Here is a 452,609-nt window from a genome sequence, read left to right on the forward strand (position 1 = left end):
ATCGCTGCGCCGCCGGGCCGTTTTCATCGGCGTGGAACAGTGAGGTCGGACCGACGATGGTCATCACTGCGGTCACCTGGCCAACGGCATTGAAGACCGGGGCGGACAAGGCATCCACACCGGGCATCAGCAAGCCGTGTACGTGATGCAGACCGCGATGGCGGATCTGTTCGCACAGGGCGGCATAAATCTTGTCGTCGGCCAGGGCATGGCTGCTGGTGCCGCTCACTTCCTGCTCACGCAATCCGACGGTCTCGCGCTCCGGCAGATAGGCGCTGAAGACCAACCCTGTGGACGAGCTGAGCAGTGGTAATACCGAGCCCAGTTGGGTGACCACGGTTACAGCCCGCACGGCGGGCTCGATCCGCACCACGGTCGCGCCGTGGTTGCCCCACACCGCCAAAAAGCAGGTTTCGTTCAAGTCGTCGCGCAGCTCGGCCAAGGGCAGGGCGGCCACTTGCAGCACGTCCATGCCGTTCAACGCGGCCAGGCCCACGCGCAAGGCCTCACGGCCCAGGCCGTAGTGGTTGGTGGCGGTGTTCTGCTCGGCAAACCCGCTGGCGATCAAGGCCTGTAGGTACCGATGGACCTTGCTCGCCGGCATCTGCACGTGTTCGGCCAGGCGCGACAGTGACGTGGAAGGGGAGAGTTCGGCCAGGGCCTTGAGAATGTCGGTGCCGACTTCGGCCGAGCGAACTTTCTGTTTACCGTTGTTGGGCGGGTTTTCCATGGAAGCGCTGGGTCCAGAGGCGAGTGGGCGTCTTTATAGCTTGACGGTCGCTGCCTAGCAAATTACGTTATGCGTAATTGAATTACGATAAAAATAACCCGGTGCGCCTCAAGCTTCTTCATGGAGCTACGGGCCGCACTCAGTCCTGTATTCAGGAGGCCCCATGCACCTCGATTCCCCAGCGTCGGACCTGGCTTACCAATCAGGCTTCGGCAACGAATTTGCCAGCGAAGCGCTACCCGGCGCACTGCCTGTCGGCCAGAACTCCCCGCAAAAAGCCCCATACGGTCTCTACGCCGAATTGTTCTCCGGCACCGCGTTCACCATGACCCGCAGCGAAGCGCGGCGTACCTGGATGTATCGTATTCGGCCTTCGGCCAATCACCCGGCCTTCGTCAAGCTTGACCAACAGATAGCGGGCGGCCCGTTGGGTGAGGTCACGCCCAATCGCCTGCGCTGGAACCCTCTGGAACTTCCCGCCGAACCCACTGATTTCGTCGATGGGTTGGTACGTATGGCAGCCAATGCTGGCGCCGACAAACCGGCTGGCATCAGCCTTTATCACTACTGTGCCAACCGTTCCATGAAGCGGGTGTTCTTCAACGCTGACGGAGAATGGCTGATCGTGCCGCAGCTGGGCCGGCTGCGGATCGCCACCGAACTGGGCGTGCTGGAACTGGCGCCGCTGGAAATTGCAGTGCTGCCCCGGGGCCTGAAGTTTCGCGTCGAACTGCTCGATGCGCAGGCCCGTGGTTACCTGGCCGAGAACCATGGCGCACCGCTGCGCCTGCCGGACCTGGGGCCAATCGGCAGCAATGGCCTGGCCAACCCGCGGGATTTTCTGAGCCCGGTCGCTCACTACGAAAACCTCGCCCAGCCGACCACGCTGGTGCAGAAGTTCCTCGGTGAGTTGTGGGCCTGTGAACTGGATCATTCACCCCTCGATGTGGTGGCCTGGCACGGCACCAACGTACCGTACAAATACGACCTGCGCCGCTTCAACACCATCGGTACGGTCAGCTTCGACCACCCGGACCCGTCGATTTTCACCGTATTGACCTCGCCCACCAGCGTCCCCGGCCTGGCCAACCTCGATTTCGTGATCTTCCCGCCACGCTGGATGGTGGCGGAAAACACCTTTCGTCCGCCGTGGTTCCATCGCAACCTGATGAATGAATTCATGGGCCTGATCCAGGGCGCCTACGATGCCAAGGCCGAAGGTTTCTTGCCGGGCGGCGCTTCCTTGCACAGTTGCATGAGTGCTCATGGCCCGGACGGTGAGACCTGCACCAAGGCGATCAATGCCGAATTGGCACCTGCGAAAATCGACAACACCATGGCCTTCATGTTCGAAACCAGCCAGGTCCTGCGCCCGAGCCGTTTCGCCCTGGACTGCCCGCAACTGCAAACCGACTACGATGCTTGTTGGGCGTCGCTGCCTGTCACGTTCGACCCGACCCGGAGATAACCCATGACTCAACGTTCCCCTGCCCGTAGCTGGGTCGCCTCCGCCAACGGCCATGCCGACTTCCCCCTGCAGAACCTGCCGCTGGGCATCTTCAGCACCGACGGCGGCGCGCCCCGTAGCGGCGTGGCCATTGGCGAGCAGATTTTCGATTTGCAGGCCGCTTTGCAGGCGGGCCTGTTTGACGGCGCGGCGCGCGAAGCCGTCGAGGCGATGAAGGACGGCCAGTTGAATGCGTTCTTCGACCTGGGCCGCAGCGCCCGGGTGGCCTTGCGTGAACGCTTGCTGGAACTGCTGCGCGAAGACAGCTCGCTGCGGGGCAAGGTCGAAGCCCAGGGCGCGAAGCTGCTGGTCCGCGCAGCCGACTGCCAGATGCACTTGCCGGCCAAGATCAATGATTACACCGACTTCTACGTCGGTATCGAGCACGCGCAAAATGTCGGCAAACTGTTCCGTCCCGACAACCCGCTGCTGCCCAATTACAAATACGTCCCCATCGGTTACCACGGTCGCGCCTCGACCATTCGCCCGTCCGGCACCGATGTGCGCCGCCCCAAGGGCCAGACCCTGCCGGCCGGCCAGACCGAGCCGACCTTCGGCCCGTGTGCGCGACTGGACTATGAGCTGGAGCTGGGCATCTGGATCGGCAAGGGCAACGCCTTGGGCGAACCCATCGCTATCGGCGATGCCGCCGAGCACATTGGTGGTTTCTGTCTGCTCAACGACTGGTCGGCCCGGGACATCCAGGCCTGGGAATACCAGCCGCTGGGGCCGTTTCTGTCGAAGAGTTTCCTGACCAGTATTTCGCCATGGGTCGTGACGGCCGAAGCCCTTGAGCCGTTCCGTCGCCCGCAACCGGCGCGTCCGGAGGGCGATCCGCAGCCACTGCCGTATCTGCTGGACAAGCGTGACCAGGCTACTGGGGCATTCGATATCGAGTTGGAGGTTTTGCTGCTGACCGAAACCATGCGCGAGCAGAACCTGCCGGCCCATCGCCTGACCCTGAGCAATACCCGCTACATGTACTGGACCGTGGCCCAGATGGTCGCTCACCACAGCGTCAACGGCTGCCAGTTGCAGGCCGGTGATCTGTTTGGTTCGGGCACCTTGTCGGGACCTGAAAGCGGTCAGTTCGGCAGCCTGCTGGAAATCACCGAGGGGGGTAAAAAACCGATCGAGCTGGCTTCTGGCGAAGTGCGTAAATTCCTCGAGGACGGTGACGAAGTCATCCTGCGAGCCCGTTGCCGGGGTGACGGAGCGGCCTCCATCGGCTTTGGCGAATGCCGCGGCAAGATCCTGCCGGCGCGTTGAGGGGCAGGGCATGGAACTCTATACCTACTACCGTTCCACCTCGTCCTATCGGGTGCGCATCGCCCTGGCGCTCAAGGGCCTGGATTACCAGGCCCTGCCGGTCAACCTGATCGCTGTGCCTGGGGGCGAGCATCGCCAGCCGGCCTACCTGGCGATCAATCCTCAGGGACGGGTACCGGCGCTGCGTACTGACGAAGGGGCGTTGCTGGTGCAGTCGCCCGCCATCATCGAATACTTGGAAGAGCGTTATCCCCAAGTGCCGCTGCTCAGCACAGACCTGGCTGTTCGGGCTCATGAGCGAGGCGTCGCGGCGTTGATCGGTTGCGATATTCATCCGCTGCACAACGTCAGTGTGCTCAACAAGCTACGGCAGTGGGGGCACGATGAAACCCAGGTGACGGAGTGGATCGGGCAGTGGATCAGCCAGGGGTTGGCGGCGGTAGAGCAGTTGATTGGCGACCAAGGTTATTGCTTCGGCGCCGCGCCAGGGGTGGCGGATGTTTACCTGATTCCACAGTTGTACGCCGCCGAGCGGTTCAATGTGTCTTTGCAGGCGTATCCGCGGATCCGTCGCGTTGCGGCGTTGGCGGCTGCGCATCCGGCGTTCCAGCAGGCGCATCCGGCCAATCAGCCGGATACTCCTGCTTGATATCGAGGTTGGCCGATCCACTGCTATCGCGAGCAAGCTCGCTCCCACATTGATCCAGGTGTACGCAGATCAAATGTGGGGCGAGCTTGCTCGCGATAGCGATTCTACAGCCGACAAAAATGTGGGCCCCTTACAACAGGTCAATGCACAATCGAATTCGGCGGCAGATGCCCCAGCCGCTCCGTCAGCCGGATCCGCTGGATCGGGTCGTCGCTGAGCATCAGGGCGTGTTCAAGATCAAAGCGTTCGGCATTCGGGCAATCGAGCCGCTGGTACAGGCTGGCGCGGGCCAGGTAATCGGCGGCGCTGGCGTTGCCCAGTTCCAGCACCCGCTCGGCGTCGATCAGCGCCGCGATGTAATCATCGTTCGCCAGATGCAGTTGCCGAAGGTTGCGCGACAGGCGCTGGAGCATCTGCATCGGTTCGGCGGTGACCAGGTGCTCGGCCTTGAGCGGCATGTTCGCGCCATATTGGCGTTGCAGCAATTCCCGACAGTCATTGGGGTACAGCCGCCGGCCACCGCACGGGTCGAGTAGATGGTCGGCCCCGGGTACTTTCAGCAGGAAGTGGCCGGGGAAATTGACACCGACCATCGGAATTTCCAGGCCTCGGGCCAACTCCAGGGCTATCAGGCCCAGCGCCAGGGGCTGTCCGCGCTTGCGGGTGAGCACTTGGTTCAGCAACGCCGCACGAGGGCGCAGTGGCGTGAAATCGTCCTGGGCGAACCCCAGGTCATTGAGCCGTCGTAACAAGGGCTGGCCCAGCTCGCTGACCGGCAGCATCGGCAGGTCATGGCTGACCCGCTGCTGCAGCTCCTTGAAATCCTTCAGCAAGGCCGGTACGTCCACGTCGCGATCATGTTCGGCAGCGATCCACAACGCCGCTTCGAACAGCGCCGGTGGCGAACGGTGTAAACAGTCAAAAAAGGCTTGGCGCGGTTTCATCAAACTCTCCGGGCTATGCCTCGTTTTAGCTCTGCCTTGGATTTTCGTCCAGTCTCGGACAGACGCTGTTACAGGTTATGCCGAAATAGACTGACAGCCCCGGCGACTTATTCCGGCGTGCTCCAGCAAATTTCGACTGCACGCCTATACTGGCGAAACAAACAAAAGTGATTCGGGAGCCTTACGATGTTTGCTCTCATGCAAAGCTCCCGCCTTGAATCGCTGCACCTAAGCGTAGACCCGGCGACCGGGTTGAAGGCGGTGATTGCCATTCATTGCAGCCGTCCGGGGCCCGCCCTGGGAGGTTGTCGTTACCTTGCCTACCCCGACGACGAAAGTGCCGTGGTCGACGCCGTGCGCCTGGCCCAGGGCATGAGCTACAAGGCCGCCCTGGCTGGCCTGCCGGTGGGTGGCGGGGTGGCGGTGATCATGCGTCCGGCCCATGTCGAAAGCCGGGCCGCGCTGTTCGAAGCCTTTGGGCGCTGCATCGAGCAATTGGATGGTCGCTACATCACCGCCATCGACAGCGGCACTTCGGTGGCCGACATGGATTGCATCGCCCAGCAAACCCGTCATGTCACCAGCACCACGGCCTCGGGGGACCCGGCGCCCCACGCGGCGATGGGCGTATTTGCCGGCATTCGAGCCACGGCCATGGCCCGTTTGGGCAGCGATAACCTGGAAAGCCTGCGGGTGGCGATCCAGGGCTTGGGCAATGTCGGGTATGCCCTGGCCGAACAGTTGCACGCGGCGGGCGCCGAACTGCTGGTCAGCGACATTGACCCTGGCAAGGTGCAACTGGCGATGGAGCAACTGGGCGCGCACCCAATCGCCAACGATGCCTTGCTCAGCACTCCGTGCGACATCCTGGCCCCCTGCGGCCTGGGCGGTGTGCTCAATAGTCAAAGCGTGGCGCAACTGCGCTGCTCGGCCGTTGCCGGCTCGGCCCATAACCAGTTGAGCAACCTGCAAGTGGCTGATCAACTGGAGCGGCGCGGGATACTGTATGCACCGGACTATGTGATCAACTCCGGCGGCCTGATCTACGTGGCCCTCAAGCATCGCGGCGAAGAGCTGCCGACCATCACGGCGCACCTGTCCAAGATCGGTGCTCGACTCACCGAAGTCTTCGCCCATGCCCAGGCGGAGAAGCGCTCACCGGCCCGAGTGGCCGATGAGTTGGCGGAGCGTTTGTTGTATCGATAAGACATGTCGCCGCCTTCGCCAGTCGCTACAGGTTAATTGCATACGGCTGTAGGCGCGGGCAAAGGCGAGCGGTCATGGTCGGCTACCCTCAGCGATGGCGGCTTTGCCTTCCCGGGTGTAGGTCAGCACGAAATGCGCCGCGAGGCCGAAGATCAGCCCCCAGAACGCGGCAGCCAGGCCGAGGAAACTCATGCCCGACGCGGTTACCAGGAATGTGAACAGCGCAGCTTCCCGTTGTTTCTCATCGGCCATGGCGCCGGTCAGGCCGGCACTGATCGCGCCGACCAAGGCCAGGCCGGCGAGGGATGCGATCAGCTCCTTCGGCAGTGCGGAAAACACCGAGGCCAGGGTCGCACCAAAGATGCCCAGCAGAATGTAGAACACCCCGCAGGCAATCCCGGCGATGTAGCGTTTGTCGCGGTTTTCGTGGGCTTCGCGACCGGTGCAGATCGCTGCGGTAATAGCTGCCAGGTTCAAGCCATGGGAGCCGAAGGGTGCCATCAAGACGGAGCCAATTGCAGTAACCGAAATGATTGAGCGCGCCGGCGTGGTATAGCCCGCGGTGCGCAATACCGCCATCCCCGGTACGTACTGGCCGGTCAGGGTCACCAGTGCCAACGGCAGGCCAATGTTGATGATCGCGTGCCAGCTCCATTGAGGGGCGATGAAAACCGGGTGGGCTACAGCGATGGTGATCGAATTGCTGTTGAGCTCACCGAGCGCGGCGGCCACCGCGCAGCCGACAATCAGTACCGACAGAATCGCGTAGCGTGGCGAAAAGCGTTTGAAGATCAGGTACGCCGCGATCATCGCCAACACCAACGCCGGTTGCAGCTTGATCGAAGTGAACAGCTCGGCGCCAAAGCGAAACAGAATGCCGGCGAGCATGGCGGCGGCGATGCCTTTGGGCAGGCGATTCATTAGCTTGTCGAATGCTCCGGACAAACCGACCACGGCAATGATCACCGACGCCACCACATAGGCGCCGATGGCCTGGGGCAAGGTGACGCTGGGCAGCATCGACACCAGCAACGCCGCGCCAGGTGTCGACCATGCGGTGATCACCGGAACCCGCAGGCGCCAGCTCAAGAGCAGGCCGGTGACCCCGCTGCCGATGGAAATGGCCCAGATCCACGAAGACACCACGTCGTTGGGCAGTTGCGCTTGCTTGGCCGCCTGAAACACGATGATCAGCGGGCCGGCATAGGAAATGATCACGGCGATAAGGCCCGCAATCACGGCTGACAGGGATAGATCCTTTCTGAGTGTGTCCATGATGTCTCGACTTGGCGCGGCAGGTCGCGCGGTGATCAGGGATGAGTTGAGTCGATTGATTCGATTCTATATCAGTGTATTTGAAAGGATTGAGTTGATTCAATCTGAGAAAGGGTTGTTTTGTCTGGGTGGCCGTTTATTTTTTATTAACTATATGATTTATATAAATATTATTTTTTAGTTGTTTTTATTGTGCCCGATGCATGTGATTGCAGATCGACTCAATCGATTCAATTTTTAAGCCTGATCGATTTATTTAGCGTCTTGCCCCCTGTGATATGCTGCGGATATTCATCATTTCTACGATGGCAGCGAGCATTCATGTGGGTTCCCCAGCTAAGCGAGTTCAACCAGCCGATGTATTTGTCGATTGCCGATGCGTTGGCGCGCGATATCAGCGACGGTGTGTTGAACGAAGGTGATCGCCTGCCCACTCTGCGGGAGCTGGCCACCACTCTGAATGTCACCCCAGGCACCATCAGCCGGGCCTATAGCGAGGCCCATCGGCGTCGGCTGGTGCAAGGGGAGGTGGGGCGCGGCACTTATGTCCTCGGCCAGAAGCTGCGGGAACAACCGGCAAGCGCCAGCGTCGTGCCGCTGAATCTGGGGCAGGCCGAATTGCTCGACCTTTCCATCATCAAGCCGTCCAGCGAAACCTTGGAGCACTGGTTGCGCGACGCGCTGGTGGGCATGGCCAAGAGCACTGATTTCGCTCGGGCCCTGGATTACGCGCCGGACGGCGGTCATCCGGCGCATCGCGAAGCGGGCGCGCAGTGGTTGCGTCATTGGTTGCCAGATGCGCAATGGCAGCAAGTGGTGATCACTGCCGGGGCCCAGCATGGTTTGATGGTCGCAATGAGCGCCTTGACCAGCGCCGGTGACTTGGTGCTTTGCGAGGAGCTTTGCTACCCCGGCATCATTTCCCTGGCCCATGGTCTTGAGCGGCGCTTGCGTGGCGTGCCAATGGATGATGAAGGCATCATTCCCGAAGCTCTGCGTGAGCTGTGCCTGCGAGAGAAGCCGGCGATGCTGGTCTGTGTAGCGACCTGCCAGAACCCGACGGCGGCGATCATGTCGCAAAAGCGTCGGGCCCAAATAGCGGCACTGGCCGAAGAGTTCGATTTCATCATCCTGGACGATGACATTTACGGCTTCCTTGCCACCGATCCTTCGATCAAGCCGCTCGCGGCATTTGCGCCGGAGCGTTCGGTGTACCTGACCAGCTTGTCGAAGTCGATCATGCCGGCGCTTCGCATCGGCTATCTCTATAGTCCGCCGAAATTGCTGTCACGCTTGACCTCGATGGTGCGTAGTAGCGTCTGGATGCCGTCGCCATTGACCGCGCAACTGGCCAGCAATGTGATCACCGAAGGCCTGGACAAGAAACTGGTCCGTATCCAGCGCAACGAGGCCGCTGGGCGACAAGCGATTGCTCGGGAAATCTTTGCCAATGTCGAGCTCAAGGCCCAGCCCTATTCGTATCACCTCTGGTTGACGCTGCCCGAGCCCTGGACCAGCGATGAGTTCGCCATGCTCGCCCGGGCCAACGGTGTGTTGGTGCTCAGCGGCACTCAGTTCCAGGCTGAACGCTCCGGCAGCACCCGTTGTGTGCGGTTGGTATTGATGTCGCCCACCAGCCAGGACGAACTGCGTTTTGCCCTGACCAAACTGGCCAGCCTGATCGATTCCGACCCGCGCCGATATTACTAAAAAAGATCGCAGCCTCCGGCAGCTCCCACAGGGAATTACACCGTGTGGGAGCTGCCGGAGGCTGCGATCTTTTGGTTATTCGTCCGACGGATTGAGCAATTCGGACAAGGCGTCCGGCTGGCTCTTGAATGCCTTGGCAAACACATCGCGATTCTTCGCCATGTAGATCCCGGCTTCCTCCACCTGTTGCTCACTCAGCGATGGAACGGCTTTTTGCAACACCTCGGCCAGTAATTCGGCGAGTTCCAGCATTTTGTCATGACGGTCAGCTTCGGCTTTATCCATGAACAAGCGCTCCAGATCTCGGCTGCTGCGGTATACCACTTCGACGGCCATTCACCACCTCACATGCCTTCACGTTGGTTGTCTTTGCGACTACTGTATTTATATACAGGCAAAAGAATAAGCGAATCCTCTGCCTTTGGATAGTGGCTTTTTAATGTAGACCGGTTTTGAGGTTTGTCGCAGGAGCAAAGTGTCGGATGCCAGCTCATTGCCATCTCACTTTAGCCGCTGGCCTTTTTTCTGCATGCAGAACAACCGTCACGTCCAACCCGCATCATTTGGTCAAGTCGACCTAAGGAAACTACATCGTGAAAATCAACTGGGCCGAGACCCTGCGTCAGAACGTGCATCAGCTTGCCGAATCCCTGGGCAACCTGTTCGTCGAGACGTTCCACTACCTGGCGTTGTTCGCCATTGGCGCGGTGACCGCGTGGGCGGCGGTGATGGAATTCCTGCAGATGATCGAGGCGGGGCACATCAAGATCGATGACATCCTCTTGCTGTTCATCTACCTGGAATTAGGGGCTATGGTCGGGATCTACTTCAAGACCAACCATATGCCGGTGCGGTTTCTGATCTACGTGGCGATCACGGCGCTGACGCGCCTGCTGATTTCCAACGTCTCGCACCACAGCCCGCCGGACCTGGGGATCATCTACCTGTGCGGTGGCATCTTGCTGCTGGCGTTTTCGATCCTGGTGGTGCGCTACGCCTCGTCGCAATTCCCCTCGGTCAAGATCGAGCACCCGCACCGTAAGGTTGGCGCGGGCTCCAGTGAGCATGCCGAGGTGGAGAAGGGCGAAATCTAGAGGCCGGCAGCGGAGGACGCCGAGCCCTGTAAGTGCGGTGGTGGTAGCTTGATGTTGTCACCGCCGGTCATGGCTTCGAGGATTGCCACGGCGCTGTGACCCTGTTCGATGGCGATGCCGAACTGAATGCTCTGCACCAGGCGTTTGAGCCGTTCCGGATCGTTGCGCTGCTGGGCACTGATCATGCGCTTGGCGACGACGCGTCCGGTCTTGGACAGGGTCAGCATAATGCTGCCATCCAGGCCCTGGATGCTCAGGTTGATTTGATAGTGCGGCGCGAAAGCGTCGGTAATGATCTGAAAAGGGTTGTCCATGATGCGTCACCGCTTGATTGAACGTGCAGTTGTTGACCGGCCATGATCGGGATTAGTTCGCAACACCGGACCATCGGCCATTCCATGATCGTGTCCATCTCAAGGTTGCAGGGCCGGGCAGGCAGACAGATCAAGGACCGCTGCCTGCGCGAGCACCTACAGAGTGTTAGCAAGGGGCATGCCGGAAAAACTGTCGGACAATGATCGCGGCGTTTGAGCGGCGCACGCTCTGGAATGCGCTTGTCGCGGCTGCCCGTTTCGGGGCAAGAACGCACAGATGTTCGTAGACGGTGCAGGGCGAGAAGGGGATTTGCGGGGATAAGCAAGGCGAGGCAACTCCCGACCTTAACAGCGCTTTTGCTCGTTGTCCGGCTTTATTTGCAAATCAATATTTATCTTTTTGCAGGGGTTGAATTGTTCTTCCGCCAGCCCGACTCTGTACTCAAGGGGCCGTTGCATCAACGTCGATGGCCCCCGGCGAGCTAGCTGAAATAAGGGATGAACTATGCAAATCCAAGTCAACAGCGATAACCATATTCAAAGCAGCATCCGACTGGAGGAGTGGGTACGTACTACCATCGAAAGCACGCTCGAACGTTATGAAGAGGACCTGACACGGGTCGAGGTTCATTTACGCGATGAGAACGGCGACAAGCCTGGTCCCCATGACCTGCGTTGCCAGCTCGAGGCTCGGCCAAAGGGCCATCAGCCGATTTCCGTGACGCACAAGGCCGATACGCTGGAACTGGCGATCGAAGGGGCGGCCACCAAACTTGAAAACGCCCTGGAGCACTTGTTCGGCAAGTTGCGTGGCAAACGTGCTGTCGTTGCGGCACCGAGCGATTCTGTAGCCTTGGCCGATGCGATGCTGGAAGAAGAATTCCTGGAGAACGAACGGGCTTCGCTTCACGGCTGAAACCTCATTCATTAATAAATTCCTGACTGAAAACGGGCCTGCAACTGCAGGCCCGTTTTGTTTTTGTCGATCCGGTGTGGTGAGCAAGTGAGCGGTGCCTGGAAGCAGGCGATCAATGTGGGGGCCAGCCTGCTCGCGATGGCGATCGCCGGGGCAGTACCGTCCTAGCGCAAAAACGCCTGCCGATACTCCCCGGGCGTCGCGCCCAGGGCTTGGCGGAAACGATTGGTAAAATGACTGGCGCTGGCAAATCCACACGCCAACGCCACATTGCCCAGCGGTTGTGACGTGCTGCGCAACAAGTGCCGCGCGTAGACCAGGCGCCTTGCCAATACATACTGGTGGGGCGGAAGTCCGAAGCTTTCGCGGAACATCCGTGCGAAGTGATATTCGGACAGCGCGCACAACGCCGCCAATTGCCCGAGGCTGATGGCGTCGGCCAGGTGGCTGTCGATGTAGTCCACCAGCAGCCGTCGCTGGTGAGCGGCCAGGCCGCCCTTGAGGCGCAGACCTTGGCGTAGGCCAACCTGGCTGAGCAGCAGATGGTTGAGCAGCTCATGGGCCAGGTTGGTGGTCAGCAGGCGTTCGCCGGGTTCGTCCCAGTTCAGCGCGATCAACTGGCGAAAGCGCTGCGCCTGTTGCGGGTCGTCGAGGAACGTCGCCTCGCGCAGTTGTGCCTGCCGTGGTTCGCGGTCCAGCAACGTGACGCAGCCGAGGGCGAATCGTTCGGGGCTGAAGTACAGGTGAGCGAGGCGAATGTCGCCGTTGATGACCCAGGCCGATTCATGCCCGGCGGGCAGGACGCAGAGTTTGTCCGGAGCCCCGGTGGTGTCCGGCCGTTCGCGGCGAAACGTGCCGGTGCCGCCGGCGATGTAGCACGACAGCGTATGGTGGGTCGGCGCCTCGTAGTCCTGGGCATCGTGATGATTGCTCCACAAAGCGGCCGCCATGCCGTCCCCGAGCTCGGCGCTGTGCTCCAGACGAGCATTGGGCGAGCTGTTGAGGGCTTGGAAGACTTGCAGGGTCTGCAGTGTGGACATGATCGGTTCTCTCCAACGCTTCGCATCCTACTCCGTCGATCAGCCTATGCCAGCCTGCAAGCCGACAAAACCGCAAGTTTACGCAAGCGCCGGTGGGGCGGCGGCGTGACACTGGACGCCATTGTCAGGAGTCATCGCCATGAACCTCTCGTTGTACCTGCTTACCGTACTCATCTGGGGCACGACCTGGATCGCGCTGAAACTGCAATTGGGCGTCGTTGCCATCCCCGTATCGATTGTCTATCGCTTCGGCCTCGCGGCCCTGATTCTGTTTGCGATGCTCTTGCTCAGCCGCCGCCTGCAGGTGATGAACCGGCGCGGCCATTTGATTTGTGTGGCCCAGGGCCTGTGCCTGTTTTGCATCAACTTCATGTGTTTCCTCACCGCCAGCCAATGGATTCCCAGCGGGTTGGTCGCTGTGGTGTTTTCCACCGCCACGCTTTGGAACGCCTTCAATGCCCGGGTATTTTTTGGCCAGCGCATTGCGCGTAACGTGCTGCTGGGCGGTGCCCTGGGGCTGCTCGGGCTGGGGCTGCTGTTCTGGCCGGAGCTGGCCGGCCATAGCGCGAGTCCGCAGACACTGCTCGGGTTGGCCTTGGCGCTGCTGGGTACCTTGTGTTTCTCGGCGGGCAACATGCTCTCGAGCCTGCAACAGAAGGCCGGCCTCAAGCCGTTGACCACCAATGCCTGGGGCATGGCTTATGGCGCGACGATGTTGGCGGTGTGGTGCGCGTTCAAAGGCATCCCGTTCGACATGGAGTGGAACGCACGTTACCTCGGCTCGTTGTTGTACCTGGTGATTCCGGGTTCGGTGATCGGCTTTACCGCTTACCTGACGCTGGTGGGGCGCATGGGCCCGGAGCGGGCGGCGTATTGCACGGTACTGTTTCCGGTGGTGGCGCTGAACGTCTCGGCATTTGTCGAAGGCTATCAGTGGACCGCGCCGGCGTTGGTGGGATTGGTCCTGGTCATGCTGGGTAACGTGCTGGTGTTTCGCAAGCCGCGACCAGCGACAGCCAATGTGGTCTTGGGCGCTCGCTGACTCGAAAGCAATGGCAGGCCCGCCCGACAGGGCCTGCCAGGTGGGTTATTTCCAGACCTGCGGGTTGACCAGGTTCTGCGGTCGCTCGCCCAGCAAAGCGCTGCGTAAGTTATCCACAGCAAGGTTGGCCATGGCTTCGCGGGTTTCGTGGGTCGCCGAGCCGATGTGGGGCAGGGTCACGGCGTTTTTCAGCTGGAACAGCGGTGATTCGGCCAACGGCTCTTTCTCGTAGACATCCAGCCCGGCGCCGCGGATACGGTTGTTCTGCAAGGCATCGATCAGCGCCGGTTCATCCACCACCGGGCCCCGGGAAATGTTGACCAAAATAGCGCTGGGTTTCATCAAGGCCAGTTCTCGCTGGCTGATCAGGTGACGGGTCTTCTCACTCAATGGCACCACAAGGCAGACAAAGTCCGCTTCAGCCAGCAACTGATCCAGCTCGCGAAATTGGGCGCCCAACTGGTTTTCCAATTCGGTCTTGCGGCTGTTACCGCTGTAGATAATCGGCATGTTGAACCCTAGCCGACCACGCCGGGCAATGGCCGCGCCGATATTGCCCATGCCAACGATGCCCAGGGTCTTGCCGTGTACATCGCTGCCAAACAGTTGCGGGCCCACCGTCGCCTGCCATTGCCCGGCCTTGGTCCAGGCGTCCAGTTCAGCAACGCGCCGGGCGCTGCTCATCAGCAAGGCGAAGGCCAGGTCGGCGGTGCTTTCGGTGAGCACGTCGGGGGTATTGGTGAGCATGATCCCGCGCTCATTGAAGTAAGCCAGGTCGTAGTTGTCGTAGCCCACCGACACGCTGGACACCACCTGCAGGTTCACGGCGCTTTGTAGTTGCTCACGGCCAAGCTTGCGGCCGACCCCGATCAGCCCGTGGACGTGGGGCAAGGCTTCGTTGAATTGCGCGTTGATGTCGCCGTTCGACGGGTTCGGCACGATCACGTCGAAATCCTGTTGCAGGCGCTCGACCATCTTGGGCGTGATACGGCTAAAGGCAAGTACGGTTTTTTTCATCGCGGAAGGCTCATCGGGCAAGGAATACCAAGCACGCTAACATTCCTGGCGAGGGTTAGGCGAGAGGGGGCGTGATCTGTGATGGTTTTCGATTTTGTGGCTACAGCAATTCCTCTGTGGGAGCGAGCTTGCTCGCGATGGCGTTGCATGGGTCACATAGCGGCAGCTGACAGACCGCTATCGCGAGCAAGCTCGCTCCCACAGGGGCTCTACTTCAACCTTTGGATGTCTACGCCGCCCGCAGTGAAATAAAGGCGTAGTTGACCGGTACTTCAGTGACCACGCGCGCGCCGCTGGCCAATACCTGGCTGGCGATGTCATCGCCGGACAGATGGAACTGCCATTCACTGGTTTGTTGCGCCAACGGCTGCGAACGGAGCTGGTCGAGGGCCGCGGTGAAGGCACTCATGTCTGGCAGATAGGCGGTAAACCCGTCGCCCTTCAGCGCAGTGGTGTGAATACCCAGCGCTGCGCAGACGCGCTCCTTGACCTGGATGTCTTCACGATCAGCCTGGCGCGAGCGCTCGATCAGCCGTGCCAGCTCCTGATCGACCAGCTCACCGCCAAGGATCAGTTGCGGCCCAGTCTCCCAGGATTCTGGCGGGCATTCTTTCACGGCGATATTGAGCGGGATGTGGGGGTTGATTTCCATCGGATAAATGCGGCACACCAATGGCCGGCGCTCGTAGATGCGGCACAGGTTTTCATCGTCAAGATTCCGGCAACGACCGGTGTTATAGGCGGCGAAAGTGATCGCCACGCGGGCGTCAGTGCTGCCGCTGTGGACCACCGCCGAACGGCGCTCGGCGTGTTCGCGTTGCGCCGCTGGCAGGCCGAGGCCGTTAGGCAGGAAGGCTTCCACCAAGACAATTACCTGGCCGCCATCGTCCGCCCACATGCGGGCCTCGTCGAGGGTCAGGGGAACGTGGTGATCGGTGCAGCACTTGCCGCACCCTACGCAGGAAAACGTTGTGTTCATTGAGCGACCGATGGGAAGGCTGAAAGACGGCGACGGAAACACGCCGATCAGCTGTTGCAAAGCAAGTTATGCGCCATTCACCGGGCACTATCGGTCGGGCGGATCGAGTCCCACTCGGTGACATAAGCGGTCTTGGTTTTCTTGCGATAGAGGCACAGCTCGGTGCCACTTGCGCCTTTCATGTGTTTTTGCGGGTACCGGCCTTGCAGCAGCAACGCGGTGTAACCGACACGGTCGTCGAATTGCGCGGCAGTGCCTACCGGCTCGGCGTCTTTCAAACTGCTGGCCTTGAGGCAACTGGCGAGTACGGCTCTATCGTGGGCTGCCCAGGCGTCGGGGCTGGAAGCGTAGGCCTGGGAGGCCAGGGCAGTGAGGCCAAGGAGGATCAGGATTTGGGGTTTCATCAGCCATGTCCTTATTCTGGGAAGCCAGGGCAGGAGTATGCCTGAATTGTGCCGGGCGACGATCGATCCCAGGTCGCCCGGGATCGATCGGGTGCGCCTTAGTGGCCTTGCTCGGCGACGGCTTTGGCTGCCGTGATCAGGCACTTGGTCAGTTCCGGCGAGGAGAACTTGGTCAGCACCCCGTTGGCACCGGCCAAGCGGGCCTTTTCGCTGTTCATCGCGCTGTCCAGCGAGGTGTGCAGCAATACGTAGAGGTGAGCGAAGTCCGGGGTCTCGCGCAGGGTCCGGGTGAGGGCGTAGCCGTCCATTTCCGACATTTCGATGTCTGAGACGATCAGGTTGATCTGTTGGTCGGTGCCTTGCAGGTCGAGCAGGCACTCGATGGCTTCCTTGGCGCTGCGGGCCGTGTGGCATTGCAGGCCCAGGTTGCGCAGGGTGTACACCGATTGTTGCAGCGCCACCTGGCTATCATCGACCACCAGGATCCGGGCATTACCCAGCACCTCGGCGTCTTCCATGCTCAACTCGGTGGGCGCGGTTTCGATCTGTGCCGGGGCGATACCATGGATGACTTTCTCGATGTCCAGCACCTGCACCAGCGTGCCATCCACCGAGGTCACACCCGTGATGAACGAGCGCACACCGCCGGAACCATAAGGTGGAGGTTTGATGTCGGTGGTCAGGCAATGCACGATCTTGCTCACTGCCTGCACGTGCAAACCCTGCTTGGAGCGGCTGACATCAGTGACAATCAGGCAACCGCCGTCCGGATCTTCCAGTGGTCGCTCGCCAATGGCGCGGCTCAGGTCAATCACCGACAGCGAAGTGCCGCGCAGGGTCGCGATACCTTTGACGTGCGGATGCGACTCCGGCAGCTTGGTCAGTGGCGGACAGGGGATGATTTCGCTGACCTTGAGCAGGTTGATCGCCATCAGCTTGCCGCTGCGCAAGGTAAATAGCAGAAGCGAAAGTGAATCTGCGCGGGCTTTGTTGGAGGACATAAAAACCTTCTGTGGAAAAAGGTGGGGCGAGCGCTGGGATCGCCAAAACAGCTTGTGATATTGGGTTATCGACTTGTCGGGGGCAGGCTTTAGGACGAAAACTGTCGACGGCCGGGATCGTTGTAACAAGGTCCTCATGAAGAGGTGGCTTTTGTGGCGAGGGAGCTTGCTCCCGCAGGAGTGCGAAGCACTTCTCTTGATTTGCGGCGGGGCATCGAATTTTACGACCGCTGTGCGGCCGAGCGGGAGCAAGCTCCCTCGCCACAGGAGAGCGCTGCGCTGTTACTTGAGCCCCAACCGCCGGGCCATTCGCCCCAGATTCGCCCGATCCAGCCCCAATTCTCGGGCGGCGCTGGCCCAGTTGTGCTGGTGACGCTCCAGGCTGGCGCCGATCAGCCTGCGCTGGAAGTCGTCCACCGCGTCGCGCAAGTCTCCCGTGAGCCCTTGCGTGACAGGCGCAGGGCCGGTGGGCGAAGACGCTGGGTTTTCCTGCGCGGCTTGAGGCAAGTCCAGATCCTGGGCGCTGAGGCTGAGGATCTTCGGGCGCACCGCGCACCTGCCCAAGGCTTTCAAGGCGCTGCGGCCAATCAAGTGCTCCAGTTCGCGCACGTTGCCCGGCCAGTCGTAGGCCAGCAGCGCGGCCTGGGCGTCGCTGCTCAGGCGCAGGCTGCCCAGGCCCATGCGCGAACGGTTCTGTTCCAGGAAGAAGCCGCTGAGCAGCAGCACGTCCCGCCCGCGCTCACGCAGCGCTGGCACTTGCAACGGGTACACGCTTAAACGATGGTAGAAGTCGGCCCGATAACGTCCGTTGCGCACTTCCTCGGCGAGGTCGCGGTTGGTGGCCGCGATCAGCCGTACATCGACCCGGTGTTCCCTGTCCGAGCCCAGGCGTTGCAACTGTCCGCTTTGCAATACGCGCAACAGCTTGGCCTGGACGGTCAGCGACAGTTCGCCCACTTCATCGAGGAACAACGTGCCGCCATCGGCCAGTTCGAACTTGCCGCGTCGGTCGCTCGTGGCTCCAGTGAACGCGCCGCGTACGTGGCCGAAGAGTTCGCTTTCCACCAGGGTATCGGGCAGTGCGGCGCAGTTGAGGCTGATCAGTGGCTGTTCGGCGCGCAGGGAGGCCGCATGGATGGCTTGGGCGACCAGCTCCTTGCCAACGCCGGTTTCGCCGGTGATCAACACCGTCAAGTCACTGCCACCCACGAGTTTGATTTCTTCCACCAGGCGCTTGTGGGGCTTGCTCTGGCCGACCATGTCGCGCTGTTGCTGGCCGCTGGCCTGGCGATAGATCTCGGCTCGTTGGTGTTCGTCCTCGGCTTTCAAGGCCAGGCGTTCGATGCGTTCGGCGGCGCTGACGGTCGCGGCGGCGAGGCTGGCGAAGGCTTGCAGGGCGCTCAGGTCGATGGGTTCGAAGCGTCCCGGATCCAGCGAGTCGAGCGTGAGCAGGCCCCAAGGGCGTTCATCGACGAACAAGGGGCAGCCCATGCAGTCGTGAACCTCCAGATGCTCATCGAGACCTTCAACCAGCCCGTCGTAGGGATCGGGCAAGTGGCTGTCGGCCGCGAATCGGGTGGGGTGCGGGGTGGCCAGCAGGGCTTCGAAGCGCGGGTGTTCGCTCACCCGGAATCGTCGCCCAAGGGTATCGGTGCTCAGGCCGTCCACTGCCAGCGGCACCAGGCAATCGCCGTCCAGGCGCAACAACGCCGCCGCGTCACAGGGCAGCAGGGCGCGCAAGGCACCGAGCAGGCGCCGATAACGCTCGCCTTCAGGCAGTTCTCGGGAGAGATCGGCCACCAGCGGCAGCAGCGAGGTCAGCAGGGAAGTTGCAGTCATAATGACTCCATGTAGTCGTAAAGACTATAAGCCCCGTCGTGTCCTTATGACTACGATGTTTTTAACTTATTGATATTAAACATGAAAATTTATGGCATGGAATCTGATAAGAGCTACGTACTGTTAGCTGTAATACGTCAGGAGTCACTCTATGCTCAGTCGAGAAGAACGCGCCATCATTCGCTCCACCGTTCCATTGCTGGAAAGCGGTGGTGAAGCGCTGATTACTCACTTCTATCGCATGATGCTGTCCGAATACCCGCAGGTGCGCCCGCTGTTCAACCAGGCTCACCAGGCCAGTGGCGACCAGCCCCGTGCGCTGGCCAACGGTGTGTTGATGTATGCCCGGCACATTGACCAGCTCGACCAACTGGGCGACCTGGTGGCGAAAATCGTCAACAAGCACGTTGCCTTGCAGATCCTGCCAGAACATTACCCGATTGTCGGCTCGTGCCTGTTGCGGGCGATTGCCGAAGTGCTGGGCGAAGAAATCGCCACGCCTGAAGTGATTGCAGCCTGGGGCGCTGCCTACAATCAGTTGGCCGATATTCTGATCGGTGCCGAAACCGGCATGTACGACAAGAAGGCTCAGGCGCCGGGTGGCTGGCGGGGCGAGCGCGAGTTCATCCTGGTGGATAAGGTGCAGGAAAGCTCGGAGATCACCTCGTTCTACTTCGAACCAGCGGACAAAGGGCCGATTCTGGTGGCCGAACCGGGCCAATACATTGGCATGAAGTTGATGCTCGATGGCGAGGAAGTGCGGCGCAACTATTCGCTGTCGGCCCTGGCGGACAACGGTCAATACCGTATCAGCGTCAAGCGTGAGGCCGGTGGACGGGTGTCCAACCACCTGCATCATCACTTCCAGGTTGGCAGCAGCATCCAGCTGTTCCCGCCGTCCGGGGATTTCTACCTGACGGACAGCGACAAGCCGCTGGTGTTGATCAGTGGCGGTGTCGGCATCACTCCGACCCTGGCCATGTTGCAGGCGGCGCTACAAACCGAGCGGCCGGTGCATTTCATACACTGCGCGCGCAACGGCCGTGTCCATGCTTTCCGCGACTGGATCGATCAGCTGGCCGAGCGGCACCCGCAGCTCAAGCGTTTCTACTGCTACGACGAAGACGACGGCTTGAGTCCGGCGGCCGACAAGGTGGGACTGCTGAGCCAAGAGCAACTGGCACAATGGCTGCCGGAACAGCGTGACCTGGATGCCTACTTCCTTGGGCCAAAGGGTTTCATGGGCGCCGTCAAACGTCACCTCAAGGCCTTGGGCGTGCCGGACCAGCAGAGTCGCTACGAGTTCTTCGGCCCGGCGGCGGCGCTGGAATAAAAGCAGCGACGCGCCCGGAAGCCGGGCCGCCTTCATCGCGAGCAAGCTCGCTCCCACATTAGCTCCGGGGCGCTTGGAAGATTGGCGTTCAGCACAAAGCCCCTGTGGGAGCGAGCTTGCTCGCGATGACGCCGGCAGGCTCGATACCTCTCTAACCGACTCCCCTTGGCGCGCAAATTAATCCGCACTTAACCCTCTTGCTGTTTATTCCCAGCCAATGTTGCCGACAGTGGCTCGTTCACTGTCATGGTCAGCGTGTAGACTTCGGCCATCCGATAGCGCGCCGAGTATCGCAAGGCTGCGCGTCAATCCATGCCTACAAAGGGAAACGCAATGAGTGAGGAAATGCTGCGCTTGGGCCGTGAGCGGCGCTATCTGGTGTTGCTGGGGCTGATCTGCCTGGCGCTGATCGGCGGTGCGTTGTACATGCAGGTCGCCCTCGGCGAGGCGCCTTGCCCGCTGTGCATCTTGCAGCGCTATGCGCTGTTGCTGATCGCGATTTTCGCCTTCATCGGCGCAGCCATGCGCACCCGTCGCAGCCTGACGATTTTCGAAGGCCTCGTGGTGCTTTGCGCCTTGGCTGGCGTCGCTGTGGCAGGGCATCACGTGTACACCCAGTTCTTCCCGGCGGTCAGTTGCGGCATCGATGTGTTGCAACCGATTGTCGATGACCTGCCTCTGGCGAAGATCTTCCCGCTGGGCTTCCAGGTCGATGGCTTTTGCTCCACCCCATACCCGCCAATCCTCGGGCTGTCCCTGGCGCAATGGGCGCTGGTAGCCTTCGTGCTGATCGTGGTGCTGGTGCCGTTGCTGGTGTCTCGTAACCGCAAACACCTTCGCTGAAACACGCAAGCAAGCGCCCCGGTTTCTCTTCTTGAGCGCCGGGGCGTTTTGCGTTTCAGCGTTGGGTGGGATCGGCCTTGATCCGGGGCAAGAATAGCCTGCGACAATGTGCGACATGTTGTCACACATTTTGCCTCTCAACTGCCGGCCAAGCGTTGATAGGCGCCTCATCCTGTAACAAAAAAACCGCCCGAACTGCTCCGATTGTTCAAACTTGCCCTGCGCGAAGCAGGCATTTTTAACAGCGCAGCGTCAGGCGGCCCAACCCCCGAAAAATGGGCCCTTTCCAGGAAAATAACCTCAGGGTACCCCCTTCGAGCTGTCTAAATCGGGCGTAGTAGGCCTATGTTTTTTGGGGTTCTTGTTGAGAATGAATTTCGATAAGATGCCGTCCTGTTGCGAGAACGGCCTGAGATTGTTGCCGGATCGGATAAAAATTATTTCGGGATGAGACATGGTCTACAGCGCCTCAGCTCACTACAATCGCCCGCACCGATTTTCCGACCCGGCTCAGGCTTGAGCACGAGGTGGTCGAAGGGCGCCAGCGCCCCATGCGACCCCAGGTGTCGGTGCCTCCAACTACCCGCACCAAATGGAATTGGGCTTGAACTAGGCCTTTGACCAACGAATAAGAACTCACTGCTGGCCCAGGATGTGTCGAACGGTGTCTGACTGACGTTCGATGGGCAGCCCTTATTCAATCCAAGAAAATGCCAACCCTTGGCAGGGTGAAGTGTTGGCGATCAAAACCCAACTGCATTGCGCAAGCTGCTTTAGAGGTCGTGAGATGAGTAAAAACAGGTACCCCCGATTACTAGGCTTGTTGCCGCTGCTCGGCACGTTGCTGCTGGGAGGCTGCAACATGACCTTGCTCGATCCCAAGGGCCAGGTCGGCCTGGATGAACGAAACCTGATCATCACCGCCACACTGCTGATGTTGCTGGTCGTTGTGCCGGTTATCGTCATGACCTTCCTGTTTGCCTGGAAATACCGCGCATCCAACACCAATGCCACGTACACGCCGAAGTGGTCGCATTCGACCAAGATCGAAGTGGCGGTGTGGACGATTCCGGTGCTGATCATCATTGCCCTGGGTTACGTCACCTACAAGTCGACCCACGCCCTGGACCCGTATCGTCCGCTGGAGTCCGACGTCAAGCCGATCACCATCGAAGTGGTCTCCATGGACTGGAAGTGGCTGTTCATCTATCCGGAACAAGGCATCGCCACCGTTAACAAAATCGTGTTCCCGGCCCACACGCCGATCAACTTCAAGGTCACCTCCGACACCGTGATGAACTCGTTCTTCATCCCGGGCCTGGGCGGCCAGATCTACGCGATGGCGGGCATGCAGACCAAGCTGCACCTGATCGCCAACCAGAACGCCGAACTCGACGGTATCTCCGCCAACTACAGCGGCGCGGGTTTCACCGGCATGAAGTTCAAAGCAATCGCCACGACCCAGGAAGATTTCGACGCCTGGGTCAACGATGTGAAGAAGGCACCTAAACAGCTTGAAAAAGCTGAATACGAAGCCCTTTCCAAACCGAGCCAGAACAACCCAGTCGAACTCTACTCGTCGGTTACGCCGAACCTGTTCCAGACCATCATCGACAAATATGAAGGGATGAATCCGGGCAAGCCGATGCACCACGAGAAGAACGAAAAGGAAGTGGCTCACAACATGGAAGGGATGGACATGAGCTCGCATTCAGCTGCCGGGGCAGAGGAGTAAACGATGTTTGGTAAATTAAGTTGGGAAGCGATCCCGTTCCACGAGCCGATTGTCATGGTGACCCTCGCCATCATCGCGCTCGGTGGCCTGGCGTTGTTCGCGGGGATCACCTACTTCAAGAAGTGGACCTACCTGTGGACCGAGTGGCTGACTTCGGTCGACCACAAGAAAATCGGCGTGATGTACATCATCGTCGCCATGGTCATGCTGCTGCGCGGTTTTGCCGACGCCATCATGATGCGTACCCAGCTGGCCATGGCCACCGAGGGTTCGCCTGGCTACCTGCCGCCTGAACACTATGACCAGATCTTCACCGCTCACGGTGTGATCATGATCATCTTCATGGCGATGCCATTCTTCACCGGCCTGATGAACCTTGCAGTGCCGCTGCAGATCGGCGCGCGTGACGTGGCCTTCCCGTTCCTGAACTCCCTGAGCTTCTGGCTGCTGGTATCGGGCGTGGTACTGATCAACCTGTCCCTGGGCGTTGGCGAATTCGCCAAGACCGGTTGGGTTGCCTATCCGCCGCTGTCGGGCCTGCAATACAGTCCGGGCGTGGGGATGGATTACTACATCTGGGCGCTACAGCTTTCCGGGTTGGGTACGACGCTGACGGGGGTCAACTTCCTGGCCACCGTGGTGAAAATGCGTACCCCGGGCATGAAGCTGATGGACATGCCGATCTTCACCTGGACCTGCACCTGGGCCAACGTACTGATCGTCGCTTCCTTCCCGATCCTGACCGCTACCCTGGCACTGCTGACGCTTGACCGTTACATGGATTTCCACATTTTCACCAATGAACTGGGTGGAAATCCGATGATGTACGTCAACCTGTTCTGGGCCTGGGGTCACCCCGAGGTGTACATCCTGATCCTGCCGGCGTTCGGGATTTTCTCCGAAGTCATCTCGACCTTCTCCGGCAAGAAACTGTTCGGCCACCACTCGATGATCTACGCCAGCGGCGCGATCTCGGTGCTGGGCTTCATGGTCTGGCTGCACCACTTCTTCACCATGGGTTCGGGGGCCAGCGTCAACGCCTTCTTCGGCCTGGCGACGATGCTGATTTCGATCCCGACGGGGGTGAAGCTGTTCAACTGGCTGTTCACCATCTATCAGGGCCGCCTGCGTTTCACCAGCCACGTGATGTGGACCCTGGGCTTCATGGTGACCTTCGCCATCGGCGGCATGACCGGCGTACTGCTGGCCATCCCGGGTGCTGACTTCGTGCTGCACAACAGCCTGTTCGTGATCGCGCACTTCCACAACGTGATCATCGGTGGCGCCGTGTTTGGCTACATCGCTGGTTTCGCCTTCTACTTCCCGAAAGCGTTCGGCTTCAAGCTGCACGAAGGCTGGGGCAAGGCAGCGTTCTGGTTCTGGATCACCGGCTTCTTCGTCGCGTTCATGCCGCTGTATGTACTGGGCTTCATGGGCATGACCCGTCGCCTGAACACCACCACCAACCCTGAGTGGGTGCCGTACCTGTACGTCGCCATGTTCGGTGCGGTGATGATTGCCGTCGGTATCGCCTGCCAGCTGATCCAGTTGTATGTCAGCGTGCGCGATCGCAACAAGCCAGAGAACATGTGCGAACACGGTGACCCGTGGAATGCCCATACCCTGGAATGGTCGACCTCTTCGCCACCGCCGTTCTACAACTTTGCCGTGCTGCCAAAAGCGGACGTCATCGACCCGTTCACCGAAGCCAAGGAAAACGGGACCGCGTACCCGGTCCCGGCCAAGTACGAGCCGATCCACATGCCCAACAACACTGCCACCGGTGTGGTCATGGGCGCGCTGCTGACCGTGTTCGGTTTCGCGATGATCTGGCACATCTGGTGGCTGGCCATCGCCAGCCTGGTCGGCACCGTGGTGTATTTCGCGATCCATGCCGCCCGTGACGATCAGGGCTACATGGTGCCGGTGGATGTCATCGAGCGCATCGAAGCCGAGCAGCACAAACGTCTGGTAGCGGCCGGGAAAGTCCCAGCCACCGCCACCCGTGTTGAAACCTCGTTGGAACAGGCTTAAACCATGTCGAACTTAGTGACCACTGTTGGACACGCCCATGGTCATGACCATGGGCACGATGACCATCACCACGACTCGGGCGAGATGACCGTATTCGGTTTCTGGCTCTACCTGATGACCGACTGCATTCTGTTTGCGTCGATCTTCGCAGCGTACGCGGTGCTGGTTAACAACGTCGCCGGTGGCCCATCGGGCCACGACATCTTCGAGTTGCCGTACGTACTGGGTGAAACCGCGCTGCTGCTGTTCAGCTCGATCACCTACGGCTTCGCCATGCTGGCGTTGTTCAAAGGCAAGAAAACCCAGGTACTGGGCTGGCTGGCCATGACCTTCCTGTTCGGTGCCGGCTTCATCGGCATGGAGATCAACGAGTTCCACATGTTGATCTCCGAGGGCTACGGCCCTAACCGCAGCGGCTTCCTGTCCGGGTTCTTCACCCTGGTCGGCACCCACGGTCTGCACGTGACCAGCGGCCTGATCTGGATGGCGATCATGATGTACCAGGTCCAGAAAAACGGCCTGACCGCCACCAACAAGACGCGCCTGAGCTGCCTGAGCCTGTTCTGGCACTTCCTGGACGTGGTGTGGATCTGCGTATTCACCGTTGTTTATCTGATGGGGACCCTGTAAATGGCTAACGCACATTCCCATGATGGCCACGACGCCGGCCACGGCAGCGTCAAGTCCTACGCCATCGGTTTCATCCTGTCGGTGATCCTGACCGTCATTCCGTTCGGCCTGGTGATGTACCCATCGCTGCCCAAAAGCCTGACCCTGTGGATCGTACTGATCTTCGCCGTGGTCCAGGTACTGGTGCACCTGGTGTACTTCCTGCACCTGGACCGCTCCGCCGCCCAGCGTAACAACGTGGTCGCGTTTGTCTTTGCCGCGATCGTGATCGTCCTGCTGGTAGGCCTGTCGTTGTGGATCATGTTCAGCATCCACACCAACATGATGGCGCACTGAGGAAAATCCGGATGTCCCTGAAGCACTTTATCCAAATCACCAAGCCGGGGATCATTTTCGGTAACGTGCTTTCTGTGGCAGGCGGTTTTTTCCTGGCCTCCAAGGGGCATGTCGATCTGGCCATCTTCCTGGCGGCGATGATCGGCACGTCCCTGGTGGTGGCGTCCGGTTGCGTGTTCAACAACTGCATCGACCGCGACATCGACATCAAGATGGAGCGCACCAAGAACCGCGCGTTGGTCCAGGGCCTGATCCCGGTGCAACTGGCCCTGGCGTTCGCCACGGTGCTGGGCGTGGCCGGCGTGGCGCTGTTGTACTGGGTGGCCAACCCGTTGGCGGCGCTGTTCGCTGTCATCGGCTTTGTCATCTATGTCGGCTTCTACAGCCTGTACCTCAAGCGCAAGTCGGTTCACGGCACGCTGGTGGGCAGCCTGTCGGGGGCGATGCCGCCGGTGATCGGCTACGTCGCCGTGAGCAATAGCTTCGACATGGCGGCGCTGACGCTGCTGGTGATGTTCAGCCTGTGGCAGATGCCGCATTCTTACGCCATCGCGATCTTCCGTTTCAACGACTACCTGGCGGCCTCGATTCCGGTGTTGCCGGTCAAGCGTGGTATCCGGGTGGCCAAGAAGCACATCCTGCTCTACATCCTGGCCTTCCTCGTGGCGACCTTGATGCTGACCTTCAGCGGCTACGCCGGCATGAGCTACCTCGCCGTCGCCGCCGCCATGGGCATGTACTGGTTGTACATGGCCTGGACCGGCTACAAGGCTGTGGATGACACGGTCTGGGCGCGCAAGCTGTTCGTGTTCTCGATCTTCACCATCACCGCCCTGAGCGTCATGATGTCCCTGGACTTCAAGGTGCCAAGTGAGCTGCTGCTGACTTACGCGCCCTAAGCTTCAGACGTTGCACAAAAAAGCCCCGCCTTCGAGAGAAGCGCGGGGCTTTTTCATGGGTATTACTTCGGACGTCTGTGGGAGCGAGCAAGCTCGCTCCCACAGGGGCTCGATTTGGGCTTATTGCTGGGCGATGCTGTAGCCGTCGAAGGCCTTCTGCTGTTGCAGGGCGGTGACGATGCTTTTGCGGGTCACCGGTTGTTCGGTGCCGTCGTTGTCCAGGAAGGTTTCGTTTTCCAGCTCGGCTTCGTCGCCTTCGCCTACGAAGTTGAAGCCCAGGAATTCGAAGGCTTCACGGTCGACGTTCAGCTTGGAGCGTGGTGTGCGCAAGGGCAGGGTGACGCTGATGCCATCCTTGCTGATGACAAACACTTCGGCTTCCTTCTTGGCCCGCGAGGCTTTGCCCTTGCTGCCGCTCGGGTTGCTGATGGCCTGGTGGGTCTGGTTCAGCACTTTCAAGGCCAGGCCATACACCAGTTCCTGGAAGGCCGGGTCGTCTTTGTAGCTGGAGAGGATACGGCTGATGGAGAAGCGGCTGCTCAGGTCTTCCAGTGCGGCGAAATCGGCGGCTTCGGCGTCCTTGAGCTGTTTGAGTTGGCCCATCAGTTCGTAAGCCTTGTCGTCGTCGAAGGCGTCATGAGCTTGGCGGATGGCGTTGCGCAGTTCGCGGATCTGGTCGCTTTCGCGGTTCGACTGGAACGCATCGAGGACCATCTCACTGATGGTTTTGGCCTGAGGCAGATGCTGTGAAAGATTGATGGAGTTTTCGTATTCCGCTTTGGACGACAGGGTGGTTACGGATTCAGCGGTGTTGGAATCGGACATTGAAATTTCACTACTTCTGTTAGCGGGATGAGGCGAGAAAGGCACTGAGCTTTTTTCCGGTCGCCTAATCTATTGGACGCGGGCGGTGTTGTCACGGTCGGACCGGCGACAGGTTGGCATTTGTTGCCGAGGGTGGGTTTCAATCGCCCATCAGCGCCATCAAGCGCAATGCATTGGGTGTCGCCGCACCACTTGCGGTGTTGTCGAAGATGCACCAGGTTGCAGTGTCGGACTCGCTCTTCAATTGCCCGGCCAGCCGTTCCAGCCAGGTGTCGTCGTAGGGGGAATAGTAAATTCGCGGTGAGCCGTGCAACCGGTAGTAACGAACGCCAGGCCAGCCCGCTGGTCGATCGCAACCGGGTAATGGCGAGGGATCGGCGGCGACGCGACCGATGTGCTGGGCTTGCAGCAGTGCCTCCACCGTGGGCGCGAGCCAGCTCGGGTGTCGGGGTTCAAGCACGGCATGCCCCTGATAATGGTCGCGCAATGCTGTGAAGAATGCTTCGGCCACTGCGGCATCGAAGGCCAGTGACGGGGGCAATTGGATCAGCAGGCAGCCCAGTTTCTCTCCCAACTGCGAGCATTGCCCCAGAAACTCATCCATCAGCCCTTCGCAATCGAGCAGCCGCCGTTCATGGGTGATCTGCTTCGGCACTTTGACCGAGAACCGAAAGCCCGGGGTGACGCTGTCGGCCCACTTTGCGTAGGTGGCGGGGCGGTGTGGGCGGTAGAACGAACTGTTGATCTCCACCGCCGGGAACCGTGCGCTATAGCGCTGCAAATGGGTGCCCTCGACGGGAAAGGCCGGCCATTGCTCCCGGGGCAACGACCAACCGGCGCAGCCCAGGTAAAGGCGTGAAGGGGAGAGGGATCGAGTCGACAAGTGCCTGGACCTGATTGCAAGCGTTACAACCTATGACCGCTGCAAACGCCGCAAAGATGCATTCATTTTTGCCGGTGGTCCTGTGCCGGCCTTCAGTTGCAGATCACATTCTTGCCGGCCATCTTGGAGCGATACAGCGCCTGGTCCGCCCGGTCCAGCAGCGCCGCTTGCTGTTCATCGTCCAAGCGCTGCACTACGCCAAAACTCATGGTGATCTGAAAATCGCCCACGGGCAGCAGGTCGGACAATCCACGGCGAATGGTTTCGGCCATCAGGCAGGCATCGGCCAGGGAGGTGTTGGGCAGAATCATGATGAATTCGTCGCCGCCCCAGCGAACCAGCAAATCACCGTCACGCTCGCAGCGTTTGACCGCCTGCACCACTTGCACCAATGCCGCGTCGCCGAAAGCATGGCCGTAACAATCGTTGATGTCTTTGAAATCATCGACGTCCATGGCGATCAGCGACAAAGGTTCGCGAAAGCGCTGGGCACGCTCGCAGGCCAGTGGCAGCGCTTGCTCCAGGCGATAGCGGTTGGCGACCAGCGTCAGCGCGTCGGTTTCGGCGAGCCGGCGGTTTTCGTCGAGTTGGATCTGGAGCTGCTGGTTGACCCGGGACAGTTCGCGGGTGCGTTCTTCGATGACGGCTTCCAGGGACTTGTTGCGCCGCTCCAGTTGTTCGAACAAGCGCTTCTTGTCGTCGATGCTGCGATGGGCACCGATCATGCGGGCTACCGTGCCGTCAGGATTGCGTGCGATCACGTAGCCGCGATCCTCGATCCAGATGTAGGAGCCGTCGCGCGTGCGGCAGCGGTATTCGGCCAGGTAGCTGGGGGATCGGTGCTCCAGATAGTCATCGAACAAGGTCATGACCCGTGGGTAGTCTTCGGGGTGGATCACGCTCTCCCAGGTCAGCACGGTGTTATTCAATGAATGGGGCGCGTAGCCAAGCATCGTGTACCAGCCGGGGTTGCGGTAGACGAACCCGGTGTTGGCGTTCCAGTCCCAGATGCCGTCGCTGACCAGTTCCAGAATGGTGTGCAGTACGTCTTCATCCAGATCGGACAGATCGAACCGCAGCATATCGATGTCCGAGGCATCTCCCATCGTCGTTTCCCCAATCAACCTTGATATCAAAATGCTCGTCCAAGGCTCAAGAGTAGCCGATGGCGCGCGGGGTCACTAGCGTCGGCAGCGCCCCCCAAGCGAAGGCGCCGTTGTGGCGAGGGGATTTATTCCTCGCCACAACATCATTCGGCTACGGATTGAGCTTTGCCCCATTTCCCCAGTGCAAACTCGACAAAGCTGCGCAACTTTGGCAAACGGTAACGATCCTGGGCGTACATCAGGCTCATCGGGCGATGGGGCAGTTGATAGTCCTGCAGCAACGCTACCAGTTGGCCGTCCTTCAGGTCCTGTTCCACCAGCGCATCGGGCAGCATCACCACGCCCATGCCGGCCAGGGCGGCGCGGTGCAGGCCCGAGGAACTGTTGATCAGCATCGGTCCATTCACCGGGACCTTGATTTCGCCGTCCGGGCCCTTGATCGGCCAATGGTCCTGGGCGAAGCGCCATTCGTCGCCTGCGGAATAGGCGAACGACAGGCAGTCGTGTTGTTGCAGGTCGGCGGGTTTTTCCGGTGTGCCGCGCCGCGCCAGGTAAGCAGGGGAGGCGCAAATGGTCAGGGTGTAGTTCATCAAGGGGCGGGCGATCATTTTCGGGTCGGGATGACCAAGGCGGATAGCAACGTCGAAGCCGTGATCGAGCAGGTCCAGGCGCTGGTTGGTCAGCACCACGTCGAGCTTGACCTGCGGGTAACGTTGGCTGAATTCGGCCAGGGCCGGCGCCAGGCGTTCGGTGCCGAAGGTCAGCGGCGCAGTGATGCGCAAGGTGCCAGTGGGCTCGCCCTGGGTCTGTTCGGCCAAGCGTTCGGAATCGGCCACCAGCCCCAGGACTTCCAGGCAGCGCTGGTAGTAGGCCGAGCCGAACTCGGTCAAGCGCTGGCGCCGGGTCGTACGGTTGATCAGGCGCACGCCGAGGCGTTGCTCCAGGGCGCGAAGATGATTACCCACCATGGTCGTGGACATTTCGCAGGCCTGGGCCGCCGCCGTCAGGCTGCCGGTTTCAACCACCTTCACATAAACGGTCATTGCCTGGAACAGGTCCATTATCAAGCTCGGCTTTTAAATGATTGAAGTAAAGCAGCGTTTATCCAGCAAGGGTGGCCAACCATACTGGAAAAAACCACCCGATGGAGCTTGATGCCATGACCGCTGCCTGCCTGATGTCCACTTACCAACCCCTGGCGCTGAATTTCACTCATGGCCTGGGGACGCGCCTGTGGGACCAGGACGGCCGCGAATACCTCGATGCGGTGGCGGGCGTGGCGGTGACCAATGTCGGCCATTCCCACCCCCGGTTGGTGGCCGCCATCAGCGAACAGGCCGGCCTGTTGTTGCACACCTCCAACCTGTACAGCATCGACTGGCAACAACGGCTGGCGCAGAAACTCACGCAGCTCTCGGGGCTGGAGCGGGTGTTCTTCAATAACTCCGGCGCCGAAGCCAACGAAACCGCGCTGAAACTGGCGCGTCTTTACGGCTGGCACAAGGGGATCGAACAGCCTTTGGTGGTGGTCATGGAGAATGCATTTCACGGGCGCACCTTGGGCACGTTGTCTGCCAGTGACGGCCCGGCGGTACGGTTGGGGTTCAATCGGTTGCCGGGGGATTTCGTCAAGGTGCCGTTCGGTGATCTCGCGGCATTGGAAAAGATCCAGCAAGCTCACGGCGAACGCATCGTTGCGGTACTGATGGAACCGATCCAGGGCGAAAGCGGTGTGCAACTTGCACCGCCGGGCTATCTCAAGGCTTTGCGTGAACTGTGCACCCGGCGCGCCTGGCTGCTGATGCTCGACGAGATCCAGACCGGTATCGGCCGCACCGGCCAATGGTTCGCGTTCCAGCACGAAGGCATCGTGCCGGACGTCATGACCCTCGCCAAAGGCCTGGGCAATGGCGTGCCCATCGGTGCCTGCCTGGCCCGGGGCAAGGCTGCCGAGCTATTCACGCCCGGCAGCCATGGCAGCACGTTTGGTGGTAATCCGCTGGCCTGTCGGGTCGGTTGCACAGTGTTGCAGATCATCGAGGCACAAGGCTTGCTGGACAACGCTAGGCAGCAGGGTGAACAGTTGCTCAAGCGGTTGCGGGCCGAGCTGGCGGACAACCCGAACGTGCTGGCGATTCGCGGCCTCGGGTTGATGATCGGCGTTGAACTCAAGCAGCCGGTCCGCGACCTGACCCTCTGCGCCGCCCGGGATCATGGCTTGCTGATCAATGTCACCCGGGGCAAGACCATTCGTTTGCTACCACCGCTGACGATTGATGGGCGGGAGGTGGAGATGATTGTCAGGGGCGTGAGCCGCTGCCTGGCGCAGGCCTGAAATCGGTCCAGACCCAATACGCCAAGGCGCTTGCACTGATCGACGCACCCAACAGGCATACCGCGACCCAGCCCCATTGCGCATAAACCTGGGTCGCGGCGGCGGCCCCCAAGGCGCTGCCGATGGAATAAAAACACATATAGGCACCCACCAGACGGCTCTGGGTATCGGGGCGGGCGGCGAAAATCAGGCTCTGGCTGGTGACATGGACCGCCTGTACCGCGAAGTCCAGAGCGATGACGCCGACTGCCAGGGCCACCAACGAGGTTTGGGTAAACGCCGTGGGCAGCCATGACAATGTCAATAACGTCAGGGCCATGCCGGTGGTGCGCCGGCCCAGACCCCGGTCGGCCCAGCGCCCGGCTTTCGACGCGGCCAGGGCACCGGCTAGGCCCGCCAGGCCAAACAGGCCGATCTGGGTATGGGACAGTGACAGGGGTGGTGCGCTGAGGGGCAGCACCATGGCGGTCCATAACACGCTGAACGCGGCGAAGATCAGCGAGGCCAGGACACCTCTGACCCTCAAGGTGCGCTCCGTGGCGAACAATGTGAGCGTCGACCACAGCAGCGCAGGGTATGAATGGTCGAGCCGGGGTTGGCGGGTCGAAGGGACTGTTCGTGCCAGCACCATCGCCAACGCCAGCATCAGCCCGGCCGATACAAAGTACACCGCCCTCCACCCGGCCAGGTCTGCAATGAGCCCCGATGTGAACCGGGCCAGCAGGATCCCCAGCACCACGCCGCTGGTCACCGTGCCGACCGTTTGCCCGCGCTGCTGCGGCGAGGCGAGGGCCGCGGCGTAGGCCACGATGACCTGGACCAACACAGCCATCAAACCCACCATGACCATTGCGCCGAGCAGCATCGACCAGTGCGTGGCAAACCCTACGGCGGTGAGCGCCAAGGCCGACAGCAGCGTCTGGGTGATCATCAGGCCCTTGCGATTGATCAAGTCGCCCAGAGGAACGATGAACACCAGGCCCAGGGCATAACCGATCTGGGTCGCGGTCACAACGATGCCGATGAGCCGCGGCGCAACGTGCAGGCTGTGGGCAATCGAATCGAGCAGTGGCTGGACGAAGTAGACATTTGCCACCGCCAGCGCGCAGGTCAGGGAAAACAACAACGTCAGCGACCGAGACAGCCTGGCTGGGTGGGCGGCAGACGCTTGCCGGACAGCTTCATCGGATTGCGCCGCAATCGCTTGCGCTTCACAGGGCATAGGGTGCTTCCTTTGTTAAATCAGGTTTTGATTTGAAACCACAAAGTTGTTTTTTAGCTATTCTGGTTTTAATATGCAACCTGTTTTTTCATCGCAAAGAGGCCAGCACATGACTGAAAAAACATCCCCGGCCAGCCATGAGTGCCCCGTGGCCCGGGCCGTCGAGGTGATCGGCGACCGTTGGTCGCTGTTGATCATTCGGGACGCGTTCGATGAGGTGCGGCGGTTCAGCGAATTCCAGAAGAACCTGGGGCTGGCGAAGAACATCCTGGCTTCGCGTCTCAAGTCGCTGGTGGAGGTCGGTGTGCTCGAGACGAGACCCGCTTCCGATGGCAGCGCCTACAAGGAGTACGCCTTGACGCAGAAGGGGCGCGAGGTGTTTCCGATCGTGGTTTCGCTGCGCCAGTGGGGCGAGCGGCATTTGTTCAGCGCGGGAGAAACTCACTCGGTACTGCTGGACAATGAGCGTGATGAACCGGTGGCGATGCTTGAGGTTCGTTCGGCGACGGGGAAAAAACTGGAGCCGGGGGACTGTCATCGTCGTACAGTGCTCAAACCCTGAACGGTGCGGTTTTTTGCTTTGTAAAGGTTGAGTAAACGCAGCGCAGCGGCACGGAATTTTTGCCGCTGGTCGCGTTCCAACGCCAGCCAGGGTCCATTGTCAGAAGGCCTTGCACCCAGAATTGAAAAACCAGGAGCATTCCATGTTCACCTCGCGTCGCTTGATCGTTGTCGCTACTGCTGTGGCCCTGTTGTCCGGCTGTGCGTCGCCTAACCCCTACGACAACCAGGGACAGGCCTCTACCGAGTCTTCGGGCATGAGCAAAACCGCCAAGTACGGCGGCCTCGGCGCCCTGGCCGGTGCATTGGCCGGTGCGGCCATCGGTCACGATAACCGTGGCAAAGGGGCATTGATCGGTGCTGCGGTGGTGGGGGCTTCCGCAGCCGGTTACGGCTACTACGCCGATCAGCAGGAAAAGAAACTGCGCGCAAGCATGGCCAATACCGGCGTTGAAGTGCAGCGCCAGGGCGACCAGATCAAACTGATCATGCCGGGCAACATCACCTTCGCCACTGATTCGGCGAACATCGCCTCCAGCTTCTACCAACCGCTGAATAACCTGGCCAACTCCCTCAAGGAGTTCAACCAGAACCAGATCGAAATCGTCGGTTACACCGACAGCACCGGTAGCCGTCAGCACAACATGGACCTGTCCCAGCGTCGTGCCCAGAGCGTGGCGACCTACCTGACGTCCCAAGGCGTGAGCGGCGCCAACCTGTCGGCCCGTGGCGCCGGTCCGGACAATCCGGTGGCCAGCAACGCCGACGTCAATGGTCGTGCGCAAAACCGTCGCGTCGAGGTCAACCTCAAGGCCATTCCCGGCCAGCAATACCAGGCGCCGCAGCAGCAGGGCCAGACTTACCAGCAATACCCATAACCGCTGGGCGGCAAATGAAGCGGGGGGCCTCGAAACAGGGCCCCCGCTTTTTTTTGGCTGTTAGTTCCAGTCGCAATCAACCGTGTGGGCTTGCTGGCGATAGTGACTGCCTGGGGCGGTGATGTTGAATGGGCCGGCGTCATCGCGAGCAAGCTCGCTCCCACCCTGGCTCTCCAGTGAGCAGGAAATTTGTGGTCGACCCAAATCCCCTGTGGGAGCGAGCTTGCTCGCGATAGCGGTCTGTCTGAGGCGGTGATTCTGGATCAGGTTGGGGGCGATTTGGCTGGCAGCATGCGGGTCGGTGGTTTGCCGTCGGCGTTGTGCTGATAAATCTGCGTAGGCTGCCCCTGTTCATTGAAGAACACCTGGCCGATCCCCGCTGAGTTCCACAAGCGTTCCCCAGCCTCGGCGTGTTCCGGGATGTGCGGGACGATGCGCATGCTCCGGCGCTTGGTGAACCAGTTCAGGGGCGAGCGCGGCGAATAGAGCCAGCGGTTCAGGCGGTCGAACCATTCCAGCAGCGCCGCAGGGAATTCATTTTTGATGCCGCTGCTAGTGATCTGCCAGATGCGCGGGCCGCCCTTGCGGTGTGGGATCAATACCTCGTAGACGAAGGAATAATGCACATCGCCCGACAGCACCACGTAATTACCCGGTGTACGCGAGTGTCGGAAAATGTTCAGGATCACCTGGCCCGCGCCACGATGGGCCATCCAGTTTTCCGCATCCACCAGCAACGGATAACCGCACCAACTGAACACGCGCTGCACGGTCTCGATCAGCTTCACACCGAAAATCGGTGCCGGTGAAACGATGATCGCCGAAGGGTGATCCAGCAGCTCCTGTTGCAGCTCGCTCAGGGCTTCCCAGTCCAACAGGCCGGAAGGTTGCTTGAGGTTGTTCTCACTGCGCCAGCGGCGGGTGCGGGTGTCGAGCACCACCAGGGCCGGGGTGCTCGGTAACACGTAATGCCATTGCTGGAAACCCAGCAGCGTGTCGATCAATTGGTCCTGGGGGCCGCTGTCGAGGTAGCGGTCCCGGGCGGTGTCGCTCAGGGCCACGGTTTGCTCGATCACGTCGGCAAAGACATCCGGGTTGTTACCCCAACCCTGGCAGAGCATGTAGGCAATCAATGCATTGCCGATGATGCGCTTGGAGAACGGATGGCCGTAGGCCGTTTCCTCCCACTGCGCGGAAAGATTCCAGTCATCGGTAATATCGTGATCGTCGAAAATCATCAGGCACGACAGGTGCGCAAACACCCGCGCCACGCCGTCCAGCCCAGCCTTGAAGCCCTCGATGCGTTGCTGTTCCAGGTCGTAGCGCTGGCGTCGCTCAGCGGTCAGTTCCGGCGGTTGCGGGGCGATCAATGTCCACGGCACCGGCGACCACACCAGCAGGTACATCGCCATGACTTCAGCGAAGGTCACCAGGTGATTGTCGGCGCTGCTGCTGGTGAAAATCGGCTTACGCGCGCCGCCGAAAAATCGCTCGCGCAGGGTTTCGTTGCTCTCAAGCGCGGGTAACAAATCGGCTCGGTGATAATAACTGGCGGGGTGCCGATACAGCTTGGCGCTGTCCTCCACCACCGCGCCATCCAGGCATTCCTCGAACAACCCCAGGTGCTCGATCAATGCGTGAATGGCTCGCAACATCGGCCCGGCAACATCGTCGGCATAGACCTGGTCGCCGCTCATCATCAACAGCGCCGGCCGCTGTGTCGGCTCCTGGGCCAACAGCCGATCGATGCAGAGCAAACCGTCGTTGGCCGGGTAATGAGGTTTGCGGCAGGAACCGTGGACTAACTGATCGATGCGCGCATGCAGCACGAAGTTCGGACACCGCGCCTCGCCATACAACAGATGTGGTGCCCATTCAGCGATGGGGACGCCGTCCACCAGCAAGTCGTAGTCAATCGAGACATCTTGGGGCAGGGGGCTGTCGAGCCGCACATCGATCAGATGCACAAACGCCTGTTGCCCCACCGGCACTACCGTGCAGCGCTGTGCATTGAGCTCAAGATCGCCCACGCCGTCCAGGCGCAACGTCAACGCCAATGCTCGCGTGCCCACCAGCCACATCACCAGCCGGGTGGGCTCCAGCCGCCGCAATATCGGGCCGACCAGGACAGAGGGGAGGGTGGTGGTGTCGGGAGTGGACGGCAGCATTCGCAGGGAAAAGCTCGGTTCAGGGAGAGGCGGGGATCATAACGCAATGTGCTTTGTCGCAGGGGAGGGTGGAATAAGGGGCGTTGATCCCCCCCTGTCACATCACTGGGTTTTGTTGGAAGCCTCAGCCGCCTTGATCAAATCCGGGCCAATCTCCTTTTCAAACTTCGCCCACACTGGCTTCATTTTGTCGCGCCATGCAGCACGTTCCTGCGGTGTGAGGGCGATGATCTCGGTGGTCTTGGCGTCGAGCACATGCTGCCTGTCTTCCTGGTTCAACTGCTCGGCTTGCTGATTTGCATAGATAGTCGATTCGGCGACGATCTTGTCCAGCTCCGTGCGGATATCCGGCGGCAGGCCGTTCCAGAAATCGGAGGTGGTGATCAGCATGTAGTCGAGGATGCCGTGGTTGGATTCAGTGACGTACTTCTGCACCTCGTGCAACTTCTGGTTGTAGAAGTTCGAGTAAGTGTTTTCCGTACCGTCGACCAGACCGGTGCGCAACCCCTGATACACCACCGAAAAAATCATCTTCTGCCCTTTGGCGTCCACTGCCTTGAACTGCTCCTCCAATACGGCGGAGGTTTGCACCCGGAACGTCAGGCCTTGAGCATCCTCGGGCATCCGCAGTGGCTTGTTGGCCGACAATTGCTTCATGCCGTTATGCCAATAAGCCAGGCCGGTGACGTTCTTGCTTTCCATGGACTTGAGCAGCTTCTGGCCCGCGGGGCTTTGCTGGAAACGGTCCACGGCGGCGATGTCGTCAAACAAGAAAGGCAAGTCGAATAACTGCACCGACTTGGTGTACTGGTCGAACTTGGCCAGTGACCGCGCAATGATCTGCACGTCACCCAACAGCAGCGCTTCCATCTCCTTATCGTCGCCATACAACGTGGAATTGGGATACACCTCGACGCGGACCTTGCCCGGTAGCCGTTCGTCCACCAACTTCTTGAACATCACCGCACCCTGGCCTTTGGGTGTTTGCTCGCCCACCACATGGGAAAACTTGATCACGATCGGCTCAGCCGCCATGGCTGTGGCGAACAGGCTGAGGCTCAGGGTACAAGCGAGCGCTTTCCATAGAGGTTTTAGCATTGCAGAACTTCCCTTTAGTATTCGAAGACGCCAAGCCAGTGCCTGGCCAAACACTTCCGTGGCCAGGCAAATGGGGCCTGCACCACGGAGCATGCGTTTGTCGGGTTTAACTCATCCCCAGCCAGTTCGGTAGCACCAGCGAGATCCACGGTACATAGGTAATCAGCACCAGGAACGCCAGCAGAATCATCAACCACGGCATGGCTGCGCGGATGGTGGCGGTGAGGGACATACCGGTTACCGCCGAGGTGACGAACAGGTTCAGCCCCACCGGTGGTGTGATCAGGCCAATCTCCAGGTTCACCACCATGATGATGCCCAGGTGGATCGGGTCGATACCCAGCTTCATGGCGATGGGGAACAGGATTGGCGCCAGGATCAGGATGATCGCCGAAGGCTCCATGAACGCGCCGGCGATCAGCAGCACGATGTTTACCACCAGCAGGAAGGTCACCGGCGTCAACCCGGCGTCGATCACCCATGCGGTGATTTGCTGCGGCAATTGCTCGGTGGTCAATACATGGGCAAAGAGCATGGCGTTGGCGATGATGAACATCAGCATGATGCTCAGCTTGGCCGACTCCAGCAGCACCTTCGGTGTCTCCCGGAAAGTGAGGTCCTTGTAGACGAACAACGCAATGAAGGCCGAATACACCGCTGCCACCGCCGCCGCTTCGGTGGGGGTGAACATTCCGGAGTAGATCCCGCCAAGGATGATGAACATCAGCAGCAGGCCCCAGATCGCCTTGCGCGCGGTGGTCAACCATTCACGGAATGTCGCCCGGGGCAGCGCCGGCAGGTTCTTCTTCACGGCCACGATGTAAATCGCCACCATCAGTGAGCACCCCAGCAGCAGGCCCGGCACTACGCCGGCCATGAACAACTTGCCCACTGACGTTTCGGTCGCTGCGGCGTAGACCACCATCACGATCGACGGCGGGATCAGAATGCCCAGGGTGCCGGCATTACATACGATGCCCGCGCCAAATGCCTGTGGATAACCCGAACGCACCATCCCGGCAATGGCGATGGAGCCAACTGCCGCCACCGTCGCCGGACTCGAGCCGGACAGCGCGGCAAACAGCATGCACGCCAGTACTGCCGCAATCGCCAGGCCGCCACGAATATGCCCGACGCAAGCATTGGCGAAGTCGATCAGCCGTCGCGCCACGCCGCCAGTGGTCATGAACGCACCGGCCAGCAGGAAGAACGGAATCGCCAGCAACGTGTAATGCTCGGAGGTCTCGAACAGCTTGATCGCCAGGGAACGTACCGAGTCGGGGCTGAAGAAAATGATGGTCAGCGAACCGGCCAACCCCAGCGATATGGCGATGGGCACGCCGATGAACATCAGCACGAACAGTGCGATGAACAGGAAGGCAATGGTCATGGCTTGTCTTCCTCGTGTTCGGTCAATTTGATGGCTTCGGCGGCTTCATCGGCCAGGCCCAGGCCTGTCTGGCGATTGCGCAGGATTCGCACGAGAATTTCCGCGAAGCGGATAAACACCAGGGCAAAACCGACCGGTACGATCAAGCCGATGTGCCATTGCATGATGCCGAAATGGCCGAGATCCTCGGCACCGATCTGGGCGATCATCAGGGTGTTGATCCATTCGAAACTCGCCACTGCCAACAGCCCGGCGTAGGCAAGGCAACACAGGCAAGCGATGACGCCAATGAGGCGCTGCACCGGTTTGCTCGCCAGTTTCACCAGCGCATCGACGCCGATATGCCCGGCTGTGCGCACCCCGTACGACAGGCCGAAGAAAATCAGCCAGCCAAACAGCGCCTTGGTCAGCGAATTGCTCCAGGTCATGGCTTGGGCCATGGCCATGATGTTGTCGCCCGCGGCGAACAGCGTCTCGCTGGCGGCGGACCAATGGTCGCCAAGGCTATAGAACACGCTGTAGAGGTTGTTGAGCACCACGTAGACGAAGGTGACCAGCGTCATGGCGGCCAGAAGGAAGGCAATGAAACCTTCCTCGAAGTGTTCCCAAATGCGCCGAAAGGCGTTCATGGACGACATCTCCTGTAGGGGGACGACTGGCCGGCGCTACCAGGAGGTCGCGCCGGCCAACCCATCACTGGGCCTTGTTGGAGGCTTCGGCGGCTTTGATCAGGTCTGCGCCGATATCACCTTCGAACTTACTCCATACGGGTTTCATCTTGTCGCGCCAGGCGTTGCGCTCTTCAGGCGTGAGGGTAATGATCTCGGTGGTCTTGGCATCGAGGATGCGTTGCTTGTCGTGCTGGTTCAGTTGGGCCGCTTCCTGGTTTACGTGGGTGGTGACTTCCACGACGATCTTTTCCAGTTCGCTGCGGATATCCGGCGGCAGACCGTTCCAGAAGGTGGTGTTGGTGATCAGCATGTAGTCCAGTACACCGTGGTTGGATTCGGTGATGTACTTCTGCACTTCATGCAGTTTCTGGCTGTAGATGTTCGAGTAGGGGTTTTCCGCACCATTGACCACGCCGGTCTGCAAACCCTGATACACCTCGGCAAAACTCATCTTGCGCGGGTTGGCATTCACCGCCTTGAATTGTTCTTCCAGTACTGCCGAGGCCTGCACCCGGAACTTCAAGCCACGGGCGTCCTTGGGTTCGCGCAGTGGTTTGTTGGCCGACAACTGTTTCATCCCGTTGTGCCAATAAGCCAGGCCAGTGATGTTCTTGCTTTCCATGGACTTGAGCAGTTTCTGGCCTTCGGGGCTCAGCTGGAAACGGTCCACCGCGGAAATGTCATCGAACAGGAACGGCAAGTCGAACAGCTGTACGGTCTTGGTGTATTGCTCGAACTTGGCCAACGACGGCGCGATGATCTGCACATCCCCCAGCAACAGGGCTTCCATCTCCTTGCCATCGCCAAACAGCGAAGAGTTGGGGTACACCTCCACCTTCACTTTGTCTTTCAGCCGTTCTTCCACCAGCTTCTTGAACAGCAGCGCGCCTTGGCCTTTTGGTGTTTGTTCGGCGACCACATGGGAGAACTTGATCACCACCGGATCTGCCGCCATGGCCGTGCTCATCGCACTAAGGGCCAATGTGCAAGCGAGCGCTTTCCAGATAGGTTTGAACATTACGGGTTTTCCTCTTGTTTTTAGTATTTTCGTGCGGGCTCATTCAAAACACAGCGCACGGCGGAACAATGATGAGTCTAGGCAGAAAAACAACTTGTCGAGTGCGGTTAACAGGAAAACTGTCCTTTGGCTGTACATCCCGACTGGTTGCGCTAGAGCCCTCCTTGCGTCGGGCTGAAACATCCAGAACGGGGCATTTCGAAAGGTTTCCGTCAATAACCGTGCCTGGGGCAGGAAACCGTAAAGGGGCGATGATGGCTACTGGCTCTCAATCTCACGCCAGCGCTTATCGAATCCATGGGGCGAGGGAGGTCTGCTAGGCTATGCGTCCAGGATAAAAACCTCATGGAGAGGGCAGATGTTTACATTCGACACGTTGTGGAAAAGCCATCCGCAGATATTTGGTGATGCTGCGCCCTGCAGAACCAATGGCGCCAAGAACTTCAGTGACCAATGCGCGATCAACCTCGGCGTGGCCCTGCGTCGCGCGGGTGCAGACATGAGCCAGCTCAAAAGCGTGCGACATTGCTGGCAGCACCCCAAGAGTGACGGGCATATATTGGCCGCCGAAGAACTCGCCAAGGCCTTGAGTCGCGCCAAGATCCCTGGCTTGCAGGCCATGAAGACCATTAAAAGCGAAGAATTCGAAGAGACGCTGAGCGGGCAGCAGGGCGTTATTTTCTTCAAGGACTTCTGGCGTCGGGCAAACGAAACCACAGCCAACCGCAGCGGCGATCACATCGATCTGTGGAATGGCCGTCGCCTGACGGATTGGCTGAGCTACCCACGTATACAAATGGGTTTTTCGATCGAAGGCACGTTCTCGGACTTTCACGATTCCAAGGACATCTGGTTCTGGAAAGTCATATGAACGTCATCAAGGAAACTTTGTTCGTTCTCCTGATCATCGTGTTGGCGGTTGGCGCATTCAATTTGGCGTTCATGGCCGTTGGTAGTTATTTCGGGCCGTTCTACGAGAGCGAAGCAGACCAGAGCCGCAACTTTGCGATCTGGTTGTTTGGCAATGTCGGGGTGGCGGTCGTGGCTGCGGCGGTGGGCATTGTCTGGAGACGACGGCGCAAACCTCGGATCTAGCCAGGCAGCCAAAGTCTGCACACAACCTTTGACAGGGCGTTCACCTTCCGCAGCCACCGCCTTCCTGTGGGAGCGAGCCTGCTCGCGATGACGGTGGCCCATCCTCTTGCTAGTTGCGCTTCCAGCACTCGGCAAACCGCGCACATACCCCGTAGCGCTCATCCATCTGCGCCATCCTCTCCAGGTGATGACCTACTGCTTCGACCGTCACCCCATTCCCGATCCGGAAGTACTCCACCATCATCGCGACGTCCAGATCAATCTCGGCTTTCTCTGGCTTGGCATTGGCGGTCTTGGGCAGTGCCCACAGTTCCAACTGCTCGTCCTTCAACTGGCGCAGGCGGGTCTGGTATTCGTCCTTGAAGCGTTCCATCGAGCGCGCTTTGTTCTGCGCCATGTCATCGCCAAACGTCTTCAGGTTTTCCCGGTACAGCGTCCAGTAGTCCGCCGGCAGCTCGAAGCCGAGCTTGGCCTTGCGTTCGCTGATCAACGTGTCCAGTTTCTCTGGCGAATAACTCTCGACTTTTTCCTTGGCCGGATCAGTCTTCACGGTGACGACCAGGCTTTTATCGATGACCCGGTTCATCAGTTCCAGGCGATGGGGGGTGTCCGGGTAGGTCTTGGGAAACAGCGGACTGCGACCGGCGCAGGCGGGGAAGTCTTTTTTCAAGACCGGAATCGGCGTGCGCACATCCTTGCCGTCGATCCGTTGCAAGCGTTGCAACTGAGTCAGGCAAAAGTTCTTCTCGGACTTGAAGGTCACCTCGTACTCCGCATTGGCCTCGGGCGTAAAGTTGAAGCCCTTGCCGCACACGGCATAACCGGTGTTCATGTTGGTGCGCAGGTAAATCTGCTCGCCGGGCTTGAGCTTTACCTCCAGATAGCCCTTGGCGTCCGTGGGCGCGGGAACACTCATTCCCACCCGCCGCGCGGTATCACTCAACAGCAGGTTATTGAGAATGCCCGTGGTCTGCCCGTCGCAATGGGCTGCATCGAAATAATCCAGCGTGGCGTTGCTGGTATTGGCGACGAACCGCAACTTGGCGGCGTCCGGTTCGATAGCGTCGGGATAACTGCCGTTGACGCTGCAACCGCCGAGCAATACAAACAACGCGGACAATGCTAACAACGGGGTAGGGCGGCTGGGCAGGGTGAGCATGGGTCATCCTTGAAGGATCGATAAAGTTGGCGAATGCTACTGAAGTGCCACTACTGCGTCCATCTCCTCCCGCTGAGCTGCAGGCAACCCCATCATCTTCTCTACAAGGACTTACCGATGATCGATTTCAACAACAAAGGCTTCTTCAAACTCAAGCAAAACGACGAATACGCCGAACGCGTCACGGCCCTCCTGCTGGACGGCGAGCAGGTCATCGACGCCTACAAATCCATGCGCGACGGCGTGGTCTTTACCAACAAGCGCATCATCGCGGTGAACGTGCAAGGCATCACCGGCAGTAAAAAAGACTTCACCTCCCTGCCTTACAAAAACATCGTCGCCTACTCGGTCGAAACCTCCGGCACCTTCGACCTGGACTCCGAACTGGAGATTTACTTCTCATCCCTGGGCAAGGTGAAATTCGAATTCACCGGCAAGACGGGCATTGTTGAAATCTCCAAGGTGATCTCCAGACATCTCCTGACCTGACCCGCTTCCTGGCGGTATTCAAAAAGTCCAAGTCCACCGCCAATCCCCTGCGGGAGCGAGCAGGCTCGCGATGGCGGTGGCACATCCAGCATCACCGTCCCCAGACAGACCGCTATCGCGAGCAAGCTCGCTCCCACCGTTTTGATCGCAGTTGTTCACAAGTTCGCATCTGCCACAGCCCCCTGCGGGAGCGAGCCTGCTCGCGATGGCGGTGGCACAGCCGGCATCACCGTCCCAGACAGACCGCTATCGCGAGCAAGCTCGCTCCCACAGTTTTTGATCGCAGGGTTTACAGGTTTTGTGCCCTGCAGTTCCCGCCAGGTTAAAGCTCAGGGCTCCAGCGCGGGTCCCTTCAGCTCGATCTGATTACCATCCGGGTCGAAGCAGTAGATCGACCAACCTTTACCCTCCGCGCCATAGCGCATCTGCGCTTTCTCAACACTCAGGCCGGCGGAGGCCAGATGAGCGAGGAGGGCTTGTTCGTCAAACGGCTCGATACGCAGGCAGAGGTGGTCGACGTTGTGCCCTTGCTTGCCAGCCGCCGGCCCACCCTCGCGACCCAGCGGCCCGTCGACAGCCACCAGATCGATCATCGAAACACCGGTGCTGAGGTGGATCATTCCCAGATCGTCCCGGCGCTTCTTGAGCTCGCAACCGAGCACGGACGTATAGAAAGCGAGGCTGCGCTCGATGTCTTTTACGCGCAGGACGATGTGGTCAATACGTTGGATCGTGAAGTTCTGCATGCAGGCCTCCTGTGTTCACTAGTGGCCGGGCCAAGGGGGTACTTCACCATAGTGGACAACGCTGATTGACGGTGGGTCCGGACGGCTGCGCTACATTTCTAGGCTAAAGGTGCGACAGTCACGTCCGCCTGGCCGCTGTCGATCAAAGCCGCACGCACGAAACCGTCCGCTTTCTTTCGCTCGATGAAATCCCTGACGTAGGCCGCGCCGGCTTCATGGGCCCTTGGAACCGCCATGGCTTGCCTGATGGAAGTGAAAGCACCGGCGAGCACCCGGTATGCCGGGTTGTTGGCCGCCACTTTCTCCAGTGGCTGCCTCACGCCGGCTGCCGCATCCAGGAATTTTTCGATGTACAGGTCTACCGCAGCCGCAGAGGTCGCAGCCCGTTCGAGTTGCGCATGTTCCAATGTGCGAGAAAGAAAAAGGTCATACGCGGCGCCTTTGCCAACGGCGAGTCTTAGTCCTGGCTGGTCAAGATCCTGGACGTTCTGATAGCGCGAATCAGCTGCCACCAAATAAGTCCCTTCGATAAGGACGTAAGGTTCGCTGAACGCAATCTGCTCTTCGCGCACGGGCTCAATGGCCAGGAACGCGACGTCCCACACGTCCTCCTCCAGCGCCGCAAACACTTTGCCGGCGGCATCAAAAGTGACCATCTCCAGCTGTGCACCCAGCTCCTGGGCCAATGCCTTGGCCAACGCTACCGACACCCCTTGGGCAGAGCCGTCCAGACCCTGTTGAGCCAACACGGGATTGCCGAGATTGATCGCGGCACGCAGCACGCCTTTTGGGGCCAAATCTTCAAGCACTGCACGGTCGAGAGACGTCATCCTTTTTGCTCCGGGTAGGGGGTTATTGGTTTTTATCAACAGGGCAAGGTTTGGAAACGACCCGCCGATTTTTTCATCCAGCTGCGACTAGCCTTCATCATGTTTTTCCCACGCTATCACCGTACCTGATAGCGTGGGAAAAACATGATGCAAGCGAAACCGAAAGCCTCATGAACAGTCTTGATCATACCCGCATGAGGCCAATTGCTTTTTCCATCAACCGCAAGCGCAGCTCCGGCTTATCTTGCCTGGCCCCGATATCGATCCAACCATGGTGCCTATAAAATTGCGCCGCCCTCTGGTTCGTTTCACTCACCGACAACCTCATCCGTTCGCACCCCAGCCCTGCAAAAAAGTCGGTGGCGTAGGCCAGCAGCAACTTCCCGGCACCGCGTGATCGCCACTCAGGGGTGAGGTAGAAAAAGTGGATGTAACCCACTGCAGGTTCTGCCTTCAGCAGTGACATTTCTATCTGGCCCACGATCTGTGTTTCATCCCAGGCATGGACAATGCTGCCGGGAATCTCGGTCGCTTTTTCTTGGAGGGATTGAAGGTAACGCTGTGTGCCATCCGGGTCGTGCAGTTTTTGTGCGGAACCAAACGCGCAGAGCAGCATGTCTTCAAAGAAACGTACGCAAACGTCGCTGTTCTGGTCGAGGTTAACCGGACGCAAGTGCAGGAGAAAAACGGGTTGAGCGTCGCCGCGCATCATGGTTCGTGACCTCATGCTTCAATGGGTTGCTACGCTGGTACTGCCAGAATTTGGAACCGACCAGCAACGGACCCAAAACCATGAAAAGACAAGACCTTCTCCAAACCCTGGAAGCCCGCTTCGACCAGAACCCACATCGCCACCCGGACATCCTCTGGGCCGACGTCCAGGCCAAGTTGGAAAGCAGCCCTAACGCCCTGAAGTCGCTCCAGGCAATGGAAGCCACCGGAGGCGAGCCAGACGTGATTGGCCACGACGAAAGAACCGGCCTTATCACCTTCTGCGATTGCGCCAAAGAAAGCCCGACCGGTCGCCGAAGCCTCTGCTACGACCGCGCCGCCCTGGACGCGCGCAAGGAGAACAAGCCCAAAGGCAGTGCCATCGAAATGGCCGAAGAAATGGGCATTGCCCTGCTGACGGAAGACCAGTATCGAGCCCTGCAGCAGCTCGGTGAGTTTGATGTGAAGACCTCCAGTTGGCTGGCCACACCCGCTGAACTTCGTGCTCTGGGCGGTGCGCTGTTCGGTGACTATCGTTATGAGCGGGTGTTTGTTTACCACAATGGTGTGCAGTCGTATTACGCGGCGCGAGGGTTTCGCGGCGTGCTATGCATTTAAGCAAACCTGTGGCGATGGTTACGCGTTGTCGGATGGTTCACCAGGTGGTTTACGCCGAAGGTGGCCCTGTGTTTTTATACGCACAGGCACAAGTAGCCTCCCTGCTGCGATGGGAAATACGAAAAATCTAAGTGAACTTACCCACTTATTTAGCCACTGCAAGCAGCATGCTAGTCGAAGCACGTCTTCGATTTGGCTAAAGGAGTGAGCTATGTCCCGTTCAAGTGCTGCTGAGTGTATCGACGACCTCAAAGGGTTGGCCCGCGTGTCTGTCATTGGTGAATACACGTATTGCCAGCGATTGACCCATCTCTGCAAAGAGTTCGGTTTCAATAATTTCCATCACTTCCGTAAGGTCGTTGAGCGCCTCCCTGAAGACCTGATCGGCAATATTTCCACGACGCTGATGCGCCGGTATTGCGAGGTGGCTCAACCCAAGCCAAACGTCGCTTACTATGAATTTCTCTCGGTCAACAACGACACCCGGATAAGGTTTTATAGCCAATGGGCGGGCTGGGACAAATTTGGGCAGGAAGTCAGGGTTCCCAGGTCGTTGCATGGCGAGTCGGCTCCCCGTCTGCGCAAGTCGCTTGATAAAACCGTCTTTATCGTAGAAACGGATCGCCAGTTAATCGCTTGGCGCCATCGCTGGCACGGGCTGTGTTACATCTCCGCTGAGCTCTGCAAAGAGCACATGAAAGAAGCCTTTGAACGGAAAAAGGCTGTCGTGAAAGGTCCCCGCAATGAGGAGTTTCCTCTGCTGGACGACTTTAGCGATAACTATGCAACGTGGTATCCGGTTATAGAGTAACTTCAGCTGGGAAGGGCTCTCAGGAGCCCTTTCTTGTTCCCGAATGCAGCAAAGCCGCCTCACTCAAAGACCAAAACCTCACATCCCTTAGCCTCAACCATCTGCGCAAACCCCGGCAACCGCGCCACAAACTCTGTCTCAAACGCCAGATACCGATCCTGCGCCGCCAGGTAACGAATCTCTGGCTTGACCCGCGCAATATCCTTGGAAGACAGCTTCATCACCTCATCACTGCGCTGATTCCAAAACCAGGCCAAGGTCTGCGTGCCGAACGTATTCGTCCGGTAATTCCACACCCACCAATCCCCATGTCCCCGGGCAACATGCAACTGCCCATGAAACGTGCGCAACGTGATGACTTGCTTGGGCTGCGTGACCAGCAGACGCGTGTCCTGGCGCAGCTCACTGCCAAAGCCGTCCAACAACGCCTTCGTCGTAGCGCCGGTCACGAAGTTGAAGCGCCACGCCAGCAGCACCGTCTCCTGATAACCCGAGTGCTCCAGGTTCTGCCGCGCGCCTTCGCTGAACAGCAGGATCTCGTCACCGCCCAGGTAAGCGGTCGCCGCTCGTAGTTTATAGGCGTCAGCCGGCATCGGCTTGGCGGCAGTGGCCGGGTGCGGCGAGTCTTGGTTCCAGACCCAGCAGCGCGGGCCGTTATGTTGCATGAACAGCAAGCGGCGCGGGCCGATGGGCAGGATTGTCAGTTCATCCGAGTGCTCGAAAATGACCTCGCTGGAGTCCGCGGTGATCCGCCAGATCCGGGTCAGATGCTCGGGTTCGTAAATACGCTGACGTTCGAATATCTCCGAGTCGACCACTACACAGGGATCTTCAAACTCCGACCACTCCATCCCGGCAGGTCCGAAAGCCCGAATGTCATCGCCTTGGCGAATCTCGTATTGGTAGCGGTCATCCGAACTGTAAGCGCCGCTTTTCACCCGACGTTTCCACAGGCTGCGTTGGGCATTGGCGTCGATAAGCTGCAAGTCCGCGCCGTCCACACCATCGGTGCGGTGTTCGAGCATGTCCTGTTCCGCGGGCGGCCATGGGTTGTAGTCAATCAGAAAGCACAGCCACTGGTCCTCGTCCTGCTCGGTAACAGCGGCCCAACCATTGCGGTAGTTGTAGTCATGCACATAAGTAGGGCCGGGATAGTCGTGGACTTCCTGTAGCCAGTTCAACTTGCTGCGTTTGGCTTTGGCTTTGGCTTTTTTGCGCTCGACGGCGACAGGCTTCGGCGGCTCGATCAACGTCGGTGTGTAGCCTGGCTCTGGGTTTTGCTCTCGCCAGTGTTGTGCAAACGCCTCGCGCTGATCGGTCGGGAAAATCACCGGTCGGTAATCATCGCCACCAGCGTCCAGATTCCACAGGTCGAAGCCGTGACGCGCCAACACAGTCGCCAACGCCTCGAAACAGACCTCGGGCATTTCGTTGGAGAGCTCATCCAACAGCGCCTCGAATTCCGGCCCGGAAAACACACCGATATTGGGATAGTAATGCTGCAGCAGCCCAAGCAGCTCGCCGCCGGGTGTTTTCCAATCGATATGAACCAACGGATCAAAACGGGATTGCATCACGCCAGCCTTCCTTGTGAACTCGCCTGCGCGCCATCTTAGCCGCACCCCACAAAAAAATACGCCACCCACGTCACAAGCCACCCACCTCAGGCAACCCCAAAAACACCCCGACACAACACCTCAGGAAAATGGCGCCCAGGTGACCCCTCGTCTACCGTTGACAGAAACCATCACCCCCCCAGGAGAAAGCCCCCATGTTCACCTTCCCCCGAGCACACCAGAGCAGAAGATGGGAAGGGCAAGGCACTCTATTCGGCGGGGCGATTCCCTGGTTTGGCGGGGATGGCCTGGGCGTGTGCTTCGGCTTCAGTACGCTCTGGGTCGAGATCGGTGCGCCCTATGACTGTTTCGACGCGTTGCAGGCCAGAAAGGAGGAGATCGCCGACGCTCAGCAGGGGCTGACTGCCAATATGATGCTCGGCGTGAGCATGGCACTGGAGGCCACTGCCGAAGCGATCATCGGGCGTGATTCGGCCGGAGTCACGAGCTATATCGATGGGGTCGCCAGCCACATCATTCTCGACATCCTCCAGCGGCCCGGCGCCCGCCACTTCATTATTTCCTTCTACTACGTCGATGGGCCGCAGGGTGGCGGCGGCCATGCCATCGCCGCGTCTTTTGACGACGGCCAGACGGGCAGGCTCTTCGATCCCAACTACGGTGTCGGCGCCTATCAATCGCGGACCGACCTATGCAACGACCTGCACGCGCTGCTGGCGAGCTACGTCGCTCCCGGCGGGCATGTGACCGAGAGCTATTTGTTGGAGTTTGATTCCGAGGATGCATTCGGTGAGTTCCAAGGAGCCGCTCCCCTCTGATTAGCGTTGAATTCAGCCCACATCAGTGGTCGGGGAATTCAGATCGATAGCAAACCGGCGAACTCCCCTCCGCCCGCTTCTCCACCTCATCCTCCAGCCATTCGGCCAACACCACGGCATTGTTTTCCAGCGTGGATTTGGCCGCATACACCAAGGTGAGATTGCCACCCTGGGCAATGTCCACCAACGGCCACCAATACTGCGGCCGCGCAGCCAACTCCTTGCGATAGGCCACTTTGAACTGCTCGAACGAAACCGCCCCGGCCTTGAACGCCTTGCGCAGCTCATGGGACGGCGCCACCTCCGGCAGCCACTGCGCAATGGGGAGTTCGTCCTTGCGACAATTACGCGGCCATAGACGGTCCACCAAAACCCGCGTGCCATCCTCAGCGTTGGCTGCTTCATAGGCTCGTTTGCATTGGATCATGGGGGCATGCCTGCGGAAGAGGGGGCAGCGTCAGAATAGGCCGACGTCCACGGCGCGGCCAGGTCCCACATGGCAATTGCGACCGAACAGGTTGAGGTCCAGGTCCGGTCGCAAGGGGCGCCGTGGGCGGATCAGCGCAGTTGCTTCAACATCGTCTGCAGTTGGCTATTGCGCGCCTCGTCGAGTGGGAAAACCGGCAGGCGCGGGTCGCCGACCTCCAGGCCGAGGGTGCGCAAACCGGCCTTGATGGTGGCGGGCAAGCCTCCCTTGAGGATGAAATCCAACAGCGGCAATTGACGATAGAACAACGCCCGGGCCTGGCTCAGGTCATTGGCCAATACGGCTGCGTACAGGTCGAGGTTGAGCTGCGGGATAAGGTTCGGTGCGGCGGTGCACCAGCCCTTGGCTCCAGCCGCGAAGGCTTCCAGCGCCAGTGGGTTGCAGCCGTTATAGAACGGCACCCGGCCTTCGCCGAGCAGTTGCAGCTTGTGCATGCGCTGAATGTCGCCAGTGCTTTCCTTGACCATGGTGACGTTATCCACGGCGTTGAAAATCCGCAGGATCAGCTCCACCGACATGTCGATGCCGCTAGTGGCAGGGTTGTTGTAAAGCATGATGGGCAGGTCGATGCTGGCGCCGATGGTCTGGTAGTGCGCAAGGATTTCCGCCTCGCTCAGCTTCCAGTAAGAGGCCGGCAGCACCATCACCACATCGGCGCCATGGGTCTGGGCAAAACGCGCGCGGCGTACCGCCTTGGCGGTGGTCAGGTCAGACACGCTGACCACCGTCGGCACGCGGCCGGCGACGCGGGCAATGCTGAACGCGCTGACCTGGTCCCACTCCGCATCGCTCAAGTAGGCGCCTTCGCCGGTGCTGCCCAAGGGCGCGATGGCATGCACGCCGCTGTCGATCAGGCGGTCGATGGATTGGCCCAGTGCGTCCAGGTCCAAGCTTTGGCCGTCGGCGGAAAAGGGCGTGATGGTGTAACCGATGATGCCGTGGATGTTGGGGGTAGACATGGCTTCGCTCCTAATGGGTTCAGTTCAGGCAATCGGCGTGTTGGCGCAGGTTCTGCCGGGCGTAGTAGTTGAAGGCGGCGGCGTGACGCTTGGGGCGGGCGATCCAGTCGTGGGCTTCGCGGCCCAGGTGCGGCAGGATCGGTTTCACCTCGCCGGCGGCCATGGCCAGCAATTGCAGCTTGGCGGCGCGTTCGATCAGTTGGGCGATGTTGCAGGCTTCTTCCACGGTGGCGCCGGTCGACAACTGGCCGTGGTGGGAAAGCAGGATGGCGCGCTTGTCACCCAGGGCGCCGGCGATCAATTCGCCTTCCTCGTTGCCCACCGGCACGCCCGGCCAGCCCTCCAGGAACGCGCAGTCCTCGTAGAGCGGGCAGAGGTCCATGTGGGAAATCTGCAACGGCACCTCCAGCATTGACAGCGCGGCGATATGGGTGGGGTGGGTGTGGATGATGCAATTCACATCCGGCCGCGCGCGGTAGACCCAGGTGTGAAAGCGGTTGGCCGGGTTGGGGATGCCGTGGCCCTCCAGCACCTCCAGGTCCTCGTTGATCAACAACAGATTGCCGGCGGTGATCTCGTCGAAGCCCAAGCCCAATTGCTGGGTGTAGTAAGTGCCGGGCTGCGGTCCGCGCGCGGTAATCTGCCCGGCCAGGCCGGAGTCGTGGCCGTTTTCGAACAGGATGCGGCAGGTCAGGGCCAGCTTTTGTCGTACAGTCCACGTATTATCCGGCAGGGTTTTCTGCATCTGGTTAACGGCATGCTGGACCAACTGGTCCTTGGGTGTCGCCAGGGTCTTGCTCATATCAGCTCTCCCGATTCGTTCTTTGGTTGATCTTGATCCGCGTCATGGAAGCTCGAGAAAAGGTGTGCTCGTGACACAAAAAATACTATATGACACAAAGTGTCATTTGCAATCGAAGATTGTCCGTTTCTTTGGAAATGATGGTTCCCTATGTCCATTCGTTTGAAATTGCTCAGGAAAAAACTCGGGGTGACACTGGACGTCCTGGCCGAGAAAACCGGGATGACCAAGAGCTACCTGTCCAAGGTGGAGCGGGGCTTGAGCACGCCCTCCATCGCCACGGCGCTCAAGCTCGCCAAGGCGTTGCACGTGAAAGTCGAGGAATTGTTTTCCGAAGAAAACGTCGCCCTCGACAGCTACAGCCTGGTGCGCAGCGAAGACCGTCAATCGCTGGCGGCGAGCAGCGGCAGCTCCGAATACGCGGTCCTGGCCCACCAGGTGTCCGAGCGCAGCCTGCTGCCCTTCATCCTCTATCCGGCGAGCGAATTCACCGCCCACCACGCGTTCAAGGAACACACCGGGGAGGAATTCCTGTTCGTGCACGAGGGCCAGGTGGAAGTGGACTTCATGAACGAGCGGGTGCTGCTGAACCGTGGCGATGCCTTGCACTTCAATGCGCAGAAGCCCCATCGCTTGCGGTCGGTGGGCGAGGTTCAGGCGCAGTTGTTGGTGGTGGTGCACAGTGATGACGCGTCGGAGAAGGGCGGGAGTGCTTAGCGGCATCTGAGCACGATGCATTCGCGTAAAAACGACGAACCCGTGGCGAGGGAGCTTGCTCCCGCAGGGCTGTGCAGCAGTCCTTTCTGTGGGCGCCTCGCACTGGAGCGCCAGCCCGGTCAGCGGGATGCCTTCTCCGTGGACCTTCCGGTGGCTTCAAGTGAACACCATTGAGCATCTGCTTGGGCCAGTCGAATTGGCGACCTGTCAGTAACGACCGACAGACGCTGGCAACGAAGGCTCGCCCGCCCACAGCGCCTTGCGCCGTTGCCTACAACTACGCCAGAATCCGCCGGCTTGTTCGCCCGGGGTTGCGTCGGTAGTTTGGGGCCTGTCACTGCTCATCAGTGATCGGGTTTAGCAGCTCGCGGTGAAACAGGTTGTGCAAGGTGTCATCCAGTCAGGATTCCCATCCTGTACTTGATGGTGGCTGTGCGCAGGGCATCCTCCGACGTTCTGTGGTTACCAACTGTCTCGATAGTCGAAGGCAATCTGATAGTCGTAGCTGGTCCAATCAATTGAATGCTGAAAATGAGGTTGGAGGATTTTTACCCAATCTTGCGGGACATCAAACCCACCGTTATTCACATTGTTTTCGAATGGAATCCCAAGGGCTTCAATAACTGAGCCGTCGTCATCCAAGTCTTCTGAATACTCTTCCCCCTCGTAGGCTTCGGTTTGCTTGCTATACCATTCAAGTCTTAGTTTGAGTCCCATGTGATCCTCACAAATATTTTTTGATATTACGGTTTTTCTTGGGGCCGTCTGTCTGCTCGCCAGTAAGATGATCAAATGCCCCTAGATGGCTTCCATCGCTCGAACGATAGGCTTCCAATTCACCATGTGAAGAATCCCATTCGTAAATTGTTCTGCCCTTTGCATCAAGCCAGCGGTCCCGCAGGCCTCCACCTCCCTGTACAGGTGTTTTTTTCTTGCCTCTTTTCAAACCAGGGAAGCCAATAATTTCATGGGTTTTCGGAGCAGGATGATAGTCGTGGCCGGTTTCGGCCAAGCCTTTCCGAGGAACACTTAAAACCACATAAACCGGCCGAACCCCCGATTCCGCCGGAAACACCAGAATGAAATCCCTGTACTCCGGCGGATAGATCGGGTCGACGATGATGCTGTCGGCCATCGGTGTCGGGGGGTAGATCCAGATGTGCGGGGCCTGTGGCGCGGCTTCCAGGGCGGGGATGCCGAAGGTGTCAGACGGATTGGTAGCCGGCGTCCAGATCAGTTCGATGCCATCCCCCAGGTCGGCGATGAACTGGTCGGCTCGGGGGGTGAACTGGACAACGTCGACCATTTCCCAATCACGATTCTGGCCGGTGTAGAAGCCGTAGCCCTTGAGGCTGCCGTCGGCCTGTTGCTCGATGCTCAGGCGCATGCGGCTGCGGGCCTGTTTGAGTTTGCGTAACTGGTCTTCGCTATAGAGCGCGCTGTCACCCAGGCTGCTGGGCCAGAGCAAGGCGACGACGCCTGTCAGCAGGGCTGCGCCGACGGTGCCGCCGGCAACTGCAGCCGTGGAAGTTGCCGAACCGCCCAGCGCGAGCCTGCCCAAGGTAGCGGGAACCGTACCAGCGCCGATCCGCTTGAGGGGGATGGTGCCGGATGAGTCGACGCTCCTGCCGCCGAGCCACATGAGATCGCCGTACTGCTTGACCAGATCTGCCGGGACGTAGCCGTTGGGGTTGCTGTAATTGATGATGCCGTTGGGCAGCTTGCAGCTTTTGGCAAACACACTTCCGGTCACGATGGGTAAAGGCTTTTTATCCACTTTGGCCCAGCGTTCTTGCTCATAGGCCGCCTGCCGGGCAAGCATGGCTTCATAAGCCTGCTGTCGGGCTTCGCGCTCGGCCAGTTCGGCGGCTGTCATGTCCCGATAGGTGACGTAATGCCCGTCGCCGCCGGGCGGGTTTCGAACCTGGGGGATGTCCTTTTTGCGTGTCGCCACGTAGTGAGTCTCGTCCGGTAAAGGCAGGACAGACGCTAACGCGGGAAGAGAGGCGCGCGATGTAGGAGGTTTCTTGAAGTAGGTGCTCCGGTTTCCTCAATACAGGTAGGGCTGGCTATTGAGGGCTGGAATATCTGAAGCGCCAGCCGGGGCTGTCAGCCATTGGGCAACCGCAACTCGCCAGCCGACGTCGCCTTGCGCCTTTGCCTACAACTACGCCAGAATCCGCCGGCTTGTTCGCCTTGGGTTGCGTCGGTAGTTTGGGACCTGTCACTGCTCATCAGTGATCGGGTTTAGTCGCCCAGGGTGAAACAGGTTGTGCAAGGCGTCATCCAGTCAGGATTCCATCCTGCACTCGATGGTGGCTGTGCGCAGGGCGTCCTCGGACGCGCCGGTTTCTTGTTTCCCCGGTCGACTAACCTGCGTACAGCTGCCTCCCATCGTTTAGTCGCGAGCGGGTGATGGCTCCAACTACAGGAAACAAGGTAATGGCAAAAGTTACTCCAAATCCTCCTGCGGCAGACGACCCCGTATCCCGCGCCCAATCCGCCCGCAACAAGAAAATCGACGACGCTGCCACTCGAGCGTTGGATTTTTATCTGAAGCCCAAGCCTGAGAAAGAAACGACTGACAAGTCCGACTCCATTTTACGGATTGATCCGGGGGTGGATTCTGAGTGTTTGCTGGCGAATCTGAGTGAGAATTTGGCTTCGGCGAATGCGATGATCAGTGATTTGGCGTTTGATCTGGATGGCTCGCGGCGGCGTGTTGCATTGGGGATTTTGCAGGTGATTGAGGTGAGTGAGCTGTTGGCGAATCGGGCGTTGGATATTGTTGAGGTGAGGTAGAGTAGGGAGGCAGAATAAAATCTGCCGCTCTAGATATATAAAGGGTTCTGCTTGGGCAGGCCCTTTATGCTCCTATACAAATAATCGTTCCCTTTTTAGCTTTCACTGAAACTCAGCGAGGACGTCACTCTAGAAACTAGACCATTAAATATTTTCATCTAGCCCGATCTCATCCGTCTCAAAAATTATGGATGGGTAATAACGTCTATAGCGTATGCCAGACATATGAGCGCCTGGCAGATTTTTAATAAGCTCATACCGCGCGATATAGTCGCTCTTTTTTTTGTTCTCATTCCCACTTGGGCGAATGATCTCTGCCCGTATTCCCCATCTCATTCCTTGCCATGAGAGGCTATTAATGAATAGGAGCGCTTGTTCGTATGTCGAAAGCTGAGCACGGAGCATCTTTCCATAATGTCGTTTTTGCGCGTCGTTAAGAAAGTCACTTGAGTCCAAGAATTTATATGATTGATAAAGGTGTCTGAAATAATGACCAAGACGGAGCTGATGGCCGCCATAGTATTTTTCGTACTTCCCTGCCCCCAAGAATAGCTTTGCCGTGGCATTCTCAGTGCTGAGTTTGGTCAGGTCTTTTCGGCTTGAATACAAGATATCGAGAGTTTCATGAAGGTCTTTCTCCTGAAGATTTTTGAGGGACTCCCATTTACTCCAGTTTGGGTGACTCCCTTTAGGTTTTAGTTTGATGTAGTGAAGCAGTCTGAAATAATATTTTGGATTGTATTTTGCTCTGGCTGCTTGCTTGATGAGCTGTTCGCCTTCCTCCCCAAGGCCAAAGAATACCACCATGTAGGCGAGGTCAATAATGGCTAGCTCTATAGCATCGATTTTAATTCCGGCCTTGTTGGCAATGGAGTTAAATTTCACCTGGTGGGCTGGTAAAACGTAATCTTCGACTTTCTTGGAGTTCGAAAATTTTTTTACTTCTCGGTAGCATTGGATGAATTCTTTAGATATTTCTCGAAAAACTTGCCTGTTTTCATAAGTGTAGTCTTTCTGATGTTTGTGTTTGGTGTATTTTAGTTCGCTTATATTGTCGCGATGGAGTCGGAGCATTTCAAAAAAAGATGATTCGAAACTTGTCAATTCGTTTTGTTTTCGTTGAGCATTGAAATTTAGATAGATAAGTAGTGTTCCTGATAACGCAAAAAAAGTTCCCGCTACGCCACCAAAGAAGTCTCCAAATTGACCACTGACAGTATAGTTTGTAGGGCTGTCGAAGGATATGCTAAACCCGTCGGTATGAGACTTTGCCAAGAATACTAATAAAATAACGCAACCTAACGCTATAAGAAATAATGCCGCCCAGTGCGTAATCTTCATGTCTATTTTCATTTCTGATTCGTCCTTTTGAATGGTTCCAAAAGAAGGGGGTGTTTTTTGCAAGGAATAATTCCTCCCCTTTTAGCTACCCATCTTGGCTCTAGTATTAGTTTAACTAGGCTTTAATCCTAAGATATCTTCGATCTCGTATTGGCACATCTTTGGAAGCCCCAATTTTGAGACGTCATGCCTCATCAAAACTTCAAGATAGTCCTCGGGCTCGGAAGAGTCAGCCCAGTTGAGCCTCTCTTTTAGCCGCAGTGCGGTAAATCTAGAGAATCCTAAAGCCATTAGACTCAGATTCACTTTATCACAGGAGCCGAACTCTAAAAATGTGTGGTACGGAGCAATTTTTATTGTCTTTTTCATGTGGTTTCTGTCGATCATTGCTTGACGTAGTAAGTCCTCGTAGGCGCTAAAGTATTTGACAAAGCTAAATCGAATCTTCTTTTCAATAACAGACAAAATAGATCTAATTATTGGAGGGGCTTTCGCCATAGGGTCGTCTTTGCGCAACCTAACAATCCGTTCGCGAATGAGTTTGCTGATCGGGACGCCTGTAATCCACTTGTGAGCTAATCCTCCATACCAGAGGCGTTGCAGTTCAGTTAGTTTCCAGTCGAATGCTTCGCAAATAAGCTCAATAGCTTTTTCCATACGTGATTTCCCACCAGTTTCATAAGGTGAGATTAGGGTGAGTTGATTTATATCGATCTCTTCCATGAAACGGTTGTATAAGTTTTGAAGATGGTCTGGTCTCAACACCCTGTGGGTGTCCAAGATGTGCGTCGGAAGACTAACGTCAAGAGAATCAATTATTTCTAGTGTTCGCGCTAAATCGTCGGAATTTAAATTGGACTCGTATTTTTTTGTAATATCTTCAATGGTACTTTGTTGGCTTTCATGGAAAAGCCGTCCAAGACCGGCTTCGGCAAGCTCTTTTTGATTTTCGCCTTCAACTTTACCATTTATCAAGCTTTGGATTAAGGTTCCTCCGTCCTCCATAATTTTTGACATTGACGATTGGATTTCCTGCAGCCCGTCACCTGTATAAGACGGCTCTTCCCATGACTCAGGCGTCAGACACCATACATTCCCATGAAACTCTTTAAGCAGGCGTCCTGCTCGTCCTGCTAGGTTTAAGAAGTCTGGGCGATGCATCGGTGACGCCCCGCTTTTAGGGTTCTCAATGACGATGTGCTTTGCTGGAAGGTTCACTCCTTGTAATAGAGTACTAGTGCTACATATATATTTTATTTCCCCGGATTTAAATAATGATTCTACACCTGACCTGACAATTGAAGGTAAATCTCCATAGTGAAAAGCGACTCCCTTGGGAAGAGTCACTACTAGCGGATGTTCCTCATGAATTTCATTTTTTATGAACGTAATAAAGTCTTTGACATCCTGACAGATGTCTTGTGGTTCGAGAGTTTTAGCTAGGAATCTAGCTAGGTCTTCGGCTTCAGCGGGTCCATTCGAAAATATAATGGTGGACTCGTTTTGTTTTGTGATGAGTTTGGCGAACGCAGCTCTTCGTTGGAAAATTGGAGGCCTAAACGAAATGCCAAGATCATAGTTTCCAACGTCAATAACGCCAAACCGAGTATGCAATTTGAAATTGGCAAATTTAGTTTGTCTCGCTATCTGAGAGACTAGAATTATGTTTTGAGATACAGGGGAGATTTGCTCTGTAAAAAAATATCCATTATCTAGTCTGTTAAATAAATGCAAAAAATACCCGGGATTCTTAATTAATGGGCTTGCAAAAAAGACTGAGGCGGATGGGTGTTTTTTTAGCGTTAAGTCTACAGCGTTTTGTAGTACTATTCCTCTTTTACCTTTGTGGATCTCGTGAGCCTCATCCACGAATATTGAATCTATCCTAGTTACTTCATTCTCAGGCTTCAATAAACTCAGTAATCTCTCTTGCGTTAACACATAAACCACGCTCTTGGACTTGAGGTGGCTTTCAAGCGGAAATGGTGCTGATCTAATGATTACGTCATTCAAACCTTGATGGCGGACCGTAGCGCGAACTCTGGACGTGACTTCGGATATTAAGGCTCGAGTGGGAACTATATAAATTATGCATTTATCTGTTTGAGATGTAAGTCTTCTCATTAAGTCCATGTTTAAAACGAAGGATTTTCCTGCCGAGGTCGGCGCAGAGACACTTAAAGAGCGTTCCCCAGACAAAGATGTGAAAAGTTTATATTGAAAGTTTGTTAGTAGGGTGTCATTGCTTACGGAGTTCTCGGCTTCTCTAGCAAGTCGCTCCAAGGAGAGGGTAAAAGGAATGTCGGGACTATCTCCGCCTGTATAACGTGATCTTAAAAGTGTTCTGCCTGGAAAGTTGCCTATTCGAGAAAAAATTAGATCGGCGGCTCCATTAATGTTCGGTAAGTCCTCAGAGTGGTTCTCTAAAAGTCTTGTTATAATCTCATATGAAATATTTATTTCATCGCTACTTTCAGAAATGGATAATGCCGAGGCTAATCCGATTAAGCGATTGCACTCAGCGTCGGAAAGTATGTCGTTATGTTCTTTTTTGGAAAAGAAAAGTTTTAAAATGCTTTCGCGGTAAAGTTTTGTTAAAGGTATAGAAAACTCCTTATCAAGAAGGTCCATTAATTGAGTGCCTCATTAAAAGCGTCGCGAAACTCTTGGACTGATGGGAAGGGTATAAAAAACACTTCGAATCTCAGGTGTTTTTTTTCAAACTTGGAAAATTTGTTGTTAAGTATTTGTGAGAGTCGATTGCTGTCCTGTAGGAGTCGTGAGCGAAAATCTTGTACGTTCTTCTTCAAACTTGCAGTGGGATCAATGTTATATTCAGCCCAGTCATATCCTATCAAGCACGCATGATTTATTCTCACGCCAGGACCAGGTTCGCCAAATTTAATTAAGTCCATTACAGCGTTGCGAATATTTTCGTCCGCATATTTGAAATGTTTGGTGACCATGTTGAATTCGTGTTTATACATTTTTCCATCGTGGAAACCGTCTACGCTATCAAGTGCTGCACTTACTGCACGGTTAACGTCCTGATACATCTTCGATTCGCCAAAGTAAAAATCGATCATGGCGTCTTCTGTGCACCATTTAATATGAATGCCATCGGAGCCTTTGACCTCATCTTTACGGTTTGTCTTAAGTTCCATTTTTGCAACAACTTGGGGGGCTTCGAGAATGGCCTCACTCAAGAAGAAGAGCAGGGCTTCACCCGCTTCGCCGCTTATGTCAGGATTTTTTGGAGAGTTTGGCGGATGCCTGAAAAGCTCTCTAGCCTCTTTAGTCAGCTTAGCTGCCTGTCTGGTATTTAACTGTTCTGGTCTATTTTTACAAGAAATACAATACTCAATAATGTATTGATAGAGTGCTTCAGCTAAAGGCTTAATCGCCGGTCTACCATTCCCATCAAAGCGCATATGATGCACGCGCATGTTTGCGGCAATACCGCCTATCTTTTCGCTATGCTCTATGACATCCAAGCATGATTCAAGATCAGACTTGGCAACAGAAAGGAAACGACTAAAATCAAGTTTTTCCATAAACTTTTCGATTGCCTCTAGTTACTAAGTTTTTGATTTTTAAGAGAGCGCCTTAATTTGCGAATGCTCGACTTCCTATAGGGATAGCAGAAATATGGCGTTTTGCTATGCCTCGACAATAACCTGATGGCCTTCTGCCGTAAAGGGATAGCAGCTGCGAGCATCGGGGCCTGAAGGCGGATGAGGTCACTACGGAAAAAAACGTGTTTCGAAATGTGGTCTGCGGGTGTTTGTATGTATACCGATTTATGAGAATTACTCTCATTTTTAGAGTGTTTTGAATCGAGCGAGGGAGCGAGGGCAGTCTATTTATGTGTGTCGTTTGCTGTTTACTACAACGTGCTTTTCACTGAATATCTCTCAGGTAACCTTTAAGTGCTATGAGTGGAGCATCAAACTGCTCAACCGTCCATGCAGCGGTGAAATCTGCCGCCAAACGCTGCAATTCGCGGCCTAAAACTGTATTGATACCGCCAACCGCCAACCGCCAACCGCAAAAGGAAAAGGGGACAGATTTATTTATGAGCCTTGGCCGGAAATAAATCCGTCCCTTCATTTACGCCTGCATCCCGAATCGATAGCCCATAGGGCTCCTCGTCGCAGCTATCCAACACCGCCCACACTAGCCACAACCCCAATTCACGCTTACCATCTCTCCAACTCGTATTACCGCGGCTGCTGAACCCGGTACTCACGAGGAAATGACCATGGAAAGAACCCGTAACTGGAGACGTGCGCAGTCCCGCAAGCACAAAGGGCATGAAGCGAGTGGCCCACAGGACTTCAAACCAGAAAAGAACTGGAAGCTGATGTACACCCGTGCCGACAAGCTGCACCGGGCGCGTCAGCTCGGTATGAGTTATCCCATCCGCACCACCCGTCAACTGTTGGATCACGAGTGACCAATCTCCTGTTCGTTTGCAGTCGTAACCAATGGCGTAGTCCAACCGGAGAGGCGATCTGGCGTCGGCGTCCCGGTTTCGACGCTCGTTCAGCGGGTACCAGCCCCAATGCGCGCAAGACTATCGGCCCGGCGGATATCCGTTGGGCCGATGTCATTTTTGTAATGGAGCACAAGCACGAGCATCGGTTACGGGCAGAGTACGCTCGGCTGCTTGAGCACAAGCAGCTGCATGTTCTGGATATTCCCGATGACTATCGCTTCATGGATCCCGAGCTAGTGGACATGCTTGAGCTGGCGGTGACGCCGTACCTGTGTATTTGAGCATTTAGGGCAATCTTCACGAGCCGCCCTTTCCTCAATGGCTAGGCGAAACGATCAGGCTCACAGGGAGCTCACCCGCAATCTCCGATAACTCCGTTCGCAATGCCATGGTGTTCTTAACAAGGCCGCGAGGGTCGTAAACGAAGAAAATGATTGCATGGCATTCGGGATGGGCACGATAGCGTGCGATATCCAGGATCAGCTCGTCGGCTAGCGATCTTGCGGTCATACCGTCGCGCGTCATCTTGAGTTCAATAAAGAGCCCATGTTCAGGCAGGAGGAAGTCTGCGCGGGTGGCGCCTGCTGCCATGCTTGGGGACGGCTCTTCAGGTTTTACATTGTCGAACTGCAATCTTAGCAACGCATTGACCAGGAACTGGACGTCGTATTCATCGTCGAGCTGAACTCCCTTTCGGCCGCGCGGGCGGTGTTCCAGGTCTTTCGCAAAACGGTGAAAACGCAGCAGCATGCGCTCGATGATCTGGTCGGCTCGCTCTTGGGGGGCGGGGAGCTCGGGCATATCAAAGGAGAAATGCTCTTGTAGTATCTGTTCCTCAAACCTGCGCTGCGCTTTTGGTGGTCTTTGGAAAATGACGCAGGTTGCTATCCCAACCAGAAACAATTCGATGGTCAGAAACATAACCAGATAGCCTATGACGACTGTCACTTTGTACTGGCCGTCAAGCTTGTATTTGTTGCCTCCTCCTTGCCTGGGCTCGTCTCGTGGAACCAGTTGCAGGTTGAAAGTGACCGTCACCCCGCCAATTCGGTGAACCCCCTGTATACCATGCAGCGAATCCAGGCCAATCTCCCCTCGGTTATAGAGGTCGAGCAGAGCAACGGCCTCCCGGGTTGCCTGTCGATACTCTTCGCTATTGATTACCTCAAGCACTGCGGGATTGGTAAGTCCCGGGTCCTCAAACCTTGGGGCTATCCATGAGCAGTAGGTGAGGATGGGCATGAAGATCAGTACCGTGAAGCCGACCTTGGCGAACATGCGCCAGCGCCGGTTCTCCATCACTAACTCGCCCAGCGTGTCGTTTTCGCGACTTCTAAGAAAAAATGCAGAGATCCATTTCAGCAAAACGTATTTCTCCAAGATGTTCGGTTGCGCCAGGTCCCGCAGGTTTACTGGATATCTTTCAGGTAATCCCTAAGAATTAGAAGCGGATCCTGAAGCTCCTCTACCGTTCGGGATGCGCCGAAGTTAGTCGCTAACCGTCCGAGTTCCCGTCCCAAAGCTGTGTTACTTCCCCCAATTGCCTCCAGTGCCAAGTCCAGGCAGTGCTGTACTTTCGCCTGGATAGCTTGGATGTCTTCTCTGCGCACCAACAACCCAAAAACCTCCCGATCACACCCGCCCATCAACGGATCATCCCGCAAAATCGGACTATGCCCCTCTGTCTCATAAGCCAGCTTCAGCGAGTAAAGAGCGACCGTTTCCAGCAGCAATTCCATGAGGTGAATCCTTTGTCAGCGGGTGAGGAGGGGCGGTGGATCAACAGGGCGTCGCAAGGCGGAGCATCGGTGGGGCCTGTGACGTTTTTATGAGCGCTTTGCGCTCAAGCGGGAGCAAGCTCCCTCGCTACAAAGGAGTAATTAGCCATGACCAATCACTTTCCTACAGACGAAAAAAAAGACCTTGAATTTCAAGGTCTTTTTTTAAGATGGTGCCCCGAGGGAGACTCGAACTCCCACTCCTTTCGAAAACGGATTTTGAATCCGCCGCGTCTACCAATTCCGCCATCAGGGCTCAATGGCGGCGAAGTATAGAGAGGTGACTACCGTTGGTCAATCACGTTTCATGGTGAATTTTTCATATTTCCGCTAGACTTTCCGGCCCTGCTAGACGAACCCCATCATGCGTGTTGCTGACTTTACCTTCGAACTCCCTGATTCGCTGATCGCTCGCCACCCTCTGGCGGAGCGTCGCGCCAGTCGACTGTTGACCCTGGATGGGGTCAGCGGTGCCATGGCTCACCGTCAATTCACTGATTTGCTTGAGCATTTGCGCCCGGGCGATTTGATGGTGTTCAACAATACCCGGGTGATTCCGGCGCGGTTGTTTGGCCAGAAAGCCTCCGGCGGCAAGCTGGAGATTCTGGTGGAGCGGGTGCTGGACAGTCATCGCGTGCTGGCCCATGTGCGGTCGAGCAAGTCGCCCAAGCCCGGTTCGTCGATTTTGATCGACGGCGGCGGTGAGGCGGTGATGGTGGCGCGGCATGACGCGTTGTTCGAGCTGGCATTTGCCGAAGAGGTGTTGCCGCTGCTCGACCGCGTGGGACACATGCCGTTGCCTCCTTATATAGACCGCCCGGACGAAGGTTCGGACCGCGAGCGTTATCAGACCGTGTACGCCGAGCGCTTGGGGGCGGTGGCGGCGCCGACGGCGGGGCTGCATTTTGATCAGCCGTTGCTGGAGGCGATTGCCGCCAAGGGCGTGGAGACGGCGTTCGTGACGCTGCACGTTGGCGCCGGTACGTTCCAGCCGGTGCGTGTGGAGCGTATCGAAGACCACCACATGCACAACGAATGGCTGGAAGTGAGCCAGGAAGTGGTCGATGCCGTGGCGGCCTGTCGCGCCCGCGGTGGTCGGGTGGTGGCGGTGGGGACCACCAGCGTGCGGTCCCTGGAAAGCGCTGCGCGCGATGGCGTGCTCAAGCCGTTCAGTGGCGACACCGATATCTTTATCTACCCGGGGCGGCCGTTTCATGTGGTCGATGCCCTGGTCACCAATTTTCATTTGCCCGAATCCACGCTGTTGATGCTGGTTTCGGCGTTCGCCGGTTATCCCGAAGCCATGGCCGCCTACAAGGCCGCCGTCGAGCATGGATACCGCTTTTTCAGCTACGGTGATGCGATGTTCATCACCCGTAACCCCGCGCCACGCGGACCCGAGGAAACAGTATGAGTCGCACCTGTCGCATGTCCTTCGAGTTGCTCGCCACCGATGGCAAGGCTCGTCGCGGTCGTCTGACCTTCCCCCGCGGTACCGTGGAAACCCCAGCGTTCATGCCGGTGGGCACCTACGGCACGGTCAAGGGCATGCTGCCACGGGACATCGTTGCCACGGGCGCGGAGATCATCCTCGGCAACACGTTCCACCTGTGGCTGCGCCCGGGCATGGAAGTGATCAAGGCCCACGGTGACTTGCACGATTTCATGCAGTGGAAAGGGCCGATTCTGACCGACTCCGGCGGCTTCCAGGTGTTCAGCCTCGGTGCCATGCGCAAGATCAAGGAGGAGGGCGTGACCTTCGCCTCGCCGGTGGACGGAGCCAAGGTGTTCATGGGGCCGGAGGAGTCGATGCAGGTCCAGCGTGACCTGGGCTCGGACATCGTGATGATCTTCGACGAATGCACGCCGTACCCGGCCGATGAAGACGTGGCGCGGGTGTCCATGGAGCTGTCGTTGCGCTGGGCCCAGCGCTCGAAGAATGCCCATGCCGATAACACGGCGGCGCTGTTCGGCATCGTGCAGGGTGGCATGCACCAGGATCTGCGCATGCGTTCGCTGGAAGGTCTCGACAAGATCGGCTTCGATGGCCTGGCCATTGGCGGTCTGTCGGTGGGCGAGCCCAAGCACGAAATGATCAAGGTGCTCGATTACCTGCCGGGCCAGATGCCCGCTGACAAACCTCGTTACCTTATGGGCGTTGGCAAACCGGAAGATCTGGTTGAGGGTGTGCGCCGCGGGGTGGACATGTTCGATTGCGTGATGCCAACCCGTAATGCCCGCAATGGGCATCTGTTCATCGACACGGGTGTGCTGAAGATCCGCAACGCGTTCCATCGCCATGATGATTCGCCGCTGGATCCGACCTGCGACTGCTACACGTGCCAGAACTTCTCCCGCGCTTATCTGCATCATTTGGACAAGTGCGGCGAAATGCTGGGTAGCATGTTGAATACCATCCACAATTTGCGCCATTACCAGGTGCTTATGGCTGGTTTGCGCGAGGCTATTCAACAGGGTACATTGGCCGCCTTTGTCGAGGCCTTCTATGCCAAGCGCGGGTTGCCTGTACCGCCCTTGGACTGAGTTTTCCGATCCTAAGATTCAATACTTGCAACTGGAGTGCTAAATGAGCTTTTTTATCTCTAATGCCATGGCTGACGCGGCTGCACCTGCTGCTGCCGGCCCTATGGGCGGCGGTTTCGAGTGGATTTTCCTGGTCGGCTTCCTGGTGATTTTCTACCTGATGATCTGGCGTCCACAGGCCAAGCGCGCCAAAGAGCAGAAAAACCTGCTCAGCAACCTGCAAAAGGGCGATGAAGTGGTCACCACCGGCGGCATCGCTGGCAAGATCACCAAAGTGGCCGATGACTTCGTGGTTCTGGAAGTGTCCGACACTGTTGAAATGAAGTTCCAGAAGGGCGCTATCGCGGCCACGCTGCCAAAAGGCACGCTGAAAGCGATCTAAAAGTTTCAACTTCTATTCAATCGACGGGGCGCGCAAGGCGCCCCGCGTCATAAGCGGGCGGCGTGATGCTGAACAAATACCCTCTGTGGAAATATGTACTGATCCTGGCGGTGCTGGCGGTCGGTCTGATTTATTCCGCTCCCAATCTTTATCCGGATGACCCGGCCATTCAGGTCAGTGGCGCAAGCACTGCGCTGCAGGTCACCCAGGCGGATCTGGACCGCGCGAGCGCAGCGCTCAAGACTTCCGGGATCGACGTCAAGGCGTCCTCCATTGCCGAAAACGGCCGTGGCGGCCTGTTGCGTCTGACCAAGGCTGAAGACCAGCTGCCGGCCAAGGACGTGGTGCGCAAAGCGTTGGGCGACGATTACGTTGTGGCCCTGAACCTGGCCCAGACCACCCCGCAATGGCTGCGCAAGCTCGGCGCGCACCCGATGAAGCTGGGTCTGGACTTGTCCGGTGGTGTGCACTTCCTGCTGGAAGTGGACATGGAAAAAGCCCTCGACGCGCGGATGAAAGTCTACGAAGGCGACGTCAAGAGCCTGCTGCGCAAAGAGCGCGTGCGTTATCGCAGCCTGCCGCAGCTCGACGGTGCCATTCAGCTGGGCTTCAGTGATACCGATACCCGCGAGCAGGCCCGTAGCCTGATTCGCAAGAACTTCAACGATTTCGATGTTGTGCCGGCCGACCTCAATGGTCAGGCGGTGCTGCGTCTGGCGATGACCCCGGCCAAGCTGGCGGAAATCCGCGAATACTCCATCAAGCAGAACTTGACCACGGTGCGTAACCGCGTCAACGAGCTGGGTGTGGCCGAGCCGATCGTGCAGCGCCAGGGCGCCAACCGCATCGTGGTTGAGCTGCCAGGCGTGCAGGACACCGCCGAAGCCAAGCGTATCCTCGGCAAGACCGCCAACCTGGAGTTCCGCCTCGGTGCTGAACCGGGCGCGTCCAAGGCCTCGACCGAGAGCTTCGAGTTCCGCGAGGGCGGTCGTCCGGCGGCGCAGATCGAGCGTGGCCTGATCATCACCGGTGACCAGGTGACCGACGCCAAGGCTGGCTTCGACGAGCAGGGTCGCCCACAGGTGAACATCCACCTCGACGGCCATGGCGGCGAACTGATGAGCCGCGCCACGCGCAGCAACGTCGGGCGCAGCATGGCGGTGATCTTCATCGAGCAGAAGCCGATCACCACCTACACCAAGCAAGTGGTCGACGGCGTCGAGAAAGACGTCGCCGTGCAGGCCTTCAAGGAAGAGAAGAAGATCATCAGCCTGGCGACCATCCAGTCGCCACTGGGCAGCCAGTTCCGCATCACCGGCCTGAACGGTCAGGGCGAAGCTTCGGAATTGGCCCTGCTGCTGCGTGCCGGTGGTCTGGCTGCGCCGATGTACTTCGCCGAAGAGCGCACCATTGGCCCGAGCCTGGGTGCCGACAACATCACCAAGGGTATCGATGCATCGCTGTGGGGCATGCTGTTTGTCTCGCTGTTCATCATCGCCATCTACCGCTTCTTCGGCATCATCGCCACCGTCGCACTGGCGGTGAACATGGTGATGCTGCTGGCCTTGATGTCGCTGCTGGGGGCTACGCTGACCCTGCCGGGTATCGCCGGTATCGTGTTGACCATGGGTATGGCGGTGGACGCCAACGTGCTGATCTTCTCGCGGATACGTGAAGAGATCGCCGCCGGCATGACGATTCAACGTGCAATCAACGAAGGCTTCGGCCGGGCATTCACCGCGATTCTCGACGCCAACCTGACCACGTTGCTGGTGGGCGGGATTCTCTTCGCCATGGGCACCGGCCCGGTCAAGGGCTTCGCAGTGACCATGTCCCTCGGGATCTTTACCTCGATGTTCACAGCCATCATGGTGACCCGCGCAATGGTCAACCTGATCTTTGGTGGTCGTGACTTCAAGAAGTTGTGGATTTAAGGGGCTGCCATGTTACGTACTATCAACTTCATGGGCGTTCGCAACATTGCGTTCGGCGTCACATTGTTCCTTACCGTGCTGGCGTTGTTCAGCTGGTTCCACAAGGGTCTGAACTACGGCCTGGACTTCACCGGCGGTACGCTCATCGAGCTGACCTACGAGCGTCCGGCCGATGTCACCAAGGTGCGTGAGCAACTGGCGACCTCGGGCTACGGCGATGCCATCGTGCAGAGCTTTGGTGCTACCACCGACCTGCTGGTGCGCATGCCGGGTGAAGACCCGCAGCTGGGTCATCAGGTCGCCGAAGCCTTGCAGAAGGCCGGCGGTGACAACCCGGCGAAGGTCAAGCGCGTCGAGTTCGTCGGCCCGCAGGTGGGTGAAGAGCTGCGCGACCAGGGCGGCCTCGGCATGCTGATGGCGCTGGGCGGCATCCTGATCTACCTGGCCTTCCGCTTTCAGTGGAAGTTCGCGGTAGGCGCCATTGTGTCGCTGATCCACGACGTGATCGTGACCGTGGGCATCCTGTCGTTCTTCCAGATCACCTTCGACCTGACGGTGCTGGCGGCGGTGTTGGCGATCATCGGTTACTCGCTCAACGACACCATCGTGGTGTTCGACCGGGTACGTGAGAACTTCCGTGTGCTGCGCAAGGCCTCGCTGATCGAGAACATCAACATCTCGACCACTCAGACCCTGCTGCGGACCATGGCGACGTCGATCTCCACCTTGCTGGCGATTGCCGCGCTGCTGTTCTTTGGTGGCGACAACCTGTTCGGTTTCTCCATCGCACTGTTCATCGGCGTACTGGCGGGTACTTACTCGTCGATCTACATCGCCAACGTGGTGCTGATCTGGTTGAACCTGAGTACCGAGGATCTGATTCCTCCGGCCGCTGCCGAAACGGAAGTGGACGACCGCCCGTAAGGCTCGGCGCTCCATCCGTCACAGCTGAAAAGGCGCGAGTTGAACTCGCGCCTTTTTTTATGCTCCAAGGCTGGGAGAAGCGCGGATTAATCCGCTTGTGATGGTCAGGAGGTTCAAGTGAACAAATCGATGCTGGTTGGTGCGGTATTGGGTGCTGTCGGTGTAACTGCCGGTGGTGCGGTCGCGACCTACAGCTTGGTAAAAAGTGGCCCTGAGTATGCGCAAGTATTGGCCGTGGAGCCGGTCAAGACCCAGATCAAAACCCCGCGTGAAGTGTGCAAGGACGTCACCGTGACTCGGCAGAAGCCAGTCCAGGACCAGCACCAGATCGCTGGCACCGTGATCGGCGCCCTGGCCGGTGGCCTGTTGGGTAACCAGGTCGGCGGCGGCACCGGTAAAAAAATCGCCACCGTGGCAGGTGCAGCCGGCGGCGGTTATGCCGGTAACAAGATTCAGGAAGGCATGCAGGAGCGCGACACCTACACCACCACCCAGACTCGCTGCAACACGGTCAATGACATCAGCGACAAGGTTGTGGGCTACGACGTTCGCTACATGCTCGACGGTAAAGAAGGCAAAGTCCGCATGGATCGCGACCCGGGCAACCAGATCCCGGTGAACAAGGAAGGTCAACTGATCCTGGGGCAGAACGAACCGGCTCAGTGATCCAGCCGCTATGAAAAAAGCACCCTTCGGGGTGCTTTTTTATGCCCGCATTTTATGCCCCACCACCCATCCCCTGTGGGAGCGAGCTTGCTCGCGATAGCGCCAGGTCAGCTGGATAACTGATCGTTCCCACGCTCTGCGTGGGAATGCATCCCGTGACGCTCTGCGTCACCTCCAGAAGCGGAACGCGGAGCGTCCCTGGCGGCGTTCCCACGCAGAGCGTGGGAACGATCAGCGACGACGTGTTCGCATCTAGCAGGCATAAAAAAAGCACCCCGAAGGGTGCTTTTTCTGTAGCCGGTTGCTTAGCGCTTCAGCGAAGCCGGCAGGTGTGGCTGGATGGCGGTGAGCACAGCCTTGAAGCATTTGGTGTTGCCGGCAACGATGTGGCCTTTTTCAAGGAAGTCGTGGCCGCCAGTGAAGTCGCTCACCAAACCGCCGGCTTCCTGGATCAACAGGGCGCCTGCGGCCATGTCCCATTCGGACAAGCCCGATTCCCAGAATGCATCGAAACGGCCAGCAGCGACATAGGCCAGGTCCAGGCTCGCAGCGCCGGCGCGGCGGATGCCGGCGGTCTGGCCGACCAGGGCGCGGAACATGCCCAGGTAGTTGTCCAGGTTGTCCATCTGGTCGTCACGGAACGGGAAGCCGGTGCCCAGCAGGGCGCCGTCCAGGCTGGTGCGGCCGCTGACGCGCAGGCGACGACCGTTCAGTTGGGCGCCACGGCCACGGCTGGCGGTGAATTCTTCCTGGCGAACCGGGTCCAGCACAACGGCGTGTTCCAGACGGCCACGGTATTTGCAGGCGATGCTGACAGCGAAATGAGGAATGCCGCGCAGGAAGTTGGTGGTGCCGTCCAGCGGATCGATGATCCACAGGTACTCTTCGCCTTCGATGCCGGTGCCGGCGTGCATGCCGGTCTCTTCACCCAGGATCGAGTGGTTCGGGTAAGCCTTGCGCAGGGCGTCGACGATTTTTTGCTCGGCGGCGCGATCAACCTCGGACACGTAGTCCTTGGCGTCTTTTTCATCGACCTTGATGGTATCCAGGCGCTCGATGGAGCGGAAGATCAGTTCACTGGCGCTGCGGGCGGCGCGCAGCGCGATATTCAGCATGGGCTGCATGGATGTGTCACCTAAGGTTGTTAAAGAAAGCCGCGCATTCTATCAGAAAGTTTTCTCAGGAGAAGGTTGGTGTTCGCTTTCATAGCTTAACGGTAGGTGCTTATGTAAGATTTGCTCCCTTTATCGTGTTCGAGAGCGCCTCCCTTGTTGCAGAACATTCGTGTCGTCCTGGTCAATGCCAGCCATCCGGGTAACATCGGCGGAGCTGCGCGGGCCATGAAGAACATGGGCCTGTCGCGGCTGGTGCTGGTCGAACCGCGCTTGTTTCCCCACCACGAAGCCGATGCGCGGGCCTCCGGTGCCGGCGACATTCTCGCCAATGCCCAGGTCGTCGCCACCCTGGAAGACGCCCTGGTGGGGTGCAACCTGGTGCTCGGCACCAGCGCCCGCGACCGCCGTATTCCCTGGCCGCTGCTCGATCCCCGCGAATGCGGCACCAAAGTGGTCGAGGAGGTCGCGCAAGGCTTTGAAATCGCCCTGGTGTTCGGCCGTGAAGACTCCGGCCTGACCAATGACGAACTGCAGCGATGTCACTTTCACGTGCATATCCCTTCCGACCCCGAGTTCAGTTCCTTGAACCTGGGGGCGGCGGTGCAGGTGTTGAGTTATGAAGTGCGCATGGCCTGGCTCGCCGCTGAAGGCAAACCAAGCAAAGTGGAAAAAACCGAGGTCACGTCGCCACGCAGTGAGACACTGGCGACCATGGACGAGTTGGAACGATTCTATGAGCACCTGGAGCAGACCCTGGTGGACATCGAGTTCCTCGACCCGGAGAAGCCGCGGCACTTGATGGCGCGCCTGCGTCGGTTGTACGGACGAAGCTCGGTCAGCCGGGCGGAGATGAATATATTGCGCGGCATCCTCACGGAAACCCAGAAGGCGGCCCGTGGCGAGCTGATTAAGCGGAAGAAATAAAATGTTCGAACGTTTGCGTGAAGATATCCAAAGTGTTTTCCATCGTGACCCGGCGGCGCGCAATGCCTTTGAAGTGCTGACCTGCTACCCGGGGATGCACGCGATCTGGATCCATCGCCTGTCCGGCGCCTTGTGGAACATGGGCTGGAAATGGCTGGCGCGCCTGGTCTCGAACTTCGGCCGCTGGTTGACCGGAATCGAGATCCATCCGGGGGCCAAGGTCGGTCGCCGTTTCTTCATCGACCACGGCATGGGCATCGTCATTGGCGAAACTGCCGAGATTGGCGACGACGTGACCCTGTACCAGGGCGTGACCCTCGGCGGCACCAGTTGGAACAAAGGCAAGCGCCACCCAACGCTGGAAGACGGCGTGGTGGTGGGTGCGGGCGCCAAGGTGCTTGGGCCGTTCACGGTGGGGGCGGGGGCGAAAGTCGGCTCCAACGCCGTGGTCACCAAGGCCGTGCCGCCCGGTGCGACCGTGGTCGGTATTCCGGGGCGAGTCATCGTCAAGTCCGATGACGAACAGGACGCCCGGCGCAAGGCCATGGCCGAGAAGATTGGCTTCGACGCCTACGGTGTCGGCGAAGACATGCCCGACCCGGTCGCCCGCGCCATCAACCAGTTGCTCGATCACCTGCAGGCCGTCGATGGACGCCTGGAGGGGATGTGCGGGGCTCTGAAGGAGCTGGGCAGTAATTACTGTGCCAAGGACCTGCCTGAACTGCGCGAGGAAGATTTTGCGTGTGTGAAGGATAAGGATGAGACCCAGGCCAGCTGAAACCCTGCTGGCCTCATCGCGAGCAAGCTCGCTCCCACAATTGGGTTTGTGGTGTACACAAATTGTGCAGCCACCCAAGCCCCCTGTGGGAGCGAGCTTGCTCGCGATGAACGATAACGCGGTATAGCTGGTCGCCACTGGCCAGCCTTTGCTATCATGCGCGCGCTCTTTCGCGGGTAAACCCGAGTAACCCACTAGGTCTTATACTTGACTTAAATACTCGGGAATTGCATACTCGCCCCCATTCCGAACTCCGTGGTAATTGTCCATGCGACTGACTACAAAAGGCCGATACGCCGTGACCGCGATGCTGGATCTGGCATTGCACGCGCAGCACGGGCCGGTGTCCCTGGCCGATATCTCCGAGCGCCAGGGCATTTCCCTGTCTTACCTTGAGCAGCTGTTCGCCAAGCTGCGCCGTAGCAACCTGGTTTCCAGTGTTCGCGGCCCGGGCGGTGGCTACCAGCTGTCGCGCGACATGCAGGGCATCCAGGTCGCCCAGGTGATCGATGCGGTGAACGAATCGGTCGATGCGACCAAATGCCAGGGCCTTGGCGACTGCCATGGCGGCGATACTTGCCTGACCCACCACTTGTGGTGCGACCTCAGCCTGCAGATCCACGAATTTCTGAGCGGTATCAGCTTGGCTGACCTTGTAACTCGCCGTGAGGTGCAAGAAGTAGCCCAGCGTCAGGACCAGCGCCGTTGCAATAGCAAGGCGCCGCACCTGGACAAGATTGAAGCGTCCGCCGTCGAATGACCGCCGCAGAGCAAGCGGAACGCCAGCCAGCCTGATTTAGGAGAGAGTCCATGAAATTGCCGATTTACCTTGATTACTCTGCGACCACCCCGGTTGATCCGCGTGTCGCGCAAAAAATGAGTGAATGCCTGCTGGTCGACGGAAACTTCGGTAACCCGGCGTCCCGCTCCCACGTGTTTGGCTGGAAAGCCGAAGAGTCGGTCGAAAACGCCCGTCGCCAGGTCGCTGACCTGGTCAATGCCGACCCGCGTGAAATCGTCTGGACCTCCGGTGCCACCGAGTCCGACAACCTGGCAATCAAGGGTGTCGCGCACTTCTATCACACCAAGGGCAAGCACCTGATCACCTCCAAGATCGAGCACAAGGCTGTCCTGGACACCATGCGCCAACTGGAGCGTGAAGGTTTCGAAGTCACCTACATCGAACCGGGTGAAGACGGCATCATCACCCCGGCCATGGTGGAAGCCGCGCTGCGCGACGACACCATCCTGGTTTCGATCATGCACGTGAACAACGAAATCGGCACCATCAACGACATCGCGGCCATCGGCGAACTGACGCGCTCCAAGGGCGTTCTGTTCCATGTCGACGCGGCGCAGTCCACCGGCAAGGTCGCGATAGACCTGTCGCAGTTGAAAGTCGACCTGATGTCGTTCTCTGCCCACAAGACCTACGGCCCTAAAGGCATCGGCGCGCTGTACGTGAGCCGCAAGCCGCGCGTTCGCCTCGAAGCGACCATGCACGGTGGCGGTCACGAGCGTGGCATGCGTTCCGGCACCCTGGCGACCCACCAGATCGTCGGCATGGGTGAAGCATTCCGCGTGGCCAAGGAAGACATGGCTGCCGAGAACGTGCGCATCAAGGCCCTGAGCGACCGCTTCTTCAAGCAGGTCGAGCACCTGGAAGAGCTTTACGTCAACGGCAGCATGATCGCCCGCGTACCGCACAACCTGAACCTGAGCTTCAACTATGTTGAAGGTGAGTCGCTGATCATGGCGCTCAAGGATCTGGCCGTGTCGTCCGGTTCGGCGTGCACCTCGGCATCGCTGGAGCCTTCGTACGTGCTGCGCGCCCTGGGCCGCAACGACGAACTGGCTCACAGCTCGATCCGCTTCACCTTCGGGCGCTTCACCACCGAAGAAGAAATCGATTACGCCGCGCAGAAAGTCTGCGAGGCCGTTACCAAGCTGCGCGCTCTGTCGCCGCTGTGGGACATGTACAAAGACGGCGTCGACATTTCGAAAATCGAGTGGGCGGCGCACTGAGAAGTCGCCACCAGAGCGACTCACTGATGAGGATTGAAGCAAATGGCATATAGCGAAAAGGTCATCGACCACTACGAGAACCCGCGCAACGTCGGCAAGATGGACGCGCAGGATCCTGATGTCGGCACCGGCATGGTCGGCGCCCCGGCGTGCGGCGACGTAATGCGCCTGCAGATCAAGGTCAACGAGCAAGGCATCATCGAAGATGCCAAGTTCAAGACCTACGGCTGCGGTTCCGCCATCGCGTCCAGCTCCCTGGCCACCGAGTGGATGAAGGGCAAGACCCTTGATGAAGCCGAAACCATCAAGAACACCCAGCTGGCTGAAGAGCTGGCCTTGCCGCCCGTGAAGATCCACTGCTCGGTACTCGCCGAAGACGCCATCAAGGCCGCTGTTCGCGATTACAAGCAGAAAAAAGGCTTGATCTGATCTGTGCACAGGTAAGGAGTTTCCATGGCTATCCAGATGACAGAAGCGGCAGCTAAGCATGTCCAGCGCTCCCTCGCGGGGCGCGGCAAGGGCGAGGGTATCCGCCTGGGTGTTCGCACCACGGGCTGCTCTGGCCTTGCCTACGTGCTGGAATTCGTCGACGAAGTGGGCGAAGACGATCAGGTGTTCGAAAGTCATGGTCAGAAAGTGATCATCGACCCGAAAAGCCTGACGTACCTGGACGGCACTGAACTGGATTTCGTCAAGGAAGGGTTGAACGAAGGCTTCAAGTTCAACAATCCCAACGTGCGCGGTGAATGTGGCTGCGGCGAAAGCTTCAACATCTGAGGCGGCTTGTGGGTACTCCTTGTCATTTTGCGTTGTTCCAGATGCAGCCTGCGTTCCAGCTGGATCTTGACCAGTTGTCCGCGCGTTATCTGGAATTGGCCCGTGGTGTCCACCCGGACCGTTTTGCTGACGCCTCCGAAGCCGAGCAGCGGCGGGCGCTCGAGCAGTCTGCGAACCTCAACGAGGCGTACCAGACGCTCAAGAGCCCTGCCAAGCGCGCGCGTTACCTGCTCGCTATCAGCGGTCATGAGCTGCCCCTGGAAGTCACCGTCCACGATCCCGAGTTTCTTTTGCAGCAGATGCAATGGCGCGAAGAACTCGAAGACCTGCAGGACAGCGCCGACCTGGCCGGTGTCGCGGTATTCAAGCGCCGCTTGAAAGATGCCCAGCACACATTGAACGAAAGCTTCGCAGCCTGCTGGAACGATGCCGCGCAACGTGAGCAGGCCGAACGCCTGATGCGGCGCATGCAGTTCCTCGACAAGCTCACCTACGAAGTGCGCCAGCTCGAAGAGCGCCTCGACGATTAACCCAGTGCCGCTCCGGTCGCACGCCTGATTACAGATAAGTCCTGATTACGATGGCCCTACTGCAGATCGCCGAACCCGGCCAAAGTCCACAACCGCACCAGCGTCGCCTGGCTGTGGGAATCGACTTGGGTACTACCAATTCCCTGGTCGCTGCCTTGCGCAGCGGTCTTTCCGAACCGCTGGCCGACGAGCAGGGGCAGGTGATCCTGCCGTCCGCCGTGCGCTATCACGCCGATCGCGTTGAAGTGGGCGAGTCAGCCAAGCTGGCCGCCGCGACCGATCCGCTGAACACCGTTGTCTCGGTCAAGCGCTTGATGGGTCGTGGTCTGTCCGACGTCAAGCAATTGGGCGATCAACTGCCGTACCGCTTTGTTGGCGGCGAATCGCACATGCCGTTCATCGAAACCGTGCAGGGCCCGAAAAGCCCGGTGGAAGTCTCGGCCGATATCCTCAAGGTGCTGCGCCAGCGCGCTGAAGCGGCACTGGGTGGGGAATTGGTTGGTGCGGTCATCACCGTCCCGGCCTATTTCGACGACGCCCAGCGCCAAGCCACCAAGGACGCGGCCAAGCTGGCCGGCCTGAACGTGTTGCGCCTGCTCAACGAGCCGACCGCCGCTGCCGTGGCGTACGGCCTGGACCAGCACGCCGAAGGCCTGGTAGCGATCTACGACCTGGGCGGCGGCACCTTCGATATTTCGATCCTGCGCCTGACCGGCGGCGTCTTTGAAGTCCTGGCCACCGGTGGCGACAGCGCTCTGGGCGGCGATGACTTCGACCACGCCATTGCCGGCTGGATCATCGAGCAAGCGGGCCTGTCCGCTGATCTCGATCCGGGTGCCCAGCGCCATCTGCTGCAAACCGCCTGCGCCGCCAAGGAAGCCTTGACCGACGCTGTCACCGTTGAAGTCGCTTATGGTGACTGGAAAGCTTCCCTGAGCCGCGAAGCGTTCGATGCGTTGATCGAACCCATGGTCGCCCGCAGCCTCAAGGCCTGCCGCCGTGCCGTGCGTGATTCCGGCGTGGAGTTCGAAGACGTCAAGGCCGTGGTCATGGTCGGTGGTTCGACCCGCGTGCCTCGGGTTCGCGAAGCCGTTGCCGAGGCCTTTGGCCGCCAGCCGCTGACCGAAATCGACCCGGACCAGGTGGTCGCCATCGGCGCCGCGATCCAGGCCGATACCCTGGCCGGCAACAAGCGAGACGGTGGCGAGCTGCTGTTGCTCGACGTGATTCCGCTGTCTCTGGGCCTGGAAACCATGGGCGGTCTGATGGAGAAGGTGATTCCGCGCAACACCACCATTCCCGTTGCCCGCGCTCAAGACTTCACCACCTATAAAGACGGCCAGTCGGCGATGATGGTCCACGTGCTGCAAGGCGAGCGTGAACTGATCAGCGACTGCCGCTCCCTGGCTCGTTTCGAATTGCGCGGCATCCCGCCGATGGTGGCCGGTGCGGCGAAGATTCGCGTGACCTTCCAGGTCGATGCCGATGGCTTGCTCAATGTCTCCGCTCGCGAACTGGGTTCGGGCGTCGAGGCGAGCATCCAGGTCAAGCCGTCCTACGGCCTGACCGACGGCGAAATCGCCAAGATGCTCAAGGATTCGTTCCAGCATGCCAGCGACGACAAGGTGGCTCGCGTGCTGCGCGAGCAGCAGGTCGACGCCCAACGCCTGATCGAAGCCGTGCAAGGTGCCCTTGAAGCCGACGGCGAGCGCTTGCTCGACGCCGAAGAGCGCATGGTCATCGAGCTGCAAATGCAGGAACTGTCCGAATTGATCAAAGGTACCGATGGTTATGCCATCGAGTTGCAGACCAAGCGTCTGTCGCAAGTCACCGATGCCTTTGCTGCCCGCCGCCTGGACTCGACGGTCAAAGCCGCCCTGGCGGGGCGCAACCTGAATGAAATCGAGGAATAACTGATGCCGCAGATCATTTTTCTGCCACACGCCGAGCATTGCCCGGACGGTATGGTGGTAGAGGCCGAAACCGGCAAATCCATTCTTGAAGTGGCCCACGATAACCACATCGAGATCGAGAGCGCCTGCGGCGGCGTCTGTGCCTGTACCACGTGCCATTGCATCATTCGCGAAGGTTTCGACTCGCTGAATGAGGCCGATGAGCTGGAAGAGGACTATCTTGATCGGGCCTGGGGTCTGGAACCGACGTCGCGCCTGACGTGCCAGGCCAAGGTCGGCACCGAGGACCTGGTGGTCGAAATTCCGAAATATTCGCTTAACCATGCGGCCGAAGCGCCGCACTGATGGTGACACTGTCATGAGCTATGGTTGGAATGATGTACAACGCATCGCAGAAGAATTGGCCGAAGCCAAGCCGGACGTGAACCCGATGGCTGTCAATTTCGTCGAGTTGCAGCACTGGATCATGGAGCTTCCCGATTTCGACAACACCTCTGGCCGTTGTGGCGAGAAGGTCTTGGAGGCCGTCCAACAGCTCTGGATCGAAGAAATCGACTGATCCACCTGGCAGGTTAGGCAATACCCCTGAACCCGCGTATAATTCGCGGGTTTAATTTTTCGCAAATTACCGTTTCTGGAGTTACACCATGGCTGTTCAACGTACTTTCTCCATCATCAAGCCTGACGCCGTTGCTAAAAACGTGATCGGCAAGATCGTTACCCGTTTCGAAGACGCTGGCCTGCGCGTTGTAGCTTCGAAAATGAAGCAACTGTCCAAAGCCGAAGCCGAAGGCTTCTACGCTGAGCACAGCGAGCGCGGTTTCTTCGGTGAGCTGGTTGCCTTCATGACTTCCGGTCCGGTTGTCGTTCAGGTGCTGGAAGGCGAAAACGCCATCGCTCGCAACCGTGAGCTGATGGGCGCTACCAACCCTAAAGAAGCTGCTGCCGGTACCATCCGCGCTGACTTCGCCGAGTCGATCGACGCCAACGCCGTTCACGGTTCGGACTCCGAAGCCGCTGCTGCTCGCGAAATCGCTTACTTTTTCTCCGCTACTGAAGTAACCACTCGCTAAGCCCAGGCTTTTGAGTGAAGGTGAATCCATGACTACATCGAACGGCAAAACCAACCTGTTGGGCCTGACCCAGCCGGAAATGGAGAAATTCTTCGACTCGATCGGGGAGAAGCGTTTCCGTGCCGGCCAAGTGATGAAGTGGATTCACCACTTTGGCGTCGACGATTTCGACGCCATGACGAATGTCAGCAAGGCCTTGCGCGAAAAGCTCAAGGCAGTTGCTGAGATTCGCGGTCCGGAAGTGGTCAGCGAGGACATCTCCAGCGACGGCACCCGTAAGTGGGTGGTGCGCGTGGCGTCCGGCAGCTGCGTCGAGACCGTCTACATTCCCCAGGGCAAGCGCGGCACCTTGTGCGTTTCGTCCCAGGCAGGCTGTGCCCTGGATTGCAGTTTCTGCTCCACCGGCAAGCAAGGCTTCAACAGCAACCTCACCGCCGCCGAAGTGATCGGCCAGGTGTGGATTGCCAACAAATCCTTTGGCAGCGTCCCGGCGACCGTCGACCGTGCCATCACCAACGTGGTGATGATGGGCATGGGTGAGCCGCTGCTGAACTTCGACAACGTCATCGCCGCCATGCACCTGATGATGGATGACCTGGGCTATGGCATCTCCAAGCGCCGGGTGACCTTGTCCACCTCGGGCGTGGTGCCGATGATCGATGAGCTGGCCAAGCACATCGACGTCTCCCTGGCGTTGTCGCTGCACGCACCCAATGACGCATTGCGTAACCAATTGGTGCCGATCAACAAGAAGTATCCGCTTAAGATGCTGCTGGAGTCGTGCCAGCGCTACATGTCGTCCCTGGGCGAAAAGCGCGTACTGACCATCGAATACACCTTGCTCAAGGACGTGAACGACAAGGTCGAGCATGCGGTCGAGATGATCGAGTTGCTCAAGAACATCCCGTGCAAGATCAACCTGATCCCGTTCAACCCGTTCCCGCACTCCGGTTACGAGCGTCCGAGCAACAATGCGATTCGTCGCTTCCAGGATCAGCTTCATCATGCCGGCTTCAACGTCACTGTGCGCACCACCCGCGGCGAAGACATCGATGCCGCGTGTGGCCAATTGGTAGGACAGGTGCTGGATCGCACCCGTCGCAGCGAGCGCTACATTGCCGTGCGTGAATTGAACGCCAGCGACGATGTGGCGCAAAACGCTGCGAACAGTCACTAAGAGAGGAACTCTATGTCCCTGCGCTTCGCGCTCATCTTGCTGTTGGCCGGGCTGTGCACCGGTTGTGTTCTGTCGGGTGACTACAACCCGATGAAAACCAGCAAGGGACGCGACGAGGCACGTGTGGCCTATGTGCAACTGGGCATCGGCTATTTGCAGCAGGGCATGACCGAACGGGCCAAGGTCCCGCTCAAGAAAGCCCTGGAGCTGGACAGTTCAGACCCTGACGCCAACGCGGCCCTGGCCCTGGTATTCCAGGCCGAGATGGAACCGGAACTGGCCGACGAGCATTTTCGCAAGGCGCTGTCCGGCCGCCCGCAGGATGCCCGGATCCTGAACAACTACGGCAGCTTCCTGTTCGAACAGAAGCGTTACAAGGACGCCTACGAGCGGTTTGAGCAGGCCGCCGCCGACACCCTTTATCCCGAGCGTTCGCGAGTTTTCGAGAACCTCGGCATGACGGCATCGAAACTCGGCCAGCGTGACCTGGCCCGCCAGCAGCTCGAAAAGGCGCTGCGGCTCAACCATCAGCAACCGCGCGCATTGCTGGAAATGGCTGAGTTGTCCTACGAAGACAGGCAATATGTGCCCGCCCGCGACTATTACGAACGTTTTAGCCTGCTGAGCGAGCAAAATGCACGTAGTCTATTGCTCGGCGTTCGGCTGGCACATGTGTTTGAAGATCGCGACAAGGCTGCCAGTTATGGCCTGCAACTAAAAAGACTCTATCCCGGTACGCCGGAATATCAGCAATACCTGTCGGAGCAATGATGAAAGCGGCGCATCCTGAAGTTGTAGCAGCGACTCGCGTAAATCCCGGTGAGACCCTGCGTCAAGCCCGCGAAAGCAATGGTTGGTCGCTGGCCGAAGTGGCCCTCAAGCTCAATCTCACCGTGGCTTCCCTGGGCAATCTGGAAAGCGGCGCGTTCGACAAGCTGCCAGGGCATACCTTCGCCCGCGGGTACATCCGCGCCTATGCCAAATTGCTCGGCATGGACCAGACCGTGCTGGTCCAGCAATTCGATCAGTACACCGGTTCCGATGCCCAAGGCAGCAACGTGCACAGCCTGGGTCGCATCGAAGAGCCGGTGCGCGTTTCCCACACCATCTTGCGCATCGTCAGCCTGTTGTTGCTGATCGCGGTGATTGGTGGCGGTTTTGTCTGGTGGCAGGATCAGGCTTCCTTGCGCAACAAGGAACCGGTAGCCATGAACCCTGAGCACGTCGAAGTCGAAGGTGCCGACGGCACCACCCAGATCCATCCGTTGGACGAGCCGGAAGACCAGGCCGTCATGGAAGGCCAGGCCGAAGGCGAAACCGCTCTGGCGCTGCCTCAAGGCCAAGATGGCGCGGATGCCGAAGCTGGCGCCGAGCCGGTTGCTCCTGCACCTGCTCCGGCTGCCCCGATCATCGGCAGCGCGCCGATTGCCACGGCACCTGCCGCGCCGACCGCGCCAGCGCCGAGCGTGGCTGCGCCTGCGACCCACGCCGCTCCAGTCGTTCCGGCAGCGCCAGTGGCTCCGGTGGCGCCTGCCGCTGGTGAAGGCCAGGTACAGATTCAATTTATCGCCGATTGCTGGACGCAAGTCACCGACGGCAACGGCAAGGTGCTGTTCAGTGGCCTCAAGCGCAAGGGCGATAGCACCTCCATCAACGGCAAGCCGCCCTTTGCCGTGCGCCTGGGTTATGCCCGTGGCGCGCAGGTCAGCTACAACGGCCAGCCGGTCGACATCGCTCCGTTCACCAGTGGCGAGACCGCTCGCCTGAAGTTGGGTCAATAAGTCATGCACGGCGAATCTCCAATCAAACGTCGCGAATCCCGCAAGATCTGGGTGGGTAACGTGCCTGTCGGCGGCGATGCGCCTATCGCTGTGCAGAGCATGACCAACAGCGACACCAACGACGTGGCCGCCACGGTCGCGCAGATCAATCGCCTGGAAGCCGCCGGTGTCGACATCGTGCGGGTTTCGGTGCCGGACATGGACGCCGCCGAGGCGTTCGGCAAGATCAAACAGTTGGTCAAGGTGCCGCTGGTGGCCGACATCCATTTCGACTACCGCATTGCCCTGCGCGTGGCCGAGCTGGGTGTGGACTGCCTGCGCATCAACCCGGGCAACATCGGTCGCGAAGACCGCGTACGCGCCGTGGTGGATGCTGCCCGCGACCGTGGCATTCCGATCCGTATCGGTGTGAACGCCGGTTCCCTGGAAAAAGACCTGCAAAAGAAATACGGCGAACCGACCCCGGCTGCGCTGGTGGAGTCGGCCCTGCGCCATGTCGAGCACCTCGAACGCCTGAATTTCCAGGACTTCAAGGTCAGCGTGAAGGCTTCCGACGTGTTCATGGCCGTTGAAGCCTACCGCTTGCTGGCCAAGGAAATCGTCCAGCCACTGCACCTGGGCATCACTGAAGCCGGTGGGTTGCGTTCGGGCACGGTGAAATCCGCCGTCGGCCTCGGTATGCTGCTCGCCGAAGGGATTGGCGATACCATCCGCATCTCGTTGGCGGCTGATCCGGTCGAGGAAGTGAAAGTCGGCTACGACATTCTCAAGTCTCTGCACCTGCGTTCCCGTGGGATCAACTTCATCGCCTGCCCGAGCTGCTCGCGGCAGAACTTCGATGTGGTCAAGACCATGAACGAGCTGGAAGGGCGCCTCGAAGACCTGCTGGTGCCGCTGGATGTCGCGGTGATCGGTTGCGTGGTCAACGGGCCGGGCGAAGCCAAGGAGGCCCATATCGGCCTGACTGGCGGTACGCCGAACCTGATTTACATCGACGGCAAGCCGTCGCAGAAACTGACGAATGACAATCTGGTGGATGAGCTGGAAAGGCTGATCCGCCAGAAAGCGGCCGAAAAGGTCGAAGCCGACGCGGCGGTCATTGCACGCGGCTGAGCAAACGAATTTTTAAGGATTACCTGTGAGCAAGTCTCTGCAAGCCATTCGTGGCATGAACGACATCCTGCCCGAGCAGACGCCCCTGTGGCGCTATTTCGAGGGCACCGTGGCGCGTTTGCTGGATAACTACGGTTACCGGCAGATCCGCATGCCGATCGTCGAGTTCACCGAGCTGTTCAAGCGCTCCATCGGTGAAGTGACCGACATCGTCGAAAAAGAGATGTACACCTTCGACGACCGCAACGGCGATTCCCTGACCCTGCGCCCGGAAGGCACGGCGGCCTGCGTGCGTGCGGTGCTCGAGCACGGCATCACCGGCGGCGGCCAGGTGCAGAAGCTCTGGTATATCGGCCCGATGTTCCGTCACGAGCGTCCGCAGAAAGGCCGCTATCGCCAGTTTCATCAGATCGGTTGCGAGGTGTTCAACCTCGACGGCCCGGACATCGACGCCGAACTGATCGTGCTGACCTGGCGCCTGTGGGGCGAGTTGGGCATTCGTGATGCCGTCAAGCTTGAGCTCAACAGCCTCGGCACCGCCCAAGCCCGCGCTCGCTACCGTGACGCACTGGTGGAGTTTCTCTCGGCCCGCCTCGAGCACCTGGACGAAGACAACCAGCGCCGGTTGAAGACCAACCCGCTGCGGGTGCTGGACACCAAGAACCCGGACACGCAGGCCGTACTGGTGGATGCGCCAAAAATGGCCGACTACCTCGACGAAGAGTCCCGCGTGCACTTCGAGGGGCTCAAGGCCCGCCTGGACGCCGCCGGTATTCCTTACGTGATCAACCCGAAACTGGTTCGTGGTCTGGATTACTACAGCAAGACCGTTTTCGAATGGGTCACTGACAAGCTCGGCGCCCAGGGCACTGTGTGTGCCGGCGGCCGTTACGATGGCCTGGTGGAACAGATGGGCGGCAAGCCGACGTCGGGCGTGGGTTTTGCCATGGGCATCGAGCGCCTGGTGCTGATGCTTGAGGCCCTGGACAAGGTGCCGGAGGAACTGGCCCGTCAGGTCGACGTTTACCTGTGCGCCTTCGGCGAGGCAGCCGAACTGGCGGCCCTGACGTTGAGCGAACGGGTCCGCGACCAGTTGCCCAACCTGCGCCTGCAGATCAACGCCGGCGCCGGCAGTTTCAAGAGCCAATTCAAGAAGGCCGACAAGAGCGGTGCGCTGTATGCACTGATCCTCGGTGACGACGAACTGGCCCAACAAGTGGTAGGTTTCAAACCCCTGCGTGGCCAGGGCGAACAACAAAGTATTGCCTGGGATGCGCTTGCTGCACACCTGGCCACCTGCGTCGTGCAGGGTTGAAGCTGTCAAACAGCCGATTTAGCGATTAAGGAGTATTGGGGTGTCGAGTACCGAAGATGAACAGCTGGCGGATTTGAAGGACTGGTGGACGCGCAACGGCAAGCCGCTGGTCACTGGCGGCCTGTTGGCGCTGGTCATCGTGTTCGGCTGGCAGGCCTACCAGAAATACCAGAGCAACCAGTCGCAAGGCGCCTCGGTGCTCTACCAGCAATTGCTGGAAACCACCCTGACCCCGGACGGCAAGCCTGACCCTGCCCGTGTGGCGGACCTGTCCGGCAAGCTCAACAGCGAATTCGGCGGCACTGCCTACGCGCAATACGGTCGCCTGTTCGTGGCCAAGGTTGCCGTGGACAGCGGCAAGCTGGACGACGCTGCCACCGAACTCAAAGCTATCGTCGACAAGCCGGCCAACCCGACCCTGGGCGAAGTGGCCCGTCAGCGCCTGGCGCAGGTGCTGGCGGCACAGAACAAGGCCGAAGACGCGTTGAAGCTGCTCGACGGCGATGCCGACAAGGCCTTCCTGGCGACCCGCGAAGAACTCAAGGGCGACCTGCTGGTACAGCTGGGTCGTGCTGATGAGGCCCATGCGGCCTACCAAAAAGCCAAGGCTGCGCTGTCGGATGAAGCCGCAGTCGGTGGCCTGCAAATCAAGCTGGACGACCTGGCCAAAGGGGATGCGTGACGTGATCCGTTGGAAACATGCAGCATTGCTGGCTCTGGCCATTCTGGCCGCGGGTTGCAGCAGCAACAGCAAGAAAGAACTGCCTCCGGCCGAGTTGACCGACTTCAAAGAAGAAGTCGTGTTGCAGAAGCAGTGGAGCCGCTCCATCGGTGACGGCCAGGGTGAAACCTACAACATGCTGGTGCCAGCCATCGACGGCGACACCATCTATGCCGGTGATGTCACTGGCGTGGTCATGGCGATGGATCGCAGCAACGGCGACGTCAAGTGGAAGAAAGATCTCGAACTGCCCGTTTCCGGCGCCGTTGGCGTGGGTTACGGGCTGGTCATGATCGGCACGCTCAAGGGTGAGATCGTTGCCTTGGACGCGAGCAGCGGTGAAGAAAAATGGCGCGCCCGCGTGACCAGTGAAGTGCTCGCACCGCCTGCAACCAACGGTGACGTGGTCGTGGTCCAGACCCAGGATGACCGTCTGATCGGCCTGGATGCCGCTACCGGTAACCAGCGCTGGTTGTATGACAGCACCCCGGCAGTACTGACCTTGCGTGGCACCAGTGCGCCAGTCGTCACCAACCGCCTCGCGGTGGCTGGGTTGTCGACCGGTAAAGTGGTCGCCCTGGATATTTCCAACGGCGTGCCGGTCTGGGAACAGCGCGTAGCCATCCCGCAAGGCCGTTCGGAACTGGAGCGCGTGGTCGACATCGACGGCGGCCTGCTGCTGTCCGGCGGTACGCTGTATGTCGCCAGCTACCAGGGTCGCGTGGCGGCGCTGGACCTGGAAAGCGGTCGTCCGTTGTGGCAGCGCGATGCGTCCAGCTACGCCGGTGTCGCCCAGGGCTTTGGCAGCGTCTACGTAAGCCTGTCCTCGGGCACGGTTGAAGGCGTCGACGAGCGTTCCACCACTGCGTTGTGGAGCAACGACTCCCTGGCCCGTCGTCAACTGTCGGCTCCGGAAGTGTTCTCCAGCTACGTTGCAGTGGGTGACCTGGAAGGTTACCTGCACCTGCTCAGCCAGGTGGACGGCCGTTTCGTCGGCCGTGAGCGTATCGACAGCGACGGCCTGCGTGCCCGTCCGCTGGTGGCGGGCAACATGATTTATGTGTATGGCAACAGCGGCAAACTGGAAGCCCTGACCATCAAGTAAGACTATGCTTGGGCTAATCCCCCAAGCGGCTTCACCTGTGGGAGCAAGCAAGCCTGTTCCCACAGTGCTGCCCCGAGCACCAGCCGCTGCCTAGCAGCGGCTTTTGTATTTTCTGAAATAACGAAGTGGAGAGCCGCATGGTTCCCGTAATCGCCCTGGTGGGCCGACCGAACGTCGGCAAGTCCACCTTGTTCAACCGCCTGACCAGGACTCGCGACGCCATTGTCGGCGACTTGTCCGGTCTGACCCGTGATCGCCAATACGGTGAGGCCAAGTGGCAAGGGCGTACCTATATTCTGGTCGACACCGGCGGCATCTCCGGTGATGAACACGGCATGGACGAAAAAATGGCCGAGCAATCGCTGCTCGCCATCGAAGAAGCCGATGTGGTGCTGTTCCTGGTAGACGCCAAGGCCGGTTTTACCGCCGCCGACCAGATGATCGCCGAGCATTTGCGCAAACGTAACAAGCGTTCCTACGTGGTCGCCAACAAGGTCGACAACATCGACCCGGACATGGCCCGCGCCGAGTTCGCCCCGCTGGGCATGGGCCAGGCGATCCCGATCGCCGGTGCCCACGGTCGTGGCATCACCCAGATGCTGGAAATCGCCCTGGCTGATTTCCCGAAAGACGACGAAGACGAGCCGGAAGACGGCGAGGAAGAAGTCGTTGCCGAAGGCGAGGAAGCCAAGCGCATTCCCGGCCCGAGCGAAAAAGACGGGATCAAGATCGCCATCATCGGTCGCCCGAACGTCGGCAAGTCGACGTTGGTCAACCGCATGCTCGGCGAAGACCGGGTGATCGTGTACGACCAACCCGGCACCACCCGCGACAGCATCTACATCCCCTTCGAGCGTAACGAAGAGAAGTACACGCTGATCGACACCGCCGGTGTGCGCAAGCGCGGCAAGATCCACGAAGAAGTCGAAAAATTCTCCGTGGTCAAAACCTTGCAGGCGATCAAGGACGCCAACGTGGTGATCTTCGTGATGGATGCCCGCGAGGGTGTGGTCGATCACGACCTCAACCTGCTGGGCTTTGCCCTGGAAGCTGGTCGTGCTTTGGTTATCGCGATCAACAAGTGGGACGGCATGACGCCGAGCGAGCGGGATTTCGTCAAGGTCGAATTGCAGCGTCGGCTGTTCTTCGTCGACTTCGCCGATATCCACTTCATCTCGGCCCTGCACGGTACCGGCGTGGGCAACCTCTACGCCTCTGTGCAGAACTCGTTCAAGTCGGCGGTCACCCGCTGGCCGACCAACCGCCTGACCCAGATTCTCGAAGACGCCGTTGGCGAGCACGCGCCACCGATGGTCAACAACCGCCGGATCAAGCTGCGTTACGCCCACTTGGGCGGTGCCAACCCGCCGATCATCGTGATTCACGGTAACCAGATCGAGAAGGTGCCCAAGTCGTACGTTCGTTACCTGGAAAACACCTATCGTCGCGTCCTGAAGCTGGTCGGCACGCCGATCCGTATCGAGTTCAAGGGCGGCGAAAACCCGTACGAAGGCAACAAGAATACGCTCACCGACCGCCAGGTCAACAAGAAGCGCCGCTTGATGTCGCACCACAAGAAGGCTGACAAGAAGCGTCGTGACAAGCGCTGATCGATAGTCACCGCAGTTCCACTGTGGGAGCGAGCTTGCTCGCGATAGCGGCAGTACATCAACAGGGATGCACGCTGATTCACCGCCATCGCGAGCAAGCTCGCTCTCACAGGGTATGAGTTGTGTCAGCGTAAGAAGGGTGTCCTTGGTGGCACCCTTTTTCATGCCCGGCGATTGGGCTATCCTCGACTTCTCCCGTGCCGCACCTGAGCCGGGTGCAGACCCAGGGAACCCTCGATGATCACCAGCAAGTTGCCGAATGTCGGCATCACTATTTTCACCCAGATGTCCCAGCTCGCCGCGCAGACCGGCGCGCTCAATCTGTCCCAGGGGTTTCCCGATTTCGATGGTCCGCAGGCCCTGCGCGATGCAGTCGGCCGGCATATCGCCCAAGGCCATAACCAATACTCGCCCATGACCGGTTTGCCGGCGCTGCGCCAGCAGATCGCGGCGAAGATCGCCCGCAGTTACGGCGCCAGCGTCGATGCCGATCAAGAAGTGACCGTGACTCCCGGCGCGACCCAGGCGATTTTCTGTGCCATTGCGGCGGTGGTTCACAGCGGCGACGAAGTGATCGTGTTCGACCCTTGCTATGACAGTTACGAGCCGGCGGTGCAGTTGGCCGGCGGGCGTTGCGTGCATGTGCAGTTGGGCCTGGATGACTTCGCCATCGATTTCCAGAGGCTCAGCGAAGCGTTGAGCCCGCGTACGCGGATGATCATCCTCAATAGCCCCCACAACCCCAGTGGCGCCCTGATCAGTCGCGCCGAACTGGATCAACTGGCGGCACTGATTCGCGACCGCGACATTTACCTGATCAGCGACGAGGTCTACGAACACCTGGTGTTCGACGGCGTCGCCCACGCCAGCGTCCTGGCCCATGAAGAGCTGTATCGGCGGGCCTTCGTGGTCAGCTCGTTCGGCAAGACCTACCACGTCACCGGCTGGAAAACCGGCTACGTGGTGGCGCCAGCGGCCCTGACGGCGGAGCTGCGCAAGGTGCATCAATACGTCAGCTTCTGCGGCGTGACGCCGTTGCAATACGCCCTGGCCGACTACATGGCCGAGCATCCGGAGCATGTCGAAGAATTGCCGGATTTCTACCAGGCCAAGCGCGACCTGTTCTGCGATCTACTGGCGCCGTCGCGGTTCAGCTTCAAGCGAGTGACCGGTACTTATTTCCAGTTGGTGGATTATTCGCAAATCCGTCCGGACCTGAATGACGTCGACATGGCGGTATGGATGACCCGTGAGCACGGCGTGGCGACGATCCCAGTCTCGGTGTTCTACCAGAACCCACCCGAAGGCCAGCGCCTGGTGCGCCTGTGCTTTGCCAAGCGCGAGGAGACGCTGCGTGAAGCGGCGGAAAAACTATGCGTGATCTGACTGCGTTGCCCAACCTGAATGTGGCGCTGGTCCAGACCACCCTGGCCTGGCACGACCGCCAGGCCAACCTGGAGCATTTCGAAGGTCTGCTGGAGCAGGCGCGTGGCGCGGACCTGATCATCCTGCCGGAAATGTTCACCACGGGCTTTTCCATGGAGTCCGAGCGCCTGGCGGAGCCGGAGCACGGCCCTGCGCACAAGTGGCTCAAGGCCCAGGCGGCGAAGCTGGACGCGGTCATCACCGGTAGTGTGATCATTCAGGCGGCGGACGGCAGCCACCGCAATCGTCTGCTCTGGGCGCGCCCGGACGGCGAGGTATTGCATTACGACAAGCGCCATCTGTTTCGCATGGCCGGGGAGCACAACCATTACACGCCGGGCGAGCGCCAGGTGCTGTTCGAACTCAAGGGCTGGCGCATTCGCCCGCTGATTTGCTACGACCTGCGCTTCCCGGTCTGGAGCCGTGACGCCGAGGACACCGACCTGTTGCTGTACACCGCCAACTGGCCAGGCGCCCGGCGCCAGCATTGGAATCGGCTGCTGCCGGCCCGGGCAATCGAGAACCTGTGCTATGTGGCGGCAGTGAACCGCATCGGCACCGACGGCAAGGGTTTCGCCTACACCGGTGATAGTCAGGTGCTGGATTTCCAGGGCGAGACTCTGCTCAGTGCCGGCGAGGCAGACGGGGTGTTCACGGTGTGCTTGAACGCGGTGGACCTGGCAGCGTATCGGGCGCGGTTTCCGGCAAACCTGGATGCCGACCGCTTCGAATTCATCTGATTGAAACGATTCAGCCCTTCAGGAACGGGATTGGATGCCGATAAACGGTCAGCCAAGGAGAATGCTCATGACCAGTATCAGCGCAACCACCGTCAACCCGTACCCGATGTCAGCCTCTAAAGTTTCTATCAAGGGGGCGGAAGAAGAGAAAACGGTCAGTCCTGTCGCCGCGACTGAAACTGATGATGACAAAGACAAGACACTACAGGTCGACACTCGTGGCGCAAACGTCGCCGGCGCGGGTGCCGAGGCGGGTGACAGCACCATCGAGCAGTTGAAGAAGCAGATCGAGCAGGCCGAAAAACTACTGGCCCAGCAGCAAGCCCAACTGGCCCGCGTGCAGAAGAGCCAAGCCAGCGAAGAGCAGAAAGCCCAGCAGGCGATGGCTCTCCAGACCCAGATCATGGGCACCCAGGCGACGCTGCAAACCCTGCGGGCGTCGCTGTTGCAAGCGATGACAGTCTCGATTGATACCCATGCCTGATATCTCGGTTGCCTGACAGGCCGCCATCGCGAGCAAGCTCGCTCCCACATTTGATCTGTGTTCACCGCAGATCCAGTGTGGGAGCGAGCTTGCTCGCGATGAGGCCAGAATTGACAACATAAAACACCAGCCAAACAAAAAGGCCCCAGGGTTCACACCCCGGGGCCTTTTGCATTTCATCAGAGGATCAGGCCGCCTTGGCTTCCGGCTGGCTCAGCGAGCGGTTCAGCGCGCTGAACAGGGCCTTGAAGCTGGCGGTGGTGATGTTTTCGTCAATGCCTACGCCGTGCACCGCACGCTCACCGTTGACCCGCAGTTCGATATACGCCGCAGCCTTGGCATTGGTGCCGGCGCCGATGGCGTGTTCGTTGTAGTCCATGATCTCCACTGGAATCGGCAACCCGGCCACCAGCGCCTCCAGTGCGCCGTTGCCCTTGCCGCGCCAGTGCAGGTTGGTTTCGCCCTGGCCCTTGCTGGCCACTTCCACTTCCACGGCGCTGTTGCCGTTTTCTTCCTGCAGGCGATGGCTGACCAGCGCGTACGGAGTGTTGGCTTGCAGGTATTCGCGTTGCAGCAGGCTGTGGATCTGCTGGGCGGTCATTTCCAGGCCCAGGCGATCGGTCTCGCGCTGTACCACCTGGCTGAATTCGATCTGCATGCGGCGCGGCAGGCTGATGCCGTACTCCTGCTCCAGCAGGTAGGCGATGCCGCCCTTGCCGGACTGGCTGTTGACCCGAATCACTGCCTCGTAGCTGCGGCCAATGTCGGCCGGGTCGATCGGCAGGTACGGCACTTCCCACAGCCCATCGGATTTCTGCTGCGCGAAACCTTTGCGGATGGCGTCCTGGTGCGAGCCGGAGAACGCGGTGTGAACCAGGTCGCCCACGTACGGATGACGCGGGTGCACCGGGATCTGGTTGCACTCTTCGACCACTTTGCGCACGCCGTCGATGTCGGAGAAATCCAGCTCAGGGTCGATGCCCTGGGTGTAGAGGTTCAGTGCTACGGTCACCAGGTCGACGTTGCCGGTGCGCTCGCCGTTGCCGAACAGGCAGCCTTCGACACGGTCGGCGCCAGCCATCAGGCCCAGCTCGGTGGCCGCGACGCCAGTGCCACGGTCGTTGTGGGTGTGCAGGCTGATGATCACGCTGTCACGACGGGTGATGTTGCGACCGAACCATTCAATCTGGTCGGCGTAGATGTTCGGGGTGGCGACTTCCACGGTGGCCGGCAGGTTGAGGATCACCTTGCGCTCAGGCGTCGGGTTCCACACTTCGATCACCGCGTCGCAGACTTCCTTGGCGAACTCCAGCTCGGTGGCGCTGAAGGTTTCTGGCGAGTACTCGAACTGCCACTGGGTTTCTGGCTGCTGCGCGGCGTATTTGACGAACAGCTTGGCCGCGTTCACCGCGATTTCCTTCACGCCTTCCTTGTCCTGGTTGAACACGATGCGGCGGAACGACGGGCTGGTGGCGTTGTACAGGTGGACGATGGCTTTTTTCGCCCCGCGCAGGGATTCGAAGGTACGGGCGATCAGGTCTTCACGAGCCTGGGTCAACACCTGGATGGTGGTGTCGTCCGGGATGTGGCCTTCTTCGATGAGGGTGCGCACGAAGTCGAAATCGGTCTGCGAAGCCGCCGGGAACGATGCTTCGATTTCCTTGACGCCCACGGCCACCAGGGTTTTCCAGAAACGCAGTTTTTTCACCGCGTCCATTGGCTCGATCAGCGACTGGTTGCCGTCGCGCAGGTCGGAACTGCACCAGATCGGCGCGGCGGTGATGGTCTTCGACGGCCAGGTGCGATCCGGCAGGTTGATGGTCGGGAAGGCGCGGTATTTGGAAGACGGGTCTTTGAGCATGCTCATCGGAGGAATCCTTATTGTCGTGGCCGGAAAGAGGCGGCCTGCCGGTGGTTCGAATGGGGTTGGCTTCAGAGCCGGAGCGAGGTGCCGCGATTCAGCCCGGCAGTCGTGCGCTGACGAGGCACAGGCTGCGATGCTGGCGAAGCTGGATGAGGGTGTGAGAGGTTTTCATGCCCTCAACCCTAACCGCGTGAGGGGCGGATCGCAAGCAGTCGGGAAAAATTGAGAGAAGTTCTGTTTTTGGAAGGGTTTGCGAGATTTAATCGCGTGTTATTGGGGGATTTGTAGTTTTATTGCGTCGATGTTTGTAGCTCGGCAATCCATGGGGAGGTGGTGATGCTACTCCCGTCATCGCGAGCAAGCTCGCTCCCACAGGTACAGCGGCGTTTTTCAGAACGCCGAATTACCCATGGGGGAGCGAGCCTGTTCGCGAAGAGGCCAGTAGCCTTGCGCAAGGCTCAGGGCTGAAACGCCCCAATAAAAATCGCCGGATCCACCCGCGCATCGTTCAGACTGATGTTCCAGTGCATGTGCGGCCCGGTCGCCCGGCCGGTGGCGCCGACCTTGCCCACCACCGTGCCGCGGGCCAGCTGCTGGCCGACCTTCACGTCGATCTTCGACATGTGGCAGAACATGCTGATGAAGCCTTGGCCGTGATCGACGAATACCGTGTTGCCATTGAAGAAGTAATTGCCGGTGAGGATCACTTTGCCGGCGGCCGGGGTCTTGATCGGCGTGCCGGCGGGCACGGCGAAGTCCAGGCCGGCGTGGGGGTTGCGTTCTTCGCCGTTGAAGAACCGACGCACGCCGAACTTGCTCGACAGCGGGCCGTTGACCGGTTTGTCCAGCAGCAGGTTGCTGGGGATGTTCGGGCTGAAGCTGCGGTAGGCCTTCAGTTGCACGGCCAGTTCGGCGTCGATGCGCTTGAGGTCTGCCGGGTTTGGGTTGACCTGGCGTTTATTCTTCAGGGTGATGTGTTGTTCCGGGTACTTTTTATAGCCGACCACGAACGGCTGGGTGCTGCCGCCACTGCTGATCTGCTGGGTGCCGGGTTGAACTGTCAGCGGGATGCCGACAATCGCCAGCCAGTTGTCCTGCTCCTTGACCACCAGCACCGGTTTGCCCTGATAACTGGCTTTCGGCGCCTTGGCCGCGCTGCCCAGGTCCACCACGGCCACGCCGCCGGGCACCGGTTTGTTCAACAGGCGGCTGATGTAGCTGTCGGCGTGGGCGTTGAAGGTCAGGCACAGCAGGAGCAATGGGGCGAGATATCGCGGCATGAATCAATCCAGTAAAGAAAGGGTGACCGGCGTCAGGTGATTGTCTTCGACCCGCACCAGCAGTTCGCCTTCGCCAAGCTTGGCGGTCAGGCGTTGGCCGGTCTGGGTTTGCCCGGCGCTGCGGATCGCCTGGCCGCGTTCGTCGAGCAAAATGCTGTAGCCCCGGCCAAGGGTCGCCAGGGGGCTGACGATGTGCAACGTCTGCATTTGGTTGTGCAATTGTACCCGGCGCGTCTTCAGGCCTTCGCGCATGGCCCGGGGCAGGCGTTCAGCGAGGCTGTCCAGGCGCTGGCGCAGCAATGCCAGTTGCCGGCCCGGGTGTTGCCCGGCCAGGCGGGTTTCCAGGCGGATCAGCCGTTCGCGGCGGGTATTGAGGCTGCGCTCGAAGGCCCGGCGCATGCGCATGTCCAGGTCGTCGAGGCGTTGGGCTTGCTGGCGCAGGCGTTCACCGGGATGACGCAGGCGGCGGGTGAGGCCTTCGAGGCGTAGTTGATCGCGCATCAGACGGTCGCGCATGCGCATCACTAGCCGGCGATGCAGGCTTTCGACCCGACGTACCAGATCGCCCGCATCCGGGGCCAGTAGCTCGGCGGCGGCGGACGGGGTAGGGGCGCGCACGTCGGCGACGAAATCGCTGATGGACACGTCGGTCTCATGGCCGACGGCGCTGACGATCGGCGTGACGCAGGCATCCACCGCGCGGGCCACGGCCTCTTCGTTGAAGCACCACAAGTCCTCCAGCGAACCGCCGCCGCGGGCCAGGATGAGCGCATCGAAACCCCGGGCATCGGCCAGTTTCAGGGCACGGACGATTTGCGCGGTGGCTTCGCGGCCCTGCACGGCAGTAGGAATCAGGGTCAGGGCGATCTGCGGCGCCCGGCGGCGGAAGACGCTGATGATGTCGCGGATCACTGCGCCGGTGGGCGAGCTGATGATGCCGATGCGTTGCGGATGGGCCGGTAGCGGCACCTTGCGCTCGGCGCTGAACAGGCCTTCGGCGCTGAGCTTTTCCTTCAGGGCATCGAAGGCCAGGCGCAGGGCGCCATCGCCGGCCGGCTCCACGGTGTCGAGGATCAGTTGGTAGTCGCCACGGCCCTCGAACAGCGAGACCTTGCCGCGCACCTTCACCGCCAGCCCGTCTTTCAAGGCCTGGCGTACCCGTGCGGCGTTCTGCCGGAACAGCGCGCAACGCACCTGGGCGCCGCTGTCCTTGAGGGTGAAATACACGTGGCCGGAAGCCGGACGGGCGAGGTTGGAGATCTCGCCTTCGACCCAGATGTTGCTGAATACGTCTTCGAGCAACACCCGAGCACGGCCGTTGAGCTGGCTGACAGTCAGGACCTCGCGGTCCAGGCCCAGTCGGGCAAAGGGATCTTTAATCATGGGCGGCATGATAAGGGCATTCGCCGGTGAATCTCCATGTGTGCAGACAATTAGACCGAGTCGTCTGCATCGCGAGCAGGCTCGCTCCCACACTGGATCTTCGCTGCGACACAGATCCCCTGTGGGAGCGAGCCTGCTCGCGATTGCAATGGGTCAGTCACCACAAATGCTGGATGTGTCGCCCTGGATCTGGCTAAAGTCGCCCGCTTTGTCACCAAGGAAGTCGGCAATGGATCTTCTGTCATGGTTAGGCCAATGGGCATTCGCGCCAACGCAATGGCTGGTGATCGGCCTGGCCATCGCTCTGGCCTACATCGTGTTCGGCATCGCCGGGTTTGGCACGGCGCTGGTGGCCGGGCCGATTCTGCTGCTGTTCATGCCGTTGTCGAAAATCGTGCCGCTTTTAGTGCTGCTGGATTTTGTCGCCGCCTTTGGCAATCTGCTGCCGTCGCGTCGGGACGTCTCCCGGCCGGAGTTGCTGCGGTTGCTGCCTTGCATGGCAGTAGGCTGCACCCTGGGGGTGATTTTCCTGCTCAGCCTCAAGTCCGACCTGTTGCTGTTGTTGATGGGGCTATTCATCAGCGCCTATGCGCTCTACAGCCTGTTGATAAAAAGGCGGCCGGCGCAGTTGTCGGCGCTATGGGCGTTCCCGATGGGCACGGTGGGCGGGATGTTCGGCGCATTGTTCGGCAGCGGCGGCTTTTTATATGCCATCTACCTGAACAGCCGCTTGCCCAAGGAACCGGCCCGTGCCACCCAAAGTGCGCTGATCAGTTGCAGTACCGTGGTGCGTCTGAGTCTGTTCGCCGTCGCGGGTGTGTATGCCGAGCTACCCTTGCTGGTACTGGCGCTGTGTTTGTTGCCGGCCATGGCGCTGGGGCTGTGGGTAGGGCGTCGCTTGACCATGAAGATGTCGCGAGAGGCGTTCGTGCGGTTGGTCACCTGGCTGGTGCTTGCCAGCGGCCTCGCATTGATCGGGCGCTACCTGAGTGCTTGACCTGGCCCCACCAGGGATTAAGCTGCCGGCCTTTGATCAGACCCTGCCAGGGGAATAGCCAGGCCTCGCCATGAACTCGCAAAGCATCATCGTCCCGAAAATTTCCACCTTGCCAGTCCACGAGCCTCGGGCCCGGGCGATTGTGCGCTGGCTGGTGCGCAAGAATATCGTCGAAGAACAACTGACCACCTGCGGGCGCACCGGCAATCGCATGGCCCACGCCATCGCCCCTGGTGCCCGCGACGTGGTCATGCACCCCGAAGCCTTGCCGTTTGGCGAAGCGATCAATGGCCTGGAAATCATCACCAAGCGCTGCATCTACACCCCGGCCAAAGGCTTTCTGGAGGAAGCGGGTTGCGCCGAGTGCCGCAAGGAAATCGGCGAGGCGTTGTTCGAAAGCCTGGAAGACTGGATGCCGGCCCGCACCGACAACTTCACCTGCCCCGAATGTGGCCACGAAGACGACATCAATGGCTTTCTGTTCCTGCAGCCCTGCGGCTTCTCGAATTTGGGTTTCATTTTCAATAATTGGCTGGAAGCGGGTTTCAAGCAGGCATTTCTGGATGAGTTCGCCGATTGGCTGGATCAGCCGGTGAGTTGGGTGAAGGTGGAGCTATAGAGGCGACGCGGTAACCGGTGTGGGAGCGAGCTTGCTCGCGATGGCGGGGTGTCATTCACCTATCTGTAGCTGATCCATCGCTTTCGCGAGCAAGCTCGCTCCCACAGGGAAATGTGTTGGCAGTCAGGCATTGATTTAGCCCATCGATCACCCCGGCAATAATAGACAGAGTTTTACATTGAGCCAGACAGGGTCCATGAGTATAATGGCGCGCTTCCATTTTCCCGCTCGGGAGCCCCCGCGATGCTGCGTATCAGCCAAGAAGCTCTGACCTTCGACGACATTCTCCTAGTGCCCGGTTATTCCGAAGTACTGCCTAACGAAGTCAGTCTCAAAACCCGTCTCACCCGTGGCATCGAACTGAATATACCGTTGGTTTCCGCCGCCATGGACACCGTGACTGAAGCCCGTCTGGCCATTGCCATGGCCCAGGAAGGCGGTATCGGTATCATCCACAAGAACATGACCATCGAACAGCAGGCCGCCGAAGTGCGCAAGGTCAAGCGGTTCGAGGCTGGCGTGGTCAAGGACCCGATCACCATCGAGGCTGACGCCACGGTTCGCGATCTGTTCGAACTGACCCGCATGCACAACATCTCCGGCGTTCCGGTGCTGCACGATGGCGACCTGGTCGGCATCGTCACCTCCCGCGACGTGCGCTTCGAGAACCGCCTGGATGCCACCGTCCGTCAAGTGATGACGCCTAAAGAGCGCCTGGTCACGGTCAAGGAAGGCACCAGCAAGGACGAAGTCCGCGAATTGCTGCACAAGCACCGCATCGAGCGCGTGCTGATCGTCGACGACAAATTCGCCCTCAAGGGCATGATGACCGTCAACGACATCGAAAAAGCCAAGGCTTACCCGCTGGCCAGCAAGGACGACCAGGGGCGTCTGCGTGTAGGCGCTGCGGTCGGCACCGGCAAGGACACCGGTGATCGTGTCGCGGCCCTGGTGACGGCTGGTGTCGATGTGGTGGTGGTCGACACCGCTCACGGCCATTCCAAAGGCGTGATCGACCGCGTTCGTTGGGTCAAGCAGAACTTCCCGGAAGTGCAGGTGATCGGCGGCAACATCGCCACCGGCGCTGCCGCCAAGGCCCTGGCCGAAGCTGGCGCCGACGCAGTCAAGGTCGGTATCGGCCCTGGCTCGATCTGCACCACCCGTATCGTTGCCGGTGTCGGCGTGCCGCAGATCAGCGCCATCGCCAACGTCGCCGCGGCCCTTGAAGGCACTGGCGTGCCGTTGATCGCCGACGGCGGCATCCGGTTCTCCGGTGACCTGTCCAAGGCCATCGTCGCCGGTGCTTCCTGCGTGATGATGGGGTCGATGTTCGCCGGTACTGAAGAGGCGCCGGGCGAGATCGAACTGTTCCAGGGCCGTAGCTACAAGGCCTACCGCGGCATGGGTTCGCTGGGCGCCATGTCCCAGGCCCAGGGCTCTTCCGACCGTTACTTCCAGGACTCCTCCGCGGGTGCCGAGAAGCTGGTGCCGGAAGGTATCGAAGGTCGCGTGCCGTACAAAGGCACCCTGAGCGCCATCATCCATCAACTGATGGGTGGCCTGCGTTCTTCCATGGGCTACACCGGCAGCGCCAACATCGAAGAGATGCGCACCAAGCCGGAATTCGTGCGTATCACCGGTGCCGGCATGGCCGAGTCCCATGTCCACGACGTACAGATCACCAAGGAAGCGCCGAACTACCGAGTAGGTTAAGGCCTCCAGTAAAACGTTAATCACCGGGGCTGTTCATTCAGCCCCGAGTTGTTTCTGATTCACTACATGAGAATGAGTCATGGCCCTCGACATTCACGCTCACCGCATCCTGATCCTCGACTTCGGTTCCCAGTACACCCAACTGATCGCCCGCCGCGTGCGTGAAATCGGCGTGTACTGCGAATTGCATCCGTTCGACATGGATGACGAAGCGATTCGCGAATTCGCGCCTAAAGGCGTCATCCTCGCCGGCGGCCCCGAGTCCGTGCACGAAGCCAACAGCCCGCGCTGCCCGCAAGCGGTGTTCGACCTGGGCGTGCCGGTCTTCGGTATCTGCTACGGCATGCAGACCATGGCTGAACAACTGGGCGGCAAGGTAGAAGGCTCCGACCTGCGTGAGTTCGGTTACGCCCGCGTTGACGTGGTCGGCAAGAGCCGCCTGCTGGACGGCATCGAGGACCATATCGACGCCGACGGCCTGTTCGGCCTCGATGTGTGGATGAGCCACGGTGACAAGGTCACCAAGATGCCGGAAGACTTCCACATCCTGGCCAGCACCCCGAGCTGCCCGATTGCCGGCATGTTCAACGATGACCGCCGTTACTACGGTGTGCAGTTCCACCCGGAAGTGACCCACACCAAGCAAGGTGGCCGGATCCTGTCGCGCTTCATCCTCGACATCTGCGAGTGCGAAGCCCTGTGGACCCCGTCGAAGATCGCTGAAGACGCCATCGCCCAAGTGCGCGCCCAGGTCGGTACCGACAACGTGCTGCTCGGCCTGTCGGGCGGCGTGGACTCCTCGGTGGTCGCCGCGTTGCTGCACAAGGCCATCGGCGACCAGTTGACCTGCGTCTTCGTCGACAACGGCCTGCTGCGTCTGCACGAAGGTGAGCAAGTGATGGCCATGTTCGCCGAGAACATGGGCGTCAAGGTGATCCGCGCCAACGCCGAAGAACAGTTCCTGAACAACCTGGCCGGCGAGTCCGACCCGGAGAAGAAGCGCAAGATCATCGGCCGCACCTTCATCGACGTGTTCGATGCCGAATCCTGCAAGCTGGACAACATCAAGTACCTGGCCCAGGGCACCATCTACCCCGACGTGATCGAGTCCGCCGGCGCCAAGAGCGGCAAGGCCCACGTGATCAAGTCCCACCACAACGTTGGTGGCCTGCCGGAAGAGATGAACCTCAAGCTGGTCGAACCGCTGCGCGAACTGTTCAAGGACGAGGTGCGTCGCCTCGGCCTGGAGCTGGGCCTGCCTTACGACATGGTCTACCGCCACCCATTCCCAGGCCCAGGCCTGGGTGTGCGGATCCTCGGTGAAGTGAAGAAGGAATACGCCGACCTGCTGCGTCGTGCCGACCACATCTTCATCGAAGAACTGCGCAAGGCCGACTGGTACCACAAGGTCAGCCAGGCCTTCGTGGTGTTCCAACCAGTGAAATCCGTTGGTGTGGTTGGCGATGGCCGTCGTTACGCCTGGGTCGTGGCCCTGCGTGCCGTGGAAACCATCGACTTCATGACTGCGCGCTGGGCGCACCTGCCGTACGAGCTGCTGGAGACCGTTTCCGGGCGGATCATCAATGAGATTGAAGGCATCTCTCGCGTGACGTATGACGTGTCGAGCAAGCCGCCGGCGACGATTGAGTGGGAATGAGTCAGGCGTAAATACCGGTACCGCTGAAGGTACCTGTATTGGTTTCGGCACCTGCCTTGATCAAAAGCCCTGTGGATAACTTCCACAGGGCTTTTTTCATTTCTGCAGGCCCATTCCAAGTTTCATCAAGCCTCCAACTGCAATGACATGCCGTGACAGCGTTGGAGGGCTGATGGCGATGCTGGGGAATAGAACAATGGAATTTACCTTTACCTTGAAATATCAGCTTGCTGACGATGGCTGGGCCATGGATGCAGGTCAACGTTGCGAAAGAAGGCCGACGTTTACCTGGAGTGGCTTTCAAAGAGTTGGAAGCTTTAGTTGGGTGAGCGTCTTGGGGCCTGATCGCCCGTACGGTCGAGGCCGCCCGCGCCCATGGCTAATGGGCCGGGCAAGCGCGTGACATCCTGCGTATTCACTCATTCCGGCCGCTCTGGCCAAGGTGTCTGTGCTCAGCAGCTGCGTAAAGTCGTGTTTGAAATTGTGCTTAAATGCCGGCTTCCCCATCGTTGCTCTTGGCTTGTCCACGTTTGTCCGTCGCTCTCTGCAAGTGAATGCGCAATGCTGTCGGCCGCTCGCTAGAAGACTGCAAACTCCCATTCCAAGAACACCGTGCCGACATACTCAGAAACGGTGTCACTGCCATTATGTTCAAACGCATCCTGTCCGCGCTGAGCGGCAAGAAATCCCGTACGTCGACACCTGTTTCTTCTGTGCACGCTGACGCGTCGCCCCCGTCGGACGAGAGTGAGCTGATCACGGTCTACGACAGCTACGGTCGTGAGATGAAGATTACCCGCAACGAGTGGCGCGACAGCGTCTTGCTGCCCAATCTGCAACAGAAGTGGAGCGATGCCGATGAGCTCTACAGCCTGATTATCTCGGGATTGAACGACGGTTTCGTGGCCGATTTGATTCCGGCCGCTGCGCAACTTGTCGCAATCGACAGCAATCCCGAGCGCAGCCACGTGATCCAGGGCATCGTGCTGCTGGAGAACGGCCAGCTCGATGCCGCCGAAACCACGCTGCGTGCGGGGATGGCGAAAGTCGGGGCAACGGGCACCCTGCTGACCAACCTGGCCAAGGTATTCACTGAACGAGGTGAGCAGGCGCTTGCCGATGAGACGCTTTGGCGCGCGGTACAAACCGAACCGAATCTAGAGAATGGCATGCTCTGGTGGGCGGCCATTCAGCGGGAGCGAGCAGGTGAGGAGGGCTATCTGCAAGCACTGCGTACTGTGGCTGCGTTACCGGGCAGCTGGCGGGCGCAGTTGTGGCGGGCGCGGCATTATCTGGAGCACAACGACGTCGAACCGGCGCGAGCCCTCTATGCCGAGGTTCTGGCCGGGGGGCGGTTCGACGGCGGCGCGCTGATGATGATATCGGGCGACTTGGGCAATAACGGCCAGATTCCACTGATCATTGAACTGATCGGGCCTGTCTACGACGAGCACAAGCACGACGCGATGGCGGGTATCAACCTGTTGCGCGCCTATCAGGAACTCGGCAACGCGGATGAAGGCCAGGCGCTGCTCGCCCGCTTGTATGCGCTCGGCTTCATGCCGATCAAAAGCCAGCTCGATCAGTTTGCGCAAGTCTTCGAGCAAATGCGCAAGCAAGATGTACAGGGCGTACCGATCGATCCAGAAAGCCTGAAGTTCACGACGTTAGCGTTAAACCAGCCGATCTGGCACTACGGTCTGCGCAACGCCGATTGGTTCTTCGCGCAGAAACCGGAAGGCGCATCGCAGGTCGGTTTCTTCGCGTTTTCCAAAAGCACAGACGGGGCAGAACGCGCCGAATCGCAACGCGAGGATGAACTGGGGCGCCTCTCGCGCGCCATTCCTCTTTACCTGGCCGAAGCCGTGCACTACTGGAGCGACCATGTAGGCACTTGCTATATCCAAATCGTGGAAGGTGGCGGACCAGTGTTGTCTGGGGCCGAAGCCGACGGCCAGGCGCTCTTCGATATCGTGCCGCCGATGATGAAGTACTTCGTCACCGGCGAAATCGGCTGTTCGGGGGAGGATGACCAAGTCCAGTGGCAGATTGCCCTGAGTCTCTGGGACTGCGCGACCCGCACGAAATCGGCCACCGAAAGCGGCAGCGCGGTGAAGGCAGACCTCGGCGCGCTGGTACTCGATCTTGAGACGCGCTTGCTGGCCGGCGTTGGACTGGGGCGCGAGGCGCCGCTGGATTCGTTCTACCTGCGTCCTACGGCCGAAGTCCTGCCGGTGTACCTGACTGAGCTGGGTCAATCCTTCATGTTGACGCTGCTGGCGAACGGGCATGTGCCCAAATCCTCGATGTGGGGGGAGCGTGCCATGCTCGACTGGCCGCTTAACATGGCCCTCCATTGGCCCACGCTCGAAGTGGCAAAGTTGATGTACATCTGCGGATTGGGCAAAGCCCTCGACTACCAATCGGACGTACTCGCCGAATACAAAGAGCGCAGCCTGCAAATGCTGCGCGAGTTGGAGCAGGCGCGCAGCCCGGCATTGCGCTTGGCGCCGCTGGTATGGAAGGTGTTCGGTATGCAAGCAGAGTTACACGCCTATATTCGGGAATTACCCGCTGATACAAGTCCCGAGCATAAGGCCTGGCTGGATCGAGTCAGCGAGTCATAGAACGCTCTGCACTGGGTGGATTTCACGGTCACCGTCAAGGCGACTGGCGGTACCGGTTGACGGGGGGCATGCCCGAGGGGCGTCCTATACTCACGGGCATCCAGTTACGGCAACAGACCCGCCGCAATAAGGAGCCTGCCATGAATGACATCCAACGACTCGCCGCCTTGCGCATGGTTTTGATCGTTGTCGGCCTGATCGCCGTATTCGCGATCTGGCCGCTGATGAACCTGTGGCCGTCTGGCTGGGCGTGGCACAGCGGCCATTCCCACTATCCGCTGATGATTGTCGGAATCTACGCGACCCTCGGCGTGTTCCTGCTGATGGCGTCGCGCGATCCGATGAAACACCTGAGCCTGATCTGGTTCACGGTATGGTCGAGTATCGTGCATGGCGCGATCATGGCCGTGCAGTCCTTCGACGTCGAGATGGATGGGACCCGCCATATGGGGCACTTACTCGGCGACGTGCCGGCGCTGTTCATCGTCGCGGCGGTGCTGGCGTTTTTTACGCCACGCGCTGACAAGGCACGCTAGCCGCATCGAGCGGGGTGATGGTGTTCCATTCCGGATCCGACCCGCCTAGTGCAAGGTGGCGACGGATCGACGGAACAGCATCAGGCTCATCGTGAGAAAGGTCACCCCCATCACCATGACCGTCAGGAACTCTTTCCAGACGATATCCAGATTCGCCCCTCGAAAAACGATCGCCTGGGTGAAACCTACATAGTGCCGCGAAGGGAAAAACCACGTCACGTACTGGACCCACTGCGGCTGGCTCTCGATCGGCGACATCCCCCCCGACAGCATCATCATCGGCATCACCGTCATGATCATCAAAAGGGCGAACTGCGCCATGGTGCGGGCCAGCGTGCCCAGGAAGATGCCGATCGCCGCCGTGGCGAAGACGTAGATGACCGTTCCAAGCACCAGCAGGCTGCGTGAGCCAGCTATCGGCACATCGAGCAGATCCTCGATCACGAATAAAAGCGAGCAAATGAAGGCGATGACGATCACCAATCCGTTCGCCCAGACCTTGGCGAGCGCAATTTCGAAGGCCGTGAGCGGCATCACCAGCAAGTGCTCGATCGTGCCGTGCTCGCGCTCGCGCAAGAGTGCAGCGCCGGTCAGGATAATGATCAGCATCGACAGTTGGTCGGCAAGGCTGACGACCGCACGGAACCAGGATTGCGTGCCGTTTGGATTGAAGGCGCGGCGGATGACCAGATCGGAGGAGAGCCCCCCGGTATGTTTTATTTCCTGCCGATAGCGGTTGACCTCGTTGGTCACCATGCTCTGAATGTAGCCGGCACCCAGGGATGCCTGCTGGACCGCGGTGGCGTCCACGTTAACTTGAACTTCGACATCGCGTCCCTTGCGTACGTCCGCTTCAAAACGTGGAGCAATGACCACGACAAAAGTGTAGAGACCTTTGTCCATTGCGCGGTCGATATCGGCGGTGCCTATCGTCTTGGGCGCCTGGAAATAAGGCGGATAGAACAGCCCGGCGATCGATCGCGAGAGGCTGGAATGGTCTTCGTCAACGACCGCGACGGCGGCGTTGTTGACGGTCTCGCCGCCACCGGTCGACTGCATATAGATGCTGAAGCCGAAGGACCAGATGATGAACAGGATCATCATCATGTCCTTCGAGAGAATGCGCAGCTCCTTGGTGCCGAGCCAGAATAGGTTGGAGAGGCTACGCACGTTAGTTCTCCTGTTTGCGCAAGAACAGCGCGGATAGCAACAGGAAGACCGGACAAAACAGGGTCAGTGTCAGCAGGTCGGTTGTCATGTCGCTGAAACCAAGCCCCTTGGTGAATGCGCCGACGCTCATATGCATGTAGTAGCTGGTGGGCCACAGCGACCCCATCAGGCGTGCACCGCCTTCCAGCGTCGAGACAGGCTGCATCATCCCGGAGAACTGCATGGTCGGCAGCAACGACAGTATTGCGCCGGCGAATACTGCGGCGACCTGGCTCGAGGTGAAGGTCGAGATGAACAGCCCGTAGCCGGTGGCCGCCGCTACATAGAGAAACGCGCCCAGGGCCAGGGTGAGCGCGTCACCCTTGATCGGAACCTTGAAGAGCAATAACACGGTCGCCGTCATGATGAAAAAGTTGATCATGCCGACGCCGATGTAGGGCAACTGCTTGCCGATGAGAAATTCCAGTCGCGTCGTAGGCGTGGCGTAAAAGTTCGTAATCGTGCCGATCTCCTTTTCGCGAGCGACGCTGACAGCCATCAGGATGGCGAGAAACATCATAAGCAGCATTGCCGGCACTGCCGGCCCGATTGAATAGATGCTCTCGGCGGTCGGGTTGTAACGGTAGCGGACCTCGATGCTGGTGGTCGGGCTTGCGCTCTGTGGGGCGTTGGACTCTCGGTCTCGCTGTTGGGTGAACAGGTTGTGTGCCTGCTCGACATAACCCTCGATGGTGCCGGCGCGGGAGGTGTTGGCGCCATCGATCCAGGCTGCGACCTGCCAGTCCGAGCCGCGTTTTACCAGGCGCCCGAAGTCCGGTGCGATCTCGATGGCCAGGGTAATGTCGTTTGATTTCAGGCGCTGTTGCATCTCATCGGCGCTGTGGATGGGCGTCTTTTCGGTGAAGTACGGCGAGCTTGAGAAGTTCGCCAGATAGGCCCGGCTTTGCGGCGTGTTGTCGTGGTCAAACGCCGCGTAGGTGAGGTTGGTCACGTCGCTGGAGACGCCGAAGCCGAAGATCAACAGCATGATGAAGGAGCCCAGGAACGCGAAGACGAGCCGCACCGGGTCGCGCATCAGCGACAGTGTCTCGCATTTGGCATAGGCGAGGAGGCGTCGCAGCGGCATGAAGTTCGAGCGTCTGGGGGACGAAGTCGCGACGGTCTTGAGGATCTGCCCTTGGGCCGGCGCTGTTTCGGGCGCGTGGGAGGCGCTCTCGGCGTCCTCGATATAGGCGATGAACGCCTCCTCCAGATCGGCGCCGCCTTTTTGGGCGATGACGTTCTGCGGCGTGTCGCAGACCAGGACCCGCCCCGCATGCATCAATGAGATGCGGTCGCAACGCGTCGCCTCGCTCATGAAATGCGTGGAGACGAAGATGGTGACATTGCGGTTTCGCGACAGATCGCCCAGCAGCCTCCAGAACTCGTCACGTGCCTGCGGGTCGACACCCGAAGTGGGTTCATCGAGGATCAGCAACTCGGGATCGTGCACGATCGCCACGGCCAGGGAAAGACGTTGCCGCATCCCCAGCGGCAGCGAATGGGCTCCAGCGTCGGCATAGTCGACAAGACCGACGTCGATCAGGAGTTTGGCGATACGCTCCTTGGCGCGCTCGGCCGGCAGATGAAAAAGGCGGGCATGAAGAAGGAGGTTCTGCTGTACGGTGAGTTCGCCATAGAGTGAGAACGCTTGCGACATGAAGCCGACGCGCTGGCGGATCGACAGGTCGTTGGCGTCGACCGGCTTTCCACAGACCTGGGCCTGCCCTTCGCTCGGCGCCAGCAATCCGGTCAGCATTTTCATGGTCGTGGTCTTGCCGCAGCCGTTCGAACCGAGGAACCCGAAGATTTCTCCGCGCTCGATGGAGAAGCTGACGTGATCGACAGCCGTGAAACTGCCAAAACGGCAAGTCAGGTTGGTCGCGACAATGACCGGGGGCTCGGTGCTCGGTTTGCGCGGCGAAATGACGAGGCGCCCAGAGGTGGACTTTCGTCCCGGTTGCAGGGCGATAAAGACGGATTCGAGGTCTTGTTCACCGGTCTTCTCACGCAACTCATCGGCCGTGCCGCAGGCGAGCACTTTTGCGTGGTCCATCGCGATGAGCCAATCGCAGTAGCTCGCTTCATCCATATAGGCGGTGGAGACGATGACACTCATTGTCGGCCGCTCGCGCCGCAGGTCTGCGATGAGATTCCAGAACTGCCGGCGCGACAGCGGGTCGACCCCGGTCGTCGGCTCGTCGAGAATAAGAAGATCGGGATCGTGAATAAGCGCACAGCACAGGCCGAGCTTCTGCTTCATGCCGCCCGACAGTTTTGCCGCCGGTCGATCAAGAAAGGGCAGCAGGCCGGTCGCGGTCGCCAAGCGCCGAGTACGCGCCTCACATTCCGCCGCGCCCAGACCGAAAAGCGCACCAAAGAAGGCCAGGTTCTCGCGGACGCTGATTTCCTGATAGAGATTCCTGCCCAGCCCTTGCGGCATATAGGCAATACGCGTGCAGACGGAACGCCGATGTCGTGCATTTCCCATGCTGCCGTCGAGCACGGTGACCGTTCCGGCCTGCAGCTTTCGCGCCCCGGCGATCAGCCCCAGAAGTGTGGATTTACCGGCGCCATCAGGGCCGATGACCCCCGCCATCCGACCGCCTGGCACTTGGAGCGACACATCATCGAGCGCGCGAACCTTGCCGTAGCTATGGGTTACGTCGCGGATATCGGCGATCAAGGGTATGCGGGCTGGCATCGTCAAGGCCCCGCATCGACCGGATCATCCTGAATGCGCTTTTGCAGGTAGGCCGGCCAATCGGGTGGGTTCGGATCGAGGCGTACATAGCCGACGCCACGAGCCCCCGTTTTCACCTGTTCGATGTGACGCTCGATGAGGCTTGTCGGTATGCGCAATTTGACCCGGAACATCAGCTTGTCGCGTTCACTGCGGGTTTCGACTTGTTTGGGCGTGAACTGAGCCTCTGGCGATACGAAGCTCACTTTGGCCGGGACGGCGAAATCGGCACCGTCGAACTGAATTCGCCCTTGCGACCCGATTGGCACGCGCATGGCCTGCTCGGAGGGAAGATAGATTTCCATGTAGATCTGCGACAGATCGATCAGCGTCAGGACCTTGCCTCCCGCTGAAAGGACTTCTCCGGGGTTGGCCAGGCGATAAAGAACGCGGCCCCGCACCGGTGCGCGCAGGAGGGTATCGGCGATCTGGGCGTCGACCTGATCGACCAGCGCTTGCGCGGCAGCGACCGACCGTTCGCGGGCTGTCACGGCCCTCTGCGCGGCATCAAGGACTGCGCGCGCGGAGTCGTTTTCACTTTGTGCCTGATCGCGGTCGTCCTGACTGATCGCGCCGGTCTCGACGAGCTTGAGCGCCCGGCCAAGCTTGGCTTTCTTGAGCGCCAGTTCTGCCTGCCGTTGAGTGACAGTCGCCTTCGCCTCGAGCATCGAGGCCTGCTCTGATGCCACATCGGCAGCGTATTTGGCGCGTTGGGCCTGCAGTTCCGTGGTATCGATGCGCGCCAGCACTTGTCCCGCCATGACCAGGTCACCTTCCCGGACGAGCACCTCCTGAATGCGCCCGACCGACTTCGCGGCAATGTCGACTTGGTCGGATTCGATGCGCCCATTCCCTGATACCAGCCCCTCTGGCAGTTTGCCCTGCTGGCCCTTCCACCAGTACCAAGCGCCGCCAGCACCGCCTGCCAGGACTATGACAAGAACGAGAAGGACCTTTGCGGCAACACGCCGCCAAGAAGGTTTTGCATCGTTACTCGGGGTGGTCGTCACGATCAGATCCTTGGGCGCGGAGTGAGCACGTCAAGCGTTTATTGGGCTGTGAGCATGTACCTGTCGAACGGCGAGAAGGAAATCGGACCGCGCGCTTCCATCAAAGGCGTCCTGTGAATAACCAAGTCAGCCTGTTCCTTTGGATGTTGCCCATTAACTGAGGGGCATGGCGTTGATCTTTATCAATCAATTGAGCGCCTACTTGTCGTTGCCGATGGATGCGGAGGGAGATAGTCCTGTGGATATGTTCCCTAAGGTTTTTTTCATTTTTGCAGCCCTTACTGTTTCTCATCTGCGGGTGTATCGTATTCGCCTTTTGCGGGCCCACCGGTCCGTCGCGGATTCAAGAGGTGCTTGCGTTCATGTCCTTTACCCGTCGCCAAATACTCGGTGGCCTGACCGGTCTTGTTGTCGTTGGCGTGGGTGCGGGAGGCGCGTCGCGCTACTGGTTGGGCAAGCGTGCCGATGCCGAGGCCGGTCACGACTATGAATTGATCGCGGCACCCCTGGACGTCGAACTGGTGGCCGGGCACAAGACCCAGGCCTGGGCCTTCGGTCCGTCGGCACCGGGTACCGAATTGCGGGTGCGCCAGGGCGAATGGTTGCGGGTGCGCTTCATCAATCACCTGCCGGTCGCCACCACCATTCACTGGCACGGGATCCGTTTGCCGCTGGAGATGGACGGCGTGCCGTATGTCTCGCAACTGCCGGTGCTGCCGGGTGAGTACTTCGATTACAAATTCCGTGTGCCGGACGCCGGCAGCTATTGGTATCACCCCCACGTCAACAGCAGCGAAGAGCTCGGGCGTGGGTTGGTGGGGCCGCTGATCATCGAGGAGCGCGAGCCCACCGGCTTCAAATACGAGCAGACTCTGAGCCTCAAGAGCTGGCACGTGGATGAGCAGGGCCAGTTCGTGGCCTTCAGCATTCCCCGTGAAGCGGCCCGTGGCGGGACGGCCGGGCGCTTGGCGACCATCAACGGCGTACCAGAAGCGGTGATTGACCTGCCGGCCGGGCAAATCACCCGGGTGCGTTTGCTCAATCTGGACAACACCCTGACCTACCGGATCAATATTCCGGGCGTCGAAGCGCATATCTATGCGCTGGACGGCAACCCCATCGAACCGCGCCCGTTGGGCAAGGAATACTGGCTTGGCCCGGGCATGCGCATTTGCCTGGCGATCAAGGCGCCGCCGGCCGGGGAAGAGCTGTCGTTGCGCAATGGCCCGGTGCGCCTGGGAACGCTGCGTTCGGTGGCCAACACGGATGCGCCGGGCCAATGGCCGCCGGCGCTGCCCGCCAACCCGGTGTCCGAGCCGGACCTGGCCAATGCCGAGAAACTCAACTTCAATTTCGAATGGGTCGGTTCAGTATCGGTCAATGTCGACAACGGCAAGCCGCCGAGCCTGTGGCAGATCAACGGCAAGGCCTGGGACATTACCGACAAGACCTGCGCCGACCGGCCAATCGCTACGCTGAAAAAAGGCCAGAGCTACATTTTCGAATTGAAGAACATGACTCAGTACCAGCATCCGATCCACCTGCATGGCATGAGCTTCAAGGTGATTGCGTCCAACCGGCACAAGGTCATCCCGTATTTCACCGACACCTACCTGCTGGGCAAGAACGAGCGGGCGCAGGTGGCGCTGGTAGCGGATAACCCAGGGGTGTGGATGTTCCATTGCCATGTGATCGACCACATGGAAACCGGCCTGATGGCCGCCATCGAGGTGGCGTGATGCGCCAGATTCGTCCCGCCAGAATCATCGACCGCAGCCGTGACCAGGACTTCATGCGCGAAGCCCTGGCCCTCGCCGCCCAAGGTGCGGCCCTGGGCGAAGTACCGGTGGGCGCGGTGCTGGTGCAGGACGGCGAGATCATTGGGCGCGGCTTCAACTGCCCGATCAGCGGCCACGACCCCAGCGCCCATGCGGAAATGGTCGCCATTCGCGCCGCTGCCCAGGCCGTGAGCAACTATCGCCTGCCCGGCAGTACCCTCTACGTGACGCTGGAGCCGTGCAGCATGTGCGCCGGCCTCATCGTCCACTCGCGCATCGCCCGGGTCGTCTACGGCGCCCTGGAGCCCAAGGCCGGTATCGTCCAGAGCCAGGGGCAGTTTTTCAGTCAGGGATTCCTGAATCACCGGGTGATGTTCGAGGGCGGGGTGTTGGCTGACGAGTGCAGTGCGGTGTTGAGTGAGTTCTTCAAGGCCCGCAGAGCCAAGCCTACAGACTGAACCTGTTGTGGGAGCGAGCTTGCTCGCGATGACGGCCTGACATCCAAGAAAGATGTTGCCTGACAGACCGCTATCGCGAGCAAGCTCGCCCCCACAATGATTTTCAGTGCCTGGAAGGCTTGGGGCTATTTCCGCGCCACTATCACCGCCCGCATCGGCGCCGGCAGCCCTTCGATGGTTTTGCTATGGTCGGCGGGGTCGAGGAAGTCACTCAGCGACTGATACTTCATCCACTCGGTGCTGCGCTGCTCCTGCACGGTGGTCAGGCTTACGTCCACACAACGCACGTCGCTGAACCCGGCGCGGCGCAGCCAGCGTTCCAGGGCCGGTACCGAGGGCAGGAACCACACGTTGCGCATCTGCGCGTAGCGGTCCTCGGGGACCAGCACCTGATGTTCATCGCCCTCGATCACCAGGGTTTCCAACACCAGTTCGCCACCCTTGACCAGGCAGTCCTTGAGGGCCAGCAGATGCTCGATCGGCGAGCGGCGATGGTAGAACACGCCCATGGAAAACACCGTGTCGAAGCCTTCCAGCTCCGGCGGCAAGGCCTCGAACGGAAACGGCAGGTGCCAGGCGTTGGGCTGCGCGAGGTAACGCTGCACGGCCTGGAACTGGCAGAAGAACAGCCAGTTGGGGTCGACGCCGATCACCGTGTCGGCCCCGGCACCCAGCATGCGCCACATGTAGTAACCATTGCCGCAGCCCACGTCGAGGATGCGCTTGCCCTTGAGATCCAGGTGCGGCGCCACCCGCGACCACTTCCAGTCCGAGCGCCATTCGGTGTCCACGTGCACGCCAAACAGGTCGAACGGCCCTTTGCGCCATGGCGACAGGCCCATCAGTGCGGTACGCATCTGGGCACGGGTTTCGTCTGAGCAATCGGTGTCGAGGGTCAGGCCGTTCAGCAGGTCGATTTCGCTGGGTTGCAGCACCGGCAAGGCATCGAGGGCGCTCTGCCAGCGCTCCAGGTCGCCGTGGCCCTTTTCCATTTTGCTGTCGAGTTGCGTCTGCAGCGTCGTGGCCCAATCGGCCAGGGGCGTGCCGGCCAGATGGCGGGCGAGGGGGGATAGATCAATCATGGCAGGGCAATCAACGAGGCGAAGTTAAGACACTGGAACCACGGCACGACTTTCGAGAACCCGGCCGCCAATAGGCGTTCGCGGTGTTCCTCAAGGCTGTCGGGCTTCATGACGTTTTCGATGGCGCTGCGTTTCTGGGCAATTTCCAGCTCGCTGTAGCCGTTGGCGCGTTTGAACGCCACATGCAGGTCGGTGAGCAGCGCATGCTCCTGGGCATCGTTGAAGCGCAGTTTTTCCGACAGGATCAGGGCGCCGCCGGGCAGCAGCGACTGGCGAATGCGGCTCAACAATGCGGTGCGCTGGTCCGGCGCGATGAATTGCAGGGTGAAATTCAGTGCCACCACCGAGGCCGGCTGGAACGTCAGGGCGAGGATGTCGCCTTCGATCACTTCAACGGGCAGCAGCTCCTGGAACATCGAGTCCTGGCCGTTGAGGTATTCGCGGCAGCGCTCGACCATGGCCGCCGAGTTATCCACAGCGATGACACGGCAACCGTCGGTGCGCACATGGCGGCGTAGTGCCTGGGTCACCGCACCCAGGGACGAACCCAGGTCGTAGAGCACGCTGCCCGGCTGGGCGAATTGGGCGGCGAGCACACCGAGGTTTTCGACAATGGTCGGGTAACCCGGCACCGAGCGCTTGATCATGTCCGGAAACACCCGCACCACGTCCTCGTTGAAGGCGAAGTCCGGCACTTGGGCCAGGGGGTGGGCGAATAGGCGATCGGGTTCTTTGCTCACGGCGGTTCCAGCGGCATGGGTGGTGAAAAGGCCGGCATTTTAACCAAAAAACCGGTGGGAGCGAGCTTGCTCGCGATAGCGATGGTTCAGCCAGCCATAATGTTGACTGACAGACCATTATCGCGAGCAAGCTCGCTCCCACATTATTTGGCTCAGTGCGGCTTTCGGGTGAACGCCGACGCCGTAATCCCCCATTGCCCCAGCCAATAGCTGACGATGATCAGGTAAGGCGCGGCGTGGAAGGGCGCCACGAAGCGGTTGATGCCGATCAGACTGTCGGAGAAAACGAACGCCAGCGCCCCGATGGCGGCCAGCCAGGCCGAACGCTTGGGCACATCGGTGCCCAGCCGCGCCAACGCTCGCCAGAGCATGGCGCTGATGGCCAGGCCGTAGACAATCACCGGCACCAGCAACGGCCCAAGACCGTTCGAGGCCAGGATCCCCAGCAGCACCGCGCCGATGCCCAACGCCAGGGCCAATGGCAACAGCGCCGGGCGGTGACAGTCGCTCAGGTAAGCTTTCAGGTAAGCCAGGTGCGCCAGCAGAAACGCGCCAAGGCCGAACACGAACAGATCCCCCGGCCAGGCCAGCAGCACATCGCCCACCAGCGAAAAAATCAGCCCGAGGCTGATCCAGCGCCGATACTCGCCTGGCGGCGCATCGTGCAGCCAACCGAGCAGGGCCAGCACCGGCATAGGCTTGACCAGCAGACACAGCAGCGTGGCGTGCATGGCCAGGCCGTACAGGTAAGTGGCTGCGCCCATCAGTGCAAGGATCAGCCAACCCACGGTCAATTCACCGCAATGGCGCAGTCGAAGGTTTCCACGGGTGGTACTTCCGGAGCCCAGGGCTGTTGATAAGTCAGGCGCAGACGCCCAGTGCCGGCGTTGAACGCCTGGAAGCGCCAGGTCGAGACCCCGGCGGCGCCGACGATGCCGGCGTCTTCCGGGTTGCGATAAACCTCGGGGCCCAGGCCTTTGAGCACGCCGCCGGCCGAATCCTGGATCGCCCAGCGATAACCGGTGGTGGGGTTGCTCGGCAAGCTCAAAATCAGGTTCTGCCCGTTATTGAGCCGCACCGGGCACTGGCTCAGTTTTTCCACGGTCACGTTGCGTCCGCTTTGCGTGGCGCAGGCGCTCAGCAGGGCGAGGCTCAAGGGGATGAGCAGGCGGGTGATGGACATAAGGGTGATGGCTCCGGCATTCACGACGAACGGCGAGCATAACCGAAGATGCTACTGGGTGTGTCAGGTGGAGTATGTGTTGTCTGTCAGGGCCCCATCGCGAGCAAGCTCGCTCCCACAGGGACTTGTGGTGTTCACAAGAGTCCTTTGTGGGAGCGAGCTTGCTCGCGATGAGGCCGGTACAGCCGCTATATAACTATCAGAACAGCACCTTGGCCACATCCGCAAACCGCTTGGCAAAGTGCACCGTGACGCCTTCCTTGAGGTAGTCCGGCAGCTCTTCGAAGTTGCCCCGGTTGGCTTCCGGCAGGATCAGCTCGTTGATTTTCTGCCGCCGCGCCGCAATCACTTTCTCGCGCACACCGCCGATGGGCAGTACATGTCCGGTAAGGGTCAGTTCACCGGTCATGGCCACGCCTTTTTTCGGTGGCTGGTTACGGGCCAGGGACAGCAGGGCGCTGGCGATGGTGACCCCGGCACTTGGGCCATCCTTGGGTGTGGCGCCTTCCGGTACGTGCAGGTGAACGAAGGCCTCGTCGAAGAATTTCGGATCGCCGCCGAATTGCTTCAGGTGCGAACTGACGTAGCTATGGGCGATTTCCGCCGACTCTTTCATCACGTCCCCCAATTGCCCGGTCAGTTTGAAGCCGCGATTGAGGGTGTGGATGCGCGTGGCTTCGATGGGTAAGGTCGCGCCGCCCATGCTGGTCCAGGCCAGGCCGGTAATCACCCCGACGCCGGACAGCACCTGCTCGTTACGGAACACCGGTTTGCCCAGGGAGGCCTCCAGGTCTTTCGGCCCGAGCTTGATCACCGCTTGCGGGTCGTCGATCAGCTTCATCACGGCTTTGCGTACCAGTTTGCCCAGTTGTTTCTCCAACTGCCGCACCCCGGCTTCACGGGCGTAGCCGTCGATCAGGGCCTTGAGGGCGCTGTCGTTGATGCTCAGGCTGGCCTTGGACACGCCAGCCTTGGCCAGTTGCTTGGGCCACAGGTGGCGCTTGGCGATGGCGACTTTTTCTTCGGTGATATAGCCCGACAGGCGGATCACTTCCATCCGGTCCAGCAATGGGCCGGGGATCGAGTCCAGGGTGTTGGCGGTGCAGATGAAGAGCACTTTCGACAGATCCAGGCGCAGGTCCAGGTAGTGATCGAGAAACTCGACGTTCTGTTCCGGGTCGAGTGTCTCCAGCAAGGCCGACGCCGGGTCGCCCTGGTAGCTCTGGCCCATCTTGTCGATCTCATCGAGCATGATCACCGGGTTCATCACTTCGACATCTTTTAGCGCCTGCACCAGCTTGCCCGGCTGGGCACCGATGTAGGTACGCCGATGGCCCTTGATTTCGGCTTCGTCGCGCATCCCGCCAACGCTGAAACGGTAGAACGGCCGTCCCAGGGATTCGGCGATGGACTTGCCGACGCTGGTCTTGCCCACACCCGGCGGGCCCACCAGCAGCACGATGGAGCCGCTGATCTCGCCTTTATAGGCGCCGACGGCGAGGAATTCCAGGATACGGTCCTTGATGTCGTCCAGGCCGGCGTGGTGCTGGTCGAGCACCTTGCGCGCATGCTTGAGATCAAGTTTGTCCTGGCCGTACACGCCCCACGGCAGCGAGGTCGCCCAATCCAGGTAATTGCGGGTAACGGCGTATTCCGGAGAGCCGGTTTCCAGGATGGAGAGTTTGTTCATCTCCTCTTCGATACGCTTCTGCGCCTGGGCCGACAGCACCTTGCCTTCCAGCCGTTGCTCGAACTGTTCGATATCGGCGCTGCGGTCGTCCTTGGTCAGCCCCAGCTCCTGCTGGATGACCTTGAGCTGCTCCTTGAGGAAGAACTCGCGCTGATGTTCGCCGATCTTGTTGTTGACCTCGGCGGAAATCTCTTTCTGCAGCCGCGCCACCTCGACTTCCTTGCGCAGCATCGGCAGCACTTTTTCCATGCGCTTGAGCATGGGCACGCAGTCGAGTACTTCCTGCAATTCACTGCCGGTAGCGGAGGTGAGTGCCGCGGCGAAGTCGGTCAGCGGTGAAGGGTCGTTGGGGCTGAAGCGGTTGAGGTAGTTCTTCAGCTCTTCGCTGTACAGCGGATTGAGCGGCAGCAGTTCCTTGATCGCATTGATCAGCGCCATGCCGTAGGCCTTGACCTCGTCGGTCGGTTCGCTCGGCTGGTGCGGGTATTCGACTTCCACCAGGTAGGGGGGCCGATGGTGCTTGAGCCAGGTACGGATGCGCACGCGGGTCAGGCCCTGGGCAACGAACTGCAGCTTGCCCGCCTCGCGACTGGCGTGATGCACCTTGACCAGCGTGCCATACAGCGGCAACGCCGAGGTGTCGAAATGGCGTGGGTCTTCCTGGGGCGAATCCATGAAAAACAGCGCCAGGGAGTGATGGTCGGACTTGGCCACCAGTTCCAGGGTTTCGGCCCACGGTTCTTCATTGACGATGACCGGCAACACTTGGGCCGGGAAGAACGGACGATTGTGGATCGGAATGATGTAGACCTTGTCCGGCAGGTTCTGGCCGGGCAGCGCCAGGCCGGTGCCGGAAGCGGTGTGTTCGATGTGTTCGGAGTCAGCGTATTCGTTCGCGGCTTCAGTAGAGTGCTGGTCGCTCATGGGGCACCTGCGCAATGGAGTATGGGTCTTAGATGGGGCAGGTGGGGGGTGGTTTCAATGGTGGGCGTTTGTTAGCTGTTATTTCATTGGCCGATTCTGCCCAGCAGGAGCTGCCGAGCGAAGCGAGGCTGCGATCTTTCCCCTGACGCTTGAGTCTCAGCGAAGGGTCAAAAGATCGCAGCCAGCGGTAACTCCTGCGGGTTCGCGTCAGTCTTTCGTTCAGGCGACCCTGTTCAAATCGTTATGGCGTGTTTCTTTCAGGCACAGCACCGCGATCACGCTGAGCACCGCAGCCCCCGACACATAGCCACCCACATAGCTCAAGCCGCCCATCGCCACTAGTTTCTGGGCGAAGAATGGCGCCGCCGAGGCGCCGACGATGCCGCCCAGGTTGTAGGCCGCCGACGCGCCGGTATAGCGCACGTGGGTCGGAAACAACTCCGGCAACAAGGCGCCCATGGGGGCGAAGGTCACGCCCATCAGAAACAGCTCGATGCACAGGAACAGTGCGACGCCGCCGGTCGAGCCGTGGGTCAGCAAGGGTTCCATGAGGAAACCCGAGGCAATCGCCAGCACGCCACCGATGATCAATATCGGTTTGCGGCCGTAGCGGTCGCTGGCCCAGGCGGACAACGGTGTAGCGGCGGCCATGAACAGCACGGCAAAACATAGCAGGCCCAGGAAGGTTTCGCGGCTGTAGCCGAGGGTCGACACACCGTAGCTCAGGGAAAACACCGTCGAGATGTAGAACAGTGCGTAGCACACCACCATTGCCGCCGCGCCCAGCAATGTCGGCGCCCAGTACTGGCTGAACAGCTCGAGCAACGGGATCTTCACTCGCTCCTGGCGGGCCATGGCGTTGGCAAATACCGGGGTTTCATGGAGCTTGAGCCGTACATAGAGGCCAACCATCACCAGCACGGCACTGAGCAGGAACGGAATCCGCCAGCCCCAGGAGCGGAACTGCTCGTCGTCCAGGGTCATGGCCAGGGTCAGGAACAACCCGTTGGCTGCCAGGAAGCCAATGGATGGCCCCAGTTGGGGAAACATGCCGAACCAGGCGCGTTTGCCTTTGGGCGCGTTCTCGGTGGCGAGCAGTGCCGCGCCGCCCCATTCACCGCCTAGCCCCAGGCCCTGGCCGAAACGCAGCAGGCACAGCAGGATCGGTGCCCAGGCGCCAATGCTGGCGTAACCGGGCAGCACGCCGATGAGGGTGGTGCACACGCCCATCAGCAACAGGGACGCCACCAGCGTGGACTTGCGCCCGATTCGGTCGCCGAAGTGGCCGAACAGCGCCGAGCCCAGTGGGCGGGCGAGGAAGGCGATGCCAAAGGTCAGGAAGGACGACAGCATTTGTGCCGTACCTGAGGTTTGTGGGAAGAACACCGGTCCGATCACCAGGGCGGCGGCGGTGGCGTAGACATAGAAATCGTAGAACTCGATGGCGGTGCCGATAAAACTCGCGGTCGCCACGCGGGTGGCAGAGTTCGTCGGCTGGGCCGACACAGCCTCGTTGCAGGTGGTGGTCGTCATGCAGTTATCCCTGACAGTCATGTGCTCCGTTGGAGCGAATTATTATGGTCGAACACCCAAGGATGTGGGCGGGTGTCCTGTCGCTGTTTCAGGTAGGAACAGTCGCAAGGCTGACGCGGATTTTGCCGATGCGTTGGCCGGAACCGGCTGAGTGCTGGGTAAGCACAGGGTTCGGACGGGGCTGGGTAAGCGGCTTGAGTATAGGAAGGGGGCTAACGAATCGACAATATGTATTGACGCCGGAACGAGCTTTTATGGCGAGGGGATTTATTCCCGTTGGGGCGCGCAGCGGGCCCCAACCTGCTAGCCCAGCTGCATCAGGCTCAGCGCATTGTCTTTGTGGGACTGTTTCGCAGCCCTGCGGGGATAAATCCGCTCGCCACAACGGTGTTTCACCTTGAGCCTGTTGGGAATCAGGAAGCGGCAGGCACCGAACTGTTATGCCACACCAGCACCTGGCTGACGCGGTTGTCTACAGTTTCGATGATTTCCAGTCGATAACGACCGATCTTCAGGCATACCGGGCTTTCCGGGATGGTTTCCAGGGCTTCGGTCACCAGCCCGTTGAGGGTCTTGGGGCCGTCGCAAGGCAGATGCCAGCCCAGCGTTCTGTTCAGTTCGCGGATCGATGCGGCGCCATCGATGATCAAGCGCCCATCGGGCTGGGGATGGACGTGGGGGTTGGCGAGGCTGTGCTCGCTTTCGAATTCGCCGACGATTTCTTCGAGGATGTCTTCCAGGGTAACGATACCCAGTACTTCGCCATATTCGTCCACCACCATGCCCAGGCGCCGTTGCTGCTTGTGGAAATTCAACAATTGCAGCTGCAATGGCGTGCTTTCGGGCACGAAGTAAGGCTCGTGGCAGGCAGCGAGCAGCGCTTCCTTGGTCAGGCTCGCGTCCGCCAGCAGATGGCGGATCTGGCGGGTGTTGAGCACCGCTTCGACCTGGTTGATGTCGCTGTGGAACACCGGCAGGCGCGTGCGACGGTTCAGGCGCAACTGTTCAATGATGTCGCCAATGGGGTCGTCGAGGTTGATGCCATCGACCTCGCTGCGGGGCAGGAGGATGTCGTTGACGGTAATGTTGTCCAGGGCATGGATGCCGGACATCGTGTGCAACCGGCTGCCGTGGTGCTCCGGTTCATGCTCGTTGCGCGGTGGCGCGGGCATTTCGTCGTCGCTTTGCTGTACTTCGCTGCGCCTGCGGGCAAATGGGCGCAGCAGCAACTGACTGATGCCGTTCAATAGCCAGGCAAACGGATAAAGAATCTTCAAGGGGACGCCGAGCAGGGCATTGCCCAGTGCCAGCACCGCATCGGGTTGGCGGATGGCCAGGGTCCGTGGCAAATAATCGGCGAAGATCAGCAGGGCCGCGCTGGTGCCGAGCCAAGCCGCCCAGGGGCCGTTTTCCAGCCAGGTAAAAATCCCCAGCAATGTGCCGATCACCACGGCCAGGGTGCGGCAGAGGGTATTGCACAGAATCAGGCTGTCCCGGGGGAAACTCAACGTCACCAGCGGTTTGTCGCTGGCGCGCGAGGCCTTTCGTTGGGCCAGCAGGTGCAGTTGGGCGGTTTCGATTGCGGTGAACAGGGCCGACCAGAGGATCAGCACGACCAACACAGCAAGCAGCGGCCCCGCGGGTAACGTTTCCATCAGGGCCGTCCGTCAGATATGCAGGATATATTCACGGACCAGCTTGCTGCCGAAGTAAGCCAGCATCAGCAGGCAGAAACCGGCCAGGGTCCAGCGAATCGCTTTATGGCCACGCCAGCCGAGCCGGTTGCGGCCCCATAGCAACACGCTGAACACCACCCACGCCAGGCAGGCCAACAGGGTCTTGTGCACCAGGTGTTGGGCGAACAGGTTCTCGACGAACAGCCAGCCGGAGATCAGCGACAGCGACAGCAGGGTCCAGCCAGCCCAGAGGAAGCCGAACAGCAGGCTTTCCATGGTTTGCAGCGGCGGGAAATTGCGGATCAGCCCGGACGGGTGCTTGTGCTTGAGCTGGTGGTCCTGCACCAGCAGCAGCAAGGCCTGGAATACCGCGATGGTGAACAGGCCGTAGGCAAGGATCGACAGCAGGATGTGGGCCAGGATGCCGGGCTCTTCGTCGATGATCTGCACCGTGCCCGAAGGCGCGAACTGCGCCAACAGCACCGTGGTCAGCCCCAGCGGGAAAAGCAGCACCAGCAGGTTTTCCACCGGGATGCGCGAGCAGGCCACCAGCGTCAGGGCGATCACGGCCACGGCGATCAGGCTGGCGGCGTTGAAAAAATCCAGGCCCAGGCCGATTGGCGTCATCAAATGGGTATAAAGGCTGGCCGCGTGGCCGAGCACCGCCAGCACGCCAAGCGTGACCAGCAGGCGTTTGTTCGCCTTGGCTCCAGTGGCCAGGCGGGTGCCTTGATAGAAAGTCGCAGCGGCATAAAGGCAAGCGGCGGCGAGAGTGGCAAGCAAGCTGGGTGACAAGGGGAGCATAAATCCTGTTAGGCAGGCCCGAAAGGCGCTGAGTTTGGCATAAACCCCCACCGCACGAAAGACCACCACAACCGACAGCGAGGTGTACGTCGCACGCTTCTTCGCTATAATCCGCGACCTGCCCACGCCGCAGGCTCGCCGAGCACATTTTTCACGGTCTGGGCCGCCATTATCCCGGTCTTATCTGGGCCTGAAAGGATCGCGCATGTTTGAAAACCTAACCGACCGTCTCTCGCAGACGCTGCGCCATGTCACCGGCAAGGCGAAACTGACCGAGGACAACATCAAAGACACCCTGCGCGAAGTGCGCATGGCGTTGCTCGAAGCCGACGTCGCCCTGCCGGTGGTCAAGGACTTCGTCAATTCGGTCAAGGAACGTGCCGTCGGCACCGAGGTGTCGCGCAGCCTGACGCCGGGCCAGGCGTTCGTGAAGATCGTCCAGGCCGAACTCGAAAGCCTGATGGGTGCGGCCAACGAAGACCTCAACCTGAGCGCTGTGCCGCCTGCCGTGGTGCTGATGGCCGGCCTGCAAGGCGCGGGCAAGACCACGACGGCCGGCAAGCTGGCGCGCTTCCTTAAAGAACGCAAGAAAAAGTCGGTGATGGTGGTGTCCGCGGACATCTATCGTCCGGCAGCCATCAAGCAGCTGGAAACCCTGGCCAACGACATTGGCGTGACGTTCTTCCCGTCCGACCTTAGCCAGAAGCCGGTGGACATCGCCCAGGCGGCTATTAAAGAAGCAAAACTGAAATTCATCGACGTGGTCATCGTCGATACCGCCGGTCGCCTGCACATCGACGAAGAGATGATGGGCGAGATCAAGGCGCTGCATGCCGCGATCAACCCGGTGGAAACCCTGTTCGTGGTCGACGCCATGACCGGCCAGGATGCGGCCAACACCGCCAAGGCATTCGGTGATGCCCTGCCGCTGACTGGTGTGATCCTGACCAAGGTCGACGGTGATGCCCGTGGCGGTGCCGCGCTGTCGGTGCGTGCCATCACCGGCAAGCCGATCAAGTTCATCGGTATGGGCGAGAAGAGCGAAGCGCTCGAGCCGTTCCACCCCGAGCGTATCGCTTCGCGCATCCTCGGCATGGGCGACGTGCTCAGCCTGATCGAGCAGGCCGAACAGACCCTCGACAAGGACAAGGCCGACAAACTGGCCAAGAAGCTGAAGAAGGGCAAGGGCTTCGACCTCGAAGACTTCCGCGACCAGCTGCAACAAATGAAGAACATGGGCGGCCTCGGCGGGCTCATGGACAAACTGCCGAACATCGGTGGCGTGAACCTGGCGCAGATGGGCAACGCCCAGGGCGCGGCTGAAAAGCAGTTCAAGCAGATGGAAGCCATCATCAACTCCATGACCCCGGCCGAGCGCCGCGACCCTGAGCTGATCAGCGGCTCGCGCAAGCGCCGTATCGCCATGGGTTCCGGCACCCAGGTGCAGGACATCGGTCGCTTGATCAAGCAACACAAGCAGATGCAGAAGATGATGAAGAAATTCTCCGCCAAAGGCGGGATGGCCAAGATGATGCGCGGCATGGGCGGTATGTTGCCCGGCGGCGGCATGCCCAAGATGTAAAGAATCCAGGCGCCGGCAGTCATGCCGGTGCTGCCCACGGGGACGTGGGATCTCCAGCCAACCCGCCATCGGCGGGCGCTGACCGGCCGTTTTCAACGACGGCTTCATGGCAGATCTGAAAGGCATGCCGATAGGCGCCGGAAAAAGACATTTGCAAAAGTCCGGATATTCCTTAGAATATGCGGCCTTTCGGGCACCTATGCCCGCTGTGCATTTAGATTTGCAGCACCGACTACAGGAACGATGTTCACATGCTAACAATCCGTCTTGCCCTTGGCGGCTCCAAAAAGCGCCCGTTTTACCACCTGACCGTAACCGACAGCCGCAACCCGCGTGACGGTTCCCACAAGGAACAGGTTGGTTTCTTCAACCCTGTTGCCCGTGGTCAGGAAGTTCGTCTGTCCGTGAACCAAGAGCGCGTAGCCTACTGGCTGAGCGTTGGTGCACAACCTTCTGAGCGCGTTGCTCAGTTGTTGAAGGAATCGGCTAAGGCTGCGGCCTGAGCAATATGAACGCGACGCCAAAAGATGCTGATGATTTGATCGTTGTCGGCAAGATCTATTCTGTTCATGGCGTTCGCGGCGAAGTGAAGGTGTATTCCTTTACTGATCCGATCAAAAACCTGTTGGACTACAAAACCTGGACGCTCAAGCGCGAAGGTAGCGTGAAACAGGTTGAGCTGGTCAGCGGACGCGGGAACGACAAGTTCCTGGTCGCGAAGCTCAAGGGTCTCGATGATCGTGAAGAAGCGCGTCTTCTGGCCGGTTACGAGATCTGCGTGCCACGCAACCTGTTCCCTGAACTGACCGACGGCGAGTACTACTGGTACCAGCTGGTGGGTCTGAAGGTCATCGACCACCTTGGGCAATTGCTCGGGAAAATCGATCACCTGCTCGAGACCGGTTCGAACGATGTCATGGTGGTCAAGCCTTGCGTCGGCAGCCTGGATGATCGCGAACGCCTGTTGCCCTATACCGAGCAATGCGTGTTGGCCGTCGACCTTGCGGCAGGCGAGATGAAGGTGGAATGGGATGCGGATTTCTAAACGTGGCTAATTTGCGCGTTGAAGTCATCACATTGTTTCCCGAGATGTTTTCCGCCATCAGCGAGTACGGCATAACCAGCCGCGCGGTGAAACAGGAGCTGTTGCAGCTCACCTGTTGGAATCCGCGGGACTACACCACGGATCGACATCACACTGTGGACGATCGCCCGTTTGGCGGTGGTCCGGGCATGGTGATGAAGATCAAGCCCCTGGAAGACGCTCTGGTTCAGGCCAGAACCGCAGCCGGGGAGGGTGCGAAGGTGATTTACCTGTCGCCCCAAGGCCGCCAGCTGACTCAGTCGGCGGTACGCGAGCTGGCGAATTCGGATGCATTGATCCTGATTGCCGGCCGTTATGAAGGCATTGACGAGCGTTTCATTGAAGCTCATGTCGATGAAGAGTGGTCGATTGGCGACTATGTACTGTCTGGCGGCGAGCTGCCGGCGATGGTCCTGATCGATGCGGTTACACGACTGCTGCCTGGAGCTTTAGGGCATGCAGATTCCGCTGAGGAAGATTCCTTTACGGATGGTCTGCTGGATTGCCCGCACTACACCCGACCGGAGGTGTATGCGGATCAGCGTGTTCCCGACGTGTTGCTAAGTGGCAATCACGCGCACATCCGGCGTTGGCGTTTACAGCAGTCCCTTGGTCGGACCTATGAACGACGCGCCGATCTTCTGGAAAGCCGCTCGCTTTCTGGAGAAGAGAAGAAGCTGCTCGAGGAATACATCCGCGAGCGGGACGATAGTTAACAACGTATCGATGGTAAGTCCGATGACTTGCCTTAGGAGCACAGCATGACTAACAAAATCATCCTTGCACTCGAAGCAGAGCAGATGACCAAAGAAATCCCTACCTTTGCCCCGGGCGACACCATTGTCGTTCAGGTGAAAGTGAAGGAAGGCGACCGTTCGCGTCTGCAAGCGTTCGAAGGTGTCGTTATCGCCAAGCGTAACCGTGGTGTGAACAGTGCTTTCACTGTTCGTAAAATCTCCAACGGTGTTGGCGTAGAGCGTACTTTCCAGACCTACAGCCCGCAAATCGACAGCATGGCTGTGAAACGTCGCGGTGACGTGCGTAAAGCCAAGCTGTACTACCTGCGTGACCTGTCCGGTAAAGCAGCTCGCATCAAGGAAAAACTGGCTTAAGTCCAGCTTCCGATGCAAAAAAAGCAGCCTGCGGGCTGCTTTTTTGTTGCCTGCGATTTGCTCTTTGCGCACTCTGCCTGTCTTCATTTTCCATTTCGATGCAGCCTGTGCTCGCATCCTTCATGAGTTTTTATGCCAGCCATCGATCACCCGCTGATAGATCAGTTTCTCGACACCCTGTGGTTGGAGAAGGGCCTGTCGGATAACACCCGTGATGCCTATCGCAGCGATCTGGCACTGTTCAATGGTTGGTTGCAGGAAAAAGGCCTGGAACTGGCCAATGCCGGGCGGGAGTTGATCCTCGATCACCTGGCCTGGCGTCTTGAGCAGAACTACAAACCGCGCTCAACGGCACGGTTTCTCTCTGGTCTGCGTGGGTTTTATCGCTATTTGCTGCGAGAAAAACTGATCTCGGTAGATCCGACCCTGCGAGTGGAAATGCCGCAGTTGGGGCGGCCCCTGCCCAAGTCCTTGTCGGAAGCCGATGTCGAGGCATTGCTGGCGGCGCCGGACCTCAGCGAGGCCATCGGTCAGCGCGACCGGGCGATGCTGGAGGTCTTGTACGCCTGTGGCCTGCGGGTCACCGAGTTGATCAGCCTGACGCTGGAGCAGGTCAACTTGCGTCAGGGCGTGCTGCGGGTGATGGGCAAGGGCAGCAAGGAGCGCCTGGTACCGATGGGTGAAGAGGCCATCGTCTGGGTCGAGCGCTACATGCGCGATGCGCGCCATGAGCTGCTGGGTGGGCGCCCCAGTGACGTATTGTTCCCAAGCCAGCGCGGCGAGCAGATGACCCGCCAGACCTTCTGGCACCGCATCAAGCACCAGGCCAAGGTGGCCGGGATCAGCAAATCCCTCTCGCCCCACACCTTGCGCCATGCCTTCGCCACGCACCTGCTCAATCATGGTGCCGACTTGCGCGTGGTGCAGATGCTGCTGGGGCACAGCGACCTGTCCACTACCCAGATCTATACGCACGTGGCCCGGGCGCGGTTGCAGGACCTGCACGCCAAGCATCACCCGCGCGGGTAAACCCCAGGGCGACTTATTATGAGCGCGAGCTTGTTGTCGGGGCCGCCGCCATCGCGGGCAAGCTCGCTCCCACGGGGTTGAGCAATGTTCGCCGATCCAGTATTCACCACAGATCCCTTGTGGGAGCGAGCTTGCTCGCGATAGCGGTGGGTCAGCCGACATTGATGCGGCAGGTACTGGTCTTTTCGCGAGCAAGCCGCTCCCCATAGAAAAAGCATCTACCTATGCCTTGTATCACCGGCATTCGGCCATGCGGGCCTTATGTGGTAGGCTTTGCCGGTTTGCACAGTGGGCGGCTGGAACCCGAATCTGCGGGTCGGCGTTTCCCCGTCCCATTTGTTCGCCTCAGGAGTTCCCATGCGTTTGATCCAGCTATTCACCGCCGCCGCCATTGCGTTGGCCAGTACCTTTGCCATTGCCGACGACGCGGCCGACAAGGCTATCCGCAAGAGCCTGGAAAACCTTCAGCTCGAAGTGCCGATCGAAGCCATCTCTGCCAGCCCCATGGCCGGCCTGTATGAAGTCAAGCTCAAGGGCAGCCGCGTGTTGTATGCCAGCGCCGACGGGCAGTACATCGTCCAGGGCAACCTGTTCGAGCTCAAGGACGGCAAGCCGGTCAATCTCACCGAGATCACCGAGCGCCAGGGCATTTCCAAACTGATCAACGGCATTCCGGTTGCCGAAACCGTGGTTTACCCTGCGGTCGGTGAAACCAAGTCCCACATCACGGTGTTCACTGATACCACCTGCCCGTATTGCCACAAGCTTCACGCCGAAGTGCCGGAGCTGAACAAGCGCGGCATCGAAGTGCGCTACGTTGCGTTCCCGCGCCAGGGCCTGGGCTCGCCGGGTGACGAACAGCTGCAGGCGGTCTGGTGTTCCAAGGACAAGAAAGCGGCGATGGACAAGATGGTCGACGGCAAGGAAATCAAGGCCGCCAAGTGCGAGAACCCGGTTTCCAAGCAGTTTGCCCTTGGCCAGTCAATAGGTGTGAACGGTACGCCAGCGATTGTTTTGGCCGATGGTCAGGTAATTCCGGGCTACCAGCCGGCGCCACAAGTCGCCAAACTGGCCCTTGGCGCGAAATGATCATGAGTGGTCCGTTTCTGAAGATATCGGCTCGGCGAAACCTTCGTCGGGCCGTTAAACACTGAGTCGCGTTACTGCGCGGCTGTATTTCACGGCCGACCTTGCGTCGGCCGTTTCATGGGGAGTCAAGAGTGAATCCGGTCAAAGTAGGCATCTGTGGGTTAGGTACCGTCGGTGGCGGCACCTTCAACGTACTTCAGCGTAACGCCGAGGAAATTTCTCGGCGTGCCGGGCGTGGAATCGAAGTGGCACAAATTGCCATGCGCACGCCAAAGCCTCAGTTCCAAACGACCGGTATTGCGATTACCAACGATGTTTTCGAAGTGGCCACGAACCCTGAGATCGACATCGTCATAGAGCTGATGGGCGGCTATACCGTTGCCCGCGAGCTGGTACTCAAGGCCATCGAGAATGGCAAGCATGTGGTCACCGCGAACAAGGCGCTTATCGCCGTTCACGGTAATGAGATTTTCGCCAAGGCTCGCGAGAAGGGCGTGATCGTTGCGTTCGAAGCCGCCGTGGCCGGTGGTATTCCAGTGATCAAGGCGATCCGCGAGGGCCTGTCGGCCAACCGCATCAACTGGGTGGCCGGGATCATCAACGGTACTGGCAACTTCATCCTCACCGAGATGCGCGAGAAAGGTCGCACCTTCGAGGACGTGCTCGCCGAAGCTCAGGCCCTGGGTTATGCCGAGGCCGATCCGACCTTCGACGTGGAAGGTATCGACGCAGCGCACAAGCTGACGATCCTGGCGTCCATCGCCTTCGGTATCCCATTGCAGTTCGACAAGGCCTACACCGAAGGCATCACCCAGCTGACCACCGCTGACGTGAACTACGCCGAAGCCTTGGGCTACCGCATCAAGCACCTGGGCGTGGCCCGCAGCACCGCCAGTGGCATCGAGCTGCGCGTGCATCCGACGCTGATCCCGGCTGACCGCCTGATCGCCAACGTCAATGGCGTGATGAACGCGGTGATGGTCAATGGTGATGCCGCCGGCTCGACCCTGTTCTACGGTGCCGGTGCCGGTATGGAACCGACGGCGTCCTCGGTGGTGGCCGACTTGGTGGATGTGGTTCGCGCAATGACCTCCGATCCGGAGAACCGGGTGCCGCACCTGGCGTTCCAGCCGGATTCGTTGTCGGATCATCCGATTCTTCCGATCGAAGCATGCGAAAGTGCCTACTACCTGCGTATCCAGGCCAAGGACCATCCGGGTGTCCTGGCCCAAGTGGCGAGTATCCTTTCGGAGCGCGGCATCAACATCGAGTCGATCATGCAGAAGGAAGTCGAGGAGCACGACGGCCTGGTGCCGATGATCCTGCTGACCCACCGTGTGGTCGAGCAGCGCATCAACGATGCGATCAAGGCGCTGGAGGCGCTCCAGGGCGTCGATGGCCCGGTGGTCCGTATCCGCGTTGAACATTTGAATTAATTTAGCGGCAAGCGCCAAGCCGCAAGCTGCAAGTAGAAGCCGAGCCGCTTCTCACTTGCCGCTTGTCGCCTGAAGCTTGAAGCCCAAACCGAAGGTTTGCCCCATGCGCTATATCAGCACCCGCGGCCAGGCACCGGCCCTGAATTTCGAAGATGTCCTGTTGGCTGGCCTGGCTACCGACGGCGGCCTCTATGTGCCGGAAAACCTGCCGCGTTTCACCCAGGAAGAAATTGCCTCCTGGGCTGGCCTGCCGTATCACGAGCTGGCCTTCCGGGTGATGCGTCCGTTCGTCGCCGGCAGCATTCCGGACTCCGATTTCAAGAAGATTCTGGAAGAGACCTATGGTGTCTTTTCCCACAACGCCATCGCACCGTTGCGTCAGCTCAATGGTAACGAATGGGTGCTGGAGCTGTTCCACGGCCCGACCCTGGCCTTCAAGGACTTCGCCCTGCAACTGCTCGGTCGCTTGCTTGACTACGTGCTGCAAAAGCGTGGCGAGCGGGTAGTCATTGTCGGTGCAACCTCCGGCGACACCGGTTCGGCGGCCATCGAAGGTTGCAAGCATTGCGAAAACGTCGATATTTTCATCCTGCATCCGCACAACCGCGTCTCGGAAGTGCAGCGTCGGCAGATGACGACGATTTTCGGCGATAACATCCACAACATCGCCATCGAGGGTAACTTCGATGACTGCCAGGAAATGGTCAAGGCCAGTTTCGCCGACCAGAGCTTCCTCAAGGGTACGCGGCTGGTGGCAGTGAACTCGATCAACTGGGCGCGGATCATGGCCCAGATCGTTTATTACTTCCATGCGGCCCTGCAACTGGGTGGCCCGGCCCGTTCGGTGTCGTTCTCGGTGCCTACCGGCAACTTCGGCGATATCTTCGCCGGTTACCTGGCGCGCAACATGGGGCTGCCGATCAATCAATTGATCGTCGCCACCAATCGCAACGACATCCTGCATCGCTTCATGAGCGGTAACCAGTACGTCAAGGAAACCCTGCACGCTACGTTGTCGCCTTCGATGGACATCATGGTCTCGTCGAACTTCGAGCGCTTGCTGTTCGACCTGCACGGGCGCAATGGCGCGGCCATTGCCGGCCTGATGGACAGTTTCCGCCAGGGCGGTGGTTTCAGTGTCGAGCCTGAACGCTGGACCGAAGCGCGCAAGCTGTTCGATTCCCTGGCGGTGGACGATGCGCAAACTTGCGAAACCATTGCCGAGGTGTTCGAGCAGAGCGGTGAATTGCTCGATCCGCACACTGCTATCGGCGTGAGAGCCGCCCGTGAGTGCCGTCGTAGCCTGGATATCCCGATGGTGATCCTGGGTACTGCGCACCCGGTCAAGTTTCCAGAAGCTGTGGAGAAAGCAGGCGTAGGAAAAGCACTTGAGCTACCTGCTCATCTTTCTGATTTGTTTGAGCGAGATGAGCGTTGCACCGTGTTGCCTAACGATCTGAAAGCCGTGCAGGCCTTTGTCAGTCAGCATGGCAACCGCGGCAAGCCGCTCTGACCGCTGAAACCTGTCACATTTTGAAGCCCGTCTCCTGACGGGCTTTCTTGTTTCTGCATGCCAAACTGGCCGGGTTTTCGCCCTTGGAGGGATGGGCGGGTAATCTCGAAGGAAATGCAGATGTTGTTTTTTATCAAAGGCAAACCAGCACTGGGCTGGGTGATGGGCCTGGCCTTGATGTGCTGGGGGGCGAAGGGTGGTGCGGCACAGCTGGCGGCCTTCGAAACGCCACCGTTCGAGCCCGGCGAGCGGGTGGTTCTGGACGTGCAGGAGTTGAAGTGGATCAAGGAGAACCCCCGCGTCATCGTGGCCTCGATGCAGTTTCCGCTGTACCTGTTCAAGAATGAACTGGGGCAGTGGGACGGGCTGAACCATGAAATTCTCCAGCGTATTGCACAAATGACAGGGCTGGAGTTCGTACATCGGGAATCGTTTTCCCCCGGTCAGTTGCTGACGATGCTGGAGAATGGCGAGGCTGACATGACGACTCTCCTGGCAATGAACGATGAGCGTCGGGATTTCCTCAGTTTCAGCCATGCATTTGGCGGTTCCGGCTGGGTGTTCGTCGGCCGCGACGGGGAGTCGGTACTCCATTCGCTGAAGCAGCTTGAGGGCAAGGTCCTGGCGTTGCCGGCACGGCATGCCTTGGAGGCGGAAATCAGGCGCGACTACCCGGCCATCGAATTGCGCACGACCAAGACGTATGGGGAGGCACGGGCGCTGGTGGAGAGCCGGGAGGCCTATGCCACCATCGAAAATGAAACCGGGGTGCATTTGTATCCGGCCGGACAGCTGCAGGTAGGAAGTGGCCTTGAGGGCAAGTGGGAACCGGACTATCTGGCGGTGCGCCAAGACCTGGCTCCGTTACTGAGTATCTTGAATAAAGCGCTGGAAATCTTCCCGGCCGAGGACATGCGCGCCCTGCGCGCAAAGTGGATGGCGGGCATTACCCCAGCCCAGGCACCATCGATCTGGTTGCGTATGTCTCGTTGGGGCTACTGGTGCGTGATCGTGGTCGTCTTGTTCGGCTTCCTGTCCCTGTTGTGGAACCGTCGCCTGCAGACACAGATCGATCAACGCCTCAAGGCCGAGGCCGTCCTCAAGGACCAGTTGATGCTCCAGAGAGCCTTGATGGATGCCATTCCCGATCCGATATTCATTCGTGATCTGGAAGGGCGCCTGGTCATGTGCAACAAAAGCTACGAAGAGCAGTTTGCGACTCGCTTCGAAAAACTGCGGGGTACGCGCTGGACCGACTCTGCAGCGTTTCCCCCGGCCACGGCGCAGTTGCTGCATGGGGAAGTGATGGAGCAACTGCGCACCGGCCAGTCTCGATTTGTCGACCGGCAGTTGCTGTTCAACAGCGGGCTGCGGGAGATTTACCATTGGTCGGTGCCCTTCTACGGGGCCGATGGGCAGCTGCGCGGCATTTTAGGCGGCTGGGTGGATGTCGGGCGGCGGTGGAGCCGCTCCGACAAATTCCTCGCTTGAGCGAGGCCGGTCGCCACATAAATGGCTTACCAAGAAGGTTGTTGTTTGCCTGTCATATTGGACGCGCATGCTCGATTGAACAGGTTTGGGGTGCCGGCTCGGTACGCTGACGAACTTTCTGCTGCAGCCCACGGTCACTTACTGGGTACATGCAGTTGTTTTCGGACTATTGAAGGGTGAGCGAATGGAAAGTATCAACCTATTGCTAGGTGAGGCTTTAAGCCCGTATCAGGTTACGCTGACTCCCTCCGGCGCCAAGGGCGAATGCCGGGTGACGCTGACGAATACCGCTGGGAGCATCATGGTTGAGCGGGTGTTCAACCAGGCTCAATTGACCGACAAGCGCCAACTGACGGACGTGGTCGATGGTCTGCACCGCGATGTACTGATTGCCGAGGGTCGCCTGGAGCCCTGCGTGATCGCGGCGCTGCGCAATCTGGCGCGCGACAAGGTCATGACTGTCCCGAATTGACCGAGATTTTGTGGGAACCTTCTTACGTTCTGGAGAGTCAGATCTTTTACCAACAAGAGCGAGCATTGTGCTCCGGTGCTTGTCGCTTGTTGTACTGACCTCGAATGGTCACGTTTAACCCCGAGTCGTCTCCCCACTTCTCGGGGTTTCTTTTTGTCCGGCATTTAAGATTACAGCTCGCTCAGCCAACTGAGCAGCGCTGAACCCGTGTGGGAGCGAGCTTGCTCGCGATAGCGGTGTGCCAGTCAACATCAAGTCGACTGAACCGATGCTATCGCGAGCAAGCTCGCTCTCACAGTCGATCCTCAGTGAACAGATTTTCGTTCACGGCAGATCCCATATGGTGCGTTAAATGGCTCCGTCGGCGCGCAATTTGGCGATCTGCTGTGCATCATAGCCAAGCTCCCCGAGTACCTGCGCATTGTGCTCCCCCAACGCCGGCCCGACCCATTCGCAGGTGCCCGGTGTGTCAGAGAGTTTCGGTACGATGCCCGGCATCTTGAACGCCTTGCCGTCTGGCAGCTTGGCCTGTAGGAACATTTCCCGGGCAAGGAACTGCGGGTCGCTGAACATATCCTCGGCGCTGAAGATCCGGCTGGCCGGGACCCCGGCCTGGTTCAGTTGCTCGATAACGGCATCGAGCGGCAGTGAGTTGACCCAACGATCGATGACCCCATACAACTCGTCGCGGCGGCTGTCACGGCCATCATTGCTGGCCAGTTGCGGGTCATTGGCCAGGTCGTCACGGCCGATGATCTGCATGAAGCGCTTGAAGATCGCGTCGCCATTGGCGCCAATCTGCACATGCTTGCCGTCGGCGCTGGTGTGGATGGATGAGGGGGTGATGCCGGGCATGATATTGCCGGTGCGCTCGCGGATGAAACCGAACACGTCGAATTCCGGCACCATGCTTTCCATCATGGCGAAGATCGCTTCATACAACGCCACATCGACCACTTGTCCGGCCCCGCCATTGATCTCGCGGTGACGCAGGGCCATCAGTGCGCCAATCACGCCCCAGAGCGCCGCGATCGAGTCGCCAATGGATATTCCGGTGCGCACCGGCGGGCGGTCCTCGAACCCAGTGATGTAGCGCAGTCCACCCATGGACTCACCCACCGCGCCGAACCCGGGCTGGTCTTTCATCGGTCCGGTCTGGCCGAAGCCTGAAAGCCGGACCATTACCAGTTTCGGATTCAGTGCGTGCAACACATCCCAGCCCAGTCCGAGCTTTTCCAGCACGCCGGGGCGAAAATTCTCGATCAGGATGTCGGCTTCGCCGATCAACTTTTTCAGAATCGTCAGGCCTTCAGGGTGCTTGAGGTTCAGGGTCAGGGATTTTTTGTTGCGTGCCTGGACGAACCACCACAACGATGTCCCTTCATACAGCTTGCGCCACTTGCGCAGCGGGTCGCCGCCGTCAGGCGATTCGACCTTGATCACCTCGGCACCGAACTCACCGCAGATGCGCGAGGCAAAAGGCCCGGCGATCAAGGTACCCAGTTCGATGACTTTGACGCCGGCAAGGGGTTTGGCAGTTAGCGACATGAGAAATCCTGTAGGACAAAAGCAGAACGAATAGAGCGTTTTATCATAGGCCAGTGTCAGTTGCCGCAGGTTGATGGTCGGCAATTCGTGGATTGCCCGTGTCATCGGTTAGACTTGCCGCCTTTCCTCGTATCAAGAAGCCCGTTCATGGCCCAGCCGTCCACGACCTATAAGTTTGAACTGAACCTCACTGACCTCGACCGCAATGTGTACGAGAACGTGAAGCAGACCATTGCCCGCCATCCCTCGGAAACCGAGGAGCGCATGACCGTGCGTCTGCTGGCTTACGCTTTCTGGTACAACGAATTGCTGGCATTCGGACGTGGTCTGTCAGACGTCGATGAACCCGCCTTGTGGGAAAAAAGCCTGGATGACCGTGTGTTGCACTGGATCGAAGTCGGCCAGCCCGACGCCGACCGCCTGACCTGGTGCTCGCGTCGCACCGAGCGCACCAGCCTGCTGGCCTACGGCAGCCTACGGGTCTGGGAGGGCAAGGTGATCCCGGCCGTCAAGAATCTGAAGAACGTCAACATCGCCGCTGTGCCTCAAGAAGTGCTCGAAACCCTGGCCCAGGACATGCCTCGCGTAATCAAGTGGGATGTAATGATCAGCGAAGGAACGATTTTCGTGACCGACGACCGTGGCCAGCATGAAGTGCAGTTGCAATGGTTGCTGGGTGAGCGCGGCTGATCCCGCAATGCTGGACAGTGCAATAGACACAATCCCTACGATCCATAGAGAAATATCCGTCACCCCATGCGCATAGAACCCCGCCAGCTACCCGACACCCTGCCATTTCTCGGTGACCTGCCGCCGCTGTTGACCCGCCTGTATGCGGCCCGTGGCGTGCAGTCCGAGGCTGAACTGGACAAGAGCCTGGCGCGTTTGATTCCTTATCAGCAACTCAAGGGCATCGACGCGGCGGTGGATCTGTTGGTGGTGGCGCTGGAGCAACGCCAGCGGATCCTGATCGTCGGCGATTTCGATGCCGACGGTGCGACCGCCAGCACCGTGGGCATGCTCGGGCTACGCTTGCTCGGCGCGGCCCATGTCGACTATCTGGTGCCCAATCGCTTCGAGTATGGCTATGGGCTGACTCCGGAAATCGTCGAAGTCGCCCTGGCTCGTGAGCCGCAGTTGCTGATCACCGTGGACAATGGCATTTCCAGTGTGGAAGGCGTGGCGGCGGCGAAAGCGGCGGGGCTCAATGTGCTGGTCACCGACCACCACTTGCCGGGCCTCGAACTGCCGATGGCCGATGCTATCGTCAACCCGAACCAGCCGGGCTGTGAGTTCCCGAGCAAGGCGCTGGCGGGTGTCGGGGTAATCTTTTATGTGCTGATGGCGCTGCGGGCTCGTCTGCGCGGCCTGGGTTGGTATGCCAGCAAACCCCAGCCGAACATTGGCGAACTGTTGGACCTGGTGGCCTTGGGCAGCGTGGCCGACGTGGTGCCCCTGGACGCCAATAATCGCATTCTGGTGCACCAGGGGCTGGAGCGGATTCGCGCTGGGCGTGCTCGTCCCGGTATCAAGGCCCTCCTCGAAGTGGCCAAGCGTGATCATTCGCGCATCACCTCCACGGACCTCGGGTTTATCCTCGGTCCGCGTCTGAATGCGGCGGGGCGCCTGGACGACATGAGCCTGGGTATCGAGTGCCTGCTCACCGACGATGCTGCCTTGGCGCGCGAGATGGCGGCGCAGCTGGACGGCATGAACCAGGATCGCAAATCCATCGAGCAAGGCATGCAGCGCGAAGCCCTGGCCCAGCTCAAGGACCTGCCGGTGGAGTCGATGCCGTTTGGTTTGTGCCTGTTCGATCCGCAGTGGCACCAAGGGGTTATCGGCATCCTCGCCTCGCGTATGAAAGAGCGCTATTTCCGTCCGACCATCGCCTTTGCCGATGCCGGCGACGGTTTGCTCAAGGGCTCGGGTCGCTCAGTGCCAGGGTTTCATATTCGCGATGCGCTGAGTGTCGTGGCGGCGCAGCATCCGACCCTGATCAGCAAGTACGGCGGTCACGCGATGGCGGCGGGCCTGACCTTGCCGGAAGCGAATTTCCCTTTGTTCGCCGAGGCATTCGACGCTGAAGTGCGTCGGCAATTGCGCGAAGAAGACCTGACCGGACGCCTGCTGTCGGATGGCACCCTGGCGGTGGAGGAATTCCACTTGGAACTGGCCCGGGCGCTGCGTCACGCCGGCCCCTGGGGCCAGCATTTCCCGGAGCCGATGTTCCACGGCCTGTTTCAATTGGTGGAGCAGCGGGTGGTGGGTGAACGGCACCTGAAGGTGGTGCTCAAGAGCGAGTGCGGTTCGGTGAAACTCGATGGCATCGCCTTTGGTATCGACCGTGAGGTTTGGCCAAACCCCACCGTGCGCTGGGTCGAACTGGCCTACAAACTCGACCTCAACGAGTTCCGCGGCCAGGAAACGGTGCAGTTGATGATTGCCCACATCGAGCCGCGGTAGGCATACCCCCGTCTATCGTCACCGGGCCCTGTAGCGAGGGAGCTTGCTCCCTTGCCACAGGAACTCAGGCAAGCCTTGCGTGAACAGCATTGCGCCACACTGTCGGTTTTTAATTCTGAACCCACCCTGATCCCGGGTTGTCGACTAGGCTCTAAGCACTGCTTGATAGCCGTTGTGACGTCTTGTCGATTTTTCGTTGCCCGCGGGGGCGGGTGTTGCACCTTTTGTCACTCGTCGACTTTTCAAACAGAACCCTGGAGCCTGCCCACTGATTCGAGAGGTGCCCCATGAGTCTGCTGCTGGAACCCTATACCGTTCGCCAATTGACCCTGCCCAATCGCATCGCGGTGTCGCCGATGTGCCAGTATTCAAGCGCCGATGGCTTGGCCAACGACTGGCACCTGGTGCACCTCGGCAGCCGTGCTGTGGGCGGTGCTGGCCTGGTGTTCACCGAGGCCACCGCGGTCACCGCAGATGGCCGCATCACTGCCCAGGACCTGGGGCTGTGGAACGACGAACAGATCGAGCCTCTGCAACGCATCACCCGTTTCATCACCGCTCAGGGCGCCGTGCCGGGTATTCAGCTGGCCCACGCCGGGCGCAAGGCCAGCACCTGGCGCCCGTGGCTGGGCAAGCACGGCAGTGTAAAACCGGAAGACGGCGGCTGGGTGCCGGTGGGTCCGTCCCCGATTGCCTTCGACCCGCAACACACTCCGCCGGCCCAACTGGACGAAGGGCAGATCGCCGGTGTTGTCCAGGCATTCGTCGATTCGGCCAGACGTGCCCTCACGGCGGGCTTCAAAGTGGTCGAGGTCCACGCGGCCCATGGCTATCTGTTGCACCAATTCCTGTCGCCCTTGAGCAATCAGCGGCGTGATCAATATGGCGGCTCGTTCGAGAACCGTATCCGCCTGGTGTTGCAAGTGACCGAAGCGGTGCGGGCCGTCTGGCCTGAAGAGTTGCCAGTGTTCGTGCGCGTCTCTGCCACCGACTGGGTCGAGGACGGTTGGAACCCGGATGAAACCGTGGAGCTGGCACGACGACTCAGGGCCGTGGGAGTGGACTTGATCGATGTGTCATCGGGCGGCACTGCCGCGAATGCGGAGATCCCCACCGGCCCGGGTTACCAGACGCGGTTCGCTGAGCGGGTGCGCAAGGAGTCGGAAATTGCCACCGGCACCGTCGGCATGATTACCGAACCGGCTCAGGCCGAGCACATCCTGCGTACCTGCCAGGCCGACATCATTTTCCTCGCCCGGGAATTGTTGCGTGATCCGTACTGGGCCCTGCACGCCGATGATGACCTGGGCGGACGCAAGGCCACGTGGCCGGCGCAGTACCAGCGGGCCACGCATCGGGACCAGCCGATTCATGAGTCGGATTTGCGCGATTGAGTGTTTGGTAACGCAAAAAGCCCCGGTCGATTTGGCCGGGGCTTTTGTTTATCGGACAGGAGTATTCGGTGGCTGTACCGGCCTCATCGCGAGCCAGTCCAGACGCCGAATCAATATCAGGGATACTTGCGCTTATCCGGCGCCGGTGGGAAGTACTGGTACAGCCAGGTCTCACTCAAGGTCCGGTCTTTGGTGCGAATGAACAGGCGCATCTGCACCGGGTCCACGCGATCGTCGGTCGGGTACCAGTCGAAGGTGATCCGGTAGCCCTTGACCGAATCCAGCAGCAGTACGTTGAAGTCCTTCACCTCGCCATGGGAGCAGGTCACCACCGGTTCGATGCCAGTGCCCGGGGGCAATTGGTCGAGGCCGCCACCGCTGAAGTCCACGGCAAAGCGCCGTGCCCAGACGGTCGGGTAATGCTCGCCCGGTGCCCAGCCTTCGATGAAGCCGCCCATGCCTGAGCGAGTCGCGTCGACATGCGCCAGGTCCGTGCTCACCGGTGGCAAGGCGCTCCAGTAGAGCTTGTAGCCATAATTCAGTGAATCACCGGCAGCCACCGGTTTTTTCGGTGTCCAGAACGCAACGATGTTATCCAGGGTTTCGCCGGTGGTAGGGATTTCCAGCAGATCGACAGAGCCTTCGCCCCAGGCTGTCGTAGGCTCGACCCACAGGCTCGGGCGCTTGCTGTACCAGTCCACGGTGTCCTGGTAGCTGGCAAAGTCGTGGTCGGTCTGCACCAGGCCGAAGCCTTTCGGGTCCTTGTCGGCATAGGCATTGAATTGCAGGTTGGCGGGGTTGTTCAACGGGCGGCACACCCATTCGCCGTTGCCGCGCCACATGGCCAGGCGGTCGGAGTCGTGGATTTGCGGGTGAATGGTGTCGCACATGCGCCGCTCGACGGTGCCGCAACTGAACATGCTGGTCATGGGGGCGATACCCAGTTGTTCGATGGCGGTACGGGCATTGATGTGCGCATCGACCTCCATCACCACGCGGGTCGGCTGGCAATCGATGTCAAACCGATAGGCCCCGGTGGCGCTGGGGGAATCGAGCAGGGCGTAGACCACGAAACGGGTGCTGTTCTTGTCCGGGGTTTCGAACCAGAACTTGGTGAAGTCCGGGAACTCCTCACGTTTCTTGGCGTAGGTGTCGATGGCCAATCCGCGCGCGGACAGCCCGTATTGGCCACTGGCGTCCACGGCGCGGAAATAACTGGCCCCCAGAAACGAAAGGATGTCGTGACGATCCAGCTCCGGTGCCTTGAACACCCGAAACCCGGAGAAGCCCAGGTCACCGGTCAGCTGCGAGGTGTTGACCGTGGTCTTCTCATAGTTGAACAGCTCCGGGCGGAAGTGCACTTCACGGGCCTGGCGGGTCTTGGGATCGACGCTGTACATGCGCACTGGCTGCTTGAAGCCCATGCCGACATGGAAAAATTGCACGTCCAACTGACCGTCCAGTTGGTTCCACAAGGAGTGGTTGGCGTCGTACTGGATCGCGTTGAACTGCAGGGGCGACATCAGGGCCAGGGTTTGCGGCAGGACTTGCTTAGTGTCGACGTAGCGGCTCGCGGCCAGTTTCCGGGCCTGGTCTTTCAGGGCATTGAAATCGAAAGGACGGGCTTCGCCATCGGCGGTCTGATCGGCAGCCCAGGCGCGTGCGGCCATGAGGCCGGAGGCCGAAAGTCCGGTGTAGGCGGCGAAGGCCATGGAGGCCTTGAGCAGGTTCCTGCGGTGCATAAATACAACCTTTCTCGAAAAAATCCCGAGCCGTTCCTGGCCGCGAAGATTGATGAAGGAGTTCGGACATGCCTTTGGCCAAACGCAACAGACGTTAGAACAGATACCTGAGAGCTGGATCGGTTCACCAAAGGGCAAAATCATAGGGGATATGCGGGCATATAGAGAAAGGAAAGCGCGGCTTAGTTAAATTTTCTTACAGATATTTCTTTTTTTATCAGGATTTCGGCTTTTTTTGACTAATTACTCTAAAACTCCCTTTTCACGCTATGAATCCTCCCTATTCTTTAGCTTGATAGACGGTTCGATCCGCGATGCAGACGGCGCTATCAGGCCATTCGACGTACAGAAGGACAACGTTCATGACAAAAATACAGGGCATTACCGAAATGCTGGGGATCTTTCCAGGCCTGATCAACCCGCGCAGGACGCGCCGGCTCAGCCTGGAAGAGTTAAGGCTGGTGGAGCGCTATCGGGAACTGTCGGAAAACGACCGGATCGCTATGCGCTACCTGGTGGATGCGATGCGCAGTGTTTCCAGATTCTGATCAAGCACGGTGATGATGGCCAGGCCTTCTTCCACACGAAAGGACAAAACGGGCGAGGCCATGGCTAATCTCCAAGGTGTATACGTTGTCGACGCGCTAGGTCCTGCCAGGATTTCCGTCAACCGGCGAGCGTGCACCAGTCGACGAAAACCTTGGCAGCGCGCAGGCAGGGCGAGCGCGAGCGTGTGTTGCTAACGTTGTCTTGGCTTCAATGCTTGAACATCACATGCCGCACCACCGTGTAGTCCTCCAGCCCATACATGGACATGTCCTTGCCATAGCCGGAACGTTTCTGACCGCCATGGGGCATTTCGCTGACGAGCATGAAGTGGGTGTTGACCCAGGTGCAGCCGTATTGCAGGCGTGCCGACAGGCGATGGGCGCGGCCGATGTCGGCAGTCCACACCGATGAGGCCAGGCCATAGTCCGAATCGTTGGCCCAGGCCAGTACCTGCGCTTCGTCGACGAAGGGGGTGACGGATACCACCGGGCCGAAAACTTCCCGACGGACGATTTCGTCGTCCTGCTGGGCGTCGGCCAATACCGTTGGTTCGAAGAAGAACCCGTTGCCCTCCACCGCTTTGCCACCGGCGATCAGGCGGATATGCGGCTGGGCGATGGCCCGTTCGACGAACCCTGCCACGCGGTCACGGTGCTGGGCGGTGATCAGCGGCCCCATCTCGGTGTCTGGCGCCGTTTGCAGGCCATACATGATGCTGCTCACTGCGGCGCCGAGCTTTTCGACAAACTGCTCGTAGATGCCTTGCTGGGCATAGATGCGGCACGCGGCGGTGCAGTCCTGGCCAGCATTGTAGAAACCGAAGGTGCGGATGCCTTCCACCGCCGCGTCGATGTCGGCGTCGTCGAAAATGATTACCGGGGCCTTGCCGCCCAGCTCCATGTGCGTGCGCTTGACGCTGTCGGCAGTGCTGGAAATGATGTTTGCGCCGGTGGCGATGGAGCCGGTCAGTGACACCATGCGCACTTTTGGATGGGTCACCAGCGGCTGGCCGACGGTCTGCCCACGACCGAACACCACGTTGAGCACACCTGCTGGAAAAATTTCCGATGCCAGTTCCGCCAGGCGTAACGCGGTCAGCGGGGTCTGTTCCGACGGCTTGAGCACCACGGTATTACCGGCGGCCAGGGCCGGGGCGATTTTCCAGGCGACCATCATCAGCGGGTAGTTCCACGGTGCGATGGAGGCGACCACGCCCACCGGGTCGCGGCGGATCATCGAGGTGTGCCCCGGCAGGTATTCGCCGCCCGCCGAGCCGCTCATGCAGCGGCTGGCGCCGGCAAAGAAGCGGAACACATCGGCGATCGCCGGGATCTCGTCGTTCAGCGCGGCGCTCAGGGGTTTGCCGCAATTGTCCGATTCCAGTTTTGCCAGTTCTTCGCCGTGGGCTTCGATGGCATCGGCCAGTTTGAGTAACAGCAGGGAACGGTCCTTGGGCGGGACCTGGGACCAGTTTTCAAAGGCACTGTCGGCCGCACGCACAGCGGCATCGACCTGGGCTTCGCTGGCCTCATTGATTTCCACCAGCACCCGACCCAGCGCGGGGTTGAACACCGCCTGGCCGGGGCCTTCGCCGTTTACCAGGTGACCGTTGATCAGCAGTTTGGTTTGCATGTTCATGTCCTCTTGAAGGTTTCCAAGTCCCCTGTGGGGAGCGAGCTTGCTCGCGATAGCGGTGGATCATTCACCCTTTACAGCGATTGACACGACGCCTTCGCGAGCAAGCTCGCTCCCACAGGATTGCGGTCCCACAGTGAGCGATCACCGTTGATCATTTCCCGCCACTCCCCGCCACGCTCTCACCGCCCCGGGTCAGGTAATAAGCGCCCAGTATCGGCAGCATCGTCACGATCATCACCAGCATCGCCACCACATTGGTCACCGGCACGTCGCGGGGGCGGCTGAGCTGGTTGAGCAACCACAGCGGCAGGGTGCGTTCGTGGCCGGCGGTGAAGGTGGTGACGATGATTTCGTCGAACGACAGCGCAAACGCCAGCATCCCGCCAGCCAGTAGCGCCGAGCCGAGATTGGGCAGGATGATGTAGCGAAAGGTCTGCCAGCCGTCGGCACCCAGGTCCATCGAGGCCTCGATCAGGCTGTGGGACGTGCGGCGCAGGCGGGCGATGACGTTGTTGTAGACGATCACCACACAGAAGGTCGCGTGACCGACGATGATGGTGAACATGCCAGGCTCGATCCCTAGGGTCTTGAAGGTCGCCAGCAGGGCAATGCCGGTGATGATGCCTGGCAGGGCTATTGGCAGGATCAGCATCAGCGAAATGCCCTGCTTGCCGAAGAAGTCGCGACGGTACAGTGCGGCCGAGGCCAGCGTACCGAGCACCATGGCGATCAGCGTGGCGATGGCCGCGATCTGTAGCGACAGCTTGATCGCCTCCAGTACATCCGGGCGCGCGAAGGCGACGCTGAACCACTTCAGGGTCAGGCCCTTGGGCGGAAAGCTGAACGCGGCGTCTTCGGTGTTGAAGGCGTAGAGGAAGATGATCAGGATCGGGAAATGCAGGAACACCAGCCCGCCCCACGCAGCGATCTTCAGCCCCCAGGAAGATTTTTCAGAGTGCATCGAAAGCCCCCAGGCGCTTGACGATAGACAGGTAGATGGCAATCAGCACGATAGGCACCAGCGTGAACGCCGCGGCCATGGGCATGTTGCCGATGGCGCCTTGCTGGGCGTAGACCATGCTGCCGACGAAGTAACCCGGCGGGCCCACCAGTTGCGGCACGATGAAGTCCCCCAACGTCAGCGAGAAGGTGAAGATCGAGCCGGCGGCAATGCCCGGGATCGACAGCGGCAAGATCACCTGCATGAACGTCTGGCGCGGTCTGGCGCCCAAGTCTGCCGAGGCTTGCAGCAGCGACGGTGGCAAGCGTTCCAGGGACGCCTGGATCGGCAGGATCATGAACGGCAGCCAGATGTAGACGAACACCAGGAAGCGTCCCAGGTGTGAGGTGGACAAGGTGCTGCCGCCCACGCTGGGAATCCCCAGAACGAACTGCAACAGCGGTTCCAGCCCCAGGTGCTGGACGAACCATTGCGCCACGCCGCCCTTGGCCAGCAGCAGCGTCCAGGCATAGGCCTTGACGATGTAGCTGGCCCACATCGGCAGCATCACCGCGATGTAGAAAAACGCCTTGGTCTTGCCGCTGGTGTAGCGCGCCATGTAATAGGCAATCGGGAACGCGACGATGGCGCTGGCGATGGACACGACGATGGCCATGCTCAAGGTGCGCAGGATGATGTCGAAGTTCGACGGTTGGAACAGTGCCGTGAAGTTCGCCAGGGTCAGGTCGGGGGTGACCGCCATGGTGAAGTCATCGAAAGTGTAGAAGCCCTGCCAGAGCAAGGTCAGCAGCGAGCCCAGGTAGATCGCGCCGAACCAGATCAGCGGCGGCACCAGCAACATCGACAGGTAGAGGTTGGGGCGGCGGTACAGCAGGTTGGAAAAACGTCGCAACGGCGAACCGAGCGCAGGCGTTTGGTTGATGGCCAGGGCGCTCATCTCACACCTCACCGCTGACGGTGTCATGCAACGCGATCATCGCTTCACGGGCCCAGCGCACGCTAAGGCGTTGGCCGGTCTGATACTGGGCACCGTTATCGAACCATTGGGTATTGGCCTGGCTGAGGTTCAGGGTCTGGCCGTTCGCAAGCGTCAATTCATAACGCGTAGCGCTGCCCTGGTACTGGATATCGTGAAGCAGACCGTGGACTTCTATTTCATGAGCGGCCAATGGGCCCTCGGCGAAGCGCACGTGTTCCGGACGGATCGAGAACGGCTGTGGGGAACCGCTCAGTTCTCGGGCCAGTTCACCGCGAATCACATTGGAAGTACCGACGAATTCAGCGACGAAAGTGGTTGCCGGTTTCATGTACAGGTTGCGCGGTGTATCGACCTGTTCGATGCGGCCCTTGTTGAACACCGCCACGCGGTCGGACATCGACAAGGCTTCGGTCTGGTCGTGGGTGACGAAAATGAAGGTGATGCCCAACTGGCGCTGCAGTTTCTTCAACTCGCCCTGCATCTGTTCGCGCAGCTTCAGGTCGAGGGCGCCCAGCGGTTCGTCCAGCAGCAACACCCGCGGGCGGTTGACCAGGGCACGGGCCAGGGCCACGCGTTGACGCTGGCCGCCTGAGAGTTGCACCGGCTTGCGCTCGCCATAGCCACCCAGGGCCACCATCTCCAGTGCTTCGTCGGCGCGCTTGATGCGCTCGGCATTGGCGACGCCTTTGACTTTCAAACCGTAGGCCACGTTGTCGCGCACATTCATATGCGGGAAGAGCGCGTAATCCTGGAACACCGTGTTGACGTCCCGCTGATAGGGCGGCAGCCCGGCGGCTTCTTCGCCATGGATGCGGATCGAGCCGGCACTGGGTTGTTCGAACCCGGCGATCAAGCGCAGGCAGGTGGTCTTGCCTGAGCCGGAAGGGCCCAGCATGGAAAAGAACTCGCCGTCCTGAATGTCGATGGAAACCCGGTCAACGGCCTTCACTTCGCCAAACTGACGGGATACCTGGGTGAATTGGACTGCAAGCGTCATGGTGCGGGGCTCCAGAAAGCGCGACTTCTATTGGATTGTTGGTGGGGGCCGGACATCGGATCTGTGGGAGCAATGCTTGCTCGCGATACAGGCGCCTCGGTTCCCCGAGAGACCGCGTCATCTTCATCGCGGGCAAGCCTTGTTCCCACACAAGAGCGGTGTTCAGCTGGGTTTCCTAAGCCGACAGAGGCTTACCGCCCACCCATGATCGCAATGTAGTCCTGGGTCCAGCGGCTGTACGGCACGAACTTGCCGCCCTCGGCCTGCGGGGTTTTCCAGAAGGCGATCTTGTCGAACTGGTCGAAGCCGTTGGTCTTGCAGCCTTCGGCACCGAGCAGCTCGCTGCCCTTGCACGCCGCCGGCACCGCTGGCAACGAGCCAAACCAGGCGGCCACGTCACCCTGGACTTTGGGTTGCAGCGACCAGTCCATCCACTTGTAGGCGCAATTAGGGTGCTTGGCCTCGGCGTGCAGCATCGTGGTGTCGGCCCAACCGGTGGCGCCTTCTTTCGGAATGGTCGAGGCGATCGGTTGTTTTTCGTTCATCAGGCCGTTGACCTGATACGGCCAGGCACCGGACGCCACCACACCTTCGTTCTTGAAGTCGCTCATCTGCACGGTGGTGTCGTGCCAGTAGCGGTGGATCAACGGTTGCTGGGCCCGCAGTAATTCCAGCACGGCCTTGTACTGCGCTTCGTCGAGTTGGTACGGGTCCTTGATCCCCAGTTCTGGCTTGGCGGTCTTGAGGTACAGCGCCGCGTCGGCGATGTAGATCGGGCCATCGTAGGCTTGCACACGACCTTTGTTCGGCTTGCCGTCGGGCAGGTTCTGGGCGTTGAACAGCACGCCCCAACTGGTCGGTGCCTGCTTGAATACCTCGGTGTTGTACATCAGTACGTTCGGGCCCCACTGATACGGGGTGCCGTAGGTCTGCTGGTTGACCACATACCACGGTGCATCCTTGAGGCGTGGGTCGAGGTTCTTCCAGTTGGCGATCAATGCCGTGTTGATCGGCTGCACCCGCTTGCCGGCAATCAGCCGCAGCGAGGCGTCACCCGAGGCAGTGACCAGGTCGTAGCCGCCCTTGGACATCAGGCTGACCATTTCGTCGGACGTCGCGGCGGTTTTCACATTGACCTTGCAGCCGGTTTCCTTCTCGAAACCGGTCACCCAGTCGTAGGCTTTGTCGCTTTCACCGCGTTCGATGTAACCCGGCCAGGCGACGATATCCAGTTGGCCTTCGCCGGCGCCAACGGCCTTGAGCGGTTCGGCGGCCTGGAGGCTGACACTGGTCAACAGCGCGGTGGTAATTGCGCTGAGCAATACGGTCTTGTGCGCGTACATGGAAATCCCTCTTGCTTTAATTATGGTCGGGGCAGTGTTTCAACGGGGTGAAGCGCCATTGAAGGCCTGTTATTAGAGTAGTGCTGTTATCTACAGATGCTGGCCGTGGCGGGCCATGATGTGGCGCACCACGCTGTAGTCCTGGAGCGAATCGCTGGACAGATCTTTCCCATAACCCGAACGTTTCAGGCCGCCGTGGGGCATTTCGCTGACCAGCATGAAGTGGCTGTTGATCCAAGTGCAGCCGTATTGCAGTCGCGCCGCCACCTGCATCGCCTTGTCCAGGTTCTGGGTCCACACCGAGGACGCCAGGCCGTACTCGGAGTCGTTGGCCCAGTCCACTGCCTGGCTGAGTTCGTCGAAGCGGGTCACGGTGACCACTGGGCCGAACACTTCGCGCTGGACGATTTCATCGTTTTGCTTGCAGCCGGCCAGCAGCGTGGGTTGGTAATAGAAACCGGCGCCAGAATGCACGGCCGCCCCAGTGATTCGCTCGATGTGCGGTTGGCCGAGGGCGCGCTCAACGAAACTGGCGACCCGGTCGCGCTGGCGGGTGCTGATGAGCGGGCCGATTTCATTGTCGGCATCGCGCTTGCCGGCAAAGCGCAGGCTGCTGACCGCCGCGCCGAGCTCGGCCACCAGGCGGTCATGAATCGCGCCTTGGGCGTAGATCCGGCACGCTGCGGTGCAATCCTGCCCGGCGTTGTAATAACCGTAGGTGCGCACGCCTTCGACCACCGCCTGGAGGTCGGCGTCGTTGCACACGATCACCGGCGCCTTGCCGCCCAGCTCCAGGTGCGTGCGCTTGAGGGTTTTCGCCGCCGCCTGGAGGATCTTCTGCCCGGTGACGATATCGCCGGTCAGCGAAACCATGCGCACTTTGGGATGGCTGACCAGATGGCTGCCGACCCCTTCGCCACCCCCGCAGATGATGTTGATCACACCTCGTGGCAGGATCTCGGCCAGTGTTGGCGCCAAGGCCAGGACTGACAGCGGCGTGTGTTCCGACGGTTTGAACACCAGCGTATTGCCGGCGGCCAGGGCCGGGGCGATCTTCCACGCGGCCATCATGATCGGGTAATTCCACGGCGCGATGGACGCCACCACGCCAATCGGGTCGCGGCGCACCATGCTGGTGTAGCCGGGCAGGTATTCGCCACTGAGCTGGCCGGTCTGGCAGCGTACGGCGCCAGCAAAGAAACGGAACACGTCCACTGTGGCGTTCAGGTCATCCTGGCGTGCCAGGTGCAGCGGCTTGCCACAGTTCAGGGATTCGAGGCGGGCCAGGTAGTCGGCGTTTTTCTCGATGGCACTGGCAATCTCCAGCAGCAGGTTCGAGCGCTGTTGCGGCGTGGTACGCGACCATCCGGCGAAGGCACGGTGGGCGGCCAGGATGGCGGCCTCAACCTGCTCGGTGCCGGCCTCGGCGATGTGTGTCAGGACTTCGCCTGTGGCCGGGTTGAGGATCGGCTCGACAAACCCGTCACCGGGGACCAATTCCCCGTCGATCAGCAACGCGGTACACAACGGAGTTTGCGTGCCAGCCATGTTCGCGTTCTCTATAAAAGGGGTGGCTACTGCTGTCAGTGATGCAGCAAGACTAGTGCTCAGCCTTAAACCCGACAAATTCTAAATACTCAAGGCTGCATTCGATTAAATAGATGGCTTGCGTCCACCATGGGGTTGTTCCCGGGCGACAGTCAAAAACGGATCGACCAACGCCGGTCGCGCGGTGCCCCGGCGCCAGGCCAGGCCCACATCGAGGGTCTGGCTGAGGTCGGCAATCGGGCGCGCCTCGATGATGTCGCCCTCCAGCGACCACGGGCGGTAGGTCATGTCTGGCTGTATCGACACCCCCAATCCGGCCGCCACCAGGCTGCGCACCGCTTCGGTCGAGGCGGTGCGCAGGGTGATCTTCGGTTGCAGGCCGGCACCGCGCCACAGGCGCTGGGCGTTGCGGTCCATCTCATCGACATTGAGTTGGATCAGCGGCTCGCGGGCGACATCGGCCAGGTTGATGCTGTCATGTTCCAGCAGCGGATGCTGGGCCGGCAGCCACAAGCGGTGGGGCGAATGGGTCAATACTTCGGTTTGCAAGGCGTGACGGTCTTCGAGGTTGGAGAGGATCAGTACCCCGACGTCAATTTCGCCACTGACCAGCAGATGCTCGATGTACGGCCGTTCGTCTTCCATCACGCGGATCGCCACATTGGGGTAGGCGCGCTGGAAGCGGGTCAGCAGATCCGCCAGGTAATAACCGGCCACCAGGCTGGTGACGCCGATGGTGACTTGGCCGGCCACCTGGTCGGTGCTTTGTTGCAGGCTGCGTTTGGCGTTGTCGACGGTGGCCAGGATCAAGTGGGCCTGGCGCAGGAATTGATGCCCCTGGTGAGTCAGAGTCATGCCCTTGGCGTGGCGATTGAACAGGCTGACACCGATTTCCTGTTCCAGTTGCTGGATGGCCAGGGTCAAGGTGGACTGGGAAATGAATGCGGTTTGCGCGGCGGCGGAGATCGAACCGGTTTCGGCTACGGCGATGAAATGACGGATCTGGCGCAGGGTCATCATGGACGAATATCCGGTAGGCGGTTTTTATCGAATGATCTGAGTGTATATCGTTTTTTTTGAGGCTCAGTGAGCGCTTCAGGCAACATTTCGAAGCAATCTCGCTGAGGAGACCGGGCACTTTCGTTCTAGGCTGGGGGCCTTAATGATCCGGTTAACCCGAATGTGTGGAGGTCTTAAATGAACACCCGTGGATTGCTCGATCAGCTACTCAAGTCCGGTCAGGAAATGTTGCAGAACAAGGCTGGCGGCGCCCAGGGCAAGTCGTCAGGCGGTTTGGGCGGCTTGCTCGGCGGCTCCGGAGGGCTGGGCGGGATGCTTTCCGGCGCGGGTGGCGGGGCGTTGGCCGCCGGGGCCATGGGCCTGCTACTGGGCAACAAGAAAGCCCGCAACTTCGGCGGCAAGGCCCTGGCCTATGGTGGCCTGGCCGCCTTGGGCGTGATCGCCTACAAAGCCTATGGCAACTGGCAGGCCCAGCAGGGCAACGCACCGAAAACCGAACCGCAGACCCTGGATCGCGTTCCCCCGGCACAGGTCGAGCAGCACAGCCAGGCGATCCTCAAGGCGCTGGTGGCAGCGGCCAAGGCCGATGGCCACGTGGACGAGCGTGAGCGCCAGTTGATCGAAGGCGAATTCACCAAGCTCGATAATGACCAGGAACTGCAACACTGGCTGCACGCTGAACTCAACAAACCCTTGGACCCCACCGACGTCGCCCGCGCTGCCAGCACCCCGGAAATGGCCGCGGAGATGTACATCGCCAGCGTCATGTTGGTGGACGAGGAAAACTTCATGGAGAAATCCTACCTCGATGAACTGGCACGCCAACTCAAGCTGGAACCGGGGTTGAAGGTGGAGCTGGAGAAGCAGGTTCGGCAGGCAGCTCTATAAAACAATCCCAACATCAGTCCTTGTGGGAGCGAGCCTGCTCGCGATGGCGCCCGGTCAGTCACAGCATCGTTGGCTGATACACCGCTATCGCGAGCAGGCTCGCTCCCACAATGGTTTTGTGTCGTTTGACAGTCCTGTATCCAACGCATTTTCCTGTGGGAGCGAGCCTGCTCGCGATGGCGCCCGGTCAGTCACAGCATCGTTGGCTGATACACCGCTATCGCGAGCAAGCTCGCTCCCACAATGGTTTTGTGTCGTTTGACAGTCCTGTATCCAACGCACTTTCCCGTGGGAGCGAGCCTGCTCGCGATGGCGTCCGGTCAGTCACAGCATCGTTGGCTGATGCACCGCTATCGCGAGCAAGCTCGCTCCCGCAATGGTTTTGTGTCGTTTGACAGTCCTGTATCCAACGCATTTTCCCGTGGGAGCGAGCTTGCTCGCGATGGCGCCCGGTCAGTCACAGCATCGTTGGCTGATGCACCGCTATCGCGAGCAGGCTCGCTCCCACAAGGGGGCATTGCTCATTTTGAGAAAACGGTGAACTTCGGCCTCGCCAAAATCACCCCACAGCGCCATACAGACGCAACGCTGCCCTCGGCTATACTCCCCAGCATTTTCAAGTGCCCGAGGTTTTACTGTGAAGAACTGGACGTTGCGCCAACGTATCCTGGCGAGTTTTGCGGTGATCATCGCCATCATGCTGCTGATGGTGATCGTCTCGTATTCACGGTTGTTGAAAATCCAGGACAGTGAAGAGCGGGTGCGTGCCGATGCGGTGCCGGGGGTGTATTACAGCTCCATGATTCGCGGCGGCTGGGTCGACAGCTACGTCCTGACCCAGCAGATCGTCGGCCTTTCGGGGCATCGAGAAGTCACGGCCGAGGACAAGGCCCGCTACCAGGGCTTCGAGCAACATCTGCGCGAGGAAATCCAGAACTATCAAAAGCTGATCCAGAATCCTGCCGACCAAGCCTCTTTCGACGAGTTCGAAGCCAATCACCAGGCGTTCAACCAGGCATTGGCAAAGGTCCTGGACCTGTATCAGCGCAAGGATTACGAAGGCGCACGGCTGGCCCTGGAGAAAGAGCTGACGCCGGCATGGCTCGACGGTCGGGGGCACTTGAATCACATCATCGAGCGCAATCGCGAGCTGGCGGAACAAGCCACTGGGACCATTGGCGATGCTGTGACGGCGGCCAAAGTAGCCATGGGGCTGTCGTTTCTCGTCGCATTGATTGTCGCCTTACTCTGTGGACTGTTGCTGATGCGCGCGATCATGGCGCCGATGAACCGCATCGTGGAAATCCTCGAGATCATGCGCAGCGGCGACCTGAGTGGACGCTTGAACCTGGCGCGCAAGGATGAGTTCGGCGCGGTGGAAACCGGTTTCAACGACATGATGGCCGAGCTGACATCGTTGGTCGCCCAGGCCCAGCGCTCTTCGGTGCAGGTCACCACCTCGGTGACCGAGATCGCTGCGACTTCCCGCCAGCAGCAGGCCACGGCCACCGAAACCGCCGCCACCACCACCGAAATCGGTGCGACGTCGCGAGAGATTGCCGCCACGTCCCGTGACCTGGTGCGCACCATGACTGAAGTCTCTACTGCTGCCGACCAGGCTTCGGTGGCCGCCGGATCTGGGCAGCAAGGCCTGGCGCGCATGGAAGAAACCATGCATTCGGTGATGGGCGCTGCTGACCTTGTGAACGCCAAGTTGGCGATCCTCAACGAGAAGGCCGGCAACATCAACCAAGTGGTGGTCACCATCGTCAAAGTGGCCGACCAGACCAACCTGCTGTCCCTCAACGCCGCCATCGAGGCCGAGAAAGCCGGCGAGTACGGTCGTGGTTTCGCCGTGGTCGCCACCGAAGTGCGGCGCCTGGCCGACCAGACGGCCGTGGCCACGTATGACATCGAACAGATGGTGCGTGAGATCCAGTCTGCGGTGTCGGCAGGGGTGATGGGCATGGACAAGTTCTCCGAAGAAGTGCGCCGTGGCATGGCCGAGGTGCAACAGATCGGCGAGCAGCTGTCGCAGATCATTCATCAGGTCCAGGCGCTGGCACCGCGGGTATTGATGGTCAACGAGGGTATGCAGGCCCAGGCCACCGGTGCCGAGCAGATCAACCACGCCCTGGTGCAACTGGGCGATGCCAGCAGCCAGACCGTGGAGTCCCTGCGCCAGGCCAGTTCCGCCATCGACGAACTGAGCCAGGTGGCCGTCGGGCTGCGCAGTGGCGTCTCGCGTTTCAAAGTCTGATGAGCGAATTCGAGGCCAGACATGGCGCCGCGTCGGCGGCCCGGAAAATGCTGTTCCTGGTGTTTCGCATCGGTGACGAGCGCTACGCCCTGCAGGCCATCGATGTGGTGGAAGTGCTGCCGCGCCTGCCGCTCAAGCCGATTGCCCGGGCGCCGGCCTGGGTGGCGGGGGTGTTTGCCTGGCGCGGCGCGGTGGTGCCGGTGATCGACCTATGCAGCCTGACCTTCGGCCACAGCGCCGAGGCCCGTACCAGCACACGACTGGTACTGGTGCACTACCGGCACGAAATATCGTCGTCGATGCAGGTACTGGGATTGATCCTGGAGCAGGCTACGGACACCTTGCGCTGCGATCCGGCGGATTTTCGACCCTATGGCTTGGATAATCGACAGGCGCCGTACCTCGGCCCGGTGCGCGAAGATGCCCAGGGGCTGCTGCAATGGGTACGCGTCAATGACCTGCTTGATGAGTCGGTCCGCGGCGTTTTGTTCCCGACGCCGCCGCTGAACCTCGATGATCTCGAGGCCCTGTCATGAACAACGACCAGCGCTTTTTCGATTTCCTCAAGGAACGCATCGGCCTGGATGTCACCTCCGTCGGCACCGCCATCATCGAGCGCGCCCTGCGCCAGCGTACCAGCGCCCAACCGGGGCGAACCGCCGATGAGTATTGGCAATGCCTGCAGCAATCGGCCCAGGAGCAACAAGCGCTGATCGAGGCGGTGATCGTCCCCGAGACGTGGTTCTTTCGCTATCCCGAATCCTTTGCGACCCTGGCCAAGCTGGCCGTCAAGCGTCTGGCCGAGATCCGCCACCTGCGGGCGCTGCGTATCCTCAGCTTGCCGTGTTCCACCGGCGAAGAGCCCTATTCCATTGCCATGGCCCTGCTGGACGCCGGGCTTGGTCCGCATCAATTCAAGGTCGATGGGCTGGACGTCAGCCCGCTGTCGGTCGAGCGGGCCAGGGCCGCTTGCTACGGCAAAAACTCCTTTCGTGGCGCCGACCTGGCTTTTCGCGAGCGGCATTTTATCGCCGACAGTGAAGGCTATCGCCTCACTGAACGGGTGCGCGAACAGGTGCGCTTGCAAGTGGGCAACCTGCTGGATCCGGCCTTGCTGGTGAACGAAGCACCTTATGATTTTGTGTTCTGCCGCAACTTGCTGATCTATTTCGACCAACCGACCCAGCAGCAGGTATTCGAGGTGCTCAAGCGCCTGACCCATCAGGACGGCGTGCTGTTTATCGGCCCCGCCGAGGGCAGTTTGCTCGGGCGCCTGGGCATGCGCTCGATCGGTATTGCCCAGTCGTTCGCTTTCAGCCGCCAAGGCGCGCCCGAGCCACAACCGTTGCCGGTCTTGCTGCCGACCCCATTGCCGGTGCGTCAGCCGCATCGGGTTGTCCCTCCGGCCCCCCGACCTCGGCCGTTTGCCACCAGCGTGACGCCGATTGCCGAACCGAAGAGCAGCGACGCCGCGACATTGCTGGCCCATATTGCTGCCCTGGCCAACAGCGGCAAAAGCGCCGAAGCCCGCGTAGCCTGTGAGCAGTACCTGCGCAGCCACGCACCTGCGGCCCAGGTGTTCTATTGGCTGGGCTTGCTCAGCGACATGGCTGGCAGCGCCCTTGAGGCCCTGGGTTATTATCGCAAGGCGCTTTATCTTGAACCGCAACACGCCGAGGCCCTGGTGCATCTGGCGGCGCTGCTGGCTTCCCAGGGAGACGAGGCCGGAGCCCGTCGATTGCAGGAACGCGCCGCCCGCAGCGGGCGCGCGGCGGACAGTGAGCGTAAACAATGAGCGGTTCGGCTTTCTACAGCGTCACCCATGACGATGCCCAGGCCATCGACGACTGCTGGAATCGCATCGGGGTGCATGGCGACAAATCCTGTGCACTGTTGCCCGAGCATATTCACTGCCGCAATTGCCCGGTGTATTCGGCGGCCGCCACCCGCTTGCTCGACCGCTATGCCTTGCCCCGCGACGACCGGGACCTGGTCCTTGCGCCGGTAGACAGCGATGTCGTCACGCGCTCGCTGTTGCTGTTCCGCCTGGGCGAAGAATGGCTGGCCCTGACCACTCGCAGCCTGGTGGAAGTGGCGCCGTTGCAAGCGATCCACTCGTTGCCGCACCAGCGTTCGCGGGCCTTGTTGGGCGTGGCGAACGTGCGCGGCGCGCTGGTGGCGTGTCTGTCGCTGGTGGAACTGTTGGACCTGGAGCCCGGCGGGACAGCGGTTGCCGGCGGACGAATCATGCCGCGCATGTTGATAGTCGCGGCCCCAGGCGGGCCAGTGGTGGTGCCGGTGGATGAGGTGGACGGCATTCATGCCATTGACGAACGCATTCTGGCGAGTGCGTCGCAATCGGCCGGCAAGTTCACCCGTGGCGTATTGCAGTACAAGGGCCGCAGCCTGCGCTGGCTGGACGAAGAACAGCTACTGTCCGCCGTGACCCGGAGCCTGTCATGACCCCCGATCAGATGCGCGACGCCTCGTTGCTGGAGCTGTTCAGCCTGGAAGCCGAAGCCCAGACCCAAGTACTGAGCGCCGGCCTGCTGGCCCTGGAGCGCGATCCGACCCAGGCCGATCATCTGGAATCGTGCATGCGTGCGGCCCATTCCCTCAAGGGCGCGGCGCGGATTGTCGGGGTCGACGCTGGGGTCAGCGTGGCCCATGTGATGGAAGATTGCCTGGTCAGCGCCCAGGAGCGCCGCTTGGTTCTGAGCGCCGAACACATCGACGCCTTGCTGCAAGGCACTGACCTGCTGACGCGTATCGCTACGCCAGGCAACGACGTCGGCGCCTCGGACGTTGACGTCTACGTGGCGCTGATGGGACGTTTACTCGACCCCAATGCCGCGCAGGCCCCGGCGGCAGTGGCGCCAGCAATCGAACGAGCTGTCGAGCCCGCCCGCGTCGAGTTGCCCGAACCCGAACCGGCCGCAGCAACGGAGCCGGCCCCGAAAACCAAGCGGGTCACCGAAGGCGGCGAGCGGGTCCTGCGGGTCACGGCCGAACGCCTCAACAGCCTGTTGGACCTGTCGAGCAAATCCCTGGTGGAAACCCAGCGCCTCAAGCCCTGGCTGGCGACAATGCAGCGGCTCAAGCGCCAGCAGAGCAACGGCCTGCGCGCCCTGGAAGCGTTAAATCTGCACCTCAAGGACCACGCCCTGAGCTTGCAGGCCCAGGAGGCCTTGGGCGATGCCCGGCGCCTGCTGGCTGAAACCCAGCAATTGCTGGCGCAAAAGCACGCCGAACTGGACGAGTTCGCCTGGCAGGCCAGCCAACGGGCGCAGGTGTTGTACGACACGGCGCTGGCCTGTCGTATGCGCCCGTTTGCCGATGTGCTCTCGGGCCAGGCGCGGATGGTGCGGGACTTGGGCCGCAGCCTGGGCAAACAGGTGCGCCTGGAGATTGAAGGCGAGAAAACCCAGGTCGACCGCGACGTACTGGAAAAGCTCGAAGCGCCGCTGACCCATCTGCTGCGTAACGCCGTGGACCATGGTATCGAAACCCCGGAGCAACGGGTGCTGGCCGGTAAGCCCGCCGAAGGCCTGATCCGCTTGCGGGCGTCCCATCAGGCTGGCCTGCTGGTGCTGGAGCTGGCGGACGACGGCGCCGGCGTGGACCTGGAGCGGGTGCGCCGCAGCATCGTCGCGCGCGGGCTTTCCCTGGAGCAGACCGCCGCCAGTTTGAGCGAAGAAGAGTTGCTGACGTTCCTGTTCCTGCCCGGTTTCAGCCTGCGCGACACAGTCACTGAAGTGTCCGGGCGCGGGGTTGGCCTGGACGCCGTCCAGCACATGGTCCGGCAGTTGCGTGGCGCGGTGGTGCTGGAGCAGACGGCGGGCGAGGGCAGTCGTTTTCACCTCGAGGTGCCGTTGACGCTCTCGGTGGTGCGCAGCCTGGTGGTGGAAGTTGGCGATGAAGCCTATGCCTTTCCCCTGGCCCACATTGAACGCATGTGCGACCTGGCGCCGGAGGACATCGTACAGGTCGAAGGCCGTCAGCATTTCTGGCATGAAGGCCGGCATGTGGGGCTGGTTGCCGCCAGCCAGTTGCTCAATCGCCCGGCCGCGCAGAACAGCGGCCAGACCCTCAAGGTGGTGGTGATTCGCGAGCGCGAGGCGGTCTACGGCGTGGCGGTGGAGCGCTTCATTGGCGAGCGGACCCTGGTAGTGCTGCCCCTGGACGAACGCCTGGGCAAGGTCCAGGACATTTCCGCCGGGGCTTTGCTGGACGACGGCTCGGTGGTGTTGATCGTCGATGTCGAAGACTTGCTGCGCTCGGTGGACAAGCTGCTCGACACCGGACGCCTGGAGCGCATTGCCCGGCAGAACCAGGCCCAGGTCGCGCGCAAGCGGGTCCTGGTGGTGGACGATTCCCTGACCGTGCGCGAGTTGCAACGCAAGCTGTTGCTCAATCGCGGCTACGATGTGGCGGTAGCGGTGGACGGGATGGACGGCTGGAACGCCTTGCGTTCGGAAGACTTCGACCTGCTGATTACTGACATCGACATGCCGCGCATGGACGGCATCGAACTGGTGTCGCTGTTGCGGCGGGACAATCGGTTGCAATCGCTGCCGGTGATGGTGGTGTCCTACAAGGACCGCGAAGAAGACCGCCGCCGTGGTTTGGACGCAGGAGCCGACTATTATTTGGCCAAGGCGAGTTTCCACGATGACGCCTTGCTCGATGCCGTGGTCGAATTGATCGGAGGAGCCCGCGCTTGAAGATCGCCATCGTCAATGACATGCCCCTGGCGGTCGAAGCCTTGCGCCGCGCACTGGCGTTCGAGCCGGCGCATCAACTGGTCTGGGTGGCCGCCAACGGGGCCGAGGCGGTGCAGCGCTGCGCCGAATACACCCCGGACCTGATCCTGATGGACTTGTTCATGCCGATCATGGATGGCGTGGAGGCCACCCGGCGCATCATGGCCCAAACCCCATGCGCCATTGTGATCGTCACCGGTGACAGCCAGCAGAACGTCCACCGGGTGTTCGAAGCGATGGGGCATGGTGCGCTGGATGTGGTCGATACGCCGGCCCTGGGCGTGGGTAATCCCGCGGACGCGGCGGCGCCGTTGTTGCGCAAGATCACCAATATCGGTTGGCTGATCGGCGAACGCGGCAATCGTGAGCACTCCGCCCCGGCGGCCCAGCGTTCCTCCGTATCGCGCAAAAGCCTGGTGGCCATCGGCTCGTCGGCTGGCGGGCCAGCGGCGCTGGAGTTGTTGCTCAAGGCGCTGCCCCGGGACTTTGCCCCGGCCATCGTGCTGGTCCAGCATGTAGACGAAGTCTTTGCCGCCGGCATGGCCGAGTGGCTGAGCAGTGCATCGGGGCACAAGGTCCGCCTGGCGCTGCACGGCGAGACGCCGCAAAGCGGCACGGTGTTGTTGGCCGGGACCAACCACCATCTACGTTTATTGAAGGACGGCACCCTGGCCTACACCGCGGAGCCGGTCAACGAGATATATCGACCCTCCATCGATGTGTTTTTCGAGAGTGTCGCCCAGTTCTGGAGCGGTGATGCGGTGGGCGTTTTGCTCACCGGAATGGGCCGCGACGGTGCACAAGGGCTTAAACTCATGCGTCAGCAGGGCTATGTGACGATCGCCCAGGACCAGCGCAGTAGCGCCGTGTATGGCATGCCCAAAGCGGCGGCGGCCATCGATGCGGCCGCGCAGATTCTTGCGCTGGACAAAATTGCACCACGGCTGGTGGAGATTTTTAGCCAATGATGAACCCTCGTGCTTTTGCCCCAAGCCTTACTCAGGTAAGCCGTCATGAATGATTTACAGCTCGACGATTTCAAGAGTGATGAGAATGCCGCCATGGTCCTGCTCGTCGACGACCAGGCGATGATTGGCGAGGCGGTGCGGCGCGGGCTGTCGAATGAAGACAACATCGACTTCCACTTCTGCTCCGATCCTCACCAGGCCATCGCTCACGCCGTTCGCATCAAGCCAACGGTGATTCTCCAGGATCTGGTGATGCCCGGCCTCGACGGCCTGAACCTGGTGCGCGAATATCGCAACAATCCGGCCACCCGCGACATTCCGATCATTGTCCTGTCCACCAAGGAAGACCCGCTGATCAAGAGCGCCGCGTTTGCCGCTGGCGCCAATGACTACCTGGTCAAATTGCCGGACAACATCGAATTGGTGGCGCGCATCCGTTATCACTCGCGCTCCTACATGATGCTGTTGCAGCGCGACGCGGCCTACCGCGCGCTGCGAGTCAGCCAGCAGCAGTTGCTCGATACCAACCTGGTGCTGCAACGGCTGATGAATTCCGACGGGCTGACCGGGCTGTCGAATCGCCGGCATTTCGATGAGTACCTGGAGCTGGAGTGGCGCAGGGCGATGCGCGACCAGACCCAACTGTCGCTGTTGATGATCGACGTGGATTACTTCAAGGCCTACAACGACAATTTCGGTCACCTGGAGGGCGACGAGGCCCTGCGCAAGGTTGCCACCGCGATTCGTGATGCCTGCAGTCGTCCGTCCGACCTGCCGGCCCGCTACGGTGGTGAGGAGTTCGCTCTGGTCTTGCCCAGCACCTCGCCTGGCGGCGCCCGGCTGATGGCCGAAAAGCTGCGCCAGAGCGTCGTCGCCCTGAAAATCCCGCATACCACTCCCGATGACGATGCAAACCTGACCGTCAGCGTCGGCGTCTCGACCCTCACCCCCCAGCAGGGTAGCGATTGCCGGCAGCTGATTTCGGCGGCGGACAAGGGGTTGTACATGGCCAAGCACAATGGGCGTAATCGGGTGGGCTTCGAATAAACCTCCTGCCGGGCGAAGAGCTATTTGTGGCAAAGGAATGTATCTGTGGCGAGGGGATTTATCCCGCGGGGCTGTGCAGCAGCCCCAATGCAGTCAACTCAATTGGCCTGATACACCGGGTTGTCGGGTTTGAGGGCTGCTTCGCAGCCCCGCGGGGATAAATCCCCTCGCCACAGGGTTGTGTATTTGGCTCGGTCTTGAACCTCATTGCCCCTAAAGCCGCCAGGCGGGCTGCCGCTGGCGTTTGATTACGTTATACTCGCCGGCTTTCAAAAGTTCGCCAACGAGTGCTGCCCGCCATGGAAATCAACCCGATCCTTAACACCATCAAGGACCTGTCCGAGCGCTCCGAAACTATTCGGGGGTATCTTTGACTACGATCAAAAGCATGAGCGTCTGACCGAAGTCAATCGCGAGCTTGAAGATCCGAATGTCTGGAACAACCCGTCCTATGCCCAGGAACTGGGCCGCGAGCGCGCTGCGCTGGCGCAGATCGTCGAGACCCTGGACGAAATGTCCAGCGGTCTGGCCGACTGCCGCGACCTGTTGGACATGGCCGTCGAAGAAAACGATGAAGGCGCGGTCGGCGATGTGGTCGCCGAGCTGACACGTCTCGAGGAGGCTTTGGCCAAACTCGAATTCCGTCGCATGTTCAGCGGCGAGATGGACATGAACAACGCCTACCTGGACATCCAGGCCGGTTCCGGTGGCACCGAGGCCCAGGACTGGGCCAACATCCTGCTGCGCATGTACCTGCGCTGGGCCGACAAACGCGGTTTCGACGCGACCATCATGGAACTGTCGGCCGGTGAAGTCGCCGGGATCAAGGGCGCCACCGTGCACATCAAGGGCGAATACGCCTTTGGCTGGCTGCGTACCGAGATTGGCGTGCACCGCCTGGTGCGCAAGAGCCCGTTCGATTCCGGCAACCGTCGCCACACGTCGTTCTCGGCGGTGTTCGTTTCGCCGGAAATCGATGACAACATCGAAATCGACATCAATCCGGCGGACTTGCGCATCGACACCTACCGTTCCTCCGGGGCCGGTGGTCAGCACGTTAACACCACCGACTCGGCCGTACGGATTACCCACGTACCGACCAACACCGTGGTCAGCTGCCAGAACGAGCGCTCCCAGCACGCCAACAAAGACACCGCGATGAAAATGTTGCGGGCCCGCTTGTATGAGCAGGAAGTGCAGAAGCGCAACGCAGCGTCCCAGGCGTTGGAAGACACCAAATCCGATATCGGTTGGGGTCACCAGATTCGTTCGTACGTACTCGACGCCTCGCGGATCAAAGACCTGCGCACCAGCATCGAACGCAGCGACTGCGACAAGGTGCTCGACGGTGACATCGACGAATACCTGGTGGCGAGCCTCAAACAAGGGCTGTAACGCGACACCCATGCGGCGCACAAGCACGCTTGCTCTAAGGCGCGCGGTTTGTGCGCAAACTCCGGCCCCGGGGCCGGGGGCAACGAACCTGTGATGGAATCATTAAAGACATGAGCGACCTAGAACTCGACCCGCAAGCCCTGCAACAGGAAGAAAACTCCCTGATCGCCCTGCGCAAGGAAAAGCTTGCTGCCGAGCGCGCCAAGGGCCAGGCCTTCCCCAACGACTTCCGCCGCGACGCGTACTGCGACGTCTTGCAGAAGAAGTACGCGGACAAGACCAAGGAAGAGCTGGCCGAGGCGGCGATTCCCGTCAAGGTGGCTGGTCGCATCATGCTCGACCGTGGTTCGTTCATGGTGATCCAGGACATGACCGGGCGCATCCAGGTCTACGTCAACCGCAAGACCCTGCCGGAAGAAACCCTGGCCGCCGTCAAGACCTGGGACCTGGGTGACATCATCGCCGCCGAAGGCACCCTGGCCCGTTCCGGCAAGGGCGACCTGTACGTCGAAATGACCAGCGTGCGCCTGCTGACCAAGTCTCTGCGCCCGCTGCCGGACAAGCACCACGGCCTGACCGACACCGAGCAGCGCTATCGCCAGCGCTACGTCGACCTGATCGTCAACGAAGACGTGCGCCAGACGTTCCGCGTGCGCTCGCAAGTCATCGCCCACATCCGCAGCTTCCTGATGAAGCGTGACTTCCTGGAAGTCGAGACGCCGATGCTGCAGACCATTCCCGGTGGTGCGGCGGCCAAGCCGTTCGAAACCCACCACAACGCCCTGGACATGGAAATGTTCCTGCGCATTGCGCCGGAGCTGTACCTCAAGCGGCTTGTCGTCGGTGGGTTCGAGAAGGTCTTCGAGATCAACCGCAACTTCCGTAACGAAGGTGTTTCGACCCGGCACAACCCCGAGTTCACCATGCTCGAGTTCTACCAGGCCTACGCCGACTACGAAGACAACATGGACCTGACCGAGGAACTGTTCCGCGAGCTGGCGCAGTTGATCCTGGGCAGCACCGACGTGCCGTACGGCGACAAGGTGTTCCACTTTGGCGAGCCGTTCGTGCGCCTGTCGGTGTTCGATTCGATCCTCAAGTACAACCCTGAACTGACCGCCGATGATCTGAACGACATCGACAAGGCCCGTGCCATCGCCAAGAAAGCCGGTGCCAAGGTGCTCGGCTTCGAAGGCCTGGGCAAGCTGCAAGTGATGATTTTCGAAGAGCTGGTGGAGCACAAGCTGGAACAACCGCACTTCATCACCCAGTACCCGTTCGAAGTCTCGCCGCTGGCCCGTCGTAATGACGAGAACCCAAGCGTTACCGACCGTTTTGAGCTGTTCATCGGTGGCCGCGAGATCGCCAACGCCTACTCCGAGCTCAATGATGCCGAAGATCAGGCCGAGCGTTTCATGGCCCAGGTAGCCGACAAGGACGCTGGTGATGATGAAGCCATGCACTACGATGCCGACTTCGTGCGTGCCCTTGAATACGGCATGCCGCCGACCGCTGGCGAAGGTATCGGCATCGATCGCCTGGTGATGTTGCTGACCAACTCACCGTCGATCCGAGATGTGATCCTCTTCCCGCACATGCGGCCTCAAGCGTAAGTGTTTCAAATAAAAAGCCGCCTGGAAGGGCGGCTTTTTATTGCCTGTCTGGTACAAACGTATCAATTGGTTACTTTCGAAATAGCGAGGAAAGACCTGTCGTGAATCGTGCAATGGCTCCAGAAGGTGCAGCGGGCGTCGCCACTGCTGTCGCTGAAAGTGTTCAGTACCAGGGTCGCAAGGCCAGCCGACAGGGCAGTGAACAGCGCCGCCAGGAGATTCTCGATGCGGCCATGCGCATTGTCGTGCGCGATGGCGTGCGGGCAGTGCGCCACCGCGCCGTGGCCGCCGAGGCGGGTGTGCCGCTGTCGGCTACCACCTACTACTTCAAGGACATCGATGACCTGCTCACCGATACCTTCGCTCAGTACGTGGAACGCAGCGCGGCGTTCATGGCCAAACTGTGGACCAACAATGAAGGCCTGCTGCGGGAAATGGTTGCCTACGGGGACGGCAGCGCCGAATCCCGTTCGCAACTGGCCGACGACATTGCCCGGCTGACCGCCGATTACGTGCAGCATCAACTGGACAGTCGTCGCGAGTACCTGATGGCCGAACAGGCGTTCCGCCAAGAGGCGCTGCTCAACCCGCGCCTGGCGGAGTTGGTGCGTTCCCACCAGCAGATCCTGTTGCACGGTACCTGTCAGTTTTTCCAGGTATTGGGCTCGCGCGAACCGCAACAGGATGCCAAAGTGTTGACGGCGATTATCGGACGGATGGAATATCAGGGCTTGCTCAATGGCGCCGAGCCGGTAGCGGCAGAAGAAATGCTCGGCATCCTGACCCGCTACATGCACCTGGTACTGGCGTCGGTGTAACCCCGAACTGATCGTTCCCACGCTCTGCGCGGGAATGAATCCCGTGACGCTCTGCGTCACAGTGGACGCGGAGCGTCCATGGCTGCGTTCCCACGCAGAGCGTGGGAACGATCAAGGACAAGGCGCCGCCTACCATAGGGAGTTCAAATGAAAGCCTGGCGTGCCGTTGTAATGGCCGTGTCGTTGCTGCTGCTCAGTGGCTGTCTGGTATCGTTCAAGGCACCATTGCCCGATAGCGATGCCGCACCGAAGGGCCTGCTCGGGCACTGGACCAGTACCAACGCCTGGGGCGAGCCGTTGAACCTGGAACTGACCGAAATCGGCAAGCACCGCTACCAGGCCATCAGTTATTTCAGGGCCAGGCCCCAGGAGCGCGAAGCTATCCCGCTGACCGTTTCCCGCCATGGCAGCCGCTGGTACCTGTCGGCCAAGGTGCCGGCCCGGTTTGGCGGGCATTATGTGATCGCCGGTTTCGAGTTGACCGACAAGCAAGAGCTGGTGGTCTACAACCTGGACCTGGAACAGGTCAACCAGGCCATCGGCCAGAAGATCCTCAGCGGCCAGCCGAACCAGAGCGAGGAGGGTGATGGCGTACTGGTGGACAGCGACATGAGCAAAGTCTTCAGTTACCTCGATGACCCGGCCAATTCCGATGTGTTCTCGGAGGCCGTGCGCTACCAGCGGCTGGACAAATCCCAATAATTGCAACAAGCGGACGTTTTTTCACAGGAGTTCCGGGTGGACGATTACCAGCAGACGATACGCACCTTGTCCGATCGCATTGTGCTGGCGCAAACGCCGATTCGCATTCTCGACGCGGTGAAATGGGATGACAGCATCCGCAAGGGATTTCTCAAGGCCAAGGGCAAGGAAATGCCCGCCGTGGACCGCGATTATTATCTCAACCGGCCGCTGTCCTTCGACTCCAGCAAGGTGAAGCTGGAGTTCCAGAACATCGAGCGCGACATCACCCGCCAACTCGGGCAGTTCAACCCGGTTGGCCAGATCATGCGCCGCATGTGCAAGGAATACCGCATGGTGGTGCGCATGCTCGAAGCACGCGGCACCGAGGATTTCGGGCTGATCTCCCAGGAGCTGTACGGCGCTGCCTCCGACGCTTTTCACGCCGGCGACCCGACTTTGGCCGACTTGGGCCTGATGTTGTCCGACTATCTGAACAACATCGATGGCCGTGGCGATTTGAAGGACGAACCGAAGATCCTCACCGCCAAGGACGCCGTCAGCCTGCTGCAACATCGCCTCAACCGGGTATTCGGCGAAGCCGAGGAAACCATCCGGGTGTTTGAGTCCGACGGGATCGTGGCCGATGCCGCGGCGGGCGCCGACTACATCAAGATCCGCACCGATGCGATGTTCAACGAGCGTGACGTGCGGGCCCTGGAGGTCCACGAAGGGCTGGTGCACGTCGGCACCACCCTCAACGGCCTGAACCAGCCGATCTGCACCTTCCTGTCCAAGGGGCCACCGTCGTCCACCGTGACCCAGGAAGGCCTGGCGATCCTGATGGAAATCATCACCTTCGCTTCCTATCCGAGTCGCCTGCGCAAACTCACCAACCGTACCCGGGCCATTCATATGGTGGAGGAGGGGGCCGATTTCCTGCAGATATTCGAGTTCTTCCGCGAGCAGGGTTTTGAAATGGCCGAAAGCTACGGCAACGCCAGTCGGGTTTTCCGTGGCTCGGTGCCGACCGGTCTGCCATTCACCAAAGACTTGTCCTACCTCAAGGGCTTCATCATGGTTTACAACTACATTCAGTTGGCCGTGCGCAAGGGCAAGCTGGAACAGGTACCGCTGTTGTTCTGCGGCAAGACCACCCTCGAGGACATGCGTACCCTGCGGCAACTGGTGGATGAAGGCCTGGTCGTGCCGCCCAAATACCTGCCCGAGCAGTTCCGCGACATGAACGCGCTGTCGGCCTGGATGTGTTTCTCCAACTTCCTGAACCATCTGAGCCTGGACCGGATCGAGGCGGATTATTCCAATATCCTTTAATCACAACACCAACCCCCTGTGGGAGCGGGCTTGCTCCCGATAGCGCCAGTTCAGCCAATATAGCTGTGACTGACCTACTGCTATCGCGAGCAAGCTCGCTCCCACAGGGGGGCTGCGTTTAACTTCTGACTCGCGAGGTTTCACCGGATGCGAACCCTCGGCATCTTATGCCTGCTGCTGGCCCTGAGCGGTTGCAGCTCCCTGCTGTTCTACCCCGAGCACGGCCTGCCGTTCACCCCGCAGCGGGCCAAGCTCGAGTACCGCGACGTGACCCTGACCACCGCCGACGGTCTCAAGCTCCACGGCTGGTGGCTGCCGGTCAAACAAGGCTTGGCGGTCAAGGGCACGGTGCTGCACTTGCACGGCAACGGCGGCAACCTGGCCTGGCACCTGGGTGGGAGCTGGTGGTTGCCTGAGCAGGGCTATCAGGTCTTGATGATTGACTACCGCGGTTATGGCTTGTCCGAAGGCGAGCCGAGCCTGCCGGCGATTTACCAGGACATCGACGCGGCGTTCAAATGGCTCGACCAGTCGCCCGAAGTCCAAGGCAAGCCGCTGGTGCTGCTCGGCCAGAGCCTGGGCGGCGCGCTGGCGGTGCACTATCTGGTCGAGCATCCGCAACGCCAACAGCAACTCAAGGCCCTGATACTGGATGGCGTGCCGGCCAGCTATCGCGACGTCGGGCGTTTCGCCCTGAGCACTTCGTGGTTGACCTGGGCGTTCCAGGTGCCGCTGTCCTGGCTGGTGCCCGACGGTGACAGCGCGATCGCCTCCGTGGCGCAACTGACCGGCGTACCGAAGCTGATCTACCACAGCCTGGATGACCCCATCGTGCCTCTTTCCAATGGCATCCGTCTGTATCAAGCTGCGCCGCCGCCGCGGGTCCTGCAGCTGACCCGCGGCGGGCATGTGCAAACGTTCGCCGACCCGGTCTGGCGCACGGTGATGCTGCGCTACCTCGACGACCCCCAGCACTTCGACGGCCTGCGCCGCCTGGGTGAAGTGCCGAATTATCCGAAATCACCTGTTGAATCTCCAGAGAGCCCGCAATGAGCGAAGAACGTAACGCCATCCCCCTGATCATCACCGGTATCTGCAGCATCCTCGGCACCGTCGGGGTGCTCTGGTACTACGGTTACCTGCACTTCGCCAAACCCGAGGACGCCTTGCTGCTCAACCAATTCACCATGCTCAAGACCGTGCCGGGCGAAGACTACAAAGTCGCCCTGGAACCGGCGCCCCAGGTGGCCCAGTGCATCGACGGTGTACTGGTGCTGTTCGATACCGAACAGAAAGGCCTGACCGGCGTGCTGATCAACGAGAAGAAGCGCGCGGTGCGTTGCATGGGCCAGGAAACGCCACAGAAGCTTCAGCCGTAACCAAATCCCAAGGACGCCACCATTCCCTTGTGGGAGCGAGCTTGCTCGCGATAGCGGTGGATCAGTCAGCGCCGATGTCGACTGACCTGCCGCTATCGCGAGCAAGCTCGCTCCCACAGGGCATGTGTACAGCCCACCTTATGCGGGCATGAAAAAGCCCCGCCCGATTAACTCAGGCGGGGCTTTTCAGTTGCAGTCAGCGAGTCAGTTGGCGCTCATGGTCGAACGCGGGGCTACTGGCTGGTTGTCGTTGGAGATGGTCACTTCCACCCGACGGTTCATGGCACGGCCCGAGACGCTAGTGTTGTCGGCCACCGGAAATTCCTTGCCGTAACCCTGGGTCACGATGCGCGCCGGATCGACGCCCATTTTCATCAGCGCGAGTTGCACGGAGCCGGCACGACGCTCGGACAGCGACTGGTTGTAGGAATCCGAACCGGTGCTGTCGGTGTAGCCTTCGATGATCACCTTACGGTCCGGGTTTTCCTGGAGGAACTGCGCCAGTTTGCTCACGTTCGTCATACCGCTGGCGCGCAGGTCGGATTTGTTGGTGGCGAACAGCACGTCGCCGAAGGTCACCAGGGTGCCGCGCTCGGTCTGCTTGGCGTTCAGGCTGTCCTGCAATTGCTTAATCTGCGCATTACGCGCGTCGAGCAAGGCGCGGGCACGTTCGTCACCGGCGTTTTTCAGCTCGGCTTCGGCGTTGCGCAGGGCAATGGTCTGCTTGGCCACTTCGACGCGTTGGTTGGTCAGGTAGGCCAACTGGTCGACCTTGGCTTCGTCTTCCTTGTCCATATAGGCCTTGTCAGCCTTGGCCAGGAAGTCGGCGGCGTCCTTGGTTTCCAGTGCAGCTACTTTCGTCGCCGCCGGGTCAGCCTGCAGACCGTTGTAGTTGGTGCGAGCCTGTTCCAGGTTCGCGTTCGGGTCGTGGGAGCAAGCGGCCAGGGCTACGCAGGCAGCGAGCAGGGCGGGCATCATCAAGTGTTTGTGCATCATAATCTGTCGTCCTTTTATCAATGAGAAGTACGTCGTGGCGTGAACGGTTTACTGAACCTTGTTCATGCCTTCCTGACGCAGTTCCTGAACCCCTTTCTGAGAGTCCTTGAGGGCTTGTTCGGCCTTGGCGGCCTGAGCCTTGCGCTCGGCGACACGGGCGTCCCACTCGGCCTGTTCGGCCAGACGCTTGGCTTCGTCATACTTCTTGTCGTGCATGGCGATCTCGGCCTGCTTGAGCTTGTCCTGGGCCGACTTCATTTCCACCGCGGCGAATTCGGTACCGCCGGCGCTGACGGCGCTGTTGACCGCCGATTGGGTCACCGCGTACTGCTCCGAAGGTGGATTGCCGGCGCAACCGGCGAGGATGAAGCTGCTACCGATAGCCAGGGCAGCCAACTTCAGGCCACGCAGGCCAGTGGATGAGGGTTTGGCAGTGCAGGTATTCATAGGCTTCAACTCCATTGGAAAACTCCTGAAAAACAACTGATCCATGCTGGTACCGAAGCCGTGACGTCTGTTTTTGGCGCTGGCGCCAGGGCACGTTTATTTAAACGCCCGTTCCAGTATGGTTACTCGGTGTGACCCGAGGCGTTTTTCAAAAGTTCAGAGAAGATGGCCAATCGCCAAAAGAATTGCTGACTGAACGGTCAGCGCGCGAAAAGCTGAACTTTCCAGGCGCGCAGCGGTATTCCCGGCGCTGCAGGAGCAGGGAGCAGCGCCGGGATGTCGCTTTCTGGGGTGGAAGAATCAGTGTTTGGGCTTGTCGTCCTGCGAGGACAGTTCGTGCAGATGCCGGCGAGACAAGGCGAGGAATCGCGGGGTCGGGCCCACGTCTTCGTACAGCGGGTCACCTTCTTCATCGGTGGCCACCACCTGCGAACCCTTGATGTAGGGAAAGCTCGCTTCCAACTCCTCCAACGCCGCGCCGATCAACTCACCCAGCAGTTCTTCGGGGTGGCGCTTGGGGTACATGTCGCAGATCGCGGCCAGGCGTGCGGCGGCCTCTACGTCCAGGTGAATCGTATAGCCGGTCTGGGTCAGGCGACCCTTGGCGTTTTCTTCCCAATGCTGGGCGAGCTCACGGATTTTCATGATGGCCTCAATAAGCCTGCTCGTGGCAGGCGCGGTGAGTGGCAAGCCGTTGTGTGGCTTATTCATGAGACTAGCTTTGTCCTGCAAGGTTTAAAGTCCCTTCGTCGCTTGTCATACACGGCTGGCATCGGCACTCTTTGTCTCAAGTGCATCTGTCTCAAATGCATCTATCTCATGCGTCTAACCCGATCGCTGTCCGGACCTTTTTGCTGGAGACCTGCTGATGACCGATATCGATGCCCGCTTGCGCGAGGATGTTCACCTGCTCGGCGAGCTGCTGGGCAACACCATCCGCGAACAGTACGGGGACACGTTTCTCGACAAGATCGAGCAGATCCGCAAGGGTGCCAAGGCTGACCGACGTGGTTCCGTGGACGCCGAACTCAGCGCCAGCCTCAACCAATTGAGCGAAGACGAACTGCTGCCGGTGGCGCGGGCGTTCAACCAGTTCCTCAACCTGGCCAACATTGCGGAGCAATACCAACTTATCCATCGCCGCGAAGAGTCGCAGCCCGAACCCTTCGAGGCGCGGGTGTTGCCCGAGCTGCTCGCCCGGTTGCGGGCCGAGGGCCATGGTGCCGAGTCCCTGGCGCGGCAATTGGGCCGGCTGGAGATCGAGCTGGTCCTCACGGCTCACCCGACGGAAGTGGCCCGTCGCACGCTGATCCAGAAATACGACGCCATCGCCGCGCAACTGGCGGCCCAGGATCATCGCGACCTGACCAGTGCCGAGCGCGCGCAGATCCATGAACGCCTGCAACGACTGATCGCCGAAGCCTGGCACACCGAAGAGATCCGCCGTACCCGCCCGACCCCAGTGGACGAGGCCAAATGGGGCTTTGCGGTGATCGAGCATTCGCTATGGCAAGCCATCCCCAATTACCTGCGCAAGGCCGACCAGGCGTTGCACACCGCCACCGGGCTGCGCCTGCCATTGGAGGCCGCGCCGATCCGCTTTGCTTCGTGGATGGGCGGCGACCGTGACGGCAACCCGAATGTCACCGCCGCCGTGACCCGCGAGGTGCTGTTGCTGGCGCGCTGGATGGCGGCGGACCTGTACCTGCGCGACGTCGATCACCTGGCCGCCGAGCTGTCCATGCAGCACGCCAGCGAGGCCTTGCGTGCCCAGGCGGGCGACAGCGCCGAACCCTATCGTGCGGTGCTCAAGCAATTGCGCGAGCGCCTGCGTGCTACCCGCAACTGGGCCCAAGCCTCCTTGAAGGCGCCCACGCCAGCCAGCGCCGAAGTGTTGCAATTCAACCGCGAACTGCTCGATCCCTTGGAGCTGTGCTACCACTCCCTGCACGAATGCGGCATGGGCGTGATCGCCGACGGACCACTGCTCGATTGCTTGCGTCGGGCGGTGACCTTCGGGCTGTTCCTGGTGCGCCTCGATGTGCGCCAGGACTCGACTCGCCACACCGCCGCCATGACCGAAATCACCGATTACCTGGGTTTGGGTCGCTATGAGGATTGGAGCGAGGAGCAGCGCATCAGCTTCTTGCTGGACGAGTTGAACAACCGACGCCCGCTGCTGCCCGCCCATTTCAAACCGTCGGCCGATACGGCGGAAGTCCTGGCTACATGCCGGGAAGTGGCGGCGGCACCGGCGGCGTCCCTGGGCTCGTACGTAATCTCCATGGCCGGCGCGGCCTCCGATGTACTGGCGGTGCAACTGCTGTTGAAAGAATCCGGCGTGTTGCGGCCGATGCGGGTGGTGCCGCTGTTCGAAACCCTGGCCGACCTGGACAACGCTGGGCCGGTGATCGAGCGCTTGCTGCTGTTGCCTGGCTATCGCTCACGGCTGCAAGGGCCCCAGGAAGTGATGATCGGCTATTCCGACTCGGCCAAGGACGCTGGGACCACGGCGGCGGCCTGGGCGCAATATCGTGCCCAGGAACGGCTGGTGGACATCTGCCGCGAACAGCAAGTCGAACTGCTGTTGTTCCACGGTCGCGGTGGCACCGTGGGCCGTGGCGGCGGCCCGGCCCATGCGGCGATCCTGTCCCAGCCGCCGGGCTCGGTGGCCGGGCGTTTCCGTACCACTGAACAGGGTGAAATGATTCGTTTCAAATTCGGCCTGCCGGACATCGCCGAACAGAACCTCAACCTGTACCTCGCCGCTGTGCTTGAGGCGACCTTGCTGCCGCCGCCGCCACCCACGCCCCAGTGGCGGCATCTGATGGACGAACTGGCCGCCGACGGCGTCAGCGCCTACCGCGCCGTAGTGCGGGAGAATCCGCAATTCGTCGAGTACTTCCGTCAATCCACGCCGGAACAGGAACTCGGACGCCTGCCCCTGGGCAGTCGCCCGGCCAAGCGTCGCGCTGGCGGCATCGAAAGCCTGCGGGCGATCCCGTGGATCTTCGGCTGGACCCAGACCCGCCTGATGCTGCCAGCCTGGCTCGGCTGGGAAACCGCCCTGAGCAAGGCCCTGGAGCGCGGCGAAGGCGAGCTGCTGGGGCAGATGCGCGAACAGTGGCCGTTCTTCCGTACCCGCATCGATATGCTGGAGATGGTGCTGGCCAAGGCTGACGCCGACATTGCGCGCTCCTACGATGAGCGTTTGGTGGAGCCTGGGCTGCGACCTTTGGGTGCGCATTTACGCGACCTATTGTCGCAGGCGTGCTCGGTGGTTTTGGGGTTGACCGGTCAGTCGCAACTACTGGCACATAGCCCTGCCACGCTGGAATTCATTCGCTTGCGCAACACCTACCTCGATCCGCTGCACCTGTTGCAGGCCGAACTGCTGGCACGCTCGCGCCAGCAGGAGGTTGCCCAGGGCAGCCCCGTGGAACAGGCGTTGCTGGTGTCTGTGGCGGGGATTGCCGCCGGTTTGCGCAATACCGGCTAAGGTTAGCCAGCGCGCCGAAACGGCTCGCCCGGTGTTCCCGGGCGTGGTCCGGGAGGGGCGCCAGCGGGGCGGCGAGGCGACAGTTCGAGGCCCGGTTGCGCCTCTCGCTACCTCCTCCGAAGGTCGCATCGGGCGCGGGTTCCTCCGACTTTCGGCGGCTTGTGTGGGTCGGGCCTGCTGTGTATCTTGATCAGCCTTTGGCCGTTTGGGCGGTCACGATCCTGTTTTTCCGCGATTGGCCCCACGAGGCGAATCCGAGCGTTTTACATAAAAAAATTGAGGAGCACATCGATGCGCGTCATTCTGCTGGGAGCTCCCGGGGCCGGTAAAGGTACTCAGGCAAAGTTCATCACCGAAAAATTCGGTATCCCGCAAATTTCCACTGGCGACATGCTGCGTGCCGCAGTCAAGGCTGGCACCGAGCTGGGCGTCAAGGCCAAGAGCATCATGGATGCCGGTGGCCTGGTGTCGGATGACCTGATCATTGCCCTGGTCAAGGATCGTATCGCTCAAGCCGATTGCGCCAACGGTTTTCTGTTCGACGGTTTCCCGCGCACCATTCCCCAGGCCGAAGCCCTGGTGACGGCCGGCGTGGAGCTCGATCACGTGGTCGAGATCGCGGTCGATGACGAAGAGATCGTCCAGCGCATTGCCGGTCGTCGCGTCCACGAACCGTCCGGTCGTGTCTATCACACCGTCTATAACCCGCCGAAAATTGCCGGCAAGGACGACGTCACCGGTGAAGACCTGGTGCAGCGCAAGGACGACACCGAAGAAACCGTGCGTCATCGCCTGTCGGTCTACCATTCCCAGACCAAGCCGCTGGTAGCGTTCTACCAGGAGCTGTCGGCCAAGACTCACGGCAAGCCGAAATACAGCCATATCCCGGGCGTTGGTTCGGTCGATGCGATCACCGGCAAGGTGCTTGAAGCGCTGAGCTGAAAAGTCTGATCAGTTGCACTAACTACGGCCCGCTTGCGGGCCGTAGTTGTTTATACTGGCGCACTTTTTTCCCACCTGATTTACGGACACATCGATGAGCACCTTGCTGGCCCTGGACACCGCGACTGAAGCTTGCTCCGTCGCCTTGCTGCACGACGGCAAGGTCACGAGCCATTACGAGGTGATCCCGCGCCTGCATGCGCAAAAGCTGTTGCCGATGATCCAGCAATTGCTCAGCGATGCCGGGACCACCTTGCAGGCGGTGGATGCGATTGCCTTTGGCCGTGGGCCGGGGGCTTTTACCGGCGTGCGCATCGCCATCGGCGTGGTGCAGGGGCTGGCGTTCGCCCTGGAGCGACCGGTGTTGCCGGTGTCGAACCTGGCGGTGCTGGCCCAGCGAGCCTTGCGCGAACAGGGCGCGCGCCAAGTCGCGGCGGCCATCGATGCGCGCATGGATGAGGTGTACTGGGGCTGCTATCGCGAAACCGACGGTGAGATGCGCCTGGTCGGTGCTGAGGCGGTATTGCCACCCGAAGCCGCGGCTTTGCCGAGCGGGGCCGACGGTGACTGGTTCGGCGCGGGTACCGGTTGGGGCTACGGCGAGCGAATTACCGTCAACCTCAGCGGCCAGGACGCCTCGATGCTGCCGCACGCCGAAGACCTGCTGGCCCTGGCCCGCTTTGCCTGGGCCCGCGGCGAAGCCATCCCGGCTGACGATGCCCAGCCGGTGTACCTGCGGGACAAGGTTGCAACACCCAAGTCCGAACGGTAAATAACCTCACCCCATTCGATCGTTCCCACGCAGAGCGTGAGGAACGATCTTTCACAGCCCCGCTATCCGACGTCCCCAGCCAAAAGTCATTTCCTGCGCCAAAAGTCACACCCAATATCGCCAGTCGTCACTTTTTCCGCCGGTTTTTAAACCTTTTTGGCTTTATGTGTTCTAGTTATCACTTGCGCATTTGCGCGGTCGCGAAAGTGCCGCTAAATTGCCATCATTGATACCGAGCATTCTGTTATGCGTATAGACGGCGTTTCATCCCAGTCCTATCCCCTCAAGCGCAAGCCTCGTGCAGGCAAAGCCGCTGAGCCTGAGTCCTTCGATGATGTCGATGGCGAACTGGAGTTCCCGTCCGAAGAGCAACTGGCCGCCCGCGCCGCCAAAGCTTCCGCACAACGCCTGAGCAATCTTCCCGCCCGTCAGCAAGACATGCTGTATCACCGTTCCATGAGCCGCAGCGTGGCCACGGCCCTGGCCAGCTACCTGAGCACCGCCGGTTTCGTCGATTGGGATATGGAAGTGCTGGGACTCGACCTCTACATCTGATGCGGTTGCCTTACTACCTGGGCTGCCCATCCTGGAGCGAAAACGCCTGGCGTGATTACCTGTATCCCCAGGGCGCGAAAAGCTCCGACTTCCTGAATCTCTACTCCCAAGTGTTCAATGCCGTGGAAGGCAATACGACGTTCTACGCCAGCCCGTCCGCGGCCGTCGTGCAACGTTGGGCCGAGACCATGCCCGAGCACTTTCGCTTCACCGCCAAGTTTCCCGGTGACATCAGCCACAATGGCGATTTGCGCGAGCGCCTGACGGCCTGCGAAACCTTCCTGCAACTGCTCAGCCCCTTGGGCGAGCGGGTGTCGCCATTCTGGTTGCAGTTATCCAAAGCCTTTACCCCAAATCGATTGCCAGAGTTGGCTGGGTTCATCGACGCCTTCGAGCGGCCCTTGGCCGTGGAAGTCCGGCACGATGAATTCTTCGCCAAGGGCGATGCCGAACGGCGCCTCAATCGCCTGTTGCTCGAGCGTGGCGTCGAACGCATCTGCCTCGATCCCCGGGCCTTGTTCAGTTGTACCTCGACCGATCCTGCCGTGCTCCACGCGCAATCGAAAAAGCCTCGCGTACCGCCCCGGCCAACGGCGTTCACCCAATGCCCGCAGGTGCGCTTCATCGGTCATCCGGTGTTGGAGGCCAACGAGCCGTTCCTGACACCCTGGGTGGAGAAAATCGCTGGCTGGATCGAAGAGGGACGCACGCCCTATATCTTCCTGCACACCGCCGACAACCTGCTGGCGGCGAAACTTGCGCAACACTTCCACACTCGCTTGATGAGTCGTTTGCCTGGCTTGCCGGCCCTGCCTGAGCTATATAGAGAGCCCGCCGCCGAGCAACTGGGTTTGCTCTGAGGCCAAACTCTCTCTGCCCAGGAGCGAACTACATGGATGCGCAAACCCGTCGAGCCCAGGCATTCAAGGCCTTGCACGAACGCGAGGAGGCTTTTGTCATTCCCAATCCATGGGATGCCGGTTCCGCCAAGATGCTGGCCAGTCTTGGCTTCGAGGCCTTGGCGACGACCAGCGCCGGTCACGCTTTCTCCCTGGGGCGGCCAGATGGTGCGTTGGGCCTGGAAGACACCTTGGCCAACGTCAGGGCGATTGTCGCTGCCACTGACCTGCCGGTAGCGGTCGATCTGGAGAACGGGTTTGCCGATGCTCCCGACGCGTGCGCCCGCAACTTGCTGCGTGCCGCAGAGGTCGGCGCGGTGGGCGGCTCCATCGAAGATGCCACGGGGCGTGAAGACAGCCCGATCTATTGCTTCGAACATGCGGTGGCGCGGGTCAAGGCCGCCGCCGACGCCGTGCGCAGTTTGCCGTACCCGTTCCTGCTGACCGCCCGGGCGGAAAACTTCCTGCATGGCAATCCAGACCTGGATGACACGATTCGTCGCCTCAAGGCCTTCGCCGACGCCGGTGCCGACGTGCTCTACGCCCCGGGCTTGAGCACCGCCAAGCAAGTGCTCGCGGTGGTGCAGGCCGTGGCGCCAAAACCGGTAAACGTGTTGATGTCCGGGGCGCTGGACCTGACGGTGGCGCAGTTGAGTGAGCTGGGGGTCAAGCGCATCAGCGTCGGCTCGGCCCTGGCCTTGGCCGCGTATGGCGAGTTCTTCCGCGCCGCTGAAGAAATCCAGCAGCAGGGCACGTTCACCTTCACTCGCCGCTCGATGCCGTTCAAGCAGGCAAACCAATTATTCAAGGGTTGATGCCCGAGGCGTTGTCGTGCGGTTTTTGAAAGGCTTTGCGGTATTGGCGCTGGTCGTTGCCTGCGCAGCGCTGGCGGTATGGCGCGGCTGGCTGTCGCTGCCGCCGCAATGGAATCCCTGGGCGCCCCTGGATGTCAACGTTCCCCCCAACCTGTTGACCCGCTACAAGCTCATGGCCCTGCGCAACGACCCGCAGCTGTGTGACCAGGCCCTCGCCACCTCGGGACTGCACACCGCCCGCCAGGCCGACAGCGGCGCCAACTCGACGTGCCCGCTGACCAATGTGCTGAGGGTGCAGGGCGGTGAGGTGGCGCTGAGCAGCAGTTTTCTCGCCAGTTGCCCGTTGGCGGTGGCGTTCGCGCTGTTCGAGCGTCATGCGTTGCAGCCAGCAGCAACGGCAGTCTATGGGCAGAAAATCACGCGGGTCGATCACCTTGGCAGTTTCGCCTGCCGCAACATGTACGGTCGTGAAAGTGGCGCGCGCAGCCAGCACGCTACGGCCAGTGCGTTGGACATCGCCGGGTTTCGCCTGGCCGATGGCCGTACGATCAACGTGCTCAAGGACTGGCCGAAGGACAATGCCGATGCACGGTTTCTACGCCAGGCCCGCGACGGCGCTTGCGATATGTTCAGTGTGGTGTTGAGTCCGGATTACAACGCGGCGCACCGCAACCATTTTCATCTGGATGTCGGGCCATGGTGGATCTGTCGCTAGCGTCCTGAATGGGTCAGGCGGCGATACGCAGGTTCTGCAGCACGATCGGGCGTGCCCAGCGGGTGTCGAAGTCCAGTTGTTTCTGTTGCACCACCAATTCCTCTTCCGGGAAGGGCGGGAAGGGCTTGTCCAGCAGGTCGAGCTCGAACTCGGCAATCGGCAGGTGCAGTGGACGCGGTTGCGGCGCCGGGCCGGGCTCCGGCAGCGGTTGACCGGCGGTGAGCACGAGTGGGCGAACCCAGTTGCTCTCGAAGGTCTGCTGTTTTTGCTGGGCGGCGATTTCTTCCGGTGGGAAGGGTGGGAAAGGCTTGTCCAGCAGGTCCAGTTCGAATTCGGCGATGGGCAGGAACAGCGGCTCAGGCGGTTTGACCGGGGTTTCGATCACTTCGCAGGTGCGCTGGCTGACGATGTGCTCCAGCAGTTCGGCGCCGAGGGTCGGTTCAACCGCCTCATCGAGAGCGACGGGCTGGTAGCTGCCAGGCGCCGGTGCGTTATCCCCCAGTTGATCGGCCAGCGCCCGGGCAAAAAAATCCTGCCACAGGTGACTGACGCCGCTCAGGGCTTGGGTGTTACGCAGGCTGTAATCGCCGTAAGGGGAGATAACGCCTATCGATGTGGATTGAATGTCTGACATTTTTCTCGGTCGACGCTCAGCTCTGGCAAAATGCCGTTCACCCTTGTTATCGGCCATTTTTGCCGATCATTAATTTTTTGAGCGTGTTTTCCATGAGTGAGCAACCTGCGCCTTGTCGCATCCGCGTCGAGGCCCTGGCCCCGGCCTTCCAGTCGCAGGCCGAGCACTGGGCCGAGCGGCTTGGCCTGCCTTTGCAGGTGGACGCTGGCGAGTTTGCCTTGCAGGTCGGCGAACAGGGCCTGCAACTGCAGCAACTGGGCGCGGATGCGCCGGGCCCGGTGCGGGTGGACTTCGTCGAGGGCGGGGCGGCCCATCGTCGGTTGTACGGTGGCGGCAGTGGTCAGATGATCGCCAAGGCGGTCGGGATCGCCCAGGGCATACGCCCGCGGGTGCTGGATGCCACGGCAGGGTTGGGCAAGGACGCGTTCGTGCTGGCCAGCCTGGGTTGCGAAATGAGCCTGATCGAGCGCCAGCCGCTGATCGGTGCATTGCTGGAAGATGGCCTGGCTCGCGGGGCGGAAGATTTCGAGGTGGCGCCCATCGTGGCCCGCATGCGCTTGCTCCAGGGTAATTCCATCGAGGTGATGCGCAACTGGGAAGGTGAGCCGCCCCAAGTGATCTACCTGGACCCGATGTTTCCTCATCGTGAGAAAACCGCCCTGGTGAAGAAGGAAATGCGCCTGTTTCGGCCCTTGGTCGGCGATGACCCGGATGCCCCGGCACTGCTCGCCGCAGCTCTGGCCCTGGCGACTCACCGAGTGGTGGTCAAACGCCCGCGCAAGGCTCCGTGCATCGAAGGGCCGAAGCCGAGCCATGGGCTGGATGGAAAATCCAGTCGGTATGACATCTATCCCAAGAAAGCACTCAAGCCCTGAGACCGCGTCGCCTGCATCGCGAGCAAGCTCGCTCCCACAGGGATCAGCAGTGAATGCAGGTTTTGTGGGCACCCTCGATCAAACTGTGGGAGCGAGCTTGCTCGCGAAGAGGGCCTGTCAGCCAGCGAATACCCGACGGCTGACCTACGGTCGATAAGCCCGCACAAACAACCCCACCACTTCCTGCACATGGGCCTCGGCCGCTTCCGGTTCCTGGCGTGCGCCGCAGCCGGACAGCAAGCGGAAATTCGCCGCGCCCTTGATCAGGCAAAAGAAATGCTCGGCGGCATTGCGCGGTTTATCGATGCACAGGGCGCCGCTCTGGTGGACCTTGGTCAGCAGCCGTTCCATGCCTGAGAGCATCCGCTGCGGGCCCGCTTCGTAGAAAATCGTCGAGAGCTTGGGGTCCTGGCTGCCCAGGGCCATGATCAACCGATGCAGGTTCAGCGATTCGTCGCTGTTGATCAGTTGGTTGAACCCGCGGGCGATGTTCAACAACACCTTTTCGATCGGAACGCCGTCCGGCCATTCGAAAAAAAGCGTCGGCAGCTGTTCTTCACACTTGGCCATCACGGCGGCGGAAAACAACGTTTCCTTGTCGGTGAAGTGGCTATAGACGGTCAGCTTCGACACGCCCGCCTCGGTGGCGACGGCGTCCATGCTGGTGCTGGCGTAACCCATGCTCACGAACAGGCGTTTCGCGGCGTCGAGAATGGCCTGGCGCTTGGCCAGATCCTTCGGGCGACCGGGGCCGCTGGGGGGTGAAAGATTGTTCGACATTTCTTCGCTTTAATACTGGACTGGTGAGTTTGCTATTAATAACATACTCGCCAGTATAATTATTCCAAGCACCATTAGCGAAAGGTCACTTGTCATGTTCCGCTATGCCCTGCCCCTCGTCGTGCCAGTCAGCCTGGCTTTATTGTTGGCCGCGTGTGGTCATGACGAGCCGGTGCCCGTCGCCGTGCGCCCGGCCATGGTGGTGAAACCACAGCCTTCGGCCCAGGCGATGGACAGTTACCCCGGCGAAGTGCGGGCGCGTTTCGAACCCGACCTGGCCTTTCGCATTGGCGGCAAGGTGAGCCGACGACTGGTCGAAGAGGGCCAGCGGGTCAAGGCCAATCAACCGCTGGCCGAACTCGATCCCGAGGATGTGCGCCTGCAACTGGAAGCGACCCGCGCCCAGGTCGCTGCCGCCGAGGCCAACCTGAACCTGGTGCGCTCCGAGCGTGACCGCTACAAGACGTTGATGGAGCGGCAGATGGTCAGCCGCTCGCAATACGACAATGCTGAAAATCTTTATCGCTCCGGCGCCGCGCGGCTCAAGCAGATCAAGGCCGAGTTCGACGTCGCCAATAACCAGGCCAGTTACTCGGTACTGCGTGCTCCCCAGGATGGCGTAGTGGCCCGGCGTTCGGTGGAAGTGGGGCAGGTGGTATCGGCCGGTCAAACGGTGTTTACCCTCGCCACCGATGGCGAGCGTGAGGTGCTGATCAGCCTGCCGGAACAAAGTTTCGGTCGGTTCAAGATCGGCCAGCCGGTTTCGGTCGAGCTGTGGAGTCAGCCCGACCAGCGTTTCAGCGGGCATATCCGCGAGCTGTCACCGTCTGCCGATCCGAAATCCCGTACGTTTGCCGCCCGTGTCGCCTTCACCGCCGGCAGCGTTCCTGCGGAACTGGGCCAGAGCGCCCGGGTGTTTATCCAGGCTGCCGACAAGGTGACGCTGTCGGTACCCTTGTCTGCCCTGACTGCCGAGAACGGCGCGACATATGTCTGGGTGGTCAATGCCAATAACACCCTGAAAAAAGTCCCGGTGCGCGTCGGCGCCTTCGGCGAAAAAACCGTTCCCGTACTCGAAGGCCTCGGCCCCGATGATTGGGTCGTGGCGGCCGGTGTGCATGTGCTCCTCGACGGCCAGCAGGTACGGCCGGTGGATCGCTCCAACCGCGTGGTCAATCTGGCGGCCAAGGAGTAATCCCCGATGGGTTTCAATCTTTCCGAATGGGCGCTGCGTAATCGCCATATCGTATTGTTCCTGATGCTGTTGCTGGCCATTGTCGGTGCACTTTCCTACACCAAGCTCGGCCAGAGCGAAGACCCGCCGTTCACCTTCAAGGCCATGGTGATTCGCACCGTCTGGCCGGGCGCCACGGCCGAGGAGGTCTCGCGGCAGGTCACCGAGCGCATCGAAAAGAAGCTGATGGAAACCGGCGATTACGAAAGGATCGTCTCGTTTTCCCGCCCGGGCGAGTCCCAGGTGACCTTCATGGCTCGCGATTCGATGCATTCGGCGCAGATTCCCGAGCTCTGGTACCAGATCCGCAAGAAGATCAGTGACATCCGCCACACCTTGCCGCCGGGCATCCAGGGGCCGTTCTTCAATGATGAATTCGGCACCACCTTCGGCAATATCTACGCGCTGACCGGTGACGGCTTCGACTATGCGGTGCTCAAGGACTACGCCGACCGCATCCAGATCCAACTGCAACGGGTCAAGGACGTGGGCAAGGTCGAGCTGCTCGGTTTGCAGGACGAAAAAATCTGGATCGAGCTGTCGAACGTCAAGCTGGCGACCCTTGGCTTGCCTTTGGCAGCCGTTCAGCAAGCCCTTGAAGAACAGAACGCGGTGTCGACTGCAGGCTTCTTCGAAACCGCTAGCGAGCGACTACAGCTACGGGTTTCGGGGAATTTTCAGACGGTAGAAGAGATCCGCAACTTTCCGATTCGTGTCGCCGATCGCACCTTCCGTATCGGCGATGTGGCCGAGGTGCGTCGCGGTTTCAACGATCCGCCGGCACCGCGCATGCGTTTCATGGGCGAAGATGCCATCGGCCTGGCCGTGGCGATGAAGCAGGGCGGCGATATCCTGATCTTGGGCAAGGCCCTGGAAAGCGAGTTTGCCCGTCTGCAGAACAACCTCCCGGCCGGCATGCAACTGCGCAAGGTTTCGGACCAACCGGCGGCGGTGAAGACTGGCGTCGGCGAATTCGTCCAGGTGTTGGTGGAGGCGCTGACCATCGTGTTGCTGGTGAGCTTCTTCTCCCTGGGGCTGAGGACCGGGATGGTGGTGGCCCTGGCGATTCCGTTGGTGTTGGCGATGACCTTCGCCGCCATGTATTACCTGGGAATCGGCCTGCACAAGATCTCCCTCGGTGCGCTGGTATTGGCACTGGGGCTGCTGGTGGATGACGCGATCATCGCGGTGGAGATGATGGCGATCAAGATGGAGCAGGGCTTCGACCGGATCAAGGCCGCCAGCTACGCCTGGACCAGTACGGCATTCCCGATGCTCACCGGTACGCTGATCACGGCGGCGGGGTTCCTGCCGATCGCCACCGCGCAATCGGGCACGGGCGAATATACCCGTTCGATTTTCCAGGTTGTGACCCTCGCATTGCTGGCGTCCTGGGTGGCCGCCGTGGTGTTCGTACCGTACCTGGGGGAAAAGCTCCTGCCAGACCTGGCGAAAATTCACGCGGCTAAACACGGCACTGCTGACGGCCAGCCCGATCCTTATGGCACACCGTTCTATCAGCGGGTCCGCCGGTTGGTGGAGTGGTGCGTGCGTCGACGCAAAACCGTCATCACCCTGACCGTGTTGTTGTTTGTCGGCTCGGTGGTGCTGTTCCGTTTTGTGCCGCAGCAGTTCTTCCCGGCCTCGGGGCGGCTGGAACTCATGGTCGACCTGAAGCTGGAGGAAGGCGCTTCCCTGAGTAGCACCGCCGAACAGGTCAAGCGCCTTGAAGCATTGCTCAAGGACCACCCGGGCATCGATAACTATGTGGCTTACGTCGGCACCGGTTCACCGCGTTTCTACCTGCCGCTGGATCAACAGCTGCCGGCGTCGAGCTTTGCCCAGTTCGTGGTGCTGGCCAAGACCATCGAAGATCGCGAGCCGTTACGCAGTTGGCTGATCAGCACCTTGAACGAACAATTCCCGACCCTGCGCTCGCGGGTCACGCGCCTGGAAAACGGCCCACCCGTGGGGTACCCGGTGCAGTTCCGGGTAACCGGCGAGCACATTGAAGAAGTCCGGGCCCTGGCGCGGAAAGTGGCGACCAAGGTTCGAGAAAATCCCTACGTGGCCAACGTGCATCTGGATTGGGAAGAACCGAGCAAAGTGGTGTACCTGAATGTTGATCAGGACCGTGCCCGGGCCTTGGGCGTGAGCACGGCCAATCTGTCGAGCTTCCTGCAACGTTCCCTCACCGGGGCCAGCGTCAGCCAATACCGGGAGGACAATGAGCTGATCGAGATCATGCTGCGCGGCACGCTGCATGAGCGCACCGAACTGTCGTTGCTGCCAAGCCTGGCGGTGCCTACCGACAATGGTAAAAGTGTTGCGTTGTCGCAGATCGCGACCTTGGAATACGGTTTCGAAGAGGGCGTGATCTGGCACCGCAACCGTCTGCCGAGCGTGACCGTGCGGGCCGATATTTACGGCAAGGAGCAACCGGCGACCCTGGTGCAGCAGATATTCCCGACCCTGGAGCCGATTCGCGCAGAGTTGCCGGACGGTTATCTGTTGGAAGTGGGCGGTACGGTGGAGGATTCGGCCCGTGGCCAGAAATCGGTGAATGCCGGTGTGCCGCTGTTCATCGTGGTGGTGCTGACGTTGCTGATGCTGCAGCTGCGCAGCTTCTCACGCACGGCCATGGTGTTTCTCACCGCGCCCCTGGGGTTGATCGGTGTCACGTTGTTTCTGCTGGTGTTCCGCCAACCGTTCGGTTTCGTCGCCATGCTCGGTACTATCGCGCTGTCGGGCATGATCATGCGCAACTCGGTGATCCTGGTGGACCAGATCGAACAGGACATCAAGGCAGGGCTGACGCCCTGGCAGGCGATCATCGAAGCGACGGTGCGACGCTTCCGTCCGATTGTGCTCACCGCACTGGCGGCGGTGCTGGCGATGATCCCGCTGTCGCGCAGCCTGTTCTTCGGGCCGATGGCGGTGGCGATCATGGGCGGGTTGATCGTGGCGACGGCGTTGACGTTGTTGTTCTTGCCGGCGTTGTATGCGGCGTGGTTCAGGGTCAAGAAAACCTGACCTTGATCCTCTGACCCCGCAAACCAATGTGGGAGCGAGCTTGCTCGCGATAGCGGTATCAGCTTCAACATCTCTGTTGGCTGTTACACCGCCATCGCGAGCAAGCTCGCTCCCACAGGTGTTTTGGGTTGGTGCTTAGAGCGTACCGAAAACCTTCTTCGCCAAACTGGTCGCCGCAGCCGCCGGGTTCTTGCGGATGGTGGCTTCCTGCTTGCCGATCATCTCGAACAACCCGTCCAGCGCTTGCTCGGTCACATAGTTTTCGATATTGGCGCTCTTGGCGTCCAACACGCCGAAGGTCGCGGCCTGGCCGGCGAAGGCATTGTATTTTTGCGCCAGGCCGACCTTGTCGGTGGCTTGCTTGACGATGGGCAGGAACTTGGCGCGGATCTGCTCGCGACTGCTCTTGTTCAGGTATTGCGTGGCGGAGTCTTGGCCACCGCTGAGGATACCCTTGGCATCGCTCACGCTCATGTTCTTCACGGCATTGACCAGGATCGGCTGGGCCTGGACCACGGCGGCTTCAGCGGCCTGGTTCATGCTGGTTTCCAGTTGGTCGACCTGGTCGCCCATGCCAAAGGCCTTCATCTTGCTGGCGACTTTGCCGAGCTTGCCTGGTAGCTCGATTTTCACGTCCGGGTTGTTGCTGAAACCGCCGGGCGTGCCCAGTTGCTTGACCGCCACTTGGGCGCCTTGGGTCAATGCGTCCTTGAGACCGCCAGTGGCATCATTCTGCGACAGGTCGCTCAGGGACAGGGCCATGGCGTTGGCGCAGATCAGCAGGCCCGCGCACAGGCCGGTGAAACGGAGGGTAGGACGGAGCATGACAGCTTCCTTGAAGAGATTTTGAAAAAGGAATCAGCGTGCGGCGTTGACGCGGATCTTCAACGGCTGCGGATCTTTGCCATCGAGGTGCACGGTGTGTTGTTCGGTGGTGATGAACATCAACTGGCCGTCCACTTCGATGCGGGCGTTCACGGCATAACGATGGCCGGGCTTGACCTGGGTGGGATCATAACTGAGGTGGAACGGCAGCGGGACCTGGCCTTTGATCGGACCGCGCTGTTCATCGAGCACCACGGCGGGGGCGTCGGCCAGAGACACATCTTGCAGGCTCACGCTCAAGGTAGCGTTGGGCGGCAGGGCGATGCGTTGCAGGTAGAACACTTCGCCATCGAGGGATGCAGCGGTTGTGGTGGGGGGCGTTGCCGATTGGCAAGCGGCCAGTAGCGCCATGGATGCAAACAGAGCTGATTTTTTCATTGGAAGTACCTTGCCCATTGACGCCAGCAGCACACCGGCGTCAATGGGCATTTAGCGGATTGGCGTCCAAGCCCCCATTCTTGACGTCGCGGCTCAGGAACCGAACGCGGGCGCTTGAACAGTTTCAGCCAGCGATGCTGGCGCCAGGCTCAGGGGGATGTCAACGTGTTGATTGCTGCCATCCCAGGTGAAGGCCTGTTCGGCCTCAAGAAAAAGAGCGGTGTCGGCTCGGTACACGCGTGCCTTGACCAGGAGCTCTTCTCCTACGCGCGTTGTCTTGGGGTCGACAAGAAAGCGATATTGCCAAGGCTGCTGCGCCACTGGTTCCTTGGGCGCTACGTTGGAGCCCTGGCCGCCGCTGGCGCTGATCTGCGCACCGGCCGCATTCTGGACACTGACTTCGGTGCGAGCGTCTTCGGGGAGTTGCTGGCCTTCGGGCAGTTGTATGGTTAACGTGATGATATTCATGCTGAATTCCTTTTCAGTACGTCGACATTGACGTGGGCTCATCCTAGAAGCCTGTTCCAAAGTTCTCTGTAGGTCTTTTCTTCGTTTGACGTCGCTTTAGCCGCTGCGCAGCGTCGGAGTAAGTTCGCTGATTTCTCCATCGGCTCACCGGAACCGCTCCATGGTTCTGGGTGAGTGGTCCGAAGGTTTCACATGCCAGGACTGACGGCGACCTCCGCCGCATCTTCACTGCGATGCAGCGCCACCTGGCGGATCGACAGGCGGATTTCCGCCGGCAGCACCCGTTTGGCCGCGCCTTCGGCCAGCTCGCCCAGCAGCTCGTGGTAGCTGAGTTTGCCGGCTTCGTCGCGGCGCAACACATCGAGGTCCAGCATCGTCTGGATGAAGTGGCGGAACAGACTCTTGTCGAAGAACTCCGGCGCATTCAGGCCGTGCAGGATCGACAGGCGCTGGGCCATGACGGTGCAGAGGTCTTCCAGTTCTTCGGCGCTGATGCTGTTCTGGCCGCTGTTGAGCAGCAGCGAGACGGTCATGTAGAAGCGCTGCAAGGTCTGGGCGATGCTTTTGGACAGCAGGGTCAGCAGCACGAAGTGCCGCGAACTCGGCGCCGGGCGCAGGTACAGGTCGTTTTCGAAGCGCAGCAGGCCTTGTTCGACGAACGCTTCGAGCCACTGGTCGACCACGGCGTCGAGTTCTTCCAGCGACCAGCGAATGAACAACTCCGATTGCAGGTACGGGTACAAGGCTCGGGTGTAGCGCAGGATCTGCTCGCGGCTCATGCGCGAGCTGCTCTGGAAGAAACTCGCCAGCAGCGCCGGCAAGGCGAAGATGTGCAGGACGTTGTTGCGGTAGTAGGTCATCAACACCGCGTTCTGTTCATCCAGGTACAGAATCTTGCCCAGGGCATCGCTCTGTTCCGACAGCAGGTCCATGCCCTTCACGTGCTCGATCAGCGCCCGGCCATCGCCTTCGGGCAGGGTAGTGTGGGGCGAGTACGGGACTTTGCGCAGCAGCGCCAGGTACAGGTCCAGCACCCGGGCCATGGCGCGGTCGTCCAGGGCCAGGCGACTGGTGGAGAGCAGCGCCAGGGCGACGAGGTTGACCGGGTTTATGGCTGCGGCTTCGTTCAGGTGCCGGGCCACGCGCTCGCCGAGGCGGTTGGTGGTCGCGTTGAGCCAGGCCGGCTTGAATTGCGGCCCCAGCTCCTGTTGGCGCCAGTCGGGTTGCTCGCTGTCGAGGAACTCCGCCAGTTTGATCGGTTCGCCGAAGTTCACCGCCACCTGGCCAAAGCGTTGCTTGAGGGCACCGATGACTTTGAAGATGTCGAAGATCGATTCCTTCTTCTTGCTGGCGCCGCGCAGCTCGCCTAGGTAAGTGCGGCCTTCCAGTACCCGCTCATAGCCGATGTAGACCGGCACGAAGACGATGGGCATGCGCGATGAGCGCAGGAAGCTGCGCAAGGTGATGGCGAGCATGCCGGTCTTGGGTTGCAGCATGCGCCCGGTGCGCGAGCGACCGCCCTCGACGAAGTACTCCACCGGGAAGCCTTTGGTGAACAGCGTGTGCAGGTATTCGTTGAACACCGCGGTGTAGAGCGGGTTGCCCTTGAAGGTGCGGCGCATGAAAAACGCCCCGCCACGGCGCAGCAAGCTGCCGATCACTGGCATGTTGAGGTTGATGCCGGCGGCAATGTGCGGCGGGGTCAGGCCGTTGCGAAACAGCAGGTAGGACAGCAGCAGGTAGTCGATATGGCTGCGGTGGCACGGCACGTAGATGACTTCGTGGCCCTGGGCGACGTTTTGCACGCCTTCGATATGATTGACCTTGATACCGTCGTAGATCTTGTTCCAGAACCAGCTCAGCACCACTTCCAGAAAACGGATTGCGGTGTAGGTGTAGTCCGAGGCGATTTCGTTGCCATAGCGCAGGGCCTGGGCCTTGGCTTTTTCCGGGGAGATTTTTTCCCGCTCGGCCTCGTCGGCAATCGCCTGCTTGACCAGCGGCTGGTTCAGCAGGCCCTTGACCAGGTTGCGGCGGTGGGAAATGTCCGGGCCGATGACTGCCGCTTTCAGGTTGCGAAAGTGCACCCGCAGGATCCGCTGGGCCATGCGCACAGTGCGCTCGTGCCCCTTATCGTGCTCGATCAGCTCGCGCAGATGGATCGGCGCCGAGAACTGCACGCGGGTCTTGCGTCCCAGGATCATGATGCTCAGCAAGCGGCGCAGGCGTCCGGTGACGGCCCAACTGTCGGCGAACAACAGCTTCCACGGGCTGGACTCACTGTCGGGCGACTGGCCCCAGAACACGCTGACCGGGATGATCTGTGCATCTTCGGCGGCGTTGTGGGTCAGAACGTTGACCAGCCGCGTCAGGGTCGGCGGCGCGCCGCGTTTGTCCTGGCGTCCGAGCCAGTCCGGCGCCGGCGTCAGGTAGAAAAACGCCGCCGGTTCCAACAGGTTGCCCACCGATACCGGCAGCACCGGGCGGGGCAGGCCGGCCTTGGTGCACTCGGTGTCGAGCACCGCCAGGTCGGTGAGCGACGGATCTTGCAGGACGTAGAACACCGGGCGACTGCGGTCGAGGTTGAGGGTGAAGGACGACTGGTTGATGGTCTCGGAGCGAACCCAGAGGTACAACAGTCGGCGCAGGGTGCCAAACACAAGACGGCGGAACGGGGAGCGGGTCATACGGCTTCTGCATGAGTGGATAAGATCAAGCGGTCGCTAGTGTGCCGGATTCGTCGAAAATCGGCAAAAAAGCGGCGAAGTAAAGTCAGTTGAGAGTTTTTACGTGTGTCATATACTCGGCCAGTGACTGCCACGGCCTCCCTTGTAGATGGCTGGACGGCAGCTAACGTTCGTACGGCTTTCCATCGAAAAGCCGACTCAAAAAATAAAAATGGGAGTGAGCATCATGGCAGCACGGGAAACCGGCAGTGTGAAGTGGTTCAACGACGCCAAGGGGTACGGTTTCATCCAGCGTCAAGGTGGAGCGGATGTGTTCGTGCATTACCGCGCCATCCGCGGTGAAGGCCACCGTTCACTGACCGAAGGCCAGCAGGTCGAGTACGCGGTGGTGGAAGGGCAGAAGGGCTTGCAGGCTGAGGATGTGGTGGGGTTGTAAACCGCATTCACTGGTGAGACAAAACCCATTGTGGGAGCGAGCTTGCTCGCGATAGCGGTGTATCAGGCAATATTTTCACTGGCTGTCACACCGCTATCGCGAGCAAGCTCGCTCCCACATGGGATCTTCTTTCACGTTGGATCTGTCATGGGCATGGCAATTGCGACATGCCTCCAGACTGTTAGGCCGTCTTCCAGGTAATCTCTTCTTCCCCATCGGCGCTGATGCGAATCCAGCGATCCGCCGACTCTTCACCTTCTTCTTCCACCCACGACCCCGGTGCGCAGCGCACTTCGACGTTCAGTGCGGCGAAGGCGGCGCGGGCGCAGGCGATGTCGTCTTCCCACGGGGTCTGGTCGCTTTCCAGGTACAGGCTGTTCCATTTGCCAACGGCCTTGGGCAGCCAGGTCACCGGGACGTTGCCGGCCTTGCACTTGTAGGTCTGGCCTTTCTGCACCCATTCGCTGCACGGGCCCAGGGCCTGGCCGAGCCAGGCGGCGATGGCCTTGTGGTCGACGTCGGCGTCTTTGAGGTAAATCTCGATATCGGGTTGGCGCATGGATGTCCTCACTGCGGTCTTGAAAAATCCATTCGCGGATTTAACTGGCCCCGAGCGGTTGCCCGAGGCCCGGAATCAAAGGTTATTGAAGAACGAAATAATCGTAGCGCATCGATACCGTGACTTCGAACGGCTCGGCCTGCTCGATCACGCTGGCACGGCGTTCGGCACTGGCGCGCCAGCCATGGGGTGTCATGGCCAACAGATTGGCACGGTCCTGGCCACTGTCGAGCGTGAGCTTGAATTCGAGGGTTTCGCTGTGATCGAGCACCATGCCCGAAGGTACCAGGGCCAGGTGCTTGTCATCGGTGTACTCACGCACTTCGTCGTACAGCCGCTCGCGCAATTGCATCAGGTGGCCGGCGGTCGGGCCGACTTTCATCAAGCCGCCGCCGGGGCTGAGCAGGCGTTTGGCCTCCTGCCAGTCCAGCGGGCTGAACACGCTGGCCAGGAACTGGCAGCAGCCATCCGCCAACGGCACCCTGGCCATGCTGGCGATCAACCAGGTCAGTTGCGGGTTGCGTTTGCAGGCACGCTTGACCGCCTCGCGGGAGATGTCCAGGGCATAGCCATCGGCATTGGGCAACGCTTCTGCGATTTGCGCGGTGTAGTAGCCCTCGCCACAGCCGATGTCCAGCCAGCGCCCGGGCGCGCGTTCGGCAGCCAGTTCCGCCAGGCGCCGGGCAACGGGGGCGTAATGCCCAGCGTTGAGAAAGTCGCGCCGGGCTTCAACCATGGCCTGGTTGTCGCCGGGGTCGCGGCTGTTCTTGTGCTGCACCGGCAGCAGGTTCAGGTAACCCTGCCGCGCACGGTCGAACCGATGGCCGGCCGGGCACACCACACCGTTGTCCACCGCGTTCAGCGGTTCACTGCAGATCGGGCAGGCGAGCATCAGGCGAGCAACTTGATCAGGGTCTTGTAGTAGATCTCGGTCAGTACCTCGAGATCGGCCGCCAGGACCCGTTCGTTGACCTGGTGGATGGTCGCGTTGACCGGACCCAGTTCCACCACTTGCGTGCCCATGGTGGCGATGAAGCGACCATCGGAGGTGCCGCCGCTGGTGGACGCCTTCGTCTCGCGGCCGGTGACGTCCTTGATGCTCGACGACACCGCGTCAAGCAATGCCCCCGGCTCGGTGAGGAACGGCAGGCCGGACAGCGCCCAGTCGATGTGCCAGTCCAACTGATGCTTGTCGAGAATGTCGGCGACACGCTGTTGCAGGCCTTCGACGGTGGACTCGGTGGAGAAGCGGAAGTTGAACACCGCCACCAGGTCACCGGGGATCACGTTGGTCGCGCCGGTACCGGAGTTGAGGTTGGAGATCTGGAAACTGGTGGGCGGGAAGAAATCGTTGCCGTGGTCCCAATGCTCGGCGGCCAATTCTGCCAGCGCCGGAGCAGCCAGGTGAATCGGGTTCTTCGCCAGGTGTGGGTAGGCCACGTGGCCTTGCTTGCCGCGCACGGTCAGCTTCGCGCCGAGGGAGCCGCGCCGGCCGTTCTTGACCACGTCGCCCACCAGGGTGGTGCTCGACGGCTCGCCGACGATGCACCAATCCAAGCGCTCCTGACGGGCCTTGAGGCGTTCGACCACGGCCTTGGTGCCGTGGTGGGCCGGGCCTTCTTCATCGCTGGTGATCAGGAAGGTCACCGAGCCCTTGTGGTCCGGATAGTCGGCGACGAACCGTTCGGCCGCCACCACCATCGCCGCCAGGCTGCCCTTCATGTCCGCCGCGCCACGGCCACAAAGCATGCCGTGCTCGTCGATGACCGCGTCGAACGGATCGAGCTGCCAGGCCTGCACCGGGCCGGTCGGCACCACGTCGGTGTGCCCGGCGAAACACAGCACCGGACCGTCATGCTTGCCGTGGCTGGCCCAGAAGTTATCCACATCCTCGATGCGCATGGGTTCGAGCTTGAATCCGGCGTTACCCAGGCGCTGCATCATCAGTTTCTGGCAATCGGCATCCACCGGTGTCACGGACGGACGGCGGATCAGGTCGCAGGCGAGTTGCAGGGTCGGCGAGAGGTCGGCGTGGGCCGTCATGAAAACTCCGGGAATATTAGTATGAACGCAAGGCTAGTGTGGGGGCAGGCTGACACCCACAAAATGGCGGTTATCTTATAGCAAAACGACCATCATGGTCCCCTGGTGCGGGACAGGTGGAATACAAAACCTGTGGGAACGAGCTTGCTCGCGATGGCGTCGGATCAGCCGCATCAATATTGACTGACACACCGCTATCGCGAGCAAGCTCGCTCCCACAAGGGAAATTGGTCGGATTCATTTCGCGACCGGCTCGAATTGCCGCAGCAAAGCCCTATAATGCGCGCCGGTTTTTGGGGTAATGGTCATGAGTACAGAAGATCCACGGTTTGCCGGTATCGCCCGTTTGTATGGCATCGAAGGCCTGGAGCGCCTGCGGGCGGCCCATGTGGCGATTGTCGGCGTGGGTGGGGTCGGTTCCTGGGCGGCGGAAGCCATTGCCCGTTGTGGCGTGGGCGAGATTTCGCTGTTCGACCTGGACGATGTCTGTGTCAGCAACGCCAACCGCCAGTTGCACGCCCTGGACAGCACCGTCGGCAAACCCAAGGTCGAGGTGATGGCCGAGCGGCTACGGGGGATCAACCCCGATTGCACGGTGCACGCCGTGGCGGATTTCGTCACCCGCGAGACCATGGCCGAATACATCACGCCGAACATCGATTGCGTGATCGACTGCATCGACAGCGTCAACGCCAAGGCCGCGTTGATCGCCTGGTGCAAGCGCCGCAAGATCCAGATCATCACCACTGGCGGGGCGGGTGGGCAGATCGACCCGACGCTGATCCAGGTTTGCGACTTGAACCGTACGTTCAACGATCCCCTGGCGTCGAAAGTGCGCTCCACCCTACGCCGCGACTACGGCTTTTCCCGCACCGTGACCCGCCACTACAGCGTGCCCTGCGTGTTCTCCACCGAACAACTGCGCTACCCGAAACCGGACGGCAGCATTTGCTTGCAGAAGAGTTTTGTCGGTGACGGCGTCAAGCTCGACTGCGCCGGTGGGTTTGGCGCGGTGATGATGGTCACGGCGACGTTCGGCATGGTCGCGGCGACCAAGGCTGTGGATAAGATCGTGGCGGGTGTGCGGCGGCCGGCGGACAGGGTCTGACTGAAGATCGTTCCCACGCTCTGCGTGGGAATGCAGCTCGGGACGCTCTGCGTCCCTAATACAGCCGAACGCGGAGCGTCCGTAGAGGCATTCCCACGCGGAGCATGGGAACGATCATTGGCGGGTCAACTCAAACATCCGCTTCAACACCGCATTCAAGCCATTGCTACGCGACGGCGACAGCTGCCGCGACAATCCCAGTTGATTGAACCAATCCGGCAAATCCACCTGCTGCAACTCGTCAGCGGACAACCCGTTGACCCGCGCCAGCAGCAACGCCACCAGCCCACGGATCAACCGCGCATCGCTGCTGGCGGCAAATTGCCAATGTCCGTCATGCAACTGACCCACCAGCCACACCTGACTTTCACAGCCACTGACCAGGTTGGCGTCGCACTTGTCCGCATCGTTCAAGGGTGGCAAGCGTTCTCCCCATTGCATCAACAGCCGGGCGCGTTGCTCCCAACTCGATGCGTCCTGGAAAATCTGCAGCGCCGCAGCGGCCTCGGTCGGCAGGCTCATCGCAGCAGCTCCAAAGCCTGGTCCAAAGCCTCGAAGAAGCGTTCGATATCGGCGGAGTCGTTGTACAGCGCCAGCGACACCCGAATCGCTCCCGCCAGATGCAAATGCCTGAACAGTGGCATGGCGCAGTGATGCCCGGCGCGCACGGCGATGCCTTGCTCGGTCAGCAGGTGGGCCAGGTCGGCGTTGTGCACGCCTTCGACCACAAAACTGACCAGGGCCAGGCGCGGGTTGCCCACCAGGCGCACGCCGTTGCGCGCCAGCAGGCCGTGGAGCAGGTAGTCATGCAAGCCGGCTTCATGGTCGATGAGTGCTTGCGAGTCGAGAGCGGACAGGTAATCCAGGGTCGCCCCCAGACCGATCACGCTGGCAATCGGCGGCGTGCCCGCTTCGAAACCCAGCGGTGCCGGGCGGAAGGTGGCGCTGTGGTAATCGGCCTGTTGCACCATTTCGCCGCCGAACTGCCAATGGCGCAGTTGCTCAAGCGCTGCGTTGCGGCCGAACAGCACGCCTAGCCCATCGGGGCCGTAGAGCTTGTGGCTGGAAAATACGTAGAAATCGCACTCCAGGGCCTGTACGTCATGGCGACCATGGACCACGCCTTGGGCGCCATCGATTACCGTCAACGCGCCTTGGGCCTTGGCCAGTGCCAGCAGCGCCGGCAAGGGCTGCCAGGCGCCCAGAACATTGGATAACTGGCTCACCGCCAGCAAGCGTGTACGCGGGCCAATCAGTTCGGCGGCGGCACTGAGATCGATCAGCCCATCGGCATCCAGCGGCAACACCACCAGCGTCAACGAACGGCGCTCGGCCAGTTGTTGCCACGGCAGCAGGTTGGCGTGATGTTCCAAGGCGCTGATAACGATTTCATCGCCAGGGGTGAACAGATGCTCCAGGCCATAGGCGAGCAGGTTCAGCGCCGAAGTGGCGCCGTGGGTGAAGATGATCTGCCCGCAATCCTCGGCATTGAGCCATTGCGCGACCTTGCGGCGACTGTCTTCGAACGCCTGGGTGGCGTGGGCTCCCGGCAAGTGCTGCGCCCGGTGCACGTTGGCCGCGCCATTGGCGTAGTAATGCGCCAGGGCATCGAGCAGCGCTTGGGGTTTTTGCGTAGTGGCGGCGTTGTCCAGGTAAGTCTGGCCTTGCCGTTGCAGGGCGGCGATGGCCGGGAAGTCGGCGCGCCAGGGGGAGGGAATCAACATGCTTTCGGGCCCTGCTGGAGTTACGCCGGACCCTGTGGGAGCAAGCTCGCTCCCACAGGTGATGGTGTGAAGCGGCTTAGTTGTGGGCGTGCAGTGCTTCGTTTAGCTCGATGGCCGATTTGTGGGTCTTGCATTCCACTGCGCCAGTCTCGGAGTTGCGGCGGAACAGCAGGTCGGGCTGGCCGGCCAGATCGCGAGCCTTGACCACCTTGACCAGTTGGTTGTTCTCGTCCAGCAGCGCGACCTTGGTGCCGGCGGTCACGTACAGGCCCGACTCCACGGTGTTGCGGTCGCCCAGCGGGATACCGATGCCAGCGTTGGCGCCGATCAGGCAGCCTTCGCCAACCTTGATCACGATGTTGCCGCCACCCGACAGGGTGCCCATGGTGGAGCAACCGCCGCCCAGGTCCGAGCCTTTGCCAACGAACACGCCCGCCGAGACACGGCCTTCGATCATGCCCGGGCCTTCGGTGCCGGCGTTGAAGTTGACGAAACCTTCGTGCATCACGGTGGTGCCTTCGCCCACGTAGGCGCCCAGGCGGATCCGCGCGGCATCGGCGATACGCACGCCGGCCGGAACCACGTAGTCAGTCATTTTCGGGAACTTGTCCACCGAGAACACTTCCAGCAACTCGCCGCGCAGGCGGGCTTCGAGCTGGTGTTCGGCCAATTCGCTCAGGTCGATCGCACCCTGGCTGGTCCAGGCCACGTTCGGCAGCAGCGGGAAGATGCCGGCCAGGTTCAGGCCATGAGGTTTGACCAGGCGGTGGGACAGCAGGTGCAGCTTGAGGTAAGCCTCGGGGGTGGAGCTCAGTTGGGCATCTTCGGCCAGCAGGGTGGCGACCAGCGGCTTGTGGCTTTCGGCCAGGCGGGTCAGCAGCGCGGCTTGCCCGGCATCGACGCCCTTGAGGGCTTCAGCCAGTTGCGAAGCCTGGGCGGTGGTGAAGGTGATGGCCTGGTTGCCGTCGCTGTAGCCGAGAATCGGTGCGATGGCTGCGACGATGTCAGCCGACGGGTTGAGCAGCGGCTGTGCGTAGAACACTTCCAGCCAGGCGCCTTGACGGTTTTGAGTGCCGACACCGAAGGCCAGGCTGAACAGGGTAGTGGACATGAAATTACCTCTACAAAATGGACTGGGCAGGCTTACTTGATCTCTGCCGCATAAATATCTGGCTTGAAGCCAATCAGGGTTCGGTCACCGAGATCGAGCACCGGGCGCTTGATCATCGAGGGTTGTGCGAGCATCAGTTCGATGGCTTTCGTCTGGTCGAGATCGGCTTTGCGTTCGTCGTCGAGTTTGCGAAAGGTCGTACCGGCCCGGTTCAACACCACTTGCCAGCCATGTTCGTTGCACCATTGGGAGAGGTGCTCACGGTCGATGCCGGCGGTCTTGTAGTCGTGGAAGTCGTAGCGTACAGCGTGTTCATCGAGCCAGGTGCGCGCCTTTTTCATGGTGTCACAGGCTTTGATGCCGAAAAGGTGCAACGTTTTGCTTGAATCGGTCAAGGAATTGCCCCCTTTGCAGGTGCTGAAAGTAAAAGGTGAAGGATTATGCCATGACCGGACGGTTTCGCGACGGCCCAGGTTGATGTGCGGCAAAACCTGTGGGAGCGAACTTGCTCGCGATGGCGTCGGATCAGCCAGCATCAATGTCAACTGCTAAACCGCTATCGTCGGATCGCCGCCCGGAGCAGGTTCGCTCCCAGGAGGCAGGCTGCGACATAGGTGTAACGGCCAGGCTCATGCTAAGCGGTTAATATGGCACTTCAACGGCAAGCTGTTGCCGGATGTGTGTGTCGCTGTAATTGGAAACCCGTTTATGCAAAGCGCCTATACCGTCCTGATCCTGTTGATGCTGGTGGGCGTTTCGCGCCTGATCGGACGGCTGATCCCGCTGCCGTTGCCCCTGGTGCAGATCGGTGCCGGTGCTGTGTTGGCCTGGCCGTCCCTGGGCCTGCATGTGGCTCTCGATCCTGAGCTGTTCCTGTTTCTCTTTTTGCCGCCGCTGCTGTTCTCCGACGGCTGGCGCATGCCCAAGCGCGAGTTGTGGCGCCTGCGTGGGCCAATCCTGACGCTGGCGGTGGGGCTGGTGTTGTTCACGGTGGTGGGCGCCGGTTACTTCATTCATTGGCTGCTGCCGAGCATCCCGCTACCGGTGGCCTTCGCCCTGGCTGCGGTGCTGTCGCCGACCGACGCGGTGGCGGTGTCGGCGATTGCCCGCGATCGTTTGCCCGCGCCGCTGATGCACGTGCTTCAGGGTGAGGCGTTGATGAACGATGCGTCGGGCCTGGTGACCTTCAAGTTCGCCCTCGCGGCAGCTATCACCGGGGTGTTTTCCCTGGCCAGCGCGAGCCTGACCTTTGTCTTGGTGGCAGTTGGCGGGCTGTTGGTTGGAGTGGCTCTGAGTTGGCTGGTGGGCCGCTTGCGAGCCTGGATGGTGGCGCGCGGCTGGGACGACCCGGCCACCCATGTGGTGTTCATGTTGTTGCTGCCGTTCGCGGCCTATGTGCTGGCTGAACGCTTGGGTGCCTCTGGGATTCTCTCGGCGGTGGCGGCGGGGATGATGCAGAGCTGGCTCGATCTGCTGCCGCGCCAGACCGGCACGCGGTTGCTCAATCGCAGTGTCTGGTCGCTGCTGGAATTCGCCTTCAACGGCTTGATCTTCCTGCTGCTGGGCTTGCAATTGCCGGACATCATCAAGGCAGTGACCCGCCACGAAACCACCCTGTGGCCGACGTTGTTCTACCTCTGCATGGACGTGGTGGCGATTTCCCTGGTGTTGCTGGTGCTGCGGTTTGTCTGGGTGCAAAGCACCTGGCGGCTGTCCGGGCTGTTGCGTCGCGGGCGTGGCGAGAGTGAACTGACCTTCGTGCCGACCGCGCGCTCCTGCTGGTTGCTGACCTTCGGCGGGGTGCGCGGTGCGGTGACGCTGGCGGGCGTGCTGTCGGTGCCGATATTGCTAGCGACGGGCGAACCGTTTCCCGAGCGAGATTTGCTGATCTTCATTGCCGCCGGAGTCATTCTGCTGTCATTGATCGCCGCCTGCATCGCCCTGCCATTACTGCTGCGAGGTATCGAGAAAAGCCCGGATGACCAGCGCCGCGCCGAAGTCCGCGATGCCTGGCGCAAAACCGCTGAAGCGGCGATCCACGCGCTAGAGGTGGAGGAACCGAGCGAGACAGCCAGCACGCCAGACGCGGCCCAGGCGGCGTTGGCGACCGAGGTCAAGGCGCGGTTGATGTCTGAATATCGCCATCAGTTGGAGGTGTTCAACGACTCCGCCGAAGCCCAGGCGCTGGCGTTCGAAATGGACCTGCTGGAACGCCGGCTGCGCTTGAAGGCCTATCGGGCGCAGCGGCTGGAGTTGTATCGCCTCAGCCGTCACCACCAGATTGGGGATGATGTGCTGCGAGAGGTGCTGGGGGAGTTGGATCTGGCGGAGGCGAATTTGGGGTTGGGGAAATAGCAGCCATGGCGCAAAGCCGATTGTGGCGAGGGGATAAATCCCCTCGCCACAGGATAGATCACCACCACTTTGCGGATCTTCAGCATTTTCAGGCGCAACAAAGCCCGGCGTGCCTTGTTCTCATAGAAAGCAAAGCCACCCGAAGGCGGCTTCAATCGACACCCTGCTAGCCAACCTCAGCGAAACCCTGGCTTCGGCCAATGCGATGCTCAACGACCTGGCGTTTGGCCTGGAAGGTTCGCGACGGCATGTGGCGTTGGGGGTAGCGCAGATGATTGAGTTGGGGACGTTGTTGGCGAATAAGGCTTTGGATCGGGTAGAGCTTCGGGTTTGATGCAATAAGTGCCGGCCTCATCGCGAGCAAGCTTTGCTCCCACAGGGGATATGGATCGTTCCCACGCTCTGCGTGGGAATGCCGCCAGGGACGCTCCGCGTTCCGCTTCGGGATGTGACGCAGAGCGTCACGGGATGCATTCCCACGCAGAGCGTGGGAACGATCAATGGGGTGATTAACCCCGACGCTGAATGAACTCGCGAATCCGCTCGGCCGCTTCCACACATTCAGCCAGCGGCGCGACCAGGGCCATACGCACGCGTCCGGCGCCTGGGTTGACGCCATCCACATCGCGGGACAGGTACGAGCCCGGTACCACGGTCACATGCTCCTGTTCGAACAGGTCCCGGCAGAAGGCTGCATCATCGCCCGCCACATTCGGCCACAGGTAGAAGCTGCCATCGGGACGCTGTACGTCCAGTACCGGGCTGAGGATCTCCAGTACTGCGTCGAATTTCTCCCGGTACAGCGCGCGGTTGGCGCGTACGTGCACTTCGTCGTTCCATGCGGCAATGCTCGCCAGTTGGGTCTGCACCGGCATCGCGCAGCCGTGGTAGGTGCGGTACAGCAGGAAACCCTTGAGGATGTCGGCATCGCCGGCCACGAAACCGGAGCGCAGGCCTGGCAGGTTGGAGCGTTTGGACAGGCTGTGGAACACCACGCAGCGCTTGAAATCCTTGCGGCCCAGTTCGACGCAGGCGCTGAGCAGCCCTGGTGGCGGGGTTTGTTCGTCGAAGTACAGTTCGCTGTAGCACTCATCCGCGGCGATGACGAAGTCATATTCGTCAGCCAGGGCGATGAGTTTCTTCAGTACATCCACCGGAATCAGCGCGCCGGTCGGGTTGCCAGGGGAGCACAGGAACAGGATCTGGCAGCGTTTCCAGATGTCCGGCGAAACCGCGTCGAAATCCGGGTTGAAGCCGTTTTCGTCCAGGCACGGCAGGTAGTGCGGCTTGGCGCCGGCCAGGAACGCCGCGCCTTCATAGATCTGATAGAACGGGTTGGGGCTGACCACCAGGGCATCGTCGCCACGGCTGACCACGGTCTGGGTGAAGGCGAACAGGGCTTCGCGGGTGCCGTTGACCGGCAACACGTGGCGCGCCGGGTCCAGCCAGCCGTTTGGCACGTTGAAACGGCGCTCGCACCAGCCGGTGATGGCTTCACGCAATTCCGGGATACCGAGGGTGGTCGGGTATACGGCCATTTTTTCCAGATTGCTGGCCAGGGCTTCAGCCACGAAGCTCGGCGAACGATGCTTGGGCTCGCCGATGGACAGGGCGATCGGGCGTTTGTCCGGGTTAGGCGTGACGCTGCCGAGCAAGGCGCGGAGCTTTTCGAACGGGTAGGGCTGCAACTGGTTCAGAGCGTTGTTCATCGGGGGCCTCGTTCAATGTGGGAGCGCGGTTGCTCGCGACAGCGGTGCGTCAGGAAACATCGATGCTGGATATTCCGCCGTCATCGCGAGCAGGCTCGCTCCCACAGGGGGGATTCGTTCAGATATTGATACGCGTCAGGTTGATATCGGGTTCCTGGTTGACGCTCAAATGCCGCACGATCGCTTCCTGCAGGCGGCTGCACAGCTGTGGATCGGACAGCGGCTGGCCATGGGCGTCGGTGATGAAGAAGACGTCTTCCACCCGTTCGCCGAGGGTAGCGATCTTGGCGTTTTGCAGTGACAAGTCGAACTCCAGGAATATATGACCGATCCGCGCCAGCAGGCCCGGGCGGTCCGGGGCGCTGAGTTCCAGCACGGTGACCTGGCGTTGGGCGTCGTTGTGGATCGTCACCTGGGGGGCGAATGTAAAGTGCTTGAGCTGGCGCGGCACCCGGCGCTGGATGATGGTCGGGTAATCCGCCGGGTTGCGCAGGGCTTCAGTCAGGCCATCGCGAATCTGTTTGACCCGCGCTGGGTTGTCGCCAATCGAGTCGCCGTCGGTGTCGAGCACGATGTAGGTGTCGAGGGTGAACTGGCTGCTGGAGGTGATGACCCGGGCGTCGTGAATGTTGAGGTTGAGCTGGTCCATCGCCGCCACGGTCACGGCGAAGAAGTCGTGCTGGTCCGGGGCATAGATGAAGATCTGCGTGCCGCCCTCGAATTCGCGCTGGGTGGTTTCCTTGATCAACACCAAAGGCCCGCCATCGGCCGGTTGCTGGAGGATCGCGTCGCTGTGCCAGGCCACGTCGCCGGCGGTATGGCGCAGGAAATAGTCATCGCCCAGTTGTGACCAGAGCTGCTCGACGTCGTCCGGGTCGGTGCCACCGCGCACCAGGATGTCCAGGGCCGCGCTTTGGGTGCGACGGATCTGCTCTTCGCGGTCCACCGGGTTTTCCAGGCCACGGCGCAAGGCCCGCTTGGTCTCGGTGTACAACTGGCGCAACAGGCTGGCGCGCCAGGAGTTCCACAGGGTCGGGTTGGTGGCATTGATGTCCGCCACGGTCAGCACGTAGAGATAATCCAGGCGCGTTTCATCGCCGACGATCTGGGCGAAGTCGTGGATCACCTGCGGGTCGGACAAATCCTTGCGCTGGGCCGTGGTCGACATCACCAGATGGTTCTGCACCAGCCAGACGATCAGCCGGCTGTCCCATACTGGCAGTTGATGGCGCTGGCAGAACGCTTCGGCATCCACCGCGCCGATCTCGGAGTGATCGCCCTGGCGACCCTTGCCGATGTCGTGGTACAGCCCCGCCATGTAGATCAGCTCAGGCTTGGGCAGCTTGCCCATGAGCTTGCTGGCCAGTGGGAATTTCTCCGACACTTGCGTGTATTGCAACTTACGCAGGTGCTTGATCAGGTTCAGGGTGTGGGCATCGACCGTATAGATATGGAACAGGTCGTGTTGCATTTGCCCGACGATGAAACCGAACTCCGGCAGATAGCGCCCGAGGATCCCATAGCGATTCATGCGCCGCAGGTTGCGGTGCACGCCGATCCGGCATTTGAACAACTCGATGAACAGGCTTGTGTTGCGGATGTCGTGGCGGAAATCCTCATCGATCAGATGGCGGTTTTCCCGCAGCAGGCGGATGGTGTCGGCGCGCACCCCCTTGATTTCCGGCTGCTGGGCCATGAGCACGAAGATTTCCAGCATGGCGAACGGCGTGCGGCGGAACACATAGTCGTGACGCGCTTCGATGTAGCCGTCGTGGAGCTGGAAGCGTGAATTGATCGGCTGCGGCGGTTCTTCGTCTTCGGGGGCGAGGATGACTTCCTCGAAGTGCTGGATGATCAGTTCGCTGAGCTGGGCGATGCTCATCACCACCCGGTAGTACTGCTGCATGAAGTTTTCGATGGACTGCTTGGCGTCCTGGCCTTCGAAACCCAGCAGGCTCGCGATGGAGCGCTGGTGATCGAACAGCAGGCGGTCTTCGGCGCGTCCGGCCAGCATGTGCAGGGCGTAGCGAACCTTCCAGAGGAATTCCTGGGAGGAGGCCAGCAAGGCGTTTTCGCTTTCCACCAGGAAACCTTCGCCAGCCAGGGCCCGCAGGTTCAGCGTGCCGTACTGGCGGCGGGCAACCCACAGGATTGTCTGGATATCCCGCAGCCCGCCGGGCGAGCCTTTGACGTTGGGCTCCAGGTTGTACTCGGTGTCGTTGTACTTGTGGTGACGGGCCTTCTGCTCGGCGTGCTTGGCCAGGAAAAAGTCCTTGCTCGGCCACATGTGCTCTGTGCTGGTGACATCGAGCATGCGCTGGCGCAGGCGTTCGGGGCCAGCGATGGTGCGGCTTTCCATCAGGTTGGTGATCACCGTCAGGTCGGCGCGGGCCTCGTCGGCGCATTCCTGCACCGAGCGCACGCTCTGGCCGACTTCCAGGCCGATGTCCCACAGCAGTGTCAGGAACCGCTCGATGGAGTCGCGGAAAACCTCATGGTCGGCGCTGTCCAGCAGGATCAGCAGATCGATGTCGGAGTAGGGGTGCAACTCGCCGCGTCCATAACCGCCCACCGCCACCAGGGCGATGTCGGCATCTTCGCTCCAGTCGAACTGCTCCCAGGCCTTTTGCAGGATGTTATCGACGAACCAGGCGCGATCCTCCACCAGTCGGCGAATATCCCGGCCGCTGCGAAAGCGCTGGTCGAGCACTTCGTGTGCCTGGCGGATTGCCTTCTTGAACGCCGAGATGGGGCTTGCCTTCAGGGCCAGTTCCGCCTGGAACTGGCCACGGTCGAAGAGTTCGGGATCCACCTGCGGCATTGAATGGCTTTCCTTTCTATCTATAGCTATAGGCTGTGTTCGGCTCAGGCGGAAACGCGAGGGATGGTGTCATCGCTGCGCAGGGTAAAGATCTCGTAACCAGTCTCGGTCACCAGCAAGGTGTGCTCCCACTGGGCCGACAGCTTGCGGTCCTTGGTGATGGCGGTCCAGCCATCGCCCAGCACCTTGGTGTCGGCGCGGCCCTGGTTGATCATCGGCTCGATGGTGAAGGTCATGCCCGCTTGCAGCTCCATGCCGGTGCCGGCACGGCCGTAGTGCAGGATCTGTGGCTCTTCATGGAACACCTTGCCGATACCGTGGCCGCAGAACTCGCGCACCACCGAAAAGCCGTTCTTCTGCGCGTGCTTCTGGATCACTTCGCCGATATCACCCAGGCGGCAGCCCGGTTTGACCAGTTCGATGGCCATGTACATGCATTCCTGGGTGACTTTCGACAGGCGCTGGGCCCACTCCGGGACGTTGCCGACATGGAACATGCGGCTGGTATCGCCGTGGTAGCCGTCCTTGATGACGGTGACGTCGATGTTCAGGGTGTCGCCATCCTTCAACGGCTTTTCGTTGGGGATGCCGTGGCAGACCACGTGGTTGATCGAAGTGCAGATCGACTTCGGGAAGCCTTTATAGTTGAGTGGCGCAGGGATGGCCTTCTGCTCGTTGACGATATAGTCGTGGCAGATGCGGTCCAGCTCTTCGGTGGTCACGCCAGGTTTGACGTAGTCGGCGATCATCTCCAGCACATCGGCGGCGAGTTTGCCGGCGACACGCATTTTGGCGATGTCCTCGGGGGTCTTGAGGGTAACGGTCATACAGGCTCTCTCTGCGCTCGACGGCGCTGTTCAAAGCGAAATGGGCGGCGGAGGGTGATTCACGTGGCCCTGAAAGAGGCGATTCTAACAGACGATCAGCGCAAATCCGCGTCCACATGCATCGCTTCTCTCTATAAGGGTGTGCATCCGCAGCTCATCAAAGGGCTGTGGGAGGGGGGCATCACCAGGATTTCAGAATCCGTGTTCCGTTTTCGCCCTTGCTGTGGTATAAAATGCGCCGCTTTCCGGGGATGACCCCGCAAGCTTAAATCCACACACGTGTCGACACGATGACCTGGGTGCCTCGGCTTATATAAGCCGCTGGTTGGTCATTGGGATACGTGGAGGCCAAACCCGACTTATCAAGGAACTATCATGTCCCAAGTCAACATGCGCGATATGCTGAAGGCCGGTGTGCACTTCGGTCACCAGACCCGTTACTGGAACCCGAAAATGGGCAAGTACATTTTCGGCGCGCGTAACAAGATCCACATCATCAACCTTGAAAAAACCCTGCCAATGTTCAACGAGGCACTGACCTTCGTAGAGCGTCTGGCCCAGGGCAAAAACAAGATTCTGTTCGTCGGCACCAAGCGTTCCGCTGGCAAGATCGTTGCTGAAGAAGCAGCACGTTGCGGTTCGCCGTACGTCGATCACCGCTGGTTGGGCGGCATGCTGACCAACTTCAAGACCATTCGCGCTTCCATCAAGCGTCTGCGTGACCTTGAAGTCCAGTCCGAAGACGGTACTTTCGCCAAGCTGACCAAGAAAGAAGCGCTGATGCGCACTCGCGATCTTGAGAAGCTGGACCGCTCCCTGGGCGGTATCAAGGACATGGGCGGTCTGCCTGACGCACTGTTCGTGATCGACGTTGATCACGAGCGCATCGCGATCACCGAAGCCAACAAGCTGGGCATCCCGGTCATCGGCGTTGTCGATACCAACAGCAGCCCGGAAGGCGTTGACTACATCATCCCAGGCAACGATGACGCCATCCGCGCCATCCAGCTGTACATGGGTTCGATGGCTGACGCTGTTATCCGTGGTCGCAACAATGTTAACGGTGGCACCGAAGTCTTCGCTGAAGAAGCTCCGGCAGCAGCCGCTGAGTAATTGACGCCCTGGCGTTGACTCAGTAAGCAAAAAGGGGGCTTGGCCCCCTTTTTGCCACCTCGAAAACCATTTGTCGGCAGCGCAGCTACAGCATCTGTAACGTGCAGCGGCTAACAAGGGTGGTTCGGGAAGAATTGAACGCCCGTTCGGTCGGGTGGAATGGTTGAAAACCTATCCAAGAGGATTTTGAAATGGCAGAGATTACTGCAGCGTTGGTCAAAGAACTGCGCGAGCGTACCGGCGAAGGCATGATGGACTGCAAGAAAGCCTTGACCAAGGCTGGCGGCGACATCGAGAAAGCCATTGATGACATGCGTGCTTCGGGCGCCATCAAGGCTGCCAAGAAAGCCGGCAACATTGCCGCTGAAGGCGCGATCGGCATCAAGGAAGACGGCAAGGCTGCCGTTATCATCGAAGTCAACTCGCAGACTGACTTCCTGGCTCTGCAAGACGACTTCAAGGCCTTCGTTGCTGCCAGCGTAGAAAAAGCATTCGCCGACAAACTGACCGACGCAGCTCCGCTGATCGCCGCTCAGGAATCGGCTCGTGAAGCCCTGGTTGCCAAAGTAGGCGAAAACGTCAACATCCGTCGCCTGGTTCGCGTTGAAGGTGACGTTGTCGGTTCTTACCTGCACGGCAACAAGATCGGCGTGGTTGTAGCCCTCAAAGGCGGCAACGTCGAGCTGGCCAAGGACATCGCGATGCACGTCGCTGCCAGCAACCCTGAGTTCCTGCTGCCGTCGGAAGTTTCCGCTGACGCCATCGAGCGCGAAAAAGCCGTGTTCATGCAGCTCAACGAAGACAAGATCAAAGGCAAACCAGCCGAAATCGTTGAAAAAATGGTTGCCGGTCGTATCACCAAGTTCCTGGCTGAAGCCAGCCTGGTTGAGCAGGCGTTCGTCAAGAACCCTGAAATCAAGGTCGGTGAACTGGCCAAGAAAGGCGGCGCTGAAATCGTTTCCTTCACCTACTTCAAAGTGGGCGAAGGCATCGAGAAGCCAGTAGACAACTTCGCTGAAGAAGTTGCTGCTCAGCTGGCTGCCAGCAAGCAATAAGACAGTTTTTATAACTGTCGCCCTGAAGAGGCTGCCCGCTTAACGCGCGCAGCCTCTTTTTGGATGGGGATGCCGATTTTTATTGGTTTCCTTTCGGAACTGGCTTACAAAGCCGTGTTCCGATGGCGCTGTGTCAGCGTCAGCTAGAGTGAACGCAGGCTGTAAACAGCTTGCAAAGAATTTTCGAAAATACGCCGCAGGAGAGATTCGCAATGGCTCAGCAGGGCAGTGGTTATCAGGCTCGCTATAAACGCATTCTACTCAAGCTTAGCGGCGAGGCCCTGATGGGCTCGGAAGAGTTCGGGATCGATCCAAAGGTGCTGGATCGCATGGCCCTGGAAGTGGGCCAGTTGGTCGGGATCGGCGTTCAGGTCGGCCTGGTCATCGGCGGCGGCAACCTGTTCCGCGGGGCGGCACTGAGCGCGGCCGGCATGGATCGGGTCACGGGCGACCACATGGGCATGCTGGCCACTGTGATGAACGCCCTGGCTATGCGCGATGCGCTGGAGCGTGCCAATATCTCGGCCATCGTCATGTCGGCTATTTCCATGGTTGGCGTGACCGATCACTATGACCGCCGCAAGGCCATGCGCCACCTCAACTCCAAGGAAGTGGTGATTTTTGCCGCCGGTACCGGTAATCCGTTTTTCACCACGGATTCGGCCGCCTGCCTGCGAGCGATCGAGATCGATGCCGATGTCGTGCTCAAGGCCACCAAGGTCGATGGTGTCTATACCGCTGACCCGTTCAAAGACCCGCATGCCGAGAAGTTCGATCATCTGACCTACGATGAAGTGCTGGATCGCAAGCTGGGTGTAATGGATCTGACGGCTATCTGCCTGTGTCGTGACCACAAGATGCCGCTACGTGTCTTTAATATGAACAAGCCTGGCGCCCTGCTGAACATCGTGCATGGCGGCGCCGAAGGAACACTGATCGAGGAAGCGCAACAATGATCAACGAAATCAAGAAAGACGCTGAACAGCGCATGCAGAAGTCCCTGGAGTCCCTGGCGCACAACTTTGGTCGCATTCGTACCGGCCAGGCGCATCCGAGCATCCTGGAAGGTGTGATGGTGCCGTACTACGGCGCTGACACGCCGATCAAGCAAGTGGCCAACATCACTGTTAAAGATGCTCGTACCCTGCAAGTCGTCGCCTTTGAGCGCAACATGCTGGGCGCGGTCGACAAGGCCATCGGCAGTGCCGGTCTGAACCTGAACCCGACCAACCTGGGTGAGTTGTTGCTGATCTCCATGCCGGCCCTGACCGAGGAGACCCGTAAGGGCTTCACCAAGCAGGCTCGTGACGTGGCTGAAGACGCCCGTGTTGCCGTGCGCAACATTCGTCGCGATGCCAATAGCCAGCTCAAGGACCTGGTCAAGGAAAAGGAAATCAGCGAAGACGAAGAGCGTCGCGCTACTGGCGAAATCGATGATCTGACCAAGAAGTACGTGGCTAAGATCGACGCGGATTTGGCGCAGAAAGAAAAAGACCTGATGGCCGTATAAGGGTCTCGTTTTCATGGATAAGACCAAGCAGGCCGTGCCGTTTGCGGTGCCGCGCCACGTGGCGATCATCATGGACGGCAATAATCGCTGGGCCAAGAAACGCTTCATGCCCGGTGTTGCCGGGCACAAGGCGGGGGTCGATGCGGTTCGCGCGGTTATCGAGGTGTGCGCCGAAGCCGGGGTCGAGGTGCTGACCCTGTTCGCGTTCTCCAGTGAAAACTGGCAACGTCCGGCCGATGAGGTCAGCGCCTTGATGGACCTGTTCCTCAAAGCCCTGCGCCGCGAGGCCAAGCGTCTCAACGAGAACAGCATCAGCCTGCGCATCATTGGTGATCGCTCGCGTTTTCACCCGGAGCTGCAGGCGGCGATGCGTGAAGCCGAGGCTGCAACCGCAGGCGCCGATCGGTTTGTCCTGCAGATCGCCGCCAACTATGGCGGCCAGTGGGACATTGCCCAGGCAGCCCAGCGGCTGGCGCGGGAAGTCCAGGCCGGGCACCTGCGGCCTGAAGACATCACGCCTGAGTTGTTGCAAACCTGTCTGGCGACCGGCGACCTGCCATTGCCAGACTTGTGCATCCGCACCGGTGGCGAGCATCGCATCAGCAATTTCCTGCTCTGGCAGCTGGCTTACGCCGAGCTGTACTTCTCCGACCTGTTCTGGCCGGACTTCAAACACGAAGCCATGCGTACCGCGCTGGCCGATTTCGCTTCCCGTCAGCGTCGCTTTGGTAAAACCAGCGAGCAGATCGAAGCTGGAGCCCGGGTTTAATGCTCAAACAACGAATCATCACTGCTCTGATCCTGTTGCCCATTGCCCTGGGCGGGTTCTTCTTGCTCGAGGGGGCGAGTTTTGCCTTGTTCATCGGGCTGGTCGTGACCCTGGGGGCGTGGGAATGGGCGCGGCTGGCAGGTTTTCCTGCGCAGTCGGCCCGCGTGACCTACGCGGCGGCTGTGGCGGCCATGCTGTTCGTCATGTACTTGCTGCCGGGCATCGCGCCCTGGGTGCTGGGTGCAGCGGTGTTATGGTGGGCGACGGCGACCTTCCTGGTGCTGACCTACCCGCGTACCACCCATCATTGGGCCAACGCGGCGACCAAACTGGTGATCGGTCTGTTGATCCTGCTGCCAGCCTGGCAAGGGCTGATCTGGATCAAGCAAGGTGCGCTGGGTAACTGGCAGATCATGGCCGTGATGGTGCTGGTCTGGGGCGCAGATGTCGGGGCTTATTTCTCTGGCAAGGCCTTCGGCAAGCGCAAGTTGGCGCCGAAGGTCAGTCCTGGCAAAAGCTGGGAAGGCGTCTACGGCGGCCTGGCCCTGAGCCTGGTGATTACCACCGTGGTTGGCGTGGTGCGGGACTGGACTGCCGGGCAGCTGCTGATGGGCCTGTTTGGCGCGGCCCTCATTGTATTTGTGTCGGTGGTTGGCGATTTGACCGAGAGCATGTTCAAGCGTCAGTCCGGGATCAAGGACAGCAGTAACCTGCTGCCGGGTCACGGTGGCGTGCTGGATCGCATCGATAGCCTGACCGCGGCAATCCCGATCTTCGCCGTGCTGCTGTGGATGGCGGCGTCGTGAGTCGTCCTCAACAGATCACTGTCCTGGGGGCGACCGGTTCGATCGGCCTCAGTACGCTTGACGTCATCGCTCGGCATCCAGAGCGCTACCAGGTGTTTGCCCTTAGTGGGTTCACGCGCCTGAGTGAGCTGCTGGCGCTGTGCATACGCCATACGCCGCGCTTTGCGGTGGTACCCGAGGCCGGCGTGGCGCGAGCGCTGCAGGATGATCTGCGCGCGGCTGGCCTGCCTACGCGTGTACTGGTGGGGGAGGAGGGCCTGTGTCAGGTGGCCTCCGCCCCGGAAGTCGACGCGGTGATGGCGGCGATCGTCGGTGCGGCGGGCTTGCGTCCGACGCTGGCGGCGGTGGAGGCAGGCAAGAAGATCCTGTTGGCCAACAAAGAAGCGTTGGTGATGTCTGGCGCGCTGTTCATGCAGGCTGTGCGCAAAAGTGGCTCTGTGTTGCTGCCCATCGACAGTGAGCACAATGCGATTTTTCAGTGCATGCCGCAGGATTTTTCCCGTGGCTTGGGCGCGGTGGGCGTCCGACGGATTCTGCTGACAGCATCCGGTGGTCCGTTCCGGCAGACACCGCTTGAAGAATTGGTGCATGTTTCCCCTGAGCAGGCCTGCGCTCATCCGAACTGGTCCATGGGGCGCAAGATTTCCGTGGATTCGGCCAGCATGATGAACAAAGGGCTGGAGCTGATCGAGGCCTGCTGGCTGTTCGACGCCAAGCCGTCCCAGGTCGAAGTGGTGATTCACCCGCAGAGCGTGATTCACTCCCTGGTGGACTATATAGATGGCTCGGTGTTGGCCCAGTTGGGCAATCCGGATATGCGCACGCCAATCGCCAATGCCCTGGCCTGGCCGGAGCGGATCGATTCGGGTGTGGCGCCGCTGGACCTGTTTGCCATCGCTCGTCTGGATTTCCAGGCGCCCGATGAACAGCGCTTCCCCTGCCTGCGGTTGGCGCGACAGGCGGCCGAGGCAGGTAACAGTGCGCCGGCCATGCTTAACGCCGCCAATGAGGTGGCGGTTGCAGCGTTTCTCGAGGGACGTGTCCGTTACCCCGAGATCGCGAGTATCATCGAGGAGGTCTTGAACCTCGAGGCCGTGGTTTCGGTCGATGACCTCGATGCGGTATTCACGGCGGACGCCAGGGCTCGCGAGTTGGCGAGCCAATGGCTGAGGCGCCACGAGCGTTGAGGCTGCGAGACGTTAGCCAGGGTTGCCCTGGACAGGATTGCGGAGAAAACAGATGAGCGCGCTCTATATGATTGTCGGCACCCTGGTTGCGTTAGGGGTGCTGGTCACATTTCACGAATTCGGTCATTTCTGGGTCGCGCGGCGCTGTGGCGTCAAGGTGCTGCGTTTTTCCGTGGGCTTTGGCATGCCGTTGCTGCGCTGGCATGACAAGAAAGGCACTGAGTTTGTCGTGGCAGCCATCCCGCTGGGTGGCTACGTGAAGATGCTCGACGAGCGTGAGGGCGAAGTGCCTGCCGATCAGCTCGATCAATCCTTCAATCGCAAGACCGTCCGTCAGCGTATCGCCATCGTCGCGGCGGGGCCGATAGCCAACTTCCTGCTGGCCATGGTGTTTTTCTGGGCGCTGGCCATGCTGGGCAGCGAGCAGGTGCGACCTGTCATCGGTGCGGTGGAAGCTGGCAGCGTTGCCGCTCGGGCCGGGCTGGGCGCGGGGCAGGAGATCGTTGCGATCGATGGTGAGCCAACTTCGGGTTGGGCGGCGGTCAATCTGCAACTGGTACGGCGCCTGGGCGAGAGCGGCTCGTTGCAATTGATGGTGCGCGAGCAGGGCTCGACAACGGATTCGCCCCGGGAACTGATGCTCGACAACTGGCTCAAGGGCGCCGATGAGCCCGACCCGATCCGCTCCCTGGGCATCCGTCCATGGCGTCCGGCGTTGCCACCGATACTCGCCGAACTCGATCCGAAAGGCCCAGCCCAGGCTGCGGGCCTGAAAACCGGCGACCGGTTGCTGGCGCTCGACGGCCAGCCGGTCAGCGACTGGCAGCAGGTGGTCGATTCGGTCCGTGTGCGGCCTGAGGCCAAAATCGTCCTGCGCATCGAGCGCGACGGTGCGCCAATCGACGTCCCGGTGGTCTTGGCGGCCCGTGGTGAGAGCAAGGCACCTACCGGATACCTGGGGGCGGGGGTCAAGGCTGTCGACTGGCCACCAGAGATGATTCGCGAGGTCAGCTTCGGCCCTGTGGCGGCGATTGGCGAGGGTGCGCGTCGTACCTGGACCATGAGTGTCCTGACCCTCGACTCGCTCAAGAAAATGTTGTTCGGCGAGCTCTCGGTAAAAAACTTGAGTGGACCGATAACCATTGCTAAAGTGGCGGGCGCTTCTGCCCAGTCGGGCATTGCTGATTTCCTGAATTTCCTTGCTTATCTGAGCATTAGCCTGGGGGTTCTGAATTTGCTACCCATTCCAGTACTGGATGGGGGGCATTTGCTGTTCTATCTGATCGAGTGGGCGCGTGGTCGTCCCTTGTCGGATCGGGTGCAAGGTTGGGGGATACAGATCGGTATCAGCTTGGTGGTCGGGGTCATGTTGCTTGCCCTGGTCAACGATTTGGGTCGTCTGTAACGCTTCGCTGAATTGCGAATCTGCCGCATTTTGCGGCAGTTTGTTTATTGCCAGTTGGAATAAGAAAGGACTTCATGAAACGTCTGCTGCTAACTGCGGTTCTCACCGTATTGATGATCGCCGAAGTTCACGCCGAGTCCTTCACTATCTCTGATATTCGCGTCAATGGCCTCCAGCGGGTCTCCGCGGGTAGCGTCTTTGGTGCCTTGCCGTTGAACGTCGGCGAGCAGGCGGATGATCGGCGCCTGGTGGAATCCACTCGTGCGCTGTTCAAAACCGGCTTCTTTCAAGATATCCAACTGGGCCGTGACGGCAATGTCCTGGTCATCACGGTAGTCGAGCGCCCGTCGGTTGCCAGTATCGAGATCGAAGGCAACAAGGCGATCTCCACTGAAGACCTGATGAAAGGCCTCAAGCAATCCGGCCTGGCCGAAGGCGAGATCTTCCAGCGCGCCACCCTCGAAGGTGTGCGCAACGAACTGCAACGCCAGTACGTTGCCCAGGGCCGCTACTCAGCCACCGTCGACACCGAAGTGGTGCCGCAGCCACGCAACCGCGTAGGCCTCAAGGTCAACATCAACGAAGGCACTGTTGCGGCCATCCAGCACATCAACGTGGTGGGCAACACGGTTTTCCCTGATGAAGACCTGATCGACCTCTTCGAGCTCAAGACCACCAACTGGCTGTCGTTCTTCAAGAACGACGACAAGTACGCCCGTGAAAAACTCTCCGGTGACCTGGAGCGCCTGCGTTCCTACTACCTGGACCGTGGCTACATCAACATGGACATCGCTTCGACCCAGGTGTCCATCACCCCGGACAAGAAGCACGTCTACATCACGGTCAACGTCAACGAAGGCGAAAAATACACCGTTCGTGACGTCAAGCTCAGCGGTGACCTGAAAGTGCCTGAAGACCAGGTCAAGTCGCTGTTGCTGGTGCAGAAGGGCCAGGTGTTCTCGCGCAAGCTGATGACCACCACGTCCGAACTGATCACCCGTCGCCTGGGTAACGAGGGCTACACCTTCGCCAACGTCAATGGTGTGCCGCAGCCGCACGATGAAGACCATACGGTCGACATCACTTTCGCCGTGGACCCGGGCAAGCGCGCCTACGTCAACCGCATCAACTTCCGTGGCAACACCAAGTCCGAGGACGAAGTGCTGCGCCGTGAAATGCGCCAGATGGAAGGTGGCTGGGCGTCGACCTACCTGATCGACCAGTCCAAGACCCGCCTGGAACGCCTGGGCTTCTTCAAGGAAGTCAACGTCGAGACCCCGGCCGTACCGGGCGTCGATGACCAGGTGGATGTGAACTACAGCGTCGAAGAGCAGGCTTCCGGCTCGATCACCGCCAGCGTCGGTTTCGCCCAGAGTGCCGGCTTGATCCTCGGTGGCTCGATCACCCAGAACAACTTCCTGGGTACCGGTAACAAGGTCAGCATCGGCTTGACTCGCAGCGAATACCAGACTCGCTACAACTTCGGTTACGTGGACCCCTACTGGACCGCTGACGGTGTGAGCCTGGGCTACAACGCCTTCTATCGCACCACCGACTATGACGAGCTCGATTCTGATATCTCCAGCTATGCGGTGGACAGTTTCGGTGTCGGCGCCAACGTTGGTTATCCAATCAGCGAGACCTCGCGCCTGACATTCGGTCTTACCGCCCAGCAGGACAAGATCAACACGGGTAGGTATACCGTTGACGAGATCTTTGACTTCGTTAACAAGGAAGGCGACAGCTACCTGAACTTCAAGGCGTCTGCCGGTTGGTCCGAGTCGACCCTGAACAAGGGCGTACTGGCGACACGTGGTCATTCCCAGAGCCTGGTGCTCGAAACCACCACCCCTGGCAGCGACCTGTCGTTCTTCAAGCTCGACTACCGTGGCCAGCTGTTCCAACCGCTGACTGACACCTACACCATGCGCCTGCACACTGAACTCGGGTATGGTGATGGTTACGGTTCGACCGACGGCCTGCCGTTCTACGAGAACTACTATGCCGGTGGCTTCAACTCGGTACGTGGCTTCAAGGACAGCACCCTGGGCCCGCGCAGTACCCCAAGCCGCGGCACCAACCCGGGCACGATCGCCGACCCGGACCAGGATCCGCTTCCATTCGGCGGCAACGTGCTCATCCAGGGCGGCGCCGAAATCCTGTTCCCGATGCCGTTCGTCAAGGATCAACGCTCCCTGCGTACCTCGGTATTCTGGGACGTAGGTAACGTATTCGACTCCAAGTGCAGTGACACCACCAACGCCAACGGCAGCAAGTCCAATACTCAGTGCAACGATATCAGCCTGAGCAATATGGCCAGTTCCGTGGGTGTAGGCGTGACCTGGGTCACCGCGCTGGGTCCTTTGAGCTTCGCGTTGGCGATGCCGATCAAGAAACCGGATGACGCTGAAACTCAAGTGTTCCAATTCTCCCTCGGCCAGACGTTCTAAGCGTCTGACCCAAGATAACGACAATGGATTTTGTAGGAGTACATCGTGCGTAAGTTGACTCAATTGGTTCTCCTGGCGACCGTACTGGTCGCAGGTCCGGCTTTTGCCGACATGAAGATCGCGGTGCTGAACTATCAGATGGCCCTGCTCGAATCCGATGCGGCAAAGAAATACGCGGTGGATGCCGAGAAAAAATTCGGTCCGCAACTGACCAAGCTCAAGAGCCTGGAAAGCAGCGCCAAGGGTATCCAGGACCGCCTGGTAGCCGGTGGTGACAAGATGGCCCAGGGTGAGCGCGAGCGTCTGGAGCTGGAATTCAAGCAAAAGGCCCGTGACTTCCAGTTCCAGTCCAAGGAACTGAATGAAGCCAAAGCCGTTGCTGACCGTGAAATGCTCAAGCAGCTCAAGCCGAAACTCGACAGTGCTGTGGAAGAAGTCATCAAGAAAGGTGGTTTTGACCTGGTGTTCGAGCGTGGTGCAGTGATTGATGTCAAGCCTCAGTACGACATCACGCGCCAAGTTATCGAGCGCATGAATCAGCTGAAGTAATCCATGACTGCGACTATCAAGCTCGGCCAGTTGGCCGAGTTCCTGGGCGCCACCCTGCGTGGTGACCCACAGAAGACAATTACTGGGCTAGCCACTTTGCAAGAGGCTGGCCCAGCTCAGTTGAGCTTTCTGGCAAATCCCCAATACCGCAAGTACCTGGCCGACAGCCGGGCTGCCGCGCTGTTGCTCAAGGCCGCTGATGCCGAAGGGTTTGCCGGCGATGCCCTGATCGTGCCCGATCCGTACCTGGCGTATGCCCGCATTTCCCATCTGTTCGATCCCAAGCCCAAGTCGGCGGCCGGTATCCATCCCAGCGCCGTGATCGCAGCGGATGCGGTGGTTGATCCCTCGGCCAGCATCGGCCCGTTCGTGGTCATCGAAAGCGCGGCCCGCATCGGCGCCGGTGTCACGCTGGGCGCCCATTGCTTTATCGGCGCGCGCAGCGAGATCGGCGAAGGTGGCTGGCTGGCTCCGCGAGTCACCCTGTACCACGATGTGCGCATCGGCAAGCGGGTGGTGATCCAGTCTGGCGCGGTGCTGGGCGGTGAAGGGTTCGGTTTTGCCAACGAGAAAGGCATCTGGCAAAAGATCGCCCAGATTGGTGGCGTCACTGTTGGCGACGATGTGGAGATCGGCGTCAACACGGCGATCGACCGTGGTGCGCTGGCCGATACGGTCATTGGCAATGGCGTCAAGCTCGACAACCAGATCCAGATCGCCCACAACGTCCAGGTCGGTGACCACACCGCCATGGCCGCCTGCGTGGGTATTTCCGGCAGCACCAAAATCGGCAAGCACTGCATGCTCGCCGGTGGCGTGGGGTTGGTGGGACATATCGATATCTGTGACAACGTATTCCTGACCGGGATGACCATGGTGACCCACTCGATTACCGAGCCGGGTGCCTATTCTTCCGGTACGGCGATGCAGCCGGCGGCCGAATGGCGCAAGAGCGCGGCCCGTATTCGTCAGCTCGATGACATCGCGCGACGTCTACGACAGGTGGAAAAGCGTGTAGGGGACGTGACCCCTGACGGTAATGCTTCATCAGATGGCTGATACCATTTCCATATCAAGTGTGCACAGCCGTTAGGGCTCCTTGATTTGCTAGCGGAGTGCGCGTCACTCGTGCGCTCCCAATCTTTACATAGGCTTCCCTCCGAAATGATGGACATCAACGAGATTCGCGAATACCTGCCTCACCGTTACCCGTTCCTGCTGGTGGATCGGGTAGTGGACCTGGACGTTGAAGGCAAGCGCATTCGCGCCTACAAGAATGTCAGCATCAACGAACCGTTCTTCAATGGTCACTTCCCCGCGCATCCAATCATGCCGGGCGTGTTGATCATCGAAGCGATGGCTCAGGCTGCCGGGATCCTTGGTTTCAAAATGCTCGACGTAAAGCCGGCCGACGGCACGCTTTACTACTTTGTCGGTTCCGACAAATTGCGTTTCCGCCAGCCGGTCACCCCGGGCGATCAATTGATCCTCGAGGCCAAGTTCATCAGCTGCAAGCGCCAGATCTGGAAGTTCGAATGCCAGGCTTCGGTCGATGGCAAGCCGGTCTGCTCCGCTGAAATCATCTGTGCGGAACGCAAACTATGAGTTTGATTGACCCTCGCGCAATCATCGATCCGACGGCCGTCCTGGCCGCCGATGTCGAGGTCGGCCCGTGGTCGATCATCGGCGCAGGTGTGGAAATCGGCGAGGGTACGGTGATCGGTCCTCACGTAGTGCTCAAGGGACCGACCCGGATCGGCCGTCACAATCGCATCTACCAGTTTTCTTCGGTAGGCGAGGACACGCCCGATCTCAAGTACAAAGGTGAAGAAACCCGCCTGGTCATTGGCGATCACAACGTGATCCGCGAAGGCGTGACGATTCACCGTGGCACCGTTCAGGATCGTTCCGAAACGACCTTGGGCGACCACAACCTGATCATGGCCTACGCCCACATCGGCCATGACAGTGTGATCGGTAACCATTGCATCCTGGTCAACAACACCGCCCTGGCGGGCCATGTGCACGTGGACGACTGGGCGATCCTCTCGGGTTTCACCCTGGTGCACCAGTATTGCCATATCGGCGCCCACAGTTTTTCCGGGATGGGCACCGCCATCGGCAAGGACGTCCCGGCCTATGTCACCGTGTTCGGTAACCCGGCCGAAGCCCGCAGCATGAACTTCGAGGGCATGCGCCGTCGTGGCTTCAGCGAAGAGGCGATTACCGCGTTGCGTCGCGCCTACAAGGTGGTGTATCGCCAGGGCCTGACGGTCGAGCAAGCGCTCGCCGAATTGGCCGAGGCATCGCTGCAGTTCCCGGAAGTCGCGATATTCCGTGACTCCATCCAGTCTTCGACCCGCGGCATCACTCGCTAATCATGGCTAACTTGCGTATTGCGCTGGTGGCGGGAGAGGCTTCCGGTGACATTCTGGGCGCTGGTCTGATGCGGGCGCTCAAGGCGCAGCATCCCGCGGTCGAATTCATCGGAGTCGGCGGGCCGTTGATGGAGGCCGAGGGGCTGACGTCTTATTTCCCGATGGAACGTTTGTCGGTCATGGGGCTGGTGGAAGTGCTCGGTCGCTTGCGTGAGTTGCTGGCCCGGCGCAAGAAGCTGATCCAGACCCTGATCGACGAAAAGCCAGATGTGTTCATCGGCATCGATGCGCCGGATTTCACCCTCAACATTGAACTCAAGTTGCGTCAGGCCGGCATCAAGACCGTGCACTACGTCAGTCCGTCGGTCTGGGCCTGGCGGCAGAAGCGGGTACTGAAGATTCGCGAAGGCTGCGACCTGATGTTGACGCTGCTGCCGTTCGAGGCCCGGTTCTACGAAGAGAAGGGCGTACCGGTGCGGTTTGTCGGGCACACCCTGGCCGATACCATTCCCCTGGAAGCCGACCGCGCAGCCGCTCGACAGGCGTTGGGCCTGCCCGAAGGGCCGCTGGTGGCCTTGATGCCCGGCAGCCGGGGCGGCGAAGTGAGCCGTCTGGGTGGGGTGTTTTTCGACGCGGCGCAGTGCCTGCGGGCTATGCGCCCCGATGTTCGATTTGTCCTGCCGTGTGCCAGTGCGCCGCGTCGGGCCCAGCTTGAAGCGCTTTTGGTCGGTCGCGATTTGCCGGTGACGTTGCTCGATGGCCATTCCCATGAAGCGTTGGCGGCTTGCGATGCGGTGTTGATTGCCTCCGGCACTGCTACCCTTGAGGCGTTGTTGTATAAACGCCCGATGGTGGTCGCCTATCGCCTGGCACCGCTGACGTTCTGGATCCTCAAGCGTATGGTCAAGAGCCCTTACATCTCTTTGCCGAACCTGTTGGCCCAGCGCTTGCTGGTGCCGGAGTTGCTGCAGGACGAGGCGACCGCTGATGCGCTGGCCAACACGCTTGCGCCGTTGATCGACGGCGGCCAGGAACAGACCCGTGGCTTTGACGAAATCCACCGCACTTTGCGTCGTGATGCCTCCAACCAGGCAGCAGACGCGGTGCTGAACCTGATTGGCGCAAAACAATGAGTCATTCGAAGCAGCAGATGGGCCTGGACTTCAATCTGGTCGCCGAAGTCGAAGAGTTGGTGGCCGGTGTCGATGAGGTGGGTCGCGGCCCATTGTGCGGTGCGGTGGTGACGGCGGCGGTGATTCTCGACCCGAACCGGCCAATCCTGGGACTCAACGATTCCAAGAAGCTCACCGAGGCCCGTCGCGAAAAACTCTACGACGAGATCTGCGAAAAGGCCCTGAGCTGGTGCATCGCCCGGGCCGAAGTCGAAGAAATCGACGAACTGAATATCCTGCATGCAACCATGCTCGCCATGCAGCGTGCCGTACAAGGCCTGCACATCACGCCGAAACTGGCGATGATCGACGGCAACCGCTGCCCGAAATTGTCGATGCGCGCCGAAGCGGTCATCCAGGGCGATGGCAAGGTGCCGGCCATTGCGGCGGCCTCGATCCTGGCCAAGGTCAGTCGCGACCGGGAAATGAGCGCCTTCGAGTTGATCTACCCGGGTTATGGCATCGGCGGCCACAAGGGCTACCCGACCCCCGTTCATCTGGAAGCCCTGGCGCGCCTGGGGCCAACGCCGATCCATCGGCGTTCGTTCGCACCGGTGCGGTTGGCTTATGAAGCGCGTGAGGGTTTGATCGTAGGTAATCAGGCTACGGTCTCTTGATGTCGGCTTGTGTGGGGAGGGGATAAATCCTCTCGCCACAAAAGTAATGTGCACATTCGCTTGGCAGGATGCTCATGGCTGATGTTTTACCCAAGGCCCGGTACAATCCGGGCCTTGTTGTTTTCATGACTTAACGCAGGATCACTATGCCGGCTTCATTCGTTCATCTACGCCTGCACACTGAATACTCCCTGGTCGACGGCCTGGTGCGGATCAAGCCCCTGGTCAAGACCCTGGTGGGCATGAACATGCCTGCCGTGGCGGTCACTGACCAGAACAACATGTGCTCGCTGGTCAAGTTCTACAAGGCTGCGATGGGTGCCGGGATCAAGCCGATCTGCGGTGCCGACCTGTGGCTGTCGAACAAGGACCCGGACGCACCGTTGAGTCGCATCAGCCTGTTGGTGATGAATGCCCTGGGTTACCGCAACCTCACCGAGCTGATCTCCCGCGGCTTCATCGATGGTCAACGCAACGGTTCGATCATTATCGAGCGTGAGTGGGTGGCCGAAGCGAGCGAAGGCTTGATCATGCTGTCGGCGGCCAAGGAAGGTGAGATCGGCCTGGCCCTGCTCAGCGGCAATCCGGAAGAAGCCGAGACCCTGGCCCGCGACTGGATGGCGGTGTTCCCGGATCGCTTCTATATCGAAGTGCAGCGCACCAACCGTCCCAACGACGAAGAGCACCTGCACGCCGCCGTAGCCCTGGCCGACAAGATTGGGGCGCCGCTGGTGGCGACCAACGATGTGCGCTTCATCAAGCAGGAAGATTTCGAAGCCCACGAGACCCGTGTCTGCATCGGCGAGGGCCGGGCCCTCGACGACCCGCGTCGCCCGAAGAATTACAGCGACCAGCAATACCTCAAGAGCGCCGAGGAAATGGCCGAGTTGTTCAGCGACCTGCCCGAGGCGCTGGAAAACACCGTCGAGATCGCCAAGCGCTGCAACATCGAAGTGAAGCTGGGCAAGCACTTCCTGCCCAACTTCCCGATTCCCGATGGCATGACCATCGACGAGTATTTCCGCAAGGTGTCCTTCGACGGCCTCGACGAGCGCCTTAGCGTCCTGCTACCCAAGGACACCACCGAAGATTACGAAGCCAAGCGCCAGGTTTATATCGACCGGTTGAATTTCGAGCTGGATATCATCATCCAGATGGGGTTCCCCGGTTACTTCCTGATCGTGATGGACTTCATCCAGTGGGCCAAGAACAACGGCGTGCCGGTGGGCCCTGGCCGTGGGTCGGGCGCCGGGTCGCTGGTGGCCTACGTGCAGAAGATCACTGACCTCGACCCGCTGGAATATGACCTGCTGTTCGAACGTTTCCTCAACCCGGAACGGGTTTCCATGCCCGACTTCGACGTCGACTTCTGCATGGACGGCCGCGACCGGGTGATCGATTACGTGGCCGAGAAGTACGGTCGCAACGCGGTGAGCCAGATCATCACCTTCGGTTCCATGGCCGCCAAGGCTGTGGTGCGCGACGTGGCGCGGGTCCAGGGTAAGTCCTATGGCCTGGCGGATCGTCTGTCGAAGATGATTCCGTTCGAAGTCGGCATGACCCTGGAAAAAGCCTACGAACAGGAAGAAATCCTGCGGGACTTCATCAAGGTCGATGAAGAAGCCGCGGAAATCTGGGAAATGGCGCGCAAGCTCGAAGGCGTGGTGCGTAACGTCGGCAAGCACGCCGGGGGCGTGGTCATCGCGCCGACCAAGCTGACGGACTTCTCGCCGATCTATTGCGACGAAGAGGGCGACGGCCTGGTTACCCAGTTCGACAAGGATGACGTCGAGGCGGCGGGCCTGGTGAAGTTCGACTTCCTCGGTCTGCGGACCCTGACGATCATCGACTGGGCGCTGAAAACCATCAACCGTGACCGGGCCAAGGTCGGCGAAGAGCCGCTGGACATCGCCTTCATCCCGCTGGATGACAAACCGACCTATAGCCTGTTGCAAAAAGCCGAAACCACGGCCGTATTCCAGCTTGAATCCCGGGGCATGAAAGAGCTGATCAAAAAGCTCAAGCCCGACTGCCTGGAAGACCTGATCGCACTCGTGGCCCTGTTCCGTCCGGGCCCGCTGCAGTCAGGCATGGTGGACGACTTCATCAACCGTAAGCACGGTCGCGCCGAGCTGGCGTACCCGCATCCGGACTACCAGTACGACGGCCTCAAGCCGGTGCTGGCCCCCACGTACGGCATCATCCTGTACCAAGAACAGGTGATGCAGATTGCCCAGGTGATGGCTGGCTATACCCTCGGCGGTGCGGACATGCTGCGTCGGGCCATGGGTAAGAAAAAGCCCGAGGAAATGGCCAAGCAGCGCGGTGGTTTCATCGAGGGTTGTGCGAACAACGGCATCGATGCGGACCTGGCCGGTAACATTTTCGACCTGGTGGAAAAGTTCGCCGGCTACGGCTTCAACAAGTCCCACTCCGCCGCCTATGGCCTGGTGTCGTACCAGACTGCGTGGTTGAAGGCCCATTACCCGGCGCCGTTCATGGCCGCGGTACTGTCGGCGGATATGCACAACACCGACAAGGTCGTGACCTTGATCGAAGAAGTGCGGACCATGAAGTTGCGCCTCGACGCACCGGACGTGAACGCTTCGGAGTTCAAGTTCACGGTCAACGACGAAGGCCGCATCATCTATGGGCTGGGTGCGATCAAAGGCGTCGGTGAAGGACCGGTGGAGGCTATCACCGAGGCGCGCCAGGACGGGCCGTTCAAGGACCTGTTCGATTTCTGTGCGCGGGTCGACCTCAAGCGTATCAACAAGCGCACCCTCGACGGCTTGATCCGCAGTGGCGCGCTGGACCGTCTGGGTCCGTACTTCCAGGACGAGCCCAAGGCCTACCAGGCCAACATCGACCGCAACCGCGCGGTGTTGCTGGCGGCCATGGAAGAAGCGATCAAGGCCGCCGAACAGACTGCCCGCACCCACGACAGTGGCCACGCCGACCTGTTTGGCGGGCTGTTCGTCGAGGAGGACGCCGATGTCTATGGCAATCATCGCAAGGCCAAGGAGCTGACCCTCAAGGAGCGCCTCAAAGGTGAGAAAGACACCTTGGGCCTGTACCTGACCGGGCACCCGATCGACGAATACGAAGGCGAGATCCGCCGCTTCGCTCGCCAGCGCATCATTGATCTCAAGCCGGCGCGTGACACACAAACCGTCGCCGGTATGATCATTGCCCTGCGGGTGATGAAGAATAAAAAGGGCGACAAGATGGGCTTCATCACCCTCGACGACCGCTCCGGGCGCATCGAGGCGTCATTGTTCGCCGATGCGTTCCACTCGGCGCAGTCGCTGTTGCAGACCGACGCGATGGTGGTGGTGGAAGGCGAGGTCAGCAACGATGACTTTTCCGGTGGCCTGCGGCTGCGGGTCAAGCGGGTGATGAGCATGGAGGATGCCCGTACCAACCTGGCCGAGAGCCTGCGCCTGAAGTTGCAGACCCAGGACCTCAAGGGCGATCAGCTACGTTGGCTGGGCGAGTTGTTCAAGCGCCATCGCGGTGCTTGCCCGATCACCATGGAGTACGTGCGCCCCGACGCCAAGGCTGTGCTGCAGTTCGGCGAAGGCTGGCGAATCGATCCGGCGGATGCGTTGATTCAAGCCTTGCGTGACCAGTTCGGCAAAGACAACGTCTTCCTCCAATACCGTTGACGGCCAGGGGCCACTCTTGAAACCGGAATGCCCCTGATCTCGACCCGAATTTTTAATCTCGACCTGAACGCGCCTCTCCCTTAAGGTAGGCGCGAATAGACAACCGGCCGGCCCAAGCTCTCTTGGACGTCGACCCAAGACGGACGCCTATGAACCCGAATTTTCTAGATTTCGAACAGCCGATCGCCGACCTGCAAGCCAAGATCGAAGAGTTGCGCTTGGTCGGTAATGACAATTCGCTGAATATCGGCGATGAAATCTCTCGTCTGCAAGACAAAAGCCGCACGCTGACCGAAGACATCTTCGGCAAGCTGACCAGCTGGCAGATCGCCCGCCTGGCGCGTCACCCGCGTCGTCCCTACACCCTGGACTACATCGAGCACATCTTTACCGAGTTCGATGAGTTGCATGGCGACCGTCACTTCTCCGACGACGCCGCCATCGTTGGCGGTGTTGCCCGTCTGGACGACCAGCCGGTGATGGTTATCGGTCATCAGAAAGGCCGCGAAGTGCGCGAGAAGGTACGCCGCAACTTCGGCATGCCGCGTCCGGAAGGCTACCGCAAGGCTTGCCGCCTGATGGAAATGGCCGAGCGCTTCAAAATGCCGATCCTGACTTTCATCGATACACCGGGTGCTTATCCGGGCATCGATGCCGAAGAGCGCAACCAGAGCGAAGCGATTGCCTGGAACCTGCGCGTCATGGCACGCCTGAAAACCCCGATCATCGCCACCGTGATCGGCGAAGGCGGTTCTGGCGGTGCATTGGCCATCGGCGTCTGCGACCAACTGAACATGCTGCAATATTCCACTTATGCGGTGATCTCGCCGGAAGGCTGTGCGTCGATCCTGTGGAAAACCGCCGAGAAGGCGCCGGATGCCGCGGAAGCCATGGGCATCACCGCCGAGCGCCTCAAAGGCCTGGGCATTGTGGATAAAGTGATCAACGAGCCAGTCGGCGGCGCCCACCGCGACCCGGCTGCGGCTGCGGCGCTGATTCGTGCCGAGCTGACATCGCAGTTGTCGATGCTGAAGAAATTCGACAACGATGCGCTGCTGGCTCGCCGCTATGAGCGGTTGATGAGCTACGGCCTCTGATTCAAGCGCTGTACCCCTGTGTGGGAGCGAGCTTGCTCGCGATAACGGTTTAACATTCAACAGATAAGTTGACTGATACTCCGTCATCGCGAGCAAGCTCGCTCCCACATTGATTTGTGTGGAGGCCAGTTTCTATGAATCAGCCCAGGATTGAACTACCAACCCGGCTCCTCATACTGCTATCCCCCTGGCGCAACGCCGCGACCTGGCGCATCGCCTTCTCCGGCGGCCTCGATTCCACCGTCCTGCTGCACCTGCTCGCGTCCCTCGCAAAGACCCAAACCCTGCCGCCCCTGAGTGCTATCCACGTCCATCATGGCCTCCAGGCTGTGGCCGATGCATGGCCGGACCATTGTCGCTCGGTCTGTAAGGCCCTTGGGGTGCCGCTTGAAGTAGTGAGTGTGCAAGTCCAACCCGGCGCCAGCGTCGAGCGCGCCGCCCGGGAGGCGCGTTATGGTGCCTTCGTGGCGGCACTGCACAGCAATGAAGTGCTGCTCACAGGCCAGCACCGCGACGATCAGGCTGAAACCCTGTTGTTTCGTTTGTTGCGTGGGGCAGGGGTGAGGGGCTTGTCGGCGATGCCCAGGCAGCGTCCTTTGGGCCAGGGGCACTTGCTGCGACCCTTGCTCGATGTGTCCCGGGCGGAGCTGCAAGCCTATGCGAGGCAACAAGGCTTGAGCTGGATTGAGGACCCTTCCAACGACGATCACCAGTACGCGCGCAATTACCTGCGCCAGCGGGTGTTTCCGGTATTGACCGAGCAGTGGCCCCAGGCAGCGGTGACCCTGGCGCGCAGCGCCGCGCACATGGGCGACGCCCAGGGCTTGCTGGACGACCTGGCGCGGATCGATCTGGCTGGCGCCACGCCCCCGGGCGCGTTCGACTGGCTGGGCTTGCCATCTCTCGCGCTGGCACCTTTGCGGGCATTGTCGCCGGCCCGCCAGCGCAATGCATTGAGCCATTGGCTGGCCGCGTTGACGGAGCAGCCCGACAGCGATCACTGGGTTGGCTGGGATTCGTTGCGCGATGCGGGAAATGATGCCCGGCCGATCTGGCGGCTGGCCGGCGGTGAGTTGCACCGGGCCGGTGGGCGGGTCTGGTGGTTATCCGACCACTGGTTGCGTTCGGTTGCAGGTACCGTCCAATGGACCGATCCCGCGCTACCGTTGTGCTTGCCGGGCAATGGCCAGGTCATGTTCAGCGGCAAGGCGCCGGCGGGGCCACTTTGCGTGCGCTATCGTCAAGGCGGTGAAGTGATGGAATTGTCGGGGCGCGGTCATCGGGATCTCAAGCGTTTGCTCAACGAAAGCGCTGTGCCGGCATTCGTTCGCGGTCGATTGCCGCTGCTGTATCGGGGCGAGCAATTGTTGGCCGTGGCCAATCTGGCGGGGCTCGATGGAGCCGGTGATGGCAGTTGGCAATTGAACTGGCAGCCAGGAAGCCAAGATCTGGGTTTGAGCTGAAAGGGGCTTTCCGGTAGACTACGCTCCCTTCTTGATACAACTTCTGTGGATTCGCCTGAATTGCAGGAGTTGCCGATTACCAAGCAGTCTTTGCTGGGCGATTCCAAAAAATGTGTAGCGAGCAACGTACCGGTGATTTCACTTCCGGTCTGTCCCAACGCGGCGGTTTTTTTGAAAGGTGCACTGTGATTAATGCAGGTGATCGGGGGCTTCGGCCTTCCTTCGCTTTCCCCGGCGGCTCGGACCGCTTTAACGCAGACTTCTAGGGTTTTTCATGACGCGCTACATATTCGTCACGGGCGGTGTTGTTTCTTCATTGGGGAAAGGCATTGCCTCGGCTTCATTGGCGGCCATCCTGGAGGCGCGGGGACTTAAGGTCACCATGCTCAAGCTGGACCCGTACATCAACGTCGACCCGGGCACCATGAGCCCGTTCCAGCACGGTGAAGTGTTCGTCACCCACGACGGCGCCGAGACCGACCTGGACCTGGGCCACTACGAGCGGTTCATCCGCACGACCATGACCCAGAACAACAACTTCACCACCGGCCGTGTCTACGAACACGTGCTGCGCAAGGAGCGCCGTGGTGACTACCTGGGCGCGACCATCCAGGTCATCCCGCACATCACCGACGAAATCAAGCGCCGCATCATCAAGGGTGCCGGCGATGCCGACGTGGCGATGGTCGAGATCGGCGGTACCGTGGGCGACATCGAGTCCCAGCCGTTCCTCGAAGCCATCCGCCAGTTGCGTTTCGAAATCGGCGCCAAGCGCGCGATGCTGATGCACCTGACGCTGGTTCCGTACATCGCCACTGCTGGCGAAACCAAGACCAAGCCAACCCAGCACTCGGTCAAGGAACTGCGTTCCATCGGCCTGCAGCCGGACGTGCTGATCTGCCGCTCCGATCACCCGATCGACATCTCCTCGCGTCGCAAGATCGCCCAGTTCACCAACGTTGAAGAGCGTGCGGTGATCGGCCTGGAAGACGCCGACACCATCTACAAGATCCCGGGCATCCTGCACTCCCAGGGCCTGGACGATTTCGTCGTCGAGCGTTTCGGCCTGCAATGCGCTGGCGCCGATCTGTCCGAGTGGGAAGCGGTGGTCGATGCCAAGCTCAACCCGGAACACGAAGTCACCATCGCCATGGTCGGCAAGTACATGGAACTGCTGGACGCCTACAAGTCGCTGATCGAGGCGATGAGTCACGCCGGCATCAGCAACCGCACCAAGGTCAACCTGCGCTACATCGATTCCGAAGACATCGAGAACCAGGGCACCGGCCTGCTCGAGGGTGCCGATGCGATCCTCGTGCCTGGCGGTTTCGGCCTGCGGGGCGTGGAAGGCAAGATCACTGCCGTGCAATACGCTCGCGAAAACAAGGTGCCTTACCTGGGTATCTGCCTGGGCATGCAAGTGGCCGTCATCGAGTTCGCCCGTAACGTGCTGGGCTGGAAAGACGCCAACTCCACCGAATTCGATCGCGCCAGCGGCCATCCGGTCGTGGGTCTGATCACCGAGTGGGAAGATGCCACCGGCGCCGTGGAAATCCGCACCGAAGCCTCCGACCTTGGCGGCACCATGCGCCTCGGCGCCCAGGATTGCCTGCTCGAAGCCGGTTCCCTGGTGCATCAATGCTATGCCAAGGACGTGATCGTCGAGCGTCACCGTCATCGCTACGAAGTGAACAACAACCTGCTGCCGCAACTGATCGAGGCCGGCCTGAAAATCTCCGGTCGCTCCGGTGATGGCGCGCTGGTGGAAGTGGTCGAGGCGCCGGATCATCCGTGGTTCGTCGCCTGCCAGTTCCACCCCGAGTTCACCTCGACGCCACGGGACGGTCATCCACTGTTCAGTGGTTTCGTGAAAGCCGCTTTGGCTCAACACCAGAAAAAGGCATAAAACGATGGCCCAGAAGATCATTCGCGTCGGCGACATCGAGATTGCCAACGACAAGCCCATGGTGCTGTTCGGTGGCATGAACGTGCTGGAAAGCCGTGACATGGCGATGCAGGTCTGCGAGGAATACGTGAAGGTCACCCAGAAGCTGGGTATCCCTTACGTCTTCAAGGCCAGCTTCGACAAGGCCAACCGTTCGTCCGTGACCTCCTACCGTGGCCCTGGTCTGGAAGAAGGCATGCGGATCTTCCAGGACATCAAGCAAGCCTTTGGCGTGCCGATCATCACCGACGTCCACGAGCCGGCCCAGGCCGCAGTCGTGGCCGAGGTCTGCGACATCATCCAGCTGCCGGCCTTCCTGTCGCGCCAGACCGACCTGGTGGTCGCGATGGCCAAGACCGGTGCGGTGATCAACATCAAGAAAGCCCAGTTCCTCGCGCCCCAGGAAATGAAACACATCCTGAGCAAGTGTGAAGAGGCCGGCAATGACCAGTTGATCCTCTGCGAGCGTGGTTCGAGCTTCGGCTACAACAACCTGGTAGTGGACATGCTCGGCTTCGGCATCATGAAGCAGTTCGAATACCCGGTGTTCTTCGACGTGACGCACGCCCTGCAGATGCCTGGCGGTCGTTCCGATTCCGCCGGCGGTCGTCGTGCCCAGGTGACCGATCTGGCCAAGGCTGGTATCAGCCAATCCCTGGCCGGCCTGTTCCTCGAAGCTCACCCGGACCCGGACAACGCCAAGTGCGACGGCCCTTGCGCCTTGCGCCTGAACAAGCTGGAACCTTTCCTGTCTCAGCTCAAGGCATTGGACGAACTGGTCAAGAGTTTTCCGACGATAGAAACCGCGTAACGCGATTTTCTCCGGTAAAGTACCGCTCGATAAACGCTCTGGCCTGCGGGCCGGGCGTTATCGTCGGCGAGCCTGCCCGCTGCTCTATACCCGCCGACGGTAAAAGATTTCCTCTCGCTGCGTCGTTTTCGTCAACTTTGGAGTGTTTACAACAATGGCAAAAATCGTCGACATCAAAGGTCGTGAAGTTCTCGACTCCCGTGGCAACCCCACTGTCGAAGCGGACGTGCTTCTCGACAACGGCATCATCGGTAGCGCCTGCGCGCCGTCCGGTGCTTCCACTGGCTCGCGCGAAGCGCTGGAGCTGCGTGATGGCGACAAGAGTCGTTACCTGGGCAAGGGCGTGCTCAAAGCCGTCGCCAACATCAACGGTCCGATCCGCGACCTGTTGCTGGGCAAGGATCCTGCCGACCAGAAAGCCCTCGATCACGCGATGATCAAGCTCGACGGTACCGAGAACAAAGCCACCCTGGGTGCCAACGCGATCCTCGCCGTATCCCTGGCCGCTGCCAAGGCTGCTGCCCAGGACCAGGACCTGCCGTTGTACGCCCACATCGCCAACCTCAACGGTACCCCGGGTGTCTACTCGATGCCGGTGCCGATGATGAACATCATCAACGGTGGCGAGCATGCTGATAACAACGTCGACATCCAGGAATTCATGGTTCAGCCGGTTGGCGCCAAGACCTTCTCCGAAGGCCTGCGCATGGGCACCGAGATTTTCCATCACCTCAAAGCCGTGCTGAAGGCCCGTGGCCTGAGCACCGCCGTTGGCGACGAAGGCGGTTTCGCACCGAACCTGGCCTCCAACGAAGACGCGCTGAAAGTGATCTCCGAAGCTGTGGCCAACGCTGGCTACAAGCTGGGTACCGACGTGACCCTGGCCCTGGACTGCGCTGCCAGTGAGTTCTTCGAAGACGGCAAGTACAACCTGTCTGGCGAAGGCCAGGTGTTCACCGCCGAAGGTTTCGCCGACTACCTCAAGGGCCTGACCGAGCGTTACCCGATCATCTCCATCGAAGACGGCCTGGACGAGTCCGACTGGGCTGGCTGGAAAATCCTTACCGACAAGATCGGCGAGAAGACCCAGCTGGTGGGCGACGACCTGTTCGTGACCAACACCAAGATCCTGAAAGAAGGCATCGACAAGAAGATCGCCAACTCGATTCTGATCAAGTTCAACCAGATCGGCACCCTGACCGAAACCCTGGAAGCCATCCAGATGGCCAAGGCCGCCGGCTACACGGCTGTAATCTCCCACCGCTCCGGCGAAACCGAAGACTCGACCATTGCCGACCTGGCCGTGGGCACTGCGGCGGGCCAGATCAAGACCGGTTCGCTGTGCCGTTCCGACCGCGTTTCCAAGTACAACCAACTGCTGCGTATCGAAGAGCAGTTGAACGGCAAGGCCAAGTACAACGGTCGCGCCGAGTTTCGCGGTTAAGCAGTAAATGGTAAAAAGACAGCGGATTATGTCGAAAAGGTCGCCCTGGCGACGGTTTTGCCTCTAATCTGATGCCTTATCAAGCACAAGCCTGGTTTTTCCAGGCTTCGTGCTATCAGACGTTTCAAAGTTTGGCATGGCTGTCTTTTTTCACTGGATACCTGATATTCGATGCGCAGTCCCAATTGGTTGTTTCTTGTCTTGCTCCTGTTGCTGGCTGGCCTGCAGTACCGCCTGTGGGTGGGCAATGGCAGTCTGGCGCAAGTGGCCGACCTGACTCAGCAAATAGCCGATCAGCATGCGGAAAACGAAGCGTTGCTGGAGCGTAATCGGGTGATGGACGCCGAGGTCAGTGAGTTGAAAAAAGGCATGGAGACCGTTGAAGAGCGGGCTCGCCATGAACTGGGCATGGTCAAAGAGGGTGAAACCCTCTACCAGTTGGCCCAATGAGTATCCGTTTGCCGGCCTTCTGGGTCGTGATTCCTGCCGCGGGCGTCGGTGCCCGTATGGCCGCGGACCGTCCCAAGCAATACTTGCAACTGGGGGGGCGCACAATTCTCGAACACAGCCTTGGCTGTTTCCTCGATCACCCGACCGTTAAAGGCGTAGTGGTCAGCGTTGCCCACGATGATCCTTACTGGCCGACCCTGGCCTGTGCCAGCGACCCGCGCATCCTGCGCGTGGACGGCGGCCAGCAGCGTTGCGATTCAGTGCTCAATGCCTTGCTGCATCTGCACGAGCAGGGGGCCGACGATTACGATTGGGTGTTGGTACATGACGCCGCCCGGCCCAACCTGGCCCGGGATGACCTGGATACCTTGCTCAGCGAGTTGGCGAACGATCCGGTCGGCGGCCTGCTGGCCGTCCCGGCGCGCGATACCCTCAAACGTGCCGACAAGCAGGGGCGTGTGCTGGAAACCGTTGATCGCAGCGTGATCTGGCAGGCCTATACGCCGCAGATGTTTCGCCTCGGTGCTTTGCATCGGGCCCTGGCTGACAGTTTGGTGGCGGACGTGGTGATTACCGATGAAGCGTCTGCCATGGAATGGGCGGGGCAGGCACCACGGTTGATTGAAGGGCGCTCGGATAACATCAAGATCACTCGGCCGGAGGATCTGGAGTGGTTGCGCCAGCGTTGGGCGAATCGGCACTAAGCAGGATCTTTTCCTCGTTAGATCGTCATCGTCTGGGCCGACGCTATCGCGAGCAAGCTCGCTCCCACACAGGACCGATGTGAACACTTGCCCATCATTCGACGATAAACCCCTGTGGGAGCGAGCTTGCTCGCGATAACGTCAGCCCAGGCAACAAAGAACCCCGGTCACCCCCGATACTCCGGCCGCTGCGCCAACCCTTCCTTCAAATAATCCACCAACTTGCGCACCTTGGGCGATAGATGCCGCTGCTGCGGGTACAACGCCCACACCGCCGTATTCGGCGGCTGATGAGCCTCCAGCAGCGATATCAGCGCGCCGCTGTGCAGATGTTCCAGCACGTAATAATCCGGCAACTGACACAACCCCACGCCTTGCAGCGCCGCATCCAATACCGCTTGCCCACTGTTACAGCGCCAGTTTCCTTGTACCCGCTGGGAAAATTCCCGCCCGTTCTGCTCCAGTTGCCAGATATCGGAACTGCCGACCAGGCAATTGTGACGACTCAATTCCGACAGACTATGGGGTCGACCGTAGCGTTCCAGATAGGACGGTGAGGCGCACAGGTACATGCGTCGCGGCGCGAGGCGGGTGGCAACCAGGCGTGAGTCCTGCAAGCGGCCCAGGCGAATCGCCAGGTCCAGGCCCTCGTGCACTAGGTCCAAAGGGCGGTTGCTCAGCTCGATGTCTACTCGCAACTGTGGATAAAGCCCCATGAACCGAGTCACCAGCGGCACGATGAAGCGCTCGCCATAGGCTACGGCACAAGTCATGCGCAGCATGCCCTTGGGTTCGCTGGTGAGATCACCCACCGCTCGCAACGCTTCCTCGCGGCCATCCTGCAGGCGTTGGCAATGTTGCAAAAAGGTCTGCCCGGCCTCGGTCAGGGTGACCCGGCGGGTGCTGCGATAGAGCAGGCGTGTCTGTAGACGTTCTTCCAGTCGTACGATTTGTCGACTGATATGGGAAGACGAAACTCCGAGGCGTTCGGCAGCTGCGGTGAATTGACTGCATTCGGCCACGGCGACGAACTCGTCGATTCCTTCCCAGCGATTGTCGGACATAGGTGATTATCCCTGTACAGCAATAATGTTTTGCTTTTGGTTGGATTATTCATCGTCCGGCGGAGGATTACACTCCCGGTCTTGTTTTTATTTGCTGGAGAATCCGGATGATCAAGTCGCGCGCTGCCGTTGCCTTCGAGGCCAAGAAACCCCTGGAAATCGTTGAAGTCGACGTCGCCATGCCCAAGGCGGGCGAAGTGCTGTTGCGCGTGGTGGCATCCGGTGTCTGCCACACCGACGCCTACACCCTGTCGGGCGCTGATCCAGAGGGGATCTTCCCGTCGATCCTCGGCCATGAAGGCGGCGCGATTGTCGAAGCCATCGGTGAGGGCGTGACGTCGGTCGCGGTGGGTGACCATGTGATTCCGCTGTACACGCCGGAATGCGGTCAGTGCAAATTCTGTAAGTCAGGCAAGACCAACCTGTGCCAGGCGATTCGCGCTACCCAAGGCAAAGGCCTGATGCCGGACGGCACTTCGCGTTTTTCCTACAAGGGCGAGACGATTTTCCATTACATGGGCACCTCGACGTTCTCCGAATACACCGTGCTGCCGGAAATCTCCGTCGCGAAGATTCCAAAGGAAGCCCCACTGGAAAAAGTCTGCCTGCTGGGTTGTGGCGTCACCACCGGTATTGGTGCGGTGATCAACACGGCCAAGGTCAAGCCGGGTGACACCGTGGCGATCTTCGGCCTGGGCGGCATCGGCCTGTCGGCGGTGATTGGTGCGGTGAAGGCCAAGGCCTCGCGCATCATTGCCATTGATATCAACCCGGCCAAGTTCGAAATCGCCAAGCAACTGGGCGCCACCGATTGCGTCAACCCGAAAGACTTCGATCGTCCGATCCAGGAAGTCATCGTCGACATGACTGACGGCGGCGTGGACTTTTCCTTTGAATGCATCGGCAATGTCCAACTGATGCGTGCTGCGCTGGAATGCTGCCACAAGGGGTGGGGCGAGTCGGTGATCATCGGCGTCGCCGGTGCCGGCCAGGAAATCTCCACTCGTCCATTCCAATTGGTAACCGGACGCGTCTGGCGCGGTTCGGCATTTGGCGGCGTGCGCGGTCGCAGCGAGTTGCCTAGCTACGTGGAAATGGCCGAGAAGGGCGAGATCCCGCTGGATACCTTCATCACCCACACCATGGGCCTGGAAGATATCAACAAGGCGTTCGACCTGATGCATGAAGGCAAGAGCATCCGCACCGTCATCCATTTCTGAGGTCGGTCATGAGCCTTGAAAACATTTCTTGCCAGAAAAGCTTCGGCGGCTGGCACAAGCGTTACCGGCACCGTTCTGAAGTGCTCGGGTGTGACATGGTCTTTGCCGTGTACCTGCCGCCGCAAGCCGAGCAGGGCGGCAAGTTGCCGGTGCTTTATTGGTTGTCCGGGCTGACCTGCACCGACGAAAACTTCATGCAAAAGGCCGGTGCCCAGCGCATGGCCGCCGAGTTGGGACTGATCATTGTCGCGCCCGACACCAGCCCCCGTGGCGCCGATGTGCCGGGCGATCCAGACGGTGCCTGGGACTTTGGCCTGGGTGCGGGCTTTTATCTGAACGCCACGCAGGATCCTTGGGCCCGGCACTATCGGATGCATGACTACGTGGTGCAGGAACTGCCGCAGTTGGTCGAAGCGCATTTTCCCGCCTCGGATAAACGCGGCATCAGTGGTCATTCCATGGGCGGCCATGGCGCGTTGGTTTGCGCCTTGCGCAACCCGGGGCGCTATCGTTCGGTGTCGGCCTTTTCGCCGATCAACAATCCGACGGATTGCCCTTGGGGCCAGAAAGCCTTCTCCCGTTACCTGGGGGAAGACCGCTCGAAATGGCGCGAATGGGATGCCTGCGCCCTGATCGCCGAAGCCGGCGAGAAGCTGCCACTGCTGGTGGATCAGGGCGATCGCGATGATTTCCTGGCCAGCCAGCTCAAGCCCGAAGCCCTGCAGCAAGCTGCCAAGGTCGCGGGTCATCCGCTGGAGTTGCGCCTGCAACCGGGCTACGACCACAGCTACTTCTTCATCGCCAGCTTCATTGATGACCACTTGCAGCATCATGCACGCGCTCTAAACGCCTAATGCAGGTAGAATCACGCCCTGACTAAAATCGGGGCGTTTTTTTATGCGTATTGGCCACGGCTACGATGTTCACCGTTTCGCTGAAGGCGACTTTATAACTCTGGGCGGCGTGCGTATCGCACACGGCTTCGGGCTGCTCGCGCATTCTGACGGTGATGTCCTGCTGCACGCCTTGAGCGATGCCTTGCTCGGCGCGGCTGCCCTGGGTGACATCGGCAAGCACTTTCCCGATACCGACCCGCAATTCAAGGGCGCTGACAGCCGCGCTCTGTTGCGGCATGTTGTCTCGCTGATCCACGCCAAGGGCTGGAAGGTGGGCAACGTCGATAACACCATCGTGGCCCAGGCGCCCAAAATGGCCCCCCACATCGAAGCGATGCGCCAGCTGATTGCCGAGGATCTTCAAGTTGAGTTGGACCAAGTGAACGTGAAAGCCACCACCACCGAGAAACTGGGTTTCGTCGGTCGCGAAGAAGGCATTGCCGTCCACTCCGTCGCCTTGTTGCTGCGCCCATGACTGAATTGGAACTATTGGGCCCGCGCGCCTACGGTGAACCGCTGGGTAGTGCGGTACTCAAGGCCACCGCTGAGGATTTCCAGGTCGATGAAGTGCTGGATATCCCGTTGACCGGCGATGGCGAGCACTTGTGGATCTGGGTTGAAAAACGCGGCTTGAACACCGAAGAGGCCGCTCGACGAATCGCCAAGGCCGCTGGCGTGCCATTGCGCACTGTCAGCTACGCCGGGCTCAAGGACCGCCAGGCCCTTACCCGCCAATGGTTCAGCGTCCAATTGCCAGGCAAGGCCGACCCGGACCTGTCGGCGGCAGAGAACGACACACTGAAGATCCTCAAGACCGGACGCCACAGACGCAAACTGCAGCGCGGCGCGCATTCGGCCAATGGCTTCACCCTGCGCCTGACCCAGTTCAAGGGCGACACCGCAGCTATCGATGCGCGGTTGCAACAGATTGCTCGCCAGGGTATCCCCAACTATTTCGGCGCCCAGCGGTTCGGGCATGACGGCGGCAACGTCGTCGATGCCCGGGCCTGGGCGGTGCGCAAGGCCTTGCCGGAACAGCGCAACGTGCGCTCGCGCTTGCTGTCAACGGCCCGCAGTTTTCTGTTCAACCGGGTGCTGGCGGCGCGAGTGGCCGACGGTACCTGGCAGCAGGCGCAGGTGGGTGACTTGCTGGCCTTCACCGACAGCCGCAGCTTTTTCCCGGCCGGCGAGGCTGAATGCAGCGATCCGCGCCTGGCGATTCTCGACTTGCACCCGACCGGGCCGCAGTGGGGAGAGGGGCCTTCACCTGCCGCCGGCGCGACTTTTGAGCTGGAGCAGGCCGTTGCCGAGGGTGAAGCCGATTTGCGCGACTGGTTGATAAACGCGGGAATGAGTCACGAACGTCGCATCCTGCGACTGCCCATTGGCGGGCTGTCGTGGCATTATCCCGAGCCTGACATTCTGCAACTGGAATTCGTCCTGCCGGCCGGATGTTTCGCCACTGTCTTGGTGCGCGAACTCGTCGATCTGGTGCCGGTGGGGCAGACGGACAGCCCATGCGTATTCTGATTTCTAACGACGACGGGGTGACTGCACCCGGTCTTGCCGCGCTTTATGCTGCGCTGGCGGATTTTGCCGAGTGCGTAGTCATCGCCCCGGACCAGGACAAAAGCGGCGCCAGCAGCTCGCTGACGCTCGACCGTCCTTTGCACCCCTGCTATCTGGATAACGGTTTCATCAGCCTCAACGGCACACCGACCGATTGCGTGCACCTGGGTATCAACGGGTTGCTGGAGCGTGCGCCGGACATGGTGGTGTCGGGCATCAACCTGGGCGCCAACCTGGGGGATGACGTGCTGTATTCCGGTACGGTCGCCGCCGCCCTGGAAGGCCGCTTCCTGGCACAACCGTCGTTTGCCTTTTCGTTTGTTTCGCGCCAGGTCGATAACTTGCCTACCGCCGCCTACTTCGCCCGTAAATTGGTGCAAGCCCATGGCGAGCTGGAGCTGCCACCGCGTACGGTGCTGAACGTAAATATCCCGAACCTGCCACTCGATCATATCCGTGGCATCCAACTGACGCGCCTGGGCCATCGCGCTCGCGCCGCCAAGCCCATGCACGTGGTCGATCCGCGGGGCAAGGCCGGTTATTGGATCGCCGCCGCCGGGGATGCCGAGGATGGTGGGCCGGGCACTGATTTCCATGCGGTGATGCAAGGTTATGTCTCGATCACGCCTTTGCAGCTCGATCGCACCTTCAACGATGCCTTTCGAAATCTCGATGGCTGGCTGGAGGGGCTGCGCTGATGGCTCGTGAGCAAGACGATATGCTGCGCCGCGGGATTGGCATGACCTCCCAACGCACCCGCGAGCGCCTGATCCAGCGGCTTTATGAAGAAGGCCTGTCCAACGCCCAGGTGTTGGAGGTGATTCGCCGCACACCACGGCATTTGTTCGTCGATGAAGCCCTGGCTCATCGCGCCTATGAAGACACTGCCTTGCCGATCGGCCACAACCAGACCATTTCCCAGCCTTATATGGTGGCTCGCATGAGTGAGTTGCTACTGGAGGCGGGGCCGCTGGACAAGGTCATGGAGATCGGCACGGGGTCGGGTTACCAGACGGCGGTGTTGTCGCAACTGGTGGAGCGGGTGTTCTCGGTAGAACGAATCAAGGTGCTGCAAGACCGCGCCAAGGAACGTCTGGTCGAACTGAACCTGCGCAACGTGGTGTTTCGCTGGGGCGATGGGTGGGAAGGCTGGCCGGCCTTGGCACCTTATAACGGCATCATTGTGACTGCCGTGGCCACCGATGTACCCCAGGCCTTGCTGGATCAGCTCGCCCCCGGTGGGCGACTGGTGATTCCGGTGGGCGCAGGCGAGGTCCAGCAGTTGATGTTGATCGTGCGGGAAGAACACGGGTTTTCACGACACGTTCTCGGAGCCGTGCGGTTTGTGCCATTGCTCAACGGGCCGTTGGCCTGAGCATTTATAAACAGACGCTGAATTCCGTGGCATGGGTTGTGTCTTACAGCGGCACCGATGGGTTAAGCATTGATTTGTTAAACAGCGCTCAACGGTGTCGAGCAAACGTGTGCGGCAGCCTTTCGCGCGTACTGGATAGAGGCGCGGTCATGGCCAGCTATATGTGTAATACCTCTGCCTGGACAGGCAGTTTCCAATTTTTCAGCCACCACAAAGGGAGCGGCGGGTGAGTCTCACAGTCATTGCGCAGCGTATGGGTATCACGAGCTTTCAGCGCCTGGTGACTGGCCTTGTCTTGAGCACCTTGCTGGTCGGTTGTTCCAGTACACCGTCGGGTAATGTCCGGGTAGTCGATCGCAATAACAATGCGGCGCCGCAACGTCCTACAGTAACGACCGGTCAGTATGTAGTCCGTCGCGGCGATACGCTGTTTTCCATCGCTTTTCGCTACGGCTGGGACTACAAGGCCCTCGCGGCGCGCAACAACATTCCTGCGCCTTATACGATTCATCCAGGTCAGACAATTCGCTTTGATGGCCGTAGTGGTTCAACACCCACCGCCGTCGTCACGCAGTCGGATTCGTCGGCGTCGTCGTCGAGTAAAACCACAGTCATTCGCCGGCCGGCGGGGGCTGCAACGGCGACAGTACCGTCCGTCGCGAGCAAACCGACCCCTGCTCCGATGCCTCCAGCGGGTCCCGCCCCGACAGGCTGGGGATGGCCTTCTAATGGCGTTCTCATTGGAAAATTCTCTTCAAACGGTAGTTTGAATAAAGGAATTGATATCGCCGGGGATTTGGGACAGCCTGTTTTAGCCGCGTCTGATGGCACGGTTGTGTACGCCGGGAGTGGTTTGAGGGGCTACGGCGAACTCGTGATCATCAAACACAGCGATACCTACGTCAGTGCCTACGGTCACAACCGCAGGCTGTTGGTTCGGGAGGGGCAGCAGGTCAAGGTCGGACAGACAATTGCCGAAATGGGATCAACGGGAACGGACCGGGTGAAACTGCACTTTGAGATTCGCCGACAAGGTAAGCCTGTAGATCCGCTGCAATTCCTGCCACGTCGTTGATTTGATTGTCAGCCTGTTCCGTCACGTAGAGGGAACAGGCTCCAGCGTTGCCAAGGATAAAGGCGTCGCTTGAGCTTGAGGTCGAACTCACCAAAGGACTATAACAATGGCTCTCAGTAAAGAAGTGCCGGAGTTTGACATCGACGATGAGGTTCTCCTTATGGAGACCGGCATCGCTATGGATTCGATGTCGAATGATGAAGGGGCGACTCCACCTTCCGTTCGTGCCAAATCCAAACACTCCGCTTCACTTAAACAACATAAGTATATCGATTACACCCGGGCGCTCGACGCCACTCAGCTATACCTTAACGAAATCGGTTTCTCGCCGTTGCTCTCCCCCGAGGAAGAAGTTCATTTTGCGCGTCTTTCGCAAAGTGGCGACCCGGCCGGTCGAAAACGCATGATTGAAAGTAACCTGCGCCTGGTGGTGAAAATCGCCCGACGCTACGTCAATCGCGGGCTTTCGCTGCTGGATCTGATCGAAGAGGGCAACCTGGGCTTGATTCGCGCGGTCGAGAAATTCGACCCCGAGCGAGGCTTCCGTTTTTCAACCTACGCCACCTGGTGGATCCGGCAGACCATCGAACGGGCGATCATGAATCAGACCCGGACCATCCGGTTGCCGATTCATGTGGTCAAGGAGCTGAACGTCTACCTGCGGGCCGCCCGTGAGTTGACCCAAAAACTCGACCATGAACCTTCACCCGAAGAAATCGCCAACCTGCTGGAAAAACCGGTAGGTGAGGTCAAGCGCATGCTTGGGCTCAACGAGCGGGTCTCTTCGGTAGACGTCTCGCTGGGGCCGGATTCGGACAAGACCCTGCTGGACACCCTGACCGATGATCGCCCCACCGACCCGTGCGAGCTGCTCCAGGACGATGACTTGTCCCAGAGCATCGACCAGTGGCTTTCGGAACTCACGGACAAGCAACGGGAAGTGGTCATTCGCCGCTTCGGCTTGCGCGGTCATGAAAGCAGTACCCTTGAAGATGTAGGCTTGGAGATTGGTTTGACCCGTGAGCGGGTCAGGCAGATTCAGGTTGAAGGTCTCAAGCGTCTCCGGGAGATCCTGGAGAAAAATGGCTTGTCGAGCGAGTCGCTGTTTCAGTAACTCGAACGTAAGCGCAGCAGGAAAAGCCCCGACTGGTTCGGGGCTTTTTCGTTTCTGCGGCGGCTGCTTTCCAGTCTTGCTCTATTTGAGATTCAGCTTGTAAGCCTTTGCCTAGTGTTGCGTAAGCGATCGGTTTCCCAATGGCGGGACAGACAGCTATAAGTGCCGTGATATTTTTGTACTTATATGATTTATAAAGGAAATTTGTTGATGAACGTAGCGTGACAGAACAAGCCACCTGTATCAGCCGCGTTGCACTCGCCTGGGAAAATACTAATATCAGTCCTGTGTCGACGGACAGACACACCCGTCAAGGACGATGGGGAAGGAAGGACATCGCAGGACGCGATTCATCAGGACGATGAAAAGGATCAAAGGGATTAGGGAAAAAATGTGGGCGGGTCAAACCGCCCCTTTTTTTTGCCCGCGATTTCTTATCCGGAAAAGCAAAAAGGCCCGCAAGGGGCCTTTTCGATGAGCGCAGGAACGATCAGCGTTCGAGGTCTGCGATCTTGCCAGGCTTGCCATCCCACTCTGCGGCGTCCGGCAGGGCATCTTTCCTCTCGGTGATGTTCGGCCAGATGTCCGCCAGCTCGGCGTTCAGCTCGATGAAGTTCTCCATGCCAGCCGGCACTTCGTCCTCCGAGAAAATGGCATTTGCCGGGCATTCCGGTTCACACAGGGCGCAGTCGATGCACTCGTCCGGGTGAATGACCAGGAAGTTCGGGCCTTCGTAAAAGCAGTCCACCGGACAGACTTCTACGCAGTCGGTGTACTTGCACTTGATGCAGTTGTCGGTGACGACGAAGGTCATTTCTAATTCTCTCCTCAGGCGGCGGCAGCGGAGCCCCTTCACGGTGGGGTCGCCAGGTTCGGGAGGATAGTCTGCGAACCAGGCTAATAGCCCGCAGCATCCCAAACCGCGCGAGATTCTAACAGCTTGAAAGCCTGTGCGTTAGATCCGTGTCTTCAATGTATAGAGTAAATCCAGCGCCCGACGTGGAGTCAGGTCGTCCAGATCGAGCTTGGCCAGTTCATCGAGCACCGGATGCGGCAGGCTGGCGAACAGGTCGCTTTGCTGCGGGGCGCTCGGTTTGCCCTTGGTCGGGCGCGGCGCTTCGTGGGGCAGGCTGGTGGTTTCCAGGCGGCTCAGATGCTCGCGGGCTCGGCTGATCACTTCGCTCGGCACGCCGGCCAGCTGCGCCACCGCCAGGCCGTAGCTCTGGCTGGCCGGGCCGGGCAGCACATGGTGCAGGAATACGATGCGTTCGTTGTGCTCGGTGGCGTTGAGATGCACGTTGGCGACCAGCGGCTGGCTTTCCGGCAGTACCGTCAGCTCGAAGTAATGGGTGGCGAACAGTGTGTAGGCTCGCAAGTGCGCCAGCCGTTCGGCCGCCGCCCAGGCCAGGGACAGGCCGTCGAAGGTGCTGGTACCGCGTCCGACTTCGTCCATCAGCACCAGGCTGCGTTCGGTGGCGTTGTGCAGGATGTTCGCGGTTTCGCTCATCTCCACCATGAAGGTCGAGCGCCCACCGGCCAGGTCATCGCTGGAGCCGATCCGGGTGAAGATCCGGTCCACCAGGGACAATTCGCAGCTCGCCGCCGGTACGAAGCTGCCGATATGGGCCAGCAGTACGATCAAGGCAGTCTGGCGCATGTAGGTGGATTTACCGCCCATGTTCGGACCGGTGATTACCAGCATGCGGGTGTTGTCGTCCAGGCTCAGGTCGTTGGCCACGAAAGGCGTGGTCAATACCTGCTCGACGACCGGGTGACGACCCTGGCTGATGCGCATGCACGGCTCGCTGACGAAGCGTGGGCAGTTGAGGTCCAGGTTCAGCGCACGCTCGGCCAGGTTGCTCAGCACGTCCAGTTCCGCCAGGGCGCCGGCGGTGTCCTGCAACGGCGGCAGTTGGCTGATCAGATCCTCGAGCAGTGCTTCATAGAGCATCTTTTCCCGGGCCAGGGCGCGGCTCTTGGCTGACAGCGCCTTGTCTTCGAACGCCTTGAGCTCCGGGGTGATGAAGCGCTCGGCACCCTTGAGGGTCTGGCGACGAACGTAGTCGGCCGGGGCCTGTTCGGCCTGCTTGCTCGGCAACTCGATGAAATAACCGTGGATGCGGTTGTAGCCGACCTTGAGGTTGGCCAGGCCGGTGCGGGCTTTTTCCCGGGCTTCGAGGTCGATCAGGAACTGGCCGGCGTTCTCGCTCAGCGATTGCAACTCGTCGAGTTCGGCGTCGTAGCCGGTTTTCAGCACGCCACCGTCACGGATCACTGCCGGTGGGTTATCGATAATGGCTTTTTCCAGCAGCGCAGCCAGCTCCGGGTAGGTGCTGGTGGTGCGCGCCAGTTGCTGCAGGTGCGGTGCTTCGAGGTCGGTCATTGCCACTTGCAGCTCGGGCAGGGCACCGAGGGCATCGCGCAGGCGCGCCAGGTCGCGGGGACGGGCGTTGCGCAGGCCGATACGGGCGAGGATCCGCTCGATGTCACCGATTTCCTTGAGCTGCGGTTGCAACTGCTCGAAGCGATAGCGATCCAGCAAGCAGGTAATGGAGGACTGACGTGCCAGCAGTACCGTCAGGTCCCGCAGCGGACGGTTCAGCCAGCGGGTGAGCAGGCGGCTGCCCATGGCAGTCTGGCAGCGATCGACCACCGACTGCAGGGTATTGTCGCGGCCGCCGGCCAGGTTGGTGTCCAGTTCCAGGTTGCGACGGCTCGCACCATCCAGCACCACCGTGTCATCCAGGCGTTCGTGGCGCAGGCTGCGCAAGTGGGGCAGGGCGGTGCGCTGGGTTTCCTTGGCGTAGGCCAGCAGGCAACCGGCGGCGCCGATGGCCAGGGTCAGGTTTTCGCAGCCAAAGCCCTTGAGGTCCTGGGTGGAAAACTGTTGGCAGAGACTTTTCAGCGCCGAGTCGCGCTCAAAATCCCACGGCGCCCGACGCCGCACGCCACGGCGTTTTTCTGCCGGCAGGTCTTTGGGCCAGTCATCCGGGATCAACAGCTCTACCGGGTTGACTCGCTCCAGTTCCGCCAGCAGGTTTTCCCAGCCCTTGATTTCCAGCACCGAGAAATTGCCGCTAGTGATGTCCAGCACCGCCAGGCCGAACAGGCGCTCATCGCCCAGGACTGCGGCGATCAGGTTGTCCCGGCGTTCATCCAGCAAGGCTTCGTCACTGACCGTACCCGGGGTGATGATCCGGACGACTTGGCGTTCCACTGGCCCTTTACTGGTGGCCGGGTCGCCGACTTGTTCGCAAATCACCACCGATTCGCCGAGTTTGACCAGCTTCGCCAGGTAACCTTCCGCCGCGTGGTAAGGAATCCCACACATCGGAATTGCCATGCCTGCCGATTGCCCACGCGCCGTCAGGGTGATGTCCAACAGCTTGGCGGCCTTCTTCGCATCCTCGTAGAAGATCTCGTAGAAGTCGCCCATGCGGTAGAACATCAGCTGATCGGGGTGCTGGTTCTTCAGGCGCCAGTATTGCTGCATCATCGGCGTGTGGCTGGAGAGGTCGTTCACGGCTGTATTCATGGGTGTCAGGCAGGCTCGTTGAAAGGTTTGGGGCAAAAGGAGGGGCATTGGCCCGGCTTTTCCGCGATGGGCGCAAGGTTAACATGGGTGGTCGGGGGGGACCCAGGCGTGAGTGGTTTTTGGGATTGGGTATCGATGGGATTGGGTGCATATCCGTTGCTGCGGTAACGGCGGCTTATGGTTCCGCCCTTACGGCGGCTCACTTTCGAAGAGCGCGAAAGTAAGCAAAGCGCTTTTGCCCCACCACTCGGTGCCTCGCTTAGGCTCGGCATGCCTGAACGAAGGCATCGCTCCGTGGGCCGCCGCGAAGGGCCATCCATGGCCCAGCGCGGCTAACCCGGCATCCATGCCGGGTTGCCCACTGCGCAATACCTTCGTTCAGCCAGCGTGGTTAATGGGGCGCCGAGATCAACGTCCACCGCGAGGCGGCCTGATAGCCGACCTGGTTCTTGGTGGGTTCGCGTTTCTCCTGTGGGAGCGAGCCTGCTCGCGAAGGCGGCCTGACAGCCGACCTGGCTCTTGGTGGGTTCGCGTTTCCTCTGTGGGAGCGAGCCTGCTCGCGAAGGCGGTCTGACAGCCGGCCTGGTTCTCTGGCTGTACGCCGATCCAATTGTGGGAGCGAGCTTGCTCGCGATGACGGCAGCCAATACAACTTAGTTGTCACTGGACTCCCGCTATCGCGAGCAAGCTCGCTCCCACAGTGATTGCTCGGGCTTCTCTTAGGTCTCGGCTTGCATCATGAATACCTGCCTCACCTCAACCACATCCAATGCTCGATTCGCCAGCAACTGGCTCAGCTCGATCATTTGCTGGACCCCTAGCGCGATATGCCGTCGCGAGCCCTCCATATCGAACGCCAGATCACTGACCATGGCGTTGGCCGAGGCCAGGGTCTCGCTGAGGTTGGCGAGCAGGCATTCGGCGTCGATGTTAGGGGCGATGACGAAAAGGGTGTCGGGTGTGTAGCCAGTTTCTTTGTCGGCTTTGGGTTTGAGGTAATAGTCCAGGGCACGAGTGGCCGCGTCGTCGAGTTTCTTGGCGTTGGCCGATTGGCTGCGGGATGTATGGTCTTTTTCAGGGGGATTCGGAGTTGGTTTGGTCATAGTCTTGGATCCTTAAGTTGGAGCCACTACCGATCCGCTACTAAACGAGATGGGCGGCAGCTGTACGCAGGTTAGTAGACCGGGGATCCAAGAAACCGGCGCGCCCGAGGGCGCCCTGCGCACAGCTACCATTGAGCGTAGGTAAGAAATACCTGGCTGAATAGAGCAATGTTCGTCTTGGAATGCCGGGCTACTAAACCCGATCACTGATGGGCAGTGACAGGATCAAAAGTACCGATGGGATCCAAGGTGGACAAGCCGGCGGATTCTGGCGTAGTTGTAGGCAGAGGCGCAAGGCGACGTAGCCTCGTGTCGCACATTTGAAGGGCGCAGGGTTGGGCCGTTTCTCACGAGGTTGTAGGGGAAATTTCCCAAGTGTCGGAAGACATGACGCTTGGTCGCAACACCGTTCACTTGAGCGTTGAATTGAATCCGTGGCGAGGGAGCTTGCTCCCGCTTGAGCGCGAAGCGCTCACAAAGTTGGCCGCCCTACGCAGCCAGCGAGAGTGCTGCTTACAGCTTGCATCGGCGTTGAATGTACCGCCGTCTTCGCGAGCAAGCCCGCTCCCACAGTTTTACCGAGGTGTTCACAGAGATCGCATGCACCCCAAATCCCCTGTGGGAGCGAGCTTGCTCGCGATAGCGGTGGTTCAGCTTGCGTTGATGTTGGAGGGAAGCAGTTCGTCGTCGATATGCATGCTTATGCAAAACAGCATTTGTCTTCTGCAAAAAGAACAAGCATCATGCGCGTTATGCAAAAACGCAACGTTTCTACCGTATTAAGAGCATTGCTCGATCAGCACGGGATCTCCCCTACGGAGCTTCACCGTCGTACCGGCGTGCCTCAGTCCACCCTCTCCCGGATCCTCAGCGGCAAGATTGTCGATCCTTCGGATAAACACATCTCGAAGATCGCCGAATACTTCGCCGTGAGCACCGACCAGTTGCGCGGGCGCGCGGACGTTGTGCCTATTGGCAGCGCCCGCCGCGACGAGCCGCATTCCGAACTCAAGGACATAAGCCTGTGGGATGACGATACTCCCGTCGAGGAAGACGAGGTGTCGGTCCCTTTTCTGCGTGAGGTTGAATTGGCTGCTGGATCAGGAAGATTCGTCATCGAGGAAAGCGAGCGCTCTAGCCTGCGCTTCGGCAAGCGTAGCCTGCGCCATAACGGCGTGCAGTTCGACCAGGCCAAATGCGTGACGGTGCGCGGCAACAGCATGTTGCCGGTGCTGCGCGATGGGGCCACGGTCGGGGTGAACGCAGGCAAGTGCGGGATCGGCGACATCGTCGACGGCGACCTCTATGCCATCAACCACAACGGCCAACTGCGGGTGAAGCAGCTTTACCGCCTGCCCACTGGCATCCGCCTGCGTAGCTTCAACCGCGACGAGCATCCGGATGAGGACTACACCTTCCAGGAAATGCAGGATGAGCAAATCGTCATCCTCGGCCACGTCTTCTGGTGGGGCATGTACGCCCGCTAACCCCTCCGCTGTCAGATAAAACCCGCCGCCGTGCGGGTTTTTTTTCGCCTCTGAAAATCCTCTGCCCCCTGTGTTTACTGGCTATCGATGCGTCAGTGCATCCGCAGCGCATAAATAAATGCATTTACGCATTGACTGTATATGCATGCATGCATATTCTGTGTCCAAGCCGCTCGACAAAGCGGTTGGCAACAAAGCTCTTTAGTTCCACCAACAGGCAGCGATGAACCGGCCTTAACGGTTCAGAGGGTTGGCAACTGACCCGGGTGTGCAGCGTAAAGCACCAGAAGCAGTTATCCGGCGGGCAGGGACCGCGGTCGGAGGAACAATTTGAATGGATCCGTACCGCGCCAGTCGCGCCGAAAGATCAAGCGCATTACTGAAAAGCCTGGGCAACCGGGCTTTTTGGAATGCCTGTGCCGTGAGGCACTTCAAACCGCCGCCAATGGGAGGGCTTTCAATGCTGAAGGATTTCAGATGCGGTAGCTGCAAAAGGCTTCTGGCCCGCATGGGCGAGAACACCGAACTCCAGATCAAATGTTCCCGATGCGGGACGTTGAATCATGTGAAGGCCCTTGAGCCTCGAGTGATCGCCAGAGAGCGAGATGAGCGCTGTTGATCAACCGCGCGATCAATCTATAACTCAAGAGGTGAATCATGAATCGTTTCAAGAAATACGTTGCCCCGCTGTTGCTATCCATTGCGCTGCTCGGTGTTGGGAGCAACGCTAGCGCCGCCAACCTTCTGGTCAACGGCAGCTTCGAACAGCCAGGCTGCAGCGGCAGTTGCATCCTCGATACCCCGGCGAAAGCCAATTTCATCACCGGTTGGACGACGTTTCTGTCCGGTGCTGAGTACTTCAATATGCCCGCTTCGATCGGGGGTTCCGTGGCTGCGGATGGCGTTGTGATTGTCGACCTGGCCAATTATGTCTACGGCAACGGCGGTGGTATCCAGCAGAACTTCGCCACCACGGTCGGGGCCAAGTACCGATTGACCTTCAGCGCGGGTAATTCGCGCTACGCCAGCCGCTCCGGCGACGGCACCATTCAGGTCAAGGTGGCGGGGCAAAGTGTCACCTTCAACACGCCGTCGGCCAAAGGTACCTCCGTGGAGTGGAGCACCCTCACGTATGACTTCACGGCCACTTCGGCTCAAACGACTTTGGCGTTCTCCAATGAGCAGAACCCTTACGCCAACTTCGCCTTCATCGACAACGTCAGCGTTGAGCCACTGTAAACCAACGATTGTCCTGCGAAGACCCGCCGCCCTCAAACACTCATCCATCACCCCCCAGGAGGCGTGACATGACAAACGAGCAACAAGCGTTGCTGGACATGCCGATCTGGCTGGTCATCGTGCTCGCCCTGGTGGGTGGGGTGTCCGGCGAGATGTGGCGTGCTGACAAAGAGGGCGCCCGCGGCTGGCCGTTGCTGCGCCGCGTGGTGCTGCGCTCCGGTGCCTGCGTGGTCTGTGGAGTTTCGGCAACCATGTTGTTGTATGCCCTCGGTATGTCGATCTGGAGTGCTTGCGCCCTGGGTTGCCTGACCGCCATGGCCGGTGCCGATGTGGCGATCGGTCTTTACGAACGCTGGGTCGCCAAGCGGATTGGCGTTTGCGAAGTGCCACCGCGGGACGTTCCTCCCGACCAGCCATGAATCGCCATCGTTGATCCATACACAAGGAGGCGATCAATGCCCGTCCTTATCGAAAAACCGTCGCAGCTGTTCGCCGCCATTGCCCAGACGCTGCGCGCCACTTACCCCACTTTGAAAATCGGCAGCCCCCGGGATTTCGATGGCACCGACGACCAACCCTGGGTGCTGATTGCCATTGAGCGTGATGCGTCAGGCAACCGCGCCAACGACGGGCGTATCGCCCATGTCCTGACGGTTTCCCTGCAAGTGGTCATGGCCGTTGCGGGATGGGAGGCGTGCGATCTGGCCGGAGAGCTGAAACACCTGGTCGTGGATAACCGCTGGGGACTGTCGGGGGATCAATGCGATCTGCCCACGGAGATCGATAGCCTCCCGTCCACGTTCATCAACCCAGCACGGGCGTATACGGCCTGGACCCTTTCATTTACCCAAACCCTGTACCTCGGCCCGACGCTGCTGGAGGACCCGCTGGGCATCCCGAAATTTGCTCGTACCTGGGAAGTGTCGAACATCGACGACCCGGCTCAATACACCGCACTCGAGGAATGACCCATGTTTGATGCGCTGTTACGGATGCATCTGGGGCCGATCATCGAGCGTCTGGCCGAGATGGAAACCGAGCTGGAAGACTTGCATCGGCGTGCCGACAGTTTTTGTCGCATCGGCGTCTGCCAGGAGGTCGATGCGGCCAGCAACACCTGCAAGGTCAGTCATGGTGGGCTGATGACCCCGGCAATCCGTTTTTTCAACCCAAGTGCCGGCGCCCAGAGCGAGTCGCGGATTCCGTCCGTCGGCGAGCAGTGCCTGTTGCTGAACCATGGCGGCGGCGAGGGCGGTGGACAGTCGGTGGCGTTGTTCGGCCTCAACGGTGGGCAATTCCCGCCCGTTTCGACCCAGGCCTCGCTGACCCGTCGCCTGTATCAGGACGGCACGGAAAACGGCTACGACCACGCCAGCCATGTCCTGCATTGGCAAAACGGCCCAGCGACATTCACCGGTTCCCGTGAATCCCTCGAATTGAGCATTGGCCCGTCGAGATTGGCGATGACCCCCGAGGCCATTGAATTGCACCTGGGCGCCGTCGGCCTGCGGCTCGACGCTTCCGGTGTGCATTTGAGCGGCCCGGTGGTGGATCACCAAGGACGCGTCATCAGTACCGCATAAAGGCCTTCCCATGATCGGAATCGATAGAAACACCGGCGCCACGGTCGACGACTGGCTGCAGTTCGTGCAGCGCGCCACCCGGGCACTGACCACGCCGTTGGGCACTCGCCAGAAGCGCCCGTTATATGGCTGCGCACTCACGCAGTTGCTGGGGCAGAACCTCGGCGACGACTTGCTGATTCTTGCCCAGAGCCACGCGGCCCAGGCCTTTTACAACCAGGAAAACGGTATCGGTGATTTCGAGCCGCAGGTCATTGTCGCCAGCCGACACGGCGCCGGCTTGTTGTTGCGCTTCGCCGGCACCTGGAAAAACCGCAAACAGACTTTCGAGGTGGTGACATGAGCATGTTGATACCCGGCCAGAACCAGTTGGCCGAACCGGCCATCGTCACCGTCGAAGCGTTCGAGGATCTGCTCGCCGAATTCAAGACCTTCGTGGTCGAGTACGTCGGCGCACGCTCTCCCGAGAGCGCGGCGAAGCTGGTGGACAGCCTGGAAAACGAGAGCGAATTGCTGACCCTGGCCCTTGAGGCGTTCTGTGTCCGGTTGCAAACCCACGAACGCAAATACAACGCTCGCATCAAGCAGATGCTGGCGTGGTGGGCCACTGGCACCAACCTCGATGCGCGCCTCGCGGACATGGGCCTTGAGCGGCAGTTGCTCGATCCCGGCGACCCGGCGGCGTTCCCGCCCATTCCACCGGTCTACGAGAGCGATGACGACGCCCGCTTGCGTTACTACCTGGCGCCGCATGCCCCGGCGGCTGGCTCGCGCATGCAGTATCGGCGGGAGATCTTCACCCTTGGCGAACGGCCTGCCGTGAAGGTGGAAAACGCCGCAGCGGGCGTGGTGACGGTCACCTATACCTTCGACCCGGATGGATACGCGGCGCAGATCAAGGACGGCAACGGACGCCGCACCGCCCCGGGTGAAGTCACGGTCACGGTGCTGTCCCGAGAGGGCGATGGCACACCGTCCGAGGCGCTGCTCGAGGGGGTTCGCCAGCATTTCGCCCGGCCTGATGTGCGACCGGAAACCGATCTGGTCATCGTCCAGGCCGCGCAAATCAAACCCTACAAAATCCGCGTCGTGGCGAAGATCAATGCCGGTCCGGATTCGGGTTTGACCAAGGTCGCTGCCGAGCAGCAATTGCAGGCGTACGCCGAGGCCTGTCATCGCCTGGAAGGGCGAGTGGATCCGAGCTGGATCGACTACACGCTGCACAGTGCGGGCGCGGTTCAGTTGCAGATTCTCGAACCGCTGGCGCCGATTGTGACGACGGCTTTCCAAGCCCCGTACTGCACGGGTGTCGAGGTCGAGGTGGATACGTTATGAGTGACGACACACTTCGCCCGAGCCTGCTGCCGGCCAACAGCTCGCCGCTGGAAAGGGCCCTCGATCTGGGTTTCGCCCGGTTGCTCGAGCGCGTTGATCCGCCGTTTCCCGAGTTGATGAACCCGGTGGCCACGCCCTTGGCGTTCCTGCCGTATCTCGCGGCGGATCGCGGAGTGAGCGAGTGGAGCACGACGGCGCCCGAGGCGGAAAAGCGCCTGACCGTTGAGCTCGCCTGGCCCACCGCCCGCCAGGCCGGAACGCGAAAGGCGCTGGAAAACGCCGCCAAGGGTTTGCAACTGATGCCTGAAGTGCGCGCCTGGTATGAGCAAACACCACCCGGCCCGCCCTACAGTTTTTCCGTCAGGGCATTTACCGAGCAACCCTACAGCGAAGCCATCGACGCCCGTCTCGACCGCCGCCTGGCCGACGCCAAAAGTGAGCGTGACACCCTGACGGTTTCCGTTGGCTTGAGTGCCTTCGGCCGTCACGTCATCGGTGCCGTGACGCTGTGCGGCGAGCTGACCACGGTTTATCCAATCGTCATCGAAGGGCTTGAAGCCTCGGGCCAGGCCTTCATGGCGGCCGGGCTCTACACCGTCGAAACCTCCACTATTTATCCACAGGGGTCCTAAATGGCCGACTACTACACCCTGCTCACTGATGCGGGGATCGCTTACGAAACCGCCTGCAAGGCGGCGGGCACACCAATCAAGCTGTCGCAGATTTCTGTCGGCGACGGTGGTGGTGCGCAATACAACCCGGCCGCAACCGCTACGGCGCTCAAACGAGAGGTCTGGCGCGGGCCGCTCAATGCGCTGTTCCAGGATGAGAAAAACCCGAGCTGGTTGCTGGCTGAAGTCACCATCCCGCCTGAAGTGGGCGGCTGGTATGTGCGTGAGGCCGGGATCTGGACCGATACCGGGATTCTGTACGCGATCGTCAAGTATCCGGAGTCGTTCAAGCCAGTGTTGGCGACTTCCGGTTCGGGCAAAGAGTTTTATATCCGGTCGATTTTCGAGACCAGTAATGCTGAGTTGGTGACGTTGCTGATTGACGATACGGTGGTCAAGGCGACGCGGGCCTGGGTTGCCAGCTATGTGGCCGACGAACTCGCCAAGCTCGACAGGAAGCAGTCTGTGCGGGTAGCGACGACGGCCAATATTGTTTTGAGTGGCGCGCAGGCGATTGACGGTGTTGCCGTGGTTGCTGGGGATCGGGTGCTTGTTAAAGCTCAGACCTTGGCGAAAGACAACGGCATCTATGTCGCTGCAAACAGCGCATGGGTTCGTGCGAAGGATGCCGATGCGAGTGCCGAGGTCACCTCGGGATTGATCGTTTCGGTGGAGGAGGGCGCGACGCTTGCCAATACGATCTGGCAGTTGATTACCGACGGCGTGATTGTGCTGGGTACTACGGCGTTGATGTTTCAGAACATCACTCAAGGGTTTGCGCCGCTTAATTCGCCGGTGCTGGTAAACCCCACGGCAAATACACCGGCGCTATTCGACAACACCAAGTCGATCGCGACGACTGAATACGTCATGCGTGCCAGTGGCAATTATCGCGGTTTTACCAATGCGACGGCAGCAGCCACGTTGACCGCGGCTGCCGCTGGCACGCTGGTTACGGCCATCGGGTCGTTCACACTCACCTTGCCGCCGGTCAACGCTTTACCCTACGGTGGCGCGATCCACTTCCGCAATATTGGTAGCGGCATTGTTACTGTCGTTTGTGCCGGTACTGACAACATAAACTCAGGCGCCGGTCAGATTACGAGTATTGAGTTGCAAGTAGGTGCCACTCTTGAACTGACCGGTAATGGTGCGAGCGCTTGGTGGGCTGCTGGATCCGCGCAATTGCAATACTCCAAGGTATTTGGTGCTACTGCGGCGCAATTCGACAGCAGTAAGTTGTTGGCTACTACCGAGTTTGTGAAGCGAATGGGGGTCGAGTGGTCGAACTTCACCTCGGTGAGCGCCAGTACCGTGCTGGGGAATTCAAGCGCTGGCAGCATCGTCAGTGCGTCATCTGCGACGGCAATCAACGTTACTTTGCCGTCCACCGTCCCAGTAGGGCCAGGAGCCATGATCATGGTTCTGAGTGGTGGGGCTGGTGCTGTCACGCTGCTGGCTTCGAATGGCGAGCAGATTACTAATTCGAGCGGAAGTGCGATAACACCTGTTTTGGGGCAGGGTGATTTCGCGATGTTGACCAGATTGAGCGGCGAGTGGCGATTGGTTGGCGGTACCGCTGCGTTGAGGTTCTCCAATGTGTTTGCCGCAACTTTTGGAAACACCGCCAATCAGGTATTACCAAGCGGCTGGATATTCAAAATCGGACATGCATCAACGGATGTCGCGACAGGAACAGTGCCGGTAACGTTTCCCGTCGCATTTCCTACAGCCTGCATGTATGTGGGGGCGATCTATGCCGGAGGCAGTTCCGCGACGAATCCGTCCCTTTGTCAATCCGGAATACCGACCCGTACAGGTTTTACGGGTTACATCACTAATGTGGCTGGCAATAACTCTGCTGTCACTGTGGGTGGTTATAACTGGCTAGCCATTGGCTACTGAGGGGACTATGTTCGCAAAATGGATTGAAGAAGACGGTCGATTTGCCTTCGAGTTAACTGATAACGGGGGCATTGAGATATCTGATGAAGATCATGCGGCGCTCTTTGAGCCGCGACAGGGGGGAAAAATCATCGGCAGGGGGCCTGATGGTTGTCCGCAATTGCAAGACCCACCATTGCCGACGCCAACAGAGCTATCGCTCGTTGAGCGCGCATGGCGCAATAGGCAGCTCTCACTTACTGACGCAATGGTAACGCGTCATCGAGATGAGCTGGAAGAAGGGGCCGAAACCACGCTTTCGGTTGAGCAATATACTGAGCTGCAAGCGTATCGCCGGGATCTACGTAACTGGCCTGAGGCTGGGGAGTTTCCGCTGAATGAACATCGTCCGCTCGCTCCGCTTTGGCTAGCTGAGCAATCCCAATAAACGCCCCGCACCGACGGGGCGTTTTCTTATCCGTCAAACAATCCACAACACCCAACAGCCCCTTCCTAAAAAGGGGCTTTTTCGTATCTGGAGAACCCCAAATGGCACTACGCCAAACCTACACCGTACTCCTCCCATTCCCCACCGGCGGCGGCCATTGGTCGAGCGTCGGCCAGGAACTCGACCTGCTCGATGTGGAGGCCAACGCGTTGCGCAGCGCTGGTCGTCTGGAGCTGAAAAAAACCGAGGCCGCTGAATCGGCTTCTACATCCAACCCGGCCAAAAAGGCCGCTGCCAAGAAGGCTGAATAACCATGGCTGAGGTTTTGAACTTCGAGCACAACGGCATTACCGTCAATGCCACTGAATCTCCCGAGGCCATGGGTGGCCTGGGTGACAACGTCATCGGGCTGGTCGGCACTGCGCCGAACGCCAACCCGCTGATTCCGAAAAACACCCCGTTCCGCATCAACAGCTTCACCACCCAGGCCCAGTTGGACCCGACCGGTGCCGAGGCGGGCACGCTGTTCCAGGCGGTCTACCAGATCCTCAAAGTGGTCAAGGTGCCGGTCTACGTGGTCATCGTCGAGGAAGGCGCGACGCTGGCCGACACGCAGAACAATGTGATCGGCGGCATCGAGGCGCAGACCGGTCGCAAGCTGGGCCTGGCGGCGTTGAGTGGCGTTGCCGAAGACCTGACCATCATCGGCGCGCCGGGCTTCACCGGCACCAAGGCCGTGGCCAGCGAGTTCGCCTCGTTCGGCAAGCGCATCAAGGCGCGTGTGGTGCTCGACGGCAAGGATGCCTCGGTCGCTGATCAAGTGACTTACAGCCAGGAGCTGGGCGGCGCGGACCTGGGTTTCGACCGTTGCCTGGTGGTGCACAACATGCCGGCGGTGTACTCCAAGGCGGCGAAGAAAAACGTCTTCCTGGCACCTTCCAGTCTGGCCATCGCCGCGCTGGCCAAGGTCAAGCAATGGGAGAGCCCGGGCAACCAGGTCACCTACGCCGAAGATGTCTCGCGCACCGTCGAATACAACATTCTCGACACCTCCACCGAGGGCGATCTGCTCAACCGCTACGGCGTCAGCTACTACGCCCGCACCATCCTCGGCGGCTTCTCGCTGTTGGGTAACCGCTCCATCACCGGCAAGTTCATCAGCTACGTCGGCCTGGAAGATGCCATCAGCCGCAAGCTGGTGAAGGCCGGCCAGAAAGCCATGGCCAAGAACCTGACCAAGTCGTTCATGGACCAGGAGGTCAAGCGCATCAACGACTGGCTGCAAACCCTGGTCGCCGACGAAACCATCCCCGGCGGCAGCGTGTACCTGCACCCGGAATTGAACAGCGTCGAGAAGTACAAGAACGGCACCTGGTACGTGGTCATCGACTACGGCCGCTATGCGCCGAACGAACACATGATTTATCAACTCAATGCCCGCGATGAAATCATCGAGCAGTTCCTGGAGGACGTTCTCTAATGTTTACCAACCGCGTAAGACAGGCCATCGCGGCCACCCTGCAAGGCCTGCCGTTGTCGGCGACGGTGGAAGATTTCACTCCGCCGAAGATCGAGTTCGAGATGGAAGAGATGCGTGGCGGCCGTTTCATTGGCGAGGAAATGGCCAAGGGCGGTAAGGTGCTGACGGCCAAGTTGACGCTGCAAGGTCTCGGCCCGGAAATCATGCTGGCGCTAGGCGTGAGCGTGGGCGACGACATTCTGCTGAACGTGCGTGAAGCTGGCCAGGATCAGGATGGCAACACCTGGTTCACCTACCACACGGTCGGTGGCAAGTTGAAATCCCTCGAGGAAACCCCGCTGAAAATGACCGAGAAGCCCAAGACCAACCTTGAGCTGTCCTGCCGCACCTACAACCGTCTGGAAAACGGCGTCCCGGTGATCGACATCGACGTGCGCACCCAGAAGTTCGTGCTCAACGGCGTCGACATCCTCGGTGATGCGCGTCGTGCGGTGTTGTTGCCTTAAACGCCAGCCAGCCGGCTGAACAAAACCCTGTGGGAGCGAGCTTGCTCGCGATAGCGGTGAGTCAGCCAACATCAATGCTGACTGATCCGCTGCTATCGCGAGCAAGCTCGCTCCCACAGGGGGCACATCTTGACTGACCGGCATTGCGCAACACCTTCCCAGTACCCACCAAGGAATTCACTTCATGTCCTGGACGCCTCCTGTTCACGTCCTGCTGTCGCCGATCACCGCTGACGACGAGTCGCAGATCGAGCAGCTCCCACTCAAACCCTTGTTCTACGCGGCGCAGAAAGACGCCCTGGCCCGTGCCGGCGATGATGAAGACGAGCAGTTTTTCGAACTGGCCAAACTGGCCACCGGCCTGTCGACCAAGGAGCTGGATCAGCTCAAGCGTCCGGACTACGTCAGCATTGCCCAGTACGTGCACGACATGTCCACGCGCCCGGCGTCCTACTTTTTGGATGACCCACAGGCCGATCCCGACCAGGTGCAACTGCTGCAACCGCTCAACGTAGCGGGCCGCAACTTGACGTCGCTGACCCTGGAAATGCCGGTGCTGCGTGCGACCAAGGCGATGAAGAAACTGAAGACGGCCAAGGAACGCGCCGAGTTCATCACCGCCCATTGCACCGGCCTGATGATTCCCGATCTGGACCTGCTGAGCGTGCCCGACTGGACGCAACTTCAGGTGCGCATCGACGATTTTTTAAACAAACCGGCGGACTACTTTCGGAGCGCGACATCGAAGTAATCCTCGATGTGGTGCCGCTCATTTACCCGGTAAGTGAGGCGGAGATTCTGGAGTGGGACGCCGGCAAGGCCTTGCGCCGTTACGACATCGCGATCACTCGCCTTGGCGTGAAACAGGAGTAGAGCGGGATGGCGGACGATAGATATTCGCTCAAATACGCAGCCTTCAATGAGAGTGGGTTGGCGTTCGGTAATACCAACCTCACCAGTGGCGTGTCGGCACAAGGCGCGTTCGCCAGGGATCAGCTGTCGAGCCTCGATCTGGCGCTGGAAACGCTCGGGCTCAAGCTCGGGCTGCTGACCACGGCGATAGAGTCGCTGACCGTGAAGCTGTCGGCACAACGATTGTTCTCCCAAACGATGGGCGCCAGCGCCAAGAGTGAGTCGGCCAATGAGCCCAAGGGCAAGCTCAGTGGCGGTGTCGAACCACCGGCGCTGCTCAAGCCGGCGATAGCGATGGATTCGGCCATGGCCGATCTGAAGCTGGCCACCCAGTTTACCCCTCGTCAGATCGCAGAGATGGCTGAGCCGACTCAGCAGATCGCCCGCGCACCGCTGGTGGCGGCCGGTGGGACCAAAGCGGTTGACCTGGTGAGAATCGAAAGCCTGGCAGCCAGTGCTGGCATCGGTCGCGATCTGCCCAATGCATCGGACCGACAGTTCGAACTGTTGCGCTTTGCCAGTGATGTTGGCGTCACTGCATCGGCGTTCAGAAAACCGGCCATGGAAGTCGCCGAGATGATGGTTGGCTGGCGCACCTCCATGAAGCTCAGCGGCGCTCAAGCCTTTGACCTGGCAGATGCCATCAACCAGTTGAGCAAGATCCCCGGTGGAGCAAAACCGGGAGACATCGGCGCCGTCTTGCAACGTGACGGTGCAGCTGCGACGACGGCGGGCCTGGCTCCTGCGCAAGCGGCAGCGTTGACGGCGGCATTGCTCAATACCGGCACGCAACAGGCTGAAGCCGGCGTGGCGCTTGATAACTTCACGACTGCCCTGGGCAAGGGGGATCAGGCCTCTGCCACCGAGCACGCGGCCTGGAAGCAACTGGGCCTGGAACCGAACGCGGTGGCGAGCGGCTTGCGTGACAAGGACACGACGTCTGGCACGGTGATGACGGTGCTCGCGGCCTTGAACGCGCAGCCGGCTGAAAAACGCTCGGCCCTTGCTTCTTCGCTGTTTGGCAGTGGGGATGAAGCGGTGCTGCGCATGGCGCAGAAACTGGCCGATGTGAATGAAGCCTTCGGACAAGTGAAAGACCCGGCCCAATACGCCACGTCGCAGTTGGGTGATAAGGGGTCGGTAAGGCAGGACGCGTTGGCGCTGTCGAATACCCAGCAAGGCCAGTGGAATGTCTTGGATGCACGTGCTGAGCGTCTGTCGGTGGCTACGGGCGATGCCCTGGCGCCCGTGGCGGATAGCTCGCTTCAGGCGTTGGGTTCGCTGGCCGATGGCATGAGTGAATTGGCTGAGTCCTCACCTAAAGCCTCCGCTGCAGTTGTGCTTGTCGCCGCAGCGATCAAACCGCTGGTGAGTGCGTTGCTCAAAGCCGTAGGGGATGAGGTGTCCAATCAGGTGGCCAAGCGGGTGCTGGGTAAGGCTGCCCCGTACCTTCCCGGCCAATTGGGTGAGGTGATCTCCGAAGACTTCAGAAAAAATCCTCGTGGGGACAAGCTGGATCCAAGCAATGCCAGCCAGCGTCCCGAATCCACGGGAAGGCCGAAAATACGCGTCAGTACACGAGGCTCACGGGGGAGCGCAGGGCGTTTTTCACTCGGTCCAACGGCGTCATTACGCGCGATGACTCGCCGTGCGCCCGGCCCATTAAAAGTAGTCGGCGCTGTCGCTGACGTGGCCGAGGGTGTGCTTACCGGCGACAAGCGAATGATGGGCGCAGGCCTGGGAGCCGCCGGTGGCGGCTGGGCAGGTGCTGCTGCGGGGTCTGCGGCCGGTGCCGCTTTGGGTAGTGTCGTTCCGGTGATCGGCACTGCCATTGGTGGTGTGCTTGGCGGACTGCTGGGCGGCTGGTTGGGGAGCGATGCCGGCGCGTCTCTTGGCGAAAAGCTCGTCGCCCCCGTCGACAGACTCGCCGCTCCAGACCAGATCAGCAAGGACCTGGCCAGCGCCCAGACCACCACACAACAGAACACCATGACCGCAAACATCTACATCAACGGCCAGGACCAGGCCAGCGCCAGTCAGTTGGCCAACCTGGTGGTGCAACAGCTCTCGGGCCAATTCGGCTTAACGACCATGCCCAACACACTCGCCATGCGCAGTGATGCGGCCCTGACCGACGGAGGTACGTGATGCGTCAACAAATGGCACTGGGCAGTTTCATTTTCGGCCTGTCCAGAAACTTCGCCTATCACTCCCTGGTACGCACCTCGGACGGCGGCTGGAAGAGCATCGACATCCTCACCAGCAAACCCAAGTCCAGTCAGGTCGGCCAGGGCCTGCAAGGGCTGACGATCACAGGCAAGTCGATGTACTCGATTGCCATGGACCGCCTCGATGAACTGCGGGCATTGCAGGCGCAACGCGTTCCGGTGCCGTTGGTTGATGGCATTGGTCGCAACTGGGGCTTGTGGCAGATCAACAAAGTGACGGAAACCCAGACCGAGATCATTGATGACGGCACCGCGATGGTGGTCGGCTGGGTGATTGAATTAACGGAGTTCGCCAATGCGTAGGGTTCGAAGCATCGCCGGTGATTCGGTGAATCTGTTGCTGTACCGCGAGTTGGAGCGTTGTGACGATGCCACCGAAGAGGCGCTCTGGCTGCTCAATCCGACGCTAGCCGAATGGGGCCCGGTCTTGCCGGCCGGGGTGTGGGTGGTCCTGCCGGAAGTGGATCTCAAGCCTGTCGCACCCACACCGGTTTCGGCCTGGGATTAAGGAGGCAACATGTCACTGGGTTTCACACCAGCGGTGGAAATTTACGGTGCGAACGCGGCACTGCTCAACGAACGCTTGCTCAAGTGGACGCACGTCGACGCGGCAGGGATCGAGTCTGATCAACTGACGCTGACGATCAGCCTGGACGGGCTTGAAGGGTTGCCTAGCCTGGGTGGGAAAATCGGTCTGCGGGTCGGTTATCTGGAGTCGGGACTGGTGGATAAAGGCGAGTTCGTCATCACCCGACGCACGCCGATGCTGTTTCCCCTGCAACTGGTTCTGGTGGCTATGGCCGCGCCGTTCAGCGCGGCGGACCAGACCGGGTTCAAGCAACGCCGATCCGTCAGCCATGGCCCGACGACCTTGGGTGCGCTGTTTCGGCAATTGACCAGCAGGCACGGCTTTTCCCCCCGTGTCGCGCCGGACCTGTCGCTGATCAAAATCGAGCACATCGACCAGTCCAACGAAACCGACATGGGTTTCCTGACGCGCCTGGCCCACCGTTATGACGCCGTCGCCAAGCCGATCAACGAGTTGTATGTGCTGGCTCGGCGCGGTCAGGCGAAGTCGTTGTCGGGCAAGGTTCTTCCAGAAATAAAGCTGTCGGTGACCACCAATAATCGCCCGGGGGATAACGCCTTTATCTCGGCCAAGCTGGAAGAAACTGCCCGGGCGAAATACCAGGGCTGCAAGACCAGTTGGTGGGACGCGGCGGCCGGCAAAGTGCGTGTCGAGCAGAGCGGCCTCGCGCCGTTCAAGACCCTGCGCCAACGTTTCCAGAGCGCAGACGATGCCCGCGCCGCCGGTGAAGGCGAGGTACGCCGGATGATGCGCGAGGCCCTCAAGGTAAAGATTGGCTGCCCTGGCAACCCGGGATTGTCCGCCGAAGGCATCGTGCTGTTGGACCCTTCCTGGCCGGACTTCATGCGCGGTCGCTGGTCGATCGACAAAGTCACCGCCAGCGGCGACCGGGAAAAAAGCTACCGCTGCGAGATTGATGCAACCTGCCTGGATGCCAGGGCCTGACGCCACTCCCCCAAACACCGCGAACCCTGTGGGAGCGAGCTTGCTCGCGATAGCGGCGTGTCAGTCGACTTCAATTTCGAATGTCAGATCGTTATCGCGAGCAAGCTCGCTCCCACAGTTTTCCGACTGCATGCGCCTTTTATACCACTGGAGCCTTCCATGAAGATCACGCCGATCCTCACGCAGCTGCGTGAGCAATGCCCTGCGCTCGCCAATCGCGTGGCTGCGGGCGCTGACCTCGCTACCTTGCAACCCCCCTGCGCCTACGTAGCGCCGATCAACGATCTGGCCATTGCGAACACTGCGCAAAACGCCACCCGGCAAGCGATCCGCGACCGCTTCGAAGTGACCCTGGTACTCGACTCCACCGACGCGACAACAGCGCTGGATCAGTTGCACGACCTGCGGGCCGAGCTGTGGCGTGCACTGGTGGGGTTCAAACCCGGTGGCGACTACACCGGCATCGAATACGACGGTGGCGAGCTGGTATCCATCAACAGCAGCCGTGTGTCGTACCGGCTGCGCTTTTTCGCCGAGTTCCAGCTGGGCCGCAACCTGGCGAGCCAGCCTGCCGAAAGCTGGCACGAACGTGAACTGGACGGCTTGTCGTCCTTTACCGGGGCCACCGTGCAGGTCGATGCCATCGACCCGGCGGACCCCAACCTGAAACGTCCCGGCCCTGATGGGCGCGTGGAACTGACCTTCTCTGGAGACGTAACCCCATGAGCAAACGCATCACCGTGCTGCCGGCCCCGGGCCGTGCCGTACCGGACCCGGAAGCGGGCGATCTGTTGCCCCTCGAAGGCCGTGAAGTGCCGGACAACGCCTGGTGGCGTCGTCGTCTGGCCGATGGCGATATCACCACCAAAACCGTGAAAGCGGCAAAACCACAGGGAGCCAAATAATGGCGATCGGATTCAGCAACATTCCCGCGGACATTCGTGTTCCGCTGTTCTACGCCGAAATGGACAACTCGGCCGCCAATAGCGCGTCGTCGGCCATGCGCCGGTTGATCGTCGCCCAGGTCAACGACAACATCGCCCCGGCCGAAGTCGGCAAACTGGTGCTGGTGTCTAGCGTCGCGCTGGCCAAGAACATCGGCGGGCAGGGCTCGATGCTCGCCTCGATGTACGAGACCTGGCGCAAGACCGACCCGCTCGGTGAAATCTGGTGCCTGCCACTGCACAACACTGAAGGCTCTATCACACAGGGCGTGCTGACCCTCACCGGTACCGCCACCGAAAGCGGCGTGCTCAACCTTTACGTGGGCGGCGTGCGTGTCCAGGCGGCCATCGTCAATGGTGCGACGGCAGCTCAAGCCGCCACCGCGCTGGCCTTGAAAATCAACGCCGCCGCCGACCTCCCGGTGACCGCTGCGGCCGCCGAAGGTGTCGTCACTCTCAGCGCCAAATGGACCGGCGCCAGCGGCAACGACATCAGCCTGCAGTTCAATCGCCTGGGCAAAAGCAACGGCGAAGACACCCCGGCAGGCCTGACCACGGCCATCACTGCGATGGCCGGCGGTGCCGGTGTGCCGGACCAGACTGCTGCTGTTGCGGCCCTGGGCGACGAGCCGTTCGAGTTCATCGCCATGCCCTGGTCCGACCTGTCGAGCCTCAACACCTGGCAAGCGGTCATGGATGACAGCACCGGTCGCTGGTCCTGGGCCAAGCAGTTGTTCGGCCATGTCTACAGCGCCAAGCGCGGTACCATCGGCACCCTGGTGGCGGCCGGTCAGGCGCGCAACGACCAGCACATGACCATCCAGGCCTTGGAGCTGGGCGTGCCGCAACCGTTCTGGGTCCAGGCCGCCGCGTTGGCCGCCCGCACTGCGGTGTTCATCTCCGCCGACGCCAGCCGTCCGACCCAGAGCGGCAGCCTGCCGGGCCTGGATCCGGCTCCGGCCAGCGAGCGTTTCACCCTGACCGAGCGGCAGTCGCTGCTCAACTACGGTATCGCCACCGCTTACTACGAAGGCGGTTATGTACGTATCCAGCGTTCCATCACGACCTATCAGAAAAATGCCTTTGGCCAGGCTGACAACTCCTACCTGGACAGCGAAACCATGCACCAGTCGGCGTTCATCGTGCGCCGCCTGCAAAGCGTGATCACCAGCAAGTACGGTCGCCACAAACTGGCCTCCGACGGGACCCGGTTTGGCGCCGGCCAACCCATCGTGACCCCGAGCACGATTCGCGGTGAGCTGATCGCCCAGTACGCCAAGCTCGAGCTGGAAGGCCACGTGGAAAATGCCGAGCTGTTCGCCGAGCACTTGATCGTCGAGCGCGACAGCCAGGACCCGAGCCGGGTCAACGTGCTGTTCCCGCCGGACTACATCAATGGCCTGCGGGTGTTCGCGCTGCTCAACCAATTCCGCCTGCAGTACGACGATGCCGCCTGAAGGTCGCGCTCAATCGTATGAACTCAGCCCACTTCGCGTGGGCTTTTTATTGAAGGGAGAAACACCATGGGTCAACTGATTGCGGGCACCTGCTACGTCAAAGTGGACGGCGCTCAATTGACCATCAACGGCGGCTGCGAAGCGCCACTGATGTTCACCAAACGCGAAACCGTCGTACCGGGTTTCTACAAGGAAACCGACCTCGCCCCGTCCTTCAAGGTAACGGCGCTGCACACCGCGGACTTTCCGCTCAAGCAACTGGTGGCCGGCACCGACATGACCGTTACCTGCGAATTCAACAACGGCAAGGTCTACGTGCTGGCCGGCGCCTACCTGGTGGAAGAGCCGGTGTCCAAGGGCGACGACGCCACCATCGAACTGAAGTTCGAAGGCATCAAGGGGACCTGGCAATGAGTGATGTCGTGACGCTGCGCGTGGCCATCGAGGCCCACGGCGAGCCTGTGAGCGAACTGACCCTGCGCCGTCCGACGGTGCAAGAGGTGCGGGCGATCAAGGCGCTGCCGTACAAGATCGACAAGAGCGAGGAGGTGAGCCTGGACATGGATGTCGCGGCCAAATACATCGCAGTCTGCGCCGGCATCCCGCCGTCGTCGGTCAACCAGTTGGATTTGGCAGACCTCAACGCACTGAGCTGGGCCGTCGCGAGTTTTTTCATGAGTGCGGCGTCGCAGCCATCGGCGACCTGATCGCCGCCGCCTATGACCTGGCCTGGTTCTGGAAGGTTGACCCCGAACAGATGATGGCCAGGCCACTGGATGTGCTCCGCGAATCCCTGGAGCACGCGCAACGGATCAATGCGATGCAGCAGGTGCAGTGATGGCAGACACACAGAAAGTAGAGAAAAAAGCGCTGCTGCTGACTGGCATCGACGAGCTGTCACCCAAGCTCGCCAACCTTCGAGCGAAGGTCGCGAGCTTCAAGCAGAACCTCGATGCCACGGGCCTGGGCAGCCTGGATATTTCCGCGCTGCTCCCGGACGGCGGCCTGGCCAAGCCATTCGTGGAGGGGCTCCAGTCAGCAGAGGCTTTCAAAGGTGAAGTGGGCGCGGCGAACGTGGCGGCCAGCAGCTTGAAGGCACCTGAAGCGCCGCGTGTGGCGGCACAGAGCCTGGATGGATTGAAGACTTCCATCAGCAATGTGTCGGTGCAGTTCGGCTCGGCCCTGGGGCCGGCGGTCAATGCGGTAGCGGCCAGCTTGCAGCCGATGGTCGGCGGTGTGGCCCAGGTGCTGCAGGACAACCCGCAATTGGTGCAGGGGCTGGCAACTGGTGTGGTGGCGTTCAACGCGATCCAGACGGCAGTCAGCGGTGCGAGCCAAGCCCTGGAGGTGGTCAACCTGGCCTTGAAGATGAACCCTATCGGCTTGATTGCCATGGGCATCGCCTTGGCGGCAGGCATGATCATCGCCCACTGGACGCCGATCTCGGCGTTCTTCGCCGGGCTCTGGCAGAGGCTCGCGCCGATCGTCCTGCCGATGGTCGAGTTCTTCAAGACGATGTTCGCTTTCACTCCGCTGGGGCAGGTGATCAGCCACTGGGGGCCGATCAGCAGCTTTTTTGGCGCACTCTGGAACGTGATCGTGGCGGCGGCAACCCCCATCATTGGCTTCATGCAAACATTGTTCGCCTGGTCACCCTTGGGTTTGATCATCGCCAACTGGACGCCCCTGAGCGGGCTGTTCGCCGCGATCTGGGACTTGCTCACGGCCCTGACCGTGCCAGTGATGGACGCCTTGAAAGGCCTGTTCGACTGGACGCCGCTGGGGCTGATCATGGCCAACTGGGGCACGATCGGTGAAGTCTTCGCCGGGATCTGGGAGGGCATTCGCAATCAAGTGTCGATCATGCTGGCGGTGTTCAGTGGTTTGTTCGACTGGTCGCCCATCGAGGGCCTCATCAAACAGTGGGGGCCGGTGGGTGAGTGGTTCACTCAATGGTGGGACGAGCTGCAGGGCGTGATCGCGCCGATCAAGGCGTTCTTTAACGGCGGCTTCGGTGAAATCATCACCACGTTCACCGGTAAGGTCGAAGGACTGACCGAGGCGCAGCGCCAGACCAATGCCGAAGGCAAGGGTGAGCTGGCGCCGGCGTTTTTTGGTGGGGCCAGTGAACCGCCTGCGGGCCTGTCTTCCAACCTTGCGCCAACGCCGGGCAACCTGCCGGCGAAGACCGCATTGGCGCCGGGCGCATTGCCGCAAACCTCCAGTGCCCTGGTGCAACAAAGCGCCGCGAACAATCGCACGCAGCTCGAAGGCGGCCTGACCGTGCGCTTCGAAAACGCGCCGGCCGGGTTGCGCGCCGATCCACCACAGACCAATCAGCCGGCCCTGGCGGTAAGTTCGCGCATCGGATACCGCTCACTGTCCACAGGAGGTTCCAATGAGCTGGCGTGATCGTTTGTTGCCGGCGTCGTTTCGCGGCGTCGGGTTCTGGGTCGATCAGGCGAAAACCCCGGTCGGCCACAAGGGCCAGTTGCATGAATATCCACAGCGCGACCAGCCGTTTTTCGAAGGGCTCGGCCAGCAGGCGAAGATTCATGAGTTGACCGCGTTCATCGTCGGTCCCGACTGCCTGGAGCAGCGTGACAAACTGCTCAAGGCTTTGGAGCAGGGCAGCGGCGAACTGGTGCATCCGTGGTTGGGGCGCCTGCAGGTCAAGGTCGGCGAGTGCGACATGACCCACACCCGCCAGGACGGCGGGCTGGTGACCTTCGCCCTGAAGTTCTACCCCGACCAGGCGCTGCAATTCCCCTCGGCCGCGATCAACAGCCAGAAACTGCTGCTGGTCTCGGCCGACAGCTTCCTCGGTTCGGCGGTGCGGCGCTTCGAGGACGCCATGACCCTGATCAAGGCCGCACGAATCGGCATCGCTGATCTGCGCAACAGCCTCAAGGAGGTCTACGGTGTGATCGAGCAGGAGCTCAAGCCGTTGATCGAGACCTATCGGCAACTCAGCGATCTGGTCAAGGCGGTGAAAGAGCTACCCAAGGACGTGGCGGCCGAGTTCCAGGGGTTGCTGGGTGACATCCGGGAACTGAAGGACTTTGCCCGTGACGGTTATCGCGGCGTAATTGCCAGCGTGTCGCAACAGGTCGAGGCGATTCGCAAGGCCGATGCACCCAAGCTCACCACCGGTAAGGACACCACGGCGGCGGCCCAGGCTGTGGCCGATCTGGTGCAGGACACACTGCTGGTACAGGCCGCGCAATGGATTGCGGCGATGCCGGTGGCGACACCGGTGGTCAAGTTGGGCGCTACACCCTCGGTGGCGCAACAGGCGGTGCAACCGGTCCAGCGTCGGGACGTGCCGGTGGCCGATGATGTGCTGGCGTTGCGCGATGCCCTCAACGAGGCCATCTGGCAAGCCTCGCTCAAGGCCGATCCGGATCACTACCAGGCCCTGAACAACCTGCGCCAGCAAATGGCCGCGCACCTGACGGCGGTAGCGTCGTCGGGCGTAAGGCTGATCAACCTGTCGTTCAAGCAAAGCCTGCCGGCGTTGGTGGTGGCGTATCAGCAATTTGCCGATGCCACCCGGGTGACCGAGGTGACCCAGCGCAACGGCGTGGCTCATCCGGGTTTCCTGCCGCCCAACGACCTGAAAGTCTCGGGGGAGTAAGCCATGAATGAGCACGATAACGCCGTCTCGCTCACCGTCGGCGGGCTGGATTACGGCGGCTGGAAAAGCGTGGAAATCAGTGCGGACCTGGAGCGCCAGTTCCGCACGTTCAAACTCGACATCACCTGGCAATGGCCGGGGCAGACGCAATCGGTTCCGATTCGGCCGGGCGATGAATGCCAGGTGCGCATCGGTGCCGACCTGGTGCTCAGCGGCTATGTGTTCAAGGCTCCGGTCAGCTATGACGCACGCCAGATCAGCCTGAGCATCGAAGGCGGTTCGAAGACCCAGGACCTGGTGGATTGCGCGGCGATCAATCGCCCGAGCCAATGGCGCGGGCAGACGGTGCTGAGCATTGTCCAGGCCCTGGCTTCTCAATATGGCGTGGGGGTGATCAGCGAAATTCCGGAAACCGCGCGCTTGAGTGAACACAGCATCGTGCCGGGGGAAACGGTCTTTCAATCCATCGACCGTTTGCTGACGTTGTTCCGGGTGTTTTCCACTGACGACGCACAAGGACGTGTGCTACTGGCCAAACCCGGCAGCGGCGGGAGGGCCAGTGATGTGTTGGAGCTGGGCAAGAACATTCTCTCTGGCAATGCACCGATGGATTACAGCCAGGTGTTCTCCGAATACCGGGTCATCGGCCAGCACAAGGGCAATGACCAGCAGAGCGGGACGGCGGTGAGCGAAGTCTCGGGCACCGCCACCGACCTGAGTTTCAAGCGCAAGCGGGTGACGGTGATCAGCGAAAGCGCGCAATTGACCTTCGAACTGGCCCAGCAACGGGCCGACTGGGAAAGCGCGATCCGCACCGGCAAGGCCCAGACCACCACCTACCGCGTGCAAGGCTGGCGCCAGGCCAATGGCGACTTGTGGCGGCATAACACCCTGGTGCGGGTGATCGATCCGGTGCTGGGGTTTGACAGCGACATGCTGATTTCCAAAGTGACGTACTCGCTGTCCGCCCAAGGCTCCATCACCACCTTGCAAGTCGCCCCGCCCCATACCTTCGACGCCAACCCGACGCCACCCAATACCTGAGGCCAACGCCAACCCCTCGGCCACTGCACAACCCCTGTGGGAGCGAGCTTGCTCGCGAAAGCGGTGGGTCAGCTTGTATCGATGTTGGATGTGCTGCCGCCATCGCGAGCAAGCTCGCTCCCACAGTATTTCGAGACCACCTCCAAGTTCCTGCCCACCGCAAATCCTTGTGGGAGCGAGCTTGCTCGCGATGGCGGCAGCGCAGCCAATAGAGAGGTTGATCCGAACACCGCGTTCAAGTCCCAGATTCTCAAGGAAACCCAATGAGCCTACTGACCCGCCTCCTGGCGCGCGGCACTGTCGTGCTCGCCAATTCGGCCACCAAGTTGCAATCGCTGCAAATGCGCCTCACCGCTGGCGAAGTGAACGACGACATGGAGCACTTCGAACCCTACGGCTTCACCAGCAACCCGCTGGCTGGCGCCGAGGGCATCGCCACGTTCCTGGGCGGTGATCGTTCCCATGCCGTGGTGCTGGTGGTCGCCGACCGTCGTTTCCGCCTCAAGGCCCTGGCCCCTGGCGAAGTGGCGATCTACACCGACGAGGGCGACAAGATCCACTTCAAGCGTGGCCGCGTCATCGACATCGACACCGCGACCCTGAACATTCGTGCCAGCAGCGCGGTGAACATCGACAGCCCGGTCATCAACCACACCGGCAAACTCGTTTCCCAGGGCGACCAGATCGCCGCCGGCATCAGCCAGATCAAGCACGTGCATGGTGGCGTGCAGGCCGGCAACGCTCAGACCGCCGCGCCGGCAGGAGGCCAGTGATGTTCATCAGCCAGAACCTGCATGCCGCGCTGACCCGCTCGGTGCTGATCAGCCTGTTCACCTGGCGCCGCGCTGCTGACGACGATGCGGTTGATGACGAGGAGCGTTTCGGCTGGTGGGGCGACACCTTCCCTACCGTCGCCGACGACCGCATCGGCTCGCGGCTGTGGCTGTTGCGCCGGGTCAAGCTGACCCGCCAGACCCAACTCGACGCCGAGTTCTACGCTCGCGAAGCCCTGCAATGGCTGATCGACGACGGCCACTGCCGCGCCATCGACATCATCAGCGAACGCCTCGATGCCCAGCGTCTGAACCTGCGCACGGTCCTGACCCTGGCCGATGGCGAGCGCCTGGACATCAACCCCGATAACAGTTGGCAGGTGACCTATGCCGTTTGAAACCCCTTCGCTGCCGGTGCTGATCAAACGCGCCCAAAGCGACCTGGCCAGCGATTCGCTGCGCCAGTCCGATGCCCAAGTGTTGGCCCGCACTCTTGGCGGCGCCGCCTATGGCCTGTATGGCTACCTGGACTGGATCGCTGAGCAGATCCTGCCGGACAAGGCCGACGAATCGACCCTGGAGCGCATTGCCGCCCTGCGCCTGAACCAGGCGCGCAAAGCGGCCCAGGTCGCCAGCGGCAGCGTCAGCTTCACTGCCTCAGCGGGTGCGGTGCTGGATGTCGACACGCTGCTGCAATCCAGCGATGGCCGGACCTACAAGGTGACCAGCGCCCGCACCACCAGCAACGGCCTGAACAGCACCACTATTGCCGCGCTGGACGCTGGCAGCCTGGGCAACGCCGACACCGGCCTGGTGCTGACGCCCGTTCAACCGATCCTCGGCATCGGCAGCAGCTTCACCGTGCTGGCCCCAGGGCTGACCGGCGGTGTCGCCCGGGAAAGCCTCGAATCCCTGCGAGCGAGGGTGATCCGCTCCTACCGCATCATCCCCCACGGCGGTTCGGCCCAGGACTATGAAACCTGGGCCTTGGAATGCCCCGGTATCACCCGCGCCTGGTGTCGCGGCAGCTATTTGGGCCCTGGCACCGTGGGCCTGTTCGTCATGCGTGACGACGACCCGCTGCCGATTCCCAATGCCGAGCAACTGGAGGAAGTCCGCGCCTATATCGAACCGCTACGCCCGGTGACTGCTGAGGTGCATGTGCTGGCGCCGACCCAGGTACCCGTGACCTACCGGTTGCGCATCACCCCGGACACCAGCGCCGTGCGCGCGGCCATCGAAGCCCAACTGCGCGACTTGCATAACCGCGAAGCCGGCCTCGGCGAAACCTTGCTGCTGACCCACATCGCCGAAGCTATCAGCAGTGCTACCGGTGAAACCGATCACAAACTCACTGCGCCGAGCGCCGATGTGGTTGCGGCCAGCAATCAACTGCTGACCTTCGGGGGCTGCGTATGGCTGGAATAAGAACCGCCGAACAGTACCAGGCCCAACTGCGCAGCTTGCTGCCCAGCGGCCCGGCGTGGGACCCGGAGCGCGTGCCGGAACTGGACGAAGTGCTGGAAGGCATCGCCCAGGAACTGGCTCGCCTCGATGCCCGCGCCGCCGACCTGCTCCACGAAATGGACCCGGCGGGAGTGAGTGAGCTGGTGCCGGACTGGGAGCGGGTGATGAACCTGCCTGATCCGTGCCTCGGCGCTACACCGCTGTATGACGATCGCCGTTTGGCGGTGCGTCGGCGGTTGTTGGCAGTGGGCAGCCAGGCCATCGCCTATTACGTGGAAATCGCCAGGAGCCAGGGCTACCCCAACGCCACCATCACCGAACTCAAGGCGCCGCGCATGGGCCGCTCACGGTTCGGCGAAGCTCACTTCGGCACCTGGCAGGCGCAATTCATGTGGACCCTCAACACCGGCGGCCGGCTGCTGTTGGGGCGGCGGTTTGGCGCGAGCTATTGGGGGGAGCGGTTTGGCGTCAATCCGGGGTCGGCTCTGGAGTGCCTGATTCATCGCAGTGCACCGGCGCATACGCGGGTGCATATCAATTATGACTAAGGAGTAAAAGATGGATTATCCGAAGAGTGTGCCCAGCGCCGGATTGGTGAATGGGAAGTTCGTCGATGAAAACCCCGTTGAAGGCTCGCCGGGATCCCTGATCCCTGCTGTGTGGGGCAACAGCGTCACACAGGAGATTCTGGGGGTGATTTCTGGCGCCGACATGGCGCCATCCGAAGCGGACACCAATCAGCTTTTCAAGGCCGTTCAGAAGATTATCGGTACGACCACCCCTGTGCGTTCGGTCATCACGCGACTGGCCCTATCGAAAGCGCTGACGGCAAATGAGCTTGGTCTCGTATTGATTGACGCCACTGCTGGCGCCACTACGATCGGATTGCCCTCGTCCAACGTCGGACTGGGTGTTCAAGATGTCTTCATTCGGCGCCTGGACAACAGTGGTAATCGTCTTGTAGTTCAGGCCGCCGGCACGGATCGAATCAAGTTCCACACCCATCTTTCGGCCGCTGGTTATCCGTTTCTCATATTGATGGGCAGTGGTGACTGGTGGCATTTGCGCAGTGACGGTGCCGGAAGCTGGTGGCCGATAGGTCGGTTTGACAACACGCCTTTGGGGCGCCCGTTTTTTGAAACGACTATCCAACTGAGTCCGGGAGGTTACGGTGCGCTAAATGGCACAGTCATGAAGCGTGCTGAATGGCCTTGGCTTTGGGATCACGCTCAACAGTCCGGAATGCTCGGTACCGAGGCTACTCGGGAAGGCAATGAAGGCAAATGGAGTTCCGGTGATGGCGCACTCACGTTTCGTGCGCCGGAAGGGCGGGGGGAGTTCCTGCGAATCCTGGACGAAGGGCGCTCTGTGGATCCCGGACGGACGATGGGGACCTTTCAACCCGGCACTGTGCACTCCTATGCGTTTGGGGCACAAGGCGCCGGTGCGATGGGATCGAGATGGTCCGATAGCCTTACCGGATTCGGTGTCAATACCCGCGAAGAAATCAAAGTCGTCGCAGACTTGGTAAACGGTGGTCCGATATTTCCTGTCGGGACCTCTTACCAGATGGATACGGCCAATACGTTGCTCTACTCCTTCAAGTCCCGCCCGCGCAACATCGCCTTTCCCGCGCGCATAAAACTAATCTGAGGTGTCTGTGTTTTATTATCTATTCGATAGAGCCGGCGCATTGTCCGGGCCCGTGGAGTTTTCCGTAACGCCGGGTATTGGCGTTCAGATCCCTAGCAATGCCGTCGAAATTTCCTTTGAGCTACCTTCGCCTGAAAAGGGCCGTACGTGGGCACTGGTGAATAACGTTCCTCGAGAAGTGGTTGATCATCGTGGTTTGGTTTATCGCAAGGAAGATGGCGGTCAGCAGAGCTGGAACGAACTTGGAGAGTTGCCGGCAGCATTCACAATTGAACCCTGGCCGGGCAACTACCATATCTGGAAAAACGATACCTGGCAGTTCGACGCTGAGTCACAGTTGAGCGACCTCAAGGCCCAGGTTTTGGTCCAGCGGGATGCTCTTCTTCGCGAAGCAGTTCTGCGTATAGCCCCCCTGCAATACGCCGAAGACATCGGCGATGCGAGCGACCAGGAACAACTGGCGCTGATGGAATGGAAGCTCTATAGCGTTGAATTGAATCGTATCCAGCATCAGGTCGGTTTTCCAATCGATATCAAGTGGCCTGCCATGCCTGAGCCTGCCACTTAAGCCACCTAGGGTAAGTCATCAAAACTTCCTTAATTTATCGTGCCACTGCGCATTAACGGTGAGGCTTTGTATCGCCTTCATTTTGATCGCAGGTCAGTCAGGAGCGAAAAGTTGGATTATCCAAAAAGTGTGCCCAGTGCAGGCCTGGTGAATGGCCGGTTCGTAGATGAAGATCCCTTGACAGGTACGCCGGGATCACTGATCCCCGCCAGTTGGGGTAATGGCGTCACGCAAGAGTTGCTTAATGTTATTCAAGCCGCCGGAATAGCGCCGTCGGAAGACATTTACAATCAATTGCTCATGGCTTTAAGGGGTAGTGGATTGTTCCTGACTGCCCCGCAATTCAATAATGATAAAGCCGTTGCGACCACGGAGTTTGTGGTTCGCAGTGGAGTGCAATATGCCGGGTTCAATGTTTATAGCAGCAGCGCCTCACTGACACTCTCGGATGTGGGGGGCGTTGTCAGTTTTGCTAGCAATACGCCGGTCACCGCCAAACTGCCGGTTACGACGGGAATCCTGCATGGCGCCACACTCAAGATTGTCAATGCAGGGACTGGAGTTGTAACTGTTTCGACGGTGTCCGCTGCTGATGTCCTAGGCGCGTCGAATGGAGCGCAGGGGCCGATCAGTATTGGATTTGGCGAGACAGCGGAGTTCATCAAAATCAATAGCCAATGGCGTTTGATAGGCGGAACCGTGGCGTTGAAGTATTCGGCCATGTCCTCGTCATCGTTGCAGCCCAATGGTTGGAAACGAATTCCCGATACTACGAGCCCAACAGGCTACGTTATCGAGCAATGGGGAGTTTCCTCCAGTGGCGCCGATGCCAACGGGGTTCTCGTAACGTTCCCGATGTCGTTCCCCAATGCGGTGAGGAATATTGTGGTGACGGACGGGGGACCCACCTGTGCTTCATTTGGAGTGTCCATCGGTTCGCTGAGCCAGTTCAGACTTTATGGGCGGGACTATAACGGAGCCTATTCAAATTGGACTGGGGTGTGGCGCGCGGTCGGCTATTGATAGAGGAATGAATATGTTGATTTTTTATGCTCCGTCCACGGGGGGCTTTTATAACTCCGTTGACCATTTTAAAAACTTTCCGGAGGATGCGATTGAAATCTCCGAGGAGGTCTACCGAGAGTTGTTTGCAGCGCCCTTTTTAAATAAATGTATCGAGCCGGACGTTAGGGGGCGACCGGTGCTTTCGGATCTACCGGTTGATAGGTCTGCGCTACAAGTGGCCAGCGAAAAAAGTTGGCGTGATGCGCAGCTCTCCATTACGGACCGCCTGGTAATCCGGGATCGCGACGAAATGGATGACGGAGGCGCTACAACTCTGGACCAGACGCAATACACAGAACTCCAGGCTTATCGCCGTGACCTCAGGGACTGGCCGCAGGATGAGTTTTTCCCTGCTGCTGGACATCGTCCAGTCGCGCCGCCCTGGCTGGCCAAGCACCTTCAATAACCCTGTTTTCGATGGTCTGAGTATGGATGTTACCCAACAGCAACTCATCAAAATCATGCCCAACGCCCGCTCCCATGCGGGCGTTTTTGTTTCCGCGCTTAACAACGCTATGGCCCACCACCATATAGACACGCCTAAACGCATCGCCGCATTTCTAGCACAGGTCGGTCATGAATCCGGGCAACTGCGCTACGTACGCGAGCTCGGCAGTGATCAATATCTCAGCAAATACGACACAGGATCGTTGGCCGCTCGCCTGGGCAATACGCCCCAGGCCGACGGTGACGGTCAGAAGTATCGTGGTCGCGGACTGATTCAAATGACCGGCCACGACAACTATCTACGTTGCAGTCTCGGCCTGTTTGGTGATGAACGTCTGCTGGCGTTGCCGGAGCTGCTGGAGCAACCGCAATGGGCCGCGGAGTCCGCTGCATGGTTCTGGGAGCAAAACGGCTTGAACGAACTGGCCGACCGCGATCAGTTCAACACCATCACCCGCCGTATCAACGGCGGTTTGAACGGGTTGGAGGATCGCCTGCAACTCTGGGAACGGGCGAGGGCGGTGTTATGTCAGCCTTCGACCTGATGCCATTTTCTTCCCGCACCCTCGTTGTCCTGATGTTGCTGGCGCTGTTGGCGGGTGGCCCGGCGGCGCTGGCATGGCGGGTCCAGGATTGGCGTTATGGCCAACAACTGGCGCAACTGGCGCAGTCCCAGGCCACAACGCTGAATCAAATAACCCAGGCGACTGCCTTGCAACAAAAGGCCGAGCACGACAAACGCCTGGCCCTGGAACAGCAACTGGCCGCCAGCGAACAAACCCATTACCGAGCCTTGAGCGATGCCCAACGTGACCAGGATCGCCTGCGCGATCGCCTTGCTACTGCCGATGTCCGGCTGTCAGTCCTCCTCGACGCCGATGATGTTGCCGCCGGCTGTGCAGTGCCTGCCACCACCAGCGCCAGCGGCGTGGTTCATGGAGGCGCGAGAGCCCGACTTGACCCGGCGCATGCTCAACGAATTATCGCCATCACCGACGCCGGTGATCGCGGATTGATTGCCTTGCAGGCCTGTCAGGCCTATATCAGAGCGCTGGGTCGGTGATCCGGCGAGCCTTGCAAGCTTCGGCTGCTCGTGTACGGTAGGCCCCATTGCGTCGAATCAGGAGAGCATCATGGACGACATTACCGAACTGGCCGCTGAACTGGGCAGGCGCCTGCAGGTGCTCAATGCCCATGTGACCACGGCCGAGTCCTGCACCGGCGGCGGGATTGCCGAGGCAATCACCCGGATTCCCGGGAGTTCGGCCTGGTTCGAGGCCGGTTTCGTCACCTATTCCAATCGCCAGAAAACCCAGCAATTGAACGTGCCGGCCGAATTGTTCGAGACGGTGGGGGCGGTCAGCCGCGAGGTGGTCGAGGCCATGGTGCGGGGTGCCCAGCACAAGAGCCTGGCGCGTTTTGCCGTGGCAGTCAGCGGCGTGGCGGGGCCGGACGGTGGTTCGCCGAACAAACCGGTGGGCACGGTGTGGCTGGCCTGGGGCGTTGGCGAAACCCTCATCAGCGAGCAGCGATTCTTTCCGGGCAACCGCGACGAGGTCCGCCGACAAACGGTGAAGGCCGCGCTAGAGGGGCTGTTGCAGCATGCCGCTGGAGAAATCTCAAATCAGGGGTAGGCGATCCTCAATCGCTGTGGAATAATACTGGCTACTTATACAGGTGTTGGCCGTCAGGCCTTATTGATTACGTGAGGACTTTAATGGACGACAACAAGAAGAAAGCCTTGGCTGCGGCCTTGGGTCAGATCGAACGTCAATTCGGCAAGGGTGCCGTAATGCGTATGGGCGATCAGGACCGTCAGGCTATTCCTTCCATCTCCACCGGCTCCCTGGGCCTGGACATCGCACTCGGCATCGGCGGCCTGCCAAAAGGCCGTATCGTTGAAATCTACGGTCCTGAGTCGTCCGGTAAAACCACATTGACCTTGTCCGTGATCGCCCAGGCCCAAAAAGCCGGCGCGACCTGCGCCTTCGTCGACGCCGAACACGCTCTGGACCCGGAATACGCCGGCAAACTGGGGGTCAACGTCGATGACCTGCTGGTTTCCCAGCCGGACACCGGTGAGCAGGCCCTGGAAATCACCGACATGCTGGTGCGTTCCAATGCGGTGGACGTGATCATCGTCGACTCCGTGGCGGCGCTGGTACCCAAAGCTGAAATCGAAGGTGAAATGGGCGACATGCACGTGGGCCTCCAGGCTCGCCTGATGTCCCAGGCCCTGCGCAAGATCACCGGTAACATCAAGAACGCCAACTGCCTGGTGATCTTCATCAACCAGATCCGTATGAAGATCGGCGTGATGTTCGGCAGCCCGGAAACCACCACCGGTGGTAACGCGCTGAAGTTCTACGCCTCGGTCCGCCTGGACATCCGCCGTACTGGCGCGGTGAAAGAAGGTGATGAGGTTGTCGGCAGCGAAACCCGCGTCAAGGTCGTGAAGAACAAGGTGGCTTCGCCGTTCCGCCAGGCCGAGTTCCAGATTCTTTATGGCAAGGGCATCTACCTCAATGGCGAGATGATCGACCTGGGTGTGTTGCACGGTTTCGTCGAAAAATCCGGCGCCTGGTATGCCTACAACGGCACCAAGATCGGTCAGGGCAAGGCCAACTCGGCCAAGTTCCTGGCGGACAACCCGGAAGTTGCTGCGGCCCTCGAGAAGCAATTGCGCGACAAACTGCTGAGCCCAGTGGCAGACGTCAAGTCAGTGGCTAACCGCGAGACTGCAGATGACCTGGCTGACGCTGACATCTGATTGATTCGATGACCGTCGTACTCGATACCCTCGTCGCGGTGCGACGAACCGCGATGGACCTGCTCGCCAGGCGCGAGCACGGTCGGGTCGAGCTGACGCGTAAGTTGCGTCAGCGCGGTGCTCCCGATGAGTTGATCGACACGGCTCTTGACCGTTTGACGGAAGAGGGCCTGTTATCGGAAACCCGCTACCTTGAGAGTTTTGTCTCTTATCGGGCCCGCTCCGGTTATGGTCCGTTACGAATTCGTGAGGAACTCGGCCAACGGGGCTTGCAACGCCCGGATATCGAACTGGCCCTGCGCGAAAGTGGTATCGATTGGCAGGAGCAACTGGCAGACACCTGGCGTCGCAAATTCTCAGGGCATTTGCCCATCGATGCACGAGAGCGTGCCAAGCAAGGGCGTTTCCTGGCGTATCGAGGGTACTCCATGGAAATGATCAACCGTTTGTTCAGCGGCCGCAGTATGGATGATTGAACAAAAACGGCCCGCTATTTCGATAGCGGGCCGTTTTTTTATGGTCTCAGGTTACCTTGATCGGCTCCCAGGTGAGGGGGCGAGGTTCGGGTGTGGGCTGGGCCCAGTTTTCCGGCAGGTTGATGTAGTCCACCAGTTCCCTCAGACGACCGTGATCGCGGGCGTTGAAGGTAAACGCCAGTCGGGTCAAATGACTGAACTGGGCTTCGTCGTGCTCCTCGCCACTGTAGTCATGTTGATGAAAACAGTCGCTCAGGCAGAGGTCGGCAAATGCCACCTGCATCTGCTGCAGCGCCTGTTCATTGAGCTTGTGATTCATACGGATCACGAACTGGTGCTTGAGCCAGCGGCTGGAGTGGAAATTGCGGTAGAACTGGTTGATCTCTTCCACGGCCTCTTCGGCGTTGTACACCAGGCGCATCAGTTTCATGTCTGTGGGCAGGATGTAGCGGTTTTCCTCCAACTGCTCGCGGATGAAGTTCAGGGCGCCTTGCCAGAACTTGCCCCCAGGGACGTCCAGCAATACCACAGGTACCAGAGGGCTCTTGCCAGTTTGCACCAGCGTCAGGACTTCCAACGCTTCGTCAAGGGTGCCAAAACCACCGGGGCAGAGCACCAGTGCGTCGGCCTCCTTGACGAAGAACAGTTTGCGGGTGAAGAAGAAGTGGAATGGCAGCAGGTTCGACGTGCCTTCGACGGTCGGGTTTGCGTGCTGTTCGAAGGGTAGGGTGATATTGAACCCAAGGCTGTGCTCCCGTCCCGCACCTTCATGAGCTGCAGCCATGATGCCACCGCCGGCACCGGTGATGACCATCATGTCCGAACGGGCCAGGGCCGCCCCCAGCTCTCGAGCCAAGCCATACAGTGGGTGTTCGATGGGGGTGCGGGCCGAGCCGAAGACTGTGACCTTGCGTCGGCCCTTGAACTGTTCGAGCGTGCGGAACGCATGTTCCAGTTCCCGCAGTGCCTGCAGGGTGATCTTGGCATTCCAGCGATTGTGGTCTTCCTGGGCCATGCGCAGCACGGTCAGGATCATGTCACGGTAGATGGGGAGGTTGGGGCTGTTGGGGGAGACCAGGTTGAGTTGCTCTTCGACCTTGCGTGTGAGGTCGTGGCCATGGTTCTCAAAATGACGACTGAGCAGGTCATTCGGTTTATAAGGCATTCAACTTCTCCTTCTTAACAGAACCCCGGCCCGAACGAGAGATTCATCGGGGCCACGACACTCCATGTGTCGTTGTCATGGACGTTCGACTTGGCTCGACGCGGTCTGCAGCAAAGCGATCAAGCCATCCAACAGGTTCCGTTTTTCCCTTGGATAAAAAACAACCACACGGCAAGGTGCTGGCAGGGCAGCCTCGTTCTGCCCGATGACAAAAGATACTTCTGAATCTAGCTGATCTTCGCAGTCTTGATCATGGCGCTCAAAAGTGACCGTTGGCAACCGCTGTAACATCCCACCGCTCGTCAGATTAGCGACTGGCTACGTGCCGCTCTGATTTACTGATAACAAGCGTGCCAATGCAATTCGGCGTTCAGGGCTGGGCGCCACGCGATGGACTGATGTGGATAGGGCATGGAGGCGGGAGAGATGAACAGGGTAACTCTGGAACTCGACAGGCAGTTATACCTGACGTTGTTGGAAGCGGCTCAGGCCAATCAGGTAAGTCTTGAAGAGGAATGCTGCCGACGGCTGGAAGGCCGGACCTGGCGCTCGCGTTATTTGCAGGCGCTGGTGGCGGAACTGCGCGCCGACGATGAGCAGCGGCGCGCACGCTCGGGTTGATTACTTCTTGGTCTTGGCCGGTTTCGGGCAGTCCGATTCCTGGAAGCGTTCGGTCGCGACCGGGCGGTTGGTTTTAACTTCGGTGAACTCGTAGCGCATGGTTGCGCCCTTGGCCATCAGCTTGCGGAAGCCTGGATTGGTGCACACCGTGGAGCCCAACTGAAAATACACGGCCTTGGGGTCAGCGCGCATTTTCTGGGCATGGCTGCTTTGTACGCTCAGGTGATTGATCAGCTCGGTGCCTTCGACGGTATAACCCTGGTCGAGAATGTCTTCATTGATCGCCCGTGGCGTACCAATGCTGCTTTGCGTGGCCACGTTCTGCAACATCTTGTTCAGTTCGAGTTCTTTCAGCGAGGCAGCCTGAGCGCTGAGGGACGTCGCCAGCAAAACGGCAACGGTAGGGACGATAAGGCGCAGCATGAAACTCTCCTGGTTCAGTGACTGGTGGTTCGACCGATCACATGACTGTGCGTTCAGTGGCGGGAAATTATAGGGGAGCCTGGGCGAGCGGTACAGGCTTGCAGGCTCTGGTAGACTGCCGGCCTTCATTGCCTTGCCCGAGTGTTGTTTGTGAGTTTTCCTGTCTGTCGGCGTCGCCCACGATGAAACATGCCCCTAACGCCGTAGCTCGCCTGCGCGACCAGCGCATCGATGAAGGTATCAAGCCGATCCAGGCCCGTGGCTGGCGTGCGCCCCGTTGCAGCGCTTGCCGGGTGATCGAGAGCCATTGCCTGTGCGCCTGGCGACCGAGCGTCGAGACCCGTTCCGGGGTTTGCCTGATCATGACCAACAAGGAAGTGTTCAAGCCGAGCAACACCGGTTGGCTGATTGCCGACGTGGTGCGCGACAATCACGCGTTCATCTGGTCGCGTACCGAAGTCGACGAGCAACTGCTGGCGCTGCTCAATGACCCGCAATGGCAGCCGTATCTGGTGTTTCCCGGTGAATACGTCGAGCCGTCGCGGGTCACCCACACAGTCGATCTCGAGCATGGCAAGCGTCCGCTGTTCATTCTACTGGACGCGACCTGGACGGAGGCGCGCAAGATTTTCCGCAAAAGCCCGTACTTTGATCGCTTGCCGATCCTCAGCCTGCTGCCCGACAAGCTGTCGCGCTATCGCTTGCGCCGTTCTACCCGCAGTGAGCACCTGTGCACCGCCGAAGTGGCGGCGTTGTGTCTGGAGCTGGCAGGGGACAGCGACGCGGCCTCGGCCCTGGATGCCTATTTCGATGTGTTCAGCCAGCACTACCTGGGCGCCAAATGCCAGCAGGAGCTGAATGTATCGACCCCGGCTCACGCCGAGTTGCAACCCTTTATCCGTAAGGCGCACGCAGTATTGGCCCAATAGTGGCCCATACTGCACACGGTACCGGCCGTGCTGCTTGACCACCCCGGCTTCGCTGGGCATGCTTGGCGCCGACCAGGGTGCGGCCCAAGTTTGAGACGCTGTGTTTGGCGTTGAACCTGCCCCTGTGGATATCGCTGTTTGGCGGTGTCTTGAGTTGTTTTGGCGAGGCGCGAATGCATCGGGCCTGCCATTAAAAAACAGGATCATTTTAAAAATGGCCACATACGAAATCCTGATTGCCGATGACCACCCGCTCTTTCGCAGTGCGTTGCGTCAGGCAGTGACCCTGGGCCTGGGCCCGGATGTCCGGCTGACGGAGGTGGCCAGTATCGCGGAGCTGGAAGCCCGCTTGACCGAAAAGGCCGACTGGGACCTGGTACTGCTGGACTTGAACATGCCGGGTGCATACGGTTTTTCAGGATTGGTGCTGTTACGTGGCCAATATCCGCAGATCCCCGTGGTGATGGTTTCGGCCCAGGAAGAAGCTTCGGTGATGGTCAAGGCCCGCGAATTTGGCGCCAGTGGATTCATTCCTAAATCCAGCTCCTTGGAAAATATCCAGCAGGCGGTGAAAACCGTGCTCAATGGCGACGTATCCTGGCCGCCCCAGGCGTTCGAAGCGGTCAGCGTATCCGCGGAAGCCAAGGCCGCCAGCGAAGGCCTGGCCAGCCTCACGCCGCAGCAGTTCCGGGTGTTGACCATGGTCTGCGAAGGCTTGCTGAACAAGCAGATCGCCTACGAGCTGAACGTTTCGGAAGCCACCATCAAGGCCCATGTCACGGCGATTTTTCGTAAGCTGAATGTGCGAACCCGGACCCAGGCGGCCTTGCTGTTGCAACAACTTGAGTCAATTTCACCGCAGCCTTAGTGCGTTTGTTCACGCTTTTTTGACTGGGTTTGAATTAGCTTCTCCACTCCTTTCGATCAGTTGCCTACTCTATGTCACCTTTTAAAGGCCAAACCGGCCTGAAACGCATCCTCAATGCCTCTGGCTATTCCTTGGACGGGCTGCGTGCCGCTTTTGTCGGCGAAGCAGCGTTCCGCCAGCTGGTCCTGCTCAACGTTGTCCTGGTTCCGTTGTCGTTCTTTCTGAATGTCAGCCGTGTCGAGCAGGCGCTGCTGATTGCGGTCTGCCTGCTGGCGCTGATCGTGGAGTTGCTCAACTCGGCGGTGGAGGCGGCTATCGACCGCATCTCCCTGGAATTGCACCCATTGTCGAAAAACGCCAAGGACATGGGCAGTGCTGCCCAACTCGTCGCCCTGACGATGATTGCGTTGGTGTGGGGCGTGATTTTGCTTTAACCCATCAGGCTATGGCCGGCAGCACGATTTCGTCGCTGCGCTGCACCCCGGCGGTGAAGGCTCGGCACAGTTCGAGGAATTCGCGCATGGCCGATGTCTGATATTTCTGTTTATGCCAGATGAAATAAAACTGCCGCGCCAGGTCCATGTCCGGGGTTTCCACCGCGACAAGGCTGCCGCGGCGGAAGGCGTCGCGCAGGGCCAGGCGTGAGATGCAGCCGATCCCCAAGCCCGACTCCACGGCTCGCTTGATGGCTTCGGTGTGTTCCAGCTCCAGGCGGATGTTCAGCGCGCTGCGATGGTGGCGCATGGCTTGGTCGAAGGTCAGGCGTGTGCCGGAACCTTGTTCCCGGAGAATCCACGCTTCATGAGTCAGTTCCTCCATGGTCGCGTGGCCGCGCTTGGCCAGCGGGTGTTGCGGTGCGCAGAACACCACCAGTTCGTCCTCGACCCAGCTTTGCACCTCGATGTCCGGATGGCTGCAGTCACCTTCGATTAGACCCAGATCAATTTCATAGTGGGCAACCTGGTGCACGATATTGGCAGTGTTCTGCACGTGCAGCTTCACTTGGCTTTCCGGATGGCGCTGCATGAAGCCGCCGATCAACAGGGTCGCCAGGTAATTGCCGATGGTCAGCGTGGCTCCGACCGCCAGTGAGCCGAAACCGGACTTGCCATTGAGCAGGTCTTCGATCTCCTTGGCCTGGTCCAGCAGCGCCACGGCCTGGGGCAACAGCTGTTTGCCCAGGGCGTTGAGGCTCAGGCGTTTGCCGGCGCGGTCGAACAACTGGCAACTGGATTGGCGCTCCAGTTCGGTGATGGAGGTGCTGGCGGCCGACTGTGACAGATTGAGCAGACCCGCAGCACGGGACACACTCTCTTGCTGAGCGACGGCGACGAAGACTTGAAGTTGACGGAGAGTAAATCGCATATCGATATAACCGATAACCCTTATCTTAATAATCCATTTAACAGATATTGTCGCCGCCATTAGAATGCGATGCAATTGCGCAAATTAACGACGCAGGCATCATTCCCCAGGAGTCACCGTACATGAGCAACATGAACCACGAGCGTGTCCTCAGTGTTCATCACTGGAACGACACTCTGTTCAGCTTCAAGTGCACCCGCGATCCGGGCCTGCGCTTTGAGAACGGCCAGTTCGTGATGATCGGCCTGCAACAGCCCAACGGCCGCCCGCTCATGCGCGCTTACTCGATTGCCAGCCCGAACTGGGAAGAGCATCTGGAGTTCTTCAGCATCAAGGTACCTGACGGTCCGCTGACTTCCCAGTTGCAACACCTGAAGGAAGGCGACGAGATCATCATCAGCAAGAAGCCTACAGGCACGCTGGTGTTGGACGACCTCAAGCCTGGCAAGCATTTGTACCTGCTCAGCACCGGCACCGGCCTGGCGCCGTTCATGAGCGTTATCCAGGATCCGGAAACCTACGAGCGTTTCGAAAAAGTGATCCTGTGCCACGGCGTGCGTTACGTCAACGAAGTCGCCTACCGCGAATTCATCACCGAGCACTTGCCGCAGAACGAGTTCTTCGGCGAAGCGCTGCGTGAAAAGCTGATCTACTACCCGACCGTGACACGCGAACCGTTCGAGAACGAAGGCCGCCTGACCGACCTGATGCGCAGCGGCAAGCTGTTCCGCGACATCGGCCTGCCGCCGATCAACCCGCAGGACGACCGCGCCATGTTGTGCGGCAGCCCGAGCATGCTCGACGAGACCAGCGAAGTGCTCAACAGCTTCGGCCTGACCGTTTCGCCGCGTATGCGTGAGCCGGGTGACTACCTGATCGAGCGGGCGTTTGTAGAGAAGTAAGCTGTATTTGTGGCGACTGATAGTAGATCGCCATCGCGAGCAAGCTCGCTCCCACAGGGTTTGTGTTCAGTCATATCTTGTGAGCAACCCAGATCAAGTATGGGAGCGAGCGTGCTCGCGATGGCAGCGACTCGATCCAACAGTTAGCCCACAAAAAAGCCCGCGCCGCCTGATGAAGGCCGCGCGGGCTTTTTCGTTTCCGGGTTTTATTTAACCGCAGGAACGACTTCCAACACCCGGATCAACCCCGGCTGCGGGTAATGCCAGCGAACGTCCAGGTCCCAGAACTGCGCGCCGTATTCCCGCTCGGCTGTAGGAATCTGGTACGCCGGGCGTGGGTCTTGGGCCAGGCACTGTTCGATCAACTCCACCAAGGGCTCTTGCAGGCGCGAGGCGTGCTCTTGGGCTTGCAGCAGGGCGGTATCCGCCCATTGCACAGGGATCAGCTCAGGCGCGGCACTGGCGATGTTGTTGGACGCCGAATCGATGATGTCGGCGTAGGGGACGTAGGGTTTGATGTCCAGCACAGGCGTGCCATCCAGCAAATCGATGCCCGAGATCCACAGGCGTGCGGCTTCGACCCGTTCCAGCTTCACCACCGACTGGCCGATGCCGTTGGGACGGTGGGTGGCGCGGGTGGCGAATACCCCCATGGACTTATTGCCGCCCAGGCGCGGCGGACGGACTTTCAAGCGTGGCTTGTCTTCCAGGGCCTGATGGAACAGAAATAGCAGCCAGATGTGACTGACCTGCTCCAACCCCTGTACCGCATCACCCTGGTCGAACGGCGCCACCAGTTCCAGCACGCCGCGCGCGGCCGGGGCCAGTTGCGGTTGGCGGGGGATGGCGAACTTCTCCTTGAAGCAGGAGCGAACGAAGCCGATGGGGGAGACGTTGTAGGTCATGGGTTGGGATCGAAAAGAGGTAGATGGGATGATAGTAGATCGATCGTCCCCCACGCTCTGCGTGGGAGCGCCTCTAGTGACGCTCCGCGTTACGCTTTTGGGGACGCGGAGCGTCCCTGGCTGCGTTCCCACGCAGAGCGTGGGAACGATCAGGGCGACCAGGGGAAGTCAGCCGCGCACGCGCAGCGTCAGGCCCTTGAGGAAGTTGCGCAGCAACTGGTCGCCACACGGGCGGTAGTTGGTATGCCCGAATTTGCGGAACAGCGCGCTCAGTTCCGGCTTGGACACCGGGAATTCGGCGGCCTTGAGAATGGCGTGCATGTCGTCTTCCTTCAACTCGAAGGCCACCCGCAGCTTCTTGAGGATGATGTTGTTGGTCACCGGCACCTCGATTGGCTGCGGCGGACGGCTTTCGTCCTTGCCACGCTTGAAGATCACCAGGCCATCGAGAAAATGCGCCATGACCTCGTCAGGACAGAACACGAAGCCTTCTTCCTCGTCTTTCTTGAGGTAGCCCGTCAGGTCCGCCAGAGAGACGTCCAGGCCACCCAGCTTGATGATCTCGATGACTTTCTTGTCGCTGATGTCGAGCATGTAGCGCACGCTGCGCAGTACGTCGTTGTGAATCATGTGTGCAATCCTGATCAATCGGCAATGGGCGCCCCAGCTCGGTGCGGCGCCGGAAAATTAGAATTTCTCTTTGGTGGACAGGTAGCGCCACTGGCCCAGCGGCACCTTGCCGATGGACACGCCGCCGATGCGAATGCGGCGAATGGCGACCACCTTGAGGCCGACCGCCTGGCAAAACAGCGCGATTACGCCCGGTTGCGGGTTTTTCATGGCAAAGCGCAAGCGGTTCTCGTTCTGCCAACTGGCCTTGACCGCTGGCAGCTCCTTGCCCTTGTAGGTCAGGCCATGGTTCAGGCGGTTGAGACCATGGGCGACCATTTCGCCTTCAACTTCGACCACGTATTCCTGCTCGATCTTGGCGGCGTCGGCGGTGAGCTTGCGCAAGATCTTCCAGTCCTGGGTGAACACCAGCAGCCCGCTGGCGTTGGCCTGCAAGTCGGCACTGGCGGTCAGGCGCAGGAAGTGGCCCTTGAGCGGTCGCTTGCCGAAGCGGTGTTCGTCGCTCAGGGTCTGTGGCCCAAGGGAGGCCATCGCGGTGTCCACATCCATGCCCGCCGGGACGTTCAGCAGGAGAGTCACCGGCTCCGGTGCTGTGGCCTTGGCCTCGGGGTCGAGTTCGACTTTCTGGGTAGTGACCTTGAACTGCGGTTCATCGATCACTTCGCCATCCACGGTGACCCAGCCGCCCTCAATGAACAACTCAGCCTCCCGACGGGAACAGCCGACGAGTTCGATGAGGCGTTTGGAGAGACGAATCGGGTCAGTCATGACAGGGCCGTAACAAAAAGAGGGTGGGCATTGTACCTGCCTGGCGCCGGTTAATCGCGGGTCCATTTGCCTCGTGTGGCTTTTAGCCGCGTCGGGCCTTCAGGTCGGGCTGTTTGTAGCGCATGTGCAACAGGGGGTAAGGCTGGTTCATGCCGTCCCGCGCCGAACGCCCAACCACTTCGAACCCCTGCTTGAGGTAGAAACCCAGGGCCTGTGGGTTCTGTTCGTTGACGTCCAGTTGATCGGCATTCAGGTGTTCCATGGCGTAGCGCAGCAGTTGCTTGCCCAGGCCCTGGCCACGGTGTTGCGGGTCAATGAAGAGCATCTCGATCTTGCCGGCCGCGACGCCGGCGAAACCGGTGATCCGCTGGCGAGTGTCGCGGGTGCAAATGAGCATCACCGCATCAAGGTAACGGTTGAGCACGAGGTTTTTCAGCAGCTCGATATAGCTGTCCGGCAGAAAGTCGTGGGTGGCCCGCACCGAAGCCTCCCAGACGCGGGTCAGTTCCTGGTAATCGCTGGATTTCGGTGTGTGGATGACCGAATGCTGGCGCATGTCCGCCTGTTCCTTGTGCTGAATATCTCCATACGATAGCCGTAAAAAAGCCCCGCATCTTGTCGCAAGGCAGGGCTTTTTAATTTTTCGAGGTGGGCGAGTTAATGGCTGTAAGCACGGAACTGTGGCGAGGGGATAAATCCCCTCGCCACAAAGAGCGGCTGTGGCATGTCCAGATCAACCGATCTGTTCAGCCCACAAATCGTACTCGTCGGCGTCGGTCACTTTGCACCAGACCTTGTCGCCCGGCTTGAGGTTGCTGCCGTTGTCGATGAACACGTTGCCGTCGATTTCCGGGGCGTCGAAGAAGCAACGACCCACGGCGCCTTGCTCGTCCACTTCATCCACCAGCACTTCGATTTCGCGGCCGATGCGCATTTGCAGGCGAGCCGAGCTGATGGCTTGCTGGTGCGCCATGAAGCGGTCCCAACGGTCCTGCTTGACGTCGTCCGGCACCACGTCCAGGTCCAGGTCGTTGGCCGGTGCGCCTTCGACAGGGGAGTACTGGAAGCAGCCGACGCGGTCGAGCTGGGCTTCGGTCAGCCAATCCAACAGGTACTGGAAGTCTTCTTCGGTTTCACCGGGGAAGCCAACGATGAAGGTCGAACGGATGATCAGGTCCGGGCAGATTTCACGCCAGTTCTTGATGCGGGCCAGGGTCTTGTCTTCGAACGCCGGGCGCTTCATGGCCTTGAGGACCTTCGGGCTGGCGTGCTGGAACGGGATGTCCAGGTACGGCAGGATCTTGCCAGCGGCCATCAGTGGGATCAGTTCGTCGACATGCGGGTACGGGTAGACGTAATGCAGGCGGACCCAGACGCCGAGGGTGCTGAGGGCCTCGCACAGTTCGGTCATGCGGGTTTTCACCGGCGCGCCGTTCCAGAAACCGGTGCGGTATTTCACGTCGACGCCATAGGCGCTGGTGTCCTGGGAGATCACCAGCAGTTCCTTGACACCGGCCTTGACCAGGCGCTGGGCCTCGTCGAGCACATCGCCCACCGGGCGGCTTACCAGTTTGCCGCGCATCGACGGGATGATGCAGAAGCTGCAGCTGTGGTTGCAGCCTTCGGAAATCTTCAGGTAGGCGTAGTGGCGCGGGGTCAGCTTGATACCTTGTGGCGGCACCAGGTCGATCAGCGGGTTGTGGTCCTGACGCGGTGGCACCACCTCGTGCACGGCGTTGACCACCTGTTCGTACTGCTGCGGACCGGTCACGGACAATACGCTGGGGTGCACGTTGCGGATGTTGCCTTCTTCCACACCCATGCAGCCGGTGACGATGACCTTGCCGTTTTCCTTGATGGCTTCGCCGATCACTTCCAGGGACTCGGCCTTGGCCGAATCGATGAAGCCACAGGTGTTGACCACCACCACGTCGGCGTCCTGATAGGTGGACACAACGTCATAGCCTTCCATGCGCAGTTGGGTCAGGATGCGCTCGGAGTCGACCAGAGCCTTCGGGCAACCCAGGGATACGAAGCCAACCTTCGGATTGGCTGGCGCGGTAGTGGTGGACATGTCTAACCTCGGTGTAAGGGGGATCGTCTCTTGCCGAGACAGGGCGCCTGGCGCGCCTCTGATCAAAAAGTGCGCAATTCTATCTGTGGCTGGGCTGCTTGACCAGCTTTATACCGGGAAATACGACGAGTGCTGCGTTATGCTTCGCGCCTTTGCGGCCAACTGAAAACTCACAGTCAATCAATCGTCTGTAACAGGAAGTTAGGCGGCACAGGTGCAAGGTTAAGCGTAGTGCTTCTTTCCAAGAAGCCGGATCAGGTAACGGGAGTGTTGGATGGAGCAGGCAGAGAGTCAGGCGTCGGGTGCTGCGCGTGGTGCGGCCAAGCCAATAAGCATGTTGGTGGCAGCGGCCGGGGTGGTTTATGGAGACATTGGCACCAGCCCCTTGTACACCATCAAGGAAGTGTTTTCCGGCCAATATGGCGTGCAAGTCAACCATGACGGCGTGTTCGGAATCCTGGCGCTGATCTTCTGGTCGCTGGTCTGGGTGGTCTCGATCAAATACGTGCTGTTCATCCTGCGGGCCGACAACCAGGGCGAGGGCGGCATCATGTCGCTGACGGCACTGGCCCGGCGGGCGTCAGCTTCCTATCCCAGGCTGCGCACTGTGCTGGTGATTCTCGGACTGATCGGTGCCTCGCTGTTTTATGGCGACAGCATGATCACCCCGGCAATTTCCGTGTTGTCAGCGGTAGAGGGGCTGGAGGTGGCCTTTGATGGTCTGGAGCACTGGGTCGTGCCCATGTCGCTGGTGATTCTGGTGGGGCTTTTTCTGATCCAGAAGCACGGAACCGACCGGATCGGTAAATTGTTCGGGCCAGTGATGGTGTTGTGGTTCGTGGTTCTTGGGGGCTTGGGCATCCACGGCATTGTTCAACATCCAGAAGTGCTCAACGCCTTGAATCCGGCCTGGGGCGTGCGCTTTTTTATTGTCCATCCGGGGGTAGGCGTCGCCATTCTGGGCGCTGTGGTATTGGCTTTGACCGGCGCTGAGGCCTTGTATGCGGACATGGGCCACTTCGGTCGCAAACCGATTGCGCGGGCTTGGTTCGCCCTCGTACTGCCAGGGCTGGTGCTCAATTACTTCGGCCAGGGCGCCTTGCTGTTGGAGAATCCGGAGGCCGCGCGCAATCCGTTCTATCTGTTAGCGCCGGACTGGGCACTGATACCCCTTGTGGTGCTCTCGACCCTCGCCACCGTGATTGCCTCGCAAGCAGTGATTTCCGGCGCGTTCTCGTTGACACGACAGGCCATCCAGCTCGGTTATATTCCGCGCATGCATATCCAGCACACCTCCAGCGCCGAGCAGGGGCAGATCTACATTGGTGCAGTGAACTGGGCGTTGATGGTGGGTGTGATTCTGTTGGTGCTCGGCTTCGAGTCGTCCGGTGCCTTGGCGTCGGCCTATGGGGTGGCGGTGACCGGAACCATGCTGATTACCAGCATTCTGGTGTCGGCGGTGGCGTTGCTACTGTGGAAATGGCCGCCCCTGCTGACGGTGCCGCTGCTGGTAGGGTTTCTATTGGTGGATGGCTTGTTCTTCGCTGCCAACGTACCGAAAATTGTGCAGGGCGGTGCGTTTCCGGTGCTGGCGGGAATCGTGCTGTTCGTTCTGATGACCACCTGGAAGCGTGGCAAGGAATTGCTGGTGGATCGATTGGACGAAGGCGCGTTGCCGCTGCCGATCTTCATCAGCAGTATTCGCGTACAACCACCCCATCGCGTACAGGGCACCGCCGTGTTCCTGACCGCACGTCCGGACGCCGTGCCCCATGCGCTATTGCACAACCTGCTGCACAACCAGGTGTTGCATGAGCAAGTGGTGCTGCTGACGGTGGTATACGAAGACATCCCCCGGGTACCGCCGCAACGGCGTTTCGAGGTGGATGCCTACGGCGAAGGTTTCTTCCGGGTGATCCTGCACTTCGGTTTTACCGACGAGCCGGACGTTCCGCAGGCGCTCAAGCTCTGCCATCTGGATGACCTGGACTTCAGTCCGATGCGCACCACCTACTTCCTCAGTCGCGAGACCGTCATTGCCTCCAAGCTTGAGGGCATGGCCCGCTGGCGCGAGATACTGTTCGCCTTCATGCTGAAGAACGCCAATGGCAATTTGCGCTTCTTCAATCTGCCGCTGAACCGGGTGATTGAGTTGGGAACGCAGGTCGAAATGTAAGTCTGGGCAAAAAGCCCTCGTTGCCTGGTGGTGACGGGGGCTTTTTTGTGGGTGGTACGAATACTGATGCCAGAGTGAAGCCCTTGTGGGAGCGAGCTTGCTCGCGATAGCTGTGGGTCAGTTGACGGTGATGTTGACGGTGCTGCCGTCATCGCGAGCAAGCTCGCTCCCACAAAGGGGGCATATGTGAAGCCAGGCCCGCATAAAAAAGCCCCGGCAACCAAGGCTGCCGGGGCTTTTTGTCATGCCTGCATCAGGTCACTGGTCGGCAGGCTTGTTCTGGCGCTTGTTGATCTCATCGATCAAGCGCTTGGCCAGGGCCGGGTAGTTTTCGTCGAAGTGGTGGCCGCCAGGCAGTTTGATGGCTTCGCCCACGGCGGTCTTGTCGGTGCAGCCACTTTCGTCGGCTTCTTCGCCTCCGTAGATGCACACCACTTTGTCGGCCGGCAGCTTGGCCATTTCCGGGCCGGTGGCGGCTTCGGTGCCAGCGTTGCCGAGCCAGCCTTCAACCTCGATCTCGAAGCTGCCGGTGCGGGCAAAGGCCAGCAGGATGATCGCGTCGACCCGCTGTTGTTCCGTGGCTGGCAAGCGGTTGTAGATGGCTGGCAGTACGTCGGCGCCGAAGGAGTAGCCGGTCAGGATGAAGCGCTTGGTGCCCCAGATCTGGCGGTAGTGCTGCATCAGTTCGGCGAGGTCCACTGCACTCTGTTCCGGGCTCTTGTGCTGCCAGTAGTAGCGCAGGGTGTCGATGCCGACCACCGGGTAGCCGATCTTGGCCATTTCATCGGCCACGTCACGGTCCAGGTCCCGCCAGCCACCGTCACCGGAGAGGAACAGGGTCACGGTGTCCCGTGCCTGGCTGGCAGGGACTTCCACCACCGGAATGCTCAGGCCGCCTTTGGCTTTGTCGGTACCCACCAGGATTTTGCGCAGTTCGTTGTTCAGCACCTGCGGCAGGTTGATGTCGTAGTCGCTGATGCTGGTTTCGGCATTCTTCTGATCCCGTACGAAACCGGCACTGGTGTCGTCAGGGTTATCGTTCCACGCCACCAGCCAGTGGCCATGGGCGGCACTTTTGGGCAGCAGGTGGGTACAGCCGGGTTTTTCCAGGGCCAGGTCCACCGAAACGGCCTTGGCCTTGTCATCTTTCTGCTCCGCCAACCAGCGCCAGGCCAGCACGGCGCCAGGGCCGATGCCGCTGACCAGCGTAGCCGGCCCCTGGAGCTGCCGCAGACCGGCCTGCAGGGCGCGACCTTGCAGCATGCAGTCCTTGGGCAGGATCACCTGGACGATCTGCGCCGAGCCGCTGCGGCTGAGGGTCGTCAACTGGGTGTCGCTGAGCTTCTGGTCTTCATTGACCGCCACCAGTACCTGGGCACGCGGCTTGGTGCCAGGGATGACCCGGGTCATCGCTACGCCATCGGCGGGTGCCAGTTGTTCCAGGACGGGTTGCGGGGCCGGGCGGTTCCAGTACCAATAGCCGCCACCGAGAATCACCGCCAGCACCAGCAGGGCGGCCACTACGTATCGCCAGGAGCGTTGCATCATCAGCGTTTCACCAATCCAGTCAGGCCGCCTGCAATCAGGGCGGCGGTATCGGCCAGCGCCACCAGCGGATCAAGTCCGGCGGGCACGGCCATGTAACGAGGTTCCCAGTCAGGCTGGAATTTATCTTTGAAGCGGCGCAGCCCCTGGAAGTTGTAGAGCTGCTCGCCACGGCGGAACACCATCGAGCCTAGGCGCTGGGTCAGCGGCGCGCCACGCCGCGGCTGCAGGCCCGACAGTGGGACCATGCCCAGGCTGAAACGGGCGTAGTCATGGTTCTTATAATGTTGGATGAGGCCGACCATCATGAACTCCATGGTCAGCTTCGGGGCTTCGGGGTGGGCGCGCATCAGGTCGAGGCTGGCCAGATCATGGCTGTGGGTTTCCAGCAGGTTGGCGAATGCGACCGGGCGGCCTTCGAAACGGATCACCGCGATACGAAAGTGCTTGAGGTAGTCATCGCTGAAACGACCCAGGGAGAAGCCTTTCTCGCGCACGTTCTTGCCGGTCAGCCAGGCATCGGAAATGACCTTGAGCTCATCCATCGGCGCCTGGCCCGGCTCGTGGATCTCCAGCGACAGGCCATCACGGGTGCCGCGGTTCCAGGTGTAGCGCAAGTCCTTCATCTCTTTGCCCTTGGCCTCGAGATCAAAGCGCTTGAGGTCGACCCGTGCTTCTTCACCCAGCTTGATCGCCGTCAGACCGATGTCCATGTAGTACGGCAGGTTCTCCGCGCGCACCTGATAGAACACCGGACGGGCATGGTGGATGTCGCACAGGTCGCGGAACTGCCAGATCATTTCAGCCCGTTGCTGGGTGGGGCCGATCGGGTCGTACAACGCCACCAGGCTGCGACCACGGCGGGCATACATCAGAAAGGCTTCGTCATTGGGGTGAAACAGCAATGCCTTGTCACCGGTCAGGGCCAGGCCGCCGTCGGGTTGCGAAGACGCCATGAGGATCGTCTTGGCCCGTTCCAGCTCTTCTGCCGTCGGCAAATGGATCACCGGCCGCGCGGTGCGCAGCAACCAGGTCAGGGACACCACCACCAGCAGCACCGCAGCCCCCAGCAGCGAGCGCAAGCCACGAGGGGCGTCGGCGTCGAGGGTGAACTGCCACCAGAGTTGATGGCTATAGGGCACGTCCTGATAAGCAAACAGCAGCAGCCAGATCGACGCGCCGAGCACGCAAAGGCTGGCAATCAGGAACAGCGGGGAAAACGGCAGTTCGGTCAGGCGACTTGGACGATAGAAGGATCGCCGGAACACCGCCAGCAGGGCGGCCGTCAGGGTCAGCAGCGTGGCTTCTTCCCAGTCAAAACCCTTGAGCAGCGAGAGCAGGGCGCCCACCAGCAGCAAAATGGTGGTCAGCATCCAGGCGGCCGAGAGGCGACGGCGCAGGCCTTGGGCGAGCAACAGGCACAGCACGCCCACCAGGCTGGCACCGAAGTGCGAAGCGTCCACCAGTCGATGAGGGATCAGGAAGCCGATGTGCTCCAGGCGGGTGTCGATTTCCGGTGTCACACCGGAAAACAGCAGCACCACGCCCGAAAGGAATACCAGCACCGCCAGGATCGGTGCTGCGAAACCCGACGCTACCCGCAGGGTCTGGCGTGTCTGGAACAGCCGCTGCGCCTCGTTGATCAGCAGCAGTACACAAGCCACCAGCATTGGCAGCAATACGTAGATCAAGCGATACAACAGCAGCGCGGCGGCCAGTGGTGCGGCCCCCAGCTTGTCGGCAAACGCGGCGAGCAGGATCGCTTCGAACACCCCGACCCCGCCAGGCACATGACTGAGTACGCCGGCGGCCAGCGCCAATAGGTACACCAGGAGGAAGGCACCGAATGGCGGCGCTTCGGGCAGCAACAGATACAGCACTGTGGCGGCGGCTGCGACGTCCAGTGCGGTGATGACCAATTGCAGGAACGTCAGGCGTCGCCCCGGCATCCGCAGCGTGCGGCGCCCGGCCTTGACCAGAAGGGCATCGCGATAGGGCTGCTCTGGCAGGCGCCTACGATAGATGCCGATGGCCAGCACGCAAGTCAGCAACAACACTGCTACGGCAATCGCCCCCAGCAACGTGGCCGGCAAATGCAGTGCCGCAGAGGCGGCAGGCAAGTTGCTGAGGGTTGCCAAGGCAGCCAAGGGGGGCAGCGCGCAGCCCAGGGACAGGCTGGCGAACAAGGTCATGTGGGCTACATCCGATGCCCCCAGGCCATGGCGGGCATACAGACGGTAGCGAACCGAACCGCCCGACAGCAGCGACAGGCCGATGGCGTTGCCGATGGCAAATGCGGTGAACCCACCCAGGACCATGGTCTGTGGCGGCAGTGTGACCCCGGCATAACGGCTGGCGGACCATTCATAGCCCAGGAGAATGATGAACCCGGCCACTGTGGCAGCTATCGCACCGAGCAGGGCCGGTCGTGGCACTTCCAGAATCGAATCGTGCAGGGCGTAAAGATCAAGCTCGCTCAGTAAGTGGCGGCAGGCAATCAAGGCAATCGCAAACAGCAGCAACGTGACCGCGAGCCCAATAGACTGGCGGTATTGACTGATCCGATCCAGCCAGCGCAATCGTTCGGCCTTGATCGGTTGTGTCGCAGTAACAGGGTCTTGCGGGTCAGACGAGTGGGCGCGCATCAATCACCTCTTGAGCTATGCGCGACAGGATGGGGGTATCCAGCCAAGTTACCAATCCCTGCGGAGGAAAATAATTACAAAATCTTTGTAATGTAGTCTTTTTTGCCAGACACAAAAAAGGCCACTCTTTCGAGCAGCCTTTCTTGATATTTGGTTGCGGGAGCCGGATTTGAACCGACGACCTTCGGGTTATGAGCCCGACGAGCTACCAGACTGCTCCATCCCGCGTCTGTGTGGCGGCATTCTACAGGCGAACGCATGAGTGTCAACCGTTAAAAGGTAATGGGATCAAATAAACGGCCAATCTGTGTAAATGCGCGAAATCAAAAGGAAATTGTCCTACAGCTTTCACCTCGGCGAGTGCTGCGACCGTCTTCGTGGCAAAACAGGCGCGCACAAAAAAGGCCACTCTTTCGAGTAGCCTTTTTTGATGTTTGGTTGCGGGAGCCGGATTTGAACCGACGACCTTCGGGTTATGAGCCCGACGAGCTACCAGACTGCTCCATCCCGCGTCTGTGTGGCGGCATTCTACAGAGAATCGCGTGGCTGTCAACCCTGATGCCATAAAAACCTGTTCCGGTTCAAGTGCTTAGCCACGGTGTAAGACATTGTGACAACGCTGTGACGCAGGCCTGGCAAGGGCTGGCGCTCTATCGGATGATTCATCGCGATTGAATAAATAAATTTATGTAGGCACCTTCTGGCGTCAGCGAAGGATCTTTCAAACTACTGGTGCTATATACAGGTTCGGGTGCGATACTGGTGACCCGATTCGTCGCACGCTCCGCTTCTTTATGACGCAACGTAAAATCATCCACGTCGACTGTGACTGTTTCTATGCCGCTATCGAAATGCGCGATGACCCTCGGCTGGCCGGCAAACCCCTGGCGGTGGGTGGTTCGGCGGATCGACGCGGCGTGATCGCGACCTGTAATTATGAGGCGCGGGCCTATGGCGTGCGCTCGGCCATGTCCTCCGGCCACGCCTTGAAGCTTTGCCCGGACCTGACCATCGTCAAGCCGCGGATGGATGCCTACCGGGAAGCGTCGAAGGAAATTCATACGATTTTCAGCGATTACACCGACTTGATCGAGCCGCTGTCCTTGGACGAGGCTTATCTGGATGTCTCGGCCAGCGCGCATTTCGGTGGCAGCGCCACTCGCATCGCCCAGGACATTCGCCGGCGGGTTTCCAATCAGTTGCACATCACTGTGTCTGCCGGCGTCGCGCCGAACAAGTTCCTGGCCAAGATCGCCAGCGACTGGAAAAAGCCCAATGGCCTGTTCGTCATCACCCCGGACCAGGTGGAAGATTTCGTCTCGGCCCTGCCGGTGAACAAGCTCCACGGTGTGGGCAAGGTCACCGCCGACAAGCTGAACAGGCTCGGTATTGTTGACTGCCAGCAGTTGCGGCAGTGGGACAAGCTGGCGCTGGTGCGCGAGTTCGGCAGTTTCGGTGAGCGACTCTGGAGCCTGGCTCGGGGGATCGATGAGCGTCTGGTGCACAACGACAGTCGGCGACAGTCCATCAGCGTGGAAAACACCTACGACGTTGACCTGCCCGATCTGGTGAGTTGCCTCGAAAAACTTCCGGAACTGATGCAAACCCTCAGTGGGCGCATGGCGCGGATCGACAGCAGCTATCGCCCAGGCAAGCCGTTCGTCAAAGTGAAGTTCCACGATTTCACCCAGACCACCCTGGAACAGGCCGGGGCAGGGCGGGACCTGGGCAGCTATCAGTTGTTGTTGACCCAGGCGTTCAACCGTGGCGGCAAGCCGGTACGGTTATTGGGAATTGGGGTGCGGCTGGAAGATTTACGCGGTGGGTTCGAGCAGTTGGAGTTGTTTGAGCGGTGAGGGCGCTACATATATGAAGGATTTGCCCGGTTCTTGTGGCGAGGAAACAAGCTCCCGCGCCACAAGGTTTTGCTGCTAGTTCGCGCCAGGATCCGCCACCAATCGACCGCCATCCTTGGTCAGCGCCTTCATGAACTCGCTCTGCAACTCTGGATCATTGCGGGTCAGTTCGATCAGGCTCTGTTCCAGCTCGCTGGCCTCTTCTTCAAGCCCCAGCTCCGACAGGCGCTTGACCCGGTGAACCCACTGGCTCACTTCGTCGTCTTCCAGGTCGTCGTAGATCAATGCATGGGCTTCCAACAGCTTGCTGCGCAAGGTGCTGCTGATGCTCAGGGACGAGTCGGTGTGGACCTCATCCTGGGCGTCCGTCACGCTGATCTGCAATTTGCCGAATTGGCTCAGGTCCTGCTCGGCGAACGGGCTTTCGAGCAGGTTCAAGCGCAGCACGCCATTGCGATCGGTGCTCAGTTCGAAGGTCTGTCGGGCGGCCTTGACCTCCACCGGGCGTTCGCTCCAAGGCAGGCTCGAGTGTTCCGTGCGCTTGTCGCGCTGGACTTCATCGATGCCCGCCAGGTTCTGCTGGGCCCGGCCATGGGACGGTACGTTCATGAACGGATTGAGCCCGGCGAAACCGTAGCTGATCCAGTCGCGGGTGACCGTGTCTGGCAAGCTGCCAAGGGCGAACACATTGACCACGTTCGCGCCGACGCCGGCCACCACGGCCACCGCGCCAAGGGGGATCTCGTAAATCTCGCGCCAAGGTTGATACGGCGTGTAGCGATCGTAACGGCGAGTGACCTCGAACTCAGTGACTTCGAAAGTCTTTTGTTCATTGATCCGTATACGGCGCTGCGGCAGGTCGAGCACCTTGGGTTCGCCCACATCGATCTGCAGGCTATGGTCGAGCAGTTTGCGCTCGACCCGCTCTTCGTGCTCGCTGCGTTGCGACATTTGGTTGGCGCAGCCGCTGACCAGCAGGGCGCCGCACAAGGCGGCGCCACCGAGGCCTAAGGTGTTTCGCTTGAACATGACGTCTCTATCTGGTGTCAGCGGCGGATACGGGCCTGGAGGAAAGACAACACGTCGGCGACCGGCAGTGCTTGCGGCTCGGCCTCGGTGCGGCTCTTGTATTCCAGGTTGCCTTCGGCCAGGCCACGGTCACTGACGACGATCCGGTGCGGGATGCCGATCAGTTCCATGTCCGCGAACTTGATGCCGGGGCTGGTTTTCTTGTCGCGGTCGTCCAGCAACACTTCGAAGCCGGCCGCCGTCAGTTCGGCGTAGAGCTTGTCGGTGGCTTCACGCACCAGGTCGGTCTCGTAGCGCAGCGGCACCAGGGCAACCTGGAACGGCGCCAGCGTGTCACTCCAGATGATGCCTTTTTCGTCGTTGTTCTGCTCGATGGCGGCAGCCACTACGCGGGAAACGCCGATGCCGTAGCAACCCATTTCCAGGGTGACCGGCTTGCCGTTCTCGCCCAGCACTTCGCACTTCATCGCCTTGCTGTACTTGTTGCCCAGCTGGAAGATGTGCCCGACTTCGATGCCGCGCTTGATTTCCAAGGTGCCCTTGCCGTCCGGGCTCGGATCGCCGGCCACGACGTTGCGCAGGTCCGCGACGGTTGGAACCGGCAGGTCGCGCTCCCAGTTCACGCCGAAATAGTGCTTGTCGTCGACGTTGGCGCCGATGGCGAAGTCGCTCATCAGTTCCACCGAACGGTCGATGATGATTGGCAATGGCAGGTTCAGCGGGCCGAGGGAGCCGGCACCGGCGCCGATGGCGTCGCGCAGTTCGGCTTCGCTGGCCATGACCAGTGGGCTGGCGACGCCGGGTTGGTTGGCGGCCTTGATTTCGTTCAGCTCGTGATCGCCACGGATGATCAGGGCAATCAGCTTGCCTTCCTCTTCGGCTCGCACGATCAGGGTCTTGATAGTGCGCTCGATCGGCAGGTTGTAGCCTTCCACCAGTTGGGCGATGGTCTTGGCGTTCGGTGTATCCACCAGGCGCAGTTCTTCGCTCGGCGCGGCCCGGGAGGTTTCCCGAGGCACGGCTTCGGCCTTCTCGATGTTTGCCGCGTAATCGGAGCCGTTGCTGAACACGATATCGTCTTCGCCGGACTCGGCCAGTACGTGGAATTCGTGGGAGCCGGCGCCGCCAATCGAGCCGTTGTCGGCTTCAACTGGGCGGAATTTCAGGCCCAGGCGGGTGAACACGTTGCAGTACGCCTGGTGCATGCGGTCGTAGGTGACTTGCAGCGAAGCCAGGTCGGTGTGGAACGAGTAAGCGTCCTTCATGATGAATTCGCGACCGCGCATCAGGCCGAAGCGTGGACGGATCTCGTCACGGAATTTGGTCTGGATCTGGTACAGGTTGATCGGCAGCTGCTTGTAGCTGCTCAACTCGTTGCGCATCAGGTCGGTGATCACTTCTTCGTGAGTCGGGCCTGCACAGAAGTCGCGACCGTGGCGATCTTTGATGCGCAGCAATTCAGGACCGTATTCTTCCCAGCGCCCCGATTCCTGCCACAGCTCGGCCGGTTGGGTGCCCGGCATCAACACTTCCAGGGAGCCCGCGGCGTCCATCTCTTCGCGAACGATGGCTTCCACCTTGCGCATCACTCGCAAACCCATCGGCAGCCAGGTGTACAGGCCCGAAGCGAGTTTGCGGATCATGCCGGCACGCAGCATCAACTGATGGCTGATCACGACGGCGTCGGAAGGTGTTTCTTTCTGTGTGGCGAGCAAATATTGACTGGTGCGCATGGTTGGCCGTTGTCGGTTGCTGATGACGAGAAGTGACGGAGCATTGTACGGGCGAGATGCCCTGGCGTACAGGCGCGTGGCCGGTTGCCGGATGCAGGCGCCGGTTTCGTCGGCGCCTGCTGAATTTTCCTACGACTCTTCCGCGGGGCGGGTCGGCGTCGGTTCCGTGTTCGCTGTCGAGCCTTGGCGGCGGTTCTCCTGGAACCAGTGCAGGGCAATCAGGAGCAGGGTTGGAACGCCAAGCAGGGCGGTGATCAGGAAGAAGTTGTGGTAGCCGAACTTCTCCACCATCACCCCTGAATAGCCGCCGATCAAGCGTGGCAGCAACAGCATGATCGAGCTGAGCAGGGCGTATTGGGTGGCGGAGAACTTCAGGTTGGTCAGGCTTGATAGGTAGGCGACGAACGCCGAGGTGGCCAGGCCGGAGCTGAAGTTGTCCAGGGAAATGGTGACAATCAGCATCTTCACGTTGGCGCCCATGTCGGTGAGCATCAGGAAGAGAATGTTGGTGCCGGCCGAGGCGACGCCGCCGATGAACAGGATCGGCAGGATGCCGAAGCGCACGATCAGCAAGCCACCCATGCCGGCGCCGACGAGGGTCATGATCAGCCCGAAAATCTTGCTGACGCTGGCGATCTGGTCCTTGGTGAAGCCTTGGTCGATGTAGAACACGTTGGCCATGACGCCCATGACCGTGTCCGACATCCGGTAGGTCGCGATCAGTCCGAGCAGCAGCAAGGCTTGCCAGCGGTAGCGCAGGATGAAGTCGTTGACTGGCGTCAGCACCGGCGCCAGCCCTCGGCGGCCCATGGCCGACAGGCACATGGCCGTGAGGAGGATATAGAGAATGGCGCGCAGGAAGGCGCGATCCTGAAGCAACAGGTCGAGCAGGCTGACGCCTTCGAACAACACGCTGGCGAAATCGGTGTTGTAGAGCTGGGTGAACATCGCCGGTACCGATACCAACAGGATGATCAGCACAAACACCGATGCCAGCTGATGAGCGAACGAGTAGCGTCCGGCCTGTAATTGAGTGCGCAGCGGCACCGGCGGTTCACGCATGAACAGCGAGGTGAGCAGAGCCGGGACCATCAACACGCCGAACAGCAGGTAAGTACCGGCCCAGGCGGAGTGTTTATAGTTGAAGCCAGTGGAGCCAAAGCCTTCGGCGAAGAACAGGGCGCCGGCGGTGGCCAGCAGGGCGGCGATGCGGTAACCGGACATGTAGCTGGCAGCGAGCGCTGCCTGGCGGGTGTCGTCGGCGATCTCCAGGCGATAGGCGTCGACGGCGATGTCCTGGGTGGCCGAGGCGAAGGCCACGATCACCGCGATGGCGATCAACCATGACAGGTGTTTTTGCGGATCGCAGAAGCCCATGCCGATCAGACCAAGGATCACAAGGCCCTGGGAGAGCACCAGCCATGAGCGACGGCGCCCGAGTTTGCCCAGCAGCGGCAGGCGCCATTGGTCGAGCAGTGGCGACCAGACCCACTTAAAGGCATACGCCAGGCCGATCAGGCTTGCGTAGCCAATGGTTTCACGGGCCACGCCGGCTTCGCGCAACCAGACCGAAAGCGTGGAAAACACCAGCATGTAGGGCAAGCCGGCGGCGAAGCCAAGCAGCAACAGCACGAGCGTCGAGGGACTGGCATAGGCGGCGAGGGCGGCGCGCCAGGTTTTACGGGGCATGGGCTGGAGTCTGCCTCAAAAATTGCGAAAACAAAGCGCGCACTCTAACCGCTGTGCTCTACCGGGCGCCAGCCATGGCGCTGAATATCAACACGATTGTTCAGGACACTGATGCCTTCCATGCGCAGGCGTGCGCGCTGTTCGTCCCCTGAGGCGCTGCCCGCGGGCAGGCTTATCCGACCGCCGGCAGCCAGTACCCTGTGCCAGGGCAGCTTGGTGTCATTCGGTAACTGACTGAGGGTCCGCCCGACCCAGCGCGCCGCACGGCCCAGGCCGGCCATTTCGGCGAGTTGGCCATAGGTGACGACCTTGCCCGCCGGCACCTGTGCCAGGGTCAGGTAAAGGGTGGTGCGGTGGATTTGGGCGGCGTTCTCGGTATCCGCAGGGGTGTCAGTCACGTTAGGGCTTCCTCGGGTGTCCGTCTGTAGATTAATTCCTACAAGGTTGATTGAGAAATGAACTCATCATCCATACGCGGGTCAGTCCTTGCTGAGGTGTCATCCTGGGGGATAATGCCGCCTTTTCACCGCAAACTTGAGCCCTTTATCGCTTATGTTGTCTAGAACCCTGCTATGCCTGGCTGTTGCCAGCGCTTCCACGCCATTGCTTGCCGACACTGTCTGGTTGAAGAATGGGGACAAACTCAGTGGCAAGATTACCGTTTTCGATGGCGGCAAGCTGCTGATCCAGACCGATTACGCCGGTGCGGTTCCCATTGATTGGAAACAGGTCAAGACCCTGGAGAGCGATCAGCAGCTCTTGGTCAAGCAGGATGCCTATACCGGCGAGAAAGCCAAGGCCCTGCATGCCGCCGAGGATGGCAAGGTCACCCTGGCCAACGGCGATGCGCCCAAGACCGTCGAACTGGCCAGTATCCAGCAAATCCTCAAGCCCAAGCCGGTGGTCGAGGATCTGGTCTGGAAGGGCAATATCGATGCCGCGCTGGATTACCAGCGTGCGGAAAACGATACCGATGATTACGACATCGACTTCAAGACCTCTGCTCGCCATGGCAGATGGCGACATACCGCCGAAGGCGAATACAACCGTGAATTCCAGGACGATGTGGTTTCCGCCGACAACTGGCGGCTGGAGTATTCCCTCGATCGGTTTTTCACTGACAAATGGTTTTGGCAAGGTCGTCTGAACTACAAGCGCGACAAAGTCGAAGACCTGGCGCGCCAGCGTGTGGTGGGGACCGGTCCGGGCTACCAGTTCTGGGATGACGAATTGGGCGCGTTCTCGCTGGGCTCGCTGCTCAACCGCACCGATTACGAGTATCGCGATGGCGGCAAGGACAACTTCTATTCCGTGGCCATGAAGTGGGACTACAACCGCTACCTGATTGGCAAGCGCGTCGAGTTCTTCACCAATGGCGAAGTGGGCAAGCCGTTGTCTGATGTCGCGGACTATGCCTACGACGCAGAGGTCGGGCTGCGCTACAAGGTCACCGATTGGGCGTCACTCAACCTCAAGGCCGAGAAAGACGTCATTGAGGGCACCGAAGACAGCGACTTGAGCAAGACCCGTTACACGGCTGGATTTGGCGTGACCTGGTAATCCCGGGCCAGTAACAAATCTGTGGGAGCGACTGGCTCGTGATAGCGGTAAATCAGTCACATTAATGTTGACTGGCATACCGCTATCGCGAGCAAGCTCGCTCCCACAGTTTTTTTGTGCGCGCAAAAAACTGACAGGCACAAAAAAGCCCCGCTTTTGAGGGCGGGGCTTTTTACTAAAGCAAGGACAAGTTAGATAACTTGAACTTCTTCAGCTTGCATGCCTTTCTGACCGCGGGTAGCGATGAAAGAAACCTGTTGGCCTTCTTTCAGGCTTTTGAAGCCGTCGGATTGGATAGCTTTGAAGTGAACAAACAGGTCGTCACCGGATTGTGGGGTGATGAAGCCGAAGCCTTTTTCATCGTTGAACCACTTAACGGTACCAGTTTGGCGATTAGACATGGTGTAACTCCTTGAACAAAGATAACTGCGACTCAGGAAGAACCCTGGCCGAGACTGAGTGCAAAGAGCAGGAAAAATTCTTGTAGATGGTTGGATCGAAATTCAACATATCGTGTAGAGATTCTCAGTGACACAAGCAGCACAGTGGCGCCACCTTAACCCTTTTTCCGGAACGTGCCAATGGTCTTTGCGAAGGTTTCTCGGATTTAGTGACTGGCGGCGTGGGGTATTGCCGTCAGGGACCGGAAATCAAGGCGGATCGCCGAGATTTGCGTCCCACGCTTTGAACCCGGCCTCGCGCCCCGGTAAGATGCCGGACGTATTTTTTCCACCTCGCTATTTCAGGAAACCGCCATGAGCATCAAATCGGACAAGTGGATTCGCCGCATGGCGCAAGAGCACGGCATGATCGAGCCCTTCGTCGAGCGTCAGATGCGTGGCGAAGGCGCCGACCGGCTGATTTCCTTCGGTGTCTCCAGCTACGGCTACGACGTGCGCTGCGCCGATGAATTCAAGGTGTTCACCAACATCAACTCGGCTACCGTCGACCCGAAGAACTTCGACGAGAAGAGCTTCGTCGACGTCAAGAGTGACGTGTGCATCATCCCGCCGAACTCATTCGCCCTGGCCCGCACCGTCGAGTACTTCCGGATTCCGCGCAACGTACTGACCATCTGCCTGGGCAAAAGCACTTACGCTCGCTGCGGCATCATCGTCAACGTCACGCCGCTGGAACCCGAGTGGGAAGGCCACGTGACCCTGGAGTTCTCCAACACCACGACCCTGCCGGCGAAAATCTATGCCAACGAGGGTGTGGCACAGATGTTGTTCCTTGAATCCGACGAAGAGTGTGAAGTGTCCTACAAGGATCGGGGTGGCAAGTACCAGGGTCAGCGCGGCGTGACGCTACCGCGTACCTGATTCTGACGAACAGTTGGAATTCCTGGGCGGGCAGACACTCTATTGCGTGTACTGCCCGTTTTTGCGTCAGCGCGACGGGCTTCGCCCAGGAGTTGCTCTATGAAGATCGATCCGCGAATCAGTGCCGAACTGGCAAAGCTTGAGCCCAATCAGATCGGCGTCATGGCTTGGTCATTGCTGGCCCATCCTGCCGAAGCGGCGGGCGGCATCCCCGGCCAACCTGATCCCGATACCCCCAACGAACAACCCAACGAACCCACTGAGCCCGGCGAACCGACCCTGCCGGACGAGCCGCCTCCTGCGCCTGTTGCCTGACGAAATGCTCGCCCGTTGCCTGGTTTCAGTTGACGGGCCATATTTCGTTGTCGCCAATGACGAATATCCTGCAGTGATTGTCCTGATCGACCCGATAGCCGCCTGTGAACGCACCGAAGGCGGGTAACAGGCTTACTTCGCTGCCCAGCCGGAAGCACGCCAGGCGCAGGCGTTGCCGACCTTTGCCGTTTAGGTGATAAACCGGATGCACATGACCGGCCAGTACATGGCGGCTTGGATGCGGGTTGGGCTCGTGCTGCACGGCGAACGGACCCAGTAGCAAAGGCTCCGGCACAACGCGGATATTCAGCTCTGGTGGTGGGTCGCCGGCGCGCTTGTCGTGGTTACCGCGAATCAGCGTCATGGCCAGGTGCTGATGTCGGTCGCGCCAATCGGAAAGAGCCTGCAAGGTGCCCGGTGCGTGAGAGCCGGGACCGTGGAGAAAGTCCCCGAGAAAAATCAGCTGTCGACAGGCCAGGTTTGCCAGTAGCGTGTCCAGCACCGCGATATTGCTGGCGGTGGTGCCATGGGGCACTGGTTGACCGAGGCTACGGTAAGCGGCGGCCTTGCCAAAGTGGACATCCGCCACCATCAGGGTTTCCTGGGCTGGCCAGTACACGGCTTTTTGCGGCAGCAGCCAGAGTTCTTCGCCGGCCAGGTTGACGGGGTAAGGCGCAGGCATCAGGCGTCACCCCGGTCGGCAGTTTTTTCCAGTTCAGTGACCATCCGCCGGATGCGATCGGCGAGCTTTTCCGAACTCATGCTTTCCCTGAAGCGCTCCACCAGCAAGGGGAACCCCAGCGGGGTAGGGCGTTTGATGACATGCAGGTCCAGTTTCAAGGTGCTAAGGCGTTCCAAGGTCTGCTCCAGTCGTCGAATATCCAATTCTTCACGCAAGACTTCCTCTGCTGCCTGGGCCAGCAGCAAATTGTCGGCGTCGTATTGCTTGAACACCTGGAAGAACAACCCGCTGGAGGCCTGGACTTGCCGGGTACTTTTCGGTGCGCCGGGGTAACCGGCAAATACCAGCCCGGCGATGCGGGCGATTTCGCGAAAGCGTCGCAGGGCCAGTTCCCCGGCATTCAGGCTCGCGAGCACGTCGGCCAGCAGGCGGTCGGCGCTCAATAGTGCCGGGCCCAGGTGTTGCGACCAATCCACCGGCGTGGCGCTGAGCAATTCCAGGCCGTAGTCGTTGACTGCGATGGAAAAGGTCAGCGGTTGCTGCTGGCTGACGCGCCAGGCCAGCAGGCTGGCCAAGCCCAGATGCACCTGGCGCCCGGCGAACGGATACAGGAACAGATGCCAGCCTTCCCGGGATTTGAGCGCCTCAGCCAACAACGTGCTTTGCGTGGGCAGGCCGGACCAATGTTGTTGGGTCAATAACAAGGGTTGTACGGCCTGCATCTCCGGGCCCTCGAAACGTCCTGCAGCGGCCTCGCTGAGGCGCGTTATCATCGCGGCCGCCAGTTCGTTGGAAAGCGGCATGCGTCCACCGTTCCAGCGCGGTACGGCGGCCTTTTTGGCCTGACTGCGACGCACGTAAGCGGTCATGTCTTCGACCCGGACCAATTCCAGCAGCCGTCCGGCGAACAGAAAACCGTCGCCAGGTCGCAGGCGGGCGATGAAGCCTTCTTCCACGCTGCCCAAGGTCTTGCCGCCCCCGCCCTTGCTCCAGAACTTCAATTGCAGGCTGGCATCGCTGACGATGGTGCCGATGCTCATGCGGTGGCGGCGAGCCAGGCGTGCGTCGGGCACGCGCCAGATCCCGTGTTCGTCCGGCTCGACCCGTCGGTAGTCAGGGTAGGCGGTCAAGGACAGGCCGCCATGACGTACGAAAGCCAGGGCCCAGGCCCATTCGGTGTCGTTGAGGTCGTGGTAGGCCCAGGCGCCGCGCACTTCCCGAAACAGTACATCGGGCACGAAGCCGCCGCCCAGGGCCATGCTGACCAGATGCTGGACCAATACATCCAAGGGCTTGCGGGGCGATTCGCGGGGTTCGATGCGTCGTTGGGCCACGGCATCCTGTGCGGCGGCGGCTTCGATCAATTCCAGGCTGTGGGTCGGCACCAGAGTCACCCGCGAGGTCCGCCCCGGCGCGTGACCTGAGCGCCCGGCGCGCTGCATCAGGCGTGCCACGCCCTTGGCCGAACCAATTTGCAGCACCCGCTCGACCGGCAGAAAGTCCACCCCCAGGTCGAGGCTGGAGGTGCAGACCACCGCTTTGAGTTGTCCGTCCTTGAGCGCACGCTCCACCCAGTCGCGGGTATCCCGGGACAATGAGCTGTGGTGCAGCGCGATCAGTCCGGCCCAGTCCGGGCGCGCTTCGAGGAGGGCCTGGTACCAGATTTCCGATTGTGCCCGGGTGTTGGTGAAAACCAGGCAACTGCTGCTGGCGTCGATTTCAGCCACGACCTGGGGCAGCATCTTCAGGCCGATATGCCCCGCCCACGGAAAGCGCTCGAGGGTGGGAGGCAGCAGCGTATCGACCCGCAGCGCCTTCGCATTGGCGCCTTGCACGCTGATCCCGTTGCCTTGTGGAATCAATACTTGCTCGGCGTGGGCCTGGTTCCCCAGCGTGGCGGACACGCCCCAGACGATGAGATCGGGGCGCCAGTACCGCAAGCGAGCCAGGGCCAACTGCAATTGCACACCACGCTTGTTGCCGAGCAACTCATGCCATTCATCCACCACGACCATGCGCAGGGTCGATACGGCTGTTTGCGCATCGGCCCGGGCAAGCATCAGGGTCAGGCTTTCGGGGGTGGTGATCAGGGCGGTGGGCAGGCGCCGGCCTTGGCGAGCGCGTTCGCTGGCGCTGGTATCGCCGGTGCGCAGGCCGACGCTCCAAGGCAGGTGCAGCTCCTCCAGCGGCGCTTCAAGAGCCTTGCCGGTGTCGGCGGCCAGTGCGCGCATTGGCGTGATCCACAGGATGGTCAGTGGTTCGGTCGGCGGTTTGCGTTTGCGTGGTTTATCCGGCGGTGTGGCGGGGCGGGCGAAACGGTTGAGGGCTGCGAACCATACCGCGTAGGTCTTGCCGGCCCCGGTGCTGGCATGCAATAGCCCGGATTCCCCCCGCTTGACCGCGGTCCACACCTGCTTCTGAAAGGCGAACGGCTTCCAGCCGCGGGCGCTGAACCACTGGTTTGCGAAGTTGTTGGATGTCGCCATGCCTGCCGCGTGCGTCCTGAAAGTCCTTCTTCAGTGACCACGGCGAGAGATGAAAGGTTTATCTGATCGACTGGCCGGGCACAGACCACTGTGGGAGCGAGCTTGCTCGCGATAGGGCCAGGTCAGGCAACGTCGATGGCGGCTGGTCTACCGCTATCGCGAGCAAGCTCGCTCCCACAGGTATTTCTGTGTCGAACACTCTTCGATCGACCCCCGCGTGAGCGAGCCTCCTCGTCACAGAAAGCAGTCTGTCTTTATTTCAGGTTGCCACTGAGGAACTGCTTGAGCCGCTCACTCGTGGGATTACCCAGTACGTCTTCTGGCGCACCTTCTTCTTCCACCAGGCCCTGGTGCAGGAACAGCACCTGGTTCGAGACTTTGCGGGCGAAGCTCATTTCGTGGGTCACCATGATCATGGTCCGGCCTTCTTCGGCCAGGCCCTGGATCACTTTCAACACCTCACCCACCAGTTCCGGGTCCAGGGCCGAGGTGGGTTCGTCGAACAGCATCACCTCCGGCTCCATCGCCAGCGCGCGGGCAATGGCCACGCGCTGTTGCTGACCGCCGGAAAGGAACGCCGGGTATTGCTCGGCGACCCGCGCCGGCAGGCCGACCTTGTCGAGGTAGCGACGAGCACGGTCGTCGGCTTCCTGTTTGCTGATACCCAACACCCGGCGTGGCGCCATGGTGATGTTTTCCAGCACGGTCATGTGGCTCCATAGGTTGAAGTGCTGGAACACCATGGCCAGGCGCGTGCGGATGCGTTGCAGCTCATCGTCGTCGGCCACGCGCATGCCGTGGCGGTCCTTGATCATCCGGATCGACTGTCCATCCAGGCTCATGGCGCCGTCGTTGGGTTGTTCGAGAAAGTTGATACAGCGTAAAAAAGTACTTTTGCCCGAGCCGCTGGCGCCGATCAGGCTGATGACGTCGCCGGTCTTGGCCTTGAGCGACACGCCTTTGAGCACCTGATGTTCGCCATAGCTTTTATGCAGGTCTTCGATGGTCAGTTTGTACATGGAACATGCATCCTCAAGGCGAAAGTAGGTAGCCGCTGCGGTAGGCTTCGGCGCCGGCGACATGGGCGATCACCATGCCGGCAGTCGCCATGCGGCGTAGCGAGCGGGCGTACATCAGCCCGGCATTACGGCAATGAACAGGGGTGACAGTGTCGTTGATCGGGTCAATGATCTGCGCCACCAGCTGCCCCGCCTCCAGGTACTCGCCGGGCAGGGCGCTGTAGACCAGCAGTCCACCCACGGGCGTCGCCACCGGTTCTACACCGGCCAACGGCGTGGCCGGGTAGGGTAGGTCGGGCAGGGGCATGGGTTCGCCGTCGATGGCGCCGAAGCGGATCAGGTATTCGATCAGTGCCTGGCAGTCGAGGCTCGCCAAGCCGTGATTGACGTCACCCTGGCCACGTAATTCCACCGTGACCGAAAAGCTGCCCAGGGGAATCTCGAAGCGTTCGCCGAAACGTTCCTTAAGTTGCCACCAGAGCAGCGTGAAGCATTCATCGAACGACTGGCCACCTGAATCGGTCGCCAGCAAGCAGGCCTCGGCACCGATGTAGCGCGCCAGTGGCTCGACCTGCGGCCAGGCTTCGGGCGTGGTGTAGAGGTGGGCCACGGCTTCGAAGTCGCAATGCAGGTCCAGCACCATGTCGGCGTCGCAGGCCAGGCGTTGCAGGACCAGGCGTTGGGATTGCAGTTGCGTGTTGGCGGTCTGCCGGTTGAGGGCGTCGCGTAGGCTGGTGCGGATCAGCATCAGGTTGCACTGCGGATCGTCGGTGAGCAGCTCTTCGATCTCGTTGCCGATCTCTTCGCTCAGGTCGATGAAGCGCCGGTTGAAATTCTGCCCGCTCTCCATTTCATAGCGGCCCAGGGGCACATCCATCAGCACTTGTTCAAGGCCGATGGGGTTGGCGACAGGCACCAGCACGATCTCGTACCGCAGATGGCCCGAGGCCTCGAGTTCGGCCAGGCGCTGCTTGAGGTGCCAGGCCACCAGCATGCCGGGCAGTTCATCGGCGTGCAGGGACGATTGGATATAGATTTTGCCGACGGCATTTTCCGGGCCGAAGTGAAAGCTGTGGATCTTGCGTGCGGTCCCCGGCAGCGGGGCCAGCAGGTCATGAATCTGGTGGCGCATTTGCTTGTGTGTCCTGGAACAGAAGCCCTAGTGGTTCGGCCCGAGAAAGGCCAGCCAACGGCGTTCGGCAAGGCGGAAGAGGCCCACCAGTGCAAAGGTGACGGTCAGGTAGATCAACGCGGCGATGCCGAACGACTGGAACGTCAGGAATGTCGCCGAGTTGGCGTCCCGGGCAACTTTCAGCACATCAGGAACGGTAGCGGTGAACGCCACGGTCGTCGAGTGCAACATCAGGATCACTTCGTTGCTGTAGTAGGGCAGCGAGCGGCGCAGCGCCGACGGCATGATCACGTAGGTGTACAACTTCCAGCCGGTCAGGCCATAGGCCTTGGCCGCTTCGACTTCGCCATGGTTCATGCTGCGAATCGCCCCGGCGAAAATCTCCGTGGTGTAGGCGCAGGTGTTCAGGGCAAAGGCCAGGATCGTGCAGTTCATCGCGTCGCGAAAGAAACTGTCGAGCAATGGCTGGGCGCGCACCGCCGCGATGCTGTAGATGCCGGTGTAACAGATCAGCAGCTGGATATAGAGCGGCGTGCCGCGGAACAGGTAAGTGTAGAACTGCACCGGCCAGCGTACGTAGACCTTGGGCGAAACCCGGGCGATGGACAGTGGGATCGACACCAGGAAGCCGATCAACAGCGAGGCGCTGAGCAGCCATAGGGTCATCGCCAGGCCCGTGACATTGACGCCGTCGCTGTAAAGGAACGGCCGCCAGTATTCTTGCAGAAGTTCGATCATCGCACCGCCTCCCGGGCTCCGGCGGCGTAGCGGCGTTCAAGCCAGCGCAGGATGAAGTTGGACGCGCTGGTGATCAGCAGGTAGATCAGCGCCGCCAGTACCAGGAAATAAAACAGTTGGTAGGTGCTCTTGCCCGCATCCTGGGCCGCCTTGACCAGGTCGGCCAGGCCGATGATCGACACCAGCGCGGTGGCCTTGAGCATCACCATCCAGTTGTTGCCGATGCCTGGTAGGGCAAAACGCATCATTTGCGGAAATACCACGAAGCGAAAGCGCTGGCCACGCTTGAGGCCATACGCGGTGGCGGCTTCGACCTGGCCCCTGGGCACCGCAAGGATCGCGCCGCGAAAGGTTTCAGTGAAGTACGCGCCATAGATGAAGCCCAGGGTGATCACCCCGGCACCGAATGGGTCGATTTCGATGTATTCCCATTCCATGAAGTCGGTAAAAGAGGTCAGCCAGGTCTGCAGGCTGTAGAAAATCAGCAGCATCAGCACCAGGTCCGGCACGCCGCGAATCAGCGTGGTGTAGAGCTGGGCAGGGATTCGCAGCAGTTTGACGCTGGACAGCTTGGCGCTGGCGCCCAGCAGGCCGAGCAAGACGCTCAGCAGCAAGGACAGGGCCGATAGCTTGATGGTCATCCAGGTGCCTTGCATCAGCAACGGGCCAAAGCCCTGCAGGCTGAAGGCGGAGAGCCCCAGATTTTGTAGGAGTTGTTCGAACATGGAAGAGGCCTTTGGCAGGAAAAAAGCGCCCATCCGAGACCGGATGGGCGCAGCGCATTATTTGCCGCTGTACAGATTCAGATCGCCAAAGTGTTTTTTCTGGATGGTGGCGTAGGTGCCGTCATCGTGTAACGCTTTGATACCTTTGTCCAAAAGAGCCTTCAGCTCGGTGTTACCTTTCTTGATACCAACGGCGGTCTTGGCCGGCAGCAATTCGCTGTCCACCGGCTTGCTGATTTCATAGCCTTCGCCTTTTGGCGATTTCAGGAAGCCCAGCTCGGCTTGCAGCATGTCCTGGATCGCTGCGTCGAGGCGGCCGGAGGTCAGGTCGGAATAGACCTGGTCCTGGTTCTGGTAGGCCTGGGTCTTGACGCCGGCCTTGTCCAGCACGGCTTTGGCGTAGGCTTCCTGGATGGTGCCTTGCTCGTAGCCGACGGTTTTGCCTTTGAGCGAGGCAACGTCTTCGCTCAAGCCTGAACCTTTCTTGAACACATACGCCGTCGGGCCGGAGAACAGCTCGCTGGAGAAGTCGATGACTTTTTCGCGGGCCGGGGTCACGGTCATGGAAGAGATCACGCCGTCGAACTTATTGGCTTTCAGGCCCGGGATCATGCCGTCGAAATCGCTTTCGACCCATTTGCATTTGACCTTCAGTTCCGCGCAGATCGCATTGCCCAGGTCAATGTCGAAACCGACCAGGCTGCCGTCGGCGGCCTTGGATTCAAACGGGGCGTAGGAGGGGTCGACACCAAAACGCAGTTCCTTGTATTCCTTGGCCGTGGCGACGCCGGCGGCCATGCACAACGCCAGTGCAGAAAGGGTCAGCAGTGCTTTTTTCATTATTCAATCCCTAAAACCAATATGAGCGCTTGTGGCGCGTAAGTATTGTTACCGGTGAAGGCGAGAACGGTATGACGGCATAAAGGTAGCAATTTCCGAACCAGAGTGCCGAACAAGTGTTTTAAAAGCTTCGGCGTCAGGCAACGGAACGTGTTGGTGCGCGGGTACGAGCGTACCTCAAAAGACGCACCAGGATAGAGCGAGCTGTGCGTTGGCATTCTCAGGCGGAGGGGATGTGTCTGTGGTAATGACCGTGTATTTACTTCAGTAGATCCTGGAGCGTCGCCAATGTGTCGGCCTCTTCGACGTTTTTGTCCTGGCGCCAGCGCAGCATCCGCGGAAACCGTACCGCAATCCCACTCTTGTGGCGCTTGGACAGGGCGATGCCCTCGAAGCCCAGCTCGAATACCAGGGTCGGCGTGACACTGCTCACCGGGCCGAATTTTTCCACAGTGGTCTTGCGCACGATGCTGTCGACCTGGCGCATTTCTTCATCGGTCAGCCCCGAATACGCCTTGGCGAATGGCACCAGGCTGCGTTCGCGACTGCCCGGCGGGTTGTCCCACACGGCGAAGGTGTAGTCGCTGTAGAGGCTGGCGCGCCGGCCGTGGCCGCGTTGGGCGTAGATCAACACTGCGTCGACACTGAACGGATCGATCTTCCACTTCCACCACACGCCCATGTCCTTGGTCCGACCGACACCGTACAGGGCATCGCGGGCCTTGAGCATCATGCCTTCGACACCGAGGCTGCGAGACGCTTCGCGTTGCCGGGCAAGGTCGAACCAATCCGGGCCGGTAACGATCGGCGATCGCAACAGTACCGGGCTATGGGCGCGGGCAATCAGCACTTCCAGTTGTTCACGGCGCTCGGCCTGGGGACGGCTGCGCCAGTCCTCGCCTTGCCATTCCAGCAGGTCGTAGGCCATCACCACCACGGGCGCGTCCTCGAGGATTTTCTTGCCCAGGGTCTTGCGCCCGATGCGCTGCTGCAACAGGGCGAAAGGTTGCACGGCCGGCTGCAGCGGCGTATTCGGATCGAAGGCGTCCTCGGTGATGGGTTGCGAGGTTTTCCACACGACGATTTCTCCGTCGATCACCGTACCGTCGGGCAGGATTTGCGCCAGTGAGTGCAATTCGGGGAAGCGTTCGGTGACCAGTTCCTCGCCCCGGGACCAGATCCATAAATGACCATCGCGCTTGACCACCTGGGACCGGATTCCGTCCCACTTCCATTCCACTTGCCAGTCACTGGCAGGCCCCAGCAACGCGCCAAACTGCTCCACCGGTTGCGCTAATGCATGGGCCAGGAAGAACGGGTACGGCTGGCCGCCGCGCTGGGCATGTTCGTCCGTGGATTCGGCAGCGATCAGCTTGAGGTAGCTGGCGGCGGTTGGACGATGGGACAGGTCGGTGTAGCCCACCAGCCGCTGGGCCACTCGCTTGCTGTCCAGTCCGGCCATCCCGGCCAGGGCCCGGGTTACCAGCAGTTTGGACACTCCGACGCGGAAGCTGCCGGTGATGAGCTTGATACAGAGCATCAGACTTGGCCGGTCGAGTTGCGCCCACAACGCCGGCAAGTGCACCGCCAGCACCTCGGGCGACTCGCCGCGCAAGGGCAGCAGCTTCTCCTCGATCCACACTGCCAGGCCTTCGTTGGAACTGTGGGGCGACGGCGGCAATACCAGCGAAATGGTTTCGGCCAGGTCGCCCACGGCTTGATAGCTCTCTTCGAACAACCACAATGACAACCCGGACACCTGCACCGCCAGCTCCCGCAGGATTTTCACCGGTACCAGCTGGCGTGGGCGGCCGCCGGACAGGAAATACACAGCCCAAGCTGCGTCCTGGGGCATAGCCTTGGTGAAGTAGGCCTGCATGGCGGCCAGCTTTGCATTGCTGGACGTGGTGGCGTCCAGTTCGGCGTACAACTCGGCGAAGGCTTTCATGACGCCTCCTGGCCGGTGTCGGTGGTGAGTTCTTCTTCATCGTCACCGTATTCGGTGGTGAAACCCTGGGCGTCGAGGCCTTGCTCGCACAAGTGGCGCACCAGCACGGCGACGGAGCCGTGGGTGACCATGACTCGCTCGGCGCCCGTCTGTTCGATGGCCCAAAGCAGGCCCGGCCAGTCGGCGTGGTCGGACAGCACGAACCCGCGGTCCACGCCACGCCGCCGCCGTGTGCCGCGCAAGCGCATCCAGCCGCTGGCAAAGGCATCGCTGTAGTCGCCGAAACGACGCATCCAGGAGCTGCCGCCGGCAGAGGGTGGGGCGATCACCAGCGCCTGGCTCATGAGCGGATCGTTCTTTTTTACATCGCCGGCATAGATCGTCGGCGGCAGATCAACCCCGGCCTCGCGATAGACCCGATTCAACGGTTCTACCGCGCCGTGGGCCAGGATCGGTCCAAGGCTTGCGTCGATCCCGTGGAGGATCCGCTGGGCCTTGCCGAAGGAATAACAGAACAGCACGCTGGCCCGGCCGGCAGCGATGTTGCCACTCCACCACTGGTTGATTTCGTCGAAGATCTGCGCCTGTGGCTGCCAACGGTAGATCGGCAGGCCGAAGGTGGATTCGGTGATGAAGGTATGGCATTTCACCGGTTCGAACGGTGTGCAGGTACCGTCAGGCTCGACTTTGCAATCCCCCGACGCTACCCAGACTTCACCCTGGTATTCCAGGCGCACCTGGGCCGAACCCAGCACATGGCCGGCGGGGTGAAAACTCAAGGTCACGCCGTGATGCCGCAGGCGCTCGCCATAGGACAGGGTTTGCAGGTCGATGTCCTGGCCGAGCCGTGAACGCAGGATGCCTTCGCCGGGTGCCGCTGCCAGGTAGTGTTGGTTGCCGCTTCGGGCATGGTCGCCGTGGGCGTGGGTGATAACCGAGCGTTCTACCGGGCGCCAGGGGTCGATGTAGAAATCTCCAGGCGGACAGTACAGGCCTTCGGGGCGGGCAATGACAAGATCCATGCAGTCACCGGGGCGATGGGCTTGTCAGGTAGAGGCGAGGGCGAGGGGAGAAGTTCTATCGGGTTTTGGTGGGGCAGAATCAGGTGACAGGATGGACTCCTGTGGCGAGGGAATAAATCCACTCGCCACAGGGGACCGCCTATTTGCCCGGCACCAGGGTCAAGCGCGTCTTGCCATACGCCCGATCAAAGTTCTGCGGTTGCAAGGGCAGGTTCTGATATTGCCCCTTGATCCACGGATCGATGCCATTGATGTAGTTCGGGCTGGCCGGGTTGTCAGACTGGCCGCTGCCTCCCTGGATCATCAACGGTTCGGGCTGGCCGAAGTCCACGATAAAGCGCGTCGCAGGCGCCAGGGTGCTGGTGAAATCCTGGCCCCAGGCGAACGCCGCGATGTTCAGCGTGGTCGCGTCGCCCCCGGCTGACACCGGGCCGCGCACGATCTGGCCGCTGCTGTTTTTCCAGGCGTAGTGGTGCAGCTTGCCCCATTGCCAGGCCTTGTGATCTGCGCCCAACTGGCTATCACCGGCGCTGATGGTCGCGGCCAGGCTGCGGGCCAGGATGACGGCCTTGTCTTCCTTCTGCGGTGTACGCACGTCATCCCAGAACGGGCTGTCTTCGCGACCCAACAGATGATCGGCCTGGGCCGAGTAGGACAATTGGCCGTTGGCGACCAGCGCTTTCCACGCCGGGCTGCTCTGCGGGCCCAGCTCGTCGAGGAAAATCTGTTTCATGCTTTCCTGCAGGAACAGCTCATAGATCGCTGCGTCGGCAGAGGTCGGGCTGAGCCGGCCATCGAACGCCATCAAGCGGGTATAAGCCTCGCGGGCCTTGGCCCGGTCAGCCGCCGGCAGGGCTTCGATGGCCTGTTTGAGCGGTTGGGACATGCCCGGGGCCTCAAAGACTTTCTTGAGCTTGGCCGCGAATGTCGTGGTCTGGTCATATTGCATGGCGGTCAGGCTGCGGGTGTCGTGCTTGCCCGCGCCAGCCAGTTCGGCCAGGCGCTCGCCACGCTCCGGTGCGCTCCAGGAGTTGGACAACTGCATGCCGTAGCCGTGGGGAATGACCCTTTGGTTGGCGGTGCCGAGCCAGCCCTGGGCCGGGTCCTGGTCGTAGGGATGCAGCATCGGGTCGGCGTAACCGTCCCAATCGTAGCGACCGTCCCAGCCCGGTGACGGCAACAGGCCTTCGCCTTCGCGGCGGTTGGGGTAGCGACCGGTGACTTGCCAGCCGATATGGTTGGCGTCGGCAAATACCATGTTCACCGCCATGGCGCGGATTTCCCGGCTGGCATCAGAGGCTTTCTCGACGTTCTGCGCCCGGGACAGGTCGAAGAACGCGTCCAGGGTCTTGTCGTCGGTAAAGCTTGGGGTCTGCAACGCCAGACCAAAACCGTTGGCCATGGCCGGGCCTTGGGCGCTGTTGAGCAGCGGGCCGTGGCGGGTCTCAAACACCGCTTCACGAATCGACCGTTGACCCTTGATGAAGTAGGTTTCGTTGCGCACCGTCACCGGCTGCCATTTGCCGTTGACCTCGTAGGACAGGCCATTGCCCTGGCGGCGGATTTTTTCCAGGAACAGGTCCTGGTTGTCCCCCAGTACGCTGGTCATGCTCCAAGCCACTTTGCCGTTGAAGCCCGCCAGAATCATTGGGATGCCCGCTACGGAAACCCCGGCCGCCTGGTACTTGGGCGCACGGATCTGTACGGGCGTCCACAGCGACGAGGTATTCAATGGTCCATGGCTGTCGCTGGCCAGCAGGCTCTTGCCGCTGCGGCTGCGTTGCGCAGCGATGGCCCAGTTGCTCGAAGATGCCTCACTCAACAGGTTCAGTCCGGCCAACTGCTCGGTGGCCTTGCTGATCTCGTTCAGGCCCGGGACTTGACCGTTGAGCCGGATACCCTGGAGTTTGTCGGCTTCGGCCATGGGCAGTTGCTCGTCCGGATAGGACGGGCTCAGCCAGGCGAGTTTGTCGTTGGTGACTGTCTGGGCCAGCACCAGGCTGGCGATTTCTTCCGGCAGGTTGGCCGACTGGCTGAAGTTCAGCAGGCAGAACATCAGCGCCGAGTCTTCCGGTTTCCAGTATTCGGGTTTGTAGCCGGTGGCAGCCAGGTCCGACGGCAACTTGTCGCGGTAGCGGAACAGGTAGGCGTTCACGCCACGGGCATAGACTTCGAAGAAGCGCTTGAGCCGTGGCGAGGATGCCTTGTACAGCTCATCGGCGTTTTTCTTCAGGTTGACTGCGCGCATGTAGCGGTCGACGTCCAGGCGCTCGGCACCGGACATTTCCGCCAACCGACCCTGGGCCAGCAGGCGCAGGGTCACCATCTGGGTGATGCGATCGCTGGCGTGGACGTAGCCGAGGGTGAACAGGGCATCGTGGAAGCTGTTGCTCTCGATCAGCGGCATGCCCATGGCATTGCGTCGAACCGACACGTTCTGGGCCAGCCCCTTGAGTGGCTGCACGCCGGAAGTGGGCGCAACAGTGTCCTGGGTGTTCCAGGCCTGGCAACCGCTCAAACCGAGCGCACTGGCCACTGCGGCGGCGACGCCGAGCCGGGGAATGAAAGAAATAGAGGCTGGCGAGGCCATGGCAAAGCTCCTGCGGGAGGGGGTAGCGGCAATAAAGGCGCTACGTTAGTGAGCGGGAGGAGGCGGCGCAAGCGGGGACGAGGTTATTTGTTGATTTGGCGATCAAAGCCTGGGGGCACAGTTCCGGATAGGGCTTGCCTGTAGGAAGCGGTGATGCTCAAGTACGAAAACCTAATGACGAGCTGTGGAATAACCGGCATGGAGCTACAGAAAAACGCTGCGCTGATTCTCATCGATCAACAGAAAGGCATTCTTCATCCCAGGCTCGGCGCTCGCAACAATCCCGAGGCGGAGCTGCGCATGTTGGAATTGCTGGCGCTCTGGCGACATTCGGCGCGACCGGTGATTCACGTCCACCATCTGTCCCGCTCACCGGACTCGGTGTTCTGGCCAGGGCAGTCGGGCGTGGAGGTTCAACAACGATTCGAGCCGATGGCCGGTGAAGGGCTGATTCACAAGCAAGTGCCTGATGCGTTTAGTGGTACCCGTCTGGAAGAGAACCTGCGTAAGGCCGGGATCGGGCAATTGGTGATCGTCGGTGTGGCGACGAACAACTCGGTAGAGTCCACGGCGCGCACAGCCGGCAATCTGGGATTCGACACCTGGGTGGCCGAGGACGCCTGCTTTACCTTCGACAAGGCCGATTATTTCGGCAATGCCCGCTCGGCTGCCGAGGTGCATGCCATGTCGCTGGGCAACTTGCATGGGGAGTATGCAACGGTGGTCAGTGTGCGGCGGATTCTGGAGGCGGGCTGATAGAAAGTGCCGGCCTCATCGCGAGCAAGCTCGCTCCCACAGAGGTTTGCGGCGAGACGATATGGGGTGATCGCCGCGGATCAATGTGGGAGCGAGCTTGCTCGCGATGGCGGTCTAGCGGGCGAAGAGATTTTCCGCCCGAACCCTCAAGCCCCGTGGCATTTCTTGAATTTCTTGCCATTGCCGCATGGGCAAGGGTCGTTGCGGCCGACATCCTTCAGCGCGTTGCGCACTGGCTCCTGGTGAGCGTGGCCGCAGTTCGGGCCATGGACGTGGCCGTGATCATGCTCGTGGTGATGGTCGTGGTCGTGGTTGCAATCAGGGCCGTGAACGTGAGGTTGTTGGGTCATCGGGGTTACTCCGCAATAAAATCGGCGGCGATTATCACGCCATTGCGCTCCAGGTGCACGTAGTGAGCGATGAATAATCCGGTTTCCAGCTCACCTTCCAGACGATAGGGAATCTGCTGGCGGGGTTTCTCAAGCAGTTTTACCACCTCCCGTACCTGCGGCCACAGGTTGGTACGGATAGGCACCTTGAAATAGGCGCTTTGTTTGGGGGGCACGGTAAACCAGTGTTCGTGCTCACCTTCGGTCAGCAGCAGGTCGCCCAGGTGGATGCGGTAGGTCAGGCCGCGCACGGTCAGGTCGTTGTCGGCAGGGTTGTCGACGCGAAAGTGCAGCATGAACTTCTGCTCCAGCAACCGGGCCCGCACCACCTCGACCTTGACCAGATGCACCTGCGGTTCAGGTGCCTCGTCGCCTCGCCAGGACGCACAGCTGCCAAGCCCGACGAGCAGTAGCAGGCATGTGATGCGTAGCAGGTACGAGGAGTGGGTCATGTCCGTGCCTCTGGTTTATCCCCAGTCTAGCCCGCTGGCAAGCGGACGAGCGTCGGACGATTCCGATATCAACGCGTGAAGTAGCCTGCACAGCACTTCTTGAATTTATGCCCGCTGCCGCACGGGCAGCTGTCATTGCGTCCGGTCTTGACCGGCACGGTCGGGTCGATGAAGTACCAACGCCCGTCATTCTGCACGAACGAGGACTGTTCGCGGTGGCTATGTTCGCCCTGACCGTCGTGCCAACGCGCCGTGAAGGTCACGAAGGCGTGTTCCGGTTGGCCCCCGAACACTTCGCTGCTCTCTACCTCCAGTCCCAGCCAGGTGCTTTTGGCACTCCACTCGCTGATGGACAGGCGATCGAGGCCGGCCTGTTGGGCGGGAAGGGTAGTGGCCACTAGATAATCCACCAACCCCAGCACGTAGGCGCTATAGCGCGAGCGCATCAAGGCTTCGGCGCAAGGTGCCGGGTGACCGTCGTGATAATGGCCGCAGCAGGCGTCCAATGGGTTGCCACTGCCGCAGGGGCAAATGGTTGTGTGCATACTTGTGTTCACGGCTACCACCAGTATTTTCCAAAGTTTTCCGGGTTGGCCCAAAAGCGTGAGTTGAGCCAGTCGGGGACTTGTTTGTATTCAAGCAGATCGTAGGTAAACAGGGTCAGCACCTGCTCCTCGCGCTGGAATCGCTCGCTCGCTTGCAGGGCCAGGGAGAAAAAGTCCGTCTCCTGCCAGCCGCAGGCGTTGAGATCTGCCAGCACCGCGATACGGCTGGCATTGAGATTGCGGATGCCACCCAACAGGTTCAGACCGTCGCGCTTGGGCAAATGCTCCAGGCAATCGAGCGCCAGGGCCAGGTCAAAACGTCGCGCCGCGACGTCCGCCGGCAGCGTGCCGGGGGTGGCATGGACCACTTCGGTGTCAGGGTGCGCCTGCTGGAAGGCTTCGAGTGCGGGAAAGCTGCTGGCACCGATCAACAACAGTTTTTGCGGGGCATAGCGATCAAGCACGGCAGCCAGGGCTTGCTGGGGTGTGCGCGAAGAAATGGCAACGGTCATCGAAGTTCCTCAGTCAGAAGCATCACGATAGCCTGCCCGGACAGCATGGCCTAGAGCGGTTTGCGCCTAAACGTGTCGAACTGCCGCAAATACGGGGCGAAATCCAGGATTGCTTGAGGCTGGCGCAGATCCGAACTCGGGTCTTTACTCCCTTGAATCGGCGCAAAGCCGATCCCTCAAGGAGAAAACCCAATGAGCATAGTTCGGACAGCGTTACCCCTGGTTCTGCTAACCAGTGTGTTGACTGGTTGCGCAGGTTTGCAGAAAACCGACTGGCCGATCTGTGCGGCCACCGGTGGCGTCGTCGGCGCTGGGTTGGGCGCCATCGAAAGCAGTTCCTGGATCGGCCCCGGAGCGTTGGTGGCCGGTACTGTGGCGGCGGGTTGGTGCTGGGCTCATGGTGACGGCGACGAAGATGGCGATGGTGTGCCGGACAGTCGCGACAAGTGCCCAGGCACACCGAAGGGTGTGCAGGTCGATGCCGACGGCTGCCCGCCGCCCGCCCCGGCGCCGGTGGTTGAAGAACCGGCAGTGGTCAAGGAAGAGACCATCGTGATCCGCGACGTGCACTTTGAGTTCAACAAAGCCACGCTGACCCCGGCTGACAAGGAGATTCTGAGCGGCGTTGCGACCCGGCTCAAGCAGGAAACGTCTACTGCGCAACTGCGGGTCACGGGTCATACCGACAGCGTCGGCAGCGATGCCTATAACCAGAAACTGTCGGAAAAACGGGCCAATTCGGTGGTGCAATACCTGGTCCAGCAAGGTGTGCCTAGCGCCAGCTTCGTCTCGGTGTCCGGCGCCGGTGAGAGCCAGCCGGTGGCTGACAACAAAACCGCCGATGGTCGCGCGCTGAACCGCCGCACGGAAATCAAGATAAATCGCTGAAACCCTTGTCATCCGCGGCTTGTACAGTCGCGGATGCGGGTCTTTACTCCTGTGTGACCGGTATGGGCCGGTGACACAGGAGCATTCCCTATGAACGTTCTAATCAGGGCAGCCTTGCCGGTACTGCTCGCGAGCAGTCTGTTGTCCGGTTGTGCCACTCACAGCGATGGCAGCGCTCCCCTCAATCAACGCACCTGGCCAATCTGCAGCCTGATTGGCGGCCTTGTCGGCGGCGGGCTGGGAGCCATTGAAAGCGGTGGCTGGGCTGCCGGTGGCGCCGCTCTGGGGCTTTTGGGCGGTGGTTTGGTCTGTTACGCCCAGGATGGCGATGAAGACGACGACGGTGTGTTCGACCGCCGTGACCGGTGTCCCGACACGCCGGCCAATACCCCGGTCGAGCATCACGGTTGCCCGCTGCCGCAATACCCGGCCAGCGCCCCGCCGGTCGAACCTGAAGCGCCGGCCACTGAAGTGATCACCCTCAACGATGCCGGCAAGGTGCTGTTCGATTTCGACAAGTCCGATCTCACCGCCGCTGCGCGAAGCCAACTCGATGGACTAATGGGCAAATTGAGCCATGCCAATGTCGTCAGCATTCGCGTGGTAGGCCACACCGACAGCGTCGGTACCGACGCCTATAATCAGGGGTTGTCCGAGCGGCGCGCCAGCAGCGTCGTAGAGTATCTGCTGACCCAGGGGCTGGCCCCGGACAAGCTCACCAGCGAAGGCAAGGGTGAAGGTGAGCCGGTGGCCGATAATGAGACTGACGAAGGGCGGGCGCAGAACCGTCGGGTCGAGCTGCATATCCAGCGTTGAGCCCTGAGCCAGAGCCGTCGGGGCGCGAGGAGGGCGGTTCGACGGTCGCTGGCCGGTGCTAAATTAAATTTTCCTCGCCCTCTGGCTTATCCTGCGCGCAAGCCGTTACTGTGCGGCCAAAGAATAATACTCATCGGGGGGCGTATGAAGGTGTTTTGGGGGCTGGGGCGTTTACTGACCCTACTGTTCTGGTTGGTGGTGCTGGTCAACCTGATCCTACCGTTCGTCCATCCACTGCATCTGCTGGTCAACTTTGCCGCAGCGCTGCTACTGGCGGTGCATTTGCTGGAGCTGTTGTTGTTCAGGGCCAGCTTTCGTGGCCGCCCTTCGCCTGGCCGCGATCGCCTGCGAGTGCTGCTGTTTGGCATCTTCCATCTGCAAACCATCCCGACCGCGCCAGAGGCTTCTCATGCGTAAATTGTGTCTGCTCGTCGCATTCGTCTGCCCATGGGCTTCGGCTCAAGTGCTCCAGGTAGAAAGCCACTCGCTCATGCGCCTGCCCAATACCACCAGTACCTTGACCCTGGAACGGCTGGATGTGGCCGATTACGGCACCTTGCTGGTGCCTTCCAATGTCACTGAGTTGTCCATTGGCCAACTGCACCTGGGGCGCGAGGCGCGGATCGCCATCGTGCCGGCGCAACAGGCCCTGGAAATGAAAGTCGCCCAGGCTGAATTGGCCGACGGCAGCCAGATCACTTCCCGGGGCGCGCCGGGCACCTATACCAAGGCGGCCCGGCCGGGGCGCAATCTCAACCTGCGTTTCAGTGCCTTGAACGCGCCGCTGTTGTCGGTGGATGCCCGCGGCGGTACCGGTGCGCCGGGTTTCGTCGGCCTGGACGGCGCCAATGGCAAGGCTCCGGGTTGCACCTGGGGTTCGGCCGGCCGCGGTGCCGACGGCAGTAATGGCAGCGATGGGCAGCCTGGGGCCGCCGGTGCGCTGGTGCGCCTCGAAGTACCCCGTGCGTATCCCGCCGAACAGATCAAGGTGGTGGTGGACGGTGGTGCGGGTGGTGCGGCGGGGCCCGGTGGCAAGCCGGGGGCCGGGGGCAAGGCCAAGGGTTGTCTCGTTTATACGGCCGACGGCGGCAAGAGCGGTCGGCCTGGCGCCGCCGGCCAGCCGGGGCCTGCCGGCGCGGCGGGGGCGGTGACGGTGCAGCGGTTCTAAGTGTTTGACGGAGCCTGATGTGGGAGCGAGCTTGCTCGCGATTGCGGTTTGTCAGTCATATAAAGGCTGAATTGATCCACCGCTATCGCGAGCAAGCTCGCTGCCACAGGGCCTTGTGCAACTTTTAGAACATCGGCCGCGCCGCGCCAATGGCCACCACCAGTAAGCCGATCAACAGATTGATCCCCACCAGTTTGCGAATCTTCCCCAGCACCGCCGCACCCGCCGGCCAGTCCTGGGCCGTCACCGCACTACGCAAGGCCGGCAACTGTAGCCCCTGGATACGGATAAACAGCGCGGTCATCACCACATACAAGCCCATCATGACTTGCACATAACGCGGCGCGGTTTCGAAACCGGCAAAGCGCACGTGGATCAGGCCGACACCGCTGATCGGCAAAAGCACTACCGCCACCCAGACCCAAACGAAAAAACGCTGAAACACTTCTAGCCACAACTTGAGTCGGGCAGGGCCTTCAAGGGCTGTCATTGCGGCGGGGCGCAGGATCATCCAGGCGAAGAACATGCCGCCGACCCAAACCAGGGCCGCCAGCAAGTGCAGGGTGTAGACGAGGGCAAAGGGTGTCATTGGGTTACTCCGTTCTGCGCAGGATTCATTAGCGGGGTATGATAGCCGCCGATCCGAACCACTGAAAATTTATCCAGCGTTTTTAGCGCCCGACCATTCATGATCAGCACCGAACTCAAAACCACGATCCAGGGCGCCTATTCGCGTTTTCTCGAAGCCAAGAGCCTCAAGCCGCGATATGGCCAGCGCCTGATGATTGCCGAAGTGGCAAAAGTCCTGGGTGACATCGACACCGACGACGAAGGCCGGCGCAGTGGCGAGCCCGCCGTGGTGGCGGTGGAGGCCGGCACCGGTACTGGCAAGACCGTGGCCTACAGCCTGGCGGCGATTCCCACCGCCAAGGCCGCTGGCAAGCGCTTGGTGATTGCCACCGCTACCGTCGCCCTGCAAGAACAGATCGTCTACAAGGACTTGCCCGACCTGATGCGCAACAGCGGGCTGAATTTCAGCTTTGCGCTGGCCAAGGGGCGTGGGCGCTACATGTGCCTGTCCAAGCTCGACATGCTACTGCAGGAAGGCCAGGCGCAGACCGCCACGGCCCAGCTGTTCGAGGAAGAAGGCTTCAAGATCGAGGTCGATGAGGCCAGCCAAAAGCTGTTTACCAGCATGATCGAGAAATTGGCCGGCAATAAGTGGGACGGCGACCGCGACAGCTGGTCCACGGCCCTGGAAGACGCCGACTGGTCCCGCTTGACCACCGATCATAGCCAGTGCACCAACCGTCATTGCCCCAACTTCGGCCAGTGTGCTTTCTACAAGGCTCGCGAAGGCATGGGCAAGGTCGACGTCATCGTCACCAACCACGACATGGTGCTGGCCGACCTGGCCCTGGGTGGAGGCGCGGTGCTGCCGGACCCGCGAGACACGATCTACGTGTTCGACGAAGGTCACCACCTGCCGGACAAGGCTATCGGCCATTTCGCCCATTACACCCGGCTGCGTTCCACCGCTGACTGGCTGGAAACCACCGCCAAGAACCTCACCAAACTGTTGGCCCAGCATCCGTTGCCGGGAGACCTGGGCAAGTTCATCGAGCAAGTGCCGGAGCTGGCGCGGGAAATCAAGACCAACCAGCAGTTCATGTTCACCGCTTGCGAACAAGTGGCCGATTTCAAGCCCGGCGAAGATGTCGAAGGCCGCGAGCGGCCACGCCATCGTTTCGTCGGTGGGGTGATCCCCGAGCACATGCGCGAAATGGGCATTGAGCTCAAGAAAGGCTTCGCCCGCCTGACCGATCTCTTCACCCGCCTGACCGACCTGCTCAAGGAGGGCATGGATGGCGAGGTCAACATCGGCATCGCCAGCAACCAGGCTGAGGAATGGTATCCGCTGTTCGGCAGTCTGTTGTCCCGCTCCCAGGGCAACTGGGAGCTGTGGACGGCCTTCACCGCCGAGGATCCGGAAGACAACCCGCCGATGGCGCGTTGGCTGACCTTGGCCGAAAGCGGTTCGCTGTTCGACATCGAGGTCAATGCCAGCCCGATCCTGGCGGCGGAAATGCTGCGTCGCAACCTGTGGAATGTGGCCTATGGCGCGCTGGTGACGTCCGCGACGCTGACTGCCCTGGGCACGTTCGACCGCTTCCGCATGCGGGCCGGCTTGCCGAAGAAAGCCGTGACCGCCGTGGTTCCGAGCCCGTTCCACCATGCTGACGCCGGTGTGCTGCGAGTGCCGGATCTCAAGGCCGATCCACGGGATGCTGCTGCCCACACTGCGGCGATCATCCGCGACCTACCGGAGCTGGTAGAAGGCTCGCGGGGCACCCTGGTGCTGTTTTCCTCGCGCAAACAGATGCAGGACGTGTTCGACGGCCTCGACCGTGACTGGCGCAAACAGGTGTTCATCCAGGGCAACCTGTCGAAGCAGGAAACCCTGAACAAGCACAAGGCGCGGGTCGACGGCGGGGATTCCAGTGTGCTGTTCGGCCTGGCGAGTTTTGCCGAAGGCGTGGATTTGCCCGGTGCCTATTGTGAACACGTGGTGATCGCCAAGATCCCGTTCTCCGTCCCTGACGATCCGGTGGAAGCCGCGCTGGCTGAGTGGATCGAAGCCCGTGGCGGCAACCCGTTCATGGAAATCTCGGTGCCGGACGCTTCGCTGAAACTGGTCCAGGCCTGTGGCCGATTGCTGCGGACCGAAGAGGACCGCGGCACCATCACCTTGCTCGACCGGCGGCTGGTGACCCAACGCTATGGCAAGGCGATCCTCAACGCGCTGCCGCCGTTTCGGCGGGAGATCTCCTGATAGGTGCATGACTTGCAGTGGCGAGGGCGCTTGCTCCCTCGCCACAAAGGCCAGTACCAGTCCGGTCAGCCGTCTTGCGGCGGTTCCCAAAAGCCTGAATGGCTGAAACAATGCCAGCACTTTAAAAAGTGTTTGTTTCAAAGGAGTTGCGGGTGCAGATTCAAGGCCATTATGAGCTTCAGTTCGAGGCGGTGCGTGAAGCCTTCGCGGCGCTGTTCGATGATCCCCAGGAGCGTGGCGCGGCGTTGTGCATTCAAGTCGCTGGCCGGACCGTGGTCGACCTGTGGGCCGGTACCGCTGACAAGGATGGCAGCGAAGCCTGGCACAGCGACACCATCGCCAATCTGTTTTCCTGCACCAAGACGTTTACCGCTGTCACAGCCTTGCAATTGGTGGCCGAGGGCAAGTTGCAGCTGGATGCCCCGGTCGCCCGCTATTGGCCGGAATTTGCCGCAGCCGGCAAGCAATCCATCACCCTGCGCCAGCTGCTATGCCATCAGGCTGGATTGCCGGCGCTGCGTGAATTGCTGCCGCCCGAAGCACTGTATGACTGGCAAACCATGGTCGATGCCCTGGCCGCTGAAACACCTTGGTGGACGCCGGGCGAGGGCCACGGCTACGCCGCGATCACCTACGGTTGGCTGATCGGTGAGCTGCTGCGTCGGGCCGATGGACGTGGCCCAGGGGAGTCCATCGTGGCCCGGGTCGCCAAGCCATTGGGCCTGGATTTCCACGTAGGCCTGGCCGATGAGGAGTTTCATCGCGTGGCCCACATTGCCCGTGGCAAAGGCAACGTTGGTGATGCGGCGGCCCAGCGCCTGCTGCAGGTGACGATGCGCGAACCCACGGCCATGACCACCCGGGCCTTCACCAACCCGCCATCGATCATGACCAGCACCAACAAGCCGGAGTGGCGACGCATGCAGCAACCGGCGGCCAACGGCCACGGCAATGCGCGGAGCCTGGCCGGGTTCTACGCCGGTCTGTTGGACGGCAGCCTGCTGGAAGGCGAAATGCTCGACGAACTGACTCGCCAGCACAGCCTCGGCGAGGACAAGACACTGTTGACCCGGACCCGTTTCGGCCTGGGTTGCATGCTCGATCAGCCGGATGTTCCGAACGCGACCTACGGCCTTGGCCCACGGGCATTCGGTCATCCGGGGGCGGGAGGCTCTACCGGGTTTGCCGATCCGGAACAGGATGTGGCTTTTGGCTTCGTGACCAACACACTCGGGCCTTATGTGTTGATGGATCCGCGCGCGCAGAACCTTGCGAGGGTGCTTGCCACTTGTCTGTAAAACGCCATTGAAGGCGGCGGGCACAGGAACCTCGTGTCCTTTTCAGTTTCCAAGCGTCTGTTTATGCGGCCCGAACATGGCCTTTTGTTTTTTCATTTACATTATTTTGTGGATATCCAATGTCATCGAATAAAACCCTCGCTCTGGCGCTGTGCTTCGCTATTACCGGTTGCGCACAAACCCCACAAAATGATGCCGAGAACGGCAGTAGCTGGTGGCCGTTCGGGGCCTCCGACAAGGTTGCGACTAAAGATGCGGCGCCAGCGGCGCCCCTGAAGCCGGCAGCCGTCGCGCCACAGGTCAAGGCCGAGAGTGCCACCCACTGGTGGTGGCCGTTCTCCTCCGATGACGCCGCCGACGTTGCCAAGAAAGACGAAATCAAACCTCAAGCCAAGCCTGAAGCCCAGGCACCGGCGAACGTCGCCAAGGCTGAAGCCGAAAGCAACGGCAAGTGGTGGTGGCCGTTCGGCGGCAAGGATCAGGAAACCGCCAAGGCAGTGCCAATGCCCGACCCGAAAGTCACCCAGGCCTGGCTTGACGATTACGAGCCGAAATTGCGCACCGCTATCAAGGACAGCAAGCTTGAGCTTGAGCGCCGCGACAATGTGCTGGTGGTGACCGCGCCAGTGGATAGCTCTTTCAACCCTGACCGCCCTGCGATGTTGCTCCCAGTGACCCTTGGCCCGTTCACTCGCGTTGCCAAGGTCCTCGAAGCCGACCCGAAAACCGCCGTGCTGATTCTTGGTCACGCCGACACTTCCGGCGCTGCGCCAGCCAACCTGAAACTCAGCCAGGAGCGTGCCCAGTCCGTGGCGGCGATTTTCCGTCTCAGCGGCTTGCAACGTGATCGCCTGATGCTGCGCGGCATGGGCGCGGTCGCACCCCGTGCGGCCAACGATAGCGTGGAAGGCCGTGCCTTGAACCGTCGCGTGGAATTGCTGGTGACACCGGCAAACACCATGGTTGCGCTGCTGAGCAAGTACAACATGCCGGCCCCTGCGCCAGTGACGCTGGTGGCGGCCCAAGACGTGAAACCTGTCGCCCCCGCTCCAGCGCCTGTAGCTAAAAAAGCCGCGACCACGGCCACCAAAAAAGCTCCAGCCAAAAAGACCGTCGCCAAGGCTCCTGCGAAGAAAGCTGCGACCAAAGCGCCCGCGGCGAAGAAACCTCAACCGGCCAAAGCCGCCACCGATACCAAGAAAGTCGCGGCCGCCGATACTCCCAAGCAGTGATGGGCTAACCACAAGGAACGCGCCATGACCCAAGCGCTGGCTGATATGCGCCGCGATTACACCCGCGATGGCCTGACCGAGGCGCAAGCCCCGGCCGAGCCGTTCGCGCTGTTCCACCAATGGTTCGCCGATGCGGTGAAAACCGAGCAGGCCCCGGTGGAGGCCAATGCCATGACCCTGGCGACAGTGGATGCCGAAGGGCGCCCTCATTGCCGAATCCTGCTGCTCAAAGGACTGGACGCCCAGGGCTTCACGTTTTTCACCAATTACGACAGCGCCAAGGGCCAGCAGCTGGCAGGCAATCCCTTCGCGGCCATGACGTTTTTCTGGCCGACCCTGGAGCGCCAGGTGCGCATCGAGGGCAAAGTGGTAAAGGTCACGGCGCAGGAGTCGGACGCCTATTACCAAGTGCGGCCACTGGGCAGCCGTCTCGGTGCCTGGGCCTCGCCCCAGAGCCGGGTGATTGCCGGTCGCGGTGAGCTGGAAGACTTGCTCAAGGCCACGGAACAACGCTTCAGCGACAATCAACCACATTGCCCTGAGCATTGGGGCGGTTATCGTCTGCTGCCCGAGCGCATTGAATTCTGGCAAGGTCGCCCGAGCCGCCTGCACGATCGCCTCAACTACCGCCTGCAAGGGGCGGACTGGGTTCGCGAGCGTCTGGCGCCTTAGCGCGATAACCTGCAGCAGCGGTTTGCAGCCATTGCTGCAGGTCCCGGCGCTTGATGCCTTGCTCCCGGGCGCGGGCCAGTTGTTGCAGCATGTAGGTTTTTTTCTGCTCATCCTGCCCCGCCAACGACAGCGCCAGGTCGCGGTCCACCCAGCGCTTGATGCGCACATACAGCCACCAGTGGAAGTACAAACCGGCCACGGTGGTGGCGACTATGATGAAATAATCCATGAAAAATCCTTGGGTCGGTGACGCAGATATCGGAAATTGGCGCTACTGTGAGAGGGATTTTTCGGGCGCGCCTGTATTGCACCTGAATGAAACCAATTTTATCCCGGCGGGGCCGTGACAGGCGTCAAGCTGCGGAGTTTAATGAATACCTGTCTTTTGGAGTTGATGCTATGCGTAAGTCTGTTTTGCTGGTTGCTTCTTTTTCCACGATGGCGATGTTGCTCACTGGCTGTCAGTCGAGCCTGACCGGTGACTCCTACTCCCGTGACGAAGCGCGTCGCGTGCAGACGATTCGTATGGGGACCATCGAAGCCCTGCGTCCGGTCAAGATCGAAGGCACCAAGACCCCAATCGGCGGTGCGGCCGGTGCAGTGGTCGGTGGTGTGGGCGGTAGCGCCATCGGTGGCGGTCGTGGCAGCATCGTCGCCGCGGTGATCGGCGCTGTGGCCGGTGGCCTGATCGGCTCCGCTACTGAAGAAGGCCTGACTCGCACCCAGGGTGTGGAAATCACCGTTCGCGAAGACGACGGCAGCATGCGTGCCTATGTGCAGCAGGTTCAGGAAAACGAGGTGTTCCGTGTGGGTGAGCGGGTTCGTATTTCCACTGTGGGTGGCACGAGTCGCGTATCGCACTAAGCGGGAGTGGGTAAGAGAGAGCGGCGCTTTTTCCGGGAATGGAAAGCGCCGTTTTTTTTGGGAGACTGGTGTGTATATCCGTTACCGCAGCAATGGATATGCACCCCCCTCAGGCAACCAGGAATCAGCTCGGCAATGCAGGCTGCTTGCGACTGGCCGCCGCTGTCACCGCGTAACCCAACAACGCCGCCAATATCGAACCGGTGAGGATCCCCATCCGGTCCATGCCGGCGTAGTCACTCACACCCGGCTCGAACGCCAGGGAGCCGACGAACAGGCTCATGGTGAACCCGATACCGCACAGGATCGCCACGCCCAGTACCTGTCCCCAGTTGGCACCCGTGGGCAGACTGGCGATGCCGATCTTCACGGCCAGCCAGGTCAGGCCGAATACGCCGACGGTCTTGCCCAGCAGCAGGCCGATAGCGATACCCATCGGTACGTGATGAGTGAAGCTCTCGACGGTGACGCCGCTCAGGGACAGGCCGGCGTTGGCGAAGGCGAACAGCGGCAGGATGCCGTAGGCCACCCAGGGATGCAGGGCATGTTCCAGGGTCAGCAGCGGTGAGGTTTCGGCATTTTTCGTCTGCAGCGGAATGCAGAACGCCAGGGTCACCCCCGCCAGGGTGGCATGGACACCGCTCTTGAGCACGCAGACCCACAGAATCAGGCCTATGACCATGTAAGGGCCGAGCTTGACCACGCCCATCCGATTCAACGCCACCAGCGCGGCGATGCAGGCTGCCGCCAATATGAGCGACAGACTGGACAGGGCGCCGGAGTAAAAGATCGCGATGATGATAATGGCGCCCAGGTCGTCGATGATCGCCAGGGTCATCAGGAACAGCTTGAGCGACACCGGCACCCGCTTGCCGAGCAGGGCCAGCACGCCGAGGGCGAAGGCGATGTCGGTGGCCGTCGGAATCGCCCAGCCGGCGAGGGCGGGGGGATTGTCGCGGTTGAGGAACCAGTAGATCAGTGCCGGCACCACCATGCCGCCAATCGCTGCCGCGCCGGGCAAGACGATTTGCGACGGTTTCGACAGTTGCCCGCCGAGGACCTCCCGCTTGACTTCGAGGCCGATGAGCAGGAAGAACATCGCCATCAGGCCGTCGTTGATCCACAGCAACAGGGGTTTGGCGATCTTCAGTGCCCCGACCTGAGCAACCACCGGCGTATCCAGCAGGCCGTTGTACAGCCAGGAAAGGGGTGAATTATTGATGGCCAGGGCCAGCACGGCAGCGGCGATCAGTAGCAGGCCGCTGGCAGCCTCCAGCTGGAAAAAACGTGTCAGAGAATTACGTAGAGCCACGATCGCTCTCCATTCATCGAATCAAAAAAGATGGCACACCCTAACCCGTACGGTTAGTTGTTAAAACAAAAGTTATATTCTTTTTTGTTATATGACGTTGCGGCGCCTGTAAGGCGCGGTCGGGCAGTTACGGCGCATATTGGACCTTAGCTGTACCTGTGCGCGATGTCGGTTTTTTCCTAAGCTTGTGACTGGTTTTTCCGAGACCAACGTCGCGCCTGTATGACCGCCAGGTTTCCCGCGTCGAACCGATCCAGTGAGAACACACCATGAACGACCACCGCCAGTGGGCGCGCGAAGCGATTCGCATCATTGAGGCTGACTTCCAGCGCAGTGCCGATACCCACCTGATTCCATTGCCACTGCCAGGCCTGCCGGGCATCGAGCTGTACTTCAAGGATGAGTCCAGTCATCCCACTGGCAGCCTCAAGCACCGGTTGGCGCGCTCGCTGTTTCTCTATGCGTTGTGTAACGGTTGGCTCAAGCCCGGGGCGCCGGTGATCGAGGCATCCAGCGGTTCGACAGCCATTTCGGAGGCGTACTTTGCCCGGCTGCTGGGCCTGCCGTTCATTGCAGTGATGCCGGCGACCACCTCCAGGGAAAAAATCGCACAGATCGCGTTCTATGGTGGCCAGAGTCATCTGGTGGACGATCCAACACAGATCTACGCTGAGTCTGAACGCCTGGCCCATGAACATGACGGTCACTTCATCGACCAGTTCACCTATGCCGAACGCGCCACGGACTGGCGGGCCAATAACAACATTGCCGAATCGATCTTCCAGCAGATGCGCTTCGAGCGGCATCCGGAGCCAAGCTGGCTGATTTCCAGCCCCGGCACCGGCGGTACCACGGCCACCCTGGGGCGCTACGTGCGTTATCGCCAGCACGGCACCCGTGTGCTGTGTGCCGACGCCGAGCGTTCGGTGTTCTTCGACTACTACCGCAGCGGCGATGCCAGCCTGCGCCTGGATTGCGGCTCGCGAATCGAAGGCATCGGCCGGCCACGGGTCGAGGCGTCGTTTTTGCCCAAAGTCATCGATGCGATGGTCAAGGTTCCGGACGCGCTGTCACTGGCGGCCATGCATTACCTGGCCGGGCGCCTGGGACGACGGGTCGGTGGTTCCAGCGGTACCAACCTGGTCGGCGCGCTGATTGCCGCCAGGCAGATGGTGCAAGTGGGGGAGTCGGGGTCGATCGTCGCGATTTTGTGCGACGGCGGCGAGCGCTATGCCACGACTTATTACGATCCGGCGTGGCTCAAGGCCCAGGGCTATGAGTTGAGTGGGTTGATGGACATCGTAGCGGCGAGTGTGGAGCGGGGCGAGGCGCTGCCGGAGAGTGTGTTGCGAGCGAATATCTGAAAACACCTGGATCCCTTGTGGGAGCGAGCTTGCTCGCGATAGCGGTGGATCAGTCAACATATATGTTGAATGCCAGGCCGCCATCGCGAGCAAGCTCGCTCCCACAGGGTCGTGCTGTTCACTTAAGAAAATCCTGCCTTGAGTGAACAGCGTTGGCCCCGGAAGGGGGGCTCTGTCAGGCTTCGAGACCGAGGATATCTCGCGCCACCGCCTCGGCAATCCGGATCCCGTCCACGCCCGCCGACAGGATACCGCCCGCATAACCGGCGCCTTCGCCGGCCGGGAACAAGCCCTTGACGTTCAGGCTCTGCAGCGTTTCGTCGCGGGTAATGCGCAGGGGCGACGAGGTACGGGTTTCGATCCCGGTCAGCACCGCGTCGTGCAGCGAATAACCGCGAATCTGCTTCTCGAACGCCGGCAGGGCTTCGCGGATGGCTTCGATGGCGAAGTCCGGCAGGGCCTGGGCCAGGTCGCCCAGGGAGACGCCAGGCTTGTAGGACGGTTCGACGCTGCCCAGTGCCGTGGACGGCTTGCCGGCGATGAAGTCGCCCACCAGTTGCGCCGGGGCCTCGTAGTTGCTGCCGCCGAGCACGAACGCGTGGGACTCCAGGCGCTCCTGCAACTCGATCCCCGCCAGCGGGCCGCCCGGATAATCGACTTCCGGGGTGATGCCAACGACGATGCCGGAGTTGGCGTTGCGCTCGTTGCGCGAATATTGGCTCATGCCGTTGGTCACGACGCGGTTCGGCTCGGAGGTCGCGGCTACCACAGTACCGCCCGGGCACATGCAGAAGCTGTACACCGAGCGACCGTTCTTGGCGTGGTGCACCAGTTTGTAGTCGGCGGCGCCGAGCTTCGGGTGGCCGGCGTACTTGCCCAAGCGCGCGCTGTCGATCAGCGATTGCGGGTGTTCGATACGGAAACCTACCGAGAACGGCTTGGCTTCCATGTACACGCCACGGCTGTGGAGCATGCGGAAGGTGTCCCGGGCGCTGTGGCCCAGGGCCAGGATCACATGCCTGGAATGAATCCGTTCACCGCTGGCCAGTTCGACGCCGACCAACTGGCCGTCCTCGATCAGCACATCGGTGACCCGCTGCTGGAAGCGCACTTCACCGCCCAGGGCGCGGATTTGCTCACGCATGTTTTCCACTACGCCTGTCAGGCGGAACGTACCGATGTGCGGTTTGCTGACGTAGAGGATTTCTTCCGGTGCGCCGGCCTTGACGAACTCGTGCAGGACCTTGCGACCGAGGAACTTCGGATCCTTGATCTGGCTGTAGAGCTTGCCGTCGGAAAACGTCCCCGCGCCACCTTCGCCGAACTGCACGTTGGATTCGGGATTGAGCACGCTTTTGCGCCACAGGCCCCAGGTGTCCTTGGTGCGCTGGCGCACTTCCGGGCCGCGTTCGAGGATGATCGGCTTGAAGCCCATCTGTGCCAGCAACATGGCGGCGAAGATTCCGCACGGGCCGAAGCCGACCACGATCGGCCGTTCGCTCAGGTCGGCCGGAGCCTGGCCGACCACGTTGTAGCTGACATCCGGTGCTTCGTTGACGTTACGGTCATCGGCGAACTTGCGCAGCACGCTGGCTTCATCGCGCACCGTCAGGTCGATGGTGTAGATGAAGCACAGTTCGGAGGATTTTTTGCGCGCGTCGTAGCTGCGCTTGAACAAGGTGAAATCGAGCAGATCATCGCTGGCGATACCCAGGCGCTGCACGATGGCTGGGCGTAGGTCTTCTTCGGGATGGTCGATTGGCAGCTTGAGTTCGGTGATTCGTAACATGAGGGGATCCGGTTCGCGGGACGCACAACTGCGTCAGGGCGTGAACCGGCGATTATAAGCCAAAACCTGCGAATCAGTCGTTGCGCGCACCGCCAAAGTAGGCGCAGCCGCGCTGGACCTGACCGTTGACCCGCAGTTCGGCGCTCATGTGTTGCACGCTGCCGTTCACGTTGTCGACGCAGCGCTGGGGGGTGACCCAGAGCTCGACCTTCTGGCCATTGGCTTCGGTGCTGAGGTTGAAGCGGCCGTCACCCAGCTGCTCCTCCATGTACGGCACCGCCAGGGGCGGCTGGCCTTCGCGTTCGAGCACCAGGCCCTTGCCGCTGGCCTTGAGGTTCCACTCGGGGCCATGGCCGGCGGCGCGCAGGATCAACAGTCTGAAATTTCCGTCGTCGCACGCGGTGCCTGAGCGTTCCAGGCGATACAGCTGCTCCACGTCCAACTGGCTGTCGGTACCGGCCGCTGCGCTGGAGACGATACGGCCGCGCACGTCGGCAAACAGCTTGCCCCGCTCGTCGGCCAGGCTCGCGGCTTGCTGCAGCACGCTGGTGCCACCGCTGTCGTTGACGATGTAGCGGCGCTGTTCCTGGCACGGCTGGAACACCAGCTTGCCCTCGGCCGCCGTGAGTTCGCCCTGCATGCGCGTCTGACCGGCGTGGGAGGCGCTCTGACGCGGGGCGTCGAGCAATTGGCAGCCGGCGAACAGCGGCAGGAGGGCGACAAACAGCAGGGAGCGGGCGGCACGCATCATTGGGTCTCCAGACAAGTGCCGCCACGTTACTCAGACTGATCCTGCATCACAAGGGGTGTCAGCCCACGTGAAAGGTCTGACCGGTTTGTAGGCCTTCGACACTCTTGGCGTAGGCCAATGCGACATCGGCGGCGGGCACCGGTTTGTAGCCGCGGAAGTAAGGCGCGTATTTGTCCATGGCTTCGAGCAACACGTTCGGGCTCACCGAGTTGACGCGCAAGCCTCGTGGCAACTCGATTGCCGCGGCACGCACGAAACTGTCCAGGGCGCCGTTGACCAGGGCTGCCGACGCACCGCTCTTGATCGGGTCGTGGCTGAGCACGCCAGTGGTAAAAGTGAAGGATGCGCCGTCGTTGGCGAATTCGCGGCCGATCAGCAGCAGGTTGACCTGGCCCATCAGCTTGTCTTTCAAGCCCAGGGCGAAGCTGTCTTCGGTCATCTCGCCCAGGGGCGCAAAGGTGACATTGCCCGCTGCGCAGACCAGGGCATCGAAGCGTCCAGTCTTTTCGAACAGGGCTCGGATCGAGGCGCTGTCGCTGATATCCACGTGCAATTCACCGCTGTGGCGGCCAATCCGCACGATTTCGTGGCGCGGCGACAGTTCGTCGGCAATGGCCGAACCAATGGTGCCGTTGGCGCCGATCAACAGGATTTTCATGGGCTGTTCCTCAATGGGTTGAATGAGTTTTCAGTCTAGAGGGGTTCTTTTCATTAATAATCGTGCTAATAGGCAACCTTTGGTTTTCATTTGGAAACAATCCGATGAGCGAGATGGATGACCTGGCGGCGTTTGCGGTGTTGATGGAGGCCGGCAGTTTCACCCTGGCGGCCCAGCAGTTGGGCTGTAGCAAGGGGCAGTTGTCCAAACGCATCAGCTTGTTGGAGAGCCGGTTCTGCGTGGTATTGCTGCAGCGCACCACACGCCGCTTGAGCCTCACGGCGGCTGGCGCGGCGTTGTTGCCTCAGGCCCAGGCGCTGTTGGTACAGGTGGAAAGGGCGCGTCAGGCATTGGCTCGGTTGAAGGACGACATTTCCGGGCCGGTGCGGATGACGGTTCCGGTTTCGCTGGGGGAAACGTTCTTTGAAGGTTTGTTGATGGAGTTCGCACGCACCTATCCCGATGTGCAAATCGAACTGGAGCTCAACAATGGTTATCGCGATCTGACTCGCGATGGCTTCGACCTGGCGATTCGTTCTGACGCCGCCATCGATGAGCGATTGGTGGCCCGCCCGCTGCTGGCCTGGCACGAAATGACCTGCGCCAGCCCGGCCTATCTTCAACACTATGGCGAGCCCGAAACTCCTCAGGCCCTGGCCGAGCACCGCTGCCTGCTCAACAGCCACTACAGCGGGCGGGAAGAATGGCTTTATCACCAGCAACACGAACTGTTGCGGGTCCGTGTGTCGGGGCCGTTCGCCAGCAACCACTACAGCCTGTTGAAAAAAGCTGCCCTGGCCGGTGCCGGAATCGCCCGGTTGCCGTCATACCTGCTGCATGAAGAGTTGGCTGACGGACGCCTGCGCTGGGTGCTGCGCGATTACCAGACCCGGCGTATGCCGATGTACCTGGTGCATCCGTACCAGGGCGGATTGCCCAAGCGCACCCAGGTGCTGGCCGATTACTTGATCGATTGGTTCAAGCGCAGTGGCGAGGCGTTGGATCGGCTCGCTCCCACAGTGGGCCTGCGCTGAACACAAGACTCATGAACACCCAAGATCTCTATGGGAGCGAGCTTGCTCGCGAAGGCGGTGGCACATCCGGCATTTGTGCAAGCTGACCCACCGCTATCGCGAGCAAGCTCGCTCCCACAGGAGATTCCAGTTGCAATCAGTGGGCGTAGCGTTTGGCGATCAGATGGTCAATGGACACTACCCCCGGTCCGCGAGCCATCAGGTAGAGCAATACCGCCGCCCAGGTGCCATGGGTCGGATAGGCGTCCGGATAGACAAACAGCTGAATGGTCAACGTCATGCCCAGCAGGGCCATCGCCGAGAAGCGTGTTGCCAGGCCAAACAGTATCAACACCGGGAACATATGTTCGGCAGCGGCCGCCAGATGCGCCGCCAGCTCGGGCGACAGCAGCGGCAGGGCGTATTCGCTTTTGAACAGTGGGATGGTCGAGTCCGCCAGATGCGGCAGGCCGATCTGGAAGGTACCCTCGACCAGGTCAATGGCCAGGCCTTCGATTTTGGTCTGGCCGGATTTCCAGAACACTGCGGCGATGGAGAACCGCGCAATAAAGGCGATCAGGCTGTGGGGGATTTTTTCCAGCCATTGAATGAAACCAGCAATCAGGGCGGTCATTGGGATGCCTGTTCGGGTAGGAGATCAGTGATGGCCTGGTGGCGGATGAGCCCCGCCAGAATGTGTTCCAGGTCAAGGTCGGGGTAGTGCTCGATTGCAGCCTCGATGGCCGCCGTCAGGGGTAGGCCCTGTTGCAGGGAGGTGATGAAGCCATGAGCACCGTGACTGATCGCGAGCACTTCCAGGTCGAGGCCATTGCGCAGCACCAGAGCGTTCTGGGCGGAATACGGCTCGAACGCTACGGGAGGTTCCTGCTGATGGGCAGCCCAGATAGTGACCACCGCGAAGGTTGATTGCAGCAGGCGCAACGATGGGTGAAAGCCGATCTTCAACTGCGCTGCAAGCGTGGGGCAGGACAGCACCTTCACGACGCGTTCCGCGCTCATGGGCTGGGCGTCGGCTGCATGCCCGGCCTCGACTTGCAGCCGCTCCAGGCGAGCCACGTCCGCGAGATAGGGCACGCAGGCGGCGGCTTCGAAACGTTCGATGAAGCCGGCAAAATCGGCGCCGTAGGCGCTCATGATCGGACTTTGCGGTGGCGCCGATTGAACGTAGACACCGGCCATGCCCCGGAAAAATTCCTCACCCACCAATTTCGCCACCACCGGATAGTTGTCGGCCAGGGCATTGATCAATGAGCTGAGCACGTTGTTGCGGTACACCGCGAAGCGGCTCTCGGGATCGGCGCCATTGGCGCTGATCAGGCCCGGCGGACAGGCCAGGTGCGGGTCGAGCAGCGCTGCGGCGAATTCGCTCTGGCGGCTCATGGCCGAGCTCCGGCGGTGCTTAACAGTCGCTCGGCCTGGCGTGCTTCAGCCAGCAGCACCGCCAATGCAGGAATGTGGTTGTCTCGCTCGATCAGGGTGGCTACTGGTCCGGTCCGCTCCAGTGCCTTGCGATACAGCTGCCAGACTTCATTGGCGATGGGCGCGCCGTGATCGTCTATCAGCAGGCGCTCGCCGAGGCTGTCGGTGTCTTCGGCAAACCCGGCCAGATGAATCTCACCGGTGGCCTGCAAGGGCAGGGCGTCGAGGTAGGCCTGCGGATCTCGGCTGTGGTTGATGGCAGAGACGTAGACGTTATTCACATCCAATAACAGACCGCAGCCGGTGCGACGAATCACTTCGCCAATAAAGTGAGGCTCGTCGAGGGTCGATTCCTCGAACGCCAGATAAGTGGCCGGGTTTTCCAGCAACAGCCTGCATTTGAGGCTGGCCTGCACCTGATCGACGTGTTCGCAGACGCGGTCGAGGCTCGCCTGGTCGTAGGCCAGGGGCAGCAAGTCATTGAGGAACACCGGGCCGTGGCTGGACCAAGCCAGGTGTTCGGAAAAGGATTGGGGCTGATAACGTTCGATCAGTGTGGCCAGGCGTCGCAAATGCGCGACATCCAGCGGCCCTTCGCCACCGATCGACAGGCCGACGCCGTGCAGCGACAGTGGGTACTGTTCGCGTATCCGCCCCAGGTAGTGATGAAACGGCCCGCCGGCCACCATGTAGTTTTCCGCGTGCACTTCGAAGAAGCCCAGGTCCGGTTGGGTCTGGAGTACTTCATGGAAATGCTCGGCCTTGAGTCCCAGCCCCGCCCTTGGCGGCAATCGGGTATCAGTGGCGAGAAAAAGCGCATTGGACATGGTGGCAGGCCTTGGGCAGGTGCGATCAGGACTTGGCTTTGAACGCTTGGAGCTGGCCAAAACCGGTGGGGGAGGTCTTGCTTTCGAGGGTGGTGCAGGTGCCTTTAGGGACCGATTTCCAAGCGTTGCCCTGATAATCCATTTTTGCGGTGCCTGCGCAGGTGGTACCAGCACCGGCGGCGCAGTTGTTCATGCCTTTGAGGGCGACGCCGAAGCATTTTTCCATGTTGTCGTCGGCTGCATGGGCGGTCGAGACGGCTGTCATGCTCAGGGCAGAACCCAGGGCCAGGACCAGGGCGGTGGCGGACAGGGTGCGGGTCGAAGCAGTCATGGTGATTCTCCAGTTCTTCAGGGAAATGAACCGGCGTTAGCGCCGGTCTGCTGAACTAGAGAAGGGGTGTGGGGAAGTGTTACAGCGGGGGGCGATTTTTTTATTTTGCCCTCAAGTTCATTGTGGCGAGGGGATAATCCCCTCGCCACAAATGTGTCCTCTCATCACCGTTGTGTTTGCTTGAAATCCAGGCAAAAAAAACGGCCCGAAGGCCGTTTTTTTACTGCTACAGACTCAACCGCCCAGGTACGCCTCGCGCACTTTCGGGTCGGTCAGCAGGGCTTCACCGGTGCCTTGCATCACCACGCGACCGTTTTCCAGTACGTACGCGCGGTCGGCGATTTTCAGCGCCTGGTTGGCGTTCTGCTCTACCAGGAACACCGTCACACCATCCTTGCGCAGCTGTTCGATGATGTCGAAGATCTGCTGGATGATGATCGGCGCCAGGCCCAACGAAGGTTCGTCGAGCAGCAGCAGCTTGGGCTTGCTCATCAACGCACGGCCGATGGCGAGCATTTGCTGTTCGCCGCCGGACATGGTGCCGCCGCGCTGGGTAAAGCGTTCTTTCAGGCGTGGGAAAAGGTGCAGCACCTTGTCCATTTGTTCCTGATAGTCGCCCTTGTCGGTGAAAAATCCGCCCATGGCGAGGTTTTCTTCCACGGTCAGTCGGGCAAATACCCGACGGCCTTCCGGCACCACGGCAATGCTCTTGCGCATGATGTGTGACGAGTCCTGGCCCACCAGTTCCTCACCCATGTAGCGGATGCTGCCACTGTGGGCCTGGGGCGAACCGCAGAGCGTCATCAGCAGGGTGGATTTGCCGGCGCCGTTGGCACCGATCAGGGTCACGATCTCGCCCTGGCGGACTTCGACGTTGACGCTGTGCAGGGCCTGGATCTTGCCGTAGAAGGTGGAAACGTTTTCGAACTGCAGCATTTACGCTTCCCCCAGGTAGGCTTTGATCACTTCAGGATTGTCGCGGATCTGTTCCGGCGAGCCATCGGCCAGCGGTGTGCCTTGGTTGATCACGACGATGTGGTCGGAAATGCTCATGACCAGCTTCATGTCGTGCTCAATCAGCAGCACGGTGACGTTGTGCTCCTCACGCAGCACGCCGATCAGGGCTTTGAGGTCTTCGGTTTCCTTCGGGTTCAGGCCGGCGGCCGGTTCGTCGAGCATGAGGATCCGCGGACGGGTCATCATGCACCGGGCGATTTCCAGGCGTCGTTGCTGACCGTAGGCCAGGGTACCGGCGGTTCGGTTGGCGAACTCCTTGAGGTTGACCTTCTCCAGCCAGTACTCGGCGTACTCCATCGCCTCGCGTTCGCTTTTGCGGAACGCCGGGGTCTTGAACAGGCCGGCAAAAAAGTTGGTGTTCAGGTGACGATGCTGGGCGATCAGCAGGTTCTCGACCGCCGTCATGTCCTTGAACAGCCGCACGTTCTGGAAGGTCCGTACCACACCCTTGCGGGCGATGTGGTGGCCGGGCAGGCCTTGGATCGGCTCGCCGTCCAGCAGGATGGTGCCGCCGGTGGGCTGGTAGAAACCGGTCAGGCAGTTGAACACGGTGGTCTTGCCCGCGCCGTTCGGCCCGATCAATGCCACCACTTGTTTCTCTTTCACGGTCAGGGCCACGCCGTTGACCGCCAGCAAGCCGCCGAAGCGCATGCTCAAGTTTTCGACTTTCAGGATCTCGCGGCTCATTTGCGCAGCTCCATGTGGGGGCGTTGCATAGGCAGCAGACCTTGAGGACGCCAGATCATCATCAGCACCATCAAGGCGCCGAACATCAACATGCGGTATTCGCTGAACTCACGCATCATTTCCGGCAACAGGATCATCACGATCGCCGCCAGGATCACGCCCAGCTGCGAGCCCATCCCGCCCAACACGACGATGGCGAGGATGATGGCCGACTCGATGAAGGTGAAGGACTCCGGCGTCACCAGGCCCTGGCGGGCGGCGAAGAAACTGCCGGCAAAACCGGCGAACGCGGCACCAAGGGTGAAGGCCGACAGCTTGATCACGGTAGGATTGAGCCCCAGGGCACGGCAGGCAATTTCGTCTTCACGCAACGCTTCCCACGCGCGGCCAATGGGCATGCGCAGCAGGCGGTTGATGACAAACAGCGCTGCCAGGGCCAGCAACAGGGCAACCAGATAGAGGAAAATCACCTTGTTGATCGAGTTGTATTCCAGGCCGAAGTACTCGTGGAAGGTCTGCAGGCCTTCAGCGGCTTTGCGCTCGAAGGTCAGGCCGAAGAACGTCGGCTTCTCGATGTTGCTGATGCCGTTCGGGCCGCCGGTGATATCGGTCAGGTTGCGCAGGAACAGGCGAATGATCTCGCCAAAACCCAGGGTCACGATTGCCAGGTAGTCACCGCGCAAGCGCAGCACTGGGAAGCCCAGCAGGAAACCGAAGGTGGCAGCCATCATCCCGGCGATGGGCAGGCAGATCCAGAAGCTCAGGCCGAAGTAATGGGACAGCAGCGCATAACTGTAGGCCCCGACGGCGTAGAAACCGACGTAACCCAGGTCCAGCAGGCCGGCCAGGCCGACCACGATGTTCAGGCCCAGGCCAAGCATCACGTAGATCAGGATCAGCGTGGCGATGTCCACCGCGCCGCGGGAGCCGAAGAATGGCCAGATCAGTGCCACGACGATCAGTGCCAGCACGATCCAGCGCTGGGTGCTCGGCAGGGTCAGGAAGTTGCTGGCCTTGGTCGGGATCACCGGCAGGCCGGGCGACGACTTCCACATGGCGCTGATCTGCGTGCTGAACAACACCCGCAGGAACATCAGCAGCGAACACACGGCGATGGTCGCCAGGATGGCCGGGCTGGTGCCGTGCACTTCCAGGTTGATGCCGACGATGGTCAATTTCAGACCGAGTACCGGGTAGGCCACGGCCCAGACCAGCAGGGCGCTGAAGAGCGCCGATTTGAGATGCCTAGTCATACTTTCTCAACCTCCGGACGGCCCAGGATGCCGGTCGGCCGGAATAACAGAACCAGAACCAACAAGCCGAACGCCACGACGTCCTTGTACTGGTCGCCGAAGATGTCGGCGCCAAAGGCTTCCGCCACGCCCAGCACCAGCCCGCCGAGCATCGCGCCGGGGATGCTGCCGATGCCGCCCAGAACTGCGGCGGTGAAGGCTTTCAGGCCCACGAGGAAACCGGCGTTGGGGTTGATCACGCCGTATTGCATGCTCAACAGCACCGCGGCGACGGCCGCCAGGGCCGCACCGATGACGAAGGTCAGGGCGATGATGTTGTTGGTGTTGATGCCCAGCAGGTTGGCCATCTTGATGTCCTCGGCGCAGGCGCGGCAGGCGCGGCCCAGGCGGGAACGGGAGATGAACAGCGTCAGGCCGAGCATGGCGACCAGGGTCACCACGAACACCACGATTTGCATGTAGGAAATCAGCACTTCATGTGCCCCACCTGGCCCGATGGAAAAGTTGCCCGGAATCAGGTTGGGAATGGATTTGTCCTTGGAGTCTTGCGAAAGCAGTACCGTGTTCTGCAGGAAGATCGACATACCGATGGCGGAAATCAACGGGATCAGGCGGTTGCTGCCGCGCAGGGGCCGGTACGCGATTCGTTCGATGCTGTAGCCATACGAACTGGTGACCACGATGCTCGCGATGAAGGCCGCGGTCATCAACAACGGGACACTGTCGAGTCCCATCATGCTCAGCCCGGCGATGGCGATGAACGCCACGTAGGAGCCGATCATGTATACCTCGCCGTGGGCGAAGTTGATCATTCCAATGATGCCGTAGACCATCGTATAGCCGATGGCGATCAGGGCATACGTGCTGCCAACGGTCAGGCCGTTAACCAGCTGCTGGAAGAAGTGATAGATGTCAGGCATTACAGCGCTCCTAAAAACCTGATACGCATTTCACTGGTGGAGTCATTTTCCCGCCCGGGCCCCGCGGATCTGCATCCACTTCGAGCACGAGGTTTGCCAGCGAACCGCTGATGACGGTTTTGAGATTTTCAGGTGGGGAGACTGGCGGATCACGCCAGCGCGGCCCAATACATTTAAAACAAAGCCCACGGCACGCCGTGGGCTTTATTGGCAGTCAGTCAGGCCAGGCCTTACTGAGGCGAAGCTTCGGTTTTAGGTTTGCCGAAATGCCACTCGTAGACCACGAACTTGAAGTCCTTCAGGTCGCCCTTCGCATCAAAGCTCAGGTCACCGGTAGGGGTCTTGAAGGTGCCGGCGTGGATGGCTTCGGCCACTTTGCCTGCGTCTTCGCTCTTGGCAGCCTTGATGGCGTCGGCGATCACGGTCACTGCGGAGTAGGACGGGAACACGAACGGACCGCTCGGGTCTTCTTTCTTGGCCTTGAAGGCGTCAGCCAGGGCAATGTTGGCAGGGTCCTGGTCGAAAGATTTCGGCAGGGTCACCAGCAGGCCTTCGGAAGCATCCTTGGCGATTTGCGAGATCGAGTCGTTACCCACGCCTTCCGGACCCATGAACTTGGCCTTCAGGCCTTTTTCCTGGGATTGACGCAGGATCAGGCCCAGCTCCGGGTGGTAGCCGCCGTAGTAGACGAAGTCGACGTTGGCTTGCTTGAGCTTGGCGATCATCGAGGAGAAATCTTTGTCGCCGGCGTTCACGCCTTCGAAGACGGCCACTTTCACGCCTTTGCCTTCGAGGGTTTTCTTCACGGCGCTGGCGATGCCTTCACCGTACTGCTGCTTGTCGTGCAGGACCGCAACGATCTTCGGCTTGACGTGGTCGGCGATGTAGTTGCCGGCCGCAGGGCCTTGGGCGCTGTCCAGGCCGATGGTGCGGAAGATCATCTTGTAGCCGCGAGCGGTGATGTCCGGGCTGGTAGCGGCCGGGGTGATCATGACCACGCCTTCGTCTTCATAGATGTCCGAAGCCGGCTGGGTGGAGCTGGAGCACAGGTGGCCAACCACGAACTTGACGCCGTCGTTGACGACTTTGTTCGCGACCGCGACCGCTTGTTTTGGATCACAGGCGTCATCGTATTCAACGGCTTCAAGTTTCTTGCCGTCGACGCCGCCCTTGGCGTTGATCTGTTCGATGGCCATCTTGGCGCCACTGAACTGCATGTCGCCGTATTGGGCTACAGGGCCGGTTTTTGGGCCGGCGATGCCGATCTTGATGGTGTCGGCGGCGAACGAATGGCTGGCAACCCCGGCCAGAACCATAGCGGCAAACAGTTTGGAAATCTGCTTAGTAGCCTTAGTCATAGTGCTCCACTCATGCTGTTGTAGTTTTTATAGTCCTGGCGCCGTAGCAGCAGAACCGGGTCAGATATCTTGGATACCCTCGCGGAAAATGCCCCCGGCAACTGTACCGGTACAGTGTAGAGCGCCGATTGTTGGCAAGGGAAGCTGGCGCTTGGGGGCAAAACCTGAGGGTGTCGCTTAATTGAAAGAAAAAGACAGAATGGCGGCGGGGGTTGTCCGGTCAAATCGGCAATCCTTGGCTTTCCTGCGCTTTTCAATCGGTACTCCAATTGCTACCGGGTTTTTCTGCCAGACCACCGACGTTATCATTCGCGCCGATTTCTTTTCCGGACAGGTCCCATGAATCAAGAACCTAGCACCCTCTATGCCAAACTGCTTGGTGAAACCGCATCCATCACCTGGAAAGAGCTGGAGCCGTTCTTTGCCAAGGGTGCCCTATTGTGGGTCGACCCAGCACTGGATTTGATCGCCGCAGCCGAGGCCGTGGCCCAGGACGAAGGTACCAAAGTCGCCGCCTGGCTGGCCGCCGAGCAGGTCGCCAAGCTGTCTGAAACGCGGGCGCTGGATTTTCTGGAACGTGATCCGCTGCTTTGGGCAGTGGTGGTTTCGCCATGGATTATGATCCAGGAAAGGGCGTCGAACTGATTGGTGCACCAACTTGGTTCGAGTTTTTTATCCGCTGAAAGTGTGTAGGCGAGTAGCGTGATGGCGTCCTGCCGTGGCGAAACGCCACAGGGATGGGTGACGTATACGTAACGGGAACAGTTTCTGGGCCGGCCATGGGGCTGGTTAATTGTTTCTGGATGTTGTCTCGGTGCTGTATTCAATACCGCTATCGCGAGCAAGCTCGCTCCCACAGTTGATCGCGTTTTGCCTGAAGGAACGCGGTCCGCTGTGGGAGCGAGCTTGCTCGCGATTGGGGCGACGCGGTGTCGCGCCTACCCTCAGTAAGTCCTGCCAGTATGGTTATTCAAGGAAATGACCTTGGTCTTGCCAATGCGATGACGGTAGATCTCGCGCAGGTACTTGATGGCTTTCTTCACGCAATCGCGGGACAGGCGGATGTCGTTGATCGAGACGAACTTGTCCTTATCGTTGATCAGCTCGCGGTATTTCTTCTCGTACATCGGCTTGATCGCGTACCAGTTGGTGTCGAGGATCTTCGCCGGGTTTTCGAATTCGTTGAGCAGGTCGTCGATCCGTTGTTCGTCGAAGTCTTCATTGATAATGAAGTCCAGGATCGAGTTGTCCAGGGTGTCGTCGAAGCGATACGGGGTGCGGGCGAAGCAGCGTTTGATGAAGGCGACGATCAGAGTCAGGAAGTCATCCGACAGGCACGGGCTCTTGGCGATCAGGGTGGTCAGCGACAGGTTGGCCGACGCGCCAATTACCAATGCGTAACGCTTGAGGGTGGTGTTGGGGAACAGGCTGTTGAGGTGGGTCTTGAGCCGGTTCAGGTCCATGTAGGACAGCTTGTAGTCCTTGGGCAAGGAAACGATGGACACCACCGACGAGCAGTTCTTGAAGAAGTGCAGGTCATGCAGGGCCGCCGCGTCGTAGCCGGAGTTCTTGTACTGCTCCAGCGAGGCCCGGTAGCGCTTGGATTCGATCGGCAACAGGCTGATGCCTTCGATGGCCTGGGTGACTTTGTTGAAGTGCGGCAGGTCGATGGAGCGGAAGAACAGGTCGTCGATGTTCAGGCGCGGTGGTTCTTTCTCGAACACCTTGAACTTGTCGCCGCTGGGGGCCGGGGTTTCCGGGACAACGGATTCGGCGTAGGCAATTGCCACCGGGCCGGCCAGGCTCATGAACAGGTCGTTGGCGTCCAGGCGAATGGTTTCGCCAATGTCGATGCCGGCACGCCGGAAGTAGTTCTGGTCGTAGTCGGTGGTCACGGCCTGGGCCGTCAGGATGTTGAAGATCTGCTGGGAGATGTACTGGTTGGCGTGCTTTTCCATAGCATTGACATCAATGTTCTGGATGTTGCCGTCATCGCTCTCTTCGGCGTAGCGCATGATGTCGTTGGAAATCAGCATCATCGCGTTCCATGGACGGATACGGCCCATCACGCTGGCTTCGCTGCTGTCTTCGTTGGCGAAGTTGTACGAGAAATCCCATTCTTCCGACAGGTATTTGCACAGCAGGCGTCCGGCGTTGATGTGTAACGCTTCGGACATTTCGCTGCGGTGGTCGGAAATGTTCGGCAACACGCAGATGCCGCTGGTGAAGATCGGTTCGAAGACGAAGGAATGACCGCTCTTGCTGTCATGCTCGTCCATGGGCTTGGTGTCGAACGTCTTGTTCATGTACGAGTACTGCTGGGCCAGGCCGAACTCCGAGGCCATGCCCGAACCGGTACCGCCGCCGGCACTGAAGATCGAGAAGTACAGGCGCGACTGGTTGGCCTTGATGCCGCAGCTGTCGATCAGGTACGAGTGGATCATTTTCCAGTCGGGGCTGGAGAACCGTTGGGTGTCCTTGTTCAGGATGATCTTGGCCAGGTATTGGCCCAGGATCGGCGCGTTACCGGCGCCACCGGCGTGGACTTCCGAGAGGTCCATGATTTTCATCTTGCTGTAGTCACGCAAAAAGCCGCTTTTCTCGCCCTTGCGCGAGAAACGGATACGCCCGGCAATGTCCTTGTCCAGGTCGCCGAGCATCACCAGCGGCTCCACCAGGAATACCGGTTTGCTGGCCTTGCTGGTGCCCAGGCGCAGGTTGTTGCGGATCCACTGCGCGGGGCTGTAGCCCCTGTCGCTGTAGGCCTTGTCTTCGGCGTTGAATTCGTTGAGGTAGAACTTGCGGGCGTTGTACACCAGCTCCGCCACGTCAAGGGCGATGTTGGAGCCGCAGCGCCCCAGGCCGATCAGGCACACCGACGGGAATTCCTGCTGGGCGCGATCGCTCTCGTCCTCCACCAGATGGGGCGGTCGCGGGAACACCGCGTCGCGCAGGCCATCGAGGTTGTCGAGGATCCGGTCGGTGTTGGTTTCGGTGAAGTACAGATACTGCTGAGTCGAGAGGGGACGCGAGCTGCTCGAGGGTTTCGAGACTTCAGGGCCGTTGGCGGCCGGGCTCAGGGTCAGATCGGATACCGCCGTGGCTGTTTTTTTGGAAGTCATTGTGCGCCATATGCCTGAACTGGTTGGTTCGACGAGCGCTGTCATCGAACCATCGCGGATGGGAGCTCGCGTCCTTGGATGGCGCGAAGGTCGGTCCGAGCGTCCAGGGCCATAGCCTGAGCGCCGCTCGAGAGATTCTTTCCTGATAGGTTGAATCGGCCACTGGGGGACGATCTTTAATCAAGAACGGGCGAAATGATGGCAATTGTTACAGGAAGTTGACCGCTATCAATAAACACGCCGCTCGCCATGGTCGGGTATCAGCCTTGCGAATGATTGGAGACAGCCCGCGCGGTGCTGTCTAGATTGCAGACTTCGGGCTCGGATGCCTCGCCGTTGCCCCCATAACAATAAAGAGACGGACCCATGCAGAACTCGACCCAAGCGGCGAATGCCTGGCGCATTCTGTTCCTGCTGTTTCTGGCCAACCTGTTCAACTTCTTCGACCGCACCATTCCGGCGATCATCATCGAGCCGATCCGTATGGAATGGAGCCTCAGCGACTTCCAGATCGGCATCATCGGCACCGCCTTCACCATCGTCTACGCCATCGCCGGGTTGCCGCTGGGGCGCCTGGCCGATACCGGTTCGCGCAGCAAGTTGATGGGCTGGGGCCTGGCGACCTGGAGCGCGCTGACGGCGGTCAATGGCCTGGTGGGCAGTTTCTGGGCTTTTCTGCTGGTGCGCATGGGCATAGGGATCGGTGAAGCCAGTTATGCGCCGGCGGCCAACTCGCTGATCGGCGATCTGTTCCCGGCCCATCGTCGGGCGCGGGCCATGGGTATCTTCATGCTGGGCCTGCCGATCGGGTTGCTGCTGGCATTCTTTACCATCGGCGCGATGGTCAAGGCGTTCGACAGTTGGCGCGCGCCGTTCTTTATCGCGGCGGTGCCCGGGTTGGTGCTGGCGTTGTTCATGTTCTTCATCAAGGAACCCAAGCGCGGCGCGGCAGAAACCGTGCAGGTGTCACAGGAGAAGGTCGACCGGCCGATCCGCCGGGTGCTGGCGATTCCCACCTTCCTGTGGCTGGTCCTGGCCGGGCTGTGCTTCAACTTCGCGACCTATGCCTGCAACTCGTTCCTGGTGCCAATGTTGCAGCGTTACTTCCTGATGCCGCTGCATGAGGCGGCCGTGGCGACCGGGATCATGGTGGGTGTAACGGGGTTGTTCGGGCTCACCCTTGGCGGCTGGGTCGCGGACAAAATCCACCAGCGCGTGCCCAACGGCCGCCTGCTGTTCGCAGCGTTCAGCCTGGCGATTTCGACGGTCACCACGGCGTGGGCCCTGCATGCCGGGCGCATTGAAATCGGCGTGTTCGTGGCGGTGTTCAGCGTCGGTTGGCTGTTTGCCTATAACTTTTACACCAGCGTCTACACCGCGATCCAGGACGTGGTGGAGCCGCGCCTGCGCGCCACGGCGATGGCGTTGTATTTTGCCGGGCTGTACTTGCTCGGCGGCGGCCTGGGTCCGGTGGTGGTGGGTGGCTTGTCCGATTACTTCGCTCGCACGGCCATGGCTGCGGCAGGCGTCGACCAGATGACCGAAGCGTTCAAGGCCATCGGCCTGCACGATGCGATGTACCTGATCCCGGTGGGGCTGTTCCTGACCATGGTGTTCCTGTTCCTGGCCTCGCGTTGTTTCGTGCGTGATGCCAGGCGGATGAAGGAGGGGATGAGTGCGGCGGTGGAGCCGGAGGGTGTGGTGGCGACAGCCTGATCGCTCCAGATCAGGCTGCTGTGAGCACTTTTGGGGCGAGGGGGGTTATCCAACCTTCTCATCCCGCCCACGCAACAGGCGATTGGGCATCGCCACAGCCGCTGCCAGCCCTAGCAGCGACACCGCCGCGCTGATCAGCAGCAAGTGCCGGAACGTTGTCTGCAGCGCCTGGCGCAAGACGTTCTGTGCTTCCCCAGGAGCGGCGTTCAGGCCATCGAGCAACACATTGCCGGAATGTCCTTCGCCGATCAGCGACGAACCGGCAAGTTGGGCGAAGCTTGAATCCTGCAGCAGGGCCAGCAGCAATGCTGACATCAGTGACACGCCCACTGCCCCGCCGAGAGAGCGGAACAGGTTGGTGGTGCTGGTGGCGACGCCAATGTCCCGTTGTTGCACCGAATTCTGCGAACCCACCAGCGAAGTGGGGAACTGCATGCCCGAGGCAATGCCACAGAGCAGCATGAACAGGCTGCTGAGCCAGAACGTGGCGGGCGAGGTGAGAGCCAGGCCGAGGATGGCGAACGGAAAGAGCAGGGCGCCGCTCAGGATCATCGGTTTGTAGCGTCCCGTGACCGAGGTGCGGCGCCCCGCGAAATATGCCCCCATGGGCAACCCCATCGCCAGCGGCAGCAAATGCAGCGCCGCGCTGTCGGCCCCGGCGCCGGTCACGCTCTGGAAGCGCAACGGCACCAGCACCGTCAGGGAGATTGCCTGGAAACTGGTGAAGAATACCGTGCACCAGCACAACACCGCGCTACGGTTGACGAACAGGTGCATCGGCAGCAGTGGCTCCGCGGCGCGGCGCTCATGCCAGACGAACATTGCCAACGCCACCACCGCGCAACCCAGCAGCCCGAGTACTTCGTGGCTGTGCCAGGCAAGACCCTGGCCGACCTGGGTGATGCCCAGCAGCAAGGCGGTCAGGCCGATGATCAGCAACACGGTGCCCAGGTAATCGATGAGCGGCGTGCGTTGCGGCACCGCCAGCCCGACCAGGGCGCGGCGGGCCACCCACCAGGCCGCCAGGCCCAGCGGCAGGTTGATCAGAAATACCCAGCGCCATGACAGGTATTCGGTCATGTAGCCGCCCAGCACCGGCCCGGCCACGCTGGCCAGTGCGTACATACCGCTGAAATACCCCTGATAGCGGCCACGCTCGCGTGGCGGCACGATGTCGCCGATGATTGCCTGGCTTACGGAAATCATGCCGCCGGCACCGATGCCCTGGAGAATCCGCGCCAGCACCAGTTGCTCCATGTTTTGTGCCAGGCCACAAAACAGCGAGGCCAGGGTGAACAGCCCCATGCCGAACAGCATCAGCGGGCGTCGGCCGTACAGGTCGCCGAGCTTGCCGTAGATCGGCACGGCCACGGTCATGGCGACCATGTAGCCGGAAATCACCCAGGCCAGCAGGCCGACATCCTTGAATTGTGCAGAGATGGCCGGCATCGAGACGGCGACGATGGTCTGGTCCAGGGCTCCTAGGAAAATCGCCAGCATCAGGGCCACCAGCACGCTGCGGATGGCCGGTTTTGGGGCTTGGAGGGTATTGAGCTGGGTCACGACAGAACCTGCGGGCATCACGCCAGGGCGACGAATGGGACGGAGCCCGCAGTTTAAGTCGATAGGCGGCTATTCGATAGCCTCGTAAGGAAGTCCGACGTAATTTTCCGCAATGGTTTTGCGACCGGCCTCGGAGTCGACGAAATATTCCAGCTCCGCTTCGCTGATGCGCTGGTTGAAGGCGTCGTCGTCGAAGCGGTGTAGCATCGAGGTCATCCACCAGGAGAAACGTTCGGCTTTCCAGACGCGCCGCAGGCAGATGGCGGAATATTTTTCCAGCAAATCCACACGGCCCTCGCGGTAGACCTTGAGCAGAATGTTGAACAGCGTGCTGACATCGCTGGCGGCCAGGTTCAGGCCCTTGGCGCCGGTAGGCGGGACGATGTGGGCCGCATCGCCTACCAGGAACATCCGCCCGTATTGCATGGGCTCGACCACGAAGCTGCGCAGCGGCGCGATGCTTTTCTCGATGGACGGACCGGTCACCAGCGCTTTTGCCAGATCGGCGGGCAGGCGGTTTTTCAGTTCGTCCCAGAAGCGCTCGTCCGGCCAGTCGGCCACTTGTTCCTCGACGGGCACTTGCAGGTAATAACGGGTGCGGGTCTTGGAGCGCATGCTGCACAGGGCAAAACCGCGTTCGTGACGGGCGTAGACCAGTTCGTCGTGCACCGGCGGCGTGTCGGCCAGGACGCCAAGCCAGCCAAACGGGTAGACCCGCTCGAAGACTTTCAGTTTTTCCGCCGGAATCGATTGCCGTGCCACACCATGGAAACCGTCACACCCGGCGATGTAGTCGCAGTCCAGGCGCCAGGTTTCGCCCTGGTGCTCGAAGGTCACGAAAGGCTGGTCGGTTTGCATGTCGTGGGGTTGGGCGCTATTGACCTGATACAACGTGCGGGCCCCGGTCGCCTCTCGGGCGGCCATCAAGTCACGGGTCACTTCGGTCTGACCGTAGACCATGACGTTTTTGCCGCCGCTCAGCCCCTTGAGGTCAATGTGCACCCGACGATCATTGAGCACCAGCTCAAAGCCGTCATGGGGCAGGCCCTCGGCGTCCATGCGCTGGCCGACGCCGGCCTGGCGCAACAGTTCGACCATGCCTTGCTCCAGCACACCGGCGCGGATGCGGCCCAGCACATAGTCCGGGGTCTGGCGTTCGAGGATGACGGTGTCGATGCCGGCGTTGTGTAGCAACTGGCCGAGTAGCAGGCCAGAAGGGCCGGCGCCGATAATGGCAACTTGGGTTTTGAGGGTTTTCATTGTTGTTATGGCTCGCACGAAGCACACGACCAGGGTCGGTGTTGATTGGGGTGCTTGCATTTTTCGCTTGCTGGCCTGTCAATTGAAGGGGAAAACTGAGCCGATACCTGTACTTTCTGCCAATCGGTGCGATTATCGCCCGCAACCCCAGGCCGATCTTTGTTATGAAAAAACCTGACTTGCCTTCGATCCCGGTGTTCAAGCTTTATGGCGAGAGCCAGGATTGGCCGACGCCAGACCTGCTGCATTGCGAAACCATTTCCAAGCGCAGCCGCGAGCACCAGTGGGAAATCAAACCCCATCGGCATGCTGACCTGTGCCAGCTGTTGTTTGTCTTCAAGGGCCAGGCAGAGCTGGAAATCGAGGGTCAGCGCACCCAACTCACTGAACCGGCGGTGCAGATCCTGCCGCCGCTGTCGGTGCATGGCTTTCGGTTTTCCGAGGATGTGGAAGGTTACGTGGTGACCCTGGCGGCACCGTTGGTGACGCACTTGCAGGCGCAGCTGGGGCATTCGGTCAACATCCTGGCCCAGGCCGGCAGTTACCCGGCGGGTGAAAACGCCGTCTACCTCAACAGCCTGTTCAGTGCCTTGCAAGCCGAATACGTCGGCCATCAGCCGGCCCGGGAAATGTTGATGCATGCTCTGGTCAGCGTGATCATGGTCTGGGTCAGCCGCCAGGTGATGCAGCGGCGCACCTCGACCCAGCGTCCGCAACGGGCACGGGAATACCTCAACGGTTTCATTCAGTTGGTGGAGGAAACCTACCGTCAGCACGTCAAGGTCGAAGACCTGGCCCACCGCCTGGGTATTTCCGTGTCGCACCTCAACGGCACTTGCCGCGAACTGGCGGGGCAACCGGCTCTGCAGATCATGCATGAGCGTCAGTTGCTCGAAGCCAAGCGGTTATTGACCTATACCGGCCTGACCATTTACGAGATTTCCGAAATGCTCGGGTTTTCCGACCCGACCAACTTCACCCGGTTATTTCGCCGACGTGTTGGAATCTCGCCCAAGGCCTTCCGCGACCGGCTCAAGACCGACCCACAGGACGACTGAATACGCTTTAGCGCAATGCGTTCAGGGTCGCGCTGTGGGGGATGCAACGTTCGAAGTTGCAACTGGCGAATTCACGGGGCAGTTGCCTGGCCTGCTCGACCCGATAGGCCGCGGTGCCATACAGCGCCAATGTGGCGGCGCAGGTGACGAAGATGGCGAGGCGTCTTTTTATTTTGATGTTCATGGCGGTGACCTCTGAACGAATACCCTTGGGTACTACATTGAGCATAGGTCAGCGCAGATGAGTTGCCAGTCAAACAGGTACGGGATGTAACCCGATATTCAGAACGCTGATAACCCCTGTGGGAGCGAGCTTGCTCGCGATGAAGGCGGGTCAGTCACCGTGCGTGTCGACTGATCTACCGCTATCGCGAGCAAGCTCGCTCCCACAGGGGATTGGGGTGGTCTTTTAACCGGGTTACGCCAGGTGTTCAGGCTTCATCGGATCCCCCGGCTTGACGTCCAGTTGCTGGCGCACGTCTTCGAACATTTCGTCGTAGTACTTGTGCATCGAACCGATGCTGGCGCTTTTGGGCAGGCCGTATTTCTGGGCAATGCGTGTGGCGTGGCGGGCGAAGTCGAAGGCTTGGTCCTTGGCCAGGAAAAAGGTCTCGTCCAAGGTTGTGTCTTCGACCGAGCCATGCACACGGAACGACATGCCGGTGCCTTCCTTGGGGTCCTGTGCAACCTCGTAGTCAATGCACAAGTTGTAGCTGAAGTCTTCCTTGTTCAGCGCGTGGCGCTCCATGTGCAGGTGACCGGGCTCGAACATGGCCATAAACGACTCTCCTTCGAATACATGTGAGTAGGGCAGACCCTGAATCCACCCCGCAAGTTTCCTGTTATCGATAAGCGATGCCCGGTGTCGCCGTGCTGATGCGGGTGCCGGCGCTGCCCTGGACGATGGCGTCGATGTCCGAGAGTGAGCCGATCACCGCGACCTTGCCAGTGTTGCGGGCGAATTCGCAGGCGGCCTGTACCTTCGGCCCCATGGAACCGGCAGCGAAACCGAGTTTCTCCATGGCATCGGGGTGGGCCTGGGCGATGGCTTTCTGGGTCGGTTTGCCGAAGTCGATGAAGGCCGCATTGACGTCGGTGGCGATCACCAGCAGATCGCTCTCCAGTTGTTCGGCCAGCAGTGCCGAGCACAGGTCCTTGTCAATCACCGCTTCCACGCCTTGCAGCTTGCCGTTGGCGTCGTACATCGTCGGGATACCACCACCGCCGGCGCAGATCACAATGCTGCCTTTTTCCAGTAGCCACTTGATCGGGCGGATTTCAAAGATGCGTTTGGGCCGCGGGCTGGCGACCACTCGGCGAAACTTGTCACCGTCCGGCGCGATGGCCCAGCCTTTCTCGGCGGCGAGTTTCTGCGCCTCCACTTTACTGTAGACCGGGCCGATGGGCTTGCTGGGTTTCTGGAAGGCCGGGTCGTTGCCGTCCACTTCGACCTGGGTCAGCAGCGTGGCGAACGGCACGTCGACGTCCAGCAGGTTGCCCAGTTCTTGTTCGATGATGTAGCCGATCATGCCTTCGGTTTCGGCGCCAAGCACATCCAACGGATAGGGCGTGACCGAGGTGTAGGCCGCCGCTTGCAGCGAGAGCAGGCCGACTTGCGGGCCGTTACCGTGGGCGATGACCAGCTCGTTGCCAGGGTGGATTTTCGCGATCTGTTCGGTCGCGGTGCGGATATTGATGCGTTGGTTGTCTGCGGTCATGGGTTCACCCCGACGCAGGAGGGCGTTACCGCCCAAGGCAACGACGATGCGCATGGTGTTGTCCTTTCAAAAAATGAGCAAACTCCGCAGTCTCCTGTGGGAACCAGCTTGCCCGCGATGACGGCGGCACATCCAACATCAATGCAAGCGGACATTCCGCCATCGCGAGCAAGCTCGCTCCCACAGTGAAGAGCACTTCAGCATGGGAGCGGGCGGTATTCAGATATCCGCCAGCGCCGATACCAGGATCGCCTTGATGGTATGCATGCGGTTCTCCGCCTGCTCGAAGGCGATGTTGGCCGGGGATTCAAAGACCTCTTCGGTCACCTCCACGCCATTGGCCAGGTTCGGATAGCGCGCGGCGATGTCCTTGCCGACCTTGGTTTCGCTGTTATGGAACGCCGGCAGACAGTGCATGAATTTCACCCGGGGGTTGCCCGAGGCCTTCATCATCTGTGCGTTGACCTGGTACGGCAGCAGTTGCTCGATGCGCTCGTCCCAGGCTTCCACTGGCTCGCCCATGGACACCCAGATGTCAGTGTGGATGAAGTCCACGCCCTTGACGGCTTCCTTCGGATCTTCGGTGATGGTGATGCGCGCGCCACTTTCGGCGGCGAAAGCCTGGCACTGGTCGATGAAGTCCTGATGCGGCCAGAGTGCTTTCGGTGCACCGATGCGCACGTCCATGCCCAGCTTGGCGCCGATCATCAGCAGTGAATTACCCATGTTGTAGCGCGCGTCGCCCAGGTAGGCATAGCTGATGTCGTGCAGCGGCTTATCGCTGTGCTCGCGCATGGTCAGGGTGTCGGCGATCATTTGGGTGGGGTGGAATTCGGCGGTCAGGCCGTTGAACACTGGCACCCCGGCGAAGTGGGCGAGTTCCTCGACGATCTCTTGCTCGAAGCCACGGTATTCGATGGCGTCGAACATCCGCCCCAGCACCCGGGCGGTGTCTTTCATGCTTTCCTTGTGGCCGATCTGCGACGACACCGGATCGATGTAGGTGACGTGGGCGCCCTGGTCATGGGCCGCGACTTCGAAGGCGCAGCGGGTGCGGGTCGAGGTTTTCTCGAAGATCAGCGCGATGTTCTTGCCTTGCAGGTGTGGACGCTCGGTGCCGGTGTATTTGGCGCGCTTGAGGTCGCGGGACAAGTCCAGCAAGTAGTGCAGCTCGCGAGGGGTGTGGTGCATCAAACTCAGCAGGCTGCGGTTGCGCATGTTGAAAGCCATGATGTGGATCTCCTTGGGTTTCGGTTATCCCCTGGGTCGTTTTCTGCCTTGGGATGCAAAGCGGCAACGACCCAGGCTTGAAGGTCAGTAGTCGATCGGGTCACGAACGATCGGGCAGGTCATGCAATGGCCGCCGCCACGGCCTCGGCCCAGTTCGGCGGCGCTGATGGTGATGACTTCCACCCCAGCCTTGCGCAGCAGGGTATTGGTGTAGGTATTACGGTCGTAGCCGATCACCACGCCCGGTTCCAGGGCCACCACGTTGTTGCCGTCGTCCCATTGTTCGCGTTCGGCGGCGAAGCTGTTGCCGCCGGTTTCCACCACCCGCAGTGCCGGCAACTTGAGGGCCGCGGCCACGGTATCGAGGAAGCTGCCTTCCTCGCGACGCACGTCGATGCCGCCGGGCTTGCTCTCGTCGGGGCGCAGGGAGAACGCGACGATCTGGCTCACCACTTCAGGGAAAATCGTCACCAGGTCGCGGTCGCAGAAGCTGAACACGGTGTCCAGATGCATGGCTGCCCGGGACTTCGGCAGGCCAGCGACGATCACCCGTTCCACGGCGTTGTGCTTGAACAGGTTCAGCGCCAATTGACCAATGGCCTGGCGCGACGAACGCTCGCCCATGCCGATCAGCACCACGCCGTTGCCGATGGGCATCACGTCGCCGCCTTCGAGGGTGGCGCTGCCGTGATCCTGGTCGGGGTCGCCGTACCAGATCTGGAAGTCAGCCTGGGTGAACTCGGGGTGGAATTTGTAGATGGCGCTGGCCAGTAGGGTTTCCTGGCGGCGCGCTGGCCAATACATCGGGTTCAGCGTCACGCCGCCGTAGATCCAGCAGGTGGTGTCACGGGTGAACTGGGTGTTGGGCAGCGGCGGCAGGATGAAACTGGAGTGCCCGAGGAAGTCGCGGAACATCTGGATGGTCTTGCCACCGAAGCTGTCCGGCAGGTCATCGGCCGAGACGCCGCCGATCAGGAACTCGGCAATGTGGCGTGGCTCCAGGCTGCGTAGCCAAGAGTCGACTTCATGCACCAGGCCGATGCCCACCGAATTGGCGGTGATCTTGCGTTGCAGGATCCAGTCCAGGGCCTCGGGGATGGCAACGATGTCGGTCAACAGGTTGTGCATTTCCAGCACATCGACACCACGCTCGCGCATCTTGGTGACGAAATCGAAATGGTCGCGCTTGGCCTGGTTGACCCACAGCACGTCGTCGAACAGCAGTTCGTCGCAGTTGTTCGGCGTCAACCGTTGATGGGCCAGGCCTGGGGAACACACCAGGACTTTACGTAATTTACCGGCTTCGGAATGGACGCCGTATTTCACTTTTTCCGTGGTCATTACAAAGATCCTCCAGATAAAACCATCAGTCAGTTACAAGGTCAGGAAGCCGTCGTAGAGCCCGTAGGCCGCTACCAGGGCGCCTGCGATCACTGCGGCGAAAATCAGCTTCTCGACAGAGGTGAAAATCGGTTTGCCCAACTCGCGCTTGGCCTTGGCGAACAGGATCGCGCCAGGGGCGTAGAGCAGGGCGGAGAGCAGCAGGTACTTGACCCCGCCGGCATACAGCAACCACATCGCGTAAATCAGGGCGATGGCGCCGATGACCAGGTCCTTGCGCCGTTCGGCCAGGGCGTTTTCATAGGTCTCGCCGCGTACTGCCAACAGCACTGCGTAGGCCGCCGACCACAGGTAGGGCACCAGGATCATCGAGGTGGCGAGGTAGATCAGCGACAGATAAGTGCTGGCCGAGAACAGGGTGACGATCAGAAACAGCTGGACCATCGCGTTGGTCAGCCACAGGGCGTTGGCCGGTACGTGATTGGCGTTCTCCCGGCGCAGGAACTCGGGCATGGTGTGGTCCTTGGCGGCGACGAACATGATCTCGGCGCACAGCAGCACCCAGGACAGCAGGGCGCCAAGCAGCGAGATGATCAGGCCGACGCTGACCAGCACCGCGCCCCAGTGGCCTACCACGTGCTCGAGCACGGCGGCCATCGACGGGTTTTGCAGTTTCGCCAGTTCCGGCTGGGTCATGATCCCCAGCGACAGCACGTTCACCAGCACCAGGAACAGCAGCACGGTGATGAAGCCGATGACGGTGGCCTTGCCCACGTCCGTGCGTTTTTCAGCGCGGGCGGAAAAGATGCTCGCGCCTTCAATGCCGATGAATACCCACACGGTGACCAGCATCATGTTGCGCACCTGATTCAGCACGCTGCCCAGGTCCGGGTTCTTCAGGCCCCAGATGTCGGCGGTAAAAATATCGAGTTTGAAGGCGAACACCGCGATCAGCACAAACAGCACCAGTGGCACGACCTTGGCGATGGTCGTCACCAGGTTGATGAACGCTGCCTCCCTGATGCCCCGCAGTACCAGAAAGTGCACGGCCCATAGCAACACCGAGGAGCCGATCACCGCTGCGACGGTATTGCCCTCACCAAAGATCGGAAAGAAGTAGCCCAGGGTGCTGAACAACAGGACGAAGTAACCGACGTTGCCCAGCCAGGCGCTGATCCAGTAACCCCAGGCCGACGAGAAACCCATGTAGTCGCCAAAACCGGCCTTGGCATAGGCATACACACCGCTGTCCAGATCGGGTTTGCGGTTGGCCAGGGTCTGAAACACGAACGCCAGGGTCAGCATGCCGACGGCGGTAATCGCCCAGCCGATCAGCACGGCACCGACATCGGCACTGGCCGCCATGTTTTGTGGCAGGGAAAAGATTCCACCGCCGATCATCGAACCGACCACCAGCGCGACCAGCGCGCCCAATCGAAGTTTTGCGGGGGTATCAGACATTGTGTGATTCCAATGCAGGAGAAGAGAGTTGCCAGACTAAGTCCATTTGAAACTTAGGCATCTGATCTGGATCAGTTGCTGGCAACAATTCGTTGCTGATAAATGAGTTGTCGATCAAGCTTCAAATATTGAACGTGGTCGAACAGGACCGTCCCATGGACGGTTGTCCCCAGGAAGTGGCCGTTTTTCGGGGGCGGGAAGTTGACCCTAGTTGGTTTCCACCAATAGGCAAGTATTTAGAAAGCATTGGTCATCTAGAAAAATAGCGGCCTTAACATAACGGTGTTTCAGATAAATGTCGGGCAGTAATCCGGGCCTTGCTTAGTGGCGTTATTCAATAAAATTATGACGCTTCCTCTACTTAATTCTTAGCGAGTACACATGGCGCAGCCGATGCTTAAACTACGACTCGGCGCATTGATCGCGTTGGTGGTGGGTTCGATGATTGGCGGCGGGATCTTTTCCCTGCCGCAAAACATGGCGGCCCGGGCCGATGTCGGTGCCGTGCTGATCGGTTGGGCAATCACGGCGGTGGGCATGCTGGCCCTGGCCTTCGTGTTCCAGACCCTGGCCAACCGCAAGCCGGAACTGGACTCGGGCGTATACGCCTACGCCAAGGCCGGGTTCGGCGACTACATAGGGTTTTCATCGGCCTGGGGCTACTGGATCAGCGCCTGGATGGGCAACGTTGGTTACTTCGTCCTGTTGTTCAGCACCCTGGGTTACTTCTTTCCGGTGTTCGGCCAGGGCAACACGCCAGTGGCCATTGCATGTGCGTCGTTGCTGCTGTGGGCCGTGCATTTCCTGGTGCTGCGTGGAATCAAGGAGGCGGCGTTCATCAACCTGGTGACCACCGTGGCCAAGGTCGTGCCGCTGTTGATGTTCGTCGTCATGGCCGCCGTGGCCTTCGAGGCCGAGATTTTCACCCGCGATATCTGGGGTGCGCTGAGCCCGGACCTGGGCAGCGTGATGAACCAGGTGCGGCACATGATGCTGGTGACGGTGTTCGTGTTCATCGGTATCGAAGGCGCCAGTGTGTATTCGGCGCGGGCAGAAAAGCGTGCTGACGTAGGGCGTGCAACGGTGATTGGATTCCTCGGGGTGTTGGCGCTGCTGGTGCTGGTGAATGTGTTGTCCCTGGGGGTCATGAGCCAGCCTGAACTGGCACAACTGCAGAACCCATCCTTGGCTGGCGTCCTGGAGCATATTGTCGGGCCGTGGGGCGCGTTGCTGATCAGTGTGGGATTGGCGGTATCGCTGCTCGGCGCGCTGCTGTCCTGGGCGTTGCTATGCGCGGAAATTCTCTACGCCACCGCCCGGGACAAGACCATGCCCGCGTTCCTGACCAAGGAGAATGCCAACCATGCGCCGGTCAATGCGCTGTGGCTGACCAATGGAATGATCCAGCTGTTTTTGTTGATCACCCTGTTTTCCGCAGGCACCTACACCAGCCTGATCTACCTTGCGTCATCGATGATCCTGGTGCCGTACCTGTGGTCGGCAGCCTACGCGGTGTTGCTCTGCGCGCGGGGCGAAACCTATGGGCAGGCGTCGGCCCGGCGCATGAAGGACCTGTGCATCGGCGGCGTGGCGCTGTGCTATGCGGTGTGGCTGCTGTATGCCGGTGGGGTGAAATACCTGCTGCTGTCGGCGCTGTTGTATGCGCCGGGCGTTATCCTGTTTGCCCAGGCCAAGCGCGAGCAGCGGCAGCCGTTGTTCACCCATGTGGAAAAAGGCGTTTTTGCGTGCGTGATGGTCGGGGCGGGCTTGGCGGCTTATGGGTTGTACGGTGGGTTTTTGGCGCTGTGAGGCTTACTGCGATGTTGAGGCGATCTTTTTGTGGCGAGGGAGCTTGCTCCCTCGCCGCAGGGGCCGGTGCTTAGCTGGCATTGAACTTTGTCCGCGCGGACGATTGAACGTCACCACCGTGCGCGATGTGCCCCCAGTTCAGCCGCCGGTAAGGTCCATTGCAGCGGCGTCCCGGTAATTTTCAAGGGCACCTGAAGTCGATGGGCTGGTCCCCAGGGTGTCTGCTCGACCACCAGTCCCTGATCATCGTCGTCCTCGGCTCGCAATGGGGTTGTGTCCCCCGCGCCACGCTCGATCAACAGCTTTGCCGTGCGCGCCAGTGACAAGCGTGCCGAGCCGCCCTGGCCGCTCACCAGCCGTCGGGACAAGAGCACGAGGGCGCTGGCCGCCATCAGGTACCCGGTGCCATGGTCCAGCGCCTGCACCGGCAGCGGAGTCGGTTTGTCGGTCTGTTTCCAGCCCATGCCGGCTTCGGCAATGCCGCTGCTCATCTGCACCAGGCTGTCGAAGCCGCGTCGGTTCTGCCACGGGCCGCTCCAGCCATAGGCGTTGAGGCTGATATCGATCAGCCCAGGGGCCATTTTCCGCCGTTGCTCGGCGCTGTAGCCCAGACGTTCCAGGGCGTCTGCGCGATAGCCGTGCAAGAGAATGTCGGCGTCCTTGAGCAAGGCTTCGAACGCGGCGCGGTCGTTGGGTTGATGCAAGTCGAGACGGGCGCAGCGTTTGCCGAGCGTGACTTCCGGCACCACACCGGGTTCGTTCCACGTCGGTGGGTCAATGCGTAAGACATCGGCCCCCAGGCCGGCCAGGAAGCGGCTGGCAATGGGACCGGCCAGCACGCGGGTCAGGTCCAGTACCTTGAGGCCGGCCAGCGGCTGGGCCACGGACCCGAGCCAGGGCTTGTGCTGTTCATCGGCGCTTTCTCTGAACTGCACCAGCGGCTCGGCATTCACCGCCAGGCCTTGGGGGTGCGCCTGCCAAGCCTGCCAGGAACGCATCTGGGCGGCGCAACCGCCGGCGTCGACTATCGCTTGTTCCAGTTCGGCCTTGTTCCAGCGGGCCACTTTGCTCGCCATGTCGGTGCGGTCGATGCACGTGCCGAGGACTTTTTCGGCGGCCTGGCGGTGGTGAGGTGCGTTGGTGTGCAGGCGAATCCAGCCATCGGCGCTGGCGTAGTCGCCGGCCACCGGGTCCCACATGGGCGGCACGCTCCAACCGAGCGGGCGCAGGGTGGTGGAGAACCAGAACGAGGCCAGGCGCCGGTCGACCTCAAGAGGCGGCAAGCGACCGGTTTGCTGGTGAATCAGTTCAGCGGCAGCCTGGCCGGCCACGGCGATACTGGCGCAGGCCAGCTCCGTGACAGCGAACGCCGAGGGCAGGGCACCTTCGCCGGTGAAGGGGATCGGAGTCGTGGGCAAGCTGAGTGTGGCTTGCATGGACGTGAGCAGATCTGTCATCGAAAGCCCTCCAGTACGAGAGGGCGATCATAGTTCAAAAATCGAGTGGGGGCCGCTTAGCGGTCCAGCGGCTGCAAGCTTGCGCCACAAGCGGCCTGCACCTGTTCCGGGCGGGACCAGATCCACAGATTGCCCAGGGCCATGCCCGTGAGCGCCAGGTAAACCGGCCAGCCGTGGTCGAGCATCAGCAGCATCAACCCGGCACAGACCAGCATGCTGACGGTAGCACCGACCTTGGCTCGCCGTGGGATGACTTTGCCGTTGCGCCAGTTGTACAACATTGGCCCGAACAGCCAGTGGCGCTCCAACCAGGCGCTCAGGCGCGGCGAACTGCGGGTCGCGGCCCAGGCGGCCAGGAGAATGAACTCGGTCGTCGGCAGGCCTGGCACGATGAGGGCGACCAGGCCGATGGCCAGGCTGGTGTAGGCGAGCAGGGCGAAGAGCAGTTGGGTGAGTTTCGTGGGCGTGCGGCTCATGTCTTTTGTTCTGCCTGTACTTTCCCCTGTGGGAGCGAACTTGCTCGCGATGACGGAGTGTCAGGCTCCATAATTGTCGGCCGATGTACCGCTATCGCGAGCAAGCTCGCTCCCACTGGGACAGTGGCGACCGTTAGGCCAACTCCGCTGCATAGGCGTGCTCTAGCAACACCGTAAACCGGTTGAACGCATCCAGCGCGCCTTTATCTGCTTCGGCTTCCTGCTGTTCGCTGAAGGCCAGGCCGTCGAGGGTGCGGGTGAAGGTTTTCCAGCCTTCGGCGCGACCGCCCGCCGGTTCTGCCAGGTGGCGGGCGCCGAAGGTTTCGCTGAGTCCCAGGCCCACGGCGCGCTTGATCAGGAACGCGGCGCCGAGTTTGGAACCCTCTGAGACGAACAGCCAGCCCAACGCCTGGGCCTTGGTCGGGTTTTTCACCGCACCGGCCACTGGCGCGGGGACTTCGGTGTCCAGGTCTGCCAAATCCGCCTTGGCCGCTTCTGCCCGGCAACGGGCCGGCAGGTCGGGGATCAGCGTGGACAACTCGGCGTCGTTGTACAGCGCCACCAGCTCCGATTGGAACAGGTATTGGGCCACGACGAAGCGGGCGAAGCTGGCCCGGGTTTCGAACGGAGCGTGGGCCTTGACCAGCGCGTCGAGCCTGCTGTGGGGCTCGTGGGTGATCTGGTTCAGGCGTTGGGAGCGTAGAGCGCAAGGCTGAGTATTCATGGGGTATTCCTTAGGATGAAAGCATTGTGGCGATGGGATGGATCCCCTCGCCACAGGTATTTGTGTTGGCTGAGCAGTCGAGTCAGATATCCCAGATCAGGTTGACCGCGAAGTTACGTCCCGGCGCCGTCAGGCGATCGAGGTTGGCGGGGCTCAGCACCGCCGCTTCGCCGACGCTGTCGTAGCCGCGCACGTCATCCCACAGCCAGTACTTCTTGTCGGTGAGGTTGTAGAGGCCGCCGCTGACGGTGATGTCGTCGGTCACCTTGTAGAACCCGGTCAGGTCGAGAATGCCGAAGCCCGGGGTCTTGAACTGGCTGCTGACGCCGTCCGGCGAGTTGAAATTGCTGTCGTCGACGCGATCCTTTTTCTTCACCAGTGTCCAGCTGAGTAAAGTGCCGTAGTGGTCCTGGTCGTATCCCAGGCCGAACACGCCGGTCAGCGGGTTGACGCTGTTGAGCGGCTCGCCGGTGTCGGCGTTGCGGCCGTAGGCGTAGGCCACCGAACCTTGGGTATACAAGCCCTGAGGCGCGCCAAACAGGTCCAGGTTCAGGCGGCCCCGGACCTCGGCACCCTTGATGGTCGCGTGCTTGATGTTATTGCTCTGGAAGGTCAACTGGTCGGCGCCGGGAGTGATGGCGTCCTCGTTGATAAAATCGCGGTACTTGTTGTAGAACACCGCCACATCGAACGAACCAGAATCGAAACGGCCCTTCAGGCCGGTCTCGTAGCTTTTGCTTTTTTCCGGTTCCAGATCTGGGTTGGGCTCCACGCTATAGCCGGCGCTGGGGTTGTCGAAACGACCGTATAAAGCTTTGGCGGTCGGCGTGCGGAAGCCTTCGGCGTACTGGCCGTACCAGGTGTACTCATCGCTCAGGGCATAGGTCAGGCCGAACTTGGGCGAGACGCGATGCCAGGTCTTGTTCTTGCCGCTGACTGCGCCATCGCCGGTGGGGTCCACGGCGTCGAGGAATTCCTCGGTCAGGTGCGGCTTGAGCCGGGTGTAGTCGTAGCGCAGGCCCGGCGTGAAGGTCCAGCGGTCCCAACTGATCTGGTCCTGGGCGAACAGGCTGTAGGTGTTGATGGTCGGGTCCGGGAAATCACTGACCTTTGCCAGCACGTCTCGGGTGCTGATGGCGCCAACCGCGGAGCAACCTACGCCAACCGCCAGGCACACGCCGTTGCCGCTGCGCGAACCGGTGACTTTCTGTTGCTTGATCGTGGTGCCGTAGGTCAGCGCGTGATCGGTGTCGGCGATGCTGAAGGCCTTGTCCAGTTGCGCGTCGAAGACCCACTGTTTTTCTTCGTAGAGGGTTTCCCGGGTGCGTAGCACCTGGCGGGTGATCGGGAAGTAGAACTCGGCGGTGCTCTGATCGGTCTTGGCGATCTGGTGGTTCAGGCTCCACTTCATGTGATCGGCCAGCAGGCTGTCGAGGGCGAAGCTGTGTTCGAGGCCGAAGCGCTCGCGGCTGATGGTGTCGTTGCCGGTGCGCCACTGGTACATGCCGCCGGGCAGCACTGAGGTGGGAATGGCCGGCTGGCCGTTGGAGTAGGGGCCGCCATAGGCGCTTTTCAGATCGGTGTCGCGGTCGTCCTTGTATTTCTCGTAGACCAGTCCCAGGCGCGCGTCGTCGTTGTAGTTCCAGCCGAGCTTGGCCAGCACATTGTTGGCGCGTACATCCTCCGGGTTGGCTGCGGTGCGGTCCAGACCGGTGCCGTTGTCGTTGCCGTAGGATTGGGTTTCATGGCCGTCGCGCTGGCTGTAGTGCAACAGGCCGTCGAACTGCCCGCTGCGCCCGGCGACCGTGGCGGACTTGAGCCAGCTTTCGTCGGCGGAACTGTAGCCGGTCTTCAGCCGAGCACCGACGTCCTTGCCCGGCTTGATGATGTCGTCCGGATCCAGGGTGAAATAGCTCACGGCACCGCCGATGGCGTTGCTGCCGTAGAGCACCGAGGCCGGGCCGCGCAAAATCTCGACACGCTTGATGATTTCCGGGTCGACGTAGTTGCGCTGGGTCTTGGCGTAGGGGCCGTTGAAGAAACCACCAGGGATTTCCACGCCGTCGACCTGAGTCAGGATCCGGTTACCGTCGATCCCGCGAATGTTATAGCCGCTGATGCCGCCGCGCTGGCCCGCGCCACCCACCGAAACGCCGGGCTCATAACGCACCAGGTCCTTGAGGGTGTTGACGTTGTTGCGGTCCAGTTCCTGGCGGTCATGGACGGTGACGGTGCTCGGCACGCTGGTGATGGCCTGTTCCTGGCGGGTGGCGCTGATGGTCACCTGCGACAGGTTCAACACCCCGGCAGTGCTGCGCCTTTCCAGGACGATGCTGTTGTTGCCGAGCTTGCGGTAGCCCAACTGAGTTCCTGCCAGCAAGTGCTCCAGGGCTTTCTCGGGTGGCAGCGAGCCGTTCACGCCCGGCGAGGTGACGCCTTCGCCCAGCTCTGCCGGCAGGCCCACCTGCCAACCGGTGATGGCAGTGAACGCGTTCAAGGCCGACACCAGCGGTTGCTGGGCGATGGCAAAGGTGTAGTCGCCGATGTTGCGCGCAGGTGGTTGTTCGGCGGTGGCGGCCAGGGTGGACGGCGCGGTACCGGCCATCAGGATGGCCGCAGTCAGTAACGACAGCGTGCAAGAAGGGGCAAGGAACCGGCAAGTAAGGCGAGAGGACATCGATAGCGCTCCGTGTCGCATCTGTTATAGGTGCAGATTGGCATCTGGAGATGCGAATCAATTGCATTGGCTATAACGAGACGAATCAGCACAGGCTATCGAGTAAAAATAATTCTCATTTAGTTCAGGATCATCAGCGCCGGGAATTCCTGAAGGCGCGCCGAGGTGATGTGTGCCAGTGAACGAACCACGTCCAGCGGTTGGTCGAGGCGGTAGTTGCCGGTCACGGCGACGTTGGCCAACTGCTGGTTGTTGTTGATGATCCAGCCCGGGTAGTAGCGCTGCAGTTCGGCCAATACCTGGCTCAGCGGCCTGTTCTTGAACACCAGTCGACCCTGGACCCAGGCCAGGTCCGTGTCGGCATCGAGCTGGACCGGGTGGTCGAAGCCGTTGGGGCCGATGCGGATGCTTTCCCCGGCCGACAGCCGTACGTGGGTGTCGTTGCGGTGGGCCCGCAGGTCGACGTCGCCGCGCTGGACCTGGACCTGGGCCACGCCGTCGAGGTAGCGCACCGCCAAGGTGGTGTCGCTGACGCTGGCGGTGACCGGGCCGGCATCGATCTCCAGCGGCAGGTTGCGATTGCCCGGCACTTCAAAAAGCGCTTCGCCCTTGTACAGCCGGGCCACATGCCGCTGTTCGTTGAACGTGCTGGAAAACGCCGAATCGGTGTTGAGCAGGACCTTGGAACCATCCTCCAGTTGCAGGCGCTGGCGTTCACCGACCACGGTCAGGTGATCGGCCTGGAAATGCAAAGGCAGGTCGCTGAAGTTGAACAGGCTCAGCAACAGCACGGCGGCGCTGGCCAGGGGTTTCCAGTGGGCGCGCAGGCGTGACAGTGCCGTGATTGGCGGTTGGGCTTCAAGCTGCCGGGCGCTTGCAATCACCTGTGGGCCGTCCCAGATCGCCTTGGCCCGGGCGAACGCTTCGCCATGGCGCGGGTCGGCCGCCAGCCAGGCCTGGAACTGGTGGGTCTGCTCCTGGCTGGGGTTGTCGAGCAGGATCAGCCAGTCCAGCGCCTGCTCCATGGCATGGGCGGTGTCCTGCGCCGAAGCGGGCTCAGGGGCGCGGTGATTGTCCGTCACGGTGGGTTCTCGATATTGGCGGCGGTAACAAGCTACAAGCCGCAAGCAGTAGGTGGCAAGTCTGTGCGTAGCGAGCGGCGTGAAGCTTATGACTTACCCTCGTGGTTGCGTTCGGCCACACCCACACAGATCGCCATGATCAACCTCAGTTCCTTTTGCACGGTGCTCAGTGACACGCCCAGTCGTTCGGCGATGTCCTGGTAACTGTGACCATGCAAGCGGTTGAGGATGAAGATCTGTTGCTGGCGCGGGCTCAGCGTCTGCAGGCTGATGTTCAGCCGTTCGAGCATCTGCTCGGCATGGGCGGCGTCTTCGGTACTGCTCTGGGGGGCGACCACATTCTGGACGACCTCCAGCGGTACGTCGTCCACTAGGGTCCGGGACTGGATGCGCCGCGCACGCAAATGATCCAGCGCCAGGTTGCGGGCGGTCTGGAAGACGAAAGGTTCGAGGTGCTCGACCGTGCGTTCACCCAGTGCGCGGGTGACGCGCAGGTAGGTTTCCTGGAGCAGGTCTTCAGCGGTGCTGGGGTTGTTGACCATTCGCTCGAGGGTGCGCAGCAGCGGCAGGCGCTGCGCGAGGAAGACGTGATGGAAGCGCGATTGACTCACGGTTGGGCCCGATCCGGTGTGAGTAGATGATAATGATTGTCATCTTGCTCGATGGTCAAGCCTTCATTCATTTCACGAGCGTAAACCCTGTGGGAGCGCGCTTGCTCGCGATAGCGGTGGACTGGTCAACGATGATGCAGCCTGACCGGACGCTATCGCGAGCAAGCTCGCTCCCACAAAAAAGCTCAATTGATCTGCGGGTTACTCGGCGTTACACAACGCCAGGCAGTTATCGAGCATGCGGTTGGAGAAGCCCCATTCGTTGTCATACCAGGCCAGTACCTTGAGCAGCTTGCCGCTGGCCTTGGTGTGGTTGGCGTCGAAGATCGACGACAGCGGGTTGTGGTTGAAATCACTGGAGACCAGCGGCAGGGTGTTGTAGCCGAGGATCTTCGAGTGCTGGCTGGCCTGGCGCAGCAGTTCGTTGACTTCTTCGGCCGACGCTTCGCGCTTGAGCTGCACAGTGAGGTCAACCAGGGACACGTTGATCACCGGTACACGTACGGCCATGCCGGTCAGCTTGCCCGCCAGTTCCGGCAGCACCAGGCCCACCGCCTCGGCGGCGCCGGTCTTGCTCGGGATCATGTTCTGGGTGGCCGAACGTGCGCGGTACGGGTCGGTGTGGTAGACGTCGGTCAGGTTCTGGTCATTGGTGTAGGCGTGGATGGTGGTCATCAAGCCACTTTCGATGCCCAGCTCGCGGTGCAGCACCTGGGCCACCGGGGCCAGGCAGTTGGTGGTGCACGAGGCGTTGGAAATGATCTGGTGGGACTGGCGCAGGATGTCGTGGTTCACGCCATACACCACGGTGGCATCGGCACCCTTGGCCGGGGCCGAAATGATCACCTTGCGCGCGCCGGCGCTGATATGGGCCGCAGCTTTGGAGCGGTCGGTGAACAGGCCGGTGCATTCGAACACGACGTCGATTTTTTCAGCGGCCCAAGGCAGTTCGGCCGGGTTGCGGATGGCACTGACCGAGATGCGGTCGCCATTGACCGTCAGGCTCTCGTGGTCATGCTGTACCTCGGCATCGAAGGTGCCGTGGACGGTGTCGAACTTGAGCAGATGAGCATTGATTGCACTGTCGCCCAGGTCATTGATGGCGACGATCTGCAGGTCGCGACGATAGCCTTGGGTATACAGTGCTCGGAGGACGTTGCGGCCGATGCGGCCAAAACCATTGATTGCGATTCGAAGAGTCATTAACTGCGCCGCCGTCGATTTGTTGTTGGAATTACAAGATTATTCGCATAAAAATAGAAAACAAGCCTTTTTAGTGGCAATATTTTGTTTTATCTACAACGAGTGACCTGAATCAACTGGTCCGAGTGGTCAAGAAACCGTCTGTCGCCCAACGCACATCGGGCTTTTGACCAGCATAGACAATCAGGTCGCCACACCCGTTAGCCTGGAGTTCTACACATGCATCCCCGCGTTCTTGAGGTCACCGAACGGCTTATCGCCCGCAGCCGCGCCACGCGTGAGGCTTACCTTGCATTGATTCGCGGTGCGGCCAGCGACGGCCCGATGCGCGGTAAGCTGCAGTGCGCCAACTTCGCCCACGGCGTGGCCGGTTGCGGCACCGAAGACAAACATCACCTGCGGATGATGAACGCCGCCAACATCGCCATTGTCTCGTCCTATAACGACATGCTCTCCGCCCACCAGCCCTACGAAACCTTCCCCGAACAGATCAAGAAAGCCCTGCGCGAGATCGGTTCGGTCGGCCAGTTCGCCGGAGGCACGCCGGCCATGTGCGACGGCGTCACCCAGGGCGAGGCGGGGATGGAACTGAGTTTGCCGAGCCGTGAGGTGATCGCGTTGTCCACGGCAGTGGCGTTGTCCCACAACATGTTCGATGGCGCGCTGATGCTCGGTATCTGCGACAAGATCGTGCCGGGCCTGATGATGGGCGCGCTGCGCTTCGGTCACTTGCCTACGATCTTCGTGCCCGGTGGGCCGATGGTCTCGGGTATCTCCAACAAGCAGAAAGCCGACGTGCGCCAGCGCTATGCCGAAGGCAAGGCGACCCGCGAGGAGCTGCTGGAGTCGGAGATGAAGTCCTACCACAGCCCGGGCACCTGCACGTTCTATGGCACCGCCAACACCAACCAGTTGCTGATGGAAGTGATGGGCCTGCACTTGCCGGGCGCCTCGTTCGTCAACCCGAACACCCCGCTGCGCGACGCCCTGACCCGTGAGGCGGCATTCCAGGTCACGCGCCTGACCAAGCAGAGCGGCAACTTCATGCCCATCGGTGAGATCGTCGACGAACGGTCGCTGGTCAACTCCATCGTCGCGCTGCATGCCACCGGCGGCTCCACCAATCACACGCTGCACATGCCGGCCATCGCCATGGCGGCAGGCATCCAGTTGACCTGGCAGGACATGGCCGACCTTTCCGAGGTGGTGCCGACCTTGAGTCACGTCTACCCGAACGGCAAGGCCGACATCAACCACTTCCAGGCAGCCGGCGGTATGTCGTTCCTGATCCGCGAACTGCTGGAAGCCGGTTTGCTCCACGAAAACGTCAACACTGTGCTCGGTCACGGCCTGAGCCGCTACACCCAGGAACCGTTCCTGGAGGATGGCGAGCTGGTGTGGCGCGACGGCCCGATCGAAAGCCTCGACGAAAACATCCTGCGTCCAGTGGCCCGCGCGTTCTCCTCCGAAGGTGGCCTGCGAGTGATGGAAGGTAACCTGGGGCGCGGGGTGATGAAGGTTTCCGCCGTGGCCCTGGAAAACCAGATCGTCGAAGCGCCGGCGATGGTGTTCCAGGATCAGCAGGACCTGGCCGATGCATTCAAGGCCGGCCTGCTGGAGAAGGATTTTGTCGCGGTGATGCGCTTCCAGGGGCCGCGTTCCAACGGCATGCCCGAGCTGCACAAGATGACGCCGTTCCTCGGCGTATTGCAGGACCGTGGCTTCAAAGTGGCACTGGTGACCGATGGGCGCATGTCCGGCGCATCGGGGAAAATCCCGGCGGCTATTCACGTCAGCCCCGAAGCTTATGTCGGCGGTGCGTTGGCCCGGGTGCAGGAGGGCGATATCATCCGCGTCGATGGCGTCAAAGGCACCTTGGAGTTGAAGGTGGACGCCGAAGAGTTCGCCGCGCGCACACCTGCCAAGGGCCTGTTGGGCAACAACATTGGCACCGGTCGTGAGCTGTTCGGTTTCATGCGCATGGCCTTCAGCTCGGCAGAGCAGGGCGCCAGCGCCTTCACTTCTGCCCTGGAGACGCTTAATTGAAACTGGCTTTGGTCGGTGATATCGGTGGGACTAACGCGCGTTTCGCGTTGTGGAAGAACCACAACCTGGAAAACATCCAGGTGCTGGCTACGGCGGATTACGCCTGCCCCGAAGACGCCATCAAGGTGTATCTGAGCGGCTTGGGCATGAAACCGGGCGCCATCGGTTCGGTGTGCCTGTCGGTGGCCGGCCCGGTGAGCGGCGATGAGTTTCGTTTCACCAACAATCACTGGCGCCTGAGCAACCTGGCGTTCTGCGAGACCCTGCAGGTGGAGAAGCTGCTGCTGGTCAATGACTTCTCGGCCATGGCCCTGGGCATGACGTGTTTGCGTCCCGATGAATACCGGGTTGTCTGCGAAGGCACTCCGGAGCCAATGCGCCCGGCGGTGGTGATCGGCCCGGGCACCGGGTTGGGCGTCGGTACGTTGCTGGACCTGGGTGAGGGCCGTTTCGCGGCGTTGCCGGGGGAGGGCGGCCATGTCGACCTGCCCATGAGCAGCCCACGGGAAACCCAGCTCTGGCAGCACATCTACAACGAAATCGGCCACGTCAGCGCCGAAACCGCCCTGAGCGGCAGCGGTTTGCCGCGGGTGTACCGGGCCATCTGCGCGGTGGACGGCCATGTGCCGGTACTCGATACCCCGGAATCCATCACCGCAGCTGGCCTTGCCGGCGACCCCATCGCTTTGGAAGTGCTTGAGCAGTTCTGCTGTTGGCTGGGGCGCGTGGCCGGCAACAATGTGCTGACGCTGGGTGGCCGCGGCGGTGTCTACATCGTCGGCGGGGTGGTTCCGCGGTTCGCCGATTTTTTCCTGGAAAGTGGCTTCGCCCGCTGCTTCGCCGACAAGGGCTGCATGAGCGGTTACTTCAAGGGCATTCCGGTCTGGCTGGTGACCGCGCCATACTCCGGCCTGATGGGCGCGGGTGTGGCGTTGGAGCAATCGACTCCAGTTTGAAATGTGATCCCCTGTGGGAGCGAGTTTGCTCGCGATGACGGAGTGTCAGTCGCCATTGATGTTGACTGATACACCGCTATCGCGAGCAGGCTCGCTCCCACAGGTTTTTTGTCGTGTGTTTGTAGTCCTCATCCATCAGGCATAATCGCCCCAATCCAAACAACAAGGACGAGGCCCGTGAGTTCAGTGAACAAATCGATTTTGTTGGTCGACGATGACCAGGAGATTCGCGAACTGCTGGACACTTACCTCAGCCGTGCGGGTTTCCAGGTGCGCACCACGCCCGATGGCGCCGGCTTTCGCCAGGCCCTGAACGAGGCGCCGAGCGACCTGGTGATCCTCGACGTGATGCTGCCGGACGAGGACGGTTTCAGCCTTTGTCGCTGGGTTCGCCAGCACCCCCGCCAGGCCCATGTGCCGATCATCATGCTCACTGCCAGTTCCGACGAGGCCGACCGGGTCATCGGCCTTGAATTGGGCGCCGATGATTACCTGGGCAAGCCCTTCAGTCCCCGCGAGTTGCAGGCGCGCATCAAGGCTCTGCTGCGCCGGGCGCAGTTCGGTCAGGAGCGCTCCGGCGGCGAGGTGTTGGCCTTCGACGAGTGGCGACTGGACATGGTCAGCCATCGGCTGTTCCACACCGACGGCGAAGAGGTGATTCTCTCCGGTGCCGATTTCGCTCTGCTCAAGCTGTTTCTCGACCATCCCCAGGAAATCCTCGACCGCGACACCATCGGCAATGCGACCCGTGGTCGTGATCTGATGCCCCTGGATCGGATCGTCGACATGGCGGTCAGTCGCCTGCGCCAGCGCCTGCGCGACACTGACAAGCCACCGCGGCTGATCCGAACGGTGCGCGGCAGTGGCTATCAACTGGCGGCCAGTGTGGTTGCCAGCAATGGTCATTGACTGGATCAAGAAAGTCGCTCGGCGGGTGCCAGTGCCGCGTTCGCTGCTGGGACGGATGTTGTTGCTGACCTTGCTGGTGGTGCTCTTTGCCCAGACCCTGTCCAGCCTGATCTGGGTCTCGCAACTGCGCGCCACCCAGCTCGAAGGCCTGGTCACCAGCGCCCGCAGCCTGGCCCACTCGATGACTGCCAGCGTCAGCTATTTGCGTTCGCTGCCGGTGGCTTACCGGCCATTGGTGCTGGATCAACTACGCAGCATGGGCGGTACGCGGTTTGTCGTGACGCTCAACGATAAGCCCCTGGGCATGGACGTGCTGCCGATCACGCCGCGCAAGCTGGCGGTCCTCAAGGCGGTGGACGATGTGCTGCGCCGATCCCTGGGCAACAACGCCGATATCTCCGTCAATTTTGTCAGCCCCGACGACCTGCGGATTTTCAACGCCGGGCTCAAGCTCGATGAACTGCCGCGTTCGTGGGCCCACTATGCCTTGACCCTGGAACCGGTGAATCCGCCGGTGCTGGTCACGCAGATTCAGATGGCGCCGGGCGAATGGCTGTACATCGCCTCGTTGCTGCCCGAGCCCTACACCAGCCTCGAAGAGCAAGACCTGCCCAAGCAACAGGTCGGTTTCATCGTGCTCACCAGTAGCCTGTTGTTGCTGTTCATCGGTTTGCTGGTGCACTGGCAGAGCCGGCCTCTCAAGCGTTTGGCCCGGGCGGCGCGGGACATGTCCCTGGGTGCCGAAGTGGAACCGGTGGCCGAGGGTGGCGGCAGCGAAGTGGTGGAGGTGGGCCGGGCGTTCAATGCCATGCGTGAGCGCATCAGCCGCTACCTGACCGAACGCAGCCAATTGTTCAGCGCGATTTCCCACGACTTGCGCACACCGATCACTCGGCTGCGCTTGCGGGTCGAACTGCTGGAGGACGAAAACCTGCAAGCCAAGTTCGGTCGCGACCTGGACGAACTGGAGTTGTTGGTCAAAGGCGCGTTGCAATGCGTCAAGGACACTGACATTCATGAAAACATCGAGCCAGTGGATCTCAATCATGTGCTCGATTGCCTGGTCGAACCCTACCTGGCGCCCAACGGCAACGGTCGGGTGACCCAGGATGGCCGGGCGCTGGCACCGTATCCCGGCAAACCGCTGGCTCTCAAGCGCTGCATCGGCAACCTGATCGACAACGCCTTGAAGTATGGGCAAAACGCCCACCTGCACATCGACGACGATGAAACCGCGTTCATCCTGCATGTCGATGACGAAGGGCCGGGTGTGCCGGAACAGCGCCTGGAACAAGTCTTCGAACCGCACTTCCGCCTGGCCGGGCAACAGCAGGGCTATGGCCTGGGCCTGGGCATCGCCCGCAACATTGCCCACAGCCATGGGGGTGAGGTGAGCCTGCAGAACCTGCGTGAGGGTGGGTTGCGGGTGACGTTGCAGTTGCCTCGCAGTGTGGATTAGCCGGACCCGCGTTATCGTTCATCGCGAGCAAGCTCGCTCCCACAGGGGGCGGTGGCGGACACAAAAGTTGTGTACGCCCTGACGCTCAATGTGGGAGCGAGCCTGCTCGCGATGACGCCATCAGCCGCAACATATCTCTCTAGGGAATGTCACAACTCGGTGACATAACTCGTCCCTTTCGTTACCTGCCCCTCGCCATCCCTTGTTTAGACTCCCTGCGTCAAAACAACAAAAAAGGTAAGCCCGATGGACACCTTTCAACCGGCCTTCAGCAGTTGGCTGAACGCTCCTGCCCACCAGCAGTGGCTCGCCGCCGAAGGCTTGCGCCTGCTGGCGTTCGCCAAGGCATCGAAGCTGCCGGATGGCTTTGGCAACCTGGACGAGCATGGTCACCTGCCGGCCGCTGCCCGGGCCGAAACCATGAACACCGCGCGCATGACCCATAGCTTCGCCATGGCCCACATCCAGGGCTTGCCGGGGTTCGCCGAGCTGGTGGACCACGGTATCCAGGCCCTCAACGGCCCCCTGCGGGACGCCGAGTACGGTGGCTGGTTTGCCACCACGCGGCCCGATGAGGACGGCGCCGACAAGGCTGCCTACCTGCATGCGTTCGTTGCCCTGGCCGCGAGTTCCGCGGTGGTGGCCCAGCGTCCTGGCGCCCAGGCGTTGCTGGACGAAGCGGTGCGGATCATCGACACGCATTTCTGGAGCGAAGAAGAGGGCGCCCTGCGCGAGTCCTTCAACCGCGACTGGAGCGTCGAAGAGGCCTACCGCGGCGCCAACAGCAACATGCACGCCACCGAAGCCTTCCTGGCCCTGGCCGATGCCACCGACGATCCTCGCTGGCTGGCCCGCGCCCTGCACATCGTCGAGCGCGTGATCCACGGCCATGCCGCCGCCAACGACTACCTGGTGGTGGAGCATTTCGACCGCCAGTGGCAGCCGTTGCGTGAGTACAACCACGACAATCCCGCCGACGGTTTTCGCCCCTACGGCACCACCCCCGGCCATGGTTTCGAATGGGCGCGCCTGCTGCTGCATCTCGAAGCGGCGCGGGTGCAGATCGGCATGTTGACCCCTGGCTGGCTGGCCCAGGATGCACAAAAACTCTTTGACCAGAACTGTCGCCATGGCTGGGACGTCGATGGCGCGCCCGGTATTGTCTACACCCTGGACTGGGACAACCGCGCCGTGGTTCGCCATCGCCTGCATTGGGTCCACGCTGAAGCGGCGGCGGCTGCCAGCGCCCTGCTCAAGCGCACCGACGAGGCGAAGTACGAAGCCTGGTACCGGCGCTTCTGGGAGTTCTGTGACAAACACTTCATCGACCGCTGCAACGGCAGCTGGCATCACGAACTCGACCCGCAAAACCGCCCCAGCGCCGACATCTGGCCGGGCAAGCCGGACCTGTATCACGCCTGGCAGGCAGTGCTGATTCCGCGCTTGCCACTGGCACCGAGCATGGCCACGGCCCTGGCGAAACTTTCCAGTCCGGCGCCTGTGTAACCATGTCGTGACATTTACGCGTCCCTTCGTTACCTGCGAAGGGATTTCCCCTGTTTAGAATCCATGCAGCGCAAGCACCAGACTTGCATGCATAACAACAAGAAAGGTACTTCTAGATGAATGCGATTTCTCGCCTCGCTACTGTCATTTCTCTTGCTTCCCTGCTTCCCGTCGCAGCATTCCCTGTCAGCGCTCTTGCCGCCGAATCCAAAGGTTCCGTGGAAGTCGTCCACTGGTGGACGTCGGGTGGCGAAAAAGCCGCGGTCGATGTGCTCAAGGCCCAGGTAGAGAAAGACGGCTTTACCTGGAAGGACGGCGCTGTCGCCGGTGGTGGCGGTTCCACTGCCATGACCGTGCTCAAGAGCCGTGCCGTGGCCGGCAACCCACCGGGTGTCGCCCAGATCAAGGGGCCGGACATCCAGGAATGGGCGTCCACCGGGCTGCTCGACACCGACGTCTTGAAAGACGTTGCCAAAGCTGAGAAGTGGGACAGCCTGCTCGATAAGAAAGTCTCCGATACCGTGAAGTACGAAGGTGACTACGTTGCCGTGCCGGTGAACATTCACCGCGTCAACTGGCTGTGGATCAACCCGGAAGTCTTCAAGAAAGCCGGCATCGAAAAAGCCCCGACCACCCTCGAAGAATTCTACGCCGCCGGCGACAAACTCAAGGCTGCGGGCTTCATTGCGCTCGCCCACGGTGGCCAGCCATGGCAGGACAGCACTGTGTTCGAAGCCGTGGTGCTCTCGGTCATGGGCGCTGATGGCTACAAAAAGGCTCTGGTCGATCTCGACAACAAGGCCCTGACCGGTCCGGAAATGGTCAAGGCGCTGACCGAGCTGAAGAAAGTCGCGACCTATATGGACGCCGACGGCAAGGGCCAGGACTGGAACCTGGAAGCGGCCAAAGTCATCAACGGCAAGGCCGGCATGCAGATCATGGGTGACTGGGCCAAGAGCGAGTGGACTGCCGCGAAGAAAGTCGCCGGCAAGGACTACGAGTGCGTAGCTTTCCCGGGCACTGACAAGGCCTTTACCTACAACATCGACTCCCTGGCGGTGTTCAAGCAGAAGGACAAAGGCACAGCCGCTGGCCAGCAGGATATCGCCAAGGTCGTGCTGGGCGAGAACTTCCAGAAGGTCTTCAGCATCAACAAGGGCTCGATCCCGGTGCGCAACGACATGCTCGGCGACATGGCCAAGTATGGCTTCGATTCCTGCGCCCAGACCGCCGCCAAGGACTTCCTGGCGGACGCCAAGACCGGCGGCCTGCAACCGAGCATGGCGCACAACATGGCGACCACGCTGGCGGTACAGGGTGCGTTCTTTGACGTGGTGACCAACTACATCAACGACCCGAAAGCCGATCCTGCCGATGCTGCCAAGAAACTTGGCGCAGCGGTGCAGTCAGCCAAGTAATTAGCACCGTGGTCCCTTGTGTGGGAGCGCATTCGCTCGCGATGGCGGAGTGTCAGGCAGCAGTTGAGTCACTGGCATACCGTCATCGCGAGCAAGCTCGCTCCCACAAGGGAATGCCCTTGTAATCATTACCCTTTGTACTGGATCTTCCCATGAGTTCTGTTGCTGTGTTCAGCAAGGCCTCGCCGTTCGATGCATTGCAGCGCTGGCTACCAAAACTGGTGCTGGCGCCGAGCATGTTCATCGTACTGGTGGGCTTCTACGGCTATATCTTGTGGACGTTCGTCCTGTCGTTCACCACCTCGACCTTTTTGCCGACCTACAAGTGGGCAGGCCTGGCGCAATACGCGCGACTGATGGAGAACGACCGTTGGTGGGTGGCGAGCAAGAACCTGGCGCTCTTTGGCGGCATGTTCATCGGCATCACCCTGGTGATCGGCGTGCTGCTGGCGGTGTTTCTTGACCAGCGTATTCGTCGTGAAGGTTTTATCCGCACCATTTACCTGTACCCGATGGCGCTTTCGATGATCGTCACCGGTACGGCCTGGAAATGGTTGCTCAACCCGGGCATGGGCCTGGACAAATTACTGCGTGACTGGGGCTGGGAAGGCTTCCGTCTGGACTGGCTGATCGACCCGGATCGTGTGGTGTATTGCCTGGTGATCGCGGCAGTGTGGCAGGCCTCGGGTTTCATCATGGCGATGTTCCTGGCCGGCCTGCGCGGGGTTGATCAATCGATCATCCGTGCCGCGCAGATCGATGGCGCGAGCATGCCGCGCATCTACTGGAAAGTGGTGCTGCCGAGCCTGCGTCCGGTGTTCTTCAGTGCCGTGATGATCCTGGCTCACATCGCGATCAAGAGTTTCGACCTGGTGGCGGCGATGACGGCCGGCGGCCCGGGCTATTCCTCCGACCTGCCAGCCATGTTCATGTATTCCTTCACCTTCAGTCGTGGCCAGATGGGCATGGGCTCGGCCAGTGCGATTCTGATGCTCGGTGCGATTCTCGCAATCATCGTGCCTTACCTGTACTCCGAGCTGAGGACCAAGCGTCATGACTAGTCTCGCTGCCAAACCTTCCATCAGCCTGAGTCGAATCGCGATCTACGCGGTCCTGATCCTCGCTGTATTGCTGTACCTGGTGCCGTTGGTGGTCATGTTGTTGACCAGCTTCAAGACACCGGAAGACATCAACACCGGCAACCTGCTGAGCTGGCCGACCGTGGTCAGCGGCATCGGCTGGGTCAAGGCCTGGGCTACGGTCGACGGCTACTTCTGGAACTCGATCAAGATCACCGTGCCAGCGGTCGTGATCTCTACCGCTATCGGTGCGTTGAACGGCTACGTGTTGTCGATGTGGCGCTTCCGCGGTTCGCAATTGTTCTTCGGGCTGTTGCTGTTCGGTTGTTTCCTGCCGTTCCAGACCGTCCTGCTGCCGGCTTCGTTCACCCTCGGCAAGATGGGCCTGGCCAGTACCACCACCGGCCTGGTGTTCGTGCACGTGGTCTATGGCCTGGCGTTCACCACGCTGTTCTTCCGTAACTACTACGTCAGCATTCCCGATGCGCTGGTCAAGGCTGCGCGGCTGGACGGTGCGGGTTTCTTCACCATCTTCCGGCGGATCATCCTGCCGATGTCCACCCCGATCATCATGGTTTGCCTGATCTGGCAGTTCACGCAGATCTGGAACGACTTCCTGTTCGGCGTGGTGTTCTCCAGCGGTGATTCGCAGCCCATCACGGTGGCGCTGAACAACTTGGTCAACACCAGTACCGGGGCCAAGGAATACAACGTTGATATGGCGGCGGCGATGATCGCCGGGCTGCCGACCCTGCTGGTCTATGTGGTCGCAGGCAAGTATTTCGTGCGCGGCCTCACGGCCGGCGCAGTCAAGGGGTAATCATGGCAACGCTCGAACTTCGCAATGTAAACAAGACCTATGGTGCCGGCCTGCCGGACACCCTGAAGAACATCGAGTTGTCGATCAAGGACGGTGAGTTCCTGATCCTCGTCGGCCCTTCGGGCTGCGGCAAGTCGACGCTGATGAACTGCATCGCCGGTCTCGAGACCATCACCGGTGGCGCGATCATGATCGGTGACCAGGACGTCAGCGGCATGAGCCCGAAGGATCGCGACATCGCCATGGTGTTCCAGTCCTACGCGCTGTACCCGACCATGAGCGTGCGCGAGAACATCGAATTCGGTCTGAAAATCCGCAAGATGAGCCAGTCCGCCATCGACGAAGAAGTCACCCGCGTGGCCAAGCTGTTGCAGATCGAGCACCTGCTCAACCGCAAGCCTGGCCAACTCTCCGGCGGCCAGCAACAGCGCGTGGCCATGGGCCGGGCACTGGCGCGGCGGCCGAAGATCTACCTGTTCGACGAACCGCTGTCCAACCTCGACGCCAAGCTGCGGGTCGAGATGCGCACCGAAATGAAACTGATGCACCAGCGCTTGAAGACCACCACGGTGTACGTGACCCACGACCAGATCGAAGCCATGACCCTGGGTGACAAAGTGGCGGTGATGAAGGACGGGATCATCCAGCAGTTCGGTACGCCGAAAGAGATCTACAACAACCCGGCCAACCTGTTCGTAGCGAGCTTCATCGGTTCGCCGCCGATGAACTTCATCCCTCTGCGCCTGCAACGCAAGGACGGTCGCCTGCTGGCGCTACTCGACAGCGGCCAGGCCCGCTGCGAGCTGCCAATGGGCATGCAGGACGCTGGCCTGGAAGACCGCGAAGTGATCCTTGGCCTGCGCCCGGAACAGATTGCGCTGGCGGGCAACGAGGCCAATGGTTTGCCGACCATTCGCGCCGAAGTCCAGGTTACCGAGCCCACCGGTCCGGACACCTTGGTGTTCGTCAACCTCAATGACACCAAGGTCTGCTGCCGCCTGGCGCCGGACGTGGCACCACAGCCGGGGGAAACCCTGACGCTGCAATTCGATCCGTCGAAAGTGCTGCTGTTCGACGCCAAGTCCGGCGAGCGCCTGGGTGTGGCAGGCCAGCCGCAAGTCGACGCCCGGAGCGCCAACGTGGCGCAATTCAAGGGTCGATGAAGAACGAATGTGGGAGCGAGCTTGCTCGCGATGGCGGAGTGTCAGTCGCACAAGTCCGCCCCCAGAAAAAAGGAGTATGCGGTGGATGGGGACATCCATCGCAATCGTTGTAAACCGCGTTAGATAAAAACAGTTAATAACAATAAAGACGAGGATGTAGGGATGAAGAAGAAAAACAATGCCCAGCTTATCTGCCAGTTGTCAGCCGTTGCGGCGATGATGCTGGCCGGTAGTGCACACGCGGCCGACGCGTTCAGCGCCGACTCGCAGTGGATGACGGGTGACTGGGGTGGCGAACGGACCAAGCTGATCGAGCAAGGTATCGACATCAAGGCTGACTACGTCGGCGAAATGGGCGCCAACCTGCATGGCGGCTACAACAACGACAAGACGGCGCGTTACTCCGACCAGTTTGGTCTGGGCGTGGCGTTGGACCTGGAAAAGCTGTGGGGTTGGGATAACACCCAGGCCAAGATCCAGCTCACCAATCGTAATGGCGAGAACATCTCCAACGACCGTGTCGGCGACCCGCGTGCCGGCACCTTGAGTTCTTCCCAGGAAGTCTACGGTCGTGGCCACATGGTCCGTCTGACCCAATTGTGGATCAAGCACCAGTTCCTCGACGGCAAACTGGACGTCAAGGCCGGTTACTTCGGTGAAGGCGAAGACTTCAACACCTTCCCTTGCGAGTTCCAGAACCTGGCCTTCTGTGGCTCCCAGGCGGGTAACTGGGCGACCGGCATCTGGTACAACTGGCCGGTCATGCAGGCCGCGCTTCGCGTGAAATACAACATCACCCCTGAGTTCTATGCGCAGATCGGTGCATACAACCAGAACCCGTCGCAACTGGAGCACGGCAACGGCTTCAAGCTCAGCGGCAGTGGTACCAAGGGTACCGTCATCCCGGTCGAGCTGGTCTGGTCGCCGAAGGTCAATAGCCTGCCGGGCGAATACCGTGTCGGTTACTACAAGAGCACGGCCGATGCCAATGACGTCCGTGAAGATGACAATGGCGATGATGCCGCGACCACCGGTAATGCCTATCGCAGCCACAACAGCAAGCACGGTTACTGGTTCGTCGCGCAGCAGCAACTCACCACCCACAACGGTGATGCTTCGCGCGGTCTGAACATTGCGGCGAACGCCACTTTCCATGACAAGGACACCAACTTCGTCGACAACTACCAGTCGTTGATGTTCGTGTACAAGGGGCCGTTCGATGCACGTCCTAAAGATGACATCGGCATCGGTTTTTCCCGTATCCATGTCAACGATGACGTGAAGAAAAACGCTGAGCTGACCAACGCTGCCAATGGCGTCACCGACTACAACGATCCACTGTTCGCGCCGCTGCGTACCACTGAGTACAACTACGAGCTCAACTATGGTGTTCACGTGACCAACTGGCTGACCGTACGTCCCAACCTGCAATACATCACTCACCCAGGCGGTGTGGATGAAGTCGACAACGCGCTGGTGGCCGGCCTGAAAATTCAGTCGGTGTTCTAACGCTGTTGCGATAAGCTCCCCTCTATGTGCGCATATTTGCGGATGGCCAAGGCTGTCCGCTTTTTTTTGGGGTGTGGGAGCAAGGCTTGCCCGCGATGAAGATGACGCAGTCTTCCAGGGCACCGAGCCGCCTGCATCGCGAGCAAGCTTTGCTCCCGCAGGCCTGTGAGGATAAATCCCCTCGCCACAAAACTGTCGCATCAATTGAGAGTTCCATGATTTCCAGGACCGCGGCCTATGCATGAGCATCCGCTACAACGCTTTTTCAGATCCTTGCGCGAGCGCCCGGTGTTTGCGTGGGAGCGCTATCGACAGCGCGATGTGCTGGTGATCGATCATCCGCTGTGCCAGGCGGTGTTCAGTCGCCAAGGTGCGCAGTTGCTGCACTTTCAGCCGCGCGGCCAGAAGCCCTGGCTATGGTGTGCAGCCAAGTGGCCGCATGTCGGCGCAATACGCGGTGGGGTGCCGGTGTGCTGGCCGTGGTATGGCCGCCATCCGAGCGAAAACGCCTGGCCGTCCCATGGTTGGGCGCGGTTGATCGATTGGAAGCTGCTCGACAGCCGCAGTGATGACGAAGGTGTGCACCTGCATTGGCAGTTGCAACTGTGCGACTGGCAGGTCGACCTGCATGCGGACCTGGGCGAACGCATGGAGTTGCGCTTGAGCACCGAGCATCAAGACAGCTTGCCGTGCCAGTTGAGCCAGGCCTTGCACGCCTACTGGCGTATCGGTGACATCGGTGAGGTAGCGCTGTCTGGGCTTGAAGGTGCGCAAGGTTACGATCAGCTCAGCCGTGAGACTTGCCAGCAGGAGGGCGAGTTGCGGCTCGAGGGCGGTTGTCAGCGGGTGTTCCAGCACGAAGGGGAATTGCAGCTCAAAGACCATGCCTGGCAGCGCGAATTGCGCATCGATACCGGCGACAGTGCCGACACCGTGGTCTGGCATCCCGGCGCCCGGCCATTGCTGGGGGTGAGTTGGGATGAGGTCAGCGAGTTCGTCTGCGTCGAAGCCGCCAGTGGCGGCACCGACAGCTTGTGCCTGGCGCCGGGGGAGCGGGCGCATTTGAGTTTGCAGGCGTGGATGGGGGCTTAGTTCAGGATCGGGAGTGTTGCTGCTGGCCCCATCGCGAGCAAGCACGCTCCCACAGTGGGATCTGGATAGACACAACATGTGTATCCAATGCAAAACCAATGTGGGAGCGAGCTTGCTCGCGATAGCGGTTTATCAGGCGACAAGATACCAAGGTCGAGTCAGTTGAACTCATCCCCCACCGGATACCGGCTGGCATTCAGGCTTTCCTTGATCTTGCGCAAATGCGGTTGGAAGTCCACGCCCCGGCGCAGGGTCATGCCGGTGGCGAGCACATCCAGCACAGTGAGCTGGATGATCCGCGAGGTCATCGGCATATAGATATCGGTGTCTTCGGGCAGTGGAATATTCAGGCTCAGGGTGCTGGCTTTGGCGAGCGGCGAGCCTTCGGCGGTCAGTCCCAGTACTGAAGCGCCGTTTTCTCGGGCGATGCGCGCCACTTCCACCAGCTCACGGGTACGGCCGGTGTAGGAAATGATCACGAACAGCTCGCCGGTATGGGCCACCGACGCGATCATGCGTTGCATCAGTACATCGGCGTGGGCCGTCACCGCGAGATTGAAACGGAAAAATTTATGCTGGGCATCCAGCGCCACCGGGGCCGAGGCACCGAGGCCGAAGAAGTGGATCTGTCGGGCCTGGATCAGCAAATCGACGGCGCGGCTGATCAGGTTGGGATCAAGGGCCTGGCAGGCGCTGTCCAACGAGGCAATGGCACTGCCAAAGATTTTCCGGGTGTAAGCTTCCGGATTGTCATCGGCCTCTACCGCACGGCTGACGTAAGCGGCGCCGCTGGCCAGGCTCTGGGCCAGTTGCAGCTTGAGTTCCGGGTAGCCGCTGACGCCGAATGAACGGCAGAAACGGTTGACCGTAGGCTCGCTGACCGACGCGGCCTGGGCGAGGGCGGCGATGCTGAAACGGGTAGCCTGCTGTGGGTTGAGCAGGATCACCTCGGCCACCTTGCGTTCGGCCTTGTTCAGGTCTTCAAGGCGACTCTGGATCTGCTCCAGTAAATTTCGCACGCGGTCCATACAAGATTCCTAGAAAGACGGGTCTTTGATACGACCCTTTGCGGTGGCCTATCCTACTGATGGCTCTGACGGACCACCACTCGGAATCGGAATTTTCGAAAAATGTTGTGGTTATTACTACATTTTTCCTTGAGTGATACCTTGAAAAAAGGTATTTGTAGCTTAACTTGATAAAAGAACAAACATCATGCCTTCGATTACGGTTGAACCGTGCACATTTGCCTTGTTCGGTGCGTTGGGCGATCTGGCCTTGCGCAAGCTTTTTCCTGCCCTTTATCAACTCGATGGCGCGGACCTGCTGCATGAGGATACGCGGATCATCGCCCTGGCCCGTGAACCCGGCAGCGCGCAGCAGCACCTGGCGTTCATCGCCGCTGAACTGCGCCGCTACGTGGGTGAGAAGGACCTGAACGAAGCCGTGGTCGAGCGCTTCCTGGCGCGCCTGACTTACCTGCACGTGGATTTCCTCAAGGCCGACGATTACGTCGCCCTGGCCGAACTGGCCGGTTCGGCGCAACAGGTCATTGCCTATTTTGCCACTCCAGCGGCGGTCTACGGCGCGATTTGCGAGAACCTGGCGAAGGTCGGCTTGAGCGAAAACACCCGGGTCGTGCTGGAAAAACCCATCGGTTCGGACCTGGAGTCCTCGCGCAAGGTCAACGACGCCGTGGCGCAGTTTTTCCCGGAAAACCGCACCTATCGCATCGACCACTACTTGGGCAAAGAGACGGTACAGAACCTGATCGCACTGCGGTTCGCCAACAGCCTGTTCGAAACCCAGTGGAACCAGAATTACATTTCCCACGTGGAAATCACCGTGGCCGAGAAAGTCGGCATCGAAGGCCGCTGGGGCTATTTCGACAAGGCCGGCCAGCTGCGGGACATGATCCAGAACCACTTGCTGCAGTTGCTGTGCCTGATCGCCATGGATCCGCCGGCCGACTTGTCCGCCGACAGCATTCGGGACGAGAAGGTCAAGGTGCTCAAGGCCCTGGCGCCGATCAGCCCGGAAGGCCTGACCACCCAGGTGGTGCGGGGCCAATACATCGCCGGCCACAGTGAAGGCAAGGCGGTACCGGGCTACCTCGAAGAGCCCAACTCCAATACCCAGAGCGACACCGAAACCTTCGTCGCCCTGCGCGCCGACATTCGCAACTGGCGTTGGGCCGGGGTGCCGTTTTACCTGCGTACCGGCAAGCGCATGCCGCAAAAGCTGTCGCAGATCGTCATTCACTTCAAGGAACCGTCCCACTACATCTTCGCCCCAGAGCAGCGCCTGCAGATCAGTAACAAGCTGATCATCCGCCTGCAACCGGACGAAGGGATTTCCCTGCGGGTGATGACCAAGGAGCAAGGCCTGGACAAGGGCATGCAATTGCGCAGCGGTCCGTTGCAACTCAACTTTTCCGACACCTATCGCAGCGCACGGATTCCCGATGCCTACGAGCGGTTGTTGCTGGAAGTCATGAACGGCAATCAGAACCTGTTTGTCCGTAAAGATGAAATTGAAGCCGCGTGGACGTGGTGTGACCAGTTGATCGCCGGGTGGAAGAAGTCCGGCGATGCGCCCAAGCCGTATGCGGCTGGGTCCTGGGGGCCGATGAGCTCTATTGCACTGATCACGCGGGATGGGAGGTCATGGTATGGCGATATCTGAATTGAAACTGCCGCAGGGCGTCAGTGCCCTGGAATTCAAAAGCCCAGTGCTGCTGGCTGAAGGCTTGGCGTTGAAAGTGGCCGAGCAACTGCGTGCTGCGCTCGATGCGCGTGGCACGGCTGTCCTGGTGGTGTCCGGCGGGCGTAGCCCAGTGGCGTTCTTCCAGAGCCTGGCAAAACAGGCGCTGGACTGGTCGAAAGTGGTGGTGAGCCTGGCCGACGAACGCTGGGTGCCGGTCGAACATGCCGACAGCAACGCCGGCCTGCTCAAGCGCTATCTACTGCAAGGTGCAGCAGCCAAGGCTCAATTCCTCAGCCTTTACAGCGCCAGCGCCAACCTGGATGCGGCGGCCGAACAGGCTGATCGCTTGCTGGCCGAGCTGCCGCCAATCGACGTATTGGTATTGGGCATGGGCGATGACGGGCACACCGCCTCGCTGTTCCCCGACAGCCCGAACCTCGCCCAAGCCCTGGATGCCAACGGTGCTCGCCGTTGCTGGCCGATGCTGGCGCCGACCGTGCCGCACCAGCGCTTGACCATGAGCCGCGCCTTGCTGGCTTCGGCGCAACACAAAGTGCTGTCGATTTCCGGTCAGTCGAAATTGACCACTCTGAACGCTGCGGTGGCGGGTGACGATGTCGCCGAAATGCCGATCCGCGCGTTTTTGCAACCCACGCTAGAGATTTACTGGTGCCCATGAACCAAGGATCAGCCGCTATGACAAACCCATCCCCGACCGTTTCCATGGCGGACAAAGTTACCCTGATCGACAGCCTCTGCGCCAAGGCGCGGATCCTGCCGGTGATCACCATCGCCCGCGAACAGGACATCCTGCCGCTGGCCGATGCCCTGGCTGCCGGTGGCCTGACGGCGCTGGAAGTGACCTTGCGTTCCCAGTATGGCCTCAAGGCTATCCAGATCCTGCGCGAGCAGCGTCCTGAACTGGTGACCGGTGCTGGCACCATACTCGACCGCCACATGCTGGCCGCCGCCGAAGCCGCGGGTTCGCAGTTCATCGTCACCCCAGGCATCACCCGTGACCTGCTCGAGGCCAGCGTTGGCAGCCCGATCCCATTGCTGCCGGGCATCAGCAACGCCTCCGGCATCATGGAAGGCTACGGCCTGGGCTATCGCCGCTTCAAATTGTTCCCGGCGGAAGTCAGTGGCGGCGTCGCGGCTATCAAGGCCCTGGGCGGCCCATTCGGTGAAGTGAAATTCTGCCCGACCGGCGGCGTGAGCCCGGCCAACATCAAGAGCTACATGGCGTTGAAAAACGTGATGTGCGTGGGTGGCAGCTGGATGCTTGATCCGGAGTGGATCAAGAACGGCGACTGGGCCCGCATCCAGGAATGCACCGCCGAGGCACTGGCGCTGCTGGACTGATTGCTTTACCGAAACCTCGTTGGGTGTTCTACGGCTTTACGGTGCGCTTGGTCGGCGCGCCGTTTTTTTTTGCCCCGGGTTTTAGTCCGAACACTGGGCCTAATTATGTTCGGCTCAAGGCGATCAGTGCTTCGGTCAACCGCTCAATATCGCTCGCCAGGGTGGTCAGCCCCGGTGTAATGCGAATGCATGGCCCGACACTCGTATGGCGCACCACGGTGAAGATCCCATAGTCATCGAGCAATCGATCGGCCATCGCCTGTTGGTCGGTATGGGCGGTGAAGCGCATTGACGTGATGCCGCAGTACAGGTTCGGATCGTCCGGGGTCATGACTTCGATACCCGGCACTTCACGCACAGCGCTCACCCACAGGTCCCGCAGATAGTTGAGTCGCGCGCCCTTGGCCGAAGCGCCGCCCAGCGCATAGTGTTCCTCGAACACCAGCGGCAGTGTCAGTAAGGCCGGGATGTTTGGCGTGCTGTGGGGCGTGCGCGAGCGGATATCGGTGGCGGGATAATGCCCTTCGTCCATGTCCGGGTCGATGTCGGCCAGCCGCTGCGGATCTATGTACAAGAACCCGAGGGCCAGAGGCCCGCCGATCCACTTCTGTAGGTTGAACCCCGCGAACTGGATGCCGAGTTTTTTCAGGTCGAAGTCGATCTGGCCCAGGGCATGGGCGCCGTCGAGAATGATATCGACGTCAAACTCATCAGCGGTCTCGGCAATGGCCTGGACCGGCATCACCAGCCCAGTGAGGTGGTTGACGTAGGTCAGCGCCATCAGCTTCACGCGAGGGTGGCGAATGAACGCGTTGCGGTAGCTGCCCACCAGGCTTTCAAGGCTGGCGGGGTGCGAGTGGACCAGTTCGATCACCTCTGCACCACGCTGTCGAGCCAGCCAGCGCATCGCGCTTTTGACCGACGCGTATTCCAAATCACAGATCAGCACCTGATCGCCCGGCTTGAGCTTGTTGTAGTTGCGAATCAGCGATTGCAGGGCGTCCACCGCACTGGTGGCCATCGCCACGCTGTTGGGGGGAACGCGGACCAGCTGCGCCACTTGGCGGCGAATCGCATCGTCATGTTCCCGGTCGAAATGCTGGCGTACGTACACCGAGTTGCTGCGGTTGATGAATGCGATATTGCGCTGGTATTCCTCGACCACGGTCCGTGACATACGGCCGAAATAGCCGTTTTCCAGATTGAGCGGTCCCTCGGTGTCGACCTCATAGCGGCCGGCGTAGGTCTGCCAGAAAGCTTCATCGTGGGCGCGCAGGGTGTTTTCGGGCATGGACGCAGGCTCAATCAATTAGTGGCGAGGCTTGGGTTTGCCGTGTTTGGCGCGCAAAGGGTCGAGCAGATCCGACAGGCCGTTGTGGTCGATTTCCTGCATAAGTGCCAGCAGACCGCCCAGTTCTCCGTGGGGAAAGCCTTCGCGGGCGAACCAGTTCAGGTATTGGCCGGGGAGGTCGGCGAGGATTCGCCCCTTGTATTTACCAAAGGGCATCTGGCGCGTGACCAGCAGTTCGAGCTTTTCCGGGTTCATGGCAATCGTCTTGATTCAAACAGCTTGGAAAATACAGGCATTCTGCATGCAGGCCAAATGACAGATCATGCAAATAACGCGGATACAGATTTTATATGTTTTTGTAACTTGTTGATTTTTAATGATTTTGTTTTTTGGTTGGGGCTGGCACGGCCGATGCAATATTCCTTGCAGGTTTTTTATTCACCAAGCAAAGGAATTGAAAAATGACCGACATCAATAAAGAATCCATCTCCGTCCTGAACGACCTGATCGAGACCAGCAAAGATGGCCAGGAAGGTTTCAAGACTTGCGCTGAAGACATCAAGCACCCTGAGCTCAAGACTCTGTTCGTCCAGCGCGCCGCTGATTGCGCCGCTGCCGCAACCGAACTGCAAGCGGCCGTTCGCGCGCTGGGTGGTGATCCGGAAACTTCTACCAGCGTAGCCGGTGACCTGCACCGCCGTTGGGTGGACGTGAAAGCCATGTTCACCGGCAAGGGCGAAGAAGCGGTGCTCAACGAAGCCGAGCGCGGTGAAGACCATGCGCTGAAGGCCTACAAGGAAGCCCTGGAGAAGATCAACAAGCACAACCTGGTGGGCATTCGTGACCTGGTAGAGCGTCAGTACCATGGCGTGCAACGCAACCATGACCAGGTCAAGGCGCTGCGCAACCAGGCGCGCAAAGCCAGTTAAACAACGGGTCCTGATGCAAAAAAACGCCAGCTTGCCTGGCGTTTTTTTGTGGGAGGCAAATCAGATTGAAGTTGAGCACTGCTGTGGCGAGGGGATAAATCCCGTTGCCACAACAGTGTGTTGTGAAATCCATCAAAAATCACCTCTGGACTCAGTTAGGTAGCTAGCTAATAATTGCGTCCGTTCATCCGTCTTTATTGCATCTATCGTTACAGCGTCTCCATAAGAGTTTCTCGCGTGCCCATAACCTTCCAGGCCTTGTTCGCCCCCGACCGCCTCGCTGTGCAGTTCGCCATCAAGACCGTGCTTGGCGGCGGACTGGCGCTGTGGCTGGCGTTGCGCTGGGGGCTGGAGCAGCCGTCATGGGCGCTGATGACGGCGTTCATCGTGGCCCAGCCGCTGTCCGGGATGGTGGTGCAGAAGGGGCTGGCGCGCCTGCTAGGTACGTTGGTGGGTACGGTCATGTCGGTGGTGTTCATGGGCCTGTTCGCCCAGGCGCCCTGGTTGTTCCTGCTGGCGCTGGCGCTGTGGCTGGGCCTGTGCACGGCCTGTTCCACACTGTTGCGCAGCGCCTGGTCCTACTCATTTGTGCTGGCCGGCTACACGGTGGCGATCATCGCATTACCGGCCATTTCTCATCCGCTGGGGGTGTTCGATCAGGCCGTGGCGCGTTGTACTGAGATCAGCCTGGGGATTGTCTGTGCCACGGCTGCCAGCGCCTTGCTCTGGCCGTTGCGGGTCGAGCGGCAATTGGCCGGTCAGGCCCGTGCCGCCTGGCAGAGCGGCATGCAGGCAGCCCGTGCCACCCTGGCTGGCGACGCCCAGGCCCGTAAAGGGCTGTTGGAAATCCTTGGCAAGATCGTCGCGGTGGATGCCCAGCGTGAACATGCCTGGTTCGAAGGCAGCCTTGGCCGGCAGCGGGCCCGCGCCATCAGTGGCTTGAGCCAGAAATTGCTGATGCTGCTGCGCATTTCCCGCTCGGTGCGTCGGCAGTGGAAACAGCTCGCCCCCGAAGAGGCCGAGGCCCTCCAGCCGTGGATGAACGAGGTGCAGCTAGCCCTGGACGCCGACAGCACGACCCTGCAAGCCTTGCGCCCGCGGGTATGGGATGCGTCTCACGATCCTCTGATCAGCTCGGCGCAAAGTTATTGCCTGGCCCGTTTCGCTTTATTGCTCGATACCGCCCTGGCCGCCTGCGCTGCGCTGACGGCTGTGCAAGAGGGTACAGAGGCGGCGGACCCGCCACGTACCTTGACGCCTCACCGTGATCTGTCCCTGGCCATGGTGTTCGGTGCCCGCAGCGCCTTGGCGTTCCTGGCGGTCGCCTGTTTCTGGCTGGCGACTGCCTGGCCCGCCGCCTCGGGCGCATTGGTGCTTACCTGCGTGGTGTGCAGCCTGTTTGCCAGTCGCGAAAACGGTGCGCAAATTGGCATGAGCTTCCTGCGCGGCATTCTCTTGGCGGTGCCGACGGCGTTTGTGATCGGTGAGATCGTGCTGCCGCAGTGGAGCAGCTTCGCGATGCTCTGCATGGCCATGGGCGTGCCATTGTTTTTCGGGGCACTGGGCATGGCCAAGCCACAGATATTCGCCACGGCCACGTCGTTCTGCCTGCATTTTGTCGTGCTGATCTCGCCGCTCAATGCCATGAAGTACGACGTCGCGGCATTCTTCAATAATGCCCAGGCGATGATGATTGGTGTCGGTTCGGCGGTGCTGGCGTTCAATCTGCTGATTCTGCGCGATCCGGCTTGGCACAGTCGTCGTTTGCTGGCCGCGACCCTCGACGACCTGGTGCGGCTGACCCACCGCAATCTGCGCGGGGCCGAGAGCTGGTTTGGCGGGCGCATGGCTGACCGGTTATTGCAACTGGCACGACACTATCCCGAGCTGCCGGTACCGGCTCGCAGCCGTTGGGACGACGGATTGTTAGGCCTGGACGTTGGCGACGAGCTACTGCATTTACGTCTGAGCCTGGCTGTCGCCCAATTGCCCGATAGCCAGGCTCAACGCCGCTATTTCGAAGCGCTGCAGCAGGTGCTCGAGCAAGGCCCGGTCGGTAGCCAGGCTGATGCACTGGCCCCAGCGAGCACTGAATTTTTGCAGGTGTTGTCGGCGCAGCCGCCCGGTGATGCATTGAAACTGGCCCAAGGCGCGGTGTTGCAATTGCAAAACAGCTGGCACGCCTGGTGTCGCCAGCACGAACCTGAACGACAGGAGCACAGCCATGGGCTTGCGTGAGTGGTCGATCGGCGGGGTGTTGCTCAGCCCGTTCCTGATTTACGTGGTGCTGGCGTTGCTGGTGACCGGTGCGCTGCGCCTGTTGCTCAGCCTTGTGCCGGCCGGGCGCTGGATCTGGCATGAAGCGTTGTTCGACTGCGCCCTGTATGTCTGTGTCCTGACTGTTATTACCGTGGTCCTCGGGCCGCTATAGGAGTTGAACATGCGTACCTCCGTACGTGTCGCCATTACGCTGGGCGTGGTGGCCGTGGCGATCTTCGCCGGGTTTCATTTGTGGCAGTACTACATGCTCACGCCCTGGACCCGCGATGCGCGAATCCGCGCCGATGTGGTGGTGATCGCACCCGACGTCTCGGGTTGGGTGCGCGAGCTCAAGGCTGTGGATAACCAGGCGGTCAAGGCTGGCGACTTATTGCTCAGCATCGACCGCGAGCGTTTCGAGGCCGCGCTGGAGAAAGCCCGGGCGGTGGTCCAGACCCGTCAGCAGCAATTGAGCCTGCGTGAACATGAAGCGAGTCGCCGCGCCGCCCTGGGGCCCCAGGCCATCAGTGCCGAGCTACGGGAAAACGCGCAGATCAACGCCGGTATTGCCCGGGGCGAATTGCGTGAGGCCCAGGCCGAGGCCAAGGTCGCCGAGCTCAACCTGGCTCGCAGCCAGGTCCTGGCTCCACGCAGCGGTCACATCACCAACCTGCGCCTGGCCGAAGGCAACTACGTGAATGCCGGGCAGCCAGTCATGGCGCTGATCGACGATTCGACGTTTTATGTGCAGGCCTATTTCGAAGAAACCAAGCTCGCGAGGATTCGCGTGGGCGACCCGGTCAAAGTCTGGCTGATGAGCGCCGACCATGCACTGGAAGGCCACGTCGAAAGCATCAGCCGCGGTATCACCGACCGTAATACCAACCCAGATGCGCAATTACTGGCAGAGGTCGAGCCGACCTTCAACTGGGTGCGCCTGGCCCAGCGGATTCCGGTGCGAATCAAACTGGACGGGGTGCCGCAAGGAGTGAGCCTGAGTGCGGGGATGACGGCGAGTGTGCAGGTGCGTGAAGACCTGTAGGCGCTGCCGAGGGCTGCGATCTTTTGATTGTCGATCGTTCCCACGCTCTGCGTGGGAATGTCGCCAGGGACGCTCCGCGTTCCGCTCTTGGAGGGTGACGCAGAGCGTCACAGGATGCATTCCCACGCAGAGCGTGGGAACGATCTTCAGCCGACAGTAATCGCCGGCAACGTCGGCAAGGTCACGGTCTGTTGCTTGCGCGGCGCAAGGATTTCCGCCTCGCCATCCACCACCAACTCATCGCGCTGGTTGAACACACGCGTGGCGATACGCACACGAAACTTCGGCAGTTTTTCCAGGATCTCCAGGCGCACGGTCAGGGTGTCGCCAATCTTCACCGGTTTCTGGAAGCTCATCTGCTGGCCGATGTAGATGGTTCCTGGCCCAGGCAACTCGCAGGCCACTGCCGCGCTGATCAGCGCACCGCTGAACATGCCGTGGGCAATACGCTCCTTGAACATGCTCGCCGCCGCGAATTCGGCGTCCAGGTGCACCGGGTTGTGGTCGCCCGACATGGCGGCGAACAGCTGGATATCGCGCTCTTCGACGGTTTTGCTGTAGCTGGCGGTCTGGCCGACTTCGAGGGCTTCGTAAGGAATGTTGGTAACCTGGGTCATCTGTCTCAAATCCTGTGAGGATAAAGGAAAACGCTGAAAATCTACTCGCTGCGCGGCGGCCGCTTGTGGCTCAGGGCCTGGGCAATCCAGGCGAGTACGTCGGCCGTCACTTCGTCGCGGTTGGTCTCATTGAACAGTTCGTGCCGGGCCTGCGGATAAATCGTCAATTGCAGGTACCGGCTGCCGGCCTCGCGCAGGGCGTCGGCCAGATCCTTCAGACGCTCGCCTTCGCTCACCGGATCACATTCGCCGCCGATTACCAGCAGCGGCAGGCCTGGATCGATCTGGGCGAGATTGGACGCTTTGCTGATTTGCTGCAAGCCGCCGAGCAGGTCGATCCACAACTGATTGGTGCAGCGAAAGCCGCACAGCGGGTCGCGGACGTATTTGTCGACTTCGGCCGGGTCGCGGCTGAGCCAGTCGAAGGCGGTACGTGTCGGTTTGAATTTTTTGTTGAAACTGCCAAACGACAGCCACTCGATCAAGGCGCTGCGCCCCGTGGCACCCTGGCGCCAGCGTTCGAAGCGGGCGATCAGGCGAGCCGCGCGATAAAGCGCCACCGGCTGGAAATTGGAACCACTGAGAATCGCCCCATGCAGGCTGGCACTGTGGTGAAGCAGGTAACCCTGGGCGATGTAGCTGCCCATGCTATGACCCAGCAACACGATGGGTATTTCAGGATGTTGCTGGCCGATGTGCTGGTTAAGACTGGCCAGATCGCCCACCACTTTGGTCCAGCCGTCTTCGTCCGCAAAGTGGCCGAGAATCGCTTTTTCACCGGTTTTGCCGTGGCCGCGCAAGTCTGGGGCATAGACGCCGTAGCCTTCAGCGCACAGGGCCTGGGCCAGGCGCCCATAGCGCCCGCTGTGTTCGGCCATACCGTGGGCCAGCATGATCAGCGCTTCAGGCTCGGTTTCGGGCAACCACTGATTGACGAACAGGTGGCTGTGGTCGGTCGCGGTCAGCATGAACGTTTGGTGGATCATGTCGATTCCTTTACCCAGGAGCATCACAGAGGCGTGCGCAGTGTTGCTGCATTGTATAGCCCATCCGTTGCGTCTCGTCTGATCAGGCTACGCCGAGGCAGGAAGATTCACACAATCTATGACGCAGGTCGCCATATTTGCCTGATGGGCCATAGCTGCTAGTGTCCCAAGAGCTCCGCCTCTGCAAGTGACACAGAAGCGGCCCGGATACGCTCAGGTAAAGAGGACAAAAACAATGCAGCCTGATTTCTGGAATGACAAACGCCCGGCCGGCGTGCCCTCGGAGATAGACCTGGGGGCCTATAAGTCGGTGATCGAGGTGTTCGAGCGTTCCTGTAAGAAATTTGCCGATCGTCCGGCGTTCAGCAACATGGGTGTGACCCTCACATATGCCCAGCTCGAGCGCTACAGCGCCGCCTTCGCCGGCTACCTGCAAGCCCACACCGACCTGGTTCCCGGCGACCGTATCGCGGTGCAGATGCCCAATGTCCTGCAATATCCGATTGCCGTGTTCGGGGCCTTGCGCGCCGGGCTGATCGTGGTCAATACCAACCCGTTGTACACCCCTCGGGAAATGCGCCACCAGTTCAAGGACTCCGGCGCCCGGGCGCTGGTGTACATGAACCTGTTCGGGCAGAAGGTCCAGGAGGTGCTGCCCGACACGGACCTGCAATACCTGATCGAAGCCAGGATGGGCGACTTGATGCCCACCGCCAAGGGCTGGCTGGTCAATACGGTGATCAGCAAGGTCAAGAAGATGGTCCCGGACTATTCATTACCCCAGGCCGTTTCTTTCAAGAGTGCCTTGCGCCTGGGGCGCGGCCATGGGATCAAGCCGCTGAAGGTCAGCCTCGATGACATTGCGGTGCTGCAATACACCGGCGGTACCACCGGCTTGGCGAAGGGGGCGATGCTGACCCATGGCAACCTGGTGGCCAACATGCAACAGACCCGTGCATGCCTGGGCCAGCTCGGCGACGACGGCCACCCCTTGCTGCGCGAAGGCCAGGAGGTGATGATCGCGCCGCTGCCGCTGTACCACATCTATGCGTTTACGGCGAACTGCATGTGCATGATGGTCACCGGCAACCACAATGTGCTGATCACCAACCCGCGGGACATCGCAGGCTTCATCAAGGAGCTGAAGAACTGGCGTTTCTCGGTGTTGCTGGGACTCAACACACTGTTCGTGGCGTTGATGGACCATCCGGATTTCAAGACCCTGGATTTCTCTAACCTCAAGGTCACCAACTCCGGCGGTACTGCGCTGATCAAGGCCACGGCCGAGCGCTGGGAGCAAATCACCGGTTGCAGCATCGCCGAAGGTTATGGCCTGACCGAAACCTCGCCGGTGGCCTGCGCCAATCCTTACGGTGGCAGGTCCCGGCTGGGCACAGTGGGGTTGCCGGTGCCGGGTACGCTCATGAAAGTGATCAGCGATGATGGTGTCGAGCAACCCTTCGGCGAGCGCGGCGAACTGTGCATCAAGGGCCCGCAGATCATGAAAGGCTATTGGAACAAGCCTGAAGCCACGGCCGAAGTCCTGGACAGCGAGGGCTGGTTCAAATCCGGAGACATCGCGGTGATCGACCCGGATGGTTTTGTGCGCATTGTCGATCGCAAGAAAGACATGATCATCGTCTCGGGTTTCAACGTGTACCCCAACGAGATCGAAGACGTGGTGATGGCCCACCCGAAAGTCGCCAACTGCGCGGTAATCGGTGTGCCGGATGAACGTTCGGGGGAGGCGGTGAAACTGTTTGTGGTGGCACGCGAGGCGGGCATCAGCCTCGAGGAGCTCAAGGCCTACTGCAAGGAAAACTTCACCGGCTACAAGGTACCCAAGCACATCGTGTTGCGCGAAACGCTACCGATGACCCCGGTAGGCAAGATTCTGCGGCGGGAGTTGCGCGATATCGCTTGAGGCGTTGGCCTCATGGAAACTCTGTGGGAGCGAGCTTGCTCGCGATGGCGGTATGTCAGTGACCAGAGATGTGACTGATACACCGCCATCGCGAGCAAGCTCGCTCCCACAGTTTTTTGTGTATTCGGGGGGATTTAGCAGGAGCTTAGAATTTTTACTCTAAAAATGACCATGAAATATTCTTAAGTCATGTTTGTGACTGTAGGGGCTGCTTTTGGCTCTAGGCGACCCTTGGCAAAGCTGCTACTCTCGGCGCGCTTTTGTGACTTCTCGGCCTTGATTCAAGCCAGATTCACCAATAAACACACCAATAATAATCGCATCAAATGCGGTGAGAAATTCGCGTTGCTGAGGAGTGGGCTTCCATGATTGAAGACTTTTGGAAGGATAAGTACCCAGCTGGGATTGCTGCCGACATCAATCCAGATGAGTATCCGAATATTCAGGCGGTGTTGAAGCAGTCCTGCCAATGCTTTGCCGACAAGCCGGCATTCAGCAACCTCGGCAAGACAATCACCTACGGTGAACTGTACGAATTGTCCGGTGCCTTTGCCGCGTATTTGCAACAGCATACCGATTTACAGCCGGGCGATCGAATCGCCGTGCAATTGCCCAACGTTCTGCAGTACCCGGTGGCCGTGTTCGGGGCGATCCGCGCCGGCCTCATCGTGGTCAACACCAACCCGCTGTACACCGCGCGGGAAATGGAACACCAGTTCAACGACTCCGGCGCCAAGGCACTGGTTTGCCTGGCGAACATGGCGCACCTGGCCGAGAGCGTGGTGCCCAAGACGAGCGTCAAGCATGTCATCGTCACCGAAGTCGCCGACCTGCTGTCGCCGTTCAAGCGCCTGTTGATCAACAGCGTGATCAAGTACGTCAAGAAAATGGTCCCGGCCTATCACCTGCCCAAGGCCATCAAGTTCAACGATGTGCTGAGCAAGGGGCACGGCCAGCCCGTGAGCGAAGCCAACCCCACCAGTGACGATGTGGCGGTGCTGCAGTACACCGGCGGCACCACCGGCGTGGCCAAGGGCGCGATGCTCACCCACCGCAACCTGGTGGCGAACATGTTGCAGTGCAAGGCGCTGATGGGCTCCAACCTCAACGAAGGTTGCGAAGTTCTGATCACGCCGCTGCCGCTTTACCATATCTACGCCTTCACCTTCCATTGCATGGCGATGATGCTGATCGGCAACCACAACATCCTGATCAGCAATCCGCGTGACCTGCCGGCGATGGTCAAGGAGCTGTCGAAGTGGAAGTTCAGTGGTTTCGTTGGCCTCAACACCCTGTTCGTGGCCCTGTGCAACAACGAAGCTTTCCGTAAGCTGGATTTCTCGGCGCTGAAAGTCACCTTGTCCGGCGGCATGGCCCTGCAACTGGCTGCGGCTGAGCGTTGGAAAGCAGTGACCGGCTGCCCGATCTGCGAAGGCTATGGCATGACTGAAACCAGCCCGGTGGCCACCGTCAACCCGATCCAGAATATCCAGATCGGCACCATCGGCATTCCAGTGCCATCGACGCTGTGCAAGGTGATCGATGACGCAGGCGTCGAACAGCCATTGGGCGAAATCGGTGAACTGTGTGTGAAAGGTCCGCAGGTCATGAAGGGCTACTGGCAGCGCCAGGACGCCACCGACGAGATCCTCGACAGCGAAGGCTGGCTCAAGACCGGTGATATCGCGGTGATCCAGCCGGATGGCTACATGCGCATCGTCGATCGCAAGAAAGACATGATCCTGATCTCTGGTTTCAACGTGTACCCCAACGAATTGGAAGACGTGCTGGCAACCCTGCCAGGGGTGCTGCAATGCGCGGCCATCGGCGTACCGGACGAAAAATCCGGCGAGGCGATCAAGATCTTCATCGTTGCCCGGCCGGGTGTCACGCTCACCAAGGAGCAAGTGATGGAGCATATGCGTGCCAACGTCACCGGCTACAAAGTGCCCAAGGCCGTAGAGTTTCGCGACGCGTTGCCGACCACCAACGTGGGCAAGATCCTGCGGCGCGAGTTGCGGGATGAAGAGCTCAGGAAGCTGGGCCTGAAGAAGTAAGACTGCAACAAACAAAAGCCCCGCGAACGCGGGGCTTTTTTATGCGGATCGTCTTGCCGAGCACAAAACCTGTGGCGAGGAGATTTATCCCCGCTGGGTGCGCAGCAACCCCCTGCATCCTGTCTGGCACATCGCAGTGGCTGACGAACCGTGGGGCCGCTTCGCAACCCAGCGGGGACAAATCCCTTCGCTACAGAGAGCGTTTTGGTCCTTGGAAATCGGGTTACAGCCTGAACTGTGCAAAATCCAGGTTGGTGCCGCCGGGCCGCATGTCCTGCAGGTACGAGTCTTTATCGGCGCTCAGTTCCAGGCTCAGGGCGGCCTTGCGCTTGCCCTGGTTGCGTACTTCCAGGCCTTCCATTTTCTCGCGCAGGAACACCGTGGGCACTTTCAAATGCAGCAACTCATCGGTGGCCGGTGTGTGCAGCAACAGATGAATCCATTCGTACTGACCGATGGCCAGGCGTGCCACCGGGATATCGAACCAGAAGATGTTGCGGTTGCGGTTCAATTCGCTGAAGTGGCAGTTATTGACGCCCAGTACGGCGCCGCCCAGTTCCTGGTTTCTGCGGGCGATGGCCTGCTTTTTATCGAGTTTCATAACGTTCCTACGGGATTGGAGCCTCAGGCCGCAGCCTGAATACGTGGGGCATTCTCGGGGGTGGATCGGCAAACATAAAGCGCAACCTGCATCTGACGATGAAATGCGCTGCTGAAAAAATGAAACTCCCCGCAAACGGCCTCGGTCAACCCTTATGTAATGACTTTTCGTACCGTTGTTCACAGGAGAGACATCATGGGTAGCACGAGCGATAAAGTGAAGGGCGTTGCCAACGAAGCCGTCGGTAACATCAAGCAAGGCGTCGGCAAGGCCACCGACAATGACCGCATGCGCGCCGAGGGCGTGGTCCAGGAGAAAAAAGGTGAGGCCCAGCAAACCGTGGGCAAGGTCAAGGATGCAGTCAAGAAAGGCGTTAACGAGGCATAACTGGCCTGTTGAAAAAACGATTGGAACGGCCATCCGCGGATGGCCGTTTTCATGTCGGCTCGAACTTGCACCGGGGAAATTGTTCCAAAGTCGCCAAACAGGTTACTTTTGTCTTGGATAGCAACCCCGTGAGTCGCCAGGCGACCTTCCTTTTTTGCGGTGAAAGGAGACGCACATGATGTTCCCGGCCTTGAAAGGCTTGCCCTTGCATCGTGTGATGATGCGCACCGTGACCGAGTTTCTCGACGACGAGATGTCGACCTACGCCTCGGCGTTGGCTTACCAGATGCTGTTTTCGCTGTTCCCCTTCATCCTTTTCCTGATCGCGCTGATTGGTTTCCTGCACCTGCCGGACTTCTTTTCCTGGCTGCGCCTGCAATCGGAACTGGTGCTGCCGCCCCAGGCCCTGGAACAGGTCAATCCGGTAATAGACCAGCTCCAGCAATCCAAGGGCGGGTTGTTGTCGGTGGGTATCGTCATTGCGTTATGGACGGCTTCGGCTGGTGTCCGGTTGATGATGAGCGCGATGAATGCCGCCTACGATGTGGTCGAGGGCCGGCCGGCCTGGAAGCGTTTTCCACTGTCGATTTTCTACACCATCGGCATCGCTGGCATGCTGCTGGCCGCTGCTGCGTTGATGGTGCTCGGGCCGCAAGTGATGGGTTGGATTGCGGCCCAGGTCGGGCTGGAGGAGTTTATCGTCACGCTCTGGACGATTGTGCGCTGGCCGGTGATCGTGATTTTGATGATGGTGGCCGTGGCGTTGATCTACTACGTGATGCCCGACGTGAAACAGGAATTTCGCTTCATCACGCCGGGCTCGGTGCTGGCCGTGGTGGTGTGGATTGTCGCTTCCCTGGGCTTTGCGTTCTACGTCAAGACCTTTGCCAACTACAACGCCATGTATGGCAGTATCGGCGCGATCATTGTGTTGCTGCTGTACTTCTATATTTCTTCGGCGGTGCTGTTGCTCGGCGCGGAAATGAACGCGGTGATCGAGCACATGTCCGCCGAGGGCAAGAACCCGGGCGAAAAGAGCGCGGGCGAGCACGAAAAACAACATGTGTCGGGCCTGGGCCGCGACCATTCCATTCCCCATCCCCACCCTGACGAAGCCCGACCATGATTCGCGAAATCCTGAAAATGGGCGACGAACGCCTGCTGCGCATCGCCCCGCCGGTGCCAACGGAAATGTTTGACAGCCCAGAGTTGTGGCAGTTGATCGACGATATGTTCCAGACCATGGAAAGCGTCGGCGGCGTCGGTCTGGCAGCGCCGCAGATCGGAGTTGACCTGCAGCTGGTTATCTTTGGCTTCGAGCACAGCGAGCGTTACCCCGACGCCGAAGCCGTGCCCCAGACCATCCTGATCAATCCACTGATTACCCCGCTAAGCCCACTGATGGAGGAGGGCTTCGAAGGCTGCCTGTCGGTGCCGGGCCTGCGCGGGGCGGTCGAGCGCTACCAGCACATTCGCTACGAAGGTTTTGATCCAAAGGGCGAGCCGGTCGTGCGCACCGCTTCAGGTTTTCATGCTCGCGTGGTGCAGCATGAGTGCGATCACCTGATTGGGCGGTTGTACCCGTCGCGGATTACCGATTTCAGCAAGTTCGGGTTTACCGAGGTGATGTTTCCGGATCTGGATCCGACTGCGGATGACTAACGCCTAGCTGACTCAACCCTTGTGGGAGCGAGCTTGCTCGCGATGGCGTCGGCTCAATCGCATCACTGGTGGCTGACACACCGCTATCGCGAGCAAGCTCGCTCCCACGGGGATCTGGGCTGCACTTCATAACCCCATCGCAATCATCGGCTTGCTACGCGCATACCGGCTCAGGCGCTCGGCCATCGCATAGGGCAATTCGGGGTCGAAGCTGAAACCGCGCCGCTCATAAAAGCCGCGCAAATCCGGGTGGCAGAACAGCCAGACTGGCTCATTCACGCCTTTCACCGCTTCGGCGATCAACCGCGCGGCGATGCCCTGTGCGCGGCATGCCGGGTCGACGAACAACCCCGTCAACCAATGCCCGCCCGATACCGGTCGCAAACACAGCGCCGCGACGATTTCATCCCGCCGCGCCACCCACAACTGCGCCTCCCGCACTGCTTTCATCGAGGATTGGTGGGCGCGATAGAACTTGTTCATCAGCGGCCACAGCGGTGCTTCGAGCTGTGAGTAGTGGATTTCGGCCATGGCAGGGGTCGCGAGGGGCAAGGGGAGGGCGATTATAAAAGAACGCAGGCACGGCGATAGGTGTATACCTGACTTCACATCCCGTATGACTGGAGTACGTATCATGGCCAAAGGCATGGATTCAAAAAAAGCGGCAAAGAAAAAGCCGGCGAAGACCGCTGATGAAAAGCGCGCCGACAAAAAAACCAAGAAGGTGAACCTGTTCGGTCATTGAACCGGTACTGCCTTGGTTGGCCCCGGGTTTGAGCTGGGGCTGTAACCCCGGCTCAAACCCGCTGCACTTCTATCGCTGGCAAGCTCAGAGAGAGGCGAGGAACTTGTCCACAGACGGGTCTTTGTCGCTCGTGTGGCTTTGCTGGGCCTTCTCGACCTGAGCCATCGCCGACTTGTCCTGCATGCGCTGGGCAATCTCCTGGTTGACCGCCATTTGCTTCTCGGGTGGCATCGCCTCGAACTCTTGCTCGGTAATGCCCATCTCTTCAAGGATGCTGTCGCGCAGGCGCTCTTCAGGCGTCTTGCTCATGTAGTCCTTGAATTCTGCCGTCGCGGAGCCGCCAAGCGTCGTGGTGTCTTCAGACGCTGACGATGCCACGGTCTGCAGTTGCACGCGGGTCTTGGCGAACGCCTCGTCGACATTGTCGCTGATGGCGGTGCTCGCATTGACCTGTTGCGTGGCTCGTCGGGTGAAGGAATCCTCGACTTTGGCGCTGCCTTGGCTGGCCTGGGCCTGGACGTTATCGCGCAATGCCTGCAACGCAGCACTTTGCAGGCCGCTGGCGGCTTCGGCGGTGGGATCCTCGCCCGGGCGTTTGAGCGGCAAGATCATCGATTGTTGTTTGGCACTGACCAACATGATGGGTACCTGTAGGTAATGACTGAGCGATGGGCAGGAGCAATTCCCATGCCGTCGCCGCAGGCCACGGATTCCAAGGGGCTGGGCCCGAGGAGGGCGAGCCTGGCGGCCAACTCTTGCCGTCGGACGGCATGGATCGACCGCTTGAGCGTGGAGGCTCAGGTACTTTCGCGAACCTTGAGTTCAAAGCCCATGTCCACCACCGGCTGCGCAATGCGGTTACCGGCCATCAACGTCAGCATCTGTTCCGCGGCACGACGACCGATGGCTTCCCGTGGGGTACTGATACTGCTCAGGCGCGGCACCATGTGGGCCGAGGCGGGCAGGTCGTTGAAGCCAAGGATCGAGACGCGCTCGGGGATCTTGATGCCACAGCGCAACGCTTCGAGCAGGGCGCCGTGGGCCAGGTCATCGTTGCCGAAGAAAATCGCATCGACGTCCGGATGGCTGGCCAGCAGTTGCAGGAACAGTTCGCCGCCCAGGCCCACCGATGAGGGACGCGGCGTCAGCACTTCCAGGTCCGGATCGTACAACCCGACGTTCTGCAGGGCACGACGAAAGCCTTCGCCGCGTAGCAAGGTGCGCTGATCCAGTTGCGCGCCGATGTAGGCCAGGCGCTTGCGCCCCTTGGAAATCAAGTGCTCGGCTGCCGTCTCACCAGCCTTGAGCTGGGAAAACCCGACGCAATTAAGGCCCGCGCCGGGGTCCAGTTCCATCATGTATACGCAGGGAATGTTGCTGGCCTCGATCATGCGTCGGGCGCTTTCGGTGCGGTCGAAACCGGTCAGCAACAAACCACGGGGCTGATAGGCCATGTAGTTGCGCAGCAGGTCTTCTTCTTCGTCGCGGGAGTAGTGGTAGTTACCGATCACCACTTCGAAGCCCTTGGGGCGCAGCACCCGATGAATGGCTTCCAGGGTGTCGATGAACAACAGGTTGGACAACGACGGCACCAGTACCACCACCGAATGGCTCTGGGCCGAAGCCAAGGCACGGGCAGCGGGGTTGACGACGTAGTTGAGCTCCACGGCGGCCTGGCGGACTTTTTCCACCAGCTCGGTGGCGACGGTGCTGACGCCACGCAGGGCACGGGAGGCGGTGATGGGGCTGACACCGGCCAAGCGTGCGACTTCGTTGAGCGTAGGGCGGCCGGTGGTGCGAGTATTCTTATCGTTTTTAGGGAGGGTCATCAGGGCGGCTTGCCAAACAAAAATCAAGGCACTAAGGTAGCGCTGTCTCGACGCGTCTGCAAATGCGTGAGTGGGGTTTGCCTGAGCCCCGTCCGTTGTCGTCGTGAACGAACATGCTGCAACCACAAAAATGACAAGAAGGCGTCGGCAACTTCTGCTTTTGCTGCGGTGTCATAACTGGCAAAGGTAGCGCTGTCTGCGCGCTGAGGTGTTACATGAATAATCCCATCACCGCCCTGGTCATCATGGGCGTTGCCGGTTGCGGCAAAACTTGCGTCAGCCAGGCCCTGTGCCAGTTGAGCGGCGCCACCGCCATCGAAGGCGACACTTTCCACCCTGCGGCCAACATCCAGAAGATGAGCGCCGGTATCCCCTTGAACGACGACGACCGTGCCGGCTGGCTCGACAGCCTGTGCGATGAGTTGCGCCGCGTCGATGCCCTGGGCGAGCGCCCGGTGCTGACCTGCTCGGCCCTCAAGCACAGTTATCGCGAGCGTCTGCGCAGTGCCTTGCCTGGCCTGGGCTTCGTGTTTCTTGAATTGACCCCCGAAGTGGCCGCCGACCGGGTTTCCCATCGGCCCGGCCATTTCATGCCGTCGACCTTGATCGACAGCCAGTTTGCCACCCTTCAATCCCCTGTCGGCGAGCCCCTGACCCTGGCTCTGGACGCCTCCAGCCACAGCGTCGATGAATTGGCTCATCAGGCTTACGTCTGGTGGTTGGACCATGGTTTGAAGCTGGCGAGTTGAGTTTGAAAAATTTGCGCCAGAAAGATAGCGCTGTCCCGATGGCTCACAAATAACTGCTTCAATAACAACAACAAATCAGGAGACACCCCCCATGTTTGGCATGTCCCACGAGTCGTTTCTACTGCTCGATGCAGTGGTCACGGTGATTGGACTCATCGTCCTCATCACCAAATTCAAGCTCCACCCGTTCATTGCGCTGACTATCGCCGCCGCCTTTCTCGGCCTGACGTCGGGCATGCCGATCGGCACCATCATCAAGGCGTTCCAGGACGGCTTCGGTGGAGTATTGGGCTTTGTCGGCATCATCCTCGCGCTGGGCACCATGCTCGGCAAAATGATGGCCGAATCGGGCGGGGCCGATCAGATCGCCCAGACCCTGATCCGTGCTTTCGGCAAAGATAAAGTGCAGTGGGCCATGATGTTCGCCGCGTTCCTGGTGGGCATTCCGCTGTTCTTCGAAATCGGCTTCGTGCTGCTGATCCCGCTGGTGTTCATCGTCGCGCGCCGCACCGGTGTTTCGATTATCAAGATCGGTATCCCGCTGCTGGCGGGGCTTTCCGCGGTCCACGGCCTGGTGCCACCGCACCCGGGGCCGTTGCTGGCGATTGGCGTGTTCGGTGCCGACATCGGTAAAACCATTCTTTACGGTCTGATTGTGGCGCTGCCAACGGCCATTATCGCCGGGCCGATTTTCGGTACGTTCATCGCCAAGCACATCCCTGGTCATCCTAATCAGGAGTTGGTGGATCAACTGGCGCGTGAGAACGATTCCGCCGTTTTGCCGAGCTTCTCCATCACCCTGATCACCGTGCTGCTGCCGGTGTTCCTGATGCTGCTCAAGACCTTCGCTGACGTTGTGCTGCCGGACGGCAATTTCTTCCGCACACTCATGGACTTGATCGGGCATCCGATTTCCGCGCTGCTGTTGGCGTTGCTGCTGTCGCTGTATACCTTCGGCTACAAGCAGGGCATTGGTTCCAGCCAGATGCTCAAATGGCTGGATGCGAGCCTTGCGCCGACCGCCGCGATCATCTTGATCATCGGTGCCGGTGGTGGCTTCAAGCAGATGCTGGTGACCAGCGGCGTGGGCGACGTGATCGGGCACATGGCCGTGAGTGCACAGATTTCCCCGATCCTGCTGGCCTGGCTGGTGGCGGCGGTGATCCGCATTGCTACCGGTTCGGCGACGGTGGCGACCATTACCGGTGCCGGGATCGTGGTACCGGTGGTGGGGATGATGCCGGGTGTGAACCGTGAGCTGCTGGTCTTGGCGACCGGTGCCGGTTCGTTGATCCTGTCTCACGTCAACGATGCGGGCTTCTGGCTGGTCAAGCAGTACTTCAACATGACCGTGGCGGAAACCTTCAAGACCTGGACCGCGATGGAAACCATCCTGTCCGTGGTGGGCTTGATCTTTATCCTGCTGCTGTCGCTGGTGGTCTAAAAAACACCCCATAACAACTGTGGGAGCGAGCTTGCTCGCGATGGCGGACTGACAGTCGATACCTTCGCTGACTGTTATACCGCTATCGCGAGCAAGCTCGCTCCCACATTGGTTTCTGGCGATCAGCCTGGTTTGGTGTCAGGCGCCAGGTTTTTGTATCAACCCATCGGCCCGAAACATCCCGCGGATCCCACGGACAGCCTGGCGGATCCGGTCCTGGTTTTCGATCAGCGCAAAGCGCACGTGATCATCCCCATATTCCCCGAACCCCACCCCCGGCGAGACGCAGACCTTGGCTTCGGCCAACAGCTTCTTGGCGAACTCCAGTGAGCCCAGGTGGGCATAGGCCTCGGGGATCTTGGCCCAGACGTACATCGACGCCTTGGGGTTTTCCACCATCCAGCCCAGTTCATGCAGGCCCTTGACCAGCACATTGCGCCGCTGGCGGTATTGCTCGGCGATGTCACGCACGCATTGCTGGTCGCCTTCAAGGGCGGCAATGGCGGCCACCTGCAGCGGGGTGAAGGTGCCGTAGTCGTGGTAGCTCTTGATTCGCGCCAGGGCGTTGACCAGTTCCGGGTTGCCCACCATGAAACCGATGCGCCAGCCGGCCATGTTGTAGCTCTTGGACAGGGTGAAGAACTCCACGGCAATGTCTTTCGCGCCGGGCACCTGCATGATCGACGGGGCTTTCCAGCCGTCGTAGACGATGTCGGCGTAGGCCAGGTCGTGGATCACCAGCACGTCGTACTGCTTGGCCAGGGCGATGACCCGCTCGAAGAAGTCCAGCTCCACGCACTGCGCGGTCGGGTTGGACGGAAAGCCTAAAATCATCATTTTCGGCTTGGGAATCGAGCCGCGAATGGCCCGCTCCAGTTCGTCGAAGAAATCCACACCGGGCACCAGTGGTACCGAACGTACCTGGGCGCCGGCGATTACTGCGCCGTAGATGTGGATCGGGTAGCTGGGGTTGGGCACCAGCACCGTGTCACCCTGGTCCAGGGTCGCCAGCATCAGGTGTGCCAGGCCTTCCTTGGAACCGATGGTGACGATGGCCTCGGTTTCCGGGTCGATGTCCACTTCGTAGCGATCCTTGTACCAGCGCGAAATGGCGCGGCGCAGGCGCGGGATGCCTTTGGAGGTGGAATAGCCGTGGGTGTCTTCACGCTGGGCGACGGTAACCAGTTTTTCCACGATGTGCGGGGGGGTGGCGCCGTCGGGGTTACCCATGCTCAAGTCGATGATGTCTTCGCCGCGCCGACGCGCAGCCATCTTCAGCTCGGCAGTGATATTGAATACATACGGGGGGAGTCTATCGATGCGCGCAAAGCGGCGCGGCGAACCTTGTTCGGCCATTGTTGCCTCGAGATACGTGAGCGCCCGGAACCGTCCGAGCGACGTTGGCCACTGCGGTGGCCTGCGGCGCAAGATAAAGGGGCAAATAGCCAATTGTCCAGTAGCGGCGCTGAACTATTTTCGATGACACTGTCGAGGCGCACGTGCGACCTTATCCACGCCTGCGGGCGCCTCAATTCGCCATAGCCAAAACTCGAACGGAATGATGATGGAATTTTCCAGCGGTTTCTTGCTGAGCCTCTCCCTGTGCCTGGACATTGGCGTGGCCAATATCGCGATGATCACCCTGGCGATGCAGCGCGGCTATTTCCAGGGGTTCGCCCTGGGCCTGGGCACTTGCGTGGGGGATCTGATCTACGCCGTCCTGGCCTTGGCCGGCATGACCGTGCTGCTGCAATACGAAGCGGTGCGCTGGTTGCTGTGGATCGGTGGTTCGGTGCTGCTGCTGTATTTCGCGGCAAAAATGATCCACTCGGCGATCTATCACAGCGCGGTGCTGGCGCAGGCGGGTGAAATTCAGGGCAATTCTTCACGGCAGGAGTTCTTTCGCGGGATTTTCCTGGCCATGTCATCGCCCAGTGCCATTCTGTGGTTCGCCGCTGTAGGCGGCACACTCATTGCTCGATCGGGCGGCGGAACCTTGCTCAGCTCGGCACTGTTCCTCAGCGGTTTTCTTTGCGCCGGGCTGCTGTGGTGCGCAGCCCTGTGCCTGGCGGCAACCCAGGGCGGCAAGTTGCTGGGAGATAAGCTGCTGCGTTATTCCTATTGGGCATCGGCGGCGATCTTCTGTTATTTCGCTGTCTATGTGATTGTTTCTGGGTACAACGAGTTTGTCGGAAAAGCCGCTACGACGGCGCTGCCTGGATTCTGATAAGCGAAACGGCCTGGCAATCACGGTTTGGCTTCTATACTGCCAAGCCCGACTTCACGTTTTCCGGAGTGTTGACGCATGGAAAAGCACGAACGCGGTAACGCAGCCGAACCACGCTTTGAACACGGACGCTTTCAGCTCATCGCCGGTTTTGGCGCCAGTTTTACCCAGGAAACCGCCCAGGACATCCCGCTGCTCTGGGAAAAGTTTTTGCCCTGGCTCGGCAAGGTGCCAGGGCAGAAAGATGAGGTGACCTACGGTGTGTGTTGCAATGCGGACGGGAAGGGCGGGTTCGACTACATCGCCGGGGTGGAAATCAGTCGGCTCGACGACCTGCCTGAACGATACCGCTGGATCGAAATCCAGCCTGGGTACTACGCGGTGTTCGAACACAAAGGCCCGTTGAAAAGCCTGCCGGACACGTTCCAGTACATCTGGAAGGTGTGGTTGCCGCGTTCCGGCCACACCGCTGCGCAGGCGCCGGAATTCGAGCGCTATAGCGAAGACTTCAATCCCAAGACTGGCGAAGGCACCTTGGAGATCTGGATACCCCTCGAGCCGAGCTGACCAACGCAGATTCCCTGTGGGAGCGAGCTTGCTCGCGATGGCTGCGGCACATTCAGCAATGTGCATGCCGAACGACCCTTTCGCGAGCAGGCTCGCTCCCGCATTGGGGTGCGTTGACCATTGAGATTCTAGAACACCAACCCCATTCGCCGCTCATAGGCAACGCGCCCCTTGTACGCCTCGCCGCTGTCGACCCAGCCCGATCGGGTGTACAAGCCAATGGCCGAATCATTATCGGCGTCGACCGAAAGCTCCAGCCCCTTGATTTCCGGCCAGATCGCGCGGGCCACGTCGGGCAGCGCCTGCAGGCAGGCCTTGCCGTACCCCTTGCCCTGGGCCCGATAGTCGACTTGCAGCGCGTGCAGGGTGGCGCTGTGCTCATTGGCCCAGGCGGGTAGTACTGGCGGGCGCTTGAGCAGCAGGAACGCCACTGGCACGTCGTCAGCCAACAGCGCGAAGCCCTTGACCCCCGGGCCAGGCCTGGATAGCAGCATATGCAGCGCACCATGGATATCGCCGGCGAACCTGACCTGTTCGGGGGTGATTTCGATGGCTTCGACCTGCTTGCGTTGAAGCGTGGTGAGCGCTTCGTAAGGTACCAACTGAGCGGTCACAAAAAACGTCCGGTGTCTGTCGGCGGGATGGGCCTGGAATTCTAGCGAATTTCTTTGCTTGAATTATTTTTGTTTGGTTGTCGATTCGCCGTTTCTCCAAACGACCAAGGGTGTCTTCAACAAAAAACGCGGAGAATCATCATGAGCACTGAAACCGAAATCCGGACCCTGATCGACACTTATCGCCAGGCGGTCATGGCCAAGGACATCGAAAAGGTCATGGCGCTTTACGATGAGTACATCGTCTCCTTCGATGCCATCCAGGCCCTGCAATTCAAGGGCAAGACCGCCTACCGCAAACACTGGCAGGACTGCATGCAAATGTGCCCCGGCCCGCACAAGTTCGATTTCCATGAACTCAAGATCACCCCTGCCGACAACATCGCCTTCGCCCATTGGCTGGCTTATTGCGGCGGCACCAACGACAAAGGCGAGGAGCAGGCCTGCTGGATGCGCGTGACGGCTTGCTACCAACGGGTAGCCGGGCACTGGAAGATCGTTCATGAGCACTGGTCCGCACCGTTCGACCCGATGGCCGGTACGACACTGTTCGACCTGCAACCCTGATCGTCGGTTTTTTCGCCAAGCGTCTTGCAGCCGTCCATAGTTGATCAGTTCGATCACGGAGCTTTCCATGAAGTATTTATGCCTTGTCTATAGCAACGAACAGCTGCTGCACAGCTCACCGGACAGCCCGGAAGATGCCGAGTGCATGGCCTATGCCGAGTCGATCCAGGGCAGCGGGCGAATGCTTGCCGCCGAGGCATTGGAGTCGGTGCAGACCGCCACCACGGTGCGCATGCGCGGCGGTAAGTTGTCCATCACCGACGGTCCGTTCGCCGAAACCAAGGAGCAACTGGCGGGCTTCTACCTGATCGACGCCAAGGACTTGAACGAAGCCATCCAGGTCGCCGGCCACATTCCGGCAGCCCGGGTCGGCTGCGTCGAAGTCCGTCCCGTACGCCAACTGAACCCCTGAACAATAATCACAAACAGGATTCCATCCATGAACCTCAAGCCTGCGCCTTTCGAGTTATCCATCAGCCGGGTGATCGATGCCCCGCGCCAGAAGATTTTCCGTGCCTGGACCGAGCCGACCCTACTGGTCCAATGGTGGGGGCCCCACGGCATGACCACGCCGGAGTGCGAAATGGATCTTTGGGTCGGCGGCCAGTTTCGCACGCTGATGCGCGCTCCCGACGGTAGCGAATACCCGACCATGGGCGTGTTCCTGGAAATCGTCGCCCCGCGGCGCCTGGTATTTACCGATACGTTCGTGCCCGGCTGGATACCTTCAGGCAAAGCCTTCATGACCGCCGAAGTGCTGCTTGAGGAGCAGGGCGGTAAAACCCTCTATATCGCTCGCGCCTTGCATTGGAACGAAGAAGACCGCCAGGCCCACGAGGCCATGGGCTTCCATGATGGCTGGGGGCAAAGCCTGGACCGGCTGGAAGCCCTGGTGACCCAAGGCATGCCCGACTGATGTCGGCCGAAGCGGTCAAGGCGCGGGTCGAGCAGGTGTATCGGCAAGACTCGCGACGGATCCTGGCGACGCTGATTCGTCTGCTGGGGGATTTCGACCTGGCAGAGGAAGCCTTGCACGAGGCGTTCTTCATTGCGGTCGAGCGCTGGCAACGCGACGGTGTGCCGGATAACCCGCGGGCGTGGCTGGTGTCTGCCGGGCGCTTCAAGGCCATCGACAGTTTGCGTCGACGGGCGCGATTCAACGCGGCCCAGCCGCTGCTGATCGCCCAACTGCAAGAGCTGGAGCAGAGCGATTGGAGTGACGAAGACGTGGAAGACGATCGTCTGCGGCTGATTTTCACCTGTTGCCACCCGGCCCTGGCCGCCGATGCCCAGGTGCCACTGACGCTGCGGGAAGTGTGCGATCTGACCACCGAGGAAATCGCCCGGGCGTTCCTTGCCGCCCCGGCGGCCATCGCCCAGCGCATCGTGCGGGCCAAGGCGAAAATTCGTGATGCAAAGATTCCTTATCAAGTGCCCTCCCGGGCGGAGTTGCCTGATCGACTGGACAGTGTGTTACGGGTGATTTACCTGGTATTCAACGAAGGTTATTCGGCGTCCATGGGCATTGAGCTGACCCGCGAAGAGCTGACCCGCGAAGCGATCCGCCTTGGGCGACTGTTGATGGAGCTGTTGCCCGAAGCCGAGGTCATGGGCTTGCTGGCGTTGATGCTGCTGCACGAGTCCCGGCGCCGAGCGCGAACCTCCACAACCGGTGAGCTGATTCTGCTGGATGAGCAGGACCGTTCCCTGTGGGACGCCGAAATGATTGCCGAAGGTTGCGCCTTGGTGGAAGCCGCTCTGAGTACCCGACGGTTCGGGCCTTATTGCCTGCAAGCGGCGATTGCCGCGGTGCATGCCGAAGCGCCGACGGCGCAGGACACCGACTGGCCGCAGATCGTCGGGCTCTATGACGTGCTGCTGCGTGCCATGCCATCGCCGGTGATCGAACTCAATCGTGCCGCTGCCATGGCCAAACGCGATGGCCCGCAAGCAGGGTTGCGCCTGGTCGATGCGATCTTGGGGCGTGGTGAATTGCTCGACTATCACCTGGCCTACGCGGCACGGGCAGAATTCTGTCGGCAGTTGGGACGATTGGACGAAGCGAGGTCGGCGTATCGCCGCGCGCTTGAGCTGACGCAGCAATTGCCGGAACGGCGGTTTATCGAGGGGCGACTTGCGGGGTTGGCGTGATGAGCCACCAAGCGACGAACTCCCATGGAAGCGGGCTTGCTCGCGATAGCGGTGGATCAATCACATCGATGTTGGCTGACATGCCTCCATCGCGAGCAGGCTCGCTCCCACAGGGAATAATGGTTGGCATCACATTTTTGAACAGCCGAAATCAACTGTGGGAGCGAGCTTGCTCGCGATAGCGCTGGATCAGCCAACATCGATGTTGGCTGACATGCCCTTATCGCGAGCAGGCTCGCTCCCACAGGTTTTTGTGGCTGACTGACTGGATTAATCCGCGCCAATCAGCCCACGTTGATCAGAACTCGTGATCAGCGTTGTCCGGGTTCAGGTCGCTGATGCCCAGTTTGCCCGCAGCCTGTTCGATCGAACCGGTCTGCTTGACCAGTGCGGCGATGGCATCGCGTACGATCTGGTTACCGGCAGTGTTGCCAGCGGCGATCAGTTGGTCGTAGTGCTCACCCTTGTTGGCGTGATCGACCATGACCTGGATCTTGGCTTCGGTGTCGGCCAGATCGGCCTTGAGCGCGGTATCGGCAGCAGGGTCGGCCTTGGCCACCAGGGACGACAGGCTGGCGCCGGTCATCTTGGTACCGTCGACGCGAGTGTATTCACCCAGGTAGACGTTGCGCACGCCCTTGGCATCGTAGAAGTGCGAGTTGTGGGTGTTGTCGCTGAAGCAGTCTTGCTCGTCTTCTGGCGAGTTGGCTTCCAGGGACACCTTCATGCGTTCGCCCGCCAGTTCACCCAGGGACAGGCTACCCATGCCGAACAGCATTTTGCGCAGGCCGCTTTCGGCCGGTTCGGCTTCCAGGGTGGCGCGGTAGTTGTCAGCCACGTTCGGCTTCCAGTTGCCGACCATTTCTTCCAGGTCGCTGACCAGCAATTGGGTCACGGACTTGAGGTAGGCACGACGACGGTCGTTGTGGCCGCCCGTGGCGCCAGCGCCTTGCAGGTAGTCCGAAGCCGGGCGGTTGCCCGCGCCAGGGCCGGTGCCGTTGAGGTCCTGGCCCCACAGCAGGAATTCGATGGCGTGGTAGCCGGTGGCGACGTTCGCCTCGGAACCGCCCAGCTCGTTGAGGCTGGCAAGTTTTTCCGGGGTGATGTCTTTCACGTCGACCTTGTCTTCGCCAACCTGGACTTCGGTGTTGGCGATGATGTTGGCGGTGGCACCCGGGTTACCCAGGGCGTGCTCATAGGATTTGTCGACGTAATCGATCAGGCCTTCGTCCAGGGGCCAGGCGTTCACCTGGCCTTCCCAATCGTCGATGATGGTGTTGCCGAAGCGGAACACTTCGCTCTGCAGGTAAGGCACGCGGGCGGCGACCCAGGCAGCCCGGGCGGCTTTCAGGGTCTCGGCGTTCGGCTTGGCCAGGAACGCGTCGACGGCGGTTTGCAGGGTTTTCGCGGTGGATTCGGCATCGCTGTAGACGGCATAGACGATTTCGGCGTAGTGCGCGACAACGGCCTTGGCAGCGGTTTCGTCAATTTTGCCGCTGGCAGCGGGTGCGGCCGGCGCCGCAGTGCTGGCGGCTGGCGTTGGCGCCTGCGGCGCGGCGGCCTTGTCTTTGCCTTCGCCGCAACCGGCGAGGGAAATAGCAATGGCCAGCAGACTGGCGGTGGCCAGAGGCATACGAATCATGGCGAACATCCTGCTTCGGTAATTGGATGGGACAGGCGCGAGGTGCGCAAAGCTGCGACATAATGCGAAAGATTTGCATTATGTGTAAAGGGTTGTAGCTGTAAATATTTCTTATTTAATAATTCAGATCACCGCTTTGAGCGGCGTCTGTAGGAGCTGACTCGCGAAGCGAGGCGGCGATCTTTCCCCAGGCGCTTGAGTCTCAAGGGAACAATCCAAGGATCGCAGGCTTTGCCAGCTCCTACAGAGGCGTGAAAACCAAGGGGGGAAACTCAGATGATGGAGACCTTGCTGCGCTGCGCCTGCTTCAGATAAATGCCCAACTCCCGTGCCGGCAGCGGTTTGCTGTAGTAATAGCCCTGACCTTCGTGACAGCCCTCGGCGATGATGTAGGCCTCTTGCTCGACCGTCTCGACGCCTTCGGCGATCACCTGCATTCCCAGGCTCTTGCCCAACTGGATGATGGCCCGAACGATGGTCGCGTCGTCCTCGTCATCTAGCAGGTCCTGGACGAAGCTCTTGTCGATCTTGATCTTGTCCAGCGGCAGGCTCTTGAGGTAACTCAGGGACGAATAACCGGTCCCGAAGTCATCGATGGCAATCAGTGCGCCGGAGCGGCGCAGGCTCAGCAAGTGCTGGGCGGCGGTGGTGATATCTTCCATCAGGCCGGTTTCGGTGACTTCCAGCTCCAGGCTGCGCGGCGGCAAACGGTACATCTGCAAGAGATTGTTCACCACCCGCGGCAGTTCGGCGTGGTGCAGTTGCACCGTCGACAGGTTGACCGCCATGCGCAGGTCGACGAAGCCCTGGTCGTGCCATTCGCGTAACTGTTTGCAGGCCTGGTCCAGTACCCATTCACCGATGGCGATGATGGTGCCGTTCTGCTCGGCCAGGGGAATGAACAGGTCCGGCGGCACGAGGCCGTGTTCGGGATGATGCCAGCGGATCAGGGCTTCGATGCCCACCACGCGCAGGTCGCGGTAGCTGATTTGCGGTTGGTAGACCAGCGTGAACTGTTCACGGGCCAGGGCCTCGCGCAGGTCTTTCTCCAATTCGCGACGGCGGCGCATTTCACTGTCGACGCTGGCAATGTAGAACTGGTAGCGATTGCGCGAGCGGGCCTTGGCCAGGGTCATGGTCTGCTCGGCTTTCTGCAACAGCTTCTCGGTGCTGTCGCCGTCTTCAGGGAAGAGAGTGATGCCAATGGTGGCCCGCAGGCGGATTTGCTGATCGTCGATGACGAACGGCGCCTCCAGGTCATCCAGGATGCTTTGGGCCAGCTCGGCGGCTTCATAAGGCTGCTCGATGTCGGCCTGGACCAGGGCGAACTGGTCGCCTCCCAGTCGCGCCAGGGCGCCGAGGCGTCCGCTATGGGCCCGCAGCCGATCCGCCAGGGCCAGCAGCAACTGGTCGCCGGTCTGATAGCTGAACTGTTCGTTGATGCCCTTGAAATCATCCAGCCCTACACACAGCACCGCCACCCGCCGTTGCAGGCGTCCGGCGTCCACCAGGATCTTGTCCAGTTGCTGTTGCAACTGTTGACGGTTTGGCAGGCCGGTGAGGAAGTCGTATTGAGCCATGCGCAGCAGGCTGTTTTCCGCTTCGTGGCGCAGGTGCGTGTTGCGCTCGATGGATTCGAGCAGCTGGTTGGCGGTATTGATCCACAGGCCCAGCTCGTTTCTCTCGTGCCCTTTGAGCTGCGGGATCTTGTGCTCGCTGGGGCGGTCGGGATTGATTTCGGTCAGGTGTTCAATGATTCGCGACAGCGGTTTGGTCAGCATCCAGTGGTAGACCAGGTACAGGACCAGGCCCATGGCCAGGGCTCGTAGCATCCCGGATATGAAGATGATCACGGAGTTGACGATGAAACTCTGGCCGTAGGTGGCGGTGTCGAGGGTAATGCTCAGGTCGCCGTAATATTCACTGTAGGGGCCGCGTCCCACCAATTGCGTGGTGAACGTGCGTTCCTTGCCCAGGATCAGGTCGGTCAGCCAGCGGCTTTCGGACTTCTGCAAGGGGCGGGTCTTTTCGGCGAGCATGGTTTCGCGAGGGTGGCCGATGGAGGCCATGCGCACGGCGTCGTCCTGGAACAGTCCCTCGATCACTTGCATGCCCATTTCCCGGTCCAGGCTGTAGACAGCTTGGGTCGAAGGGTCGCGGAACATATCGAGAATCCGCTGGGCGTCGCTGGCCACGGCCCGGTCGGTTTTGTAGGCATCGAACACGATCTGCGCACAGCTCAAGACCATGCCAACGATCAATGCCGAGAGGAGCACGACCCGGAGCAACTTCACAGACAAGCTGTTCTTGAGTTCCAGCTTCAAAGAGGGGTTCCTTGTTCCGTGCGGGTAGCGTCAAGTTGCCATGAGTATTGGCAATCCTGTGATGTCAGTCAAAGGGACAATCAAACACAAGGGTTTTCGTCTGATGCCTGGCTGATCCAAAGTTTTTTCCGAGCTATTGCTCTACGGTCATTATGTCGGTTGGGAAGGGCCGCAACTTGAGGCCTGGCGGGATTTTTTGTTGGGTTTCAGATGTGAGGCCATGCTTCGGAATCGATGGTCGACCACGGGGTATAAGGTAAAAAAAACCCGGCAAGGCGCCGGGTTCTTTTGTCTGGCATCGGGACTTAAGCGGTGAAGGTCTTGCCTTCGAACTGCTCGGCCACGAATTTCCAGTTGACCAGGTTCCAGAACGCTTCGACGTATTTTGGACGAAGGTTACGGTAGTCGATGTAATAAGCGTGTTCCCACACGTCGCAGGTCAGCAGCGGGGTGTCGCCGCTGGTCAGCGGGTTGCCGGCGCCAATGGTGCTGGCCAGGGCCAGGGAACCGTCAGCTTTCTTCACCAGCCAGCCCCAGCCGGAACCGAAGGTGCCGATGGAGGTTTTGCTGAACTCTTCCTTGAACTTGTCGAACGAACCGAAGGCGTTGTTGATGGCTTCAGCCAGTGCGCCGGTTGGTTGACCGCCAGCGTTTGGCGCCAGGCAGTTCCAGTAGAAGGTGTGGTTCCAGACCTGAGCGGCGTTGTTGAAGATACCGCCCGAGGAAGTCTTGACGATTTCTTCCAGGGTCTTGCCTTCGAACTCGGTGCCAGGCACCAGGTTGTTCAGGTTCACGACGTAGGTGTTGTGGTGCTTGTCGTGGTGAAACTCCAGAGTTTCTTTGGAGATGTGCGGCGCCAGTGCGTCGTGTGGATAGGGCAGCGGCGGCAATTCGAAAGCCATGGTGATTCTCCTAATCAGGTCAGTTGCGGTGAGCGCAAGGCCGATCACGGGCGGCCAGACTAGCGCCGGGGAGTTTGTACTCTTTGCGGCGCAGGAGTCGGATCATAGCACCGGGGGTGCGGCATAACCACGCAACAACTGTGTGGGATAGAGGTTCCAGAGCGGTTTGGAATAATCAACCCGAGACGATCAACTGCAGCGCGACGGTAAACATCATCACCGCCACCAGTACGTCCAGTATCCGCCAGGTGCTTGGCCGGGCCAGCCACGGAGCCAGCCATGCGGCGCCAAGGGCGAGGGTGAAGAACCACAGCAGCGAGGCGCTGGCCGCACCGACGACATAAGCCCCAGGCACGCTTTGCTGGGCACCGAGGGAACCGATCAGCAGCACGGTGTCCAGGTACACATGAGGATTGAGGAGCGTCACCGCCAGTGCGCTGAGCAGTACTGCCCGTAGCGAGCGCACGACCTGTTTTCCGTCCTGTTGCAAGCTCTGATTCGAACAGGCCCGACGCAGCGCCAGGCTGCCATACCAGAGCAGGAATGCCGCGCCGCCCCAGCGTGCGATCGACAGCAGCAACGGGCTCTGAGCCAGCAGGGTCGCCAGCCCGAACACGCCGGCGGCCACCAACAGCGCATCAAAGGTGACGCACAGTGCGGCCACCGGCAGGTGATGCTCGCGGCGCAGGCTCTGTGCTAGCACAAACGCGTTCTGCGCGCCGATAGCCATGATCAGTCCAAGTGCCACCAGCAGTCCGTTAACGTAGCTTTGCCACATGTTTTTTACTCCCCCGTCGATGCTTGAATGCTGGTCATTCTCTGGTGGGAAGCTGTATAAGAAAAACCAATCCTGCTGATTGCTCATTAGGAAAACTGATGTTCGATTACAAATTGCTTTCCGCCCTGGCGGCGGTCGTCGAGCAAGCCGGTTTCGAGCGGGCCGCCCAGGTGCTGGGGCTGTCGCAATCGGCTATTTCCCAGCGGATCAAGCTGCTCGAGGCGCGGGTCGGTCAGCCCGTATTGGTGCGTGCTACGCCGCCTGCGCCGACCGAAATCGGTCGCCGCTTGCTCAACCATGTGCAACAGGTGCGTCTGTTGGAGCGTGACCTGCAAAGCCTGGTGCCGGCGCTGGATGAAGAGGGTTTGCCCGAACGCTTACGCATCGCCCTGAATGCCGACAGCCTGGCGACCTGGTGGGCGGCGGCTGTGGGCGATTTTTGCGCCGAGCAGCATCTGTTGCTCGACTTGGTGGTGGAAGACCAGAACGTCGGCCTCAAGCGCATGCGCGCCGGCGAAGTGGCGGCGTGCGTCTGTGCCAGTGAGCGCCCTGTGGCCGGTGCCCGCAGCGTACTACTGGGGGCCATGCGTTATCGGGCCCTGGCCAGCCCGGCGTTCATCGCCAGGCACTTCCCCGATGGGGTGCGCGCCGATCAGCTGGCCAGCACGCCGGCACTGGTATTTGGCCCGGATGATTTCCTGCAGCACCGCTACCTTGCGTCCTTGGGGGTGGAGGGCGGTTTCGAACACCACCTGTGCCCGTCGTCCGAAGGATTTATCCGTCTTGCTGAGGTCGGACTCGGCTGGGGGCTGGCGCCGGAGCTGCAAGTGCGTGGGCAACTGGAGCGAGGCGAACTGGTGGAACTGTTGGCAGATAAACCGATTGATGTGCCGCTGTACTGGCATTATTGGCGCAATGGCGGGCAGTTGCTCGGTTTATTGACCGAACAGTTGATCCGCTCCTCCCGGCAATGGCTGGTGCCTTGGGAGCCGCAATAGACGTCAAGCTGCAGGTAATAAGCAGCGCACAGATTAATTTGCAGGTTGTAGCTTGAGGCTCGTAACTGCACTTCTTAGGAGCATTCATGAAAATTCTGGTCACCGGCGCGAGCGGCTTCATTGGCGGGCGCTTTGCGCGTTTCGCCCTGGAGCAGGGCCTGGATGTACGGGTCAACGGTCGCCGGGCCGAGAGCGTGGAGCATCTGGTGCGTCGCGGTGCGCAGTTCATGCAGGGGGATCTGAGCGATCCGTTGCTGGCTCGCGATCTGTGCCTGGACGTTGATGCCGTGGTGCATTGCGCCGGTGCCGTGGGGCTTTGGGGGCGCTATCAGGATTTTCACCAGGGCAATGTCCAGGTCACGGAAAATATCGTCGAGGCTTGTCTCAAACAGAAGGTCCGGCGCCTGGTTCATTTGTCGTCGCCCTCCATTTACTTTGATGGCCGTGACCACCTCGGGCTGACGGAAGAACAAGTACCCAAGCGCTTCAAGCATCCTTACGCCGCGACCAAGTACCTGGCCGAGCAGAAGGTCTTCGGTGCCCAGGAGTTTGGCCTTGAAGTGCTGGCCCTGCGCCCGCGTTTCGTAACCGGTGCCGGCGACATGAGCATTTTCCCGCGCTTGTTGAAAATGCAGCGCAAGGGCCGACTGGCCATTGTCGGCAACGGGTTGAACAAAGTGGACTTCACCAGTGTGCAGAACCTCAACGAAGCGCTGTTCAGCGGCTTGCTGGCCACGGGTGCCGCCTTGGGCAAGGCCTACAACATCAGCAACGGGGTGCCGGTTCCGTTGTGGGATGTGGTCAATTACGTGATGCGACAGATGGAAGTCCCACAGGTCAGGCGTTATCGTTCCTACGGCTTGGCCTACAGCATCGCCGCCCTGAACGAGGGTTTCTGCAAAGTATGGCCAGGTCGCCCCGAACCGACGCTGACGCGCCTGGGCATGCAGGTCATGAACAAAAATTTCACCCTGGACATCAGCCGGGCCCGGCATTATCTCGACTACGATCCACAGGTCAGCTTGTGGGCCGCCCTCGATGAATTCTGCGCCTGGTGGAGGGTCCAAAATGCCCACTGATCGGTCCGTCATGAACCGAGTGCCATGTTCGGGGTCAATCGGTGCGGCGGGCGAGGGGGTTATACTCGCCGCATCAAGCCATCACCGGTTTCCCAAAGGTTGAACCCATGCCCATGCGTAACGATGCCAACGACGACTTCGATGATGTACCGAGCCTGCGGATGCGAGCCGACATTCCCGATGACGATGACTTTTTGCCCAACCGCCAGCCCCATGTGCAAGCGCGCCCGGCGCCCGTTGCCGCGGCGAAGGTCAAGGGGGCCAGCACCGGACCGCTGTGGGCATTGGTCGGCGCATTGCTGTGTGCGTTCGGTTTCCTGGCCTGGTGGAGCTTCCAGCAGATTTCGCTGATGGAACAGCAACTGGTAGCCACCCAGGAAAGCTTCGCCCGGATCAGTGAGGATGCGGCGGGACGCTTGCAGGACATTTCCGGCAAGGTCGTTGCTGGCCAGTCCAATGTGATGAGCGACAGTGAAGCCTTGAAATTGCAGATCAAACAGCTGGACAACAAGCTGCAGGATCAAGCTCGGCAATTCGACAGCAAACTGCTGGAGCAGCACAAACAGCTGCAAGGCGCGTTCGGTCCGTCCGCCGACCTGGACAAGGAGCTGGCCCAGCTCATTGCCCAGACCACTGAACAGCAGAACGCCAGCACTCAGTTGCAAGCTTCCAATAAGGACCTCCAAGCCCAGGTCAAGGCGCTGGCGGCGGAAGTTTCCGTCCTGAAAAACCAGGGCGAGAGTGGTGCCCTGGATGCCCAGCTCAAGAGCATCGGTGCCGACATCACCGCCCTGAAAAGAGCCACCTCCAACTCTGCCATCGACCGCCTGGAGCAGGAAGTGATCGTGCTCAAGAGCCAGCAGGACAAGGGCGGCAACACGGCCGAGTTCGACGCCTTCCGTGGTCAGGTCACCCGCAACATCAATACCCTGCAATCGCAGATCCAGTATTTGCAGCAGCAGTTGAGCAGCCGAGCTCAATGACATACCTGTGGATAGCGGTCTAACGCTCGCTGAAGGTGGTGATTGACGGTCGGCTATCGCGAGCAGGCTCGCTCCCACATTTGATCTTTGATAACTCAAGATTTGGGTTCGCTGAAGATCCAGTGTGGGAGCGAGCCTGCTCGTGATGGCGGCCTGACAGTCAGATATGGGCTGAGCTCACTCGATTTCCCATATGCCGCGCGCCAGCAATCCCCTGAATGCTCCCACATCACCCCACGCCGTCTACGCTCTTGAAACACCAACAAGAACGAGGGGCGCACGTATGGGTTTTTTGCATAAGATGGCCTGGCTAGGCGCAATGCTTGTGCTGGGGTTGACACCGGTTCACGCCGCGACACCTGACGATGGCCAGGCGGCCCGGGCACTGCTGGAAAAGGCTCTGGCCTATTACCACGACAACGGTGACAAAGCGTTGGCCGCCTTCAGCCGCCAAGGGGAGTTCGTCGACAAGGACCGCTACGTGTTCGTGGTGGATACCCAGGGTGTCATGCTCGCCAGCGGCGGTCCCTCTTCGGCGTTGATAGGTCGAGACGTCTCCGAGGTGCTGGGGCCGGACTTGCGCAAAGCCTTCAAGGACGCCCTGAAAACCCCTGAAGCCAGTGGTATCCAGCAGGCCGAGTATCGCTGGCAGAACTGGGCCGACGGCAAGGTCGAGCGCAAGCATGTGTATTTCCAGCGGGTCGGTGAACGGATCCTGGCCGTCGGCTATTACTTGCCACGGGCCTCAGCCGAACAGGCCCGGGCGCTGTTGGGCAAGGCTTCGAGCGACTTGTCGAAGAACGAGAAGGCCACGCTGACCGCAATCAATTCCCTCAAGGGCGGTTACCTGCAGGATGACCTGTATGTCTTCGTCGTAGACCTCAATACCCGGCGCTATGTCGGCCACGGCACCAACCTGCGGTTGATCAATACCGATTTCGCCAAGGTCAAGGACCCGGATGGCAAGCCGGTGGGCGAGCCGATCCTGGCCATGATCGGCAAACAGGATGAGGGGGAGTACGAGTATCGCTGGAAGAACCCGGTGACCGGCAAGGTCGAGGACAAGCACGCTTACTTGAAGAAAGTCGGGCATTTTTTAGTGGCGGTGGGGTATTACAGCCCTTGAGCCTGACACTGAGGCGCGTGTACTTGTGGCGAGGGGATGAATCCCCTCGCCACCGTTGTCCATGTCCCCGGCCTAAACAGTTCTGTGTTCGGCAGCTTTCCACAAAAAAGCCCGCATCGCTGCGGGCCTCTTGTTAGGTTGCCAAGGCAATCAGCCCGCCACCAATACCCGAATCGCTTCCAAGCGCAGCGCCGCCTTCTCAAGCATTGCCAGGCCTTGCTCGCGCTGTTGGCGCAGGGCCACCAGTTCGCTGTCGCGCACAGTCGGGTTGACCGCTTGCAGGGCGGTCAGGCGCGCCAGTTCTTCGTCGGTGTCAGCGGCCAGGCGACGCTGGGCCTCGGCCACGCGTTCAGCGTGACGCGGGGCGATCTTTTCCTCACCGGCATTGATCCGTGGCGTGAGCTGATCGCGCTGGGCCTGGATGAACTTGTTGGCGCTGGCACGGGGCACGCTTTCGAGTTGGTCGTTCAGGGTTTCGAACGAGACCCGGGCGGCCAGGTCGTTGCCGTTGGCGTCCAGCAGGCAGCGCAGAGCGGCCGGTGGCAGGTAGCGGCCCAGTTGCAGTGAGCGTGGGGCTACCACTTCACTGACGTAGAGCAGTTCCAGCAACACGGTGCCCGGCTTGAGGGCCTTGTTCTTGATCAGCGCCACGGCGGTGTTGCCCATGGAACCGGACAGCACCAGGTCCATGCCGCCTTGCACCATCGGGTGCTCCCAGGTGATGAACTGCATGTCTTCGCGAGACAGTGCCTGGTTGCGGTCGTAGGTGATGGTCACGCCTTCGTCGTCGCCCAGCGGGAAGCTGGCGTCGAGCATTTTTTCGCTCGGCTTGAGGATCAGCGCGTTTTCCGAATGGTCCTCGCTGTCGATGCCGAAGGCGTCGAACAGGGTTTCCATGTAGATCGGCAGGGCGAACTGGTCGTCCTGCTCGAGAATCGCCTCCACCAGTGCATCGCCTTCACCCGCGCCGCCGGAGTTGAGCTCCAGCAGACGGTCGCGACCGGTGTGCAGCTCGGCTTCCAGGCGTTCGCGTTCGGTGCGGGCTTCGTCGATCAGCGCTTGCCACTGGCCATCGTCGGCTTCTTCCAGCAGCGGCAGCAGGCGTGGGCCGAACTGATGCTGCAAGGCGTTGCCGGTCGGGCAGGTGTTGAGGAAGGCGTTCAGGGCTTCGTGATACCACTGGAACAAGCGCGCTTGGGGGCTGGTTTCCAGGTAAGGCACATGCAGTTCGATGGTGTGCTTCTGGCCGATTCGGTCCAGACGGCCGATGCGCTGCTCCAGCAAGTCCGGGTGGGACGGCAGGTCGAACAGCACCAAGTGATGGGCGAACTGGAAGTTGCGGCCTTCACTGCCGATTTCCGAGCAGATCAGCACCTGGGCGCCGAATTCTTCGTCAGCGAAATAGGCTGCCGCGCGGTCGCGCTCCAGGATGTTCATGCCTTCATGGAACACCGTGGCCGGGATGCCGGAACGCACGCGCAGGGCGTCTTCCAGGTCCATGGCGGTTTCGGCATGGGCGCAGATCACCAGCACTTTGGTGCGCTTGAGCATCTTCAGGGTGTCGATCAGCCACTCGACCCGCGGGTCGAAACGCCACCAGCGTTCTTCTTCGCTGGCGTCCGGCTGGGCCTGGAAGCTGACTTCCGGGTACAGCTCGGCGTGATCGCCCAACGGTAGCTCGAGGTATTCATCCGGGCATGGCAGCGGGTAGGCGTGCAGCTTGCGCTCCGGGAAGCCTTGCACCGCGGCCCGGGTATTGCGAAACAGCACGCGGCCAGTGCCATGGCGGTCCAGCAGTTCGCGGACCAGGCGGGCGCTGGCTTCGACATCGCCGTCGTTGACGGCAGTCAGCAACGCTTCGCCTTCGTTGCCCAGGAAGCCGTGGATGGTCTTGTGCGCTTCGGGCGAGAGACGGCCCTTGTCCAACAACTCCTGCACGGCTTCGGCCACCGGGCGATAATTTTCGCTCTCGGCACGGAAGGCCTGCAGGTCATGGAAGCGGTTCGGGTCCAGCAGGCGCAGACGGGCGAAGTGGCTGTCCTGGCCCAGTTGTTCCGGGGTTGCGGTTAGCAGCAGCACGCCGGGGATCGTCTCGGCAAGCTGTTCGACCAGGGCGTATTGCGGGCTGACCTGATCCTCGTGCCAAACCAGGTGGTGGGCTTCGTCGACCACCATCAGGTCCCAGCCGGCGGCGAACAGCGCGTCCTGGGCCTTCTCGTCGTCCACCAGCCACTCCAGCGCCACCAGGGCCAACTGGGTGTCTTCGAACGGGTTGCTGGCATCGCTTTCGATGAAGCGTTCTTCGTCGAACAGCGCGACTTGCAGGTTGAACCGCCGACGCATTTCCACCAGCCACTGATGCTGAAGGTTTTCCGGCACCAGGATCAGTACGCGATTGGCGCGGCCGGACAGCAGTTGGCGGTGGATCACCAGGCCGGCTTCGATGGTCTTGCCCAAGCCGACTTCGTCCGCCAGCAACACCCGCGGTGCAATGCGGTCGGCCACTTCACGGGCAATGTGCAACTGGTGGGCGATCGGCTGGGCACGGACACCACCCAGGCCCCAGAGCGAAGACTGCAACTGGCGGCTGGTGTGTTCCAAGGTGTGGTAGCGCAGGGAAAACCAGGCCAGTGGGTCGATCTGGCCGGCGAACAGACGGTCGCTGGCCAGGCGGAACTGGATAAAGTTCGAGAGTTGGGTTTCCGGCAGGGTGACGACTTCGTTCTGCCCGTTGAGGCCGTGGTAGACCAGCAGCCCGTCGACATCGTCGACTTCGCGCACGGTCATTTTCCAGCCTTCGAAGTGAGTGATCACATCGCCCGGCGAAAACCGTACACGGGTGAGGGGCGCATTCCGTAGCGCGTACTGGCGAGTATCGCCAGTGGCCGGGTAGAGCACGGTCAACAAGCGGCCGTCCTGTGCCAGAACGGTGCCTAAACCCAGCTCGGCTTCGCTGTCACTGATCCAGCGTTGCCCCGGTTGATACTGCTGCGCCATGCTGCCTGACTCCCGCCTTGAAAAAGCCGGTTATCTTAACGGAATGATCCCTCAGACCAAAGGATTTACGTACGCACTATGCTGGCATAGGGGCTGATTCGTCACCCGGTGGCACGGAACTTAAGTTTGTTCAGCGATCAAACAAGCTCGGCCCTGGCTATTGCTGCAATGCCAACTGGGTCACAAGTTTCAGACCGGCGGTTCAAGTCGCCATTACTGCAGCCGACAACCTGAAGACAGGAGACCTTTATGTTGCCACCCATGCTTCCTTTGAGCGCCGTCCCCATTACGGCTCAACAGGATCCGATCCGCCAGCGACCGGATATACCGCCCGTGGTCCCGGTGCAGCAAAGCTCCAATGAAAGCACTATCGACCTGCAAAATCGTGATCCAGAGGAGGCCGCGCTGCTGCTGCGCGAGGAACAGCGTCGTCGACAGGAGCGCGACAAGCGCCACCGCGAAGCCGATGAGGACCCCGAAGAGCACCTGGCCGTACCGGGTACCGAACTCAATGCCGATAACACCGTACCGGTGGTGCCGCTGATGGAAGAAGAGTCGCGCCAGGGCCTGTGGGTCGATATCCAGATCTGATTCAGGCGTTTGCCGACGTACGCAGGCTGGTCAACGTCGTCAACAGCCCGCATCATGGGCGCATCCGCACTTCACTGCACGATGCCGACACGCCATGAGCCAAGACGACAAACTGATCGACCTCAGCGCTGAGCGCGCCAAGCGCGTTCACGACCTCAACGAAAAGCGCCTCAACGAAGTCCGCCTGGCTTTCGAGCAAGCGATGCCTTTGGGCAAACCCAAGAAAAAGTCGAAAAACAAACCGAAAAAACGCTGAATCCCCCTCGATCCATTGATGCAGATCAGTTATTCCCCCACCTTTGCGCCCCGTTGCGGGCGTTATTGACCCCGGTCAATTTTCATCCAGGCCTGATTGGTTAACTTGAACCCATCGCAACAGGGGCAAGACCAGGAGGCTAGTCATGTTTTTCGATAATGTGGTGTTTGCCGGGGTGTTGACGGTCGGCCTCATGTTCGTATTTTTCGCGGTTTTTGGATTATTTATCTGGAGAGACGCGCACAAGCGCAAAAAGCCGTAGGTCTTTCCAGCGACAACGAGCACGCAAGGCATTTTGGGCGACTTCGGTCGCCCTTTTTTTTGCGATTTTTTCTGTTCCACATAAAACCATGTGGGAGCGAGCTTGCTCGCGATGGCGTCAGTCAGCCAATGTATATAGTGGCTGACACGCCGCTATCGCGAGCAAGCTCGCTCCCACAGTTGTCGGGTGTTTGGGCACAAAAAAAGGTGCGACCCGCAAGGATCGCACCTTCTTTGTAAACCGTGGGAATCAGCTACCCAGGGCTTTGGACGCCAGCCAGAACAACCCGGCCGACAGTGCCACCGTTGCCGGCAGGGTCAGCACCCAGGCCAGCAGGATGTTACGCACGGTGCCACCTTGCAGGCCGCTCTTGTTGGCGACCATGGTGCCGGCCACGCCCGAGGACAGTACGTGGGTGGTGGAGACCGGCAGGCTGAAAATGTTCGCCATGCCGATCATGCACGCGGTGGTGATCTGGGCTGACATGCCCTGGGCGTAGGTCATGCCTTGCTTGCCGATCTTCTCACCGATGGTGAGCACCACACGCTTCCAGCCGACCATGGTGCCCAGGCCCAGCGCCAGGGCGACCGCCAGGATCACCCAGAACGGGGCGTATTCGGTGGTGCCGGTCAGGTCCTTGCGCAGCTTGTTCAGGTCGTCTTTCTCACGGGCGGCCAGGCCTGGCAACTTGCCGACTTTCTTCGCTGTGTCGTCCAGGCAGAGCAGGTAGCGACGTACTTCGATACGGCTTTCCGAAGGCAGCGAATGGTAATCCGCCACACCTTTGAGGGTGCTGAGCAGGGCGTCAATGGTGGGTTCGGTCTGCTGCGGGTTGCAGCGGAATTTTTCCGGCAGATCGCCTTCCACGCTTTTGCCCAACGCCAGGAATTCACCCAGCGATTCGCTGTTGCGCTGGTAGAACTGGCTCAGGTGCAAGGTCGCATCGCGGGTTCGCTCGATCTGATAGGTGGTGCTGCTCAGGTCGAGTACGAACTGTGAAGGCACGATACCGATCAGCACCAGCATGATCAGGCCGATGCCTTTCTGACCATCGTTGGAGCCGTGGACGAAGCTGACGGCCATGGCCGAGATCACCAGCACCAGGCGGTTCCAGAACGGCGGGTGCTTTTTATCGTCGATCTTGCGGCGCTGTTCCGGCGTCTTGTGCATCTTCGACAGCGGGCGCCACCATTTCAGGCCGATCAGCACCAGGGCGGCAATCAGGAAACCGGCCATTGGCGAGAACACCAGGGAGGCACCGATATCGATCGCCTTCTGCCAATTCACCCCGTCGGCCAACGGAATATCGTTGATCAACGCATTGGCCAGGCCGACCCCGAGAATCGAGCCGATCAGCGTGTGGGAACTGGAAGCCGGGATACCGAAGTACCAAGTGCCCAGGTTCCAGGTGATGGCCGCTGCGAGCAGCGAAAACACCATGGCCAGCCCGTGTCCGGTGTTCACATTGATCAGCAGCTCCACGGGTAGCAGATGGACGATGGCGTACGCCACTCCCACGCCACCCAGCAGTACACCGAGGAAATTGAACACACCGGAAAAGAACACCGCCAGATGAGGCGGCATGGCTTTGGTGTAGATAACAGTGGCAACCGCGTTAGCGGTGTCATGAAAGCCGTTGATGAACTCGAAGGCGAGGACAAAAGCCAGGGCGAGCAAGAGGCTCACAAGCACCCAAGCATCCAGTCCGCTGAATAAATCGATCATGAAGGTTTTCTGACCCGGTCGTAAGGGGGCGCGATTATGCCAGAAAACCATGGCAATCGATGCATTGCCTGCTCATCGGTAACATTCTTCAACGAAATAATTTGTAAGAAGCCCTCTGGACCGAGGTTCTCGGAGGGGCTTGCAACCCATTGATTCCGGGGTGGAAAGCGCGAACGGCAAGATCGTCCCGAAGCTGGTGGAGGCCTCAGGTGGTTGTATGAAATATCTGAAAAAAGTTCGGCAATGACCATTCCTCGACCATTGACGGAGGAGAGGGCGGCCCGCTCATGACGGGCGTCCAGTCTCGGCTTCCGGCCAGGGTGTTGGCCGGATACCGCTTCACAAGAACATCAAGCCTAAAGCGTCACTGCTCTTCGGCTTTAAGTTCTTTTTCCATTTTCTGAAGTTCCTGGGTGAATGCCTGGTCCTGAACGGTGGCGCGTTTACGCCAGGGTTTGCGTTCTGGTTCAGGCTGCGCGGCGTAGGTGGTGACTTCCCCGCCGTAAACTTCCTTGTAACGTTGTTCCTGGCGCTCAAGTTCCGCGCGCAGTTCGTCTTTCGTCACAGTTTTACCTAATAAATTGAAATGCATCTGGTGATACGCACTGCATGGTAGACACGCAGACGGCCACGGCACCAGAGCTGACAGCTGACGTAGCATCAGGGCTTCGTGTTGTTGCCAATACAGGGGAAGCGGCCTTTAAGGGGCTTCGGGCACCTGTTGCTGACACTGCGGGATAAGCGCAGTGCCTGCGGACGAGAACGGTCGATTGGCCGTTGCGTCACTGAAGTGCATTATAGCGGTCCACTTGAAGAACACTACCGGGAAAAATTAAAAGTATCCGTTGTTGTGTGAATCCATGTTTTGTATGCGCAACTTATAGCCGTTAGGTTACAGGACCTATCCGACAAGTGCCGGTATGCTGACGCCATCAAAGGTGACAAGTTCAATATCCGGTGCACTGTGTTCAAGTCAAACCGCCTGGAAGATCTTCAACTTTTTATCGAGTCGTCTCGGCAGGCGATGTGGATTGTTACGCAGATCAGCCTGATTGCGATTATCGGTTGCTGGTTCGATAATCGAACGATCTTGGCGGCCAAGCCCTTGTCTGTCCATTGGGCAACCGCTTGTAATAGCCGTCATTCGCCGGGAAGGACCAGACATGAACGACCAACTGCGCAACGCCTTCGCATCAGTAGCGCCTCCAATCGTCGCCTCGCCGGCCAAGCGAATCCAGGCCCTGACCGGTGACCCGGACTTCATGACGTCCCTGGCCCGGGGGCTGGCGGTGGTCCAGGCGTTCCAGGAGCGCAAGCGGCACCTGACGATCGCCCAGATCAGCCACCGCACGGAAATCCCCCGCGCTGCCGTCAGGCGTTGCCTGCATACCTTGATCAAGCTCGGCTACGCCACGACTGACGGACGAACCTATTCTCTGTTGCCCAAGGTGCTGACCCTCGGTCACGCTTATCTGTCATCGACACCCCTGGCCGTTTCTGCCCAGCCGTACCTGGACCGCATGAGCGAACAGTTGCATGAGGCCTGCAACATGGCGACGCTCGAAGGCGACGATATCCTCTATATCGCCCGATCGGCCACCACCCAGCGACTGATTTCCGTGGACCTCTCGGTCGGCGGGCGCCTGCCGGCCTATTGCACGTCAATGGGCAGGATACTTCTGGCCGCCCTGGACGACGCCTCGCTGCGTGATTACCTCGACCACGCTGACTTGCAGGCCAAGACCAGTCGGACCCTGCACACGCCCGAGGCATTGCTCGAATGCCTGCAACAAGTCCGGCAGCAAGGCTGGTGCATCGTCGACCAGGAACTGGAGCAGGGCCTGCGTTCGATTGCCGTGCCGGTGTACGACGCTTCCGGCCAGGTAGTGGCGGCGCTGAACGTCAGTACCCATGCCGGTCGGGTCAGCCGCAGCGAGTTGGAGCAGCGCTTCCTGCCAGGCCTGCTGGCGGCAAGCCGCGACTTGAGCGCGCAGCTGTTCACTTAAGCTGTTCGATAAACGCACAGAGTCGGCTCCGCGGAATTGACGGTGTTTGCCGCGCCTCATTAATGTCGCGCCAGCGTCATCCGGCGTGAATCGAGCCAGGCTCGACCGGATGGCGATCCCGTTCGCCTGCGTTTTTCGCGTGGAATAAAAATAAAATGAACCAGCCCCAGACCTCCGTAGGCAACTGCCTCGATGTGCAATCCTTTATCAATGCCCAGCCTATCTCGCGTTACCAGTGGCGGGTGGTGATTCTCTGCTTCCTTATTGTCTTCCTCGACGGCCTCGACACAGCGGCCATGGGCTTCATCGCCCCGGCCCTGTCCCAGGATTGGGGTATCGATCGCGCCAGTCTTGGCCCGGTGATGAGTGCCGCGCTGATCGGCATGGTCTTCGGTGCGCTGGGTTCCGGCCCCTTGGCTGACCGCTTCGGACGAAAAGTCGTACTGGTGGGCGCGGTCCTGCTGTTTGGCGCGTTCAGCCTGGCGTCGGCCTATAGCACCAGCGTCGATCAATTGCTGGTGTTGCGCTTCCTCACCGGCCTGGGGTTGGGCGCCGGAATGCCGAACGCCACCACCTTACTGTCGGAATACACCCCGGAGCGTAAGAAATCCCTGCTGGTGACCAGCATGTTCTGCGGCTTCAACCTGGGCATGGCCGGTGGCGGGTTCATCTCCGCCAAGCTGATCCCGGCGTTCGGCTGGCACAGCCTGTTGCTGATCGGCGGGATCCTGCCGTTGATCCTGGCGGTCGCTCTGTTGTTGTGGCTGCCGGAGTCGGCGCGTTACCTGGTGGTGCGCAATCGTGGCACCGACAAAGTGCGCAAGGCCCTGGCGCCGATTGACCCGGCCACCATCGCCCAAGCAGCGAGCTTCAGCGTGCCGGAACAGAAAACCGTGAAGGCCCGCAACGTGCTGGCAGTGATCTTCTCCGGCACCTACAGCGCCGGCACCTTGTTGCTGTGGCTGACCTATTTCATGGGCCTGGTGATTGTTTACCTACTGACCAGCTGGCTGCCGACCCTGATGCGCGACAGCGGCGCGAGCATGGAGCAGGCGGCGTTTATCGGTGCGTTGTTCCAATTTGGTGGTGTGTTGAGCGCCGTCGGGGTGGGTTGGGCGATGGACCGGTTCAATCCGCACAAGGTCATCGGACTTTTCTATTTGATGGCCGGGATATTTGCCTACGCGGTAGGGCAGAGCCTGGGCAACATTACCTTGCTTGCCACCCTGGTGCTGGTGGCCGGCATGTGCGTCAACGGCGCGCAATCGGCGATGCCGTCCCTGGCGGCGCGTTTCTATCCAACCCAAGGGCGGGCCACGGGTGTGTCGTGGATGCTGGGCATTGGTCGTTTCGGCGCGATCCTCGGCGCCTGGATGGGCGCGACCTTGCTAGGCCTGGGCTGGAACTTCGAACAGGTCCTGACCGCCCTGGTGATCCCGGCTGCGCTGGCGACCACTGCGGTGGTGATCAAGGGCATGGTCAGCCATGCGGATGCGACCTGAGGCGGGAACATGATCCCTTGTGGGAGCGAGCTTGCTCGCGATAGCGGTGTGTCAGTCAACCTATCTGGTGCTGACTGACCGCCATCGCGAGCAAGCTCGCTCCCACAGGTGTTCTGCGTGTTCGAGGGAATCGATAGCCAAACAACAATCTGTTCGATAAACGAACACTCAGTCGATTATCGGATTGTTTGGCCTTTTTCCGCAGCTTAATCTTCAGTCACTCCGGCGCTTAACCTCGCGCCTTTTTCTTCATGTCGGTCTACTGAAAAACGGGAGCCTGCCCATGGCTGAAATCCTTTCGCTGCACGACGCGGTGAAGCAATTCGTCAACGACGGCGATACCGTCGCGCTCGAGGGCTTTACTCACCTGATTCCGACGGCGGCGGGTCATGAAATCATTCGTCAGGGCAAGAAAGATCTGACCCTGGTTCGGATGACGCCTGACCTGATCTACGACCAGTTGATCGGCGCCGGCTGTGCTCGCAAGTTGATTTTTTCCTGGGGTGGCAACCCTGGCGTGGGTTCGTTGCACCGTCTGCGCGATGCGGTAGAGAAGCAATGGCCGCACCCTCTGGAGATCGAGGAACACAGCCACGCCGACCTGGCCAATGCCTACGTTGCCGGGGCCTCTGGCCTACCGTTCGCGGTGCTGCGGGCCTACGCCGGCTCTGACCTGCCGAAGGTCAACCCGCTGATCAAAAGCGTGACTTGTCCTTTCACCGGTGAAGTCCTGGCCGCTGTGCCTTCGGTGCGCCCGGACATCACAGTGATCCACGCCCAAAAAGCCGACCGCAAGGGCAACGTGCTGCTGTGGGGCATTCTCGGTGTGCAGAAAGAAGCGGCCCTGGCCGCCAAGCGCTGCATCGTCACTGTGGAGGAAATCGTCGACGACCTGAACGCGCCGATGAACGCCTGCGTGCTGCCGACCTGGGCCTTGAGCGCGGTCTGCCACGTCCCGGGCGGCGCGCATCCGTCCTACGCCCACGGCTACACCGAACGTGACAATCGTTTCTACCAAGCGTGGGACCCCATCGCCCGGGATCGTGAGACCTTTACCGCGTGGATCAACGAATACATCCACGGCACTAAAGACTTCAGTGAGTTCCAGGCCAGACTGGCAGCCGCTTCGGAGGCGAAATAATGACGTACTCCACCAATGAAATGATGACCGTTGCCGCGGCCCGTCGGTTGAAGAACAACGCCGTTTGCTTCGTGGGTATCGGCCTGCCGTCGAAAGCGGCCAACCTGGCACGGCTGACTTCGGCGCCGGATGTGGTCCTGATCTACGAGTCCGGTCCGATTGGTGCCAAGCCCAGCGTACTGCCGCTGTCCATCGGTGACGGTGAACTGGCGGAAACCGCGGACACTGTCGTACCCACCGGTGAGATTTTTCGCTACTGGTTGCAGGGCGGGCGCATCGACGTCGGTTTCCTCGGCGCGGCCCAGGTCGACCGGTTCGGCAACATCAACACCACGGTGGTGGGCGACTACCATCAGCCGAAAGTCCGCTTGCCGGGCGCCGGTGGCGCGCCGGAAATCGCCGGTTCGGCCAAGAGCGTATTGATCATCCTCAAGCAGTCGGCGCGTTCATTTGTCGACAAACTGGATTTCATCACCTCGGTCGGGCACGGCGAGGGCGGTGATTCCCGTAAGCGCCTGGGCCTGCCGGGTGCTGGTCCGGTGGGTATCATCACCGACCTGTGCATTATGGAACCGGAAGCCGGCACTCACGAATTCGTGGTCACTGCGCTGCACCCGGGCGTGACCCGCGAGCAAGTCATAGCCGCCACCGGATGGGCGATTCGTTTCGCCGACCAGGTGCAAACCACCGCCGAGCCGACCGAACTGGAACTGCGCGCACTGCGCGATCTGGAGGCTCGCACTGCCAAGGCCCATGGCCAGGCACCGGGAGAAGCCTGATGCGTGACGTTTATATCTGTGATGCGATTCGAACCCCCATTGGCCGGTTCGGCGGCGGCTTGTCCGCCGTGCGCGCCGATGACCTGGCGGCCGTGCCGATCAAGGCGCTGATGGAGCGTAACCCGTCGGTGGACTGGAATGCCGTGGACGAGGTGTTCCTCGGCTGCGCCAACCAGGCTGGCGAAGACAACCGCAACGTAGCGCGTATGGCGCTGTTGCTGGCGGGCTTGCCGCAGAGCATTCCCGGCGTAACCCTCAACCGCCTCTGTGCCTCGGGTATGGACGCCATCGGTACGGCGTTCCGCGCCATCGCCAGCGGCGAAATGGAATTGGCTATCGCTGGCGGTGTGGAGTCGATGTCCCGCGCGCCGTTCGTGATGGGCAAGGCCGACGCGGCGTTCTCGCGCAACATGAAACTGGAAGACACCACCATTGGCTGGCGCTTCATCAACCCATTGATGAAAGCCCAGTACGGTGTGGATGCGATGCCGCAGACAGCGGACAACGTGGCCGATGATTACGCCGTATCTCGCGCCGACCAGGACGCTTTCGCCTTGCGCAGCCAACAGCGCACGGCGGTGGCTCAGGCCGCAGGATTTTTCGCCGAGGAAATCGTGCCGGTGCGCATCGCCCACAAGAAAGGCGAAACCGTGGTCGAGCAGGACGAACACCCTCGCGCCGACACTACGCTGGAGACCTTGAGCAAGCTCAAGCCGGTCAACGGCCCGGAGAAGACCGTTACGGCTGGCAACGCCTCGGGCGTCAACGATGGGGCGGCCGCGTTGATCCTGGCGTCCGCCGAAGCGGTCAAGAAACATGGCCTGACGCCGCGAGGCAAAGTGCTGGGCATGGCCAGTGCCGGCGTGGCTCCTCGGGTGATGGGCATCGGCCCGGTACCTGCGGTGCGCAAGCTCACTGAACGCCTGGGGCTGGCGGTCGCCGATTTCGATGTGATCGAACTCAATGAAGCTTTTGCCAGCCAAGGCTTGGCGGTGCTGCGCGAGCTGGGTCTGGCGGACGATGCGCCACAGGTCAACCCGAACGGCGGCGCCATTGCCCTCGGCCACCCGTTGGGCATGAGCGGGGCGCGGCTGGTGCTGACGGCGCTGCATCATCTGGAAAAGACCGGCGGCAAAAAAGGCCTGGCGACCATGTGTGTCGGTGTTGGCCAAGGGCTGGCGCTGGCGATCGAACGCGTCTGACCCGTCGTTCTACTAATAAGAAACCGAGGAACGCTGCATGACTGACAAGCCTGGTTATCGTCGCCCCCAAGCGGGCACTCAGCCGGAGTATTTGCACCCACCGTACCAGTCCACCAACCTGCGCTCGCCGTCCAAGCCGTTGGTGTATCTGCCTCACTCGCTGTCGGAAATCACCGGTCCGACCATAGGCGCCGACCGCGTGCAGGAAAAGGACAACGACCTGACCGCCCAGCATGCCGGCGAGCCACAGGGGGAGCGGATCATTATCCACGGACGCGTGCTGGATGAGCACGGTCAGCCCGTGCCGGGCATCCTGGTGGAGATCTGGCAGGCCAACGCCGCCGGGCGCTACAACCATGACCGCGACAACCACGACGCGCCGCTGGACCCGAACTTCACTGGCACCGGCCGCACTGTCACCGATGCTGACGGTTGGTATCAGTTCCAGACCATCAAGCCCGGCGCCTATCCGTGGGGCAACCATCACAATGCCTGGCGCCCGGCGCATATCCATTTCTCGCTGTTCGGGCCGAGTATTCTGACGCGCCTGGTGACGCAGATGTATTTCCCCGGGGACCCGCTGCTGGCTTACGACCCGATCTACAACTGCGTACCGGACACTCGCGCCAAGGAACGCCTGATCGCCAGTTTCGACTTGGAAAAAACCGTCCCTCACTACGCCCTCGGTTATCGCTGGGACATCGTTTTGCGCGGCCGCGATGCCACGCCGATGGAGAAATAAGATGACGCTTACCGCCACCACGTCCCACACCGTTGGCCCCTATTACCACATTGGCCTGACCTGGCTGAACCGCGAAGACCTGACCGTCGCCCAAACCCTTGGCCAGCGCGTGGCGATCACCGGGCAGGTAATCGACGGCAATGGCCAGTTCGTCAACGACGCCATGCTGGAAGTCTGGCAGGCCAACGCGGCCGGTAAATACGCCCACCCTGAAGACGATCAGGACAAACCCCTGGATCCGAACTTCGAAGGCTTCGGCCGGGTGCCGGTGGACGCCGAAGGGCGCTTTCGGTTCACCACCATCAAGCCGGGCACCGTGCCGGGACTGGGTGGCACGACCCAGGCACCGCACCTGGTGGTGCTGGTGTTTGCCCGCGGGCTGGTCAAGCATCTGCTGACACGCATTTACTTCGATGGCGAACAGGCCAACGAAAGCGACCCGCTGCTGGCCTGCGTGCCTGAGGAACGTCGCGCCACTATTGTGAGCAAGCCCGATGCTTCGGGTGTGTATCAGTGGAACGTGGTCCTGCAGGGCACCGATGCCGAGACGGTGTTCTTCGATTATTGAGTGATTACACCTGTGGGAGCGAGTTTGCTCGCGATAGCGGTGGGTCAGCTTGCATCCATTTTGAATAGCTGCCCTCATCGCGAGCAGGCTCGCTCCCACATGGCTGCGCCACAGGCAACACAAACTGTGGAACGGGGCTGTTACGAAGTGTGTCTAGACTTTGTTAAGTCCCTAACGAGTGAGTAACCCATGGCTATCCCAATCAGTCACTACACCGGCGAAGAACGCAGCAAACGCATCTTCGCCATCGTCGGCGCCTCATCCGGTAACCTGGTCGAATGGTTCGACTTCTACGTCTATGCGTTCTGCGCGATCTATTTCGCGCCGGCGTTTTTTCCGTCGGACAACCCCACGGTGCAACTGGTCAACACCGCGGGCGTGTTCGCCGCCGGATTCCTGATGCGGCCCATCGGTGGCTGGATTTTCGGTCGGGTGGCGGATCGTCACGGGCGCAAGAACTCGATGATGATTTCGGTGCTGATGATGTGCTTCGGCTCGTTACTCATCGCCTGCCTGCCCACTTACAAGGACATCGGCGTCTGGGCGCCAGTGCTGCTGTTGCTCGCGCGTTTGCTGCAAGGCCTGTCGGTGGGCGGCGAATACGGCACCACGGCCACCTACATGAGCGAAGTCGCCCTCAAGGGCCAGCGCGGCTTTTTTGCCTCGTTCCAGTATGTGACGTTGATCGGCGGGCAACTGCTGGCGGTGTCGCTGGTGGTGGTCCTGCAACAGTTCCTCAACGAAGACGAACTGCGCGCCTACGGCTGGCGGATCCCGTTCGCGGTGGGCGCCGTGGCCGCATTGATTTCCTTGTTCCTGCGTCGCTCCCTGAAGGAAACCAGCAGCAAGGAAATGCGCGAGAACAAGGATGCCGGTAGCATCGCCGCGCTGTTTCGCAACCACAAGGCGGCGTTCATCACCGTACTGGGTTACACCGCCGGCGGTTCGCTGATTTTCTACACCTTCACCACTTACATGCAGAAATACCTGGTGAACACCGCCGGCCTGCACGCCAAGACCGCCAGCTACATCATGACCGGCGCGTTGTTCCTCTATATGTGCATGCAGCCGCTGTTCGGCATGCTGGCGGACAAGATCGGCCGACGTAATTCCATGCTCTGGTTCGGTGCCCTGGGTGCGTTGTGCACTGTGCCGATCCTGCTGACTCTCAAAAGCATCAGCAGCCCATTTCTGGCATTTATCCTGATCACGTTGGCGCTGGCGATCGTCAGTTTCTACACCTCCATCAGCGGTCTGGTAAAAGCCGAGATGTTTCCCCCCGAAGTGCGGGCGCTGGGCGTAGGGTTGGCCTACGCGGTGGCGAATGCGATTTTTGGTGGTTCGGCCGAGTGGGTTGCCCTGAGCTTGAAAGCCCAAGGCATGGAAAACGCCTTTTACTGGTATGTCACGGTGATGATGGTGGTGGCGTTCCTGTTCAGCCTGCGCCTGCCCAAGCAACCGGCGTATTTGCACCACGACCTTTGACTCAACTGCGCCGGCCCGTGAGGCCGGCGCTCCCAAGGACTGTTTATGAGCGAACGACCGGGCAATCAGCTGTTCGATGCCTACTTCACCGCCCGCGACATGCGCGAGGTGTTCTGCGATGCGGGCCGGGTCCAGGCCATGCTGGATGTCGAGGCGGCATTGGCTCGGGCCGAGGCGCGGGTGGGGTTGATTCCCCAGCGCGCGGTGGCTCCGATCGAGAATGCCTGTCGTGCCCAGTTGTACGATTTTTCGGCGTTGGGCGAAGCGATTGCCAGCGCCGGCAATTCGGCGATCCCCTTGGTCAAGGCGTTGGGCAAGCGCATCGCCAGCGAGGACGCCGAAGCCGAGCGCTATGTGCACCTGGGCGCTACCAGCCAGGACGTGATGGACAGCGGGCTGGTACTGCAACTGCGCCAAGCCTTGACGCTGATCGAGGACGAGCTGGCGCAACTGGCCGTCACCCTGGCCCGCCAAGCCGAACGTTACGCTGCCACGCCGCTGGCCGGGCGCACCTGGCTGCAGCATGCCACGCCGGTGACACTGGGGATGAAAATCGCCGGTTGGCTGGGGTCGATTACTCGCAGCCGCCAACGTCTGAAAGAGCTCAAGCCGCGCTTGCTGGTGCTGCAATTTGGTGGCGCCTCCGGAACGCTCGCCGCATTGGGTGAGCAGGCCCTGCCCATCGCCGAAGCGTTGGCTGCCGAGCTGCAACTGAGCCTGCCGGAACAGCCGTGGCACACCCAGCGCGATCGTCTGGTGGAGTTCGGTTCGGTGCTGGGTTTGATCGCCGGCAGCTTGGGCAAGTTGGGACGCGACATCAGCCTATTGATGCAAACCGAGGCCGGCGAAGCCTTCGAACCGTCGGCGCCGGGCAAGGGCGGTTCCTCGACCATGCCGCACAAGCGCAATCCGGTGGGCGCGGCGGTGCTGATCGGCGCGGCGACGCGGGTGCCTGGTTTGTTGTCGACGTTGTTCAGCGCCATGCCTCAGGAACATGAGCGCAGCCTGGGCCTGTGGCACGCCGAATGGGAAACCTTGCCGGAGATCTGCTGCCTGGTATCCGGTGCCCTGCAACAGGCGCGGTTGTTGGCTGATGGGCTGGAAGTCGACGCAGCGCGCATGGCCCGCAACCTGGAACTGACCCAGGGGTTGCTGCTGGCCGAAGCGGTGAGCATCGTCCTGGCCCAGCGTGTCGGGCGTGACACTGCGCATCATCTGTTGGAGCAATGTTGCAAGCGCGCGGTGGCCGAGCAACGGCATTTGCGCGCCGTGCTGGGGGATGAACCCCAGGTCACCGCGCAGCTGTCCGCCGCCGAAATCGATCATCTACTCAACCCCGCCCACTACCTCGGCCAGGCCCAGACCTGGGTCGCCCGGGCGGTGGCCGAACACCTTGCCTTGAACGCCTGAAAGGAGATTGTTGTGGGATTCGTCAAACTCGCCGAAGGCGATCTGAATTACCAATTGGACGGGCCGCAAGACGCCCCGGTGCTGGTGCTCTCCAACTCCCTGGGCACCGACCTGCACATGTGGGACCCACAGGTCCCGGCCTTCAGCGAACACTTTCGTGTGTTGCGCTTCGACACCCGCGGCCATGGCCAGTCGCTGGTCACCGAAGGACCGTACAGCATCGAACAACTGGGCCGCGATGTGCTGGCGATGCTTGATCAGTTGAGCATCGACAAGGTGCATTTCTGTGGTTTGTCCATGGGCGGGTTGATCGGCCAATGGCTGGGGATCAATGCCGGTGAGCGGCTACACAAACTGGTGGTGTGCAACACTGCCGCCAAGATCGGCGATCCCTCGGTGTGGAACCCACGCATCGAAACCGTGCTGCGTGATGGCCAGGCCGCGATGGTAGCGTTGCGCGATGCCTCGATTGCCCGTTGGTTTACCCCCGACTTTGCCGAGGCGCAGCCTGCGACGGCGAAAAAAATCACCGACATGCTCGCCGCCACTTCGCCCCAGGGCTACGCGGCCAACTGTGCAGCGGTGCGTGATGCCGATTTTCGCGAGCAACTGTCGTCGATCCGCGTACCGCTGTTGGTGATCGCTGGCACCGAAGACGCCGTGACGCCGCCGTCGGGTGGGCATTTTATCCAGGAGCGGGTCAGCGGTGCCGAGTACGCCGAGTTCTACGCCGCGCACCTGTCCAACGTCCAGGCCGGCGCCGCGTTCAGCGCGCGGGTGCTGGATTTCCTGCTTGATTCTGGCCGCGCCTGAGGAGTTTTCTGTGGACGAGAAACAACGTTACGACGAAGGCATGCAAGTGCGCCGAGCGGTGCTGGGCGATGCCCACGTTGACCGCAGCCTCAATGCCCTGACTGAGTTCAACAGCGAATTCCAGGAGATGATCACCCGTCACGCCTGGGGCGACATCTGGACCCGCCCGGGCCTGCCGCGCCATACCCGCAGCCTGATTACCATTGCCATGCTGATCGGCATGAACCGCAACGAAGAACTCAAACTGCATTTACGCGCCGCCGCCAACAACGGCGTGAGCCGCAGCGAGATCAAGGAAGTGATCATGCAGAGCGCTATCTACTGCGGCATTCCGGCGGCCAACGCTACATTCCACCTGGCTGAGTCGGTGTGGGACGAACTGGGCATCGAATCACGGTCTTAACATCCACCCACAAATCCCCTGTGGGAGCGGGCTTGCTCGCGAAAGCGCTGGGTCAGCTTGCGACGATGTTGAATGTGATGACGTCATCGCGAGCAGGCTCGCTCCCACATTGATCTGGTCACCGGATCTGCATCCACCCCAAAAATCCCCTGTGGGAGCGAGCTTGCTCGCGAAAGCGCTGGGTCATCGTGCATCGATCTTGAATGAGATGACGCCATCGCGAGCAAGCTCGCTCCCACACCGGTACAGCCTCCACCCATGTTGGTTTTTACAGCAAGCTGATCGGATAGCTGACGATCAACCGGTTTTCATCGAACTCATTGGTGCCGTAATCCCGGCGCATCGTCGAGTTACGCCACTTCACATTCAGACTCTTCAGCACACCGCTCTGCACGGTATAAGCCAGCTCACTTTCCCGGCCCCATTCCTTGCCATCGTCAACCGTGGCGGTGTGCACGTTGTCGCCGCTGATATAGCGGTTCATCAGGGTCAGGCCCGGCACGCCGACGGCGGCGAAGTTGAAGTCATGGCGCACTTGCCAGGATTTTTCCTTCGCGTTGTCATAGCTGGAGTTGTAGCTGTCGTTGGCCAGGGTGCCGCCGCTGGTGCCGTTGACGCGCATCCAGGCATCATCGCCGCTGACTTTCTGCAGGCCGACGTAGAAGGTGTTGCCACCGTATTTGGCCGAGAGCAGGGCGAACGCGGTTTTGTTGTCCAGGTCGCCGGCCAGGGCGCTGCCGTCTTCCTTGCCGATGAAGTAGCCAAGGTTGGCGCCCAGGGTCCAGTCGCCGATGGGCTGGCTGTGGGTCAGGTTGAAGTATTGTTGCTGGTAGATGTCGGACAGTTCCGAATACCAGACGCCGACCTGGGTACGCTTTTCGTTGAAGGCATATTCGCCGCCGCCAAAGTTGAAACGGTCGGAGGTGAACGCGCCGCGGCCGTTCATCGACATGTCTTCCATGCTCGCGTCGTTGCGCGGGCTGTTGGCGCGGAACTGGCCGCCGTACAGGGTCAGGCCGCTGATCTCGGTGGAGGTGACCTGGCCGCCGCGGAAGGTTTGTGGCAGGGAACGACCGTCGTCGGAGCGCAGGATCGGTAGCACCGGCATCCACTCACCGACCTTCAGCTCGGTTTTCGACACCTTGGCCTTGAGGGCCACGCCCAGGCGACCGAAATCGTCGGCCGGGCGACCGTCGTCGTGCACGGGCAGCAACTGGGTGCCGGCGGTGCCGCGACCACCATCAAGCTTGACCGAGTACATGCCCAGCACATCGACACCGAAACCGACCGTGCCCTGGGTGAAGCCAGACTTGGCGTCGAGGATGAAACTCTGCGTCCATTCCTCGGCTTTGCCCTGGGTGGCATTCGAGTTGGTGAAGTTGCGGTTGAAGTAGAAGTTGCGCAGGTTCAGCGTGGCTTTGGCATCTTCGACAAACCCCGATTCTGCGGCCAGGACGGGCAGGGCGGTACTGGTCAGGGCTACGGCAATGAGGCTGGGGAACAAGTGCTGTGTGGGTTTCATGGGCGTGTCTCTAATTGTTGTGGGCGAAGCGAGTCGTTGCCGCAACCTTGGGTTGCAGACGGTGCGGTGGATCTGGGCGCTCTGTTGATCAGCCGGACGAAGTAGGGCGTGTGGGCATGGCGTCGAACCTGTTGTTATTGGTTTTGTGCGAGCGATGGTGAAGGGCCGCCTGGGATCGGTTCAATTGCTGTTTGCGGGTTTTGGGCGATTATCGAACGGCAAAAAGGCCGATTGGCTGGATGAAGAACCTGTGGGAGCGAGCTTGCTCGCTCCCACAGAATTTGTGGCCGGTCTGACAGACGCGGCGATTTTTCCGACGAGGTTTTAAGGTTGCTGCTCGGAAGCGGCATCTCTAGCTTGTTCGTGTCGCTGCCCATCCAGCGACCGGGACTGCAAGCCCGCCGAATTTGTTAGGCGCCAGCGCCCGGACCCAACGTTTCGGGCATCCAATTGATGCAGGAGCGCCGTTATGAAAAAACATCACCCTTCTTCGCCGTCAGAGAGCACCTTCCCCTACAACGACCCCGATCCAGACAAGCTCCAAGAGGCCGCAGACCGAGCACTCGATTACCATCTGGGCACCCACCCTGATCCCAAACCCAAAACCTCAACTCAAGTTTTCACTGTCATCGATACCCTCGACACCGAGAGTCTACTGGCGAACCTCAGCGAAACCCTGGCCTCGGCCAGTGCCATGGTCAGCGACCTGGCGTTCGATCTGAAAGGCTCTCGGCGGCATGTCGCACTAGGTGTGGCACAGATGATTGAATTGAGTGAGTTGTTGGCCAATCGAGCGCTGGATATCGTCGACCCGCGTTAACCCAGTCGCTGTTAAAACACGCACAAACAAAAAGCCCACCTTTCGGTGGGCTTCATGTTCAGCGTTCAAGCATCTATCAGAACAGCTTCGTCTCTGGCGCTTCTTCTTTCACCGGTTCGTTCTTACCGGTATCGGCATTCCAGCCGCCCCCCAGTGCCTTATACAAATTGACCTCGCTGGTCAATTGCGAAAGGCGGTCGGTGATCAGCGATTGTTGGGCGCTGAACAGCTGGCGTTGGGCGTCGAGGAAGGTCAGGTTGCTGTCGACGCCGATGCGGTAGCGGCGCTCGGCCAGGCGGTAGTAGTCCTGGTTGGAGGCAACGTAGGCGGTCTGGGCCTGCAACTGTTCGTTGTAGGTCCGGCGTGCGGCCAGGCCGTCGGAGACTTCCTGGAATGCCGTCTGAATGGCCTTCTCGTAATTGGCGACGTTGATGTCTTTCTGGATTTTGGCGTAATCCAGGCTCGCCCGCAGGCTGCCGGCGTTGAAGATCGGCAGGTTGATTTGCGGGGCGAAGGTCCAGGTGCCCGAGCCGCCCTTGAACAGGCCGGACAGGTCCGGGCTCAAGGTGCCGGCGTTGGCCGTCAGGCTGATGCTCGGGAAGAACGCGGCCCGCGCGGCGCCGATGTTGGCGTTGGCGGCCAGCAGGTTGCGTTCGGCCTGGAGGATGTCCGGACGACGTTGCAGCAGGTCAGATGGCAACCCGGCCGGTACTTCGCTGAGCAGGTCATCGCTGAGCGGTTTTGTGTTCAGGTTGGCCGGCAGGTTGGTGCCCAGCAGCAGGGTCAGGCTGTTTTCATCCTGGGCGACCTGGCGGGTGTAGCGCGCCAATTGCACGCGGGCGTTTTCTACCGCCGTGCGCGCCTGGCTCAGGTCCAGGGCCGAGGCCACGCCGACCTCGGCGCTGCGCGAGGTCAGCTTGAGGCTTTGGTCGTAGGCTCCCAGGGTTTCCTGGGTCAGCTTGAGCAGTTCCTTGTCGGCCTGCCAGGTCAGGTAGGCGTTGGCCACGTTGGCCACCAGGCTGATCTGGGTGCTACGGCGGGCTTCTTCGGTGGCGAAGTAGCTTTGCAGCGCTTGTTCGCTCAGGCTGCGAACCCGGCCGAACAGGTCCAGCTCGTAGGAACTGATGCCCAGGGTGGCCGAGTAGGAGCTGCTGATGGCTGCTTCACCGGTTTGCGACGCGCGCGCCGGCACCCGCTGACGGCTGGCCGAACCGGTGGCCGAGACCGCCGGGAACAGGTCCGCCCGCTGGATGCGGTATTGCGCGGCGTAGGCATCGATGTTCAGCGCCGCGACCCGCAGGTCGCGGTTGTTTTCCAGGGCGACCTGGATCAGCTGTTGCAGTGCCGGATCATGGAAAAACTGTTTCCAGCCCTGCTCGGCGGCGGCCTGGCCCGGGGCCTTGGCCGCTTCGTAGGCCGGGCCTTGCGGGTATTGCGCCGCGACCGGTGTTTCGGGCCGCTGATAATCGGGGATCAGCGAGCAACCGCTGAGCACGATGGCGGCGATGGTCAGGGAAAGGAGCGACTTGCTCATTGGCCAGCCTCTTTAGAAGTTTCAGAAGTGTCATCCTGGTCGGCATTTTTGCGGCGGCCAATCGACGACACGGTCACGAAGAACAACGGTACCCAGAAAATAGCCAGGATCGTAGCGGTCAACATGCCGCCGATCACGCCCGTACCGATGGCGTGCTGGCTGCCCGAGCCGGCACCGGTGGAAATCGCCAGTGGGACCACGCCGAGGATGAACGCCAGGGAGGTCATGATGATCGGTCGCAAACGCATCCTACAGGCTTCGATGGCGGCTTCCGCCAGGGTGCGGCCCTGTTCGTGGAGTTCCTTGGCGAATTCCACGATCAGGATGGCGTTTTTCGCCGCCAAACCGATGGTCGTCAACAAGCCCACCTGGAAGTACACGTCGTTCGACAAGCCGCGCAGGCTGGTTGCCATCAGGGCACCAATAATGCCCAACGGCACCACGAGCATGACCGCGATCGGAATCGACCAGCTTTCATACAGCGCCGCCAGACACAGGAACACCATCAACAGCGACAGGGCATACAACGCTGGCGCCTGGGAGCCCGAGAGACGTTCCTCGTAGGACAAGCCCGTCCAGGAAATACCGACACCGGCCGGCAGCTTCTTGGCGATGGCCTCGACTTCGGCCATGGCTTCACCCGTGGAGTAGCCAGGCGCCGGGGTGCCGAGGATTTCCATGGCTTCCACGCCGTTGTAACGGGCCAGTTTCGGCGAGCCGTAGACCCACTCACCCTTGGCAAACGCAGTGAACGGCACCATGGTTCCGGCACTGTTGCGCACGTACCACTTCTTCAGGTCTTCGGGGCTCATGCGGGCACCGGGTTGACCCTGCACGTACACTTTCTTCACCCGACCGCGGTCGATGAAGTCGTTCACGTAGCTACTGCCCAGGGCAATCGACAGGGTGTTGTTGATGTCTGACAAGGTGATGCCCAGCGCGCTGGCCTTCTCGTCATCGATTTCCAACTGGTATTGCGGCTCATCATTCAGGCCATTCGGACGTACCTGCGAGAGGATCTTGCTCTGCGCGGCCATGCCCAGGAACTGATTGCGGGCTTCCATCAACTTGTCGTGGCCGATGCCGGCGCGGTCCTGCAGGAACACGTCGAAACCAGTGGCGTTACCCAACTCCAGTACCGCGGGTGGAGCAAAGGCGAACACCATCGCGTCACGGAAGGCGAAGAAGTGCTGCTGGGCACGCGCCGCGAGCTTGAACACGCTGTTGTCGGCGTTACGCTCGTCCCACGGCCTAAGCATGATGAATGCCATGCCGGAGCTCTGGCCACGACCGGCGAAGTTGAAGCCGGTCACGGTGAACACCGAGGCCACGGCATCGCCCTCACCGCCGTCCTTGCTCGGACGCAGCAGGTACTCACGCATCTTGTCCACTACCACCTGGGTGCGCTCGGCACTGGAGCCGGCCGGCGTCTGCACCTGGGCAAACAGTACACCTTGGTCTTCTTCGGGTAGGAACGCTGTCGGGATGCGGGTGAACAGCCAGACCATGCCAACCACGATAATCACGTAGGCCAGCAGGTACGGGGCCTTGTGCTTGAGCATATTGCCCACGCCGCGCTCGTAGCTTCTTACGCTACGGTCAAAATTGCGGTTGAACCAGCCGAAGAAACCGCGCTTGGGTGTCCCGTGCTCGCCTTTGGGAATCGCCTTGAGCATGGTGGCGCACAACGCCGGGGTGAAGATCAAGGCCACCATGACCGACAAGGCCATGGCCGAGACGATGGTGATGGAGAACTGCTTGTAGATCACGCCGGTGGAGCCGCTGAAGAACGCCATCGGCAGCAGTACCGCCGAGAGCACCAGGGCGATACCCACCAGGGCGCCCTGGATCTGGCCCATGGATTTCTTGGTGGCTTCCTTGGGCGAGAGGCCTTCTTCGCTCATCACCCGTTCGACGTTTTCCACCACGACGATGGCGTCGTCCACCAGCAAGCCGATGGCCAGCACCATGCCGAACATGGTCAGGGTGTTGATGCTGAAGCCGAACGCCGCGAGGATCCCGAAGGTACCGAGCAGTACCACCGGCACGGTCATCGTGGTGATGATGGTGGCGCGGAAATTCTGCAGGAACAGGAACATCACCAGGAACACCAGCACGACCGCTTCGACCAGGGTTTCAACCACACCTTTGATCGATTCGCTCACCACTGGCGTGGTGTCGTACGGGAATACCACTTCCATGCCTTGCGGGAAGAACGGCTTGAGGTCGTCGATGGTCTTGCGCAGGGCCTTGGCTGTGTCGAGGGCGTTGGCGCCGTTGGCCAGTTTTACCGCCAGGCCCGAGGCCGGGGCACCGTTGAACTGGGCGCTGACGCTGTAGTTTTCACCACCCAAGCCGACATCGGCAACGTCACCGACGCGCACTTGCGAGCCGTCCGAGTTGACCTTGAGCAGGATCGCCTTGAATTGCTCGGCGGTCTGCAACCGAGTCTTGCCGATGATGGTGGCGTTCAGTTGCTGGCCGGGCAGGGCGGGCAGGCCGCCGAGCTGGCCGGACGAGACCTGGACGTTCTGCGCGGAGATGGCGTTTTTCACGTCCACCGGCGTCAGGTTGAAGTTGTTCAGCTTGGCCGGGTCGAGCCAGATCCGCATCGCGTACTGCGCACCGAAGACCTGGAAGTCACCGACACCGGCGGTACGCGAGATCGGGTCCTGCAGGTTGGACACGATGTAGTTGGCCAAGTCGTCCTTGGTCATGCTGCCGTCGCGCGACACCACGCCGATCACCATCAGGAAGTTCTTCACTGACTTGGTTACGCGGATACCCTGCTGCTGCACTTCTTGCGGCAGCAGCGGGGTGGCCAGGTTCAGCTTGTTCTGGACCTGGACTTGCGCGGTATCGGAGCTGGTGCCCTGCTCGAAGGTCGCGGTGATGGTCATGCTGCCGTCGGAGTTACTTTCCGAGGACACATAACGCAGGTTGTCGATACCGTTGAGCTGTTGCTCGATGACTTGCACCACGGTGTCCTGCACGGTTTGTGCGGATGCACCTGGGTAGGTCACCTGGATCGCAATGGCCGGTGGCGCGATGCTCGGGTACTGGTTGATCGGCAATTTGAGGATCGATAGAGCCCCGACCAGCATGATCACCAGGGCAATCACCCAAGCGAAAATCGGACGGTCGATAAAAAATTTCGACATGGTTTACTCCCCTTTGCCGCCGGCTGCTTTATCAGCTGCCTGAGCGGGGGCCGGGTTCTTGGCATCGACATTGGTGGCTTCGGTGGCTTTGACTTCCACCCCGGGCCGTACGTATTGCAACCCTTCGGTGATCAGGCGGTCGCCGGCCTTGAGCCCGTCTTCGATCAGCCACTGGCTGCCGACGGTGCGGCTGGCCTTGAGCTGACGCAGCTCGACCTTGTTGTCCGGGCCTACCACCAGGGCAGTCGGCATGCCTTTGAGGTCGCGGGTCACGCCTTGTTGCGGGGCGAGGATCGCCGCGCTGTTCACGCCAGCCTGCAGTTGTGCGTGGACGAACATGCCCGGCAACAGCGTGTGGTCCGGGTTCGGGAACACGGCGCGCAAGGTCACGGAACCGGTGGTCTGGTCGACCGACACCTCAGAGAATTCCAGTTTGCCTTCGTGTGGGTACTGGCTGCCGTCTTCCAGGGTCAGCTTGACCATGGCGGCATTGTCGCCGGCCTTCTGCAGACGACCGCTTTGCAGCTCGCGGCGCAGTTGCAGCAACTCGACCGAACTCTGCGTCACATCGACGTAGATCGGGTCCAGTTGCTGGATGGTCGCCAGGGCGTCGGTCTGACCGTTGCTTACCAAGGCGCCCTCGGTTACCGAGGAACGACCGATACGGCCGGAGATCGGCGCGTAGACCTTGGTGTAGCGCACATTGATCTGGGCAGTCTGCAGATTGGCTTCCGACTCCAGGCGATTGGCCACGGCGGTGTCGTATTCCTGGCGGCTGACGGCTTGTTCGTCCACCAATTGCTTGTAGCGATCGGCAATCGATTTGGTGGAGCGCAGGTTGGCCTCGGCGCTCTTGAGACTCGCTTCATAGACGGCTGGGTCGATCTGGTACAGCTGCTGGCCGGCCTTGACGTCGGCACCTTCCTTGAACAGGCGCTTGAGAATGATGCCATTGACCTGTGGACGAACTTCCGCGACACGGAACGCGCTGGTGCGTCCTGGAAGCTCCGAGGTCAGGGTGAAGGGCTGGGTCTTGAGCGTTACGACGCCGACCTGAGGAGGGGGAGGAGCAGGTGCAGCCTCTTCCTTTTTGCATCCGCTGAGCAGCGATGCCAGGGCGATGGCGGTAACCAGAGCGGTAACAGCTGGCTTGAATTGCATGGAAATCCTCGGGTCCAGGCGCGCAACAGGCGCACTCGAAAGGTGGAAAGTGAAAAAAGAGCGAGATACGCAATTAGTAGGATGCTAAGAAATATACTTACGTACATGGTTGTTTGTAAACAGCCAGATTGCGTACCATCTGTATTTACAAAAGCCTGACAAAGGCATCCGGAGGTCGGGACGCGTTTCGAGAAGCGCCGCCTCATATTCGCTCAGCTGATCCCTACGCATTGCTGATTCATCCTGATTGAGGTGTTCATTGCCATGGTCCGTCGTACCAAAGAGGAAGCCCTGGAGACGCGCAGCCAGATACTCGAAGCGGCCGAGAAAGCCTTTTTCGAGCGAGGCGTGGCGCGCACGACGCTGGCCGATATCGCAACATTGGCCGGTGTGACGCGTGGCGCCATCTATTGGCATTTCAGCAACAAGGCCGATCTGCTCCAGGCCATGCTCGACACCTTGCACGAGCCCCTTGATGAACTGGCCCGTGCCAGTGAAAGAGAAGAAGAGCTTGATCCGCTGGGCTGTATTCGCAAACTGCTGGTCCAGTTGTTCCGGCAGGTGGCCCTGGACCCGAAAACCCGCCGCATTAATGAGATTCTGTTCCATAAGTGCGAATTCACCGATGAAATGTGCGATCTGCGCCAGCAGCGGCGCGAGGTCAGCCTGGACTGCAATGTGCGTATTGCGCTGTCGTTGCGCAACGCGATAAATCGCGGCCAGTTGCCGGACGATCTGGACCCTGAAAAGGCTGCGATCGCTATTCATGCTTATATCGACGGCATTTTGTATCAGTGGCTACTGGCCCCTGAAAGCTTCGCCCTGGCCGGTGAGGCCGAGCGCTGGGTGGAAGTCGGGCTGGATATGCTGCGCTTGAGCCCCAACCTGCGCAAATGAAACAAAATGCGTAATTGCGTCGGTTTGTGTCAATAGCTGTGGACCAAGGTTGCTTTTATAAACTGACGTCGCCTTGGTTGATAGGGAATCGGTGGCGAATTTTGTAGGTGATTTGTTTCGCACTTGTGAACGTGTATGAACAGACCGTCCAAGCGGGTCGCTGGATGCCCCGTCAGATAAACCTGACGGGGCCACATTTCAAGCCAGCGTGATTTCCACGGTGAACCCATAGGGTTCATCATTCGCCGCGCGAGTGATTCGGGTCGAGCACTTGATTGGCGTGGCGCCTATAGAGGTCACTTTGTTTGTCCGGACGGGTGTCAGCGTCGACGAAATCACTCCGAAAGACGTGTTGACACGCAAACCGAAGTTAAAGACGAAGCCGCAATCCTTGTCGCCAAATACAATGAAGTTTTTGTACATGTCCTTGCTGCGGCTGCCCAGTTGTCTGGAGTACTTGAAGTCGAGTTTGAAGGCCAGGATGTCCCAAGGAATAACACTCAAGAAGTCTCGTTCGTCGGCGTCCAGGTCGATATCGTTTTCACCCACGGCAAATGCCCGATTGGTATGGTTGATTAACTTTACGATAAGACGGGTGCGGTTCGGGTTAATGCTTTCTTGCTGCCACGCTTGAATCTGCTGATTGGCGTCGTCGTTCAGTTTTGCTTGTTTCATCAAGGCGTTGAGGATCTCGGTGTGTTCTTTCGTGTCCAGCGACTCAATGTATTTATACAAAACATCCGGCGCTGCATAGTTGAACTGTGAAAGTGTCTTTTCGTAAAAACGCTTATCGTCTTTATTGCGGGTTTCGGCTGGGTTTGTCATGTTGAATTCCTTTTCAATAGGGCGCTATCAGAGTTTGATCGACCAGGCTGTTTGGCTTTGTCGTCAGGCTGAATATGAGCATTGAAGTGAGCGATTAGAAAGTTCTGATAGTTGACCGAATATTTAAAGGCATAAAAAAGCCCTGGCTCTTTCGAGGCAGGGCTGGGTTATTTCAGTCAATGATCAGAGTACGGGGTAATCAATGTATCCCACGGGGCCTTTGCCATAAAACGTTTCGGGATGTGCCTCGTTCAGTGGCGCGTCGGCTTTCAAGCGTGCCGGCAGGTCCGGATTGGCAATGAACGGCACGCCGAAGGCGACGGCATCGGCCTTGCCCTCGGCCAGCCAGGCGTTGGCACTGTCCTTGGTGAAACGTTCGTTGGCAATGTACGGGCCGCCGAAGGCTTGCTTGAGTTGCGGGCCGATGCTGTCTTCGCCTTCCTTCTCGCGGGAGCAGATGAAAGCGATGCCGCGCTTGCCCAACTCGCGGGCCACGTAGCTGAAGGTTTCCAGGCGGTTCTCGTCGCCCATGTCATGGGAGTCGGCGCGTGGTGCCAAGTGCATGCCAACCCGGCCGGCGCCCCAGACTTCGATGACGGCGTCGGTCACTTCCAGCATCAGGCGGGCACGGTTTTCCAGGGAACCACCGTATTGGTCGGTGCGCTGGTTGGTGCTGCTTTGCAGGAACTGATCGAGCAGATAGCCATTGGCACCGTGGATCTCCACACCGTCGAAACCGGCGGCCTTGGCGTTTTCGGCTCCTACGCGATAAGCGTCGATGATGTCGGCGATCTCAGCAGTTTCCAGCGCGCGCGGCGTCGGGTAGTCGGCCAGCGGACGCACCAGGCTCACGTGGCCTTTGGGCTGGATGGCACTCGGCGCCACAGGCATTTCACCGTTCAGGTACGAGGGGTGGGAGATCCGGCCTACGTGCCACAGTTGCAGGAAGATCTTGCCGCCGGCGCCGTGGATCGCCTTGGTGACGTTGGCCCAGCCGCGTACCTGGTCGTTGGACCAGATACCGGGAGTGTCCGGGTAGCCCACCCCCATCGGCGTGACGGAGGTCGCCTCGCTGAGAATCAGGCCAGCGGAAGCGCGTTGCACGTAGTACTCGGCCATCAACGCGTTAGGCACGCGACCGGCGTCAGCGCGGCAGCGAGTGAGTGGAGCCATGATGATGCGGTTTTTCAGTTCGATGTCGCCAAGTGTGATCGGATCGAAAATAGTCGTCATGAATTACAGCCTCGTCAGAATCAGGGAGTGGTTAAAAGTCAGTGAGTCGCCGGTGCCAGGTCGGCGTTGCCGCCCTGGCGAAAAGTGATCAGGGTAACCAGCAGCGCCAGCACGGCCAGCGCGCCGGCGGCCAGGGGCACGGAGGTCAGGCCCAGACCTTGGTCGATGACGCTGCCGCCGACCCAGGCGCCCAAGGCGTTGCCGATGTTGAAGGCGCCGATGTTCAGGGTGGACACCAGGTTGGGCGCGGCTTTGCCGAAGGTCACCACGTTGACTTGCAGGGCCGGCACGGCGGCGAAGCAGGCAGTGGCCCAGAGAAACAGGGTGATTTCGCTGGGAATCAGCGCGGCGCTGGTCCAACTCAGCACGGTGGACACCACGGCCATGGTGACGAAGACGCCCATCAGCGTGTTCGCCAGGCTCTTGTCCGCAAGCTTGCCGCCGATGATATTGCCCAGGGTCAGGCCCAGGCCGATCAGCACCAATGTCCAGGTCACGCCACGGGGCGACACGCCGGTGACTTCACCCAGCAGCGGGGCGACGTAGGTGAACAGGGTGAACACCGAGGCGGAGAACAGCGCGGTCATGCTCAGGGACAACCACAGCCCTGCGCCCTTGAGGGCTACCAGTTCCGAACGCATGTCGAGTTTTTCTTCATCGCGCTTGGCCGGCAGGAAACGGATCAGGCCGATCAGGGCAATGATGCCGATGACGGTCACGGCCCAGAAAGTCGAGCGCCAGCCGGCTTCCTGACCCAACGCGGTGCCCAGCGGTACGCCGAGCACGTTGGCCAGGGTCAGGCCGGTGAACATCAGGGCCACGGCTGAGGCGCGCTTGTTGGGTGCCACCAGGCCGGCGGCCACCACCGAACCGATGCCGAAGAACGCGCCGTGGCACAGGGCGGTGACGACCCGGGCGAACATCAGTACGTTGTAGTCGCTGGCGATGGCGCAAAGCAGGTTGCCGACGATGAAAATCCCCATCAGCGCCACCAGGGCGGCCTTGCGCGGCAGTCGCGCGGTGGCCAGGGCCATGAACGGCGCACCGATGGCCACGCCCAAGGCGTATCCGGTCACCAGCCAACCGGCGCCCGGAATCGACACGCCCAGGTCGGCCGCCACATCGGGCAGCAGACCCATGATGACGAACTCGGTGGTGCCGATGGCGAAGGCGCTCAGGGCCAGGATGAGGAGTGAGAGGGGCATGATGGAGTCCTTGTCAGGTCAGAGCTCTTGGCTCATTTGCTTGAGGAATTGCTGGATCACTTCCTCGTTGCGTTTGAAAAAATGCCATTGACCGACCTTCTGGCTGGTGATCAGCCCCGCCCGTTGCAACACCGCCAAATGCGCAGACACCGTGGATTGCGACAGGCCGCAACGCTGGTCGATCTGTCCGGCGCAAATGCCGAATTCGTGGTTGTGCAGTTGTTCGGGAAACTGGACCTTGGGGTCTTTGAGCCAGTTGAGGATGTCTCGCCGTACTGGGTGTGCCAGGGCTTTTATTATTTCGTCGAGGTCAAGGGTCATTGGGGGCAGCTCGTGATGAGTAAAACGCTATATCGCGATGAGGCGAACCTTAAATCGTTATTTCGCGATATACAAATATGGATTCGATCTGAGAGGCGAACAAATCGCTATATCGGGTTATAACGATATGGGCGTGGCGGTGCTAAGCTGCCTGCCATGAATTATCTCGCGCACCTGCACCTCGGCGGCCCTGGCCGGGAACAACTGCTTGGCAGCCTCTATGGCGATTTCGTCAAAGGGCCGCTGCAAGGGCAATACGATCCGCAGATCGAAGCGGCGATAGCCCTGCATCGACGCATCGACATGTACACCGACCGCCATCCCTTGGTGGACAATGCCCTGTCGCGGTTTTCCACGGTGCGCCGGCGCTATGCCGGGATCGTGCTCGATGTGTTTTTCGACCATTGCCTGGCCCGGGATTGGAGGTTGTACGGCGATGGTCCGCTGGTGGATTTCACTTCTCGCGTGTATCAGGTGCTGACCAGTGAGCCACAGCTGCCGGGGCGCCTGGCGCAGATCGCGCCCTATATGGCGGCGGATGATTGGCTGGGTTCCTATCGGGAATTCGAGGTGCTTGGGCAGGTGCTTCGGGGAATCTCCAGACGCCTGTCCCGGCCAGAAGAACTGGCGGGAGCGATGCAGGAGTTGATCAGGCTCTATGAGCCGTTGAGCGAAGATTTCCGGCTGTTCTACCCACAGCTTCAGGATTTTGCTCAAAGCCAAGTCACGCCGCAGGACTAATTGTGGGAGCGAGCTTGCTCGCTCCCACAAGAGATTGCACAAGGTTGTCCGGATCAGGCCGCAATGGCAGCAGGCCGCATTGGGGCTTGCTGTTTCTCCGGGATCTCGCCGAACAATGCCTTGTGCACCGCCTGTTGCGCCTGGAATGCCAGGGCCGCACGTTCCTGGCCGTGGCAGGCGATCGGTTGCAGCAGGTGAATGTGCACATCGCCCCGATCATTGGCAAACAGGCGCATCAGATGCGACAGCAAGTCGTCATCGCCAATGAACGGTGCCAGCGAGTCCGGTTCGCCATTGCGCAGGTAACGGATCGCCACCGGCTGCAACGCCACTTCGGCATCGATGGCAGCTGACAACAGGCGACCATGGAAGGTGCGCAACGAACGGCCATCGGTGGTGGTCCCTTCGGGGAACATCAGCAGCGGATGAGCCTGTTCCAGGTGGCGGCTCATCTGTTTGCGGATCAACTGGCTGTCACCCGAACCGCGCCGGATAAACAGGCTGCCGGCCTTGGCGGCCAGCCATCCGGCCACGGGCCAGGTGCGCACTTCGGCCTTGGACAGGAACGACAGCGGGGTGAGCATGCCCAGCAACGGGATGTCGGTCCAGGACACATGGTTGCTGACCCACAGCATCGGAAGTTGCGGCAACTGGCCATGAACCGTCACGGAAAAAGGCAGGGCATGGCTCAACCGCGCCATGAAGAACCGTGACCAGCGTTGGCGACGCACCATGGAGTTGGCAATCCCCAGGCGTTCGAACAACCCGAACAGGCAAGCCATGCTCAGGCCCAGCGCTACCACCAGCAACACTCGCGCGATTCGCGCGTACACCCGCAGCCGGCTCATCAGACCGCTGCCTTGAAGTGGCGGGCGTAGCGCGGGCAGAGTTCGTCGCGCTTGAGCAGGATGAACACGTCGGCCACCTGGAAGTCTTCGTCCCAGCACGGCTCACCGCAAATCTTCGCGCCCAGGCGCATATAGGCCTTGAGCAGCGGTGGCATCTCGGCGATGACGTTGGAGGGGACGTCCAGGTTCGGCAACGGTTTTTTCGGCACGGCTTGCAGGTGTTCGGTGCACAGGTAGCGTTCGCGCAGGCGCTGCATGATCGCCTGGGCCTGGATGCCGCCATCCTGCATCGGAATGCTCGCGCAACCCATCAGGTAGCTGTAGCCGCCTTCGTTCAGGACTTCGGCCAGCTCGCCCCACAGTACGGCGATGGTGCCGCCGTTGCGGTAGGCCGGGTCGACGCAGGTACGGCCGATTTCCAGGATCGGGCCCTTGAGATGGACCAGGCCGTGGAGGCTGAATTCTTCTTCACTGTAGAACCGGCCCAGGCTGCTGGCGGCCTGGTGGTCGAGCAGGCGGGTGGTCGCCACGAGACGGCCGGTGTTCAGGTCGCGTACGCCGATGTGGGCGCAGTGAACATCATAATCATCCATGTCCAGACCCACTTCCGCGCCTTTGAGCTTGGCGTTGAATTCGCCGCTGAAGACGTTGAAGCGCAGGGCCTGGGCTTCTTGCAAGGCCGTGGCGCCGATCAGGCGTTCGGCTTGCAGGCGGCGTTCATTGCCGGTGTCGCTGATGCGGGCGATCTGAGTCATAGCGAATCTCCGTGGGCTGTTCAGTTGCAGCCAATCGACTTTCTTTATGCAGCCATGTTGTGCAAAGTCAGGCTATGTAGCCCCGGTGTCATCGCCATGAAGCTTTGGTGATGCTTATATGACAGCCCTCGAGGAGCCTCTTATGCCCTGGCAAACCCTGATCGAACGTGGTGAGCGCCTGCCCGCCCAGTCGGACCTGGCTGAGGGTTATGCGACCTTGTTGCAGCGCCTGGGGCCGGTCACACCATTCGAGCTGGCCGTGGCCGGGGGGCGGTTGATGGCAACGCCGGGGCTGGCGTTCCTGGTGGGGTATCAGGCGGCACTGCGGGTGCTGTGGCCGAGTGCGCCGCAGAGCCTTGGCGCCTTGTGTGCCACCGAACAACGCAGCCTGCGCCCGGCGGACATGCAGACCCGCCTCAGTGATTTGCGCCTGAGCGGGCGCAAGGATTTCGTCACCGCCGGCGATGCTGCCGAATGGCTGTTGATCGCCGCCCGTAGTGAGGCACCCGGTGAAGCGCCACGGCTGAACCTGGCGGTGGCCTACCCCGGCGAGCCTGGCGTGACCCTGGAAAAGCTCCCGGCCATTGCCCTGATGCCGGACATCAGCCATGGCCGCGTACTGCTAGACGGTGCGCTGTGCGAATTGCTGGCGGGCGACGGTTGGGATGCGTATGTCAAACCGTTCCGCACCCTGGAAGACCTTTACGTACTCAGCGCCATGACCGCCTGGTTGTATGGCGTGGGGCAGGAATGTGGCTGGCCGCAGCCTTTGCAGTTGCGCCTGCTGGCGTTGCTGGCAGGCTGCGCCGAGGTGAGCCGTCACAACCCGTCCAGTGCTGCCGGGCATGTCCTGCTGGGTGGGTTGTTCGCCCAGTTTGAAGGGCTCGCTGGCGAGCTGAATGACGCACTGGCTGCCGGGCCTGCAACGTGGCGCGAGATGTGGACGCGGGACAAGGCAGTGATGGAGATGGCGGCGGGCGCGCGGGCCAAGCGGTTGGCCAAGGCGCTGGAATCTTCACTGGTTTGAAGGCCTCATCGCGAGCAAGCTCGCTCCCACACGGGATCTCTGTCGCACATGAGTCCGTTGTGGGAGCGAGCTTGCTCGCGATGAGGCCCTTATAAACGGCGCAAATATCGAAACTGTCATCAAGTCTGACTAGGCTCAGCAAGTTCAACCCTTCGAGCCCCAAGCATGTTCAAAGGCTGGTTCCTGATCCCGCTCCTGCTGCTCACCCTGAATGTCCACGCTGAAGATTGGCCCGGCGAGCAATGGCCAACCGGTCCGCGCCCCACCGGGCCGGCCATCGAAGCCCTGGAGCGATACGCCTTCCCTCCCCGGGACGATGTCACCCGGCAAGGCATCCGCACTGACGCGCTGTTGGTGATCCAGGACGGTCGGCTGGTCTATGAACGCTACGCCGGGCCGACCTCTGCCGACACCCCGCACCTGACCTGGTCCGTCAGCAAAAGCCTGATGGCGACGGTGTTTGGCGTGGCCTATGGTCAAAAGCTGTTTGGCCTGCAGGAGCCGGCGGCCAAATACTACCCGGCGCTGAGCAAGCACCCGGACATGACCCTCGCCGATCTTTTTCACTGGGCCTCGGGCCTGGATTGGCAAGAGGACTACGAATACGCGCCGCTCAACTCCTCGGTGGTGGCGATGCTGTATACCCGGGGCCGCCACGACATGGCGGCGTTCACCGCGCAGCATGAAGACTTCAGCCCGCCGGGGCAGGCGTTTCGTTACTCCAGCGGCGACAGCAACCTGCTGGCCGCGGCGCTGAAAAACATCGTCGGCCCGGCGCGCTATCCCGATTACCCCTGGACGGCCCTGTTCGACCCCTTGGGCATTCGCCACGCCATCTGGGAAACCGACGCCAGCGGCACGTTCGTCGGTTCGTCCTATGCCTACCTCACGGCGCGGGACCTGGCGCGTGTCGGGTTGTTGATGCAACGGGACGGTCGCTGGGGGGAACGGCAGTTGATCCCCAAGGATTGGGTCGCCTTCAATCGCCAGCCCTTCGCCCGCTTCCAGGCCGGCCAGGACGAGGCCGTACCCGGAGGGCATTGGTGGCTCAACCGCGCCGTCGACCCGGCGATCCGCCCCTGGCCCGATGCGCCAACGGATACATTCGCCGCGTTGGGCCATTGGGGCCAAGTGTTGTACATCATCCCCAGCGCCAGGCTGGTGATCGTGCGCTACGGCGATGACCGTGACGGCAGCTACCGCCACAATGAACTGCTCAAGCGAGTCATGGCGGTGTTCGCCGGGGCGGTGCAGCCATGAGACGCAAACTGTTGCTCACTCTGGCGTTGGCGCTTCTCATCGCTCTGCTGGGTTGGGTCTGGCTTGAACGGGTGGCGCTGCGGGCCTTTCCCGACATCATCAGTGCCTACACCGCCAAGGAGTACTGCTCGTGCCGTTACGTGATGGAGCAACCGGCTGATTATTGCCGTGGCTATGTGAAGCAGTCGGTGCCCATCAGTGACTTTCTCGATACCCCCGAAGCGAAGCGCGTCACCGTCAGCGGGTTGGGGCGTAGCAGCAGCGCGCGGTGGATGGGGGCGCGGCAGGGGTGTCGGTTGGAGTAAGGCCGGACCCCGATTCTATTGTGGGAGCAAGGCTTGCCCCCTCACCACAGGTTCCCTGTATTTCTGAGCAGTTGTTGAAACGGACAGTTTGCAAGCGCTCTCGGCGCGGTTAAGGTTCGCCACAGGTTTATCTGCCCTCCGAGTGTGTATGTTCAAGCGGTCCTTCTCTCACGCTGTCGCGACTTTGCTGCTGGCTTGCGCCGCATTGCCGGCCCAGGCCGATTGGTACCTGGACGGTGAATCGTCGCGGCTGTCGTTCATCAGTAGCAAAAACGGCAATGTCTCCGAAGTCCAGCGCTTCCTGGTGCTTCATGGCCAAGTCCAGCCCAACGGATTGGCCCGCCTGGAAGTGGAGCTGGACTCCATCAACAGTGGCATTCCCCTGCGGGACGAACGCATGCGCGCCGAGCTGTTCGAGATCAAGCAATTTGCCGAAGCCACCATCACTGCACAAATCGACCTGGTGCCGATCCAGGACCTGGCCAACGGAGCGCAGTTGGAATTGCGCCTGCCGCTGACGGTGAACCTGCACGGCAAGCAGCATGAATACAACGTTGAACTGCTGGCGACACGCCTTGATGAACGACGCTTCCAAGTGGTGACCCTCGAGCCGCTGGTGCTCAACGCCGCGGATTTCGACTTGGCGCCGGGCCTGGAGAAGCTGCGTAACCTGGCTGGGTTGTCGGCCATCAGTCTGTCGGTGCCGGTGAATGCGGTACTGATTTTTACGGCGCGCTGACATGAGCGGCCCGGTATTTCCCTGGCGTGAAGGCAATCGCTTCGAACTATTGATCGACGGCCCGCAGTTCTTTCCGCGCATGCTGGTGGAAATCGCCCGTGCCCAGGAACAGGTCGAACTGGAACTGTACCTGGTGGAGGCGGGGGCCTGCGCCGAGGCGATGGTCCAGGCCCTGGTCCAGGCCTCCGAGCGTGGGGTACGGGTGCGCTGTCTGTTCGATGACTACGGCAGCCTGGCGTTTACCCTTGGCTTGCGTAACCGCCTGATCGAGGCTGGCGTCGAACTGCGTTTCTACAATCGCTTGAGCTGGCGCCGCTGGGTACGCAACCTCTACCGCGACCACCGCAAGTTGTTGTTGGTGGATCAGCGTCTGGCAGTGGTTGGTGGCACGGGTGTGACCGATGAATTCTGGAACCCCCTCGATGACCACTGTGAGTGGCACGAAGTGATGGTGGAGATCGTTGGCCCGCTGGTGCTCGACTGGCAATTACTGTTCGATCGCCAATGGCTCGCCAACCGTCATCGCCGTGCCTGGAAACCGGCCTCCAACTTTGGTTTGCCGCGCTTGCCCCGCGTGCCTCCAATGGGCGAGGGCATGGGCCGGGTGGCGTATGCCGACGCCCGCCAGCATCGCGATATTCTGCAATCGTTGTCTCGGGCGTTGAACAGTGGTCAGAAGCGGATCTGGATGGCGACGCCGTATTTCCTGCCGACCTGGAACGTGCGCCGTTCCTTGCGCAAAGCCGCTGCCCGCGGTATTGACGTGCGCCTGTTGCTGACCGGCCCGCGCACCGACCACCCCTCCGTGCGCTACGCCGGGCACCGTTACTACCCTCGACTGCTCAAGGCCGGGGTGAAAATATTCGAATACCAGCCATGTTTCCTGCACCTGAAGATGGTGTTGGTGGACGATTGGGTCAGCATCGGCTCATGCAATTTCGATCACTGGAACCTGCGTTTCAACCTGGAAGCGAACCTTGAAGCCTTGGATTCCGGGCTCAGCAGTGCGGTGGCGGCGAGTTTCGAACGGGACTTCGCCCAGAGCCTGCAGGTCAGCCTCGACGCCTGGCAGCGTCGACCTCTGTGGAAGCGGGTCAAGCAGCGGTTGTGGGGGTGGGTGGATCGGGTGGTGGTGAATCTGTTGGATCGGCGGGGTTAGCCCGAACACCCAGATACAACTGTGGGAGCGAGCTTGCTCGCGATGGCGGTCTGATATTCAACATCTGAGTTGAATGTTAAGCCGCTATCGCGAGCAAGCTCGCTCCCACGCTGGTTTTGTGTTGCCTGAGGGTCAGAGCAACTCAAAACTCTGCTGCTTCACTTCCTGGGAGTCCAGGCCGATCTGCACGTTGAACTTGCCCGGCTCAGCCGCGTATTTGAGCTGGGCGTTGAAGAACTTCAGGTCATCTTCGGTGATGGTGAAGTGGACGACTTTTTTCTCACCGGCCTTGAGCATCACCTTGCGGAAGTTTTTCAGTTCCTTCACCGGACGGATGATCGAGCCGGTCACGTCCTGGATGTACAACTGCACCACGGTTTCGCCGTCACGCTTGCCGGTGTTTTCCACCGTCACGCTGGCGTCGAGCTTGCCAGTCTTGTTCAGGGTGGTAGACGACAGGGCCATGTCCGACAGGCTGAACTCGGTGTAGCTCAGGCCGTAGCCGAACGGATAAAGCGGGCCGGTGGTGTCATCGAAGTATTGCGAGGTGTAGTTGCCCGGCTTGCCCGGTGTGAACGGCCGGCCAATGCTCAGGTGGTTGTAGTAGGTCGGAATCTGTCCTACTGAGCGTGGGAAGGTAATCGGTAGCTTGCCCGATGGGTTGTAGTCGCCGAACAGCACGTCGGCGATGGCGTTGCCGCCTTCGGTGCCGCTGAACCAGGTTTCCAGGATGGCATCGGCCTGTTGTTTTTCTTCGAGCAACGACAGCGGACGGCCATTCATCAGCACCAGCACCAACGGCTTGCCGGTGGCCTTCAAGGCCTTGATCAGCTCGCGCTGGCTGGCCGGGATGTTCAGGTCGGTGCGGCTCGAGGATTCATGGGACATGCCACGGGACTCACCCACGGCGGCTACCACCACATCGGCATCCTTGGCCGCCTTGACCGCTTCGTCGATCAGCACTTGGGCCGGGCGCGGGTCGTCCACCACTTCCGGCGCGTCGAAGTTAAGGAAGTTCAGGTAGTCGAGCACCTTCTTGTCGCCGGTAATGTTG

The 452,609-nt window shown here is 60.5% G+C and carries 435 protein-coding genes, 3 tRNA genes and 1 pseudogene (2 of these 439 only partly in view); 262 read left to right on the forward strand and 177 right to left on the reverse strand.

Annotated elements, in window-relative coordinates:
- Positions 1-730: the 5' portion of an IclR family transcriptional regulator gene (locus SGN16_RS04740; protein WP_335943374.1), read on the reverse strand. The gene continues 92 nt to the left of window position 1, outside the view; 730 of the gene's 822 nt are visible here — the first part of the coding sequence; it begins with the start codon at positions 728-730; the stop codon falls past the left edge of the window.
- 163 nt (positions 731-893) lie between these two features.
- On the opposite strand from SGN16_RS04740, the gene hmgA reads away from it, so the two are divergent.
- The 3 genes from hmgA to maiA are packed head-to-tail and all read left to right on the forward strand — an operon-like array spanning position 894 to position 4,155.
- The gene (gene hmgA, locus SGN16_RS04745; protein WP_210642897.1) at positions 894-2,198 is read left to right on the forward strand and encodes a homogentisate 1,2-dioxygenase; all 1,305 of its coding nucleotides are present in this window, start codon (positions 894-896) and stop codon (positions 2,196-2,198) included.
- A 3-nt stretch (positions 2,199-2,201) separates the two neighbouring features.
- Complete coding sequence (gene fahA / locus SGN16_RS04750; RefSeq protein ID WP_210642898.1) at positions 2,202-3,506, forward strand: fumarylacetoacetase; 1,305 nt, start codon at positions 2,202-2,204, stop codon at positions 3,504-3,506.
- Between the two features lie 10 nt (positions 3,507-3,516).
- Complete coding sequence (gene maiA / locus SGN16_RS04755) at positions 3,517-4,155, forward strand: maleylacetoacetate isomerase (RefSeq protein ID WP_335943375.1); 639 nt, start codon at positions 3,517-3,519, stop codon at positions 4,153-4,155.
- Positions 4,156-4,295: 140 nt separating this feature from the next.
- Here the strand turns inward: maiA and SGN16_RS04760 are convergent, their stop codons facing one another.
- Positions 4,296-5,099 (reverse strand): transglutaminase family protein, encoded by an 804-nt coding sequence (locus SGN16_RS04760; protein ID WP_210642900.1) that lies wholly within the window; start codon positions 5,097-5,099, stop codon positions 4,296-4,298.
- 186 nt (positions 5,100-5,285) lie between these two features.
- On the opposite strand from SGN16_RS04760, the gene SGN16_RS04765 reads away from it, so the two are divergent.
- Positions 5,286-6,305: a Glu/Leu/Phe/Val dehydrogenase gene (locus SGN16_RS04765; protein ID WP_210642901.1), complete on the forward strand. Its 1,020-nt coding sequence runs from the start codon at positions 5,286-5,288 to the stop codon at positions 6,303-6,305.
- 72 nt (positions 6,306-6,377) lie between these two features.
- Here SGN16_RS04765 and SGN16_RS04770 read toward each other — a convergent pair whose 3' ends face one another.
- Entirely contained in the window at positions 6,378-7,580 is a 1,203-nt protein-coding gene (locus SGN16_RS04770; RefSeq protein WP_335943376.1) for a benzoate/H(+) symporter BenE family transporter, read from the reverse strand.
- Between the two features lie 321 nt (positions 7,581-7,901).
- Here SGN16_RS04770 and SGN16_RS04775 point away from each other — a divergent pair, with 321 nt between their 5' ends.
- Positions 7,902-9,290, forward strand: a complete 1,389-nt coding sequence (locus SGN16_RS04775) for a PLP-dependent aminotransferase family protein (RefSeq protein ID WP_335943377.1) — start codon at positions 7,902-7,904, stop codon at positions 9,288-9,290.
- 75 nt (positions 9,291-9,365) lie between these two features.
- Here SGN16_RS04775 and SGN16_RS04780 read toward each other — a convergent pair whose 3' ends face one another.
- Positions 9,366-9,626: a YebG family protein gene (locus SGN16_RS04780; RefSeq protein WP_003205410.1), complete on the reverse strand. Its 261-nt coding sequence runs from the start codon at positions 9,624-9,626 to the stop codon at positions 9,366-9,368.
- Positions 9,627-9,883: 257 nt separating this feature from the next.
- Between SGN16_RS04780 and SGN16_RS04785 the strand changes: the two genes are divergently transcribed.
- Positions 9,884-10,384, forward strand: a complete 501-nt coding sequence (locus tag SGN16_RS04785) for a phosphate-starvation-inducible PsiE family protein (protein WP_003205409.1) — start codon at positions 9,884-9,886, stop codon at positions 10,382-10,384.
- Here the strand turns inward: SGN16_RS04785 and SGN16_RS04790 are convergent.
- Positions 10,381-10,698: a DUF3509 domain-containing protein gene (locus SGN16_RS04790; protein WP_210642904.1), complete on the reverse strand. Its 318-nt coding sequence runs from the start codon at positions 10,696-10,698 to the stop codon at positions 10,381-10,383. The two genes, SGN16_RS04785 and SGN16_RS04790, sit on opposite strands and share 4 nt — an antisense overlap.
- A gap of 505 nt (positions 10,699-11,203) precedes the next feature.
- On the opposite strand from SGN16_RS04790, the gene SGN16_RS04795 reads away from it, so the two are divergent.
- Entirely contained in the window at positions 11,204-11,614 is a 411-nt protein-coding gene (locus SGN16_RS04795; protein ID WP_210642905.1) for an HPF/RaiA family ribosome-associated protein, read from the forward strand.
- Positions 11,615-11,778: 164 nt separating this feature from the next.
- Here SGN16_RS04795 and SGN16_RS04800 read toward each other — a convergent pair whose 3' ends face one another.
- Positions 11,779-12,654 carry an AraC family transcriptional regulator gene (locus SGN16_RS04800; RefSeq protein WP_335943378.1) on the reverse strand — a complete coding sequence of 292 codons (876 nt, stop codon included), beginning with the start codon at positions 12,652-12,654 and terminating at the stop codon, positions 11,779-11,781.
- Between the two features lie 139 nt (positions 12,655-12,793).
- Between SGN16_RS04800 and SGN16_RS04805 the strand changes: the two genes are divergently transcribed.
- The gene (locus tag SGN16_RS04805) at positions 12,794-13,696 is read left to right on the forward strand and encodes a DMT family transporter (protein WP_335943379.1); all 903 of its coding nucleotides are present in this window, start codon (positions 12,794-12,796) and stop codon (positions 13,694-13,696) included.
- A 45-nt stretch (positions 13,697-13,741) separates the two neighbouring features.
- Here the strand turns inward: SGN16_RS04805 and SGN16_RS04810 are convergent, their stop codons facing one another.
- From SGN16_RS04810 to norR, 5 genes are all read right to left on the reverse strand, one after another.
- The gene (locus SGN16_RS04810) at positions 13,742-14,713 is read right to left on the reverse strand and encodes a D-glycerate dehydrogenase (protein WP_335943380.1); all 972 of its coding nucleotides are present in this window, start codon (positions 14,711-14,713) and stop codon (positions 13,742-13,744) included.
- A 229-nt stretch (positions 14,714-14,942) separates the two neighbouring features.
- Complete coding sequence (locus SGN16_RS04815) at positions 14,943-15,692, reverse strand: YkgJ family cysteine cluster protein (protein WP_335943381.1); 750 nt, start codon at positions 15,690-15,692, stop codon at positions 14,943-14,945.
- Positions 15,693-15,769: 77 nt separating this feature from the next.
- Positions 15,770-16,096, reverse strand: coding sequence for a hypothetical protein (locus tag SGN16_RS04820; protein WP_335943382.1), 327 nt, complete (start codon positions 16,094-16,096; stop codon positions 15,770-15,772).
- A gap of 98 nt (positions 16,097-16,194) precedes the next feature.
- The gene (locus SGN16_RS04825) at positions 16,195-17,097 is read right to left on the reverse strand and encodes a chemotaxis protein (RefSeq protein WP_210642911.1); all 903 of its coding nucleotides are present in this window, start codon (positions 17,095-17,097) and stop codon (positions 16,195-16,197) included.
- Positions 17,098-17,379: 282 nt separating this feature from the next.
- A complete protein-coding gene (norR, locus tag SGN16_RS04830; RefSeq protein ID WP_210642912.1) occupies positions 17,380-18,936 on the reverse strand; it encodes a nitric oxide reductase transcriptional regulator NorR in 1,557 nt (518 codons plus the stop codon).
- Between the two features lie 151 nt (positions 18,937-19,087).
- On the opposite strand from norR, the gene hmpA reads away from it, so the two are divergent.
- From hmpA to cyoE, 7 genes are all read left to right on the forward strand, one after another.
- On the forward strand, positions 19,088-20,269 hold the full coding sequence (gene hmpA / locus SGN16_RS04835; protein WP_210642913.1) for an NO-inducible flavohemoprotein: 1,182 nt from the start codon (positions 19,088-19,090) through the stop codon (positions 20,267-20,269).
- 333 nt (positions 20,270-20,602) lie between these two features.
- Positions 20,603-21,112 carry a disulfide bond formation protein B gene (locus SGN16_RS04840; RefSeq protein ID WP_210642914.1) on the forward strand — a complete coding sequence of 170 codons (510 nt, stop codon included), beginning with the start codon at positions 20,603-20,605 and terminating at the stop codon, positions 21,110-21,112.
- Between the two features lie 787 nt (positions 21,113-21,899).
- Complete coding sequence (cyoA, locus tag SGN16_RS04845; RefSeq protein ID WP_210642915.1) at positions 21,900-22,847, forward strand: ubiquinol oxidase subunit II; 948 nt, start codon at positions 21,900-21,902, stop codon at positions 22,845-22,847.
- 3 nt (positions 22,848-22,850) lie between these two features.
- Positions 22,851-24,881 (forward strand): cytochrome o ubiquinol oxidase subunit I, encoded by a 2,031-nt coding sequence (gene cyoB, locus SGN16_RS04850; protein ID WP_057451772.1) that lies wholly within the window; start codon positions 22,851-22,853, stop codon positions 24,879-24,881.
- Between the two features lie 3 nt (positions 24,882-24,884).
- Positions 24,885-25,511 (forward strand): cytochrome o ubiquinol oxidase subunit III, encoded by a 627-nt coding sequence (locus SGN16_RS04855; RefSeq protein WP_003205395.1) that lies wholly within the window; start codon positions 24,885-24,887, stop codon positions 25,509-25,511.
- Positions 25,512-25,847, forward strand: coding sequence for a cytochrome o ubiquinol oxidase subunit IV (gene cyoD, locus SGN16_RS04860; protein WP_003205394.1), 336 nt, complete (start codon positions 25,512-25,514; stop codon positions 25,845-25,847). It abuts the gene before it with no gap.
- An 11-nt stretch (positions 25,848-25,858) separates the two neighbouring features.
- Positions 25,859-26,746, forward strand: a complete 888-nt coding sequence (cyoE, locus tag SGN16_RS04865) for a heme o synthase (RefSeq protein WP_018604246.1) — start codon at positions 25,859-25,861, stop codon at positions 26,744-26,746.
- Positions 26,747-26,866: 120 nt separating this feature from the next.
- Here cyoE and SGN16_RS04870 read toward each other — a convergent pair whose 3' ends face one another.
- The 4 genes from SGN16_RS04870 to SGN16_RS04885 all read right to left on the reverse strand — a co-directional run bounded on the left by SGN16_RS04870 (position 26,867) and on the right by SGN16_RS04885 (position 30,621).
- Entirely contained in the window at positions 26,867-27,571 is a 705-nt protein-coding gene (locus SGN16_RS04870) for a hypothetical protein (protein ID WP_210642916.1), read from the reverse strand.
- A 139-nt stretch (positions 27,572-27,710) separates the two neighbouring features.
- Positions 27,711-28,454, reverse strand: coding sequence for a DUF72 domain-containing protein (locus tag SGN16_RS04875; RefSeq protein WP_335943383.1), 744 nt, complete (start codon positions 28,452-28,454; stop codon positions 27,711-27,713).
- A 92-nt stretch (positions 28,455-28,546) separates the two neighbouring features.
- Positions 28,547-29,560, reverse strand: a complete 1,014-nt coding sequence (locus tag SGN16_RS04880; RefSeq protein WP_210642918.1) for a sensor domain-containing diguanylate cyclase — start codon at positions 29,558-29,560, stop codon at positions 28,547-28,549.
- A 143-nt stretch (positions 29,561-29,703) separates the two neighbouring features.
- Positions 29,704-30,621 (reverse strand): LysR family transcriptional regulator, encoded by a 918-nt coding sequence (locus SGN16_RS04885; protein ID WP_335943384.1) that lies wholly within the window; start codon positions 30,619-30,621, stop codon positions 29,704-29,706.
- Positions 30,622-30,719: 98 nt separating this feature from the next.
- On the opposite strand from SGN16_RS04885, the gene SGN16_RS04890 reads away from it, so the two are divergent.
- Positions 30,720-31,895 (forward strand): aspartate aminotransferase family protein, encoded by a 1,176-nt coding sequence (locus SGN16_RS04890; protein ID WP_210642920.1) that lies wholly within the window; start codon positions 30,720-30,722, stop codon positions 31,893-31,895.
- Here SGN16_RS04890 and SGN16_RS04895 read toward each other — a convergent pair.
- The gene (locus SGN16_RS04895) at positions 31,861-33,117 is read right to left on the reverse strand and encodes an MFS transporter (RefSeq protein ID WP_335943385.1); all 1,257 of its coding nucleotides are present in this window, start codon (positions 33,115-33,117) and stop codon (positions 31,861-31,863) included. The two genes, SGN16_RS04890 and SGN16_RS04895, sit on opposite strands and share 35 nt — an antisense overlap.
- A gap of 109 nt (positions 33,118-33,226) precedes the next feature.
- Between SGN16_RS04895 and SGN16_RS04900 the strand changes: the two genes are divergently transcribed.
- Positions 33,227-33,679 carry a helix-turn-helix domain-containing protein gene (locus SGN16_RS04900; RefSeq protein ID WP_335943386.1) on the forward strand — a complete coding sequence of 151 codons (453 nt, stop codon included), beginning with the start codon at positions 33,227-33,229 and terminating at the stop codon, positions 33,677-33,679.
- Between the two features lie 142 nt (positions 33,680-33,821).
- Entirely contained in the window at positions 33,822-34,556 is a 735-nt protein-coding gene (locus SGN16_RS04905; protein WP_018604257.1) for an OmpA family lipoprotein, read from the forward strand.
- A gap of 263 nt (positions 34,557-34,819) precedes the next feature.
- Here SGN16_RS04905 and SGN16_RS04910 read toward each other — a convergent pair whose 3' ends face one another.
- From SGN16_RS04910 to dctP, 5 genes are all read right to left on the reverse strand, one after another.
- The gene (locus SGN16_RS04910) at positions 34,820-36,724 is read right to left on the reverse strand and encodes an alkaline phosphatase D family protein (protein WP_335943387.1); all 1,905 of its coding nucleotides are present in this window, start codon (positions 36,722-36,724) and stop codon (positions 34,820-34,822) included.
- 102 nt (positions 36,725-36,826) lie between these two features.
- Positions 36,827-37,822, reverse strand: a complete 996-nt coding sequence (locus SGN16_RS04915) for a TRAP transporter substrate-binding protein (protein ID WP_335943388.1) — start codon at positions 37,820-37,822, stop codon at positions 36,827-36,829.
- A gap of 106 nt (positions 37,823-37,928) precedes the next feature.
- A complete protein-coding gene (gene dctM / locus SGN16_RS04920) occupies positions 37,929-39,212 on the reverse strand; it encodes a C4-dicarboxylate TRAP transporter large permease protein DctM (protein ID WP_335943389.1) in 1,284 nt (427 codons plus the stop codon).
- Complete coding sequence (locus SGN16_RS04925; protein WP_335943390.1) at positions 39,209-39,841, reverse strand: TRAP transporter small permease; 633 nt, start codon at positions 39,839-39,841, stop codon at positions 39,209-39,211. Before SGN16_RS04925 ends, dctM begins: the two co-directional genes overlap by 4 nt.
- A gap of 64 nt (positions 39,842-39,905) precedes the next feature.
- On the reverse strand, positions 39,906-40,850 hold the full coding sequence (gene dctP / locus SGN16_RS04930) for a C4-dicarboxylate TRAP substrate-binding protein DctP (RefSeq protein WP_246883135.1): 945 nt from the start codon (positions 40,848-40,850) through the stop codon (positions 39,906-39,908).
- 409 nt (positions 40,851-41,259) lie between these two features.
- Between dctP and SGN16_RS04935 the strand changes: the two genes are divergently transcribed.
- Both SGN16_RS04935 and SGN16_RS04940 read left to right on the forward strand, forming a co-directional pair.
- The gene (locus SGN16_RS04935) at positions 41,260-41,772 is read left to right on the forward strand and encodes a type VI secretion system amidase effector protein Tae4 (protein ID WP_210642928.1); all 513 of its coding nucleotides are present in this window, start codon (positions 41,260-41,262) and stop codon (positions 41,770-41,772) included.
- On the forward strand, positions 41,769-41,996 hold the full coding sequence (locus SGN16_RS04940; protein WP_210642929.1) for a hypothetical protein: 228 nt from the start codon (positions 41,769-41,771) through the stop codon (positions 41,994-41,996). Before SGN16_RS04935 ends, SGN16_RS04940 begins: the two co-directional genes overlap by 4 nt.
- Positions 41,997-42,105: 109 nt before the next feature.
- On the opposite strand, the gene SGN16_RS04945 is transcribed toward SGN16_RS04940, so the two are convergent.
- Positions 42,106-43,155 carry a hypothetical protein gene (locus SGN16_RS04945; protein WP_210642930.1) on the reverse strand — a complete coding sequence of 350 codons (1,050 nt, stop codon included), beginning with the start codon at positions 43,153-43,155 and terminating at the stop codon, positions 42,106-42,108.
- 117 nt (positions 43,156-43,272) lie between these two features.
- On the opposite strand from SGN16_RS04945, the gene SGN16_RS04950 reads away from it, so the two are divergent.
- Positions 43,273-43,644, forward strand: a complete 372-nt coding sequence (locus SGN16_RS04950) for a PH domain-containing protein (protein ID WP_210642931.1) — start codon at positions 43,273-43,275, stop codon at positions 43,642-43,644.
- A gap of 329 nt (positions 43,645-43,973) precedes the next feature.
- Here the strand turns inward: SGN16_RS04950 and SGN16_RS04955 are convergent, their stop codons facing one another.
- The 3 genes from SGN16_RS04955 to SGN16_RS04965 form a co-directional block, all read right to left on the reverse strand.
- Complete coding sequence (locus SGN16_RS04955) at positions 43,974-44,390, reverse strand: VOC family protein (protein ID WP_210642940.1); 417 nt, start codon at positions 44,388-44,390, stop codon at positions 43,974-43,976.
- Positions 44,391-44,488: 98 nt separating this feature from the next.
- Complete coding sequence (locus tag SGN16_RS04960; protein ID WP_335943391.1) at positions 44,489-45,220, reverse strand: transporter substrate-binding domain-containing protein; 732 nt, start codon at positions 45,218-45,220, stop codon at positions 44,489-44,491.
- Between the two features lie 184 nt (positions 45,221-45,404).
- The gene (locus tag SGN16_RS04965) at positions 45,405-45,932 is read right to left on the reverse strand and encodes a GNAT family N-acetyltransferase (protein WP_335943392.1); all 528 of its coding nucleotides are present in this window, start codon (positions 45,930-45,932) and stop codon (positions 45,405-45,407) included.
- A gap of 80 nt (positions 45,933-46,012) precedes the next feature.
- On the opposite strand from SGN16_RS04965, the gene SGN16_RS04970 reads away from it, so the two are divergent.
- Positions 46,013-46,549, forward strand: coding sequence for a DUF4256 domain-containing protein (locus tag SGN16_RS04970; protein WP_335943393.1), 537 nt, complete (start codon positions 46,013-46,015; stop codon positions 46,547-46,549).
- A 211-nt stretch (positions 46,550-46,760) separates the two neighbouring features.
- Positions 46,761-47,360: a hypothetical protein gene (locus SGN16_RS04975; RefSeq protein ID WP_210642944.1), complete on the forward strand. Its 600-nt coding sequence runs from the start codon at positions 46,761-46,763 to the stop codon at positions 47,358-47,360.
- A gap of 59 nt (positions 47,361-47,419) precedes the next feature.
- On the opposite strand, the gene SGN16_RS04980 is transcribed toward SGN16_RS04975, so the two are convergent.
- A complete protein-coding gene (locus tag SGN16_RS04980) occupies positions 47,420-48,934 on the reverse strand; it encodes a hypothetical protein (protein WP_335943394.1) in 1,515 nt (504 codons plus the stop codon).
- A gap of 197 nt (positions 48,935-49,131) precedes the next feature.
- Here SGN16_RS04980 and SGN16_RS04985 point away from each other — a divergent pair, with 197 nt between their 5' ends.
- A complete protein-coding gene (locus tag SGN16_RS04985; RefSeq protein WP_335943395.1) occupies positions 49,132-49,755 on the forward strand; it encodes a YopT-type cysteine protease domain-containing protein in 624 nt (207 codons plus the stop codon).
- Between the two features lie 22 nt (positions 49,756-49,777).
- Here SGN16_RS04985 and SGN16_RS04990 read toward each other — a convergent pair whose 3' ends face one another.
- From SGN16_RS04990 to SGN16_RS05000, 3 genes are all read right to left on the reverse strand, one after another.
- Positions 49,778-50,182, reverse strand: coding sequence for a DUF488 family protein (locus SGN16_RS04990; protein ID WP_335943396.1), 405 nt, complete (start codon positions 50,180-50,182; stop codon positions 49,778-49,780).
- Between the two features lie 131 nt (positions 50,183-50,313).
- Positions 50,314-51,201 carry a dihydrodipicolinate synthase family protein gene (locus SGN16_RS04995; protein WP_335943397.1) on the reverse strand — a complete coding sequence of 296 codons (888 nt, stop codon included), beginning with the start codon at positions 51,199-51,201 and terminating at the stop codon, positions 50,314-50,316.
- 19 nt (positions 51,202-51,220) lie between these two features.
- Positions 51,221-52,003, reverse strand: coding sequence for an aldolase (locus tag SGN16_RS05000; RefSeq protein ID WP_210642950.1), 783 nt, complete (start codon positions 52,001-52,003; stop codon positions 51,221-51,223).
- A 150-nt stretch (positions 52,004-52,153) separates the two neighbouring features.
- On the opposite strand from SGN16_RS05000, the gene SGN16_RS05005 reads away from it, so the two are divergent.
- Complete coding sequence (locus tag SGN16_RS05005) at positions 52,154-52,720, forward strand: XRE family transcriptional regulator (RefSeq protein WP_335943398.1); 567 nt, start codon at positions 52,154-52,156, stop codon at positions 52,718-52,720.
- Between the two features lie 462 nt (positions 52,721-53,182).
- Here SGN16_RS05005 and SGN16_RS05010 read toward each other — a convergent pair whose 3' ends face one another.
- Both SGN16_RS05010 and SGN16_RS05015 read right to left on the reverse strand, forming a co-directional pair.
- The gene (locus SGN16_RS05010; protein ID WP_335943399.1) at positions 53,183-53,437 is read right to left on the reverse strand and encodes a colicin E3-like toxin immunity protein; all 255 of its coding nucleotides are present in this window, start codon (positions 53,435-53,437) and stop codon (positions 53,183-53,185) included.
- A gap of 7 nt (positions 53,438-53,444) precedes the next feature.
- Entirely contained in the window at positions 53,445-54,674 is a 1,230-nt protein-coding gene (locus SGN16_RS05015) for a colicin E3/pyocin S6 family cytotoxin (protein WP_335943400.1), read from the reverse strand.
- Between the two features lie 488 nt (positions 54,675-55,162).
- On the opposite strand from SGN16_RS05015, the gene SGN16_RS05020 reads away from it, so the two are divergent.
- Complete coding sequence (locus tag SGN16_RS05020; protein WP_335943401.1) at positions 55,163-55,522, forward strand: DUF6124 family protein; 360 nt, start codon at positions 55,163-55,165, stop codon at positions 55,520-55,522.
- Positions 55,523-55,666: 144 nt separating this feature from the next.
- Here the strand turns inward: SGN16_RS05020 and SGN16_RS05025 are convergent, their stop codons facing one another.
- From SGN16_RS05025 to SGN16_RS05035, 3 genes are read right to left on the reverse strand one after another with little or no spacing between them, the layout of a single operon-like run.
- Positions 55,667-56,926: a putative phage abortive infection protein gene (locus SGN16_RS05025; RefSeq protein WP_335943402.1), complete on the reverse strand. Its 1,260-nt coding sequence runs from the start codon at positions 56,924-56,926 to the stop codon at positions 55,667-55,669.
- 48 nt (positions 56,927-56,974) lie between these two features.
- Positions 56,975-59,494 carry a DEAD/DEAH box helicase gene (locus SGN16_RS05030; protein ID WP_335943403.1) on the reverse strand — a complete coding sequence of 840 codons (2,520 nt, stop codon included), beginning with the start codon at positions 59,492-59,494 and terminating at the stop codon, positions 56,975-56,977.
- On the reverse strand, positions 59,494-60,417 hold the full coding sequence (locus SGN16_RS05035) for a DUF1837 domain-containing protein (RefSeq protein ID WP_335943404.1): 924 nt from the start codon (positions 60,415-60,417) through the stop codon (positions 59,494-59,496). The genes SGN16_RS05030 and SGN16_RS05035 overlap by 1 nt, the downstream gene beginning before the upstream one ends.
- A gap of 707 nt (positions 60,418-61,124) precedes the next feature.
- Between SGN16_RS05035 and SGN16_RS05040 the strand changes: the two genes are divergently transcribed.
- Together SGN16_RS05040 and SGN16_RS05045 are read left to right on the forward strand one after the other, a co-directional pair.
- Complete coding sequence (locus tag SGN16_RS05040; RefSeq protein ID WP_335943405.1) at positions 61,125-61,319, forward strand: hypothetical protein; 195 nt, start codon at positions 61,125-61,127, stop codon at positions 61,317-61,319.
- Positions 61,316-61,642: a phosphotyrosine protein phosphatase gene (locus SGN16_RS05045; RefSeq protein WP_210642958.1), complete on the forward strand. Its 327-nt coding sequence runs from the start codon at positions 61,316-61,318 to the stop codon at positions 61,640-61,642. Before SGN16_RS05040 ends, SGN16_RS05045 begins: the two co-directional genes overlap by 4 nt.
- Before the next feature lie 34 nt (positions 61,643-61,676).
- On the opposite strand, the gene SGN16_RS05050 is transcribed toward SGN16_RS05045, so the two are convergent.
- The 3 genes from SGN16_RS05050 to SGN16_RS05060 form a co-directional block, all read right to left on the reverse strand.
- Positions 61,677-62,726: a hypothetical protein gene (locus tag SGN16_RS05050; RefSeq protein WP_335943406.1), complete on the reverse strand. Its 1,050-nt coding sequence runs from the start codon at positions 62,724-62,726 to the stop codon at positions 61,677-61,679.
- A gap of 44 nt (positions 62,727-62,770) precedes the next feature.
- The gene (locus SGN16_RS05055; RefSeq protein ID WP_210642959.1) at positions 62,771-63,100 is read right to left on the reverse strand and encodes a hypothetical protein; all 330 of its coding nucleotides are present in this window, start codon (positions 63,098-63,100) and stop codon (positions 62,771-62,773) included.
- 210 nt (positions 63,101-63,310) lie between these two features.
- Positions 63,311-63,395, reverse strand: a tRNA-Leu gene (locus SGN16_RS05060).
- Positions 63,396-63,503: 108 nt separating this feature from the next.
- Here SGN16_RS05060 and queA point away from each other — a divergent pair.
- The 6 genes from queA to SGN16_RS05090 all read left to right on the forward strand — a co-directional run bounded on the left by queA (position 63,504) and on the right by SGN16_RS05090 (position 69,589).
- Positions 63,504-64,553: a tRNA preQ1(34) S-adenosylmethionine ribosyltransferase-isomerase QueA gene (queA, locus tag SGN16_RS05065; protein WP_027913127.1), complete on the forward strand. Its 1,050-nt coding sequence runs from the start codon at positions 63,504-63,506 to the stop codon at positions 64,551-64,553.
- Between the two features lie 14 nt (positions 64,554-64,567).
- Positions 64,568-65,683, forward strand: a complete 1,116-nt coding sequence (gene tgt / locus SGN16_RS05070; RefSeq protein WP_167659374.1) for a tRNA guanosine(34) transglycosylase Tgt — start codon at positions 64,568-64,570, stop codon at positions 65,681-65,683.
- Between the two features lie 43 nt (positions 65,684-65,726).
- Positions 65,727-66,065 carry a preprotein translocase subunit YajC gene (gene yajC, locus SGN16_RS05075; protein WP_003197982.1) on the forward strand — a complete coding sequence of 113 codons (339 nt, stop codon included), beginning with the start codon at positions 65,727-65,729 and terminating at the stop codon, positions 66,063-66,065.
- A 65-nt stretch (positions 66,066-66,130) separates the two neighbouring features.
- Positions 66,131-67,999: a protein translocase subunit SecD gene (gene secD / locus SGN16_RS05080; protein WP_210642960.1), complete on the forward strand. Its 1,869-nt coding sequence runs from the start codon at positions 66,131-66,133 to the stop codon at positions 67,997-67,999.
- 9 nt (positions 68,000-68,008) lie between these two features.
- On the forward strand, positions 68,009-68,923 hold the full coding sequence (secF, locus tag SGN16_RS05085; protein ID WP_210642961.1) for a protein translocase subunit SecF: 915 nt from the start codon (positions 68,009-68,011) through the stop codon (positions 68,921-68,923).
- A 117-nt stretch (positions 68,924-69,040) separates the two neighbouring features.
- Complete coding sequence (locus tag SGN16_RS05090; protein ID WP_109753612.1) at positions 69,041-69,589, forward strand: glycine zipper 2TM domain-containing protein; 549 nt, start codon at positions 69,041-69,043, stop codon at positions 69,587-69,589.
- A 305-nt stretch (positions 69,590-69,894) separates the two neighbouring features.
- On the opposite strand, the gene suhB is transcribed toward SGN16_RS05090, so the two are convergent.
- A complete protein-coding gene (gene suhB / locus SGN16_RS05095; protein WP_003185165.1) occupies positions 69,895-70,713 on the reverse strand; it encodes an inositol-phosphate phosphatase in 819 nt (272 codons plus the stop codon).
- A 144-nt stretch (positions 70,714-70,857) separates the two neighbouring features.
- On the opposite strand from suhB, the gene trmJ reads away from it, so the two are divergent.
- The 22 genes from trmJ (at position 70,858) to SGN16_RS05205 (ending at position 90,195) form a co-directional block, all read left to right on the forward strand.
- Positions 70,858-71,628 carry a tRNA (cytosine(32)/uridine(32)-2'-O)-methyltransferase TrmJ gene (gene trmJ / locus SGN16_RS05100; RefSeq protein ID WP_335943407.1) on the forward strand — a complete coding sequence of 257 codons (771 nt, stop codon included), beginning with the start codon at positions 70,858-70,860 and terminating at the stop codon, positions 71,626-71,628.
- A gap of 1 nt (position 71,629) precedes the next feature.
- Positions 71,630-72,406 carry a serine O-acetyltransferase gene (gene cysE / locus SGN16_RS05105; RefSeq protein ID WP_210642963.1) on the forward strand — a complete coding sequence of 259 codons (777 nt, stop codon included), beginning with the start codon at positions 71,630-71,632 and terminating at the stop codon, positions 72,404-72,406.
- A gap of 268 nt (positions 72,407-72,674) precedes the next feature.
- Positions 72,675-73,166 (forward strand): Fe-S cluster assembly transcriptional regulator IscR, encoded by a 492-nt coding sequence (gene iscR, locus SGN16_RS05110; RefSeq protein ID WP_003185160.1) that lies wholly within the window; start codon positions 72,675-72,677, stop codon positions 73,164-73,166.
- 50 nt (positions 73,167-73,216) lie between these two features.
- A complete protein-coding gene (locus SGN16_RS05115; RefSeq protein ID WP_134922896.1) occupies positions 73,217-74,431 on the forward strand; it encodes an IscS subfamily cysteine desulfurase in 1,215 nt (404 codons plus the stop codon).
- Positions 74,432-74,473: 42 nt separating this feature from the next.
- Positions 74,474-74,860 carry a Fe-S cluster assembly scaffold IscU gene (iscU, locus tag SGN16_RS05120; protein ID WP_003185157.1) on the forward strand — a complete coding sequence of 129 codons (387 nt, stop codon included), beginning with the start codon at positions 74,474-74,476 and terminating at the stop codon, positions 74,858-74,860.
- A gap of 24 nt (positions 74,861-74,884) precedes the next feature.
- On the forward strand, positions 74,885-75,208 hold the full coding sequence (gene iscA / locus SGN16_RS05125; protein WP_030139597.1) for an iron-sulfur cluster assembly protein IscA: 324 nt from the start codon (positions 74,885-74,887) through the stop codon (positions 75,206-75,208).
- 8 nt (positions 75,209-75,216) lie between these two features.
- The gene (hscB, locus tag SGN16_RS05130) at positions 75,217-75,738 is read left to right on the forward strand and encodes a co-chaperone HscB (RefSeq protein ID WP_003197997.1); all 522 of its coding nucleotides are present in this window, start codon (positions 75,217-75,219) and stop codon (positions 75,736-75,738) included.
- A gap of 50 nt (positions 75,739-75,788) precedes the next feature.
- On the forward strand, positions 75,789-77,651 hold the full coding sequence (gene hscA, locus SGN16_RS05135) for a Fe-S protein assembly chaperone HscA (RefSeq protein ID WP_335943408.1): 1,863 nt from the start codon (positions 75,789-75,791) through the stop codon (positions 77,649-77,651).
- Between the two features lie 3 nt (positions 77,652-77,654).
- The gene (gene fdx, locus SGN16_RS05140) at positions 77,655-77,996 is read left to right on the forward strand and encodes an ISC system 2Fe-2S type ferredoxin (RefSeq protein WP_003198002.1); all 342 of its coding nucleotides are present in this window, start codon (positions 77,655-77,657) and stop codon (positions 77,994-77,996) included.
- A gap of 13 nt (positions 77,997-78,009) precedes the next feature.
- Entirely contained in the window at positions 78,010-78,210 is a 201-nt protein-coding gene (gene iscX, locus SGN16_RS05145) for a Fe-S cluster assembly protein IscX (RefSeq protein WP_210642965.1), read from the forward strand.
- Between the two features lie 88 nt (positions 78,211-78,298).
- Positions 78,299-78,724 carry a nucleoside-diphosphate kinase gene (ndk, locus tag SGN16_RS05150; RefSeq protein ID WP_042727994.1) on the forward strand — a complete coding sequence of 142 codons (426 nt, stop codon included), beginning with the start codon at positions 78,299-78,301 and terminating at the stop codon, positions 78,722-78,724.
- Between the two features lie 28 nt (positions 78,725-78,752).
- A complete protein-coding gene (gene rlmN / locus SGN16_RS05155; protein ID WP_210642966.1) occupies positions 78,753-79,901 on the forward strand; it encodes a 23S rRNA (adenine(2503)-C(2))-methyltransferase RlmN in 1,149 nt (382 codons plus the stop codon).
- Positions 79,902-79,913: 12 nt separating this feature from the next.
- Positions 79,914-80,672, forward strand: coding sequence for a type IV pilus biogenesis/stability protein PilW (gene pilW / locus SGN16_RS05160; RefSeq protein WP_210642967.1), 759 nt, complete (start codon positions 79,914-79,916; stop codon positions 80,670-80,672).
- A complete protein-coding gene (locus SGN16_RS05165; RefSeq protein ID WP_335943409.1) occupies positions 80,672-81,682 on the forward strand; it encodes a RodZ family helix-turn-helix domain-containing protein in 1,011 nt (336 codons plus the stop codon). Before pilW ends, SGN16_RS05165 begins: the two co-directional genes overlap by 1 nt.
- A gap of 3 nt (positions 81,683-81,685) precedes the next feature.
- Positions 81,686-82,795, forward strand: a complete 1,110-nt coding sequence (gene ispG, locus SGN16_RS05170) for a flavodoxin-dependent (E)-4-hydroxy-3-methylbut-2-enyl-diphosphate synthase (protein ID WP_003185136.1) — start codon at positions 81,686-81,688, stop codon at positions 82,793-82,795.
- 25 nt (positions 82,796-82,820) lie between these two features.
- Entirely contained in the window at positions 82,821-84,110 is a 1,290-nt protein-coding gene (gene hisS / locus SGN16_RS05175) for a histidine--tRNA ligase (protein ID WP_335943410.1), read from the forward strand.
- A gap of 40 nt (positions 84,111-84,150) precedes the next feature.
- Entirely contained in the window at positions 84,151-84,792 is a 642-nt protein-coding gene (locus tag SGN16_RS05180) for a tetratricopeptide repeat protein (protein WP_210642969.1), read from the forward strand.
- A complete protein-coding gene (gene bamB, locus SGN16_RS05185; protein WP_210642970.1) occupies positions 84,785-85,936 on the forward strand; it encodes an outer membrane protein assembly factor BamB in 1,152 nt (383 codons plus the stop codon). Before SGN16_RS05180 ends, bamB begins: the two co-directional genes overlap by 8 nt.
- Positions 85,937-86,073: 137 nt before the next feature.
- Complete coding sequence (gene der, locus SGN16_RS05190; RefSeq protein WP_210642971.1) at positions 86,074-87,546, forward strand: ribosome biogenesis GTPase Der; 1,473 nt, start codon at positions 86,074-86,076, stop codon at positions 87,544-87,546.
- A 237-nt stretch (positions 87,547-87,783) separates the two neighbouring features.
- On the forward strand, positions 87,784-88,932 hold the full coding sequence (locus tag SGN16_RS05195) for a pyridoxal phosphate-dependent aminotransferase (protein WP_210642972.1): 1,149 nt from the start codon (positions 87,784-87,786) through the stop codon (positions 88,930-88,932).
- The gene (locus tag SGN16_RS05200; protein ID WP_335943411.1) at positions 88,920-89,711 is read left to right on the forward strand and encodes an amidohydrolase; all 792 of its coding nucleotides are present in this window, start codon (positions 88,920-88,922) and stop codon (positions 89,709-89,711) included. The genes SGN16_RS05195 and SGN16_RS05200 overlap by 13 nt, the downstream gene beginning before the upstream one ends.
- A gap of 67 nt (positions 89,712-89,778) precedes the next feature.
- On the forward strand, positions 89,779-90,195 hold the full coding sequence (locus tag SGN16_RS05205) for a hypothetical protein (RefSeq protein WP_335943412.1): 417 nt from the start codon (positions 89,779-89,781) through the stop codon (positions 90,193-90,195).
- Positions 90,196-90,382: 187 nt separating this feature from the next.
- Here the strand turns inward: SGN16_RS05205 and leuA are convergent, their stop codons facing one another.
- The 3 genes from leuA to xseA form a co-directional block, all read right to left on the reverse strand.
- Positions 90,383-92,062, reverse strand: a complete 1,680-nt coding sequence (gene leuA / locus SGN16_RS05210; protein ID WP_335943413.1) for a 2-isopropylmalate synthase — start codon at positions 92,060-92,062, stop codon at positions 90,383-90,385.
- 455 nt (positions 92,063-92,517) lie between these two features.
- Positions 92,518-93,339 (reverse strand): peptidoglycan DD-metalloendopeptidase family protein, encoded by an 822-nt coding sequence (locus tag SGN16_RS05215; protein ID WP_109753628.1) that lies wholly within the window; start codon positions 93,337-93,339, stop codon positions 92,518-92,520.
- 3 nt (positions 93,340-93,342) lie between these two features.
- A complete protein-coding gene (xseA, locus tag SGN16_RS05220; RefSeq protein ID WP_024616421.1) occupies positions 93,343-94,722 on the reverse strand; it encodes an exodeoxyribonuclease VII large subunit in 1,380 nt (459 codons plus the stop codon).
- 229 nt (positions 94,723-94,951) lie between these two features.
- Here xseA and SGN16_RS05225 point away from each other — a divergent pair, with 229 nt between their 5' ends.
- The 4 genes from SGN16_RS05225 (at position 94,952) to guaA (ending at position 99,708) form a co-directional block, all read left to right on the forward strand.
- Positions 94,952-95,719 (forward strand): sulfite exporter TauE/SafE family protein, encoded by a 768-nt coding sequence (locus tag SGN16_RS05225; protein ID WP_335943414.1) that lies wholly within the window; start codon positions 94,952-94,954, stop codon positions 95,717-95,719.
- A 70-nt stretch (positions 95,720-95,789) separates the two neighbouring features.
- Positions 95,790-96,338 carry a sugar ABC transporter ATPase gene (locus SGN16_RS05230; RefSeq protein ID WP_210642977.1) on the forward strand — a complete coding sequence of 183 codons (549 nt, stop codon included), beginning with the start codon at positions 95,790-95,792 and terminating at the stop codon, positions 96,336-96,338.
- Between the two features lie 243 nt (positions 96,339-96,581).
- Positions 96,582-98,051, forward strand: a complete 1,470-nt coding sequence (gene guaB / locus SGN16_RS05235; RefSeq protein ID WP_210642978.1) for an IMP dehydrogenase — start codon at positions 96,582-96,584, stop codon at positions 98,049-98,051.
- A gap of 79 nt (positions 98,052-98,130) precedes the next feature.
- Positions 98,131-99,708 (forward strand): glutamine-hydrolyzing GMP synthase, encoded by a 1,578-nt coding sequence (gene guaA, locus SGN16_RS05240; protein ID WP_210642979.1) that lies wholly within the window; start codon positions 98,131-98,133, stop codon positions 99,706-99,708.
- A gap of 1 nt (position 99,709) precedes the next feature.
- Here guaA and SGN16_RS05245 read toward each other — a convergent pair whose 3' ends face one another.
- A complete protein-coding gene (locus SGN16_RS05245; RefSeq protein ID WP_210642980.1) occupies positions 99,710-100,012 on the reverse strand; it encodes a hypothetical protein in 303 nt (100 codons plus the stop codon).
- Positions 100,013-100,355: 343 nt separating this feature from the next.
- Between SGN16_RS05245 and SGN16_RS05250 the strand changes: the two genes are divergently transcribed.
- Together SGN16_RS05250 and SGN16_RS05255 are read left to right on the forward strand one after the other, a co-directional pair.
- Positions 100,356-102,335, forward strand: coding sequence for a tetratricopeptide repeat protein (locus SGN16_RS05250; protein WP_335943415.1), 1,980 nt, complete (start codon positions 100,356-100,358; stop codon positions 102,333-102,335).
- Positions 102,336-102,475: 140 nt separating this feature from the next.
- A complete protein-coding gene (locus tag SGN16_RS05255) occupies positions 102,476-102,871 on the forward strand; it encodes a DUF6632 domain-containing protein (protein WP_335943416.1) in 396 nt (131 codons plus the stop codon).
- Between the two features lie 45 nt (positions 102,872-102,916).
- Here SGN16_RS05255 and SGN16_RS05260 read toward each other — a convergent pair whose 3' ends face one another.
- The 3 genes from SGN16_RS05260 to SGN16_RS05270 are packed head-to-tail and all read right to left on the reverse strand — an operon-like array spanning position 102,917 to position 107,833.
- The gene (locus SGN16_RS05260) at positions 102,917-104,041 is read right to left on the reverse strand and encodes an ABC transporter permease (RefSeq protein ID WP_210642983.1); all 1,125 of its coding nucleotides are present in this window, start codon (positions 104,039-104,041) and stop codon (positions 102,917-102,919) included.
- Position 104,042: 1 nt separating this feature from the next.
- The gene (gene rbbA / locus SGN16_RS05265) at positions 104,043-106,784 is read right to left on the reverse strand and encodes a ribosome-associated ATPase/putative transporter RbbA (RefSeq protein ID WP_335943417.1); all 2,742 of its coding nucleotides are present in this window, start codon (positions 106,782-106,784) and stop codon (positions 104,043-104,045) included.
- A 2-nt stretch (positions 106,785-106,786) separates the two neighbouring features.
- The gene (locus SGN16_RS05270; protein ID WP_210642984.1) at positions 106,787-107,833 is read right to left on the reverse strand and encodes an HlyD family efflux transporter periplasmic adaptor subunit; all 1,047 of its coding nucleotides are present in this window, start codon (positions 107,831-107,833) and stop codon (positions 106,787-106,789) included.
- A 362-nt stretch (positions 107,834-108,195) separates the two neighbouring features.
- On the opposite strand from SGN16_RS05270, the gene SGN16_RS05275 reads away from it, so the two are divergent.
- The gene (locus SGN16_RS05275; protein WP_335943418.1) at positions 108,196-109,572 is read left to right on the forward strand and encodes a multicopper oxidase family protein; all 1,377 of its coding nucleotides are present in this window, start codon (positions 108,196-108,198) and stop codon (positions 109,570-109,572) included.
- Positions 109,572-110,069 (forward strand): tRNA adenosine(34) deaminase TadA, encoded by a 498-nt coding sequence (tadA, locus tag SGN16_RS05280; RefSeq protein WP_210642986.1) that lies wholly within the window; start codon positions 109,572-109,574, stop codon positions 110,067-110,069. Before SGN16_RS05275 ends, tadA begins: the two co-directional genes overlap by 1 nt.
- Positions 110,070-110,194: 125 nt before the next feature.
- Here tadA and cmoB read toward each other — a convergent pair whose 3' ends face one another.
- From cmoB to ccsA, 8 genes are all read right to left on the reverse strand, one after another.
- Positions 110,195-111,151, reverse strand: a complete 957-nt coding sequence (gene cmoB, locus SGN16_RS05285) for a tRNA 5-methoxyuridine(34)/uridine 5-oxyacetic acid(34) synthase CmoB (RefSeq protein WP_335943419.1) — start codon at positions 111,149-111,151, stop codon at positions 110,195-110,197.
- Positions 111,148-111,891, reverse strand: coding sequence for a carboxy-S-adenosyl-L-methionine synthase CmoA (gene cmoA, locus SGN16_RS05290; RefSeq protein WP_335943420.1), 744 nt, complete (start codon positions 111,889-111,891; stop codon positions 111,148-111,150). The genes cmoB and cmoA overlap by 4 nt, the downstream gene beginning before the upstream one ends.
- Positions 111,892-112,043: 152 nt before the next feature.
- Positions 112,044-112,679, reverse strand: coding sequence for a lysoplasmalogenase (locus SGN16_RS05295; protein ID WP_210642988.1), 636 nt, complete (start codon positions 112,677-112,679; stop codon positions 112,044-112,046).
- 2 nt (positions 112,680-112,681) lie between these two features.
- Entirely contained in the window at positions 112,682-113,074 is a 393-nt protein-coding gene (locus SGN16_RS05300; RefSeq protein ID WP_116831528.1) for a protease inhibitor I42 family protein, read from the reverse strand.
- A gap of 199 nt (positions 113,075-113,273) precedes the next feature.
- Positions 113,274-115,688 (reverse strand): endopeptidase La, encoded by a 2,415-nt coding sequence (gene lon / locus SGN16_RS05305; RefSeq protein WP_246883079.1) that lies wholly within the window; start codon positions 115,686-115,688, stop codon positions 113,274-113,276.
- Positions 115,689-115,907: 219 nt separating this feature from the next.
- Positions 115,908-117,221 carry an MFS transporter gene (locus tag SGN16_RS05310; RefSeq protein ID WP_210642990.1) on the reverse strand — a complete coding sequence of 438 codons (1,314 nt, stop codon included), beginning with the start codon at positions 117,219-117,221 and terminating at the stop codon, positions 115,908-115,910.
- 413 nt (positions 117,222-117,634) lie between these two features.
- Complete coding sequence (locus tag SGN16_RS05315) at positions 117,635-118,876, reverse strand: transporter associated domain-containing protein (protein WP_210642991.1); 1,242 nt, start codon at positions 118,874-118,876, stop codon at positions 117,635-117,637.
- Positions 118,877-118,888: 12 nt separating this feature from the next.
- Positions 118,889-119,701, reverse strand: a complete 813-nt coding sequence (ccsA, locus tag SGN16_RS05320; protein WP_210642992.1) for a cytochrome c biogenesis protein CcsA — start codon at positions 119,699-119,701, stop codon at positions 118,889-118,891.
- A 205-nt stretch (positions 119,702-119,906) separates the two neighbouring features.
- Here ccsA and ffh point away from each other — a divergent pair, with 205 nt between their 5' ends.
- From ffh to SGN16_RS05375, 11 genes are all read left to right on the forward strand, one after another.
- Positions 119,907-121,283 (forward strand): signal recognition particle protein, encoded by a 1,377-nt coding sequence (gene ffh / locus SGN16_RS05325; RefSeq protein ID WP_003198085.1) that lies wholly within the window; start codon positions 119,907-119,909, stop codon positions 121,281-121,283.
- A gap of 251 nt (positions 121,284-121,534) precedes the next feature.
- The gene (gene rpsP / locus SGN16_RS05330) at positions 121,535-121,786 is read left to right on the forward strand and encodes a 30S ribosomal protein S16 (protein WP_003198088.1); all 252 of its coding nucleotides are present in this window, start codon (positions 121,535-121,537) and stop codon (positions 121,784-121,786) included.
- 5 nt (positions 121,787-121,791) lie between these two features.
- Positions 121,792-122,328, forward strand: coding sequence for a ribosome maturation factor RimM (gene rimM, locus SGN16_RS05335; protein ID WP_058544503.1), 537 nt, complete (start codon positions 121,792-121,794; stop codon positions 122,326-122,328).
- Complete coding sequence (gene trmD, locus SGN16_RS05340) at positions 122,310-123,083, forward strand: tRNA (guanosine(37)-N1)-methyltransferase TrmD (protein ID WP_170845966.1); 774 nt, start codon at positions 122,310-122,312, stop codon at positions 123,081-123,083. Before rimM ends, trmD begins: the two co-directional genes overlap by 19 nt.
- A 45-nt stretch (positions 123,084-123,128) precedes the next feature.
- A complete protein-coding gene (rplS, locus tag SGN16_RS05345) occupies positions 123,129-123,479 on the forward strand; it encodes a 50S ribosomal protein L19 (RefSeq protein WP_003175895.1) in 351 nt (116 codons plus the stop codon).
- Between the two features lie 132 nt (positions 123,480-123,611).
- Complete coding sequence (gene xerD, locus SGN16_RS05350) at positions 123,612-124,508, forward strand: site-specific tyrosine recombinase XerD (protein ID WP_335943468.1); 897 nt, start codon at positions 123,612-123,614, stop codon at positions 124,506-124,508.
- A 357-nt stretch (positions 124,509-124,865) separates the two neighbouring features.
- Positions 124,866-125,597, forward strand: a complete 732-nt coding sequence (locus SGN16_RS05355) for a DsbC family protein (RefSeq protein ID WP_210642994.1) — start codon at positions 124,866-124,868, stop codon at positions 125,595-125,597.
- A 131-nt stretch (positions 125,598-125,728) separates the two neighbouring features.
- Positions 125,729-127,033, forward strand: a complete 1,305-nt coding sequence (locus SGN16_RS05360; protein ID WP_210642995.1) for a homoserine dehydrogenase — start codon at positions 125,729-125,731, stop codon at positions 127,031-127,033.
- A gap of 103 nt (positions 127,034-127,136) precedes the next feature.
- Positions 127,137-128,546, forward strand: coding sequence for a threonine synthase (thrC, locus tag SGN16_RS05365; protein ID WP_335943469.1), 1,410 nt, complete (start codon positions 127,137-127,139; stop codon positions 128,544-128,546).
- Positions 128,547-128,666: 120 nt separating this feature from the next.
- On the forward strand, positions 128,667-130,037 hold the full coding sequence (locus SGN16_RS05370; RefSeq protein ID WP_335943470.1) for a transporter substrate-binding domain-containing protein: 1,371 nt from the start codon (positions 128,667-128,669) through the stop codon (positions 130,035-130,037).
- A 184-nt stretch (positions 130,038-130,221) separates the two neighbouring features.
- The gene (locus SGN16_RS05375) at positions 130,222-130,509 is read left to right on the forward strand and encodes a DUF3509 domain-containing protein (RefSeq protein ID WP_210642998.1); all 288 of its coding nucleotides are present in this window, start codon (positions 130,222-130,224) and stop codon (positions 130,507-130,509) included.
- Between the two features lie 348 nt (positions 130,510-130,857).
- Here the strand turns inward: SGN16_RS05375 and SGN16_RS05380 are convergent, their stop codons facing one another.
- The gene (locus SGN16_RS05380; protein WP_210642999.1) at positions 130,858-132,057 is read right to left on the reverse strand and encodes a CaiB/BaiF CoA-transferase family protein; all 1,200 of its coding nucleotides are present in this window, start codon (positions 132,055-132,057) and stop codon (positions 130,858-130,860) included.
- A gap of 147 nt (positions 132,058-132,204) precedes the next feature.
- Between SGN16_RS05380 and SGN16_RS05385 the strand changes: the two genes are divergently transcribed.
- The 3 genes from SGN16_RS05385 to SGN16_RS05395 all read left to right on the forward strand — a co-directional run bounded on the left by SGN16_RS05385 (position 132,205) and on the right by SGN16_RS05395 (position 135,917).
- On the forward strand, positions 132,205-132,747 hold the full coding sequence (locus SGN16_RS05385; protein ID WP_003198109.1) for a YaeQ family protein: 543 nt from the start codon (positions 132,205-132,207) through the stop codon (positions 132,745-132,747).
- Positions 132,748-132,813: 66 nt separating this feature from the next.
- Complete coding sequence (gene recJ, locus SGN16_RS05390) at positions 132,814-134,523, forward strand: single-stranded-DNA-specific exonuclease RecJ (protein ID WP_210643000.1); 1,710 nt, start codon at positions 132,814-132,816, stop codon at positions 134,521-134,523.
- A 287-nt stretch (positions 134,524-134,810) separates the two neighbouring features.
- Positions 134,811-135,917, forward strand: coding sequence for an NADH:flavin oxidoreductase/NADH oxidase (locus SGN16_RS05395; protein WP_335943471.1), 1,107 nt, complete (start codon positions 134,811-134,813; stop codon positions 135,915-135,917).
- 116 nt (positions 135,918-136,033) lie between these two features.
- Here SGN16_RS05395 and SGN16_RS05400 read toward each other — a convergent pair whose 3' ends face one another.
- Positions 136,034-137,659, reverse strand: coding sequence for a glucan biosynthesis protein D (locus tag SGN16_RS05400; RefSeq protein ID WP_335943472.1), 1,626 nt, complete (start codon positions 137,657-137,659; stop codon positions 136,034-136,036).
- Positions 137,660-138,021: 362 nt separating this feature from the next.
- On the opposite strand from SGN16_RS05400, the gene SGN16_RS05405 reads away from it, so the two are divergent.
- Positions 138,022-138,207, forward strand: coding sequence for a hypothetical protein (locus tag SGN16_RS05405; protein ID WP_135843868.1), 186 nt, complete (start codon positions 138,022-138,024; stop codon positions 138,205-138,207).
- A 208-nt stretch (positions 138,208-138,415) separates the two neighbouring features.
- On the opposite strand, the gene SGN16_RS05410 is transcribed toward SGN16_RS05405, so the two are convergent.
- The 7 genes from SGN16_RS05410 to SGN16_RS05440 form a co-directional block, all read right to left on the reverse strand.
- Positions 138,416-139,840, reverse strand: a complete 1,425-nt coding sequence (locus SGN16_RS05410) for a gamma-aminobutyraldehyde dehydrogenase (protein ID WP_335943473.1) — start codon at positions 139,838-139,840, stop codon at positions 138,416-138,418.
- Between the two features lie 157 nt (positions 139,841-139,997).
- Positions 139,998-140,807: an ABC transporter permease gene (locus SGN16_RS05415; protein ID WP_116831540.1), complete on the reverse strand. Its 810-nt coding sequence runs from the start codon at positions 140,805-140,807 to the stop codon at positions 139,998-140,000.
- Positions 140,797-141,744 carry an ABC transporter permease gene (locus tag SGN16_RS05420; RefSeq protein ID WP_335943474.1) on the reverse strand — a complete coding sequence of 316 codons (948 nt, stop codon included), beginning with the start codon at positions 141,742-141,744 and terminating at the stop codon, positions 140,797-140,799. Before SGN16_RS05420 ends, SGN16_RS05415 begins: the two co-directional genes overlap by 11 nt.
- 1 nt (position 141,745) lies before the next feature.
- Positions 141,746-142,783, reverse strand: coding sequence for an ABC transporter ATP-binding protein (locus tag SGN16_RS05425; RefSeq protein WP_335943475.1), 1,038 nt, complete (start codon positions 142,781-142,783; stop codon positions 141,746-141,748).
- Between the two features lie 191 nt (positions 142,784-142,974).
- Positions 142,975-144,126 (reverse strand): putative ABC transporter substrate-binding protein YdcS, encoded by a 1,152-nt coding sequence (gene ydcS / locus SGN16_RS05430; RefSeq protein WP_210643006.1) that lies wholly within the window; start codon positions 144,124-144,126, stop codon positions 142,975-142,977.
- A 90-nt stretch (positions 144,127-144,216) separates the two neighbouring features.
- The gene (locus SGN16_RS05435; protein WP_210643007.1) at positions 144,217-145,674 is read right to left on the reverse strand and encodes a gamma-aminobutyraldehyde dehydrogenase; all 1,458 of its coding nucleotides are present in this window, start codon (positions 145,672-145,674) and stop codon (positions 144,217-144,219) included.
- A 105-nt stretch (positions 145,675-145,779) separates the two neighbouring features.
- Positions 145,780-146,694, reverse strand: a complete 915-nt coding sequence (locus SGN16_RS05440; protein WP_210643008.1) for a LysR family transcriptional regulator — start codon at positions 146,692-146,694, stop codon at positions 145,780-145,782.
- Positions 146,695-146,871: 177 nt separating this feature from the next.
- On the opposite strand from SGN16_RS05440, the gene SGN16_RS05445 reads away from it, so the two are divergent.
- The 15 genes from SGN16_RS05445 to SGN16_RS05515 all read left to right on the forward strand — a co-directional run bounded on the left by SGN16_RS05445 (position 146,872) and on the right by SGN16_RS05515 (position 163,841).
- The gene (locus SGN16_RS05445) at positions 146,872-147,582 is read left to right on the forward strand and encodes a tellurite resistance TerB family protein (RefSeq protein WP_210643009.1); all 711 of its coding nucleotides are present in this window, start codon (positions 146,872-146,874) and stop codon (positions 147,580-147,582) included.
- Positions 147,583-148,219: 637 nt separating this feature from the next.
- On the forward strand, positions 148,220-149,842 hold the full coding sequence (locus SGN16_RS05450; RefSeq protein WP_210643010.1) for a methyl-accepting chemotaxis protein: 1,623 nt from the start codon (positions 148,220-148,222) through the stop codon (positions 149,840-149,842).
- Positions 149,842-150,378, forward strand: a complete 537-nt coding sequence (locus SGN16_RS05455; protein WP_210643011.1) for a chemotaxis protein CheW — start codon at positions 149,842-149,844, stop codon at positions 150,376-150,378. Before SGN16_RS05450 ends, SGN16_RS05455 begins: the two co-directional genes overlap by 1 nt.
- A complete protein-coding gene (locus SGN16_RS05460; protein WP_210643012.1) occupies positions 150,375-151,637 on the forward strand; it encodes a protein-glutamate O-methyltransferase CheR in 1,263 nt (420 codons plus the stop codon). Before SGN16_RS05455 ends, SGN16_RS05460 begins: the two co-directional genes overlap by 4 nt.
- Positions 151,634-152,305: a chemotaxis protein CheW gene (locus SGN16_RS05465; protein WP_335943476.1), complete on the forward strand. Its 672-nt coding sequence runs from the start codon at positions 151,634-151,636 to the stop codon at positions 152,303-152,305. The genes SGN16_RS05460 and SGN16_RS05465 overlap by 4 nt, the downstream gene beginning before the upstream one ends.
- Complete coding sequence (locus SGN16_RS05470; RefSeq protein WP_335943477.1) at positions 152,302-154,566, forward strand: hybrid sensor histidine kinase/response regulator; 2,265 nt, start codon at positions 152,302-152,304, stop codon at positions 154,564-154,566. Before SGN16_RS05465 ends, SGN16_RS05470 begins: the two co-directional genes overlap by 4 nt.
- A complete protein-coding gene (locus SGN16_RS05475; protein WP_335943478.1) occupies positions 154,563-155,573 on the forward strand; it encodes a chemotaxis response regulator protein-glutamate methylesterase in 1,011 nt (336 codons plus the stop codon). Before SGN16_RS05470 ends, SGN16_RS05475 begins: the two co-directional genes overlap by 4 nt.
- Positions 155,574-155,618: 45 nt before the next feature.
- A complete protein-coding gene (locus tag SGN16_RS05480) occupies positions 155,619-156,620 on the forward strand; it encodes a diguanylate cyclase (protein ID WP_210643016.1) in 1,002 nt (333 codons plus the stop codon).
- Positions 156,621-156,919: 299 nt separating this feature from the next.
- Positions 156,920-158,015 (forward strand): peptide chain release factor 2 gene (gene prfB, locus SGN16_RS05485; protein WP_210643017.1). Its coding sequence is split into 2 segments (ribosomal slippage): positions 156,920-156,991 and positions 156,993-158,015, totalling 1,095 coding nucleotides; the frame shifts between segments, so codons are not numbered across the junction.
- A gap of 110 nt (positions 158,016-158,125) precedes the next feature.
- Positions 158,126-159,628 (forward strand): lysine--tRNA ligase, encoded by a 1,503-nt coding sequence (gene lysS, locus SGN16_RS05490; RefSeq protein ID WP_210643018.1) that lies wholly within the window; start codon positions 158,126-158,128, stop codon positions 159,626-159,628.
- 101 nt (positions 159,629-159,729) lie between these two features.
- A complete protein-coding gene (locus SGN16_RS05495; protein WP_210643019.1) occupies positions 159,730-160,446 on the forward strand; it encodes a TetR family transcriptional regulator in 717 nt (238 codons plus the stop codon).
- Positions 160,447-160,593: 147 nt separating this feature from the next.
- On the forward strand, positions 160,594-161,148 hold the full coding sequence (locus SGN16_RS05500; RefSeq protein WP_210643020.1) for a hypothetical protein: 555 nt from the start codon (positions 160,594-160,596) through the stop codon (positions 161,146-161,148).
- Between the two features lie 36 nt (positions 161,149-161,184).
- Entirely contained in the window at positions 161,185-162,462 is a 1,278-nt protein-coding gene (locus tag SGN16_RS05505) for a flavohemoglobin expression-modulating QEGLA motif protein (RefSeq protein ID WP_109753678.1), read from the forward strand.
- A gap of 147 nt (positions 162,463-162,609) precedes the next feature.
- Positions 162,610-163,515: an alpha/beta hydrolase gene (locus SGN16_RS05510; RefSeq protein WP_335943479.1), complete on the forward strand. Its 906-nt coding sequence runs from the start codon at positions 162,610-162,612 to the stop codon at positions 163,513-163,515.
- Complete coding sequence (locus SGN16_RS05515; RefSeq protein ID WP_135843889.1) at positions 163,512-163,841, forward strand: hypothetical protein; 330 nt, start codon at positions 163,512-163,514, stop codon at positions 163,839-163,841. The genes SGN16_RS05510 and SGN16_RS05515 overlap by 4 nt, the downstream gene beginning before the upstream one ends.
- An 18-nt stretch (positions 163,842-163,859) precedes the next feature.
- Here SGN16_RS05515 and SGN16_RS05520 read toward each other — a convergent pair.
- The 4 genes and pseudogenes from SGN16_RS05520 to SGN16_RS05535 form a co-directional block, all read right to left on the reverse strand.
- Positions 163,860-163,973, reverse strand: a pseudogene (locus SGN16_RS05520) (DUF4381 domain-containing protein); the annotation flags it as partial.
- Between the two features lie 72 nt (positions 163,974-164,045).
- On the reverse strand, positions 164,046-164,834 hold the full coding sequence (locus tag SGN16_RS05525; RefSeq protein WP_210645113.1) for an OmpA family protein: 789 nt from the start codon (positions 164,832-164,834) through the stop codon (positions 164,046-164,048).
- Positions 164,835-164,885: 51 nt separating this feature from the next.
- The gene (locus SGN16_RS05530; protein WP_003198164.1) at positions 164,886-165,299 is read right to left on the reverse strand and encodes a DUF4398 domain-containing protein; all 414 of its coding nucleotides are present in this window, start codon (positions 165,297-165,299) and stop codon (positions 164,886-164,888) included.
- Between the two features lie 285 nt (positions 165,300-165,584).
- Entirely contained in the window at positions 165,585-165,929 is a 345-nt protein-coding gene (locus SGN16_RS05535; RefSeq protein ID WP_210643022.1) for a pilin assembly protein, read from the reverse strand.
- 223 nt (positions 165,930-166,152) lie between these two features.
- Between SGN16_RS05535 and ppc the strand changes: the two genes are divergently transcribed.
- The 7 genes from ppc (at position 166,153) to SGN16_RS05570 (ending at position 173,481) form a co-directional block, all read left to right on the forward strand.
- Positions 166,153-168,783 (forward strand): phosphoenolpyruvate carboxylase, encoded by a 2,631-nt coding sequence (gene ppc, locus SGN16_RS05540; RefSeq protein WP_210643023.1) that lies wholly within the window; start codon positions 166,153-166,155, stop codon positions 168,781-168,783.
- A gap of 291 nt (positions 168,784-169,074) precedes the next feature.
- Entirely contained in the window at positions 169,075-169,725 is a 651-nt protein-coding gene (gene adk / locus SGN16_RS05545) for an adenylate kinase (RefSeq protein WP_210643024.1), read from the forward strand.
- 94 nt (positions 169,726-169,819) lie between these two features.
- A complete protein-coding gene (tsaB, locus tag SGN16_RS05550) occupies positions 169,820-170,497 on the forward strand; it encodes a tRNA (adenosine(37)-N6)-threonylcarbamoyltransferase complex dimerization subunit type 1 TsaB (RefSeq protein ID WP_210643025.1) in 678 nt (225 codons plus the stop codon).
- A 246-nt stretch (positions 170,498-170,743) separates the two neighbouring features.
- Positions 170,744-171,052, forward strand: coding sequence for a hypothetical protein (locus SGN16_RS05555; RefSeq protein ID WP_210643026.1), 309 nt, complete (start codon positions 170,744-170,746; stop codon positions 171,050-171,052).
- On the forward strand, positions 171,052-171,912 hold the full coding sequence (locus tag SGN16_RS05560) for a DUF72 domain-containing protein (protein ID WP_210643027.1): 861 nt from the start codon (positions 171,052-171,054) through the stop codon (positions 171,910-171,912). Before SGN16_RS05555 ends, SGN16_RS05560 begins: the two co-directional genes overlap by 1 nt.
- A gap of 32 nt (positions 171,913-171,944) precedes the next feature.
- Positions 171,945-172,766, forward strand: coding sequence for an isocitrate lyase/phosphoenolpyruvate mutase family protein (locus SGN16_RS05565; protein ID WP_335943480.1), 822 nt, complete (start codon positions 171,945-171,947; stop codon positions 172,764-172,766).
- A 16-nt stretch (positions 172,767-172,782) separates the two neighbouring features.
- Positions 172,783-173,481, forward strand: a complete 699-nt coding sequence (locus SGN16_RS05570; protein WP_210643029.1) for an extensin family protein — start codon at positions 172,783-172,785, stop codon at positions 173,479-173,481.
- Between the two features lie 13 nt (positions 173,482-173,494).
- Here the strand turns inward: SGN16_RS05570 and SGN16_RS05575 are convergent, their stop codons facing one another.
- The gene (locus tag SGN16_RS05575) at positions 173,495-174,115 is read right to left on the reverse strand and encodes an energy transducer TonB (RefSeq protein WP_335943481.1); all 621 of its coding nucleotides are present in this window, start codon (positions 174,113-174,115) and stop codon (positions 173,495-173,497) included.
- Between the two features lie 92 nt (positions 174,116-174,207).
- On the opposite strand from SGN16_RS05575, the gene SGN16_RS05580 reads away from it, so the two are divergent.
- Positions 174,208-174,990, forward strand: coding sequence for a class I SAM-dependent methyltransferase (locus tag SGN16_RS05580; RefSeq protein ID WP_335943482.1), 783 nt, complete (start codon positions 174,208-174,210; stop codon positions 174,988-174,990).
- A gap of 144 nt (positions 174,991-175,134) precedes the next feature.
- Here SGN16_RS05580 and SGN16_RS05585 read toward each other — a convergent pair whose 3' ends face one another.
- Entirely contained in the window at positions 175,135-175,770 is a 636-nt protein-coding gene (locus tag SGN16_RS05585; RefSeq protein WP_210643032.1) for a TetR/AcrR family transcriptional regulator, read from the reverse strand.
- 94 nt (positions 175,771-175,864) lie between these two features.
- Here SGN16_RS05585 and SGN16_RS05590 point away from each other — a divergent pair, with 94 nt between their 5' ends.
- Together SGN16_RS05590 and SGN16_RS05595 are read left to right on the forward strand one after the other, a co-directional pair.
- A complete protein-coding gene (locus tag SGN16_RS05590) occupies positions 175,865-176,965 on the forward strand; it encodes an efflux RND transporter periplasmic adaptor subunit (protein WP_210643033.1) in 1,101 nt (366 codons plus the stop codon).
- A gap of 6 nt (positions 176,966-176,971) precedes the next feature.
- Positions 176,972-180,037 (forward strand): efflux RND transporter permease subunit, encoded by a 3,066-nt coding sequence (locus tag SGN16_RS05595; protein ID WP_335943483.1) that lies wholly within the window; start codon positions 176,972-176,974, stop codon positions 180,035-180,037.
- Between the two features lie 135 nt (positions 180,038-180,172).
- On the opposite strand, the gene SGN16_RS05600 is transcribed toward SGN16_RS05595, so the two are convergent.
- The 4 genes from SGN16_RS05600 to plsB form a co-directional block, all read right to left on the reverse strand.
- On the reverse strand, positions 180,173-180,862 hold the full coding sequence (locus SGN16_RS05600) for a DUF4197 domain-containing protein (RefSeq protein ID WP_210643035.1): 690 nt from the start codon (positions 180,860-180,862) through the stop codon (positions 180,173-180,175).
- Between the two features lie 33 nt (positions 180,863-180,895).
- Positions 180,896-181,300, reverse strand: a complete 405-nt coding sequence (locus SGN16_RS05605) for a YbaY family lipoprotein (protein WP_210643036.1) — start codon at positions 181,298-181,300, stop codon at positions 180,896-180,898.
- A 93-nt stretch (positions 181,301-181,393) separates the two neighbouring features.
- Positions 181,394-181,768 carry a YbaY family lipoprotein gene (locus SGN16_RS05610; protein ID WP_335943484.1) on the reverse strand — a complete coding sequence of 125 codons (375 nt, stop codon included), beginning with the start codon at positions 181,766-181,768 and terminating at the stop codon, positions 181,394-181,396.
- Between the two features lie 188 nt (positions 181,769-181,956).
- Complete coding sequence (gene plsB / locus SGN16_RS05615; RefSeq protein WP_210643038.1) at positions 181,957-184,455, reverse strand: glycerol-3-phosphate 1-O-acyltransferase PlsB; 2,499 nt, start codon at positions 184,453-184,455, stop codon at positions 181,957-181,959.
- Positions 184,456-184,681: 226 nt separating this feature from the next.
- On the opposite strand from plsB, the gene SGN16_RS05620 reads away from it, so the two are divergent.
- Positions 184,682-184,891 carry a cold shock domain-containing protein gene (locus SGN16_RS05620; RefSeq protein ID WP_210643039.1) on the forward strand — a complete coding sequence of 70 codons (210 nt, stop codon included), beginning with the start codon at positions 184,682-184,684 and terminating at the stop codon, positions 184,889-184,891.
- 181 nt (positions 184,892-185,072) lie between these two features.
- On the opposite strand, the gene SGN16_RS05625 is transcribed toward SGN16_RS05620, so the two are convergent.
- From SGN16_RS05625 to dapE, 3 genes are all read right to left on the reverse strand, one after another.
- Positions 185,073-185,450, reverse strand: a complete 378-nt coding sequence (locus SGN16_RS05625; RefSeq protein ID WP_335943485.1) for a hypothetical protein — start codon at positions 185,448-185,450, stop codon at positions 185,073-185,075.
- Positions 185,451-185,532: 82 nt separating this feature from the next.
- Positions 185,533-186,342: a putative RNA methyltransferase gene (locus tag SGN16_RS05630; RefSeq protein WP_335943486.1), complete on the reverse strand. Its 810-nt coding sequence runs from the start codon at positions 186,340-186,342 to the stop codon at positions 185,533-185,535.
- Complete coding sequence (dapE, locus tag SGN16_RS05635; RefSeq protein ID WP_335943487.1) at positions 186,342-187,493, reverse strand: succinyl-diaminopimelate desuccinylase; 1,152 nt, start codon at positions 187,491-187,493, stop codon at positions 186,342-186,344. Before dapE ends, SGN16_RS05630 begins: the two co-directional genes overlap by 1 nt.
- A gap of 307 nt (positions 187,494-187,800) precedes the next feature.
- On the opposite strand from dapE, the gene tcdA reads away from it, so the two are divergent.
- The gene (tcdA, locus tag SGN16_RS05640; RefSeq protein WP_335943488.1) at positions 187,801-188,601 is read left to right on the forward strand and encodes a tRNA cyclic N6-threonylcarbamoyladenosine(37) synthase TcdA; all 801 of its coding nucleotides are present in this window, start codon (positions 187,801-187,803) and stop codon (positions 188,599-188,601) included.
- A 114-nt stretch (positions 188,602-188,715) separates the two neighbouring features.
- Here tcdA and SGN16_RS05645 read toward each other — a convergent pair whose 3' ends face one another.
- The 4 genes from SGN16_RS05645 to SGN16_RS05660 form a co-directional block, all read right to left on the reverse strand.
- Entirely contained in the window at positions 188,716-189,123 is a 408-nt protein-coding gene (locus SGN16_RS05645) for a SufE family protein (RefSeq protein WP_335943489.1), read from the reverse strand.
- Positions 189,120-190,325, reverse strand: coding sequence for a cysteine desulfurase (locus SGN16_RS05650; protein ID WP_335943490.1), 1,206 nt, complete (start codon positions 190,323-190,325; stop codon positions 189,120-189,122). The genes SGN16_RS05645 and SGN16_RS05650 overlap by 4 nt, the downstream gene beginning before the upstream one ends.
- Before the next feature lie 76 nt (positions 190,326-190,401).
- A complete protein-coding gene (dapD, locus tag SGN16_RS05655) occupies positions 190,402-191,436 on the reverse strand; it encodes a 2,3,4,5-tetrahydropyridine-2,6-dicarboxylate N-succinyltransferase (protein ID WP_135843911.1) in 1,035 nt (344 codons plus the stop codon).
- A gap of 32 nt (positions 191,437-191,468) precedes the next feature.
- Complete coding sequence (locus tag SGN16_RS05660; RefSeq protein ID WP_335943491.1) at positions 191,469-191,831, reverse strand: ArsC family reductase; 363 nt, start codon at positions 191,829-191,831, stop codon at positions 191,469-191,471.
- Positions 191,832-192,144: 313 nt separating this feature from the next.
- Between SGN16_RS05660 and SGN16_RS05665 the strand changes: the two genes are divergently transcribed.
- Both SGN16_RS05665 and SGN16_RS05670 read left to right on the forward strand, forming a co-directional pair.
- On the forward strand, positions 192,145-193,791 hold the full coding sequence (locus SGN16_RS05665; protein WP_335943492.1) for a Na+/H+ antiporter: 1,647 nt from the start codon (positions 192,145-192,147) through the stop codon (positions 193,789-193,791).
- A gap of 37 nt (positions 193,792-193,828) precedes the next feature.
- The gene (locus tag SGN16_RS05670) at positions 193,829-194,125 is read left to right on the forward strand and encodes a DUF6124 family protein (RefSeq protein ID WP_335943668.1); all 297 of its coding nucleotides are present in this window, start codon (positions 193,829-193,831) and stop codon (positions 194,123-194,125) included.
- Positions 194,126-194,300: 175 nt separating this feature from the next.
- Here SGN16_RS05670 and dapC read toward each other — a convergent pair whose 3' ends face one another.
- The 3 genes from dapC to map form a co-directional block, all read right to left on the reverse strand.
- Positions 194,301-195,500, reverse strand: coding sequence for a succinyldiaminopimelate transaminase (gene dapC, locus SGN16_RS05675; RefSeq protein ID WP_335943493.1), 1,200 nt, complete (start codon positions 195,498-195,500; stop codon positions 194,301-194,303).
- A 118-nt stretch (positions 195,501-195,618) separates the two neighbouring features.
- Positions 195,619-198,321, reverse strand: coding sequence for a [protein-PII] uridylyltransferase (locus tag SGN16_RS05680; protein WP_210643049.1), 2,703 nt, complete (start codon positions 198,319-198,321; stop codon positions 195,619-195,621).
- Positions 198,322-198,365: 44 nt separating this feature from the next.
- Positions 198,366-199,148, reverse strand: a complete 783-nt coding sequence (gene map / locus SGN16_RS05685) for a type I methionyl aminopeptidase (protein WP_210643050.1) — start codon at positions 199,146-199,148, stop codon at positions 198,366-198,368.
- Between the two features lie 375 nt (positions 199,149-199,523).
- Here map and rpsB point away from each other — a divergent pair, with 375 nt between their 5' ends.
- The 23 genes from rpsB (at position 199,524) to ispD (ending at position 225,741) form a co-directional block, all read left to right on the forward strand.
- Complete coding sequence (rpsB, locus tag SGN16_RS05690; RefSeq protein WP_003198231.1) at positions 199,524-200,261, forward strand: 30S ribosomal protein S2; 738 nt, start codon at positions 199,524-199,526, stop codon at positions 200,259-200,261.
- 191 nt (positions 200,262-200,452) lie between these two features.
- Positions 200,453-201,316 (forward strand): translation elongation factor Ts, encoded by an 864-nt coding sequence (gene tsf / locus SGN16_RS05695; protein ID WP_123342547.1) that lies wholly within the window; start codon positions 200,453-200,455, stop codon positions 201,314-201,316.
- A 212-nt stretch (positions 201,317-201,528) separates the two neighbouring features.
- A complete protein-coding gene (gene pyrH / locus SGN16_RS05700; protein ID WP_186705496.1) occupies positions 201,529-202,272 on the forward strand; it encodes a UMP kinase in 744 nt (247 codons plus the stop codon).
- A complete protein-coding gene (gene frr / locus SGN16_RS05705) occupies positions 202,269-202,826 on the forward strand; it encodes a ribosome recycling factor (RefSeq protein WP_123342546.1) in 558 nt (185 codons plus the stop codon). Before pyrH ends, frr begins: the two co-directional genes overlap by 4 nt.
- Positions 202,827-202,839: 13 nt before the next feature.
- A complete protein-coding gene (gene uppS / locus SGN16_RS05710; protein ID WP_025212115.1) occupies positions 202,840-203,595 on the forward strand; it encodes a polyprenyl diphosphate synthase in 756 nt (251 codons plus the stop codon).
- Positions 203,595-204,401 carry a phosphatidate cytidylyltransferase gene (locus SGN16_RS05715; protein ID WP_210643051.1) on the forward strand — a complete coding sequence of 269 codons (807 nt, stop codon included), beginning with the start codon at positions 203,595-203,597 and terminating at the stop codon, positions 204,399-204,401. The genes uppS and SGN16_RS05715 overlap by 1 nt, the downstream gene beginning before the upstream one ends.
- The gene (gene ispC / locus SGN16_RS05720; RefSeq protein WP_210643052.1) at positions 204,398-205,588 is read left to right on the forward strand and encodes a 1-deoxy-D-xylulose-5-phosphate reductoisomerase; all 1,191 of its coding nucleotides are present in this window, start codon (positions 204,398-204,400) and stop codon (positions 205,586-205,588) included. Before SGN16_RS05715 ends, ispC begins: the two co-directional genes overlap by 4 nt.
- Before the next feature lie 52 nt (positions 205,589-205,640).
- Positions 205,641-206,993 carry a sigma E protease regulator RseP gene (gene rseP / locus SGN16_RS05725; RefSeq protein ID WP_210643053.1) on the forward strand — a complete coding sequence of 451 codons (1,353 nt, stop codon included), beginning with the start codon at positions 205,641-205,643 and terminating at the stop codon, positions 206,991-206,993.
- A 74-nt stretch (positions 206,994-207,067) separates the two neighbouring features.
- A complete protein-coding gene (gene bamA, locus SGN16_RS05730; RefSeq protein WP_210643054.1) occupies positions 207,068-209,443 on the forward strand; it encodes an outer membrane protein assembly factor BamA in 2,376 nt (791 codons plus the stop codon).
- Between the two features lie 45 nt (positions 209,444-209,488).
- Positions 209,489-209,992 (forward strand): OmpH family outer membrane protein, encoded by a 504-nt coding sequence (locus SGN16_RS05735; protein WP_024779019.1) that lies wholly within the window; start codon positions 209,489-209,491, stop codon positions 209,990-209,992.
- Positions 209,993-209,995: 3 nt separating this feature from the next.
- Positions 209,996-211,051 carry a UDP-3-O-(3-hydroxymyristoyl)glucosamine N-acyltransferase gene (gene lpxD / locus SGN16_RS05740; protein WP_210643055.1) on the forward strand — a complete coding sequence of 352 codons (1,056 nt, stop codon included), beginning with the start codon at positions 209,996-209,998 and terminating at the stop codon, positions 211,049-211,051.
- Positions 211,052-211,156: 105 nt separating this feature from the next.
- Entirely contained in the window at positions 211,157-211,597 is a 441-nt protein-coding gene (gene fabZ, locus SGN16_RS05745; RefSeq protein ID WP_003184897.1) for a 3-hydroxyacyl-ACP dehydratase FabZ, read from the forward strand.
- Positions 211,594-212,370, forward strand: coding sequence for an acyl-ACP--UDP-N-acetylglucosamine O-acyltransferase (gene lpxA, locus SGN16_RS05750; RefSeq protein ID WP_210643056.1), 777 nt, complete (start codon positions 211,594-211,596; stop codon positions 212,368-212,370). The genes fabZ and lpxA overlap by 4 nt, the downstream gene beginning before the upstream one ends.
- A gap of 2 nt (positions 212,371-212,372) precedes the next feature.
- Complete coding sequence (gene lpxB / locus SGN16_RS05755; RefSeq protein ID WP_335943494.1) at positions 212,373-213,503, forward strand: lipid-A-disaccharide synthase; 1,131 nt, start codon at positions 212,373-212,375, stop codon at positions 213,501-213,503.
- Positions 213,500-214,159, forward strand: a complete 660-nt coding sequence (rnhB, locus tag SGN16_RS05760) for a ribonuclease HII (protein ID WP_210643058.1) — start codon at positions 213,500-213,502, stop codon at positions 214,157-214,159. Before lpxB ends, rnhB begins: the two co-directional genes overlap by 4 nt.
- Positions 214,160-214,305: 146 nt before the next feature.
- On the forward strand, positions 214,306-217,827 hold the full coding sequence (gene dnaE, locus SGN16_RS05765; protein ID WP_210643059.1) for a DNA polymerase III subunit alpha: 3,522 nt from the start codon (positions 214,306-214,308) through the stop codon (positions 217,825-217,827).
- A 149-nt stretch (positions 217,828-217,976) separates the two neighbouring features.
- Complete coding sequence (locus tag SGN16_RS05770; protein ID WP_210643060.1) at positions 217,977-218,924, forward strand: acetyl-CoA carboxylase carboxyltransferase subunit alpha; 948 nt, start codon at positions 217,977-217,979, stop codon at positions 218,922-218,924.
- Positions 218,925-219,058: 134 nt separating this feature from the next.
- Entirely contained in the window at positions 219,059-220,387 is a 1,329-nt protein-coding gene (tilS, locus tag SGN16_RS05775; RefSeq protein WP_335943495.1) for a tRNA lysidine(34) synthetase TilS, read from the forward strand.
- 274 nt (positions 220,388-220,661) lie between these two features.
- On the forward strand, positions 220,662-222,293 hold the full coding sequence (locus SGN16_RS05780; RefSeq protein ID WP_210643061.1) for a CTP synthase: 1,632 nt from the start codon (positions 220,662-220,664) through the stop codon (positions 222,291-222,293).
- Between the two features lie 4 nt (positions 222,294-222,297).
- Positions 222,298-223,143, forward strand: a complete 846-nt coding sequence (gene kdsA / locus SGN16_RS05785) for a 3-deoxy-8-phosphooctulonate synthase (RefSeq protein WP_003198268.1) — start codon at positions 222,298-222,300, stop codon at positions 223,141-223,143.
- 154 nt (positions 223,144-223,297) lie between these two features.
- A complete protein-coding gene (gene eno / locus SGN16_RS05790; protein WP_030139475.1) occupies positions 223,298-224,587 on the forward strand; it encodes a phosphopyruvate hydratase in 1,290 nt (429 codons plus the stop codon).
- 171 nt (positions 224,588-224,758) lie between these two features.
- The gene (gene ftsB / locus SGN16_RS05795; RefSeq protein WP_025212129.1) at positions 224,759-225,037 is read left to right on the forward strand and encodes a cell division protein FtsB; all 279 of its coding nucleotides are present in this window, start codon (positions 224,759-224,761) and stop codon (positions 225,035-225,037) included.
- A complete protein-coding gene (ispD, locus tag SGN16_RS05800; protein WP_335943496.1) occupies positions 225,034-225,741 on the forward strand; it encodes a 2-C-methyl-D-erythritol 4-phosphate cytidylyltransferase in 708 nt (235 codons plus the stop codon). Before ftsB ends, ispD begins: the two co-directional genes overlap by 4 nt.
- Positions 225,742-225,908: 167 nt before the next feature.
- Here ispD and SGN16_RS05805 read toward each other — a convergent pair whose 3' ends face one another.
- Positions 225,909-226,805 carry a LysR substrate-binding domain-containing protein gene (locus SGN16_RS05805; protein ID WP_210643064.1) on the reverse strand — a complete coding sequence of 299 codons (897 nt, stop codon included), beginning with the start codon at positions 226,803-226,805 and terminating at the stop codon, positions 225,909-225,911.
- Between the two features lie 107 nt (positions 226,806-226,912).
- On the opposite strand from SGN16_RS05805, the gene SGN16_RS05810 reads away from it, so the two are divergent.
- From SGN16_RS05810 to rpoS, 8 genes are all read left to right on the forward strand, one after another.
- Complete coding sequence (locus tag SGN16_RS05810; protein WP_135843934.1) at positions 226,913-228,025, forward strand: S-(hydroxymethyl)glutathione dehydrogenase/class III alcohol dehydrogenase; 1,113 nt, start codon at positions 226,913-226,915, stop codon at positions 228,023-228,025.
- A gap of 8 nt (positions 228,026-228,033) precedes the next feature.
- Positions 228,034-228,879, forward strand: a complete 846-nt coding sequence (gene fghA, locus SGN16_RS05815; protein WP_210643065.1) for an S-formylglutathione hydrolase — start codon at positions 228,034-228,036, stop codon at positions 228,877-228,879.
- Between the two features lie 43 nt (positions 228,880-228,922).
- Positions 228,923-229,396, forward strand: coding sequence for a 2-C-methyl-D-erythritol 2,4-cyclodiphosphate synthase (ispF, locus tag SGN16_RS05820; RefSeq protein WP_063322748.1), 474 nt, complete (start codon positions 228,923-228,925; stop codon positions 229,394-229,396).
- On the forward strand, positions 229,393-230,451 hold the full coding sequence (truD, locus tag SGN16_RS05825; protein ID WP_335943497.1) for a tRNA pseudouridine(13) synthase TruD: 1,059 nt from the start codon (positions 229,393-229,395) through the stop codon (positions 230,449-230,451). The genes ispF and truD overlap by 4 nt, the downstream gene beginning before the upstream one ends.
- On the forward strand, positions 230,439-231,188 hold the full coding sequence (surE, locus tag SGN16_RS05830; RefSeq protein WP_210643067.1) for a 5'/3'-nucleotidase SurE: 750 nt from the start codon (positions 230,439-230,441) through the stop codon (positions 231,186-231,188). The genes truD and surE overlap by 13 nt, the downstream gene beginning before the upstream one ends.
- Before the next feature lie 41 nt (positions 231,189-231,229).
- On the forward strand, positions 231,230-231,865 hold the full coding sequence (locus SGN16_RS05835) for a protein-L-isoaspartate(D-aspartate) O-methyltransferase (RefSeq protein ID WP_170862085.1): 636 nt from the start codon (positions 231,230-231,232) through the stop codon (positions 231,863-231,865).
- Between the two features lie 226 nt (positions 231,866-232,091).
- Positions 232,092-232,940: a peptidoglycan DD-metalloendopeptidase family protein gene (locus SGN16_RS05840; RefSeq protein WP_210643068.1), complete on the forward strand. Its 849-nt coding sequence runs from the start codon at positions 232,092-232,094 to the stop codon at positions 232,938-232,940.
- A 106-nt stretch (positions 232,941-233,046) separates the two neighbouring features.
- Positions 233,047-234,054, forward strand: coding sequence for an RNA polymerase sigma factor RpoS (gene rpoS / locus SGN16_RS05845; RefSeq protein WP_003198289.1), 1,008 nt, complete (start codon positions 233,047-233,049; stop codon positions 234,052-234,054).
- Positions 234,055-234,544: 490 nt separating this feature from the next.
- Here the strand turns inward: rpoS and fdxA are convergent, their stop codons facing one another.
- The 3 genes from fdxA to SGN16_RS05860 form a co-directional block, all read right to left on the reverse strand.
- Complete coding sequence (gene fdxA / locus SGN16_RS05850; RefSeq protein WP_210643069.1) at positions 234,545-234,868, reverse strand: ferredoxin FdxA; 324 nt, start codon at positions 234,866-234,868, stop codon at positions 234,545-234,547.
- Positions 234,869-235,009: 141 nt separating this feature from the next.
- Positions 235,010-237,577: a DNA mismatch repair protein MutS gene (mutS, locus tag SGN16_RS05855; RefSeq protein WP_210643070.1), complete on the reverse strand. Its 2,568-nt coding sequence runs from the start codon at positions 237,575-237,577 to the stop codon at positions 235,010-235,012.
- A gap of 731 nt (positions 237,578-238,308) precedes the next feature.
- Complete coding sequence (locus tag SGN16_RS05860) at positions 238,309-238,692, reverse strand: DUF6124 family protein (protein ID WP_335943498.1); 384 nt, start codon at positions 238,690-238,692, stop codon at positions 238,309-238,311.
- Between the two features lie 752 nt (positions 238,693-239,444).
- Here SGN16_RS05860 and SGN16_RS05865 point away from each other — a divergent pair.
- The 40 genes from SGN16_RS05865 (at position 239,445) to recX (ending at position 270,300) form a co-directional block, all read left to right on the forward strand.
- Positions 239,445-240,179, forward strand: coding sequence for an XRE family transcriptional regulator (locus SGN16_RS05865; RefSeq protein ID WP_135847955.1), 735 nt, complete (start codon positions 239,445-239,447; stop codon positions 240,177-240,179).
- Positions 240,180-240,639: 460 nt separating this feature from the next.
- Positions 240,640-240,798, forward strand: a complete 159-nt coding sequence (locus SGN16_RS05870; protein ID WP_135843942.1) for a Com family DNA-binding transcriptional regulator — start codon at positions 240,640-240,642, stop codon at positions 240,796-240,798.
- Positions 240,799-240,836: 38 nt separating this feature from the next.
- Positions 240,837-241,418, forward strand: a complete 582-nt coding sequence (locus SGN16_RS05875; RefSeq protein ID WP_335943499.1) for a DUF642 domain-containing protein — start codon at positions 240,837-240,839, stop codon at positions 241,416-241,418.
- Between the two features lie 68 nt (positions 241,419-241,486).
- Entirely contained in the window at positions 241,487-241,837 is a 351-nt protein-coding gene (locus SGN16_RS05880) for a phage holin family protein (RefSeq protein WP_123342521.1), read from the forward strand.
- Between the two features lie 36 nt (positions 241,838-241,873).
- Entirely contained in the window at positions 241,874-242,386 is a 513-nt protein-coding gene (locus SGN16_RS05885) for a hypothetical protein (protein WP_210643073.1), read from the forward strand.
- Positions 242,387-242,389: 3 nt separating this feature from the next.
- Positions 242,390-243,001 carry a phage baseplate assembly protein V gene (locus SGN16_RS05890; protein ID WP_335943500.1) on the forward strand — a complete coding sequence of 204 codons (612 nt, stop codon included), beginning with the start codon at positions 242,390-242,392 and terminating at the stop codon, positions 242,999-243,001.
- Positions 243,002-243,011: 10 nt separating this feature from the next.
- Entirely contained in the window at positions 243,012-243,344 is a 333-nt protein-coding gene (locus SGN16_RS05895; protein WP_335943501.1) for a phage baseplate protein, read from the forward strand.
- Positions 243,341-244,336, forward strand: a complete 996-nt coding sequence (locus tag SGN16_RS05900) for a baseplate J/gp47 family protein (RefSeq protein ID WP_335943502.1) — start codon at positions 243,341-243,343, stop codon at positions 244,334-244,336. The genes SGN16_RS05895 and SGN16_RS05900 overlap by 4 nt, the downstream gene beginning before the upstream one ends.
- On the forward strand, positions 244,333-244,968 hold the full coding sequence (locus tag SGN16_RS05905; protein WP_335943503.1) for a phage tail protein I: 636 nt from the start codon (positions 244,333-244,335) through the stop codon (positions 244,966-244,968). The genes SGN16_RS05900 and SGN16_RS05905 overlap by 4 nt, the downstream gene beginning before the upstream one ends.
- Positions 244,969-246,912: a phage tail protein gene (locus tag SGN16_RS05910; RefSeq protein WP_335943504.1), complete on the forward strand. Its 1,944-nt coding sequence runs from the start codon at positions 244,969-244,971 to the stop codon at positions 246,910-246,912. It begins immediately after the preceding gene.
- A gap of 7 nt (positions 246,913-246,919) precedes the next feature.
- A complete protein-coding gene (locus SGN16_RS05915) occupies positions 246,920-247,339 on the forward strand; it encodes a phage tail protein (RefSeq protein WP_335943505.1) in 420 nt (139 codons plus the stop codon).
- 101 nt (positions 247,340-247,440) lie between these two features.
- The gene (locus SGN16_RS05920; RefSeq protein ID WP_335943506.1) at positions 247,441-247,650 is read left to right on the forward strand and encodes a hypothetical protein; all 210 of its coding nucleotides are present in this window, start codon (positions 247,441-247,443) and stop codon (positions 247,648-247,650) included.
- Between the two features lie 2 nt (positions 247,651-247,652).
- Positions 247,653-248,819 (forward strand): phage tail protein, encoded by a 1,167-nt coding sequence (locus SGN16_RS05925; protein WP_072387869.1) that lies wholly within the window; start codon positions 247,653-247,655, stop codon positions 248,817-248,819.
- Entirely contained in the window at positions 248,819-249,325 is a 507-nt protein-coding gene (locus tag SGN16_RS05930) for a phage major tail tube protein (RefSeq protein ID WP_135843954.1), read from the forward strand. The genes SGN16_RS05925 and SGN16_RS05930 overlap by 1 nt, the downstream gene beginning before the upstream one ends.
- Positions 249,326-249,509: 184 nt before the next feature.
- Positions 249,510-250,076 carry a phage tail assembly protein gene (locus SGN16_RS05935; RefSeq protein ID WP_335943507.1) on the forward strand — a complete coding sequence of 189 codons (567 nt, stop codon included), beginning with the start codon at positions 249,510-249,512 and terminating at the stop codon, positions 250,074-250,076.
- Between the two features lie 128 nt (positions 250,077-250,204).
- On the forward strand, positions 250,205-252,385 hold the full coding sequence (locus SGN16_RS05940; RefSeq protein WP_335943508.1) for a phage tail tape measure protein: 2,181 nt from the start codon (positions 250,205-250,207) through the stop codon (positions 252,383-252,385).
- A complete protein-coding gene (locus SGN16_RS05945; RefSeq protein ID WP_210643082.1) occupies positions 252,385-252,768 on the forward strand; it encodes a phage tail protein in 384 nt (127 codons plus the stop codon). Before SGN16_RS05940 ends, SGN16_RS05945 begins: the two co-directional genes overlap by 1 nt.
- Positions 252,761-252,973 (forward strand): tail protein X, encoded by a 213-nt coding sequence (locus tag SGN16_RS05950; protein WP_210643083.1) that lies wholly within the window; start codon positions 252,761-252,763, stop codon positions 252,971-252,973. Before SGN16_RS05945 ends, SGN16_RS05950 begins: the two co-directional genes overlap by 8 nt.
- Before the next feature lie 9 nt (positions 252,974-252,982).
- Positions 252,983-253,999 (forward strand): contractile injection system protein, VgrG/Pvc8 family, encoded by a 1,017-nt coding sequence (locus tag SGN16_RS05955; RefSeq protein WP_210643084.1) that lies wholly within the window; start codon positions 252,983-252,985, stop codon positions 253,997-253,999.
- Positions 254,000-254,158: 159 nt separating this feature from the next.
- Positions 254,159-254,725 (forward strand): hypothetical protein, encoded by a 567-nt coding sequence (locus SGN16_RS05960; RefSeq protein WP_335943509.1) that lies wholly within the window; start codon positions 254,159-254,161, stop codon positions 254,723-254,725.
- Positions 254,722-254,904, forward strand: coding sequence for a DUF2635 domain-containing protein (locus tag SGN16_RS05965; RefSeq protein WP_039594435.1), 183 nt, complete (start codon positions 254,722-254,724; stop codon positions 254,902-254,904). Before SGN16_RS05960 ends, SGN16_RS05965 begins: the two co-directional genes overlap by 4 nt.
- Positions 254,904-256,400: a phage tail sheath subtilisin-like domain-containing protein gene (locus tag SGN16_RS05970; RefSeq protein WP_335943510.1), complete on the forward strand. Its 1,497-nt coding sequence runs from the start codon at positions 254,904-254,906 to the stop codon at positions 256,398-256,400. The genes SGN16_RS05965 and SGN16_RS05970 overlap by 1 nt, the downstream gene beginning before the upstream one ends.
- Positions 256,401-256,466: 66 nt before the next feature.
- Positions 256,467-256,814 (forward strand): phage tail tube protein, encoded by a 348-nt coding sequence (locus SGN16_RS05975; RefSeq protein WP_134923017.1) that lies wholly within the window; start codon positions 256,467-256,469, stop codon positions 256,812-256,814.
- On the forward strand, positions 256,811-257,107 hold the full coding sequence (locus tag SGN16_RS05980; RefSeq protein ID WP_003198316.1) for a phage tail assembly protein: 297 nt from the start codon (positions 256,811-256,813) through the stop codon (positions 257,105-257,107). Before SGN16_RS05975 ends, SGN16_RS05980 begins: the two co-directional genes overlap by 4 nt.
- 130 nt (positions 257,108-257,237) lie before the next feature.
- Positions 257,238-258,812 carry a phage tail protein gene (locus SGN16_RS05985; protein WP_335943511.1) on the forward strand — a complete coding sequence of 525 codons (1,575 nt, stop codon included), beginning with the start codon at positions 257,238-257,240 and terminating at the stop codon, positions 258,810-258,812.
- Positions 258,799-260,037, forward strand: coding sequence for a DNA circularization N-terminal domain-containing protein (locus tag SGN16_RS05990; protein WP_335943512.1), 1,239 nt, complete (start codon positions 258,799-258,801; stop codon positions 260,035-260,037). Before SGN16_RS05985 ends, SGN16_RS05990 begins: the two co-directional genes overlap by 14 nt.
- 3 nt (positions 260,038-260,040) lie before the next feature.
- Positions 260,041-261,081, forward strand: coding sequence for a phage baseplate assembly protein (locus tag SGN16_RS05995; protein WP_335943513.1), 1,041 nt, complete (start codon positions 260,041-260,043; stop codon positions 261,079-261,081).
- A gap of 263 nt (positions 261,082-261,344) precedes the next feature.
- Positions 261,345-261,854, forward strand: coding sequence for a phage baseplate assembly protein V (locus tag SGN16_RS06000; RefSeq protein ID WP_335943514.1), 510 nt, complete (start codon positions 261,345-261,347; stop codon positions 261,852-261,854).
- Positions 261,854-262,252, forward strand: a complete 399-nt coding sequence (locus SGN16_RS06005) for a phage GP46 family protein (protein WP_210643091.1) — start codon at positions 261,854-261,856, stop codon at positions 262,250-262,252. Before SGN16_RS06000 ends, SGN16_RS06005 begins: the two co-directional genes overlap by 1 nt.
- Positions 262,242-263,282, forward strand: coding sequence for a baseplate J/gp47 family protein (locus tag SGN16_RS06010; RefSeq protein ID WP_335943515.1), 1,041 nt, complete (start codon positions 262,242-262,244; stop codon positions 263,280-263,282). The genes SGN16_RS06005 and SGN16_RS06010 overlap by 11 nt, the downstream gene beginning before the upstream one ends.
- Complete coding sequence (locus tag SGN16_RS06015; protein WP_335943516.1) at positions 263,270-263,869, forward strand: putative phage tail protein; 600 nt, start codon at positions 263,270-263,272, stop codon at positions 263,867-263,869. The genes SGN16_RS06010 and SGN16_RS06015 overlap by 13 nt, the downstream gene beginning before the upstream one ends.
- A gap of 10 nt (positions 263,870-263,879) precedes the next feature.
- Positions 263,880-264,974 carry a phage tail protein gene (locus SGN16_RS06020; protein WP_335943517.1) on the forward strand — a complete coding sequence of 365 codons (1,095 nt, stop codon included), beginning with the start codon at positions 263,880-263,882 and terminating at the stop codon, positions 264,972-264,974.
- A 7-nt stretch (positions 264,975-264,981) separates the two neighbouring features.
- Positions 264,982-265,542, forward strand: coding sequence for a tail fiber assembly protein (locus SGN16_RS06025; protein WP_210643095.1), 561 nt, complete (start codon positions 264,982-264,984; stop codon positions 265,540-265,542).
- A gap of 111 nt (positions 265,543-265,653) precedes the next feature.
- Positions 265,654-266,565, forward strand: a complete 912-nt coding sequence (locus SGN16_RS06030; RefSeq protein WP_335943518.1) for a phage tail protein — start codon at positions 265,654-265,656, stop codon at positions 266,563-266,565.
- A gap of 7 nt (positions 266,566-266,572) precedes the next feature.
- Entirely contained in the window at positions 266,573-267,013 is a 441-nt protein-coding gene (locus SGN16_RS06035; RefSeq protein ID WP_335943519.1) for a phage tail assembly chaperone, read from the forward strand.
- Positions 267,014-267,035: 22 nt separating this feature from the next.
- Positions 267,036-267,599, forward strand: a complete 564-nt coding sequence (locus tag SGN16_RS06040; RefSeq protein ID WP_335943669.1) for a glycoside hydrolase family 19 protein — start codon at positions 267,036-267,038, stop codon at positions 267,597-267,599.
- Complete coding sequence (locus tag SGN16_RS06045; protein WP_335943520.1) at positions 267,581-268,117, forward strand: lysis system i-spanin subunit Rz; 537 nt, start codon at positions 267,581-267,583, stop codon at positions 268,115-268,117. Before SGN16_RS06040 ends, SGN16_RS06045 begins: the two co-directional genes overlap by 19 nt.
- A gap of 70 nt (positions 268,118-268,187) precedes the next feature.
- Positions 268,188-268,688 carry a CinA family protein gene (locus SGN16_RS06050; RefSeq protein ID WP_335943521.1) on the forward strand — a complete coding sequence of 167 codons (501 nt, stop codon included), beginning with the start codon at positions 268,188-268,190 and terminating at the stop codon, positions 268,686-268,688.
- A gap of 83 nt (positions 268,689-268,771) precedes the next feature.
- Positions 268,772-269,824 carry a recombinase RecA gene (gene recA / locus SGN16_RS06055; protein WP_003198351.1) on the forward strand — a complete coding sequence of 351 codons (1,053 nt, stop codon included), beginning with the start codon at positions 268,772-268,774 and terminating at the stop codon, positions 269,822-269,824.
- An 8-nt stretch (positions 269,825-269,832) separates the two neighbouring features.
- On the forward strand, positions 269,833-270,300 hold the full coding sequence (gene recX / locus SGN16_RS06060) for a recombination regulator RecX (protein ID WP_335943522.1): 468 nt from the start codon (positions 269,833-269,835) through the stop codon (positions 270,298-270,300).
- Positions 270,301-270,346: 46 nt separating this feature from the next.
- Here the strand turns inward: recX and SGN16_RS06065 are convergent, their stop codons facing one another.
- The gene (locus SGN16_RS06065; protein ID WP_335943523.1) at positions 270,347-271,465 is read right to left on the reverse strand and encodes a TIGR00730 family Rossman fold protein; all 1,119 of its coding nucleotides are present in this window, start codon (positions 271,463-271,465) and stop codon (positions 270,347-270,349) included.
- 426 nt (positions 271,466-271,891) lie between these two features.
- Between SGN16_RS06065 and SGN16_RS06070 the strand changes: the two genes are divergently transcribed.
- Positions 271,892-272,086, forward strand: coding sequence for a hypothetical protein (locus SGN16_RS06070; protein ID WP_210643103.1), 195 nt, complete (start codon positions 271,892-271,894; stop codon positions 272,084-272,086).
- Here the strand turns inward: SGN16_RS06070 and SGN16_RS06075 are convergent, their stop codons facing one another.
- Positions 272,087-272,509, reverse strand: coding sequence for a quorum-sensing-regulated virulence factor family protein (locus tag SGN16_RS06075; RefSeq protein WP_210643104.1), 423 nt, complete (start codon positions 272,507-272,509; stop codon positions 272,087-272,089). It lies immediately after the preceding gene.
- A 182-nt stretch (positions 272,510-272,691) separates the two neighbouring features.
- On the opposite strand from SGN16_RS06075, the gene SGN16_RS06080 reads away from it, so the two are divergent.
- From SGN16_RS06080 to SGN16_RS06090, 3 genes are all read left to right on the forward strand, one after another.
- Positions 272,692-273,438: a tRNA-uridine aminocarboxypropyltransferase gene (locus SGN16_RS06080; RefSeq protein ID WP_210643105.1), complete on the forward strand. Its 747-nt coding sequence runs from the start codon at positions 272,692-272,694 to the stop codon at positions 273,436-273,438.
- 214 nt (positions 273,439-273,652) lie between these two features.
- Positions 273,653-274,306, forward strand: coding sequence for a response regulator transcription factor ErdR (gene erdR, locus SGN16_RS06085; RefSeq protein ID WP_210643106.1), 654 nt, complete (start codon positions 273,653-273,655; stop codon positions 274,304-274,306).
- Positions 274,307-274,377: 71 nt separating this feature from the next.
- Positions 274,378-274,740, forward strand: a complete 363-nt coding sequence (locus tag SGN16_RS06090; RefSeq protein WP_210643107.1) for a diacylglycerol kinase — start codon at positions 274,378-274,380, stop codon at positions 274,738-274,740.
- A 4-nt stretch (positions 274,741-274,744) separates the two neighbouring features.
- Here SGN16_RS06090 and SGN16_RS06095 read toward each other — a convergent pair whose 3' ends face one another.
- Positions 274,745-275,671 (reverse strand): LysR family transcriptional regulator, encoded by a 927-nt coding sequence (locus SGN16_RS06095; protein WP_210643108.1) that lies wholly within the window; start codon positions 275,669-275,671, stop codon positions 274,745-274,747.
- Positions 275,672-275,793: 122 nt separating this feature from the next.
- Here SGN16_RS06095 and fpr point away from each other — a divergent pair, with 122 nt between their 5' ends.
- A complete protein-coding gene (gene fpr / locus SGN16_RS06100; RefSeq protein WP_003198368.1) occupies positions 275,794-276,573 on the forward strand; it encodes a ferredoxin-NADP reductase in 780 nt (259 codons plus the stop codon).
- A 206-nt stretch (positions 276,574-276,779) separates the two neighbouring features.
- Here the strand turns inward: fpr and tsaA are convergent, their stop codons facing one another.
- From tsaA to rimO, 5 genes are all read right to left on the reverse strand, one after another.
- Positions 276,780-277,478 carry a tRNA (N6-threonylcarbamoyladenosine(37)-N6)-methyltransferase TrmO gene (tsaA, locus tag SGN16_RS06105; RefSeq protein ID WP_335943524.1) on the reverse strand — a complete coding sequence of 233 codons (699 nt, stop codon included), beginning with the start codon at positions 277,476-277,478 and terminating at the stop codon, positions 276,780-276,782.
- Positions 277,479-277,646: 168 nt separating this feature from the next.
- Positions 277,647-278,108 (reverse strand): DUF1456 family protein, encoded by a 462-nt coding sequence (locus SGN16_RS06110; protein ID WP_014336844.1) that lies wholly within the window; start codon positions 278,106-278,108, stop codon positions 277,647-277,649.
- Positions 278,109-278,165: 57 nt separating this feature from the next.
- The gene (locus SGN16_RS06115; RefSeq protein ID WP_210643110.1) at positions 278,166-278,876 is read right to left on the reverse strand and encodes an rRNA pseudouridine synthase; all 711 of its coding nucleotides are present in this window, start codon (positions 278,874-278,876) and stop codon (positions 278,166-278,168) included.
- A gap of 82 nt (positions 278,877-278,958) precedes the next feature.
- A complete protein-coding gene (locus SGN16_RS06120; protein ID WP_210643111.1) occupies positions 278,959-279,432 on the reverse strand; it encodes a GNAT family N-acetyltransferase in 474 nt (157 codons plus the stop codon).
- Between the two features lie 177 nt (positions 279,433-279,609).
- Positions 279,610-280,950 carry a 30S ribosomal protein S12 methylthiotransferase RimO gene (rimO, locus tag SGN16_RS06125; protein WP_335943525.1) on the reverse strand — a complete coding sequence of 447 codons (1,341 nt, stop codon included), beginning with the start codon at positions 280,948-280,950 and terminating at the stop codon, positions 279,610-279,612.
- 274 nt (positions 280,951-281,224) lie between these two features.
- Between rimO and SGN16_RS06130 the strand changes: the two genes are divergently transcribed.
- A complete protein-coding gene (locus SGN16_RS06130; protein WP_335943526.1) occupies positions 281,225-283,126 on the forward strand; it encodes a potassium transporter Kup in 1,902 nt (633 codons plus the stop codon).
- 258 nt (positions 283,127-283,384) lie between these two features.
- On the opposite strand, the gene SGN16_RS06135 is transcribed toward SGN16_RS06130, so the two are convergent.
- The 4 genes from SGN16_RS06135 to SGN16_RS06150 all read right to left on the reverse strand — a co-directional run bounded on the left by SGN16_RS06135 (position 283,385) and on the right by SGN16_RS06150 (position 287,828).
- Positions 283,385-284,674 carry a virulence factor family protein gene (locus SGN16_RS06135; protein ID WP_210643113.1) on the reverse strand — a complete coding sequence of 430 codons (1,290 nt, stop codon included), beginning with the start codon at positions 284,672-284,674 and terminating at the stop codon, positions 283,385-283,387.
- A complete protein-coding gene (mprF, locus tag SGN16_RS06140; RefSeq protein WP_335943527.1) occupies positions 284,674-287,316 on the reverse strand; it encodes a bifunctional lysylphosphatidylglycerol flippase/synthetase MprF in 2,643 nt (880 codons plus the stop codon). Before mprF ends, SGN16_RS06135 begins: the two co-directional genes overlap by 1 nt.
- Positions 287,317-287,467: 151 nt before the next feature.
- A tRNA-Met gene (locus SGN16_RS06145) sits at positions 287,468-287,544 on the reverse strand.
- A gap of 207 nt (positions 287,545-287,751) precedes the next feature.
- A tRNA-Met gene (locus SGN16_RS06150) sits at positions 287,752-287,828 on the reverse strand.
- Positions 287,829-288,110: 282 nt separating this feature from the next.
- Here SGN16_RS06150 and dinB point away from each other — a divergent pair.
- Positions 288,111-289,172 carry a DNA polymerase IV gene (gene dinB, locus SGN16_RS06155; protein ID WP_335943528.1) on the forward strand — a complete coding sequence of 354 codons (1,062 nt, stop codon included), beginning with the start codon at positions 288,111-288,113 and terminating at the stop codon, positions 289,170-289,172.
- A 75-nt stretch (positions 289,173-289,247) separates the two neighbouring features.
- Here dinB and SGN16_RS06160 read toward each other — a convergent pair whose 3' ends face one another.
- The 4 genes from SGN16_RS06160 to SGN16_RS06175 form a co-directional block, all read right to left on the reverse strand.
- A complete protein-coding gene (locus SGN16_RS06160; RefSeq protein WP_210643115.1) occupies positions 289,248-290,201 on the reverse strand; it encodes a hypothetical protein in 954 nt (317 codons plus the stop codon).
- 17 nt (positions 290,202-290,218) lie between these two features.
- Positions 290,219-291,934: a proline--tRNA ligase gene (locus SGN16_RS06165; RefSeq protein WP_210643116.1), complete on the reverse strand. Its 1,716-nt coding sequence runs from the start codon at positions 291,932-291,934 to the stop codon at positions 290,219-290,221.
- Positions 291,935-292,063: 129 nt separating this feature from the next.
- Complete coding sequence (locus SGN16_RS06170) at positions 292,064-293,623, reverse strand: AmpG family muropeptide MFS transporter (RefSeq protein ID WP_210643117.1); 1,560 nt, start codon at positions 293,621-293,623, stop codon at positions 292,064-292,066.
- Between the two features lie 44 nt (positions 293,624-293,667).
- Positions 293,668-294,021 carry an MGMT family protein gene (locus SGN16_RS06175; RefSeq protein ID WP_335943529.1) on the reverse strand — a complete coding sequence of 118 codons (354 nt, stop codon included), beginning with the start codon at positions 294,019-294,021 and terminating at the stop codon, positions 293,668-293,670.
- 154 nt (positions 294,022-294,175) lie between these two features.
- Here SGN16_RS06175 and SGN16_RS06180 point away from each other — a divergent pair, with 154 nt between their 5' ends.
- Complete coding sequence (locus tag SGN16_RS06180) at positions 294,176-295,183, forward strand: DUF481 domain-containing protein (protein ID WP_210643119.1); 1,008 nt, start codon at positions 294,176-294,178, stop codon at positions 295,181-295,183.
- Positions 295,184-295,374: 191 nt separating this feature from the next.
- On the opposite strand, the gene SGN16_RS06185 is transcribed toward SGN16_RS06180, so the two are convergent.
- Entirely contained in the window at positions 295,375-295,584 is a 210-nt protein-coding gene (locus tag SGN16_RS06185; protein WP_002554837.1) for a cold-shock protein, read from the reverse strand.
- 354 nt (positions 295,585-295,938) lie between these two features.
- On the opposite strand from SGN16_RS06185, the gene dcd reads away from it, so the two are divergent.
- Both dcd and SGN16_RS06195 read left to right on the forward strand, forming a co-directional pair.
- Positions 295,939-296,505: a dCTP deaminase gene (dcd, locus tag SGN16_RS06190; protein WP_003184751.1), complete on the forward strand. Its 567-nt coding sequence runs from the start codon at positions 295,939-295,941 to the stop codon at positions 296,503-296,505.
- Positions 296,506-296,604: 99 nt separating this feature from the next.
- The gene (locus SGN16_RS06195; RefSeq protein ID WP_210643120.1) at positions 296,605-296,820 is read left to right on the forward strand and encodes a hypothetical protein; all 216 of its coding nucleotides are present in this window, start codon (positions 296,605-296,607) and stop codon (positions 296,818-296,820) included.
- A 25-nt stretch (positions 296,821-296,845) separates the two neighbouring features.
- Here SGN16_RS06195 and pdeM read toward each other — a convergent pair whose 3' ends face one another.
- The 10 genes from pdeM to SGN16_RS06245 form a co-directional block, all read right to left on the reverse strand.
- Positions 296,846-297,502: a ligase-associated DNA damage response endonuclease PdeM gene (pdeM, locus tag SGN16_RS06200; protein WP_335943533.1), complete on the reverse strand. Its 657-nt coding sequence runs from the start codon at positions 297,500-297,502 to the stop codon at positions 296,846-296,848.
- On the reverse strand, positions 297,502-299,988 hold the full coding sequence (locus SGN16_RS06205) for a ligase-associated DNA damage response DEXH box helicase (RefSeq protein ID WP_335943534.1): 2,487 nt from the start codon (positions 299,986-299,988) through the stop codon (positions 297,502-297,504). The genes pdeM and SGN16_RS06205 overlap by 1 nt, the downstream gene beginning before the upstream one ends.
- A 254-nt stretch (positions 299,989-300,242) precedes the next feature.
- Positions 300,243-301,007 (reverse strand): ATP-binding cassette domain-containing protein, encoded by a 765-nt coding sequence (locus SGN16_RS06210; protein ID WP_210643123.1) that lies wholly within the window; start codon positions 301,005-301,007, stop codon positions 300,243-300,245.
- Between the two features lie 13 nt (positions 301,008-301,020).
- Positions 301,021-302,139, reverse strand: coding sequence for a succinylglutamate desuccinylase/aspartoacylase family protein (locus SGN16_RS06215; protein ID WP_210643124.1), 1,119 nt, complete (start codon positions 302,137-302,139; stop codon positions 301,021-301,023).
- Between the two features lie 27 nt (positions 302,140-302,166).
- Positions 302,167-302,877, reverse strand: coding sequence for an ABC transporter permease (locus SGN16_RS06220; protein ID WP_210643125.1), 711 nt, complete (start codon positions 302,875-302,877; stop codon positions 302,167-302,169).
- On the reverse strand, positions 302,874-303,602 hold the full coding sequence (locus tag SGN16_RS06225; RefSeq protein WP_025212190.1) for an ABC transporter permease: 729 nt from the start codon (positions 303,600-303,602) through the stop codon (positions 302,874-302,876). Before SGN16_RS06225 ends, SGN16_RS06220 begins: the two co-directional genes overlap by 4 nt.
- A gap of 57 nt (positions 303,603-303,659) precedes the next feature.
- Positions 303,660-304,442, reverse strand: coding sequence for a transporter substrate-binding domain-containing protein (locus tag SGN16_RS06230; RefSeq protein ID WP_210643126.1), 783 nt, complete (start codon positions 304,440-304,442; stop codon positions 303,660-303,662).
- A gap of 259 nt (positions 304,443-304,701) precedes the next feature.
- Positions 304,702-306,390 (reverse strand): ATP-dependent DNA ligase, encoded by a 1,689-nt coding sequence (locus SGN16_RS06235; RefSeq protein WP_335943535.1) that lies wholly within the window; start codon positions 306,388-306,390, stop codon positions 304,702-304,704.
- Positions 306,387-307,412 carry a ligase-associated DNA damage response exonuclease gene (locus SGN16_RS06240; RefSeq protein ID WP_335943536.1) on the reverse strand — a complete coding sequence of 342 codons (1,026 nt, stop codon included), beginning with the start codon at positions 307,410-307,412 and terminating at the stop codon, positions 306,387-306,389. The genes SGN16_RS06235 and SGN16_RS06240 overlap by 4 nt, the downstream gene beginning before the upstream one ends.
- Positions 307,413-307,551: 139 nt before the next feature.
- Positions 307,552-310,002 carry a penicillin acylase family protein gene (locus SGN16_RS06245; RefSeq protein ID WP_335943537.1) on the reverse strand — a complete coding sequence of 817 codons (2,451 nt, stop codon included), beginning with the start codon at positions 310,000-310,002 and terminating at the stop codon, positions 307,552-307,554.
- 198 nt (positions 310,003-310,200) lie between these two features.
- Between SGN16_RS06245 and SGN16_RS06250 the strand changes: the two genes are divergently transcribed.
- The gene (locus SGN16_RS06250) at positions 310,201-310,758 is read left to right on the forward strand and encodes a cysteine hydrolase family protein (protein ID WP_335943670.1); all 558 of its coding nucleotides are present in this window, start codon (positions 310,201-310,203) and stop codon (positions 310,756-310,758) included.
- A gap of 146 nt (positions 310,759-310,904) precedes the next feature.
- On the opposite strand, the gene SGN16_RS06255 is transcribed toward SGN16_RS06250, so the two are convergent.
- From SGN16_RS06255 to SGN16_RS06270, 4 genes are all read right to left on the reverse strand, one after another.
- A complete protein-coding gene (locus tag SGN16_RS06255; RefSeq protein ID WP_034154967.1) occupies positions 310,905-311,108 on the reverse strand; it encodes an SEC-C metal-binding domain-containing protein in 204 nt (67 codons plus the stop codon).
- A 5-nt stretch (positions 311,109-311,113) separates the two neighbouring features.
- The gene (locus SGN16_RS06260; RefSeq protein WP_335943538.1) at positions 311,114-311,599 is read right to left on the reverse strand and encodes an LEA type 2 family protein; all 486 of its coding nucleotides are present in this window, start codon (positions 311,597-311,599) and stop codon (positions 311,114-311,116) included.
- A 68-nt stretch (positions 311,600-311,667) separates the two neighbouring features.
- Positions 311,668-312,144 carry a YchJ family protein gene (locus tag SGN16_RS06265; protein WP_210643131.1) on the reverse strand — a complete coding sequence of 159 codons (477 nt, stop codon included), beginning with the start codon at positions 312,142-312,144 and terminating at the stop codon, positions 311,668-311,670.
- 14 nt (positions 312,145-312,158) lie between these two features.
- A complete protein-coding gene (locus tag SGN16_RS06270) occupies positions 312,159-312,656 on the reverse strand; it encodes a DUF6231 family protein (protein WP_210643132.1) in 498 nt (165 codons plus the stop codon).
- Positions 312,657-312,848: 192 nt separating this feature from the next.
- Here SGN16_RS06270 and SGN16_RS06275 point away from each other — a divergent pair, with 192 nt between their 5' ends.
- From SGN16_RS06275 to SGN16_RS06290, 4 genes are all read left to right on the forward strand, one after another.
- Positions 312,849-313,544, forward strand: a complete 696-nt coding sequence (locus tag SGN16_RS06275) for an OmpA family protein (RefSeq protein ID WP_210643133.1) — start codon at positions 312,849-312,851, stop codon at positions 313,542-313,544.
- A gap of 90 nt (positions 313,545-313,634) precedes the next feature.
- Positions 313,635-314,360, forward strand: coding sequence for an OmpA family protein (locus SGN16_RS06280; protein WP_335943539.1), 726 nt, complete (start codon positions 313,635-313,637; stop codon positions 314,358-314,360).
- A gap of 144 nt (positions 314,361-314,504) precedes the next feature.
- Entirely contained in the window at positions 314,505-314,777 is a 273-nt protein-coding gene (locus SGN16_RS06285) for a DUF1145 domain-containing protein (RefSeq protein WP_210643135.1), read from the forward strand.
- The gene (locus SGN16_RS06290) at positions 314,770-315,528 is read left to right on the forward strand and encodes a collagen-like protein (RefSeq protein WP_210643136.1); all 759 of its coding nucleotides are present in this window, start codon (positions 314,770-314,772) and stop codon (positions 315,526-315,528) included. Before SGN16_RS06285 ends, SGN16_RS06290 begins: the two co-directional genes overlap by 8 nt.
- A 124-nt stretch (positions 315,529-315,652) precedes the next feature.
- Here SGN16_RS06290 and SGN16_RS06295 read toward each other — a convergent pair whose 3' ends face one another.
- A complete protein-coding gene (locus tag SGN16_RS06295) occupies positions 315,653-316,117 on the reverse strand; it encodes a CopD family protein (protein ID WP_335943540.1) in 465 nt (154 codons plus the stop codon).
- A gap of 99 nt (positions 316,118-316,216) precedes the next feature.
- Between SGN16_RS06295 and dinG the strand changes: the two genes are divergently transcribed.
- The 4 genes from dinG to pdxH all read left to right on the forward strand — a co-directional run bounded on the left by dinG (position 316,217) and on the right by pdxH (position 321,563).
- The gene (gene dinG / locus SGN16_RS06300) at positions 316,217-318,361 is read left to right on the forward strand and encodes an ATP-dependent DNA helicase DinG (RefSeq protein WP_210643138.1); all 2,145 of its coding nucleotides are present in this window, start codon (positions 316,217-316,219) and stop codon (positions 318,359-318,361) included.
- 152 nt (positions 318,362-318,513) lie between these two features.
- Complete coding sequence (locus SGN16_RS06305) at positions 318,514-319,659, forward strand: serine hydrolase domain-containing protein (protein ID WP_210643139.1); 1,146 nt, start codon at positions 318,514-318,516, stop codon at positions 319,657-319,659.
- A 119-nt stretch (positions 319,660-319,778) separates the two neighbouring features.
- Positions 319,779-320,891 (forward strand): OmpA family protein, encoded by a 1,113-nt coding sequence (locus tag SGN16_RS06310; RefSeq protein WP_335943541.1) that lies wholly within the window; start codon positions 319,779-319,781, stop codon positions 320,889-320,891.
- A gap of 24 nt (positions 320,892-320,915) precedes the next feature.
- Positions 320,916-321,563: a pyridoxamine 5'-phosphate oxidase gene (pdxH, locus tag SGN16_RS06315; protein ID WP_210643141.1), complete on the forward strand. Its 648-nt coding sequence runs from the start codon at positions 320,916-320,918 to the stop codon at positions 321,561-321,563.
- Here pdxH and SGN16_RS06320 read toward each other — a convergent pair.
- Positions 321,511-321,792: a hypothetical protein gene (locus SGN16_RS06320; protein ID WP_210643142.1), complete on the reverse strand. Its 282-nt coding sequence runs from the start codon at positions 321,790-321,792 to the stop codon at positions 321,511-321,513. The two genes, pdxH and SGN16_RS06320, sit on opposite strands and share 53 nt — an antisense overlap.
- 170 nt (positions 321,793-321,962) lie before the next feature.
- Here SGN16_RS06320 and SGN16_RS06325 point away from each other — a divergent pair, with 170 nt between their 5' ends.
- Positions 321,963-322,427, forward strand: coding sequence for a glycine zipper 2TM domain-containing protein (locus SGN16_RS06325; RefSeq protein WP_063322674.1), 465 nt, complete (start codon positions 321,963-321,965; stop codon positions 322,425-322,427).
- A 124-nt stretch (positions 322,428-322,551) separates the two neighbouring features.
- Here SGN16_RS06325 and nhaA read toward each other — a convergent pair whose 3' ends face one another.
- Entirely contained in the window at positions 322,552-323,739 is a 1,188-nt protein-coding gene (nhaA, locus tag SGN16_RS06330; protein ID WP_210643143.1) for a Na+/H+ antiporter NhaA, read from the reverse strand.
- Between the two features lie 269 nt (positions 323,740-324,008).
- Between nhaA and SGN16_RS06335 the strand changes: the two genes are divergently transcribed.
- A complete protein-coding gene (locus SGN16_RS06335) occupies positions 324,009-325,103 on the forward strand; it encodes a PLP-dependent cysteine synthase family protein (protein WP_335943542.1) in 1,095 nt (364 codons plus the stop codon).
- Between the two features lie 175 nt (positions 325,104-325,278).
- Here SGN16_RS06335 and SGN16_RS06340 read toward each other — a convergent pair whose 3' ends face one another.
- From SGN16_RS06340 to SGN16_RS06350, 3 genes are all read right to left on the reverse strand, one after another.
- Positions 325,279-326,892, reverse strand: coding sequence for an NAD(P)/FAD-dependent oxidoreductase (locus SGN16_RS06340; RefSeq protein WP_335943543.1), 1,614 nt, complete (start codon positions 326,890-326,892; stop codon positions 325,279-325,281).
- 73 nt (positions 326,893-326,965) lie between these two features.
- Positions 326,966-327,640 carry a hypothetical protein gene (locus tag SGN16_RS06345; RefSeq protein WP_335943671.1) on the reverse strand — a complete coding sequence of 225 codons (675 nt, stop codon included), beginning with the start codon at positions 327,638-327,640 and terminating at the stop codon, positions 326,966-326,968.
- A gap of 61 nt (positions 327,641-327,701) precedes the next feature.
- On the reverse strand, positions 327,702-328,301 hold the full coding sequence (locus tag SGN16_RS06350) for a short chain dehydrogenase (RefSeq protein WP_210643146.1): 600 nt from the start codon (positions 328,299-328,301) through the stop codon (positions 327,702-327,704).
- Positions 328,302-328,405: 104 nt separating this feature from the next.
- Here SGN16_RS06350 and SGN16_RS06355 point away from each other — a divergent pair, with 104 nt between their 5' ends.
- Positions 328,406-329,335 (forward strand): LysR family transcriptional regulator, encoded by a 930-nt coding sequence (locus SGN16_RS06355; RefSeq protein ID WP_210643147.1) that lies wholly within the window; start codon positions 328,406-328,408, stop codon positions 329,333-329,335.
- 136 nt (positions 329,336-329,471) lie between these two features.
- On the opposite strand, the gene SGN16_RS06360 is transcribed toward SGN16_RS06355, so the two are convergent.
- The 9 genes from SGN16_RS06360 to SGN16_RS06400 all read right to left on the reverse strand — a co-directional run bounded on the left by SGN16_RS06360 (position 329,472) and on the right by SGN16_RS06400 (position 337,147).
- Positions 329,472-329,948, reverse strand: coding sequence for a DoxX family protein (locus SGN16_RS06360; protein ID WP_335943544.1), 477 nt, complete (start codon positions 329,946-329,948; stop codon positions 329,472-329,474).
- Entirely contained in the window at positions 329,945-330,715 is a 771-nt protein-coding gene (locus SGN16_RS06365; protein ID WP_335943545.1) for a DNA-binding domain-containing protein, read from the reverse strand. Before SGN16_RS06365 ends, SGN16_RS06360 begins: the two co-directional genes overlap by 4 nt.
- Positions 330,712-331,581 carry a DUF692 domain-containing protein gene (locus tag SGN16_RS06370; protein WP_335943546.1) on the reverse strand — a complete coding sequence of 290 codons (870 nt, stop codon included), beginning with the start codon at positions 331,579-331,581 and terminating at the stop codon, positions 330,712-330,714. Before SGN16_RS06370 ends, SGN16_RS06365 begins: the two co-directional genes overlap by 4 nt.
- A 25-nt stretch (positions 331,582-331,606) precedes the next feature.
- Positions 331,607-331,912, reverse strand: a complete 306-nt coding sequence (locus SGN16_RS06375; RefSeq protein ID WP_210643151.1) for a DUF2282 domain-containing protein — start codon at positions 331,910-331,912, stop codon at positions 331,607-331,609.
- A gap of 234 nt (positions 331,913-332,146) precedes the next feature.
- A complete protein-coding gene (locus SGN16_RS06380; RefSeq protein WP_063322663.1) occupies positions 332,147-332,848 on the reverse strand; it encodes an ABC transporter ATP-binding protein in 702 nt (233 codons plus the stop codon).
- Positions 332,849-333,616 (reverse strand): high-affinity branched-chain amino acid ABC transporter ATP-binding protein LivG, encoded by a 768-nt coding sequence (livG, locus tag SGN16_RS06385; protein WP_025212221.1) that lies wholly within the window; start codon positions 333,614-333,616, stop codon positions 332,849-332,851.
- A complete protein-coding gene (locus SGN16_RS06390) occupies positions 333,613-334,869 on the reverse strand; it encodes a high-affinity branched-chain amino acid ABC transporter permease LivM (protein ID WP_210643152.1) in 1,257 nt (418 codons plus the stop codon). Before SGN16_RS06390 ends, livG begins: the two co-directional genes overlap by 4 nt.
- A complete protein-coding gene (livH, locus tag SGN16_RS06395; protein WP_210643153.1) occupies positions 334,866-335,789 on the reverse strand; it encodes a high-affinity branched-chain amino acid ABC transporter permease LivH in 924 nt (307 codons plus the stop codon). Before livH ends, SGN16_RS06390 begins: the two co-directional genes overlap by 4 nt.
- Positions 335,790-336,019: 230 nt before the next feature.
- On the reverse strand, positions 336,020-337,147 hold the full coding sequence (locus SGN16_RS06400; RefSeq protein WP_210643154.1) for a branched-chain amino acid ABC transporter substrate-binding protein: 1,128 nt from the start codon (positions 337,145-337,147) through the stop codon (positions 336,020-336,022).
- A 339-nt stretch (positions 337,148-337,486) separates the two neighbouring features.
- Here SGN16_RS06400 and SGN16_RS06405 point away from each other — a divergent pair, with 339 nt between their 5' ends.
- Positions 337,487-337,792: a DUF2288 domain-containing protein gene (locus tag SGN16_RS06405; protein WP_210643155.1), complete on the forward strand. Its 306-nt coding sequence runs from the start codon at positions 337,487-337,489 to the stop codon at positions 337,790-337,792.
- 299 nt (positions 337,793-338,091) lie between these two features.
- Here SGN16_RS06405 and SGN16_RS06410 read toward each other — a convergent pair whose 3' ends face one another.
- Positions 338,092-340,269: a hypothetical protein gene (locus SGN16_RS06410; protein WP_335943547.1), complete on the reverse strand. Its 2,178-nt coding sequence runs from the start codon at positions 340,267-340,269 to the stop codon at positions 338,092-338,094.
- A gap of 366 nt (positions 340,270-340,635) precedes the next feature.
- On the opposite strand from SGN16_RS06410, the gene SGN16_RS06415 reads away from it, so the two are divergent.
- The gene (locus tag SGN16_RS06415; RefSeq protein WP_335943548.1) at positions 340,636-341,985 is read left to right on the forward strand and encodes an MFS transporter; all 1,350 of its coding nucleotides are present in this window, start codon (positions 340,636-340,638) and stop codon (positions 341,983-341,985) included.
- A 45-nt stretch (positions 341,986-342,030) separates the two neighbouring features.
- Here the strand turns inward: SGN16_RS06415 and SGN16_RS06420 are convergent, their stop codons facing one another.
- Both SGN16_RS06420 and pobA read right to left on the reverse strand, forming a co-directional pair.
- Complete coding sequence (locus SGN16_RS06420) at positions 342,031-343,566, reverse strand: MDR family MFS transporter (protein ID WP_335943549.1); 1,536 nt, start codon at positions 343,564-343,566, stop codon at positions 342,031-342,033.
- 51 nt (positions 343,567-343,617) lie between these two features.
- Complete coding sequence (pobA, locus tag SGN16_RS06425) at positions 343,618-344,808, reverse strand: 4-hydroxybenzoate 3-monooxygenase (protein WP_210643159.1); 1,191 nt, start codon at positions 344,806-344,808, stop codon at positions 343,618-343,620.
- Positions 344,809-344,972: 164 nt separating this feature from the next.
- Here pobA and SGN16_RS06430 point away from each other — a divergent pair, with 164 nt between their 5' ends.
- Positions 344,973-345,866 carry a helix-turn-helix domain-containing protein gene (locus SGN16_RS06430; protein WP_210643160.1) on the forward strand — a complete coding sequence of 298 codons (894 nt, stop codon included), beginning with the start codon at positions 344,973-344,975 and terminating at the stop codon, positions 345,864-345,866.
- Between the two features lie 7 nt (positions 345,867-345,873).
- Here the strand turns inward: SGN16_RS06430 and SGN16_RS06435 are convergent, their stop codons facing one another.
- The 6 genes from SGN16_RS06435 to arcD (SGN16_RS06460) form a co-directional block, all read right to left on the reverse strand.
- Entirely contained in the window at positions 345,874-346,050 is a 177-nt protein-coding gene (locus SGN16_RS06435; RefSeq protein ID WP_210643161.1) for a hypothetical protein, read from the reverse strand.
- A gap of 234 nt (positions 346,051-346,284) precedes the next feature.
- On the reverse strand, positions 346,285-346,644 hold the full coding sequence (locus tag SGN16_RS06440; protein ID WP_335943550.1) for a DUF5064 family protein: 360 nt from the start codon (positions 346,642-346,644) through the stop codon (positions 346,285-346,287).
- A 64-nt stretch (positions 346,645-346,708) separates the two neighbouring features.
- Positions 346,709-347,638 (reverse strand): carbamate kinase, encoded by a 930-nt coding sequence (arcC, locus tag SGN16_RS06445; RefSeq protein WP_210643163.1) that lies wholly within the window; start codon positions 347,636-347,638, stop codon positions 346,709-346,711.
- 165 nt (positions 347,639-347,803) lie between these two features.
- Positions 347,804-348,814, reverse strand: coding sequence for an ornithine carbamoyltransferase (locus SGN16_RS06450; protein ID WP_210643164.1), 1,011 nt, complete (start codon positions 348,812-348,814; stop codon positions 347,804-347,806).
- An 84-nt stretch (positions 348,815-348,898) separates the two neighbouring features.
- Complete coding sequence (gene arcA / locus SGN16_RS06455) at positions 348,899-350,155, reverse strand: arginine deiminase (RefSeq protein WP_210643165.1); 1,257 nt, start codon at positions 350,153-350,155, stop codon at positions 348,899-348,901.
- A gap of 33 nt (positions 350,156-350,188) precedes the next feature.
- Positions 350,189-351,616, reverse strand: coding sequence for an arginine-ornithine antiporter (arcD, locus tag SGN16_RS06460; RefSeq protein ID WP_335943551.1), 1,428 nt, complete (start codon positions 351,614-351,616; stop codon positions 350,189-350,191).
- Positions 351,617-351,997: 381 nt separating this feature from the next.
- Between arcD (SGN16_RS06460) and arcD (SGN16_RS06465) the strand changes: the two genes are divergently transcribed.
- Positions 351,998-353,425, forward strand: a complete 1,428-nt coding sequence (arcD, locus tag SGN16_RS06465) for an arginine-ornithine antiporter (RefSeq protein WP_335943552.1) — start codon at positions 351,998-352,000, stop codon at positions 353,423-353,425.
- 110 nt (positions 353,426-353,535) lie between these two features.
- Here the strand turns inward: arcD (SGN16_RS06465) and SGN16_RS06470 are convergent, their stop codons facing one another.
- From SGN16_RS06470 to gap, 7 genes are all read right to left on the reverse strand, one after another.
- Entirely contained in the window at positions 353,536-354,882 is a 1,347-nt protein-coding gene (locus tag SGN16_RS06470) for a CoA transferase (protein WP_335943553.1), read from the reverse strand.
- A gap of 56 nt (positions 354,883-354,938) precedes the next feature.
- Positions 354,939-355,358: a YbaN family protein gene (locus SGN16_RS06475; RefSeq protein ID WP_210643169.1), complete on the reverse strand. Its 420-nt coding sequence runs from the start codon at positions 355,356-355,358 to the stop codon at positions 354,939-354,941.
- 133 nt (positions 355,359-355,491) lie between these two features.
- Positions 355,492-356,082, reverse strand: coding sequence for a biliverdin-producing heme oxygenase (locus SGN16_RS06480; RefSeq protein WP_210643170.1), 591 nt, complete (start codon positions 356,080-356,082; stop codon positions 355,492-355,494).
- Positions 356,083-356,164: 82 nt separating this feature from the next.
- Positions 356,165-358,759: a TonB-dependent receptor gene (locus SGN16_RS06485; protein ID WP_335943554.1), complete on the reverse strand. Its 2,595-nt coding sequence runs from the start codon at positions 358,757-358,759 to the stop codon at positions 356,165-356,167.
- 119 nt (positions 358,760-358,878) lie between these two features.
- The gene (locus SGN16_RS06490; RefSeq protein WP_210643172.1) at positions 358,879-359,841 is read right to left on the reverse strand and encodes a FecR domain-containing protein; all 963 of its coding nucleotides are present in this window, start codon (positions 359,839-359,841) and stop codon (positions 358,879-358,881) included.
- A gap of 86 nt (positions 359,842-359,927) precedes the next feature.
- Positions 359,928-360,452, reverse strand: a complete 525-nt coding sequence (locus SGN16_RS06495) for an RNA polymerase sigma factor (protein WP_210643173.1) — start codon at positions 360,450-360,452, stop codon at positions 359,928-359,930.
- A gap of 201 nt (positions 360,453-360,653) precedes the next feature.
- Entirely contained in the window at positions 360,654-361,655 is a 1,002-nt protein-coding gene (gene gap, locus SGN16_RS06500; protein WP_210643174.1) for a type I glyceraldehyde-3-phosphate dehydrogenase, read from the reverse strand.
- 219 nt (positions 361,656-361,874) lie between these two features.
- Between gap and edd the strand changes: the two genes are divergently transcribed.
- The 11 genes from edd (at position 361,875) to SGN16_RS06555 (ending at position 375,612) form a co-directional block, all read left to right on the forward strand.
- Positions 361,875-363,701 (forward strand): phosphogluconate dehydratase, encoded by a 1,827-nt coding sequence (edd, locus tag SGN16_RS06505; protein WP_210643175.1) that lies wholly within the window; start codon positions 361,875-361,877, stop codon positions 363,699-363,701.
- Positions 363,698-364,657, forward strand: coding sequence for a glucokinase (locus tag SGN16_RS06510; protein WP_210643176.1), 960 nt, complete (start codon positions 363,698-363,700; stop codon positions 364,655-364,657). Before edd ends, SGN16_RS06510 begins: the two co-directional genes overlap by 4 nt.
- Positions 364,658-364,834: 177 nt before the next feature.
- Positions 364,835-365,566, forward strand: coding sequence for a response regulator transcription factor (locus SGN16_RS06515; protein ID WP_135844055.1), 732 nt, complete (start codon positions 364,835-364,837; stop codon positions 365,564-365,566).
- On the forward strand, positions 365,556-367,025 hold the full coding sequence (locus tag SGN16_RS06520) for an ATP-binding protein (RefSeq protein WP_210643177.1): 1,470 nt from the start codon (positions 365,556-365,558) through the stop codon (positions 367,023-367,025). The genes SGN16_RS06515 and SGN16_RS06520 overlap by 11 nt, the downstream gene beginning before the upstream one ends.
- Positions 367,026-367,271: 246 nt before the next feature.
- The gene (locus tag SGN16_RS06525; protein ID WP_210643178.1) at positions 367,272-368,531 is read left to right on the forward strand and encodes an AGE family epimerase/isomerase; all 1,260 of its coding nucleotides are present in this window, start codon (positions 367,272-367,274) and stop codon (positions 368,529-368,531) included.
- A gap of 116 nt (positions 368,532-368,647) precedes the next feature.
- Entirely contained in the window at positions 368,648-369,949 is a 1,302-nt protein-coding gene (locus SGN16_RS06530; protein WP_335943555.1) for an ABC transporter substrate-binding protein, read from the forward strand.
- Between the two features lie 152 nt (positions 369,950-370,101).
- The gene (locus tag SGN16_RS06535) at positions 370,102-371,010 is read left to right on the forward strand and encodes a sugar ABC transporter permease (RefSeq protein WP_210643180.1); all 909 of its coding nucleotides are present in this window, start codon (positions 370,102-370,104) and stop codon (positions 371,008-371,010) included.
- Positions 371,003-371,848: a carbohydrate ABC transporter permease gene (locus SGN16_RS06540; RefSeq protein WP_210643181.1), complete on the forward strand. Its 846-nt coding sequence runs from the start codon at positions 371,003-371,005 to the stop codon at positions 371,846-371,848. Before SGN16_RS06535 ends, SGN16_RS06540 begins: the two co-directional genes overlap by 8 nt.
- Positions 371,849-371,850: 2 nt before the next feature.
- Positions 371,851-373,011 (forward strand): sn-glycerol-3-phosphate ABC transporter ATP-binding protein UgpC, encoded by a 1,161-nt coding sequence (ugpC, locus tag SGN16_RS06545; protein ID WP_335943556.1) that lies wholly within the window; start codon positions 371,851-371,853, stop codon positions 373,009-373,011.
- A 162-nt stretch (positions 373,012-373,173) separates the two neighbouring features.
- Positions 373,174-374,520, forward strand: coding sequence for a carbohydrate porin (locus SGN16_RS06550; protein ID WP_210643183.1), 1,347 nt, complete (start codon positions 373,174-373,176; stop codon positions 374,518-374,520).
- Between the two features lie 237 nt (positions 374,521-374,757).
- Positions 374,758-375,612, forward strand: coding sequence for a D-hexose-6-phosphate mutarotase (locus SGN16_RS06555; RefSeq protein WP_210643184.1), 855 nt, complete (start codon positions 374,758-374,760; stop codon positions 375,610-375,612).
- 158 nt (positions 375,613-375,770) lie between these two features.
- On the opposite strand, the gene SGN16_RS06560 is transcribed toward SGN16_RS06555, so the two are convergent.
- The gene (locus tag SGN16_RS06560) at positions 375,771-376,631 is read right to left on the reverse strand and encodes a MurR/RpiR family transcriptional regulator (protein ID WP_171061416.1); all 861 of its coding nucleotides are present in this window, start codon (positions 376,629-376,631) and stop codon (positions 375,771-375,773) included.
- Positions 376,632-376,827: 196 nt separating this feature from the next.
- Here SGN16_RS06560 and zwf point away from each other — a divergent pair, with 196 nt between their 5' ends.
- From zwf to SGN16_RS06575, 3 genes are read left to right on the forward strand one after another with little or no spacing between them, the layout of a single operon-like run.
- Positions 376,828-378,297 (forward strand): glucose-6-phosphate dehydrogenase, encoded by a 1,470-nt coding sequence (zwf, locus tag SGN16_RS06565; RefSeq protein WP_210643185.1) that lies wholly within the window; start codon positions 376,828-376,830, stop codon positions 378,295-378,297.
- On the forward strand, positions 378,284-378,997 hold the full coding sequence (gene pgl, locus SGN16_RS06570) for a 6-phosphogluconolactonase (protein WP_210643186.1): 714 nt from the start codon (positions 378,284-378,286) through the stop codon (positions 378,995-378,997). Before zwf ends, pgl begins: the two co-directional genes overlap by 14 nt.
- Before the next feature lie 17 nt (positions 378,998-379,014).
- The gene (locus tag SGN16_RS06575) at positions 379,015-379,680 is read left to right on the forward strand and encodes a bifunctional 4-hydroxy-2-oxoglutarate aldolase/2-dehydro-3-deoxy-phosphogluconate aldolase (RefSeq protein WP_335943557.1); all 666 of its coding nucleotides are present in this window, start codon (positions 379,015-379,017) and stop codon (positions 379,678-379,680) included.
- Positions 379,681-379,783: 103 nt separating this feature from the next.
- Here the strand turns inward: SGN16_RS06575 and SGN16_RS06580 are convergent, their stop codons facing one another.
- Positions 379,784-380,971 (reverse strand): aminotransferase class V-fold PLP-dependent enzyme, encoded by a 1,188-nt coding sequence (locus tag SGN16_RS06580; RefSeq protein ID WP_335943558.1) that lies wholly within the window; start codon positions 380,969-380,971, stop codon positions 379,784-379,786.
- Positions 380,972-380,989: 18 nt separating this feature from the next.
- A complete protein-coding gene (locus SGN16_RS06585) occupies positions 380,990-381,226 on the reverse strand; it encodes a DUF3820 family protein (protein WP_025212254.1) in 237 nt (78 codons plus the stop codon).
- Positions 381,227-381,432: 206 nt separating this feature from the next.
- Between SGN16_RS06585 and SGN16_RS06590 the strand changes: the two genes are divergently transcribed.
- The 4 genes from SGN16_RS06590 to SGN16_RS06605 all read left to right on the forward strand — a co-directional run bounded on the left by SGN16_RS06590 (position 381,433) and on the right by SGN16_RS06605 (position 385,201).
- A complete protein-coding gene (locus tag SGN16_RS06590; RefSeq protein ID WP_210643189.1) occupies positions 381,433-381,900 on the forward strand; it encodes a PA2169 family four-helix-bundle protein in 468 nt (155 codons plus the stop codon).
- 237 nt (positions 381,901-382,137) lie between these two features.
- Positions 382,138-384,138, forward strand: coding sequence for an FUSC family protein (locus SGN16_RS06595; protein ID WP_335943559.1), 2,001 nt, complete (start codon positions 382,138-382,140; stop codon positions 384,136-384,138).
- The gene (locus tag SGN16_RS06600; RefSeq protein WP_003198565.1) at positions 384,125-384,331 is read left to right on the forward strand and encodes a DUF1656 domain-containing protein; all 207 of its coding nucleotides are present in this window, start codon (positions 384,125-384,127) and stop codon (positions 384,329-384,331) included. The genes SGN16_RS06595 and SGN16_RS06600 overlap by 14 nt, the downstream gene beginning before the upstream one ends.
- Before the next feature lie 9 nt (positions 384,332-384,340).
- Positions 384,341-385,201, forward strand: a complete 861-nt coding sequence (locus SGN16_RS06605) for an HlyD family secretion protein (protein ID WP_210643191.1) — start codon at positions 384,341-384,343, stop codon at positions 385,199-385,201.
- A 146-nt stretch (positions 385,202-385,347) separates the two neighbouring features.
- Here SGN16_RS06605 and SGN16_RS06610 read toward each other — a convergent pair whose 3' ends face one another.
- Both SGN16_RS06610 and SGN16_RS06615 read right to left on the reverse strand, forming a co-directional pair.
- Positions 385,348-385,818, reverse strand: a complete 471-nt coding sequence (locus tag SGN16_RS06610) for a MaoC family dehydratase (RefSeq protein ID WP_003184579.1) — start codon at positions 385,816-385,818, stop codon at positions 385,348-385,350.
- 41 nt (positions 385,819-385,859) lie between these two features.
- Positions 385,860-386,804 (reverse strand): alpha/beta hydrolase, encoded by a 945-nt coding sequence (locus SGN16_RS06615; protein ID WP_335943560.1) that lies wholly within the window; start codon positions 386,802-386,804, stop codon positions 385,860-385,862.
- Positions 386,805-387,039: 235 nt separating this feature from the next.
- On the opposite strand from SGN16_RS06615, the gene fadD2 reads away from it, so the two are divergent.
- Entirely contained in the window at positions 387,040-388,728 is a 1,689-nt protein-coding gene (gene fadD2, locus SGN16_RS06620; RefSeq protein WP_210643193.1) for a long-chain-fatty-acid--CoA ligase FadD2, read from the forward strand.
- Between the two features lie 365 nt (positions 388,729-389,093).
- Complete coding sequence (gene fadD1, locus SGN16_RS06625) at positions 389,094-390,785, forward strand: long-chain-fatty-acid--CoA ligase FadD1 (RefSeq protein WP_335943561.1); 1,692 nt, start codon at positions 389,094-389,096, stop codon at positions 390,783-390,785.
- 223 nt (positions 390,786-391,008) lie between these two features.
- On the opposite strand, the gene SGN16_RS06630 is transcribed toward fadD1, so the two are convergent.
- A complete protein-coding gene (locus tag SGN16_RS06630) occupies positions 391,009-391,386 on the reverse strand; it encodes a hypothetical protein (protein WP_030139341.1) in 378 nt (125 codons plus the stop codon).
- 195 nt (positions 391,387-391,581) lie between these two features.
- On the opposite strand from SGN16_RS06630, the gene SGN16_RS06635 reads away from it, so the two are divergent.
- From SGN16_RS06635 to def, 3 genes are all read left to right on the forward strand, one after another.
- Entirely contained in the window at positions 391,582-391,773 is a 192-nt protein-coding gene (locus SGN16_RS06635; RefSeq protein WP_210643195.1) for a CsbD family protein, read from the forward strand.
- A gap of 175 nt (positions 391,774-391,948) precedes the next feature.
- Entirely contained in the window at positions 391,949-392,899 is a 951-nt protein-coding gene (locus SGN16_RS06640) for a YihY/virulence factor BrkB family protein (RefSeq protein ID WP_210643196.1), read from the forward strand.
- Entirely contained in the window at positions 392,896-393,435 is a 540-nt protein-coding gene (def, locus tag SGN16_RS06645) for a peptide deformylase (RefSeq protein ID WP_210643197.1), read from the forward strand. The genes SGN16_RS06640 and def overlap by 4 nt, the downstream gene beginning before the upstream one ends.
- A 126-nt stretch (positions 393,436-393,561) precedes the next feature.
- Here def and SGN16_RS06650 read toward each other — a convergent pair whose 3' ends face one another.
- The 3 genes from SGN16_RS06650 to SGN16_RS06660 form a co-directional block, all read right to left on the reverse strand.
- A complete protein-coding gene (locus SGN16_RS06650) occupies positions 393,562-393,966 on the reverse strand; it encodes a GNAT family N-acetyltransferase (RefSeq protein ID WP_210643198.1) in 405 nt (134 codons plus the stop codon).
- 298 nt (positions 393,967-394,264) lie between these two features.
- A complete protein-coding gene (locus SGN16_RS06655) occupies positions 394,265-394,819 on the reverse strand; it encodes a hypothetical protein (RefSeq protein WP_210643199.1) in 555 nt (184 codons plus the stop codon).
- 158 nt (positions 394,820-394,977) lie between these two features.
- Positions 394,978-396,009: a LacI family DNA-binding transcriptional regulator gene (locus SGN16_RS06660; RefSeq protein WP_335943563.1), complete on the reverse strand. Its 1,032-nt coding sequence runs from the start codon at positions 396,007-396,009 to the stop codon at positions 394,978-394,980.
- 215 nt (positions 396,010-396,224) lie between these two features.
- On the opposite strand from SGN16_RS06660, the gene SGN16_RS06665 reads away from it, so the two are divergent.
- On the forward strand, positions 396,225-396,758 hold the full coding sequence (locus tag SGN16_RS06665) for a gluconokinase (RefSeq protein ID WP_135844080.1): 534 nt from the start codon (positions 396,225-396,227) through the stop codon (positions 396,756-396,758).
- A gap of 91 nt (positions 396,759-396,849) precedes the next feature.
- Positions 396,850-398,202 (forward strand): GntP family permease, encoded by a 1,353-nt coding sequence (locus tag SGN16_RS06670; protein WP_210643201.1) that lies wholly within the window; start codon positions 396,850-396,852, stop codon positions 398,200-398,202.
- Between the two features lie 138 nt (positions 398,203-398,340).
- Here the strand turns inward: SGN16_RS06670 and alaC are convergent, their stop codons facing one another.
- Positions 398,341-399,558 carry an alanine transaminase gene (gene alaC, locus SGN16_RS06675; RefSeq protein WP_210643202.1) on the reverse strand — a complete coding sequence of 406 codons (1,218 nt, stop codon included), beginning with the start codon at positions 399,556-399,558 and terminating at the stop codon, positions 398,341-398,343.
- 208 nt (positions 399,559-399,766) lie between these two features.
- On the opposite strand from alaC, the gene SGN16_RS06680 reads away from it, so the two are divergent.
- Positions 399,767-400,429 carry a LysE family transporter gene (locus SGN16_RS06680; protein ID WP_335943564.1) on the forward strand — a complete coding sequence of 221 codons (663 nt, stop codon included), beginning with the start codon at positions 399,767-399,769 and terminating at the stop codon, positions 400,427-400,429.
- 78 nt (positions 400,430-400,507) lie between these two features.
- The gene (locus tag SGN16_RS06685; RefSeq protein WP_210643204.1) at positions 400,508-400,996 is read left to right on the forward strand and encodes a GyrI-like domain-containing protein; all 489 of its coding nucleotides are present in this window, start codon (positions 400,508-400,510) and stop codon (positions 400,994-400,996) included.
- A 128-nt stretch (positions 400,997-401,124) separates the two neighbouring features.
- Here the strand turns inward: SGN16_RS06685 and SGN16_RS06690 are convergent, their stop codons facing one another.
- Positions 401,125-401,610 (reverse strand): GNAT family N-acetyltransferase, encoded by a 486-nt coding sequence (locus SGN16_RS06690; protein ID WP_335943565.1) that lies wholly within the window; start codon positions 401,608-401,610, stop codon positions 401,125-401,127.
- Between the two features lie 141 nt (positions 401,611-401,751).
- Between SGN16_RS06690 and SGN16_RS06695 the strand changes: the two genes are divergently transcribed.
- The 4 genes from SGN16_RS06695 to SGN16_RS06710 all read left to right on the forward strand — a co-directional run bounded on the left by SGN16_RS06695 (position 401,752) and on the right by SGN16_RS06710 (position 404,328).
- On the forward strand, positions 401,752-402,177 hold the full coding sequence (locus tag SGN16_RS06695; protein ID WP_335943566.1) for a nuclear transport factor 2 family protein: 426 nt from the start codon (positions 401,752-401,754) through the stop codon (positions 402,175-402,177).
- A gap of 67 nt (positions 402,178-402,244) precedes the next feature.
- Positions 402,245-402,589: a YciI family protein gene (locus SGN16_RS06700; protein WP_210643207.1), complete on the forward strand. Its 345-nt coding sequence runs from the start codon at positions 402,245-402,247 to the stop codon at positions 402,587-402,589.
- Between the two features lie 27 nt (positions 402,590-402,616).
- Positions 402,617-403,093: an SRPBCC family protein gene (locus tag SGN16_RS06705; RefSeq protein ID WP_335943567.1), complete on the forward strand. Its 477-nt coding sequence runs from the start codon at positions 402,617-402,619 to the stop codon at positions 403,091-403,093.
- Positions 403,093-404,328 carry an RNA polymerase sigma factor gene (locus SGN16_RS06710; protein ID WP_335943568.1) on the forward strand — a complete coding sequence of 412 codons (1,236 nt, stop codon included), beginning with the start codon at positions 403,093-403,095 and terminating at the stop codon, positions 404,326-404,328. Before SGN16_RS06705 ends, SGN16_RS06710 begins: the two co-directional genes overlap by 1 nt.
- Positions 404,329-404,626: 298 nt before the next feature.
- Here SGN16_RS06710 and SGN16_RS06715 read toward each other — a convergent pair whose 3' ends face one another.
- From SGN16_RS06715 to SGN16_RS06730, 4 genes are all read right to left on the reverse strand, one after another.
- Complete coding sequence (locus tag SGN16_RS06715; RefSeq protein WP_210643210.1) at positions 404,627-405,970, reverse strand: imelysin family protein; 1,344 nt, start codon at positions 405,968-405,970, stop codon at positions 404,627-404,629.
- A 272-nt stretch (positions 405,971-406,242) separates the two neighbouring features.
- Complete coding sequence (locus SGN16_RS06720) at positions 406,243-408,294, reverse strand: bifunctional diguanylate cyclase/phosphodiesterase (RefSeq protein WP_210643211.1); 2,052 nt, start codon at positions 408,292-408,294, stop codon at positions 406,243-406,245.
- A 305-nt stretch (positions 408,295-408,599) separates the two neighbouring features.
- The gene (locus SGN16_RS06725) at positions 408,600-409,196 is read right to left on the reverse strand and encodes a Fe-Mn family superoxide dismutase (protein WP_210643212.1); all 597 of its coding nucleotides are present in this window, start codon (positions 409,194-409,196) and stop codon (positions 408,600-408,602) included.
- Between the two features lie 175 nt (positions 409,197-409,371).
- Entirely contained in the window at positions 409,372-409,974 is a 603-nt protein-coding gene (locus tag SGN16_RS06730; protein ID WP_210643213.1) for a LysE/ArgO family amino acid transporter, read from the reverse strand.
- Positions 409,975-410,072: 98 nt separating this feature from the next.
- Here SGN16_RS06730 and SGN16_RS06735 point away from each other — a divergent pair, with 98 nt between their 5' ends.
- The 4 genes from SGN16_RS06735 (at position 410,073) to SGN16_RS06750 (ending at position 414,160) form a co-directional block, all read left to right on the forward strand.
- Positions 410,073-410,972, forward strand: a complete 900-nt coding sequence (locus SGN16_RS06735; protein ID WP_210643214.1) for a LysR family transcriptional regulator ArgP — start codon at positions 410,073-410,075, stop codon at positions 410,970-410,972.
- Between the two features lie 86 nt (positions 410,973-411,058).
- Complete coding sequence (locus SGN16_RS06740) at positions 411,059-412,051, forward strand: NAD-dependent epimerase/dehydratase family protein (RefSeq protein WP_210643215.1); 993 nt, start codon at positions 411,059-411,061, stop codon at positions 412,049-412,051.
- A gap of 107 nt (positions 412,052-412,158) precedes the next feature.
- Positions 412,159-413,034 carry an ATPase gene (locus tag SGN16_RS06745; RefSeq protein WP_335943569.1) on the forward strand — a complete coding sequence of 292 codons (876 nt, stop codon included), beginning with the start codon at positions 412,159-412,161 and terminating at the stop codon, positions 413,032-413,034.
- Positions 413,035-413,317: 283 nt separating this feature from the next.
- Positions 413,318-414,160, forward strand: a complete 843-nt coding sequence (locus SGN16_RS06750) for a cache domain-containing protein (RefSeq protein ID WP_335943570.1) — start codon at positions 413,318-413,320, stop codon at positions 414,158-414,160.
- A gap of 150 nt (positions 414,161-414,310) precedes the next feature.
- Here SGN16_RS06750 and rapA read toward each other — a convergent pair whose 3' ends face one another.
- The gene (gene rapA / locus SGN16_RS06755) at positions 414,311-417,157 is read right to left on the reverse strand and encodes an RNA polymerase-associated protein RapA (RefSeq protein ID WP_210643218.1); all 2,847 of its coding nucleotides are present in this window, start codon (positions 417,155-417,157) and stop codon (positions 414,311-414,313) included.
- 249 nt (positions 417,158-417,406) lie between these two features.
- Here rapA and SGN16_RS06760 point away from each other — a divergent pair, with 249 nt between their 5' ends.
- The 3 genes from SGN16_RS06760 to ccoM all read left to right on the forward strand — a co-directional run bounded on the left by SGN16_RS06760 (position 417,407) and on the right by ccoM (position 418,266).
- Positions 417,407-417,748: an aspartate-semialdehyde dehydrogenase gene (locus SGN16_RS06760; RefSeq protein WP_210643219.1), complete on the forward strand. Its 342-nt coding sequence runs from the start codon at positions 417,407-417,409 to the stop codon at positions 417,746-417,748.
- A 94-nt stretch (positions 417,749-417,842) separates the two neighbouring features.
- On the forward strand, positions 417,843-418,004 hold the full coding sequence (locus tag SGN16_RS06765) for a hypothetical protein (protein ID WP_335943571.1): 162 nt from the start codon (positions 417,843-417,845) through the stop codon (positions 418,002-418,004).
- Between the two features lie 145 nt (positions 418,005-418,149).
- On the forward strand, positions 418,150-418,266 hold the full coding sequence (ccoM, locus tag SGN16_RS06770; protein WP_281728956.1) for a cytochrome c oxidase subunit CcoM: 117 nt from the start codon (positions 418,150-418,152) through the stop codon (positions 418,264-418,266).
- Positions 418,267-418,515: 249 nt separating this feature from the next.
- Here the strand turns inward: ccoM and SGN16_RS06775 are convergent, their stop codons facing one another.
- Together SGN16_RS06775 and SGN16_RS06780 are read right to left on the reverse strand one after the other, a co-directional pair.
- Complete coding sequence (locus tag SGN16_RS06775) at positions 418,516-419,991, reverse strand: inorganic phosphate transporter (protein ID WP_109755785.1); 1,476 nt, start codon at positions 419,989-419,991, stop codon at positions 418,516-418,518.
- A gap of 364 nt (positions 419,992-420,355) precedes the next feature.
- Positions 420,356-420,556, reverse strand: a complete 201-nt coding sequence (locus tag SGN16_RS06780) for a hypothetical protein (protein WP_003184509.1) — start codon at positions 420,554-420,556, stop codon at positions 420,356-420,358.
- A 598-nt stretch (positions 420,557-421,154) separates the two neighbouring features.
- On the opposite strand from SGN16_RS06780, the gene pcaR reads away from it, so the two are divergent.
- The 11 genes from pcaR (at position 421,155) to pcaC (ending at position 432,042) form a co-directional block, all read left to right on the forward strand.
- Positions 421,155-421,997 carry a pca regulon transcriptional regulator PcaR gene (gene pcaR, locus SGN16_RS06785; RefSeq protein ID WP_210643221.1) on the forward strand — a complete coding sequence of 281 codons (843 nt, stop codon included), beginning with the start codon at positions 421,155-421,157 and terminating at the stop codon, positions 421,995-421,997.
- A gap of 155 nt (positions 421,998-422,152) precedes the next feature.
- Complete coding sequence (locus tag SGN16_RS06790; protein WP_335943572.1) at positions 422,153-423,499, forward strand: MFS transporter; 1,347 nt, start codon at positions 422,153-422,155, stop codon at positions 423,497-423,499.
- Between the two features lie 283 nt (positions 423,500-423,782).
- Positions 423,783-424,640, forward strand: coding sequence for a CoA transferase subunit A (locus SGN16_RS06795; protein WP_210643223.1), 858 nt, complete (start codon positions 423,783-423,785; stop codon positions 424,638-424,640).
- Positions 424,637-425,419 (forward strand): CoA-transferase subunit beta, encoded by a 783-nt coding sequence (locus SGN16_RS06800; protein WP_210645124.1) that lies wholly within the window; start codon positions 424,637-424,639, stop codon positions 425,417-425,419. The genes SGN16_RS06795 and SGN16_RS06800 overlap by 4 nt, the downstream gene beginning before the upstream one ends.
- Complete coding sequence (gene pcaF / locus SGN16_RS06805; protein WP_335943672.1) at positions 425,416-426,621, forward strand: 3-oxoadipyl-CoA thiolase; 1,206 nt, start codon at positions 425,416-425,418, stop codon at positions 426,619-426,621. The genes SGN16_RS06800 and pcaF overlap by 4 nt, the downstream gene beginning before the upstream one ends.
- A 37-nt stretch (positions 426,622-426,658) precedes the next feature.
- The gene (gene pcaH, locus SGN16_RS06810) at positions 426,659-427,363 is read left to right on the forward strand and encodes a protocatechuate 3,4-dioxygenase subunit beta (protein WP_210643224.1); all 705 of its coding nucleotides are present in this window, start codon (positions 426,659-426,661) and stop codon (positions 427,361-427,363) included.
- Between the two features lies 1 nt (position 427,364).
- Positions 427,365-427,931, forward strand: a complete 567-nt coding sequence (gene pcaG, locus SGN16_RS06815) for a protocatechuate 3,4-dioxygenase subunit alpha (protein ID WP_210643225.1) — start codon at positions 427,365-427,367, stop codon at positions 427,929-427,931.
- A 189-nt stretch (positions 427,932-428,120) separates the two neighbouring features.
- The gene (locus SGN16_RS06820; RefSeq protein WP_210643226.1) at positions 428,121-429,416 is read left to right on the forward strand and encodes an MFS family transporter; all 1,296 of its coding nucleotides are present in this window, start codon (positions 428,121-428,123) and stop codon (positions 429,414-429,416) included.
- Positions 429,417-429,461: 45 nt separating this feature from the next.
- A complete protein-coding gene (locus SGN16_RS06825) occupies positions 429,462-430,826 on the forward strand; it encodes a 3-carboxy-cis,cis-muconate cycloisomerase (protein ID WP_335943574.1) in 1,365 nt (454 codons plus the stop codon).
- Positions 430,827-430,838: 12 nt separating this feature from the next.
- Positions 430,839-431,639 carry a 3-oxoadipate enol-lactonase gene (gene pcaD / locus SGN16_RS06830; protein ID WP_335943575.1) on the forward strand — a complete coding sequence of 267 codons (801 nt, stop codon included), beginning with the start codon at positions 430,839-430,841 and terminating at the stop codon, positions 431,637-431,639.
- A gap of 10 nt (positions 431,640-431,649) precedes the next feature.
- A complete protein-coding gene (gene pcaC, locus SGN16_RS06835) occupies positions 431,650-432,042 on the forward strand; it encodes a 4-carboxymuconolactone decarboxylase (protein ID WP_011059667.1) in 393 nt (130 codons plus the stop codon).
- A 268-nt stretch (positions 432,043-432,310) separates the two neighbouring features.
- On the opposite strand, the gene SGN16_RS06840 is transcribed toward pcaC, so the two are convergent.
- Positions 432,311-433,564: an OprD family porin gene (locus SGN16_RS06840; RefSeq protein WP_335943577.1), complete on the reverse strand. Its 1,254-nt coding sequence runs from the start codon at positions 433,562-433,564 to the stop codon at positions 432,311-432,313.
- Between the two features lie 469 nt (positions 433,565-434,033).
- On the opposite strand from SGN16_RS06840, the gene SGN16_RS06845 reads away from it, so the two are divergent.
- Entirely contained in the window at positions 434,034-434,384 is a 351-nt protein-coding gene (locus tag SGN16_RS06845; protein ID WP_335943578.1) for a DUF6124 family protein, read from the forward strand.
- 76 nt (positions 434,385-434,460) lie between these two features.
- Here SGN16_RS06845 and SGN16_RS06850 read toward each other — a convergent pair whose 3' ends face one another.
- The 3 genes from SGN16_RS06850 to SGN16_RS06860 are packed head-to-tail and all read right to left on the reverse strand — an operon-like array spanning position 434,461 to position 440,240.
- Positions 434,461-435,918 (reverse strand): AdeC/AdeK/OprM family multidrug efflux complex outer membrane factor, encoded by a 1,458-nt coding sequence (locus tag SGN16_RS06850; protein WP_210643231.1) that lies wholly within the window; start codon positions 435,916-435,918, stop codon positions 434,461-434,463.
- On the reverse strand, positions 435,915-439,079 hold the full coding sequence (emhB, locus tag SGN16_RS06855) for an efflux RND transporter permease subunit EmhB (RefSeq protein ID WP_335943579.1): 3,165 nt from the start codon (positions 439,077-439,079) through the stop codon (positions 435,915-435,917). Before emhB ends, SGN16_RS06850 begins: the two co-directional genes overlap by 4 nt.
- Before the next feature lie 3 nt (positions 439,080-439,082).
- Positions 439,083-440,240, reverse strand: coding sequence for an efflux RND transporter periplasmic adaptor subunit (locus tag SGN16_RS06860; protein WP_210643233.1), 1,158 nt, complete (start codon positions 440,238-440,240; stop codon positions 439,083-439,085).
- 264 nt (positions 440,241-440,504) lie between these two features.
- Between SGN16_RS06860 and SGN16_RS06865 the strand changes: the two genes are divergently transcribed.
- Positions 440,505-441,137 (forward strand): TetR family transcriptional regulator, encoded by a 633-nt coding sequence (locus tag SGN16_RS06865; RefSeq protein WP_335943580.1) that lies wholly within the window; start codon positions 440,505-440,507, stop codon positions 441,135-441,137.
- Between the two features lie 198 nt (positions 441,138-441,335).
- Here SGN16_RS06865 and SGN16_RS06870 read toward each other — a convergent pair whose 3' ends face one another.
- From SGN16_RS06870 to SGN16_RS06885, 4 genes are all read right to left on the reverse strand, one after another.
- Complete coding sequence (locus tag SGN16_RS06870) at positions 441,336-441,962, reverse strand: hypothetical protein (protein WP_335943581.1); 627 nt, start codon at positions 441,960-441,962, stop codon at positions 441,336-441,338.
- 183 nt (positions 441,963-442,145) lie between these two features.
- Entirely contained in the window at positions 442,146-443,195 is a 1,050-nt protein-coding gene (locus SGN16_RS06875) for an alkene reductase (protein WP_210643236.1), read from the reverse strand.
- 38 nt (positions 443,196-443,233) lie between these two features.
- Positions 443,234-444,400, reverse strand: a complete 1,167-nt coding sequence (locus tag SGN16_RS06880; protein WP_335943582.1) for an MFS transporter — start codon at positions 444,398-444,400, stop codon at positions 443,234-443,236.
- A gap of 18 nt (positions 444,401-444,418) precedes the next feature.
- On the reverse strand, positions 444,419-444,721 hold the full coding sequence (locus SGN16_RS06885; RefSeq protein WP_003198672.1) for a metalloregulator ArsR/SmtB family transcription factor: 303 nt from the start codon (positions 444,719-444,721) through the stop codon (positions 444,419-444,421).
- A 156-nt stretch (positions 444,722-444,877) separates the two neighbouring features.
- On the opposite strand from SGN16_RS06885, the gene SGN16_RS06890 reads away from it, so the two are divergent.
- Complete coding sequence (locus tag SGN16_RS06890; RefSeq protein WP_210643238.1) at positions 444,878-445,462, forward strand: ACP phosphodiesterase; 585 nt, start codon at positions 444,878-444,880, stop codon at positions 445,460-445,462.
- A 53-nt stretch (positions 445,463-445,515) separates the two neighbouring features.
- Here the strand turns inward: SGN16_RS06890 and SGN16_RS06895 are convergent, their stop codons facing one another.
- Together SGN16_RS06895 and olsB are read right to left on the reverse strand one after the other, a co-directional pair.
- Positions 445,516-446,310, reverse strand: a complete 795-nt coding sequence (locus tag SGN16_RS06895) for a lysophospholipid acyltransferase family protein (protein WP_210643239.1) — start codon at positions 446,308-446,310, stop codon at positions 445,516-445,518.
- Entirely contained in the window at positions 446,310-447,065 is a 756-nt protein-coding gene (olsB, locus tag SGN16_RS06900; protein WP_210643240.1) for an L-ornithine N(alpha)-acyltransferase, read from the reverse strand. Before olsB ends, SGN16_RS06895 begins: the two co-directional genes overlap by 1 nt.
- Positions 447,066-447,207: 142 nt before the next feature.
- On the opposite strand from olsB, the gene SGN16_RS06905 reads away from it, so the two are divergent.
- The 5 genes from SGN16_RS06905 (at position 447,208) to SGN16_RS06925 (ending at position 451,555) form a co-directional block, all read left to right on the forward strand.
- Positions 447,208-448,092: an acyl-CoA dehydrogenase gene (locus tag SGN16_RS06905; protein ID WP_335943583.1), complete on the forward strand. Its 885-nt coding sequence runs from the start codon at positions 447,208-447,210 to the stop codon at positions 448,090-448,092.
- 165 nt (positions 448,093-448,257) lie between these two features.
- Positions 448,258-449,352 (forward strand): serine hydrolase, encoded by a 1,095-nt coding sequence (locus SGN16_RS06910; RefSeq protein ID WP_335943584.1) that lies wholly within the window; start codon positions 448,258-448,260, stop codon positions 449,350-449,352.
- Positions 449,349-449,657, forward strand: a complete 309-nt coding sequence (locus tag SGN16_RS06915) for an amidase (protein WP_210643243.1) — start codon at positions 449,349-449,351, stop codon at positions 449,655-449,657. The genes SGN16_RS06910 and SGN16_RS06915 overlap by 4 nt, the downstream gene beginning before the upstream one ends.
- A 148-nt stretch (positions 449,658-449,805) precedes the next feature.
- Positions 449,806-450,396, forward strand: a complete 591-nt coding sequence (locus SGN16_RS06920; RefSeq protein ID WP_210643244.1) for a YceI family protein — start codon at positions 449,806-449,808, stop codon at positions 450,394-450,396.
- Between the two features lies 1 nt (position 450,397).
- Positions 450,398-451,555 (forward strand): phosphatidylserine/phosphatidylglycerophosphate/cardiolipin synthase family protein, encoded by a 1,158-nt coding sequence (locus SGN16_RS06925; RefSeq protein ID WP_210643245.1) that lies wholly within the window; start codon positions 450,398-450,400, stop codon positions 451,553-451,555.
- 132 nt (positions 451,556-451,687) lie between these two features.
- Here SGN16_RS06925 and bglX read toward each other — a convergent pair whose 3' ends face one another.
- Positions 451,688-452,609, reverse strand: the 3' end of a protein-coding gene (gene bglX, locus SGN16_RS06930) for a beta-glucosidase BglX (RefSeq protein ID WP_210643246.1). It continues 1,370 nt past the right edge of the window; only the last 922 of its 2,292 coding nucleotides appear in the window; its start codon lies off the right edge, out of view; the stop codon is at positions 451,688-451,690.

Source organism: Pseudomonas sp. G166, from assembly GCF_037027455.2.
In the GTDB taxonomy this organism is placed as follows: Bacteria; Pseudomonadota; Gammaproteobacteria; order Pseudomonadales; family Pseudomonadaceae; genus Aquipseudomonas.

What these genes read in the sequence shown, in the direction of transcription:
- SGN16_RS06120 (WP_210643111.1), bottom strand. Translation starts at nt 279,432, where the DNA reads ATGCGCCAGCATTCGGTCATCCACACACCGAAATCCAGCGATTACCAG.
- SGN16_RS05810 (WP_135843934.1), top strand. Translation starts at nt 226,913, where the DNA reads ATGATCAAGTCGCGCGCTGCCGTTGCCTTCGAGGCCAAGAAACCCCTG.
- SGN16_RS05860 (WP_335943498.1), bottom strand. Translation starts at nt 238,692, where the DNA reads ATGACCAAACCAACTCCGAATCCCCCTGAAAAAGACCATACATCCCGC.
- SGN16_RS06010 (WP_335943515.1), top strand. Translation starts at nt 262,242, where the DNA reads ATGCCGTTTGAAACCCCTTCGCTGCCGGTGCTGATCAAACGCGCCCAA.
- SGN16_RS05055 (WP_210642959.1), bottom strand. Translation starts at nt 63,100, where the DNA reads ATGGAATTGCTGCTGGAAACGGTCGCTCTTTACTCGCTGAAGCTGGCT.
- SGN16_RS06840 (WP_335943577.1), bottom strand. Translation starts at nt 433,564, where the DNA reads ATGAAACCCACACAGCACTTGTTCCCCAGCCTCATTGCCGTAGCCCTG.
- rimM (WP_058544503.1), top strand. Translation starts at nt 121,792, where the DNA reads ATGAACGCGACGCCAAAAGATGCTGATGATTTGATCGTTGTCGGCAAG.
- SGN16_RS05890 (WP_335943500.1), top strand. Translation starts at nt 242,390, where the DNA reads ATGTTTGATGCGCTGTTACGGATGCATCTGGGGCCGATCATCGAGCGT.
- SGN16_RS05215 (WP_109753628.1), bottom strand. Translation starts at nt 93,339, where the DNA reads ATGCCGCGATATCTCGCCCCATTGCTCCTGCTGTGCCTGACCTTCAAC.
- SGN16_RS06340 (WP_335943543.1), bottom strand. Translation starts at nt 326,892, where the DNA reads ATGTTACGAATCACCGAACTCAAGCTGCCAATCGACCATCCCGAAGAA.
- SGN16_RS04965 (WP_335943392.1), bottom strand. Translation starts at nt 45,932, where the DNA reads ATGATGCGCGGCGACGCTCAACCCGTTTTTCTCCTGCACTTGCGTCCG.
- SGN16_RS05835 (WP_170862085.1), top strand. Translation starts at nt 231,230, where the DNA reads ATGACCTCCCAACGCACCCGCGAGCGCCTGATCCAGCGGCTTTATGAA.
- SGN16_RS05535 (WP_210643022.1), bottom strand. Translation starts at nt 165,929, where the DNA reads ATGAAAATCCGTGAGCTCGCCCAGCATTGGGAAGAAAACGCCAAGGGT.
- SGN16_RS05940 (WP_335943508.1), top strand. Translation starts at nt 250,205, where the DNA reads ATGGCGGACGATAGATATTCGCTCAAATACGCAGCCTTCAATGAGAGT.
- SGN16_RS05910 (WP_335943504.1), top strand. Translation starts at nt 244,969, where the DNA reads ATGGCCGACTACTACACCCTGCTCACTGATGCGGGGATCGCTTACGAA.
- SGN16_RS05000 (WP_210642950.1), bottom strand. Translation starts at nt 52,003, where the DNA reads ATGAGCAAGACCCTGGCGACACCCAAGGACCAGTTGGTCCAGCATGCC.
- SGN16_RS05400 (WP_335943472.1), bottom strand. Translation starts at nt 137,659, where the DNA reads ATGCACCGCAGGAACCTGCTCAAGGCCTCCATGGCCTTCGCCGCCTAC.
- SGN16_RS06775 (WP_109755785.1), bottom strand. Translation starts at nt 419,991, where the DNA reads ATGATCGATTTATTCAGCGGACTGGATGCTTGGGTGCTTGTGAGCCTC.
- SGN16_RS06210 (WP_210643123.1), bottom strand. Translation starts at nt 301,007, where the DNA reads ATGTACAAACTGACCATCGAAGACCTGCATAAAAGCTATGGCGAACAT.
- SGN16_RS05205 (WP_335943412.1), top strand. Translation starts at nt 89,779, where the DNA reads ATGACCAGTATCAGCGCAACCACCGTCAACCCGTACCCGATGTCAGCC.
- SGN16_RS06050 (WP_335943521.1), top strand. Translation starts at nt 268,188, where the DNA reads ATGGACGACATTACCGAACTGGCCGCTGAACTGGGCAGGCGCCTGCAG.
- SGN16_RS06355 (WP_210643147.1), top strand. Translation starts at nt 328,406, where the DNA reads ATGAGCGAGATGGATGACCTGGCGGCGTTTGCGGTGTTGATGGAGGCC.
- SGN16_RS06180 (WP_210643119.1), top strand. Translation starts at nt 294,176, where the DNA reads ATGTTGTCTAGAACCCTGCTATGCCTGGCTGTTGCCAGCGCTTCCACG.
- SGN16_RS05525 (WP_210645113.1), bottom strand. Translation starts at nt 164,834, where the DNA reads ATGCACAAACACTTGATGATGCCCGCCCTGCTCGCTGCCTGCGTAGCC.
- SGN16_RS05445 (WP_210643009.1), top strand. Translation starts at nt 146,872, where the DNA reads ATGAACACCCGTGGATTGCTCGATCAGCTACTCAAGTCCGGTCAGGAA.
- SGN16_RS06415 (WP_335943548.1), top strand. Translation starts at nt 340,636, where the DNA reads ATGCAGAACTCGACCCAAGCGGCGAATGCCTGGCGCATTCTGTTCCTG.
- SGN16_RS05410 (WP_335943473.1), bottom strand. Translation starts at nt 139,840, where the DNA reads ATGCAAACCAAACTGCTGATCAACGGTCACCTGGTAAACGGCGAAGGC.
- ispF (WP_063322748.1), top strand. Translation starts at nt 228,923, where the DNA reads ATGCGTATTGGCCACGGCTACGATGTTCACCGTTTCGCTGAAGGCGAC.
- SGN16_RS06630 (WP_030139341.1), bottom strand. Translation starts at nt 391,386, where the DNA reads ATGAAACTCGATAAAAAGCAGGCCATCGCCCGCAGAAACCAGGAACTG.
- SGN16_RS04945 (WP_210642930.1), bottom strand. Translation starts at nt 43,155, where the DNA reads ATGCTCACCCTGCCCAGCCGCCCTACCCCGTTGTTAGCATTGTCCGCG.
- SGN16_RS05595 (WP_335943483.1), top strand. Translation starts at nt 176,972, where the DNA reads ATGGGTTTCAATCTTTCCGAATGGGCGCTGCGTAATCGCCATATCGTA.
- SGN16_RS05465 (WP_335943476.1), top strand. Translation starts at nt 151,634, where the DNA reads ATGAGCGGTTCGGCTTTCTACAGCGTCACCCATGACGATGCCCAGGCC.
- SGN16_RS05990 (WP_335943512.1), top strand. Translation starts at nt 258,799, where the DNA reads ATGAGCTGGCGTGATCGTTTGTTGCCGGCGTCGTTTCGCGGCGTCGGG.
- SGN16_RS06040 (WP_335943669.1), top strand. Translation starts at nt 267,036, where the DNA reads ATGGATGTTACCCAACAGCAACTCATCAAAATCATGCCCAACGCCCGC.
- SGN16_RS06320 (WP_210643142.1), bottom strand. Translation starts at nt 321,792, where the DNA reads ATGGATTATTTCATCATAGTCGCCACCACCGTGGCCGGTTTGTACTTC.
- SGN16_RS06660 (WP_335943563.1), bottom strand. Translation starts at nt 396,009, where the DNA reads ATGACCCTCCCTAAAAACGATAAGAATACTCGCACCACCGGCCGCCCT.
- fdxA (WP_210643069.1), bottom strand. Translation starts at nt 234,868, where the DNA reads ATGACCTTCGTCGTCACCGACAACTGCATCAAGTGCAAGTACACCGAC.
- SGN16_RS06090 (WP_210643107.1), top strand. Translation starts at nt 274,378, where the DNA reads ATGTCACCTTTTAAAGGCCAAACCGGCCTGAAACGCATCCTCAATGCC.
- SGN16_RS06550 (WP_210643183.1), top strand. Translation starts at nt 373,174, where the DNA reads ATGAAGAAGAAAAACAATGCCCAGCTTATCTGCCAGTTGTCAGCCGTT.
- SGN16_RS04855 (WP_003205395.1), top strand. Translation starts at nt 24,885, where the DNA reads ATGTCGAACTTAGTGACCACTGTTGGACACGCCCATGGTCATGACCAT.
- dcd (WP_003184751.1), top strand. Translation starts at nt 295,939, where the DNA reads ATGAGCATCAAATCGGACAAGTGGATTCGCCGCATGGCGCAAGAGCAC.
- rbbA (WP_335943417.1), bottom strand. Translation starts at nt 106,784, where the DNA reads ATGCCAGCCCGCATACCCTTGATCGCCGATATCCGCGACGTAACCCAT.
- ccsA (WP_210642992.1), bottom strand. Translation starts at nt 119,701, where the DNA reads ATGCTCCCCTTGTCACCCAGCTTGCTTGCCACTCTCGCCGCCGCTTGC.
- SGN16_RS06080 (WP_210643105.1), top strand. Translation starts at nt 272,692, where the DNA reads ATGAAACATGCCCCTAACGCCGTAGCTCGCCTGCGCGACCAGCGCATC.
- tadA (WP_210642986.1), top strand. Translation starts at nt 109,572, where the DNA reads ATGCGCCAGATTCGTCCCGCCAGAATCATCGACCGCAGCCGTGACCAG.
- ispD (WP_335943496.1), top strand. Translation starts at nt 225,034, where the DNA reads ATGAGTATCCGTTTGCCGGCCTTCTGGGTCGTGATTCCTGCCGCGGGC.
- ffh (WP_003198085.1), top strand. Translation starts at nt 119,907, where the DNA reads ATGTTTGAAAACCTAACCGACCGTCTCTCGCAGACGCTGCGCCATGTC.
- SGN16_RS06715 (WP_210643210.1), bottom strand. Translation starts at nt 405,970, where the DNA reads ATGATTCGTATGCCTCTGGCCACCGCCAGTCTGCTGGCCATTGCTATT.
- SGN16_RS05985 (WP_335943511.1), top strand. Translation starts at nt 257,238, where the DNA reads ATGGCAGACACACAGAAAGTAGAGAAAAAAGCGCTGCTGCTGACTGGC.
- SGN16_RS06280 (WP_335943539.1), top strand. Translation starts at nt 313,635, where the DNA reads ATGAACGTTCTAATCAGGGCAGCCTTGCCGGTACTGCTCGCGAGCAGT.
- SGN16_RS05200 (WP_335943411.1), top strand. Translation starts at nt 88,920, where the DNA reads ATGCGTGATCTGACTGCGTTGCCCAACCTGAATGTGGCGCTGGTCCAG.
- cmoB (WP_335943419.1), bottom strand. Translation starts at nt 111,151, where the DNA reads ATGATTGATCTATCCCCCCTCGCCCGCCATCTGGCCGGCACGCCCCTG.
- SGN16_RS05315 (WP_210642991.1), bottom strand. Translation starts at nt 118,876, where the DNA reads ATGGAAACGTTACCCGCGGGGCCGCTGCTTGCTGTGTTGGTCGTGCTG.
- SGN16_RS06390 (WP_210643152.1), bottom strand. Translation starts at nt 334,869, where the DNA reads ATGACTAGGCATCTCAAATCGGCGCTCTTCAGCGCCCTGCTGGTCTGG.
- arcA (WP_210643165.1), bottom strand. Translation starts at nt 350,155, where the DNA reads ATGACCACGGAAAAAGTGAAATACGGCGTCCATTCCGAAGCCGGTAAA.
- lpxA (WP_210643056.1), top strand. Translation starts at nt 211,594, where the DNA reads ATGAGTTTGATTGACCCTCGCGCAATCATCGATCCGACGGCCGTCCTG.
- livH (WP_210643153.1), bottom strand. Translation starts at nt 335,789, where the DNA reads ATGCCTGACATCTATCACTTCTTCCAGCAGCTGGTTAACGGCCTGACC.
- cyoE (WP_018604246.1), top strand. Translation starts at nt 25,859, where the DNA reads ATGTCCCTGAAGCACTTTATCCAAATCACCAAGCCGGGGATCATTTTC.
- SGN16_RS06650 (WP_210643198.1), bottom strand. Translation starts at nt 393,966, where the DNA reads ATGGCCGAAATCCACTACTCACAGCTCGAAGCACCGCTGTGGCCGCTG.
- SGN16_RS06195 (WP_210643120.1), top strand. Translation starts at nt 296,605, where the DNA reads ATGAAGATCGATCCGCGAATCAGTGCCGAACTGGCAAAGCTTGAGCCC.
- SGN16_RS06525 (WP_210643178.1), top strand. Translation starts at nt 367,272, where the DNA reads ATGGACACCTTTCAACCGGCCTTCAGCAGTTGGCTGAACGCTCCTGCC.
- pdeM (WP_335943533.1), bottom strand. Translation starts at nt 297,502, where the DNA reads ATGCCTGCGCCTTACCCCGTCAACCTGGCCGGCGAAGAACTCTGGCTG.
- fdx (WP_003198002.1), top strand. Translation starts at nt 77,655, where the DNA reads ATGCCGCAGATCATTTTTCTGCCACACGCCGAGCATTGCCCGGACGGT.
- SGN16_RS04940 (WP_210642929.1), top strand. Translation starts at nt 41,769, where the DNA reads ATGAACGTCATCAAGGAAACTTTGTTCGTTCTCCTGATCATCGTGTTG.
- SGN16_RS06020 (WP_335943517.1), top strand. Translation starts at nt 263,880, where the DNA reads ATGGATTATCCGAAGAGTGTGCCCAGCGCCGGATTGGTGAATGGGAAG.
- SGN16_RS06110 (WP_014336844.1), bottom strand. Translation starts at nt 278,108, where the DNA reads ATGATTCACAACGACGTACTGCGCAGCGTGCGCTACATGCTCGACATC.
- ispG (WP_003185136.1), top strand. Translation starts at nt 81,686, where the DNA reads ATGCACGGCGAATCTCCAATCAAACGTCGCGAATCCCGCAAGATCTGG.
- tsaA (WP_335943524.1), bottom strand. Translation starts at nt 277,478, where the DNA reads ATGACCTACAACGTCTCCCCCATCGGCTTCGTTCGCTCCTGCTTCAAG.
- lpxD (WP_210643055.1), top strand. Translation starts at nt 209,996, where the DNA reads ATGACTGCGACTATCAAGCTCGGCCAGTTGGCCGAGTTCCTGGGCGCC.
- emhB (WP_335943579.1), bottom strand. Translation starts at nt 439,079, where the DNA reads ATGTCGAAATTTTTTATCGACCGTCCGATTTTCGCTTGGGTGATTGCC.
- SGN16_RS05630 (WP_335943486.1), bottom strand. Translation starts at nt 186,342, where the DNA reads ATGCTCGCCTGCCCGATCTGCAGTGAACCGCTGAACGCGGTGGACAAC.
- SGN16_RS04800 (WP_335943378.1), bottom strand. Translation starts at nt 12,654, where the DNA reads ATGTCCACACTGCAGACCCTGCAAGTCTTCCAAGCCCTCAACAGCTCG.
- iscU (WP_003185157.1), top strand. Translation starts at nt 74,474, where the DNA reads ATGGCATATAGCGAAAAGGTCATCGACCACTACGAGAACCCGCGCAAC.
- zwf (WP_210643185.1), top strand. Translation starts at nt 376,828, where the DNA reads ATGCCTTCGATTACGGTTGAACCGTGCACATTTGCCTTGTTCGGTGCG.
- surE (WP_210643067.1), top strand. Translation starts at nt 230,439, where the DNA reads ATGCGTATTCTGATTTCTAACGACGACGGGGTGACTGCACCCGGTCTT.
- SGN16_RS05960 (WP_335943509.1), top strand. Translation starts at nt 254,159, where the DNA reads ATGAAGATCACGCCGATCCTCACGCAGCTGCGTGAGCAATGCCCTGCG.
- cyoD (WP_003205394.1), top strand. Translation starts at nt 25,512, where the DNA reads ATGGCTAACGCACATTCCCATGATGGCCACGACGCCGGCCACGGCAGC.
- gap (WP_210643174.1), bottom strand. Translation starts at nt 361,655, where the DNA reads ATGACTCTTCGAATCGCAATCAATGGTTTTGGCCGCATCGGCCGCAAC.
- pcaR (WP_210643221.1), top strand. Translation starts at nt 421,155, where the DNA reads ATGAACGACCAACTGCGCAACGCCTTCGCATCAGTAGCGCCTCCAATC.
- thrC (WP_335943469.1), top strand. Translation starts at nt 127,137, where the DNA reads ATGCGCTATATCAGCACCCGCGGCCAGGCACCGGCCCTGAATTTCGAA.
- SGN16_RS05995 (WP_335943513.1), top strand. Translation starts at nt 260,041, where the DNA reads ATGAATGAGCACGATAACGCCGTCTCGCTCACCGTCGGCGGGCTGGAT.
- dctM (WP_335943389.1), bottom strand. Translation starts at nt 39,212, where the DNA reads ATGACCATTGCCTTCCTGTTCATCGCACTGTTCGTGCTGATGTTCATC.
- SGN16_RS06325 (WP_063322674.1), top strand. Translation starts at nt 321,963, where the DNA reads ATGCGTAAGTCTGTTTTGCTGGTTGCTTCTTTTTCCACGATGGCGATG.
- SGN16_RS05035 (WP_335943404.1), bottom strand. Translation starts at nt 60,417, where the DNA reads ATGGAAAAACTTGATTTTAGTCGTTTCCTTTCTGTTGCCAAGTCTGAT.
- SGN16_RS05920 (WP_335943506.1), top strand. Translation starts at nt 247,441, where the DNA reads ATGGCACTACGCCAAACCTACACCGTACTCCTCCCATTCCCCACCGGC.
- cyoA (WP_210642915.1), top strand. Translation starts at nt 21,900, where the DNA reads ATGAGTAAAAACAGGTACCCCCGATTACTAGGCTTGTTGCCGCTGCTC.
- olsB (WP_210643240.1), bottom strand. Translation starts at nt 447,065, where the DNA reads ATGACTCAGATCGCCCGCATCAGCGACACCGGCAATGAACGCCGCCTG.
- guaB (WP_210642978.1), top strand. Translation starts at nt 96,582, where the DNA reads ATGCTGCGTATCAGCCAAGAAGCTCTGACCTTCGACGACATTCTCCTA.
- dinG (WP_210643138.1), top strand. Translation starts at nt 316,217, where the DNA reads ATGATCAGCACCGAACTCAAAACCACGATCCAGGGCGCCTATTCGCGT.
- dapD (WP_135843911.1), bottom strand. Translation starts at nt 191,436, where the DNA reads ATGTCCACTACCCTGTTCAGCCTGGCCTTCGGTGTCGGCACTCAAAAC.
- SGN16_RS06470 (WP_335943553.1), bottom strand. Translation starts at nt 354,882, where the DNA reads ATGACAGATCTGCTCACGTCCATGCAAGCCACACTCAGCTTGCCCACG.
- queA (WP_027913127.1), top strand. Translation starts at nt 63,504, where the DNA reads ATGCGTGTTGCTGACTTTACCTTCGAACTCCCTGATTCGCTGATCGCT.
- SGN16_RS05610 (WP_335943484.1), bottom strand. Translation starts at nt 181,768, where the DNA reads ATGAATATCATCACGTTAACCATACAACTGCCCGAAGGCCAGCAACTC.
- SGN16_RS06255 (WP_034154967.1), bottom strand. Translation starts at nt 311,108, where the DNA reads ATGACCCAACAACCTCACGTTCACGGCCCTGATTGCAACCACGACCAC.
- adk (WP_210643024.1), top strand. Translation starts at nt 169,075, where the DNA reads ATGCGCGTCATTCTGCTGGGAGCTCCCGGGGCCGGTAAAGGTACTCAG.
- SGN16_RS05865 (WP_135847955.1), top strand. Translation starts at nt 239,445, where the DNA reads ATGCAAAAACGCAACGTTTCTACCGTATTAAGAGCATTGCTCGATCAG.
- SGN16_RS05165 (WP_335943409.1), top strand. Translation starts at nt 80,672, where the DNA reads ATGAAAGCGGCGCATCCTGAAGTTGTAGCAGCGACTCGCGTAAATCCC.
- SGN16_RS06115 (WP_210643110.1), bottom strand. Translation starts at nt 278,876, where the DNA reads ATGACTGACCCGATTCGTCTCTCCAAACGCCTCATCGAACTCGTCGGC.
- SGN16_RS06275 (WP_210643133.1), top strand. Translation starts at nt 312,849, where the DNA reads ATGAGCATAGTTCGGACAGCGTTACCCCTGGTTCTGCTAACCAGTGTG.
- SGN16_RS05580 (WP_335943482.1), top strand. Translation starts at nt 174,208, where the DNA reads ATGAGTGAGCAACCTGCGCCTTGTCGCATCCGCGTCGAGGCCCTGGCC.
- SGN16_RS06740 (WP_210643215.1), top strand. Translation starts at nt 411,059, where the DNA reads ATGAAAATTCTGGTCACCGGCGCGAGCGGCTTCATTGGCGGGCGCTTT.
- SGN16_RS05115 (WP_134922896.1), top strand. Translation starts at nt 73,217, where the DNA reads ATGAAATTGCCGATTTACCTTGATTACTCTGCGACCACCCCGGTTGAT.
- SGN16_RS06170 (WP_210643117.1), bottom strand. Translation starts at nt 293,623, where the DNA reads ATGCCCCGTAAAACCTGGCGCGCCGCCCTCGCCGCCTATGCCAGTCCC.
- fahA (WP_210642898.1), top strand. Translation starts at nt 2,202, where the DNA reads ATGACTCAACGTTCCCCTGCCCGTAGCTGGGTCGCCTCCGCCAACGGC.
- fpr (WP_003198368.1), top strand. Translation starts at nt 275,794, where the DNA reads ATGAGCAACATGAACCACGAGCGTGTCCTCAGTGTTCATCACTGGAAC.
- SGN16_RS05950 (WP_210643083.1), top strand. Translation starts at nt 252,761, where the DNA reads ATGCGTAGGGTTCGAAGCATCGCCGGTGATTCGGTGAATCTGTTGCTG.
- SGN16_RS06430 (WP_210643160.1), top strand. Translation starts at nt 344,973, where the DNA reads ATGAAAAAACCTGACTTGCCTTCGATCCCGGTGTTCAAGCTTTATGGC.
- SGN16_RS06475 (WP_210643169.1), bottom strand. Translation starts at nt 355,358, where the DNA reads ATGAGCCGCACGCCCACGAAACTCACCCAACTGCTCTTCGCCCTGCTC.
- SGN16_RS04810 (WP_335943380.1), bottom strand. Translation starts at nt 14,713, where the DNA reads ATGAAAAAAACCGTACTTGCCTTTAGCCGTATCACGCCCAAGATGGTC.
- fadD1 (WP_335943561.1), top strand. Translation starts at nt 389,094, where the DNA reads ATGATTGAAGACTTTTGGAAGGATAAGTACCCAGCTGGGATTGCTGCC.
- SGN16_RS04985 (WP_335943395.1), top strand. Translation starts at nt 49,132, where the DNA reads ATGTTCACCTTCCCCCGAGCACACCAGAGCAGAAGATGGGAAGGGCAA.
- SGN16_RS06850 (WP_210643231.1), bottom strand. Translation starts at nt 435,918, where the DNA reads ATGAGCAAGTCGCTCCTTTCCCTGACCATCGCCGCCATCGTGCTCAGC.
- SGN16_RS04955 (WP_210642940.1), bottom strand. Translation starts at nt 44,390, where the DNA reads ATGCAGAACTTCACGATCCAACGTATTGACCACATCGTCCTGCGCGTA.
- SGN16_RS05310 (WP_210642990.1), bottom strand. Translation starts at nt 117,221, where the DNA reads ATGACGACCACCACCTGCAACGAGGCTGTGTCGGCCCAGCCGACGAAC.
- SGN16_RS04805 (WP_335943379.1), top strand. Translation starts at nt 12,794, where the DNA reads ATGAACCTCTCGTTGTACCTGCTTACCGTACTCATCTGGGGCACGACC.
- bamB (WP_210642970.1), top strand. Translation starts at nt 84,785, where the DNA reads ATGCGTGACGTGATCCGTTGGAAACATGCAGCATTGCTGGCTCTGGCC.
- SGN16_RS04900 (WP_335943386.1), top strand. Translation starts at nt 33,227, where the DNA reads ATGACTGAAAAAACATCCCCGGCCAGCCATGAGTGCCCCGTGGCCCGG.
- SGN16_RS06160 (WP_210643115.1), bottom strand. Translation starts at nt 290,201, where the DNA reads ATGTTCAAGCGAAACACCTTAGGCCTCGGTGGCGCCGCCTTGTGCGGC.
- rapA (WP_210643218.1), bottom strand. Translation starts at nt 417,157, where the DNA reads ATGGCGCAGCAGTATCAACCGGGGCAACGCTGGATCAGTGACAGCGAA.
- SGN16_RS05665 (WP_335943492.1), top strand. Translation starts at nt 192,145, where the DNA reads ATGCAAAGCGCCTATACCGTCCTGATCCTGTTGATGCTGGTGGGCGTT.
- SGN16_RS04995 (WP_335943397.1), bottom strand. Translation starts at nt 51,201, where the DNA reads ATGTCTACCCCCAACATCCACGGCATCATCGGTTACACCATCACGCCC.
- SGN16_RS06535 (WP_210643180.1), top strand. Translation starts at nt 370,102, where the DNA reads ATGAGTTCTGTTGCTGTGTTCAGCAAGGCCTCGCCGTTCGATGCATTG.
- pdxH (WP_210643141.1), top strand. Translation starts at nt 320,916, where the DNA reads ATGACCCAAGCGCTGGCTGATATGCGCCGCGATTACACCCGCGATGGC.
- norR (WP_210642912.1), bottom strand. Translation starts at nt 18,936, where the DNA reads ATGACTGCAACTTCCCTGCTGACCTCGCTGCTGCCGCTGGTGGCCGAT.
- SGN16_RS06530 (WP_335943555.1), top strand. Translation starts at nt 368,648, where the DNA reads ATGAATGCGATTTCTCGCCTCGCTACTGTCATTTCTCTTGCTTCCCTG.
- SGN16_RS06585 (WP_025212254.1), bottom strand. Translation starts at nt 381,226, where the DNA reads ATGAACCCGGAAAAGCTCGAACTGCTGGTCACGCGCCAGATGCCCTTT.
- SGN16_RS06480 (WP_210643170.1), bottom strand. Translation starts at nt 356,082, where the DNA reads ATGAATACTCAGCCTTGCGCTCTACGCTCCCAACGCCTGAACCAGATC.
- SGN16_RS06245 (WP_335943537.1), bottom strand. Translation starts at nt 310,002, where the DNA reads ATGGCCTCGCCAGCCTCTATTTCTTTCATTCCCCGGCTCGGCGTCGCC.
- rlmN (WP_210642966.1), top strand. Translation starts at nt 78,753, where the DNA reads ATGACTACATCGAACGGCAAAACCAACCTGTTGGGCCTGACCCAGCCG.
- SGN16_RS06365 (WP_335943545.1), bottom strand. Translation starts at nt 330,715, where the DNA reads ATGAGCCGCCAGAGCGAATTCGCCGCAGCGCTGCTCGACCCGCACCTG.
- SGN16_RS04880 (WP_210642918.1), bottom strand. Translation starts at nt 29,560, where the DNA reads ATGGGAGATGCCTCGGACATCGATATGCTGCGGTTCGATCTGTCCGAT.
- SGN16_RS05970 (WP_335943510.1), top strand. Translation starts at nt 254,904, where the DNA reads ATGGCGATCGGATTCAGCAACATTCCCGCGGACATTCGTGTTCCGCTG.
- SGN16_RS05770 (WP_210643060.1), top strand. Translation starts at nt 217,977, where the DNA reads ATGAACCCGAATTTTCTAGATTTCGAACAGCCGATCGCCGACCTGCAA.
- uppS (WP_025212115.1), top strand. Translation starts at nt 202,840, where the DNA reads ATGGATAAGACCAAGCAGGCCGTGCCGTTTGCGGTGCCGCGCCACGTG.
- SGN16_RS05435 (WP_210643007.1), bottom strand. Translation starts at nt 145,674, where the DNA reads ATGGCTGGCACGCAAACTCCGTTGTGTACCGCGTTGCTGATCGACGGG.
- iscX (WP_210642965.1), top strand. Translation starts at nt 78,010, where the DNA reads ATGAGCTATGGTTGGAATGATGTACAACGCATCGCAGAAGAATTGGCC.
- SGN16_RS04905 (WP_018604257.1), top strand. Translation starts at nt 33,822, where the DNA reads ATGTTCACCTCGCGTCGCTTGATCGTTGTCGCTACTGCTGTGGCCCTG.
- rnhB (WP_210643058.1), top strand. Translation starts at nt 213,500, where the DNA reads ATGAGTCATTCGAAGCAGCAGATGGGCCTGGACTTCAATCTGGTCGCC.
- SGN16_RS06520 (WP_210643177.1), top strand. Translation starts at nt 365,556, where the DNA reads ATGGTCATTGACTGGATCAAGAAAGTCGCTCGGCGGGTGCCAGTGCCG.
- fabZ (WP_003184897.1), top strand. Translation starts at nt 211,157, where the DNA reads ATGATGGACATCAACGAGATTCGCGAATACCTGCCTCACCGTTACCCG.
- SGN16_RS05225 (WP_335943414.1), top strand. Translation starts at nt 94,952, where the DNA reads ATGGATCTTCTGTCATGGTTAGGCCAATGGGCATTCGCGCCAACGCAA.
- SGN16_RS06230 (WP_210643126.1), bottom strand. Translation starts at nt 304,442, where the DNA reads ATGAAAAAAGCACTGCTGACCCTTTCTGCACTGGCGTTGTGCATGGCC.
- SGN16_RS04975 (WP_210642944.1), top strand. Translation starts at nt 46,761, where the DNA reads ATGTCCCGTTCAAGTGCTGCTGAGTGTATCGACGACCTCAAAGGGTTG.
- SGN16_RS05195 (WP_210642972.1), top strand. Translation starts at nt 87,784, where the DNA reads ATGATCACCAGCAAGTTGCCGAATGTCGGCATCACTATTTTCACCCAG.
- rpoS (WP_003198289.1), top strand. Translation starts at nt 233,047, where the DNA reads ATGGCTCTCAGTAAAGAAGTGCCGGAGTTTGACATCGACGATGAGGTT.
- SGN16_RS05255 (WP_335943416.1), top strand. Translation starts at nt 102,476, where the DNA reads ATGAATGACATCCAACGACTCGCCGCCTTGCGCATGGTTTTGATCGTT.
- SGN16_RS06870 (WP_335943581.1), bottom strand. Translation starts at nt 441,962, where the DNA reads ATGACAAACCCAGCCGAAACCCGCAATAAAGACGATAAGCGTTTTTAC.
- SGN16_RS06865 (WP_335943580.1), top strand. Translation starts at nt 440,505, where the DNA reads ATGGTCCGTCGTACCAAAGAGGAAGCCCTGGAGACGCGCAGCCAGATA.
- SGN16_RS06760 (WP_210643219.1), top strand. Translation starts at nt 417,407, where the DNA reads ATGTTGCCACCCATGCTTCCTTTGAGCGCCGTCCCCATTACGGCTCAA.
- SGN16_RS06795 (WP_210643223.1), top strand. Translation starts at nt 423,783, where the DNA reads ATGGCTGAAATCCTTTCGCTGCACGACGCGGTGAAGCAATTCGTCAAC.
- SGN16_RS06000 (WP_335943514.1), top strand. Translation starts at nt 261,345, where the DNA reads ATGAGCCTACTGACCCGCCTCCTGGCGCGCGGCACTGTCGTGCTCGCC.
- arcD (WP_335943552.1), top strand. Translation starts at nt 351,998, where the DNA reads ATGGCGCAGCCGATGCTTAAACTACGACTCGGCGCATTGATCGCGTTG.
- tilS (WP_335943495.1), top strand. Translation starts at nt 219,059, where the DNA reads ATGAATCAGCCCAGGATTGAACTACCAACCCGGCTCCTCATACTGCTA.
- SGN16_RS06220 (WP_210643125.1), bottom strand. Translation starts at nt 302,877, where the DNA reads ATGATCGAACTTCTGCAAGAATACTGGCGGCCGTTCCTTTACAGCGAC.
- SGN16_RS06360 (WP_335943544.1), bottom strand. Translation starts at nt 329,948, where the DNA reads ATGACCGCCCTGATTGCTGGTTTCATTCAATGGCTGGAAAAAATCCCC.
- SGN16_RS06135 (WP_210643113.1), bottom strand. Translation starts at nt 284,674, where the DNA reads ATGATGCAACGCTCCTGGCGATACGTAGTGGCCGCCCTGCTGGTGCTG.
- SGN16_RS06890 (WP_210643238.1), top strand. Translation starts at nt 444,878, where the DNA reads ATGAATTATCTCGCGCACCTGCACCTCGGCGGCCCTGGCCGGGAACAA.
- SGN16_RS06790 (WP_335943572.1), top strand. Translation starts at nt 422,153, where the DNA reads ATGAACCAGCCCCAGACCTCCGTAGGCAACTGCCTCGATGTGCAATCC.
- hmpA (WP_210642913.1), top strand. Translation starts at nt 19,088, where the DNA reads ATGCTCAGTCGAGAAGAACGCGCCATCATTCGCTCCACCGTTCCATTG.
- SGN16_RS05300 (WP_116831528.1), bottom strand. Translation starts at nt 113,074, where the DNA reads ATGTCCATCACCCGCCTGCTCATCCCCTTGAGCCTCGCCCTGCTGAGC.
- arcD (WP_335943551.1), bottom strand. Translation starts at nt 351,616, where the DNA reads ATGTCTGATACCCCCGCAAAACTTCGATTGGGCGCGCTGGTCGCGCTG.
- hscA (WP_335943408.1), top strand. Translation starts at nt 75,789, where the DNA reads ATGGCCCTACTGCAGATCGCCGAACCCGGCCAAAGTCCACAACCGCAC.
- SGN16_RS06015 (WP_335943516.1), top strand. Translation starts at nt 263,270, where the DNA reads ATGGCTGGAATAAGAACCGCCGAACAGTACCAGGCCCAACTGCGCAGC.
- SGN16_RS04840 (WP_210642914.1), top strand. Translation starts at nt 20,603, where the DNA reads ATGAGTGAGGAAATGCTGCGCTTGGGCCGTGAGCGGCGCTATCTGGTG.
- SGN16_RS06665 (WP_135844080.1), top strand. Translation starts at nt 396,225, where the DNA reads ATGAATAATCCCATCACCGCCCTGGTCATCATGGGCGTTGCCGGTTGC.
- kdsA (WP_003198268.1), top strand. Translation starts at nt 222,298, where the DNA reads ATGGCCCAGAAGATCATTCGCGTCGGCGACATCGAGATTGCCAACGAC.
- hmgA (WP_210642897.1), top strand. Translation starts at nt 894, where the DNA reads ATGCACCTCGATTCCCCAGCGTCGGACCTGGCTTACCAATCAGGCTTC.
- SGN16_RS06925 (WP_210643245.1), top strand. Translation starts at nt 450,398, where the DNA reads ATGAGCGGCCCGGTATTTCCCTGGCGTGAAGGCAATCGCTTCGAACTA.
- SGN16_RS05230 (WP_210642977.1), top strand. Translation starts at nt 95,790, where the DNA reads ATGAACTCGCAAAGCATCATCGTCCCGAAAATTTCCACCTTGCCAGTC.
- SGN16_RS06205 (WP_335943534.1), bottom strand. Translation starts at nt 299,988, where the DNA reads ATGGCGACATCCAACAACTTCGCAAACCAGTGGTTCAGCGCCCGCGGC.
- SGN16_RS05030 (WP_335943403.1), bottom strand. Translation starts at nt 59,494, where the DNA reads ATGGACCTTCTTGATAAGGAGTTTTCTATACCTTTAACAAAACTTTAC.
- SGN16_RS05895 (WP_335943501.1), top strand. Translation starts at nt 243,012, where the DNA reads ATGATCGGAATCGATAGAAACACCGGCGCCACGGTCGACGACTGGCTG.
- SGN16_RS05420 (WP_335943474.1), bottom strand. Translation starts at nt 141,744, where the DNA reads ATGAGCGCCCTGGCCATCAACCAAACGCCTGCGCTCGGTTCGCCGTTG.
- SGN16_RS06070 (WP_210643103.1), top strand. Translation starts at nt 271,892, where the DNA reads ATGAACAGGGTAACTCTGGAACTCGACAGGCAGTTATACCTGACGTTG.
- map (WP_210643050.1), bottom strand. Translation starts at nt 199,148, where the DNA reads ATGACCGTTACCCTCAAGACCCCCGAGGACATCGCCAAAATGCGTGTC.
- SGN16_RS06215 (WP_210643124.1), bottom strand. Translation starts at nt 302,139, where the DNA reads ATGCGCCACCAGATTCATGACCTGCTGGCCCCGCTGCCGGGGACCGCA.
- SGN16_RS06920 (WP_210643244.1), top strand. Translation starts at nt 449,806, where the DNA reads ATGTTCAAGCGGTCCTTCTCTCACGCTGTCGCGACTTTGCTGCTGGCT.
- SGN16_RS05555 (WP_210643026.1), top strand. Translation starts at nt 170,744, where the DNA reads ATGCGTATAGACGGCGTTTCATCCCAGTCCTATCCCCTCAAGCGCAAG.
- SGN16_RS05885 (WP_210643073.1), top strand. Translation starts at nt 241,874, where the DNA reads ATGCCCGTCCTTATCGAAAAACCGTCGCAGCTGTTCGCCGCCATTGCC.
- SGN16_RS06575 (WP_335943557.1), top strand. Translation starts at nt 379,015, where the DNA reads ATGACAAACCCATCCCCGACCGTTTCCATGGCGGACAAAGTTACCCTG.
- SGN16_RS05715 (WP_210643051.1), top strand. Translation starts at nt 203,595, where the DNA reads ATGCTCAAACAACGAATCATCACTGCTCTGATCCTGTTGCCCATTGCC.
- rseP (WP_210643053.1), top strand. Translation starts at nt 205,641, where the DNA reads ATGAGCGCGCTCTATATGATTGTCGGCACCCTGGTTGCGTTAGGGGTG.
- SGN16_RS04820 (WP_335943382.1), bottom strand. Translation starts at nt 16,096, where the DNA reads ATGAAACCCCAAATCCTGATCCTCCTTGGCCTCACTGCCCTGGCCTCC.
- SGN16_RS06185 (WP_002554837.1), bottom strand. Translation starts at nt 295,584, where the DNA reads ATGTCTAATCGCCAAACTGGTACCGTTAAGTGGTTCAACGATGAAAAA.
- SGN16_RS06845 (WP_335943578.1), top strand. Translation starts at nt 434,034, where the DNA reads ATGAAAAAACATCACCCTTCTTCGCCGTCAGAGAGCACCTTCCCCTAC.
- SGN16_RS05590 (WP_210643033.1), top strand. Translation starts at nt 175,865, where the DNA reads ATGTTCCGCTATGCCCTGCCCCTCGTCGTGCCAGTCAGCCTGGCTTTA.
- SGN16_RS05440 (WP_210643008.1), bottom strand. Translation starts at nt 146,694, where the DNA reads ATGATGACCCTGCGCCAGATCCGTCATTTCATCGCCGTAGCCGAAACC.
- SGN16_RS06880 (WP_335943582.1), bottom strand. Translation starts at nt 444,400, where the DNA reads ATGCCCCTCTCACTCCTCATCCTGGCCCTGAGCGCCTTCGCCATCGGC.
- SGN16_RS06005 (WP_210643091.1), top strand. Translation starts at nt 261,854, where the DNA reads ATGTTCATCAGCCAGAACCTGCATGCCGCGCTGACCCGCTCGGTGCTG.
- SGN16_RS06710 (WP_335943568.1), top strand. Translation starts at nt 403,093, where the DNA reads ATGTCGGCCGAAGCGGTCAAGGCGCGGGTCGAGCAGGTGTATCGGCAA.
- SGN16_RS04760 (WP_210642900.1), bottom strand. Translation starts at nt 5,099, where the DNA reads ATGAAACCGCGCCAAGCCTTTTTTGACTGTTTACACCGTTCGCCACCG.
- iscA (WP_030139597.1), top strand. Translation starts at nt 74,885, where the DNA reads ATGGCTATCCAGATGACAGAAGCGGCAGCTAAGCATGTCCAGCGCTCC.
- SGN16_RS04950 (WP_210642931.1), top strand. Translation starts at nt 43,273, where the DNA reads ATGATCGATTTCAACAACAAAGGCTTCTTCAAACTCAAGCAAAACGAC.
- SGN16_RS06370 (WP_335943546.1), bottom strand. Translation starts at nt 331,581, where the DNA reads ATGTCCAATGCGCTTTTTCTCGCCACTGATACCCGATTGCCGCCAAGG.
- SGN16_RS06580 (WP_335943558.1), bottom strand. Translation starts at nt 380,971, where the DNA reads ATGCCCGAAAACACCCTGCGCGCCCACGATGAAGCTTTCTGGCAGACC.
- SGN16_RS06610 (WP_003184579.1), bottom strand. Translation starts at nt 385,818, where the DNA reads ATGACCCAGGTTACCAACATTCCTTACGAAGCCCTCGAAGTCGGCCAG.
- SGN16_RS04780 (WP_003205410.1), bottom strand. Translation starts at nt 9,626, where the DNA reads ATGGCCGTCGAAGTGGTATACCGCAGCAGCCGAGATCTGGAGCGCTTG.
- xerD (WP_335943468.1), top strand. Translation starts at nt 123,612, where the DNA reads ATGCCAGCCATCGATCACCCGCTGATAGATCAGTTTCTCGACACCCTG.
- pilW (WP_210642967.1), top strand. Translation starts at nt 79,914, where the DNA reads ATGTCCCTGCGCTTCGCGCTCATCTTGCTGTTGGCCGGGCTGTGCACC.
- SGN16_RS06680 (WP_335943564.1), top strand. Translation starts at nt 399,767, where the DNA reads ATGGAATTTTCCAGCGGTTTCTTGCTGAGCCTCTCCCTGTGCCTGGAC.
- SGN16_RS05470 (WP_335943477.1), top strand. Translation starts at nt 152,302, where the DNA reads ATGACCCCCGATCAGATGCGCGACGCCTCGTTGCTGGAGCTGTTCAGC.
- rimO (WP_335943525.1), bottom strand. Translation starts at nt 280,950, where the DNA reads ATGTCCACCACTACCGCGCCAGCCAATCCGAAGGTTGGCTTCGTATCC.
- SGN16_RS06235 (WP_335943535.1), bottom strand. Translation starts at nt 306,390, where the DNA reads ATGAAAGCCTTCGCCGAGTTGTACGCCGAACTGGACGCCACCACGTCC.
- ydcS (WP_210643006.1), bottom strand. Translation starts at nt 144,126, where the DNA reads ATGTACGCGCACAAGACCGTATTGCTCAGCGCAATTACCACCGCGCTG.
- xseA (WP_024616421.1), bottom strand. Translation starts at nt 94,722, where the DNA reads ATGATTAAAGATCCCTTTGCCCGACTGGGCCTGGACCGCGAGGTCCTG.
- SGN16_RS05395 (WP_335943471.1), top strand. Translation starts at nt 134,811, where the DNA reads ATGAGTCTGCTGCTGGAACCCTATACCGTTCGCCAATTGACCCTGCCC.
- der (WP_210642971.1), top strand. Translation starts at nt 86,074, where the DNA reads ATGGTTCCCGTAATCGCCCTGGTGGGCCGACCGAACGTCGGCAAGTCC.
- SGN16_RS05645 (WP_335943489.1), bottom strand. Translation starts at nt 189,123, where the DNA reads ATGAGCCTGCCGACCGAGGCCGCTGCGGCGCTGCAGATTTTCCAGGAC.
- SGN16_RS05500 (WP_210643020.1), top strand. Translation starts at nt 160,594, where the DNA reads ATGAAAGCCTGGCGTGCCGTTGTAATGGCCGTGTCGTTGCTGCTGCTC.
- SGN16_RS05370 (WP_335943470.1), top strand. Translation starts at nt 128,667, where the DNA reads ATGTTGTTTTTTATCAAAGGCAAACCAGCACTGGGCTGGGTGATGGGC.
- SGN16_RS05565 (WP_335943480.1), top strand. Translation starts at nt 171,945, where the DNA reads ATGGATGCGCAAACCCGTCGAGCCCAGGCATTCAAGGCCTTGCACGAA.
- SGN16_RS04960 (WP_335943391.1), bottom strand. Translation starts at nt 45,220, where the DNA reads ATGACGTCTCTCGACCGTGCAGTGCTTGAAGATTTGGCCCCAAAAGGC.
- SGN16_RS06035 (WP_335943519.1), top strand. Translation starts at nt 266,573, where the DNA reads ATGAATATGTTGATTTTTTATGCTCCGTCCACGGGGGGCTTTTATAAC.
- recJ (WP_210643000.1), top strand. Translation starts at nt 132,814, where the DNA reads ATGCGCATAGAACCCCGCCAGCTACCCGACACCCTGCCATTTCTCGGT.
- SGN16_RS06265 (WP_210643131.1), bottom strand. Translation starts at nt 312,144, where the DNA reads ATGCACACAACCATTTGCCCCTGCGGCAGTGGCAACCCATTGGACGCC.
- SGN16_RS04770 (WP_335943376.1), bottom strand. Translation starts at nt 7,580, where the DNA reads ATGGACACACTCAGAAAGGATCTATCCCTGTCAGCCGTGATTGCGGGC.
- SGN16_RS05915 (WP_335943505.1), top strand. Translation starts at nt 246,920, where the DNA reads ATGTTCGCAAAATGGATTGAAGAAGACGGTCGATTTGCCTTCGAGTTA.
- SGN16_RS06605 (WP_210643191.1), top strand. Translation starts at nt 384,341, where the DNA reads ATGCGTACCTCCGTACGTGTCGCCATTACGCTGGGCGTGGTGGCCGTG.
- SGN16_RS06820 (WP_210643226.1), top strand. Translation starts at nt 428,121, where the DNA reads ATGGCTATCCCAATCAGTCACTACACCGGCGAAGAACGCAGCAAACGC.
- SGN16_RS06875 (WP_210643236.1), bottom strand. Translation starts at nt 443,195, where the DNA reads ATGACGACTATTTTCGATCCGATCACACTTGGCGACATCGAACTGAAA.
- SGN16_RS06420 (WP_335943549.1), bottom strand. Translation starts at nt 343,566, where the DNA reads ATGCCCGCAGGTTCTGTCGTGACCCAGCTCAATACCCTCCAAGCCCCA.
- SGN16_RS05575 (WP_335943481.1), bottom strand. Translation starts at nt 174,115, where the DNA reads ATGTCAGACATTCAATCCACATCGATAGGCGTTATCTCCCCTTACGGC.
- SGN16_RS06130 (WP_335943526.1), top strand. Translation starts at nt 281,225, where the DNA reads ATGGAGCAGGCAGAGAGTCAGGCGTCGGGTGCTGCGCGTGGTGCGGCC.
- SGN16_RS05980 (WP_003198316.1), top strand. Translation starts at nt 256,811, where the DNA reads ATGAGTGATGTCGTGACGCTGCGCGTGGCCATCGAGGCCCACGGCGAG.
- SGN16_RS06435 (WP_210643161.1), bottom strand. Translation starts at nt 346,050, where the DNA reads ATGAACATCAAAATAAAAAGACGCCTCGCCATCTTCGTCACCTGCGCC.
- SGN16_RS06905 (WP_335943583.1), top strand. Translation starts at nt 447,208, where the DNA reads ATGCCCTGGCAAACCCTGATCGAACGTGGTGAGCGCCTGCCCGCCCAG.
- guaA (WP_210642979.1), top strand. Translation starts at nt 98,131, where the DNA reads ATGGCCCTCGACATTCACGCTCACCGCATCCTGATCCTCGACTTCGGT.
- SGN16_RS06165 (WP_210643116.1), bottom strand. Translation starts at nt 291,934, where the DNA reads ATGCGCACCAGTCAATATTTGCTCGCCACACAGAAAGAAACACCTTCC.
- dapE (WP_335943487.1), bottom strand. Translation starts at nt 187,493, where the DNA reads ATGACGGCCCACGCCGACCTCTCGCCGACCCTGCAACTCGCCTGCGAC.
- SGN16_RS04790 (WP_210642904.1), bottom strand. Translation starts at nt 10,698, where the DNA reads ATGGACAACCCTTTTCAGATCATTACCGACGCTTTCGCGCCGCACTAT.
- SGN16_RS06765 (WP_335943571.1), top strand. Translation starts at nt 417,843, where the DNA reads ATGAGCCAAGACGACAAACTGATCGACCTCAGCGCTGAGCGCGCCAAG.
- tcdA (WP_335943488.1), top strand. Translation starts at nt 187,801, where the DNA reads ATGAGTACAGAAGATCCACGGTTTGCCGGTATCGCCCGTTTGTATGGC.
- SGN16_RS06310 (WP_335943541.1), top strand. Translation starts at nt 319,779, where the DNA reads ATGTCATCGAATAAAACCCTCGCTCTGGCGCTGTGCTTCGCTATTACC.
- SGN16_RS05355 (WP_210642994.1), top strand. Translation starts at nt 124,866, where the DNA reads ATGCGTTTGATCCAGCTATTCACCGCCGCCGCCATTGCGTTGGCCAGT.
- SGN16_RS04970 (WP_335943393.1), top strand. Translation starts at nt 46,013, where the DNA reads ATGAAAAGACAAGACCTTCTCCAAACCCTGGAAGCCCGCTTCGACCAG.
- SGN16_RS05930 (WP_135843954.1), top strand. Translation starts at nt 248,819, where the DNA reads ATGTTTACCAACCGCGTAAGACAGGCCATCGCGGCCACCCTGCAAGGC.
- edd (WP_210643175.1), top strand. Translation starts at nt 361,875, where the DNA reads ATGCATCCCCGCGTTCTTGAGGTCACCGAACGGCTTATCGCCCGCAGC.
- SGN16_RS06655 (WP_210643199.1), bottom strand. Translation starts at nt 394,819, where the DNA reads ATGTTGGTCAGTGCCAAACAACAATCGATGATCTTGCCGCTCAAACGC.
- lon (WP_246883079.1), bottom strand. Translation starts at nt 115,688, where the DNA reads ATGAGCGACCAGCACTCTACTGAAGCCGCGAACGAATACGCTGACTCC.
- SGN16_RS06885 (WP_003198672.1), bottom strand. Translation starts at nt 444,721, where the DNA reads ATGACCCTTGACCTCGACGAAATAATAAAAGCCCTGGCACACCCAGTA.
- pcaH (WP_210643224.1), top strand. Translation starts at nt 426,659, where the DNA reads ATGACTGACAAGCCTGGTTATCGTCGCCCCCAAGCGGGCACTCAGCCG.
- pgl (WP_210643186.1), top strand. Translation starts at nt 378,284, where the DNA reads ATGGCGATATCTGAATTGAAACTGCCGCAGGGCGTCAGTGCCCTGGAA.
- SGN16_RS05005 (WP_335943398.1), top strand. Translation starts at nt 52,154, where the DNA reads ATGTCCATTCGTTTGAAATTGCTCAGGAAAAAACTCGGGGTGACACTG.
- SGN16_RS06095 (WP_210643108.1), bottom strand. Translation starts at nt 275,671, where the DNA reads ATGCGATTTACTCTCCGTCAACTTCAAGTCTTCGTCGCCGTCGCTCAG.
- iscR (WP_003185160.1), top strand. Translation starts at nt 72,675, where the DNA reads ATGCGACTGACTACAAAAGGCCGATACGCCGTGACCGCGATGCTGGAT.
- SGN16_RS06635 (WP_210643195.1), top strand. Translation starts at nt 391,582, where the DNA reads ATGGGTAGCACGAGCGATAAAGTGAAGGGCGTTGCCAACGAAGCCGTC.
- SGN16_RS06285 (WP_210643135.1), top strand. Translation starts at nt 314,505, where the DNA reads ATGAAGGTGTTTTGGGGGCTGGGGCGTTTACTGACCCTACTGTTCTGG.
- SGN16_RS05650 (WP_335943490.1), bottom strand. Translation starts at nt 190,325, where the DNA reads ATGTTGATTCCCTCCCCCTGGCGCGCCGACTTCCCGGCCATCGCCGCC.
- SGN16_RS06290 (WP_210643136.1), top strand. Translation starts at nt 314,770, where the DNA reads ATGCGTAAATTGTGTCTGCTCGTCGCATTCGTCTGCCCATGGGCTTCG.
- SGN16_RS05425 (WP_335943475.1), bottom strand. Translation starts at nt 142,783, where the DNA reads ATGACGCTTGCAGTCCAATTCACCCAGGTATCCCGTCAGTTTGGCGAA.
- SGN16_RS06540 (WP_210643181.1), top strand. Translation starts at nt 371,003, where the DNA reads ATGACTAGTCTCGCTGCCAAACCTTCCATCAGCCTGAGTCGAATCGCG.
- SGN16_RS04935 (WP_210642928.1), top strand. Translation starts at nt 41,260, where the DNA reads ATGTTTACATTCGACACGTTGTGGAAAAGCCATCCGCAGATATTTGGT.
- SGN16_RS04885 (WP_335943384.1), bottom strand. Translation starts at nt 30,621, where the DNA reads ATGGACCTGTTCCAGGCAATGACCGTTTATGTGAAGGTGGTTGAAACC.
- SGN16_RS05010 (WP_335943399.1), bottom strand. Translation starts at nt 53,437, where the DNA reads ATGGGACTCAAACTAAGACTTGAATGGTATAGCAAGCAAACCGAAGCC.
- SGN16_RS05975 (WP_134923017.1), top strand. Translation starts at nt 256,467, where the DNA reads ATGGGTCAACTGATTGCGGGCACCTGCTACGTCAAAGTGGACGGCGCT.
- secD (WP_210642960.1), top strand. Translation starts at nt 66,131, where the DNA reads ATGCTGAACAAATACCCTCTGTGGAAATATGTACTGATCCTGGCGGTG.
- SGN16_RS06380 (WP_063322663.1), bottom strand. Translation starts at nt 332,848, where the DNA reads ATGCTGCAGTTCGAAAACGTTTCCACCTTCTACGGCAAGATCCAGGCC.
- SGN16_RS05385 (WP_003198109.1), top strand. Translation starts at nt 132,205, where the DNA reads ATGGCCCAGCCGTCCACGACCTATAAGTTTGAACTGAACCTCACTGAC.
- SGN16_RS06910 (WP_335943584.1), top strand. Translation starts at nt 448,258, where the DNA reads ATGTTCAAAGGCTGGTTCCTGATCCCGCTCCTGCTGCTCACCCTGAAT.
- SGN16_RS04795 (WP_210642905.1), top strand. Translation starts at nt 11,204, where the DNA reads ATGCAAATCCAAGTCAACAGCGATAACCATATTCAAAGCAGCATCCGA.
- pobA (WP_210643159.1), bottom strand. Translation starts at nt 344,808, where the DNA reads ATGAAAACCCTCAAAACCCAAGTTGCCATTATCGGCGCCGGCCCTTCT.
- SGN16_RS05375 (WP_210642998.1), top strand. Translation starts at nt 130,222, where the DNA reads ATGGAAAGTATCAACCTATTGCTAGGTGAGGCTTTAAGCCCGTATCAG.
- SGN16_RS04890 (WP_210642920.1), top strand. Translation starts at nt 30,720, where the DNA reads ATGACCGCTGCCTGCCTGATGTCCACTTACCAACCCCTGGCGCTGAAT.
- SGN16_RS05600 (WP_210643035.1), bottom strand. Translation starts at nt 180,862, where the DNA reads ATGCTCCGTCCTACCCTCCGTTTCACCGGCCTGTGCGCGGGCCTGCTG.
- SGN16_RS06590 (WP_210643189.1), top strand. Translation starts at nt 381,433, where the DNA reads ATGACCGACATCAATAAAGAATCCATCTCCGTCCTGAACGACCTGATC.
- SGN16_RS06410 (WP_335943547.1), bottom strand. Translation starts at nt 340,269, where the DNA reads ATGACTTCCAAAAAAACAGCCACGGCGGTATCCGATCTGACCCTGAGC.
- SGN16_RS05965 (WP_039594435.1), top strand. Translation starts at nt 254,722, where the DNA reads ATGAGCAAACGCATCACCGTGCTGCCGGCCCCGGGCCGTGCCGTACCG.
- SGN16_RS05925 (WP_072387869.1), top strand. Translation starts at nt 247,653, where the DNA reads ATGGCTGAGGTTTTGAACTTCGAGCACAACGGCATTACCGTCAATGCC.
- frr (WP_123342546.1), top strand. Translation starts at nt 202,269, where the DNA reads ATGATCAACGAAATCAAGAAAGACGCTGAACAGCGCATGCAGAAGTCC.
- SGN16_RS06270 (WP_210643132.1), bottom strand. Translation starts at nt 312,656, where the DNA reads ATGACCGTTGCCATTTCTTCGCGCACACCCCAGCAAGCCCTGGCTGCC.
- SGN16_RS05870 (WP_135843942.1), top strand. Translation starts at nt 240,640, where the DNA reads ATGCTGAAGGATTTCAGATGCGGTAGCTGCAAAAGGCTTCTGGCCCGC.
- SGN16_RS06400 (WP_210643154.1), bottom strand. Translation starts at nt 337,147, where the DNA reads ATGACTAAGGCTACTAAGCAGATTTCCAAACTGTTTGCCGCTATGGTT.
- SGN16_RS06075 (WP_210643104.1), bottom strand. Translation starts at nt 272,509, where the DNA reads ATGCTGCGCCTTATCGTCCCTACCGTTGCCGTTTTGCTGGCGACGTCC.
- SGN16_RS06065 (WP_335943523.1), bottom strand. Translation starts at nt 271,465, where the DNA reads ATGCCTTATAAACCGAATGACCTGCTCAGTCGTCATTTTGAGAACCAT.
- SGN16_RS05250 (WP_335943415.1), top strand. Translation starts at nt 100,356, where the DNA reads ATGTTCAAACGCATCCTGTCCGCGCTGAGCGGCAAGAAATCCCGTACG.
- SGN16_RS06260 (WP_335943538.1), bottom strand. Translation starts at nt 311,599, where the DNA reads ATGACCCACTCCTCGTACCTGCTACGCATCACATGCCTGCTACTGCTC.
- SGN16_RS04765 (WP_210642901.1), top strand. Translation starts at nt 5,286, where the DNA reads ATGTTTGCTCTCATGCAAAGCTCCCGCCTTGAATCGCTGCACCTAAGC.
- leuA (WP_335943413.1), bottom strand. Translation starts at nt 92,062, where the DNA reads ATGAGCATGCTCAAAGACCCGTCTTCCAAATACCGCGCCTTCCCGACC.
- fghA (WP_210643065.1), top strand. Translation starts at nt 228,034, where the DNA reads ATGAGCCTTGAAAACATTTCTTGCCAGAAAAGCTTCGGCGGCTGGCAC.
- SGN16_RS04915 (WP_335943388.1), bottom strand. Translation starts at nt 37,822, where the DNA reads ATGCTAAAACCTCTATGGAAAGCGCTCGCTTGTACCCTGAGCCTCAGC.
- SGN16_RS04910 (WP_335943387.1), bottom strand. Translation starts at nt 36,724, where the DNA reads ATGCTGCCGTCCACTCCCGACACCACCACCCTCCCCTCTGTCCTGGTC.
- SGN16_RS05405 (WP_135843868.1), top strand. Translation starts at nt 138,022, where the DNA reads ATGACAAAAATACAGGGCATTACCGAAATGCTGGGGATCTTTCCAGGC.
- rpsB (WP_003198231.1), top strand. Translation starts at nt 199,524, where the DNA reads ATGTCCCAAGTCAACATGCGCGATATGCTGAAGGCCGGTGTGCACTTC.
- SGN16_RS04925 (WP_335943390.1), bottom strand. Translation starts at nt 39,841, where the DNA reads ATGAACGCCTTTCGGCGCATTTGGGAACACTTCGAGGAAGGTTTCATT.
- rpsP (WP_003198088.1), top strand. Translation starts at nt 121,535, where the DNA reads ATGCTAACAATCCGTCTTGCCCTTGGCGGCTCCAAAAAGCGCCCGTTT.
- SGN16_RS05380 (WP_210642999.1), bottom strand. Translation starts at nt 132,057, where the DNA reads ATGTCGCTAACTGCCAAACCCCTTGCCGGCGTCAAAGTCATCGAACTG.
- SGN16_RS05530 (WP_003198164.1), bottom strand. Translation starts at nt 165,299, where the DNA reads ATGGAGTTGAAGCCTATGAATACCTGCACTGCCAAACCCTCATCCACT.
- SGN16_RS06555 (WP_210643184.1), top strand. Translation starts at nt 374,758, where the DNA reads ATGCATGAGCATCCGCTACAACGCTTTTTCAGATCCTTGCGCGAGCGC.
- SGN16_RS05415 (WP_116831540.1), bottom strand. Translation starts at nt 140,807, where the DNA reads ATGCACTCTGAAAAATCTTCCTGGGGGCTGAAGATCGCTGCGTGGGGC.
- SGN16_RS06685 (WP_210643204.1), top strand. Translation starts at nt 400,508, where the DNA reads ATGGAAAAGCACGAACGCGGTAACGCAGCCGAACCACGCTTTGAACAC.
- SGN16_RS05560 (WP_210643027.1), top strand. Translation starts at nt 171,052, where the DNA reads ATGCGGTTGCCTTACTACCTGGGCTGCCCATCCTGGAGCGAAAACGCC.
- SGN16_RS05460 (WP_210643012.1), top strand. Translation starts at nt 150,375, where the DNA reads ATGAACAACGACCAGCGCTTTTTCGATTTCCTCAAGGAACGCATCGGC.
- pyrH (WP_186705496.1), top strand. Translation starts at nt 201,529, where the DNA reads ATGGCTCAGCAGGGCAGTGGTTATCAGGCTCGCTATAAACGCATTCTA.
- SGN16_RS06240 (WP_335943536.1), bottom strand. Translation starts at nt 307,412, where the DNA reads ATGGATCTTGTCATTGCCCGCCCCGAAGGCCTGTACTGTCCGCCTGGA.
- SGN16_RS06225 (WP_025212190.1), bottom strand. Translation starts at nt 303,602, where the DNA reads ATGTTCGAACAACTCCTACAAAATCTGGGGCTCTCCGCCTTCAGCCTG.
- ftsB (WP_025212129.1), top strand. Translation starts at nt 224,759, where the DNA reads ATGCGCAGTCCCAATTGGTTGTTTCTTGTCTTGCTCCTGTTGCTGGCT.
- SGN16_RS05905 (WP_335943503.1), top strand. Translation starts at nt 244,333, where the DNA reads ATGAGTGACGACACACTTCGCCCGAGCCTGCTGCCGGCCAACAGCTCG.
- plsB (WP_210643038.1), bottom strand. Translation starts at nt 184,455, where the DNA reads ATGACCCGCTCCCCGTTCCGCCGTCTTGTGTTTGGCACCCTGCGCCGA.
- SGN16_RS06705 (WP_335943567.1), top strand. Translation starts at nt 402,617, where the DNA reads ATGAACCTCAAGCCTGCGCCTTTCGAGTTATCCATCAGCCGGGTGATC.
- arcC (WP_210643163.1), bottom strand. Translation starts at nt 347,638, where the DNA reads ATGCGCATCGTCGTTGCCTTGGGCGGTAACGCCCTCCTGCGTCGGGGT.
- SGN16_RS06640 (WP_210643196.1), top strand. Translation starts at nt 391,949, where the DNA reads ATGATGTTCCCGGCCTTGAAAGGCTTGCCCTTGCATCGTGTGATGATG.
- SGN16_RS05945 (WP_210643082.1), top strand. Translation starts at nt 252,385, where the DNA reads ATGCGTCAACAAATGGCACTGGGCAGTTTCATTTTCGGCCTGTCCAGA.
- SGN16_RS06670 (WP_210643201.1), top strand. Translation starts at nt 396,850, where the DNA reads ATGTTTGGCATGTCCCACGAGTCGTTTCTACTGCTCGATGCAGTGGTC.
- ugpC (WP_335943556.1), top strand. Translation starts at nt 371,851, where the DNA reads ATGGCAACGCTCGAACTTCGCAATGTAAACAAGACCTATGGTGCCGGC.
- lysS (WP_210643018.1), top strand. Translation starts at nt 158,126, where the DNA reads ATGAGCGACCTAGAACTCGACCCGCAAGCCCTGCAACAGGAAGAAAAC.
- SGN16_RS05275 (WP_335943418.1), top strand. Translation starts at nt 108,196, where the DNA reads ATGTCCTTTACCCGTCGCCAAATACTCGGTGGCCTGACCGGTCTTGTT.
- SGN16_RS04870 (WP_210642916.1), bottom strand. Translation starts at nt 27,571, where the DNA reads ATGTCCGATTCCAACACCGCTGAATCCGTAACCACCCTGTCGTCCAAA.
- SGN16_RS05625 (WP_335943485.1), bottom strand. Translation starts at nt 185,450, where the DNA reads ATGCGCCAACCCGATATCGAGATTTACCTCAAAGACGCCGACGTCGAC.
- tsf (WP_123342547.1), top strand. Translation starts at nt 200,453, where the DNA reads ATGGCAGAGATTACTGCAGCGTTGGTCAAAGAACTGCGCGAGCGTACC.
- mprF (WP_335943527.1), bottom strand. Translation starts at nt 287,316, where the DNA reads ATGCGCGCCCACTCGTCTGACCCGCAAGACCCTGTTACTGCGACACAA.
- SGN16_RS06405 (WP_210643155.1), top strand. Translation starts at nt 337,487, where the DNA reads ATGAATCAAGAACCTAGCACCCTCTATGCCAAACTGCTTGGTGAAACC.
- recA (WP_003198351.1), top strand. Translation starts at nt 268,772, where the DNA reads ATGGACGACAACAAGAAGAAAGCCTTGGCTGCGGCCTTGGGTCAGATC.
- SGN16_RS06350 (WP_210643146.1), bottom strand. Translation starts at nt 328,301, where the DNA reads ATGAAAATCCTGTTGATCGGCGCCAACGGCACCATTGGTTCGGCCATT.
- SGN16_RS04980 (WP_335943394.1), bottom strand. Translation starts at nt 48,934, where the DNA reads ATGCAATCCCGTTTTGATCCGTTGGTTCATATCGATTGGAAAACACCC.
- SGN16_RS06860 (WP_210643233.1), bottom strand. Translation starts at nt 440,240, where the DNA reads ATGCAATTCAAGCCAGCTGTTACCGCTCTGGTTACCGCCATCGCCCTG.
- dinB (WP_335943528.1), top strand. Translation starts at nt 288,111, where the DNA reads ATGACGCAACGTAAAATCATCCACGTCGACTGTGACTGTTTCTATGCC.
- SGN16_RS06335 (WP_335943542.1), top strand. Translation starts at nt 324,009, where the DNA reads ATGAACGACCACCGCCAGTGGGCGCGCGAAGCGATTCGCATCATTGAG.
- maiA (WP_335943375.1), top strand. Translation starts at nt 3,517, where the DNA reads ATGGAACTCTATACCTACTACCGTTCCACCTCGTCCTATCGGGTGCGC.
- eno (WP_030139475.1), top strand. Translation starts at nt 223,298, where the DNA reads ATGGCAAAAATCGTCGACATCAAAGGTCGTGAAGTTCTCGACTCCCGT.
- SGN16_RS06695 (WP_335943566.1), top strand. Translation starts at nt 401,752, where the DNA reads ATGAGCACTGAAACCGAAATCCGGACCCTGATCGACACTTATCGCCAG.
- SGN16_RS06825 (WP_335943574.1), top strand. Translation starts at nt 429,462, where the DNA reads ATGAGCGAACGACCGGGCAATCAGCTGTTCGATGCCTACTTCACCGCC.
- rplS (WP_003175895.1), top strand. Translation starts at nt 123,129, where the DNA reads ATGACTAACAAAATCATCCTTGCACTCGAAGCAGAGCAGATGACCAAA.
- SGN16_RS06345 (WP_335943671.1), bottom strand. Translation starts at nt 327,640, where the DNA reads ATGCGTGCCGCCCGCTCCCTGCTGTTTGTCGCCCTCCTGCCGCTGTTC.
- erdR (WP_210643106.1), top strand. Translation starts at nt 273,653, where the DNA reads ATGGCCACATACGAAATCCTGATTGCCGATGACCACCCGCTCTTTCGC.
- SGN16_RS05875 (WP_335943499.1), top strand. Translation starts at nt 240,837, where the DNA reads ATGAATCGTTTCAAGAAATACGTTGCCCCGCTGTTGCTATCCATTGCG.
- SGN16_RS06700 (WP_210643207.1), top strand. Translation starts at nt 402,245, where the DNA reads ATGAAGTATTTATGCCTTGTCTATAGCAACGAACAGCTGCTGCACAGC.
- SGN16_RS05510 (WP_335943479.1), top strand. Translation starts at nt 162,610, where the DNA reads ATGCGAACCCTCGGCATCTTATGCCTGCTGCTGGCCCTGAGCGGTTGC.
- SGN16_RS05880 (WP_123342521.1), top strand. Translation starts at nt 241,487, where the DNA reads ATGACAAACGAGCAACAAGCGTTGCTGGACATGCCGATCTGGCTGGTC.
- SGN16_RS05680 (WP_210643049.1), bottom strand. Translation starts at nt 198,321, where the DNA reads ATGCCGCAGGTGGATCCCGAACTCTTCGACCGTGGCCAGTTCCAGGCG.
- SGN16_RS05805 (WP_210643064.1), bottom strand. Translation starts at nt 226,805, where the DNA reads ATGTCCGACAATCGCTGGGAAGGAATCGACGAGTTCGTCGCCGTGGCC.
- tgt (WP_167659374.1), top strand. Translation starts at nt 64,568, where the DNA reads ATGTCCTTCGAGTTGCTCGCCACCGATGGCAAGGCTCGTCGCGGTCGT.
- SGN16_RS05935 (WP_335943507.1), top strand. Translation starts at nt 249,510, where the DNA reads ATGTCCTGGACGCCTCCTGTTCACGTCCTGCTGTCGCCGATCACCGCT.
- recX (WP_335943522.1), top strand. Translation starts at nt 269,833, where the DNA reads ATGACCGTCGTACTCGATACCCTCGTCGCGGTGCGACGAACCGCGATG.
- SGN16_RS05900 (WP_335943502.1), top strand. Translation starts at nt 243,341, where the DNA reads ATGAGCATGTTGATACCCGGCCAGAACCAGTTGGCCGAACCGGCCATC.
- SGN16_RS06915 (WP_210643243.1), top strand. Translation starts at nt 449,349, where the DNA reads ATGAGACGCAAACTGTTGCTCACTCTGGCGTTGGCGCTTCTCATCGCT.
- livG (WP_025212221.1), bottom strand. Translation starts at nt 333,616, where the DNA reads ATGAGCCGCGAGATCCTGAAAGTCGAAAACTTGAGCATGCGCTTCGGC.
- SGN16_RS04895 (WP_335943385.1), bottom strand. Translation starts at nt 33,117, where the DNA reads ATGCCCTGTGAAGCGCAAGCGATTGCGGCGCAATCCGATGAAGCTGTC.
- SGN16_RS05480 (WP_210643016.1), top strand. Translation starts at nt 155,619, where the DNA reads ATGAATGATTTACAGCTCGACGATTTCAAGAGTGATGAGAATGCCGCC.
- SGN16_RS06250 (WP_335943670.1), top strand. Translation starts at nt 310,201, where the DNA reads ATGGAGCTACAGAAAAACGCTGCGCTGATTCTCATCGATCAACAGAAA.
- truD (WP_335943497.1), top strand. Translation starts at nt 229,393, where the DNA reads ATGACTGAATTGGAACTATTGGGCCCGCGCGCCTACGGTGAACCGCTG.
- SGN16_RS04825 (WP_210642911.1), bottom strand. Translation starts at nt 17,097, where the DNA reads ATGTCCTCCAACAAAGCCCGCGCAGATTCACTTTCGCTTCTGCTATTT.
- SGN16_RS06600 (WP_003198565.1), top strand. Translation starts at nt 384,125, where the DNA reads ATGGGCTTGCGTGAGTGGTCGATCGGCGGGGTGTTGCTCAGCCCGTTC.
- SGN16_RS06725 (WP_210643212.1), bottom strand. Translation starts at nt 409,196, where the DNA reads ATGGCTTTCGAATTGCCGCCGCTGCCCTATCCACACGACGCACTGGCG.
- SGN16_RS05515 (WP_135843889.1), top strand. Translation starts at nt 163,512, where the DNA reads ATGAGCGAAGAACGTAACGCCATCCCCCTGATCATCACCGGTATCTGC.
- trmD (WP_170845966.1), top strand. Translation starts at nt 122,310, where the DNA reads ATGGGATGCGGATTTCTAAACGTGGCTAATTTGCGCGTTGAAGTCATC.
- SGN16_RS05455 (WP_210643011.1), top strand. Translation starts at nt 149,842, where the DNA reads ATGAGCGAATTCGAGGCCAGACATGGCGCCGCGTCGGCGGCCCGGAAA.
- yajC (WP_003197982.1), top strand. Translation starts at nt 65,727, where the DNA reads ATGAGCTTTTTTATCTCTAATGCCATGGCTGACGCGGCTGCACCTGCT.
- SGN16_RS06450 (WP_210643164.1), bottom strand. Translation starts at nt 348,814, where the DNA reads ATGGCTTTCAACATGCGCAACCGCAGCCTGCTGAGTTTGATGCACCAC.
- SGN16_RS06440 (WP_335943550.1), bottom strand. Translation starts at nt 346,644, where the DNA reads ATGGCCATGTTCGAGCCCGGTCACCTGCACATGGAGCGCCACGCGCTG.
- cysE (WP_210642963.1), top strand. Translation starts at nt 71,630, where the DNA reads ATGTTCGAACGTTTGCGTGAAGATATCCAAAGTGTTTTCCATCGTGAC.
- bamA (WP_210643054.1), top strand. Translation starts at nt 207,068, where the DNA reads ATGAAACGTCTGCTGCTAACTGCGGTTCTCACCGTATTGATGATCGCC.
- pcaG (WP_210643225.1), top strand. Translation starts at nt 427,365, where the DNA reads ATGACGCTTACCGCCACCACGTCCCACACCGTTGGCCCCTATTACCAC.
- alaC (WP_210643202.1), bottom strand. Translation starts at nt 399,558, where the DNA reads ATGGCCGAACAAGGTTCGCCGCGCCGCTTTGCGCGCATCGATAGACTC.
- SGN16_RS06745 (WP_335943569.1), top strand. Translation starts at nt 412,159, where the DNA reads ATGCCCATGCGTAACGATGCCAACGACGACTTCGATGATGTACCGAGC.
- SGN16_RS06895 (WP_210643239.1), bottom strand. Translation starts at nt 446,310, where the DNA reads ATGAGCCGGCTGCGGGTGTACGCGCGAATCGCGCGAGTGTTGCTGGTG.
- ppc (WP_210643023.1), top strand. Translation starts at nt 166,153, where the DNA reads ATGACCGATATCGATGCCCGCTTGCGCGAGGATGTTCACCTGCTCGGC.
- SGN16_RS05955 (WP_210643084.1), top strand. Translation starts at nt 252,983, where the DNA reads ATGTCACTGGGTTTCACACCAGCGGTGGAAATTTACGGTGCGAACGCG.
- cyoB (WP_057451772.1), top strand. Translation starts at nt 22,851, where the DNA reads ATGTTTGGTAAATTAAGTTGGGAAGCGATCCCGTTCCACGAGCCGATT.
- SGN16_RS06730 (WP_210643213.1), bottom strand. Translation starts at nt 409,974, where the DNA reads ATGTGGCAAAGCTACGTTAACGGACTGCTGGTGGCACTTGGACTGATC.
- SGN16_RS05040 (WP_335943405.1), top strand. Translation starts at nt 61,125, where the DNA reads ATGGAAAGAACCCGTAACTGGAGACGTGCGCAGTCCCGCAAGCACAAA.
- def (WP_210643197.1), top strand. Translation starts at nt 392,896, where the DNA reads ATGATTCGCGAAATCCTGAAAATGGGCGACGAACGCCTGCTGCGCATC.
- SGN16_RS06295 (WP_335943540.1), bottom strand. Translation starts at nt 316,117, where the DNA reads ATGACACCCTTTGCCCTCGTCTACACCCTGCACTTGCTGGCGGCCCTG.
- secF (WP_210642961.1), top strand. Translation starts at nt 68,009, where the DNA reads ATGTTACGTACTATCAACTTCATGGGCGTTCGCAACATTGCGTTCGGC.
- dnaE (WP_210643059.1), top strand. Translation starts at nt 214,306, where the DNA reads ATGCCGGCTTCATTCGTTCATCTACGCCTGCACACTGAATACTCCCTG.
- dctP (WP_246883135.1), bottom strand. Translation starts at nt 40,850, where the DNA reads ATGAGCACGGCCATGGCGGCAGATCCGGTGGTGATCAAGTTCTCCCAT.
- fadD2 (WP_210643193.1), top strand. Translation starts at nt 387,040, where the DNA reads ATGCAGCCTGATTTCTGGAATGACAAACGCCCGGCCGGCGTGCCCTCG.
- SGN16_RS06615 (WP_335943560.1), bottom strand. Translation starts at nt 386,804, where the DNA reads ATGATCCACCAAACGTTCATGCTGACCGCGACCGACCACAGCCACCTG.
- tsaB (WP_210643025.1), top strand. Translation starts at nt 169,820, where the DNA reads ATGAGCACCTTGCTGGCCCTGGACACCGCGACTGAAGCTTGCTCCGTC.
- suhB (WP_003185165.1), bottom strand. Translation starts at nt 70,713, where the DNA reads ATGCAGCCCATGCTGAATATCGCGCTGCGCGCCGCCCGCAGCGCCAGT.
- SGN16_RS05620 (WP_210643039.1), top strand. Translation starts at nt 184,682, where the DNA reads ATGGCAGCACGGGAAACCGGCAGTGTGAAGTGGTTCAACGACGCCAAG.
- SGN16_RS06375 (WP_210643151.1), bottom strand. Translation starts at nt 331,912, where the DNA reads ATGACTGCTTCGACCCGCACCCTGTCCGCCACCGCCCTGGTCCTGGCC.
- dapC (WP_335943493.1), bottom strand. Translation starts at nt 195,500, where the DNA reads ATGAACAACGCTCTGAACCAGTTGCAGCCCTACCCGTTCGAAAAGCTC.
- SGN16_RS06045 (WP_335943520.1), top strand. Translation starts at nt 267,581, where the DNA reads ATGTCAGCCTTCGACCTGATGCCATTTTCTTCCCGCACCCTCGTTGTC.
- ndk (WP_042727994.1), top strand. Translation starts at nt 78,299, where the DNA reads ATGGCTGTTCAACGTACTTTCTCCATCATCAAGCCTGACGCCGTTGCT.
- SGN16_RS04990 (WP_335943396.1), bottom strand. Translation starts at nt 50,182, where the DNA reads ATGATCCAATGCAAACGAGCCTATGAAGCAGCCAACGCTGAGGATGGC.
- ccoM (WP_281728956.1), top strand. Translation starts at nt 418,150, where the DNA reads ATGTTTTTCGATAATGTGGTGTTTGCCGGGGTGTTGACGGTCGGCCTC.
- SGN16_RS04775 (WP_335943377.1), top strand. Translation starts at nt 7,902, where the DNA reads ATGTGGGTTCCCCAGCTAAGCGAGTTCAACCAGCCGATGTATTTGTCG.
- SGN16_RS05020 (WP_335943401.1), top strand. Translation starts at nt 55,163, where the DNA reads ATGGCAAAAGTTACTCCAAATCCTCCTGCGGCAGACGACCCCGTATCC.
- SGN16_RS05780 (WP_210643061.1), top strand. Translation starts at nt 220,662, where the DNA reads ATGACGCGCTACATATTCGTCACGGGCGGTGTTGTTTCTTCATTGGGG.
- SGN16_RS06485 (WP_335943554.1), bottom strand. Translation starts at nt 358,759, where the DNA reads ATGTCCTCTCGCCTTACTTGCCGGTTCCTTGCCCCTTCTTGCACGCTG.
- lpxB (WP_335943494.1), top strand. Translation starts at nt 212,373, where the DNA reads ATGGCTAACTTGCGTATTGCGCTGGTGGCGGGAGAGGCTTCCGGTGAC.
- SGN16_RS05605 (WP_210643036.1), bottom strand. Translation starts at nt 181,300, where the DNA reads ATGAAAAAATCAGCTCTGTTTGCATCCATGGCGCTACTGGCCGCTTGC.
- SGN16_RS04815 (WP_335943381.1), bottom strand. Translation starts at nt 15,692, where the DNA reads ATGAACACAACGTTTTCCTGCGTAGGGTGCGGCAAGTGCTGCACCGAT.
- SGN16_RS05585 (WP_210643032.1), bottom strand. Translation starts at nt 175,770, where the DNA reads ATGTCGAACAATCTTTCACCCCCCAGCGGCCCCGGTCGCCCGAAGGAT.
- SGN16_RS06750 (WP_335943570.1), top strand. Translation starts at nt 413,318, where the DNA reads ATGGGTTTTTTGCATAAGATGGCCTGGCTAGGCGCAATGCTTGTGCTG.
- SGN16_RS06735 (WP_210643214.1), top strand. Translation starts at nt 410,073, where the DNA reads ATGTTCGATTACAAATTGCTTTCCGCCCTGGCGGCGGTCGTCGAGCAA.